Origin of the sequence: Microbacterium sp. P26 (genome assembly GCF_023712585.1) — a bacterium.
Lineage (GTDB): Bacteria > Actinomycetota > Actinomycetes > Actinomycetales > Microbacteriaceae > Microbacterium > Microbacterium algihabitans_A.
Genome location: NZ_JAMAXZ010000001.1, coordinates 54,656 through 508,503, shown reverse-complemented (window position 1 = coordinate 508,503; position 453,848 = coordinate 54,656). Strand labels below are relative to the sequence as shown.

The window sequence follows — 453,848 nt, the reverse complement described above, 5'->3', positions numbered from 1 at the left end:
GGCGGCGACGACGACGACGACGGTGGGCGAGCCGCTCAGCGCCGCGAGGGCACCCGCGAGCACGACCGATCCGACCGCCGTGGCCACGCTCACCGATTGGGTGCGGAACTCCACGAGGAAGGTGATCAGGGCGATCACCGTAACGAAGCCCAGCGCGTTGCGGGTGCCGAAGATCCCCTGCACCGGACCCAGCTCGGCGATGGCGCCCTGGATGCCGAGGAAGGGGATGGGCAGATCGAGCAGGATGCCGCTGAGCACCTCGAGCGCGAGCGAGATTCCCAGCAGCCACCGCAGCACGTCGCCGAGCGCCCGCACGGTCTGCAGCGCGTCGCGGACATGGCCGAGGACGACAGCGAGGAACGCGAGCGCCGCGAAGGCCGACCAGCCGCCGAGGGAGTCGGCCGCGCTCGGGCTCCAGAACACGCTCGCGCCGGCCCAGGCGACCAGCAGGACGAGCGTCGTCGGGGCGAGGCGCACGAGCTCGAGCTCGTCGCGACGGACGTACAGCACGGCTGCTCCCACCGCGCACAGTCCGGCGACGATGGTGGCCCAGGTGACCTCTCCCGCCACCGCGACGATCGCATAGCGGGCGAACACGGCGGCGAACACCGCGAGGGCGAAGGCGCGGGCGAACGCGGGCGACGACAGCGGGGGGAGCGGTCGCCGCGCGTCCGGCGCGCCGGTCACGGTGCGGGTCTCGGCAGCTCGCCGCGCTCGATCGAGATGCTCTGCTCGCTCGGTCCCACCCCGACCAGCGGGGTCTGCTTGATCTTCGCGCCGAACAGCACCACGAACATCCAGCCCCACAGCAGCAGCGGTCCGGACTCGGTCAGGCCCTGCACCACGAGCAGGGCGCCGATCAGGGTCGGCAGCAAGGTCAGGGGGGAGTGCGGACGGTCGTCGCGCAGATCCCAGCGCGGGCGGTCGACGGCGAAGAACCACGACCGCCACACGTACGCGAGGTACACGAGGCCGAGCAGGACGACACCGATCCCGCCGAGTTGCAGGAAGACGTCGAGCCACATGCTGTGCGCCTGGACGACGGTCTGGCCGTGGTCGACGATCCATCCGTCGAAGAGGGGCTCGGAGGCGATCCAGGGGGTGGAGAAGCCCCAGCCGACGAACGGATGCTGCGACGCGCGGGCGATCACGTCGGCCCAGATGCCCTCGCGGCCGGTGAGGTCGGCTCCGCGGCCCATTACGCCGAAGAGGGCGTCGCGGCCGAACCACAGCACGGCCCCGCCGCCGAGCCCGACGGCGGCGTACAGCAGGTACCAGCGCGTGCGCTCGCCGGGGCGTCGCGCGGTGCGCATGACCAGCACCGTGCCCAGCACGAGGGCGACGAACGCCGCGGCGATGAAAGCGGTGGCCGATCCCGCCCGCACGAAGAGGAAGGCGGCGATCGCGATCCACACCCACAGCAGGGCGCGGCGCGGCGCGCCCGCGGCGATGCGCACGGCGAAGACGATGATGGCGACGAGCATCACGGCGGCCAGCAGGTTCGCGTTGCCGAACACGCCCTGGATGCGACCGCCGTCGAAGAGGTTGTCGCGCGACCAGTAGACGATGGGGTCCATGCGCTCGGAGGGCACAACGAACCCGGGCAGGAGCGGGCCGCGCACGATGAGCGAGACGGCGACCTCGAACAGCAGCGAGAGGCCGACGATCCACTTCGCCGCAGACGCGACAGCCCGCACGACGTCTCGCCAGGTGAGCATGGCGCCGACGAAGAGTCCCTGGAACGTCGTGATGACCAGCAGGAGGAGCGTGAGGGCGGATGCCGCGGGCCAGGCGCTCCACGCGAGCGAGGCGATCGCCCACGCGACGTAGCCGAAGGCCAGCCAGGGCAGGCGCCGGACGGCGAAGGGCGGGCGCGTCACGAGCCAGACGATGCTCGAGACGACGGCCGAGGCCACGACCACGACCGCGGTGACGACCGGGCCGACGGCGTTGACGAGCCCGACGCCGCCGAGGGCGAGCACGAGCACGAAGACGCACCAGGCGCGCAGCAGCAGGTGCCCCGTCGTCTCGCGCGGGGGCGCCGTCGGCAACGCCGACACCGGGTGATTCGTGTACATCGCCATGGTGATCTCAGGGTACCCGTCGGCATCCGGAGACGAGGGGGCCCGGCCGCTAGGCTGACGCCGTGCTGATCGCCCTCTTGAACACGCCCCGCGACTACGCCTGGGGGAGCCCGACGCTGCTCGCCGACCTCGAGGGCCGCGAGCCGTCGGGGGCACCCGAGGCCGAGGTGTGGTTCGGCGACCACCCCGGTTCTCCCGCCGAGGTGCACGACGGGTCGGGGCTCACGCTGGACCGGTGGCTGCCGGCGGCCGGCGACGGGCTCCCGGCGAAGCTGCCGTACCTGCTCAAACTGCTCGCGGCCGGAGCGCCGCTGTCGATCCAGGTGCACCCCTCGAAGCAGCAGGCGGTCGAGGGCTTCGCACGTGAGGAGGAGGCGGGCGTTGCGCGCGACGCCGCCGACCGCAACTACAAGGACGACAACCACAAGCCCGAGGTGATCGTCGCCCTGAGCGAGACGTTCACCGCCCTCGCGGGGCTCCGCGACCTCGAGCGCACCCGCGCGCTGATCGATGTGCTGGGCGACGCGCCCGCCGTCTCGACGCTGCGCTCGCTCCTGTCCGCCGGCTCCGGCCCCGAGGCGCTCCGCGCGGCGATCGGCTGGGTGCTGGGAGAGGCGGATGCCGCGGACGTCGCCCAGATCGTCGATGCCGCGGCCTCCGCCTCGTCCGACGACTTCGCCGCCGAGCTGGCGCTCGTGCGGTCGCTGCACACGGCCTACCCGGCCGACCCGGGCATCGTCGTCGCCCTGCTGATGAACCTCGTGCACCTGCGCCGCGGTGAGGCGATCTTCGTGCCCGCCGGCGTGCTGCACGCCTACGTCGACGGTCTCGGGGTGGAGATCATGGCCGCGAGCGACAACGTGCTGCGCGGCGGCCTGACACCCAAGCACATCGACGTCGACGAGCTGCTGCACCTCGTCGACTTCGCGCCCGCCGACCCGCCGTTCCTGCGCCCCGCGCCGGCGGGCCGTCACGCCGAGGTCTTCGCGCCCGGTATCGCGGACTTCGCCCTGGGGCACCTCGTCGCCGACGGCGACGCGGCCGAGCTGGAGCTCTCCGGCGTCGCCATCGCCCTCGGGGTCGGGGGAGAGGCGCGCCTGACGGGTGCCTCCGGCCGCAGCATCTCGCTGGCCCCCGGTCAGGCCGCGCTCGTCACCCCCGACGAGTCGCCGCTGACCAGCGACGGCGGTGGCGAGGTCTTCGTCGCGATGCCCGGGAGCTGAGCGCGACACGCCGAGCGCTCGTCTAAAGGTTCACGTCGGCCTTGAGGGTTTACGATCCGCGACTTGACTCTCGCGAATCACACGGGTGTAATTATCACTGCGCGACACATCGTCAGAAGACGTGTCATGGGGGCGTGAACGAGGCGGAGGACGAGATGGCGACATCGCAGTACCGGTCCGGAGTCCCGGACAACTGGTTCGTTGATCCGGTCGATCTCGGCGTACCCGGCGTCCGTCGCGACATCGACGCCGTCGAAGAGAACACTCTCGCCTGGCAGACCGACGCGCTGTGCTCGCAGACCGACCCCGAGGCGTTCTTCCCCGAGAAGGGCGGCTCGACGCGTGACGCGAAGCGCATCTGCACCTCGTGCGACGTCAAGACCGAGTGCCTCGAGTACGCGCTGCAGAACGACGAGCGCTTCGGTATCTGGGGCGGCCTCAGCGAGCGCGAGCGCCGCAAGCTCAAGCGTCGCGCCTGAGCGGTCGATCACCCGCCTGAGCGATCCCGTCGGTGACGGCGCGGCGTCCTCGATCGTCCGCGACCGCGCTTAGGCTGATCCGCGTCATGCCCGCCCGTGTACACGCCCTCCTCGTCGTGCGCCCTGAAGGACGCACGCCCGCCGCGCAGCATCTGCAGAGAACCCTCGCTGCACTCGCGGCGCAGACCCGACCCGTCGACGCGCTGACGATCGTGCTGTGCGGCGCCGACGCGGCGCTGACGCAACTGGCGGCGGCATCCGGTGCCGAAGGCGTCATCACCGCCCCCGCCGGCACGCCGTTCGCCGTCGCGACGGCTCTCGCGACGCCCCGACTCACGGGAGACGCGGTGTGGCTGCTCGCGCAGGACACCGCCCCCGACCCCGACGCGCTCGTCCGCCTCGCCGGCGCGCTCGAGCTCTCGCCCTCGCTCGTGGTCGCCGCCCCCAAGCTCATCGCGTGGGACGACCGCGACGAGATCCTCTCTCTCGGCGTGAGCATGAACCGCTACGGGGGAGCCGTCGAGCTCGCCGCCGGAGAACTCGACCAGGGACAACGCGACGGCGACGCCGACGTGCTCGGCGCCGACGTGCGCGGCATGCTCGTGCGCCGCGACGCGTGGCTGCAGCTCGGCGGTCTCGACCCCGCTCTGGGCGGAGCCGACGAGGGCCTCGATCTGGGCGTTCGTGCGCGCCTGGCCGGCCACCTCGTCTCGCTGGTGCCGACCGCCCGCGTGGCGGTCGCCGGTGACGGCGTGGCCGCGATGGCGCGAGGCCGGCGTCGTGCGCGGCGCCGCGCGTTCGCGACCCGCACCGCCCAGCTGCATCGCCGTCTCGTCTACGCCCCCGCGCCCACGGTGCTGCTGCACTGGCTGTCGTTCCTGCCGCTCGCGCTCTGGCGCACGATCCTGCACCTCGTGACCAAGGTGCCGTACCGGGTGCTCCCCGAGTGGGGCGCCACCCTTCTCGTGATGGCGCGGCCCGCCGCCGTCGCCCGCGCCCGCCGTCGCATCCGCACCTCGCGGGTCGTCGGGTGGTCGCGTCTCGCGCCGCTGCGCGTCACGCGCGCCGAGATGCGCCTGCGCTTCGAGGGCGACGTCGCCGACCCCGAGGCGCCCGTGCGTTCGGAGCTGCGGTTCTTCGTCGGCGGAGGGGCCTGGACCGTGCTCGGCACCCTCGCGGTGTCGGCGGCGCTGTTCTTCCCGCTGCTGGCCTGGCCGGTGCTCGGCGGGGGAGCCCTGGCGCCGCTGCGTGCGAACGTCACCCAGCTGTGGCAGGACGCCGCGTGGGGCGCCCGTCCCCTCGGCCTCGACGCGATCGGCCCCGCCGACCCGTTCTCGAGCCTCGTCGCCCTCATCGGCACCCTCTCGCCCGGCGAGCCCTCGCGGGCCTTCGTCGTGCTGTGGGTGCTCGCCCTGCCGCTCGCCGTGCTCGGCGGGTGGTTCGCCGCCACGCGCGTGACCGAGTCGTCGCTGCTGCGCATCGTCGGCGGACTCGCCTGGGCCCTCGCTCCGACCTTCCTCGCCGCGATCGTCGAGGGTCGACCGGCGGGCGTGCTCGTTCACCTGCTGCTGCCCTGGCTGTTCTACGCCGCGAGCGTCGCGCACCGCTCGTGGGCCCCGGCCGGAGCGGCATCCGTTCTGCTCGTGGGTGTGCTGGCGTGCGCGCCGTCGCTGGCCCCCGCGGTGGTGGTGCTGTGGTCGGCCGCGCTCGTCGTCGTCGCCCTCGTGGCCGCGCGTGGCATCGCCCGAGTGGTGTGGCTGCTCGTGCCCTCGGCCGTGATCTTCGCCCCCCTCGTGTGGACGCGCCTGCGCGCGGGCGACCCGTGGGCCCTCCTCGCCGACCCCGGGGTGCCCTACCGCGGCGCCGAGGCCACCGCCGATCCGCTCGGACGAGCGCTGCTCGCGGCAGGCTTCCCGACCTCCGACCCGGGCGGATGGGTGTCGCTCACCGGCGGCTCGGTGTGGTGGGTCGGCCTGCTCGTCGCGCCGCTGGCCGTGCTCGCGGTGCTGGCGGTGCTCACGCCGCGGTGGATCACGGCATCCGGCCTCATCCTGATCACGGCCACGGGCCTTGCGACCGCGTTCGCCGCCGTCGGGGTGGCCCTCTCGTTCGACCACTCGGTCGCTGTGCCGCTGTGGCCGGGCGCGGGGCTCAGCCTCGCGTGGATCGGACTCGTCGGCGGCGCTCTGGTCGCCCTCGACGCGGGGGTGCCGGCCCGTGTGGCCGTGCTGCGGCCGCTCGGCGCTCTGGTGGCCCTGGTGGCGCTCGCCGTCAGCGTGGCGCCCGCGCTGACCGCTCAGGTGGCGACCGAGGCCTCGGGTCGGTCGACGCTCGTCAACGGACCCGTGTCGACCCTGCCCGCCTTCGTCGCGGCCGAGGGACGCGGTTCTCTCGACCTGGGCACGATCGTGCTCGACCCGCGCGCCGACGGCATGCGCGTCGACGTCGTCTGGGGAGGCAGCGCGACGCTGTCGGGCCAGAGCACCCTGCAGGCCACCCGCACCTCGCCGACGCCCGAAGACCTCGAGCTGGCCGATCTCGCCGCCGACCTCGTCACCCCGTCGTCCGACGACGTGGTGTCGCGCCTGGCGGCCCACGGCATCGCCTTCGTGCTGCTCGAATCGGCGCCCGCCGGTGAAGACGACGTCATCCGCGGCACGCGCCTCGGGGCGGCGACCTCTCTCGACCAGCGCGACTCGCTCGACCCGGTCGGCGAGACCTCGCGCGGCGACCTCTGGCGCGTGAACGCCGAGGTGACCCCGCGTCCCGAACTCGACGCGCACCGACTGGGCCTGCAGCGACTGGTCGCCGCCGGCTCCCTGGGCGTGCTGCTGGTGGCTCTGCTGCTCGCCGTGCCCACGGCAGCTTCACGGCGGACCGCGCGCCGTACGCCCCGCATCGTCGGTCCGAGCTCGGGAGGATCGCGATGAGCGAGAACCGCATGGCCCGCTTCGCCGCCACGAGCGCCCGCGTCGTGGCCGGCACCGCCGTGGCGACCGCGGCCGTCGTCGGAACGGTCGTCGGCATCGCCGCGCCGTGGCCTTCGTACACCGCCACCCCCGTGCGGGTCGAGTCGACCCCCGCCCCCGGTGACACGGTGCTCGCGTGCGACGGACCGCTGCTCGCCCTCGGACGCAGCGCCGACTCCGCCGGCGGGCTGAGCGCCGCCGCCGCGCAGCAGCTCGTCAGCGGGCCCTCCGACGCCGACGCCCAGGCCGAACAGCTCTCCGGAGCGACGGCGGATGCCGACGGCGACGCCCAGGCGCTGCGCGCGGCGCCCCAGGACCGCTCCGAGACGCCGTTGGCCGCCGCCGGATCGGCGACGGTGGCCTCCGACGACCTCGTCGGGTTCTCGGCATCCGCGTGCCGCCCGCCGGAGGCCGAGTCGTGGCTGGTCGGCGGAGCGTCGACGACCGGCGCGAACGACCTCGTCGTGCTGGCCAACCCGGGCGATGTGCCCGCCACCGTGCAGCTGTCGGTGTACGGCGCGCAGGGCGTGTCGACCCCGCCCGGCGGCCAGAACCTCGTCGTCCCCGCGCGCGAGCGCAAGGTCGTGCCGCTGGCGGGCCTGCTGCTCGGCGAGGAGAGTCCCGTCGTGCGCGTCGTGTCGTCCGGCGCCCCCGTGCACGCCTCGCTGCAGGCGAGCCTCACGAGACTGCTGCTGCCCGGCGGGAGCGAGCAGGTCGCTCCTCTCGCGCAGGCCGACACGCGTCTGGTCATGCCCGGCGTGCAGGTGCTCACCACCGGAGAGGGCCAGGCGGGCACGATCGTGCGTCTGCTGTCGCCCGGGTCCGATGCCACCGCCACCGTGCGCGTCATTCCCGTCGACGCCGCCGGGGCCGAGGCCGCTCCGACCGACGTGCCGCTCACCGCCGGCCTGCCGACCTCGCTCGACCTCTCGGGTCTCGCGGCGGGCGCGTACACCGTCGAGGTCTCGGCGACCGCCCCGATCGTCGGGGCCACCTGGTCGACCACCGGGTTCGGCGAGGGGGCCGACTTCGCCTGGTACGTGCCCGCTCCGCGCATCACCGAGCCCACCGTCGTCGCCGTCGCGCCCGGCGTGGGCTCGTCGATCGTGCTGGCGACCGAAGACGCCGAGGCCTCCGTGACGCTCACTCCCGTCGACGGCGGCGATGCGATCACCACCGCTGTTCCCGCAGGGGGCACGGCGGCCGTCGCCGTGGCATCCGGGATCTACCGCCTCGAATCGGCGGAGCCGGTGCGCGCCGCGGTGTCGTACACGGGCACGGGCGCGTTGGCGGCCTACCCGCTGTGGCCCGCGGATGCCGCGGCCGGGGCCCTCACGATCCTGCCCTGACCGCGCGGGTCGGGCTCAGAAGAAGCGAAATCGCTCGGGACCGAGGTCCCATGGATCGCGGTCGAGGTACTCGGCGGCGGCGCGGAACACGGCGCCTTCGATCATCATGCGGCGGTGCAGGTCGTCGTCGTGGTGCGGGTGACCGAGCCGCTCGATCGGCACGCGGTAGAGGATGATGCGCTTCTCGTCGCGCAGCACCGTCCAGCGCGGAATGCCGTCGGCTGCCGCGGGGGGCATGATGCCGATCTCGAACGACACCTCCCGCAGATCGGACCAGGCGGAGCGCAGGAACTCCGCCGCCGCGCCGACGGCGACGTCGAACCGCTCGACGCGGGTGTCGATCGGGGGGAGGGGCGGACGCACGATCGGGCTGCGGTTCTCGCGGCCGTGCCGCCCGTGACGCGAGGGGCGGGCCACGGGTCGCGCTTCGCGGGACCGACGACGCATCATGCGTTCATCCTACGTTCGCGGGCCGACCCGCGGTCATCCGGCGGACACCGGACGGCCCGCGGGTCGGCATCGGCGCACGAGACGCCGAGGCGGGCCGCGATCGACTCACGGGACGACGACGACCTTGCCGGCGATGCGTCCCGCCATGGCCTCGGCGTGCAGAGCGGGCAGGTCGACGAGGTCGATGCGCCGGTCGACCTCGACGGTGAGCTCTCCCGCGTCGACGAGGGCGACGATCTCGGCGAGCCGCGGGGTGTCGGCCCGGACGAAGACGGTCTTGGCGTCGACGCCACGGCGATCGTCGCCGGGGGTCGCCATGAACGCCGTGGTGCTGACCACGACCCCGCCGTCGCGCACGAGGGCGACCAGGGCGGCGAAGTCGTCGGGGTCGAGAGGGGCGAGGTTCAGCAGCACGTCGACGGGTTCGCCGACGGAGTCGAGCAGTGAGGCGCGCGTGCGGTCGACGATCTGATCGGCTCCCGCCGCACGCACGGCGTCGAGGCTGCGGGGGCTCGCCGTCGCGATGACGTGCGCCCCGGCGCGGTGGGCGAGGCGCACGGCGTGGACACCCACGGCTCCTCCCGCGCCCACGATCAGCAGCCGCTGACCGGCGCGCAGCCCGCCGTCGTCGAAGAGCGCCTGCCATGCGGTCAGCGCGACCGAGGGGAGGGCGGCCGCGTCGACGAGATCGACGGCGCGGGGAGCCGCCGTGACCGCATCGGCCGGGGCCACGACGAACTCCGCGGCGCCGCCGTCGGTCTGCATCGGGAGGAACCCGACCACCGGCTGACCGATCTCGAGATCGTCGACGCCGGCGCCGATCGCATCGACCGTGCCCGACACGTCGTAGCCGGGCACGTGGGGGAGCTGGACGGGAATGGGGAGGAATCCGGCGCGCATGCCGTTGTCGGCGGCGTTGAACGCGGATGCCGCGATCTTCAGTCGCACCTGCCCCGGGCCGGGTGCCGGCAGCTCGACGTCGTCGAGTCGCAGGACGTCGGGTCCGCCCACTTCGTGGAATCGCATGGCCTTCATGGGGTGTCCTCTCCTTAGTGCTTCGGATTCGAAGCAGTACGGGAACGCTAACACTGCTACGAACTCGAAGCAAGATAGGATCTTGATATGACACGGAACACCGCGGAGGTCACCCCCACGCAGCTCCAGGCGTACTTCGCCTTCACCGAGGTGAGCAGCCTGCTGCGGCATGCGGTCGAGAAGCAGCTCCGCGATGCCGGCGAGCTGAGCTACGTGCAGTTCCAGCTGCTGGCGACCCTGGGCGACAGTCCCGACGGGCGTCTGCGCATGACGGATCTGGCCGACCGGGTCGTCTACAGCCGCAGCGGTCTGACCTATCAGGCGCAGGTGCTCGAGGGGCGGGGGCTGGTGACCAGGGCGCCGTCGCCCGACGACGAGCGCAGCGTCGTGGTCGCCCTCACCCCGGCGGGGCGCGACGTGCTCGCCGCCGTGTTCCCCGGCCACATCGATGCGTTGCACCGCCTGCTCTTCTCGTCGCTCACCGACGCGGACATCGCCGACCTGGGGCGGATCCTGCAGCGCGCCGCCGACCACCTGCGCGCGGATCCGCCGCGCTCCGCCGCCCCGCGTCGGCGCAAGGCATGACGCGCTGGGCGATGCGCGGCGCGGCGTCGGCGCGGTGTCGGAGGGGGTGGCTAGGCTGACCGCGATGCGCGACAGACTCTGCTCGAAGGTGGGATGCGCCCGCGAGGCGATGAGCACCCTCACCTACGACTACGGCGACCAGATGGCGGCCCTCGGCCCGCTGGGCCCCGCCGGTGATCCGCACGCCCACGATCTGTGCGCGATCCACGCCGACCGCCTCTCGGTCCCCAAGGGTTGGGTCGTCGTGCGACACGAGACGCTGCGCGCCTGAGCTGCTGAGCGCCCTCCCGGGCGTGAGATGCACGTCGTCGTCGCGGCGCCGATCATCGGCGACTCCCGCGGTCAGGCGCGCTCGGTGAGGGCCGCAGCCCGCTCGTTCTCGAGAAGCAGGGCGCGGTACTCCCGGTCGCGGCGCACCGACGACACCGCCCGCACGAGCATCTCGGCATCCACCGGGGGGACGGGCGAGACGTGCGGGCGCACCGACTCGGCCAGCGACGCGGCGACGCGGGCCCGTGCCGCGGGCTCGAGGGCGTCGGCACCGCGCACGAACTGCGCCATGCGCGCGGCGAGCCGGTCGGGCAGGCGCGAGACGTCGGCGACGGCCGCCCACGCCTCCATGCCCGGGGGCAGTCCGGGAGCGGGTGGGGGAAGGCGGCGGGTGCGCGTGCGCTCGCTCGCGGTGCCGGCCAGCAGATCGCCCAGGCGCTGCGCGCGCGGCGTGAACATGCCGACCACGGCGGCGATGGCGCCGAAGGTGAACCAGATCTCGAGCACGCCGGTGAGGGCGCGGATGAGGGCCTGACGGAAGCCCGCGGCCCCGCCATCGGTGCGCGCGATGCGCGCGCCCACCGCGAGCCGGCCGAGACTGCGGCCGCGGGAGAGGGTCTCGACCACGGTCGGGATGGCGACCATCACGAGGACGAACAGCGAGATGACGCCGATGCCGATGGCCGATTCGGGAAGCGCCCCGTTGGTCACCAGCGCCGTGAGCAGGATGGCCCCGCCGATGAGCACCGCGGCGCCGACGACGAAGTCGATGAGGCACCCGACAGCGCGCAGGAAGAAGCCGATCGGCTGCACGTCGAGCGCGACGGCCTCGCCCGTCAGCGTCTCCTCGGCGCTCTCGTGCACGAGAGCGACCGCGGGAACGGGGGTCGACGACGAAGCCATGCGTACAGTTGACCACATGGACCTCGACGCCCTCACGGCCGCGCGGCGGGACGAGTGGGCGCGCCTCGACGAACTGGGCCGTCGCCGGCGCCTGCGCGGGGCCGAGGTCGACGAGCTCGTGACGCGCTACCGCGCGGCATCCGCCGATCTCGCCGACATCAAGACCTCCGCCGGCCGTACGCCTGAGGGCGACTACGTCTCGGTGCTGCTCGCCCGCACGCGCCTGCGCCTCACCGGGGTGCGCGAGAACGTGCTGAAGCAGCTGCCGCGGTTCTTCGTGCTGCAGCTCCCGGCCGCGCTGTACCGCGTGCGCTGGACCACGCTCGGGGTGGCGGTCTTCTTCGTGATCGTGGCGACCCTCATGGCGCTGTGGATCTCGGGCGATCCCGCCGCCGTCGCCTCGCTCGGCGCCGAGAGCCAACTGCAGAACTACGCCGACGAGCAGTTCGTGAGCTACTACCGCGAGAACCCCAACGCGATCTTCGCCGGCACCGTCTGGACCAACAACGCGTGGATCGCGGCGCAGTGCGTGCTGTTCGGCGTCACCGGCATCTGGCCGGCGATGGTCATCATGCAGAACGCCGTCGGTGTGGGGCAGTCGGCCGCCATCATGATCGCGTTCGACCGGGCCGACGTGTTCTTCCAGTTCATCCTCCCGCACGGCCTGCTCGAGCTCACGGCGATCTTCGTCGCGGGGGCGGCGGGCCTGCAGATCTTCTGGGCGTGGGTTGCGCCGGGCCGGCGCACGCGGGCCGAGGCACTCGCGGCGGCCGGGCGCTCGCTGGCCACGATCGCGGTCGGGCTCGTCTTCGCCCTCGCCCTCTCGGGCGTCGTCGAGGGCTTCGTGACCCCGCGCGAGTGGCCCTGGCAGATCAAGATCGCCATCGGTGCCGCGGCCCTCGGGGTGTTCCTCTTCTACATGCTGTGGGTCGGGCGTCGCGCGGCGCGAGCGGGCGAGACCGGCGATCTCACCGAGTACGAGGCCGGAACCCCGACGCTCACCGCGGGGTGACGGCATCCGGTCATTCGGTGATCCATCGCCCGGCGTTCCCGACCGTTCCCCGGCGTGTCATTTTTGATTCACTCAAAACTAGCTAGGCTGGCGACATGCTCGACAGTCAGCCGGATGCCGCCGCGGATGCCCTCATCCGCGGAGCCGGGCTGCGGGTCACGGCGACACGCGTCGCGGTGCTCGACGCCCTCCGCGCCCGGCCGCACGCCACCGCCGACGACGTCTTCGACCGCATCGTCGGCTCCCTCCCCGGAACGAGCAAGCAGTCGGTGTACAACGCGCTCGGCGATTTCGCCGACGCGGGACTCGCCCGCCGTATCGAACCCGCCGGCCACGCCGGCACCTTCGAACTGCGCGTGGGCGACAACCACCACCACGTGGTGTGCACGCGCTGCGGCCGCATCGACGACGTGGACTGCGTCGTCGGTTCGGCGCCGTGCCTGCACGTGCCGGAGGGGAGCGGTTATCTCATCGAGACCGCCGAGGTGACGTTCTGGGGCGTGTGCTCCGATTGTCGAGCCGAATCCGAAGCCGAAAAACCGAGAGGATCCCGATGAGCGACACTCTGAACGGATGCCCCGTCTTCCCCGACGGCGCCGCCCCCGACGACAACCGACTGCCCGTGGGCGAAGCCCCCGCCGACAGCGAGCCCGCCGGCGCCCTGCCCCACCCCACCCAGGGCTCCGCCAACCGCGTGTGGTGGCCCGAGAGCCTGAACGTCAAGATCCTCGCCAAGAACAACGCCCTGCGCGACCCGCTCGACGAGGGCTTCGACTACAAGGCGGCGTTCGAGGCGCTCGACCTGGATGCCGTCAAGAGCGACATCCAGCAGGTCATGACCACCTCGCAGGACTGGTGGCCCGCCGACTTCGGCCATTACGGCCCCCTCATGATCCGCATGGCCTGGCACAGCGCCGGCACCTACCGCGTGACCGACGGTCGCGGCGGATCGGGCGCGGGGATGCAGCGCTTCGCCCCGCTGAACAGCTGGCCCGACAACGTCAACCTCGACAAGGCCCGTCGTCTGCTCTGGCCGGTCAAGAAGAAGTACGGCCAGTCGATCTCGTGGGCCGACCTCATGATCCTCGCCGGCAACGTCGCGCTCGAAGACATGGGCTTCCCGACCTTCGGCTTCGCCGGCGGCCGTACCGACGTGTGGGAGCCGGACGACGACGTGTACTGGGGCCCCGAGACCACGTGGCTCGGTGACGAGCGCTACACGGGCGACCGCGAGCTCGACAAGCCGCTCGCCGCCGTGCAGATGGGCCTCATCTACGTCAACCCCGAGGGCCCGAACGGCGAGCCCGACCCGCTGAAGTCGGCTCGCGACATCCGCGAGACCTTCGGCCGCATGGCCATGAACGACGAGGAGACCGTCGCCCTCATCGCGGGTGGACACACCTTCGGCAAGACGCACGGCGCGGCGAGCGACTCGCACGTCGGCGTGAACCCCGAAGCCGCCGACATCGAGGATCAGGGCCTGGGCTGGAAGAACAGCCACGGCACCGGTAAGGGCGACGACACCATCACCAGCGGCCTCGAGGTCACCTGGACCTACCACCCGACCCGCTGGGACAACGAGTTCTTCCACATCCTCTTCGGGTACGAGTGGGAGCTCTTCCAGAGCCCCGCGGGCGCGCACCAGTGGCGTCCCGTCAACGGCGGCGGCGCGGGGCTGGTTCCCGAGGCGCATTCCGACGGCCGTCGCGAGCCCCGCATGCTCACCAGCGACCTGGCGCTGCGCGTCGACCCGGCGTACGAGAAGATCTCGCGCCGCTTCGCCGACGACCCCGCGGCGTTCCAGGACGCCTTCGCTCGCGCATGGTTCAAGCTGACCCACCGCGACATGGGACCGCGCGAGCGCTACCTCGGCTCCGAGGTGCCCGCCGAGGTGCTCGTGTGGCAGGACCCCGTGCCCGCCGTCGACCACCCGCTGATCGACGAGGCGGATGCCGCCGCGCTCAAGAAGCAGATCCTCGACAGCGGCCTCACGGTGCAGCAGCTCGTGACCACGACGTGGGCCGCGGCATCCACGTTCCGCGGGAGCGACAAGCGCGGTGGCGTGAACGGCGCGCGCATCCGCCTGGAGCCGCAGAAGAGCTGGACGGTCAACAACCCCGAGCAGCTGGCATCCGTTCTCTCCGTCCTCGAAGGCGTGAAGGCCGACTTCGACGCGCAGGGCGAGAAGAAGGTGTCGATCGCCGACCTGCTCGTGCTCGCGGGCAACGCCGGTGTCGAGCAGGCCGCCCTCGCCGGCGGCGTCGAGGTCGAGGTGCCCTTCACCCCCGGCCGCACCGACGCCTCGCAGGAGCAGACCGAGATCGAGTCGTTCCGCTGGCTCGAGCCGGTCGCCGACGGCTTCCGCAACTACGCCTCGCGCTCGACGCGGCTCCCGGCGGAGTTCCTGCTGCTCGACAAGGCCAACCTGCTCACGCTCACCGCTCCGGAGATGACCGTGCTGGTCGGCGGCCTGCGCGCGATCGGCGCGAACTGGGACGGCAGCGACTGGGGCGTGTTCACCGACACCCCCGGCGCGCTGACCAACGACGTGTTCGCGAACCTGCTCGACCTCGGCACGACGTGGAAGCCGCTCGACAGCGGCAAGCACGCGTTCGAGGGCACGAAGGACGGCTCGGGCGAGAAGGTCGGCATCGGCACCCGTGTCGACCTGGTGTTCTCGTCGAACTCCGAGCTGCGCGCGCTCGCCGAGGTCTACGCCTCCGACGACGCCAAGGAGAAGTTCGTGCGCGACTTCGTCGCCGCCTGGCGCAAGGTCACCGAGCTCGACCGGTTCGACCTGGTCTGAGCCGCGGCGTCCGGAAGGCCCGTCCCCTCGCCGGGGGGCGGGCCTTCCTGCGTGTGGAGAGAGCCGCGCTGCGGGCTGACCGTGTCCCCCTTCTGATTGTCTGAGCCGGCGTCAGGCGGCCCTTTTCGGGACATGCTCTGCGCGGAGGGGGACGCGGGGGTCGGGGCTGGCCATGTCCCACCTCTGGTTGTCTGAGCCGGCGTCAGGCGGCCCTTTTCGGGACATGCTCTGCGCAAAGTGGGACGCGGGGGTCGGGGCAGACCGTGTCCCACTTCCGGCTGTCTGGGCGGGGGCCAGGCAGCCCCTTTCGGGACATGCTCTGCGCAAAGTGGGACGCGGGGGTCGGGGCTGACCATGTCCCACTTCTGGTTGTCTGAGCCGGCGTCAGGCGGCCCTTTTGGGGACATGCTCTGCGCAAAGTGGGACGCGGGGGTCGGGGCTGACCATGTCCCACTTCCGGCTGTCTGGGCGGGGGCCAGGCAGCCCCTTTCGGGACATGCTCTGCGCAAAGTGGGACGCGGGGGTCTGCGGAGGAGGCCGGATGCCGCGGACTCAGGCGCGCGCGAGGCGGCGCAGGCCCTCGTCGAGCGAGACCGCGGGCGTCCACCGCAGGTCGCGGCGGATCTCGGTCTGGTCGAACCAGTGCGCGGTCGACAGCTGCTCGGCGAGGAAGCGCGTCATGGGCGGCTCGTCCTCACCCGGGCGAACGGCCCACACGCGCTCGATGAGCGACCCGGCGGCCTTGGCGAGGCTCGCGGGCACGCTGAACCGCGGGGGCGTGACGCCCGAGGCGCGGCAGATGCCCGCCAGCAGGTCGCCGACCGGCCGCGGTTCGCCGTTGGTCAGCACGTAGGCGCGTCCGCTGACCTCGTCGACGCGGTGGAGGGCGGCGACGATCCCGGATGCTGCGTTGTCGACATACGTGGAGTCGATGAGCGCCGTGCCGCCGTCGAGCAGCGGCAGCGTGCCCCGGCGGGCGCGAGCGACGACGCGCGCGATGAGCTGCGTGTCGCCCGGTCCCCACACGAGGTGCGGGCGGATGGCGACGAGGGCGGTGTCGCCCCCGGCGCGGGACAGAGCCAGCAGCTCGGCCTCGGCCTTCGTGCGGGCGTACTCGCCGTGCGCGGCCTGCGGATCGGCGGGCTCGGCGCCGACACCGGCGAGGGCGTGACCGGCGTGAGCGACCGAGGGCGACGACACGTGCACGATGCGGGCGACCCCGGCCGCGGCCGCGGCGTCGAGCAGGGTGCGCGTGCCTTCGACGTTCACGGCGCGGAACTGCGCGGGGTCTCCGGCGAGCGAGACCTTCGCCGCCAGGTGCACGATCCCGTCGATCCCCTCGAGGGCGGATGCCACGGCAGCCGGATCCGTCACGGAACCCAAGCGGTCGTCGGCGCCGTCGACACCCGAGGGGCGGCGCTGCAGGGTGCGGACGTCGTGCCCCGCGTCGTGCAGGGCGCGGACGACCGCGCGGCCGAGGAACCCGGACGCACCGGTCGCGAGCACCTTCACGGCGCGCTCGGCTTCTCGCCCGCGAGCACGCGCTCGGCCCACGCGGAGACGCGGGTGCGGTCGATTTTGGAGTTGTGCCGGATGTCGGTCGGCAGCGTCGGCACCACCAGCACTGCGGCGAGGCGCTGCGCGGTGGCGGCGCGCACGGCCTCAGTGAGCTCGGGGGAGGCCAGGCCCGGGCGACGGGCGCCCGCCTCGACGACCGCGACGACGACCTGCCGGCCCGCGGGTCCGACCCCGACCGCCGCCGCGCGCTGCACGGCCGGAACGGTCTCGACGTCCTGCTCGATGCCCACCGGGGTCACGGGACCCTCGGCGCAGGTGATGACGTGGGGGAGGCGCCCTTCGACCCACAGTCGGCCGTCGGCGTCGAGGTGCCCGACGTCGCCGGTGCGGTGCCACCGTTCGCCGAGGCCGCGGCGGGCCTCGCGGTCGGTGAGGTGCAGGCGGAAGTAGCCGCGTTTGAGATGCGGTGCCGAGATGACGATCTCGCCGGTGACCCGCGGCTCCGTCGTCGTGTCGTCGGACGAACGGCCGAGCTCGTCGAGAGGGGCGATGCGCACCTCGCCGGTGCCCAGCGGACGACCCACGCACACGCCGCTGTCTCCCGCGGCGGCCTCGATCTCGGGCAGGGTCACGTCGGCCACGAGCAGGCACTCGGTCATGCCGTAGGGGGTGTGCGCGACGGCGTTCGGCATGAGGGCCTGTGCCCGACGCAGGAGGTCGATGCCCACGGGCGCGCCGGTGGACAGGAACGTCTCAACGCGCGAGAGCGCGGCCCGGTCGGCATCCGTCAGCCCTCCGGAGGTCGCGACGACGTTGGCCACCGCGGCGGGGGAGAGGAACACGATCCGCGCGTCGGATGCGCGCACGGCTGCGGCGACCGCTGCGGCGGTGAGGGTGCGCGGGGCCGAGACGTCCATGTCGGGCGTCGCCGAGCGCGTGCCGAGGGCGGGGCCCAGCAGCGCGAACGGGGCGAAGCCGGTGACGAGCCCCGTGTCGGCCGTGACGCCGAAGTGGGCGGCGAGGGTGTCGCGGAGGGCCGAGAGCTGCGCGTGCGTGTACACGACGCCCTTGGCCGGCCCCGTGGACCCCGAGGTGAACAGCACCGCGGCGTCGGCGTCGGCGGCGGGAGGAGCGGGCAGGGGGCGGCCCCGGCCGGCCAGGGCGAGGTCGGCGAGGCTCGCCTCGACCCCGAGCGCGCGCGACGAGGCGGCGGGGAGCGCCGCGGCCGAGATGCGTCGCCCCGGCCACCCGAGGGCACGGGCGGCGGCGAGGCCGGCCACCTCGCCGATGACGACGTCGGGCACCGCGCCGCGCACGGCACGGGACAGACCCCGGATGCCGAGACCCCGATCGGCCACGACGACCACGGCCCCGATGCGCAGGCACGCGTACAGGGCCGCGGTGAGGGTGGGACCGGGCTGCACGAGCAGCGAGACGCGGTCGCCCGCGCGGACGCCGAAGGCGTCGAGACCCGCGGCGAGCTCGTCGACCCGCGTGGACAGCTGACGCCAGCTCACGTTCAGGGGGCCGTCGCCGCGCGCGGTCGTCATGTCGATCACGGCGGTGTCGTCGTCGTCGCGGCGCGCGTCGAGGGCATCCCACAGGCGGCCCGTGGGGGCCGGACGCTTCCGCGACGAGGCGCGGCGCGTGCGGGGGGCTGCCGGCGCGGCATCCGGAACCTTCTCGTCGAGCCAGTCGAGCACGACGTCGGCGTAGGGGCGCTCCTCGGCGAGGAGATGTCCGGCACCCTCGAAGCGGTGCACATCGGCGTGGGGCAGACGCTCGGTGAGGTCGTCGAGGTGATCCTCGCCGAACACCGGATCTTTCGGGCCGCGCAGCAGCAGCGCCGGCACCTCGAGCTCGCGCAGGCCCGCCGACATGCGGTGCAGGGCGGGGGTGCTCTCGTGCGCGGCGGTCGCGGGAATGTCGGCGACGAACCCGCCGATGCCGCGCCGACGCGCGATCGTCGCGTACGGGGCGCGGAAGGCCGCGCGCACGTCCGGGTCGAGGTCGGCGAGGGCGAGTGTGACGTCGAGGAACGCCGTCGTGCCGGTCGTGCCGGCCGCCAGCATGCCGCGGGCCGTCGCCACGCGCAGCGCGAAGGGCAGCTCGGCCCCGTCGGGGTGATGCACGGCGGTGTTGAGGGCGATGACGGCCGCGAGGCGGTCGCGGTTCTCGACGGCCCACCCGAGCGAGACGGGCCCGCCCCAGTCGTGACCGATCGTGACGATCGGACCCCGGATGCCGAGCTCGGTCACGAGCGCGTCGAGATCGGCGATGCGCTGGGCGAGGGTGCGGCGCAGCGGAGTGCGCTCCGAGAAGCCCATCTCGAGCTGGTCGACGGCGACGACGCGCCAGGGCGTCGCCCCCGCGTCGGCACGGGCGAGAGAGGCGTTCACGAGAGCGCGCCACAGGTACGACCACGTGGGATTGCCGTGCACCGCGACGATCGTGCCGCGCGGCTCGATGCCGCGTTCGGCGAGGGCGTCGCCGGTGTCGAGCACATGCCAGAGCCGGGTCGCACCCGCATCGGCGAGCACTCCGTCGACGCTCACGAGCCGCGAGAGGGCGGGATCGAGGCCGGGGAGACCGGCCGGGGGCAGGGTGGCCTGCGGACCGATCACGCGGGGGTGACTCACCAGGCCAGCTCCAGCATGCCGGTGTTGAGTCCGGAGCCCACTCCCATCAGCAGCACGCGATCACCCCGCCGCAGCGTCTTCTGCTCGGCGGCCAGGGTGATGGGGATCGACGCCGGGCCGACGTTGCCCAGTTCGGGGTAGGTGACCGGGACGCGGTCGCGGTCGAGCTTGGCGGCCCGCACGATCGCGTGGGTGTGCACGGATGAGACCTGGTGGGTGACGTAGCGGTCCATGCCCGTCCAGTCGAACTCGCCCTTGGCCTCTTTCCACGCCGAGACGACGAGGTCGAGGCCGCCCTTGAGCAGCGCCTTGGCGTCGGTGAACATGCCGTCGACGCTGCCGACGCAGAGGTCGTAGAACTGGGTCGCCGCGCGCGTCACGCCACCGACGATGCGGTGGCCCTCGGGGTGGTCGCTCGCTCGACCGAGCACGGCGGCGGCCGCACCCGAGCCGAGGGTGAGCGAGGCGAACTCCTGCATGAACGCGTCGCGGTCGAGGTCTTCGCGCACGAGACGGTTGATCGTGTTGACCTGGATCTCGTCGGCGTCCTCGCCGTTGACGATGAGGGCGTACTTGACCTGACCCGACTGGATCATGCCGGCGGCCAGGCTCATGCCGTTGATGAAGCCGAGGCAGGCGTTGGCGACGTCGAAGTTGATCGCCGAGCTCGGCAGGCCCAGACCGTGGTGCAGGCGCACCGCGACCGAGGGCTCGAGGTGCTTGCGGGTCACCGAGGTGTTGATGATCAGGCCGATCTCGCTGGGATCGACCCCGGCCTCGGCGAGGGCCTGCTTGCCCGCGGCGATCGTGGCCTCATCGGACGACTCGCCGTCGGCCCAGTTGCGGCGCTCGTTGACGCCCGCCACACGGCGGAGCAGCCCCGGCTTGAGCTTGAGTCGCTTCAGCGCGGGAGCCAGACGCTCCTCGATGTCATCCGACGTCGTGATGCGGCTGGGCAAGACGCTCGCCACCGACACGAGGGCCACATCGTCGAAGTGCGTAGTGGCGTTTCCTGGCAAGAGAGCTCCCGCATCCTGTGCGTAGACGGCAGAGCCGCGCACGGAGGGGACGCGCAGACGGCTGGAAGGGTACCCCCCAGGATAGGCCGCGTCGTATGTCGCGGGCTGCATGCGGGCTGGACGTGCTAAAGGCGACCGGCGGCCTTGAGCGCGAGATAGCGGTCAGCCACGAGCGGGGGGAGGTCGTCGGCCGAGGCCGACACCGCGTCTCCTCCGGCGCGCACGACCGCGTCGCGCACGCGCTGCGCGTCGTGGCGGGCGCGCTCGACGGCGGCGGCGGCGTAGACGTCGGCCGCGTCGTGATGAGCGGGAACCTCGCCCGGGCCGTCGGTGGCCGTGGCCACCAGCAGGCGTGAGCGCGCGGCGACCGAGGGGAGGGCGGCGAGGAAGGCGCGCGCGGCCTCGGGGTCGTCGGCCGCGGTGAGCAGCACGATGAGGGCGGGGCGCACCGCGAGCCCCCGCACCTGGGCGAGGGCGGCGTCCCAGTCGGTGTCGATGAGCTGCGGATCGACCGGGGCCATGGCGTCGACGAGAGCGGGCAGCAGCTGCGTGCCGTCGACGCGCGTCACGCGGGCGCGGGGCACGCGGTCGAACATCACGAGGTGCACGTGATCGCCGGCCCGCGAGGCCAGCACCGACAGCAGCAGTGCCGACTCCATCGCGGCGTCGAGGCGCACGCCGTCGCCGACGCGCGCCGCAGCCGTGCGGCCGGTGTCGATGACGATGACCACGTGCCGGTCGCGCTCGGGTCGCCACGTGCGCAGCATCGTGGTGCCGGCGCGGGCCGTCGCTCGCCAGTCGATCGAGCGCACGTCGTCTCCGCGCACGTACTCGCGCAGGCTGTCGAACTCGGTTCCCGGGCCGCGCACCTGCAGCGTGGTGTTGCCGTCGAGCTCGCGCAGGCGCGCGAGACGCGAGGGCAGGTGCCGGCGCGAGGTGAACGGGGGCAGCACGCGCAGGCGGGCCGGGGCGTCGACCACGCCCTGGCGTCCGGCGAGTCCGAGCGGCCCGGCCGCCCGCACGACGACGAAGGCGCTGCGCAGCTCGCCGCGGCGGCGGGGGAGCAGGGGAAGAGGCGCCCCGCGCCGCTCACCGGGCGGCACCGTGAATCGCTGGCGCTCCGCGGGGGCGCCGGCGGTCGGCTGCCACGCGTCGCGCACCCGCGTCCGCAGCGTGCGGGTGCCGAGGTTGCGCACGCGCAGCTCGCCCGCGACCGGCTCGTCGAGCAGGGCGCGCTCGGGGTGCGTGCGGGTGATCTCGACGCGTCGCGGATCGGCGGCCAGAGCGCGGTCGACCAGGGCGAGCACCGCGCAGAGCAGGAGCCAGCCGCCCGCCACGGCCCACGCCGACAGCCCCGCCGTGCTCAGCAACACGAGGGGGACGACGCCGAGGGCGACGAGCAGGGCGAGACGGCCGGTGACGAACATCAGATCGGAACGCGGGTCTGCTGCAGGACCGAGGTGAGGATGGCATCGACCGACACGCCCTCGATCTCGGCCTCGGGGCGCAGGCGGATGCGGTGGCGCCACACCGGCACGAGCATGGTCTGCACGTGGTCGGGCGTGATCGCTGGGTATCCGCCGAGCCAGGCCCAGGCCTTCGCCGCCGCGAGCAGGCCCGTGGTCGCACGCGGGCTCACGCCCAGCAGCACCGAGGGGCTCTGGCGCGTCGCGCGGGCCAGGTCGACGACGTAGCCGAGCAGGTCGTCGTCGACGGCGACGGATGCCGCGGCGCGCTGCGCGGCGAGGATCTCGGATGCCGTGACCACGGCATCCACCCCCGCCTCCTTCAGGCGTCGAGGGTCGAAGCCGCGCGCGTGGCGGCGGAGCACGTCGACCTCCGCCTCGCGATTCGGCAGGTCGACGACGAGCTTGAGCAGGAAGCGGTCGAGCTGGGCCTCGGGCAGCGTGTACGTGCCCTCGTGCTCGATCGGGTTCTGCGTCGCGGCGACGAGGAAGGGATCCGGCAGGGGGCGGCTCTCGCCGTCGGACGAGACCTGGCGCTCCTCCATGGCCTCGAGCAGAGCGGCCTGCGTCTTGGGAGGCGTGCGGTTGATCTCGTCGGCGAGCAGGACGTGCGTGAAGACCGGACCGGCGCGGAACTCGAAGCCTCCGGCGCGGGCGTCGTACACGAGCGAGCCCGTGACATCACCGGGCATGAGGTCGGGGGTGAACTGCACCCGCGCGGTGTCGAGGCCCAGCGCGCGGCTGAACGAGCGCACGAGCAGGGTCTTGGCGACGCCGGGCACGCCCTCCAGCAGCACGTGCCCGCGCGAGAGCAGGGCGATGAGCAGACCGGTGACGGTGCCGTCCTGCCCGACCACGGCCTTGCCGACCTCGAGGCGCACGCGGTGCATCGCCTCGCGCAGGGCCGCGTCGTCGGCATCCGGAGCGCCGTTCGCCGGGGTCGACGATGACTTGGGCGCTGCGTCGGCCGGCTGTGCGGGTGCGGTCTCGGCCGGGAAGGCGGGCGCGGGCCAGGTGGGCGATTCGGGGCTGTCGGTCATCGTGTGGTCCCTTCGGGTCGGACGGCGGCGCGCACGCTCGCCTCGAGATCGCGGAGTCGGTCGGCGGCCGCGACCAGGTCGCGATCGGTGGTCGGGGTGTCGTCGACGAGGATGCCGCGCACGACGGAACGGTCGGCACCCAGGCGTTCGGCGACGGCGTCGGCGACCTCGGTCGCGGGGGTGCGGTCGGTCAGGCCGAGCAGGCGCACGAGCCGCGCGCGGCTGGCGCGGCGCAACTCGTCGAGGGCGTGGCCGGCGTCGCGCGCCGAGGCGTACAGACGGGCGCGACCCTCGGTGGTCTCGTTCGCGCGCACGGTGACGGGCAGGCGTTCGACCACGAGCGGGCCGAAGCGTCGCCCGCGCCAGAGCGCTGCCGCCAGGGTCGCGGCGATGAGCAGCAGGAGGGCCGGCGTGACCCACGGCGGGGTCAGATCGCCGAGGGTGGGCGGGGCCGAGCCGGGTGCCGCGTCGGTGGGCGAGGGCACGTACCAGACGATCGTGGCCGTCTGCCCGAGCACGCCCAGGGCCAGGGCGGCGTCGCCGTCGGCGGGCAGGGTCGAATTGGTCAGGACGGACAACCCGTCGAGGGCCGTGACGCTCCCTCCGTCGGGGCGGTCGGCGGTCAACAGCGCGAACTCCCCGTCGACGGGGAAGCAGCCGGTGACCTCGTCGCCGGGGGTCATGAGTTCACCCGTCCGAGCCGCTCCGGCGTTCGCGGCGGCGGGCGCGGAGCAGTCGGCCCGCACCGCGCTGCCGTCGGAGAACCCGCCCAGCGTCGACCCGTTCAGCAGCACCGAGAGCGCGCGCGAGCGGGGTTCGACGAGGACGATGTGGCGTGCGCGATCGGCGAGCTCGGTGAGCGTGTCGTCGGACAGCATCGGGGCGTCGCGCATGACGAGGGTCGCGTCGTCGGTGGCGAGGGCGCGCTCGGCGGCCTCTCGATCGCGGGCGACGACGACCCGTGCTCCCTGCTGCTCGAGCAGGCGCACGACGGCGCGCGTGCCGTCGGGCCCGGCCGACTCGGGGTCGAGCACGGCGCGCTGCGAGTAGCCGCCGTAGACGAACGACCCGCCGACGAAGGCCACCACCAGCAGCCCGACGACGAGCGCCACCCACCCGAGAGCACTGCGGCGCCGCGAACGGACGGGAGCGGCGACGCTCACGGGGCGTCCACCGGCGTCGCGCGAGCCCGCACCGCGGCGTCGTCGAGGTCGGAGATGACCCGGTAGCGCTCGGCCGTGCCGGGTCGACGCAGGTAGCGCACGTCGTCGAAGATCGTCGCGGCGTCGTCGAGGGCGTCGGCGAGGCTCGGGAGGGCGCGGGCCGCCTCACGCGAGAAGGCGCGCACAGTCGCACCCGGCGGCGGGTCGACGAGTCCGCGCTCGCCGAGTCCGCGCGCGAAGGCGCGGAAACGGAGCACGATCGCCTCGTCCCATTCGCCGCGCGCGGCGGCGGCCGCCGCGTCGGCGCGCAGTTCGGAAGCGGAGCGCACGTCGTCGTCGTCGAAGAGCGCCCGGGCGGCGGGGGCGGCGCGGTTCGCGACGCGCGGTCGACCCCAGATGAGCACGGCGACCACGATGAGCGCGATCACGATCACCGCGATCACGATGAGGGCGGCCGGACCCCACCCGTCGGTGTCGGGCACGCGCAGCAGGTCGCCGAGGAACTTCGCGACGGCCTGGGCGATGCGGTCGATGAAGGTCGGCTCGGCAGCCTGGTACGACGGATCGCTCAGCTCCTTCTCGGCCCATTCCCGCGCTTGGTCGGGGTCGGGGAGCAGGGGGAAGGTCGCAGCGAGGGCGGGGAGCGCGATCATTCGCCTCCGCCCGAGCCGGGGGCCGCCCACGCCGTGGGGGCGGGCGGTGCCGGCGGCGCCGGCGGCGCGGGGGTGTCCGCCGCGGGCGGGTCGGCACGCGGGGAGTCGCCGGTCGACGGGGGAGTCCACGAGGGATGGTGCGGCGCCGGTGCGGCCGCCGGGGTGCCGGGGGCGGGGGTGCCCGGGGCGGGCGCGCCCGACGCGAGCGGCGCCGGCGCGCCGGACGGGGCCCGTGCGGGAGCGCCGTAGGGGGGTTGAGTCGGAGCGCCGTAGCCGGGCTGCCCCGGAGCGCCGTAGCCGGGCTGCGCCGGTGCGGCGCCATACCCCTGCGCCGGCGCGCCGTACCCCTGCTGCGGGCCGACGGCACCCGCGCCGTATGTCGGTGCGCCCCACCCGGCGTAGGCCGGGGCGGACCCGACCGGTACGGGAGCAGGTCGCTCGACCACCCGACCGACGCCCACCAGGTAGGGGTCGGGCAGAGAGGTCGCCCCGGCGTCGCGCTGCTCGACGTAGGTCTGCAGGTCATGGTCGAGGGCTTCGACGCGCATGCGGGCGTCGACGTAGACGAGCGCGGCGGAGGTCGACTGCACGACGAGGGCGATGCACTGCACGAGAAGGATGGCGAGCTGACCGATGAGCTGCACCACGAGGTAGCCCACGAACGCCTCGACTCCGGAGCTGCCCGTCGGATCGACCAGCACCGGGATGAGGCCGCTGACGAGGCTCAGGGGGATCGCCACGATCTGGGCGACGATGCCGAAGGCGATCGAGATGATCAGGAGAACCCCGAGCGTCGACCAGAACCGGCCGCGCGTCAGGCGCCATGAGCGTGCGACCGCGCGGAAGATCCCCGCGCGCTCGAGGATGATGACCGAGGGCACGAGGAAGAGCTTGGGCGCGAGCCACAGATAGCCGGCGACCAACACCATCGCCAGCAGGATCCCGACCGCGACACCGACCCAGATCACGCTGATCACGAGCAGGGTGACGATGCCCACGACCACCCCGATCACGATCAGGCCGGCGAGGGCGCTCAGGGCGCTGTAGCCCACGAGGCGCCAGAAGACGGGCTTCACCCGCGCCCACACGTCGCGCAGTCGCGGCTTCTCGGACACCACGGCGTGCGCGACCTCGGAGACGACGACGCCCTGGACCACGACGCTGAGCGCGCCGGTGGCGAGGCCGAGCACCAGGGCGGTCGCGGCGGTGATGACGGTGGAGCCCGCGAGGATCGCGTTGAAGTCGTCGCTGCCGGGGGGAACGGTGTCGAGCCGGGCGAAGCTCGCGATCGCGACGCCGCCCACCGCCGCCGTGAGCACGACGTACGCGATGGCCTGCACGAGGAGCGCGAAGCCGAGCAGCACCTTGGGGTTGTGTCGCAGCGCGACGAACGAACGGCTCAGGATCGTGCCGAACCCGTACGGGTGCAGCGGAACGATGCCGGGGCGGGATGCCGGGGTCCAGGCCGGATACGCGGTCACGGTGGCGCCTCCTCGTCGCGTGGCGATGTCCTCATCGTGTCATAGACCTCCGACACGCACGCCTGCCGTGCGGGCAGGTCGACTACTCTCGATACGACGTGCCCCCACCCGGGGCGTTGTGCCCGTCCCCGAGCGGGTTTCGAGACGGAAGACGTACACCCGAATGACTTCACGGATCCTGGTCGTCGACGATGACACCGCGCTGGCCGAGATGATCGGCATCGTGCTGCGCACCGAGGGATTCGACACGGTGTTCTGCGCCGACGGAGCCCAGGCGGTCGACGCCTGGCGCACCGAGCGTCCCGACCTGATCCTGCTCGACCTCATGCTCCCCGGCGTCGACGGCATCGAGATCTGCACGCGCGTGCGGGCCGAGTCCGGCGTGCCGATCATCATGCTGACGGCCCGCACCGACACCGCCGACGTGGTCAAGGGGCTCGAGTCGGGCGCCGACGACTACATCATGAAGCCCTTCAACCCGAAGGAGCTCGTGGCGCGCATCCGCACGCGCCTGCGTCCGACGCAGGCCGCGGTCGATGAGACGCTGCGCATCGGAGACCTCGTCGTCGACGTCGCCGCCCACGAGGTGCGCCGCGGTGACAGCCCGATCGCGCTCACGCCCCTCGAGTTCGAGCTGCTCGTCGCGCTCGCCGAGAAGCCGCAGCAGGTGTTCTCGCGCGAGATGCTGCTCGAGCAGGTGTGGGGCTACCACTACAAGGCCGACACCCGCCTGGTCAATGTGCACGTGCAGCGCCTCCGCGCCAAGATCGAGGCCGATCCCGACAACCCGCGGATCGTGACCACCGTGCGCGGCGTGGGCTACCGCGCCGGCGCGGTGGCCTGAGCGGGCCATGACCGGCGCGGTGCGGACCCTGCCGCCGCCGAGGCGACTGTCGCTGCGCGACTGGAGGTCGCTGCGCGACCGCTTCGCCACGCTGTGGCGCCGATCGCTGCGCTTCCGCACGATCGTGATCACCGTCACGCTGACGGCGGCGACGATCCTCGTCACGTGCGTGGCGATGGCCCTCGTCATCCAGAACGAGCTCTTCACCGCCCGCAAGGACCAGGTGCTCCTCGAGGCCCAGCGCGCGACTGCGGCGGCCCAGGCCACCCTCGACGCGGCCGTGGACTCCACCGACCCGGCCGCGGCGCAGACGCTGATGAACGGCATCGCGACCAGGCTCTCGCAGCAGTCCTCGAGCGACCTGATCGCGCTCTACCGTATCGGTCCGCCCTCGCCGCTGGCTCCGCAGCCGTTCATCTCTCCCGCGTTCCAGTCGAGCATGGTCACCGAGGCGATGCGCACGCAGGTGCAGTCGAGCCCCGACCTGCAGTGGTGGCAGTCGGTCGCCCTGCCCACCGACAACGGCCGCGAGGTCCCCGGCATCCTCGTCGGCCATCAACTGCGCTTCCCGGCCGAAGACGGCGTCGATTCGTACGAGTTGTACATGGGGTACGACCTCACCAGCGCTTCGCAGACCCTCGCGTTCGTGCAGGTGCTGCTGTGGGTCGTGGGTCTCGTGCTGGTGCTGTTGATCGGGGCGATCGCGTGGTTCGTGCTGCGCTCGGTGACGACGCCGATCGCGGATGCCGCCGAGACCAGCGCCAAGCTCGCGGCGGGCGACCTCGGGGTGCGGTTGCCCGTGCGCGGAGAAGACGAGTTGGCGACGCTGAACCGCTCGTTCAACGCCATGGCCGACAGCATCGAGCAGCAGATCAAGGAGCTCGCCGACCTGTCGCTCGTGCAGCAGCGTTTCGTGTCCGACGTGTCGCACGAGCTGCGGACGCCGCTGACGACGATCCGCCTGGCTGCCGACATGATCAACGATCAGCGCGCGGAGTTCGACCCCGCCACCGGTCGCGCCGCCGAACTCCTGCACGCCCAGGTGCAGCGCTTCGAAGTGCTGCTGACCGACCTGCTCGAGATCAGCCGGTACGACGCGGGGTCCGTGCAGCTCGAGCTCGAGGCCACGAGCCTCGCGCACCTGGCCGAAGACGTCATCGACTCGATGGAGCAGCTGGCCGAGGGTCACGGCTCCGACGTGCGGCTCGTCGCACCCGGTGGGTACACGCCGGTCGAGATGGACGCGCGCCGCGTGCGCCGCATCGTGCGCAACCTCCTCGGCAACGCCATCGAGCACGGCGAGGGGCGCCCCATCGTGGTGTCGGTCGACAGCGATCGGGATGCCGTGGCCCTGGGCGTGCGCGACTTCGGCCTGGGCATGACCGCCGACGACGTCGAGCGGGTGTTCGACCGCTTCTGGCGCGCCGACCCCTCACGCGTGCGCACCATCGGCGGAACGGGCCTGGGCCTGTCGATCGCCCTCGGCGACGCGCGTCTGCACGGCGGCACCCTGGCGGTGTGGTCCGAGCCGGGCCGCGGCTCCAACTTCGTGCTGACCCTGCCGCGCGACGGCAAGCCCGTGAGCAGTTCGCCGCTGCCCCTCGTCCCCGACGACGAGCAGGGCGGCGCCCTGGAGGCGCTGGGACTGACCCAGCCGATCTCCACCCGCCCCGGCGTGAGGAGGACCCCGTGAGGCGCGCTCTCGCCCTTGTCAGCCTGACCCTCGTGCTCGCGCTCGCCGCGTGCACGGGGCTGCCGACCTCGGGATACGTCAACCCGGGCCGCGGCCCCCAGACCGATGACACCCAGGCCTTCGCGTTCGTCCCCGACGGACCGCAGGACGACGCCGCGCCCGCCGACATCGTCGAGGGGTTCCTGCGCGCCGGTTCCGGCCCCGCCGACGACTGGGCGACCGCGAAGACGTTCCTCGCGCCCGGCACCCAGTGGGATCCGCGGGCGAGCGTGACCATCGACCGTCTCGCCGACCGCCGCGCCACGGCCACCGACGACGGCACCGGGGTCACGGTGTCGCTCGCCACCGTGGCATCCGTCGACTCCTCCGGTGCGTACGCGCCCGCGGCATCCAGGACCGCCGTCAACCTCGCGTTCGCCCTCACCCAGATCGACGGCCAGTGGCGCATCACCGCGGCCCCCGACGGCGTGGTGCTCTACGAAGAGGTGTTCCCGACCGTCTACCAGTCGGCCTCGATCGCCTACTTCGACCCGACGTGGAGCTTCATCGTGCCCGACGTGCGGTGGTTCCCCCGCGGGTTCGTCGCCAGCCGCGTCGCGACCGCCCTCGTCGACGGCCGACCGAGTCCGTGGCTCGCCGGGGCCGTGCGCTCGGCCTTCCCCGACGAGCTGTCGCTGGTGGGCCGATCCGTCACGCTCTCCTCGAGCGGCGTCGCCCAGGTGCAGCTGCCCCCGGCGGCGTTGAGCCTGGACCGCACGACGCTCGACCGCATGCAGACGCAGCTCGTCCGCAGTCTCGTCACGGCCGGCATCAGCGACGTGCAGATGACGGTCGAGGGCACCCCCGTCACCGCCTCCGAGGTGCCGGTGCGGGTCACCCGCGTCGACCCCTCGCCCGCGGTGCTGACCACCGCGGGGGCGTTCGGCTCGCTCACCGGCGACACCGTCGAGGCGATCGACGGCCTCTCCGACGCGGTGGAATCGCTCGCCCCGACGGCCGTCGAGCTCGAGGCCGACCGGTCTCTCGCGGCGGTGCGCACCCAGCAGGGGCCGGTGGCCAGCGCCCTGGCCGACGGGCAGACCTTCCTCCTCGACGAGCGTCCCGGACTCATCGCGCCCTCGATCGACGCCGAGGGCGCCGTCTGGAGCGTGCCGTCGAACGCGCCGAACCAGGTACGCGTGATCACCGCCGAAGGAGTGCCGCGCCAGGTGGGCAACGCCTGGCCCGACGCGTCGGAGATCACCGCGATGCAGATCTCGCGCGACGGCACGCGGGTCGCGGCGATCGTGACGGTCTCGGGGACCCGCGAGGTGTGGGTCGCCGGCATCGAGCGCGAGGGCGGCGAGGTCACCCTCGGTGCCCCGCACGTGCTGTCGTTCTCGCAGCAGGGGGCGTTCGACCTCGCGTGGCTCGACGACACCAGCGTCGGCGTGCTCGTCTCGGTCGACGGCGGCAGCCTGTTGCGCGAGCTCAACGTCGGAGGTCGCGGAACCGAGTCGGCCGCGCCCGACGGCGCGCGCACGCTGGCGGCCGGCAGCACGAGCGTTCGCGTGCTCGACGACTCCGGTCGTCTGTACAGCCGTCGCGGCAGCTCGTGGACCCTGGTGGCCACCGGCATCCGGGTGCTGGCGGGTCAGCAGGGCACGACCTCGTAGCGGCCGACCCCTCCTCCCCAGCGGTGTGTTCCGCCGTTCCCTCCCCGATCAGGAGCGGGCGGGCGGTGCGTCCGTGCCGTGTCAGCCAGCGTGGGGGAATGACCCTCGCTTCCGTCGTCGCCCACGCCTTCGCCGACGCCCTGACGTTCTGGTTGCCGGTCTCGTGCGCGGGATGCGACGCGATCGACGTGTCCCTGTGCTCCGGATGCCGCGACGCCCTCGCCCCGCGCTGCATACGGCGCCCGCTGGCCCCCGGTCTCATCGTCACCTCGGCCCTGCCCTTCGACGGTGTGGTCGCGCGCACCATCCGCGCGCTGAAGGAGGACGGTCGCACCGACCTGGCGCGGGCCCTCGCACCCGCTCTCGACGTCGCGCTGCGCGCCGCGGTCCCGGCAGGCGCGCGGGTGACGAGCGTGCCGGGATCCCGCGCGGCGTTCCGTCGACGGGGGTACCGACCCGTCGACCTGCTGGTCGCCCGGTCGGGATGGCGCACGCAGCGGCTCTTGCATCTGCAGCGCTCGACGCTCGATCAGCGCGGGCTGGGCTTTCACGCGCGGCGGCGCAACCTCGAAGGCGCCCTGAGGGCGCGCCCCGTGACGGGCACCGTCGTGGTGGTCGACGACGTCGTGACCACGGGGGCGACCCTCGTCGAGGCGGCGCGGTCGTTGCGCGCGGCGGGGGCCGATCGGGTGATCGCGGTGACCCTCGCGGCCACGCCGCGTCGTCACGGCGATGCGGGGTGAATCGATGAGCCGAGAGATGAATCAGGGGTGATTGCCACGTGACATGAGGGTGGCCGCGCACTAGCGTAAGGATGACTGAAGGCGACGGACGTTCCGCCCTTAGACCGGGCGGAACCCGGAACAAGGAGGTCACGGATGGACACCAACATCGTCGGCGTGGGAGTCGGTATCACCGATCGTTTCCGCTCGGTGGTCGAAGAGAAGGTCAGCCGCATCGAGCACCTTGCGCCGCGTGCACAGGCGCTCGAGGTCAAGGTGACTCATCGCTCCTATCGCAACGGACGAATGGAAGACGATACGGTCGAGCTCACCCTCGACGGCAAGGGCCCCGTCGTGCGGGCCGAGGCCACCGACGCCGACAAGTTCGCCGCTCTCGACCTCGCTGTCGACAAGATCTCGGAGCAGGTGCGCCGCGCGAAGGACAAGCGCGTCGATCTGCGCAACCACCCGCGCGGCGCGAAGTTCGAGAAGGGCACCGGAGAGATCGCGGGCATCGACGTCGAACCCGCCTCGGTCGAGGCGCTTCGTGCGGTCGCGACCGGCTCGGTGCCGGTGCAGGCCGACACGGCCGAAGAAGAGGACTACTGCCCGGTCGTCATCCGCCAGAAGGAGTTCGAGGCGGAGTGGATGACCGTCGAAGACGCGGTCGACCGCATGGAACTGGTCGGCCACGATTTCTTCCTGTTCATCGACGCGCGCACCGACCACCCCAGCGTCGTTTACCGCCGCAAGGGCTGGGACTACGGCGTGATCGAGCTGGCGACCCAGGCTCAGCCTGCCGTGCCGGTCGCTTCCTGACCTGAACGAACGACACGACGCCCCCGGCCGGAAGGTCGGGGGCGTCGTGTCGTGTGAGGGGGAGTTGCCGTTGCATGCGGAGTGATCCTTGGGGAAACAACGGTCGACGCCGTAGGATCGGTATTTGTAAGCACAAAGTCGTGCGAGCTATGCGCTCACGCGACCTGCCGGTTCCCCCGATCGAAGAGGATCGCCCCGTTTTGAGTTCTCCCGCAGCCACCGCACCGCTCGACGTGCTCGCCATCGGCCGAGCCGGAGTCGACCTGTATCCCCTGCAGGACGGCGTCGGCCTGCCGGACGTCTCGACCTTCGGGAAGTACCTCGGTGGTTCCGCGGCGAACGTCGCGGTCGCCGCCGCCCGCTACGGCCGGAGCGCGGCCTTGATCAGCCGCACGGGCGCCGACCCCTTCGGCGAGTTCGTGCGACGCGAACTGTCCCGACTCGGGGTCTCCGACCGCTTCATCGACGTGGTCCCGGGACTGAACACCCCGGTGACGTTCTGCGAGATCTTCCCGCCCGACCACTTCCCGCTGTACTTCTATCGCGACCCGATCGCCCCCGATCTGGTGATCCGCCCCGGCGAGATCGACGTCGATGCCGTGCGGACGGCGAGGGTGTTCTGGTCCACCGTGACGGGCTTGAGTCGGGAGCCGAGTCGGGCCGCCCACTTCGCGGCCTGGGACGCGCGGGGGCGCCGACCGCTCACGGTGCTCGACCTCGACTACCGCCCGATGTTCTGGGGGAGCCCCGACGAGGCGCGCTCCCAGGTGCGAGCGGCGATCGGGCAGGTGACGGTGGCGGTCGGCAACCTCGAGGAGTGCGAGATCGCCGTCGGCGAGACCGACCCGGACCGTGCCGCGGACGCCCTGCTCGAGCGGGGTGTTCAGCTGGCGATCGTGAAGCAGGGTCCCAAGGGCGTCCTCGCCAAGACGCGCGAGCGCCGCGTCGAAGTGGCGCCGTTCGCCGTGGCGGTCGTGAACGGTCTCGGTGCGGGCGATGCCTTCGGCGGGGCCCTGTGCCACGGTCTGCTCGCCGACTGGGACCTCGAAGAGACGCTGCGCTGGGCGAACGCCGCGGGCGCGATCGTCGCGGGCAGACGCGAATGTTCGACCGCGATGCCGGGCGAAGCCGACATCCGCCACCTCCTCGACGGGTCGGTGGCGCGTGTTTGACCTCGACGAACTGCGCCGCATCCGAGCCGAGGAGCCGGGTCGTGTCGCGCACGCGCTGCGCGACCGGCGGCGGCGGTCTCTGCTTGACGGCGACGGGCGCCTGTTCATCGTCGCGGCCGACCACCCCGCGCGCGGCGCCTTGGGCGTGGGCGGCCGCTCCGGCGCGATGGCCAGCAGGGTCGATCTGCTGGAACGGCTCGTGGCCGCCCTGGGGCGCCCCGGTGTCGACGGCGTGCTCGGCACCCCCGACATCGTCGAGGACCTCGCCCTCCTCGGCGCGCTGGACGGGAAGATCGTCGTCGGATCGATGAACCGCGGGGGTCTGCAGGGCGCGACCTTCGAGATGGACGACCGATTCACGGCCTACGACGTGCCGGCCCTGACTCGCGACGGGATCGACCTCGCCAAGCTCCTCGTGCGCATCAACCTCGGCGACCCGGCGACGGCACCGACGCTCGAGGCGAGCGCGGCGGCCGTGACGGCAGCCGCCGAGGCGCGGATCCCGATCATGCTCGAACCCTTCATGAGCTTCTGGGAGCAGGGTCGCGTCCGCACCGACCTGACGGCCGACGCTGTCATCAGGTCGATCGCCATCGCCACGGGGCTCGGCAACACGTCGGCCTACAGCTGGTTGAAGCTCCCCGTGGTTCCTGACATGGAGCGCGTGGCCGAGGCCTCGACGTTGCCGACCCTCCTCCTCGGCGGCGATCCGACGACCGGTCCGGACGAGACCTTCGCCTCCTGGCAGGGTGCGCTGACCCTCCCTGGCATCCGGGGCCTCGTCGTCGGGCGCACCCTGCTCTATCCCGACGACGACGACGTGGCCGGGGCGGTCGACACCGCGGCAGCGATGGTGCACCCCCGCGCGGTCGCCGGACGAGCATGACGAACGAATGGCTCTACCCTCGCGGGTCGCTGGCCGAGGGGCCGTGGGAGAGCATCGGCGGCGCGGGAAGGGCGCCGGGGTGGACGCACACGGGGATCCGCGTCGCGGAGCTCGACGGCGAGATCCGCCTTCCCGCCGACGCCGTCGAGCGCATGGTCGTGCCCCTGGCCGGATCGTTCTCCGTCGTGCTCGGCGACAGCCGCTGGGAGCTGGCGGGGCGGGAGTCGGTCTTCCACGGGCCGACCGACGTCGCGCACGCCGGCATCGACACGCCGCTCCGCGTCATCGGCACCGGTCGGGTCGCCGTCGCGGAGGCGCCGGCGACCCGGTCCTGGGACCCCACGGTCATGCGAGCCGCGGACGTGCCGGTCGAGATCCGCGGTGCCGGGCGCTCCACCCGGCAGGTGCACAACTTCGGTGTGCCGGGGGCGATGGCCGCGCAGAAGCTCATCGTGTGCGAGGTGATCACGCCCGCCGAGAACTGGTCGTCGTACCCGCCTCACAAGCACGATGCGCCGTCGCCGACCGAGAGCGAACTCGAGGAGATCTACTACTTCGAGACGGCTCCCGCCCGCGGCACGACGCCGCCCAGCGGAGCGGAGCCGTTCGGGCTGTTCGCGGCCTACGCCTCGGATCGACGGCCCATCGACACGACCGCCCGCGTCGGCACGGGCGACATCGCGTTCGTGCCGTACGGATATCACGGACCCGCGGTCGCCGCCCCCGGCTACGACCTCTACTACTTGAACGTCATGGCCGGCCCGGGCGCGGAGCGCGCCTGGCGCATCACGGACGACCCCGCTCACGCATGGGTGCGCTCTTCCTGGGCGCACCAGCGCCCCGACCCTCGATTGCCCTACGCGGCGAAGGAGACCGACGCATGACCCTCGACCCCGAATCCGCGCCGTCCACGGCACCCCGGACGCGGACGATGACCGTCGCCCAGGCGTTGATCACCTTCCTCGCCAACCAGTGGACGGTCGACGGAGACATCCGCGAACGCACCATCGCGGGCACGTTCGGCATCTTCGGTCACGGCAACGTCGCCGGCATCGGACAGGCGCTGGTGCAGCTGCACACCGACGAGCCCGGTCTCATGCCCTACCACCAGGCGCGCAACGAGCAGGCGATGGTGCATCAGGCCGTGGGCTACGCACGGATGCACCGCCGGCGCGCCACCTACGCCGCCGCCGCATCCGTCGGCCCGGGGGCCGCCAACATGCTCACCGGGGCCGCTCTGGCCACGGCGAACAGACTCCCCGTGCTGCTGCTGCCGTCGGACACCTTCGCGACGCGCGTGGCCGATCCCGTTCTGCAGCAGCTCGAGCATCCCCACGACACCGGCCTCCAGGTCACCGACGCGTTCCGCCCCGTCTCGCGGTTCTTCGACCGCGTCCAGCGCCCCGAGCAACTGTTCTCGATCGCGCTCGCCGCGATGCGCGTGCTGACCGATCCCGCCGAGACGGGGGCCGTCACGATCGCCCTGCCCGAAGACGTGCAGGCCGAGGCGATCGAGGTGCCGGTCGAGTTCCTGGAGCCGCGTGACTGGCACGTGCGACGGCCCGTGCCCGAGCCCGACGAGCTGGGGCGGGCGATCGCGGCGATCCGCGGGGCCCAGGCGCCGTTCATCGTGGCCGGGGGAGGAGTGCTCTACTCGGGGGCCGAAGACGCTCTGCGTCGCCTCGTGGAGCAGACGGGAATTCCCGTGGGCGCCACGCAGGCGGGCGTCGGCGTGCTGCCGTGGGATCATCCCCAGTACCTCGGCGGCGTCGGCGCGACCGGGTCCACGGCCGCGAACAGACTGGCCGCCGACGCGGACCTCGTCATCGGGGTGGGCACCCGCTACAGCGACTTCACCACCGCGAGCCGCAGCGCCTTCCGACGTGACGGGGTCCGCTTCGTCAACATCAACGTCGCCTCCTTCGATGCCTACAAGCACGGCAGCCGTCTGCCGGTGGTCGCCGACGCCCGGCGGGCACTGGACGCACTCGTCGACGGACTCGAGGGGACGGCCGTCGAGGCCTCGTACGCGGAGCGGATCCGGGTCGAGAAGGCCGAGTGGGACGCGCTCGTCGACCGCGCGCTCGCTCCCACGGGCGCGAGGCTGCTCGGGCAGTCCGAGATCATCGGCGCCGTCCACGCCGCCAGCGACCCCACGGACGTGCTCGTGCAGGCGGCCGGTTCTCTTCCCGGAGATCTGCACAAGCTATGGAGGGTGCGCGACCCACTCGGCTACCACGTCGAGTACGCGTTCTCGACGATGGGATACGAGATCGCCGGCGGCCTCGGGGTGCGTCGCGGTGCGCCCGATCGAGAAGTGCTCGTCATGGTCGGCGACGGGTCGTACCTGATGCTGCACACCGAGCTCGTCACCGCGGTGTCGGAGGGACTGAAGATCGTCGTGGTCCTCGTGCAGAACCACGGCTATGCATCGATCGGACACCTCTCCGAGACCGTGGGCGCCCAGCGGTTCGGAACCGCGTACCGCATGACGGATGCCGCGGTGCCCGACCTCGAGGGCGAGCGATACGTGCCGATCGATCTGGCCGCGAACGCACGGTCGTACGGCGTGGACGTCATCGAGGTCGCGCCCGGTGAGGGCGCTGCGCGCGATCTCGAGGCCGCGGTGAGAGCGGCGAAGGCGTCTTCGCGGACGACCCTCATCCATGTCGATGCCGATCCGCTGCGGTACGCCCCCGACGGCGAGGGGTGGTGGGACGTCCCGGTCGCCGCGCACTCGACGCTGCCGTCGACCGCTCGCGCGCGCGCCGATTACGAACGGCTGCGCGCGCGGCAGCGGCCGCTGCTCGGCTGAGCACGGTCCTCCCCGTCCAGTCGCGAACGGCGGTGGCCCCGAAGGTCCACCGCCGTTCGCCGTCGTTCGAGGCGAGCGCTCAGGGCTGCGAGTGGGACTCCCGGCCGATGATGGATCGGAGCGTCTCGAGGGGCAGTTTCGGCGTCCGGTCCTCGAAGGCGAGGCCGTTCGCCTCCTGCATCGTGTCGGTGAGCTGCGTGTAGCAGAAGCCGGACAGCACGGCGCTGTCGAGGAGAGCGCCGAAGAGGCCGCGGAGGTGATGTTCCAGCTCTTCGGGGGTCGCGCTCGTGGAGTATCCCCATGCCGGCGCCGAGGCGGAGGTCTCGTACTTCACGCCCCCGAACTCGGTGACCATGACCGGGAGGGTGTCGACGTCGGCCGTCCCCTCCGCCATCATCAGCCGGTGCGACGGGCCGTACCCGGCGAACAATCGCGACAGGGCGTCCCGATCGGCGTAGCGCCGGGCGAACGTCTCGGGGTCGGGGTCGTAGTCGTGCACCGAGAGGATGTCCGATCGGGTGTGCTCCCACCCGTCGTTCGAGATGACGGGGCGGGTCGGATCGAGCGCGCGGGTCAGGTCGGCCAATCCGCGCGTGAACGCCCGCTGCGGCTCGTCCGTGACGACGTCGCGCACGCCCCAGCTCTCGTTGAAGGGCACCCACGTGACGATCGAGGGGTGCGAGCGATCGCGACGGACGAGGTCGACCCACTCGCGGGTCAGATCGGTCATCGCGCTGGTGGTGAATTCGAACGCGGCGGGCGCCTCTCCCCACAGCAGCAGGCCGAGCCGGTCCGCCCAATAAAGGAACCGGGGGTCCTCGGCCTTCTGGTGGAGGCGGGCGGCATTGAATCCCATGTCCTTGATGAGCTGCACCTCGGCCCGCAGCGCGTCGGCGCTGGGTGCGGCGAGGTGGGACTCCGGCCAGAACCCCTGCTCGAGTACCGAGCGGACGAAGTACGGCCGGTCGTTGAGCAGGAACCGTCCGGCCGCCGTGCCGACGGTACGCAGCCCCAGGTACGACGAGACCGCGTCGACGGAGTCCCCGTCGGTGATCGTGACGGTCGCGTCGATCAGTCGGGGGGTCTCGGGCGTCCAGACGAGCTTCTCGTAGTGCTGTCCGTTGCGCTGGTCGCGCAGGGGGATGTCGAGGATCGGCGCCCCCGTGGCCGGCGACGCGACCTGCACCCGGGTGAGAGGGGAACCGGCGTAGCTCAGCTGCACGTCGATCACCGCGTCGGGGCCGAGGGGGCGGTTGCAGAGGACTTCCAGGACGACGCTGTCGGTGCTGCGCGTCGTGCGCCACGAGAGTTCGGTGACGTGGGTCGCGGGCACCTCCTCGACCCACACGGGCTGCCAGATGCCGCTCGTGCGGGAGTACCAGATCTCGTGCGGCTCCGGCAGCCACTCCTGCTTGCCCCGGGGCTGACCGACGTCGAGGGGACGGTCGATCGCCTGCACGACGAGGAGATCGTCGCCGTCCGCGGCGATGTGGTCGGTGATGTCGGCGGTGAAGGGCGTCTGCCCACCGCGGTGCGTGGCCACCTGGCTGCCGTTGAGCCAGACGGTCGCGGCGTAGTCGACCGCGCCGAAGTGCAGCAGAAGGCGCCCGGCGGGGTTGGTGCGCGCGACCTCCTCGGCGCTCAGACGACGGGAGTACCAGAGCACCGCGTGGTAGGACGCGTCGCCGATGCCCGAGAGAGCCGATTCCGGAGGGTACGGCACGGCGATGACGCGGTCGAAGTCGCCGGTGCGGAACCAGCCCGCCGCCGTGCCGGTTTCGTCGTCGTCGTAGGCGAAGCGCCACTCGCCGTCGAGGCTCCGCCAGTCGGGTCGGCGCAGCTGCGGTCGCGGGTACTCGCCATCGAGGTCGGATGCAGGAGGAGTCAGGGGTTGCATGCCCAACACTGTGGCGCAGATTTTCCAGCGCTGCAAATTAGCTCGCGGTACTCCCGCGGACGACCAGGTCGAATCCGACCGTCTCGTGCCGACCGGGGCCGCCCGCTCCGTCCATGCGCTCCCGGAGCATCCGGAAGGCCGTTCGGGTCAGCGTGGGCTTGTCGGGGCGGACGGTCGTCAGCCCCGGATTGGTGAAGTTGGACATCAGGATGTCGTCCCACCCGACGACGCCCACGTCGTCGGGGACGACGCGTCCCGCGCGGGCGAGGGCCTTCATCGCCCCGATGCCGGCGAGGTCGTCGAAGCACACCAGGCCGTCGAAGCGCACCCCCGTCTCGATCGCATCGATCACCGCCGCCTCGGCCGCGAACGCCCCGAAGCGCTGCATCGGGATGAGCAGGTCGTCGCTGCGATGAGCTCCGCACTCCTCGAGGGCCGACAGATAGCCCTCGGCGCGCAGGCTCGCCGTCGCATGGCCGGCGGCTGCCGCGTATCCGAGGAAGGCGATGCGCGTCCGCCCCGAGTGCAGCAGGTGGAACGTGGCGGCCCGCGCCGCGGCGATGTTGTCGACCATGACGTGATCGACCGTCGGCGGCGGAGGGATCTCGCCCAGCAGGACGAGAGGGGTGGACCCGCGGAACTGCTCGATGGCGTCGGCGTCGAGTTCGGTGGGCTGGAAGATGAGTCCGTCGATCAGCCCCTGCTCGCGCCCCCGCAGAACCGCTCGCTCGTCATCGAGACTGCCAGACGTCTGCTCGATCAGCAGGCGGTAGTCGAAGCCGCCGATCTCGGTGGAGACGAGGGCGGCCAGCTCCGCGAAGTAGGGCGTCTCGATCGCCGGCAGCGCGAACGCGACCATCCCCGTCGTGCCGGTGGCCAGACGACGGGCGATGCTGTGAGGGACGTATCCCAGCTCATCGATGGCGGCCTGCACCCGGGCACGCGTGGAGGGGCGCACGTGCTGATACCCGCGCACGACGTTGGACACGGTCTTGATGGACACCCCCGCGAGCGTGGCCACGTCCTGCAGGGTCGCCGACACCGCGGGCCTCATCGCTCGACGAGGGTCATCTCGAACCCGTAGAGGTCGGGGCGGTAGCAATGGCGGCCGTACTCGACGGCGGCGCCGTCGGCGTCGTAGGCGGTGCGGTCCATGGTGAGCACGGGGGCGCCGCGTCCGATGTCCAGCAGCAGCCCCTCGTCGACGCTGGCCCGACGGGCGCCGATGCGCTGGCGCGCGACGCGCAGCGTCACGCCCCGGGCATGCAACTCCTGGTAGAGGCCGACCTCGGCGAGTCGCTCCGCGGTAATGTCGGCGAAGGTGTCGGGCAGATAGTTCTCGAGGACGGCGATCGGCACGGAGTCGGCGAAGCGCACGCGGCGGATCTTCAGCACGCGGGAGGTCTGGTCGAGACCCAACTGCTCGGTCACCTCGGGACCCACCCGGGCGAAGGTCACGTCGAGCACGCGGGTGGAGGGGACGCGTCCCGACCGCTTCAGGTCGTCGTACAGGCTGGTCAGATCGATCTGCCGCGCCACCGAACCGTGGACGACCTGTGTTCCCACTCCGCGTCGGCGAACGAGCAGGCCCTTGTCGACGAGTTCCTGGATGGCGCGTCGCACCGTCGGTCGCGAGAGCGACAGTCTCTCGCTCATCGAGACCTCGTTCTCGAGCCGAGCGCCCGGGGGCAGGGTCCCCGAGGCAATTGCGGCCTCGAGTCCGCGCGAGAGCCGGATCCACAGTGGCGCGGCCTGCGCCATAGGCTGAAGCAGCTGTTCCGCCGGCAGCACGACCGGCTGTTCTCCCTCGAGCATGCGACCCTCGACTCTCGTCCGGACTGACAAAACCTGCGTATGTCATGTTAGTACAAAGTCGCCCGAGACGGTTGACGACCTCATTCCAATTGTCCTAACATGCAGACGGGATGGACCCGACAGCTCGGCAAAGCAGCCGACGGGGTGTTTCCAGGAGAGGCATCGCAATGAAGCGCAAATACGTCGTTGCTGCGTTCACGGCCACCGTGGTCACCGCGGCGGGACTCACCGGCTGCTCCGCCGGAGACGCCACGAGCGGCGACGGCACGGACGGCCCCGTGACGATCAGCATTCTGGAGAGCAAGCAGACCAACATCGACGCGATCTCCAAGGAGATCCCGGGCTTCGAAGCCGCGATGAAGGAGCAGGGCAAGGACATCAAGGTCGACCTCATCGCCGATGTGCTGACGGACGAGCAGGTGAAGACCAAGCTCACCCAGCAGCTCATCGCCGGTCAGGCGCCCGACGTGCTCGACATCGGCGAGAACATGGCCATAGCGTGGTCGTCGGCCGGTTACCTCGAGCCCCTCGATTCCTACCTCGACCAGTGGGAGGGCTGGGAGCACTACTACCCCGCCGTCAAAGAGGCCATGACCCGACAGGACGGTCAGGTCTACAACCTCCCCTCCGGCGCCGGCGTGCTGAACCTCTTCTACCGCAAGGACGTGCTCGAGCAGCTCGGCGTCGACACGACGCAGCCCAAGACCTGGGACGACCTGATCTCGCGCCTCGAGAAGGTCAAGGCGGCCACCGGTGGGACGCCCATCGTCATCCCCGCCGGAACGGCCTGGGGTGGCGGAACGTGGGGCGAGGGCTTCCAGCCTCTGCTCGGCGGGACCGACACCGGGTACTACGACAGCGAGACGGCGACGTGGGATCTCGACACCCCCGGCTGGCTCGCCGTCTTCGAGCTCTACGCCGAGCTCGTGCAGAAGGGCCTCATGCCGGTCCAGGATCTGCAGAACCCGAACCCGTGGGAGCCGACGAAGTACGTCAAGTTCCCCGCGGGCGACATCCAGGTCTCGGCTCAGGGCACGTGGGGATGGAAGTTCGACTGGGGCCCCGACGGTGCCACCCCCATCGACGGCCTCACCGAGAAGGTCTCGACGTGGCAGTGGCCGGGTCTGCGCGACGGCGACCAGCCCTACGGCTGGAGCAGCACCGGTGGCGGTTACGCGATCTCCGCCGACTCCGACAAGAAGGCCGCGGCCTTCGAGTTCATCAAGTACCTCTCCAGCGGCAAGCCGCTGGCCGAGCAGCTCGTGGCCTCGGGAGCGGCGTCCGCCCGCGACGACCTCGACGACGTGGCCCCCTACTCCGGCGAGCCGCAGCTGCTGCAGGCCGGTGAAGACCTCTCGAACAGCGTCTTCGTGGTGACCGGCGACGGCGCCGACCAGATCAGCCAGGCGGTCGCCACCGCGACCGAGCTGATCCTGAGCGGTCAGGCCGACGGCAAGCAGGCCTACGAGGCCTTCAAGAAGGACGCCACCGACCTGCTCGGACCGAGCCTGGTGAAGCAGTGACGTCGATCGTCGACGTCCCCGCCGCGGTGCAGACGGCTGAGCAGCCGCCTGCGCCGCGGCGCCGGCGCGCCCGCACATGGCCGCTGGTCCTCCTTCTGCTGGGCCCCTCGGCCGTCCTGATCGTGCTGTTCATCGTGCTGCCGGCCGTGTACGGCATCTGGCTCAGCCTCACCAACACGCAGTTGACGGGGTTCGCGGCGCGAAATCCGAAGTTCGTGGGGTTCGACAACTACGCGTACCTGCTCGGCAGCACCGACTTCCTCGGCTCCCTGGGGCAGACCGGCACCTTCCTCTTCTGGTCGGCGATCGTCGGGCAAACGGTGCTCGGAATGGTCGCCGCGATCCTGTTGAGTCGGCCGTGGATCCGCGGCAAGGGCTTCTTCGGGGCCGCGCTGCTCATGCCGATGGTCGTTCCGGAGGTCGTCGCCTCGCTCACCTGGGCCAGCGTGCTGGCGACCAGCCCGGAGGGGACGCTGAACCGGCTCACCGCGGTGTTCGGCTCCGAGCCCACCGCGTGGTTGCAGACGGCGCCGATGCTCGCCATCATCCTCGTCAACATCTGGCGTGGTCTGGCCTTCGCCATGATCATGTTCCAGGCCGCCCTCGAGGACGTCCCTGCTGAGCTGATCGAAGCCGCCCGCGTCGATGGGGCCAGCGCCGTCCAGGTGTTTCGGCACGTCACCCTTCCGCTCATCCGCGGTCCGGTCTTCCTCTACCTGCTGCTCACGACCATCAGCACCGTCGGCGTGTTCGGTCTCGTGTACTTCCTCACCCGAGGTGGCCCCGGCGGTCAGACGCGCATCGCCGCCATCTACATCTACGAGCGGGCCCTGCAGTTCTCGCAGATCGGCATCGGCAGCGCCGCGTCGATCATCCTGCTCGTCATCGTCGTCGTGCTGGGCTTCACATACGTGCGCCTGGCGAAGGTAGAGGTGTGACATGACCGCCATCGACAGCCGCGTCGCGGCTTCCGCGCACGTCGAACGTCGACGTCGTCTCGGTCCCGTCGACGTCCTGCAGAGATGCATCGGCTACGCGCTGATCGTCGTGCTGGCACTGTTCTGCCTCGTCCCGTTCGCGTGGGTCGTGTTCAGCGCCGTCGACGCCGATGCGGGCGCGACGGTCCAATGGCCGGCGCTCTCGTTCGAGAACTTCGTGCGCTTCTTCACGGCATCCGGAACGCCCCTGCTTCTGGTGAACAGTCTGATCATCGCGATCTCGTCGACGGCGTTGAACCTCGTCCTCGGGATCGCCGGAGGCTACGCCTTGTCGCGGTTCGCCTTTCGCGGACGACGGTTCTTCATGTTCAGCATCCTGCTGATCCGCGTCATCCCGGCGCCGGCGACGATCGTGGCGCTGTACTTGATCATGGTCAACCTGGGATTGGCCAACACCCTGCACGGGCTCATCATCGTGCAGGCGGTCAGTGGACTGCCGGTGACCCTCTGGTTGATGAAGGGCACCGTCGACGCGGTCCCGATGGAGCTCGAGGAAGCGGCCTGGACCGACGGCAACACCCGCCTCCAGGGTGCTCGGCGCATCGTCCTCCCGCTCATGGGACCCGGACTGGGCGCGGCGGCCATGCTCATGTTCATGGGTTCGTGGGGCGACTTCCTCACCCCGCTCGTGCTCCTGCAGAACCAGGAGCTCTACCCGCTCGCGATCGGACTGTTCCGCGCCTTCAGCGAGCGCAACATCGTCGACTGGGGCCTGCTGGCCGCGAGCGCCGTGGTCTATGTCCTGCCCCCCGCCGTGCTGTACATGCTGGTGCGCAAGAACCTGCTCAAGTCGAGCCTCGGCGGAGCGTTGAAGGGATGACGGAGATGTCCGAGTCGATGCGTCTACCCGTCGTGGTCGTCGGTGCCGGAGCGATGGGTGGGGAGTGGTTGCGGATGCTGTCGCGCTCGCCGCACGCCCGCGCCGTCGGCGTCGTCGATCTCGACGTCGACCTCGCGCGCGAGACCGTCGCGGGGATCGGCCTCGACGCGGTCGTCGGCGCATCCCTCGTCGACGTCGTCGAGCGATCCGGTGCCCGAGCCGTCGTCAACGTCACGGTGCCGCAGGCGCATCGGGTCGTGAACGAGCAGGCGATGCGCGCGGGGCTCCCCGTCCTGTGCGAGAAGCCGCTCGCCCCGACGGTCGCCGAGGCATTGCGCCAGGTCGCACTCGCCGACGCGACGGGGCAGCTGCTCATGGTCAGCCAGTCGCGACGCTACTTCGACCACCTCGCGGCGTTCCGCGACGTGGTGGGCGCGCTCGGTCCGATCGGGGCCGTGCACGCGCAGTTCTTCCACGAGGACCACGAGCCCGGCTTCCGCGAGCAGATGGCGCACCCTCTGCTGGTCGACATGTCGGTGCACCACTTCGACATGCTGCGTTACCTCAGCGCCGACGAACCGGTCAGCGTGCGCTGCGACTCCTGGAACCCGTCGTGGAGCTGGTTCGCCGGTGACGCGGCCGCCACGGCCACCTTCGAGCTGGCCTCGGGCGCGCGATTCGTCTACTCGGGGAGCCGCGCGACGCCCGGACTGCAGACGTCGTGGAACGCCGACTGGCGGGTCTACGCCGAGCACGGCGCCACGCACTGGGACGGGGATGCCCTCGTCGAGACCGACACGGTCGGCGTCGAGGTCGAGGTGCGCAGCGACAGCGAAGGCATCGAGGGGTCCCTGAAGGAATTCGTCGCGTCCCTGCGGTCGGGTCGCACCCCGCAGAACGAAGTGCGCGCGAACGTCCGCACCCTCGCGATGGTCGAGGGCGCGATCCGCAGCAGCGACCGCGGCGGCGAGAAGGTCGTGCTCGACGACCTGATCGAGGAGTCGCTCGCGCTCGCCATCGCCGCCGAGGAGCACGATGACATCCGCGACCTTCTGCGGTCGTGGACGAGCGCCGCCGACGGCATCACCACACCGGCCTGGGGGTCAGCCCCGGCCATGATCGCGTCTGGAGGCGCTCGATGACCACTCCCACCCTGCCGAAGAAGGCCATCCGCGTCGTCGTGTGGGGTGAGAACCGCCACGAGCAGATCAACGAGGTCGTCCGCGGCATCTATCCCGACGGGATGCACAGCACCATCGCGGCCGGCATCACGGGTCTGCTGGGCGAGGAGGTCACCGTGACCACGCGCGTGCTCGACGACGCCGAGCACGGGATGACGGAGGAACTGCTCGCCGAGACCGATGTACTGCTCTGGTGGGGCCACACCGCCCACGAGGAGGTCGCGGACGAGGTCGTGGACCGCATCCAGAAGCACGTCCTCGAGGGGATGGGCATCATCGTCCTGCACTCGGGGCACCACTCCAAGATCTTCCGTCGGCTCATGGGGACGACGTGCAGCCTGCGGTGGCGCAACGACGCCGACAGCGAGCTCGTCTGGACGGTGTCGCCGCGGCATCCGATCGCCGAGGGCGTCCCGCAGCCGCTCGTCATCCCGGGGCAGGAGATGTACGGCGAGTTCTTCGACATCCCCGAACCCGATGAGCTGGTGTTCATCAGCAGCTTCTCCGGCGGCGAGGTGTTCCGCAGCGGCATCACCTATCGCCGCGGATACGGCAAGGTCTTCTACTTCAGCCCCGGCGACGAGATCTACCCCGTCTACCACCATCCCGACGTGCAGCGCGTGATCGCGAACGGCGTGAAGTGGGCGTACTCCTCTCGCGAGCGCGAGTCGTACCTCGTCACGCCCATGTACCTGACCGGGGAGTTCGACCGGCCGGTGCTCGGCTCGCCCGACGGCCTCGTCGATTACTACACCCGTGAGCTGATCGCGCCGCGGGAGAACGGCGCGTGACAGCCGAGGAGAACCCCAACGGGCGGGTGAGATTGGATGCCGAGACGCTCGCGATGCAGAGGGTGCGGCGTTTCACCCGCTTCCGCCTCGCGCCGGCCGTTCACCGCGATACCCGTCCGGTGGAGATCCGGGCATGGAGGGTCGGCGGGGAGCCCGTCCCCTTCGCGACCGCGGCGGTGCAGGAGTTCGAGCCGATCGCCCTGGGCGCGTCGTGGGGGCGGCCGTGGGACACGGTGTGGTTCGACGTGCGCGGAGAGGTCCCCGCCGAGTGGCCGGTCGACGAGGCCGAGCTGCTGGTCGACCTCGGATTCGTCGAGGAGCAGCCCGGGTTCCAGGCGGAAGCGACCGCCTACCGCCCCGACGGCACGATCGTGAAAGCCATCGAACCCCGCAACGCGTGGGTGCCCCTCCCACACGCGGGCTCGTTCCGGCTGCTGCTGGAAGCCGCGGCCAACCCGACCATCCAGGTGCCCTACGAGTACGAACCGACGTCGCTGGGCGATCCTGCGACGGCCGGCGACGACGAGCACTACCGCCTCGTCCGTCTCGAGCTCGTTCGCCGCGATGTCGTCGTGTGGGAACTGCTGCAGGACGTCATCGCCCTCGAGGGACTGGTTCAGACCCTGCCCCCCGAGACGGCGCGCCGCGCCGACATCGTGCATGCGCTGGAGCGCATGGTCGACGTCATGGATCCCGACGACGTCTCGGCGACGGCGCAGAGCGGGCGCGAGGTCCTGGCCCCCGCGCTCGCGATGACGGCGCCGGGCAGCGCGCTGCGCGTGAGCGCCGTGGGACACGCGCACATCGATTCGGCGTGGTTGTGGCCGACTCGCGAGACCGTCCGCAAGGTCGCGCGCACGTTCGCGAACGTCGTCGACCTCATCGATCGCGACCCCGACTTCGTCTTCGCCGCGTCGTCGGCACAGCAGTACCTCTGGTTGAAGCAGAGTCAGCCGGAACTGTTCGAGCGGGTCCGCTCGGCCGTGGCCGCCGGTCGCTTCCGCCCGGTCGGGGGGATGTGGGTCGAATCCGACACCAACATGCCCAGCGGCGAGTCGCTCGCTCGACAGTTCGTGCAGGGCAAGGCGTTCTTCCTCGAGGAGTTCGGGGTAGACAGTGCCGAGGTGTGGCTGCCCGACTCGTTCGGGTACAGCGCCGCCCTGCCGCAGATCGCCCGCGCGGCCGGTGCCCGGTCGTTCGTGACGCAGAAGCCGTCGTGGAACGAGACGAACCGCATTCCCTACTCGACGTTCCACTGGGAAGGGATCGACGGGTCCCGCCTGTTCACGCATCTTCCGCCCGCCGAGACGTACAACTCCGATCTCGGGGCCGCGGATCTCGCCCGCACGGAGCGCGTCTTCAGCGAGAAGGGTCGGGCCCGCGAGGTTCTGGGGCTGTTCGGCTGGGGGGACGGAGGGGGAGGGCCCACTCGCGAGATGCTGGCCCAGGCTCATCGCAAACGCGACCTCGAGGGTTCGCCCCGGGTCTTCCTGCGCGATCCGCAGTCGTTCTTCGCGGCCGCGGAGGCCGAACTCGCCTCTCCGCCCGTCTGGGTGGGTGAGATGTACCTCGAACTGCATCGCGGCACGCTCGTCTCGCAGCAGAAGACGAAGCGGGGCAACCGCCACAGCGAGGCGCTGCTGCGGCAGGCGGAGTTGTGGGCGGCGACGGCGGCGATCCTCCGGGGGACCCCCTATCCCGCGCGGGAACTGCGCGACGCCTGGCGGCAGGTACTGCTGCTGCAGTTCCACGACATCCTCCCGGGGACCTCGATCGCCTGGGTCCATCAGGAGGCCGAGGTCGCGTACGCGCGCGTGGCCGAGGTCCTCGAGAAGATCATCGCCGCGTCGCTCGCGTCGCTCGCGACGGGGGGAGACGCTCAGCTCAGCGCCAACGCGGGCCCGTACCTCCGCGACGGCGTCGAGGCGATGTCGATCGGGCCGTCCCGCCCGGTCGAGCCCGTCGTGCCCGCCGCCGACGGCGACGTCTTCGTCCTCCAGGACGACACCCTCCGCGTGGTCGTCGATCGTCGGGGAGCATTCACCTCCATCCGCGACCTCGTCGTCGGACGTGAGGTCCTTCCCGACGGCGTCCCCGGGGGCGTCCTGCACGTGCTGCGCGACACCCCGCGTGAGTGGGACGCGTGGGACATCAATGAGGAGGATCAGCGCTCCGGCCGCGCGCTGACGGATCCGGTCGACGTCCGGATCGACGGCGACGCGGTCTTCATCCGGCACCGGTTCGGCGCCTCGCGCATCGACGTCCGTGTGCGCGTTCGCGAGGGGCGCGTGGACCTGTCGTTCGACATCGACTGGCACGAGTCCCAGAAGCTGCTCAAACTGGCGTTCCCGCTCGATCTGCGCGCCGACCGCGCGGCCTCTGAGATCCAGTACGGCCATCTGCATCGGGCCATCCACCGCAACACGTCCTGGGACTCGGCCCGCTTCGAGACCGTGGCCCACCGATGGGTCCATGTCGGCGAGCCGTCGTGGGGTGTCGCCATCGCGAACGACGTGGTCTACGGCCACGACCTGCGCACGCTTCAGGCGCCGTCCGGTCGGCCGATGGTCGTCGCGCGGCTGTCCCTCCTTCGCGCACCGCGATACCCCGACCCGGGCGCCGACCAGGGTCGTCACGAGTTCACCGTCAGCCTCCGGCCGGGTGGCATTCCGGACGCGGTCGTGGACGGATATCGCCAGAGCCTGCCGATGCGCCCGTTGCGTGGTGCGGCCGTGCCCGCGCTCGTCGCCGTGTCGCACCCCGCGGTCGTGATCGAGGCGGTCAAGCTCGCCGAGGACGACAGCGGAGATCTCGTGGTGCGCCTCTACGAGGCCCATGGTGACCGCGTGAGCGCGACCCTGACCACCTCCATCGAGTGGGATGCGGTGGAGGCGACGGATCTGCTCGAGCGGGCACTGCCCGGGACGGGGGTTTCGTCGACCTCTGACCGGGCGATCGAGCTGGACCTCCGGCCCTTCGAGCTCGTGACGCTGCGCCTGCGCGGCCCCCGCTCGCCCTCCGCTCGGGCGTCCGCGTGAGCATGCACGGGAGCGCCGAGCTGATCCCCGCGGACACGATTCTCCATCTCGCTGCGGGCGGGGTGAGCGTTCTTCTCGACCTCACCGAGGGGCGCCTGCCGGCGATCCTGCACTGGGGGGCGGGTCTCGGCCGGCTGAGCGAGGTCGAGGCCGACGCCCTGCGCCTGGCGGCGATCGAACCGGCATCGGGAAACGTCGTGGACGAGCCCGTGCGCGTCGCGATGCTCCCCGAGCACCATGCCGGGTGGGAGGGCAGGCCCGGAGTGACGGGGCATCGCGCAGGTGCGGACTGGTCGCCGAAGTTCACCGTCGTCTCCGTCGCGGTCGCGGCTGAGGGGGATCCCCTCCGTCGCGATGGACGTCTCGTCGAGGCCGGCCCGGCCGTCGTGACGGTGGCCGCCGCCGACGAGACCGCGGGTCTGCGCCTCGAGCTCGACATCGAGCTGGCGGCGAGCGGACTGCTGCGCGCCCGCGCAGAGCTGGAGAACATCGGGGCGGGCGTGTACAGCGTCGACGGGATCGCGCTGGCGTTCCCGATCCCGGTGCGGGCTCGGGAGATCCTCGACTTCGCCGGACGATGGAGCAAGGAGCGCATCCCGCAGCGTCGCGAGCTCGTCGTCGGCATCCACGATCGCGAGGGCCGCAAGGGCCGCACGGGTCCGGATGCGGCGACGGTGCTCACCGTCGGCGAGACGGGATTCGGTTTCGGCGCCGGCGAGGTCTGGGGCGTCCACGTCGGTTTCAGCGGCAACCACCGTCACTACGCCGAGCGGTTGTCGGCGGGGGCGCAGGTGATCGGGGGCGGTGAGCTGCTGCTCCCGGGCGAGGTCGGGCTCGACCGGGGCGAGAGGTACCGATCACCGTGGGTCTACGCGGCCTACGGTGCGGGACTCGATGAGCAGGCTCATCGTTTCCACCGGTTCCTGCGCGGGCGCCCGACGCACCCGGCGACGCCCCGGCCGGTGACCCTGAACGTGTGGGAGGCCGTCTACTTCGATCACGATCTCGATCGGCTCCTCGACCTCGCCGACCGCGCCGCCGCGATCGGGGTGGAGCGGTACGTGCTCGACGACGGCTGGTTCACCGGGCGGAGGGACGACACGAGCGGGCTCGGGGATTGGACGGTGGATGTCGGCCTCTGGCCCGACGGCCTGACCCCGCTCGTGGATCGGGTGACGTCGCTGGGGATGCAGTTCGGGCTGTGGTTCGAACCCGAGATGGTCAACGAGGACAGCGCCCTGGCCCGGGCGCACCCCGAGTGGATCATGCAGACGGGCGGGCGGCTGCCCGTCCGCGGACGCGGCCAGCAGGTGCTCAACCTCGGCATCGACGAGGCGTATCGATACGTCCTCGACGCGATGACGGCGGTCCTCGCCGCCCACGACATCTCGTACATCAAGTGGGATCACAACCGTGACCTCATCGATGCCGGCACCGCCCCGGCGGGGAAGCCGGGCGTGCACGCGCAGACACTCGCGGCTTACCGTCTGATGGACGAGCTGCGTCGCCGGTTCCCCGGTCTGGAGATCGAGTCCTGCTCGTCCGGCGGCGGTCGCGTCGACCTCGGCGTCATCGAGCGCACCGATCGCGTGTGGGTGAGTGACTGCATCGATCCCCTCGAACGGCAGCAGATGATGCGGTGGACCCTTCAACTGCTTCCGGCCGAGCTGCTCGGTTCCCACATCGGTTCGAGCGTCAACCACACGACCGGCCGGTCACATCCGCTGTCGTTCCGGGCGGCCACCGCGCTCTTGGGCCATTTCGGCATCGAGTGGGATCTGGCGCAGGCGACCCCGCAGGAGAATGCCGACCTCGCCGAGTGGATCCGCTTCTACCGCGACCATCGCGCCCTTCTCCACACGGGCGAGATCGCTCGGGCGGAGGAGATCGACCCCTCGTTCCAGGTCACGGCCGTCGTGGCTGCCGATTGCTCGGAGGCACTCGTCTTCCTCGTGTTCCTGACTCGTCCGACGGTGTCTCCGCGCGGCCGCTTCACCCTGCCGGGCCTGGACGCCGAAAAGACCTACCGGGTCGCGCCGGTGGTCGTCGGCACACCCGACCCGGGCCGCGCCGACCCACCGTGGTACGCCGACGGGGCCGGTGTGACGATGAGCGGGCGGGCGCTTGCCGCGGCGGGGCTGCATCTGCCGGGTTCGTTCCCCGAACGGGTCGTGCTCCTGCGCGCCACGGAAGTGGTCTGACGGGGGGAGTGGCCGGGTCAGCCGTCGAAGATGTCGCCGAGGAGCGATCCGATGACGAGGCCGCCGAGCATGCCGCCGACCATGTTGCCGCCGCCCATGCCGCCCCCGCGGCCGTAGCCGCCGCCCCGGCCGTAGCCGTTGCCGCCCCAGTCGTCGGGGCGTGACTGCTCGATGTCGCGCTGGGCGATCTGCAGGGCCTCGGATGCCAGGGAGCCGGCGCGACGCGCGGTGGCGAGGGCCGTCTCGCGGTCGTCTTCGGAGATGGGGCCGAGGGGGAGTCCGGCGCGCAGACGCTCCGCCTCGACGAAGCGCGTGCGGGCGTCGGCCCCGATCCAGCCGCGGTGGCCGGTGATGAGGCCGCGCGCGACGGCGATCTGCCGATCGGCGTCGTCGATCGCGTGGTCGACCTGATCTTGCGAGGGCACCGGCCGGGCGGCGCGCTCGCGCGCGCGGTCGAGGTCGGCGTTGGCCTGGCGCAGCGACGACAGGGCCGCGAAGGGGTCGCTCCGCGTTCCGGATGCCGGCAGGGCCGTCAACGCCTGCTGCAGTGTCGCCATCGCCTGGGTGACGACGGGGGTCTGCGGGCCGCGTCGCGCTTCGACGAGGTCGTTGCGCGAGTCGTCGACGACGGCGGCGAGGGTCGACTCGGCGCGCAGCGCCTCGATCTCGAAGGTGTCCACGGCGTCGAGGAGAGATTCGGCCCGGCGCACGGCCTCGGTCGCGGCCTCGAGGGCGACGGACGCCTGCTCGCGCTGGCCGGCGTCGCGACGACGCTCGGAGACCGAGGCGGTGTGCACGGCGAAGTCGAGCAGCTGCTCGATCTCCTCCGGGTTGCCGCCGATCTGCGAGAGGGCGGAGTCGCTGTAGCGCCGCGAGAGGCGATCCACGACCTCGCGGGCGTTCGGGATGCGTTCGGCGAGGCGGTCGCGGTCGGCGCGGACGCGCGCGAGGATCTCGGGGGCGCGTCGCACGGCGTCGATCTTGGGCTGCAGCACCTGGGTGCGCTCTTCGAGCAGGTCTTCGGCCCACTGCGAGAGCTGGATGATGCGCGCGTTGCGCGTGCGCAGCTCTTCTTTGGTGTCGGGGATCTCGTCGTGGTTCAGCTGATGCAGCTGGAACGCCTCGGCGAGGTGCGTCCGCACGGAGTCGAGGGCCGCCGCGAGGTCTTCCGTGGCCTTGTCTCCGAGCTCGGCACGGGCGAAGTCGAGCTCATCCGAGGTGAGGCGCACACGTTCGTCGGCCGCGACGATCGCCAGTTCCGCTCGGCGTGCCAGGTCGGCATCCGCCGCGTCTTGTTCTTCGCGCTTCCTCTTGCCCCAGAAACCGGCCATGGCTCGATCCTAAGCCGCCGTTTCGCGCACCCAGCCGTGTGTTCGCTGCGGGCGCGAGCGGCTCTTTCGGATTGCGGCCTGCTCGCAGGTCACGAACGGGTAACACGGATAACATGGGCGATGTATGCCTGTTCGCAGGCCGGTGTCCGTACGGACGCCGCACCCGACCAGATGGAGATGCTCGTGGCCAATCCGCTCGAGAAACTGCTGCGCGCCGGCGAGGGCCGCATCCTGCGCCGACTGCAGGGCGTCGTGAAGGCGACCGGAGCGCTCGAAGAGGACTACGAGCAGCTCACCGACGACGAGCTGCGCAATGAGACCGTCGAGCTGCGCGCCCGCTACGAAGCCGGCGAGACGCTCGACCAGCTCATGCCCGAGGCGTTCGCCGCCGTGCGCGAGGCGGCCAAGCGCACGCTCGGTCAGCGTCCCTACGACGTGCAGATCATGGGCGGCGCGGCCCTGCACCTCGGCAACATCGCCGAGATGAAGACCGGTGAGGGCAAGACGCTGACCGCGGCCCTACCGGCCTACCTCAACGCGATCGCGGGCCAGGGTGTGCACGTCATCACGGTCAACGACTTCCTCGCGAGCTACCAGTCCGAGCTGATGGGTCGCGTCTACCGCGCGCTGGGCATGACCACGGGCACCGTCGTGGCCGGTCAGACCCCCGAGGTGCGCCGCCAGCAGTACGAGGCCGACATCAGCTACGGCACGAACAACGAGTTCGGCTTCGACTACCTGCGCGACAACATGGCCTGGCGCAAGGAAGACCTCGTGCAGCGCGGTCACTTCTACGCGATCGTCGACGAGGTCGACTCGATCCTCATCGACGAAGCCCGCACCCCGCTGATCATCTCGGGCCCGGCATCCGGTGAAGCCAACCGCTGGTTCGCGGAATTCGCCAAGCTCGCCCGCACCCTCGAGGCCGGAGTCGACTACGAGGTCGACGAGAAGAAGCGCACGATCGGCGTGCTCGAGCCCGGCATCGAGAAGGTCGAGGACTACCTCGGCATCGACAACCTGTACGAGTCGGCCAACACCCCGCTGATCTCGTTCCTCAACAACTCGATCAAGGCGATCGCGCTGTTCAAGCGCGACACCGACTACGTCGTCATGAACGACGAGGTCATGATCGTCGACGAGCACACCGGTCGCATCCTCGTGGGCCGTCGCTACAACGAGGGCATCCACCAGGCCATCGAGGCGAAGGAGAACGTGCCGGTCAAGGCCGAGAACCAGACCCTGGCCACCGTCACGCTGCAGAACTACTTCCGCCTGTACGAGAAGCTCTCGGGCATGACCGGTACCGCCGAGACCGAGGCGGCCGAGTTCATGTCGACCTACAAGCTCGGCGTGGTGCCCATCCCCACGAACAAGCCGATGATCCGCAAGGACCAGTCCGACCTCGTCTACAAGAACGAGACGGCCAAGTTCGCGCAGGTCGTCGAAGACATCGTCGAGCGCCACGAGAAGGGCCAGCCCGTCCTCGTGGGCACCACGAGCGTCGAGAAGAGCGAGTACCTCTCGCGCCTGCTCGCGAAGAAGGGCGTGCGCCACGAGGTGCTCAACGCGAAGAACCACGCGCGCGAGGCCGAAATCGTCGCCCGCGCCGGTCGCCTGGGCGCCGTCACCGTCGCCACCAACATGGCCGGTCGTGGAACCGACATCATGCTCGGCGGAAACGCTGAGTTCCTCGCCGTGCAGGAGATGAAGGCGAAGAACCTCGACCCCGTCGAGACGCCCGAGGCCTACGAGTCCGAGTGGGACTCGGTCTACCAGGGCATGCGCGACGTCGTCGCCGAAGAGGCCGCGAAGGTCGTCGAGGCCGGTGGCCTCTACGTGCTCGGCACCGAGCGCCACGAGTCGCGCCGCATCGACAACCAGCTGCGCGGTCGCTCCGGCCGTCAGGGCGACCCCGGCGAGAGCCGCTTCTACCTGTCGCTCACCGACGACCTCATGCGCCTGTTCCAGTCGGGGGCGGCCGAGGCCATCCTCGCGCGGACCAACTTCCCCGACGACGTCGCCATCGAGTCGGGCCTCGTCTCGCGCGCGATCAAGAGCGCGCAGTCGCAGGTCGAGGCGCGCAACGCCGAGATGCGCAAGAACGTCCTGAAGTACGACGACGTGCTGAACCGCCAGCGCGAGGCGATCTATGCCGACCGCCGTCACATGCTCCAGGGCGACGACATCGCCGACCGCGTGCAGCACTTCATCGAAGACGCCATCACGGCCGTCATCGACGACCACACCGGCTCGGGTCACACCGAGTCGTGGGACTTCGACGCCCTGTGGACCGAGCTGAAGACCATGTACCCGGTGAGCGTCACGATCGACGAGGTCGTGGCCGAGGCGGGTGGCAGTAAGGGCCGCATCACGCCCGAGGGGCTCAAACGCGAGATCATCTCCGACGCCCGCATCGCGTACGAGAACCGCGAGAAGGCCCTCGGCGCCCAAGCGCTGCGCGAGCTCGAGCGCCGCGTGGTGCTGCAGGTGCTCGACCGCCGCTGGCGCGAGCACCTGTACGAGATGGACTACCTCAAGGACGGCATCGGCCTGCGCGCCATGGCCCAGCGCGACCCGCTCATCGAGTACCAGCGCGAGGGCTACCAGATGTTCCAGTCGATGATGGGGCAGATCAAGGAGGAGTCGGTCGGCTTCCTCTACAACCTCGAGGTCGAGGTGCGCGAGGTCGAGGGCGAGCCCGCGGCCCAGGTCGAGGCGAAGGGCCTGGCGCCCACCCCCGTCGAGACCCAGCGCCTGGAGTACTCCGCCGCGAACGACGCCGGCGAGGTCGAGGTGCGCAACGACCGCGGTCAGGTGCAGCAGGCGGCGACCAACCGCCTGCGCCAGGCGGCTCAGCCGGCCGCCGCTCCCGCCGCCGAGGCGCCCGCCGCCGCTCGCGGCGCGTTCGGGCAGCGCACTGACGCTCCCGAGCAGGCCGCGTCGGGCAACCGCGCCGATCGCCGCGCCGCGAAGAAGAAGTAAGACGGATCCCCGGATGCCGCGTCCCACCCGGACGCGGCATCCGGCGTTTCCGGACTCGGGTGCGGCGGACCGCCGTCGAGCGGATCGCGGGCACGGCGCGCCGGGGGGAACCCGCTCGGGACGGCGTGTCGGGCGCCGGATTCGCACGACGGTTCCGCCGCGGGCGGGCCACCGGGTGTCGATTGGCTCCGAAGAGGCGGGGATATCCTGAACCGATGAGCCCGCTGCGCCCCCTCGACCAGTCATCGAAGCTGAAGGACGTCCTCTACGAGATCCGCGGAGAGGCCCTCGTCGAGGCCGATCGTCTGGAGGCCGAGGGGCACGCGATCCTCAAGCTCAACACCGGTAACCCCGCCATCTTCGGCTTCGAGGCCCCGCACCAGATCGTGCGCGACATGATCGCGTCTGTGCCCAACGCGCACGGCTACAGCGACAGCCGCGGCATCCTGTCGGCCCGTCGTGCGATCGTGTCGCGCTACGAGCAGGAGCCCGGCTTCCCGCACCTCGACCCCGACCACGTGTTCCTGGGCAACGGCGTGTCCGAGCTCATCACGATGACCATGCAGGCGCTGCTCGACGAGGGCGACGAGGTGCTCATCCCCGCCCCCGACTACCCGCTGTGGACGGCCATGACGAGCCTCGGCGGCGGAACCCCCGTGCACTACCTGTGCGACGAGGCGCGCGAGTGGCAGCCCGACCTGGAGGACATCCGGTCGAAGGTGACCCCGCGCACCAAAGCGATCGTGGTCATCAACCCGAACAACCCCACCGGCGCGGTCTACTCGCGCGAGGTGCTCGAGGGGATCGCGGCGATCGCGCGCGAGCACTCGCTGCTGCTGCTGTCGGACGAGATCTACGACCGCATCCTGTTCGACGGGGCCGTGCACATCCCGATGGCGACGATCGCCCCCGACCTGCTGTGCCTGACCTTCAACGGCCTGTCCAAGACCTACCGCGTCGCTGGCTACCGTTCGGGGTGGCTCGCGATCACGGGCCCCAAGGACCACGCGCAGGGCTTCCTGCACGGCATCAATCTGCTGGCCTCGACGCGCCTGTGCCCCAACGTCCCCGCGCAGTTCGCGGTGCAGGCGGCGCTGTCGGGGGTGCAGTCGATCGACGCGCTCATCGCCCCGTCGGGTCGTCTCCACGAGCAGCGGGATGCCGCGTGGGAGGGCCTCGAGGCCATTCCGGGTGTCTCGTGCGTCATGCCGCGCGGCGCGCTCTACGCCTTCCCGCGCTTCGATCCCGACGTGTACGAGATCCCCGACGACGGCAAGTTCGTGCGCGACTTCCTGGTCGCCGAGCACGTGCTGCTGGTGCAGGGCTCGGGCTTCAACTGGCCGGCGACCGACCACGTGCGCATCGTCACGCTCCCCGAGGCGCGGGTCATCAGCGACGCCATCGAGCGGCTCGGCAACTTCCTCTCGACCTGGCGGCCGTGACGCGGATGTCGTGACGCGGACGGGGTGACCCGCATGCCGTAACGCGGTTGGGGTGCCCCGCATGCCGCGACGCGGATGCCGTGACCCGCATGCTGTGACCCCGGATGCCGTGAGCCCGTCGACCCACGGCGTCGATCTGGCCCCGCGCCCGGCCCGTCGGCGTCGGTTCGGGCGGTCGAGGCCCCGCCGCAGCGCCGACCGGTCCGACCGCACGGCTGCGGAGCTCGCCGGTGGCGGACCGGTCGCCGCGACGGGTCACATCATGCCGAGCGAGGTGACGCGCCACCGTCCGTCGAGGCCCTCGATCCGCATGGCCAGGGCGCGGGTGCGCGCCCGCGCAGAGGCCGTCACGGTGGCTTCGATGATGCCGTCGCCGGGGGAGGAGAGGCGCACGCGCTGCACCTCGTAGACGTCGTAGAGACTGAGCACGCGCCGGGCGCTGCGCGCGCGGGCCGACAGGTTCTTGATGGTACAGAGGCGATCGAGCACGTCTTCGGACATCCAGCGCGTGAGCTGCTCCGCTCGGCGCACCCCGGCGAGGACCTCGAACGCCCCGCGCGCGACGTTTCGCGTGAACACCGCCGGTGGCGGAAGCTGGGCGGTCGGGGTGCGCTGCCGATCGAAGAAGTCGGGGTCGGATGGAGCGGTCGGGGTGAGGCGAGCTGCGGGCTTCGGTGACATGGATTTCCTCCGGGCTGTGGTGCGGCAGCGAGCGGGGGGTGGTGCCGACAGTAGGCGACCCGCGCGGGGCGACGACGTCGCCGGGGTCATCTGTGGACGACACGCCACAGCGCGCGGAATGGGGAGAATCCGCGGCGCACGGGGTTCGGGAGGGGGTCGACCGCCGCGCGGAGGAAGCCGGCAGAACCGCTCCCACCCTGACCCGGCCAGGTCTCGCCGCTCGCCTTGTCCCCCGTTCTGGGGGACGGGGGAGTTCACCTGCGACCCATGCGCCTCTTGGACGGCCGTGCCCCGGGGCTGGGCCCGCCGTGCCCCGGGGCCGGACCGACCGCCCGTCGTGGGGGAGTGACGATCGGTGACGACGGCGTGCGAAGTCCGTCATGTACATGTATACATGCGTGAGAGGTGCGGCGCCCGGCCGTGGCGGGTGAAAACCATCGCCCGAGGGTTGAATCTCAGCGCCGCGCGGGCCCGCGCGGTCGGCACACGCCGTGGACCCGGCGTGGTTGACTGAGACGGTGTCGACACTGAGTGAACTCGTCTACGCCCAGGGCCGCTCCAGCGAGGCGGACGTCGAGTGGCTGCACCGGCTCGCGGGTGACGGGCAGTTGCTCGCCGACCTCGCGTTCGCCGACATCGTCATCTGGGTTCCCACCCCCGACGATTCGTTCGTCGCGGTGGCGCACACCCGGCCCGGGGGAGCGGCGACGCTGTTCTACCGCGACATCGTCGGAGACCGCGTGCGACCGCAGTGGCGCACCCAGGTGCGCGACGCCTTCCAGAGTGGACGCATCGTCGACTCCGCATCGCCCGACTGGTTCGAAGAGACGCCCACGCGCGTGCGCGCGGTGCCGATCGTGCGCGAGTTGTCGCGCGAGGGCCACGCCGTCACCACGGTCGGCGTGCTCACCCGCCACACCAACCTCGGTGAGACGCGCACCCCCTCGCGTCAGCAGATCACCTTCAACGACTGCGCCGACGACCTGTTCGGCATGATCTCGTCGGCGGAGTTCCCCGACCTCGCCGCCCCCACCGCACCGCGTCGCGGAGCCCCGCGCGCCTCGGACGGGCTGATCCGTCTCGACGTCGACGGCATCACGACCTTCGCCAGCCCCAACGCCCTCTCAGCGTTCAACCGCATGGGCTTCGACGACGAGCTCGAGGGCGAGTCGCTCGCCGAGGTGACGGCACGCATCCTCCCGGCCAAGCGGCAGGACGTCGACGAGTCGCTGCCGGTGGTCGTGAGCGGGCGCGCACCGTGGCGTGCCGATATGGAAGCACGGGGCGTGCAGGTGTCGCTGCGTACCATTCCGCTGCGCGATCGCGGCACGCGCATCGGCGCGATCGTGCTGAGCCGCGACGTCACCGAGATCCGCCACCAGGAGCAGGAGCTCATCACCAAAGACGCGACGATCCGCGAGATCCACCACCGCGTCAAGAACAACCTGCAGACGGTCGCCTCGCTGCTGCGCATCCAGGCGCGTCGCACCCACTCCGACGAGGCGCGCGACGCCCTCACCCAGGCGATGCGCCGCGTCTCGGCGATCGCCGTCGTGCACGACACCCTGTCGGAGGGGCTCGCCCAGAACGTCGACTTCGACGACGTCTTCGCGCGCGTGCTCAAGCTGGTCGCCGAGGTCGCCGCCGCCCCGAACACCCGCGCCCGCACGCGCACGACCGGTCAGTTCGGCACGCTGCCGAGCCAGTTCGCGACGCCTCTCGCGCTCGCCCTCACGGAGCTGGTGACCAACGCCGTCGAGCACGGGCTCGCCGGTCAGGAGGGCGACGTCGAGATCGCCGCGGAGCGCAACGGCGAGATGCTCGAGGTCAGCGTGCGCGACACCGGCGTCGGCCTCCCCGAGGGGCAGGTCGGTCGCGGTCTGGGCACGCAGATCGTCCGCACCCTCATCCAGGGAGAGCTCGGCGGCACGATCGACTGGCACACCCTCATGGGCAGCGGCACCGAGGTCACGATCGAGATTCCGCTGCGCTACATCGGCGGCGCGTCGGCCTGAGCCCCGCGGCATCCGTTCCGATTCCGAATGCCGCGTGCCGGCGCTTTCCGCGCGGGACGGCGCCCGGACCCGAGACGAATTCTCGAGGGCCCCGAAACGCGGAGAAGCCCGCCCCGGGGGGCGGGCTTCTGCCGAAGACGCTGTCATCAGGAGGCGCGGCGGGCGCGGGCGGCGCGGCGCTTGAGCGCGCGACGCTCGTCTTCGCTCAGGCCGCCCCACACGCCCGAGTCCTGACCGGACTCGAGGGCGTACTGCAGGCAGACCTCGGTGACGGTGCAGCGTGCGCAGACCGATTTGGCCTTCTCGATCTGATCGACCGCGGGGCCGGTGTTGCCGACCGGGAAGAACAGTTCGGGGTCGACGGTCAGGCAGGCTGCTTTGTCGCGCCAATCCATAGAGGTGCTCCTTGTAACAGAAATTTCAGACGATTCGGCACCGGGATTCGGGTCCGGTACCCTGGTGGGAACGCGAGCGATTGCTCGCCCCACTTCGCTGTGGGAGCACACGGCTTGTTCTATGCTCCCATAGCGATTCCGCCTGATCAAGAGGTAACCGCGAGGTTTCCGGAACGTAACGGCGCGGAGCTGCGCGTCGAGGAGGCCATTCCCGATGCCCGTTCGTCTCGCGGCAGCCGCACTCCTGGGCCTCGAAGCCCTCGGCATCCTGGCCCTCGCCGGATGGCAGACGGTCGCCCTCATCGGCGGCGACACCGACTCCGCCGTGAGCTCGATCGCGCTCATCGTGCTGACCGTGATCGGTGCCGTGGCGGTCGCCGGATTCGCCGTGGCGACCGCGCGAGACGTGTCGGCCGGGCGCTCGGGCGGCATCGTGACGCAGCTGCTCATCCTGTCGGTCGCGATCGGTGCGATCACGGGGGAGTGGGCCGCCCCCTTCGTGGCCCTTCTCATCGCGCTGCCCGCGATCGTCGGCCTCGTGCTGCTCTTCCTCGCCGTTCGTGGTGCCGCACCGCGCCGCCGCGACGCCGACACCGACGTCTGAGAACGACGGAACCCCGCCGACCGCGGGCGCGGGGCGGGGTTGCGGATGCCGTGGCTCAGGCCGCGTCGACGCCGAGCTTCTTGCGCAGTCGCGCGACGTGCCCGGTGGCCTTGACGTTGACCATGGCCTCGACGACGGTGCCCTCTTCGTCGATGACGAACGTCGAGCGCAGCACGCCGGTGATGGTTTTGCCGTAGTTCTGCTTCTCACCCCATGCGCCGTAGGCCTCGTGCACGGCGTGGTCGGGGTCGCTCAGCAGCGGGAAGGTGAGCCCGTCGCTGTCGCGGAAGGCGCGCAGCTTCTCGGGGGTGTCGCGCGAGACGCCGAGCACCGTGTAGCCGGCGCCCTGCAGCGAGGCGAGGCTGTCACGGAAGTCGCAGGCCTGCGTCGTGCACCCGGGCGTCTGCGCCGCGGGGTAGAAGTACACGATGACGCGGCGCCCGCGGAAATCGCTGAGCGATACGGGGTGCTCGTCTTGGTCCATCAGGGTGAAGTCGGGCGCGGCGGAGCCGGGTTCGAGGTTCGTCACCCCTCCAGCCTAGAACGCTCGATGCCCTGGAACGTCGTCAGCAGGCGCTGCAGCGAGTCGAGTCGCGCGGCGGCACCGGGTCCGAGTCGGCCGGATTCGACGGCCTCGATGATCGCGCAGTCGGGGGCGTCGGGCAGGTGCGTGCAGCCACGGGGGCATTCCTCGGCCACCGCGGCCAGGTCGGTGAAGGCGCCGAGCACGTGCGCGGGATCGACGTGGCCGAGGCCGAACGAGCGCACGCCCGGGGTGTCGATGACCCAGCCGCTGCCGGCCGGTCCGCGGTAGCGCAGCGAGACGGCCGACGACGAGGTGTGGCGCCCGCGACCGGTGACCGTGTTGACGTGACCGATCGCGCGTTCAGAGCCCGTGAGGGCGTTCACCAGCGTCGACTTGCCGACGCCCGAGTGCCCGACGAAGACCGTGGAGTGCCCCGCGAGGGCCTCGCCGATCTCGTCGAGCGGCATCTCGCCCTGCGCGCTGGTGAACACGCGCAGGTCGATGCCGACGAAGTGCGCGAGGAACTCGGTCGGGTCGGCGAGGTCGGTCTTGGTCACCACGAGCAAGGGGCGGATGCCGGCGTCGAGCGCTGCGACGAGGTAGCGGTCGACCAGTCGCGCGCGCGGCTCGGGGTCGGCCGCGGCCACCACGACGAGCATCTGGTCGGCGTTGGCGACGATGACCCGTTCGACCTGATCGGTGTCGTCGGCGCTGCGGCGCAGGAGCGAGGTGCGCTCCTCGAGGCCGATGATGCGGCCGAGCGTTCCCTCGTCGCCGGAGAGGTCGCCGACGACCTTGGCGCGGTCGCCGTTGACGATGGGCTGCTTGCGCAACTCGCGGGCGCGGGTCGCGAGCACACGGCGCTCGTCGGGGCCGTCTTCGTCGACGAGCACGGTGTAGCGGCCGCGGTCGACGCCGAGCACCCGCGCGATCTGCGCGTCGGCATGGGCGGGACGACGCTTCGTGCGCGGTCGGTTGGCCTTGGGGTTCGGGCGGACCCGGATCGACGACTCGTCGAACTCCAGGTCGTCGTCGTCATCGTCGTCGAGCCAGCTCATCACTCAGTCGCCCGTCGCATCCGCGCCCAGCATGGCCTGCCACAGGGCGGCGAACTGGGGGAGCGTCTTGGCCGTGGTGCCGATGTCGTCGATGCGCACGCCCGGCACGCGCAGGCCGATCAGCGCGCCGGTGGTGGCCAGGCGGTGGTCGTGGTGGGCCTTCCACTCGCCGGCGCGCAGCGGGCGGGGGACGATGCGGATGCCGTCGTCGAGCTCGTGCGCCTCGCCGCCGAGCGAGCGCAGGTTGCCGACGAGGGCCGCGATGCGGTCGGTCTCGTGGCCGCGGATGTGGCCGATGCCGTGCAGCGTGGAGGGTCCGTCGGCGAAGGCCGCGAGCCCGAAGAGCGTGGGGGCCAGTTCGCCGGCCGCCGACAGGTCGAGCTCGACGCCGACGATGCCGTCTTCGCCGCCGGCAACGGTCAGTGCGCCCCCGCGGCGGCTCACGCGAGCGCCCATCTCGGCGAGGATGTCGACCAGCAGAGCACCCGGCTGCGTGCTGTGCAGGGGCCATCCCGTGACCGTGACCGAGCCGCCCGTGACCATCGCGGCGGCCAGGAAGGGAGCTGCATTGGAGAGGTCGGGCTCGATCGCGACGTCTTTCGCGCGCACCGGCCCCGCCGGCACGATCCACTCGCCCGGCGCGGGGCGCTCGACGTGCACGGCGCGGTGGGCGAGGGCCTCGACGGTCATGTCGATGTGGGGAACGCTCGGCAGGCGCGAGCCGACGTGGCGCAGGTGCAGACCGACGTCGAATCGGGGGGCGGCCAGCAGCAGGCCCGAGACGAACTGACTCGACTGGCTCGCGTCGATCTCGACCTCTCCGCCGCGGACGTGACCGTGCCCGCGCACCGAGAAGGGGAGCGACCAGTGGCCGCCGTCGTCGATGTCGACGCCCACATCGCGCAGGGCGCGAATCATCGCACCCATCGGGCGGTGCAGGGCGCTCTCGTGGGCCGTGACGTGCACGTCGCCACGGGCGAATCCCGCCAGCGGGGCGACGAAACGCATGACCGTGCCGGCCTGGCCGCAGTCGACCGTGCTGTCGCCGGCGAACGACGACGGGGGAGTCACGAGCAGATCGGGACCGAAGGGCGAGTCGGTCTCGATCTCGTCGATGCCGACGCCGAGCGCGCGCAGGGAGTCGATCATGCGCGCCGAGTCGTCGGAGTGCAGCGGTGCATGCAGCGTGCCGGGCCCGTCGGCGATGGCGGCGAGCACGAGCTCGCGATTGGTCAGCGACTTCGACCCGGGCACGGTGACAGTGGCCTCGACCGCACCCCGTGCGACGGGCGCGTCCCATTCGCCACGGGGAGTGTCTGCGGAAGGGGAATACCCGAGGGGAGTCATCGGTTCCTAGCCTACTGAAAGGGGACGACACGTGACCGCACTTCTCGAGCTCGACCGCACGGCGACAGCCGTCCCGGTGGTCGTCGACGCGCCCGACGTAGACTGGCGCGCGATGAACGACACCGCAGACGCCGGCCCGCAGGCGGAGCCCCGCGCACAGTTCGAAGAGCAGGCCCTGCCCTTCATGGATCAGCTCTACGCCGCGGCCATGCGCATGACGCGCAACCCCGCCGACGCTGCCGATCTGGTGCAGGAGACCTTCGTCAAGGCCTTCGGCTCGTGGGCGACGTTCACGCAGGGCACGAACCTCAAGGCGTGGCTGTACCGCATCCTGACGAACACGTACATCAACACGTACCGCAAGAAGCAGCGCGAGCCCTACCAGAGCGCGATCGACGACCTCGAGGACTGGCAGCTCGGCGGAGCCGAGTCGACCACCGCGAGCAGCGCCCGTTCGGCTGAGGCCGAAGCGATCGACCACATGCCGGCATCCGTCGTCAAAGACGCGCTGCAGTCGATCCCCGAGGATTTCCGGATGGCGGTGTACCTCGCCGACGTCGAGGGCTTCGCCTACCAGGAGATCGCCGACATCATGAAAACCCCGATCGGTACGGTCATGAGCCGTCTGCACCGCGGCCGGCGGCTGCTGCGCGACCTGCTGTCGGATTACGCCAAGGAGCGCGGTATCAAGGCCGCGACGGGAGAGAAGAAATGAGCGACTGCGGCTGCGACAAGGCGCGACGTGACCTCGAGGAGTACCTGCGCAACGAGGTCTGCAAGACCGAGGCGAAGGACATCCGGGAGCACCTCGAGAGTTGCCCCGGATGCCAGGACGAAGCCCTCGTGGCGCGCACGCTGACCGATGTGGTGGCGCGGGCGTGCAAAGAGACGGCGCCCGACGAGCTGCGCGACCAGGTGCTCTCGCGCCTGCGCGCCATTCAAGCCACGCACTGAGCCGGCCTCGGTCGCCGGTCGCCCGGCGATGTCGGACGGTGTCCCTAGGCTGGGGGCATGGCATCCCTCGACACTCTGACGCTGCCCCTCGACCAGACCTCCGGCGACGACCTCGCCGCCTCGGGTCTCGAGTACCGACGGGTCGACGCCGACGGTGACGACTTCCGCCCGTTCCTGCAGGCCGTCAACCGCGGGTTCCTCGGCGCGGAGTCGACGGATGCCGAGGTCGACAACTCGCGGCTCACGCTCCGCACCCGCCGTCTGACGGGGGTCTTCGATCGCGCCGGGGCCGTCCCCGCCATGCCGGTGGGGACGATCGACTCGTGGGCGACCGAGCTGACCGCGTCTCCCGGTCGCACGATCGACCTCTGGGCCATCAGCGCGGTCACCGTCGCCCCGACGCATCGGCGCCGCGGGATTGCGCGCGCCATGCTCGGCGGAGAGCTGCGCACGGCCAAGGCCGCCGGGTTCGCCCTCGCGGGCCTCACGGTGACCGAAGCGACGATCTACGGCCGGTGGGGCTTCTCGCCCGCGGCGTGGGCCTCCGACGTCGTCGTCGACACGCGGCGTGCGCGCTGGACGGGGCCGCAGGCTCCGGGGCGTCTCGACTTCGTACCGAAGGACACACTCGTCGAGCGCCTGCATGCCGTGCACGAACGGGCGCGGGTGAGTCAGCCCGGAGCAGTGCCCGGCTGGGACGGCCGTTGGCGCGGTCTGGCCGGTCTGGCCCCCGGCGACAAGGCGGCCGAGCGCGTGCGCGCGGTGGTCTACCGCGACGCCGAGGGTGTCGAGACCGGCATCCTCGTCTACACGATCGACGAGCGCGACGACTTCTCGGCGCACGATCTCGAGGTGCGCACGCTCTTCGCCGCCGACGCCGACGCCTACGCCGCACTCTGGCGCTTCGCGATCGAGCACGATCTCGTCGGGCGGGTGAAGGCGTGGCTGCAGCAGCCGGTGCCGCCCGTGCAGTGGATGGTCGACGACCGCCGGGCCGTCACCGCGACCCCGACCGACCACCATTGGCTGCGCGTGCTCGACGTTCCCGCGGCGCTCGCCGCGAGAGCGTACGCCGCGCCCCTCGATCTCGTGCTCCGCATCGACGACCCGCTCGGGCTCGCCGACGGCACGTGGCGCGTGACGATCGGCGGTGACGGAGAGGCCGCGGTCGTCCCCACCGACGACGATGCCGCCGTGGAGATGACCGTGGGTGCGCTCGGCTCCCTGCTGCTCGGCGGCGTCCGCGCCACCGAGCTCGCGGCGGCCGGCCTGGTGAAAACGGGGATGAACGAGTGCGCGGCGCTCGATCGCGCGTTCACCGCCGCCGTCACGCCGCACCTCGACATCTGGTACTGATCCGCGTCGCGGGCGCGGCCGCTATCGGCGCATGATGGTCATCTGATCTGGGCCCTCATAGGAAACAGCAATACGATGCCGCCGATGTCCGAAACTGCTGCGCCCTCGCTCGAGGAGCGATCTTCCACGCGCCTGGGTGCGGTGAGTTCCGCCCTGCGCCGATACGTGCGCGCGAATCCCGTCGCCGTGTGCGCCGCGGTGCTCGTGATCGCCGCCGCCGCCGCGACGGGGTCGCTGTGGAACGAGGACGCCCTCGTCTGGGGCGCCGGCCCCCTTGCGACCTTCGGCAGTGGTCGGTGGTGGACGCTGCTCACGGCCCTCGTCGTGCCCGACTCGACCATCGACGCGGCGTCGTCGGTGCTGCTGGCCCTCACCGTGCTGGCGTACGCCGAACGGCTGCTCGGGTCGCGCCGTACCGCGGTGCTGCTGTTCGTGATCGGTTTCAGCGGACTCCTCGTCGGGATCGGCCTGCATGCGGCCGCGTGGACGGTCACCGACCTGCGCCCCGTGGTCGCCGCCGAGGTGCCGGTGCTCGACCCGACCACTCCCATCGCGGGCGCCGTCATGGCCGGCACGGCCTTCGCCCCTACCCTCTGGCGACGACGCGTGCGCCTGATCGGCTTCGCGCTGCTGGGCATGTTCGCCCTCTACGCCGGTGATGCCGACTCCTGGTACCGCCTCAGCGCCGCCGTCATCGGCCTGCTCTTCGGGGCCGTCCTGGCCCGCGGGCGCGAGCGCCGGTCGTGGCACCGCAGCTCGACCCGCGAGACGCGCACGCTTCTGGCGCTGCTCGTCGCCGTGGTCGGCAGCGGTCCGATCGTGGCGCTGGTCAGCGGCGGGGGGCGCGGTCCGCTCTCGCTCGTCGTCGAGGCGTACACCCAGTACGACGACGAGATCCTCTCGCAGTGCGGGAGCGTCGCCTCCTCGGTCTGCGACGAGCAGATCGCCCTGCTGATGACCCGCGGGGCCGGTCCCGCCCTCCTGGCGATCGTGCCACTCGTGCTGCTGCTGGTGGCCGCGTGGGGCCTGCGACAGGGGCGCCGCTCGGCCTGGGTGCTGGCGACCGTGGTGCTTCTGGCATCCGCCGTGCTCCCGATCGTCTCGCTGCTCGACGGCCGGCTGCGCATCGACCCGTGGGTCGACGGCAGCGGCGCGGAGTACGTGCTCTGGGCGGTGGCATCGATCGTGCTCCCTCTCGTGCTCGCGGCGGCACTGTTCGTCGCCCGTGCGCGCTTCCCCGTGCGCGCGACCCGCCGTGCCGCCCGCACCGTCGCCGTGGCGCTCGTGGTCGCCTTCATCGTGTGCGCATCGACCCTGTTCGTGGTCGAAGCCGTGGGGCGACGCGCATTCGACCGCGAGGTCTCGGTGCTCGACCTGGTCGGATTGACGCTGCGCCGCTTCCTTCCGCCGGCGTTCGCGCATCCGGGCGGCGGAGCCTTCCCGCACGGGGGCCCTGCTCTCTTCGCCTACCAGTGGATCGGCGTGCTGTTCTGGGCGATCGTGGTCGCGGCGATCCTGTGGCTGTACCGCCGCGCGCGGCGCCCCGACGCGGGCGACGAGGCCCACTACCGCGAGCTGCTGCGTCGCGGCAGCGACACCCTCGGGTTCCTGGGCACGTGGGAGGGCAACCGCCACTGGTATTCCGACGACCGGGAGTGCGCCGTGGCGTACCGCCTCGTCGGCGACGTGGCCCTCGCCGTGGCAGACCCCCTCGCGCCCGAGGGGCGGCGGCCCGAGGCTTTGCGCGCCTTCACCGACTACTGCGTCGAGCACGACTGGACACCGGCGTTCTACAGCATCCACTCCGACACGCTCGACGACCTCGCGTCGCTCGGCTGGCGCCACGTTCCGGTGGGTGTCGAGACGGTCATGGACCTCCCCGGCCTGACCTTCGCGGGCAAGACCTGGCAGAAGGTGCGCCAGCCCCTCACCCGCGCCGAGCGCGAGGGTTACACCGCCGTCTGGTCGCGGTGGAGCGAGCTCACCGTGGCGCAGGCCTCGCAGGTGGTGGCGATCGACGAGGAGTGGGTGGCCGACCGCGCGCTCCCCGAGATGGGCTTCACGTTGGGCTCGCTCGACGAGTTGCGCGATCGCGACGTCCGGCTGCTGCTCGCCGTCGGACCCGACGACCGGATCGAGGCCGTCACCAGCTGGATGCCGAGCTGGACCGACGGGGTGATCACCGGCTGGACCCTCGACTTCATGCGGCGTCGCACCGATGGCCAGAACGGCATGATGGAGTTCCTCATCGCCAAGGCCGCCCTCGAGCTGCAGCAGGAGGGCGCTGTCGTGCTGAGCCTGTCGGGCGCACCCCTGGCCGACGACCCCGACGAAGAGGCCGACGACGACCCCGCTCTGCTGCGCGCGCTGCTGCGGTGGCTGGCCGAAGTGCTCGAGCCGGCGTACGGTTTCGCGTCGCTGTTCCGCTTTAAGGGCAAGTTCCGCCCCCGCTACCGCCCCCTCGCCCTGGCCTACCGGGATCCCCTCGAGCTGCCCGCGATCGGTGCCGCCGTCGGGCGCGCCTACCTGCCCGACGCGTCGCGCCGGGAGATGGTCGCCCTCGCCCGCACCGCATGGGAGGGGCGTCGGTGACGAAGCTCCTCCTGAACGCCGAGCTCATCGACTCGCCCCTGAAGGCCGTGTGCGCCCTCGTCGCCCTCGCCGGCGTCGGCGCACTCCTGATCTGGGCACCCCGTCGCATCCTCCGGATCGTGATCATCTCAGCGGGCGCCGGCATCGTGATGTACGTCGTCGCCCGCATCCTCAGCGCCGCGGAGGTCTTCGACGGCCCCCTTCCCGTGGGCGCCTCACGGTGGGCCGCCCTGGCGGTGGCGGGAATGGCCGCCGGAGTCGTCGGCATCGCCACCGCGCCCTGGGGCCGTCGCCTCGTCGGTGCCGTGGTCGTCATCGCGTCGTTCCTCACGGGGTTCCTGGGCGTCAACTCCTCCTACGGCATCACGCACACCCTGGCCGCCGTCTGGGGCGTTCAAGCACTCGATCACGCCGAATTGCCGAGCATCGGAGACGGGGGGAAAGAGGGGGGACTGACCTGGCAGAGCTGGACGCCACCCGCCGACATGCCCTCGATGGGAACGGTGAGCGCCCTCACCGACGATTCGCGCATCCCGTCCGGTGACTTCAAGGCGCGGGATGCTTCGCTCTATCTGCCGCCAGCAGCGCTCGTCCCCGATCCGCCCGCGCTGCCCCTGATCGTCTTCATGATGGGGCAGCCGGGCTCTCCCGACCCGACGAGCCTCGCGAAGGCGCTGAACGACTACGCGCAGAGCCACAACGGACTCGCTCCGATCGCGATCGTCGCGGATCAGACGGCCTCCGGCGATTGGGACCCCTCGTGCGCGGACTCCGAGAAGTACGGTCCGGTGGCCACCTACATCAACGAGCTCGTTCCCGAGTGGGCGACCTCCCACCTCAATGTGACGACCGACCATCGCCTCTGGGTGCTCGGCGGATTCTCCAACGGAGGCTCGTGCGCAGCGAAGTGGGTGGCCGAGAAGCCCGACGTTTGGGGCAACCTGCTCGATGTGTCGGGCAATGAGTTTCCAGGCTCCGAGCACCCCGATGAGACGATCGCCGATGTCTTCGGCGGCGACAAAGCGGCCTTCGAAGCGGCGACGCCGGCGGCGATCATGTCGCGGACGCCCGCCTCGGCCTACGCCGGGCACACCGCCATCTTCACGTGGGGCGAGATGGACGGCACGTTCGGGCCCGGCCAGCAGCGCAACGCGATCGCTGCAGCAGCGGCAGGCTTCGCGGCGGTGAAGTACGTCGTTCCGGGCGCAGGTCACGACGGACCCGCCCTCGACGGGGCGCTCGCCTACGCGATCCCCCTTCTGGGGCCGGTGCTGGGACTCGCTCCCTCGTGACGCCCGATCCGAGAAGACGAAGCGATGCACACGGGCCAGGACAAGTAGGGGGTGAGGATCGGTGAACAAGTTCATCCTCTCGTTCGAGCTGATCAACAGCCCCCTTCTCGCCGTCTGCAGTGCCGTCGCGGTGCTGGGCGTCATCGCCGTCCTCGTGTGGCCGCGGCGTCGGTTGACCCTCACGCTCTCGATCGGGGTCGGCGCCGGCGTGGTGATGTTCATCGTGGCGAAGGTGCTGGAGGCGATGAACACCTTCGAGGGCCCGTTGCCGGGTGCGTCGGTGTGGTGGGCGGCCGGGGCGGTCGCAGCGATCGGTGTCGGTTTCGTCGGTATCTTCCGCCGCCCGTGGGGTCGTCGACTGGTGGGCTCGGTGACGGTGGTCGCAGCGCTCGGCGCGGGAATCCTGGGTGTGAACGCATCCTACGGCGTCACGCACAATCTCGCTGCCATTCTGGGCGTGCAAGCGCTGGATCCGGCGACTCTCCCGGCGAAGACCACGTCCACGGCGGATCCCGCAACGCTCTACCAGACGTGGTCGCCGCCGGTGGACATGCCCGCGACGGGGTCGGTCAGCGCCTTGACCGGTGCCACGAAGATCCCCACCGGGCAGTACGCCGCCCGAGACGCCTCGTTGTACCTCCCGCCGGCGGCACTGGTGGCGAACCCACCCGCCCTTCCACTCATGGTGTTCATGATGGGGCAGCCGGGGTCCCCCGACCCCACGGCGCTCGCCAAGGCACTGGACGCGTTCGCAGCGAAGAACAAGGGCCTCGCTCCGATCGCGATCGTCGTCGACCAGCTCACGGCGCCGGACCGCGACCCCGCGTGCGTCGACTCCTCGACCTACGGTGCCGTTGCGACCTACATCAACCAGCTGGTGCCGCAATGGGCCGAGCAGAACCTGAACATCGTCGCCGATCATCGCTATTGGACCATCGGCGGGTTCTCGAACGGCGGCTCGTGCGCGGCGATGTACGGCTCCAAATACCCCGCGATCTGGGGTCAGATGCTGGACGTCATGGGCAACGAGTTCCCCGGGTCGGAGCACGTTCCTCAGACGGTCGCCGATGTGTACGGCGGCGATGCCGCGGCGTTCCAGGCGAACAAGCCCTCGGTGATCATGGCTTCCGCACCCGCGGGCACCTATGCCGGCCACACCGCGATCTTCACGTGGGGGAGCCTCGACACGACCTACGGGCCGGGTCAACAGGCGAACGCCGCGGCGGCTCAGGCGGCGGGCTTCACGGTCTTGACCTATGTCGTGGAGGGGGCAGGGCACACGGGCGAGGCGCTCGACGGCAGTCTCGCGTACGCGATCCCCGCCCTCGCGCCGGCGCTCGGGCTCGCCGCTCCCTCCTGATTCCGACAGGGCCGGTCGGGAGGGACCCACAGTGACTCCCGTGTCCCGGGAGTGTCCTCGCACGCCCCACGGCCACGGCATCCGGAAACGACGAAGGGGCCCCGCCGGTCGGCAGGGCCCCCTCGTTCGCGAAGGTCAGCGCGCGAGCGCCTCGTTCATGATCGCGGCGTGCTCGTTCGCGTGCACCTTGGGCGAACCGGTCGCCGTCGAGGCGGCGGCGGCACGCGAGATGCGACGCACCGGGCGGCCGTCGAGCTTGTCGGCGACCTCGAGGGCGATGAACGGCCACGCGCCCTGGTTCTCGGGCTCGTCCTGCACCCACGCCAGCTCGGCGTTCGGGTACTGCGCGAGCACCGTGTTGAGCTCGTCGATCGGGGCGGGGTAGTACTGCTCCACCCGCACCAGGGCGATCTCGGGGTTCGGGTTCTTCTCGAGCTCGGCGCGCAGGTCCCAGTGGATCTTGCCGGCGTGCAGGAGCACGCGCTTCACAGCGCCGCGGTCGAGACCGCGGTCGTCGTCGAGCACCGGCTCGAACCGACCCTCGAGGAAGTCCTCGACGGGGCTGGTCGCCCCGCGCAGACGCAGCATCGCCTTCGGCGTGAAGACGACGAGCGGACGACGGGGGCGCTGGTACGCCTGACGACGCAGCAGGTGGAAGTACGACGCGGGGGTCGAGGGGCGCGCCACGATCATGTTGTCTTGCGCGCACATCTGCAGGTACCGCTCGATGCGTGCCGACGAGTGGTCGGGTCCCTGTCCTTCGTAGCCGTGGGGGAGCAGCAGCACGACGCTCGACTGCTGCGCCCACTTCTGGTCGGCCGACGAGATGAACTCGTCGATGACCGACTGCGCGCCGTTGGCGAAGTCACCGAACTGGGCTTCCCACAGCACGAGGGCGTCGGAGCGCTCGACCGAGTAGCCGTACTCGAACGCCATCGCGGCGTACTCGCTGAGCAGCGAGTCGTAGACCCAGAAGCGGCCCTGGTTCTCGCTGAGGTTCGCCAGCGGCAGCCATTCCTGACCGTTGTCGCGGTCGTGCAGCACCGAATGACGCTGCACGAAGGTGCCGCGGCGCGAGTCCTGACCGGCCAGGCGCACGGGCGTGCCCTCCATCAGCACCGAACCGAAGGCGAGGAGTTCGCCGAAGGCCCAGTCGATGTTGCCGTTGCGGCTCATGTCGAGACGCTTGTCGAGCAGCTGCTGCAGCTTGGTGTGCACCGTGAAGCCGTCGGGCTTGTTCACGAAGGCGTCGCCGATGTGCTGGACGACCTCTCGCGAGACGCCGGTGGTCTCGGGAGCACCCACGGCGGGCTCGTTGGCCGCGTCGGTCGTGACGACGGGGTTGGTGCCCGTCTCGGCCTCGTGCGTGTCGGCGAAGGCCACCTCGAGGCGGCGCTGGAAGTCCTGCTTCGCCTGCTCGTACTCGTCTTCGGTGATGTCACCGCGGCCGACGAGCGACTCGGTGTACAGACGGCGGACCGAACGCTTGGCCTCGATGAGGTTGGTCATCAGCGGCTGGGTCATCGAGGGGTCGTCGCCCTCGTTGTGCCCACGGCGGCGGTAGCAGACGAGGTCGATGACGATGTCGCGGTGGAACTCCTCGCGGTACATGAAGGCGAGTTCGGCCGCGCGCACGACGGCCTCGGGGTCGTCGCCGTTCACGTGCAGGATCGGCGCCTGGATCGTCTTGGCGACGTCGGTGGCGTACACCGAGGTACGGGCGTCGGTGGGTGTGGTGGTGAAGCCGACCTGGTTGTTGACGACCACGTGGATCGTGCCGCCGGTGCGGTAGCCGCGCAGCTGCGACATCTGCAGCGTCTCGACCACGACGCCCTGACCCGCGAATGCGGCATCGCCGTGCACGAGGATGGGCAGCCACGAGAACGTGCCGATGGGCTTGCGGTCCTGCTTGGCGCGCACGATGCCTTCGAGCACGCCGTCGACGGTCTCGAGGTGCGAGGGGTTGGCCGCCAGGTACACCGGGAGCTCGTGTCCCTCGTCGCCGACGAAGGTGCCCTCGGTGCCGAGGTGGTACTTCACGTCGCCCGAGCCGCGCTTGCTGCCGATCGCGACGGCGCCCTCGAACTCGCGGAACACGTGACCGTAGGTCTTGCCCGCGATGTTGGTGAGCACGTTGAGGCGGCCGCGGTGGGCCATGCCGATCGCGGCTCCGTCGAGGCCGGTGGAGGCCGCGCCCTGGAGGATCTGGTCGAGCAGCGGGATCAGCGACTCGCCGCCCTCGAGGCTGAAGCGCTTCTGGCCGACGTACTTGGTCTGCAGGAACGTCTCGAACGCCTCGGCCTGGTTCAGCTTCGACAGGATGCGCAGCTGCTCGTCGTGGCCGGGCTTGGTGTACTTGACCTCGATGTTGCTCTGGAACCACTGGCGCTGGGCCGGGTCCTGGATGTGCATGTACTCGACGCCCATGGTGCGGCAGTACGAGTCGCGCAGCACGCCGAGGATGTCGCGCAGCTTGGCGACGCGCTTGCCGCCGAGGCCGTTGGTGACGAACTCGCGGTCGAGGTCCCAGAACGTCAGCCCGTGCGACTCGATCTCGAGGTCGGGGTGCGTGCGCTGGACGTACTCGAGCGGGTCGATGTCGGCCATGAGGTGGCCGCGCACGCGGTAGGAGTTGATGAGCTCCTGCACGCGCGCGCTCTTGTCGATGCGCTCGGAGATGTCGACGCTGACGTCGGCCGCCCAGTGGATGGGGGCGTAGGGGATGCGCAGCGCGGCGAAGATGTCGTCGTAGAAGCCGCGCTCTCCGATGAGGAGCTCGTGCACCTTCTTGAGGAACTCGCCCGAACCGGCACCCTGGATGACGCGGTGGTCGTAGGTGCTGGTGAGGGTGATCGTCTTGCCGATCGCCAGCTCGTTGAGCGTCTTGGTGCTCGCGCCCATGAACTCGGCGGGGTAGTCGAGCGCGCCGGCGCCGATGATCGCGCCCTGACCGCGCATGAGGCGGGGCACCGAGTGCACGGTGCCGATGCCGCCGGGGTTGGTCAGCGAGACCGTCGTGCCCTGGAAGTCGGCGGGGGTGAGCTTGTTGGAGCGGGCGCGACGCACGAGGTCTTCGTACGAGGCGAGGAACTCGCCGAAGCTGAGCGTGTCGGCGCGCTTGATGCTGGGGACCAGCAGGGCGCGCGAGCCGTCGGGCTTGGGCATGTCGATCGCGATGCCCAGGTTGACGTGCGCGGGTGCCACGACCGAGGGCTTGCCGTCGATCTCGGCGTAGTAGACGTTCTGGCTCGGGAACTCCTTGAGCGCCTGGATGAGCGCCCACCCGATGAGGTGGGTGAAGCTGACCTTGCCGCCGCGCGTGCGCGACATGTGGTTGTTGATGACGATGCGGTTGTCGATCATCAGCTTCGCCGGGATGGTGCGCACGCTGGTCGCGGTGGGAACCGTCAGCGAGTCGTCCATGTTGGACGCGAGGGCCTTCGGCATTCCCTTGAGGACCGTCACGCGGTCTTCTTCGGTGCTCTGGCCGGCGGCGGAGGGCACCGTGCTGGGGGCCTGCGCCGGGATGGGCTGCGGCTTCGCGGGCTTCGCCGTGGTGCGGGCGACGGGTGCCTGACCGACCACGGGGATGGGGGCCGTCACCGGCTTGGGCTCGGACCCCGACTGCGCCTGCGGCGCGGAGGGCGGGGGAGCGGCGGCGGAAGACCCGTCGACGACCGGGTGGTACGCCTCCAGGATCGGCCACCAGGCCTTGTCTACGGAGTGCTTGTCGACTTTGAACTGTTCGTAGAGTTCGTCTACGAGCCACTCGTTCGCGCCGAACTCGCCCTCGCTCGAAGTACCGACGCCCGTCACCTGGCTCGACACAGTCGATCGCCTGCTTTCCTCGATGAAGATTCCTGTGGATGCGCCGACGTCGCCGTCCAACGCGTCTTCCAGCCTAGCCGAGGTTTCTGCGGGCATCCGGGGGCTTTACGGGGCCTTTACTTTCGAATGGTGTGATGGGGTGGATGCCATGGAGTTCTCCGGTGCCCAGCCCGATGTCGATCTGACCTACTCGGACGTCTTCCTCGTTCCCCGTCATTCCGAGGTGCGCAGCCGCCTCGACGTGGACCTCGCCCCCGCCGACGGCAGCGGAGCGACCATCCCCCTCGTGTCCTCGAACATGAACTCGGTGACCGGCACGCGACTGGCCGCGACCCTCGCACGTCGCGGCGGACTCGGCGTGTTGCCGCAGGACATGCCGCTGCCGCGCCTGGTCGAGGCCATCGGCCACGTCAAGGCGCAGCCCGTGGCATGGGACGCCCCGCTGGTCTTCCCGCCGTCGGCCACGGTCGCCGACGCGCGGCTCGCCCTGCCTCCCGTGCCGGGCCGCGGAGTGATCGTCGCCGACCAGCGCGAGGGAGGGATTGTCGATCTCGCCGGGTTCCGGGGGATCGTCTCGGCGCAGCGCCTGGCGACGGCCCTTCCCGACGCCCTGCTCGGCGACATCGCCCGCAGCGACGCTCCCGTCGTCGAGGTCGAGCGCGTGGGAGACCCGCGCGCGGTGTTCTCCCTCGTGCAGTCGGCGGGCGCCGACATCGTCGCCGTGGTCGAGGGCGATCGCGTCGTCGGCACGCTCTCGGCGCGCAGTGCGCTCCGCGACTCGGTCTACCGCCCCGCGGTCGACGCCGACGGCCGCCTCATCGTGGCCGCCGCGGTGGGCGTCAACGGCGACGTGGCGACCAAGGCCCGCGCCCTCGCCGCGGCCGGGGTCGACGTGCTGGTGGTCGACACCGCGCACGGCCACCAGGCCCAGATGCTGCGGGCCCTGCGCGAGGTGGCGGCGCTGGATCTCGGCATCCCGATCGCCGCCGGCAACATCGTCACCGCCGACGGCGTGCGCGACCTCACCGACGCGGGCGCCACGATCCTCAAGGTCGGCGTCGGCCCGGGCGCGATGTGCACGACCCGCATGATGACGGCCGTCGGGCGCCCCCAGTTCTCGGCCGTCCTCGAGACGGCCGAGGCGGCGCGGGCGGCCGGGGCGCATGTCTGGGCCGACGGCGGGGTGCGCTACCCGCGCGACGTGGCCCTGGCGCTGGCGGCGGGCGCGGCATCCGTCATGATCGGCTCGTGGTTCGCGGGCACCATCGAGGCGCCGGGGCGCCTGCGCACCGACGAGGCCGGGCGGCTCTACAAGGAGTCATGGGGCATGGCTTCCACGAAGGCGGTGCAGGGGCGCTTCGGAGCGCTCGACCCCTTCGAGCGGGCGCGCAAGGAGCTGTTCGCCGAGGGGATCTCGTCGTCGCGGATCTACCTCGACCCCCAGCGCCCGGGTCTCGAAGACCTGCTCGACATGATCACCTCGGGCGTGCGCTCGTCGTTCACCTACGCCGGGGCGGCCACCGTCGCCGAGTTCCACGAGCGCGCACGGGTCGGCCTGCAGTCGGCCGCCGGGTACGAAGAGGGAAAGGCGCTCCCCGTCAGCTGGTGAGCAGGCGGTCGAGGCTTGCCGCGGCCTCGAGCGTGATCCAGGCGCCCATCTGCACCGAGAGGTCGAGGTCGTCGCCGTCGGCGGTGGCCGCACGGCGCGGGTCGGCCGGGAACAGCCCCTCGCGCCGGCCCTCCCACAGGGCGTCGGCATTGCGCTCGACCAGGCGGCGGGCCGCGCGTGCGGCGGCGTCGCCCTCGGCATCTTCGCTCTCGGACAGCTCCACGGCCGCATCGGCGAGGTAGCGGGCCAGGATGCCGCCGAACAGGCCTCCGTCGCCGCCTCCGGCCGCGGGGAAGAGGCCGTCGTCGTCGGCGCACCAGCGCTCGACCGCGAGCACGAGCTCGCGCGCCCGGCGCACGTGCCTCCACGCGGCGTCGGTCTCGTCGATCGCCGACTCGCCCAGCAGCAGCTCGAGGGCGATCGTGGCGCCCTGGTTGTAGGTCCACAGGTCGGGGCGCACCGCGTCGTGCTCGATGCCGTCGCGCACGAGACCGGTGGCCTCGTCGTCGAGGATGGATGCCATCCAGTCGGCGAGTCGCTCCGCCTCGGCCCGGTGGCCGGTGAGGGCGAGCACCATCGCCCCCGGCGCGTTCGCGGGGGCGTTGTACAGCGCGCTGCCGACGCTCCACGGCAGGGCGCCGACTCTCGGGTCGATCGCCTCGTGCAGAACGCCGGCGATCTTGCGGAACGCGCGGGGGTTGGCGCGGCTGGAGAACAGTCCGAGACCCATCCAGGCGATGTCGTCGTAGAACGGCGTGGTCCAGCGCCCGATGGTGCGCAGGGTCACGCCGCGGCCCAGTCGTCGCAGGAGCCGGCGGCGGCGCGGATCGGGGCGGTTGCGCTCGGCGTCGGCGAGCACGTGGATCAGATGGGCGTGCCACCAGTAGTGCCACGTCCGGGCGGTGCGGGCGTCGGCGACCGAGGCGTGCGCCCAGGCGACGGGGCCGTAGCGGTGGAGGTAGCGATCGAGCACCGCTCTTTCCGCGGCGGCGGCGCGGTGCTGCGCCGGGGTGTCGGCATCCATCCGCCCATCCTCCCCGCTGCGAAAGACCTGCACGAGACGGATGCCGCAGGCCCCGGGCTGCAATAGAATCGACGTCACGATGGACGACCCTCCCAGTTGTAGACCCAGGCCCCACAGACCCTCTTCCGCCGCACGCTCGAGCGGGGGTGATGCCTGATGGATTACGTCATGCTGGGCGTGGGGCTTCTGCTCACCGTGGGTACCGGTCTGTTCGTCGCGAGCGAGTTCACGCTCGTCAACCTCGACCGCGCCGACCTCGAATCCCGTCGCGCCGCGGGCGAGACCCGCCTGTCGCTCACGATCGATGCGCTGCGCATCACCTCGACGCACCTGTCGAGCGCGCAGTTGGGCATCACGCTGACGACGCTGCTCACCGGTTACACGATGGAGCCGGCGATCTCGAACCTGCTGCGCCCGCTGTTCCAGGGGTGGGGCGTGCCCGAGACGGTCCTGATTCCCCTCGCGGCGATCATCGGCGTCGGCTTCGCCACGGTGCTGTCGATGATCCTCGGCGAGCTCGTGCCCAAGAACTTCGCCTTGGCCATCCCGCGCCAGACCGGCAAGCTCGTGCTGCCCTTCCAGGTGGCCTTCACCGCGGTGTTCAAGCCCGCGATCCTCGTGCTCAACGGCAGCGCCAACGGCGTGCTGCGCGCGATGGGCGTCGAGCCGAAGGAGGAGCTCTCGGGCGCCCGCTCGGCCGAAGAACTGTCGAGCCTCGTCAAGCGCTCGGCGAGCGCCGGCATGCTCGAGAAGGACACCGCCTCGCTCCTCGACCGCAGCCTCACCTTCGCCCGCCTCAGCGCGGCCGACGTCATGACCCCGCGCCCGAGCGTGCACGCGCTCGCCGCGGGCGACCCCGCCGACGACGTGGTGCAGCTCGCCCGTCGCACCGGCCACAGCCGCTTCCCCGTGTACGGCGAGTCGATGGACGACATCATCGGCGTCGTGCACCTCAAGGCCGCGATCGGCGTGCCCCGCGAGCGTCGCGGCGACGTGCCCGTGGCGGCGCTGTCGACCGAGCCGCTGCGCGTGCCCGAGACGGTGCACCTCGACACCCTCGTGTCGGAGCTGCGCTCGCGCGGCTACCAGATGGCGATCGTCGTCGACGAGTACGGCGGAACCGCCGGCGTCGTGACGCTCGAAGACCTGGTCGAGGAGATCGTGGGCGAGGTGCTCGACGAGCACGACCGCTCGCGCGCGGGTGTCGTGCACTCCGCGGCATCCGTCACCTTCCCGGGCGACCTGCGACCTGATGAGGCCCTCGACCGCGCCGGCGTGCGCGTGCCCGAGGGCGAGGTCTACGACACCGTCGGAGGATTCATCATGGCCGCGCTCGAGCGCATCCCCGCCGTCGGCGACACCGTCGACCTCGACGACGGGGTGCTCGCCGTGCAGCGCATGGACGGTCGCCGCGTCGACCGCGTGCAGTTCACGCCCACCCCCCACGAGCAGGACGTCGACGACCTCGTGCGTGCCGCGAAGGGAGGGGACCAGTGATGAACGACTGGGCCGGAATCGCGTGGCTCGTGGTGCTGCTCGCCTTCAACGCGTTCTTCGTCGCCGCGGAGTTCGCGGTCATCTCGGCACGCCGCTCGCAGATCGAGCCGCACGCCGACCGGGGATCGCGTGCCGCCAAGACCGCGCTGTACGCCATGGAGCACGCGACGATGATGCTGGCGACCTGCCAGCTCGGCATCACGATCTGCTCGCTGCTGATCCTGAACGTCTCGGAACCGGCGATCCACCACCTGCTCGAGGGGCCCCTCGGGCTCACGGGTCTGCCGGAGGCCGCCGTCGGCGTCATCGGCTTCGTCGTCGCACTGCTGCTCGTGTCGTACCTGCACGTGGTGTTCGGCGAGATGGTGCCGAAGAACCTCGCGTTCTCGCTGCCCGATCGCGCGGTGCTCATGCTCGCCCCGCCGCTGGTGGCGGTGTCGAAGGCGTTCCACCCGATCATCGTCGCGCTGAACTGGACGGCCAACCACGTGCTGCGCCTGTTCCGCGTCGAGCCCAAGGACGAGGCCGCCTCGACCTACACGCTCGATGAGGTCGCGACGATCGTGACGCAGTCGCGTCGCGAGGGCGTGCTCGACGACGCGTCGGGCACGGTCACCGCGGTGGTGGAGTTCACCGAGAAGAAGGCCGCCGACATCGCGGTGCCGATGGCCGAGCTCGTGACCCTTCCCGAGACGACCACGCCCGCCGAGATCGAGCGCGCGGTCGCGCAGCACGGCTACTCGCGCTACGTGATCGTCGACGGCGCCGGCAACCCCACGGGGTACGTGCACCTGAAGGACGTGCTGCGCGCGGCGGAGGGGGCGGATGCCGACATGGCGCGCCCCATCCCGAACAAGCGCGTGCACCACATGGTGTCGGTGCTCGAGACGACCGATCTCGAAGACGCGCTCGCGCTCATGCGTCGCTCGGGTCGCCACCTCGCCCAGGTGCGCGACGACGAGGGCGACGTGCGGGCCGTGCTCTTCCTCGAGGACGTCATCGAAGAGCTCGTCGGCGAGGTGCAGGACGCCACGGAGCGTCGCCGCTTCGTTTGACCCCGGTTCGAGACACCGGATGCCGCGGCCCCTGGGGTTCGCGGCATCCGGTGTCTTCGTGTGAGGGGTCGGCCTCAGTACGCGCGGAGGTACTGCGCGGGGGCGGGGTTGGGTGCCCCCAGGGCCGCCGCGGCGCGCAGAGCGTAGTGCGGGTCGCGCAGCCACTCGCGGGCCGAGAGGATCGCGTCGGCGCGGCCGTCGGCGAGGATCTGCTCGCCGAAGGTCGGGTCGTCGATCATGCCGACGGCGGCGACGAGCAGGCCCGTCTCGCGGCGGACGGTCTCGGCGTAGTCGACCTGGTAGCCGGGCCCGGGGACGATGTGCTGGTGGGGCACGAGTCCGCCGCTCGAGACGTCGATGAGGTCGGCGCCCGCGTCGGCGACGAGGCGAGAGGCCGCGACGGTGTCGTCGACGCTCCACCCGCCCTCGGCCGCGTCGGTGGCCGAGAAGCGCACGAACAGCGCCGCGTCGGGTGCGGCGGCGCGCACCGCCTCGGTCACGCGCACGAGCAGTCGCACGCGGTTCTCGAACGAGCCGCCCCACTCGTCGTCGCGCTGATTGGTCAGGGGCGAGAGAAACTGGTGCAGCAGGTAGCCGTGGGCGGCGTGCACCTCGAGCACCTCGAAGCCCGCGGCGACGGCGCGACGGGCCGCGTCGGCGAAGTCGTCGACGACCTTCTCGATGCCGCGCGCGTCGAGGGCGACCGGCTCGGCGAACGCGTCGTAGGCGATCGGCGACGGGGCGACGGTGCTCCAGCCGCCGTCTTCGACGGATACGGTGCCGCGCCCGCCCGTGAGGGGAGAGGTGGTCGAGGCCTTGCGGCCCGCGTGGCCCAGCTGCACCCCGGCCACGGATCCGCGCGCGCGGATCGCCGCCACGATCGACGACCAGGCATCGGCCTGCGCGTCGGTCCACAGGCCCGTGTCGTCGGGCGAGATGCGGCCCTCGGGCGACACCGCCGTCGCCTCGGCGATCACGAGGCCGGCCCCGCCGGCGGCCAACTGCGCGAGGTGCACGTGGTGCCAGTCGTTCGGCATTCCGTCGACGGCGCTGTACTGGCACATGGGCGAGACCCACAGGCGGTTGCGCAGCTCGATACCGCGGATCGTGAGAGGAGTGAAGAGGGCGCTCATGGGGGACCTTCGCGTTCTAGGGTGACGCCATGACGGCGATGGAGTTCAGCGGGCGTGATGCCGCCCGGGCACTGCGGAGGCCAACCGCGCACGACGACAAGTATTCCCGCGGAGTGGTGGGCCTGCGCACCGGATCGGCCCGCTATCCGGGTGCCGCGGTGCTCGGTGTCGAGGCCGCGTGGCGCACCGGTACGGGCATGGTCCGCTACCTCGGGCCGCGGCGCGCGCAGGATCTCGTGCTGCAGCGCCGACCCGAGACGGTGACCGCCGACGGGCGCGTGCAGGCGTGGGTGATCGGATCCGGAACGGATGCCGCTGAGCGCGACGCGGCCGAGACGGCGGCCCTGCGCGGCATCTTGAACGGCGATCTGCCGGTCGTGGTCGACGCCGGTGCCCTCGATCTGGTGCCGGCCGCGAGCGCACCCGTGATCGTGACGCCGCACGCCCGCGAGCTCACGCGGCTGCGCGAGGCCCTCGGGCTCGCCTCCGCCGCGATCGGCGACGACGACGAGCGGGAGGCGGCGGCCCTCGAGACGGCGGCCGCGTTCGGCGGGGTCGTGCTGCTGAAGGGCGCGGTCACGATCGTCGCCGCGGCCGGGCGCAGCCGACGGGTCAGTGGGGGCACGCCGTGGTTGGCGACCGCCGGCACGGGCGACGTGCTCGGCGGAGTGCTCGGCGCGGTGGTCGCCGGCGCCGTCGCCGACGGGCGCGACGGCCTCGACGATCTGGCCCAGTGCGCGGCGGCCGCGGCGTGGCTGCACGGAGCCGCGGGGAGTCGGGCCTCGCAGGACAGCGGAGCCGACGGGGGACCCCTCACCGCGCTCGACGTCGCCGAGGCGCTGCCGCGCGTCGTGGCATCCGTGCTCTCCGACGACCGCGACTGAAGGCCCCGCCGACGGTCCCGCCCGCCGGGCCGAGGGGGCTCGTCGGGGGCCGGGGGAGCCGCCCGCTTAGGATGAAGCAGTGTTGAGGCGTGTCGTTCCCCTGTTGATCGCGTTCGTCGCCGTACACGTCGTGGTGGGGATCCTGGGCTACCAGCAGCCCAACGAGCCGATGGGCGACGTGTACCTGGTGTACGAACCGTGGTCGCGCTGCGCCCTGTTCGGCGGCATCGACGTGACCTCGTGCACCCGCAGCGACACCTGGCAGTGGCCCGGGATCACCGAGAAGTGGATCTACCCGCAGCTCGCCTTCCTGCCGATGACCTTCGCGTGGATCTTCGCCTGGTTCACCGGGTACACCCCCGCGTGGGCGATCACCGTGTCGCTGTTCAACCTCGTCGCCTTCGTCATCCTCGTGGGCACGGGCCGCTCGACGGGCCGCGTGCTCGCCGCGTGGTTCTGGCTCGCCGCGATCCTGCTGGTGGGCCCTGTCGGCCTCTACCGCATCGACGGCATCACCGTGCCGTTCGCGATCCTCGGCGGCATCTGGATGCTGCGGCGCCCGTTCCTCGCCTCCGTGCTGCTCTCGGTCGCGGTGTGGATGAAGGTCTGGCCCGCCGCGATCCTCGCCGCCGGTCTCGTCGCCATCCGTCGGCGCCTCGCCCTCGTCTACGGCGCGGTCGCGGTCTCGCTCGTGACGATCGTCGCCGTGGTGGCCCTGGGTGGCGCCCCGTACGTCTTCGGCTTCGTGGGCGATCAGACCACCCGCGGCATCCAGATGGAAGCGCCCGTCGGAGCGGTCTACATGTTCCTCGCGGCCTTCTACGTGCCGGGCAACGAGGTGTACTACGACGGCGACGTGCTGACCTTCCAGGTGACGGGGCCGGGAGCCGAGCCCCTGATCGCCGCGATGACACCGATCATGCTGCTCGTCATGGCGGGGGTCGCCGTGGTCGGCGTCCTGAAGATGCGTCGCGGCGCGACCTTCCTCAGCCTCTTCCCGCCGCTCTCGCTCGCCCTGGTGACGGCGTTCATCGCCCTCAACAAGGTCGGCTCGCCCCAGTACTACGTGTGGCTGTTCGCCCCCGTCGTGCTCGGGCTGATGATCGACCGGCGACGCTGGTACGGCTTCGCTGCGATGACCCTCGTGATCGCCGCTCTCACGCAGTGGATGTACCCGCTCCTGTACGACGGGCTCATGGCCCAGCACCCGAACCCCTTCCCGGTGTTCGTGCTCGAGGCGCGCAACGTGCTCGGCCTCGTGCTGCTGGTGTGGGCGATCGTGCGGGTCGTGCGCGTGCCGGTGGGCCGCGTGCGTCCGCCCGCGGGGCTGCGCGAGATCGTCACGGGTCGCCGGCCCCTCCCGGCGCGCGTTTCCGCGGGACGCTGACGCCCGTCAACCCACGGGTCGCCGCCGCGAGTTCCCGCCGCGCGCTGACCCCGTTCCGCCCGGAGGGTCGCCGCCGTAGGCTCGGAGCATGCTCATCGCCTTCTCCGTCGCCCCCTCCGGCGTCGGCACCCTCGCCGCCGAGAACCCCGACGCCTCGGTGCACGACGCCGTCGCCGCCGCGGTCGCCGTGGTGCGGGCGTCGGGACTGCCGCACCGCACGACCTCGATGTTCACCGAGGTCGAGGGGGAGTGGGACGAGGTGTTCGCCGTGGTGAAAGCGGCGACGGATGCCGTGATGCCCTACGGATCGCGCGTGTCGCTCGTGCTCAAGGCCGACATCCGCCCCGGCCGCACCGGCGAGATCGACGGCAAGATCGAGCGCCTCGAAGATGCCCTGGAGCGTCGCGAGGACTGAACCGCGCGGGCGCCACTCCCGGGCCCCGAAACGATTCGACCCGCGCCGCCGTCACGGATAGCATCGCCTGGTGACCTCTTCGACGACCTCGAGAGGTGCGGCGATGCGGGCGCTCCTTTCTCTCGCCATCGGCAGTTTCGGCATCGGCATGACCGAATTCGTGGTGATGGGCCTGCTGCCCAACATCGGCCGCGACCTGCTGCCCACCGCCTACGCGGCGTCGCCCGACGACGCGATCGCGCAGGCCGGGTGGCTCATCTCGCTCTACGCGCTCGGCGTGGTGGTCGGCGCCCCCACCATCGCGGGCTCGGTCGCGCGCTTCCCGCGCCACCGCGTGATGATCGTGCTGGCCGCGGCGCTCGCCTTCTTCACCCTGCTGACCGTGATCGCCCCGACGTTCGAGTTGGTTGCGGCATCCCGCTTCCTCGCCGGACTCCCGCACGGGGCGTACTTCGGCATCGGAGCCCTCGTCGCCGCCGACGTGCTCGGCCCCGGCAACCGTGCCAAGGGCGTGGCCTTCGTGCTCACGGGCCTCACGATCGCGAACGTGGTGGGCGTGCCGCTGGGCACCCTGCTCGGCCAGCAGGTCGGATGGCGCGCCGCCTTCGCGGTGGTCGCGGGCATCTTCGCCCTCGCGACGGTGTGCATCGCGTTCTTCGTGCCGAAGCACCCCGGAACCCCCGGACGACGCCTGCGCGATGAAATGCGGGTGTTCCGCATCGGACAGGTGTGGTTCGCCCTCGGCATCGGCGCGGTCGGCTTCGGCGGATTCTTCGCCATGTACAGCTACATCGCGCCCATGATCACCGACGTCGCCGAACAACCCGAGTGGGCGGTGTCGGTCGTGCTCGTCATCGTCGGGATCGGCATGACCATCGGCAACATCGTCGGAGGCGCCCTCGCCGACAAAGACCTGCGGTTCTGGCTCTTCGTCGGGCTGATCGCCCTGGGCGTGGCATCCGTCGGTCTCGCCCTGACGGCCGGCTGGATCGTGAGCCTGGTGCTGTTCGCCTTCCTCGTGGCGTTCTGCGGCTCCGCTCTCAGCCCGTCGATCCAGACGCGGCTCATGGACGTCGCCGAAGACAACCAGTCGATCGCCGCGGCCCTCAATCACTCGGCGCTGAACATCGGCAACAGCCTCGGCGCGTTCCTCGGCGGCCTCGCGATCGCCGCGGGCCTCGGGCTCGTCGCCCCCGCGTGGGTCGGCGCCGTGCTCGCGATCGGCGGACTCGCCGTGGCGTTCGTCGCCTACCGCGTCGAAGACCGCAGCGGCCGGCACCCCTCGCACCGGGTGCCGGCGGCCGAAGCCGCGCAGACCGCCATCACCGGCTCCATCCCGACGCAGCGCTGACGCGGGCGGGAGCGCGCTCGCGGGTCGACCGGACTCGCGGATGCCGCGGGCTCACGGCATCCGCGAATGCTCAGCTCGCGAAGAGGCGGCGGAGGTGCGTCGCCACCGCGGCGGTCTCGATGAGGAATCCGTCGTGGCCGAAGTCGCTCGACAGCACGACCGCTGCGTCACCGTCGAGGGTGTTCCGGATGCCGCGGGCGATGCGGTGCTGGCCGTCGATGGGGAACAGGCGGTCGCTGTCGATCCCGAGCACCAGCGTGGTCGCGGTGACGCGGCCGAGCGCGTCGTCGACGCCGTCGCGATCGCGGCCGACGTCGTGCGAGTTCATCGCCTCGACGAGGGTCAGGTAGCTGTTCGCGTCGAACCGGCGGGTGAACTTGTTGCCGTGGAAGTCGAGGTACGACTCCACCGCGAAGCGTCCGCCGCGCCCCAGCGGGCTGACCCCCGACTGCCACGAGCGCTGGAAGCGCGAATTGAGCTCGGTGGGGCTGCGGTAGTTGAGCAGCGCCATGCGGCGCGCGAGCGCGAGACCACGGTGGGGGCCGTCGCCGTCGCCGGCGTCGTAGTACTCGCCGCCGGCGAAGCGGGGGTCCATGCGCACGGTGTCCATCTGCACGGAGTTCAGCGCGATCTGGTCGGCCGTCGTGATCGGCGGGGCGGAGAGGATCGCGGCGCGCTCGACGCGGTCGGGGTGACCGACGGCCCACTCGATCGCGTGCATGCCGCCCATCGAGCCGCCGACCACGGCATGCCAGCTGCCGATGCCGAGCTGATCGGCCAGCAGGGCCTGCGCCGACACCTGATCGCGGATGGTCAGGTAGGGGAAGCGGGAGGCCCACTCGTACCCGTCGGGGGCGATGCTCGCAGGGCCCGTCGAGCCCTGGCATCCGCCCAGCATGTTGGGGGCCACCACGAAGAAGCGGTCGGTGTCGATCGCGGCCCCCGGGCCCACGAGGTCGCTCCACCACCCGGCGGTGGCGTGTCCGGGTCCGGCCGCTCCGCGCACGTGGCTGTCGCCGGTGAGGGCGTGCAGGATGAGCACGGCGTTGTCGCGCGTGGGCGAGAGCTCGCCCCAGGTCTCGTAGGCGAGACGGATGCCGGGGAGCGTGCCCCCCGTCTCGGTGCGGAATTCGCCGAACGAGGCGAAGCGGCGGTCGCCGACGGGGTCGCCGTCGCGCCAGGCTCCGGTCGCGGGGGGCCGGCCGAGGAGGGAGCGGGCGTCCGCCTCCGTCACCGGGGCCGAGGGCACCGTGTCTTCGGAGATCTGCCAGTCCATGGCATCCATTCTCTCCGGTGTCGGAGGGGTCGACCGGACTGTTACGGTTCCCCACCACGGCGACGGGGGTTGTCAAGAACCCGTCTTCTCCCGGGTGCGGTCGTCATGATCCCGCCATGGCGAACTTCCTCCTCATCGCGGCCTCGAGCGACATCGGTCAGGCGACGGCGAAACGACTGCAGGGCGCGGGACACCGCGTCGTGACCACCGCGCGGGATTCCTCGCGGATCGAACCCGATTTCACCCTGGATGCCACCGACTTCGACGCCGTCGACCGGGTCGTCGGGGAGGCGGGCGAGCTCGACGGCATCGCGGTGTTCGCGGGCTCGATGCTGCTCAAGCCGGCGCACCTGACCTCGCGCGAGCAGTATGACGAGCTCATCGCGGCCTCGCTCACCACGGCGTTCGCCGCCGTCCGCGCCGCGGGCTCGCACATGCGCGACGGGGGAGCGGTGGTGCTGGTGTCGTCGGCGGCGGCCCTCGCGGGTCTTCCGAACCACGACGGCATCGCCGCCGCGAAAGCCGGGGTCATTGGCCTGACGCTCTCGGCCGCCGCGAGCTACGCCGCGCACGGGCTGCGCGTGAACGCCGTGGCCCCGGGCCTCGTGCAGACGCGGTTGACCGAGAAGCTCACCTCGAGCGACATGTCGCGCAAGGTGTCGGAGGCCATGCACCCGCTCGGTCGCCTCGGCGAGCCCGACGACGTCGCGCGCGCCGTGGAGTTCCTGCTCGCGCCCGAGAACGCGTGGATGACCGGCCAGGTGCTCGGCGTCGACGGGGGTCTGGGCAGCCTGCGGCCGCGACAGAAGGTGTGACCACCGCCGCGTGAGGGGTCGGTTTCTGTCGCCTCGAACGCGGCTGGGCGACACATTTTGACCCCTCACGCGCGTGGGAACGCGCGCGTGCGGCTCGGGCGCGGGTGACTCAGGCGCGGGCGGCCTCGGACAGGCGGCGCGCGGCGGCGAGGGCCTGGTCGAGGTCGGCCTTGAGGTCGTCGATGTTCTCGAGCCCCACCGACAGGCGCACCAGGCCCGGGGTCACACCGGCGGTGAGCTGCTGCTCGGGCGTGAGCTGGGAGTGCGTGGTCGACGCCGGGTGGATGACCAGCGAGCGCACGTCGCCGATGTTGGCGAGGTGGCTGAACAGGCTCAGCGAGTTGACGAACTCGCGGCCCGCCTGCACGCCGCCCTTCAGCTCGAACGACAGCACCGCGCCGACGCCCTTGGGGGCGTAGTTGTTGGCCGCGGCGTACCAGGGCGAGGTCGGCAGGCCCGAGTAGTTCACGGTCGCGACGTCGGGGTGCGACTCGAGCCACTCCGCGATCTCCTGCGCGTTCTGCACGTGGCGCTCGATGCGCAGCGACAGGGTCTCGATGCCCTGGATCAGCTGCCACGCGCTCTGCGGGGCGATCGAGGCGCCGAGGTCGCGCAGCAGCTGCACGCGCGCCTTGATGATGTAGGCGAGGCCGTCGCCGACCGCCTGGGTGTAGACCGCGCCGTGGTACGAGGGGTCGGGGGTCGTGAGGCCCGGGAAGCGGTCGGAGTGCTCCGACCACGCGAAGGTGCCGCCGTCGACGATGACGCCGCCGATCGTGGTGCCGTGCCCGCCGAGGAACTTGGTCGCCGAGTGGACGATGATGTCGGCGCCGTGCTCGAAGGGGCGGATGAGGTACGGGGTCGCGATCGTGTTGTCGACGATGAGCGGCACGCCGGCCTCGTGCGCGATGTCGGCGACCGAGCGGATGTCGAGCACGTTGATCTTGGGGTTGCCGATGGTCTCGGCGAAGAACAGCTTGGTGTTCGGGCGCACCGCCGCGCGCCACTCCTCGGGGTCGTCCTGGTTCTCGACGAAGGTCGTCTCGATGCCGAGCTTGGCGAGGGTGTACTTGAAGAGGTTGTAGGTGCCGCCGTAGATCGAGCTCGACGAGACGATGTGGTCGCCCGCCTGCGCGATGTTGAGCACGGCGAACGTCTCGGCCGCCTGGCCGCTGGCGACGAGGAGGGCGCCGGTGCCGCCCTCGAGGCCCGCGACGCGCTGCTCGACGACGTCTTGCGTGGGGTTCTGGATGCGCGTGTAGATGTTGCCGAACTCGGCCAGCGCGAACAGGTTCGCGGCGTGGTCGGCGTTGTCGAACACGTACGAGGTGGTCTGGTAGATCGGGGTGGCGCGGGCCTTGGTCACCGGGTCGGGCTGAGCGCCCGTGTGGATCTGCTTGGTCTCGAAACGCCAGTTCTCGGGTGCCGACATGACTGCTCCTCAGCTTCTGGAGGCCGGGCGGTCGCCATGGCCTGCTGCGAGCGTAGGGATGACCTCCGACACCGACAAGCGCCCCGGACACAGGCCGTAACAGCGCCCCGCGCGATGCGGACGGCGGTGTCGGAGGAGGGCGCTAGCGTGGATGCCATGACGCGACGTGCAGTGGTGACCGGGGCCAGTTCGGGAATCGGAGAGGCGACCGCACGCCTGCTCCGCGAGCGCGGATGGGAGGTCGTGGGCGTCGCCCGTCGGGCCGAGCGCCTCGACGCGCTCGAGGCCGAGACCGGCATCGTGGCTCACGCGGCCGACCTCACCGATGCCGACGCCGTCGCCTCCCTCGCGGCGTGGCTCGACGAGACGGGCGGCGTCGACGCCCTCGTGCACGTCGCCGGCGGCGCGCGCGGCAGCGACCGCATCGAAGACGGCGCGGCCGACGACTGGCGCTGGATGTTCGAGGCGAACGTGCTCTCGAGCCAGCGACTGACCGCCGCCCTCCTCCCGCAGCTGCGCCGCGCGGCCGACGACGAGGGCCACGCCGACCTGCTCTTCGTCACCTCGACGGCTGCGCAGACGGCCTACCCCGGCGGCGGCGGGTACAACGCCGCGAAGGCCGGTGAGGCGATGCTCGTGCACGCGCTGCGTCAGGAGCTCAACGGCGAACCCCTCCGCGTGATCGAGATCGCCCCGGGCATGGTGCGCACCGAGGAGTTCACGCTCAACCGCCTCGGCGGAGACAAGGACGCGGCCGACAAGCTCTACGAGGGCGTCGAGGCGCCCCTGTCGGCCCATGACGTGGCCGACGTGATCGCCTACGCGCTCGACGCTCCGGGCCACGTCAACCTCGACCTGGTCACGGTGCGCCCCGTCGCGCAGTCGGCGCAGCACCTGCTGGCGCGGGGCCCGCTGAAGACCCGCTGACCGCTCGCCGTTCGGGGGCGGATGCCGCGGGCTCAGGCCACGTCGCCGCGGGCTGCGGTGGCTGCGACCTGGGCCTCGGCGGCATCCGCGAACGCCACCTTCGGCACGAAGAACAGCAGCACCGCGGCCAGCACGCCTCCCGCGCTGCAGATGACCCACACCGCGACGTACCCCGCGAAGGGGGCGGCCGCGCCCAGCGCTGTGCCCGCGCCGCCGGCCAGCACCACGCCGAAGATCGCCGACGACATGGTGCCGCCGATGGTCTTGGTGGTGTTCGTCGTCGCCGAGGCGACGCCGGTCTGCCCGCGCGGTGCGGCCGCGGCCGCGGCGGCGGGCATCGCGGCGACGAGCGCACCGGCGCCGATCCCGGCGATCGACAGGCTGGCGAGGAATTGCCACAGCTCGTCGTGCAGCGGCAGGAGGAGCGCATACCCGATGCCGACGAGAGCGGCTGCACCGATGAGCACGACGCGGGGGCTGGCTCGGCGGGAGGTGACGGTGAACAGCACCGCCCCGACGATCAGCGAGAGCAGGTAGGCGCCGACGACGTTCGATCGCTGCGTTGCGTCGAGTCCGAGTCCGTACCCGAGGGCGGGGTCGGTGCCGGCGTACGTGACGAGCGGTCCCTGGGCGCCGAGCAGGCTGATGCCGACGAGGAAGGAGGTGGCTTGCACGGGCCACATCTCGGGGCGTCGGAGCATGCGGATGTCGATCGCGGGATCGCGTTGCCGCAGCTCGAACCGCACGAAGACGATGCCCAGGATCACGCCGACGATCAGCAGCCCGACGATGACGACGGGGCCGGGGCCGGCGGGAAGGCGGACGAACGAGAGGGCGCCCGTGATGAACAGCAGGGCCCCGGCGAGGATGACGAACCCACGCACGTCGAGTCGACGCTCCCCGACCACGCGCTCGGATTCCGGCACGCCCAGCCAGATGGCGAGACAGACGAGGGTGACGACGACGGGCGGGATGATCAGCGACAGCTTCAGGTCGCCCCCGGTCGCGGCGAAGACACGACCGGCGATGAGCGCCCCGACGATGCCGCCGAGCTGAAGCCCGACGACCAGGAGGCCCGCGGCGCGGCGGGTCTGCGAGACTCCTCGTTCCTGCCGTCGACCGCGATCGAAGATCAACGCGATCTCCAGGGGCAGCCACACGATGTACAGCCCCTGGAACGCCCACGCGACGAGGAAAGTCGCGAACGAGTCGGCGAACACCAGCGCCCAACTCGCCGCCGCCGTGGCGATCGCGGAGAAGAGCAGGATCCGCTTGTGTCCGAACATGTCGCCGAGCTTGGCGAGCACGGGGAGTACGAGAGCTCCCAGCAGCAGCTGCGCCGCCTCGAACCAGTTGACGTCGGCGTCGCGGATGCCGAGGTGCGTCACGATGTCGGGCAGTAGGGGGATGTAGAAACCCTGGAGGATCCCGCTGGCGAGCTCCACCAGCACGAACCAACCGATCAAGCCCGCGGTCACGCCCAGCGCGGACGACCGCACCCGTGAGACCGCGCCGGAGACGCGCGACATGGCGCGAGAGTAGCACCGCCCGGCGACGGCGTCGGACGCCGTGCGGAGGGGTCTCGACGGGGCTCTAAAGTGAGCGGAGACGACGAGAGGGGCCCGCGTGGCTGAGGAACGCGAACGGTTGAGTTGGGACGAGTTCGGTGCCGCCACGAGAGACATCTCGCGCGCGATCGTCGCGGACGGGTTCGAGCCCGAGGTGGTGGTCGCCATCGCACGCGGCGGACTCCTTCCGGGAGGCGCGATCGCCTACGGCCTCGGCGCGAAGAACTGCGGAGCGCTGAACGTGGAGTTCTACACCGGTGTCGGCACCGTGCTCGACGCCCCGGAGGTGCTCCCGCCCGCCCTCGATCTGACCTACCTCTCCGGCCGGCGCGTGCTGCTCGTCGACGATGTCGCCGACAGCGGCCGCACGCTCGATCTCGCCGTCAAGCTGCTGAACCGTCACGGGGCGGACGTCCGCTCCGCGGTGATCTACACCAAGCCCACGACGATCATCGCGCCCGATTTCTCGTGGCGAGACACCTCGCTGTGGATCGAGTTCCCCTGGTCGCACCTCGGCTCCGTGCGGGAGGAAGACGCGGCGTGAGTGCCAAGACGCTGACCGAGTTGGCGGATGCCGGTCTGATCGATCGCTCGTGGGTGCAGCCCCTCGAACCCGTGGCCGCCGACATCGCCGCGCTCGGCGAGAGGCTCCGCTCGGAGGGCGCGCCGTATCTTCCGGCGGGCGACCTCGTGCTGCGCGCGTTCCGCACGCCGCTCGAGGCGGTGCGCGTGCTCATCGTGGGTCAGGACCCGTATCCCACGCCCGGGCACCCCATCGGCCTGTCGTTCGCGGTCGATCCGCACGTGCGTCCGCTGCCGCGCAGCCTGTCGAACATCTACCGCGAGCTCTCCGACGATCTCGGGATCGCCCCCGCCGCGCACGGCGACCTCTCGGCCTGGTCGGCGCAGGGGGTCATGCTGCTGAACCGCGTGCTCACCGTGGCGCCCGGCGCTCCGGCCTCGCATCGCGGCTGGGGGTGGGAGCGCGTGACCGAGCACGCGATCCGCTGCCTCGTCGCGCGCGACGCCCCGCTCGTCGCGGTGCTGTGGGGCAAGGACGCCCAGGGGCTCGCGCCGCTGCTCGGCGACACCGCGATCGTGTCGTCTCCGCATCCCTCGCCGCTGTCGGCCAGCCGCGGCTTCTTCGGCTCCCGTCCCTTCTCGCGCGTCAACGCGCTGCTCGAGGGGCAGGGTGCCGACGCGGTCGACTGGCGGATTCCGGCGTGAGCGGCGCCGCGACGCCCTGAGCGGAGCGAGCGGATGCCGCGGGCCGCGACGGAGGCGTCGGGCCGGGGTCCCGGCATCCGGCCTGGTCGCCGCACGCGCGACGTCATACGCGTGAAACGGCGACGCCCGTAGAGTGGCGGGGTGCTGGAAGAGGAGTACGAGAAGAGCCGTCGCCGTCTGCCGGCGCACCTGCGCAAGACGCCCGCGCCCGAGCGTCCCTTCTCGTACGAGATCCGTCCGGCCACTCCCGCCGACATCCCCGACATCCGCGAGATCTACAACTACTACGTGCGCAACTCCGTGGTGACCTTCGACGAGAAGGCGTGGTCGATCGCGAAGTGGCGCGACAAGTACGCCACGCTCGACAAGCTCGGGTTGCCGTTCCTCGTGGCGCAGTCGCCGAGCGGACAGATCCTGGGGTACGCCCTCGTGCAGCCGTGGCAGTCCAAGTCGGCGTACCGCTACACGGTCGAGAACTCGATCTACCTCGGTCAGGCGGCCGCGGGCAAGGGGCTCGGTCGCGCGCTACTCGAGGCGTTGCTGGCGGCCTGCCAGGAGCTCGGCATCCGCGAGATGGTCGCCGCGATCAGCGACAAGGGCGCCGACGCCTCGATCGCCCTGCACGAAAAGCTCGGCTTCACCGAGGTCGGACGCATGGGACGCGTCGGCTTCAAGTTCGGGCGCTGGCTGGGCGTGGTGTACCTGCAGAAGAGCATCCCGTCGAAAAAGAAGCCCCGTCGGCGGTTGTTCGGCTGACGCGCTTCGCAGCCGCGCGCGAGGTGGCTGAGCCTGTCGAAGCCACCGGTCACCGGGTGCGAGGTGGCTAAGCCTCTCGAAGCCCCCGGTCGCCGCGTGCGAGGTGGCTGAGCCTGTCGAAGCCAGCGGCCGCCGAGCGGGTACCGGTCCCTTCGACACGCTCGGGGACCTCTGATGCGAGGTGGCTGAACCGCCGGCTACCGCCGGACCGGTGTCGCGGGTGCGGCGCGGCGCACCTCGTCGACGAGCGCGCGCCAGGGACCCGCGACCTGGGTGTCGCCGAGGCGTGCCTCGTGCACGGCCTTGTCGCCGTGGTGCACCTCGATACGCCAGCTGTAGCGGTCGGCTCCGGGGGAGGGCTCGGCGGCGGCGTCCCACGGGCAGCTCTCGACCAGCGCGCGCCAATGCGGGGCGCCCTCGGGGTCGGGCTCGGCCCGCCACTGCTTCGTCAGACCCGCGAGACCGCCCGAGCGCACGACGATGACGACGAAGCGCCCCGCGCTCTCGGTGTCGTCTTCGGTGTCAGGCTGCGGCATCCTCCTCGACGCCGACCCCGGCCCACGCGGCGCGGACGGCGGCGACCTCCTCCGACTTCTCACCGTACTCGCTGGCCGCGGCCGACAGGGTGGCGGTCGCGAACGCCGAGAAGTCGGCGGTGGGCGACAGCGTGCCGGCGGTGATCGTGCGGTACCAGATGAGGCCGGCGCGCTCCCACGCGAACCCGCCGAGCGCGGTGGCGGCGAGGTAGAAGGCCTTGTTCGGAATGCCGGAGTTGATGTGCACCCCGCCGTTGTCGTCGCTCGTCTCGACGTAGTCGCGCATGTGCGCCGGCTGCGGGTCTTTGCCGAGCACATCGTCGTCGTAGGCGGTGCCCGGCGCCTTCATCGAGCGCAGGGCCTCGCCCTGCACGGCGTCGGCGAAGATGCCCTCGCCGATGAGCCACGACGCCTCATCGGCGCTCTGGCGGAGGTGATGCTGTTCGGCGAGGGCGCCGAACACGTCGGACAGCGACTCGTTGAGCGCGCCCGACTGCCCCTGGTACTCGAGCCCGCCGGAGGCCTCGGTGACCCCATGGCCGAGCTCGTGCGCGATCACGCTGAGCGACCGCGTGAACCCGACGAACACGTCGCCGTCGCCGTCGCCGAAGACCATGCGCTCGCCGTTCCAGAACGCGTTGTCGTAGTCGTCGCCGAAGTGCACCGTGGCCAGCAGCGACCCGCCGGCGGCGTCGATGCCGTCGCGGGCGAAGGCGTCCCAGAAGAAGTCGTAGGTCTCGCCGAGGCCGTCGTAGGCCTCGTCGACGGCGGCGTCGCCCGAGGGGGCGTCGTCTTCGCTGCGGACGCGACGGCCCGGCAGGTTCTCGGTGTTCGCCGCGTCGGAGATGATGCGATCGGGCGCCGGCCCGGTCTCGGCCACGAGGGTGTCGCCCTCGATCGACAGTCGCAGGCGCGACCGTGTCGGTCGTGCCGGGCGCGGCACGGCGAGGGTCTTCCGGGCCGCTTCGGCGGCCCGGGCCATGCGCGGGTCATCGGTGGAGGCGAGTCGGTCGAGCAGGAACGGGGGGACGATACCGGGGGTCATGCGCCGAGGGTAGCGCCGACCTCCGACATCGCGGGATCCCTTGATCGGCGCGTGCGCGACTGTCCCGAACGGCCGGGCCACCGGCATCCGTCACCAGAACAGGAGATGCCACCAGAACAGGACGATCCGTGCCGAAACGGCCTGTTCCGGTGACGTCTTCCTGTTCTCGTGGCGACGGCACACGGGACCGCCGGGCCACCGGCATCCGTCACCAGAACAGGAGATGCCACCAGAACAGGACGATCCGTGCCGAAACGGCCTGTTCCGGTGACGTCTTCCTGTTCTCGTGACCGGCACCTCGCGGCGACCGCGGCCCCCGCGCCAATCCCGGCAGCGTCAATCCCGGCAGCGTCAGTGCCGGGAGCGCCAGTCCCGGCAGCGCCAGTGCCACCGCCCGCGGCGGAGCGTCAGGCGGGCAGCGTCGGAATCGATGCCAGCAACTGCCGCGTATACGCCGCCTGCGGTTGCAGCAGCACCTTCTCGGTGGGCCCCTGCTCGACGATAAGACCGTCTTTCATCACGACGACCTGGTCGCACACGTTCTGCACCACGCCGATGTCGTGCGAGACGAGCACGAGCGTGAGCTGCTCCTCGGTGCGCAGCCGCGCCAGCAGGCGCAGGATCTGCGCGCGCACGGTGACGTCGAGGGCCGACAGCGGCTCGTCGCCGACGAGGATCCGCGGCCGATGCACGATCGCGCGCGCCAGGGCGATGCGCTGACGCTGACCGCCCGAGAACTCGTGCGGGAAGCGCGCGGCCATGTCGGCCTCGAGGCCCACCTGCTCGAGCACCTCGTGCACGCGGGCACGGCGGTCACCCTCGATCCCGAGCGCCCACAGCGGCTCGCCGACGATGCGCTCGACGTTCATGCGCGGGTCGAGCGAGGCGTACGGATCTTGGAACACGATGCCGGTCGTGCGGCGCAGCCAGTGCAGCGAGCGCGACGATCCGCGCGCATCCACGGGGCGTCCCTCGACCTCGATGGTGCCGGCGGTGGGCACGTCGAGTCCGAGCAGGAGACGCACGAGCGTCGACTTGCCCGAGCCCGATTCGCCGATGATCCCGACGGCCGAGCCTTCCCGCACCGACACGTCGACGTCGCTCAGCCCGACGGTGCGCTCGGGGCGGCCGAAGCCCTTGCCGCGCGGCGCGGGGTAGGTGCGCGAGAGCCCCCGCGCGCGAATCAGCGTCTCGCTCACGGCGTGTCCTCCTCGTCGGGCCGGCGACGAACCGCCTCGTCCGCGGCGGCCGGGTCGGCGGGCTGCGATGTCGCAGCCGGGTCGAGGTCCGGCGCGGAGCCCTGGTCCGCGGCATCCGGGGTCGATTCCGGATGCCGTTCGGCCGAGCCCTGCGTCGGCCGGGGCGTCGCGGCATCCGGGATCGCGGTGGGGGTGCCGGTCTCCGGATGCCACAGCGTCGCGGTCGCATCGCGCAGCAGAGCCTGCGTGACGGGCGACGACGGCGCGCGCAGCAGTGCCTCGACGGCGCCCTGTTCGACGACGCGGCCGTGCTCGAGCACGACGGCGTGCGTGGCCACCTGCGCGAGGACCGCGAGGTCGTGCGTGATGAACACCAGCGACATGCCGGCGTCGTGCACGAGGGAGCGCAGCAGCGAGAGGATCCCGGCCTGGATCGTGACGTCGAGGGCGGTGGTCGGCTCGTCGGCGATGAGCAAGCGCGGGCGGCACGCGAGGGCCATCGCGATCGCGACGCGCTGACGCTGACCGCCCGAGAGCTGATGCGGGTAGCGCGAGACGAGGCGTTCGGGGTCGGGAAGGGCGACGCGCTCGGCCTCGACGACCGCGCGGGCGAGGGCCGCGCGCTTCGACACCTTCTCGTGGATCCGCACCGACTCGCCGATCTGGCGGCCCACCGTGCGGATGGGGTTCAGCGCGGTACGGGGCTCCTGGAAGACGATGCCGATGTCATCGCCGCGCAGGCGCGCGAGCTCGCGGTCGGGGAGTCCGAGGATCTCGCGGTCGTTCCACCGCACGCTTCCGGAAGCCACGGCCCCGTCGGGCAGCAACCCGAGGATGGCGAGGGCGGTCAGCGACTTGCCCGAGCCCGATTCGCCGATGAGCCCCACGCGCGCGCCGTCGGGCACGGCGAACGAGATGCCGTCGACGACCGCCCGGCCGCCGATCTCGATGCGCAGGTCGGTCACCTCGAGGCTCACGCCACCACCCCCGGAACCTGCGTCCGTGCCGACGGCGCGCGCTCGGCGAGCGTCGGGTCGGCCGCCTCGCGCAGGGCGTCGCCCAGCAGGTTGAGTCCGAGCACCGTCAGGGTGATCGCCAGGCCCGGCCACACCACCGTCAGCGGGTGCACGGCGATGTAGGGCTGCAGGCTGTTCAGCAGCACGCCCCACGACGGCTGCGTGACGGGGGCGCCGAAACCGAGGTACGACAGTCCGGCCTCGGCGAGCACGGCCACGGCCATGCCCCACGACAGCTGCACGATGAACACGGGCGCGACGTTGGGCAGCAGGTGGCGCGTGAGGTTCTGCCACGTCGAGAGCCCGCTCGCCCGCCCGGCGAGCACGAAGTCGCTGTGCAGCACGCGGCGCAGCTCGGGCCGGGTGACGCGGGCGACGTTGACGCCGAACCCGATGCCCACCGACCAGATGACCACGAACAGCGACCCGCCCCACACGGCCGAGATCATCATCGCGATGATCAGCACCGGGAAGGCGATGAGGATGTCGACGAGCACCGAGACACTCTCGCGCACCCATCGTGCGGTGAGCGCCCCGAGGGCGCCGAGGGCGATGCCGATGACGGAGGCCACGATGCCCGCCCCGACCGCGACGACGACGGTCGTGCGGGCGCCGGCGAGGAGCAGGCTCGCGATGTCGCGGCCGCTGTCGTCGGTGCCCAGCACATGGGGCCACGACGGATCGGTCCACCGCGCGCGGGCGTCGACGGCGGCGGGGTCGAACGGCGTCCACACGAGCGAGACGGCGGCCGCGAGCAGCACGAGCAGCACGATCACGAGTCCGAAGCGGCCGGTGCCCAGCCCCCAGAGGCGTTTCAGGGTGTTCACTCGGCCTCCCGCTGTCGAGGGTCGATCAGGCGGTGCGCGAGGTCGACCACGAAGCCCACGATGAGCACGAAGCCGGTCACCGCGAGAAGCTCGCCCTGCACCTTGGGCAGGTCGCGCGAGGCGACGTCGGTGACGAGCATGCGACCCACGCCCGGGAGGGTGAACAGCTGCTCGATGACCACGGCTCCCACGATGATCCCGGCGATCTGCAGCCCCAGCACCGTGATGACCGAGAGGCCCACGTTGGGCAGACCGTGGCTGAGCAGGGCGCGCGTGCGAGTCAGGCCCTTGGCGGCGGCCGTGCGCACGTAGTCCTGGCCGATCGCCTGCAGGGTCGCGCTGCGCACGAACCGCAGCAGCATCGCCCCCTCGATGACCCCGATCGTCAGGGAGGGCAGCACGAGGGCGCGGAACGCCGCGGCGGGGTCGTTCCACCCCGCGCGCGGGAAGCCCTGGGGCGGCAACCACCCGAGCCAGACGGCGAACACCACCACGAGCATGAGTCCCGCCCACACCACCGGCACCGCCGCCAACGCCTGTGCGGCGACGCTGAGGGCCGCACCCGTCGCGCGACGACGCCCGAGGGCGGAGAGCACGCCGAACGGGATGCCGATCAGCAGCGCGATCGTCAGCGACATGATCGACAGGGGCACGGTGACCCGCGCCTTGTCGATCAGCTCGCTGCTGACCGAGGTGCCGGTGAGGAGGGAGGTGCCGAGGTCGCCGCGCAGCAGACCGCCGATCCAGTCGGCGTACTGCGTCCACAGGGGAGCGTCGAGTCCGAGGCTCGCGCGCAGGGCGGCGATCTGCTCGGGGGTGGCCTGGGTTCCGGCGATCACCTGCGCGACGTCGCCGGGGAGCACCCGCAGCGAGACGAAGATCAGCACGCTGGCCACGGCCAGGCCCAGCACGAGCAGGCCCAGCCGTGTCAGCGTGTAGCGGATCACTCCGACGCGACCGTCACAGCCGACAGCGGCAGTCGCACGTTGAGCGAGTTCTTCGGGAAGTTCGCCACGTTCGTGCCCACCGCCGTCAACGGCGTCGACAGGAAGAGCCAGTCGGCGGCGTCGTCGTCGCTCACGATGCGCGCGGCCTCGGCGAGCAGGTCGGAGGACTGCTGCTCGTCGGTGGTGGCCAGCGCCTGGGCGTAGAGGCCCTGCACCTCGGCGTTGTCGTAGCCGAAGTAGTACGAGGGGTTCGCCCAGTTGCCGAAGTCGCGGGCCTCGACGTGGCGCACGAAGCTGAGGTCGTAGTCCTTGTTCGTGTAGACGTCCTGCAGCCACGCGGTGAAGTCGACCTGCTTGACCTGCAGGGTCACGCCCACGTCGGCGAACGACGACACGAGGAAGGTCGAGATCGAGCCGGGGTAGACGTTGGGGATCGTCAGCGTGAGGTTGAGGTTCTCGGCGCCGGCCTGGGCGAGCAGCTCGCGCGCGCGGTCGGGGTTGTACGAGATGCTGCCCGAGAGGTCTTCGTACCCGGGGTCGAGCGGCGGGATCGGACCCGACAGGGTCTCGCCCGAACCGAGCGTCTGGATCAGCGCGTCGTGGTCGATCGCCAGGCGCAGCGCCTCGCGCACGCGCTGGTCGTTGAGCGGGGCCTTGGCGTTGTTGAACGCGAGCGTGCCCTTGTCGGTGGTGAGGCCGGAATCGATCGTGAAGTTGTTCGTCCCGTCGATCTGTCCGCGCAGCTCGGGGTCGACCTCGAGCTGGACGTCGAGGTCGCCGGCGACGGCGGCGTTGACGGCGGCGTTGCGGTCGGGGATGTAGTCGAGCACGACCTGGGCCACCCCGGCCTTGTCGCCCCAGTAGCCGTCGTAGCGCGCGAGGGTCACGCTCTGGCCGACGTTGCGGGACTCCACGCGGAAGGGACCGGTGCCGTTGGCGGAGGTCTGGAAGTTGGTCGTGTCGCCGTTCTTGAAGATGAGCCCCGCGCGGCCGGTGAGGGCGAACAAGAAGTCGATGTTCGGCTGCGCGAGGGTGACGACGACCGTGGAGGCATCGGGGGAAGAGATGGATGCCACGTTCGCCAGGTCGGCGCTGTTCTGGATGGTGGCGTCGTCCTTCGTCGTCTGCAGGGAGGTGACCACGTCGTCGGCGGTCAGCGCGCTGCCGTCGTGGAAGGTCACGCCCTCGCGCAGGGTGAAGGTGTAGGTGAGGCCGTCGGGCGAGATCGTCCACGCGGTCGACAGGGCGGGGACGATCGCGTTGTTCTCGTCGCCGTTGCGGGTGACCAGACCCTGGTAGACGTTGTCGATGAGCGCCTGCTCGAGAGCGGCACCGCTGGTGTGGCGGATGTCGAGGTTGGTCGGCTCGAGGCTCAGACCCACCGTGAGGGTGGCGTTCGGGTTGGCTTCACCCGTGGGAGCGGGGGAGGTGTTCGAGCTGGTGCACGAGGTGAGCAGGAGTGCTCCGATCAGGAGCGCGCTCGTGGCGAGGGCGGTGCGGCGCAGCATTGCGGGGTGTCCTTTCGCAGGCCGAAGGCATCCGAGTGCTGTGGATGCCGTGCAGGGGTGGCAACAGCCTACTTTCACCCGCATTCCCTCGCCGTCGTCTGTGACGGTGCGCGACGGCGTGTGACGCGGGGCGCAGGGGGAGCGGCGTCAGCGCGAGGCGGCGGACGCCTCGACCGCGCCGCGCAGGAGCTCCGCGAGACCCGCCGGATCCTCCTCCTGGGCGTTGTGCCCCGTCGACAGGGTCGCCACGCTCGCCCCGGGCACGCGCCGGGCGAAGTCCTCGGCATCCGGTGCCGTGACGAACCCGCGCTCGCCGCGCACGAGCGTGACGGGCGCGCGCACGGCCTCGAGGTCGTCCCACCCCGTGCTCGCGAGCACCGCGCGCACGGCGTCGGGGGTCGAGGGATCCGCTCCGGCGTTCACCGCGGCGGCGGCGAGGTGCGCGAAGTGGTGCTTCCACTCCACGCGGCCGTCGGGGCGCACGCGCGAATTGAGGAAGACGCCCCGCGTCGCCGCCTCGCGCGAACCGCCGAGGCCGAACGACAGGGCGCGTTCGACGAGCTCGTCGCGCGAGGCCCAGTCGGTCGGGCCCGCGAAGAAGGCGCGGATCTGCGCGGGTCCCGCGCTCGGGTCGACGCCGGGGGTGATGTCGACGATCACGAGACGCGACACGAGATCGGGGCGCGCGGCGGCGACGGCGGCGGCCGTGAGTCCGCCCAGCGAGTGTCCGACCAGCACCTGCGGACCGCTCGTCCACGCCTCGAGGGCGGCGATCACGTCGGGGGCGAGCACGCGCGCCACGTACGCGGCGTCGTCGCGCCACGACGAGTCGCCGTGCCCCGGGAGGTCGAGGGCGAGCGCGGCGACGCCGAGGTGCAGCAGCGTCGTGTCCCATGTGTGGGCGTTGAGACCCGCCCCGTGCAGCAGCGTGATCACGGGATCGGCGTCGCCCCACCGCAGGGCGCTGAGCCGGCGGTCGTCGGCGAGCGTGAGGTCGACGCGTTCGACGGCGGCGACCTCGCGGCCGAGGTCGGCGGCCTGGGCGGGAAGGAACGAGAACTCGTCGAGCTCGGGCATCCGCCCAGCCTGTCACCGCGCGGCCTCTGCCGCCACCGCCGTCGCGCGGCCAGACCTCCGCGGGGGACACCCCGGGTGAGCGGATGCCGCGGACTCGGCGAACGCCACACCCCGGCCCCGCGGGGTCGCCGTAGGCTGTGGCCATGGGCGAAGAACGGCGCGTGCACCTGTCGAAATCGGCTCCCGAGGCCTACGCGGCGTTGCGCTCGTTCTCCTCGACCGTCGGGCGCCTCGCCGCTGAGGCGGGCATCGACGCGCGGCTGCGCGAGATCGTGCAGATCCACGCCTCGCAGCTGAACGGCTGCGCCTACTGCGTGCGCGTGCACGTCGATGCCGCGGTCGCCGCCGGGCTCGACGCCGACGTGATCGCGCAGATCGCCACCTGGCGCGAGTCAGGGGTCTTCGACGAGCGCGAGCGCGCCGCGCTGGAGCTGACCGAGTCGTTCACCTTCATCCACGAAGACGGCATCCCCGACGAGGTGTACGACCAGGCCGGCGGGATCCTCAGTGAGAAGGAGTACGTCGCGCTCAGCTGGGTGCTCGTGGCCATCAACGCCTTCAACCGCGTCGCCATCGCCGGTCGGTACCCGGTGCCGCCTCGCCCCTCGGCCCCTGCCGCCCCGCACGTGCACGCGGACGGCACGGCGTGACCGGCTCGCTGGTCTCGGGGGCCTCGAACTTCCGCGACGTCGGAGGACTCCCCGCCGGCGAGGGCACCACGCGCTCGGGGGTGCTCTTCCGCTCGGGCAACCTCGTGCAGGTCGACGACACCGGCATCGCGGATCTCCGGGCCCTCGGCATCCGCCGCATCATCGATCTGCGCGATGAAGCCGAGCTCGCGAACGATCCGAGCCGGTTGGACGACCTTCCCATCGAGGTGCAGCACGAACCGCTGTTCCTGGGGTCTGTCGCATCGTTCTTCGAACGCGACGTCAGCCTCGAAGAGCTGTACTCCTCGATCGTCGACGACTCGGCCGACCGCGTGGTCGCCGTGGTGCGCGGCATCCTGACCGCTCAGCCCGTGCTCGTGCACTGCACCGTCGGCAAAGACCGCACGGGAGTCACGATCGGGGTGGCGCTCGCCGCGGCAGGCGTCGACCGCGAGGCCGTGATCGCCGACTACGCGCGCACCGAGCAGTTGCTGCCCGTCGCGCGCACCGAGCGCGTGCGCGCCGCGATCCGCGCCCTGCACCCCGACAACGTGCACGCCGACGAGTTGGCCACGCGGTCGCCCGCGCGCGCCATGCGGGCTCTGCTCGATCGCCTCGACCGCGAGTTCGGGTCACCGGCGGGCTATCTCCGCGCTCACGGCATGACGGATGCCGAGCTCGACCGGCTGCGCGAGGTGCTGGTGGCATGATCCACGCGTGGATCATCAGCCGACACGAAGGTTAGGCAACCCTTCACTGCGGGTATAGTGGAGGTCATCATGGCCACCTCCACCGAGCACAACGACGCCGCCTGCCGCGCGTCGCGGCACACCCGCGTCCAGCACCTCGTGACCGCCGACGAGAACTCGCTCGCCGAACTCGAGGCCCTGCTCGCGACCCTGCCGATCTGCTCGACCGGCCGCGTGTTCATCGAGGTGCCCGACGAGTCGTGGATCGGCCGCATCGCCGCCCCCGCCCGCATGACGCTGAGCTGGCTCGACCGCTCGCGTCGCGGCGGCGCCCCCGGCACCGGCCGCGGCTGCGCCCCGGGCGAAGCCCTCACCCGTGCGGTGTCGGGCTGGGCCGGAGAGATGCTCTGCTGCGACGACGACGCCACCCGCGTCGTGCTGCTCGGCGGCTACCTGGGCACGGCCGAGATCGTCGACGAACTCGTCGCGCGCCACGGCGTCGACCCGCAGGCGATCCACACGCCCAAGCGCTTCGGTCTCTTCACGGCTCGCTGACCCGCGGCCGCGCTCGGCGAGACCGGCCCGCGCCTGTGACGTCGGAGCGCGCGTATCTTCCGGCATCCGCGTATTTTCAGCCCGAAATGCCGCGCTCGGCCCGAGGTTATGCGGATCGCTGAGGTTGTGCGCGCAGCGTGCCGCGTATCTTCCGGCATCCGCGTATCCCCAGCCCGGATCGGTTCGGAGCCTCGAATCCTGCGTCGCGCGAGGTGGCTGAGCCTGTCGAAGCCACCGGGGCGTTCGCGGGTATCGGGCCCTTCGACGAGCTCAGGGACCTGTGCGCCGGGGCCTTCGCGGGTGCCGGGCCCTTCGACGAGCTCAGGGACCTGTACACCACGAGGTGGCTGGGCCTGCGTCCCGCGCGGTGGCTCAGCTCCCGCGCGGCACGTAGTTGCCCTCGGCGAGCCCCGCCTCGATCTCGAAGCGGTTGCGCAGGGGATCGCGCCCGGCCAGCCCGTAGAGCAGCGGCATGAGGAAGCCGTACCGCTGCCACTGGCGCTTGTGCACGGCCTCGTGGCTCAGCACGGCGTCGGTCGGGCGGTCGTCGCCGGTGAGGAAGCATCCGCCCACGCACACGCCGCCGCGAGGGAACGCCCACGACGGTAGCCCGCGGAACACCCAGAGCCCGTGGCGCTTCTCGATGCGTCCGGTGCTCCAGATCGAGCCCCACACCCATCCGACCGTGCAGCCGTACCAGTAGCCCACCCGGCTGACGCGGGAGTCGAGCAATGCCGCCGGGATGAAGCGGTCGAAGCGCCGACCGCGGGCCACGGCCGTGTCGGCGCGCTCGCGCCATCCGGCGGGCGGGCGGGGGATCGGGCTCACGCGAGGGCTCCGATCAGCCGCAGGATCGTGCCCAGGTCGTCGACGGCCGCGGCAGGCGACGCGGGCGAGAACTCCGTCAGGGTGGCTCCCGCGAGCGGCATCGTCTCTTTGAGGCGACGAATGGATGCCACGACGTCGGCGGTACGTGCGCCGAAGGGAACGGCCTGCGCGACGCCGCCGATCTCGGCCGGGTCGAGAGCGTCGAGATCGACGTGCACGTGCACGCGGCTCGCGCCGGTCGCGGCGACCGCGTCGGCGAGGAAGCCGGGGGAGGAGAGCTCGTCGGCGGAGACGACCGTGATGCCGTGCGCCGCGACGAAGGCCTCTTCTTCGGGATCCCACGCGCGCGTGGCCACCAGCACGAGGCGCGCGGGGTCGATACCGGGTTCGAGACGCAGCAGCGGTTCTCCCTCGCCCACGATGCCGCGCAGCACCATGCCTGTGAAGGCGCCGCTGGGGGAGGAGTCGGGGGTGTTGAGGTCGGGGTGCGCGTCGATCCAGACGACCGCGAGATCGTCGCCGGCCACGGCGGAGACGGCCCCGAGGGCGACGCCGCAGTCCCCTCCGACCACGATCGCCGTCTCGTCGGCCGAGCGGACGGCGTCTTCGATGCGCTGCCGCATGCGCACGAGGGCGCTCATGCGATGGATCCGCGAGCCCTGCGCGTCGCCGGCCTCGGTCGGGGCCTCGAGCAGGGTGGTCGCGGCGCGAGGGAGGTCGCCTGCGATGGCGTCGGCCCCGTCGATCAGCTGCATCGCGCGGGACGACGACGAGCCCTGCCATTGCGGGGCGACGATGAATCGGGTCATGGGCGGCTTCCCTCGCACGTGTGACGAGAGTGCACCGCCCGGGGTCCGGGCGGTGCACTCTCGCGTGTCTGTCAGACCTGGTCGGGGCTCGGCGCGTCGATCGCGGCGCGCTGGGGGCCGCCGACCTTCAGCGCGGCGAGGCGCGCCTCGACCTCGGTGAGCTCGCCCACGTCTTCGAGGGCGTTGAACTGCGCGTCGATGCTCGAGGCGGCGAGTTCCTGCTTGCCCGCGGCGAGGGCCTCTTCGCGGCGGATCTTGTCTTCGAACCGGCCGAGCTCGCTCGTGGGGTCGAGCACGTCGATCGACTTGACGGCGTCGTGCACCTTGTTCTGGGCCTCGGCGACCTTGGCGCGGGCGAGCAGCTCGCTGCGCTTGCCCCGCAGCTGCTCGAGCTTGCCCTTCATGCCGTTGAGGCCGTCCTTGAGCTTGTCGACGACCTCGGTCTGCGAGGCGATGGTCGGCTCGGCCGCCTTGGCCTCGCTCTCGGCGGTGATCTGACGCTGGAGCGCGATCTTGGCGAGGTTGTCGAACTTGTCGGCCTCGCTCGCGTTGCCGGAGGCGCGCAGCTCGTCGCCCTTGCGGCTGGCGGCGAGGGCCTTGTTGCCCCATTCGGCGGCCGCCTGGACGTCTTCCTGGTGGTCGCGCTCGAGCAGGCGCAGGTTGCCGATCGTCTCGGCGATGGCCGACTCGGCGTCGGCGATCGAGTTCGAGTAGTCGCGGACGAGCTGGTCGAGCATCTTCTGCGGGTCCTCGGCCTGGTCGAGGAGCGCGTTGATGTTCGCGCGGACGAGGGTCGAGATGCGACCGAAGATGGACTGCTTGGCCATGCGGGGTGTTCCTTTCAGAAGGCGACGATGTCGAGTCTGGTGGCGGTTGCTACGAATTCTCTGTGATCGGGCGATGCTCCGCGAGGGGGTGGATCAGCGGCGTCCTCCTCGTCCGCCCCCGGCGCGATTGCGGCCTCCGCCGGAGAACCCGCCGCCCCCGCCGCTGCGGGAGCGACCGCCGCCGGAGAACCCTCCGCCGAAGCCGCCGCCGCTCGAGCGCCCCGAGCCGGAGAAGCCTCCGCCCAGTCCGCCGAGAACGCCGCCGAGGCCTCCTCCGCCGAAGCCGCCGCGGCGTCCGCCGCCCAGCACCGAGTTGACGGCGATGCCGCCGAGGATGGCGCCCATCAGGTCGCCTCCGCCTCCGCCGCCGAGGCCCCCCGAGCCGCCGAAGGCGCCCACGTCGTTCTGAGCGAGGGACCCCGCTTCGCCCGCCAACTGCGCGGCGCGCTGCGCGGCGGTCAGTGCCGTGACGGGGTCGGTCTGTCGCATCTGCTCGGCTTGCACGAGCGCCGCGCCCGCCTCAGCCAGGCGCGTGCGCGCGGTCGGCCCGACGGCACCGCGGCGCGCGGCGATGAAGTCCTCGGTGGCGCGCACCTGGGCACGCGCCTGCGTCAGCGTGGCCTCGAGCTGCGTCTCGGCACGGCGACGGCGTTCGGCCTCGTCGCGAGCGGCGTCGAGCACCGCGTCGATGGTGCCGTTCGCCTGCTGCAGGGCCTGCACGGCGCGGAGGGGATCGGTGCGGGTACCGCTCGCGGCGGCACGCGCGGCGTCGAGTTGGGCCCGCGTGGAGGCGATGGCCTGGGCGATGCGACCGTCGGTGTCGGGGAGCGCCGACGCGGCGGCGAGGTCGCCCTCGACCTCGGCCCGAAGGGACGCCGCGGTCTGCTGGGCCTCGGTGAGGTCGGTGCCGAGCGTCGTGATCGCTTGCTCGAGGGTCTCGGCCTGAGCGACCGCCGCTTGGGCGGCGCGGATCGCCACCGCGGCCTCGCCCGTGCGCCCGGCGGTGAGGGCGGCATCGGCTGCGGCCTCCTGCTCGGTCGCCAGGGCGATCCGCGCCCGCGCCTGCGCCGGGTTGTCGGCGACGGGCGCGAGTGCCTCGTCGGTGAAGAGGGTCGCGAGCCGCGCGCGTCCGGCGTCGGCGGCGCTCAGGGCCTGCTCGGCGGCGGTGCGTCGCTCCCGTGTGGCGGCCAGGGCGGCGGGGGCGTCCGCCTCGAGGGCGCGCAGCTCGTCGAACGCCGCGGCCTTGGCGTCGAGGGCCTCGTCGGCCGAGGTGCACAGGCGCAGGATCTCGGCGTAGCCCGCGCGCTGCTGCTCGGGGGTCTCGGGGGTGCTGTCGTCGAGCTGCTGCTGGATCGAGAACGCCCGGTCGAGATCGGCCTTGGCCTGGGTCAGCACGTCGGTGAAGGGGGCTGCGGCCTCGTCGCCGAACTGGGCGCGTGCGAATCCGAGCTCCTGCTCGCTCGTCTTGACCGCGTCGTCGGTGGCGACCAGGGCCGACCCGGCGCGGCGGCGCAATTCGTCGACGCTCTCGGCCGGGGCGGCGGTCGATCCGCCCTGCGCGGCGGCGCGTCGTCGTCGCACCGCGAAGAAGATGAGACCGCCCGCGATGGCGAGCAGCAGCACGCCGACCAGCACGACGGGAACGATCGCGGGGCCGCTCTGGGTCGCGGGGGTCGGCGGGGGAGCGGGCTTGTTGCCCCCGGCCTGGGCGTGGGCGGTGCGGATGCCGTCGGCTGCGGCGATCGCGGCACCGGCGTCGTCGCTTGCCTCGAGCGCCGGTTGCACGCGGTCCTGCTCGATCGAGGCGAGCTGGTCGGCGGAGAGCTCCCCGCCGTCGACGTCGCCGGAGAGGTAGTACTCGAAGGTGTCGCCCTGGATCGCGATCGCCAGGAGGTACTGGTGGGGGCCGAGGTTGTTGCGGTTGGCGGCCTCGTTCGCCCAGTCGGCCGCGCTGGTGGGATTGGTGAACGAATCGACGTAGACGACCCACATGTCGAGGCCCGTCTGGTCGGACAGGGCGAGCAGTTTCGCCTGCACCTCTGCTTCTTGGGCGTCGGTGAGCGCGTTCACGTCGTCGAGCACGAAGCTCGAGCCCAGCGACGGCGGCGGCACGGCCGAGGCGCTCAGCGGCGCCGCGACCACGCCGATGAGCGCGAGCATCACGACGCAGATCGCGCGAGCCAGCATCGGCTTTCGCATGCATCCCCCTTCGGCGGCCGGAGGTTCCACCCTACAAACGACCGCCGACACCGGGGAAGGAGCGGCGCGTCCGCTGTGAGCGCACGCGGGCGCCGCCTAGGCTCGAACGCTCGGAGGTACACCATGGACGACCGTTACGGCACCGACGTGCTCGCCCGCGGGTGGCGCGACGCCGGACGCATCACGCCCGCCGAGGTCGCGGCATCCGCCGATCTCGTCGTCGAGGTCGCCGGCAGTGACTTCGTCGGGGCGGTGACCCGCATTGACGGCATGAACGTCGAGCTCGAGGACCGCTTCGGCAAGCGCCGGCTGTTCCCGCTCGGCGGGGGCTTCCTCGTCGACGGCAAGCCCGTGGTGTTGAAGGCACCCGCGGCCGCGCCGAAGGGGCGCACGCGCACGGCCTCCGGCTCGTTCGCCGCGGCCGACCAGCGGGCGCGCACCGCCCGCGCGAGCCGCATCTTCGTCGAGGGCAAGCACGACGCCGAACTTGTCGAGAAGGTGTGGGGCGCCGACCTGCGCGCCGAGGGCGTGGTCGTGGAGTTCCTCGAGGGCGTCGACCTGCTCGAAGAGAAGCTCGACGCCGAGCCGCCCACCGCCGAGCGCCGCTACGGCGTGCTCGTCGACCACCTCGTGCCGAACTCCAAGGAGTCGCGCATCGCCGAGAAGATCGCGCGCGGCCGCCACGGTGCGCACGTGCGCATCGTCGGACACCCCTTCGTCGACGTGTGGCAGTGCGTCACGCCCCGCGCCCTCGGCATCGCCGCGTGGCCCGAGGTGCCGCGCGGCATCGAGTGGAAGGTGGGCGTCTGCCGCGCCCTGGGCTGGCCCGCCGAGGAGCAGGCCGACACCGCCCGCGCGTGGCAGCACATCCTGTCGAAGGTCACCACCTTCCGCGACCTCGAGCCGGCCCTGCTCGGCCGCGTCGAGGAACTCATCGACTTCGTGACCGTCCCGTGAGCGGCCGCAAGGTGCCCGTTCGGCACATTCCCGGCGACCGTCCCTCTAGCCTGGACGGCATGGACGCCGCCGCTCCCGTCTTCCGTGACAAGCCGGTGTCGTTCGTGCGGCGCAGCGGCCGCATGTCGGAGGCGCAGGATCGCGCCTGGGCCGAGCTCTCGCCGTTCTACCTGCTGCCGGTCGAGCGCGCCACCGCCACCACCAGCGTCAAGCCGGGCACCGCGGTCGACCCGGCCGCGGTCTACGGCCGCACCGCCCGACTGGTCGTCGAGATCGGCTCCGGCCAGGGCCACCAGATCGTCTCGGCCGCAGCCGGCGACCCCGACACCGACTTCCTCGCCGTCGAGGTGTTCACCGCGGGGCTCGCGCGCACCATGCTCGACGCCGACCGCGCGGGCGTGAAGAACCTCCGCCTCGTCGAGGCCAACGCGCCGGAGGCGCTCGAGCACCTGCTGCCCGCGGCATCCGTCGACGAGCTGTGGGTGTTCTTCCCCGACCCGTGGCACAAGAACAAGCACACCAAGCGGCGCCTCGTCGCCCCCGATTTCGCGCGCATCGCCGCGCAGGCGATCCGCCCCGGCGGTCAGGTGCGCCTCGCGACCGACTGGCAGGACTACGCCGACCAGATGCGCGACGTGCTCGACGACGCCCCCGGTTTCGAGCGGGCGTTCGACGGGGAGTGGGCCGAGCGGTTCGGGGGCCGCGTGCTCACCGCCTTCGAGCAGAAGGGTCTGCGCGTCGGCCGCGACATCCGCGACCTGACCTACACGCGGGTCTCGCCGTGACCGCGCACACCGCGGTGCCGGTCCGCGAGCGTTCCACGTGGACGCCCAAGCTCATCCCGGCGCTCGCGGTGTGCCTCGCCGCCCCCGCGCTCTTCGTCGTGCAGATCGTGTGGCTCGGCTGGATCCTGCTCGCCCTCGCCGTGGCATCCGCCGTGCTCGTCGACCGCCGCAACGGCGTCGCCCTCGCTCGCGGTGAGGAGCCGAGCATCGCCCGCGATGTGTCGCTCATCGCGATCGGGCAGTTCATCGTCAGCCTGATCCCGCTGCACGCCGAGCTCGACAACGCCGCCTTCGTGCGCTTCACGCTCGCCCTCGGCGGGGCCGTCGTCGTGCCGTACGTGATCTCGCGCTTCGTCTACCGCGATTACGCGATCCGCTTCCCCTGGCGCGGGGGAGGCCGCTGGACCTGGTGGCAGTGGGCGTGGCTCGGCGGGGTGATCGTGCTCGGCTACCTGATCCTGCCGTTCTACTTCATCACCTCGGGCGTCTACCGCAACTGGCCCGAGGTGGTCACGGGAGACCTCATCGCCCGCCTGTTCGTCGGGGTCGGCGCGGTGGGCATCTGGGACGAAATCTTCTTCATCTGCACGGTCTTCGTGCTGCTGCGCCGGCACTTCCCCGACCTGACGGCCAATCTGCTGCAGGCTGTCGTGTTCGTGTCGTTCCTGTGGGAGCTCGGCTACCAGGCGTGGGGCCCGCTGCTGACGATCCCGTTCGCGATCGTGCAGGGCTTCCTCTTCTTGAAGACCCGCTCGCTCTGGTACGTGGTGACCGTGCACCTGCTCTTCGACGCGGTCGTCTTCGGGGTCCTCGTGCACGCGCACAACCCGGATTCGGCATCCATCTTCTTGATCTGATCCCGGATGCCGCGGTGCCCGGGTCCTGCCCAGGTCGGCTCGCTACCCTGGGGGACGGACGCCGACCCGCGTCCCCGGACGACGGATCAGTACCCGGACTGCGACAAGACTGGCCAAGGAGCACCGTCATGTCGTGGATCGTCCTCATCCTGTCCGGAATCCTCGAGGCCATCTGGGCCACCGCCCTGGGGCGCTCGGAGGGCTTCACCAAGCTCTGGCCGAGCGTGATCTTCGGCGTCGCCCTCGTGGCATCAATGGGCGGTCTCGCTTTCGCGATGCGCGAGATCCCGACCGGCACCGCGTACGCGGTGTGGGTCGGCATCGGCGCGGCGCTCACGGTGGTGGTGGCGATGATCGGCGGCACCGAGGCGGTCTCGGTGGTCAAAGTGCTGCTCGTGCTCGGTCTGGTGGGGTGCGTGATCGGTCTGAAGCTCGTGGGCGATACCCACTGATCAGGGCATTTCGCCGAAAGTCAACCGGAGGGAACGTTCGGTTTCATCCGGTACGATCCGACCCAATTGCACTTGTCCGGGCCCAGACACCGTCGTCACTCGCCCATGTCTTCCCCTGTGAAAGGTTCCGAGTGAGCGCACCGCCGAGCGAGCTTGCCCCCGCGACACGCCCGTCACCCGTCATCGGGCGACAGCGCCGCCTCGATCGAGTGCGCGATTCGCGCCTCGGCCGTGCCCTCGTCCAGTACGGGCGCGACGTCATGCGCAAGCCCGAGGGCGTCGTCCCGATCGAGCGCGGTGCCTTCACCAAGGTGCTGATCCTCTGGGCCATCGCCCGCGTCGTCAGCTTCGGCATGCTGTGGGGCTTCTACTCGATCGCCAAGGCCGCGCGCTGGGGCTTCGGGCCCGACAGCGAGCGCCTCGGCACCTTCTGGGACTACCTCACCGGGTGGGACGCCGACCGCTACGGCCAGATCGCCGCCCAGGGCTACCCGATGTCGCTGCCCATGAACGTCTCGGGCGACATCCTCCCGAACAACTGGGCGTTCCTCCCCGTCTGGCCGACGATGATCCGCGTGATCTCCGGCGCCACCGGTCTCGGGTGGCAGCCGGTGTCGGTGATGATGAGCTTGGGCGCGAGCCTCGGCGCCACGTGGCTGCTGTTCGTGCTGATGCGCACGGTCACCAAGCCCCAGGCCGCCTGGTGGGCTCTGGTGTTCTTCTCCTTCGCCCCGATGTCGTTCCTCTTCGTCATCGGGTACAGCGAGGGCCTGTTCATGCTGCTGATGTTCGCGGGCATGCTGCTCGCCATCAAGCGGCGCTACCTGTGGATCCTGCCGATCGGGCTCATCACCGCGTACACGCGGCCGGGCGTGCTCGCCCTGGGTCTCGCGCTGGGCATCGTCTTCCTCGTGCGCTTCTTCCGCCGCAAGGTCGATCCGTTCCCGGTGCGCGAGTGGGCCTCGCTCATGGCGTCGGGTCTCGTGATCGCCGTGGCGGGTCTGTCGTGGAACCACATCGCGCAGTACGTCACGGGCACCCACAACGCCTACATCCGCACCGAGCTCGGCTGGTGGCTCGACTACGTCGGCAACGACGAGTTCACGCCGTTCACGCCGTGGTTCCGCCAGGCGGGAACGCACCTCGGCTTCGTCGGCATCGTGCTCGTCATCGCCCTGCTCGTGGCGTTCGCGGCGCTCATGTGGTCGCGGCCGGTGCGCAAGCTCGGCCTGATGGTCGTGACCTACGGCTTCAGCTACGGCGTCTACATCTTCGCGGTGTTCCTCCCGCAGCAGAGCACGTTCCGTCTGCTCATGCCGATGGCGCCGCTGCTGGGAGACGAGCGGTGGTCGTCGACGCCGCGTCGCCGCACGGCGATCCTGGTCGGATGCCTCGTGCTGCAGGCCGTGGCGATCCTGCTGCTGTGGACCCGCGGCAACCCGTGATCCTCATCTGAACGGACGAAAAAGGGCGGTGCCGGAAGGCGCCGCCCTTTTTCACGTCGAGTGTCGATCAGTCGGGGCTCCCACCCGGATCCACCGCGTCGATCATGTCCTGCTCGACGGCGTTGTCGGCGTCCATCTCGGCCGACCCCACGGCGTCGGCGTCGTCGGTGGCGAAGGCGCCGGACTCGGAGTCGTCGGTCGCTCCGGCATCGCGGCCGGCCGAGGCCACGGCATCCGGTGACGACGACCCCGCGCTCGGCGCCGGGTCCGGCTCGGCCGGGCGGGGGACGGTCGGCTCCGACGGGGTCGGGGCGAGTGGCTCCGACGGATTGGGCGGCGTGGGCTCGGACGGGGTCTGGGGGAAGGACGGAGTGCTCATGCCCCGACTCTCGGCGGTGGGGGTCGTCGGCGCGAGCCCCTTTCGCATCGGACCGCTGCGGTGTAACCGCCGACCAGTAGGCTTGCCCGGGAACCAGATCGGGGGGACGACGTGTCCACGGCACACGATGTCAGCAGGCGCGAGGCGATCGCGCAGTATCGCCTCGTCGGCGAACCCTCCGAACCCGACCTGCAGGGTCTCGTCGAGCTCGCCGCCACCGTGTGCGGCGTGCCGACGGCGGTCATCAACATCATCGACGACCGCATGCAGCACCAGGTCGCGGCCGTCGGCATCCAGGCCGCGTCGTGCTCGCGCGAAGACTCGATGTGCGCGGCGGTCATCAGCACCCCGGGTCGCGTCGTCGTCCCCGACGCCCGCCTCGACGCCCGCTTCGCCCAGAACGCGTTCGTCACCGGTGAGATCGCGCACGTGCGCTTCTACGCGTCGAGTCCGCTCATCACTCCCGCCGGGGTGGCGATCGGCACGCTGTGCGTGTTCGACGACGTCGTCGGAGAGCTGTCGGATGCCAGTAGCCGGGCCCTCGATCTGCTCGCGCATCAGGTGATCGACGTGCTCGAACTGCGCCGGGTGCAACGCGACCTCATCGAGTCGAACGAGCAGCTCGAGCACTTCGCCGTGCAGGTCAGTCACGACCTGCGCAATCCGCTGACGGCTCTGACGGGTTTCCTCGAGCTCGCCGCCGACAGCCCCGAGATGGTCGACGCCCCGCGCGCCGCCCAGTCGCTCGCGCGCGCGGAGGCGGCCGCCGGCCGCATGACGTCGATGGTCACCGACCTGCTCGATTTCGCGCGAATGGGCGGTGCGCGCCCGCACATGACCCAGGTCGACGTCGCCGACACGGTGGACGCCGTGCTCGAAGACCTCGACGGCGCCGTCGTGAGCACCGGGGCCGAGGTGACCGTCGACGCGACGACCCAGGTTCGCGCCGACGACACCCTGCTGCGCGTGCTGCTGCAGAACCTCATCGCCAACGCCGTGAAGTTCACGGTCGCCGCCGACCGTGTGCCCCGCATCACGATCAGCGTCGAGACGCTTCCCGACGGATGGCGCGTGACGGTCGACGACAACGGCGACGCGATCGACGCGAGCCTGCGCGAGCGCGTGTTCGAGCCCATGCAGCGCGGGCACGGCGCCGAGGTGCAGGGCATCGGCATCGGTCTGGCCACGTGTCGGCGCATCGTCGAGGCGCACCGCGGGTCGATCGGCCTCGACGAGTCTCCCGCCGGCGGCACGCGCGCCTGGTTCGTGCTGCCCGCGGCCGCCTGAGCCCGATATCCCGCGACGCGCCGGGGCGCAACCTCCGTGCCACGAGAGCGGACGGGGCCGTAGCGTAGGCCGTGCCGGGCGCGAGCCCGCCCCCGTCGACGAGGAGGAGCGACCCATGGCCCGCAACGTGCGCCTCCTGCGCTGCACACCCGACGACGTGTTCCGCGTCTTGGCGAACGGCTGGCTGTACCCGCTGTGGGTGGTCGGGACCTCCCGCATGCGCGACGTCTCGGAGCAGTGGCCCGCCGAGGGGGCGACCCTGCATCACTCGTTCGGGTCGTGGCCGCTCGTGGTGGACGACACGACCGTGATGCGGGAGTGGGACCCACCGCGCCGCGCGGTTCTCGAGCCGCACGGCGGACCGATCGGGGTCGCGCGCGTCGCGATCGACGTGAAGGCGCGGGGCGATGCGTGCGTCGTCCGCATCCAGGAGGAGCCGGTGACCGGCCCGACGAAGCTTCTGCCCGACACCGTGTTCGATGCGATCACGCGGTACCGCAACGCCGAGACCTTGCACCGACTCGCCTACCTCGCCGAGGGCGGCGCGCCCGGCACCGCGGGGGGCGCGGCGGCGGCAGGCTTCGAATCCACCGCCCAGAGGGAGTCGATCCAACGATGAGCGAGAGCTACGACGCCGTCATCGTCGGGTCGGGCCCCAACGGGTTGGCCGCGGCGGTCACCCTCGCCCGAGCGGGCCTGTCGGTCGCCGTGTACGAGCGGGCCGAGACCTTCGGGGGAGCGGCGTCGACGGCCGAGCTCACCCTCCCCGGATTCCGCCACGACGTCGGGTCGGCCGTGCACCCGCTGGCCCTGGAGTCGTGGTTCTTCCGCGAGTTCGGTCTCGAGCGCCGCGTGCCGCTGATCGTTCCCGAGGTGTCGTACGCGCACCCGCTCGATGGCGGGCGCGCGGGCCTCGCCTACCGCGACCTGGCGCGGGCGGCCGACGGGCTGGGCGTCGATGGCCCCGCCTACGAACGCCTCATGCGCCCTCTGGTCGAGCACCTCCGCGGGGTCGCCGACTTCACCGGCAACGCGCTGCTGCGCATTCCGGGCGACCCGCTCGCGGCCGTGTTCTTCGGCCTGCGCGCGCTCGAGCAGGGCGGCCCGTGGTGGAACGCCAGGTTCCGCGACGACGTCGTGCCCAGCATGATCACCGGCGTCTCGGCGCACACGATCCTGCACCAGCCGAGTCTCGCCGCGGGTGGGGCCGGCCTGGTGCTCGCGACCTACGGGCACGGGCGCGGATGGCCGATCCCGGTGGGCGGGAGCCAGTCGATCGCGGATGCCATGATCGCCGACATCCGCGCGCATGGCGGCGTGCTGCACGCCGGCGTCGAGGTCACCTCGCTCGACGAACTGCCCCCCTCGCGTGCGGTGCTGTTGGACACCACTCCACGCGCGCTGGTGAAGATGGCGGGGGAGCGGATGCCGGAGCTGTACCGCCGTCAGTTGGAGCGCTTCCGCTATGGCGGCGGCGTGGCCAAGGTCGACTTCGCCCTCTCGGATCCGGTGCCGTGGGCCCACCCCGACGTCGCCCGCTCGGGGACGATCCACATCGGCGGCACGCGCGCCGAGATCGCGGCGGCCGAGAACGCCGTCGCGCGCGGCGACCTGCCCGACGCGCCCTACGTGCTGGCCGCTCAGCCCACCCTGTTCGACCCCACCCGGGCGCCGGAGGGCAAGCACGTGCTCTGGGCCTACACGCACGTGCCGTCGGGAAGCCCGGCCGACCGTCAGGAGGCGGTCACCCGGCAGATCGAGCGCTTCGCCCCCGGTTTCCGCGACACGGTGCTGGCTGCTTCGTCGCGCACCGCGACCGACATTCAGGCCTGGAACCCCAACTTCCCTGGCGGCGACATCTCGGCCGGTGCTCCGAGCTTCACCCAGCTGCTCGGCCGACCGGTCTACAGCCCCGACCCGTGGCGCACCCCGATGAAGGGCGTGTACCTCTGCTCGTCGTCGACGAGCCCCGGCCCGGGCGTCCACGGTCTGGCGGGATGGCACGCGGCGCTCAGCGCCCTCCGTCACGAGTTCGGCACGCGCCTGCGCCCCGATCTCGCGCCGCGCGACGACCAGCTGCACACGGCAACCTCCTCGGCGACGTAGCTGTGCCCGAGGGCGACAGCGTGTACCGGCTGCGGCGTCGGCTGGAGGCCGCGACCCAGGGCGCGCGCATCGCCGACGGTGAGCTGCGTTCGGGCCACGCCGCGGGCAGGAGCCTGGCGGGTCTCGGCATCCGGAACCACGACACCCACGGCAAGCACCTGCTGACGCGGTTCGACGACGGGTCGACGCTGCACACCCACCTGCGGATGCAGGGGAGCTGGACGATCACCCGCGCGGGCCGAACGCTGCCGACCGCTGTGCGCGAGAAGGCGCGCGTGCGGTTCCGCCTCGACGACGGACGCGAGGTCTGGGGCCTCGATCTCCCCGTTGTCGACCTGGTGCCCACGGCCCGCGAGGTCGACGTCGTCGGCTTCCTGGGGCCGGATCCGCTGCGCGACGACTGGGACGCCGCCGAAGCCGTGCGGCGCCTGTCGGTACGCCCGTCGCGGCCCTTCGTCGCGGCGCTGCTCGACCAGTCGCTGATCGCCGGCCTCGGCAACCTGTGGGTGAACGAGCTCGCCTTCCTGCGCGGCATCCACCCCTTCGCGCCGATCGGCGCGACAGACCTGGACGCGCTGGTGGAGCTGGCGGCGCGGTGCCTGCGCGTCTCGGCGACGGTGCCCGGGATGTATCAGGTGACCACGGGGAACGCGCGCAAGGGAGCCTCGCACTGGGTGGCCGGACGAGCCGGGCGGCCTTGCCTGCGTTGCGGCACGCGCGTGCGTGTGCGCGACGAGGTGGCGAATGATCCCGAGCAGCGTCGCACGTGGTGGTGCCCGCGCTGCCAGCCGGTTCCCGAGGGGGCCGATGTCGGAGGTCCGGGGTAGAACGGAAAGCATGGCCGTCGAACGCGAGAACCTGTTGCGGGTCACCCGCATCTACGCCGAAGACGCCGCCCTCGAGCTCGAACGCGGGCGCGAGATCGTGGCGCGCTGGCCCGACGCCGACATCGTGCCGATCGCCTCGCACTGGCAGATCCCCGAGGTGCACGGCGACGAGACGAACGTCGCCCGGTGGGTGCGCATCAAGACCGAGGCGCTCGTGCTCGGGGTCAAGAAGAGCGTCGTCACGCGGGTGAACGGCCGCTCGGCGGACTTCATCGCGCCGTCGCTCTCGAACGGGTGCGCGATGGCCTGCAGCTATTGCTACGTTCCGCGACGCAAGGGCTACAGCAACCCGATCACGGTGTTCGCCAACGTCGAGCAGATCTCGCGCCACCTCGCGCGCCATGTGGCGGCGCGCGGGGCCAAGACCGAGCCGAACCAGTGCGACCCCGACGCGTGGGTGTACGACATCGGTGAGAACGGCGACTGCTCGGTCGACGCGATGATCAGCGAGAACGTTCGCGACGTGTGCGACCTGTTCCGCATGATGCCGACGGCGAAGGCGTCGTTCGCGACGAAGTTCGTCAATCGCGATCTTCTCGAGTGGGATCCCGCGGGTCGCACCCGCGTGCGGTTCTCGCTCATGCCGGCCGGCACGGCCCGCGTCACCGACCTGCGGACCACGCCGATGTCGGAGCGCATCGCCGCGATCAACGACTTCGTCGACGCGGGCTTCGAGGTGCACGTCAACTTCTCGCCGGTCATCCTCACGCCCACCTGGCTCGCCGACTGGGAGCACCTGTTCGACGAGCTCGACGCGGTGCTGCATGAGCGTGCCAAGGCGCAACTCGCGTGCGAAATCATCTTCCTCACGCACAACGAGGCGCTTCACGAGGTCAACCTCGGGTGGCACCCGAAGGGTGAAGACCTGCTGTGGGCGCCCGAGGTCCAAGAAGAGAAGGTGTCGCAGAACGGCGCGACGAACGTGCGTTATCGCCACCCGCTCAAGGCGCAGAGCGTCGCCGCGCTGACGGAGCTGGTGGCGCGCAAACTGCCGTACTGCCGGGTGCGCTACGCCTTTTGACGACGCGTTGCGGCGCTCAGCTGATGTCGCCGGCGGGTGAGCCCTCGGTCGTCGCCGCTTCGTCGGCGTCGTGCTGGGCGGCCGCGCCCTCTTCGGGCGATTCGCTGCCCGCGCCCGCGGAGTCGTGGTCGGGCGTGCTCTTGTCGTGGGTGGTCATCGCTTCTCCTCGCGTTCGACGTATCGGCGACGCTCGCACGCGGGCGCCCGGGTGACAAGGGGGTCGACGCGCCTCTGGGGACGCGCCGGGGGTTAGAGCGGGGTGACGCCGTAGCGCTCGCGGAAGTCGGCGGTCGCCGCGTCTTCGAAGTCGTCGGCGTCGTCGCGCAGGTCCATGTCGCCCATCGCGATCACAGCAGCGGCGCGAGGGCGCCGGCGGTCAGGGCGAAAGCCAGGGCGGTGCCGCCGACCGCGGTCGCGGTCAGCACGCTCGCCCGCTCGAAGCGGTGTCGACGTGCGGTGTTGGCGGGGTGGGAGGTGGTGCGCAGCGACGCCTTGGCGGCGCTGAGGGCGTCGTAGCGACCGATCGGAATGCCGTGCGCGTCGCGCGAGACGTACCCGCCCGAGACGGCGTCGACGCAGCCGAAGTACTCGCCGCCGCGGTGGGCGACCCAGAATCCGGTATCGACGTTGGCCCAGAGCACGCGCGCAGCGCTGAGGGTGGAGGGGATGGATGCCGAGGTCATCTCACGCCGCCACAGACAGCGTGCGGCGACGCGCCGGCGCCGACGTCCGCGAGGGGCTGACGCGAGGGGATGCCTCGCTGGTGGGGATGTCGCCGTTCAGGTCGACCACCAGGCCGGCGGAGGAGTTGGCCATGTCGGCCATGTTCTTCAGCACGGTGGCGTTGAGGGTCTCGGGCTCGGCGCTGTCGAAGACGAAGCGCATCGGGATCGCGGGCTGGATCCAGAGGGTGGAGCGGCCGGGGGTGCCGTCGACGTGCGTCCAGCTGAGGGTGAAGCTCTCGCTGCGGCGGAGCTTGGTCGTCACGACGACCTTGAGGTGGGAGAGCAGACGGTCCGGAATCTGGATCGACTCGGTCGCGGTGCCGTAGTACAGGTGGCCCATGGGGGAACTCCCTTCGGAAGCGATTAGCTGTGCTTAGAACATACTCGATTAGTAACTAGTTTGTCTAACTATTATTTCGGGTGTACAGTTTCCGGAAGAGCGGGGAGGAGTGTGTCATGACAGACGTCGAAACCACGTCCCGCGGACTCACAGCCACGGGAACCGACGAGGTCACCTATTGGTACGGAGACGAGCCGAGCGATCGACGGCACCGCAGCAAGGCGGTGCTCGAAGCTCTGCGCATCTACCGCGCCGCCGAGGTGGCGATGCGTCGTCGTACCCGCGACTCCATGTCGATGGGTGAGAACGAACTGCTCGTGCTGCGCTACCTGCTGCGTGATTCGACACGGCAGGTGCGGCCGGGAGAGCTGACGAGGTATCTCGGCCTCTCCACGGCATCGACCACCGCGATCCTCGACCGTCTCGAACGGTCGGGTCACATCACGCGCTCGAACAACCCCGCCGACCGCCGCAGCATCTTCATCCAGGCCACCCCGCGCGCTCACGCCGAGGTGCGCCAGACGCTCGGCAACATGCACGACCGCATGCTCGCCGCCGTCATCGACATGACGCCCGACGAGTCTGCAGCGGTCGTGGCGTTCCTCCAGCGTATGAGCGACGCCGTCGACGGCGTCGCGGTCGACACCTCGGCGGTCGATTCCCCGTGATCTACGTGCTCGTCGGCGGCCCGCGCGACGGACAGCACGTGGATGATCTGCCCCGCGGTTACCGCCTCTCCCTCAGCGACCCGCAGCCTGCGCCGTTCGGCGAGTTCGACACCGTGCGGGCGGTGTGGTTCGAGCTCGACGAGGCGATGTTCCGCACGACGCAGCGTCGCGACTGAGCCGTAGTGCACGGGGCGTCGCGAGGCAACCCACCGGCGTCGGCGGACGCGAAGTCGCAGTGTGGGTCCATGCGATGTGTGACCTATGCCGGCGAGACCGTGATCACCACCGATGACGTCGCGGCGTCGCTGATCGAATTGACCGCGGCCGTCGCCAAGGAGGGCCAGGCCGAGGCCGTGAGCATTCCGATCGTCACCGACGACAAGAAGGTCGCTCAGGCCGAGCTCGTCATCGGCGTCGGCAACGACGTCTTATCGGCACCCCTCGAGTGGGACGACGAGCAGCCCGACTTCTCGCACGCCGCGAAGGAGCTCAAGGAGCACCGACTGTTCCCCCGTGCGCACCTGCGCGCCGTCGACCCCGATCCGCACGTTGACGACGAGCCCATCGACTGGGACTTCGATCAGCCCACGCAGGCCTGAGCACGCATCGGGTGAAGTCCACCGCTGTGCGGGTGAGCGACGAATCAATGCTTGCCCGCCGCGGCGGTATCCGTTATGTTCGCAAGTCCGTGCCGCCGGCACGGAAGGCCGAGAGGACGAGACGATGACCGCCATGCGCGATCTGCGTCAGGAGCAGCAGGGAACGAATCCGTCGTTCCCTCTCTCGTCGTACCCTCCGGCGCCGGTCGTCTAGAGCTCTTCCGCTCACGCCCCGCACCGTCAGGTCGGGGCTTTTCTCTTTCCCTCGTGGGGGAGGCGTCTCGACCCGAGGCCGCTCCCGCGACGTCTGCGGGCCACCCGCACGACGTCATCGCACGAAGGAAAGGAATCATGCAGAAGCTCACCGAACGACTCGTGTCGTGGGCGAGCCTGATCGACGACAAGACCGTCGAACAGGCCCGCACCTCGTCGCGGATGCCGTTCATCCACCCCCACATCGCCCTCATGCCCGACGCCCACCTCGGCCTCGGCGCGACGGTCGGCTCGGTCATCCCCACGCTCGGGGCGATCATGCCCGCCGCCGTGGGCGTCGACATCGGCTGCGGCATGATCGCCGTCAAGACGCAGTTCACGGTCGCCGACCTCGACGGACGCGACCTGTCCGAGCTGCGGCAGCAGATCGAACGCGCCATCCCGCTGTCGGCCGGCCGTGACAACCGCAAGATCGTCGCGACCGCCGAACCGCGCATCGCCGAGCTCGAAGACCGCGCCGAGAAGGCCGAGTTCGACCCGGCGTCGTACGCGGGGCACTGGCGTCACCAGCTGGGGTCGCTCGGAAGCGGCAACCACTTCATCGAGATCTCGCTCGACGAGAACGACGACGTGTGGATGTTCCTGCACTCCGGGTCGCGGGGCATCGGCAACCGCATCGCGAAGCACCACATCGGTGTCGCGAAGCGCCTGGCGAAGCAGTGGTGGATCGAGCTGCCGCATCCCGACCTCGCGTACCTCGTCGAGGGCACGCCGGAGTTCTCGCGCTACATCCGCGAGCTGCGGTGGGCCCAGCACTTCGCGCTGCTCAACCGCGAAGAGATGATGGATCGCGTCGCCAACCAGCTCGGTCGGTTCCTCGACACCCCTGTCGAAGAGCGCGAGCGGATCAACTGCCACCACAACTTCACCGAGTCCGAGATGCACTTCGGCAAGCGGGTGTGGGTCTCGCGAAAGGGCGCGATCATGGCCGACGCGGGTCGGCCGGGCCTGATCCCGGGATCGATGGGCACCGCGTCGTACGTGGTGGAGGGGCGGGGCGACCCCGTGTCGCTCAACTCGTCGCCGCACGGGGCGGGCCGGGAGTACTCCCGGTCGGCCGCGCGCAAGACCTTCACGCACGAGCAGCTGCGTGAGGCGATGCGCGGCATCGAATACCGCGACACCGACGCCTTCCTCGACGAGATCCCGCAGGCCTACAAGCCGATCGACCGGGTCATGGCCGACGCTGCCGACCTGGTAAGCGTGCGACACGTGCTGCGGCAGATCGTCAACGTGAAGGGCGACTGAACCGGATGCCACGGGCGCGAGCGAGCGCCCGTGGCATCCGTCTGCGATCTTTTCGAATGTCGTTCTTCCGGAGGATGCGGGATCGTCCTCGGTCGGTGAGCATGGAGGAGAGCTCGCGAAGCCGCGCGGGCCGTCACTTCCCCCTGGAGTGCGAACCATGTCACCTGAGTCCGTGTCACCACCGCAGGTTGCCGATCGGCGAGAACGACAGCGCGCGTGGATCCGTCTCGCGAGGGAACGCCTGTCGGCGTTCGTCCTCAGCTCGGCGGGGGAGGTCGACGCCGCATCCCGCGAGGCCGAGACGGCCCTGCGTGGAGCAGTGTCGTCGGGAGCCGCGATCGAGACCATTTCGGCCGAGCTCGAGGTCAGTCCTCGAGCGCTGAAGGCGATCGTCGACGGCTCCGTGCCGTTGCGCAGCCTGCACCCCGACGACAGCCTGCGGCCCGCCTGAGTCGACGCCGGCCGTCGCGAGCGGGGTTACGCTCTGTCGAGAGCGTGCGGCGAGGAGGCGACGGCATGAGCGAACGCCGGTTCGAGTGGGGTGGGCTGAGCGCCGACCGCGGCGACTACGTCACCGCCGCCGAGGCGCTGGCCATGCTCGAGGTGCTCGCGCTCGCGCAGGCCGACCTGGCGGTCACGACCGAGCTGCGCGACGGTGCCGCGTGGGCGCGGTTCGCGCGCGACGACAGGTGGGCGATGGTGTCGACCCCCGGATCGCGCTGGTTCTCGGTCGAGACCGACACCGGTCACCGCGTGCAGATCGTCGACGCAAACTCGTCGAAAGACCAGAGCGCGCAGTTGCTCGCGGTGTACGTCGACGTCGCCGAGGCCTACGTGCGCGGTGACGCCGAGCCGGTGCGCGGCCGGGGCCTGGCCGGATCCACCCTCACCGTCGACGTGAACGGCCGACAGGTCATCCTCACGCAGGCGATCGGTCGACGCGTGCGGGGACTCTTCGGGCGCTAGAGCCGGCGGCCGTCGCGGTCAAGCCGGTGCCTCCGCCGGGTCGCGGTTGCGAGGCTGGGGGTCCACGCGACGAAGGGACCCGCATGAGCGACCAGCAGAACTCCACCCCCGACGGCGCCGCCGACCTCGGCGACGACGACACGGTCAAGCCCAGCCAGGAGAACGACGTCGACGAAGAGGCCAAGGCGCCGTCGAAGGACGACCCCAACGCCGACCACCAGGCCACCGGCATCGGCGTCATCGGCGACGAGTGATCCGGATGCCGCGGGGTGGCGCGATCGCGCGCCCTGCGGCATCGATCCGCGTCGGGGCGGCGCCGGGCGCGGTGATAGCCTTGAGCGGTCCGCCTCCGTAGCTCAGGGGATAGAGCGTTGGTTTCCGGTACCAAAGGTCGCAGGTTCGATTCCTGTCGGGGGCACCAGGCGAGACAAGGGATCGCGGGTCATTCAGACCCGCGGTCCCTTTTCTCATGGCAACAGGGTGGCAACATTCGCTGAGCGGCGGGCCTGATCGAGAGCGGCCGCGACGGCGTCCAGATCGTCATCGAACAGGTCCGCGTAGGTGTCGAGCGTCATCGCTGCGGACGCGTGACCGAGCATTCTCTGCACAGCTTTCACGTGTGCGCCGGCCTGCACGGCTAGGGATGCAGCGCTGTGGCGGAGGTCGTGCGGTGTGATCCTCGGGAACGTCCGGTCAGCAGCGTGCGCGCGAGTGACTGCGCCTGTGAACCAGCCATTCCGAGATGCCGGGAGCTTCACGTGGATCTCGCCGTCGCCGAACAGCAGGTCGTCGCGGCTCTTGCCCTCGGCGAGCTTCGCGATCGGGAGTGCGAGGAACTCGGGGTAGGGGACTGACCTCGAGCGGTGCGTCTTCGGGGTGCCGACGTGGATGAGGCCCGCGACCAGGACGGCGTTTTCTTCGACCTTCACGCGCCGTCTGAGCGCGTCTACATGCCGCACCCGTAGTCCGGTCGCCTCGCCCCACCTGAGGCCCGTGTAGGCCAGGAAGAGGACGAGGGTGGCGTGCTGCGGGGGAGCGGCGTCGACGAGCTGCTGCACCTGCTGGTGAGACAGGTAGACGCGAGCCTTCGTGGAGCCCTTCGCGGGGAGGTCGACGTCCCGGGCCACATTGCGGGCGAGGCGCCGATCGCGGACGGCGACGTCGAGAATGCCGGCGAGGACGCCGTGCGCGCGCCGGACGGTCGTCGAGCTTGCCGTGCGCGCGGGCGCGTCGTCTTTCGCCTTCCCTGTCGTGGCAGTGGCGAGTTCGGAGATCCAGGTCTGCACCTCGCTGTGCCGGATGCTCCCGACTGTGCGCGCCCCCCAGCGTGGCTCCACGTGCTTCTTCCACGCGGACACCAGGGGGAGATAGCTGGACGGCTTCAGCACTCCCTCACGGTCGCGGAGCCATGCTTCCCCGAGGTGCCCCACGGTTGCTGACGCGGTGGACGGGTCGATGTATTCGCCGCGATCCTTTGAGGTCTCGACCTCGCGCAGTCGGCGTTCGGCGTCCGCCTTCCGGGCGAAGCCGCGCTCCTGCGTCTGGGAATGGTCGGGGCGCCGATAGACGATCCGGTAGAGCTTCTTCCCGGCCTTCGTCTCGTAGGGGTAGACGCTGCCCATCAGAATCCGCGGAGTTGGCGTTTCGCGAGTTCGTATAGATCCTCGCTCATGTGCGCACCAGTGCCGATGGTCGATGGGATGAACCCGCGATCGCGAGCCCGACGGATCCACACAGAAGCGGTCGGAGTGGGCATCTGTAACTGCTGCTGTACGGCCTTCGCAGGGGGACGCCGGAACGCGTGTGCGGTTACGTACACACGCGCGAGCCATCGCAGGCTGTCGGCGTTGCTGGGGCCGGCGGCCTTGATCTCGCGGACGAGGTCGTCGGACAGAAGTTCAGGCATCGGCTCGCCGGTAGTTGTCACAGTGACGGTCTCTTCGAACGTCTGCAGCAGCTCTTGCACAGGGATTGTTCTCAGTGCGGCTCCGTCAACGGACGAGGACGGGCCCCGACGAGCTGCGATCAGCTGATCTACCTGGTACTGCACAGCGGTTTCGTCGAACACGAGCATCAATGTGACGTCGAGTGAGCCTGCCGCGGGGGTGTGGACGTCAACCGCGCCGTACCGAGCGAATGACAGATCGGGTAGCACCTCCACTCGAGGTGTCTGGCCGGTCGATTCGTTCAGCGCGCTTAATCCCACGCCCCGAGCATATGCGTAGTCCTGCTGGATTCATACAAACGAGCTTGACATGCCCATATGTACGAGCGCATAGTGTCCTGTGTCACGGGAGTATCGATCAAAAGGAGGAACCGTGAACCAGAAGTACATCACCGACCAGCAGGTGTGCGACCTCATCCCTGGCATGACGAAGACAAACCTCGCGCAGCTCCGGTTCAACGGCAAGGGGCCGAAGTTTCTGAAGCCCACGCCGCGGACCGTGGTCTACCGGGAGGCCGATGTCATCGCATGGCTCGAGGCGTCCGAGCGCACGAGCACGGCCGCGGTGACGCGGTGACTACGAAGAAAGCCCTCGGCGCCGTTGCAGCGGCATCCGAGGGCGGAGACCAGGACCCTTCGAGAGGACCGATCATGAACATCATTCCTGAAACCGAGGATGCGCGCCAGATGGTTCGCGGGTGGGCTGCGAAGGCAGCTGCGTCTGAGTGCGCATGCGGGACACCGATTGTCGACACCGTCGTCGAGCGCGGACACGCGGAGCACGAGTACCACGCCCCCGCCTGGCCGCAGCAGCTCACCCCGTGGTGGGCGAGCAAGACCACCGTCAGCTACCAGGGCCTCGGTGAAGCGGGCGTCACGTTCACCTCGAGCTACGGCGAGACGGTCATCTCCGCGTTCGTGACGGTCATCGTCAGCCGGCGCCACGCTCACCTCAACCCCGGTAAGGACGTCGGCGACTGGATCGAGTACGGCCTCGAGGTCAACATCTCCGAACCGCACGAGGGCATGACACTCACCGAGGCTGAGGACGTACTGCTGTCGCTCTCGCGATCGGTTGCTCGCCTCCGTCAGATCAAGACGGTCGGCGCATGACCGCCGCGAAGCGGAAGCCCGAGACGCAGGGCCAGGCCGACGCGTGGCAGCAGGTATGCCGGCTCGCCGAGCGTGCAGGTCTGTGCTCACGATGCGCCGCGCAGCTCGCATGGGGTGCGCAGGAGGGCTCGGGCGGATTCTCGTCGATCCACGCGCCCTGCGCACCGTGCACGGTGGTCATGCTCGATTGGCCTGTCGTTCGACCGAATGGGTGGCGTACCCCGCGCGGCAAGCTCTCGCTGCCCCGCACATGGTCTGAGGACGTACCGATGAGTCGCACAGAGTCGCCCACGGCCGATCCTGTGGAGGTGTGAGCGTGTGGCCCGCACGTCCGTCCGTCAGATCATCCGCAGCGGAACGCTCACGAGGCACGAACTCACGCCCGGTCAAAGCATCGTCCTGCTGGCGCTCGCGGACCGTGCCGATGCCACCGGTGAGTCCTTCCCGTCGCAGGAGACTCTCGCGCTCGATCTCGGCATGTCCCGTCTCGGCATACGGAAATGCATCGATGTGCTCGTCGACAAGCATCTCGTCGAGATTGTCGAGAAGGGAGGACCGCGGCGATCGACTCGATATCGGATCACTGTCCCGTCGTACTTACGGGCAACTCTGTAACCCATACAGCGCTTCGGTTATGGGCAACTATTGCGCCCGTAGACCGTTGGCGGCTACGGGTAACTCAGTTGCCACGAAGGTAGTAACCGCTTACGTGAGTCGGTCTGCCGTGGCTGCGACGATGTTCCCTTCTCCGAACACTCGCGTCGGACGGCTCTGCCGTTCGACGTTCCCCCTGGGGGGCGGAGGGGGAGGTGAAGAGACGGGCAGCACCCGCACGATCACGTCGAGCACATGGTCACTGTTGCGCCGCCTCCCGGCGACGCTGGCTGATGATGACGAGCAGGCGCGTGACTGGCTGACGTCGCCGGCCGCAGGTCCACGAGACGATCAGAACAGGACCACGATCAGGCCTATCAGCACCACCACGAGCAGTACGAGCGCGGTCATAGTCCAGGGGAGAGACACGCGATCGAACAGGCGTCCGCGGCCGACACCGCCTCGAGCCCGTGCGGACTTGAACGCCCCGATGGTCAGCGCCAGCGAGCTGCAGATCAGGACGAAGGCGAGACCGAGCAGGGCGATGAGCATGAAGCCCATCCTGCCCGCTCGCGCCAGGGTTGCGCGGCGTGAAGAGACGGGTGGACGCGAGGTAGCTCGCTGATGCATCCTCTGGCGTCGGGCTCATACGAGCGGCGATCGCCGGGCGTGGACGTCCCGGCGCGCGTCGCAGCGTGGCTGCTCCGCTACACCCGAGTGACCGACTCCCGAGGTCAGGACCCGGAGGTCGACGCGGTTCTCGACGCGATGGAGACCATGGCGAAGCTGTGGCGCCGTTCCGTGACCGGTACTCCGCGTGCGGCTGTGGCGGAACGACCGGCAGGGTCTGAGTGGCTGAGCACGACGCAGGCGGCCTCGGCGGTCGGTTTCTCGGATGCCCGCGGTATCCGAAAGGCGATCGCCGAGGGGCGGCTGGAGGCCACCCGTGTAGACGGGCGGTGGCGGATCAGCCGCGAAAGCCTCGCGCACTTCCGGGCGAGGCGACGATCCGGGTAGGTGCCCGGCGTGGGCTTCCCGCTCCTTTCACCCGCCGGGCACCTCAGGACCACAGACCAGGAGAACGATGAACGACCTGCAGAAGCGAGTGGACGCGCTGCTCCCCGGCGGCGACGTCGCTTCGAAGCGCAACCGGCTGATGAAGCTGCGCAAGCTTGCGACTACGAACCGGACCGACGCGCTGCAGCGGGAGCTGAACGATGCGGTGGCGCGGTACGCGGCCGGTGAAGACGTTGATACGACGCAGATCGCCATACGTCTCCGAGACGCACGCAACGAGCAGCAGGCTGCCCAGGAGCTCTGGGTGGCCGCCGACTCCCACGACCACGAGATCCGCGGGCAGGCTGAAGCCATCCAGCAGTCATCCACGCTGCCAGCCCTCGCGCTCATCCGCAGCGAGCTCGACGCCCTGGTGGTGCACGTCCGCGAGCTCGACCTCGTCCTCGGAGACGTGAACAACGCGAGCGCCGCAATCCGCGCCGGCGTAGCCGACCACTGGCGCCAGCTCGAGGAAGCCGACGAGGCCTACGGGCGCATCCGCTCCGCCCAGCTCAGCGTCTACGCCCGCATCGCCGGCGTCGACGAAGTGAACGCCCAGGCCCTCATGCTGCATATGGGTCTGCACTCCGACGCCCTGGTCACCTCCGCCGACTTCCGGGCCGCGCGCATCGCCTCGGCGCAGATGTCGCCCACCACGTACGACTCCGAGCGAGGTTGGGTCGAGTGGCTTCGATCAGGCCCCGCGCCCGTCGTCGAGCGCCGCACGAACGGCACCTGGCTCGCACCGAACCGCTACCGCTACCTGCGGGCGCTGTGCGCCCTCACGAAGCCGTGGGTGCCTGACTGGCCCGTCCTCGAGGCGGCAAGCCACGCCGCGGGGCTCGCCTCCGCGCCGACGAACGGATCTGGCGACACCCGACCGCTCACCGCCGGACGCGACGAGTACGCCCGCACCACCGGCACCGATCTCCACCTCACCGACACGGAGGGCTGAACACCATGACCGACGACACCCGCACCGGCACCGCGAAAGGCACCGGCGAGTACGCCCGCCGACACCCCGCCAAGACCAAGACGGGCAACGGACAGCAGCCCACCGGCGACGCCGCCGGCCGCTCCGCCTACGAACGTCGCCACGGCGCACGCCCCCGTCAGAACGGATAACACCATGACCCTCACACCCGACGACATCAAGACCATCCGACGTCTCGCACGTCTCGAGGCCCACGCGTACGCCGAGGCCGCGGGTAATCCGCTGTTCCCGATCGCACGCTCGAGCTTCGACACCACCACCGGACGTTTCAACGTCCCGTCGTCATGGCCGGTCAACAGGCCACTGACTGCCGCGGACGACGCCAACGGCGGCGATCCGTTCGCATGAGCTTGTCCACGCCCCCCGACCAGTCACAGTTGCTCCGCCGATCGGTCCTCGGGGCGGCGACGACGTCGATAGTCGCGCCGCCCCGGATCCCGACCCGGAGGTCAGGCCTTGGCCTCGTCGACGGTGTCGATGGAGTGGACCATCTTGGCCGAGATGGTCGCGACCTTCTTCGGACCAGGGTGCACGTAGAAGACGAAGTACTCACCCTCCTGCTGGTACTTATCCGCCTCCACCGTCGCCTTGTAGTTCCCCGAGGTGAACTCGCGATTGATCTCGTATTTGGACATGTGACTCTCCTGTCTCTGATGAGCGCTCTGGTGCGCGCGAGCACCGTATCGCCGAGGTCCGACATCGACCCCGACAGGGGTAGGGGGGAGGGGGCCAAAGCGCTCCTGCCTCGGGACCGTCGGGGCGATGCGTCCGACGCTCGCCGGAATCAAAGAATTTCAGCGCGCGGGCTTCTTCGGTGCGGAGCTCTTCGAGATGGAGGCAGCGGGGGACGCGTCTTTAGGCTTGTAAAGGGTTCCAACTCCTGCTGCTGCGAGGGCAATTGTAAAGAGGCCCACCAGGGCCGCAGCTGCGTAGATGATGACGCTGAGGAATGTGCCCTGCACCGCGGCGGCCCAGCTCGTCAGTCCGTACACGATTCCTGCACCGGCGACCGCCACGAAGATCAGCGTCGCCACTACGCCGCCATTCAGCTTGCGTGTGAGGCGGTTCTCCTCACGCTTCCTGAGCTCCTGCAATTCCGTGACGAGCAGTGCGTCGAGGCTTTTCAGCGCGTCGGTATTTCCAACGAGGTGCTCGCGAAGCTGAACGTGACCAGCCACGCGTTTTTGGAGTCGATTGCCGACTTCGCCTCGCACGAGTGGACCCACGACGACGGTCAATATGGCGACCGCGATCGCGCTCCACAGCTCAATCATGCGGCGACTCTACCGACCCATGAGGCGCCTGCACGCTGTGCCCTCCCCACCACATCCGAAAGGGACTGATCGCGATGCCACTGGACCCGCTTGAGAACTTCCGCCGGCGCCTCGACACGCTCGAGGCTCTACTCCGCACGCGCTTCCTCGAACGGTCGTCCATCGACGAGGGACAGATGCGTTTCCTGCGCAGCAAGCTGCTTCTCGAGGACGGTTCGCTTCTACGGGGATCCGGCATCTTCGAATGGACCGGTCCGGCCACGGTCCGCGGGTCGCTCGACATCAAGGGGCCCGCGAATGTCACCGGCACGATGGACATCGCTGGTCTCACCCGTCTGCTGTCGGAGCTGGTTGTGGAGGGCGGGAAGATCACCGCCGGCGACGTCCGCATCGAGGACGGGAAGATCCACATCGGCGGGATGATCCTCGATCCTGACGTCGCGGGCGGCGCGCTGACATTTCCGAACGGGAGTCGTCTCGAAGCCGACGACGACAACGGCGGCGAGCGTCTCATCACCGGGGACTCTGTCGTGAATGTCGGCGAGGTCGCGTCCATCCGGAAGGGTTCGACGTCAGTCATCGTGAGCGCGATCGGCGTCACGGTGAACGCCGGCGCGGGGAACGAGATCCTCCTGCAGGGCGCCGTGCGCATTCCGCTCGCGAGCGTCCCCACATACTCCGGGACCGGGCTGCCGCAGGGCACCCTCCGACTCTCGACCACCGGGCGCCTCGAGCGCGCCGATGGGACCTGACGGGCCTCGCCCGAACTGACCCCTGATCACCTTCTATCCGTGGCGGATAGGCGCATGGAGGATTGCACACACGAGTAGCTGAACCCCACGTTCACCACCGCACCCTGCAGGGGGTGCGCCATGGCCGATAGAAGCGTCCGCGTATCCCTGATCCTTCAGGCCAGCGGCTACATGTCCGGCATGGACGCGGTCGCGCAGAAGACCGCGAAGACCGGGTCCGAGGTCGAGAAGCTCGCGCAGAAGAAGGACGCGTTCAACGCCCTCGGCACAGCCGCGCTGGGCCTGGGCACCGCGATCGGTGTCGGCATCGGCGTGGCCGTGGCGAAGTTCTCCGAGTTCGACCAGCAGATGTCGTCCGTCCAGGCGGCGACGCACGAGTCGGCCGAGAACATGGGCATCCTCCGGGACGCCGCCCTCGAGGCAGGCGAGTCGACGGTCTACTCCGCAACGGAGTCGGCCGCGGCGATTGAGGAGCTCGCGAAGGCCGGCGTCTCGACCGCGGACATCCTGTCCGGGGCGCTCGGTGGTTCGCTCGACCTTGCCGCGGCCGGTGAGCTCGGCGTAGCACGTGCTGCCGAGATCACCTCGACCGCGCTGAACCAGTTCGGCCTCGACGGTGGGCAGGCGGCGCACGTCGCTGACGTTCTCGCAGCCGGTGCCGGAAAGGCCATGGGATCCGTAGATGATCTCGCCAACGGCCTCAAGTTCGTCGGCCCCGTAGCCGCGGCCATGGGTGTCTCCCTCGAGGAGACGACCGGTGTGCTGGCACTGTTCGCGCAGCAGGGCATCATCGGTGAGCAAGCGGGCACGTCGCTGCGCGGCGTTCTGTCATCGCTGACGTCCCCGTCGAAGGAAGCCCGCAAGGAGATCGAGGCGCTCGGTCTCACGCTGTACGACAGCGAAGGGAACTTCCTCGGCCTCGAGAACGCCGCCGGGCAGCTGTCCAAGGCGTACACGGACATGGATGGCGCGTCCCGCGACGCTTCCCTCGGCATCATCTTCGGCCGGGAAACCGTCACCGCGGCGACCGCGCTGTACAAGGCCGGCGCCGAGGGTGTCGACGAGTGGACGCAGGCAGTCGACGACAGCGGCTACGCCGCAGAGACCGCCCGCGCCCGACTCGACAACCTCGCCGGTGACGTCGAAGCTCTCGGCGGCGCGTTCGACACTGCACTGATCCAGACCGGGTCCGGCGCGAACGACGTGCTGCGCGAGATGGTCCAGGGTCTGTCGGCGTTGGTCGACATGTACAACGACCTACCTGAGCCGGTCCAGACTGCGACGCTCCTGATCGGGGCGGGCGCGGGTGCTGTGGCCCTGGCGAGCGGTGCGGCTCTGGTCGCGATCCCGCGGTTCGCCGAGTTCAAGGCGAACGTGTCGGCCGCTGGCCTGTCGATGGGCCGTATGGCGCTGCAGGGCGCCGGTGTCGCCGCGGCCCTGTCTGTGGTGACCGCCGCTGTCGGTGTGCTCATCACGAAGCAGGCCGAGATGCGCTCGGGCGCAGAGGAGTTCGCGTCCAGCTTCGACGAGGCGACGGGCGCCCTCACGGGGTACACCCGGGAGCTCATCGCGAAGAAGCTCGCCGACCAGGGAGCGTTCGATGGGGCCCGCGAGGCGGGCGTCTCGCAGCGTGAACTGACCGACGCGCTCTACCAGGGCGGCAAGGCGTACGAGAACGTCATGGAGCGGCTGCACGACGCGCACGAAGCGTCTGGCGGGTGGAACGCGACGATCGGTAACTCGATCAACGCGACCAAGGACATGAACGTCCAGCTCACCGACGCTCAGCAGCGGTATCGCGACATGAAGGCCGCGCAGGAAGGCAGCACGGGAGCACTCAGCGAGAGTGAGCGGAGCGCTCAGCGCAACAAGGATGCGCTCGCGGAGCTGGCCGGTCAGGCGACTTCGACGAAGGTCGACGTCAACACCCTGGCCGACGCGATCCGTGGCTTCGGGTCTGCGCAGATGGACACCAACGCCGCCGCCCGCGGCTTCGAGCAAGCGCTCGACGACCTGCAGGGGTCGCTTGAGCAGAACGGCTCCACGCTCGACCGTGGCGTTCAGGCCGGTCGCGACAACGAGGCGAATCTCGACGACCTCGCCCGCGCGACCCTGGAGTGGTCCGCGGCGACGGTGCAGCAGACGGGTGACCAGGAGGCGGCGAACCAGATCGTCGCGGACGGTCGCCAGCGGCTCATCGAGATGCTGGGCCAGTTCAACATCACTGGCGCGGAGGCGGAGGCCTACGCCGACAAGCTCGGCCTCATCCCCGAGAACATCCCGACGGCGGTCACACTGAACACGTCCGTCGCGCAGCAGCAGCTGAACGACTTCATCGCCGGGATACAGAACCGGCAGGCGGCGCTGAACGTCCGCGTCAACACGATGATCAGTCAGGGAGCTTCGGACCAGGAGCTCGCGGGTGCCGTGGGCATCGGGCTCGGCAACTACACCGGCAACCTCTACGACAAGGGCAAGGCGCAGCAGTTCGAGGCCGGTGGGATCGCTTCGGGCATCTACGCCGGCCGCGCGGGCGGGATCCACAAGTTCGCGGAGGAAAGCCTGCCGTGGGAGGCGTACATCAGCCCGCATCCCGCGCACCGGCAGAAGAACCTCGCCATCCTCGACGAGGTCGGCCGCCGGCTGGGTGCGTGGCAGCAGCCCACGATGTCGGCCGCGCCGATGTACGCGGCCGCTCCGGCTGCTGCGGCGCCTGTCACATATACGCCGGTCATCAACCAGCGGCCGGGTGTCTCGGATCATCGGATCGCGCAGGTCGCGCAGGAACAGTTCTCCTTCGGTCTGGGACGGTGAGAGGCAGAATCAGGGCATGGACGACGACAACACGATCCGCACGGGCTCGGACGACATCTTCGCGTGGGAAACCGAGCAGATGGAACCCGAGGCTGAGGCGCTCGCCTACTCCATCCGCACGGACGTGGCGCGCGCGGTCCGCGAGTACGAGGGACTGCTGGTCGGGTACCGGTCGGTGGGGTACGCAGCCATGGTGTCGGCGCGGGCGGTGAACATCGCGACGATGGAGATCCTCGCGACACCGGAGATGCCCGTGGAGGTCGCGACAATCGTGGCGGAACGGATCAGCACATTCGTCGTGGAGTCGAAGAAGTCCCTCGAGTGGCTACTGCGGCCCTGAGCCGCCCCCGGATGCTGCTGCGCGGCGCTGTGCGCTTCGCCAGTGTCCGTCTCAGATCAGCCCGCGCTCGCGATACCCCCCGACTCGTGAGACGTACTCGGCGCGCCGCTGCCGTTGATACGAGGTCTGCAGCTCCGGGTCGTCGGTGATGTCGACGCCGTCGCGGTGCGGGCGTTCCCATGGGGGTTCGGCGCCGGCCCGGAGGCAGGTGAGCTCGCGGTCGACGTCGACTCGGCCGGGGACGGCGTTTTCGCGGGGCTCCATGGCGGCCAGGGTAAGCGGGGCCCCCGACATCACGCGAACGCCCCACGGCGTCCCTCATTGCGAGGGCTTCAGCTGCGTTCTCGCCGCTCGTGCAGTGCGCCACCTGCACCGGTACCCTCTTCCGAAAGGAACGATGGGGGGAAGTGAAATGGTTGGAGCAAGAAGGCACGATGTCGCGCTGCCGAGCTTCGGAGTGGTGCCTGTATACGCCAGCGCGCGGGTGGGGCGAGCGATAGACGAAGTGTCGGGCGAGCTGGACCTCTATCACGGGGTGCGCCTACTCGAGATCATGGAAGCGATGTACGTCCAAGGCCTGACCAACGGGCGTGCGGAGGTCTTCGCGGCGCAGGAAGAGCAGGCGCGTGAGCTGCGAGCTCGAGCTGACCTGCAGCACCGCAACGCGGGACGGCCTCGCCGGCAGTAGATTTCTAGCCGAACGAAAGCGCCCCCGGCGCCTGCTCTCTCAAGCGGGTCGCCGGGGGCGTCTTGTCGTTGGTCTGGGCTCAGCGGTCTGCGAACTCGAACTGCGACATGAGGTGGTGGGAGTCCTCGGCGAAGTAGTGGCCGTGGGTCTTCATGATGGTCTGGATGCTGTCCGAACCGATGAGGACGATCTCGTAGTCGGAGTCGCCGGCGTGCTTCGCCTCGGCTTCCGCGTACGCCTTAGTGGCGCGACGAGAGTCGGTGAACTCCTGCTGAGTGACGAGCTTCTGCTTGAGGTGGCTGTAGGCCAGAAGAAAGTGAACGGTTGCCATCATCGACTCCTTGGTCGAGCGAAATATCCTGCTTCCACGACGGCGTCAGCTGCGGTGGTGTACCTGTCGCGGAGATCGGAGGGGGGAGGGGACCCCGTCTCCTGGTGATAGAGCATATCCCCAGCGGCTGAGAAGTAGTCCAGCATGCTCTGCGGTCCGACGCCATCTTTCAACGTCATCTTGAATCTTGAGTCCGCTTCCTCGATCATGTTGGCCCATCGCTGCTGGTTGATCGTGCGCACCTGGATCTCGATGCGGCGATCGTGACGCTCTACGACGATGTGCCGGGCGCGGTAGCCGGATGACTTCGGATCAGCCACGTAGTCGCGGCGACGTTTCGTAACGCCTCCCCATCGCTTCTCGATGTGAGCACACAGCCGCTCCTGGTCGACAAGATTGGGCACGATGGCACGCGTGCCCCCGATGTCTTCAAGGCGGGCGAGATCGCTGCCGTTGGCATTGGCGAGCTTCCGGATGATGCGAGGCAGCCGCTTCAGCCGCTGGGAAACGACAGGCACGTCGCCGAGCGCGGTCCCGACGAACTGCCGGAGTCCGACGGAGGTGATGTTCAGGGGTCGCGCGTGGGCCGTGCGGAACGCATCCACCACGCGGTTCGAGTGAGACCATCGTTCCCGGTCGAAGATTGCGTCGAGGCGCTCGTTGTCGTCGGCCTCCAGCGTCCGGTAGAGGTCCACAAGGAAGTCGCCACACCGGTTGATCTCGCCCTTGCTGTACGACAGCGGTTCGTGCGCACGTGCCATCCGCTGACCCTATCGAAAGAGCTGGGACCGGCCGGCGCCGAAAGAGTCTCGTGGTCGCACCTCACGAGGCGCACAGCGCCGCTCAGGACGCTTCGCGGAGTGCCCTCATCCGGTACTGATGGGCGGGGCTCTGCGCGAGGTGCAGCCGGAAGTGCTTGAGCAGCACATCCTCACGCACGACCCGCGTGCGCTGCCCCTCGATGGTTCGCCATTCCATCGGCATGCCCCACTGGCGCCAGTACCGGATCGTACGCTCTGACCGGTTCACCCTTCTGTACGTCTGCCATCTCATCGAAGCCATGGGGGTCATTCTGGGCGCTCCGCTGGGCACTGGCTTGGTGGCAACACCGTGGCAACAGAAGCTGTGAGCGGGTGGCGTTCTGGATGCTTCCAGTAATCGAAAATGGCCGGGATTCCGCCCATGTCGGCCCGTGTACATCCCCTGGTGCGGCTCGCCCGGGGTTTCCGGTACCAAAGGTCGCAGGTTCGATTCCTGTCGGGGGCACCGAGAAAAGGCCGCGATCGTACTGATCGCGGCCTTCGTCGTTCCTCGGAAGGTCAGCCCTCGTCGGTGACGGCGCCGGTCGGCTCGGCGTCTTCGACGAGGTGCTGCGAACCGAGTTCGTCGGCGACGGCGCGACCCTGATCGATCGCCTCCTCCCGGCTCGAGAAGCTGGCCGAGAGTTCGGGGCGTCCTTCCACGGAGTTCTCCCACTGGCCGCGGTTGGATCGGGTGGTCACGTCGTTCTGGCTCATGGCATACATGTCACACCTCCGTGCCGGGCGCCGCACCGCTCTTGACAGCCGTTGTCAAGCGGATACGGCATCCGCTCGGTTCTTGCCATGCTGGGGGGCACCTTTGAAAGGGGTTCATCATGAGCATCGGAGCCGGCATCGCGCTGTTCGTCATCGGCGCCATCCTCGCGTTCGCGGTGAATCTGCCGAACCAGTTCGTCGACCTGACCACGATCGGGTACATCATGATGGGCGCGGGCGTCGTCGTCTTCCTCATCGGCGTGGTGCTGCTCGTACGTCGTCGCCAGACCGACACGGTCACCCGCACCGAAGGCGTCGGGGGCGCGCAGGTCACTCGTTCGACCACGCGCTCCGACAACGACCCTCTCGTGTGACGCGGCGGGGCCGCCGCCCCGGAGGACACCCATGAGCGAACCGACACCCACCGTCGCTTACGACCCTGCCGTCGACGATCTGTTCGATGGTCGCTACCGTCTCGGCCGCACCCTCGGTCGGGGCGGTTACGCGTGCGTCTACGAGGCGGTCGACACGGCGCTCGAGCGCACGCTCGCGCTCAAGGTCATCGACGGCGACGGCGCCGACCCCTCCGACGTGGCGCGGGTGCGGTCCGAGATCCGGCTGTTGGCCTCTCTCTCGCACCCCTCGCTCGTCACGCTCTACGACGCGAAGCTCGACGCGACTCCGGCGTACCTCGCGATGGAGCTCATCGCGGGGCCCACGCTCGCGGGGCGGATCGAACGCGGACCGCTCCCCGGCCCGGAGGTCGCGCGCATCGGGCGTGAGATCGCCGAGGCGTTCGCGGTCATCCACGGCCGCGGCATCGTGCACCGCGACGTGAAGCCGTCGAACATCCTCATCCGCCCCGCCGCCCACACGGGCGAGACACCGCGGGCCACCCTCGCCGACTTCGGCATCGCCTCCCTGGTCGGTGCGACGCGCATGACCAAGGCCGACACCGTCGTGGGCACGGCCGCTTACCTCAGCCCCGAGCAGGCGCGCGGCATGCCCGCCGCCCCCGCGAGCGACGTGTATTCGCTGGGACTGGTGCTGCTCGAGGCGCTCACGGGCTCGCGTCCGTTCGGCTCGCGCACGCCGCACGAGGCGCTCGCGGCCCGACTGGTCGCGGCCCCCGACCTTCCCGCGAACCTCCCCGGTGCGTGGCGCGAGGTGCTCGAGCGCATGACCGCGATCGAGGCGAGCGAGAGACCGGATGCCACGGGCCTGATCGTCGCGCTGCGCACGCTGTCCGACGTGGCGGTGCCGCCGCCCTCGGCGGAGGCCGCCGCGCAGACGCGGGTCCTGCCGGGGTCGACCGCGCCGACGCGCATCTTCGAACCGGCGCCTCGCGATGCGGGTCGGGCGGAGGAGCCGCGGTCGGACCGCCGCCCCTCGCGGCGCACGCTCATCGTCGGTGCGGTCGTCGCCGCCGTCCTGCTCGCGGGGGGAATCACCGCCGCCGTCGTGATGACCAGCACGGGCGCCGCGAACGAACCCGCTCTGCCGACGCTGCCGCAGCCCCTCGACCAGCACCTGAACGACCTCTACGGCGAGGTGGCCCCGTGAGGCGGCGCGCCCTTCCCGCGGTCGTCGCGACGGTCGCGGCGGCCCTCGTGCTCGCGGGCTGCACGCCGCCCGCCGCGACGCCGACCGCGTGGCAGCAAAGCGTGCAGACGGTCGCCGAGCAGGCCTCGACGGGCGACTACGCGACGGCGCTGACGAGCCTCGACGCCCTCGAGGCCGAGGTCACGGCGCGCCGCGACGCGGGGGAGATCACGGCCGACGAGGCCGACGCCATCCTCACGCGCATCGTCACCGTCCGCGCCGACCTCACCTCGCTGGTCCCGGCGCCGTCCTCGACACCCACCGCGACGCCGGAGCCCTCGCAGACGACCGGACCCTCGCAGAGCCCCGAACCCTCGCAGACCACGGAGTCCGGGACCGACGATCAGCAGGACACGGTGACCGACGACGGCGGCGACGATTCGTCGAACGACGGCCCCGCCGACAAGGCGCCCGACCCCGGGAACAACGGCAACGGCAAGGGTCCCGGCAAAGACGGGGGCGGCCCCGGGGGCGGTCCCGGCAAGAAGGGCTGAGGCCCTGCGGTCGCGGCGGCCCGTGCGGTGCGTGCCGCGTGCGAGGATTGCCCGGTGCCGCGCCGCGTGACCGCCGAACTCGACCTCGATCTGGGGGCGTCCGTCGACCTCATCCTCCAGATCACCGCCGCGCGCGGCGTTCCCCTCTCGGAGGAGACGCTCACCTTCTCGAGCGGTGATCGCACGTGGGAGGCCACCGAGCTGGTCGATGCCGCCGGCAGCCGTCTGCACCGGCTGACCGGCGACCAGGGCCCGCTGAGCATCCGGTACGAGGCCGTCGTCGTTGCGCGCGCGACGCCACCGGCGACGAGCGCCCTCGACACCATCGCGTACCTCCGTCCGAGCCGGTACTGCCAGTCCGACGAGGTCTTCGGCCAGGCCCGCCGCCAGTTCCGCGGACTGGTCGGCGCCGACCTCATCGACGCGGTGTCGGAGTTCGTGGCATCCACCGTCACCTATTCGCCCGGACTCAGCCTGGGCACCGACAGTGCCGTCACCACGCTGGCGAGCGGTCAGGGCGTCTGCCGCGACTACGCGCACCTCGTGATCGCCCTGCTGCGCGCGATGGACGTCCCCGCCCGCTACGCCGCCTGCTACGCGCCGGGCCTCGTGCCCATGGACTTCCACGCGGTCGCCGAGGCGTACCTCGACGGTCAGTGGCACGTCATCGACGCGACGCGCCTGTCGGACCGCCGGTCGCTCGTGCGCATCGCGACCGGACGCGACGCCGCGGACTGCGCCTTCCTCAGCTACCACGGCGGGTACGTCGGCCTCGAGAGTATGCGCGTCGATGCGGTGCTCGAAGACGAGGCGCCCGTCGGGCCCGACGACCACCGGGTGCTGGTGCAGATCGCCTGAGGGCGAACGGAGGGTCGGGCCGTCCGCTCCGCCTAGAATTGCAGGGTTATGGATCCTGCAGCCCTCTCCGCCGCCCTTCTCGCCGTCATCGCTCCGCTCGCCGAGGCGCGACGCGAGGGCTCGTCGGCGGGGCTGACCGCCGCCGATCTGCCGCTGGAGCGGCCGAAGAACCGCGACCACGGCGACTGGGCGTCCAACGCCGCGCTGAAGCTGTCGAAGGTCGTCGGGGCGAACCCGCGCGAATTCGCGGCCGAGATCGCCGCGGGCCTCGAGGCCGTCGACGGCGTCGCGAGCGTCGAGGTCGCCGGCCCGGGCTTCATCAACATCCGCCTCGACGCCGCCGCAGCGGGCGCGCTGGCGAAGCTCATCGTCGACCAGGGCGCGGCGTTCGGCACGAACGAGACGCGCAGCGACGAGATCATCAACCTCGAGTTCGTCAGCGCCAACCCCACCGGACCCATCCACCTCGGGGGCACCCGTTGGGCCGCGGCCGGAGACGCCCTCGCGCGCATCCTGGCGTCGCAGGGTGCGAAGGTCACCCGCGAGTACTACTTCAACGACCACGGCGCGCAGATCGACCGGTTCGCGCGCAGCCTCGTCGCCGCGCACCAGGGCGACCCGACCCCCGAAGACGGCTACGGCGGCGCCTACATCGGCGACATCGCGAAGCGCGTGGCCGAGGCGTACGACGGCGACATCGACGCCCTCGACGCGGATGCCAAGCAGGAGGCCTTCCGCGAGCTCGGCGTGAACTTCATGTTCTCCGAGATCAAGCAGTCGCTGCATGAGTTCGGCGTCGACTTCGACGTCTATTTCCACGAGAACGACCTGCACGACTCGGGTGCGGTCGAGCGCGCCGTCGCGCGCCTGCGCGAGCTCGGGCACATCTTCGAGGCCGACGGCGCCACGTGGCTGCGCTCGACGGCGTTCGGCGACGACAAGGACCGCGTCGTCATCAAGTCCGACGGCAACCCGGCCTACATCTCCGGCGACCTGGCGTACTACCTGAACAAGCGCGAGCGCGGCTTCAACCGTTGCATCATCATGCTCGGCGCCGACCACCACGGCTACGTCCAGCGCCTCATGGCGATGTGCGCCGCCTTCGGCGACGAGCCCTACGTCAACCTGCAGGTGCTCATCGGCCAGATGGTCAACCTGGTGCGCGACGGACAGCCGATGCGCATGTCCAAGCGCGCCGGCACCGTGGTCACCCTCGAAGACCTCGTCGAGATCGTCGGGGTGGATGCCGCTCGCTACGCCCTGACGCGCAGCTCCGCCGACTCCAACCTCGACATCGACCTCGACGTGCTGCAGAAGCGCACGAACGACAACCCGGTGTTCTACGTGCAGTACGCCCACGCGCGCACGCACAACGTCGCGCGCAACGCGCACGCCTCCGGGGTCGAGCGGTCCGAGTTCGCGCCCGAGCTGCTCTCTCACGAGTCCGAGTCGGCTCTGCTGGGCGCGCTGCAGGAGTTCCCGCGCATCCTCGCCTACGCCGCCGAGGTGCGCGAGCCACACCGCGTCGCGCGCTACCTCGAGGAGCTCGCGGGTCTCTACCACCGCTGGTACGACAACTGCCGCGTGATCCCGCAGGGCGACGCGCCGGTCGAGCCGGTGCACCGCACGCGCCTGTGGCTGAACGACGCGACCGGCCAGGTGCTGCGCAACGGCCTGACCCTGCTGGGCGTCAGCGCTCCGGAGCGGATGTAACGATGACGGATGCCACGGCGCCGCGCCGTCGAACCGGCCGCTGGATCGCGGTGCTCGTGGTGGTCGTCGTGCTCCTCGCCGCCGCCCTCGTCGCAGCGGAATTCATCGCGCGCTCGGTCGTGACCGGGACGGTCCGCACGCTCGTGGTGAAGAACGTCGGTCTCCCCGCCGATCAGGACGTCGACGTGCAGCTCAGCGGCCTCGTGCTGCCGCAAGTCATCACGGGGCGGCTCGACGACGTCACGGTGTCGTCCGACGACGTCACGCTCGGACCGATCACCGGGGACGTGCGCGTGGAGCTGCGCGGAGTCCCCGTCTCGGGCGCGTCGGCGGCCGACGGGGGAGTCGCCTCGGTGCGGTTGGACCAGGAGCAGGTGCGGTCGCTGCTCGCGCAGATTCCCGACTTCCCCTCGGGCACCGTCACCGTCGCCGCCCCCGACGTGACGTTCGAGACCTCGCTGTCGTTGTTCGGCATCGCCATCCCCATCGGGGCGACGGTGTCTCCCGGTGCGGCCGAGGGCGACCTGACCCTCACGCCCTCCGCCTTCTCGGTGGGCGGCAACGCGATCGACGCCGACACCCTCCGCGGGCAGTTCGGCGGCATCGCCGATCCGCTCGTTCAGACGCAGAGCCTGTGCATCGCCGATCGCCTTCCGGCGGGGCTCACGCTCACCTCGGCGACCGTGCAAGGGCAAGACCTCGTCGCGACCTTCGACGTCGCCGGCGGCATTCTCGACGACCCCGCGCTGCAGGCCGACGGCAACTGCGGCTGAACCGCTCCCGCGCGTCGCGGGCGCGTCAGACCTCGACGTGCAGCAGTTCGGCCGCGACGAGCTGATCCAGGATGCCGCGCACCGCGGGACCCGCCGTCTCGTCGCCGAGTCCGTGCATCACCGCGTCCTCGAGTGCGTCCAGCGTCGCGCCGTCGGCGGCCTTCCACAGCGAAGGAGCCAGCCCCGCCAGCACGCGCAGGGTGCCCGCCCCCGCGGAGGTGGCGGTGAGCACGGCGAGGCGCCCGTCGTCGAACGACAGGGAGTCCACGGCATCCGCCAGCCGATATCGCGGGCCCCCCGTCGCCTCCGCGACCTGCAGCGGAACCTCGTCGAGCGGGGGCCGTTCGATCGGCCCGGCCGCGAGGTCGAGGTCGTCGCACAGCGCGAGCAGCTGTTCCGCCTCGGTGTACTCCGCCCGGAGTGCGCCCCCGGTCGCGTCGAGGTGACGCGTGATCGCGTGCAGCGGACGCGGCAGCGAGGTGATCGCGCTCGAGTGCGGGGCGCAGGCGGTGAGGGCCTCGGCCGGTGACACGGGCACCAGCCGGGCTCGTCGCAGGTCGGCGCGGCGGTCGAGCAGCACGATGCGGCCCACCCGCAGGCGGGTCGACTCGAGCCCGCGCAGGTCGAGGTCGCCGGGGGCACGCTGCACCTTGACCTCGTGGCCGTCGGTGATGATCGACAGCGGCTTGCGGTACGGGTGCACGGTGCCGTCGAGATCGATGCCGACCGTCTCGTCCGAGACGTAGCCCCATCGACGGGCGAGGGTGCGCGTTGCGGTGGTCTTGCCCGCGCCCGAGGCGCCGACCAGCACGATCACGCGGCCGTCGGATGCCGCGAGGCCCGCCGCGTGCAGCATCCAGCGCTTTCCGCGCCCGGCACCGATGGCGGCCTGCGTGACGGCGCTCGACAGGTCGGAGAGCATGCGCGCGCGAGAGATCGACGGGTCGGCGACGACCGTGGCGTCGGGAGCGACGGCGTCGCGGCTGCGGGCGTCGCGCCACGCGCTCTCGACCGCGGCCCGTGCGTCGGGGTCGAGCCCCGAATGGTCGATCGCCACGCGTGATCCGACGGCGTCGACGAGGAGCGGGGGCACAGTGGGGCAGGACGACACCGGGCCACCCTAGGTCGCGGTTCGCACGCAGTCGTCGCCGGTCAGGAGGGGGGTGCCCGCGCATCGCCCGCGGGCTCACCCGTGGGTCGCGCTTCTCTGGTCTGCGCTCGGGTGAGTGTCCCGGCGAGGAGCGGGCAGGGCGCGCGGCCGTACGCTGCCCCGCGCCCGCCGGATCTCCCGCGACGGGCCGTCCCCGATCCGGAGGCCGATCGATGAGCATTCCCCTCACCCGTCGCAGCGTGCTCGCCGCCGGCGCCTGGGCCGTCCCCGCGGTGGCCGCCGTCGCGGCCGCGCCCGCGTCGACCTCGAGCGCCGTGCGCGGCTGGACGGTGACGACCTCGCCCGCGTCGGTCTATCCCGACGAGGTGGTCGCGGTGCGCGTCACGAGCCCCTACGACGACGGTGCGCCGCTCGCAGGACGACCCGTCGTGCTCGCGCTGGGCGACCCCGACCAGGGGGTCATCGACCAGCCTGCGGGTCTGACCGACGCGACGGGGGTGTACGAGACGACACTGCGCGTCCGCGGCGACGCCGCGGCGGGCGGGGGCACCCTCTCGGTGGCCGCCGCATCGGGAACCGCGAGCTGCGCCTTCGAGGTGCGGGCGCCGCGGGCCTCGACGCACGACTCCTCGGGTGCGACCACGCGTGTGATCGCACTCCCGCACGGGAACCAGGACGATGTCGCCGCGGTCGAGAACCGCCAGTTCGCCCACAGCGACCTGCAGCCGACCGGGCGGTACGTCTTCGCGGGCGACGCGCTCGACGTCGTCGTCGCAGCCGACGCGCCCGCCGGCATGTCGCTCGTGATCGGGGTGCGTGGACCGTGGCGCGCCTTCAACGCGGGGCAGCAGCAGGACCTCAGCGTGATCGCCCTGTCGCCGGGTGCGCAGAGCATCACCGCGCCCCAGGACGGCCTCGTCTTCGTCCGCAACAGCTCCACCGAACGCTCCGGAGCCCTGACGATCTCCGGTGGAGCCCCGCACCCGGTGTGGGTGAAGGATCAGACCACCGCGGATGAGTTCGCCGCCCAGCTCGCCGCGTGGACGGCCGCTCCCGTCGTGACGCTGGTGGGGGAGCGGGCCTTCGCCGACGTGCAGCGACGGGTGGTGGACGACCTCGCGTCGCGTGGCGTCGCGTGGGATCCGGCCGACGTCGTCCTGCGTCTTGACCGGGTCGTCGCGTACACCTGCGACGTCTACGGGCTCTCGCGCGCCGCGGTCGGAGTCGCACGCAAGAACCCGGGTCGCGTGTACTTCGGCGGGCCCGACTCCGGTGGCGGGTGGGCGTTCGCGACGAGCCAGTGGGTGTGCTTCCAGGTCGACACCGGGGCGAGCGAGACACTGCTGACCGACACCGACAGCTGGGGGATCTGGCACGAGGTCGGTCACACCTTCCAGGCGCCGGCCTATCGCTGGAGCGGGCTGATGGAGGTCACCGTCAACATCTCGGCCCTCGCCCTGCAGAACCGGCTGACCGGTGAGAACCGCCTCGACGACGAGGCCGACCGCAAGGACCGCGCCGCGCAGTACCTCGCCCGCCCACTCGACGAGCGCGACCACGCGCAGCTGTGCGCCGACGATCCGTTCCTCGGCCTCTACCTGTTCGAACAGCTCCGCCGATCCTTCGGCGACGCCTTCTATCCCGCGCTCAATCAGGCCTATCGCGTGCGGCGCATCCGCCGTCAGTCGATGCCCGAGCCCGACCAGGACAAGAAAGACCTCTTCGCGGCCATCGCCTCGCGGGTCGCCGACCGCGACCTCGGTCCCTTCTTCACGCAGTGGGGCGTGCCCCTGTCGGCTTCCGTGTTGTCGTCCCTCTCGTCGTACCCGGCGCTGCAGAACCCGATCTGGGCGGCCGTCGACTCCCACGACGCGGTCGTGGAGCGCACCGTCGGATACGACCTGCCCGTCGGATCGCTCTCGCTCGTCGACGGATCCGTCGACCTGGGCGAGCACGACGGCTCGTCCGCGCGCGTGTCGGGGCTCTCCACGCTCGGCGGCTCGACGAGCGCCGTCGCGATCACCGAATCGACCGCGAACGACCTGGGCGCCGCGACCGGCCGCATCGTCGCGGTGCTGCAGGCACCCGACGGCACGCAGGAGGCCCTGTGGCGAACGGCCCCCGTGACCGCCGTGTCGGCGTTGCAATTCGTCGGCATCATGGACTGGCTCGCCGGGTGGGTCGGGATCAGCCGCGACGGAACCCACCTCACAGCCACCTCGACCGGCATCCGCCCGCACGACTACTACTTCCAGGGGCGGCTCTACTACGAGCTCACCCTGACGGATGCCGACGGCGCCGAGCTCGCGAGCGTGTCGGTGAACGGCGACGAGACGCACGACAAGGTCGTGACGGCGCTCGACGGCTTCCCCGTGGCCGACGGTTTCACCCTCGTCGTGAACGCCGCGGAGGTCGACCGCGTGCGCGTGTACCGCGACAGTGTCCGGGTCGACGCGGTGACCACGCGGCCGCAGACCCTCGCGATCCGAGAGGGGCGTTTCGTGGTGTGACCGTCGCCCCGGCGTGGGAAAGGTGCGGCATACGACGTGCCCTAGACTGCAAGGACTGCCCGCCGCGTGACTCTCCGCGCGGGTGGGAGCCGTGATCCGCGGCCGTCGCGTCGCCGCAAAACCCGATTGGTCCCCCTGTGTCCGCCTCGCACTCCGCGCTCGTGCCCGCCTGGCTCACCGCCCCGGCCGAAGCGAACGAGCTCGTCGCCTCCGTCTGGCCCTCGTCCGCACACCGCGTCGCCGACGGCTCCGTCGAGGTCGGCGGGGTGTCGGTGTTCGACCTCCGTGACCGTTTCGGCACCCCCCTCTACGTGCTCGACGAAGACGAGGTGCGTGCCCACGCGCGTCGCGCTCGCGCCGCCTTCGACGCGGCGGCCGCGCGCCACGGCATCCGTGCCCGCGTGTACTACGCCGGCAAGGCGTTCCTCTCGACCGAGGTCGTGCGCTGGGTCGTCGACGAAGGACTCGCGGTCGACGTCTGCACGCGCGGTGAACTCGAGGTCGCGCTCGCCGCCGGTGCCGACCCGGCACGCCTGGGCTTCCACGGCAACAACAAGAGCGTGTCCGAGCTCGAACGTGCCGTCGAGGTGGGGATCGGCTCGGTCGTCGTCGACAGCCCGATCGAGATCGAGCGTCTCGCCGCCATCGCCGAGCGTCGCGGCGCCGTGCAGTCGGTGCTCGTGCGCGTGCGCACGGGCGTGCACGCCGAGACCCACGCGTTCCTCGCCACCGCCCACGAAGACCAGAAGTTCGGTTTCTCGCTCGAGGGGGCGGCTGAAGCCGTCGCTCGCATCCGCGAACTGTCCAGCCTGCACTTCGTCGGTCTGCACGCCCACATCGGCTCGCAGATCTTCGACTCCTCCGGCTTCCGCGAGTCGGCCGCACGCCTCGTCGACCTGCACGCCGACCTGCTGGCCGGGGGAGAGATCCCCCTGCTCAACGTCGGCGGCGGCTTCGGCATCTCGTACACCTCGGTCGACGACCCGAAGCCCATCGAAGAGATCGCCGACGGCATCGTCGACGCCATCGCTGACGAGTGCGCGGTGCGCGGCATCCCGATGCCCGACGTCGCCACCGAGCCCGGCCGCGTCATCGTCGGTCAGGCCGGCATCACCCTCTACGAGGTCGGCACGGTCAAGACCGTGACGGCGGGTGAGGACCTCGACCGCACCTACGTCAGCGTCGACGGCGGCATGAGCGACAACGCCCGGCCCGCCCTCTACGGCGCCGACTTCTCGGCGCGACTGGTCTCGCGCACGAGCGGCGCGACCCCGGCGCTCTCGCGCGTCGTCGGCCACCACTGCGAGTCGGGCGACATCGTGGTGGATGCCGAGTACCTGCCCGCCGACGTCACCCCCGGTGATCTGCTGGCCGTGCCCGCCACCGGCGCCTACTGCTTCTCACTCGCGAGCAACTACAACTACACCCCGCGTCCGCCGGTCGTCGCCGTGCGCGACGGACGGGCCCGCGTGATCGTCCACGGCGAGAGCATCGACGACCTTCTCGCGCGCGACGCCGGGATCCCGGCATCCGCCCCCACGAAAACACCCCACGGAGACACCGAATGACCGACTACCGCACGCTCCGCGTGGCGCTCCTCGGCGCCGGCGCCGTCGGCTCGCAGGTCGCCGACCTGCTTCTCAAGCACGGCGACGAGCTCGCCGACCGCGCCGGAGCGAAGCTCGAACTCGCCGGTATCGCCGTGCGCGACCTCGACGCCAAGCGCGACGTCGACCTGCCGCGCGAGCTGTTCACCACCGACGCCGACACCCTCATCGTCGGTAGCGACATCGTCATCGAGCTCATGGGCGGCATCGAGCCCGCCCGCACGCAGGTGCTGCACGCGATCGCCTCGGGCGCCGACGTCGTCACCGCCAACAAGGCGCTGCTGGCCACGCACGGCTCCGAGGTCTTCGAGGCCGCCGACCAGGTGGGCGCCGAGGTCTACTACGAGGCTGCCGCCGCGGGTGCGATCCCCATCATCCGACCGCTGCGCGACTCGCTCGCCGGCGACCGGGTCGTGCGCATCATGGGCATCGTCAACGGCACGACCAACTACATCCTCGACCGCATGGACACCGAGGGCGCCGACTTCGGCGACGTGCTCGCCCAGGCGCAGGCCCTCGGTTACGCCGAGGCCGACCCCACCGCCGACGTCGAGGGCTACGACGCCGCGCAGAAGGCCGCGATCCTCGCGAGCCTCGCCTTCCACACCACCGTCCCGCTCGACGCCGTGCACCGCGAGGGGATCACCACGGTCGACGCCGCGATGATCGAGTCGGCCCGGCACGCGGGCTACGTCATCAAGCTCCTCGCCGTGTGCGAGCGCCTCGCCGGTGAGAACGGCGGCGGCGAGTCGATCTCGGTGCGCGTGTACCCCGCGCTCGTCGAGCGCACGCACCCGCTGGCGAGCGTCCACGGTGCGAACAACGCCGTCTTCGTGCAGGCCGAGGCCGCGGGCGACCTGATGTTCTACGGCGCCGGCGCCGGCGGCGTACAGACCGCCTCGGCCGTGCTCGGCGACGTCGTCTCGGCCGCGCGCCGCCACATCGCCGGCGGCATCGGCGTGGGCGAGTCGACCCGTGCCAACCTGCCCGCCGTGCCGATCGGGCACGTCATCACGCGCTACCAGATCACGCTCGAGGTCGACGACCAGCCGGGCGTGCTGGCCACGGTCGCGGGCATCCTCAGCGAAGGTCGCGTGTCGATCGCGACCGTCGAGCAGACCGTGATCGAGGCGTCTTCCAATGCCGTCGCTTCGACGGGCTCAGCGAACGAAGCAGAAGGCTCAGCGACCGGCGCGGGATCGGCCCGCCTGGTCATCGGAACACACAAGGCCCGCGAGCAGGATTTGAGCGAGACCGTCGAGCGTCTCGCCGCGAGCGGCGTCGTCGAGCGCGTGGTCTCCGTGCTGCGTGTGGAAGGGAACTGACATGGCACACCTCTGGGGCGGAGTCCTCCGCGAATACGCCGACCGTCTGGGTGTCACCGACGCCTCCACCGTCGTCACCCTGGGCGAGGGCGGCACGCCGCTGCTGCCCGCTCCCGCGCTGTCGCGCCGCACCGGCGCCGACGTGTGGGTGAAGTACGAGGGCATGAACCCGACGGGTTCGTTCAAGGACCGCGGCATGACCGTGGCCCTCTCGCGCGCCGTCGAGCACGGCGCGAAGGCCGTCATCTGCGCCTCGACCGGCAACACCTCGGCCTCGGCCGCGGCCTACGCCGCCCACGCCGGCATCACCGCCGCCGTCCTCGTGCCCGAGGGCAAGATCGCCATGGGCAAGCTCAGCCAGGCCGTGGCGCACAACGGTCGGCTCATCCAGATCCGCGGCAACTTCGACGACTGCCTCGAGATCGCGCGCGAGCTCGCCGACCACTACCCGGTGCACCTGGTCAACTCGGTGAACCCCGACCGCATCGAGGGGCAGAAGACCGCCGCCTACGAGGTCGTCGAGGTTCTGGGCGACGCCCCCGACTTCCACTTCATCCCCGTCGGCAACGCCGGCAACTACACCGCCTACTCGCGCGGCTACCGCGAAGAGGCCGCCCGCGGCGTCGCCACGCGCGTGCCCCGCATGTTCGGCTTCCAGGCCGAGGGCTCCGCCCCGCTCGTGCGCGGTGAGGTCGTCAAGCAGCCCGAGACGATCGCCAGCGCCATCCGCATCGGCAACCCCGCGTCGTGGGATCTCGCCCTCGAAGCCCGCGAGGCCACCGACGGCTACTTCGGCGCAATCGACGACGCCGGCATCCTCGAGGCGCAGAAGATCCTCGCCGGCGAGGTGGGCATCTTCGTCGAGCCCGCCTCGGCGATCAGCGTCGCGGGTCTGCTCGAGCGTGCCGAGGCCGGGGTCGTCCCCGCCGGAGCCAAGGTCGTGCTCACCGTCACCGGCCACGGCCTGAAGGACCCCCAGTGGGCCCTGCGCCAGTCCGACGGCACCGACGTGCAGCCGACCGTCGTCGACGCCGCCACCTCGGAGGTCGCCTCCGTGCTCGACCTGCAGCCGGTGACCGCGTGAGCTCAGGCCCCGGCCGTCGGGTCGCCGTCCGGGTTCCCGCCACCAGCGCGAACCTCGGGCCCGGCTTCGACACCCTCGGCCTCGCACTGAGCGTCTACGACGAGCTCGTCGTCGAGCAGCTCGAGGGAGACCGTCTCGAGATCGAGGTCGAGGGCGAGGGGGCCGCCGAGGTCCCGCGCGACGCGTCGCACCTCGTCGTGCGTGCGATGGCGCACACCTACGCCTCGGTCGGCCGCACCCTGCCGGGGCTCCGCCTCACCGCGCACAACGTCATCCCGCACGGGCGGGGCATGGGCTCGTCCGGTGCGGCCGTGGTCGCCGGCATCCTGGCCGCGAAGGGTCTGCTGGAGGGCGAGGTCGCGTTCGGCGATGTCGACCTGCTGCGCCTCGCGACCGAGATGGAGGGCCACCCCGACAACGTGGCCCCCGGGCTGTTCGGCGGTCTGACGATCGCGTGGATGGATGCCGCCGGCCCCCAGCACAAGCAGCTGATCGTGCACCGCGGAGTGTCGCCCCTGGTGCTCGTGCCGAGCTTCACGATGTCGACGGCGGTCGCGCGCAGTCTCCAGCCGCTGCAGGTGCCGCGTGAAGACGCGGTGTTCAACGTCTCGCGCTCGGCGCTGCTGATCGCGGCGATGACCCAGAGCCCCGAGCTGCTGATGGCGGCCACCGAAGACAAGCTGCACCAGAACTACCGCGCGCAGGCGATGCCCGAGACCGACCGGCTCGTGCGCGCCCTCCGCGCGGAGGGATATGCCGCGGTCGTGTCCGGTGCGGGCCCGAGCGTGCTGGTGCTCGCCGATGGGCCGGGACAGCGACTCGCGGCCGCGGATCTTATGGCATCCGTCGTCGACACCCCGTGGCAGGCGCTCATGCTCGCCGTCGACGTCAAGGGTGGTACAGTGAAAAACGCAGAGGGTTCCGCGTAAATTCGCGAATCTGAGCCTCTGCACCACCTGCGAAATCCGCAACACATCGCGAACCCGGTATCGGCTGCAGTCTCCCGAACCGCTGGTGTCCGTCGTCTGCGATCTGCACGACGACGCGCGATCTGATCACGTTTCATCCTGAGGAGCACTCGTGGAGTCCATCTCCGAGACCCAGCCCGTCGACGCGCCCGAGGGCGCCGAGACCCCCGCCGAAGAGCAGCCCACGGCTGCGGTGGAGGGCACCGACACCGAACAGACCGACGCGCCCGCTGCGGCCGAGGGCGAAGCGGCCCCGGAGGCCGCCGAGGCCCCGGCCGACGCCGCCCCCGAGGCACTGTTCGCCGATGACGCTCTCGCCGCCGAGACCCCGGCCGAGACGGTCGCCGACGCGCCCGCCGCTGCGGAGGCGCCCGCCGCCGAGGCCGCCGCAGAGCCCGCCGCCGAAGAGGCAGCGCCCGTCGAGAAGCCCGCGCGCGCCCCGCGCAAGCGTGCCCCGCGCCGTGCCAAGAGCGCGACCGCCGAAGAGACGGCCGCCGCCGAAGCCGCCGCCGCCGAGGAGAAGGCCGCTGCTGAGGCAGCCGCCGCCGAGGCCGCGTCCGCCGAGGCCGCGACCACCCCCGTCACCACGGCCGCCGACGTGGCCGCCGAGGCCGACGCGAGCACCGAGACCCCCGCGGTCGAGGAGGCTCCCGCCACCGAGGTTGCCGCAGCCGAGGCTCCCGCAGCCGACGCCGCACCCGCCGAGGGCGACGCCGAGCAGGCCGACTCCGCGCAGGCAGACGCCGCGTCCGCCGACGGTGCGGCCGAGCAGGCCGACGAGACCCCGGCCCGTGGCCGTGGCCGCAGCCGCTCGCGCAACCGCAACCGCAACAAGACCGACGCCGACAAGACCGACGCCGCCCAGCCCGCCGTCGACGAGGCCGAGGCCCCGCAGCAGCAGGGCGGCCAGCGCGAGAGCGGCCGCGACAACGCTCGCGACAACGGCGCGCAGGGCGGCCAGCGCGACGGTGGCCAGCGTGACGCCGGCCAGCGCGACGGCGGCCAGCGTGATGCCAGCCAGCGCGACGGCGGCCCGCGTGACGGCGGGCAGCGTGACAACGTCCAGAACGGCCAGCAGGCGCAGCAGCAGCAGGGCGGCGCGGCCAACAGCCGTAACCGTCAGCGCAACAAGCGCCGCGGCCAGACCACCACGGGCGACGAGTTCGAGACCGAGATCGGCGAAGACGACGTGCTCGTCCCCATCGCCGGTGTCCTCGACGTGCTCGACAACTACGCGTTCGTGCGCACCACCGGCTACCTGCCCGGCCCGAGCGACGTCTACGTCTCGCTCGGTCAGGTCAAGAAGTACAACCTCCGCAAGGGCGACGCCGTCGTCGGCGCCATCAAGCAGCCCCGCGAGGGCGAGCAGCAGGGCCGTCAGAAGTACAACGCGCTCGTGCAGGTCGACTCGATCAATGGTCTGTCGGTCGACGACGCCGCCACCCGCGTCGAGTTCAACAACCTCACGCCCCTGTACCCCCAGGAGCGCCTGCGCCTGGAGACCGGTCCCGAAAAGCTCACGCAGCGCATCATCGACCTGGTCGCCCCGGTCGGCAAGGGCCAGCGCGGCCTGATCGTCGCGCCCCCCAAGGCCGGTAAGACGATCGTGCTGCAGCAGATCGCCAACGCGATCGCGACGAACAACCCCGAGGTCCACCTCATGGTCGTTCTCGTCGACGAGCGGCCCGAAGAGGTCACCGACATGCAGCGCACCGTGCGCGGCGAGGTCATCGCCTCGACGTTCGACCGTCCGGCCGAAGACCACACCACGGTCGCCGAGCTGGCCATCGAGCGCGCGAAGCGTCTCGTCGAGCTCGGCCGCGACGTCGTCGTGCTCCTCGACTCGATCACCCGCCTCGGTCGCGCGTACAACCTCGCCGCCCCCACCTCGGGCCGCGTGCTGTCCGGCGGTGTCGACGCCTCGGCGCTGTACCCGCCCAAGCGCTTCTTCGGCGCCGCGCGCAACATCGAGAACGGCGGATCGCTCACGATCCTCGCCACCGCGCTCGTCGAGACCGGCTCCAAGATGGACGACGTGATCTTCGAGGAGTTCAAGGGCACCGGCAACAGCGAGCTGCGCCTGAACCGCCAGCTCGCCGACAAGCGCATCTTCCCGGCCGTCGACGTCAACGCGTCGAGCACGCGCCGCGAGGAGATGCTGCTGTCGAACGACGAGGTCAAGATCACCTGGAAGCTGCGTCGCGCGCTGGCCGGCCTCGAGCCCCAGCAGGCCCTCGAGGTCGTGCTCGGCAAGCTCAAGGAGACCCAGTCGAACGTCGAGTTCCTCGTGCAGATGCAGAAGTCGATCCCGGCGCCCGCGCGCGGCGGTGACGACAACAGCATCCGCTGATCGGGGCGGGAGGCGCGATGTCGGAACCCGCCATGTTCGAGTCGGTCCGCGGACTGCTCGAGGAGCACAAGGCCGTCCAGGAGGAACTCTCCGACCCGGCCGTGCACGCGGACGCCGCGCGCGCCAAGCGCGTCAACCGGCGCTATGCCGAACTGTCGCGGATCGTCGCGGCCCACGAAGCGTGGACCGCGGCGTCCGACGACCTCGAGGCGGCTCGCGAGCTCGCCCGGGAGGACTCCGCGTTCGCGGAAGAAGTCCCGGCGCTCGAGGAACGTGTGAGTGAGACGCAGGAGCGTCTGCGGCGCCTGCTCATCCCACGCGACCCCGACGATGCCCGTGACGTGATCATGGAGATCAAGGGCGGCGAGGGTGGGGCCGAGAGCGCCCTCTTCGCGGCCGATCTCCTGCGCATGTACCTGCAGTACGCGGCATCCATGGGCTGGAAGACCGAACTACTCGAACGCACCGAATCCGACCTCGGCGGCTACAAAGACGTCCAGGTCGCGATCAAGGGATCCTCGAGCGACCCCGCTCAGGGTGTCTGGGCGCACCTGAAGTACGAGGGCGGAGTGCACCGCGTGCAGCGCGTGCCCGCCACCGAGTCGCAGGGTCGCATCCACACCTCCACCACCGGCGTGCTGGTCTTCCCCGAGGTCGACGAGCCCGAAGAGGTCGGCATCGACCCGAACGACCTGAAGATCGACGTCTTCCGCTCATCGGGCCCCGGCGGTCAGTCCGTCAACACGACCGACTCCGCGGTGCGCATCACCCACGTTCCCACCGGCATCGTCGTGTCGATGCAGAACGAGAAGTCGCAGCTGCAGAACCGCGAAGCCGGTATGCGCGTGCTGCGCGCCCGCCTGCTCGCCAAGCAGCAGGAGGAGCGCGACGCGGTCGCCGCCGATGCGCGCAAGTCGCAGATCCGCGGCATGGATCGCTCCGAGCGCATCCGCACGTACAACTTCCCCGAGAACCGCATCGCCGATCACCGCACCGGATACAAGGCCTACAACCTCGACCAGGTGATGGACGGCGCCCTCGGCCCGATCATCGAGTCGGCGATCACGGCCGACGAAGAAGCGCGCCTCGCGGCCCTCGCCGACTCCTAAGCTCGGGTGGTGCTCACCGCCGCCCAGATCGTGTCGTTCGACGACACCCCGCCCCCGCCCGGACTCTCGCCGTGGGTCGGCGCCGCGGAGCAGGTGCGGCACATCGAGATCGTGGAACCGGATGCCGCGTGGCCCGAGCTCTACGAGACGCTCCGCGCGGGCATCGCCGCGGCGCTCGGGGAGCGCGCGTTGAGGATCGACCACGTGGGGTCGACGTCGGTGCCGGGGCTGGCCGCCAAACCCGTCATCGACATCGACCTGACGGTCGCCGACACCGACGACGAGGACGCGTACGTGCCGGCACTCGAGGCGCTCGGCTTCGTGTTGCGCGTGCGCGAGCCATGGTGGCTCGGGCACCGCTGCCTCGTGTCGGCCGAGCCGGCCGCCAACCTGCACGTGTGGCCGCCCGACAGCCCCGAGGCCGCACGGCACCGTATCTTCCGCGACTGGCTGCGCGCCGACGAGGCCGACCGTGAGCGGTACGCCGCGGTCAAGCGCGCTGTCGCGACCGATGGCTTGATGAGCGAGTACAACGCCCGCAAAGAGGGTGTGATCCGCGAGATCTACGCCCGCGCCTTCGCCGCGGCCGGCCTGTTGCCCTGACATCATCCCGAGACCACAACGCAGGATCCGCGGGCGCCACCCGTCCGTAGACCGACGACGGCGCCGGGAAGAGGCCGGATCTCCTGCGCTGTGTCGCGGGGAGCGTCAGACGTCCCAGGCGGGCGGATGGGGGAGCGGGCCCCGGCGGGCCTCGAGCTGAGCGGCGAGCGACAGCAACGTGCCCTCGCCCCCCGGGCGACCGACGAGCTGCACCGACACGGGGTGGCCCGCGGCATCCGTCGTCACCGGGATCGTGAGCGCGGGAAGGCCCGCGACGTTGACGAAGCTCGAATACGGCGCGTATTCGACCTGCATCGCGAACGTGCGCTCGGGGCTGTGCCCCGCGTACGAACCGACGGGCTGGGGCGGCTGCGCCAGAGCCGGGGTGAGCACGGCGTCGAAGGCCGAGAAGTCGGCGATCGTGCGACGCTCGAACGCCCGGGCGGCCGCGAGTCCGCCGAGCAGGTCGAGGGCCGACAGGCGACGCCCCTCCTGCACGAGCCACGCGGTGAGCGGCTCGACGAGCTCGGCATCGGCGTCGCTCAGCGGAATGCGTGCGGCACTCGCCCGCCAGAGCACGTGGAAGAGCTCCGCATAGCCGAACGGATGCCAGTCGGCATCCGCCACCGCGTGTCCGGCGTCGTCGAGCCAGGCGGTGGCCGTGTCGAAGGCCGTGCGGGCGTCGGGATCGAGAACGATGTCTTCGTCGTCGTCCCACGGCGAGACGGTGGTGATGCCGAGGCGCAGCCGGCCGGGGTCGCGTCGGGCGGCGTCGACGAAGGGGCCGGTTCCGGGGGCGGCCGTCGCGTACGAGAAGGGGGCGAGGCCGATGAGGGCGTCGAGCAGGAGGCCCGTGTCTTCCGCCGTGCGCGCGATCGGTCCCGTGACCGACAGCCCGTCGGGGGAGTCGAAGCCCGAGCCGATCGGGAGCCGCCCGCGCGAAGGTTTGAGGCCCACGACCCCCACGGTCGCCGAGGGGATGCGGATCGAGCCGCCGCCGTCCGAACCGACGGCCGCGGGGAGGAGTCCCGCGGCGACGGCCACCGCCGCCCCGCCGCTCGAGCCGCCCGCGCCCGCGGTGAGGCGCCACGGGTCGCGCGCCGGGTCGTGGATCAACGGTTCGGTGAACCCGGTGAGGCCGAACTCGGAGGTGCTGGTCTTGCCGACGTTGATCGCTCCGGCGGCGTCGAGCGCCGCGGCGAGGGGATCGGATGCCGTGGGCACGTGGTCGATCCGCGCGCGCGAGCCGTAACGCGTGGGCACGCCGGCGCGGGCGACGAGGTCTTTGTCTGCCAGCGGAACGCCCCACAGCGTTCCGTCGGCCGGCCGGCGAAGGTCGGACGCCCGTCGGAGCGCGGCCTCCGGAGTCACCTCGGCGAAGGCTCCGAGACCGCGGTGGCAGTCGATGCGATCGAGGTAGTGGGTCGTCAGCTCGGCGGGCGAGAGGTCACCGCCGCGGAGTCCGTCGACCTGGGCCACGAGCGAGAGGTCGTGCAGACGGGGCATTGTCCGAGCCTACGGCGATGCCGGCGCAGGCGGTCAGATCCAGTACTCGGGCGTGGTCAGCAGCGCACGGGTGTCTTCGCCCCCGCGGCGCGTGCGGGCCGTGGCCGGCACCCCCACCAGCACGCTGTCGGCGGGCGCATCGCGCGTCACCACGGCGTTCGCTCCGACCACGGAACGCGCACCGAGCGTGATGGGACCGAGGATCTTGGCCCCCGCGCCCACGGCGACCCCGTCGTGCAGCGTGGGGTGCCGCTTGCCGCCCTCGCGCTGACGACCGCCGAGAGTGACGCCGTGGTAGAGCATGACGTCGTCGCCGACCTCGGCCGTCTCGCCCACGACGACACCCATGCCGTGATCGATGAAGAACCGGCGTCCGATCGTTGCTCCGGGGTGGATCTCGATGCCCGTGAGCCACCGGGTCACCTGCGACAGGGCCCGCGCGGGGAAGCGCAGACCCCGTCGCCACAGGCGATTCGCGATGCGGTACGACCACACGGCGTGAAGACCCGGGTAGAGCACGGCGATCTCGAGCGCACCGCGCGCCGCGGGGTCGCGGAGTTTGGCGGAGGAGACGTCTTCGCGGATTCGGGAGAGGACCCCCACGTCAGTCTTCGCGCAGGTGCTCGTACAGAGCGGTCGAGAGGTAGCGCTCGCCGTACGAGGGGATGATGACGACGATGTTCTTGCCCGCGGCCTCGGGGCGGCGCGCGACCTCGAGGGCGGCCCAGATGGCGGCACCCGACGACATGCCGACGAGGATGCCGTCTTTCGCCGCGGTCTCGCGCGCCAGGCGGATGGCGTCGTCGAACTCGACGTCGATGACCTCGTCGATGATGTCGCGGTCGAGGATCGCGGGCACGAAGTTGGGGCCGATGCCCTGGATCTTGTGCGGGCCGGGGTGGCCCTTCGTGAGGACGGGGGAGTCGGCGGGCTCGACGGCCACGATCTTGACCCCGGGCACGCGCTCCTTGAGCACCTGACCGACACCCGTGATGGTGCCGCCGGTGCCGATGCCGGCGACGAAGTAGTCGACCTTGCCCTCGGTGTCGCGCAGGATCTCTTCGGCCGTCGTCTTCCGGTGGATCGCGGGGTTGGCCTCGTTCTCGAACTGACGGGCCCAGACGGCGCCGGGGGTCTCGGCGACGATCCGCTTGGCTTCGTCGACGGCGTGCGACATGCCCTTGGTGGGGTCGGTGAGCACGAGCTCGGCGCCGAACGCCTTTAGCAGGATGCGACGTTCTTTCGACATCGAGGCGGGCATCGTCAGGATGACCTTGTAGCCGCGGGCGGCGCCGACCATGGCCAGGGCGATGCCGGTGTTGCCGCTGGTGGACTCCACCAGCGTGCCGCCGGGCTTGAGCTCGCCCGAGGCCTCGGCCGCATCGACGATCGCGATGCCCAGGCGGTCCTTGACGCTCGAGGCGGGGTTGTAGAACTCCAGCTTCGCCAGGATCTGCGCGTCGGTGCCTTCGGCGACGCGGTTCAGCCGCACCAGCGGAGTGTCGCCGAAAGCTGTCGTGATGTCGGGGTGGATGCCGGGCATGGCTCGCCTTTCGCCGTCGTTCGGGTCGCGATCATCCTAGGTGAGCCCTCCGACACCGACGCCTGTGTGACGCCGTGCGGCAGGATGCGCGCAGGCGGCCCGACAGGGGCGTGACCCGCACGACTAAACTCGACTCCCGTCATGCCTGAGACAGCTTCCGCGCCCGCGCCCGCCCCCGCCGCCACGAGCGTCGTCGAGACGGTGCGCGCGACCGCCGCCAGACTGGCCTCCGCCGGGATCCCCGACGCACAGGTCGACGCCGAACTGCTCGTCGGCCACGTGCTCGAGACCTCGCGCGGGGGAGTGCAGGCGGCGGCCATCCGCGGCGACCGGATGCCGGAGTCCGCCGTCCGTGCTCTCGCGCCCCTCGTCGACCGACGCTGCGCCCGCGAGCCGCTGCAGCACCTCACCGGACTCGCGCCCTTCCGCGCGATGGAGCTCGCCGTCGGGCCGGGGGTGTTCGTGCCGCGCCCCGAGACCGAGATGGTGGCGCAGCTGGCGATCGACGCGCTGCGCGTCGCGGCATCCGATGCCCCCATCGCCGTCGACCTCGGTACCGGGAGCGGAGCGATCGCCCTCGCCCTCGCCACCGAGGTCCCGCACGCCCGGGTCTTCGCCGCCGAGAACTCCGTTGACGCCTTCGTCTGGACCAAGCTCAACCTCGCCCGCATCGGCGCGCAGAACCTGCAGCTCGCCTTCATCGACCTCGCCGACGCGTTCCCCGAGCTCGACGGCACGGTCTCGGTCGTGGCATCCAACCCTCCCTACGTTCCGGACGACGCCATCCCGCGCGACCCCGAGGTGCGGCTGTACGATCCTCCCGCGGCGCTCTACGGCGGACCGGACGGGCTGGATGCCGTGCGCACGCTCAGTCGTGTGGGTCTGCGCCTCGCGCACCCGGGCGGCACGATCGTCATCGAGCACGGCGAGTGGCAGGGCGAGGAGATCCGCGCGATCCTCTCGGCCGACGGCTGGAGATCGGCCGCGACGCACGCCGACCTGACCACCCGCGACCGCGCGACGACGGCCGTCCGTCCCTGATCGCGGCCGATCACGGCTCCCACGCGGCCCGACTAGACTGTGCCCCGACATGTCTCCCGTCTACGACTGCCGTGACGAGTCGCAACTGCTGTCCGGGATGCGCCATGCGCGTCAGGCGATCGGCAGAGGCGAACTCGTCGTGCTCCCCACCGATACGGTCTACGGAATCGCCGCGGACGCGTTCAATGCGCGCGCCGTCGCGGGTCTGCTCGAGGCGAAGGGCCGCGGTCGCCAGCAGCCGCCGCCCGTGCTCGTTCCGGGCGTCGCCACCCTGCGCGCGCTCGTCGCCGAGATCCCGCCCGCGGTCGACGACCTCGTGCGCGAGTTCTGGCCCGGCGGGCTCACCATCGTCCTACCCGCGCAGCCCTCGCTGTCGTGGGACCTCGGTGACACGCACGGCACCGTCGCGGTGCGCATGCCCGCGCAGAAGCTCACGCTCGAGCTGCTCGAGGAGACCGGCCCCCTCGCCGTCTCGAGCGCCAATCTGACGGGTCGTCCGGCGGCCGTCGACATCGATTCCGCGCGCGACATGCTGCGCGACAGCGTCGCGGCGTACCTCGACGCGGGTCCCAGCGAGACCGGTGTCGCGTCCACCATCATCGACGCCACGACGCTCGTGGGCGGCGCCGAGCCGCAGGTGCGCGTGCTGCGCGAGGGCGCGATCTCGCGCGATCGCCTGCGTGCCGTGCTCGGCGACCTGCTCGAGCCCGACCCGGTCGACGAGGGCCCGACCCTGTCGGCATCCGCCGCCGCCTCGTCCGACGCCACGCCGATCGCCGACGCGACCCCGGATGCCGAGGCGCCGGGTCCGTGACCCAATACCTCCTCACCATCCTCTTCACGGCCGCGGTGACGCTCGCGCTGTCGTGGGTGGTGTGGAAGCTCGCTCTGCGGTTCAAGCTCTATCCCGGCATCCGGGATCGCGACGTGCACAAGACGCCGACGCCGCGCCTGGGCGGGGTGGCGATGTTCCTCGGGGTCGTCGCGGCGTTCGCCCTGTCGAGTCGCAACCCCTACTTCGCGATCTTCTGGACCGATCCGGTCCCCGTGCTCTCTCTGCTCGGAGCCGTGCTGCTCATCGTGCTGGTGGGAGTGGCCGATGACCTGTGGGACCTCGACTGGATGATCAAGCTCGGCGCGCAGTTCATCGCCGCCGGCGTCATCGCCTGGTTCGGGCAACTGCAGATCCTGTCGTTGCCCATCGGCGCGCTGACGGTGGGCTCGAGCTGGGTGAGCTTCCTGCTCACGGTGTTCGCCCTGGTCGTGGTGATGAACGCCGTCAACTTCATCGACGGGTTGAACGGCCTCGTCGCGGGGGTGTGCCTCATCGCCAACGGGGTGTTCTTCGCCTACTCCTACCTGCTCGTGCGCGACACCGGTGCCAGCACCTACTTCAACCTCGCGTCCTTCATTGCGGCGGTGCTGGTGGGAGCGTGCCTCGGCTTCCTGCCGATGAACTGGACCCCCGCCAAGCTCTTCATGGGCGACGCCGGGGCTCTCATGCTCGGCCTGCTGATGGCCAGCTCCGCCGTCGCCATCACCGGTCAGCTCGACCCCGCGGTGCTCGACCCCGAGAAGATCGGCCGGTCGCAGCTCCTCGGTGCGTTCATCCCGATCCTGCTCCCGGTCGTGATCGTGCTGCTGCCGCTGCTCGACTTCGGCCTGGCCGTCGCCCGTCGCCAGTGGGCCGGGCGCTCGCCCTTCTCACCCGACCGCAAGCACCTGCACCACCGCATGCTCGACATGGGCCACTCCGACCGCGACGCCGTGCTGATCTTCTACAGCTGGACCGCCGTGGTGAGCCTGGCGTTCCTGCTGATGTACATCGGCACCCAGCAGAGCTGGCCCGGCGACTACGCCTTCGGCATCGCCTTCGGAGTCGTCGGCGTCATCGCGTGCGCGGTCCTCACCCTCCTGCCCTCGCAGCATCGTCTGCGCCGCCTCGCGCGGCGCCCCCGACCCACCCGACCGGAGTCCCCCTCATGAGCAGCACCGCCCCCGCCCATCGTCGTCCCCTCTCGAGCACTCCCGTGCTGCGCACGGCGCTCGTCTGGGGAGGGATCGTGACCCTCGCGCTCCTCGTGGTCGGCGGCGTCGTCGGCTTCCTCGTCGGGGGAGCGGGCGGCCTCGGCAGCGCGCTGTCGGGCGTCGCGGTCAGCGCGATCTTCCTCGCGGTCACGGCCACCAGCATCCTGATCGCCAACCGCTGGTTCGGCGATCCCCTCTACGTGCCGATCTTCTTCGGCATCGTGCTGGGCGGCTGGCTGCTGAAGCTCGTGCTGTTCATCGTCGCGATCGTCGTGCTGCGCGGACAGGACTGGGTCGACCCGGTCGTGTTCTACGTCGCCCTCGTGGTCAGCGTGATCGCCTCGCTCGCCGTCGACGTCGTGGTCCTGCTGCGCATGCGCATTCCGAGCGCGAGCGACGTGACGCTCCCGACCGACCCCGATGCGGGCGACCGACGGGACTGAATCGCCCATAACCCACCGCTCGCCGCAGCCGCGCACGTTAGTCCGGCGGCGAGACGATCGGATGCCCGGACTCATGGATCCGCCGGGAGTTTGATAGGGTTGCATGAGTACCCACCCGCGATGGGAAATCTCCTCCAGGTTCGCACTTCGGGTACTCTCACCGACCATCGTCGCAACGGTTCACACCGATGCCCCGAAGCTGGAGCCAGCGCTGTCCACTCAAGCTGCGACCCTGATCACGAACTTCGCGTCTGCGGGTGCGGAATTCCACCCGCCGTCCATTTCGGAGTTCTTCCCTGACGCGGTCATCACCTTCCCGGGGCTGTTCATCTTCGGTGCGCCGTTCGAGATCACGCGCATCAACCTGGTTCAGTTCCTCGCGACCGCCGTTCTGGTGATCTTCCTCGTGGTCGGCACCCGCCGCATGAAGATCGTCCCCGGTCGCTTCCAGAGCATCGTCGAGATGGGCCTGGACTTCGTCCGCGTCAACATCGCCGAAGACATCCTGGGCCGCAAAGACGGCAAGCGGTTCCTGCCGATCCTCACCACGATCTTCTTCATGGTGCTGTTCATGAACATCACGGGTGTCATCCCGGGCCTGAACATCGCCGGTACCAGCGTCATCGCCGTGCCGATGCTTCTCGCGATCGTCGCCTACGTGACCTTCATCTACGCCGGTATCAAGAAGAGCCCCGGCGGCTTCTTCAAGAACGCCCTGCTGCCCTCGGGCGTGCCGTGGCCGCTGTACATCATCATCGTGCCGCTCGAGTTCCTCTCGACCTTCATCATCCGCCCCGTCACGCTGACGCTGCGACTGCTGATGAACATGGTCGTCGGCCACCTCATGCTGGTGCTGTTCTTCTCGGCCACCCAGTTCTTCGTGTTCGGCCTCAGCGGCGGATGGATCGCGCTCGGCGCCGGCTCCCTCGCCTTCGGTCTCGCTTTCACCCTGTTCGAAATCTTCGTCGCCTTCCTCCAGGCGTACGTCTTCGCGATCCTCACCGCGGTCTACATCCAGCTCGCGGTCGCAGAAGAGCACTGAGCGGCTCGGCGCACGCCGAGCCACCCAACGAAAGGAAAAAACCCGTGGACGCAACTACGGTTCTCGCCCAGGTCACCGGTAACGTCGCCACGATCGGCTACGGCCTCGCCGCCATCGGCCCCGCCATCGGCGTGGGCATCGTCGTCGGCAAGACGATCGAGGGTGTCGCCCGTCAGCCCGAGCTCGCGGGCCGCCTGCAGGTCCTGATGTTCATCGGTATCGCCTTCACCGAGGCGCTCGCCTTCATCGGTATCGCGACCGGCTTCATCTTCACCTGATCCGGCCGCTCTCGACTCACTGTAAGGAGACAGGATGCTGAACGCTCTTGTCACTCTCGCCGCGGAACCCGCGGGCGAGGCGGCGCCGAACCCGCTGATCCCGGCGGTGTACGACATCGTCTGGTCGCTGGTGTGCTTCATCATCATCGTCGTCGTGGTGTGGCGCGTCGCTCTGCCCCGCATGGCGAAGCTGCTCGACGAGCGCAGTGCCGCCATCGAGGGCAACATCGCCAAGGCCGACGAGGCCCAGCGCCAGGCCGAGGCCGCGCTCGAGGAGTACACCGCTCAGCTCGCCGAGGCGCGCAAGCAGGCCGGTGAGATCCGCGAGGGCGCCACTCAGGACGGTCGCAAGATCGTCGCCGAGGCCAAGGAGACCGCCGCAGCCGAGGCTGCCCGCATCACCGCGACCGCGCACGCCCAGATCGAGGCCGAGCGTCAGTCGACCCTCGTCCAGCTGCGCTCCGAGGTCGGGACCCTTGCGGTCGACCTCGCGGGCAACGTCATCGGCGAGACCCTGACGGACGACGCGCGGGCCAACGCCGTGGTCGACCGCTTCCTCGCCGAGCTCGAGGCTTCCGAGAAGGCGGCCAAGTAATGGGCAGCGCGACCACTCAGGCGCGGACCGCGACCGCGGAGGCCCTGGCCTCCACCTCGGGCGTCGATCTCGACGTCGCGCGCGAACTGTTCGCGGCCGTCGGTGCCGTGAGCGGCTCGGCGCAGTTGAGCGGCGCGCTGTCCGACTCGTCGGTGCCGCCCGCGGCGCGAGCGGGGCTCGTCTCGGCGGTCTTCGGATCGTCGTACCGGCCCCAGACCGTGTCGCTGCTCAGCAGCGCCGCGCAGCAGCGCTGGTCGAACGCCGGCGAGTTCGTCGAAGGCCTCGAGGAGCTCGCCGTCCAGGCGACCTCCGTCGCCGAGTCGGCCGACATCGAGTCCGAACTGTTCGCGTTCTCGCGTACGGTCGCCTCGAACGGTGAGCTCGAACTCGCCCTCGGCGGTCGCCTCGGCGACGCATCGGCGAAGAGCGCACTGGTGTCGAAGCTGCTCGGCGGCCGCACGAGCGCGGGCACCGAGCTCATCGTGTCGTCGCTGGTCGGGCTGGCACGCGGTCGCCGCGTGCGCGCCCTGCTGCGCCGCGCCGAGCGCATCGTCGCCGATCAGCGTTCGCGCATCGTCGCGACCGTCTACACGGCCCTGCCGCTGAACGCCGACCAGCAGACGCGCCTGCAGAACGCTCTCAGCGCGCGTTACGGTTTGGCGATCACGCTGAACACCGTGATCGACACCTCGGTCCTCGGCGGACTGCGCGTGCAGGTCGCCGACGACGTCATCGACGCGAGCGTGTCCGCACGTCTCGCCGACCTCCGCCAGCGGATCGCAGGCTAAGACTTTCCGCCCGAGTGGGCGTTGATCTGGGGGCCCAGTGCCCCACGAACGAAGGAAGACAATGGCAGATCTCTCTATCAGCCCCGACGTCATTCGTGACGCGCTGAAGGACTTCGTCACCGCCTACGAGCCCACCGGCGCTGCGGCGACCGAGGTCGGCGCCGTCGTCGACGCGGCCGACGGCATCGCTCACGTCGAGGGCCTCCCGGGCGTGATGGCCAACGAGCTCATCCGCTTCGCGAACGGCACGCTGGGCCTCGCCCAGAACCTCGACGAGAACGAGATCGGTGTCGTCGTGCTCGGCGAGTTCTCCGGCATCGAAGAGGGCCAGAGCGTCACCCGCACCGGCGAGGTGCTCTCGGTCGGCGTCGGCGACGGCTTCCTCGGCCGCGTCGTCGACCCGCTCGGCAACCCGATCGACGGTCTCGGCGAGATCGCGATCGAGGGCCGTCGTGCTCTCGAGCTCCAGGCGCCCGGCGTCATGCAGCGCAAGAGCGTGCACGAGCCCCTGCAGACCGGCATCAAGGCCATCGACGCCATGATCCCCGTCGGCCGCGGCCAGCGTCAGCTCATCATCGGCGACCGCCAGACCGGTAAGACGGCCATCGCGATCGACACGATCATCAACCAGAAGGCCAACTGGGAGTCGGGCGACGTCGACAAGCAGGTGCGCTGCATCTACGTCGCCATCGGCCAGAAGGGCTCGACCATCGCTTCGGTGAAGGGCGCGCTCGAGGACGCCGGTGCGATGGAGTACACCACCATCGTCGCGGCCCCCGCCTCCGACCCCGCCGGCTTCAAGTACCTCGCCCCCTACACCGGTTCGGCCATCGGCCAGCACTGGATGTACGGCGGCAAGCACGTGCTGATCATCTTCGACGACCTGTCGAAGCAGGCCGAGGCCTACCGTGCCGTTTCGCTTCTGCTGCGCCGCCCGCCGGGCCGCGAGGCGTACCCCGGCGACGTCTTCTACCTGCACTCGCGTCTGCTCGAGCGTTGCGCGAAGCTGTCCGACGAGCTCGGCGCCGGCTCGATGACGGGTCTGCCCATCATCGAGACCAAGGCCAACGACGTCTCGGCGTACATCCCGACCAACGTGATCTCGATCACCGACGGCCAGATCTTCCTGCAGTCCGACCTCTTCAACGCCAACCAGCGTCCCGCGGTCGACGTGGGTATCTCGGTGTCGCGCGTGGGTGGTGACGCTCAGGTCAAGTCGATCAAGAAGGTCTCCGGAACCCTGAAGCTCGAGCTCGCGCAGTACCGCTCGCTTGAGGCCTTCGCGATGTTCGCGAGCGACCTCGACGCGGCTTCGCGTCGTCAGCTGGCCCGTGGTGCGCGCCTGACGGAGCTGCTGAAGCAGCCCCAGTACTCGCCGTACCCGGTCGAGGAGCAGGTCGTGTCGATCTGGGCCGGAACCAACGGCAAGCTCGACACCGTCGAGGTCTCCGACGTGCTGCGCTTCGAGCGCGAGCTGCTCGACTACCTCCGTCGCAACTCGACCGTGCTCGACACCCTGCGCGAGACCAACGTGCTCGGTGACGACACGCTCGCCGAGCTCGAGAAGCACGTCGATGCCTTCTCGGAGGAGTTCCAGCCGGGTCAGGACGCCAGCGTCGTCGGTGCCGAGAAGGTCGACGCCGCCGAGGCCGAAGACGTCAATCAGGAGCGAATCGTCAAGGGCCGTCGCTGAGTAGCGACGACACGAGGACGTAAATCATGGGCGCACAACTGCGGGTCTACAAGCAGAAGATCTCTTCTGCTCAGACGACCAAGAAGATCACGAAGGCGATGGAGCTCATCGCGGCGTCGCGCATCCAGAAGGCGATGGCGCGTGTGCGTGCGGCATCTCCCTTCGCGCGAGCCGTCACGAGCGCCGTCTCCGCGGTGGCCACGCACTCCTCGGTCGATCACCCGCTGACGACCGAGCGCGAGAACATCCGCCGTTCGGCCCTCGTGGTCTTCACCTCCGACCGCGGCCTCGCCGGCGCGTTCAACTCGCAGATCCTCCGTGAGGCTCTCGAGCTGGCCGAGCTGCTGCGGTCGCAGGGCAAAGAGGTCGTCTTCTACCTGGTCGGTCGCAAGGCCGTCGGGTACTTCCAGTTCCGTCGCATGCCGAGCATCGAGCAGTGGGTCGGCGACACCGACACTCCGCAGTTCTCGACGGCGGAGGCGATCTCGGATGCCGTGCTGAAGGCCTACCGGGCCGGCGGCGACAACGACGGTGTCGACGAGATCCACCTCGTGTACAACCGCTTCGTGAGCATGATGACGCAGTCGCCCGAATCGGTGCGCCTGCTCCCGCTCGAGGTCCTCGAGGCGGACGAGGCTCCGGCTCAGGCCGAGGTCTACCCGCTCTACGAGTTCGAGCCGGATGCCGAGACCGTGCTCGATGCGCTCCTGCCGGTGTACGTGCAGAGTCGTATCTTCAATGCCCTCCTGCAGTCGTCGGCGGCGAAGCACGCCGCGACGCAGAAGGCGATGAAGTCGGCCAGCGACAACGCCGACAAGCTCATCACCGACTACACCCGCCTGCGCAACAACGCGCGTCAGGCGGAGATCACGCAGCAGATCGCCGAGATCGTCGGCGGCGCCGATGCCCTGGCATCCGGCAAGTAAGTTCCCAAGGAGAGAAGAAGCCATGAGCCTCACCGCCGAGAAGACCGACGCGGCCGTCGTCGGACGCGTCGCGCGCGTCACCGGCCCGGTCGTCGACATCGAGTTCCCGCATGACGCGATCCCCGAGATCTACAACGCGCTGAAGACCACCATCACCATCGGTGACCAGTCGACCGAGATCACCCTCGAGGTCGCCCAGCACCTCGGTGACGACCTCGTCCGCGCCATTTCGCTCAAGCCCACCGACGGCATGGTCCGCGGTCAGGAAGTGCGTGACACCCGCGGCCCCATCTCGGTGCCCGTCGGTGACGTCACCAAGGGCAAGGTCTTCGACGTGACCGGCGAGGTGCTCAACGGCGCCCCCGGCGAGACGATCGAGGTCACCGAGCGCTGGGGCATCCACCGCAAGGCACCGAGCTTCGACCAGCTCGAGTCGAAGACCGAGATGTTCGAGACCGGCATCAAGTCGATCGACCTCCTGACCCCCTACGTGCAGGGAGGAAAGATCGGTCTGTTCGGTGGCGCCGGTGTCGGCAAGACCGTCCTCATCCAGGAGATGATCCAGCGCGTCGCGCAGGACCACGGTGGTGTGTCGGTGTTCGCCGGTGTCGGCGAGCGCACCCGTGAGGGCAACGACCTCATCGGCGAAATGGAAGAGGCGGGTGTCTTCGACAAGACGGCCCTCGTGTTCGGCCAGATGGACGAGCCGCCGGGAACGCGTCTGCGCGTGGCCCTCTCGGCCCTGACGATGGCGGAGTACTTCCGCGACGTGCAGAAGCAGGACGTGCTGTTGTTCATCGACAACATCTTCCGCTTCACGCAGGCCGGTTCCGAGGTCTCGACGCTCCTGGGCCGCATGCCCTCCGCCGTGGGGTACCAGCCGAACCTCGCCGACGAGATGGGTGTGCTCCAGGAGCGCATCACCTCGACGCGTGGCCACTCGATCACTTCGCTGCAGGCGATCTACGTGCCCGCCGACGACTACACCGACCCGGCCCCCGCGACGACGTTCGCGCACCTCGACGCCACCACCGAGCTGTCGCGTGAGATCGCGTCGAAGGGTCTGTACCCGGCCATCGACCCGCTGACCTCGACGAGCCGCATCCTCGACCCGCGTTACATCGGTGCCGACCACTACCGCGTCGCCACCGACGTGAAGCAGATCCTTCAGAAGAACAAGGAACTGCAGGAGATCATCGCGATCCTCGGTGTCGACGAGCTCTCGGAAGAGGACAAGATCGTCGTGTCGCGCGCCCGTCGCATCCAGCAGTTCCTCTCGCAGAACACGTACATGGCCAAGAAGTTCACCGGCGTCGAGGGCTCCACCGTCCCGATCAAGGAGACCATCGAGTCGTTCGACGCGATCGTCAAGGGTGACTTCGACCACGTCGCCGAGCAGGCGTTCTTCAACGTCGGCGGCATCAACGACGTCGAGGCCAAGTGGGCGCAGATCCAGAAGGAGAACGGCTGACATGTCGTTGCGCGTGAGCCTGGTGTCGGCAGACGCCGAGGTGTGGACGGGGGAGGCGACGCTGGTCGTCGCCAAGACCGTCGAGGGTGAGATCGGCTTCATGCAGGGGCATGAGCCGGTGCTGGCGATCCTCGCCCAGGGCGAGGTGCGCATCACCCGCACCGACGGCACGAAGATCCTGGCCAACGCCGAGGACGGCTTCCTGTCGATGGCCGACGACGAACTCACCATCGTCGCCGGAAACGCCGCTCTCGTCTCCTGACGCCGCTTCATCGCTGACGCGCGTCGCCCGGTTCTCCGGGCGGCGCGCGTCGCTGCTTCTCCGGAGTACCCATGCTCGTCCTGCTTCCCCCGTCCGAGACGAAGCGCCCCGGCGGTGAGGGCCCGGCGCTCGACCTCGAGGGTCTGGCTCTGCCGACGTTGCGCGGCCCCCGCGACACGGTGGTCGACGCGCTCGTGGCCCTGGCGGCCGACGAGGACCTCGCCGCGCGGGTGCTGAAGCTGAGCGAGAAGCGTCGGCACGAGATCGTCGACAATGCGGCGCTGCGGACCGCCGCGACCATGCCGGCGATCGATCGGTACACGGGCGTTCTTTTCGATGCCCTGGATGCCGCCGGCCTCGATGCCGACGCCCGCGCGTGGCTGGGGGAGCACATCATGATCCACTCGGCGCCCTTCGGACCGGTGGGCGCGCTCGACGGGATCCCGGCCTATCGACTGGCCGCGGGAACGTCGATTCCGGGGCTTCCCCCGCTGCGACGCGTGTGGGCGGGCGCGGTGAGCGATGCCCTCGCAGCGCTGCGGCTCGGCTTCGTGCTCGACCTGCGGTCGGAGGCCTATGCCGCCCTCGGGCCGGTGCCGACCGAGGTCCCCTCGGTGTACGTGCGCGTGGTCACCCCCGGCGAGGGGGGCGCCGTGCGAGCGCTCAACCACTTCAACAAGCACGCGAAGGGCGACCTCGTGCGGTCCCTGGCACTGACGCGGCCCCGGATCGAGAGCCTGGGGGATTTCCGGGAGTGGGCTCGAGCAGCAGGGTGGGCGCTGCAGGACGCGGATGCCGGCGAGATCGCGCTGATTGTATGACATCCTCCGACCCCTGTCAGGAAAGTCACAGCTTCGCTACCATGTGAGTCGCGGGAGGGCCCCGCCGGTGCCGCGCGACGCGCACGACTCCGTACGAGAGGAACCTCGTGAACACTTCTTATCTCGCCTACAGCGATTACGGGACGACGAGTGGAGCCGAAGCCGCTCTGCTCGGCATCGTCTACCTGTTCATCTTCTTGTTCTCCATCGCCGGGTACGTCATCAGTGCTTTCCTTCTGATGCGCATCTTCGACAAGGCCGGCGTCCAGGGCAAGTGGCGCGCCTGGGTCCCGATCTACAACTACATGGTCTTCGCCAAGCTGGGTGACCTCTCGCCGTGGGTCATCCTGGCCCTGGTCGTGGCGGCGGCGATTCCGATCCTGAACTTCCTGGCCGGCATCGCGATCGTCGTCGCGCTGATCATGGTGTCGTACCGCGTCAACGCGAAGTTCGGTCGTGAGTGGCCCATCCTGCTGCTGTTCATCCTCGGCCCCCTCGGGCAGTGGATCTTCCTTGCGATCCTCGCGTTCGGCAACAACCCGTGGAACCCCGCCATTCGTCCCGCCCCCTGGGCCAACTCCTTCCTCGCCGACAAGACGGTGTGGAACGGGATCCCTGTGCAGCCGAACCAGCAGGTCTCCGGCAACGGCGGCCCGGGCGTCGGCGGCTCCGGCTACGGCGCTCCCGGCTACGGCAGCACGCCCCCGCCCCCGGCGCCGCAGTCGTACAACCCGCCGGCCACCGGCACGACTCCGCCGCCGCCGGCGACGGGCACCACGCCCCCGCCCCCGCCGGCCGGACCCGCGGTCTGACCCACCGGCCTGGTTCACGCAGGGCTCCTCGCACTCGCGGGGAGCCCTTCGCCGTTCCCGCCGCTAGCGTGGAGGGATGACCCCCGCAGACCTGCCCCTCCGTCCCGTCGGCCGCTCCGGACTCCGCGTCTCGGCGATCGGACTCGGGTGCAACAACTTCGGACGAGCGGGAACCGCCACCGAAACGCTTGAGGGAACGCGCGCGGTGCTCGACGCGGCGATCGACGCGGGAGTCACCTTCCTCGACACGGCCGACATGTACGGCCGCGAGTTCGGCCTGTCCGAGACATTGATGGGGGAGGCGCTCGAGGGTCGCCGTGACGAGGTCATCCTCGCGACGAAGTTCGGGCACGCCGATTTCGCCCCGCCCGTCCTCGGCGGCGCGAAGGGCTCGCGCACGCACATCCGTCGCGCGGTGGAAGACTCCCTGCGGCGGCTGCGCACCGACCGGATCGACCTGTACCAGCTGCACACGCCCGATCCCTCCACGCCCGTCGACGAGACGCTCGACGCTCTGGCGGATCTCGTCCGCGAGGGGAAGGTGCGCTACGTCGGCCACTCCAACTTCGCGGGGTGGCAGATCGCCGAGGCCGAGTACGCGGCATCCGGAGTGCGCTTCATCTCGGCGCAGAACCAGTACAGCCTGCTGGCGCGCGCGGCGGAGCGCGAGGTGCTCCCGGCCGCCGCGCGGTGGGGGCTCGGGTTCTTCCCCTTCTTCCCCCTGCACAACGGTCTGCTGACCGGCAAGTTCACGCGCGAGGGTGGACCCGAGGGCAGCCGCATCATGCGCCAGCGCCCGCACCTGTGGCGCGACGCCCCGTGGGACGCGCTCGAGCGGTACCAGGCGTTCTGCGACGCGCGCGAGATCCACATGCTCGAGGCCACGTTCGGATGGTTCCTCGCGCACCCGGTCGTCTCGAGCGTCATCGCGGGCGCGACGAGCCCCGAACAGGTCCGCGCGAACGCCGCCGCGGCGACCGCGTGGACACCGAGCACGGCCGACATCGCCGAGCTCGAGGAGATCCTGCCCCTGCCCGCCGACCCCGCGGCAGGCTGAACGTCGACGGTGGATGCCGCATCCGTCATGCCACGCGCCGGCGTATCCGCGGTTCGCGTGCCCTCGTCGACTAAGATGACAGGGCCGTGCGTTTCCGCCGGCGAAGCTGTCGGCCAACCGGAGGATCGTTCGTGCCCGAGGTGACCACCCACACGCGTACCGTCTCTCTCGACGGCGCCACGCTCGACCTGTCGTGGGCGGCCAGCACCGACACCGGCCGTCGCCGCGAAGTCAACCAAGACGCGGTCCTCGCGGAGTACCCCCTGTTCGTCGTCGCCGACGGCATGGGCGGGCATCTCGGCGGCGAGATCGCCAGCGCCAGCACGGTCGACCGCCTCCGCGCCGTCGTCGACAACCAGAGCGTCTCGACGAAGAACATCGAGAAGGCCCTCTCGCGCGCCGTCAAAGACATCGTCGCCCACCCCGAGACCACCGACGAGGGCACCGGCACGACGCTCACCGGTCTCTATCTCGAGACGCACACCGAAGAGCCGCACTGGGTCACGCTGAACATCGGCGACTCCCGGGTGTACCTGCTGCGCGACGGCGAGATCGTGCAGGTCACGACGGACCACTCCGTCGTGCAAGAGCTGATCGCCGCCGGGCGTCTCAGCCCCGAAGAGGCCGAGAACCACCCGTACGGCAACGTCATCACGCGCGCGGTGGGTCCGAGCGACAGCGTCAAGCCCGACTATCTCCGTCTCGACGTGCTCGACGGCGATCGCTTCGTCATCTGCTCCGACGGGCTGACCAAAGAGCTCACCGACTTCGGCATCCGCCACTTCCTCGACAACAACGCCGACCCCGCCGCGGCCGTCGAAGCGATGATGGCCGCAGCGCTCGAGAACGGCGGCCGCGACAACATCACCATCGTCGTGCTCGACGTCGCGCGCCGCTCTTCCTGAGAATCCGCTCTTGACCGCGGCTGGCCGCGGATTCTACGTTCGGCATATGACCTCCGCACCCGAACGGACGGCCGGCAAAGGCCTGGCCACCGGCACCCTGGGCCTGTGGGGCTCGACCGTGATCGGTCTGGCATCCACCGCCCCCGTCTACTCGCTCGTTGCCACCCTCGGATTCGTCGTGTTGGCCGTGGGCGCTCAAGCGCCGATCGCCTTCGTCGTCGCGTTCGTGCCGATGCTGTTCATCGCCTTTGCCTATCGCGAGCTGAACAACGAGATCCCCGACTGCGGCACCACGTTCACGTGGGGGACCAAGGCGTTCGGTCCGTGGGTCGGCTGGATGGGCGGGTGGGGTGTCGCCGTGGCGGGCATGGTCGTGCTCGCCAACCTCTCGCAGATCGCCGGCATCTACCTGTGGTCGCTGATCGGCGACGGCTCTCTCGCCGAGAACGTGCCGCTGGTGACCGCCACCGGGGTCGCTTTCATCGCGGCGATGACCTACGTCAGCTACCGCGGCGTCGAGATCGGCGAGAAGCTGCAGAACGTGCTGCTCGCGGTGCAGTACATCGTGCTCGCCCTGTTCGTGGTGCTGGCGCTGTGGAAGTTCTTCGACGGCACGGCTCCGAACCCCACGCCCTTCGACCTCGCCTGGTTCAACCCGCTCGGGTTCACCGACTGGAGCGGCTTCACCGAGGCCGTGCTGCTCGCGCTGTTCATCTACTGGGGCTGGGACACGTGCCTGGCGTTGAACGAAGAGACCAAAGACCCCAAGCGCATCCCCGGTCGCGCAGCTCTCCTGACGACGGTCATCCTGCTCGGCACCTACGTCACCGTCACCGTCGCCGCCATGATGTACGCCGGGGTCGGCGAGGACGGGGCGGGCCTGGCCAACCCCGACAACGCCGACGACGTCTTCCTCGCCCTCAAAGACGGCCTCTTCGGCCCGTTCGGCTGGCTGCTGATCGTCGCCGTGCTCATCTCGGCCGTCTCGTCGACGCAGACCACGATCCTCCCCACCGCGCGCGGCACCCTCGCGATGGCGGCATACAAGGCGCTGCCCGAGCGGTTCAAGACGGTGCACCCGCAGTACAAGACGCCGTCGTTCTCGACGCTCGTCATGGGCATCGTGGCGAGCCTGTACTACATCGGCATGACGCTCATCAGCGACAACATCCTGCAGGACTCGATCCTGTCGTTGGGGCTGGCGATCGCGTTCTACTACGCCATGACCGGGTACGCGTGCGTCTGGTACTACCGCCGCGAGCTGTTCTCGTCGGCGAAGAGCCTGTTCTACCGTGGCATCCTGCCGCTGCTGGGTGCGCTCATGCTGACCTACGCGTTCGTCCAGTCGGCGATCGACATGTACGACCCCGAGTACGGCAACACCGTGCTGCTGGGTATCGGCGGCACCTTCGTCGTGGGCATCGGTGCCCTCGCGATCGGCGTGGTGCTCATGCTCGTGTGGTTCGCGTTCCCCGGGTCGAAGCCCTTCTTCCGCGGCGAGAGCCTCAACCGCGAGACCGAGGTGCTCGTGCCCGACGAGCCGATCGCCTACCCGCGGTCGGTCGACGGCGGAATCTGAGCCGTCACGGCATCCGCTCCCCGAGAGGGCGGGCGGATGCCGTGCGGCGGCCGTGCGCGTGCTCGCGGTCGTGCCGCGAAGCGCGGTGCGGCTGGGCTCAGACGACGGCGCGGATCGAGCCGACCACGCCTCCGCCGCCCGACACCGTCAGGGGCAGCAGCGCGAGGGTGTCGGAGACCGCTTCGGGGGCGAGGGAGCCGGCGCGCTCGAGGAGGCGGAGTGCCACGGCGTGCGCGGCGCGGTTGGAGCCGTCGAACATCTTCAGCGCGACGGTCGTGCCGTCGGGTGCGGTCATGACCTGTACGCCTTCTGCGCCCATCTTCGAGAACACCCCGAGGCGCTCGATGACGATCGTGTCGGGGCGGCCCGGACCGTCGATGGTCCACGGGTGCTCCTTGACCGCGCGCACGAGCGTGCCGGCGCTGCGGTGCAGGGCGAAAGGCGAGCGCTCCGACGAGGTCGCGATGCGCTGGATCGCCCGGGCGAGGCCGACCATGCTCATCGCGTAGACGGGGGCGCCGCAGCCGTCGATCGCGGTGGTCGTCATGCGCTCGCCCACGAGACGCTCGAGCACCTCGCGGATGTGCACCTGCAGCGGGTGCTGCGGGTCGAGGTAGTCGGTCGTCGACCAGCCGTTGGCGACGCACGTGAGCAGCATCGCGGCGTGCTTTCCCGAGCAGTTCATGCGCAGGGGGGAGGGGGCCCCGTGATCGCGCACGAGCTCGTCGCGCGAGGCGGTGTCGGTGGGCCACGCCGCGGGGCAGCCGAGGTCGTCTTCGGTGAGACCGGCCGACTGCAGGATGTCGCGGGCGAGCTGGGCGTGGCGGTCGGTGCCGCAGTGGCTCGCCATCGAGATCGCGAGCCGCTCGTCGGCGAGATCGGCTCCGGCCGACAGGCACGCCAGCGCCTGCAGGGGCTTCATGCTCGATCGCGGGAGGAACGGCGCCGACGCGTCGCCGAGGGTGATCTTCTCGGTGCCGTCGGGAGCGAGCACGACGGCGACGCCGAAGTGGCGTGATTCGACGAATCCGTTGCGATCGACGACGGCGAGTTCGACGGAGGCGGGGGGCGTGGCGGGCATCCCTTCATCGTATCGCGCAGGGTCGCTCCGCCCCCGGGTGGACGCCGGTGCGCGTCGCCGGGATCCGTCGTCTCCGGTCCCCTCGAAGCGACGGACTTCGGCGACGCACGCGACGGAGAGGGGCAGACTGGAGGCATGAACGGAGAGCACCACTACCGCCTGCGCTCGACCTGGACCGGCGACCGGGGCACCGGCACGAGCGGGTACCGCGAGTACGACCGCGCCGTGACCCTCGAGGTCGACGGCAAGCCCGCCATCGCGGCATCCGCCGACAAGCCCTTCCGCGGCGATCCCGCCAAGTGGAATCCCGAGGAGCTGCTGCTCGCCGCCCTCAGCGAATGCCACCTGCTGTCGTACCTGCACGCGTGCGTCACCACGGGGGTCGTCGTGACCGGGTACGAGGACGACGCCTCGGGGACCCTGCAGGAGGACGGCAACAGCGGGGGAGCGTTCGCCGAGGTGACGCTGCGCCCGCGCGTGCGCGTCGCCGACGAGTCGATGGTCGAGGCGGCTCTCGCCGCGCACGAACAGGCGCGGGAGTGGTGCTTCATCGCCAACTCCGTCAACTTCCCGGTGCACCACGAGCCCGAGGTCACCGTCGGCTGATCGTAGAGTGAGCGGATGCAGCTCGAACCGACCCTGCGCCGACTCGACCGCCTGGCCGGCGGACGGCAGGCCGATCACCGCGTCGACGTCTCGGACGATCCGAAGGTGCGCCGTGCCTTCCGGGCCATCACGCTGCTGCTGGCCGCCGGATTCGTGCTCGGCGTGGCCACGGTCGTCATCGCGCTGGTGATGACGCTGAACGGCGACGACGTCGGCTTCGCGGTGTGGATGCGGTGCCTGGTGGTACTCGCGATCACGACGACGCTGTTCTACTTCCTCTGGCGCGCCCGTGCCGGGTGGTACTGGGCGTTCCGGCGCCTGCAGCTGTTCAGTCGCATCTTCCCGATCGTGGCTCTCGTGCTCGCGGCGATCCCGGGGCTGTACCCCTTCTGGGTCGTGACCGAGCAGATCCTCTTCGCGATCCTGCTCATCGGCGTCTCGGACTACCTGCAGTCCGACCCCGTGCGTGCGGCGTTCCCCAAGCCGCAGCGCTGACGGCGCGGCGGGCGGCCCTTCGACGGGCTCGGGGACCTTCTGCGGGCTCAGGGACCTCCTGCTGCATTCGGCTCTTCGGCGGGCTCAGCCCCCCACGAGAAAAGACGGAACCCCGCCGGCGCGATGCCGACGGGGTTCCGTCTCGTTCGGGGGTGCTTACTGCACGTCGTCGTCGACCCAGTCCATCGACTTGGTGACGGCCTTCTTCCACAGGCGCAGCTCGCGGTCGCGCTCGCCGCCGTCCATGTTCGGCTCCCAGCGCTTGTCTTCCTGCCAGTTGGCACGCAGGTCGTCGAGGTTGTCCCAGAAGCCGACCGCGAGGCCTGCGGCGTATGCGGCGCCCAGGGCGGTGGTCTCTGCGACGACCGGACGCACGACCGGCACGCCCAGGATGTCAGCCTGGAACTGCATCAGCGCGTCGTTGGCGGTCATGCCGCCGTCGACCTTGAGCTCGGCCAGGTCGACACCGGAGTCGGCGTTGACGGCGTCGAGCACCTCGCGCGTCTGGAAGGCCGTCGCCTCGAGCGCAGCGCGCGCGATGTGGCCCTTGTTGACGTAGCGGGTCATGCCGACGATCGCGCCGCGGGCGTCGGGACGCCAGTACGGGGCGAACAGGCCCGAGAACGCCGGCACGAAGTACACGCCGCCGTTGTCGTCGACCGAGCTGGCCAGCGCCTCGACCTCGGGGGCCGAGGAGATGATGCCGAGCTGGTCGCGCAGCCACTGGATCAGCGAACCGGTCACGGCGATCGAGCCCTCGAGCGCGTACCGGGCGGGCTGGTCGCCGAGCTTGTAGCCGAGGGTGGTGAGCAGACCGTTCTTCGAGTGGACGATCTCTTCGCCCGTCTGGAAGATGAGGAAGTTGCCCGTGCCGTAGGTGTTCTTGCTCTCGCCCGGATCGAAGGCGGCCTGGCCGAAGGTCGCGGCCTGCTGGTCGCCCAGGATGCCGGCGATCGGCGTCTCGCGCAGCAGCGACGACGACTCGACCGTGCCGTACACCTCGGAGGAGGAGCGGATCTCGGGCATCATCGAGCGCGGAACACCGAAGTCGGAGAGGATGTCGTCGCGCCACTCGAGGGTCTCGAGGTCCATGAACAGCGTGCGGCTGGCATTGGTGACGTCGGTCGCGTGCACGCCGCCGTCGATGCCGCCGGTGAGGTTCCAGAGCACCCAGGAGTCGGTGGTGCCGAAGATGAGGTCGCCGGCCTCGGCCTTCTCACGGGCCCCGTCGACGTTCTCGAGGATCCACACGATCTTGGTGCCCGAGAAGTAGGTCGCCAGCGGCAGGCCGACGATGCTCTTGTAGCGCTCGGGGTCGCCGTCGGCGAGACGGTCGACGATCGACTGCGTACGCGTGTCCTGCCAGACGATGGCGTTGTACGCGGGCTTGCCGGTGTTCTTGTCCCAGACCACCGCGGTCTCGCGCTGGTTGGTGATGCCGACCGCGGCGATGTCGTGGCGGGTGATGTCGGCGCGGCTGAGGGCCAGGCCGATCACCTCCTGGGTGTTGCGCCAGATCTCGGCGGGGTCGTGCTCGACCCATCCCGCGCGCGGGAAGATCTGCTCGTGCTCCTTCTGCCCGACGGAGACGACGCTCCCGGACTTGTCGAAGATCATCGCGCGCGTCGAGGTCGTGCCCTGGTCGATGGCGAGGACGTAGTCAGCCATGGATGGACTCCTTTGTCTGAATCAGTGAGAGGTGAAGAGGTGGAGAAGGGAGGCGGGGGCGCCGGGTGACGCCCCCGCGGAGGTGTTACTTGCCGAGGCCGAGCAGCACGGGGGCCAGCAGACCCGCGAGCAGACCACCGACCAGAGGACCGGCGACCGGCACCCAGGCGTAGCCCCAGTCGCTGGAGCCCTTGCCCTTGATCGGGAGGATGGCGTGGGCGATGCGCGGGCCGAGGTCACGGGCCGGGTTGATCGCGTAACCGGTGGGGCCACCGAGGCTCGCACCGATACCGACCACGAGCAGGGCGACGGGCACGGCCGCGAGGCCGCCGATGCCGCCCGGGACGCCGATGGAGGCCACGCCGTAGTCGCCGAAGCCGAAGATCACGAAGACCAGCACGAACGTGGCGATGACCTCGGTGAGGAAGTTGAAGCCGTACGAACGGATCGCGGGGCCGGTGGAGAACACGCCCAGCTTGGCGGCGGGGTCGGGCTCGTCGTCGAAGTGCTGCTTGTACGAGGCCCAGGCGAGCACGGCACCGATGATGGCACCGACCATCTGCGCGGCCACGGCCACGAAGAACTGCGCGATGCCGATCTTGCCGGCCACAAGCAGACCGATCGACACGGCGGGGTTCAGCTGTGCTCCGGAGTACGCGGAGACGATGACACCGGCGAACACCGCCAGGCCCCAGCCCCAGTTGACCATCAAGGTTCCGCCGCCGTTGCCCTTGGTCTTGGCGAGGGCCACGTTGGCCACCACACCACAGCCCAAGAGGATGAGCATCGCGGTTCCGACCACCTCCGAGAGGAAGTACAGCCCCAGGTTCACATCTTGCATGTCGTCATCGACCTTTCTCCTACTGCTCGGCCTCCATCGGCTCGAGCGTGATGCGGCTCGGTGATCCGAACCTATGGGTCACGCGCGGGCGCGCAATAGTCGGCGCGCCCGCACGTTCTCTCAGATTCGAGCGACCCCGGCCTGTGCCAGATCCACGCGGTGCGCGGAGCGCAGGATCTCCGTCGAACGGGCGACCTCGTCATCGACGCGGGCGGAGTCCCATCCGAGCGGCTCGGCGACGGCCTCGGCGACCTCGCGGAGGGTCCGCTCGGTCATGCCGCCGACGAAGGCGAGGTGCGTACGGCGCAGCAGCACGTCGATCAGGTGCACGACCTGCTCGTTCGCGGCGATCCACGCGAGCTCCTCGCGGTAGTAGCCGGGCGCGTCGGGGACGGGCGTCGGCTCCGTGGGGAGGGCGGCGAGGATCGCGTCGGCGCGCGTGCCGTAGCGCTCGAGCATGGCCTCGACGATCTCGCCGGAGTGCGCATTCGTGCGGGCGGACACCCAGCGGCGACGCTGCTCGGGCGTGGCGGGGAAGCCGGCGCCGCCACCGATCGCGAGACCCTGGGTGCTCACGCGGTGCGGGCGACGCAGCTTCTGCAGCGTCTTCATGCTGAGGTGCTCGGCGAGGGCGCGGAATGTGGTCCACTTGCCGCCGACCAGGCTCATCGCGGGGACACCCGCGATCTCGTCCTCGACGATGCGGTAGTCGCGCGAGACGAAGCCGGGCGCGGTGTCGTCGTGGCGGGGGAGCGGGCGGATGCCGCTGAACGTGTAGACGATCTGCGAGCGGTCGACACCCACCTTCGGGAAGACGTGGCCGATGAGGTCGAAGAAGTACTCGATCTCGTCGTCGGTGCACACCACGGGCTTCGAGGGGTCGGCGTCGATGTCGGTGGTGCCGACGAGGACGCGGTCTTTGAGCGGGTAGATCAGCACGATGCGGCCGTCGGAGTGCTCGAAGAAGATCTCGCGTCCGCCGGTGGCGGCCAGGAGCTCGGGGTTGTCGAGCACGATGTGCGAGCCCTTGGTGCCGCCCATGAACTTCGTGTCGAGGCCCATGGCGGAGTTGGCGAGGTCGGTCCACGGACCGGCCGTGTTGAGCACGACCTTCGCCTTGACGCTGAACTCCTCGCCGGAGACCTCGTCGCGCACCCGGACGCCGTTGGCGTCGGCGCCGACGGCCGAGACGTAGTTGACGGCCTGGGTACGGCCGCCACCGGCCTCGATGCCGTCGCGCAGCACGTCGAGGGCGATGCGCTCGGGGTCGTGCATCGAGGCGTCGAAGTAGGTCGCGGTGTAGCGCAGGTCGTGGTTGAGCTGCGGGAGGGCCTGCAGCGACTTCTTCTTGCCGAGGAACGTGTGGCGGGGAACCGAGCCACCGTCGCGCGAGAAGGTGTCGTACATGATGAGGCCGACCTTGATCAGCAGGGCGCCGCGCTCGTTGGGCTTGCCGCGGCCGTGCGTGACGAGCAGGCGGAAGGGCGCCGAAAGGATTCCCGAGAACGTCTTGTAGATCGGGATGGTCGTCTCGAGCGGCTTGACGTAGTGCGGGGCCGTCTTGAGCAGGTCGTTGCGCTCGGTGACCGCCTCTTTCACGAGACGGAACTCGCCGTTCTCGAGGTAGCGGATGCCGCCGTGCACCATGTGGCTGGAGGCCGAGGAGGCGCCCGACACGAAGTCGCCGCGCTCCACGAGGGCGACGCTGACGCCCTGGAGCGCAAGGTCGCGGAGGGTGGCGAGGCCGTTGATGCCCCCACCGATGATCAGAACGTCGAGGTCTTCGGCGTCACGGAGCGCCTGGACGTCGGCGCGGAGCGAAGAAGTAGGGGACGACATGTCGACTGCGACCTTTCGTAGTTGGTACGCGGACCAGATTGCGCTTGTCTGCACGTTGTTGCAAGCCCCTTGAACAAACGTGCACAATGGTGTTCATGCGGGTGAGAAGACCATGACCACACAGGCCGAAGAGCGCTCCCGCGACGCGCTGCGCGCGGCGCAGCTCTACTACATGCAAGACCTCACGATGGACGCCATCGCGCACGAGATGCGGGTGTCGCGTTCATCGGTGTCGCGCTTGCTCCAGCACGCGCGCGACGTGGGACTGGTGACCATCTCCATCAGCCCGCCCGACGACGCCCGCGGTCAGATGGCTCAGCGCATCGCCGACCGGTTCGGCATCACGGCGCACATCGTGCCCACGCCCGCGCGCACCTCTGAGGCGGAGCGCCTGGAGCGCACGGCCCTGACGGCCGCCCGGATCCTCGCCGAGCGGGTGGAGTCGTCGATGACGGTCGGCGTCGCGTGGGGCTCCACCCTGTCGGCGATGGCGCGCCACGTGCCGCAGAAAGACGTGCACGACACGCACATCGTGCAGATGAACGGCGCCGCCAACGTGCGCACCTCCGGCATCCCCTACGCGGGCGAGATCCTGTCGAAGTTCGGTGCGGCGTGGTCGTCGTCGGTGCACCAATTCCCGGTGCCGGCCCTGTTCGACGATCCCCGCACGAAGCAAGCCATGTGGCGCGAACGGTCGGTGCGCTCGGTGCTGGAGATCCAGCAGCGCGTCGGTCTGTTCGTGTTCGGACTCGGCTCGCCCCACGCCGACGTCCCCTCGCACGTGTACAGCGGCGACTACTTCGACGAGCGCGACCGCGCGGTCATCGAGCGCGAGGGCGTGGTCGGCGACTGCGCGACGGTGTTCTACCGGGCCGACGGGTCAAGCGACATCCCCGAGTTGAACGCGCGGTCCAGCGGACCCGACCTCGACACGGTGCGGCGCATCCCGCGACGCTTCTGCGTCGTGTCGAGCCTGTCGAAGCTCGACGGACTGCGCGGGGCCCTCGCCGCGGGACTGATCACCGAGCTCGTCGTCGAGGAGTCCCTCGCGCGCCGCCTCCTCGCCGTCACCCGCTGAGCCGCGGGCGGGGCGGCGCGTTGATCAGCGCTCGCCGAAGCCGTCGTCGATCAGCGCCCGCAGCTCGTCGAGCGCCTGCCGCGCCTGCGGCCCGGAGGCGCTGACGCGCACGCGCGAGCCCTGACGCACACCGAGGGCCATGAGCGCGAGCAGGCTGTGCCCCGACACCTCGGCGCTCCCCGTGTCGAGGTCGGCGATGCGCACTTCGGCGCCGAAGCGCGACGCGGCTTTGACGAACGTCGCGGCCGGCCGGGCGTGCAGCCCCGAGGGGTTCGACACGACCGCCTCGAACGACAGCGAGTCGCCGGCGGTGTCATCGGCGGATGCCGGGGGCGCGGCAGCCGGAACCGTCGACGCCTCGTCGCCGAGCTGACGGCGCTTCGCCTCGCCCGCGGTGGCGCACTCCGCCGCCACCGCGGCGAGATCGGCCCCACCCGCGGCCGTGACCACGGCGGCGACGAGGCCCTCCACGAACGGCGCGGGACTCAGCCGAACCCGCTCCGGGGCCGCGACGAACTCCACCGCCGTCTCGGCGCTGAGGATCGCCGAGCCGAGGTCCATCAGGACGAGCACCCCGTCTCCGGAGTCGGCCTCGTCGATGGCCGCGGCGATCGCCACGGCATCCGTGCCCAGATCGTCGTCGGGGCCGCCCGCGGCCACGCGCACCGCGGGCGGTTGGTCTCCGCCCATCTGCAGGGCCAGGTGCACCGCGGCCTCCGCGAGCGCGCGCGAGTGCGACACCGCGACGATGCCGATCACTCCGCGCCCGCCAGCGTGTCGCGCAATGCCTCGAGCAGCAGGGTCGCCGAGGTCGCGCCCGGGTCGATGTGTCCGGCGCTGCGCTCGCCGAGGTAGCTCGCGCGGCCCTTGCGCGCCACGAGCGGTTCGGTGGCGTCGCGCCCGCGCGCTGCGGCGTCGGCGGCGGCGCGCGCGGCGGCGACCGGTCCGTCGGCGGCGGCGGCGTCCCACGCGTCGAGCGCGGGCGAGAGGGCCTCGATCATGGTCTTGTCGCCGAGCTCGGCCTTGCCGCGGGCGACGACGCCCTCGACGCCCGCGCGCAGTGCGGCGCCGAGCGATGCGGCATCCGCCTCTCCGTCACCCGCGAGGGGCGGGCCCATGCGCAGGAAGAGCGTGCCGTACAGGGGCCCGCTCGCCCCGCCCACCGACGAGACGAGCGTCATCCCGACCGTCTTGAACAGGTCGGCGGCATTCGCCGGCACGGGGTCGAGCTTGGCGACGACCGCGTCGAGGCCGCGCGCCATGTTCGAGCCGTGGTCGGCGTCGCCGATCTCGGAGTCGAGGCGCGTCAGCTCGTCTTTGTGCTCGTGCACGGCGTCGCGGAACGCGCGGATCCACGCGACGAGGTCGTCGGTCGAGACGGCGTCGCTCATGCGCCCCACCGCAGGCCCGGGGTGACGACCGGGGCGTCCCACAGGCGGATCATCTCGTCGTCGGCCTTCACGACGGTGAGCGAGGCGCCCGCCATGTCGAGGCTCGTGATTTAGTCGCCGATGAGCACGCGCTGCACGTCGACGCCCGCCTCGGCCAGCAGCGGGGCGATCTCGCCGTAGAGCAGGTACTGCTCGATGAGCGGGGTGCCGCCCAGACCCGACAGCAGAACGATCGCCGGGCCCACGGCCTCGCCGAAGTCGTGCACGATCGGATCGACCATGAGCTTCGCGATCTCGTGAGCGGATGCCAGTTTCACGCGCGAACGGCCGGGCTCGCCGTGGATGCCGACACCGACCTCCATCTCGTCGTCGGGCAGTTCGAAGGTGGGCCGCCCCGCGGCGGGGACCGTGCAGCTCGTGAGCGCGACGCCCATCGACCGACCGGCCTCCGACACGCGGCGCGCGAGGGCGGCGACGGCGGCGAGGTCGGCACCCTCTTCGGCGAGGGCCCCCACGACCTTCTCGAGGATGACGGTGGTGCCGGTGCCGCGGCGACCCGCGGTCCAGGTGGAGTCGGTGACCGCGACGTCGTCGGCCACGACGACGGATTCGACCTGCACGCCCTCGCCGGCGGCGAGCTCGGCCGCCATCTCGAAGTTGAGCACGTCGCCGGTGTAGTTCTTCACGATGTGGAGCACACCAGCGCCCGAGTCGACGGCCTGCGTCGCCGCGAGAACCTGGTCGGGAGTGGGGGAGGTGAACACCTCTCCGGCGGCGGCGGCGTCGAGCATGCCGCGCCCGACGAATCCGCCGTGCATCGGCTCGTGGCCCGAGCCTCCGCCCGAGACGAGGGCGACCTTGCCGGCGCGGGTCGGTTCGGCCCGCAGGATGACCCGGTTCTCGGCATCCACCCGCAGATCCGGGTGCGCTGCCTCGATGCCGCGCAGGGCCTCTGCCAGCACGTTCGCGGGGTCGTTGACGAACTTCTTCACGCTGCCTCCTCGTTGTGGCGTCGACGGTTCGGGCCGTCAGTCACGACCCTGGTCGCCGCGCGGCGTCACGTCAAGGGTCGGCGCGCGAGAGGTGCGGGTTCGTCAGAGACGCTCGTGGGGGAGCACCTGCTTGATGCGCTCGAGGGGGTTCTGCGCGGGGGCCTCGTTGTACGCGTTCGCGAGCTCCTGCCCGCTGAGGGCGTGGATGGCCGCCATGATCTCGTCGGTGGCGCCGCGGCGCGCGCGCCCCGAGGTCGCGGGGCCGTGCGGAGAGAGATCGAGCGGCGTGCCGAAGCGCACCGTGATGCGCTCGGAGGTGCTCGGGAACTTCGCCCCCACGGGCATCGCCTTATCGGTGCCGATCAGCCCGACCGGCACGACCGGGGCTCCCGTCTGCAGAGCGAGGAAGGCGACCCCGGTGCGGCCCTTGTACAGACGGCCGTCGAGCGAGCGCGTGCCCTCGGGATAGAGCGCGACAGCGCGACCGTCGTCGAGGAACGCACGCTGCTGATCGAGGGCGTCGAGCGCCTTCTGTCCGGCGCCGCGCTCGACCGGGATCGCCCCGATCGCAGTGAAGAACTGCCGCGAGGCCCACTTCTCGAAATACGCCGATTTCGCCATGAAGTGCACGGGGCGGGGAGCGGCCACGGGAATGGCGATCGAGTCGATGAACGACAGGTGGTTGCTCGCGAAGATCACCGGTCCCGTGCGGGGGACGTTCTCGCGCCCCTCGATGCGGGGCCGGTAGACGGCGCGGGCAAGGGGGGCGATGAAGAACCGCCCCAGGCCGTAGGCCGCGCCCATCTGCTGCGGCGGTGCGGCGGGGGTCTCGGCGGGCACGTCGGAACTCACTCGACGAGGCTACTCGCCGCAGCATGCCCGCGTGTGCATAGGGCGATCAGCACCGCTCTCTCAGCCCCGCCAAAGCCGGATGCGCGAGGATGGAGGTTCCCCGTCTTCTTCGAGAGGTCACCCGTGCGCTTCCGCCCGATCGCTTCCCTGTCCGTCGCCGCCGCCGCGGCGCTGCTGCTGGCCGGGTGCGCCGGCTCGCCCGACGCCGCGGAGACTCCGGATGCCACGGCCTCCGCCGACGCCGGCCAGTGCCAGAGCGCTCTGACGGACGCCCCGGCGCCCGACGGCCTCGTCGTCTCGGGCGACTTCCAGGGCAAGGTGAACGTGACCCTCCCCTCGGGGTACGCCCCCACCGAGCTGCAGCGCACGACCCTCGTCGAGGGCTCCGGCCAGCAGGTCAAGGCCGGCGACGTGCTGAAGGCGAACTACACGCTCATTGACGCGGCCTCCGGCCAGGTGCAGCTGCAGTCGCTCGACACCGCGCCCGCCGGCATGGACACCCTGATCAACTCGCAGCAGATCTTCGGCGCCGCCCTCGAGTGCGAGAACATCGGCGCGCGCACGGTCTCGTCGTTCCCCGCCGGAACGCTCGGCGAGGGCTCGCCCGCCTTCGTGCTGGTCGCCGACGCGATCTCGGAGCTGCCCACCCGCGCCGACGGCGCCGAGGTCGCCCCCGTCGACGGCATGCCCACCGTCACCTTCGATGATTCGGGTGCCCCCACGATCACGATGCCCGACGCCCCGGCTCCCACCGACGTGCGCATCGAGAACCTCCGCCAGGGCACCGGCGACGTCGTCAACCCCGGCGACCAGGTCATCGTGCAGTACACCGGTGCGCTGTATGACAACGGCACCGTGTTCGACTCGAGCTGGCAGCGCGGCGAGCCCGCCCAGTTCGTCACCAACCAGGTGGTCGACGGCTTCCGCCAGGCGCTCGAGGGACAGACCGTGGGCTCGCAGGTCGTCGTCGTGATCCCGCCCGCCTCGGGCTACGGCGATCAGGCGCAGGGCGAGATCCCCGCGAACTCGACGCTCGTCTTCGTCGTCGACATCCTCGGCGTCCAGCACGCGACCGCCGCCGGGTAGGCAGGCACGCGTCCGACGCCCGGCTCCCGACGGGCACCGGCTCGGTAGGCTGACGGGATGCGCCGCGTCCTCATCCTCGGGTCCACCGGTTCGATCGGCACGCAGGCGCTCGACGTCATCCGTGCCAACCCGGAACGCTTCGAGGTCGCGGGCCTCGCCGCCGGCCGCGACCGTGCCGGCGTCGAGGCGCAGGCGCGCGAGTTCGGCGTCGAGCACCTCGCCCTCGGCGCGGTCGAGGCCGAGCAGCTGGTCCGCGACGTCGAGACCGACGTGGTGCTCAACGGCATCACCGGCTCGGTCGGGCTCGGCCCCACCATCGCCGCGCTCGAAGAGGGGCGCACCCTCGCCCTCGCCAACAAGGAGTCGTTGATCGTCGGCGGCGACCTCGTCACGGCGCTCGCGGCCCCGGGGCAGATCGTCCCCGTCGACTCCGAGCACTCGGCCATCGCGCAGGCGTTGCGCTCGGGCGAGGCGTCGGAAGTGCGCCGGCTCGTGCTCACGGCATCCGGAGGCCCCTTCCGCGGACGCTCGCGCGATCAGCTCGTCGACGTCACCCCCGCTGAGGCGCTCGCCCACCCGACGTGGGACATGGGGCGCGTCGTCACGACGAACTCCGCGACCCTCGTCAACAAGGGCCTCGAGGTGATCGAGGCGCACCTGCTGTTCGACGTCGACTACGACCGCATCGACGTCACCGTGCACCCGCAGTCGATCGTGCACTCGATGGTCGAGTTCGTCGACGGCTCGACGATCGCGCAGGCATCGCCGCCCGACATGCGCCTGCCCATCTCGCTCGGTCTCGACTGGCCGCATCGCGTCGCCGGCGTCGGAGTGCCCCTGGACTGGACCCGCGCCTCGCAGTGGACCTTCGAGCCGCTCGACGAGAAGGCTTTCGGCTCGGTCGCGCTCGCCAAGCGCGTCGGACGCGCGGGCGCGACCTACCCGGCCGTGTTCAACGCCGCGAACGAGCAGGCCGTCGACGCGTTCCACGAGGGGCGCCTCGGCTTCCTCGACATCGTCGAGCTGATCGAGCGCGTCGTCGACCGCCACGAAGCGCCGGCGCGGCTCACGCGCGAGTCGCTCGCCGAGGCCGAGACCTGGGCGCGCCGCACCGCCGACGAGATCATCGCCGCGCGCTGACCCCGGTCCGCGTTCGGGAGGTGCCCTCTCGCGTTCGGGAGGTGCCTCCTCGCGATCGGGAGGTCCCTGAGCTTGTCGAAGGGACCGGGCGTGCGGTGGTCCCTCGCGTTACGGAGGTCCCTGAGCTTGTCGAAGGGATCGGGCCCCGCGTGGCCCCGGTGGCTTCGACTGGCTCAGCCACCTAGCGTTCGCGCGTGCGCAGGCCCGGTGGCTTCGACTGGCTCAGCCACCTTGCGTTCGCGCGTGCGCAGGCCCGGGGGCTTCGGCAGGCTCGGCCACCTCGCGGCAGCCGCCTCGCGCTATCAGGCGGGGAAGTCGACCGGGCGTTCGGGGTCGGACGACGGCGTGCTGTCGAGCGGATAGGGCACGGGCCACTGGGGGTCGGGCACGGCCCAGCCCGCGGCCCGCAGGGCACGGCGTGACAGCTCGCGCGCCGAGTAGGGCGTGCGCACCCCGCGGATGTCGCGGTAGTCCTGGTGCCCGGGGCCGGCCCAGAGGATCGCGTCGCCCTCGCCGACGAGCTTCACGGCCTCGAGGATCGCGCGCTCGGGCGGGGTGAACTCGTGGATCTCGGCATCCGGACGTGCACGACGAGCGCCCTCGACGAGCACCTCGCGGATCGTGTCGGGATTCTCGTGACGCGGGTGGTGATCGGTCACGATGAGGATGTCGCTGCCCTCGACCGCGGTGCGCCCCATGTCGTGGCGCTTCGTGGCGTCGCGGTCGCCGTCGGCGCCGAAGAGCATGACGACCCGGCCCGGCGTGACGCGGCGCACGGCGGCGAGCGTCTTCTCGAAGGCGTCGGGGGAGTGACCGAAGTCGACGTAGACCGCGGGGCCCTCGGGGCCCGAGACCAGCTGCGTGCGACCCGGCAGCGACGCGTCGATGCGCTCGCCGTCGAGGGTGCTGAACACGTGCTCCCACGTGTAGCCGACCTCGAGCAGCATGACGATCGCGAGGCCCGCGTTGGCGGCCATGTGCCGGCCGATCACGGGCACGACGGTGGTCAACGAGCGACCCTTGCCGTCGCTGAGGGTGAACTCGGTGCCTTCCTGGCGCTCGTCGACGATCTCGACGGTCCAATCGGCGGATGCCGCGGAGGCGGCGTCTTCGGCGATGGCCGGGGTCGCGATGGTCACGACGGGGATCTCGGCCCGCGCGGCGATCTCGGCACCCGAGGCGGAGTCGAGGCACACCACACCGCGGCGCGCGCGGTCGGGGCGGAAGAGAGGGAGCTTCGCCTCGAAGTACTCGCGCATGTCGGCGTAGTCGTCGAGGTGGTCGTGGGTGAGGTTGGTGAAGCCCGCGACGTCGAAGACGAGGCCGTCGACGCGGTGCCGGGTGAGGGCCTGGGCGCTGACCTCGACGGCGACGGCCTCGACGCCGCGTTCGCGCATGAGGGCGAGCAGGGCGTGGAACTCCGAGGCCTCGGGCGTGGTCAGTCGAGAGACGATGACCTCACCCGCGATGTGGCGCTCGGCGGTCGACGACAGTCCGGTCACGACGCCGAGCTGGCCGAGGATGCCCTCGAGCAGGTGCGAGACGCTCGTCTTGCCGTTTGTACCGGTGGTCGCCAGCAGTTGAGGAAGCCGGTCGTCGGGGCCGGTGCCGTAGACCCAGGCCGACAGGTCGCCGAGCAGCGCGCGCGGGTCGTCGACCACGACGATGGGGAGGCCCGTCGGTCCGGCGATCTCGGCGCCCGCGTCGTCGGTGATCACCGCGACGGCGCCGCGCTCGGCGGCGGTGGCGGCGAACTCCGCGCCGTGGCGGTTGACGCCGCGGATCGCCACGAAGGCCTCGCCCGCGCGCAGATCGGCCGTCGCCAGCGTGATGCCGGTCAGGGTCGTGCCGTCGACGTCTCCCACAGTGCGCACGCCGTAACGGCGGGCGAGCTCGGCGAGGTCACGGCGGGGCGGACGCTCCGGTCGGAGGACGGGCGGCAGGTTCGAGGGGGCGTCGGAGGACATCCCCACCATTGTCTCATCCGGGGTCGCACAGACACCGCATCGCGGCCGCACGGGCGGTTCAAAGGCCCGCGGCGGTATCGTCGGCGGGTGACTGCGATCGCGTTCCTCATCGGCGTCGTCGTGCTCGTCGTCGGACTCGCCGTTTCGATCGCGCTGCACGAGATCGGACACCTGCTGCCTGCCAAGCTCTTCGGCGTGCGCGTGGGCCAGTACATGATCGGCTTCGGACCGACGCTGTGGTCCAAGCGCATCGGCGAGACCGAGTACGGCTTCAAGCTGCTTCCCCTGGGCGGATTCATCTCGATGGCGGGCATGTACCCGCCGGCCCCCGACGACGGCGCCCCAGAGAAGAAGCGCTCGCGCTTCTTCGCCACGATGGTGCAGGACGCCCGCGACGCGAACGCCGAGACGCTGATCGCGGCCGACGACCGCGTCTTCTACAAGCTGCCGGTCTACAAGCGCATCATCGTCATGCTCGGCGGACCGATCATGAACCTCATCCTGGCCTTCGTGCTCTCGTCCATCGCACTCAGCGGCATCGGCGTGGCCACGGCCACCACGACCGTCGCGGCGGTGTCGCAGTGCGTGATCCCGGCCAGCGACAACCGCACCGACTGCACCTCGACCGACCCCGTCGCCCCGGCCGCCGCCGCCGGCATCCAGCCCGGCGACAAGATCGTGTCGGTCGACGGGACCCCGGTGTCGACGTTCGCCGAAGCTGCGGCGATCATTCAGAAGTCGCCGGGCCAGGCGCTGTCGGTCGTCATCGACCGCGACGGCACCCAGCAGACGGTCAGCGTGACGCCGGCGCAGACCGACCGCGCCGTCACCGACGCGCAGGGCAAGGCCGTCACCGACGCATCCGGCGCGCCCGAGTACGAGACCCTCGGCTTCGCCGGGCTCACCGCTCAGCAGACTCTGGTTCCGCAGCCGATCTGGGCCGGCCCCGAGGCGACGATCCAGCAGGTGGGCAGCGTCGCGCAGATCATGACGCAGCTTCCGGTGCGCGTCTACGACACGGCCGTCGACCTGTTCACCGGCCAGCCGCGCGACCCCAACGGTCCGCTCAGCGTCGTCGGCGCCGGGCGCCTGGCCGGCGAGTTCGCCGCCATCGACGCGCCGATACTCGACCGCGTGGGGGCGATCATCGGTCTGCTCGCGGCGCTGAACATCGCTCTGTTCGTGTTCAACCTCATCCCGCTGCTGCCCCTCGACGGCGGTCACGTGGTCGTCGCGCTGTGGGACGGCATCAAGCGCTGGTTCGCGCGCGTGCGCGGCACGGTCGCCCGGCCGGTCGACGCGACCAAACTGGTGCCCCTGACCTTCGTGGTGGTCGTGCTGCTGGTCGGCATGGGCGGAGTGCTGTTCCTCGCCGACGTCTTCAACCCGGTGCAGCTGCTCTAGCGCTCCGCGCCGCGGGTGGCGGGGGCTTCGACGGGCTCAGCCACCTCAGGCCCAGCCACCTCGGCGCGGGGGCCGCGCCCGTCAGAGCGCGTGAGCGATGAGACGCTCGAGCGTGCGCATGCCGTCGCGCGACAGGATCGACTCCAGATGCCCCTGCACGCTCGCGAAGCCGGGGCCCCGCAGGGCGTAGACGTCGCCCGTCTCGGCATCCGCGGCGATGTCGACGCCCGGGGTCGCGGCATCCGTCGCCCGTGCCGTGAACGTGTTGTAAAACCCGATCGAGGCGGGCTCGCCGAACACGTCGACGCTCTTCTGCAAGCCCTGGTGGGGCTGCGCCAGCGGCGCGAGGTCGAGGCCGAGCCGGTCGGCGAGGATCTGGTGGCTGAGGCACACCGCGAGCAGCGGGGCGTCGTTCGTCAGCCGCCGCGAGACCACGTGGCGCATCGCGCTCATCCGCGCGCTGTCGTCGCGCGGGTCGCCGGGACCGGGGCCCGAGACGACGAGGTCGGCGCCGTCGACGTCGGCATCCGACGCCTCCGACCAGTGGACGATGCGGGTGTCGAGTCCGAGGTGGCGCAGCTGGTGCGCGAGCATCGTGGTGAAGCGGTCCTCGGCGTCGACCACGAGGGCGGTGCGACCGGCGAACGGGCCCGATCCGTCGGGGTCCTGCGGGTTCATCCAGAACGGCGCGAGACGTTCGTTGCGGGATGCCAGCAGCTCGGCGATCGCGGGATCCTCGGCCAGCGGCCGACGGGCGGCGGCCGGGGCGTCGGGGTCGGCGTCGGCGGGGGCCGCGGGAACGTCGCGGGGGATGGCGCCGATCGCTCCGAGCACGCCGGCGGCCTTGCCGTGGGTCTCGCCGACCTCGCCGTAGGGGTCGGAGTGGCGCACGAGGGTGGCTCCCACCGGCACGCGCAGGCGTCCGTCGACCAGATAGGCCGTGCGGATGAGGATCGGGGCGTCGAGGTCGTGTGTGGGCCCCTCGGCGTTGCCGTTCGGGGTGAACAGGGCGGCGACGCCGGAGTAGTACCCGCGCGGCGTCGTCTCGTGGCGGGCGATCACCGTGCACGCGTTCTGCATGGGCGAGCCGGTCACGGTGGGGGCGAACATCGTCTCGCGCAGGATGTCGCGCGGGTCGAGGTCGCTGCGGCCGCGCAGCATGTACTCGGTGTGGGTCAGGCGCGACATCTCCTTGAGGTGCGGGCCCGTGATGCGTCCGCCGTCGCTGCAGACGGCGCTCATCATCTTCAGTTCCTCGTCGACGACCATGAAGAGCTCTTCGGTCTCTTTGGTCGAGCGCAGGAACTCCGCGAGGGTCTCGGCGGTCGCCCCGCCGGCGGGGTGACGGAAGGTGCCCGAGATGGGGTTCATCGTGACGATGCCGTCCTTGGCGCTCACGTGCGCCTCGGGGCTCGCGCCCACGGCGATGTGCCCCTCGGTCACGACCGCGAAGGTCCAGTAGGCGCCCTTCTCGTGCTCGAGCAGCGCGCGGAACCACGTCAAGGCGGCCACGCGCGGGTCGACGTCGACCCCGGCCACGAAGTCGCGGCGGATCACGAAGTTCGCGCCCTCGCCGCGACCGATCTCGTCGGCGATCACCCGGCGCACGATGTCGGCGTAGTCCTCGTCGGCGATGTCGAAGCCGGCGTCGATGAGCGGCACGGGGGAGGAGGGCAGGGCGGTCATGGCCTCGGCGCGCGGCAGGGCCACCCGCTCGTCGATCACGAGGCACCGCAGCGGCGCGCCGTCCTCGTGGCAGACGAACCCGCGCTCGCGAACCTGGCGGTACGGCACGAGGGCGAGCACCTCGCGCGGCGCGCCCGAGGTGTCGATCAGCGGGATGTCGGCGAGCAGCTCGACATCGACGACATCGCCGGTGAGCACCTCGACCGACTCGCCGTCACGGGCGATGAGGGCGAAGGGGGCGGATCCCGCCGCGAGGTCGGCGAGCAGGGTGGAGGGGTCGGGCCCGGTCATCGAGGTACTTCCGTCTGTGATCGTGGGTCCAAAGCGGCCGCCGGAAACAACAAGACCGCCCGGATCTCCAGGGGAGGGGCGGTCTGCGCATGCGTGCTCACCGCCTAGACGGTGGGCCACCAAGACAGGGGTGCATGCATGGCGCCGAACCTACCACAGGGGGCTCTCGGCGGCGGTTCAGGCCCCGTGCGGTGCGGGCGGCGTAGGCTGAGCCCGTGCCTGCTGTGAACCTCGGAATGCCCCGCGTGCCGGAGACCCTCGCGCCTCGTCGCAAGACCCGTCAGATCCGGGTCGGCAAGGTGCTCGTCGGTGGCGACGCCCCCGTCAGCGTCCAGTCGATGACCACGACGCCCACCACCAACATCAACGCCACGCTGCAGCAGATCGCCGAGCTCACGGCATCCGGATGCGAGATCGTTCGCGTGGCGGTGCCGTCGCAGGACGATGCCGACGTGCTGCACATCATCGCCAAGAAGAGCCAGATCCCGGTCATCGCCGACATCCACTTCCAGCCGAAGTACGTGTTCCAGGCGATCGACGCCGGATGCGGCGCGGTGCGCGTGAACCCGGGCAACATCCGCAAGTTCGACGACCAGGTCGGCGCGATCGCCAAGGCCGCGAAAGACGCGGGCGTCTCTCTCCGCATCGGTGTCAACGCCGGCTCGCTCGACCGTCGCCTGCTCGAGAAGTACGGCAAGGCCACGCCCGAAGCCCTCGTCGAGAGTGCCGTGTGGGAGGCCTCGCTGTTCGAAGAGCACGACTTCCACGACTTCAAGATCTCGGTCAAGCACAACGACCCCGTCGTCATGGTGAAGGCCTACCGCATGCTCGCCGAGCGCGGCGACTGGCCCCTGCACCTTGGTGTGACCGAGGCCGGCCCCGCGTTCCAGGGCACGATCAAGAGCGCCACGGCCTTCGGCATCCTGCTGTCCGAGGGCATCGGCGACACGATCCGCGTCTCGCTGTCGGCCCCGCCAGCCGAAGAGGTCAAGGTCGGCCACCAGATCCTGCAGTCGCTGAACCTGCGCGAGCGCAAGCTCGAGATCGTCTCGTGCCCCTCGTGCGGTCGCGCTCAGGTCGACGTGTACACGCTCGCCGACGACGTGACCGAGGGCCTGAAGGACATGACCGTTCCGCTGCGCGTGGCGGTCATGGGCTGCGTCGTCAACGGACCCGGCGAGGCGCGCGACGCCGATCTGGGTGTGGCCTCCGGCAACGGCAAGGGCCAGATCTTCGTCAAGGGCGAGGTCGTCAAGACCGTTCCCGAGAGCGAGATCGTGGCGACCCTCATCGCCGAGGCGAACCGCCTCGCTGCCGAGATGGGTCCGGATGCCGCGACCGGCACGGCCCAGGTCATCACGGCCTGATTCACCTGGGCGCGACGCCCGGCCGCCGAACGCACCCGCGTCCGAGAGCGACCCCCGCGGTCCGATAGCGTCGGGATTCTCATGACCGAGACTCCCACCGCCTCCCTCGCCCGACCCCTCATCGCCGGGGTCGTCACCGCCCTGGTCGGTTTCACCAGCACCTTCGCCGTCGTGCTGACGGGTCTCCGCTCGGTGGGCGCCTCGCCCGCGCAGGCGGCGAGCGGTCTGCTCGCGATCACCCTCGTGGTCGGCATCGGCTGCGTGATCCTGGCATCGAGGTATCGCATCCCGATCACCGTGGCGTGGTCGACACCGGGTGTCGCGCTGCTCGCGGCCACCGGCGCGGTCGACGGCGGCTGGTCGGCCGTGGTGGGCGGCTTCTTCGTGTGCGCGGCGTTGATCCTGTGCACGGCGCTCTTCCCGCCGTTGGGGGCGCTCATCGCACGCATCCCGCCCTCGATCGCGCAGGCGATGCTCGCGGGGGTGCTGCTGCCGCTGTGCGTCGCGCCCTTCGTCGGCCTCGTCGACGACCCGTGGAGCGTCGCGCCGGTGCTCATCGTGTGGCTGATCGCCTCGCGGGTGCTTCCCCGGTGGGCCGTGCCGCTGGCGTTCGTGGCCGCGATCGTCGTGGTCGCGATCGAGCTGGCGCGCACGGGCGTGAACGCGGATGCCGCCTCTCTGCTGCCGCATCTGGAGTTCACCGCCCCGACCCTCACCCTCGGCGCCGTCGTGGGCATCGGGCTGCCCCTGTTCGTGGTGACGATGGCGTCGCAGAACGTCCCCGGCGTCGCGGTCATGCGCAGCCTCGGGTACACGATTCCGTGGCGCCCCGCGATGCTCGTCACCGGCCTCGGCTCGGCTGCGGCCGCCGGCTTCGGCGGGCACGTGATGAACCTCGGCGCGATCAGCGCGGCGATCGCCGCCGGCCCCGACGCGCACCCCGACCCGAAGAGGCGTTGGGTCGCCGGAGTGTCGGCCGGGGGCACCTATCTCGTGCTCGGCGCGCTGTCGGCGGCGTTCGCGGCGATCGTGCTGCTCGCCCCGGCGGGAGTCATCCCCGCGGTGGCAGGCGTGGCCCTCTTCGGCGCATTCGGCTCGGCCGTGCAGCAGGCCATCGACGACCCCGGCGAGCGGGTGCCGGCCGTGGTGACGTTCCTCGTCGCGGCATCCGGGATCGCCGTCTTCGGGGTCAGCGCGGCGTTCTGGGCCCTGCTGGCGGGGCTCGTGGTGCGCACCGTGCTGCACGTTGGCCGGCGTCGCGCCGTCTGACCTGGTTGACCACGTGCGGGTGGCCAATGTCGGAGGTGGGTGCGGGCTGCCGGGCCTCGCCGTTCGACGGTGAGACCCGGGTGCCCGGGGGAGGCGAGTCGTCGGGCCGTCATCCTTTCGTTATCGAAACCGCCGCGTCAGTCGTGAACCGATCGAAGGATCGTGGACATTACAGAGTGTGGATGACGACGACGCCGGGCTGTGGACCCGGGTGCGCCAAGGCGACGAGCTCGCGCTCGCCGCGCTGTTCGACCGATACGACGCGCGGCTGTTCCGACACGCGTCGCGCCTGCTGACCCATCGAGAGGACGCGAAAGACGCCGTGACCGTGGCGTTCTTCGAGCTGTGGCGCAAACGCGCCTCGGTGCGTCTGGTCGACGGGTCGCCCCTGCCGTGGCTGCTGACGACCGTCGCCCACTGCGCACGCAACCTCGAGCGCTCGAGCAGGAGATACCGCGCCCTGCTCGATCGCGCACCGGTCGCGGCGACCGAGACGTCGGGACACGACGACAGCGGGGTGCTCTCGGCTCTCAAGCGGTTGCCCGAGCGCGAACAGGCGGTCGTGGTGCTGTCGGTGCTCGAGGGCTACCCCGAGCGCGAGATCGCTCAGGCACTCGGCATTCCGGCCGGAACGGTGAAGTCGCGGTTGTCCCGCGCGAAGGCGAAGTTGCGCGACGAGCTCGCGCTGGAAGGGGTCCGGGCATGAACGACCAGCTGACACCCGACGAGCGCGCCGCCCTGCGCGCCCGCATCGTGGGTGGAGCCCGCGACATCAAGCCTGCGGGTGCCCATCGCGGCGCCTGGATCGCCGGATCCGTCGCGGCCCTGCTCGTGGTCGCACTCGCCGGGGGAGTGGCCGCGACGGCGACGCTCAGCGCACCGCCGGTCGCGAACACGCCGTCACCGAGCCCCACGGCCACCGTGTCGCCGGTGCCGACACCGACGGCCTCGCCGACTCCGACCCCGACGTCGACTCCACGCGCACCGATCGTGGCGTTCGGCGGGGACTGCGCTGCCGTTCTCACCGACGAGGAAGCGACCGAGTTCTCAGGCATCCCGATGCGCGCGATGTCCTTCCTGCCCGTATGGGACGAGAGGTGGTTGGGCGGGCTCGACTGCGAGTGGCGCGCCGCGGACGCCGATACCTACTGGGCGTTGAGCGTGACGGTCCTGCCGTGGGCGAGCGTTCCCGACGAGGTACGTGCGCAGTCGGGTGTCGTCCCCGCGTGCGAGGGTGGAGCGATTTGCGACTATTCGCAGCGCTTCGGCGATGCCTGGGTCGCCGTGGCCGCATCCGAGGCGTCGCCCCTCGTCGAGGTGGCGGACACGGTCGGTGCCCGGGCCTCCCAATCTCCCGGGGTGCCGACGTCGCTCGTTGCAAGCGCGTGGCAGCTGACCGACTGCGAGGCTCAACTCCGAAATGCCGTCGCAGCCGGACTCGGTCGCGACGATCTGCGTCCCATCGGCACCGACAACGTCCCCCACGGTCAGGTGTGGGACGTCCTCGTCGCCAACGGTTTTGCAGCGTGGTGCTCCTTCACCGCGGGACCCTACGAAGAGGTCGATGCGCCGAATTTGAGGGTCAGTCTGGCGGCGGGCGCCCAGGCGGACGCACGTGAGGTCAGTGCGTTCGGCGGCGTGCCCGTCTCGGTGACGGGCGCGGACGCCGCATGGTGGATCCCGGCCGCAGACGGACTCGGCGCGCGCGTCTTCGCGGCTGCTCCGGGAGGGATCGTCGAGGTAGAGGTCGGCAACCTCAGCCAGGAGCGTGCGTCAACCGTCACGGCCGAGATCCTCTTCGCGCTCGGATGACCCCCGGCATCCGTCCCTCCCGCGCTCCCGGCCTAGACTCGTCTCTCGTGGTCACCCGTCTGTCGAACTACTTCCTCCGCACGCTCCGCGAAGATCCCTCGGATGCCGAGGTCACGAGCCACCGCCTGCTCGTGCGCGCCGGGTACATCCGTCGCAACGCCCCGGGCATCTTCGCGTGGCTCCCTCTGGGTCTGAAGGTCAAGGCCAAGATCGAGGCCGTCGTCCGCGAGGAGATGGCGAACGCCGGAGCGTTCGAGGTGCACTTCCCGGCTCTGCTGCCCCGCGAGCCGTACGAGGTCACGGGTCGGTGGGAGGAGTACGGCGACGCGCTGTTCCGCCTGCAGGACCGCAAGGGCGCCGACTACCTGCTCGCGCCCACGCACGAGGAGATGTTCACGCTCCTGGTGAAGGACCTCTACTCGTCCTACAAGGACCTGCCGCTGACGATCTACCAGATCCAGGACAAGTACCGCGACGAGGCGCGTCCCCGCGCGGGCCTGCTGCGCGGCCGCGAGTTCACGATGAAGGACGCGTACTCGTTCGACGCGACGGATGCCGGTCTCGACGCCTCCTATCAGGCTCAGCGCGACGCCTACGAGCGCATCTTCACCCGCCTGGGTCTCGAGTACGTGATCGTGGCGGCCGACGCCGGCGCGATGGGCGGATCGAAGTCGGAGGAGTTCCTGCACCCGACCCCGATCGGCGAAGACACCTTCGTGCGCTCGGCCGGCGGCTACGCGGCGAACGTCGAGGCCTTCACGACCGTCGTCCCCGACGCGCTGCCGATCGAGGGGCAGCCCGAGGCCGTGGTCTTCGACTCGCCGAACACCCCGACGATCGCGACCCTCGTCGACCACTCCAACGCGCACCTCGACGCCCCGGCGCCCGGCATCGCCGGTCCCGCCACGGCCGAGGCCGCCGCGTGGACGGCCGCGCACACCCTCAAGAACGTCGTGCTCGCCCTCACGCACCTCGACGGCACGCGCGAGCTCGTCGTCGTGGGCCTGCCCGGCGACCGCGACGTCGACGACAAGCGCGTCGAGGTCGCCTTCGCCCCCGCCGAGGTCGAGGCGGCCACCGAAGAGGACTTCGCGAAGAACCCGCTGCTGGTCAAGGGCTACATCGGCCCCTGGTCGCCGACCGGCCCGGTGCTCGGTGAGGAGTCGGCGACGAACATCCGCTACGTGCTCGACCCCCGCGTGGTCGACGGCACCGCGTGGATCACGGGCGCCAACATCGACCAGAAGCACGTGCACTCGCTCGTCGCGGGCCGCGACTTCGTCGGCGACGGCTTCGTCGAGGTCTCGACCGTGCGCGCGGGCGACCCCGCCCCCGACGGCTCCGGCCCGGTGGAGCTGGCCCGCGGCATGGAGATCGGCCACGTGTTCCAGCTCGGCCGCAAGTACGCCGAGGCGCTGGGGCTGAAGGTGCTCGACGAGAACGGCAAGCTCGCCACCGTCACCATGGGCTCGTACGGCATCGGCGTCACCCGCATCCTCGCGATCATCGCCGAGCTGAACAACGACGACAAGGGCCTGATCTGGCCGGAGTCCGTCGCTCCGTTCGACGTGCACGTGGTCGCGACCGGTCGCGACGCCGTGGCGTTCGAGCTCGCGGCATCCGTCTCCGACCAGCTCGAGGCCGCCGGTCTCGACGTGCTCTACGACGACCGCCCCAAGGTGTCGCCCGGGGTCAAGTTCGGCGACGCCGAGCTCGTCGGTATCCCGCGCATCCTCATCGTCGGTCGCGGCGCAGCCGAGGGCCAGGTCGAGCTCTGGGACCGCCGCACGGGCGAGCGCGAGACGGTGTCGGTCGACGACGCCGTGGCGGCGCTCACGCGCTGAGCTTCCGTCCCGCCTACCATCGCGAGACTGCATCTCGCTGACAGAACCGTCGCATGTTGCAACGGACTTGCCAGCGAGATGCAGTCTCGCGGTCTTCGGGCGGTAAGTCGGGGGAGCGCGGGCCGGCGACGGTGGTCAAGAGACCCCGACAGGCGCGGACGACTCGGTAGCGTGGATGCCATGATCGCCGCACCCCGCTTGTCGCTGAGCGACGGCTCCACCATCCCGCAGCTCGGCGTCGGCACGTACAAGGTGCCCGCAGAGGTCACCGCCGGTCTCGTTGAGGGGGCGCTCGCCGCCGGGTACCGCCACATCGACACGGCTGCGCTCTACGGCAACGAGATGGAGGTCGGCCAGGGGCTGCGCGCCTCGGGCCTCGAGCGCGACGAGGTGTTCGTCACCACGAAGGTGTGGAACGACGACCAGGGGTTCGATGCGACGCTGCGGGCCTTCGACGCCAGCGCCGCGAAGCTCGGTCTCGACCGGGTCGACCTGTACCTCATCCACTGGCCGATCCCCAGCGCCGACCGCTACGTCGACACCTGGAAGGCGCTGCAGCGCCTGCAGCAGGAGGGACGGGCGACCTCGATCGGCGTCAGCAACTTCTCGGTCGTGCACCTCGAGCGCCTGCGCGACGAGACCGGACTGCTGCCGGCGGTGAACCAGGTCGAGTTGCACCCGCGCTTCCCGCAGAACGAACTGGTCGACTGGCACGTCGCGAACGGCATCGTGACCGAGTCGTGGGCGCCGCTCGCGCGCGGCGGCCTGCTCGACGAGCCGGTGCTCGCCCGCATCGCCGAGAAGTACGGCAAGACGCCGGCCCAGGTCGTCATCCGCTGGCACATCGATCGCGACCTCGTGGTGTTCCCGAAGTCGGTGTCGCTCGACCGCATCCGCGAGAACGGCGACGTCTTCGACTTCACGCTCGACGACGACGATCGCGCCCTCATCGCGACCCTCGACACGGGCGAGCGCACGGGCCGCAATCCCGACCTCGACTGAGCTCCGGTCAGGCGTCGAGCCGTGCGTACCGCGCGCGGAAGACCGTGAAGACGCCGTAGGCCAGGAATCCCACACCGACGAGGCAGGCGAGCACGGGACCGGCGGGCAAGGCTACGACGGCGGCGGTCGCTCCGTCGAGTCCGCCGGCCGTGTCGGGCTCGACGGTCACGGCGGCGACGACCACGAGCACCCCCACGATCAGCAGGGCCACGCCCTTCGTGACGAAGCCGACGACGCCGAGCACCGTGAGGGCGAAGCCGCCGGGGCCCGCGGGCGTGCGCACCTTGGAGTGGAACGACCGGCGCAGGCCCATCCACACGAAGCCGACGCCGACCGCGGCCACCGCGAGACCGACCGCGCCGAGCACGAATCCGCCGATCGGCCAGGTCAGCACGCCCTGGCTGAGGTCTTCGGCCGCCTGCTCCGCGCGCGGACGGGCGCCCAGGGCGACGGATGCCGACACCAGCCCGATCGCGACGAAGACGAGTCCCTGCGGGGCCTCGGTGAAGATCCGGCCGATCCGGCGCCACACCGAGAGGTGGCGCGGGGCGAACGCCTGCAGCAGGTGCCAGGCGCCGAGGGCCACGAGTCCGACGGCCAGCGCCCACAGCGCCGCCGCTCCGAGGGGCGCCGCGGCGACCGCGCGGAACGCCCCGGTCTGATCGCTGTCCTCCGTCGCGCCGAGGCCGACCGCGATCACCAGGCCGCCGATGAGCAGGTGCAGGATGCCGTTGGCCGCGTACCCCGCACGCGCGGCGATGCGGAACGCGGGGTTGGCCTCCGCGTCTCGGGCGGCGGCGCGGGCGGGGGTGGACACCTCTGCACCGTACGCGGTTCCGTACCCCACCCCGCGCCGGTTGCGCCGTCGGGGCGACGCCCGGACGGTTCGTTACCGACGCCGCCCGCGCACGGATAGCGCACGCGGCCGCCGCCCGGGTCGCCGCGCGCCGGTGCTTATCATTGCCTGATGCCCGCGACCCGCCGACCGCACCTGCGCCGGTGGAACGCCCTTCCCGCGCTCGTGCGCAACGCGCCGCCGCGGGTGCTGCTGCTGGTCGGGGCGATCGTGGTGGCGCTGGGCGTGCTCATCGTCTCGCGCCCGCTCACCTCCCTCGTGCTCCTCGGCATCTACGTCGGCGCGAGCGCCGTGGTCATGGGCATCGTCGAGCTCGTGGGGCGCCCCGCGGGGTGGTGGCAGCGCGCGGTCTCGGCCGCGTGGATCGTCGCCGGTCTCGCGGTGCTCGTCTGGCTCGGCCGCAGCCTCGAACTCCTCCCGCCCGTGCTCGCAGTGCTCCTGGTGATCGGTGGTCTCGCCTCGGTGGGGCGCGCGACCGGCGCGGGTCCCGCGAGCGCACGCATCCTCGCCCTCGCATGGGGCGTCGCGCAGATCGCGTTCGGGCTGCTGTCGTTCACGTGGCCCGACGTCACGGTGCTGGTGCTGGCGGTCGTCTTCGGTGTGCGCACGGTCGTGTTCGGCCTGGGCGTGTTCTGGCGCGGGGTCGTCGGCATCCGGCGTCCGCGACAGCGGCGGGAGCCCTTCGACGCGCAGCGCGCGGTGCGCCGACGGGTGATCCGTGCCCGCTGGGCCGCGGCCGGTCGCTACGCCCTGTCTCTCGTGCTCGTGGCGACGGCGGCGGGCGGATGGTGGCTCAACGACTGGCTCGACGCCGGCGCCCCGGTCGTCGACGCGTTCTACGACCCGCCCGCGCAGGTGCCGAGCGGGCACGGTCGTCTCATCCGCTCCGACGCCTACCTCGGCCGACTCCCCGAGAACGGCGACGTCTCGCGCATCCTGTACACCACACGCGATGCGCTCGATCGTCCGGCCGTGGCGAGCGCGCTCGTCATCGTGCCCAAGGATCCGCCCGCCGGCCCCCGACCCGTGATCGTGTGGAACCACGGAACCACCGGGGTGGCCCAGGGCTGCGCGCCGAGCCTGCGCGACGCCTCGGCGACGAAGTGGTCGATCCCGGCCCTCGAACAGGCGCTCAAAGCGGGGTGGGTGGTCGTGGCATCCGACTTCTCCGGCCAGGGCGCACCGGGTGCCTACCCCTACCTGATCGGCGAGGGTGAGGCCCGGTCATCGCTCGACGCGGTCCTCGCGACCGCCGAACTGCGCACCGACCTGACCCTCTCGCCCGACACCGTCGTGTGGGGGCACTCCCAGGGCGGTCACGCGGCACTGTGGACCACCGCGATCGCGAAGGACTACGCGCCCGGCCTCGACGTGCTCGGCACCGCGGTGGTCGCCCCCGTCGCCGATCCGCCCGCGCTCGCCGAGGAGCTGCTGTCGGGACCGCCCAACGCGATGCTGTCGGTCATCACGTCGTGGGTGCTGGTGCCCTATTCCGAGACGTACCCCGACGTGCGCCTCGACGACTACATCGCCGAAGGTTCGCGGTCGATCGTGCTCGAGATGACGCAGCGCTGCCCGAGCGAGCCCGGCGTGGTCGTGTCGGTTCTCGCCGCCCTCGGGGTATCGGAGGACAGGCCGCTCTACAGCGCCGACCTCACCGACGGGGCGCTCGGCGAGCGGCTGGCCGAGAACGCGATGACCGCCCCGTTGGGCACGCCCATGCTGGTGGCCTGGGGCGCCGACGACGAGGTGATCCCGCCGAAGCTGCAGCGCGACTACGTCGCCAAGCTCTGCGCCGAGGGTCAGGACGTGCGCTGGGCGACCTACGCGGGCTACGACCACCTGCGCCCGATCCTGCCCAAGTCGCGTTTCCTGCCCGTGCTCTACGACTGGACGAAGAAGCTCATCGAGCGCAAAGAACAGGTGATCGACGGCTGCGGCCTGCGCTGAGACGCGCCCCGCGCAATACGGCGCCGGAGTGAAGATCGTGTGTCGTTCCCGTTCCGCGTTGGCGCGAGGGGGCCGTACTCATTACGGTCGGAGAATGCCCGAGAACACCGCTGAGCTGCGCCCCACTCACCCGCTCGCGATCGCGCCCGTCGTCGCCCCCGCGGCATCCGTCGACGGCTTCGCGAAGCAGTTCCTGCAGAACCTCAACTTCGACCAGGGCGTGACGCTGTCGAACTCCGACGTCAACGACCAGTACCTTGCCCTGGCGTACACGGTGCGCGACTACCTCATGGCGCGCTGGTTCGACGATCGTGCGCAGCAGAAGGCCCAGCAGAACAAGACCGTCTGCTACCTCTCGGCCGAGTACCTGCTGGGACGCCAGCTCGACAACAACCTCCTCGCGGCACGACTGACCGACATCGCGACCGAGGCGCTCGCGCAGTGCGGCATTGACATCGACGACCTGCGCCAGGTCGAGATCGAGCCCGGACTCGGCAACGGTGGCCTCGGTCGCCTCGCGGCCTGCTTCATCGACTCGCTCGCGACGATGAGCATCCCCACCATCGGCTACGGCATCCGCTACGAGTACGGCATCTTCCGCCAGGCCTTCAATGAGGGGCAGCAGGTCGAGCAGCCCGACGCGTGGCTGCGCATGGGCTCGCCCTGGGACTTCGCCCACCCCGAGGCCGCGCAGACGATCTCGTTCGCCGGTACCACCGAGACCTACGACGACGAGGGCGTCGAGCGCACGCGCTGGGTACCCGAGTGGAACGTGCTCGCCGTGCCGTACAACATGATGGTCCCGGGCTACCACAACGGCCGCGTGAACACCCTGCGCCTGTGGCGCGCGGTGGCGACCAACGCCTTCGACCTGCACACCTTCAACTCCGGCGACTACGTCGAGTCGGTGCGTGCGCAGACCTTCGCCGAGAACATCTCGAAGGTGCTCTACCCCGAGGACTCCACGCCCCAGGGCAAGGAGCTGCGCCTGCAGCAGCAGTACTTCTTCGTCGCGGCATCCATCGCCGACTTCATCGACAACGTGCTGCCCGACGACTTCGACATCGAGAAGCTCCCCGAGCGCGTGATCTTCCAGCTCAACGACACCCACCCGGTCATCGGGGTGCCCGAGCTGATGCGCGTGCTCGTCGACGAGAAGAAGCTCGAGTGGGATGCCGCGTGGGCGATCACGCAGAAGTGCTTCGCGTACACCTGCCACACGCTGCTGCCCGAGGCGCTGGAGGTCTGGTCGGTCGACCTGCTCGGTCACCTGCTGCCGCGTCACCTCGAGATCATCTACCGCATCAACGACGAGTTCCTGCTCGAGGTGCGCGAGCGCTTCGGCGACGACGAGATGCTCATCCGCAACATGTCGATCATCGGCGAGCACCCCTCGCGCTCCGTGCGCATGGCCTACCTCGCCACGGTCGCCGGGTCGAAGGTCAACGGCGTCGCCGAGCTGCACTCGCAGCTGCTGCGCGACAACGTGCTGAAGGACTTCGCCACCATGTGGCCCGACAAGTTCACCAACGTCACCAACGGCGTGACTCCGCGCCGCTTCCTGCGCCTGGCCAACCCCGATCTGTCGAGCCTGATCACCGAGGCTCTCGGCGCCGGGTGGACCGTCGACCTCGAACGCCTGCGGGGCCTCGAGGCCCTCGCCGACGACGCCGACTTCCGCGAGCGCTTCGCCGCGGTGAAGGCCTCGAACAAGCGCCGCCTCAGCAGCGTGCTCGAGGCCCGGGGTGAGGCACCGCTCGACGACGGTCACATGCTCGACGTCATGATCAAGCGCCTGCACGAGTACAAGCGCCAGACGCTCAAGGTGCTGCACATCGTCAGCACCTACGAGGGCATCGTCTCGGGCCGCCTCGACGTCGACGAGGTACAGGCGCGCACGTTCCTCTTCGGCGCGAAGGCCGCGCCCGGCTACGGCATGGCCAAGCGCATCATCCACCTCATCAACGCCGTCGGCGAGGTGGTCAGCGCCGACGAGCGGGTCAAGGGCAAGCTCAAGGTCGTCTACCCGGCCAACTACAACGTGACCCTGGCCGAGCGCATCATCCCCGCGGCCGACCTGTCCGAGCAGATCTCGCTCGCCGGCAAAGAGGCCTCGGGCACGGGCAACATGAAGCTCGCCCTCAACGGCGCCCTCACCATCGGCACCGACGACGGCGCGAACGTCGAGATCCGCAAGCTCGTCGGCGACGACAACTTCTTCCTCTTCGGCATGAGCGAGCCCGAGGTCGAGGAGCTGTGGGCCGAGGGCTACCGCCCCGCCGACTTCTACCAGAAGGACGAACGGCTGCGCAGCGCGATCGACCTCATCGCCTCAGGGGCCTTCTCGGGCGGCGACCGCACCGTGTTCGAGCCGCTCGTGTCGAACCTGCTGTACGAAGACCGCTTCATGGCGCTCGCCGACTTCTCAACGTACCTCGACGCCCAGGACCGCGTCGACGCGGCCTACGCCGACCAGGACGGCTGGGTGCGTTCGGCGATCCTCAACGTCGCGCGCAGCGGTTACTTCTCGTCCGACCGCGCCATGCGCGACTACCTCGACCGCATCTGGCACGCCACCCCGGTGAGCTGACGCGGTCTCCGGATGCCGCGACCCGGGCGCTCGCCCGAGGTCGCGGCATCCGTCGTTCCGGCGCCTGAACCTGGGGCGGTGACGGGCGCGGTGCGTGCACAACTCCGGAGATTCGGATGCCGCGCCGACCGCGCACCCCGTCATCGCGCGTGCATCACCGCGCGCGGCGCTGTCATCTCCTGCGTTGTGCACGCGCGCTGGCGGAAAGGCTGCGAAGGCTGGCCGACCGGCGACGGCGTCGAGGGGCGACCTGCGCGAGAGTGGAAGCCTCTCGATCCCGGAGGCCCCGTGCGCATCAGCGACTTCCCCGTTCCCGACACCCTCGCCGGCCGCGGGGCCCTCTCGCTCGCGCGGCAGGACCAGTCGCCCGCGATCACCGCGCACGCGCTGCGGTCGTGGTTGTGGGCCGAGGCGTTCGCCGTCATCGACGGCATCCGGGACATCGACCACGAGCTGCTGTACGTCGGCGCGGTGCTGCACGACATCGGCACCGTCGGCTCATTCGACAACCACACGCTGTCGTACGAACACGCGGGCGGGCACGTCGGCGTCGCGCTCACCGCGGGCGCGGGGTGGGAGCAGCCCCGCCGCGAGCGCGTGCTCGAGGTGATCGTGCGGCACAACTGGCCGCGCGTGGATCCGGCGATGGATGCCGAGGGGCACCTGCTCGAGATCGCGACGGGCCTCGACATCTCGGGCGCCCGCCCCGACGCGCTGCCCGAGGACTTCCGCCGCGAGGTGCTCGCCGCCCACCCGCGCGGAGCCCTCGCCGCGGAGTTCGGCGCGTGCGTGCTCGATCAGGCCGCCCGCAAGCCCGACACCGCCGCCCGACGACTCGTCGACGGGGGAGTGGTGGCCAAGCTCGCCGCGAATCCGCTCGAAACCCTCTGATCCTCGACGTCGCGGCATCCGGGATCGTCCGTCGGGATGCGAGGGGCAGGACATCCCGGGTATCGTGGGAGGGTTGTCGGCGCCGGTCGTGCCGACGAAAGCTGAACAACGGAGGGCCTTGTGGACATCGATCTCGCACTACTCAAGACGATCGAACGCGAGAAGGAGATCCCCTTCGACGAACTCGCGCGCATCATCGAGCAGGCGATCCTGACCGCCTACGCCAAGCACATCTCGCCGACCGGTGAGATCCCCACGGGAGCGCGCGCCACCCTCGACCGCAAGACCGGTCACGTCGGCATCTTCACCCCCGTCACCGACGAAGAGGGCGCGATCGTCGGCGAAGAGGAGCAGGCCCCCGACGACTTCGGTCGCATCGCCGCCTTCGCCGCCAAGCAGGTCATCAGCCAGCGTCTGCGCGACATCGCCGACGACGCCGTGCTAGGCGAGTTCCGCGGCAAAGAGGGCGACATCGTCGCCGGCGTCGTGCAGCAGGGTCCCAACCCGCGCATGGTGCACGTCGACCTCGGCACCGTCGAGGCCATCCTCCCGCCTGAGGAGCAGGTTCCCGGCGAGACCTACGCGCACGGCTCGCGGCTGCGCGTCTACGTGACCAGCGTCTCCAAGGGCAACAAAGGTCCGCAGATCACGGTGTCGCGCACCCACCCCGGACTCGTGCGCAAGCTCTTCGCCCTCGAGGTGCCCGAAATCGCCGCAGGACTCGTCGAGATCGTCTCTCTCGCCCGCGAGGCCGGGCACCGCTCGAAGATCGCCGTCAAGGCGAACGACCCGACGGTGAACGCCAAGGGCGCCTGCATCGGAGAGCTCGGACGCCGCGTGCGCGCCGTCACCGAAGAGCTCGCCGGCGAGAAGATCGACATCATCGACTACGACGCCGAACTGCCGCGCTTCGTCGCCAACGCCCTGTCGCCCGCCAAGGTGACCTCGTCGTTCGTGCTCGACGCCTCGACCAAGGCCGTGCGCGCCCTCGTTCCCGACTACCAGCTGTCGCTCGCGATCGGCAAGGAAGGGCAGAACGCCCGCTTGGCCGCCAAGCTCACCGGTGCGAAGATCGACATCCAGCCCGACAGCATCCTCGAAGACAACTGAGCGTCCGATCGTCCCCACGATCGCGAGGTGTAGGATGGAACCCGTACGAACGTGCGTCGGATGCCGCGCACGTGCCCCCCGATCCTCGCTTCTGCGTGTGGTCGCGGACGGATCCGTCCTCGTCGCAGACGAGCGGGCGGTTCTTCCCGGTCGGGGCGCGTGGGTGCACGAGACGGACGCATGTGTGAGCAAAGCGCTCGCACGTCGCGCCTTCGTACGAGCATTGCGTGTGTCAGGCCCGCTTGACACGCAGACCTTCGAATCACACCACCAGCGAAAAGGCTGAACGGCTATGGACACGAAGTGAACGGCTCGAAATGAGACCCGTCCGCAACTAGCGGTCTGCCCTGTCCGGGGTAGGCCCTCAGACAGGAGAATTGTGGCAAAACCACGCGTGCACGAGATCGCTTCCGAGCTCGGCGTCGACAGCAAGGTCGCGCTTGCGAAGCTGAAGGAGCTCGGCGAATTCGTCAAGAGCCCCTCATCCACCATCGAACCCCCGGTCGCCCGTAAGCTCCGCGCTGCGCTGGCCTCCGAAGGCTCGTCTTCCTCTTCGGATGCCAAGCCCGCCGCCTCCGCGGCGCGCCCCGGCGCCCGTCCCGGCCCGGCTCGTCCGGCCGCGACCCCCGGCAACCGTCCGTCGGGTCCCACGCCCGGACCCGCGAGGCCCGCGGCTCCGGCCGCTCCCGAAGCGGCTCCGGTCGAGGCCGGTCCCGCGGCATCCGCCCCCGAGGCCCCCGCGGCCCCGTCGGCGGCGAAGCCCTCGACTCCGTCGTCGCCGCCGAGCCCCGGCTCGACCCCTCCGGCCCCTGGTGCCGCAGCTCCCGGCGCCGGTGCCCCCAAGCCCGGCCCGAGCTCGCCCCCGCGTCCGGGTGGAGCCCGTCCCGGCAACAACCCCTTCGCCTCAGCGCAGGGTATGGGCCAGCGTCCCGCCGGCCCCCGTCCGGGTAACAATCCCTTCGCCTCGGCGCAGGGCATGGGCCAGCGCCCGACCCCCGGCAACATCCCGCGTCCGCAGGCTCCGCGCCCCGGCGCCCCGCGTCCCGGTGCTCCGCGCCCCGGTGGTGCCGGTCGTCCCGGTGGCGGCGGTCGTCCCGGCGCTCCGTTCCAGCAGCGTCCCGGCGGTCCCGGTCGTCCCGGCGGTGCCGGTGGCGGCTTCCAGCGCCCCGGTGGCGGTCCTCCGGCCGGCGGTTTCGCCGGTCGTCCCGGCGGTGGTGGCGGCCGTGGCCGTGGCCCCGGCGGTGGTACCGCAGGTGCCTTCGGTAAGGGTGGCGGCAAGTCCAAGCAGCGTAAGTCGCGTCGGGCGAAGCGGCAGGAATTCGAGATGCGGTCGGCGCCGGTCGTCGGCGGCGTCAACGTCTCGAAGGGCAACGGCGAGATCATCCGCCTGCGTCGCGGTGCCTCCATCGCCGACTTCGCGGACAAGCTCGAGGCCCTGCGCGGCTACAATGTGCAGCCCGGCACGCTCGTGACCATCCTGTTCAACCTGGGCGAGATGGCCACCGCGACCGAGTCGCTCGACGAGGCCACCTTCGAGGTGCTCGGAGCCGAGCTCGGCTACAAGATCCAGATGGTCTCGCCCGAGGACGAAGACAAGGAGCTCCTCGAGGGCTTCGGTCTCGACCTCGACGCCGAGCTCGAGGCCGAGAGCGAGGACGATCTCGAGATCCGTCCTCCCGTGGTCACCGTCATGGGCCACGTCGACCACGGTAAGACGCGACTGCTCGACGCCATCCGCCAGACCAACGTGGTCGCGGGCGAGGCCGGCGGCATCACGCAGCACATCGGTGCGTACCAGATCTGGACCGAGCACGAGGGCATCGAGCGCGCGATCACCTTCATCGACACCCCGGGTCACGAGGCGTTCACCGCCATGCGTGCCCGTGGTGCGCAGGTGACCGACATCGCGATCCTCGTGGTCGCGGCCGACGACGGCATCATGCCCCAGACAGTCGAGGCGCTGAACCACGCCCAGGCGGCCAATGTGCCGATCGTGGTCGCGGTCAACAAGGTCGACAAGCCCGACGCCAACCCGGCCAAGGTGCGCCAGCAGCTCACCGAGTACGGTCTGGTCGCCGAGGAGTACGGCGGAGACGTCATGTTCGTCGACGTCTCGGCCCGAGAGAACCTCAACATCCAGGCCCTCCTGGATGCGGTCCTGCTCACCGCCGACGCCGGTCTCGACCTCACGGCCAACCCGAACAAGGCGGCCCGCGGTGTCGCGATCGAAGCGAAGCTCGACAAGGGTCGCGGTTCGGTCGCCACGGTGCTCATCCAGTCCGGAACCCTCCGCGTCGGCGACGCGATCGTCGCAGGAACGGCTTACGGCCGCGTCCGCGCGATGATGGACGAGAACGGCGAAGCGGTCGACGAGGCCTACCCGTCGCGTCCCGTCTCGGTTCAGGGCCTCAACTCCGTGCCCCGTGCCGGCGACGTCTTCATCGTCACCGAAGAGGACCGCACCGCCCGTCAGATCGCCGAGAAGCGTGAAGCGGCCGAGCGCAACGCCCAGCTGGCCAAGGCCCGCAAGCGCATCTCGCTCGAGGACTTCACCCGCGCTCTCGAAGAGGGCAAGGTCGAGTCGCTCAACCTCATCATCAAGGGTGACGTGTCGGGTGCCGTCGAGGCGCTCGAGGAGTCGCTGCTCAAGATCGAGGTCGACGACAGTGTCCAGCTGCGCATCATTCACCGCGGTGTGGGTGCGATCACCGAGTCGGACATCAACCTGGCCACGATCGACAATGCGATCGTGATCGGCTTCAACGTTCGTCCCGACACGAAGGCCCGCGAGCGTGCCGCCCGCGAGGGTGTCGACGTGCGGTTCTACTCGGTCATCTACAACGCGATCGACGACGTCGAGCAGTCGCTCAAGGGCCTGCTCAAGCCGGAGTTCGAAGAGGTGCAGTCGGGTGTCGCCGAGATCCGCGAGGTGTTCCGCTCCTCGAAGTTCGGCAACATCGCCGGTGTCATCGTGCGATCGGGAACGATCACGCGAAACGCCAAGGCTCGCGTCATCCGCGACGGTGTCGTGCTGGCCGATGGCCTGGCAATCGAGTCGCTGCGCCGCTTCAAGGACGACGTCACCGAGGTTCGTACGGACTTCGAGGCCGGTATCGGTCTCGGCAAGTTCAACGACATCCAGATCGGTGACGAGATCGAGACCACCGAAATGGTCGAGAAGCCGCGAGGCTGATCGTCGTGCGGGGGTCGTGCCTTCGGGTGCGGCCCCCGCTGCGGCCTGCGGGGTGTGCATCTCCGAGAGCAGAGCGGGGCCCCTACCCCGATGCTCTCGGAGATGCACACCCCTCCGGCCTACGCTGGTGCGGCTGCGCGTGACGGGACTCCCACTCGGCAATGAGCCACGGGGGCACTCGACTCGCAGCGGTATGAAAGAACGAGAAGGAGAAGGCAGTGGCAGGGGAACGACAGGCCCGAGTGGCGGACCGGATTCGCGTGGTGCTCGCCGAGCGCCTCGAGAAGGGGCTGCGCGACCCGCGGCTCGGATTCGTCACCATCACCGACGTGCGGGTCACGGGTGACCTCCAGCACGCATCGGTGTTCTACACCGTCATGGGCGACGAGGCGCACCGCGCCGACACGGCCGCCGCGCTGAAGTCGGCGACGGGCATGCTGCGCAGCGAGGTCGGTAAGAACCTCAACACGCGCCTGACCCCGTCGTTGGAGTTCATCCTCGACGGCATCCCCGAGAACGCCGACCACATCTCGGCCCTCCTGCGCGAAGCGCGCGAGCGCGACCAGTCGGTCGCCGGTCTCGCGGCCACGGCCGCGTACGCCGGCGACGCCGACCCGTACGTCAAGCCCCGCGACGAAGACGAGAGCGCCGACGAAGACGACAGCGACGACGAGGACGACCTCGACGAGGACGACGCCCCGCGCGCCTGACCTCGGTACGACACGGCCGGACCCCGCCCATCGGCGGAGTCCGGCCGTTCGTCGTTTCCGCGGCATCGGGACCGCCGTCGTGCGGATGCCAGGAGTGACACGCCGGTCCAGGACGGGGTCGGGGCGGCGTCTCGGGGGTGGGGTCCGCAGGATGGCGGGCCGGGCCGCGACCCGGCCGTTGGAGCCGTCGTGCGGACGGGAAGGGTGACACGCCGGTCCAGGACGGGGTCGGGGCGGCGTGCCGGGGGTCGGGTCCGCAGGATGGCCGGCGCGGGACAGGGGCCAGGTCAGGATGCCGGGTGGCCGGGCAGGCGCAGGAGATCGTCGGCCGCTTCGACGAGTCCGTCGGCGATGAGCGAGTCGATCGCGCGGTCGCGTTGAGCGGCATCCGGCCACTCGGGAATCACCGCGAACGCCGGAACCGCTGCGGGCGCCGCCTCGCGTAGGGTCTTGAGCACCGCCCCGCGGGTCTGGCGATCGCTTCCCTCGTAGGTGGCCTGCTTGCGCCGCCGGTCTTCGGATGCCGGGTACCCGGCCGCCCGCCACGCGCACTGCGCCGCGAGGGGGCACGCTTCGCACTTCGGCGCACGGGCGGTGCAGACGATTGCGCCGAGCTCCATCGCAGCGGCGTTGACGACCGCCGCCTCGGCGATGCCCGCGGGGAGTTCGGCCTCCATCGCCTCGAGGTCGCGGCGGTGAGGCGGACCGGGCTGCGCGCGGCCGTCGATCGCGCGCGCGAGCACGCGTCGGGTGTTCGTGTCGACGACCGGATGCCGATCGCCGTAGGCGAAGACTGCGACGGCCCTCGCGGTGTAGTCGCCGATGCCGGTCAGGGCCAGCAGGGCGTCGACGTCGCGGGGGACCACGCCGTCATGGCGGTCGCGGATCTCGACGGCGGCGCGGTGCAGCCACAGCGCGCGGCGCGGATAGCCGAGGTTCGCCCACTGCGTCACGGCGTCGCCCGGGGGAGAGGCGGCGAGGTCGGCCGGCGTCGGCCAGCGCGTCAGCCACGCCTCGAGGTGCGGGACGACACGGTTCACCGGCGTCTGCTGCAGCATGAACTCGCTGACGAGGGTGCCCCACGCACCGAACCCCTCGCGACGCCAGGGGAGGTCGCGGGCCGCGTCGCGGTACCACGCGATGAGCGGGGCGGCGAGTCCTGGCATCCGTCCAGCCTACGGTCGCCGGAGGGGGCCGGACTTCGCGCATGGACGCTGTGCGCCGATCGCGTTCACACGTGACGGGGAGCGCTGCGCCCGGGCCGCCGCGGGGCGAGGGGAGGGGTCGGGTGTCGGTGGTCGACCGTAGGCTGGAGGCATGTCGAGTGAGAACCCCGTCGAGACCCTGCAGCGGAGCCTGCGCGACCTGATGCGGCAGAACGCCCGCGCGGGGCGCGTGGTGGTCGCGATCGACGCGCTCGACGCTGACGCCGCGTCGACCTTCGCCGACGCGTTCGCCGCCGCCATCGAGGCCGAGGGCACCGCGGTGTTCCGCGAGAGCCTCGCCGACCACGCCGACGATGTGCGCGACCGCCTGGTCGCCCCGTTCCGGTCGGGTGAGCCCTTCGGAGACTCAGCGGGCGCGCCGACCGATGCCGTGCTCGTCGTGTCGGGCCGCTTTCTCCACACCGTCGAGCTGCGCAAGCTCTGGAACTTCTCCGTCTGGCTCGAGAGCAACCCGCCCGTCGGCGCTGCGCGCCCCGAGCTCCCGGATGCCGAGAAGCACTACCTCAGCGAGTCGCGGCCCCGCGTGGCGGCATCCGTCATCGTCGAGAACTCCGACCCCTCGCACCCGGTGCAGGTGTTCGGAGACTTCTGCTGATGGTGCGTCCCGGAATCCTCTTGGTCGACAAGCCTGGAGGGATCACCAGCCATGACGTCGTGTCGCGCGCGCGGCGTGCACTCGGCACCCGCAAGATCGGGCACGCCGGCACGCTCGACCCGATGGCGACGGGCCTGCTCGTGCTCGGCGTCGGGGGGGCGACGCGCCTGCTGACCTACATCGTCGGCGCCGACAAGACCTACGAGGCGACCATCCTGCTCGGAGTCGCCACCGACAGCGACGACGCCGACGGCGTCGAAACGGCGCGGGCGGATGCCGCTGACGTCGCCGCCGTGACCGAGGCGGCCATCGCCGCCGGCATCGCCGCCCTCACCGGTCAGATCGAACAGGTGCCCAGCACCGTCTCGGCCATCAAGGTCGCGGGTCGCCGCGCCTACGACCTCGCGCGCGCCGGCGAAGAGGTCGAGCTGAAGGCGCGGAGCGTCACCGTGTCGCGGTTCGAGGTGCGCGAGATACGCCGCGGCGAGGGCACGATCGAGCTCGACGTGGTCGTCGACTGCACGAGCGGCACGTACATCCGCGCCCTGGCCCGCGACCTCGGGCGCGCGGTGGGGGTCGGGGGACACCTGACGGCGCTGCGCCGCACGCGCATCGGGGCGTTCGACGTCTCCGCCGCAGCCTCGGTCGACGACATCGCCGAAGACGCCCTCGTCGCTCCGGCGACCGCCGCGGCCGTCGTCATGGGCGTCCTCGCGGTGGGGGCCGACGAAGCACGCGACCTCCGGCACGGCAAGCGCATCGACGGCGGCGGTCGCCTGACCGGAGCCGTCGCCGCCGCGATCGACCCCGACGGGCTCCTGATCGGCGTCGTCGAGAAACGCGGCACGCAGGTGAAGAGCGTCATGAACATGCCCGTGGAGGCCGCCCGATGATCCTGTGGTTCACCCTCGTGCAGGTGGGCGTCGCCGTGCTCGCGGGAGTCGTCGCGATGGTCGCGGGACTCCTCGGCCGGCGCCCCGGCGACGTCACCGTCGGTTCGCTCGCGCTCATCGAACTGCTGCTCATCGTGCAGATCGTCGTGGCGCTCATTTCGCCGTTCGCGGGCAACCCGCCCTCGGGCAGCCTGCTGGAGTTCTGGACGTACCTCGTGTCGGCCGCGCTCGTGCCCGTCGCGGGAGCCGCGTGGGCGCTCATCGAGCGCAGCCGCTGGAGCACGGTGATCATGGGCGTGGCGGCGCTGGCCGTCGCGGTGATGGTGTGGCGCATGCACGTCATCTGGACGGTGCAGCTCGCCTGAACGCGGGCGGATCGGCGCGGGCCCGAGCGAACTAGAATCGACAGGTCATGGCATCCACAGCTCCCACCCGTTCCCGGGGGATGACCGGCATCGGCCGTGTCCTCGTCGTCGTCTACGGCATCATGGCCCTCGCCGCCACCGGCCGCTCGTTCGTGCAGATCGTCCGCGAGTTCGACGACGCCCCCGTCGCGTACACGCTTTCGGCCCTCGCCGCGGTCGTGTACATCTTGGCCACTCTCGCGCTGATCTTCTCGGCGCGCCCCGCCTGGTATCGCGTCGCGTGGATCGCGATCTGCTTCGAACTCGTCGGCGTCCTCGTCGTGGGCACCCTGAGCCTCGTCGATCCGGCGCTGTTCCAGCACCCCACGGTGTGGTCGGTCTACGGGTACGGTTACCTCTTCATCCCGCTCGTTCTGCCGTTCCTCGGTCTGTGGTGGCTGATCCGGCACCGACGGACCGCGTCGTGATCGTCTTCCGCGACCCCGCCGAGGTCCCTGCCGGATTCGGGCCGTCGGTCGTGGCGATCGGCAAGTTCGACGGGGTGCACACCGGCCACCGCGCGGTCATCGACCGGGCTCGTGTCGACGCGGCCGGGGGAGCGAAGGTCGTCGCCGTCACCTTCGACCGCAATCCGCTCAGCGTGCTGCGCCCGGAGAAGTGTCCGCCCGATGTGATCGGACCGCACCAGAAGCTCGACCTTCTCGAGCGCGCCGGGGTCGACGCCACGCTGCTGCTCACGTTCGATGAAGAGCTGGCATCCATCCCCGCCGAGGACTTCATCACGCGCGTGCTCGTCGACGCGCTCGAGGCTCGCACAGTGCTCGTGGGACGCGACTTCCGCTTCGGCGCGGGGGGCGCGGGCGACCCCGACCTGCTCGTGCGCATGGGAGATGAGCACGGGTTCCGCGTCGACGTGGTCGACGACGTCCGCGCGGTGCACGCCGACCGCCGCGTGTCGTCGACCTGGATCCGCGAAGCCTTGTCGGCGGGCGACGTCACCACTGCCGCCCGCCTGCTCGGACGCGCCCCCTCGGTCTGGGGCGAGGTCGTGCATGGGCTCAAGCGCGGCCGCGAACTCGGCTATCCCACGGCCAATCTGTCGCCCGAGCTCGAGGGCTTCGTGCCGGCCGACGGTGTCTACGCCGGGTGGCTGGTCGATGTCGACGGCGGCCGCCGCACGAGCTATCCCGCCGCGATCAGCGTCGGCACCAACCCGACGTTCGACGACGTGCACTCCCGCCAGGTCGAGGCCTACGTCATCGACGAGACCGGGCTCGATCTGTACGGCCACCACGTCGAGGTGCGTTTCGTCGAGCGGGTACGCGGCATGACCGCGTTCGACGGCATCGACGCGTTGCTCGTGCAGATGGCCGACGACGTCGAGCGCTCGCGCGCGATCCTCGCCTGAGGGGCGGAGCGGGCTGGGGCGGCGGGTCAGGGCTGAGCCGCGGGCCGGGGCTGAGTCGCGGGCCGGGCTGGGGCGGCTTCGGGGCACGCCGCGTGGCCCCGGGGCGATGGGCGTGGCCCCGGGGCCACGAACGCGCGATGCGTTTGCGCGCGGCATGGCATATCCGGGCTGGGACGCAATCTTCGGCTGAGCCGCGGGCCGGGGCTGAGCGGCGGGCCGGGCTGAGCCGCGGGCTGGGCTGAGCGGCGGGCCGGGCTGGGGCGGCTTCGGGGCACGCCGCGTGGCCCCGGGGCGATGGACGTGGCCCCGGGGCCATGAACGCGCGATGCCTTTGCGCGCGGCATGGCATATCCGGGCTGGGACGCAATCTTCGGCTGAGCCGCGGGCCGGGCTGAGCCGCGGGCTGGGCTGGGGCGGCTCCGGGGCACGCCGCGTGGCCCCAGGGCGATGGGCGAGGCCCCGGGGCCACGAACGCGCGATGCGTTTGCGCGCGGCATGGCATGTCCGGGCTGGGGCGCAATCTTCGGCTGAGCCGCGGGCCGGCTGAGCCGCGGGCTGGGCTGAGCGGCGGGCCGGGCTGGGGCGGCTTCGGGGCACGCAAGGTGGCCCCAGGGCGATGGACGTGGCCCCGGGGCCACGAACGCGCGATGCGTTTGCGCGGCGCACGTCGTGACCGGGCTGGACCGGCTTCGGGGCACCCCGCGTGGCCCCGGGGCGATGGACGTGGCCCCGGGGCCACCTGCGAACGGCGCCTGCTGCCTGTTCCCGGCACCGCGCGCGAGCCGCGCCGAGACCACCGCGCGCGAGCGGCCCCGGAACACCCCGCGTCAGTCCTGGCGGGAGAGGTGATTGCGGATGCCGAAGAACGCCGCCGCGCCGCCGAGCACCATCAGCGCGGCGGTGAACACCGCGGCCCGGTGGAAGCCGTCGAGGTCGAGCGATCCGCCCACCACGGCCGAGACCGCGGCGATGGCCAGCAGGCCCGCGACGCGGGAGACGGCGTTGTTGACGGCGGAGGCAATGCCCGACCGCTCGGTCTCGATGGCGCCGAGCACGGCGGCGGTCAGGGGCGAGACGGTGGCCGTCAGGCCCAGTCCGAACACGACGATGCCCGGCAGCACCTGTGTCCAGTAGTCGAAGTCGGCGCGCACGTTCAGCAGCAGCACCGCGCCGACGGCCATCACGAGCGGGCCGAGGGTCATGAACAGGCGCGGGCCGAACCGACCGGCGAGCGCGCCCATGCGGGAGCTGAGTCCGATCATCAACAGAGTGCTGGGCAGCGACGCGAGCCCTGCGAGGGTGGCGGACAGCCCGGCCCCCTGCTGCAGGTACACGCCGACGACGAAGCCGTTCAGCGACAGGGCGGCGTAGACGAAGACGGTGACGAGGTTGCCCGCCCAGAAGTTGCGCGAGCGGAAGAGGTCGAGGGGCATCATCGGGTCGGGCGTGACGCGCTGGCGCCAGAGGAATCCGGCGAAGGCGAGGGCGCCGACGATGCCGGGCACCCAGATGACGGGGGAGCCCCACCCGAGGTTCGGCTGCTCGATGAGGGCGAACACGATGCCGCCGAGGCCCACCGCGCACAGGATCGCGCCGATGACGTCGACGCGGGCACCGGGTCGGCGGTGGTCGCGGTGACCAAGACGGGCGAGCAGCCACATCGTCACCCCGATCGGCAGCACGTTGACGAGAAAGACGAGGCGCCACGAGAGGGTGTCGACGAAGATCCCGCCGATGAGGGGTCCGGCGATCATCGCGACAGTGGTCGCGCCGGTCCAGATGCCGATCGCGCGCGCCTGCGCGGGACCGCGGAAGGTCGAGGTGATGAGGGCGAGCGAGCTGGGGACCAGCAGGGCCCCCGCGACCCCCTGCAGGGCGCGCGCGACGATGAGGAACTCCGCGGAGGGCGCGGCGGCGATCGCGACCGAGGTCACGGCGAAGCCGATCAGTCCGATGCGCAGCACCACGACGCGGCCGAGCACGTCGCTCAGCGAGCCCGCGACGAGGATGAAGGCGCCCAGCGTCACGAGGTAGGCGTCGACGACCCACTGCTGGGTGGTGAGTCCGCCGCCGAGGTCGCGCGCGATCGCGGGCAGGGCCACGTTGACGACGGTGCCGTCGAGGAACGACACGAACGACGCCAGCACGGCGATGGCGAGCACGACGCGCTGCTCTCGCGTCATCGTCTTTGCCATGGCCTCAGCGTACGGCCGTCGTCGCCCCCGCACGCGGGGTGGACAGCGACGGGGGAGGGGGCGCGGCATCCGGATCGCCGAGAGGGAAATACCCCTAGGGGGTATGCTGTTGTGAACGGCATGACCGGAGGAGCAGCCATGGGCGAGAACACCGAAGCCGCGGCGAACGACACCGCCGAGGCCGTACTCGACATCGTGGGCATGACCTGCGCGAGCTGCGTCGCCCGGGTCGAGAAGCGACTGGGCCGCGTCGAGGGTGTCGAGGCGGCCGTGAACCTCGCGACCGAGACCGCGCGTGTGCGCTACCCCGCGACCCTCGACACCTCGAGACTCGTCGACGCGGTGCGCTCCGCCGGGTACGACGCCACCGTCCGGACGCGGAACGCCCCGCGAGCGGTGACGGCGGCTGCGCCGGCATCCGTGATTCCGGATGCCGATGACGCGGTGCTCGCACCCGTTCCGGCCCCCGGCGGCCCGATCGACGCCGTCACCGGCCGGGCCCTGGCACACGACGCCGAACCGCACCCGGCGCCGGATGCCGCCGCCCCGGCGCACGACACCACCGATCATTCCGGCGGGCACGTGCACGACACCGCCGACGCGCCCGGATCCACGCCGCTGCGCGTGCGGCTGTGGGTCTCGCTCGCCCTCGCCGTGCCCGTCGTCGCGCTCGGCATGGTTCCCGCCTGGCAGTTCCCGGGCTGGCAGTGGGTCTCCCTCGTGCTCGCGACGCCGATCGTGCTGTGGGGCGGGTGGCCGTTCCACCGCGCGACCCTGCGCAACGCCCGGCACGGCGCGGCCTCCATGGACACGCTGATCACCCTGGGCACCTTCGCGGCCTACCTCTGGAGCGTGTGGGCCCTGATATTCGGCAACGCCGGGGTCATCGGCATCCGCCACGAGGTCATGCTCTTCGGTCCGGTGCACGACGCGACCTCGGTGATCTACTTCGAGGTCGCGGCCGCCGTGACGGTGTTCCTGCTGCTCGGCCGCGTCATCGAGCAGCGCTCGACCCGCCGGGCCGGGGCCGCGCTGCGCTCGCTGCTCGACCTCGGCGCCCGTGAGGCCGAGCTCGCGGACGGTCGGCGCATCGACGTCGACGCGCTCGCCGTGGGCGACGTGTTCGTCGTGCGGCCGGGGGCCAGGATCGCCACCGACGGCGAGGTGCTCGAGGGGCACGCCGCGGTCGACGAGAGCATGCTGACGGGCGAGTCGCTGCCCGTCGAGGCGGGGCCCGGCTCGAGCGTCACCGGGGGCACGATCGCCTCGGGTGGCCGTCTCGTCGTGCGTGCGACCGGGGTGGGGGAGCAGACCCGCCTCGCCCGCATCGCGCGCCTGGTCGAAGACGCTCAGCTCGGCAAGAGCCGCGTGCAGCGCCTGGCCGACCGCATCTCGGGCGTGTTCGTACCCGTCGTGATCGTGCTCGCGGTGCTGACCCTCGTCGCGTGGCTGGTCGCGGGCCAACCCGTCGCGGCGGGGTTCACCGCGGCCGTCGCGGTGCTCATCATCGCCTGCCCCTGCGCGCTCGGCCTCGCCACCCCGATCGCGATCCTCGTCGGCACCGGTCGGGGGGCGCAGCTGGGCATCCTCGTCACGGGGCCCGCGGCGCTCGAATCCGCCGAGCGCATCGACACGATCGTGCTCGACAAGACCGGCACGCTCACCTCGGGGCACATGAGCGTGGCATCCGTCACCGTCGTCGAGGGGCAGGATGCCGCCGCCGCCCTGCAGCGCGTCGCCGCCCTCGAGCGCGGGTCGGAGCACCCCGTCGCCCACGCGATCGTCGAGGCCGCGGGTGACGGCGAGGTCGCTACAGACCTCGAGGCCCTGCCCGGCCGCGGGATCACCGGGGTGGTCGACGGCGTGCGTGTGTTCGCCGGGCGGCCGTCGCTCGCCGGCGAGCTGGGCGCGGCGCTCCCCTTAGATCTGGCGGACGCCGTGGCCGCGGGGGAGGAGCGGGGCACCGTGATCGTCGCCGGCTGGGCCGATGCCGACGGCGCACCGACCGCCCGCGCGGTCGTCGAGGTCGCCGACACCGTGCGGCCCGAAAGTCGCGCGGCGGTGGACAGCCTGCGTGCGATGGGCCTCGAGCCGGTGCTGCTCACCGGTGACAACCCCCGCATCGCCCGCGTGGTCGCCGACGAGCTCGGCATCTCGCGCGTGCGCGCCGGGGTGCTGCCCGAGGGGAAGGTCGATGAGATCGCGGCCCTGCGCGCGGAGGGGCGAACCGTCGCCATGGTCGGCGACGGGGTCAACGACGCCGCCGCCCTGGCATCCGCCGATCTGGGGATCGCGATGGGCGGGGGGACGGATGCCGCGCTGCACGCCAGCGACCTCGCCCTCATGCGCGACGATCCGCGCGGCATCGTTACCGCCGTGTCGCTGAGTCGCCGGACGATGCGGATCATCCGCGGCAATCTGTTCTGGGCCTTCGCCTACAACGTCGCGGCTCTGCCGCTGGCGGCGCTGGGGCTGCTGAACCCCATGCTCGCGGGGGCCGCGATGGCGTTCTCGAGCGTGTTCGTCGTGCTCAACAGCCTGCGCCTGCGACGCGCGGCGTGAGAGCCCGGCTCGGTCGTGGGCGCGGGTTAGGGTCGAGGCGATCCCTGGAGGTTGCATGTCCCCCCTCGCCCGCGTCGGAGCCCTCGGCGCCGCCGCCGCCGTCGTCGCCCTGGCCCTGACCGCGTGCGTGCCCGAGGCCGAGATCGGCACCGCGAGCACGTCGACCCCGAGCGCGGAGGCCACGACCCCGGCCCCGGTCGCCTCGTCGACCCCCACGGCCACGCCGACGCCCACGCCCTCCGCGACGCCGACGACGGCCCTGCCCGCGTCGTGCGACGACATCTACTCGCCCGCGATGCGCTCGACGCTCGAGGCACAGGTGCCGCCGCTGAACGACCCCGGCATCACGCTGCTGTCGACGGATCAGGCCCCGCTGCTCGAACTGCTCGCCGCGGTGCCGACCCTGCGCTGCACGTGGGGCGCCCCGAGCGACACCGGAATGGCGACCAACGTGTCGATCATCGATGCCGCGCAGGCAGCGACCGTGACCGGTGCCCTCACCGACGCGGGCTTCGGGTGCGAGAGCTCCGGCGACGCCACGATCTGCCGCATCGACCAGCGCGGCGTCTCGCTCGACGACAAGCCCTACGAACGCGGTGAGACGCAGGCCGTATCGCCGTCGACGGGCCTGTGGATCAGCACATCGTGGATCAACGTCAACCCCGACGGGTACACCGAAGACATTCTCGCCACGCTGACTCGCTGATCCGCTCGCCGAGCGGGTAGAATAGTCGCGACCCCGTCACCGTGTCCGTGTGAGCCGCTTCCGGCTGAAACCCGCGGTCGGGTCGCAGACCCGCCCCTTTTCGTGTGCGTCGTCCGCGACGATCTGCGGGGTCACTGATCCACCGGCCTCGCGCCGGAACGTTCCGGACCCGGTTCCGGACGAACGCTCAGGAGGAGCATGCCGACCACGGCAACCGCCGCCCGTAGCTCGAGCCAGCGGCGCAGGAAGACCACGTCATCCCGACGCGACGACGAAGCCCCCGTCATCCCGATCCTCGCCCGCAAGGTGCGCGAGGTCGAGGCGAAGGCTCAGCGCGGCAAGCTCGGGCCCACCAACCGCGTCAAGTTCCAGGTGATCGCCTTCCTCGTGCGCGAAGAGCGCGCACGCGTCAAGGCCGACACCGAGATCACCGACGCCGCCCGCGCCGAGCTGCTGAAGCGCCTCGACGGGGTCGCGACGATCCTCGCCAAGACCGCCGCGCGCGACACCTCGCTGATCCAGCTGCTCGAAGTCGACGCGGCCACCTCGCCGGTCGCTCGTCGCATGCGCCGCGACTGGCTTCTGGAATCCGGCGCCGAACTGCCGCCGGACGAGCTGATCATCACCGACAACGCGCCCAAGATCACCCCCGTGGTGCCGGCGGCGCTGGCCGAGAAGCAGGTCGTCCCCGCCTCGATCGAGGCGCGGCAGATGGCCAACCCCTTCCTCGCCCCCGACCTCACCCCGCGCACGAGCGGTGACGCCCCGCGCCGCCGCCTCGACGGCTGGGAGCTCATGGGCCCGCTGTACAAGGCGTTCGAGACCGGCGCCGGCGGGTCGGCCGCGAGCATGGAGCTGCCTCCCGTCCCCGAGTTCGATCGGCTCTCGCCGCGCGGGCTCGAGGTCATGCCGCACCAGTCGCGCTTCCTCGAGGCCGTGCGCCTCGGGCACCGCTCGTTCCTGCTCGCCGACGAGCCGGGCCTGGGCAAGACCGCGGAGTCGGTGCTCGCGGCATCCGTCGCCGATGCCTACCCGCTGCTGGTCGTCGTCCCCAACGTGGTCAAGATGAACTGGGCCCGCGAGGTGCAGCGGTGGACGCCGCAGCGCCGGGCGACCGTCATCTCGGGCGGCGGCGCCGACATCGACGCCTTCGCCGACATCTTCATCGTCAACTACGAGATCCTCGACCGGCACCTGTCGTGGTTGTCGTCGATCGGCCTCAAGGGCGTCGTGGTCGACGAGGCGCACTTCATCAAGAACCTCACCTCGCAGCGCTCGCAGAACGTGCTGGCTCTGGCATCCCGCGTCCGTCAGCAGACCCGCGACCCGCTCATGCTGGCGCTCACGGGCACCCCGCTGATCAACGACGTCGAGGACTTCGACGCGATCTGGCGCTTCCTCGGCTGGACCAACGGCGAGAAGCCCGGTCCCGAGCTCATGGAGAAGCTGGATGCCACGGGCCTGACCCCCGCCGACAAGTCGTTCTATCCCGAGGCCCGCGAAGCCGTCATCTCGATGGGCATCGTGCGGCGCAAGAAGAAAGACGTCGCCGCCGACCTGCCCGACAAGCTGGTCGCCGACCTGCCTGTCGAGCTCGACGACGAATACGGCCGCTCGATCCGCCAGGCGGAGCGCGAACTCGGTGCCCGCCTCGCAGCGAAGTACCGCCGCATCATCGAGGCGCGCGGAGACCGCGGTCTCGCCCGCGGCGAGATCGACGACGACATCGTGCGTCTCGTCGCCCACGGCGAGCTCGAGGAGTCCAAGGCCGCCGGCTCGGGCAGCGAGAACGTGTTCACGATGGTCCGCCGCATCGGCCAGGCCAAGGCGCACCTCGCGGCCGACTACGCCGTGCAGCTGCAGCGCTCGGTGGGCAAGGTCGTGTTCTTCGCCAAGCACATCGACGTCATGGACGCCGCCGAGGCGCACTTCAAGGCCTCGGGCCTGAAGGCCGTCTCGGTGCGCGGAGAGCAGACCTCGACCGCGCGCCAGGCCGCGATCGACGCGTTCAACAGCGACCCCGACGTGGGCATCGCCGTGTGTTCGCTCACCGCCGCCGGCGTCGGCCTCAACATGCAGGCCGCGTCGAACGTCGTGCTCGCCGAGCTCTCGTGGACGGCCGCCGAGCAGACGCAGGCGATCGACCGCGTGCACCGCATCGGCCAGGACGAGCCCGTGACCGCGTGGCGCATCATCGCCGCGCACACGATCGACACCAAGATCGCCGAGCTCATCGACTCCAAGGAGGGCCTCGCTCAGCGTGCCCTCGATGGGCTGGCGGTCGAGCCCGGATCCAGCGACTCGGTGCAGCTGTCGGCGCTCATGCACCTGCTGCGTCAGGCGCTCGGCAAGGCCTGATTCCGTTCGTCACGAACGCCCCGGTCGCTTCGGCACCGGGGCGTTCGTGCGTTTCGTCCGGGGTTCGGCGGGCGGCGGAGTCGGATGGACGCTCCGAGCGGTGGGGGCGCGGCCGTCGAGCGGATGCCGAAGGCGACACGCAGGTCCGGACGTGCAGTGGACGTTGTGTCACGGGTGGCGTCCGCGTGACGGCGGCGGCGCGGGACGCGCGGGACGCCGAGTTCCCGGCATCCGGCCGCCCCTTCGTCGATGCCGCGATGGATCGGCGAGCGGGCTGAGCACCGGATGCCCGGCATCCGGCCCCTCTCTCTGCTGCCGCGGCGGTGTTGCGCGTGCGGGACGCCGTGTCGTCGGCATCCGCCCGCGCTTGCCGACGTGTGGCAGCCGTCCCGCCCGCGGCGATAAGGTCGAAGACGGCAACGGCGCCGACCTCCACCCGAACCACAGCACTTGAGGACTCTGCCCATGAAGATCGGCATCCTGACCAGCGGCGGCGACTGCCCCGGGCTCAACGCGGTCATCCGTGGCGTCGTGCTCAAGGGCACGACCAACTACGACATCGAGTTCGTCGGCATCCGCGACGGCTGGCGCGGCGTGGTCGACGGCGACTTCTTCCCCCTGACCCGCCACGAGGTGAAGGGTCTGTCCAAGGTCGGCGGCACCATCCTCGGCACGAGCCGCACCAACCCCTACGAGGGAGCGCGCGGCGGGGCCGAGAACATCTCGAAGACCCTGTACGGCCACCGGATCGACGGCATCCTCGCCATCGGTGGCGAAGGCACCCTGGCTGCGGCCGATCGCCTGTCGAAGGACGGCATCAACGTGCTCGGCGTGCCGAAGACGATCGACAACGACCTGCGGGCCACCGACTACTCGTTCGGGTTCGACACCGCCGTGAACATCGCGACGGATGCCATGGACCGCCTGCGCACCACCGGTGACTCCCACCAGCGCTGCATGGTGGCCGAGGTCATGGGTCGCCACGTCGGCTGGATCGCCCTGCACGCCGGCATCGCCGCCGGTGCACACGTGATCTGCATCCCCGAGGTGCCGATGTCGATCGAGGAGATCACCGAGCAGGTCACGCGCGCGCACGACCGCGGGCGCGCGCCCCTGGTCGTGGTGTCGGAGGGCTTCAAGCTCAAGGGCATGGACGAGGCCTTCAGCGACAAGGGCCTCGACGCCTTCAACCGCCCGCGCCTCGGCGGCATCGGCGAGCAGCTCGCCCCCGAGATCGAGCGTCTCACCGGCATCGAGACCCGATCGACCGTGCTCGGTCACATCCAGCGCGGCGGCTCGCCGTCGGGCTTCGACCGCGTGCTCGCGACGCGCCTGGGCCTGCACGCCGCCGACGCGCTGCACGAGGGCGCGTGGGGCCAGATGGTCGCCATGCGCGGCACCGACATCGTGCGCGTGCCCTTCGCCGACGCCCTCGGCGAGCTCAACAGCGTGCCCCTGTACCGCTACGAAGAGGCCGCCGCGCTGTTCGGCTGAGCCTGCTTCGTCGACGCCCCGTTCCGCCGTGTGCGGGCGGGGCGTCGCGCTGTGCGGTGGGGCGGGTCTGCGTGGCGGAGCCCGCCGTTGCGCGGGGCGGAGGGTCGCGCTGTGCGGTGGGGCGGGTCTGCGTGGCGGAGCGTCGGCGTTACTCGGGCCGGCTCTCGCGCTGTGGGGGTAGGGGCGTTCGGTGGGGCGGGGCAGGTACCTTGTCCCACTTTGTGTCGGCCCATGTCCCACCTTTGGCTGCTCAGGCGCCTTCCAGGCAGCCGAAATCGGGACATGGTCGCGACCTCGGCCCGACTTATCGTGCGGGCCTCTGTGGATAACTGAGGAAGGGGTCGCCAGAGGCGAGAAGCTGAGGGATGCCGCGTCCTCGACCTCTTCCCGTGCAGCTTCCCGAGCACTTCTCCGTCGGCGCCGCCGCTGAGCTGGGAGTGACGCGTGCTCGGCTGCGCGCCGCAGACTTGCGTTCACCATTCCATGGCATCCGATCGGCGACGACCGCTCCGCCTTTGTCATTGATTCAGCAGTGCCTCGCGTACGCGCCGCGCCTGATGCCCTGGCAATTCTTCAGCCATGAGACGGCGCTTGCCCTGCGGGGAGTATGCACTCCGGAGTGGCCCTATGTGCCGCAGATCCATGTTTCCGCACACAGGCCGGCGAGGGAGCCGCGGACGCAAGGAGTCGTCGGCCACCGTCTGCAAGCGCGCGCGCCAGCGTTCTCCGCCGGCCCGCTCGACCTGCCGGTTGAGCACCCCGTGCGGGCGTGGAGACAATGCGGGCGGCTCTGGCCTCTTGATGACCTGGTCGCAGCGGCCGACGCGCTCCTGAGCGGGCGGTCGCCGATGGCCGACGCACAGCAGCTGCGGTCTGAGGTCATCGAGATGGGCGACGTTCGAGGCGGTGTTCTGCGTGCGGCGGTCGACCTCGCCCGGCCCGGCGTCCGGTCGCCGAGAGAGACACGTCTGCGCCTTCTGTTGGCTCGGAACGGGCTCCCGGCACCCGAGGTCAATGCCGACATCTTCGACTCGCGTGGCGTGTTCGTCGCCGAGATCGACCTCGCCTTCCCCCGATGGATGGTCGCCGTCGAATACGACGGACGCGTCCACGCGGAGGACGAGCGGCAGTTCGCGCGGGATGCCGATCGGTGGGCCGCCATCCGGGCGGCGGGATGGGATCACGTGCGCGTGCTGAACCATCACCTTCGAGATGGAGGAGCTCCGGCCGTCGATCTCGCCCGCGATGCGCTCGTCAGAGCCGGTTGGAGACCGGGGCTCGCAGCGCATGTGGGCTGACCCATGTCCCGAAAATGGTCGCTTGAGCCGTGCGCAGACAGCCAAAAGTGGGACACGGTCTGCACAGATCGGGACATGGGTTGTCAACGCGAGGCTGATGGGGGCTCTCAGCGCATGTGGGCTGACCCATGTCCCGAAAATGGTCGCTCGAGCTGTGCGCAGACAGCCAAAAGTGGGACACGGTCTGCACAGATCGGGACATGGGTGGTCAGAGGCGCGGAGGGGCGGGGGCGACAGCGAACGCGCCGCACACGCCGAACGCCCCACCGCGCGAGGCGTTCGGGGCGTTCGGGGCGCGGCGCGCGCGTCAGTCGGTGAGGCCCAGCACGTCGAGCAGCCACGCCAGCTCGAAGGCGCGCTCGCGCCAGGCGTTGTAGCGACCGCTCACGCCGCCGTGGCCGGCGACCATCTCGCACTTGAGCATCGCGTCGGCACCGACCTCGCGCAGTCGCGCGACCCACTTCGCGGGCTCGACGTACAGCACGCGGGTGTCATTGAGCGAGGTGACCGCGAGGATGCGGGGATAAGCGACGCCCTCGCGCACGTTCTCGTAGGGCGAGTACGACTTCATGTAGGCGTAGACGTCGGCGTCGTGCAGGGGGTCGCCCCACTCGTCCCACTCGATCACCGTGAGCGGGAGCGAGGGGTCGAGGATGGTCGTGAGGGCGTCGACGAACGGCACGTCGGCCAGGATGCCGGCGAACAGCTCGGGCGCGAGGTTGGCCACGGCACCCATGAGCAGGCCACCCGCGCTGCCGCCCTCGGCGACGATGCGGTCGGGCGTCGTGTATCCGGCGTCGACCAGGTGACGCCCCGCGGCGACGAAATCGGTGAAGGTGTTGCGCTTCGCGCGCAGCTTGCCGTCTTCGTACCACTGCCGACCCATCTCGCCGCCACCGCGCACGTGCGCGACGGCGAAGACGACACCGCGGTCGAGCAACGACAGGCGGGGGACCGAGAACCCGGGCTCGATCGAGTGCTCGTACGAGCCGTAGCCGTACAGGTGCACGGGCCGAGGAGAGTCGCCCGGCTCGCCGAACGAGCGCTTCCACACCAGCGACACCGGAACCTGCGTGCCGTCGTCGGCGGGCGCCCACACGCGCGCCTGTCCGTAGTCTGCGGGGTCGAAGCCCCCGAGCACGGGCTGGCGCTTGCGCAGCAGCAGCTCGCCGGTCTCGATGACGTAGTCGTACACGGTGCCCGGGGTGACGAATGAGCCGTAGCCCAGGCGCAGCACCGGGGGAGCGTATTCGGGGTTGCCGCCCGTGCCCACGCTGTACAGCGGCTCGTCGAACGCGATCTCGGTCACGGCGCCGTCGGCGTACGACAGCATGCCCAGGCGGGCGAGACCGTCGCGGCGGTAGCCGACCACGCCCCAGTCGCGGAACGTGTCGACGCCCAGCAGCCGGTGGCCGGGGTGGTGCGCGATCACGGTCTCGCGGGCCCCCTGGGGGTCGGATGCCGAGACCTTGACGAGCTCGAAGTCGAGCGCCCCGTCGTTGTGCAGGACGTAGAGCACGTCTTCGCCGTCGACCACGGCGTGCGAGGAGGAGTACTCGACGCCCTCGCGCCGCGGCCACACCACGCGGGGCTCGCCGCGAAGGTCGTCGGCGTCGAGGATCCACTCCTCGCTCGTGATCGACGAGCCCATCTCGATCATCAGGTAGCGGTCGCTGCGCGTGAAGTCGGCGCCGACCCAGTACCGGTCGTCGGGCTCGTGGAAGAGCTTCACGTCGGCATCCGTCGCCGTGCCGATCTCGTGCAGCCACACGGTGTCGGGGCGCCAGGCGTCGTCGACGGTGGTGTAGACGATGAAGCGGCCGTCGGGCGAGAAGGTCGCGCCCGAGAACGTACCGGGGATCTCGTCGGGCAGGGTCTCGCCCGTCACCAGGTCGCGCACCCGCACGGTGTAGCGCTCGTCGCCGGCGACGTCGATGCCGTACAGCATGCGCGTGCCGTCGTTCGAGATCTCGAAGCTGCCGAGCGAGAAGAACTCGGTGCCCTCGGCCTCGACGTTGCCGTCGAACAGCACCTGCTCGCCCGGGACGGGCCGATCGGGCGACAGGGTCGGCGGCGTCCAGTCGTCGGGGGAGTCGAGCGGAGCGCGGCACTGGATGCCGTACTGCGCGCCCGCGACGGTGCGGCCGTAGTACCACCAGTCGCCGCGTCGGGCCGGCACCGAGAGGTCGGTCTCGAGCGTGCGGCCCTTGATCTCGCCGAAGATCGCGTCGCGCAGCGGGCCCAGGTGCGCGGTGCGCGCGGAGGTGTAGGCGTTCTCGGCCTCAAGGTGCGAGATGACCTCAGCGTCGTCTTTGGCGCGCAACCACTCGTAGGGGTCGTCGAACGTGTCGCCGTGGTGCGTGCGCGGCGCGGGGCGGCGGGCGGCGACGGGAGGCGTGGGCTGCGAGGCGTGATCGGTCACCGTTCCACGGTAGTGCGCCCCTCCGACGTCGGTCTCCGACGGCACCGGATGCCGCAGTGTCGGGCGTTTCCGCAGGGGCCTCCCTGTTCGACGCGGGGGCCGGCACCTCGGGCGGTCGCCCGCCCGCGCCCGTGCGCGTTTGACCGCCGCCGCCGCCGGTGAAAGGATGTCCAGGCGACACCGATGAACAGGTGTCGAACTCCAGGTGAACTCTTCGTTCGTCGCGCCGATCCCGTCGGCATCCCTTCTTCCTTCTCACGGAAAGCGAACGGTGGAGAGCGCAGCCCTCATCATCGTGCTGGTCATCGCGCTGGCACTGTTCTTCGATTTCACCAACGGATTCCACGACACCGCGAACGCGATGGCCACGCCCATCGCGACGGGTGCGCTGAAGCCGAAGGTCGCGGTCCTGTTGGCGGCCAGCCTCAACCTCGTGGGGGCGTTCCTGTCGACCGAGGTGGCGAAGACCATCTCGGGCGGCATGATCCGCGAAGATCAGCTGAGTCCCGACATCTTCCCTCCGATCATCTTCGCGGGCCTCATCGGCGCGATCACGTGGAACATGCTCACGTGGCTGCTCGGTCTGCCGTCGAGCTCGTCGCACGCCCTCTTCGGCGGTCTGATCGGGGCGACCCTCGTGGGCGTCGGCGCCTCGGCGATCGACACCGGTGTGGTGCTGAGCAAGGTCATCCTCCCGGCGCTCATCGCGCCGCTCACGGCCGGGATCATCGCGTTCGTCGTCACCAAGATCGCCTACGGCATCACCAGGCGCTACGACATGAAGGCCGACGGCCGCGACGGCTTCCGCTGGGGCCAGATCTTCACCTCGTCGCTGGTCGCCCTCGCGCACGGCACGAACGACGCGCAGAAGACGATGGGCGTCATCACCCTCGCCCTCATCACGGTCGGCTGGCAGTCGTCGGCGAACCCCGACCCGCAGATCTGGGTCGTCTTCGCGTGCGCGATCACCATCGCGCTCGGCACCTACATGGGCGGCTGGCGCATCATCCGCACGCTCGGCAAGGGCCTGACCGACGTCAAGCCGGCGCAGGGCTTCTCGGCCGAGACCTCGACCGCCGCGACGATCCTCGCCTCCAGCGCCCTCGGCTTCGCGCTGTCGACCACGCAGGTGGCATCCGGATCCGTCATCGGATCGGGCCTGGGCCGCCGCGGATCGACCGTGCGGTGGAACACCGTCGGCCGCATCATGATCGGCTGGGTGCTCACGCTCCCCGCCGCCGGTGCCGTCGGTGCCGCCGCCGCGCTCATCGTGGTCTGGTTGGGCGGCTGGGGTGTCGCGGTCGACGCCGTGATCGCCGTCGCGATCGTGCTCGGTCTGTTCCTGCGTTCGCGTCGCGACTCGGTCACCTCGGCCAACGCGATGAGCGAGGTCGCCGACTCCGGCGCCGCCGTCAAGGTGCCCCGTAAGCCCGGCCCGACGCGCCGCCAGCGTCGTCTCGAGCGCGACAAGGCCGGAAAGGACGCCTGATGCTGATCAACTGGGAAGCCTTCCTGCAGGTCTTCGTCGCGGCCATCGTGGGCGCCTCGATCGTCGTGACCTTCTACGCGCTGGGTCTGCGTCTGCTCGTGACCGGCGGGCGCCCGCCCCTGGTCTCTCCGGCGGAGTTCACGGATGCCATCACCGTCATCTCCGACAAGCAGAAGCGCCGCGCCGAGAAGGCGGTGGCCAAGGCCGCCAAGAAGAACCCGCTCAGCGACGGCCAGAAGCGGCTGGCGCTCGTAGCCGCCTACGCGTGCTTCGCGGTGTGCGCCGCGGCGGTGCTGGGCGCGCTGCTGCTCATCCTCTTCAACCACTGAGCCGTCGACGCCGCTGCGTCGGATGTCGGAGCCCCCTCCTAGGCTGAGCACATGGCATCCGTGCAGTTCGGTCAGCACGCGCCCGCGGCGCGCGTGATCCTCCACCTCAGCGACACGCATCTGCTCGCCGGCGACCGGCTGCTCGGCGATCGCTACGACACCGCGCGGCATCTGCGGCGCACGCTCGAGGCCGCCGAGGCGACGGGGGCGAGACCGGATGCCGTGGTGTTCACCGGCGACCTGACCGACCTGGGCGAGCCCGAGGCCTACCGGGCGCTGCGCGCGGAGGTCGAGCCGTGGGCGGAACGCCTCGGGGCTCCCGTGGTGTGGGTCGCGGGCAACCACGACGAGCGTCCGGCGCTGCGCGAGGGACTCCTCGACGGTGAGCCGACGCAGGAGCCGGTGACCGGCGTCTGGGACCTCGGGGGGCTCCGCCTCGTCGCGCTCGACTCCACGGTGCCCGGGTGGCACCACGGCGACCTCGACGCCGACCAGCTGGAGTGGCTGCGCGCCGAGCTGTCGACCCCGGCACCGCTCGGCACGATCCTGGCGCTGCACCATCCGCCGCTGCCGACGCACATCCCGTTCTTCGACATCCTCGAGCTGCGCGACCAGCCGGGTCTCGCAGCGGCCATCGCTGGCAGCGACGTGCGCGCGATCCTCGCCGGTCACCTGCACTATTCGACATCGGGCACCTTCGCCGGCGTCCCCGTGAGCGTGGCGGCGGCCTCCTGCTACACGATGAACCTGGCCCGACCGGGCGACGCAGTGAACGGCATGGACGGCGGCAGGTCATTCCACCTGGTGCACGTGTGGGACGACACCGTCACCCACGCCGTCGTGCCCGTGGTCGACGACGAGGCCTCCGGTTTCTTCACCCCGGAATGGACGCAACGCATGGCCGCCCTGAGCCCGGAGGAGCGGCTCGAGGCGTTCTCGCGAAAGAGGTGAGTGTGCAATAGACGCAACGGACGGTGACGAGATCGTCACATGCCGCCGTGTCCAGCGAGCCCATCGCACGGGGTCGTTAGGCTCGGACCATCCCTGCTCGCCGTGACACCCACGAGGATTCCCACATGGCTTTGGACGCAATGACGCGCACCCGCACCGAGACCGATTCGCTCGGCTCGCTCGACATCCCCTCCGAGGCGTACTGGGGCATCCACACCGCCCGCGCGCAGGAGAACTTCCCGATCGCGAAGCGACCGATCTCGGTCTACCCCGACCTCGTGCGGGCCCTCGCGATGGTGAAGCAGGCGTCGGCCCGCGCCAACCGCGAGATCGGCGTGCTCGACGAGGCCAAGGCCGACCTCATCGATAGGGCCGCGCAGCGCGTGATCGACGGGGAGTTCCACGACGAGTTCACGGTGGGCGTCATGCAGGGTGGCGCCGGCACATCGACGAACATGAACGCCAACGAGGTCATCACCAACATCGCCCTCGAGATGGCGGGGCGCGAGAAGGGCGACTACGCCTTCCTCTCGCCCATCGATGACACGAACCGCAGCCAGTCGACCAACGACGTGTACCCGACGGCCATCAAGATCGGCCTCGCGCTGACGCTGCGCAGCCTTCTCGAGGAGCTCGCGCTGCTGCGGCAGTCGTTCCTGAGCAAGTCGGAGGAGTTCCACGACGTGCTCAAGGTCGGGCGCACGCAGTTGCAGGATGCCGTGCCCATGACCCTCGGCCAGGAGTTCCACGGCTTCGCGACCACCCTCGGCGAGGACTACAACCGCCTCACCGAGAACGCCTACCTGCTCTACGAGATCAACATGGGCGCGACCGCCATCGGCACCGGCATCACCGCGCACGCCGGCTACGCGAGCGCCGTGCTGCGTCACCTGCGCGCGATCACCGGCCTCGACCTCGAGACGGCCACCGACCTCGTCGAGTCCACGAGCGACACCGGCGCCTTCATGTCGTTCTCGGCCTCGCTCAAGCGCAACGCCATCAAGCTGTCGAAGATCTGCAACGACCTGCGACTGCTGTCGTCCGGCCCCCAGGCCGGTCTCGGCGAGATCAACCTGCCCCCGCGTCAGGCCGGGTCGAGCATCATGCCCGGCAAGGTCAACCCGGTGATCCCCGAGGTCGTCAACCAGGTCGCGTTCTCGGTCGTCGGCGCCGACATGACCGTCACCATGGCGGTCGAGGGCGGCCAGCTCCAGCTCAACGCGTTCGAGCCGGTCATCGCGCACTCGATCTTCCAGTCGATCACCTGGATGCGCCAGGCCATGTGGACGCTGCGCGTCAACTGCGTCGACGGCATCACCGCCAACCGCGAGCGCCTGGGCGCGATGGTCGGCTCGTCGGTCGGCGTCGTGACGGCACTGACGCCGTTCATCGGCTACGCGGCCGCGGCGGCCCTCGCCAAGACCGCGCTGCTCACGCACCGCAACGTCGCCGACCTGGTCGTCGAGGCCGGGCTGATGACCCGCGACGAGGTCATGAAGCAGATCTCGCCCGCGCGCCTGTCGGGCCTGCAGGCCGTGACGGCGGCGATCCCGATCGTCCGTGCGGCCGACAGCGTCGTCGAAGAGGACTGAGCCCGCTCACCGCGAAGGGCCGGGTGCGTGATCGTCCCGGCCCTTCGTCGTGCACTGTCGGGCGGCGTCGCCGTCTGCGGGGCGCCGGGGCTCCGGCATCCGGAACGGACCCCGGATGCCGCGTCAGTCCAGGATGCGGCAGTGCGTGGTCAGCTCGCCGATGCCGTCGATCCCGACGGTCACGGTGGAGCGGTCGCGCAGGAAGATCTGCGGATCGCGCGAGTAGCCGGCGCCGCCCGGGCTGCCGGTGGAGATGAGGGTGCCGGGGAGCAGCGTCACCGACTCCGACAACTTGTTGATGAGCGTGGCGACCGAGCGCACCATCTGGCCGGTGCTGGCGTCCTGCACGGTGTGTCCGTCGACGACGGTCCAGATGTGCAGGTCTTGCGGGTCGGGGATCTCATCGGCGGTGACCACGAACGGGCCGGTCGGGGTGAAACCGTCGAACGACTTGCATCGCGACCACTGGGCCTCGGAGAACTGGATGTTGCGCGCGGTCACGTCGTTGACCACGGTGTAGCCCCAGACGTGGTCGAGCGCCTCGGCTTCGGGGATGTCGCGTCCCGGTCGGCCGATGATGACGCCCAGCTCGGCTTCGTAGTCGACGGCCTCGCTGAGCGAGCGCGGCCACGAGGTGGTCTCGCCGTGCGCGGTCAGGGAGTTCGGCCACAGCACGAAGACGGTGGGGCCGGCGTCGGTCTTGAGCCCCAGCTCGCCGGAGTGCGCGGCGTAGTTGAGCCCCACGGCGAGGATCGAGGGGGGAGCGAGCACCGCCGAGGCGTAGCGGACGCCGTTCAGCGGATGCCGCGGAGCCGACGCTGCGGCGTCCTTCACCCGCGCGAGCAGGTCGTCGCCTCCCGCGATGAGCTGCTCGAGAGTGCTCGGGGCGCCCGCGAAGAAGTCGTCGACGAACGAGAACTCCTCGCCGTGGACGCTGACGAGACGGGGGGCTTCCGCCCCTTCCTGTGAACGGACGTGGGCGAAGCGCATGCCTCCACGCTACCGGGCCCGGCGCGGTGGCGAGGGCCGCAAGCCCCGGATGCCTTGTCGGAGGCCGCCTCTAGGCTGTGCGCATGAGCACCCCCTCGCCGCTGTCGCGTCCCGGGTCGGCGGAGGCCGCGCGCATCTCGACCGCGCCGCAGCCCGCCGTGTCCGCCGCTCCGCCCCGCACTCGACGCGGGGGAGTGGCGCTGTGGATCGTCGCGGTGCTGCTCGTGCCTCTGCTGGCGCTCCTCGTGCGGTACTTCACCGGCTTCCTCGGCACCGCCGCGACATTCATCGGGTTGATCCTGGCGGCGATCCCGTTCGTGATCGTGTGGTTCGCCGTGCGCTACATCGACCGGTGGGAGCCCGAACCGCGGCGCCTGCTCGTCTTCGCGGTGGCCTGGGGTGCGATCGCCGCCGTCACCATCGCCCTGGGCGTCGACCTCGTGATCTCGCTCCTGGTGGGCCGGCTACCCGAGGCGTTCAGCGCCGTCGTGCAGGCTCCGATCGTCGAAGAGGTCGCGAAGGGCCTGGGCGTGCTGCTCATCTTCGCGTTCGCGCGCCGCGCGTTCGACGGGCCCGTCGACGGCATCGTCTACGGCGCGTTGATCGGCGCGGGCTTCGCGCTCACCGAGAACGTGCAGTACTTCGCCATCAGCTACCTCGAGGGCGGACCGGGGCAGGTCGCCACGACGTTCTTCCTGCGTGCGGTGCTCTCGCCGTTCGCGCACGTCATGTTCACCAGCCTCACCGGATTCGCGTTCGGCCTCGCCGCGCGTCGCGGGCTGCGCACCGGCGCGGCGCTGGGGTACGGCATCCCAGGTCTGATCGGGGCGATCGTGCTGCACGCCCTGTGGAACGGCTCGGCCACCTTCTTCGACTTCTTCGAGATCTACGCCGCCCTGCAGGTGCCGCTGTTCGTGCTGTTCATCCTGGGCGTCCTGGCGCTCCGGCGCGAGGAGTCGCGACTCACCCGCGCCCGCCTCGGAGAATACGCAGCCGCGGGGTGGTTCACCCCTCAGGAGGTCGACATGCTCGCGACCGGTCCGGGGCGCAGGTCTGCGCTCGCGTGGGCGCGCACGCTGCCGGGCGACCGGTCGCCGGTGATGAAGTCGTTCATCGCGGATGCCACGGCGCTCGCCGCCGCTCGCCAACGGGCGATCTCGGGTCGCGATCCGCACGCGGCCGCGGCCGAACGCTATCTGCTCGAGCGCACGACGGCGGCGCGCGCGACCCTGCTCTCGCGCTGAGATCGACCGACGTCGCCGATGTCACCCGCCGGGGGTCTTGACACCGTCTGAGGTCGGGAGCACCATCGTGGTAGGCCAACTCAGCGCCCGGGAGACACGCAGGCATCGCCGCGGCACCGGGCGCTGAGTCTTTGTCCAGGGGCTTCGCCGATCGGTTCGGCGTGCTTGGATGGATGCATGACTGATCGCACCAAGCCGGAGTTCGACGCTCCCAGCGGCCCCGCCCCCTCCGACCTCGTCATCCGCGACATCATCGTCGGCGACGGCGACGAGGCCAAGCCCGGTGACACCGTCACCGTGCACTACGCCGGTGTCGAGTACGAGTCGGGCGAAGAGTTCGACTCGTCGTGGGGCCGTGGCGAGAGCATCCAGTTCCCCCTGCGCGGCCTGATCCAGGGCTGGCAGGACGGCATCCCGGGCATGAAGGTCGGCGGACGCCGCGAGCTGGTCATCCCGCCGCACCTCGCCTACGGCCCGGCGGGCGGACACTTCCTCGGCGGCAAGACCCTCATCTTCATCATCGACCTGCTCAAGGTCGGCTGACCTTCCGTTCGTCTTCGGACGTTCACGAACCCGAGGGGGCCGCGGCCTCCTCGGGTTCGTCATTTTCCACGATCGTGGAATACATTCGTGTGAATGGGAGTTGGCCCTCGTCAGGACGCCGAAACGGCTCCCCAGATCTCAAGGAGTGACATGACCGACACCACCGCCCTCGACATCCCCGGCTACAAGACCGGCACCTGGGTCCTCGACCCGAGCCACAGCGAGGTCACCTTCTCGGTGCGCCACATGATGATCTCGAAGGTGCGCGGCACCTTCGGCGTCAAGAGCGCCACCATCGTCGCCCCCGAGAACCCCCTCGAGGCCACCGTCGAGGCGTCGGTCGACGTCACCTCGGTCGACACCAAGGACGAGGGTCGCGACCAGCACCTCCGTTCGGCCGAGTTCTTCGACATCGAGACCTACCCGACGATGGACTTCCGCTCCACCGGCGTTCGCCTCGAAGACGGCGACTTCCTCGTCGATGGCGACCTGACCATCCGCGGCATCACCAAGCCCGCCACCTTCTCGCTCGACTTCGGTGGCTTCGGCACCGACCCGTGGGGCAACTACAAGGCCGGCGCGACCGCCAAGACGGTCATCAACCGCGAGGACTTCGGCCTCACCTGGAACGCGGCTCTCGAGAAGGGCGGCGTGCTCGTCGGCAAGGACGTCACCATCGAGCTCGACCTGCAGCTCTCGCTCCAGGCGTGATCTTCACGAGGGTCCGGATGCCGCGGCATCCGGGCCCTCGTCGTTTTCGGGCGGTCCCGGGTGCCTTGGCATCCGGGACCGTCGTGGTTCCGGGGTGATGCGTCAGACGTGCGCACGGCGGGGGAGCCGGATTCTCTGCTGCACCAGCAGGATGCCGAGGAACACGACGGCGGCGCCGACCGGTTCGTTCCAGCTGATGGTCTCGCCCAGCACGACGATGCCCAGGGCGACGCCGACGACGGGCGTGATGTAGGTGACGGTCGACGCCCGCGTGGGGCCCCAGGCGCGCAGCGTGTTCTGGTTCCAGACGTAGGCGACGCCCGTGCCGAGCACGCCGAGGGCCACGATGCTCGCCACCACGGGCAGATCGAGGCGGGGCGGCTCGGCCAGGATGAACGGCGACAGCAGCACCATGAGCGCGGCGGCGGGGCCGATGTAGCCGAAGGCGAAGGCCACGCCGGAGAGGCCGCTGTCGCCGAGGAAGCGCCGCATGTAGGCGAGGCTGAAGCCGTAGCAGGCGGTGGCGCCGAGCAGTGCGAGCTGGGCGACGGTGCTGTCGCCGACCTCGCCGACGGCCCCGGGGGCGATGATGATCGCCACGCCCGCGATGCCGACGCCGATGCCCACGAGCTGACCGACGCGGAGCTTCTCGACGCGGAACACCGCCCAGGCCATTACCGCCGTCATGATCGGCGTGGTGGCGTTGAAGATGCTCGCCAGGCCCGACGACACGTGCTGCTCGGCCCACGCGAACAGCAGGAACGGCACGACGCAGAACGACACCGACAAGACGCACAGGTGCGCCCAGACGCGCAGGGTGCGGGGGAGTCGTTCACGGCGGATCGCCACGATCGCCGCGAGGGCGAGGGCTCCGAACAGCAGTCGGCCGCCCGCGACCTGCGCGGGGGTCATTCCGGTGAGTGCGACGGCGATGAAGAGGAAGCTCGACCCCCACACGATGCCCGTGAGCACGAACTGCACGGTGATCGAGACGGGGGAGGGAGCGGGGGTGGATGCCACGGAGCCGACACTACGGCCGACCACCGACATCGCGCGGGCCGGTCGGCTGCGACGGCTGAAATCCGCCGACGATCGGCAGGCGCGTGTCGCGCGGCGCGTCAGGGCTGAGGGTCGAGTGCGTCGTACGCCCGGAAACGCGGCGTGAACCGCACCAGCGTGCCGACGAGGCCGAGGATCACGATCCCGCCGAACAGGGGCGGAACCCACAGCGCCGTGAGCGTCGCCAGCGTACCGGCGTACAGGGCTCCGATGCGGGGGCCGCCCGCCACCACGACGACGAAGATGCCCTGCAGTCGCCCCCGCATGGCATCCGGAACCGCCGCCTGCATCATCGTCGACCGATAGATCGCACTGACGTTGTCGGCCGCTCCCGAGACCGCGAGCACGAGCGCCGCGAGCACGATCAACAACACCGCCCCGTGCTCTTCGCCGGTGTCGGCGGGTCGCGCCCAGCCCAGGGTCGCGGCCAGGAGCACGACGCCGAACGCGGCGATCGACAGCCCGTACACCTGAATTGCGCGTTCGATGCCGAGCCCCTGGCGACGCACGCGACCGATCGGGCCCGAGAACAGGCTCGAGAAGAACGCCCCCGCCGCGACCGCCGCGGTGAGGACACCCGTGGTGATCGCCCCACCGCCGAGGAGGACCGCGCCGATCGCCGGGAACAGCGCCACGGGCTGGCCGAAGGTCATCGCGATGATGTCGAGCACGTACTGCAGGCGGATGTTCGGCGCGCGGCGCAGAAAGCGCACGCCGTCGCGGAGCGACTCGAGCCCGGGCCGTACGATCTCGCCCTCGGGGCGGAGTTTGGGCAGCGACCACAGCCCGAGGAACAGCGAGGTCATCAGCAGCACGTCGAGCGAGTAGGTCCACGCGTACCCTGCGAACGCGACCAGCACGCCGGCGAGGGCCGGGCCCGCCATGACCATGATCCCCACGGTCACGCCCTGCAGCGCCGCGGCCGCGGGAAGCAGGTCGCGCGAGATCAGGCGCGGGGTGATCGCCGACTTGGTCGCCATGACGATCGAGTTCGCCGCGGAGTTCACCACGCTCAGCACGAACAGCCACGCCACGGTCTCGAGGCCGGTCCACGCGAGCACCGCCAGCAACGCCGTCGAGACGAAGGTGACCACGGCCGCGAGCAGCGCCACGGTGCGTCGATCGAACGCGTCGGCGAGCATTCCGCCGTACAGGCCCGCGACGATCATGGGCAGCAGCCCCGCCACGGCGATCATCGACACGGCGAGGGTGCTCTGAGTGAGCTCGAACACGTGCAGCATGACGGCGACGACCGTCAGCTGACCGCCGAGGCCGGCGAGCGTCGACCCGACCCATAGGCGCGCGAACGCGGGAGAGGTGGTCAGGGGGCGGATGTCGATGAAGGCGCTCTGGCGCACGCTCATGCGTCGACCTCGATCCGCTTGAGGCGAGCGGAGTGGCCGCGCAGGATCTCGACGTCGCGCGGGGCCACGGCGAAGTGGGCGGCGAGGGCCCTCACGACGCCGTCGTTGGCCGCGCCGTCGACGGCGCGCTCGCGGACGTGGACCACGAGCCCGTCGGCGGTGTCTTCGACGAAGGGGCCGCGCCGGCTGCCGGGTTTGACGCGGACGGTGAGCTGCACGCATCGAGGCTACGCCAGGCCTCCGACACCGTCGGTCGCGTGCGGCGTCGGATCCGTGGCATCCGGAGCCCTCGAGGAGCGCGCTGCGCGGCCGGGCTCAAGCGTCGCCGACCGGTGCGGTCTCGGCATCCGGATGCTGGTAGACTCATGCGGTTGCCGTTCGATCGGCCGCGGATAAAGAGAGCTCGCACATCGTGTGACGGGCGCCGCGCAATGAGAAGGAAGGGGATCCCATCTATGGCACTCGAAGCAGACGTCAAGAAGGCGATCATCGAAGAGTACGCGACGCACCCCGGTGACACCGGATCCCCCGAGGTGCAGGTCGCGATGATGACGCAGCGCATCAAGGACCTCACCGAGCACCTCAAGATCCACAAGCACGACCACCACTCGCGCCGTGGACTCTTCCTGCTCGTCGGTCAGCGCCGTCGCCTGCTGGGTTACCTGCAGGATGTCGACATCAACCGTTACCGCTCGCTCATCGAGCGTCTCGGTCTGCGTCGCTAATCGCACCAGCGTTCTATCGCGCAAAACATTCTTGGAAGGCCGCCCCACGGTGTGGGGCGGCCTTCGTCATTCCCGGATGCCGGGCGGGAGGTCCCTGAGCTCGTCGAAGGGACCGGTGGCTTCGACAGGATCAGCCACCTCGGTCGCGAACCAGTTCAGGATGCCGCGCGGGACGCGACCAGGTCGGGGTGCCAGCGCTCGGCCACGTCGGGGTGGGCGCGCAGCCGCGACTTGAGCGCGTTCTCTCCGTAGGTCGCGTGGATGGGGTTCGACGGGTCCTGAGAGACGCCGCGGGCGTCGGCGGCGAGCTCGGCGGGCAACTCGATGATCGGCAGGCGCGCGTCGAGGGCCGGGTTGAAGAAGAACGGCACCGAGATGCGCTCGTCGGGGAAGCGCGGCGAGATCACCCGGTGGTTCGTCGCGGTGAGGTAGCCCTGCGTGGCGTACTCGAGCAGCTCGCCGATGTTGACGACGAACGCGCTCGGGACCGGGGGAGCGTCGACCCACTCGCCGTCGCGCTCGACCTGCAGGCCGCCCTTTCCGGGCTCGACCCAGAGCAGCGTGAGAACGCCCGAGTCCTTGTGGGCGCCGACCCCTTGCTGGGGCGTGGGGTCGTCCTTGCCGGGGTAGCGGACGATCTTGATGAGGGTCTGCGGGTCGCCGAAGTGACGGTCGAAGTACTGCTCCTCGGCGCCGAGCGCGAGGGCCCAGGCGCGCAGGAGCTTGCGGGCGATGCCGGTGAGGTGATCGTGCCACTCGGCCACGACCTCCTGCAGCTCGGGCTGGGCGGCGGGCCACAGGTTGGGTCCGACGAGACGGTTGTAGCCGGGGCCGTCGGGGTCGGTCACGGGCTCGCGCTCGGGGCCGATGTCGATCTGCTCGCGCCAGTCCACCCGGCCCTGCGTCAGCTCGCCGCCGACGCGGGTGTAGCCGCGGAAGTGCGGGCTCGTGACGTTCTCGATCGACAGCTTCTCGGCCTCGGGCAGGGCGAAGAAGTCCTTCGCGGCCTGCAGCAGGCGCCCCTCGAGGGTGGGGCTCACACCCGTGCCGGTGAGGTAGAAGAATCCGACGTCGTGCGTCGCGGCGCGCAGCTCGTCGCGGAACCGGGCGGCGGCATCCGGCCCCTGGTCGAGGAGCGAGAGGTCGAGGACGGGGAGATTGAGCTCGGACATGGGTCGAGGCTAGATCGGCGCGAGATGGCGTGCGCGAATGTTGCCGCGGGTTACTTCCGGCGCTCGGAAGGCGACTCGAGATGCGCGAATGGACGAATGTGCGTAATCTGTCACAGTCAGGTGAGGCTGTCCTTACCTGATCCGCACCGTCGCGACCCCGTCCTCTCACGAAAGTCGGAACACCCGCCCGTGCTTGCCAGCTTCTTCGCCACCTTCCTCATCGGCCTCCGCGAAGGCCTCGAGGCCGCGCTCGTCGTCGGCATCCTCGTGGCCTACCTCACGCGCGTCGGCCGGCGCGATGCGCTGCCGAAGCTGTGGACCGGAGTGGGCCTGGCGATCGCGCTCGCGCTCGCCATCGGCGCCGCGTTCACCTTCAGCGCCTACATGCTCACCTTCGAGGCGCAGGAGCTGCTCGGCGGCGGACTGTCGCTGCTCGCCGTGGCGATGGTCACCTGGATGATCTTCTGGATGCAGAAGGCCGGCCGCACGATGAAGTCGGGCCTCGAGGGCGGCGTCGACAAGGCGCTGCGCGGGGGCGTCTGGGCGCTCGTCGCGATCGGGTTCGTCTCGGTCGCCCGCGAAGGCGTCGAGACGACGCTGTTCCTGTGGGCCATGGTGCAGTCGTTCCAGGACCAGGCGGTCGCGCTGATCGGTGCCGTCGTCGGTCTCGGTGTCGCCGCGGTGCTCGGATGGTTCATCGCGCGCGGCATGCTGCGCCTCAACCTCGGCCGCTTCTTCACCTGGAGCGGGGGCTTCCTCGTGGTCGTGGCCGCGGGCGTGCTGGCCTACGCCTTCCATGACCTGCAGGAGGCCGGTGCGCTGCCCGGTCCGTTCGGGGCCGGCGCTCCCGTCGATCCCGCGACCGGACTCGTCGCGATCGGCTGGGCGGGTCTGCCCTTCGGCTGGGCGTTCGACGTCTCCGCCGTGATCGCGCCCGACAGCGCGCTTGCCGCGCTCCTGCAGGCCACCGTCGGCTTCATGCCGAAGATGACGTGGCTGCAGGTGATCGCGTGGGTGGTCTACATCGCCGTGGTCGTGCCGTTGTTCATCCGCGGCGTTCGCGGCAACCGACGTCCGCGCGCCGCGCAAGCCGCTGCGTCCGCGTCGGTCCCGGCCGCCCCCGCGGCCACAGCCTCGCCCACCGCGGCATCGCCGACCGCACCCGTCGCGCGGACCACGTCGACCGCGACCCCCGCCACGTCCTGACCCCTTCTTCCGCGCGCGCTGGGCGCCGCGGCATCCGCCCCACATCCGAACGGAGCACCCATGAATTCGACACGCCTCCTCGCGGCCACGGCCGTGGCCGGCGCGGCCGTCCTCGCCCTCTCGGGCTGCGTCGCCAAGGCCGACGCGGCCGCCGGGGGAGCGCTCGCCGTCACCTCGACCGCGAACGACTGCGCGGTGTCGGCGAGCACGGCGCCCAGTGGCACCGTCGCGTTCGACATCGCGAACAAGAGCGACCAGGTCACCGAGTTCTACCTGCTGGCCTCCGACGGCCTGCGGATCGTCGGCGAGGTCGAGAACGTCGCCCCGGGAGCCTCGCGCACCCTCACGGTCGTCGCTCAGCCCGGTGACTACTTCACCCTCTGCAAGCCCGGCATGGTCGGCGACGGCGTCGGCAAGAAGAGCTTCACCGTCACGGGTGACGCGGTCGCGGTCGAGGGTCCGGATGCCGAGCAGAAGAAGCAGGCCGTCGACCTCTACGCCGCGTTCGTGAAGGACCAGACGGGGCAGCTCCTCCCCGCCGTGCAGAGCTTCACCGCCGCCTACGAGTCGGGCGACGACGCGACCGCTCGCGAGCAGTTCCCGCGCGTGCGGGCGTTCTACGAGCGCATCGAGCCGATCGCGGAGGCGCTGGGCGACCTCGACCCGCGCATCGACTACCGGGAGGTCGACGCGGTCGCCGAGGGCCTGGAGTGGACCGGTTTCCACCGCATCGAGAAGGACCTGTGGGTTCCCGCGCAGGATGCGCTCAACGCCGATGGCGAGACGCCCGCGTGGAAGGACTGGGCGCCCTCGACGCCGGCCGAGCGCGCGACCTCCGGCGACAAGCTGATCGCCGACACGCAGGAGCTGTACGACTACGTGCACTCCGACACCTTCACGCAGACCCTCGAAGACCAGGGCGTGGCGGGCATCTCGAACGGCGCGATCGCGCTGCTCGACGAGGTCGCGACCGGCAAGATCAGCGGTGAAGAGGACTGGTGGTCGGGAACCGACCTCAACGACTTCGCCGCGAACGTCGAGGGCTCGAAGATGGCCTTCTCTCTCGTGCGCGACTTCGCCGAGTCGAAGGGCGACAAGGGTGCCGAGCTCGTCACCCGCATCGACGCCGGGTACGCCGACCTCGAGGCGGCACTGGCGACCTACGGCTCGCTCGACGCCGGCTTCGTTCCCTACAGCCAGGTCACCGAGGCCGACAAGCGCCAGCTCACCGACCTCATCAACGCCCTCGCCGAGCCGCTGTCGCAGCTGACGGTCACGATCCTGGAGTGAGCATGAGCGACGCCGAGAACACGCCCGACGAGAAGGCTCCGGATGCCGGCGGCCTGTCCCGCCGCGGACTCATGGGGTTGGCGCTGGGCGCCGGCGCCACGGGACTCGTGGTGGGCGCGGGCGGCGGCCTCGTCGGCGGGCAGGCGTTCGCGCGCGAGCAGCAGAAGGCGGTGATGGATGCCGCGGCGACGACGAGCGGCATCCATCAGCCCGGGATCACGACGGAAGTGCAGGAGCACCTGCACTTCGCGTCGTACGACATGATGGCGCGCACCACCCGCGACGACCTCGCCGAGCTGCTGTCGGACTGGACGTACGCGGCCACCCGCATGATGCAGGGACTCGAGGTGAGCGCGAGTGGCGCCGTCAACGGCTCGCCCGAGGCCCCGCCCGACGACACCGGCGAGGCGCTCGGCCTGCCCGCTAGCAACCTCACGATCACCTTCGGTTTCGGCCCCTCGCTGTTCGACCAGCGCTTCGGCCTCGAGGGACAGAAGCCCGCGGGGCTCGAGAGGCTTCCGGCCTTCCTCGGCGACGACCTCGACCCGCTCCGCTCCGACGGCGACTTGTGCATCCAGGCGTGCGCCGACGACCCCCAGGTCGCCGTGCACGCGATCCGCAATCTCAGCCGCATCGCCTTCGGACGGGCGACCATCCGCTGGTCGCAGCTCGGATTCGGCCGCACCTCGAAGACCACGGCCGACCAGTCGACGCCCCGCAACCTGTTCGGCTACAAGGACGGAACGGCCAACATCCTCGCCGACGACGCGGCCGCTCTCGACGAGAACGTGTGGGTGTCGGCATCCGAGGGTCCGGCGTGGCTCGCGGGCGGGTCGTACCTCGTCGCGCGTCGCATCGCGATGCTCATCGAGACGTGGGACCGCACGCGTCTCGCCGAGCAGGACCGCGTCGTCGGGCGCGACAAGGCGAACGGCGCCCCGCTCTCGGGCGGCGACGAGTTTGCCGCGCCCGACTTCTCCGCCGTCGGGGCGACGGGCAAGCCCGCGATCGACGCGCGCAGTCACGTGCGGCTCGCGCATCCCGACATGAACGGCGGCATCCGCATCCTCCGCCGCGGCTACAACTTCGTCGACGGCACGACCGACCTCGGACGCCTCAACGCGGGGCTGTTCTTCCTGTCGTTCCAGAAGAGCCCCGACCGCTTCATCACCCTGCAGAAGGCTCTGGCGACGGATGCCATGGGCGAATACCTGCGCCACGTCGGCTCGGGACTGTGGGCCGTGCCGCCCGCCGCCCCGTCCGGCACCTCGATCGGCGCGGGACTGCTCGGAGCGTAGAGCGGCTGCGCCCCGCGCGGGGTCCGGCCGGCAGGTGGCTGAGCGTGTCGAAGCCACCGGACGCCTGCGGGGGTCCGGTCGGCAGGTGGCTGAGCGTGTCGAAGCCACCGGGCGCGCGCGGGTCCCGGTCCCTTCGACAGGCTCAGGGACCTCGTGTTGCGCCGGGCGTGCGCGGGGGTCCGGTCCCTTCGACAGGCTCAGGGACCTCGTGTTGCGCCGGGCGGTCGCAGGGTCCGGTCCCTTCGGCGGGCTCAGGGACCTCGCGTGGATGCCGCGGGCCGGCGGCCGACGCCGAGCGCGCGATCGCGGAAGAGCCACGGCATCCGGGGCTCGACGAGCGGGCGGAAGACGCGCCGTACCGGGCGGCTCGACAGGGCCACGGCGATGGCGACGCTGGCGAGCACGACGACCGGGATCCACACCCACATCGGTTCGAGCCCCCGCAGCACCCCCGACTGGCGGAACGGGTAGAGCACGAGAGTGTGGAGCAGATACACGTACATCGTGGAACGGCCGAGGTGCGTCCACCGGGTCTCGCGGCGCGGGATCAGCACGAGGAACGCCGTCATCAGCACCAGCGCGAGGGCGATGATCGCCAGGCGCCCGGCGCCCGCCCACCATTGCGGGGCGTCGAGATCGACGTAGGCGTCGACGAAGAAGAACCACGTTCCGAGGCGCAGATCCTGCCACGTGTCGACGAACACGAAGGCGAGCACGCCGGCTCCCGCGAGGATGCCCGCGGCGACCACCCGCATCCACGCCGGGCGGCTCGCGAGCAGCCCGAGGCGTGCGACGACGTCGCGCTCGCGCAGCCACCACCCGAGGGTGAAGAACGGCAGCAGGCCGAGGAACCGCGAGACCGAGAAGGTCGAGTCGATGCTTGGCAGGTATCCCGCGGCGACCGAGATCGCCAGTGCCCAGACGACGGGGGCGCGCAGCAGAGCCAGATACGGCAGGGCGACACGGAACAGCGCGAGCGCGAGCAGGAACCACAGGGTCCACGACGGTTGGGCCGGGTCGAGGTTCGTGCGGCCGGTGACGGCGAACTGCACGATTGTCCAGAGGGTCTCGAAGATCACGTACGGCGCGATGAGATCGGTGAACACGCGCGCCATCCGCCGCCGCGTGGGCTCGGCCGCCGACGAGAAGTAGCCCGAGACGAGGGCGAACAGCGGCATGTGGAACGCGTAGACGAGCAGGTACAGTGCCTCCGCGGCATCCGAGTCGTAGGTGAGGCGCTGGATCGCGTGTCCGAGCACGACGAGCACGATCGCGGCGAAGCGGGCGTTGTCCCAGAAGGGCACGCGCGCGGTCACAGGGATGGGGGTCACGGCATCCGTCATCTCCAGCGACGCTAGTCGCGAGCCCGTGACGGGTCGACGGGGGCGGTTTCCGGATGCCGATGAGGTAGGAGGAATAAAGCTGGGCGTGGTGCGTTCCACCATGTATATTCAGATGCATACAAACGGAGGTCGCATCATGAACGAGACGAACACCTGGCCCGGAATGCAGTTCGGTGTCATGACGGTGAGCGACATCACCCAGGACCCGACCACCGGCGCGACGCCGAGCGAAGCCCAGCGCATCAAGGACACGCTCACGATCGCCAAGCACACCGAAGAGGTCGGCCTCGACGTCTTCGCCCTCGGCGAGCACCACAACCCGCCGTTTTGGTCGTCGTCGCCCACGACGACGCTCGCGTACATCGCGGCCCAGACCGAGCGCCTCATCCTCACGACCTCCACGACGCTCATCACCACGAACGACCCGGTGAAGATCGCCGAAGACTTCGCGATGCTGCAGCACGTCTCGAACGGCCGCGCCGACCTCATGCTCGGCCGCGGCAACACCGGCCCGGTCTACCCCTGGTTCGGCAAGGACATCCGGCAGGGTCTGCCGTTGACCATCGAGAACTACGACCTGCTGCACAAGCTGTGGCGTGAAGACGTCGTCGACTGGGAGGGAAAGTTCCGCACCCCGCTGCAGGGCTTCACCTCGACCCCGCGTCCCCTCGACGGCGTGCCCCCGTTCGTGTGGCACGGCTCGATCCGCACGCCCGAGATCGCCGAGCAGGCCGCCTACTACGGCAACGGCTTCTTCGCGAACAACATCTTCTGGCCCAAGGAGCACTACCAGCGCCTCATCACGCTGTACCGCGAGCGCTTCGCGCACTACGGCCACGGCACCCCGCAGCAGGCGATCGTCGGCCTCGGTGGCCAGGTGTTCATGCGCGCCAACTCGCAGGACGCCGTACGGGAGTTCCGCCCGTACTTCGACAACGCGCCCGTCTACGGCCACGGCCCGAGCCTCGAGGACTTCAGCGAGATGACCCCGCTGACCGTCGGCTCGCCGCAGCAGATCATCGACCGCTACGCCGCGATGCGCGAGACGTTCGGCGACTACCAGCGCCAGCTCTTCCTCATCGACCACGCCGGTCTTCCCACCAAGACCGTGCTCGAGCAGCTCGACATCTTGGGCGGCGAGGTCGTGCCGGTGCTGCGCAAGGAGCTGCAGAAGAACCGCCCGGCCGAGGTGCCCGACGCCCCCACGCACGCCAACCAGGTCGAGAGGATCTACGCCGGTGCGGCTCCGCGTCAGGCGGTTCCCGGTGCGAACCGGGGCGACAACATGGTGTCGGGGAGCCCGTACCAGGATGCCGCGCCCCGCTCGGGCAGCGCGTTCGGCGCCGCAGCGACCAAGGTCGGTGCCTGAGATGGCCGCCCGTCGCATCGCGGTCGTGACCGCGGGCCTGTCGACGCCCTCGTCGACCCGCATGCTCGGTGACCGGCTCAGCCACGCCGTGCTCGCGGAGCTGCGCGAGCGCGGGATCGAGGCCACCGCCGACGTGTTCGAGCTGCGTGACTACGCGCACGACCTCACCGACAACCTGCTCACCGGCTTCGCCCCGCCCGCCCTCGAGCAGATGATCAACACGGTCGTCTCGGCCGACGGCATCATCGCCGTCACGCCGATCTTCTCGACGAGCTACTCGGGCCTGTTCAAGTCGTTCATCGACGTGCTCGACCCGCAGGCGCTCACCGGAACCCCCGTGCTCATCGGAGCGAACGCCGGCACCGCCCGGCACTCGCTCGCGATCGACTACGCGATCCGTCCGCTGTTCACCTACCTGCACGCCAACCCCGTGCCGACCGGGGTGTTCGCCGCCTCGAGCGACTGGGGTGCCAACGCCGACGAGGTCGCCCCGCTCGGATCCCGCGTCGACCGCGGCGCCCGTGAGCTCGCGGATGCCATCGCCGCCCGCGAACCCGTGCGCGACGCCGACCCCTTCGACCCGTCCTCGTACCTCGGCGAGGGCCGCTCGTTCGGTCACCTGCTGGGTGGTCTGTCGGGGGAGTGACCCTGTGACGGAGCCCCGTCGCCCGTTCGTTCGGGTGGCGGGGCTTCGTGCTGTCCGCGCGGCTTCCCGTGCTGTGCGCGCGATGACGCACGGCGGTGTCCGCGCGGCGACGCAGAGTGAGGGATTCGCGCAACCTCAGCCGATAACGGGGGTTTTGGGCTGAGGTTGTGCGGATCGCTGAGGGTGTGCGGATCGCGGTGCGCGGGCGTGGCGGCGCTGAGTGAGCGATTCGCGCAACCTCAGCCGATAACGGGGGTTTTGGGCTGAGGTTTTTCGGATCACTGAGGTTGTGCGGATCGGTGAGGGGCGCGGATCGCGGTGCGCGGGCGTGGCGGCGCTGAGCGAGCGATTCGCGCAATCTCAGTCGTCATCCGGGGGTTTCGGGCTGAGGTTGTGCGGATTGCTGAGGGTGTGCGGTTCGCTGAGGTGTGCGGATCGCGGTGGGCGGGCGTGGCGGCGCTGAGTGAGCGATTCGCGCAATCTCAGTCGTCATCTGGGGGTGTGGGCTGAGGATGTGCGGATCGCTGAGGATGTGCGGATCGCGGGGGCGGGCGTGGTGGCGCTGAGCGAGCGGTTCGCGCAATCTCAGTCGTCATGTGGGGGTTTGGGCTGAGGGTGTGCGGATCGCTGAGGATGTGCGGATCGCGGGGGCGGGCGTGGTGGCGCTGAGTGAGCGGTTCGCGCAATCTCAGTCGTCATGTGGGGGTTTGGGCTGAGGGTGTGCGGATCGCTGAGGTTGCGCGCATCGCGGTGGGCGGGACGCGGTCGGTGCAGCGGATGCGGAGCGGTGAGGCGACGGCATCCGTTCTGCGGCCTCGGCTCGAAGGCGACGCGGGCGCCGGGGCTCACGCACGCGGATCTAGGGTGGGAGCAAACGGGAGGAGACCGAATGGATGCCACGCAGTGGGACGAGCGCTACCGCGCCTCCGCCGGGGGAGTGTGGGCGACCCAGCCTCCCGCCGTCGTCCGTGAGATCGCCGGCGCGTTGGCACCGGGCTCCGCCGTCGACGTGGCAACCGGTGACGGACGCACCGCCCTCTGGCTGGCGCAGCGCGGCTGGACGGCGACGGGCATCGACTTCTCGAGCGCGGGTCTCGCGCTCGCCGCTGCCCGCCCGGGAGGCGACGCCGTCTCCTGGGTGCGTGCCGATGTGCACGAGTTCGAGCCCGCGGCATCCGTCGATCTGGTGGTGTCGTGCTACCTGCATCTGCGCGATAACGCCGCGGCCATCGCGCGGATCGCGGAGTGGGTCGCCGTCGGCGGGACGCTCGTGGTGATCGGCCACGACGTCGACAACATCGCCGCGGGCGGGCACGGTCCCTCCGACCCGGCGATCCTCTACACGCCCGAGCTGCTGCGCGGCGCGCTCGACGACCGCTTCCGCATCGAGCGCTGCGAGCAGGTGACGCGGGGCACCGCCGACTCCGAGCTGCGCGACGGGCACGCGCAGCCCGCGATCGACACGGTGCTGCACGCGGTGCGGGTGCGCTGAGAGGCGGCGGCCGGCCATGGCCGGGCGACGACGCCGGTCAGGTGCGTCGACCGGGCCGGAAAGGCTTGTGCCGATCGCCGGTGACCGGGGTCTTCGACGGGCTCAGCCACCTGGGGTGCGCCGGGCCGGTGGGTCCGCCGGTGACCGGGGGCTTCGGCAGGCTCAGCCACCTGGGGTGCGCCGACGGCAGCCGGTCCGCCGCGGGCCGGGAGGCTTCGACAGGCTCAGCCAGCGGACCCACCTCACAGCACGATGTCGTCGGTGCTCCGCAGCTCGCGCGCGGCGACCGGGCGTAGCCCACGACGCACGAAGGTGTCGGCCTCGACGAGCGGGCCGACGTCGACGCCCGCCTCGGCGGCGATGTCGGCGATCGGCACCTGGAACGTGCGGAACGCGCCGAGGGGCGGCACGACGAGGCCCTGCCGGGTGTCGACGAGCTCGCTCTGATCGAGCACGAAGCCGGCCGCGGCGAGCGAGTCGCCCTGACGCCATGCGGCGATCTTCCAGAACCGCAGCGGCACCCGGATGCCGCGGTAGGGCGGGTCGTCGTCGGCGAGCACCGGCGCGGTGAACACGGCGATGCGCTGGTCGGTCGCCTCGGCGTAGGCCAGGACGTGGTCTTCGAGGCCGAGCCAGAGCTCTTTCGACTGGTTGAAGCCGGCGGCCTGCGGCGCGGCGTTCGTGTAGAAGAACGTCGCTTCGGTGGCCTCGCGCGCCTCGTCGGCGGCGCCCCAGCCGGGATCGCGGCGGCGCACGAGATGCCCGCGGTCGAGATCATTGCGGCTGTAGACGTCGGGCCCGGCCTGCGCCTCGGCGGGAGCGCGCGAGTCGAGGCGCCACTCACCCGTGCGCGGCAGATCGAGCAGGCTCGCTCCGTCGATCACCACGGCGGTGACCGTCGCGAAACGCCGCTGCTCGTCGAGCAGCACCGTGAAGCGCGGGTAGTCGAGCCGCGTGGTGGGCTGCGCAGGAGAGGGGAGGGGCAGGGGGATGCCGAGGAAGTCCGGGTCGTAGCCGTCGCTCATGCCCCCATCGTGCCGGTGACCTCCGACATCGCGACAGACTGGATCGATGGAACAGCACGTGAAGACCCGCCCCGACGCCCCAGCCGGATTCTTCGCCGCCGAGGCCGCCGGGCTCCGGTGGCTCGCCGAGGCGGGCGGCGCACGCATCGCCGAGGTGATCGAGGTCGCCGACCGGCGGATCGTGCTGGAACGCATCGCCGAGACGCGTCCCTCCGGGGAGGCCGCCGATGCCTTCGGCGTCGCGCTCGCCGCGACCCACGATGCCGGGGCTGAGGCGTTCGGCTCGCCCCCGCCCGGCTGGACGGGCGACATCTTCATCGGCAGCCGCTCGCAACCGGCGCGACCGAAGCCGACGTGGGGCGTCTTCTACGCGGCGCAGCGCGTCGAGCCGTTCGTGTCGGTCGCGGTCGCGGCCGGCAACCTGTCGGCATCCGGGGCCGAGGTCGTCGGGCGCGCGTGCGCGCTGATCGCGGCCGGAGCCTTCGACGACGACGAGCCGCCCGCGCGCCTGCACGGGGATCTGTGGGCGGGCAACGTGCTGTGGGGCCACGAGGGGGTCGTGCTGATTGATCCGGCGGCCCACGGCGGTCACCGCGAGACGGATCTCGCGATGCTCCAGCTGTTCGGATGCCCGTTCCTCGAGCGCATCCTCGACGCCTACGATCGCGCGCACCCGTTGCGCGACGGCTGGAGCGAGCGGGTGCCGGTGCATCAGCTGCATCCGCTCGCCGTGCACGCCGCCGGACACGGGCCGTCGTACGGGCGCGCTCTTGTCGACGCCGCCGAGCAGACGCTCGCCCTGGGCTGAGGCGCCGGGAGCCGGCATCCGGGATCTCAGGAGTCCTGGCCGGGGCGCGGGACTTCGCAGAATCGGACGCACGACCGCCCAAGATCCGATTCCGGCGCGATCTTCCGATTCTGCGAGGGTCAGCCGCGCGCGGACGCCCCGCGCTTCGCCCGCCGAGCGAGCACGAGGTCGATGCCGACGCCGATCCCCACGGCCACGACGACCGACACGACCACCGCCACCACCGGGCCGCCCGGCACGAGCGCCGCCACGACCGCGCCGATCACCGCTTGGTAGGCCGCCCACGCGAGGGCGGCGAGGGCCGCGACGCCGAGGTAGCGCGCCGGATTCACCCGCGCCGCACCCGCGGCGAGGTTCACCGCGAGCCGCGCGAACGGCACGAACCGCGCGGTGAAGAGCACGACAGCGGCGTTGCGCTCGAGACGTGCCCGCGCCCAGTCGAGGGCGGCGGAGACGCGGGGTCCGCGCATCCACGCCCAGCGCTCGACGCCCACGAGGCGCCCCACCAGATAGCAGCCGAGGTCGCCGGCGAAGGCCGCGACCCCCGCGACGAGGATCACCGCGGCGAGCGGGGGAGTGCCGTGGGCGACGGCGAAGGCGCCGAACGCCGTGACCGCGGCCTCACCGGGGATCACCACGAGGAACGCATCGGCGAACACCAGCAGCGCCATCGCGGGGAGCGCCCACGGACTCGCCGCGATCGCCTGCAGCCACGCGTCGACACCGTCCATTCGGTCACTCTCCGCCGTGGATCGAGACGCCCCGCCCACGCGCCGGTGACGCCCGGCGGAGCATCCGGTGAACATCGCGAACGTCGGGGCCCAACGGCGCCCCGCGGGCCCCGGCACGCCTCACCCTGGTGTCGTGAGAGTCGCGCTGCTGGCCGAATCCTTCCTCCCGCACATGAACGGGGTCACCGGTTCCGTTCTCCATGTCCTGCGCCATCTGGCGGAGGCGGGCCACGAGACGCTCGTGATCGCCCCCAAATCCGGCGACGTGACCGCCGATCTGCACGGAGCCCGCACCGAACTGCTGCGCTCGGTGCCGCTGCCCTCGTACCCCGAGGTGCGCGTGGTGTTCGCCCGGGCCGCGCGCCTGGGAGCCCTGCTGCGCGACTTCGATCCCGACGTCGTGCACCTGGCCTCCCCGTTCGTGCTGGGCTGGCAGGGGCTCGCCGCCGCCGACGCGCTCAAGATCCCCTCGGTCGCGGTGTACCAGACCGACGTCGTCGCCTACGCCCAGAAGTACGGACTGCCCCACGCGACGGCCCTCGTCGCCGGTCACGTCGCGCGCCTGCACCGCCGGGCGACCCTCACCCTCGCTCCGTCGTCGTCGTCGACGCGGCAGCTCGAGCAGCTGGGCGTCGACCGCATCCGCCGGTGGGGGCGGGGAGTGGATGCCGTGCGCTTCGCCCCCGAGCACCGCGACGAGTCGTGGCGCGCCGAGGTGGCCCCGGCCGGTCAGCGCATCGTGGGCTACGTCGGTCGCCTGGCACCCGAGAAGCAGGCCGACGACCTGCGCGCGCTCGCCGAGCTCGCCGACACCCGGCTGGTCATCGTGGGAGACGGGCCGTCGCGCCCCGCCCTCGAGAAGGCGATCCCGGATGCCGTGTTCACGGGCCACCTGTCGGGGTCGGAGCTCGCGCGGGTCATGGCGGGCTTCGACGTGTTCGTGCACCCGGGGGAGAGCGAGACGTTCGGCCAGACGATCCAGGAGGCGCTGGCCAGCGGCGTGCCCGTGGTCGCGACGGGTGTCGGCGGACCCCTCGACCTGGTGCGCTCGAGCGTCGACGGGTGGCTGTACAAGCCCGGCGACCTCGACGACATGCGCGCCCGCGTCGCCGATCTCGTCGGGGACGAGTCCAAACGCCGCGCGTTCTCGCGCGCCGCGCGCGACGCCGTGCAGGGCCGGACGTGGGAGGCGCTCACCCGCGACCTCGTCGGGCACTACGCGGATGCGGTGGCCCTGCGCCGCGTCGACGACGTGATGCTGCGACGCGGGATCGCGCGGCCGGCCGCGCCGGCGGCATCCGGAACCCGAGGGCGGTGGACCCGTTTCGTCGCCCTCGGCGACAGCCTGACCGAAGGACTGTGCGACGCCTCGCGCATGCCGAGCGGGCAGTTCCGCGGGTGGGCCGACCGTCTGGCGGAGCTCTTGGCCCACACGAGCGACGCGGGACCGTTCCGCTACGCCAACTTGGCCGTGCGCAGTCGTCGCGTGCGGCACCTGATAGACGAGCAGATTCCCGCGGCCCTCGCGCTCGAGCCCGATCTCGTGTCGATCCTCATCGGGGCGAACGATCTGGTGGGCCCCGCCCCGGTGCTGGCCGCGTTGGTCGCCGAGGTCGAGTCGGCCGTGCGCGCGGTGCGCCGCACGGGAGCCGACGTGCTGCTGGTCACGACCTTCTTGCCGCGTCGGCCCGCGGCCCGCATCTTCGCCCGCCGCTTCGCGGCCTACAACGTGCACCTGCGGCGCATCGCCGCGGAGCAGGGGGCGATGCTGCTCGACCTCGAAGCGGTGGGCGAGATCGGCGAGACGTCGATGTGGGCCGACGACCTCGTGCACCTCAGCTCGGCCGGTCACCGTCTCGTCGCCTATCGCGCGGCCGAAGCGCTCGGCGTGCCCGACGCGCGCGCACTGCTGGGGCTCGACGAGGCACTGCACGCCGACGATGGCGACCGGCCGGGCGGAACCTGGCTCACGCGTGACGCCCTGCCCTGGGTGTGGCGGCGCGTGCGGGGGCGCACGGCCGGCGACGGCGTGCTGGCCAAGCACACCGGGTACGTCGAGCTGCCCACCCGCGGCGATCGCGAGCGCGCCGACGCGGTGTGACCCGCTGCGGGCCGGCTCGGTCGCTGATCGCGCCGCTTGCCCGCTCCGCCGTGCGGATGCGTCAGTACCAGCCGGTCTGCTCCGAGTGCGCCCACGCCCCGCACGGTGAGCCGTAGCGGCCGCTGATGTAGGTCAGCCCCCACGAGATCTGGGTCGCCGCGTTGGTGCGCCAGTCGAGGCCCGCGGATGCCATCTTCTCGCCCGGCAGCGCCTGGGGGATGCCGTAGGCGCCGCTCCAGGGGTTGAGGGCGTCGGCGCGCCAGCCCGACTCGCGGTTCCACAGCGACACGAGGCACGAGAACTGGTCGTCGCCCCAGCCGTAGCTGCGGATCGCGCCGCGCGCGTGGTCACGGGCCTGGGACGGGCTCATGGTCGGACCAGCCGGGGCCGTGGACCCGCCGCCGCCCGCGTTCGATCCGCCGGAGCCGGAGCTGGACCCGCCGCCGGAGCTGGACCCGCCGCCGGAGCTGGACCCGCCGCCGGAGCTGGACCCGCCGCCGGAGCTCGACCCGCCGCCGGAACTGGAGCCGCCGCCGGAGCCTGAGCCACCGCTGCTCGATCCGCCGCCCGAGCCGCTGCCCCCGCTGGAGCCCCCGCCGCCGGAGGAGGAGCCGCCCGAGCCGCTGCCGCCCGCTCCGCCGCCCGGGGCCGAGCCCGAGCCGCCGGAGCCCGACCCGCCGGCGCTCGAGCCGGAGCCGGCACCGCCGTTCGATCCGGCGTTCGCGCCGCCGCCGGTCGCCCCACCGGGTGCGGCGGCGTCGCGCTGCGCCTTCTCGCGTTCGCGGGCGGCGCGTTCGGCGTCGGCGGTCGACTTGCGCAGAGCGGCGAGCTGCGCGTAGAGGTCGTTCAGCCGGGCCTGCGCCGACGCGACCGTGGCCGCCTCGGCATCCGCATCGCTCTGCGCCGTCGCCGCGGTCGACTGCGCGTCGGCAGCCAGACGTGCCGCTTCGTCACGGGCCTGCTCGGCCTGCTCCCGCAGGGAGGTGGCGACGTCGGAGGCACTACGGGCCTCGCCGGCGGTGCGCGCGGCCAAGGTGGTGACGCGGTCGAGGATGCCGAGGCGCTGCAACAGCGAGTCGGGGTCGGCGTTCGTCAGCAGCTGCGCCACCAGCGGGCCGCCGCCCACCGTGCGCATGAGGCGGGAGGCGCTCGCTCCGGCGCGCGTGCTCGCGGCGGAGAGCGCAGCGTCGGCCGCCTCGCTCTGGGCGGTGAGTCCCTCGGCGCGCTGCGCGGTCGTCTCGGCCTGCAGGCGCGTGCGTTCCGCGAGGGCGGAGGCGTCGAGGGCGCGGCGCGAGGCCTCGGCCGCCGAGGTCTCCGCGGCGTCGAGCTCGGCCAGCACACGGTCGACGGCGGCCTGGTCGACCGCCGCGACGGGGGAGACGGTCGAGGCGGAGAGGGATGTCGCGCTCGCCGGCGACGGGGCGATCAGCGCGCCCAGGAGCACGCACGCGAGGAGCGTGTGACTACTGCGACGAATGAGGCCCATGAGGTCACGCTAGAGCACTTCGCCGTGCCGTGCCCACCCCGCGAGGGCGGTCGCTGGTAGGGTGAGGACCGAATGCCGTCTTGGCATCCGCTCAAATAAATACGAGCTCACGGAGCAGGCCGGCAGACGCTGGTCCCCTGTGGTGGACTCCCCGTCGTCAGCGCCGGGTGGTCGAGCACTGGTGGCCAGTCGCCGGGAATCCCTCGCCGATCGCATCGGCGTGCCCTTTCTGCCTGTTCCTGCTCCTTCGCATGTCAGCTCGTCGCCCACACGGGGCGGCGAGCCTAAACAAAGAAGGAGGGACCTCTTGGAAGGTCCAGAAATCACCGCCGCTGAAGCCGTTCTCGACAACGGCCGTTTCGGCACCCGTACCGTCCGGTTCGAGACCGGACGCCTCGCTCAGCAGGCTCAGGGCGCTGTCGCCGCCTACCTCGACGAGGAGACCATGCTCCTGTCGGCCACCAGTGCCGGCAAGCACCCGCGTGAAGGCTTCGACTTCTTCCCGCTGACCGTCGACGTCGAAGAGCGTTCGTACGCCGCCGGCAAGATCCCCGGTTCGTTCTTCCGCCGCGAGGGTCGCCCCTCCACCGAGGCCATCCTCGTGTGCCGTCTCATCGACCGCCCGCTGCGCCCGTCGTTCGTCGACGGCCTGCGCAACGAGGTGCAGATCGTCGTCACCGTGCTCTCGATCGCCCCCGGCGAGTTCTACGACGCACTGGCGATCAACGCCGCGTCGCTGTCGACCCAGATCTCGGGTCTGCCGTTCTCGGGCCCCATCGCGGGTGTGCGCCTGGCGCTCATCCCCGGCCAGGGCGAGACCGCTGACCAGTGGGTCGCCTTCCCGACCGTCACCCAGCTCGAAGACGCCGTCTTCGACCTCATCGTCGCGGGCCGCGTGCTCGACGACGGCGACGTCGCCATCATGATGGTGGAGGCCGAGGCCACCGAGGGCAGCTGGAACATGATCAAGGGCGGCGCGACCAAGCCCAACGAGCAGGTCGTCGCCGAGGGCCTCGAGGCCGCCAAGCCCTTCCTGCGTCAGCTCGTCGACGCGCAGAACGAGGTCGCGCGCACCGCGGCCAAGGAGATCCAGTCGTTCCCCGTCTTCCCGGCCTACAGCCAGCAGACGTACGACTTCGTCGCCGGCCGCGCCTACGACCGTCTGGTGCCCGTGTACCAGATCGCCGACAAGCAGGAGCGCCAGAACGCCGATGACGAGGTCAAGACCTCCGTCAAGGAGCAGCTCCTCGCCGCCGTCGAGTCGGGCGAGCTGCCCGCCGTCGCGACGCTCGAGTTCAACGCCGCGTACAAGTCGGTCACCAAGACGATCGTCCGCGGTCGCATCCTCGCCGAGGGCGTCCGCATGGACGGCCGTGGCGTCGCCGACATCCGTCCGCTCGACGCCGAGGTGCAGGTCATCCCGCGCGTCCACGGCTCGGCGATCTTCCAGCGCGGCGAGACCCAGATCCTGGGCGTCACCACGCTGAACATGCTCAAGATGGAGCAGCAGATCGACTCGCTGTCGCCCATCACCAGCAAGCGCTACCTGCACCACTACAACTTCCCGCCGTACTCGACCGGTGAGACCGGTCGCGTGGGTTCGCCGAAGCGTCGCGAGATCGGTCACGGCTTCCTGGCCGAGCGCGCCCTCGTTCCGGTGCTGCCCAGCCGCGAGGAGTTCCCCTACGCGATCCGTCAGGTGTCCGAGGCTCTCGGCTCCAACGGCTCGACGTCGATGGGCTCGGTCTGCGCCTCGACCCTGTCGCTACTGAACGCGGGTGTGCCCCTTCGCGCCCCCGTCGCCGGCATCGCGATGGGCCTCGTCACCGACGAGGTCGACGGCCAGACGCGCTACGCCGCTCTGACCGACATCCTCGGCGCCGAAGACGCCCTCGGCGACATGGACTTCAAGGTTGCGGGCACCAGCGAGTTCATCACCGCGATCCAGCTCGACACCAAGCTCGACGGCATCCCGTCGTCGGTGCTGGCCGCAGCCCTCACCCAGGCCAAGGAGGCTCGCCTCACGATCCTCAACGTCCTGAACGCCGCGATCGACGCTCCCGACGAGATGGCGCCCACCGCGCCCCGCGTCATCAGCGTGCAGATCCCGGTCGACAAGATCGGTGAGCTCATCGGACCCAAGGGCAAGACGATCAACTCCATCCAGGACGAGACCGGCGCCCAGATCTCGATCGAGGACGACGGCACCGTGTACATCGGTGCGACCGACGGTCCCTCGGCCGAGGCGGCCCGCGCCCAGGTGAACGCGATCGCGAACCCGACCAACCCCGAGGTGGGCGAGCAGTTCCTCGGAACCGTCGTCAAGATCGCGACCTTCGGTGCGTTCGTCTCGCTGCTCCCCGGCAAGGACGGCCTGCTGCACGTCAGCGAGGTCCGCAAGCTCGCCGGTGGCAAGCGCGTCGAGAACGTCGAAGACGTGCTCTCGGTCGGTCGCAAGATCCTCGTGCGCATCACGAAGATCGACGACCGCGGCAAGCTGTCGCTCGAGCCCGTGCTCGACGAGGATGCCACTACGCCCGAGCCCGCCGACACGCAGAGCTCGGCCGCCGCGAGCGAGGGCCCCGAGGCTCCCGCCGAAGGCTGATCCTTCTGGTTCATCGGATGCCCGTCCCGCCTCGCGCGGGGCGGGCATTCGTCGTGTGACGCGAGTGACGCGTGGGGGAGGCGTGATGACGCCCGCCAAGCGTTACGCAATATTTACCGCCGAGCCGGGCGAAACGACGGGCCGGTCACGGGGACCGCCTACCCTCGGAAGTACGTCGGGGGGCGTGGTGATACGGGTCAGCCGTACCGTCGACCCGGCGCCGCGGAGAGGGGATCTCGCCATGAGCGGCTCAGGCGTCGATGAGACGGCCACGCCGCGCCTGCGACGCGATCGAGCCCCGCATCCGTCGACCCCCATCACCCTGCAGGGCCCCGGCCTCGGCTCGCATGTTCGCGTACCCCTGGGCGAGAGCGGCTTCGAAGTCTTCCCGATGTTCCTCGGCGGTGGAGAGTTCGGCTGGAACGTCGATGCGCGCGCGAGCCACGAGATCCTCGACACCTACGCCGAGCTCGGCGGCAACGCCCTGCACACCGCCGACAGCTACGCCGCGGGACGCAGCGAATTCATCATCGGAGAATGGCTGCGCAGCCGTCGAGCGCGAGACGAGGTCGTGCTGACCGTGCGCGTGGGCAGCCACCCCGACAACCCCGGCCTCGACTCGGTCAACCTGGTGCGTGCGGTCGAGGCCTCGCTGACGCGACTGGGCACCGACCGCATCGACGTGCTGTCGCTCGACGCCGTGCGCGGTGACGCCGCGATGCTCGAAGACACCCTCGCCACGAGCGAGTGGCTGGTCGAGTCCGGCAAGGTGCGGGCGATCGGCGCCCACGGCTACTCGGCCGCTCAGCTCGTCGAGGCCCGCATCCTCTCCTCCGCCGGCTACCCCCGCATCACCGTGCTCGACGTGCCGTACAACGTGCTGCGGCGCGCGGAGTTCGACGGCGACGTGCGGCTGATCGCGCAGGCCCAGAACATGGCGGTGACGCCGTCGCACCCCCTCGCGCACGGATTCCTCGCCGGCGAGACGCGCACCCGCGGTCAGTCGACGCAGTCGGTGCGCGGAACGCAGGTCGCCGCGCACCTGAATCGTCGGGGCTCGCGCGTGCTGCGCGCCCTCGACGCGGTGGGCAGCGAGCTCGGAATCCCGGATGCCGCCGTGGCGGTCGCCTGGCTGCTCGCGCAGAAGGTCGTCACCGCCCCGATCGTCAACGCCTTCGCACCGCGGCACGTGGTCGAATGCATGCGGGCCGTCGGGGTGCGCCTGAGCCGTGCACAGCTGTCGGATATCGCCCGCGCCGCCGAGTGACCGCCCCCTCGTCGGGGTGTGACGTAGGCTGGAAGGACCGGCCGGGGGACGGCAGATCGACGACGGAGTGAGCTGACGTGACGCACTACATCTACCTGGTGCGCCATGGCGAGCACCAAGACGCCGAGCACGGACTCACTGACGGCCCCCTCTCTCCGCGGGGTCAGCGACAGGCCGCTCTGCTGGCCGACCGCCTCTCGGGCCTTCCCCTCGACGCCGTCTGGCACTCGCCCCTCGAGCGCGCCGCGCAGACCGCGCGGGCCGTCGCCGAACGCCTCCCGTCGGTGTCGCCGGAGTCGTCGGCCCTGCTGTTCGACTGCATCCCGACGGGCATGACCCCCGAGACGCCCGCGGCCTACGAGCCCTTCTTCGGTTCGGTGACGGATGCCGAGATCGAAGCCGGGCGCGCGCAGATGGCCGACGCCACGGCGGAGTTCCTCGCGCGCAAAGCCGGCGAGGTGCACGAGCTGGTCATCACGCACAACTTCGTCATCTCGTGGTTCGTCCGCGAGGTGCTGCAGGCCCCCGACTGGCGGTGGATGACGATCAACCAGGCCTACTGCGGTCTCACCGTCATCGCGCAGAAGAAGGGCCGCCCCTGGACGCTGATGTCGCACAACGACCTGGCCCACCTGCCGGTCGAGTTGCGCACGGGGCTTCCCGACCCGCTGCCCGTCTGAGCGGCGCGTCCGCCGATCGGGCGAGTCCACGTGCCTCACCGCGCCTAGGCTGGAGGCATGACGACACGCGTGGCCATCGTGGGCGGGACCGGCAAGCTCGGCGGGGTGATCCGCGAGGTGGTCGATGCCGAGGACGGCTACGAGGTCGTCGCGGTCCTGACCTCGAAGTCGGAGATGAGCGAGCTCGACGGGGCCGACCTCGTCGTGGACGCCTCGACGCCCGCCGTGTCGATCGACATCGTGCGCGCGGCCGTCGACCGCCAGATCAACGTGCTGGTGGGCACCTCGGGGTGGTCGAACGAGCGCATCGCCCTCGTGCGCCCGCTCGTCGAGGCCAGCGGCACGGGGGTCGTCTTCATCCCGAACTTCTCCCTCGGCTCGGTGATCGGCACCGCCCTCGCGGCCGCCGCAGCGCCGTTCTTCCCCTCGATCGAGATCATCGAGGCGCACCGCGAGACGAAGGTGGATTCGCCCAGCGGTACCGCCGTGCGCACCGCGGAGCTCATCTCCGCCGCCCGCGCCGACGTCGGCCCGGTGGAGTCGCCCCACGTCGACCAGCGCGCCCGCGGGCAGCGCGTGGCCTCGGTGCCCATCCACTCGCTGCGGCGGCCGGGCGTCGTCGCCCGGCAGGAGACCGTGCTCTCGGGAGCGGGGGAGTCGCTCACGATCGTCCACGACACCATCGACCCGAAGGCGGCCTACGCCCCCGGCATCCGCATCGCCCTCGCGGCGGCACGGGAGACGCGCGGCGTCGTCGTCGGCTTGGACAGCTTCATCGACATCGGCGTGCGCACCCGCCCCGCGAAGGCGGAGGCGCCCGTCGCCGACGGCGACGTGTCGGGTCAGGTCGCGAGCGTCACGAGCGCATGAAGGTCCGCGTCGCCGTCGCCGTGATGACGGTGCTCCTGCTGATGTACGTCGTCCTCGCCGGACAGCGTGCCATCGTGCTGCTCGGCAGCGGGGAAACCATCGGCATGGTCATGGGGGTCGCGCTCCTCGTGCTGCCGTTGCTGGCGCTCTGGGCGATCGGCCGCGAGCTCTGGTTCGGCGTGCGGGCGCAGCAGCTGGGCGAACGGCTCGATGCCGAGGGAGGGCTTCCCGACGAAGACCTGCCCGTGCGTCCGAGCGGTCGGATCGAGCGTGCCGACGGCGACGCCCTCTTCCCCCGGTACCGGGCCGACGTGGAGGCGCACCCCGACGACTGGCGTGCGCGCTACCGACTGGCCCTGGCGTACGACGCTGCGGGCGACCGCCGTCGCGCGCGCGCCGCGGTGCGCACCGCGGTGCGGCTCGAGACCGCCGAGCGCCGCGCGGCCTGACGCGAAGCCTGCCGCACTGGCGGCCCGGGTTTCGACGCGCAGAAGGTCGCGGGTGCGGAGTGCGGAGATCCGCCGGCCTTCTCGCGCCATGCAGCCGTCGGCGAGACGGGACTCGAGGTCGGCCCTGAGACGCAGGTCAGTACCGCTGCAGCGAGGGCGACCCGATTCGGGCCGCCCTCGCCGCCGTCACGCACCGTCGTGCGCCGGGACCGCCGAGGCCACGGCCTCTTCGACGGTGCGGTGGGTGAACGTGAAGCCGCTCTCCTCGAGAACCGACGGCTTGACGTCGGCGTCGGAGGTGAGGAGGGCCTCGGTCGCGTCTTTTCCGAGCGCGAGCTTGACCGCGAAGATCGGGGCGCGCAGGGCGTAGGGCCTGTTCATGCGTCGGGCGAGCGCGAAGCCCAGGTCGTTCGCCGTCGCCCGCGTCGGTCCGGTGAGGTTCACGGGACCCGCGATGTCGGAATCGATGACGTGGCGGATGGCGCGCACCTCGTCGTCGAGCGAGATCCACGGCCACACCTGGGTGCCGCGACCGATCGGACCGGAGACGCCGAGCTTGGTGAGCACGAGCAGGGGCTTGAGCACTCCCTGCTCGTGGACGACCGGGGCCGTGCGCAGCATGGCCACGCGGGCGTGGTCGCCGGCCTCGCGGGCGGCGGCCTCCCAGTCGACGCAGATGTCGGCGAGCAGGCCCGAGCCGCGCTTCGAGGTCTCGGTGAGCACCGCGCCGGGCTGAGATCCGTAGTACCCCGTCGCGCTGGCGTTGATCAGCGCGGGGGCGTCGGCGCCGAGCGCCCGGACGGCGGCGGCGAGCCTGCGCGTCGGCGTGATGCGCGACCACAGCAGCGTGCTCTTGTACGACGGCGTCCAGGGGAAGCGCCCGATCGATGCGCCGTTCAGGCACACCACGGCATCCGCCCCCGCCAGCACCTCGGGGTCGAGCGGTGCTGCGTCTTTCATCCACTGCACCTCGTGCGACCCGGTGGGGGTGTGACGCACGAGCGAGGTGACCTCGACGCCGTCCGCGCGCAGCGAGTCGGCGAGGGCCGAGCCGATGAGGCCCGACGCGCCGGCGAGGACGACGCGTCGGGCGGGAGTCTCAGGCAAGCGTGGCCTCGAGGGTGATCTCGATGCCCGTCAGCGCCTGCGAGACGGGGCAGTTGGCCTTGGCGTCGGCGGCGATCTTCTGGAACGTCTCGTCGTCGAGCCCGGGCACGACGGCGTTGACGTTCAGGTGGCTGCCGGTGATGCCGGTGCCGGGCTTGAAGGTCACCGACGCGGTGGCGTCGACCGACTCGGGCGGGGTGCCGTTGTCGGCGAGGGCGTTGGAAAGAGCCATGCTGAAGCACGACGAGTGCGCGCCGGCGAGGAGCTCTTCGGGCGTCGTGACCGAGCTGGACCCTTCGCTGCGGGCCTTCCAGTTCACGTCGAACGTGCCGATGCCCGACGAGGTGAAGGTGACCTCACCCGATCCCTCGAACAGGCTGCCCTTCCAGGCGGTGGTGGCTTCGCTCGTGACGGCCATGGGAACCTCCGATAGTGTCCGCGACGGTCAGGGGCGACCGCGACGCGGCCAGCCTAACGAGGGCATCCGACACCCGGCGGGACTTGACAGCCCCTTCGTACACTCGCCGGTCAGGCGGCGGCCGGACCGCGCCGACCGACGAGGCCGGCACGCTGCAGCACGAGGTACAGCTGGCATCCGAGGCACAGCCCGAACACCGCGTTCAGGAACGCCGCGACGAAGGCCATCGCCGCGGCGATCGGCAGCGCCCAGGGGACGCCGGCGAGGTGCAGGAGCAGTCCCACCGCGGTGACGAACAGGCCGACGCCCTGGGCGAAGCGCGGCGGGCGCGGGTCTTCGAACTCGGTGGGCGGGCCCAGTCGGGGCTGCACCACGCGGCGGTACAGCACGCCCCACGGCGCGGTGCGGGGAGAGACGACGCCCCACACGAACAGCGCGGCGATCACGAGCAGCAGCAGGAAGCCGGGGTCGTCGGCGCGGTCGAGCGGAGAGACCTGCTGCACGATCCAGCTCTCGGGCGCGAAGCGCTCCTGTGCGAGCGGCTGGTAGGCGAACCATCCGATGGCGCCGCGCTGGGTCGAGATGCCGACGAGGGCGAGGGCAGTGGCCACGAGCAGGAGGACGGCGGTGATGGATGCCGCGAAGCGGGGGCCGCGGGCGTCGATGCGCGACACGTCAGGCACGGGTGGACTCCTTCTGCAGGGTGTCGAGTTCGCGTTCGACGACGTCGCGGGCGGGAACACCGCCGAAGCGCGTGCGCACGATTCCGCGGCGGTCGAGCACGAGGGTCGTGGGCGTCTGCAGCACGCGGAAGTGCTGGGCGATGTCGGGTCGATGGGTGAGGTCGACGTCGAGGTGACGGACGCCGTCGCGGGTGCGGGCGACGGCGGACAGCATCCGGTGCACACCCGGGCAGCGCGAGCACATCTCGGTGCTGAACTGCAGCAGGGTGGCCTCGCCCCCGAGCGCGTCCACCCCCAGTCGCTGCGGGTCGACGATCTCGACGGAGTCGACGGCCCTTGCGCGGCCCTGACGATGGCGCACGACCAGACCGATCACCGTCGTCACGGCGACGAGCGCGACGAGCAGGAGGAGGGCGACGATCGGTTCCACGAGCGACAACGCTAATGCGCGACGGCGGGGGAGGGGCCGATGAGTCGCCGGATGACGGCGGTGCTCGGAGCCCTCTCGGCCGGGTGCCGCCCCCGCACCCGTCCTCCCCAGCCTCGACCCGCGGCGTAGCCTGCACGGATCGAGCCGCCGGCCCCGTCTTCGCGCTCCGCCCCGGTATCGTGAGGGCCGTGACCGCCGAGATCCCGACGCCCTACGAAGACCTGCTCCGCGACGTGCTCGCCACCGGCGTGCACAAGTCCGATCGCACCGGAACGGGCACGACGAGCGTGTTCGGTCGACAGATCCGCTTCGATCTCGCCGAGGGGTTCCCCCTCATCACCACCAAGCGCGTTCACCTGAAGTCGATCGTCTACGAACTGCTGTGGTTTCTGCGGGGCGAGTCGAACGTGTCGTGGTTGAAGGACAACGGCGTCACCATCTGGGACGAATGGGCGGATGCCGACGGTGAACTGGGCCCCGTGTACGGCGTGCAGTGGCGTTCGTGGCCCACCTCCGACGGCGGCACGATCGACCAGATCTCGCAGGTCGTCGAGCAGATCCGTCGCGATCCCGACTCGCGTCGGCTCATCGTGTCGGCCTGGAACCCGGCCGACATCCCCGACATGGCGCTGGCGCCCTGCCATGCGTTGTTCCAGTTCTACGTCGCCGACGGCAAGCTGTCGTGCCAGCTGTACCAGCGCAGCGCCGACATGTTCCTCGGTGTGCCGTTCAACATCGCCTCGTACGCCCTGCTGACCCTCATGGTGGCGCAGCAGACCGGGCTCGAGCCCGGCGAGTTCGTCTGGACCGGCGGTGACTGCCACGTCTACGACAACCACCGCGAACAGGTCGCCGAGCAGCTGACGCGCGACCCCTACCCGTATCCGACGCTGCGCTTCGCCCGCACGCCCGCCTCGATCTTCGACTACACCTACGACGACATCGTCGTCGAGGACTACCAGCACCACCCGGCGATCCGTGGAGCCGTCGCGGTATGACCACCGTCGGCCTCGTCTGGGCGGAAGCCCACGACGGTGTGATCGGTGCCGACGGCGCGATGCCGTGGCACGTGCCCGAAGACATGGCCCACTTCCGCGAGGTCACCGGATCGGCCGAGGTCGTCATGGGTCGTCGCACCTGGGAGTCGCTGCCGCCGCGATTCCGCCCCCTGCCCGGTCGGCGCAACATCGTGGTGACGCGCTCCGCGGAGTGGGCGGACGAGGGCGCCGAACGCGCCGGGTCGCTCGACGAGGCCCTCGCGCTCACCACGGGCGATGAGGTCTGGGTGATCGGCGGAGGCATGCTCTACGCCGCCGCGATCGGTCGCGCCGACCTGCTCGAGGTCACCCGTCTCGACGTCGCCGTCGACGGCGACACGCGCGCCCCCTCGACCGAGGGGTGGAGCCGAATCGCCTCCGACCCCGAAGCGGGCTGGCACACCTCGCGCAGCGGCATCCGGTATCGCTTCGAAACGTACCGCAGACCAGGGGAGTGACATGGCCACCGCGCTCATCACGGGAGCGAGCTCGGGCCTCGGCGCCGAGTTCGCCCGACAGCTCGCCGCGCGGGGAGCCGGGCTCGTCCTCGTGGCGCGCGATCGCGCGGCGCTCGACCAGGTCGCCGCGGGGATCCGGGCGGCGCACGGCGTCGACGTCGAGGTGCTCGCCGCCGACCTGCTCGACGCCGTCGCGCTCGCGACCGTCGAGCAGCGCCTGGCGGCCGGAGGGATCGACGTGCTCGTCAACAACGCGGGCTTCGGCCTCGACCTGGCCTTCGAGAAGAACCCCGTCGACGACGAGGTGCGGCACCTGCGCCTGCACGTCGAGGCGGCGATGAGGCTCATGCACGCCGCCCTGCCCGCGATGCTCGAGCGGGGGAGCGGGCGCATCGTCAACGTCGCGTCGGTGGCCGGGTTCGTGCCGCGCGGCACCTACGGCGCGGTCAAGAGCTGGCTCATCTCGTTCAGCAGGTGGGCGAACGTCGTCTACGCGCCGCGCGGCGTCACCGTCACCGCGGTGTGCCCGGGGTTCGTGCACACCGACTTCCACGCTCGCCTGGGGCTGCCGCCGGGGCAGGAGGGCGTGCCGAACGGCATGTGGCTCGACGCCGCCACCGTCGTGCGCGAGGGGCTCCGCGACGCGGCCCGCGGTCGGTCGGTGTCGATCCCGTCGTGGCGGTACAAGGTGCTCGTCGCCGCATCGCGGCTGCTGCCCGACGCGGTGGTGGTCGCCGCAGCGTCGCGCGGGCGCTGACCACGCGGCCGTCGCACCGAGGCCGGCCGCGCACGGTCACCGGAAGCGGCCGAGCCGGATCCCGGCGAGAGCGAGCGCGCCGATCGTCTCGCCGTCGGCGATCGTGCCGTCGGCCACGAGATCGAGCGCCTCGGCGAACGGCACCCAGCGCACCGCGTCGATGCCCTCCTCGGACTGCGACTGCGTGGCATCCGTCGTCTTCAATCCCCTCGCGAGGAAGACGTGCTCGGGGGCATCGGCGATGCCGTTGAGGGCGTTCATTCGGCCGAGGGGGATCCATTCGGATGCCGAGACCCCGGTCTCTTCGAGCAGCTCGCGCTTCGCGGCCACCAGCGGATCCTCGCCGTCGGAGCCGCCCGCGGGGACCTCGAGCGAGCGCCCCGTCGTGTAGCGCTCGAGCTCGACGAGGCAGACGCGATCCTCGTCGTCGAGGGCCACGACGAAAACCGCCGGATGCTGCATCCGCACCACGCCGTAGATGCCATCGCCGTGGGGGCCGGTCACCTCGTCTTCGCGCACGTGGATCCAGCGGTTCTCGTAGACGGTGCGCGACGCGCGGGTGGTCCAGACCATGACGCCACCCTAGGACGCGGCTCGCGTCACGGATTGTTCACCGCCGCGGTGGATGACGCCGAGGGCCGACCTTCGCGAACCGATACCCTGGGAGCATGACGCACTCCGGCAATCCCTTCGGTCAGGTGCTCGTCGCGCTCATCACCCCGATGACCGCCGACGGCGAAGTCGATTGGCCCGCCACCGAGAAGCACATCGACGACGTCATCACCGCCGGGGCAGACGGCATCGTCGTCACGGGCACGACGGGCGAGACCTCCACCCTCACCGACCCCGAGAAGCTGCGTCTCGTCGAGGTCGGCAAGAGCGTATCGGCCGGTCGCGCGAAGATCATCACCGGCGGTGGCTCCAACGAGACCGCGCACGCCATCGAGCTCTACAAGGCCAGCGAGAAGGCCGGCGCCGACGGCATCATGATCGTCACGCCGTACTACAACAAGCCCACGCAGGCCGGCATCCTGACGCACTTCCGCCTGGTCGCCGACGCGACCGACCTGCCGGTCATCCTCTACGACATCCCCGGCCGCACCGGTGTGCCCATCAAGTACGAGACGATCCTGCGCCTGGCCAAGCACCCCAACATCCTCGCGATCAAAGACGCCAAGGGCGACTTCAGCGAGGTCAGCCGCGTGCTCAACCAGACCGACCTCATGTACTTCTCCGGCGACGACGCCAACGTGCTGCCGCACCTGTCGATCGGGGCCTCCGGCCTCATCGGGGTGACCGCCAACATCGCGGCCGCGCCCTACCGCACCATCGTCGACGCCGTGAACGCCGGTGACCTCGCCTCGGCCACCGCCGCGCACAAGGGTCTCGAGCCGCTCGTGCGCGCCGTCATGACCCACGTGCCCGGCACCGTCGCTGCGAAGTACATCCTGCACGGCCTCGGCCGCATCGGCAGCCCCCGCGTCCGCCTGCCCCTCGTCGGGCCGGAGGAGTGGGAAGCCGCTGTTATCGAAGACGAGCTGGCCCTCGTGAAGAACGTGGCCGGCGCCGACTTCTCCAACTTCCGCCCCGACCGCAACGCGGCCGCCGGCGGTGCTCTGCCGAAGGTGCACGGCACCACGAGATAAGCATCGGCGTCCGCCGAACCGCGGCCAGGGACGCCACACGAAGGGATGCCGCGAGGCGGCATCCGAGGAGGCTCATATGCCCACTACCCCGTTCGACCCGCCCGCGCTCGCCGCCGGCACCCTCCGCGTCATCCCGCTCGGCGGCCTCGGCGAAGTCGGTCGCAACATGACCGTGTTCGAGTACCAGGGCAAGCTCCTCGTCGTCGACTGCGGCGTGCTGTTCCCCGAGGAGCACCAGCCCGGCGTCGACCTGATCCTGCCCGACTTCGAGCCGATCAAGCACCGCCTCGACGACATCGTCGGCGTCGTGCTCACCCACGGCCACGAAGACCACATCGGCGCCGTGCCCTACCTGCTCAAGCTCAAGGGCGACATCCCCCTCATCGGCTCGGGCCTCACGCTCGCCCTCATCGAGGCGAAGCTCAAAGAGCACCGCATCCGTCCCTACACGCTGACGGTGAAGGAGGGACAGCACGAGAAGGTCGGGCCCTTCGACCTCGAGTTCATCGCCGTCAACCACTCCATCCCCGATGCCCTCGCCGTCGCGATCCGCACGCCCGCGGGTCTGGTGCTCGCCACCGGCGACTTCAAGATGGACCAGCTGCCGCTCGACGGTCGCATCACCGACCTCCGCGCCTTCGCGCGCCTCGGCGAAGAGGGAGTCGACCTGTTCCTGGTCGACTCCACCAACGCCGACGTGCCCGGCTTCACGCCCACCGAGCGGGGTATCGGCCCGGTGCTCGACCAGGTGATCGCCAAGGCACCGCGCCGCGTGGTGGTGGCGAGCTTCTCGAGCCACGTGCACCGCGTGCAGCAGGTGCTCGACGCCGCTCACGCGAACGGCCGCCGCGTCGCGCTCCTCGGCCGCAGCATGGTGCGCAACATGGGCATCGCCGCCGACCTCGGCTACCTCAACGTGCCCGACGGCGTCCTCATCGACTACAAGAAGGCGCGCGACCTGCCCGACGACAAGATCGTCTACATGTCGACCGGTTCGCAGGGCGAGCCGATGGCCGTGCTCAGCCGCATGGCCAACCTCGACCACGCGATCGAACCGGGCGAGGGCGACACGATCATCCTGGCATCCAGCCAGATCCCCGGAAACGAGAACGCGATCTACCGCGTGATCGACGGGCTCACCAAGCTCGGCGCGACCGTCGTGCACAAGGGCAACGCCAAGGTGCACGTCTCGGGTCACGCCGCAGCCGGGGAACTGCTGTACTGCTACAACATCCTCAAGCCGAAGAACGTCCTCCCCGTGCACGGCGAGTACCGCCACCTGATGGCGAACGCGAAGCTCGCGCGCGAGACCGGCATTCCGGAGGAGAACACGATCCTCGGCGAGAACGGCACCGTCGTCGACCTGCGCGACGGCGTCGCCAAGGTCGTCGGGCAGGTCGACATCGGCTTCGTGTACGTCGACGGTTCGTCGGTGGGCGAGATCACGGATGCCGACCTCAAAGACCGCCGCATCCTCGGCGAAGAGGGCTTCATCTCGGTCATCGTCGTCGTCGATTCGGCGACCGGCAAGATCGTGTCCGGCCCCGACATCCACGCGCGCGGTGTCGCCGAGGATGACAAGGTCTTCGACAGCGTCAAGCCGAAGATCGCCGCGGCTCTCGCCGAGGCCGCCACGTCGGGCGTCCGCGACAACCACGCGCTCTCGCAGGTGGTGCGCCGCGTGATCGGCCGCTGGGTCAACCAGTCGCTGCGTCGTCGGCCCATGATCGTTCCGATGGTCATAGAGGCCTGAGCGCCGACATCGCCTCACGAAGCGCCGCGGGTCCGCCTGCGGCGCTTCGTCGTTCCCGGCCCCCGCTCGAGGTCGACGCTCGCTATCATGCGGGCATGCCCGGTCTCCCGATCCGCGCGGCGATCGCCTCCGACGGCGCCTTCCTCGCCGACATGACGGTCGAGGCCGCCACCTGGCGCGCGGGCGCCGTCCGGCCCCGGCACGAGGTGCTGAGCAGCCCCGACCACCGGCGCTACATCGCGGGGTGGATGCGTCCGGGTGACGCGGGCTTCGTCGCGGAGTCGCCGAGCGGCGAGCCGGTGGGGGCCGCCTGGTACCGCATGTTCCCGCGCGACGAGCCCGGCTTCGGGTGGATCGGGACGGGGGTGCCGGAGCTCATCATCGGTGTGCGTCCGCTCTGGCGTGCGCACGGGGCGGGCAGGGCGCTGCTGCAGCGCCTCGACGACCACGCCCGCAGCCAGGGTTTCGCCCGCATCAGCCTCAGCGTCGAGCGCGACAACTACGCCGTCTCGCTGTACAGGTCGGAGGGATTCGCCGTGGTGCGGCGGGGGATCGGTCGCGACGTCATGGCTAAGCGCCTGCGCTGAACCCCGCGTCGGTACGGGCGAATGTCGGAGGTCCGGCCTACCGTGGAGGAATGGCTCGTACCTCTTCACCGTCCGGCGGTCGCGCCCCCGCGAAGGGGTCGCCACGCGCCAAGGCCGCGGCGCCCGCGCCGAAGCGCTCGGCTCCGGCCCCGAAACGGTACGTCGACGAGCCGGAGAAGCCCGCTGTGGTGGTGCGCGCCTGGATGGCGGTGGCCCACGGTGTGGGCGGCATGTTCCGTGCGTTCGGCCCCGAGAACCTCGAGCGCGACCAGCGCCGCGACGGCTTCCCCTTCTTCCTGGTGGTCCTCGCCGTCCTGGGTGCCGTGGTCGAGTGGTTCTTCATCGGAACGGATGCCGCGACCCTCATCAGCGCCTACAGCTTCGGCATGCTCTTCGGGCGGGTGGCGTTCTTCCTGCCCGTCCTCCTGCTGCTGCTGGCGGGCTGGCTCTTCCGTCACCCCGCCTCGGTGCACGACAACGGGCGCGTCGGGATCGGCTTCGGACTCTTCGTCGTGGTGCTCTCCGGGTTCCTGCACGTGGCGGGCGGTCGTCCCGCTCCGAGCGCCGGCGGTCCGCCGGTCCTGAGCCCCGCCGGCGGCATCGCCGGATGGATCGTCGGAGAGCCCCTGGCCCTCGTCCTCACCGATGTCGGGGCCTACATCGCCCTGTCGCTGCTGGCCGTGCTGAGCGTGCTCATCCTCACCAAGACCCCGCCGAACCGCATCGGGCGGCGTCTGGGCGACCTCTACGCCTGGATGTTCGGGGCGGAGCGCGTCGAACGCGACGACACCGCGACCACCAAGGTGCTCCCCGCCGACGAAGACGAAGAGTCCGGCGAGAAGTCGCTGCCCTGGTGGCGGCGCAACAAGTCGGGCCGCGAAGAAGACGTCGACGGTTCCCTCGGTTCCGACGACCTCACCGAACTGCTCTCGCCCGGTACGCCGGTGGGCGGTTTCGAGTCGGCGGTCGTGGCTCCGGAGCCCGCTCCTGCGCGCACGCACGCTCCCACCCCGCACCCCGTCCCGCCGACGCCCGACGCCCTCACCGAGGTCTTCGACGCCAGCGCACTGGCCGGCGCGGTGTCGGGTCGCGGACTCCACGACGATTCCCCGCTCGAGACGCACGACGAGGAGCTTCCGGGCATCTCGGGACTCGGGGGCGACTCCGCGGGTGCGCCGCCGTCGGCGAACTACCGCCTGCCCGCCGTCACGGCCCTCGCCGCCGGTACCCCGCCGAAGGCGCGGTCCGCGGCGAACGACGCGGTGGTCAAGGCCATCGAGAGCGTCATGGAGCAGTTCAAGGTCGACGCCCGCGTGACCGGGTTCTCACGGGGCCCGACCGTGACGCAGTACGAGATCGAGGTCGGCCCGGGCGTGAAGGTGGAGCGCATCACCGCGCTGACCAACAACATCGCCTACGCCGTCGCCTCGAACGAGGTCCGCATCCTCGCGCCCATCCCGGGCAAGAGCGCGATCGGCGTCGAGATCCCCAACGCCGACCGCGAGATCGTCACGCTCGGAGACATCCTCCGCTCGGACGCCGCGACCACCTCCACGCACCCGATGACCATCGGCGTCGGCAAAGACGTCGGCGGCGGATTCGTCGTGGCCAACCTCGCGAAGATGCCCCACCTCCTCGTGGCCGGTTCCACGGGTTCGGGTAAGTCCAGCTTCGTGAACTCGATGATCACGAGCCTGCTCATGCGGGCCAAGCCCTCCGACGTGCGCATGGTGCTCATCGACCCCAAGCGCGTCGAGCTGACGTCGTACGCGGGTGTGCCGCACCTGATCACCCCCATCATCACGAACCCCAAGAAGGCCGCAGAGGCGCTGCAGTGGGTCGTGAAAGAGATGGACATGCGGTACGACGACCTCGCCTCGTTCGGCTTCCGCCACATCGACGACTTCAACAAGGCGGTCGTGGCGGGCGAGATCACGCTGCCGGCGGGTAGCGAGCGGGTGCTCAAGCCCTACCCCTACCTCCTGGTGGTCGTCGACGAGCTCGCCGACCTCATGATGGTCGCCCCGCGCGACGTCGAGGATTCGATCGTCCGCATCACCCAGCTGGCACGCGCGAGCGGCATCCACCTGGTGCTGGCCACGCAGCGCCCCTCGGTCGATGTCGTCACCGGTCTCATCAAGGCAAACGTGCCCTCGCGCCTCGCCTTCGCCGTGACCAGCGTCACCGACTCGCGCGTCATCCTCGACCAGCCCGGTGCCGACCGCCTGATCGGTCAGGGCGACGGACTCTTCCTGCCGATGGGCGCTTCGAAGGCCGTCCGCGTGCAGGGCGCCTGGGTGAGTGAGCAGGAGATCGAGAAGGTCGTCGCTCACGTCACCCAGCAAGCCCGTCCCGAGTACCGTTCCGACGTGCAGGCGACGGCCGAGAAGAAAGAGATCGACGCCGACATCGGCGACGACCTCGAGTTGCTGCTCGCCGCCGCCGAGCTGGTCGTGTCGACGCAGTTCGGGTCGACCTCGATGCTGCAGCGCAAGCTGCGCGTGGGGTTCGCCAAGGCCGGCCGACTCATGGACCTCCTCGAGTCCCGCGAGATCGTCGGGCCCTCCGAAGGCTCGAAGGCGCGCGACGTGCTGGTGACCAACGAGCAACTGCCCGCCGTCATGGCGCGTCTGCGTGGTGACGATGCGCCCCCGGCCGCCCCCGCGGCGAGCGACGACCGCTACGGTGAAGATCCGATCGAGGCGCAATTCGAGGGTCTCCCCGTCGTCCACGCCGACGACGACGAGGGCAACGAAGACGCCTGGCAGCTGACAGGACGCGACTGATGGCCGTTCACCGGCAACTACCCAACGCGATCACGATCGCGCGCATCATCTGCGCGCCGATCTTCCTGTGGCTGCTCCTCGTCGACGCGGGCGCCGACGGCGGTCTGCGGTGGGCCGCGGCGATCCTGTTCATCGTCGCCATCGCGACCGACGGCATCGACGGCTACATCGCCCGCAAGTACAACATCGTCAGCGATCTGGGCAAGCTGCTCGATCCGATCGCCGACAAGGCGTTGACGGGGCTCGCGTTCGTCGGGCTCTCGATCCTCGGCGAACTGCCGTGGTGGATCACGATCGTCGTGCTCGTGCGCGAGATCGGCATCACCGTCTACCGCTTCATCGTCGTCAGCGATCACGTGCTCGCCGCAGCGTGGATGGGCAAGCTCAAGACCGTGTTCCAGGCCGTCGCCCTGTCGATCGCGCTGATCCCGTTCGCGACCTTCTCCGATTCCGCCGTGTGGCAGGGCGTCGTGTGGTGGGCCGGCGTCATCACCATGACGATCGCCGTCCTGCTGACCATCGCTTCCGGAATCGACTACATCGTGACCGAGGTGCGCGCCGCGCGTCATCGGCGCGGCACGCGATGATCGACGGGGTTCCCGAGGATCTCGACGAGACCGTCGTGCGGACGCCGTTCGAGAGCGCTTCGCTGCTGCTCGACCGGCTGGCCGAGCTCGGGTGGACCGTCGCGGTCGCCGAGTCGCTGACCGGTGGGCTCGTCGTCTCGTCGCTGGTCGATGTTCCCGGGGCGTCCCGCGTCGTGCGCGGGGGAGTGGTCGCGTACGCCACGGACCTGAAGCACGGGGTGCTCGGTGTGGATCAGGCCCTGCTCGACGCGCACGGGGCGGTACATCCGCGCGTGGCGCGGCAGATGGCTCGGGGCGTGCGCGATGTGCTGGGCCGCGACGGCGTCGCCGCCGACGTCGGCATCGCGACCACGGGTGTCGCGGGTCCCGACGAGCAAGACGGCCAACCGGTCGGCACCGTGCACATCGCGGTGTCGACGCCGCTCGGCACGCGAGTCGACTCGCTCGTCATCGCCGGGGATCGAGATCGCATCCGCCGCGAGACGGCTCATCTGGCCGTGCGCAGGGCGTTAGCGGCCCTCTGAACCGGGCATCACCGAACCCACGCTGAATGCGGGGAACAAATGATGTCACATCGCGGTTTCGTTGAGCGATTCCCATCCTGTCCACAGCGCGCGGCGTTAGGGTGACCACACGGTGTTTTTCAGTTGTCCAGTCGGACAGCGACGGAATCAGCAGTGAGGAGGGCCCCCAAATGATCCTGGTTCGTCAAGAGATCGGCGAAGTCCTGCGTGACCTCCGCCAGCAGAAGGGGCGCACCCTCCGCCAGGTCGCCAGCCGGGCGAGCGTTGCTCTGGGCTACCTCAGCGAGGTCGAGCGCGGTCAGAAAGAGGCGTCGAGCGAGATCCTCGCCTCCGTCGCCGAAGCGCTCGATGTTCCGATCTCCACCATCATGCGTCAGGTCGGCGATCGTCTCTCGGTCCTCGAGGGCCTGCAGACCTTCCCCGACGTGGTTCCCGACGAACTCGTCGCCTCGGTCGAGCCCGAGCTCTCGCTGCGCTGAGTCGGCGCCGCCCATGCGTCGCAGTGAGTTCGATCGCGCCGTCTCCGACGAGTTCGGGGCGCGCGGAGGGTCGCTTCTGACCGACCTCGTGTTGTCGGCCGTGGGGGGACGCACCAGCACCGACGCCCTCGCCGCCGGCGTCGACCCCCGCGACGTGTGGCTCGCCCTGTGCGAAGAGACCGACGTTCCCCGCGAACGGCGCTACGGCGTCGGCCGGCTCGAACCCCGACGTTCGTGAGCGAAACGCCCGACCCGCCGGTGTTCGGTTCTCGGCTGGTTCGCGTCGGCGTGTCATCGAATCTTCGTTCGATTCCGTCGTAGGCTTCTTCACAACAGGGTTTCTGTCGCGTTCATCCCCATTTCGAGGGGTCTCCGGAGTCAATGTCGGAGGTCCTCCCTAACGTGGTCAACGTCGAACGACACTCTGAACGCCTTGTCGTGTGATCCCACCGTCGGTGGGGGCGCGACAGCCTATAGGCGACCGGAACGCGAGAGAAAGAAGACGTCATGCCCTCACCTGCAGAGCGCGAAAAGGCCCTCGAGTCGGCGCTTGCCCAGATCGATCGGCAGTTCGGAAAGGGCTCGGTCATGCGACTGGGCAGCGACGAGCGCGCGCCCATCGAGACCATCCCCACCGGTTCCGTCGCCCTTGACGTCGCCCTCGGCATCGGTGGGCTGCCCCGCGGCCGCATCATCGAGATCTACGGCCCCGAGTCGTCCGGAAAGACGACTCTGACGCTGCACGCGATCGCCAATGCGCAGCGCGCGGGCGGTATCGCCGCCTTCATCGACGCCGAGCACGCTCTCGACCCCGAATACGCCAAGAAGCTCGGCGTCGACATCGACGCCCTCCTGGTGTCGCAGCCCGACACGGGCGAGCAGGCGCTCGAGATCGCCGACATGCTGATCCGCTCCGGAGCGATCGACCTCGTGGTCATCGACTCGGTTGCGGCGCTCGTTCCCGAGGCCGAGATCAAGGGCGAGATGGGCGACTCTCACGTCGGCCTGCAGGCCCGCCTCATGTCGCAGGCCCTCCGAAAGCTCACCGGTGGCCTGAGCAACACCAAGACGACGGCGATCTTCATCAACCAGCTGCGCGAGAAGATCGGTGTCTTCTTCGGTTCGCCCGAGACCACCGCCGGTGGAAAGGCGTTGAAGTTCTACGCGTCGGTGCGCCTCGACATCCGTCGCATCGAAACGCTGAAGGACGGCACCGAGGCCGTCGGAAACCGTACGCGCGTCAAGGTCGTCAAGAACAAGATGGCGCCGCCGTTCAAGCAGGCCGAGTTCGACATCCTCTACGGCGTCGGTATCTCGCGCGAAGGAAGCCTCATCGACTTCGGCGTGGAGCACGCTATCGTCAAGAAGTCGGGCGCGTGGTACACCTACGAGGGCGAACAGCTCGGCCAGGGCAAAGAGAACGCGCGCAACTTCCTCATCAAGAACCCCGACATCGCGGCCGAGATCGAGAACAAGATCAAAACCAAGATGGGCATCGGTGTGGCTCCGGTCGCCACCGAGACGGAAGACGAACTGGCTGCACGCCGCCCGGCCTGATGACAGACGATCAGCGAAGCGGGGGTCGTCGCCCGTCCGGTGCGACCGGCGACGACCTTGCTCCCGTCATTCCCCTGTTCGGCGGTTCCCGCAGCGCGTCGGCGCAAGATCTCGGCTCCTCTGGTGTGCGCTCATCGCAGCGTGACGACGTCCGGGATCGGTCGTCAGGCGTGTCGGTCATTCGTGCCTTCGTCGACGTTTCCGACATCGCCGACTCCTCCAGCTCCCTCGACGAATCCGTCGAGACGGACGAGGAAGTCCGCGAGAGGGCCGAGGCAGCGTTGCTGCGCAAGCTCCGATCCCGCTCCCTCTCTCTCGCCGAGGCTCGCACCGTGCTACGCGGTGTCGAGGGGGCGGACGAGATCGTGATCGAAGAAGCCATCGAGCACTTCGTCGACCTCGGCTACCTCGACGACGCCGCCTTCGCCGATCAACTGGTGATGTCGGCCGTCGAACGTCGGGGCGAGGGGCGCCGCGCGGTCGCCGAGACCCTGCGGAAGCGTGGAATCCCGAGAGACGTCGCTGATGCGGCCCTCGAAGCCCTCCCCGACGACGACGCTGAGCGTGCGCTGGAGTTCGCCCGCTCCAAGGCGCGTTCCGTCGGCGGCAAAGACGACGAGGCGTCGCTCCGGCGCCTGGCCGGCCAGCTCGCTCGGCGAGGCTATCCGTCGTCCGTGGCCCTCACGGCGGCACGGACCGCGCTGCGTGAGGTCGGGATCGGGGCCGGGCGTTCCCGACCCGGTCCGCGTCCGATGCCGGGCGTGCGCTTCACCCCCGACGAGTAGAAGCTGCACGCGTCGACCCACGGTCGGCGAACGGGGGTGCGTCCGACAGGGCTCCGACCGATTGGTGCAGTGGGCGGGACTTACCGTTTGCCCGCTCGAGCCCGGAGAATTCGGCGCAGCGGGCGGGGGTCACGTTCTGCCCGCCCGAGCCCGGAGAATCCGGCGCAGCGGGCGGGACTCACCGTCCGACGTCCCGCCCCGACCGGTCGGCGCGGCGTGCGGGCGTCACCGTCTGCTCGCCCGAGCCCCGAGGCGGGGATCGTCGGCGATGCGCCCCTCCGCGATCAGGCGCCCCAGCTCGCGACGGGTGGCAGCCCCGACCTTCATCCTCGCCTGATAGACGTGCGACTCGACCGTGCGGATCGATAGGAACAACCGCGTGGCGATCTCGCGATTCGTCAGCCCCTCGTGGGCCATCAGAGCGATCTCGCGCTCGCGGGGCGTCAGCTCCTCCGGGTGCTCGTGGGTCGCCGAGCGCGACGCGGAGTCGGAGGCCTCGTCGTGCGCGCCGGTGCCGCCGGAACTCTCACCCGACCACAGGGCGTGGAGGCGCAGGTCGTCGACGGGGAGTTGACCCTCTTCCGGGGTCCGGGCGGACACACGGCGCACCGCTTCGCTGGAGAGCGGGAGGTCGGTGACGGCCGCGAGTTGCACGAGCTCGTCGATCTCCTCGGCCGTGGCGGCGGAGAAGGCGACGAGGCGGAACAGGTCGCGGATGCGGAACGCCGCAGCCGTGCCGCCGCGAGAGAACTCCGCCGTCGCTCGGGCGGCCTCACGCGCCTCGTTGAGACGCCCCTCCGCCGTGAGGATCGTGGTCTCGACGTACGCGATGCTGCGTCGCAGAAGTGGCGTCTGGCCCGGGCTCAGGCTGTCGATGATCGCCCGAGCCTCGTCGACGGCCCCCGCCATGGCCAACTCGTCGGCGACGCCGAGCGCGACCATGGTGCCGTCCGTCGGCGACACCGGCGTGGGACTCCGGGTCGCCGCCGTGATCAGCTCGCGCTGCGACCGCGCCGGTGACCCCTCGGCGGTGTACGAGATGGCTGCCGCGATTCCGGCGATGGTGAGATCGGCCACCTCGCCCTCGCGGGCCGTCGTGGCCAGTTCGCGCTCCAACCGGCGCTGCAGCAGGGTTCCATCAGCACCGGCGAGCTGATGACCGGCCAGCATGAACATGATCGCCGCGAGACGGTCCTTCGCGTCGATGCCCTCCGGCTGCGGTCGCGCGTCGAGGATTCTCTCGGTGGCGCGATAGTGCCGCTGGGCCACCGCCCAGCGCCCGCGAACGGCCTCCGACGTCCCCGCGGCGACGACGGCGCGAAGATGCTGAACCGGCGAAGCATCCGTCTCACCGATCGCGGTCGTGGCGGTATCGGCGGCCCTCGCCCAGTCCATGTCGGCGCCGAACTGCGCCGAGTCGGTCAGCAGGCGCTCGACGCGCGCGTCAGCACACGAGGATCCCCGAACGGCGTCGTCGGGGTCGTCGGAGTTCTCGCTCTCGACCATCGAGCGCGCGAGGCGTCGCTGGGCGTCGGGGTCGGCATCCGGCCACGAGTTCGTCACGACCCGCGTCGCGAGCGCCGCCTCCAGACGAAGCAGAGGATCGTCCACCGCGTTCAGGCCCGCCTGTGCGTACGCGGCGGCGTGCGCGGTGTCGCCGCGGTCGTTCGCGTCTCGGGCGGCATCGCGCGCGATGCGGGCGCGGATCGCCGGGGGAGTGGAGCTCTCGGCCGACGAGCCGCTGCCCTGGCGGTGCCACCGCTCGGCGATCGAGACGGCGATGGCCGGACTCCACCACACGTCCGCCTCGGCGAGCATGCGCGTGCCGGCCGCTTCGACGAGGGAGTCGACGCGCGCGCTGCCCAGTTGCCGCTGCGCTTCGGCGGCCAGCAGGTCGTTCACCGTCAGGCGGCGGTGCGCGGACGAGTCGGCGTGCATCTGTCCCCCCTCGAGCAGGGCTGCGACGCTCTCCGCGTCGAACAGGCGTGTGGCGACCGACAGTTCGAGGTGGCGCAGGCGGCGGATGCCGGCGAGGCTCTCGAGGTCTGTGCGGGGCATCTCCGCCACGTGCCGTTCGAGGGCCATGGCGAGGCGGCTCTGCCGGGCCACGTTGCGCAGCGCGGTCAGCGGGTCTTTGCCGCTGCGCGCGGCGGCGGTGGCCTCGAGGATCAGATGGCGCATCAGCGTGCGCGAGCCGTCGGCGCGCCAGACCAGACCTGCCCGTGTCGTGCTGTCGAGCAGGTGGGCGTCCGGGAAGAGGTCGATCAGCGCGAGGGCGTCGTCGTCGCTCAGCTCGCCGAGATCGACGCGACGCGCGAACCCGTCGAGCCACAGGTCGAGCATGGCGCGGCGGACCACGTCGGCGTCGTCGGGATGGTCGACCGAGCGCGCGCGCGAGGTGCGCAGGCCGATCAGGGCGGTGAGGCGGTTCGACGCGACCGCGCGGGCCAGGGCGGCCGCCGTTGCCGTGTCGAGCGCATCCACGTCGTCGAGGATGACCACGTCGCGGACGGGTTCCGCGGGGCGGCCGGTGCGCAGAGCGTCGAGCTCGGGATGACCGGTCGCGTCGAGCACCCCGAAGGGCACATCGGTGAGTGTCGCCGATGGTCGCAGGACGATCACCTGCATGCCGTGGCGCTCGAGCTCGGCAGCGACCGCTCTCAGAAGGTAGCTGCGCCCGCACCCGCGCGGGCCCGCCACCATCGTCGATCCGCCTGACCGCAGCCGCGTCGCGATCACGTGAGCGTCGCGGTCTGCTCCGATGAGACCGCGCGACCACCTTGTCGTCTGTTCCCCCCGCATACGTACTCCCCCCAGAGATAGCCCGCAGGCGGACGGGCGTTGCGTGTCCACCAAACTACCGACACCCCTGGCGGAAGGAAGTGCAGATCGCGCACCGGACTGCCCATTTCCGCCGAAAACTACTGAGAGGCCTACCTAGGTGATTCCTATGACCGGGGCTCGAACGGCCCGGTGGAGGCGGCGTTTAGACTGGCCCTCATCATGACCACCCCCGTTTCGACCCCGACTCTGATCGCGCCGTCCGCCGCCGCGCAGGGTGCCGCAGGGCCCCGTACCTACGAAGTGCGCACCTTCGGGTGCCAGATGAACGTGCACGACTCCGAGCGACTGTCGGGCTCGCTCGAGAGTGCCGGATACGTCAAGGCGGATGCCGGCACCGAAGCCGATGTCGTCGTCATCAACACCTGCGCCGTGCGCGACAACGCCGCCGGCAAGCTCTACGGAACGCTCGGCCATCTGAAGTCGCGCAAGGACGCGCGCGCCGGCATGCAGATCGCCGTCGGCGGCTGCCTCGCGCAGATGGACAAGGACGCCGTCCAGCAGAAGGCCCCGTGGGTCGACGTGGTGTTCGGCACCCACAACATGGGCTCCCTGCCCGGCATGCTCGAGCGCGCGCGTCACAACGGCGAGGCCGAGCTCGAGATCCTCGAGTCGCTCGAGATCTTCCCCTCCACCCTTCCGACCAAGCGCGACTCCATCCACAGCGGATGGGTCTCGATCTCGGTGGGGTGCAACAACACGTGCACGTTCTGCATCGTGCCCAGCCTGCGGGGCAAGGAGAAGGACCGCCGTCCCGGCGACATCCTGAACGAGATCCGCCTGCTCGTCGACGACGGGGCGATCGAGGTCACCCTCCTCGGCCAAAACGTCAACTCGTACGGCGTCGAGTTCGGCGACCGCCTCGCGTTCGGCAAGCTGCTGCGCGCCGCGGGCGAGATCGAGGGGCTCGAACGCATTCGCTTCACGAGCCCCCACCCCGCCGCCTTCACCGACGACGTGATCGCCGCGATGGCCGAGACCCCGGCGGTCATGCCGCAGCTGCACATGCCCCTGCAGTCGGGCTCCGACCGCATCCTCAGGGCGATGCGCCGCTCGTACCGCAGCGAGAAGTTCCTCGGCATCCTCGATCGGGTGCGCGAGCGGATCCCGAACGCCGCGATCACGACCGACATCATCGTCGGCTTCCCCGGTGAGACCGAGGAGGACTTCCAAGAGACCCTGCGGGTCGTCGAGGCCTCGCGTTTCTCGAGCGCCTTCACGTTCCAGTACTCGATCCGCGAGGGGACTCCCGCGGCGACGATGGCCGACCAGGTGCCCAAGGCCGTCGTGCAGGAGCGCTACGAGCGACTGACCGCTCTGCAGGACCGGATCGCGGCGGAAGAGAACCAGAAGCAGCTCGGTCGCACTCTCGAGGTGCTCGTCTCCGCGGGCGAAGGCAAGAAGGACGCTGAGACGCACCGCCTCACCGGACGCGCCGAAGACAACCGCCTCGTGCACTTCGAGTTGCCCGCGGGTTCGCCTGTGCCGCGCCCCGGCGACGTCGTCTCGGTGACGGTCACACACGCGGCTCCCTTCCACCTGCTCGCCGATGCGCCCGACGGCGCTCCGCTGCGCATCCGCCGCACCCGCGCGGGTGACGCGTGGGACCGTTCGCAGGCGGAGTCGTGCGGCATCCCCGCGCCGGCGGGCGAGGCCGGTGCTCCGCGCGCGGTGTCCCTCGGGCTCCCCACCCTGCGCGTCGGCGTGTGACCGCCCCGGCCCTCTGGGCCGTCGTCGGCGCCACCGGCACCGGCAAGACGGGTCTGTCGCTCGACCTCGCAGAAGCCCTGTCCGCTCGTGGGCGCGCGGCCGAGATCGTGAACGCCGACGCGATGCAGCTGTATCGCGGCATGGACATCGGAACGGCCAAGCTCCCCGAGGGGGAGCGGCGCGGCATCCGTCATCATCTCTTCGACGCCCTCGAGGTGACCGACGAGGCCGCGGTGGCCTGGTATCAGGATGCCGCGCGCACGGCGATCCGCGAGATCCACAACCGGGGCGCCGACGCGATCCTCGTCGGGGGCTCGGGGCTGTACGTCTCGAGTGTGCTGTGGGACTTCCGCTTCCCCCCGCGCGACGAGGCCGTGCGCACCGCGCTCGAACGCGAACTCGAGGAGCGCGGCCCGGGTGCGCTGTACGCGCGCCTGCGGGAGGAGGATCCGGATGCCGCGGAGCGCATCGATCCGCGCAACGGGCGTCGCGTCGTGCGCGCGCTCGAGGTGCTGGCGCAGGGCGGGCAGACGCATGGAGGGGCTCTTCCCGAGGCGCCGGAGTTCTGGCATCCGCAGACCCGGATCATCGCCACCGCGATCGATCGAACGGAGCTCGTCGGTCTTCTCGACGATCGCGTGGACGCGATGTGGGCAGCCGGCCTCGTCGGCGAGGTCGAAGCGCTCATCCCCGCCGGGATCGAGCACGGTGTCACCGCCGGTCGCGCGATCGGGTACGCACAGGCGCTGAAGCAGATCCGCGGCGAGGTCACCCGCGACGAGGCCGTCGCCGAGACCCAGGCGCTCACGCGGCGCTACGCCCGTCGCCAGGTGTCGTGGTTCCGGCGCTACGCCGAGGCCGAGTGGGTCGACGCGCGGACGGTGGATGCCGGCATCCTGGCATCCCGAACGGAGGAACGCACATGACGGTGGACATCCGCGCTTTCACGCTCGCCGACGAAGACGCCGTCGTCGCCTTGTGGGAGCAGGCGGGCCTCACGCGCCCATGGAACGACCCGCGCGCCGACATCCGTCGCAAGCTCACCGTGCAGCCGGAGCTGTTCCTCGTCGCGGTCGAGGGTGATCGGGTGGTCGGCAGCGTCATGGCGGGCTACGACGGCCACCGCGGCTGGCTGTACTACCTCGCCAGCGCGCTCACCCATCGCGGGCAGGGGATCGGGCGCCGCCTCGTGACAGAGGCCGAACGGCTGCTCGAGGCGATGGGGTGTCCCAAGGTACAGCTCATGGTGCGTCCCGACAATACCGCCGCCCGCGGCTTCTACGACGAGCTCGGCTACGAACCCTTCGACACCTGGGCGACGGGCCGGCGGCTCATCGTCGACGGGCCGGGTGGCCCCTCGTCGTCGGCCTGAGGGGCACTGCCGTCAGTCGCGGACGCTGATTCCGCGGTCGGCCGCGAGCAGGGGAGCGAGCTGCTGCAGCTGCAGCGACGAGATCGTGGCCCCGCGCAGGGCGGAAAGCCCCGCGAGACCGTCGAGATCGGCGCCGCGCAGGTCGACGTGCTGCAACGTCGCCTGCTCGACGATGAGCTGCGAGATCCGCGTGCCGGGGGCGGCGAAGCGGGTGACCTTCGACTGCCCGAGGTCGAGCTCGTCGATCGTGCAGTCGGTGAACGCGACGTCCTGCAGGTGGGCGCCGCGCAGGTTCACGAATCCGAGGCGGCAGTTGACGAAGTGCACGCCGTTCCACGTCGACTCGTAGGCCTCGACCGACCCCGAGCGGGTGCCCTCGATCTCGAGGTCGCGCCAGCTCGCCCGCGCCGCGCGCAGGATGGGAACGTCCCAGCCGCTCCAGGCCGATTCCGTCACGTTCGCGTACCGCAGCGAGACCTCGGGAGTGCGGACGCCGTCGAGACGACACAGCGCAAGGTCGGCGCTCTCGAGGTCGAGCCCATCGACGCGGAGGTCGCGGAAGGACAGCCCTTCGAGGGAGGCTCGGGGCGTCAGCTGCGACGCATCGCCCTGGTCGAGATCGTCCAACGGCGGCCGGTCGAACGACGGGGCGACGAGGGCGGCGGGGATCTTCGGCATGGGAGCTCCTGGAACGAGGGGAAGGCCGGGAAAGCCTAGCCGCCGCCCGTCCGTAGACTGGACGCATGGCGACTCTCCCGTTCACCAAGGGCCACGGCACCGGCAACGACTTCGTGGTGGTCGCCGATCCCGACGGCGAGCTCGACCTCTCCGACGCGCAGATCTCCGCGCTGTGCGACCGCCACTTCGGCATCGGGGCCGACGGCCTGCTGCGCGTGGTGCGCTCACGCGCCATCGACGAGGGGGCGGATGCCGCGGCATCCGGGGCCGAATGGTTCATGGACTACCGCAACGCCGACGGCTCGAAGGCCGAGATGTGCGGCAACGGCACGCGGGTCTTCGCGCGGTACCTGAGCGACACCGGACTCGCCTCGCTCGACGGCGGACTGCGCATCGGCACGCGTGCGGGGATCAAGACCCTGACGCGCAGCGATCGCGGTTACGAGGTCGACCTGGGTGAATTCGGGATCGAGCCGGGCGAGACGCTGGTGCGCGCGAAGGGACTGCCGGTCGCACGACCCGGCGTCGGCGTCGACGTGGGAAACCCGCACGTCGTGGTCGCGCTCTCGTCGGACGCGGAGCTCGAGGGCCTCGATCTGACCTACCAGCCGTTGCTCGATCCTTCGCCCTCGCACGGCGCGAACGTCGAGTTCGTGGTGCCCGCCGATCCGCTCGTGCGCGACGGAGTCGGAGCGATCCGTCTGCGCGTGTTCGAACGCGGTGTGGGAGAGACCCTCAGCTGCGGCACCGGCGTGGCCGCGGCTGCCCTGGCCGTCCGCCACTGGGCAGGATCCGCCGCGCCGGACTCATGGGTCGTCGACACCCCGGGCGGCACGCTCGGCGTGCGCGTCGCGAACGGACGCGTGCTGCTCTCCGGCCCGGCATCCCTCGTCTTCACCGGCGAAGTTGCCCTCGCCTGATTCCGGATGCCGGCGACCCGGCTGACCGGTTCGGCCCGAGGGGTCGTCAGGGGACGACGTCGATGAGCTCGCTCGGCGGTGAGCCGTGCTTGCGCACCCGCAGCACGCGGAATCCCTTGGCGGTCGCGGCGCGCTGCACGCTGTAGCCGGTCGGGAACGTCGCGGCGAGCCACCGCTGCAGCGAGTCGGAACCGAGGTTGCGCTGCACGACGAACCACCCGTCGCTGCGTTCGGAGAGGCGCGGGATCCAGTGCTCGAGCATGCCGTGCAGTTCGTTCTTGCCGACGCGGATGGGCGGGTTCGACCGGATGGTGCGGAACGACACGTCGTCGGGAACATCCTCAGGGCGCACCGCGTTGATGTTGGTGATGCCGAGGGACTCGGCATTGCGCCTCACGAGGTCGAGGGCACGCTCGTTGACGTCGACCGCCCACACGGTTGCATGCGGTGATGCGAGCGCCAGAGACAGCGAGATCGGACCCCATCCGCACCCCAGGTCGAGGAAGTTCCCACCGGCGGGAGGGGGAGGGGTGTTCGCGAGGAGCACGGACGTGCCGACATCCACGTGGTCGGGACTGAAGACGCCGCCCGCCGTGACCACCTTGAGCTCGCGACCGGCAAGCGTCACGCGGATGCGGCGGAGCTGCTCGGGACTCGACGGCGACGCGCTGAAGTAGTGCTCGCTCCCCATCCTCACAGGATATCCGACCGCGGCTCGCCCCGTCGGGCCGGATAAAGTGCCAGAACACGCGGGAACACCCGCGACGAAAGGAACCCATGACCGAACAGACCACACCCCCGAGCACGGACGCGTCGCCGGTGGACCCGGTGGACCGCGTGCTCTCGCGCGCCGAAGCGCATCGCGGGGTCCGGGTCTTCGGTGCGGCACAGGCTCTGCAGGACGCCACGACCGCGTATGGCGGCGACGCCGACGGCGACCAGTGGGATCGTGAGGAACGCGCCGCCCTGCGTCGCGTCGCCGGGCTTTCGACCGAGCTCGAAGACGTCACCGAGGTCGAGTACCGCCAGCTGCGCCTCGAGAACGTCGTGCTCGTCGGCGTGCACCCGCAGGGCGAGCAGACGGATGCCGAGAACTCGCTGCGCGAGCTGTCGGCCCTTGCCGAGACCGCCGGAGCCGTCGTCCTCGACGGTGTGCTGCAGCGGCGTCCGCACCCCGATCCCGCGACCTACGTCGGTCGTGGCAAGGCCGCGGAACTCCGTGACATCGTCGCCGCGGTCGGGGCCGACACCGTCATCGCCGACACCGAACTCGCCCCCAGCCAGCGCCGTGCTCTCGAAGACGTCGTCAAGGTCAAGGTGATCGACCGCACCACCGTCATCCTCGACATCTTCAGCCAGCACGCGAAGAGCCGCGAGGGCAAGGCCCAGGTCGAACTCGCGCAGCTCGAATACCTCCTCCCGCGCCTGCGCGGCTGGGGTGACTCGATGTCGCGTCAGGCCGGTGGACAGGTCGGCGCCGGCGGCGCCGGTATGGGATCGCGCGGTCCCGGTGAGACGAAGATCGAGCTCGACCGTCGTCGCATCCGCACGAAGATGGCGCTGCTGCGCAAGCAGCTTCGCGACTTCGCCCCCGCCCGCGAGGCGAAGCGCGCCGAGCGCAAGCGGCACACCATCCCTTCGGTGGCCATCGCCGGGTACACGAACGCCGGGAAATCGAGCCTGCTCAACCGCCTCACGAGTGCGGGAGTGCTCGTCGAGAACGCCTTGTTCGCGACCCTGGATGCCACGGTGCGACGTTCCGAGACGAGCGACGGTCGCGTGTACACGCTCACCGACACCGTCGGCTTCGTGCGCAACCTGCCGCACCAGCTGGTGGAGGCGTTCCGATCGACGCTCGAGGAGGTCGGCGACGCCGACGTCATCCTGCACGTGGTCGATGCCTCGCATCCCGACCCCGCTGCGCAGCTGATGACGGTGCGCGACGTGATGGGTGACGTCGACGCGAACTTCGGCCAGGAGATCGTCGTCTTCAACAAGGCCGACCTGGTGAGCGAGGACGACCGCCTCGTGCTGCGCGGCCTCGCACCGAACGCGAAGTTCGTGTCGTCGCGCACGGGTGAGGGCATCGACGAGCTGCGTGCCGCGATCGAAGACGCGCTGCCCCTGCCGGCCGTCGAGGTGCAGGCGATCGTTCCGTACGACCGCGGCGACCTCGTTTCCGCCGTGCACGAGAGCGGGCTCATCGTCGCGCAGGAGCACCGCGAGAGCGGAACGTTCATCCACGCGCACGTGGGCGCACGCCTCGCGGCCGAGCTGGCGGCGTTCCCCGCCTGATCGTTTCGCGAAGAGCCCCGCCGACCTGCGTCGGCGGGGCCCTTCGGCGTGCGGGGCGGGCGCGCCGCTCAGCTGAGCTCGATCGGCGGGACTCCGGGGGTGTCGAAGCCGAACACCGCGCCGAGGAAGCCGAGTTCGCGCTCGAGTGAGTCGATCACGGTCTCGGAACGACGGAAGCCGTGACCTTCGCCCTCGTAGAGGACGTACGCGTGCGGCACGTGGTGCGCCGCCAGCGCATCGCGGATGGCCTCGGCCTGCGAGGGCGGGACGACTCGGTCCTCGGAGCCCTGCAGGATCAGCAGGGGAACGCGGAAGAGCTCGGGGCGCCCGAGAGGGGACCGCTCGATGTAGACCGCTTCGGCCTCGGGGAGCGGGCCGATGAGCCCGTCGAGGTAGCGCGCCTCGAAGTCGTGGGTGTCTTCGGCCAGGGCGCGGGCGTCGCCCACGCCGTACCGCGAGATGCCGGCCGCGAACACGTCGGTGCGCGTCACGGCCGCCAGCACCGTCCACCCTCCCGCCGAGCCACCCGCGATCGCGATGCGCTCCGGGTCGGCGAGACCGGCGTCGGCGAGGGCGGATGCCGCCGCTGCCACGTCGTCCACGTCGACGACGCCCCACTGGCCCTTGAGGCGGTCGCGGTAGTCGCGTCCGTACCCGGTGGAGCCGCCGTAGTTGACATCGAGCACGCCGATGCCCCGGCTCGTGAAGAACGCCGTCTTGGCCGAGGGGGCCGGCCCCACGTGCGAGGTGGGTCCGCCGTGCACGAGGACGACGTAGGGCGGGCGTTCGCCCGCGGGTGCGATGACGTCGGGGTGAGTGGGCGCGTAGGCGAAGGCGTGCACCGTGCCGTGGGGGCCCTCGGTTTCGAGGGCGCGAGCCGTCGGCATCCATTCGTCACCCCACGAACCGGCCCCTCCGGTGACGAGCTGGACGTCACCGGAGTCGAGGTCGACGAGCCAGAGTCCCGAGCGGCCGTCGGCGTCGGCTCCCGAGACGAGGGCGCGGGTTCCTCGGACATCATCGACCACGGAGGTCGCGACCGAGGGCACCGCGAGAGGGCGCACACCCGACGGGGCGATCTCGACGATCTCGTCGGCTCCGTCGGTGCGGATCGCGACGATGCGGCCGTCGTCGGTCGCGCCGAACCACCGCGTGCCGAGCACCCAGAGGCCGCCGCCGGTGTCGGCATCCGCCGGGGCCACGGGCTGAGGGTCCGACCAAAGGGGGCGGCGGAACAGGTTCCAGCGCCCCTCGGGGTCGTCGGCGTAGAGCAGTTCGTCGTCGGCGATCCACACGGGCTGCAGCGGCGCGCGCTGCGGGCCCCCGGCCGCCTCTCGCACCACTCCCGTGGCGAGGTCTTTGACCGCGATCGAGGTGGCGTCCCAGGGCATGTCGGGATGGTTCCAGGAGACCCAGGCCAGGTGCGTGCCGTCGGGGGAGAGTGCCGGCTGGGCGAGGAAGTCGCTGCCGTCGGCGAGCACGTCGATCGAGCCGGAGTCGTCGGTCGCGATGGCGACGATGGCCCGCGATGGTACGCGCGCGGCGCCGTGGATCTCGCGCACGGCGAGGAGGACGCCGTGTTCGAAGCGCAGGCCGCCGTGGCGGACGGTCTCATCGGGAGCGGTCAACGCGCGCGCCTCACCGCCGGGGCGCAGGGCGTAGACCCGCTGGTCGGTCTTCTCGACGTAGTACAGCTCTGCGTCGTCGGACGCCGTCCAGGCGCCTCCGCCGTACTCGTGAACCCCAGAGCGCGCGTTGGCAGGTGCGGGCAGGACGGTCTCGATCGAACCGTCCGCGCGCGTGCGCTTGACCGCCACGCGCCCCGCCTCGCTCGGCACGGACTCGCCCCACCACACCTCGTCGCCCACGAGGAGGGCGCCGTCGATGCGCGGCGACGACTGCGCGACGGATTCGGGCGTGATCGGCGAGGGCCAGGAACCGTAGGGGAGGGTGTCAGCCATGACTCCACCCTAGGCAGGGCTTCCGACATCCGCGGATGCCGTCATCCGGGAACGGACCGTCAACCGCCCAAAGACCGTTTCGCGACGCCGAGTCCCGAGACCCAGTCGCGGATGACCTGCTTCTGGGCCTGGTCGCAGCTGTATCCGTAGCCGACGCTGACCTCCCAGTAGGAGAGATCGTCGACGGGGACCTCGTGCTCGAGCGACCATCCGTCGAGGAACGTCAGGGCGTAGCAATCGGCCATCGTCTCCGAATCGCCGTCGAAAGCCGTGAGCGCCAGATTCGTGGCCCGGGGATTGGTGAACTGCAGGACGTGCGCGTACTCGTGGTAGGCGACGCCGGTGCGGATCCAATCGGTCATCTTCGGGTCGGCCCGTGTGGAGCTCGCCACGCGCACCTCGAACGGATCGGTGCTCGCGACGCAGGCCAGGGCATCCGCCCCGCAGTCCGCGGCGATGTCGGCGAAGGTCGTCGAGACCCAGCCGGCCCCGAGACGGTCGAGCGCCGCCTCCCAAGGGGACGACGAGGTGTTGGTCGCCACGCGCGACCGGGCCGCCTCGGTCTCGTACGTCAGACTCGCGGTCAGGGCGGCGATCTCGTTGGCGTCTCGTCGGAGGCCCGCGGCGTCCCAGCGGTGCGCCCAGGCGTCGTCGACGATCGTCTCGACCCGGTCCCACGGCACGAGCGAGTCGTAGGGCAGCCCGACGAGAGGGTCGACGGCGTCCAACAGGCCCGAGACCGCGGCGCCGAACTCTTCTTTCCGTTCGATCAGGTCGCGCTGTTCCTCGAGCCGCCGATCCTGCTCCGTGATGCGGTTCTGCTGTCGCTCGATCTGCTCGGAGGCGCTGTCGAGACGCATGATGACCCAGACGAAGGCGATGCCGGCCGCCAAGACCACGACGGCCAGGACGACGCTCAGCACGATCGTGCTCGTGCGGGGTCGGCTGCTCGGCGACGGCGCAAGCGGCGCGATCGGTCGCGAGGACGCCTCCGCGTCGGCCGGCGGTGTCTCAGGCACGGACGGAACAGCAGGCGGATTCGTGGACACGGTGCTCGCTTCCTCGGGGTCTGCGCTCACGCTACTGGTCGATGACTCCGCTGCGCGATCGTCCGCCCGCGCCTTCTCGCTCCCGCGCGCGTCAGACGGCGCGGAGGACCGCGACCACGCGACCGAGGACGACGGCGTCGTCGCCCAGGATCGGTTCGAACGCGCTGTTGCGGGGGAGGAGCCACATGTGGCCGTCGCGGCGGCGGAAGGTCTTCACCGTGGCTTCTCCGTCGAGCATCGCCGCGACGATCTCGCCGTTCTCGGCGTTCGCCTGCGACCGGATGACGACCCAGTCGCCGTCGCAGATGGCCGCGTCGATCATGGAGTCGCCCGAGACCTTCAGCATGAACAGCTCACCCTTGCCGACGAGCTGACGGGGGAGGGGGAAGATCTCCTCGACCTGCTGCTCGGCGGTGATCGGCACACCGGCGGCGATCCGACCGACGAGAGGCACGAGGGCGGCGTCGCCGAGCGCGGGCGCGGTGTCGGCGGGGTTCTCGGCCGCGGCGCCGGGGAGGTCGATCAGCACCTCCATCGCGCGCGTCTTGCCGGGGTCGCGTCGCAGGTAGCCGCTGAGCTCGAGCTGGTTCAGCTGGTGGGTGACGCTCGACAGCGACTTGAGGCCGACGGCGTCGCCGATCTCGCGCATGCTCGGCGGATAGCCGTGCCGGGCGATCGAACGCTGGATGACCTCGAGGATGGCGAGCTGCTTGTCGCTGAGGCTCTTGCGTCGCCGGGTCTGCGGCCGCTCGCGGCCGGCGGCGGTCGTCGCGTCGGTCATCTGTGCTCCCCTCGCGCCGCGGAAACCACGGCGGAAATTCGAATGTCGGAGGTTGGTGGTGAGGTCTCCGTGTCGAAACCGTATCCGGTGGACGACCCGAATGACACGGAGCCTCGCGCGTGTCGCGTTCGATCGGTCTCCGAGACACGGGGTGTTGACACATCAAAAGTATCGAAGATAGATTCGGAATACAGATTCGCACCACCGCCCTCCCGGCCGAGGGCGGGGTGCGAATCTCTCCACCAAGGAGCACACCATGAGCAGCATCGCCTTCACCGCACCGACCACCCGCCTGCGCATCACCGCTCGCGGGCGCCGCGTCGTCGCTTTCCTCGTCGCCCTTCCTCTCGCCATCGCGCTCGGCGTCGCGATCGTCGGCGGCGGGTCCGCGCTCGCATCCGGCGAGGCCGGCGCCCCCGCCGGTTCGTTCGCCGAAGTGACCGTCATGAGCGGCGACACGCTGTGGTCGATCGCCGAAGACCTGGCGCCGGCGGCAGACCCGCGCGATGTCGTCGCCGAGATCACGCGCCTCAACGCCCTCTCGGGCGGAAACGTCACGGCAGGACAGCGCATCGCCATCCCGGCCGCCTACGCCCCCGTCGGCTGACTCGCGAGCTCTCGCCGCGAGTTGCGGCCGTGATCCACAGCCGTCGCCGCCGCCTACCATGGGTGAGGTGACTGTGCGCCTTGACGACCTGCCTCTCCGCGACGATCTCCGGGGTATGACCCCGTACGGGGCGCCGCAGGCGGCTCTGCCCGTCGCGCTCAACGTCAACGAGAACACTCACCCGGTTCCCCAAGAGGTCGCCGACGACATCCTCGATGCCATCGCCCGGGCCCTGCGCGACGTCAACCGCTACCCCGACCGAGAGTTCACCGGTCTGCGAGAGGCCTTCGCCGGTTACCTGGGTCACGGGCTGTCCCCCGACCAGATCTGGGCGGCCAACGGCTCGAACGAAGTTCTGCAGCACATCCTGCAGGCGTTCGGCGGACCGGGCCGCACCGCGATGGGCTTCGCCCCGACGTACTCGATGTACCCGATCCTGACGCGGGCGACCGGCGCCTCCTGGATCGCGGGCGAGCGCGAGCACGACTTCTCGCTCACCGCCGAGTCGGCCGCCGCGCAGGTGCGCGAGCGCCGCCCCGACATCGTCTTCCTGTGCGCTCCGAACAACCCCACCGGGACTCCTCTTCGCCTCGACGTCGTCGAGGCCGTCTACGAAGCCACCGACGGCATCGTCATCGTCGACGAGGCGTACGAGGAGTTCGCGCCCCGCGACGAGCCCTCCGCGGTCTCGCTGCTGCCCGGGCGCCCTCGCCTGGTCGTCTCACGCACGATGAGCAAGGCCTTCGCCTTCGCCGGGGCGCGCGTGGGCTACCTCGCCGCCGACCCCGCGCTCGTCGACGCCCTGCGCCTCGTCCGCCTGCCCTACCACCTCAGTGCGCTCACGCAGGCGGCGGCGACCGCCGCCCTCGCGCACGCTGACACGATGCTGTCGATGGTCGACGAGATCGTCGCCCAGCGCGACCGGATCTCGGCCACCGTGGCCGCCCTCGGCTACACCGCCCACGAGTCGTGGACGAACTTCGTGCTGTTCGGCGGGGTCGACGACCCCGCCGCTACATGGAAGGCCCTGTACGACCGCGGAGTGCTGATCCGCGACGTCGGCATCGCGCACCACCTGCGTGTGACGGCGGGCACGGCCGACGAGACCACGGCGTTCCTCGACGCACTGGCCTCGGTAGGATCGCGGTCATGACCGGCCCCGCCTCGCCCCGCACCGCCTCGATCACCCGCGAGACGAGCGAGTCTCGCGTCGAACTCGAGCTCGACCTCGACGGTCGCGGCACCAGCGACATCTCCACGAGCGTGCCGTTCTTCGACCACATGCTCACGGCGTTCGCCAAGCACTCGCTCACCGACCTGCGCGTCCGCTCGACCGGCGACACCCACATCGACGCCCACCACACCGTCGAAGACACCTCCATCGTGCTCGGTCAGGCCATCCGTCAGGCGCTCGGCGACAAGTCGGGCATCGCGCGGTACGGCGACGCCCTCGTCCCCCTCGACGAAGCGCTCGCGCAGGCCGTCGTCGACATCAGCGGGCGTCCCTACCTCGTTCACACCGGAGAGCCCGTCGGGTTCGAGCACCACCTCATCGGCGGTCACTTCACCGGATCGCTCGTGCGGCACTCGTTCGAGGCGATCTCGACCCACGCCGGTCTGACGGTGCACGTGCGCGTCCTGGGCGGACGCGACCCCCACCACATCGCCGAGGCCGAGTACAAGGCGCTCGCCCGCGCCTTCCGTCAGGCGAAGGCCCTCGACCCCCTGGTCGACGGCATCCCCAGCACCAAGGGAGCGTTGTGACCTCGAAGCCCGTCGTCGCGGTCCTGGATTACGGGTCGGGCAACGTCCACTCGGCGGTCAAGGCGCTGGTCGAGGCCGGGGCGGACGCCCGCCTAACGTCCGACCGTTCGCTCCTCCTCGACGCCGACGGGCTGCTCGTGCCGGGAGTCGGTGCGTTCAGCGCCGTCATGGGCGCGCTCAACGCCAGCCGCGGCGGAGAGATCATCGACCGACGCCTCGCGGGAGGTCGGCCGGTGCTCGGCATCTGCGTCGGCATGCAGGTGATGTTCGACCGCGGCATCGAGCGCGGCACCGACACCCCGGGTCTGGGGGAGTGGCCCGGTACCGTCGGCGAGCTCGCCGCACCGGTCCTGCCGCACATGGGCTGGAACACCGTCACCGCCGGCGAAGGCTCGCGCCTGTTCGAGGGCATCGAGAACGAACGGTTCTACTTCGTGCACTCCTATGCCGCGCAGGAGTGGTCGCTCGAGGTCACCCCGCCCTTTCCTCAGCCCTCGGTCACCTGGTGCACCTACGGTGCGCCGTTCATCGCCGCCGTCGAGAACGGGCCGCTGGCAGCGACGCAGTTCCACCCCGAGAAGTCGGGCGAAGCCGGCATCCGCCTGCTGTCCAATTGGATCGGCGGCCTGCGCGCGACTACTGTGTGACCTCGTGCCCCGGCTCGGCGAGATGCGCCGAAGGGTGCGAGGAGCCATGAACGATTTCGCGTCCACGCCCGAACTTGTGCTGCTTCCCGCGGTCGACGTCGCCGACGGCAAGGCCGTCCGTCTGACCCAGGGTGAGGCCGGTACCGAGACCAGCTACGGCGACCCCGTCGACGCCGCCGCCGACTTCGCTCGCCAGGGTGCCCAGTGGATCCACCTGGTCGATCTCGACGCAGCTTTCGGTCGCGGCAGCAACGCCAGCGTCATGCGCAAGGTCATCAAGCAGGTCAAGGGTGTGCAGGTCGAGCTCTCCGGCGGCATCCGCGACGACCGTTCGCTCGAAGCCGCTCTCGAGAGCGGTGCGAGCCGCATCAACCTCGGAACCGCAGCTCTCGAGAACCCCGAGTGGGCGGCCGACGTCATCAACCGCTACGGCGAGGCGATCGCGGTCGGCCTCGACGTGCGCGGCACCACGCTCGCCGCACGCGGGTGGACCCGCGACGGCGGCGACCTGTGGACCGTGCTCCAGCGCCTCGAAGACGCCGGATGCAGCCGCTACGTCGTCACCGACGTGACCAAGGACGGCACGCTGCGCGGACCCAACATCGAACTGCTGCGCGAGATGACCCAGCGCACGCCCAAGCCGATCGTCGCTTCGGGTGGCGTCTCGAGCCTCGACGACATCGCCGCGCTGCGCGAGCTGGTGCCGCTCGGCGTCGAGGGCGCGATCGTCGGCAAGGCTCTCTACGCGGGGCAGTTCACCCTCGCCGAGGCGCTGGATGTCGCCGGACACTGACGATCCGCACGACCACGCCCACGGCGTCCACGCGGATTCCGCCGGCGTCCCGTGGGAAGGCCGCCGATTCGAGTCGAACCCGCACTCCGGTGACGACGGATCCGCCGATCCGGCCCTGCTCTCCGCTCTCCTCGCGTTCCGTGCGGGCGAGGGTGATGCGCGTGCGATCGTCGACGCCTACCGCACGGCGCGTCTGCTGATCCCGCTGGTCGCTGAAAAGGGCGATCACGGCGTCGGTGCGCACGGCCTCGAGGTCGACAAGACGCAGGAGCTCTCGATCGTCACGGTCGCCGCTCCCGACGGTCGCAAGGTGCTCCCCGTGTTCACGTCGGTGACGGCGCTGCAGACCTGGGACGCCAAGGCGCGCCCCGTGCCGGCGGACGGTCGGCGCACGGCTCTCGCTGCGGCATCCGAAGACACCGAGCTCATCGTGATCGACCCGGCGTCCGAGACGGAGTTCGTCCTGCGTCGACCCTCCGTGTGGGCCATCGCCCAGGATGAGCCGTGGGAGCCGGCGCACACGTCGCCGACCATCTTCACGGGTCTGCACGAGAGCATCTCGGGCGAGCTGGCGGTGCTCGATCTCGCGGTGGAGTCGGGCGATCCCACCGGACGCCTGCGCGGACCGGAGCTCGTCGTTCACCTCCAGCTGATGTCGGGGCTCGAGCAGGAGGAACTGGATGCCGTGCTCGCACGCCTCGCGCGTCGGTGGGCGGCCGATGACCGCATCGCCGTCCTCGTCGACTCCCTGACGGTCAAGCTTCACCGCAGCAGCGAGGTCTGACCGCGCAGCAGGTCTCGTTCCCGGCCTCGCCCGCTCGGGTCGAGCCCGCACGGCGGCGTCGAGCCACGCGCGATAGCGCTGCGGCACCCCGGTCCCTTCGGCGGGCTCAGGGACCTCCCGCCGTCCCATACCCCGCGGGTGTCACGGAAGAGGTGGCCTGCGGAGGACAGGGCGCAGTGATGCCCCCTTCCCAAGGCAATCGGGGAAGGGGTCAGCTCCTGTACCCCGCGGGTGTCACGGAAGAGGTGGCCTGCGGAGGACAGGGCGCAGTGATGCCCCCTTCCCAAGGCAATCGGGGTAGGGGCCCCGCTCTTGCCTTGGGAAGGGGGCATCACGGAGCCCTGTACCCCCCCCAGAACGACAGAACTACGTGACGGGACCCGTCCACTTCTCGCCCGGCCCCTTACCGATCGGGTCCTGGATCGTCGAGGCCTCGCGGAACGCGAGCTGCAGGGAGCGCAGGCCGTCGCGCAGCGAGCGCGCGTGCATGTCGCTGATCTCGGGGGCTCCGGCGGTGATGAGTCCGGCGAGGGCGTTGATGAGCTTGCGGGCCTCGTCGAGGTCGAGCTGCTGGCCCGGGTCGTCGGCCAGGCCGGTCTTGACGGCTGCAGCGCTCATGAGGTGAACGGCGGCCGTGGTGATGACCTCGACGGCGGGGACGTCGGCGATGTCGCGGGTGGCGGAGGACGCCGCGCGCTCCTGTTCCTCCCACCGGGCGAGACGCTCATCTTCTGCTCCGTGGCGGTGCGCGGAGTGGTCGTCGGTGGGCATGTCGGGGGGAATCGTGGTCACGGGGTTCTCTCTGCTAGACTATGGCGGGCTTCGGAGTGTTTCACTCCGTACGAAAGAGGATCACATCCCACCCGCGCTTGCCGCTCCAGGCTACCGGGTTCCCGCACTCCGCTCCGTGTTGCACGGGGTTGCCTGGGTGCAGAAGCCGGTGCCGAAAGCACTGTGCCGGGTGGCGTGTCTCTCCTCTTCGCCCGCGATTCCGACGGATCGCGGCGGCCACCACCCGTATGAAAGAGGAGTTCCGCATCAGCGATCCCCGCACCAACGAGCGCATCCGAGTCCCGGAGGTCCGTCTCGTCGGACCCAACGGCGAGCAGGTCGGCATCGTCCGAATCGAAGCTGCGTTGCGCCTGGCCCAGGAAGCGGACCTCGACTTGGTCGAGGTTGCGCCGAGCTCGAAGCCGCCCGTGGTCAAGATCATGGATTACGGCAAGTTCAAGTACGAGGCCGCTCAGAAGGCCAAGGAAACGCGTCGTAACCAGGCGAACACCGTCCTCAAAGAGGTCCGGTTCCGCCTGAAGATCGAGGCTCACGACTACATCACCAAGCTCAAGCGCGCCGAGGGCTTCCTCCAGGCGGGCGACAAGGTGAAGGCCATGATCCTGTTCCGCGGTCGCGAGCAGTCGCGTCCCGAGCAGGGTGTCCGTCTGCTCCGCAAGTTCGCCGAAGACGTCGCCGAGTTCGGCACCGTCGAGTCGAACCCCACGATCGACGGCCGCAACATGGTGATGGTGGTGGCTCCTCACAAGAACAAGTCCGAGGTCAAGACCGAGCAGAACGCGCAGCGCACGGCGAACCGTGAAGCCGCGCGAAGTGCCGCTCGAGGCGATTCGGCACCCACAGACGAAGCTGCCCCGGCGTCCGCCGAGTAAAGCTCCCCGACTCCCGCTCCGCCGGGAACCCCAACGAAGGAAGACAGATGCCGAAGCAGAAGACCCACTCGGGCGCCAAGAAGCGCTTCAAGCTCACCGGTAGCGGCAAGCTCATGAAGCAGCAGGCCGGCATGCGCCACAACCTCGAGGGCAAGGCCTCCAAGCGCACCCGTCGCCTGAACCAGGAGCAGGTCCTGGCCAAGGGTGACTCCAAGGTCGCCAAGAAGCTCCTCGGCCTCTGAGCGCCGACGCACGTTAGGAAAGAACAGAAATGGCTAGAGTCAAGCGGGCAGTAAACGCCCACAAGAAGCGTCGCGTCATCCTCGAGCGCGCGTCCGGTTACCGCGGTCAGCGTTCGCGCCTGTACCGCAAGGCCAAGGAGCAGGTCACCCACTCCCTGGTCTACGCGTACCGTGACCGTCGCAAGCGCAAGGGCGACTTCCGTCGTCTGTGGATCCAGCGCATCAACGCCGCGTCGCGCGCCAACGGCATGACGTACAACCGCTTCATCCAGGGCCTCGGCCTCGCGGGTGTGCAGGTCGACCGTCGCATGCTCGCCGAGCTCGCGGTCAACGAGCCGGCCGTGTTCGCCTCGCTCGTCGCCACGGCGAAGGCTGCGCTGCCCAGCGACGTCAACGCCGCGAAGACCGCGTAAGACACGTCTTCCACGAAACGGGCGTCCTCTTCGGAGGGCGCCCGTTTCGCCGTTCCTGCGCGGCATCCCGGTTCGCATGCCGTCGGCGTCATACACTGAGTCCGTGCTCGAGAACCCCCGTTCGCCGCGGGTGCGCGCCGTGGCCAAGCTCAGCAAGCGCGCCGCCCGCCAAAAGACCGGTCTCTTCCTGCTCGAGGGTCCGCAGGCCGCCCGCGAGGCGCTCGAATGGGCTCCCGACACCGTGCTCGAGCTGTACGCGACGCCCACGGCGCTCGAGAAGCACGCCGATGTGCGCGAGCTGGCCGAGCGCGCCGACGTCGACCTGCAGTACACGACCGAGGCGGTCCTCGACGCGATGGCCGACACCGTCACGCCGCAGGGCATCGTCGCGGTGGCGCGTCAGGCGCCGACGGCGCTCAAAGACCTGCTGGCGGACCGCCCGCGTCTGATCGCGATCTGTGAGGAGGTCCGCGATCCGGGCAACCTCGGCACGATCATCCGAGCCGCCGATGCGGCGGGGGCGGATGCCGTGATCCTCACCGGTCGCACGGTCGACCCCTACAACCCCAAGGTCGTGCGCTCGACGACCGGCTCGCTCTTCCACGTGCCGATCGCCGTCGATCTCGAGTTGGCCGACGTCGTGGAGCGCGTGCACGAGGCCGGACTCCGCGTGGTCGCGGCCGACGTCGACGGGGCCGATTTCCTCGCGTCTCGCGAGCTGCTCGCGGAGCCGACGGCGTGGTTGTTCGGCAACGAGGCGCGCGGCCTCGACGAGACGGCGTTGGCTCACGCCGACCTGTCGCTGCGCCTGCCGATCTACGGTCGGGCGGAGTCGCTGAACCTCGCCACGGCCGCCAGCGTGTGCCTGTACGAGACCGCTTTCGCGCAGCGCGCCGGTTGAGGCGGCTGTTACAGAACGGTTAAGGCGTGCGCGGGAATGTGGTCGGCCACCCTTCACCCTCATAGGGTGAACACATGGCATCCGTACCCCCGGCGAGCTCCGAGCCCCTGGTCGTCGTCTCCGACGTGCAGAAGCACTACGGGCAGTTCCAGGCCCTCACAGACATCGACCTCACCGTCGACCGCGGCGAAGTCGTCGTGGTCATCGGTCCTTCCGGTTCGGGCAAGTCGACCTTGTGCCGCACCATCAACCGTCTCGAGACCATCACGAGCGGCTCGATCACCATCGACGGCAAGGAGCTTCCCAAAGAGGGGAAGGGTCTGGCCGAACTGCGTGCCGACGTCGGCATGGTGTTCCAGTCGTTCAACCTCTTCGCCCACCTGACGATCCTCGAGAACGTCACGCTCGGCCCCATCAAGGTCCGCAAGATGAAGAAGGCGGATGCCGAGAAGGAGGCCCGGGAGCTTCTGGAGCGCGTGGGCGTCGGGCATCAGGCCGACAAGCTGCCCGCCCAGCTGTCGGGTGGCCAGCAGCAGCGCGTGGCGATCGCCCGGGCGCTCGCGATGAAGCCGAAGGTCATGCTCTTCGACGAGCCGACCTCCGCGCTCGACCCCGAGATGATCAACGAGGTGCTCGACGTCATGGTCGGCCTCGCCAAAGAAGGCATGACGATGATCGTCGTCACCCACGAGATGGGCTTCGCCCGCAAGGCCGCGAACCGCGTGGTGTTCATGGCCGACGGACAGATCGTCGAGCAGGCGACCCCCGAGAAGTTCTTCACCCAACCCGAGTCGGATCGCGCGAAGGACTTCCTCTCGAAGCTCATCACGCACTGACGCGTTCCTCATGACGGCGTCGAACGAGGAGGTTCTTCCGCCGACAGCCGCTCGACCGTTCCCCCCGGTCCTTTTCGCGCGCCGTCACCCCAGACTTTTCATCCGCACAGCACACGTAACCAAGGAGACATCACATGCGTAAGACACGTTTTCTCGCCGGCGCGAGCATCATCGCCGCCGGCCTTCTGGCTCTGACGGCCTGCAACAGCGGCACCCCGGGCGCAGCACCCGGTGACGGTGCCTCCGACGGCGGCAGCGACGCACCGGTGTACGGCGCGGTCGCCACCGACGTCACCATCGAGAACAGCCCCACCTTCACCGAGATCGAGTCGGCCGGCAAGGTCGTCGTCGGTGTGAAGGAAGACCAGCCCGGCCTCGGCTACCTCGACCCGGTGACGGGCGAGCGCAAGGGCTTCGACGTCGACGTCGCGCGGTGGATCGCCGCGTCGCTCGGCTTCGACCCGGCCGACGAGTCGAAGGTGGAGTACAAGGCCATCGCCTCGGCGAACCGCGAGCAGGCCCTGATCAACGGTGACATCGACTACTACGTCGGCACCTACTCGATCACCGACAAGCGCAAGGAGCAGATCTCCTTCGCCGGCCCCTACTTCCTCACCGGTCAGGGCCTGCTGGTCGCCGCCGATGACGACACGATCACCGGCAAGGACTCGCTCACGGCCGAGACCACCGTGTGCTCGGTGACGGGTTCGACGCCGATCCAGCGCATCCGCGAGCAGACTCCCGCGAAGGTCGTCGAGTTCGACACCTACTCGCAGTGCGTCGAGAAGCTCAAGAACGGCGAGGTCGACGCGGTGACCACCGACGAGGCCATCCTCCTCGGCTACGCGGCTCAGGACCCCGACAACCTCAAGATCGCGGGCGAGCCCTTCAGCGAGGAGCGCTACGGCGTCGGCATCGCCAAGGGCGACACGGCTTTCCAGGAGTTCGTGAACACGATGTTCACCGACGGTGGATCCACCTGGGAGGCCATCTTCGAGAAGAACCTCGGCGCCTCGGGCGTCAAGGGCGAGCAGCCGGCGGTCGACCCCGTCAGCTGAGCACCCGTGCGGGCGGCGCATCCGCGCCCCCCGCACTCCCGAGCTCCACGCGACAGACCCGCGACAGAACGGACAGCTTCCGGTGAATCAGATCTTCGACTACCCCGTCCTGTGGGGACAGGCGCTGTGGGGGACCGTCGTGCTCTTCGTGGGCGGCGGACTCATCGCCCTCGTGCTCGGCTTCGTCGTCGCGGCGATGCGGGTGTCTCCCGTCCCCATCGCGCGTGCTGTCGGCGCGGTCTACGTCAACTGGATCCGCAACACCCCGCTGACGCTCGTGCTCTTCTTCTTCGCGTTCTGCGTGCCGTTGCTCGTCGACGTGCCCCGCGGCAGCTTCCTGCTGCTGGCCGTGTGCGGGCTCGGCGTCTACACGGCCACCTACGTCGCCGAGACCATCCGCTCTGGCATCAACACCGTCCCGGTCGGACAGGCCGAAGCGGCCCGCGCCCTCGGCCTCGGATTCGGGCAGGTCATGTCGTTGATCGTGCTGCCCCAGGCCACCCGCTCGGTCATCCCCCCGATGATGAGCGTCTTCATCGCCCTGCTCAAGAACACCACCGTCGCCGCGGGCTTCTCGGTGGTCAACCTCGGCAACATCCGAGCCACCATGAGCGAGAACGGCGAGAACCAGCTCGTCACGATCCTGCTGGTCATGGTCGTGTTCGTCATCCTCGTGCTCCTGCTGGCTGCCCTCCAGAACGCCGCCGAGAAGAAGTGGAAGGTCGTCCGATGAGCTCCTCCGTCCTGTACGACGTGCCGGGCCCGCGGGCGCAGCTGCGCAACCGGATCATCGGCGCCGCCACCCTGCTGCTCGTCGCCGCCGTGATCGGCTTCGTGATCTGGCGGTTCATCGACACCGGGCAGTTCTCCGCCGCGAAGTGGAACGTCTTCACCTACTCCGCGATCTGGGAGCGCTTCGGCCAGGCGACCCTCGCGACCCTGGCGGCCTTCGCCGTCGCCGCGGTCGGGGCGCTGATCCTCGGGTTCGTGCTCGCCATCGGGCGCATGTCCGACCACCGCTGGGTGCGGCTGCCCGTCGGCTGGGTGGTCGAGATCCTCCGCGCCGTCCCCGTGCTCGTCTTCATGCTGCTGCTGTACTACGGTCTGCCGGTCATCGGCATCAAGATGTCGTCGTACTGGGCCGTGGTCATCGCGCTGATCCTCTACAACGGCTCTGTGCTGTCGGAGGTCATCCGCGCCGGCGTCGAGTCGCTGCCCCGCGGTCAGAGCGAGGCCGGTTACGCGGTGGGGCTGCGCAAGGCGGGCGTCATGCGCCTGATTCTGCTGCCGCAGGCGATCCGCGCCATGCTCCCCGTGATCATCGCGCAGTTGGTGGTCACCCTGAAGGACACCGCGCTCGGCTTCATCATCACCTACCCCGAGCTGTTGTACTTCGCCCGACTCCTCGGCTCGAACGGCGAGTACGGCTCGCCGCTGATCCCCGCCGCGATGATCGCCAGCGTGATCTACGTCGCGATGTGCCTCGCCCTGTCGTTCGCCGCTCACCGCGTCGAGGTCGGCCTGCGCCGTTCGCCGAAGGCCGGCGCGGTCGCCCCGGCGGAGCCCGTGGGCCAGACCGGCACCGACACCGAGCTCATCGTGGCCCAGCGCGGTCTCGGCAAGGACGGTCCCGGCTCGGCGTCCTGACCGCCGACCCGAGCGTCGGAATCACCGACGGGCGGGGGAGTGTCCCCGCCCGTCGGTAGACTCTCATCTCGTGTCCGACGCACCCGAGATCACCCCCGAGGCCGTCGCCTCCGCGGTCGATGAGGCCCTTGCCGCCATCGCCGCCGCCGCGACCACCGCCGAGCTGAAGTCCGCCCGTTCCGCGCACACGGGGGAGCAGTCCTCCCTCGCCCAGCTGAACGCCCAGATGCGCAACGTCGCCCCCGAGCACAAGGCCTCTTTCGGCAAGCTCGTCGGGCAGGCCCGTGGGCAGGTGAATCAGGCCCTCGCCGCTCGCGAGGCGGAGCTCGCCGCCGCCGAGACCGCGGCCCAGCTCGAGGCCGAGCGCATCGACGTGACGGCGCTCCCGCAGCGCGCTCGCGTCGGGGCACGGCATCCGATCACCCTCCTGCAAGAGCAGGTGTCCGACATCTTCGTCGGCATGGGCTGGGAGATCGCGGAAGGCCCCGAGCTCGAGCACGAGTGGTTCAACTTCGACGCGCTCAACTTCGACGTCGACCACCCGGCGCGGCAGATGCAAGACACCTTCTTCGTCGATCCGGTCGCGCGCCACCTCGTGCTGCGCACGCACACGAGCCCCGTGCAGGTGCGGTCGATGCTCGAGCGCGACCTGCCGATCTACGTGCTGTGCCCGGGCCGGGTGTACCGCACCGACGAGTTCGACGCCACGCACCTGCCGGTGTTCACGCAGTTCGAAGGACTCGTCGTCGACAAGGGCATCACCATGGCCCACCTCAAGGGCACCCTCGACCACGCCGCGCGCGTGCTGTTCGGGCCCGAGGCGAAGACGCGCTTCCGCGCCAACTTCTTCCCGTTCACCGAGCCGAGCGCCGAGCTCGACCTCTGGCATCCGACCTTCAAGGGCGGCGCCCGATGGATCGAGTGGGGTGGCTGCGGCATGGTGAACCCCAACGTGCTGCGGGCCGCGGGCATCGACCCCGAGGAGTACTCGGGCTTCGCCTTCGGCATGGGCATCGAGCGCACGCTCATGTTCCGCAGCGATGTGCAAGACATGCGCGACATGGCCGAGGGCGATGTCCGCTTCAGCGAGCAGTTCGGAATGGTGGTCTGATGCGCGTCCCGCTCTCCTGGTTGCGCGAGTACGTCGACGTGCCCGCCGAGGCCACGCCCGACGACGTCCTCGCCGCCCTCGTCTCGGTCGGTTTCGAAGAAGAAGACGTGCACCGCTTCGAACTGTCCGGCCCGATCGTCGTCGGGCAGGTGGTCGAGTTCACCCCCGAGCCGCAGTCGAACGGCAAGATCATCCGCTGGTGCCAGGTCGACGTCGGCCCTTCGACAGGCTCAGGGACCGGTGACAGGGACGTCCGCGGCATCGTCTGCGGCGCGGGCAACTTCTTCGAGGGCGACAAGGTCGTGGTGACCCTGCCCGGCTCGGTGCTGCCCGGACCGTTCCCGATCGCCGCGCGCAAGACCTACGGTCACGTGTCCGACGGCATGATCGCGTCGGCGAAGGAGCTGGGTCTCGGCACCGAGCACTCCGGCATCCTGCGCCTGGTCGAGCTGGGGATCGATGCTCCCGTCGGAACCGATGCGATCGCGCTGCTGGGCCTGGACGACATCGCCGTCGAGATCAACGTCACCCCTGACCGCGGCTACGCCCTGTCGTTGCGCGGCGTCGCCCGCGAGTACTCGCACGCGACCGGTGCGGCCTTCCGCGATCCGGGTGCCGGTCACGACGCCGCCGTCGCATGCACGCCGGAGGGCTTCCCGATCACCGTCGACGACGGCGCCCCCATCCGCGGACGCGCGGGCGCCAGCCAGTTCGTCGCGCGGATCGTGCGCGACGTCGACCCGTCGCGACCGACGCCTCCGTGGATGATCACGCGGCTTTCGCTCGCCGGCATCCGTTCGCTCGGGGTGCTCATCGACATCACCAACTACGTGATGCTCGAGCTGGGTCAGCCGATCCACGGGTACGACCTCGACCGACTGCAGGGCGGCATCACCGTGCGCCGCGCGGCGCAGGGCGAGAAGCTCGAGACGCTCGACGGCCAGGTGCGCACGCTCCACGCCGAAGACCTGCTCATCACCGACGAGTCGGGCCCGATCGGCCTTGCCGGTGTCATGGGCGGCGGTCCCACCGAGATGAGCGACGCCACGCGCAACGTGCTCATCGAGGCGGCGACGTTCGATCAGGTCTCGATCGCGCGCACCGCCCGCCGGCACAAGTTGCCTTCGGAGGCCTCGCGCCGCTTCGAGCGCGGAGTCGACCCGCTCGTCGCCCACGTCGCGGCCGAGCGCGTCGCGTCGTTGATGGTCGAGCTCGCCGGCGGAACCCTCGACACCGAGCTGGGCGGATCCCTCCCGTCGACCTACCGTCGTGACCCGATCACGCTGCCGGCCGGATTCGTCCCGGGCCTCATCGGCGTCGCGTACACCGACGACGAGATCGTGCGCGCCCTGCGCCTGATCGGCGGCACCGTCGAGGAGCGCGAGGGTGGGTGGGCGGTCACCGCGCCGTCGTGGCGCCCCGACCTTACCGACAAGTGGACGCTGGCCGAGGAGGTCGCGCGTATCGAGGGGTACGACCGCATCCCCTCGGTGCTGCCGACTCCGCCGTCGGGCCGCGGACTCACCTCCGCGCAGCAGGGACGCCGCCGCGTCGCCAACGCGCTCGCCTCAGCCGGGTTCGTCGAAACGCCCTCGTTCCCCTTCACGACCGAGGAGCAGAACGCTCTGCACGGCTCGCCCTCGGGTGACGCCCTGCCCAGCGTGAAGCTCGCAAACCCGCTCGACGGCCTCGCTCCGTTCCTGCGCCGCTCGCTCGTGCCGGCCCTGCTGCAGGTGGCGCACCGCAACGTGTCGCGCGGCATCGTCGACCTCGCTCTCTTCGAGACCGGAACCGTCTTCCTGCCCAAGCCGGGCGTGCAGTACGGCACGTCGTCGGTGCCGCCGTTGGCGGTGCGTCCGGATGCCGCGACCCTGACCGCCCTCGACGCGTCGATCCCGCCGCAGCGTCGGCACGTGGCCGTTCTGCTGACCGGTCACACGGTCGCGAAGCAGCCGGGCCAGCCCGCGGTCGTCGCGGATCTCGCGGATGCCGTGGACGCCGTGCGCGTGCTGACCGCCGCCGCCGGGCTCGACATCAAGCTCGTGCAGGCGCAGCGCGCCGCGCTGCACCCGGGCCGTACGGCGCGGGTGCTCGCCTCGGGGCACGACATCGGATACGTCGGCGAGCTGCTGCCCGCGGTGTCGGCTGCGGCCGACCTGCCCGGGCGCGTGCTGGTGGCCGAGCTCGACCTCGACGCGATGCTCGAGCTCGCGCAGTCGCGGGTCGTCGCGGCATCCCTCTCGGGTTTCCCCGCCGCCACGCAGGACGTCTCGCTCACGGTTCCGATCGACGTCGCCGCCGGTGACGTGCGTGCCGCGCTGCTCGAGGGCGGTACCCCGCTGATCGAGGGCGCTCGCCTGGTCGACGATTATCGCGGCCAGGGACTCGCCGAGGGAACGAAGAGTCTCACATTCGCGCTGCGGTTCCGCGCCGACGACCGCACCCTGACGGCAGCCGAGGCCACCGAGGCCAAGCTCGCCGGTGTCGCGGTGGCCGCCGACCGGTTTGGCGCGGCCATCCGCGACTGAGCACGCTCACGACCAGGGGCGCCGCCGGCTCATGCCGCGCGGCGCTCCGGCGTTTCGGGGGTCAGATCATCGCCCCCTTCGTGCACGCTCTCGCGGGCCGCGGCGATGGCCCGGCGCCCGCGCGTGAAGACCATGCCGATCACGGCGCGCACCCGCAGCCACGACGCATCGCGCACGAGCAGCAGGTCGAGCGCGATCATCGCGAGCGAGAACGGCCAGAGTCCGAGCAGCAGGCCGATGCCGAAGTGGGTGAGCGAGAGGCCTGCGACCGCGACGTAGCGCGACGGCTTCCACAGCAGTGCCACCGGGAACGTGAGCTGCACGACGAGGGCGAACCACGTGCCGACCATGATGAACGGCGTCACCTGCCACACCGCTTCGCTCAGCGCGGGGAGCACCTGGAACTCGGTGAGCGAGAGGGCGTAGTAGAGGGCCGTCCCGGAGATCCACTCCTCGCCCTGCAGCTTGAGGATCGACGACACGAGATACACGAGCAGGATCTGGTAGCAGCACAGAATCAACGCGGTGTTGTGCAGCAGCGGTGACAGCCACTCGGGCACGCGACGTCGGAGCGCGTCGAACCGTCCGGCCCGCTCGCCGCGCCTGCGCCGCAGCCAGGCGTCGACGGAGAAGTGCCGGCTGAGGTCGGCGAACAGCGCGAACACCAGAACGATCCGCATGAGGGTGTCACCGCCGTTGGTCAACAGCGTCGTGTTGGCCGAGAGGCCGACCCAGAACAACAGCAGCACCGGCGTCACCCAGCGGGTCTTGAAGCCCACGAGGAACAGCAGCGCGAGGGCAATGAGCGCGAAGTACGCCAGGTCGAACAGCACCGGATCGTTCTTGGCGAAGATGAGCCGGAAGGGCTCCCACCACCCGCGGCGACGCGCCTCGGGCTCCACCCACCACGACCCCGCCCCCCACAGGTAGTGCCGGTCGGCGAAGCTCGGCAGCAGCACGAGCAGCATCGCGACCGCGAAGATGATCCGCAGCAGCGAGAACCCGATGGTCGCGTGCTTCGCCGACGTCAGCCAGTCCTGAAAGCCGGTCCACAGCTGTGCGGGGGACAGGCGCCGTCGCCACCCCTGACGTCGGGTGAATTGAATGGTCATCGCCGCTCCTCGCCGGTGTAGCGCGTCTGCACGTCGGCGAAGATGCCGCGCACCGATGGGTCGTCGGCCTGCTCGGCCGCTCGCCATCCGAAAGTGAGCTCGTTCAGGTCGAACTGACGCTCGTCGTCGAAACGGTGGAGGAACTCGTTCGGGCGGTCGAATTGCGCTCGCCACCGCACCCTCTCCACGTCGCGCCCGAAGTACGCCTCGGTGAACGCGGTGGAAAAGCGGTTCAGCATGTAGTCGTACCGCACGAACGGAACGGACGACCCTTCGCCACTGTCGCCGAGACCATCGAGTTCGGCGCGCAGGTCGGCATCCGGGATCGCGGTGAAACCGCCGTCGGGGGAGCGTTCGATGAACGAGTCCTGCACCCGATCCTGCTGGGCGGGGGTGAGCTCGTCGTAGCGCTCGAGGTAGGTGCTCAGCGCGTTGATGCTGTTCTTCGAGATGCGCGACGGGGTCGGGATGCCGCGCACCGCGGCGAGCTCCATGTCGGTGACGTCGATCCACTCGCTCGCCTGCAGGTCGCCGTTGTCATCGCGCCACTGCGCCTGCACCTGCAGAGCACTGTTGACGCGGAGGATGTTCGGCGCGAACACGTCCCACCGCTGCGAGAAGTACGGCGCGAAACCGTCGCTCACCATCGCCCGCGCAGGCGACGGGGGAGCGGTGAACGTCGCACTCACGAACACGTACGCCCCCACGACCACGACGGCAGCCACCGTCGCGATCGCGGGCGCGAGACGCCCCCGCGCCGCCGGAGCGGAGCGGGGGGCGGGGGCCGGCCGCGTGGTGCGACCGGCCCCTGTCTTCTTCGTGGTCATGTCAGCCGCTCAGCGAGCCGTCGACAGGACCGTCGGTGCCGTCAGTTCCCGGCGAACCGTCTCGGCGATGCGGCGAGACCGATTTCGAGTTGCGTCGTTCACCACCCCGCGAGGCGGGTGATCCCTCCGCGGTGCGCGGGCTCGTCGTGGCCGCATCCATCGTGGTGGTCGAGGTCGCCGTGGACGGGCGGTCGACGATCGACGGTGCGGGCGAGACGGGCGGTGCGGTTCGGGCGACGGATGCCGCGGATGCCGAGGCGACGGCAGGACGCGTGCTGCGACGACGGGCGGCCATCAGGCCGAATCCGGCGAGGAGCATCGCGCCGGCCAGGAGCGAGAACGTCGCGGCGCTGCTACCGGTGTCGGAACCGGTTACGGCCAGCTGCGAACCCGTGCTGGGAGCGGCGTAGCCCGCCGGGGTGCCCGAACGGTTCGAGGAGTCGGTCGAGTCGGTGGCGTCACGCGAGTCCGTGGCGTCGCGGGAGTCCGTGGCGTCGTGCGAGTCGGTGGAGTCCTTGGAGTCGGTGGAGTCCTTGGAGTCCTTGGAGTCAGTCGAGTCCTTGGAGTCGGTGGAGTCCTTGGAGTCGGTCATGTCCTTGGCGTCGGTCGCGTCGTGGGAGTCGGTGGAGTCGGTGGAGTCCTTGGAGTCGGTCATGTCCTTGGAGTCAGTGGAGTCCTTGGAGTCGGTGGAGTCCTTGGAGTCGGTGGAGTCCTTGGAGTCGGTGGAGTCCTTGGAGTCGGTCATGTCCTTGGAGTCAGTGGAGTCCTTGGAGTCGGTGGAGTCCTTGGAGTCGGTCATGTCCTTGGAGTCAGTGGAGTCCTTGGAGTCGGTCATGTCCGTGGAGTCAGTGGAGTCCTTGGAGTCAGTCGAGTCCTTGGAGTCAGTGGAGTCCTTGGAGTCGGTCATGTCCTTGGCGTCGGTCGCGTCGTGCGAGTCCTTGGAGTCAATGGAGTCCTTGGAATCCTTCATGTCCTTGGAGTCCGTAGCGTCCCAAGAGTCGGTCGAGTCCTTCGCGTCCCACGAGTCCGTGGCATCCCACGAGTCCTTCGAGTCGGTCATGTCCTTGGAGTCGGTGGCGTCCCAGGAGTCCTTGGTGTCCGTCGCGTCGTGCGAGTCGGTTGCGTCCCAGGAGTCCTTGGAGTCGGTCATGTCCTTCGAGTCGGTCGCGTCGTGCGCGTCCTTGGAGTCGGTCATGTCCTTCGAGTCGGTCGCATCCCACGAGTCCTTCGAGTCGGTCATGTCCTTGGAGTCGGTCGCGTCGTGCGCGTCCTTCGAGTCGGTCATGTCCCTGGAGTCGGTCGCGTCGTGCGCGTCCTTCGAGTCGGTCATGTCCTTCGAGTCGGTGGCGTCCCAGGAGTCCTTGGTGTCCGTCGCGTCATGCGAGTCGGTCATGTCCTTCGAGTCGGTCGCGTCGTGCGCGTCCTTCGAGTCGGTCATGTCCTTCGAGTCCGTGGCATCCCACGAGTCCTTCGAGTCGGTCATGTCCTTGGAGTCGGTCATGTCCTTGGAGTCGGTGGCGTCCCAGGAGTCCTTGGTGTCCGTCGCGTCATGCGAGTCGGTCATGTCCTTCGAGTCCCACGAGTCCGCGGCGTCCTTGGTGTCGGTCGTTCCGTCGGTGTGCCCGTCGGTCGTCCCGTCCGTGTGCCCGTCGGTGGTGCCGTCCGTGTGTCCGTCCGTCGATCCGTCCGTGTGTCCGTCGGTCGTTCCGTCCGTGTGTCCGTCGGTCGTTCCGTCGGTGTGCCCGTCGGTCGTCCCGTCCGTGTGCCCGTCGGTGGTGCCGTCCGTGTGTCCGTCGGTCGTGCCGTCGGTGTGCCCGTCGGTCGTGCCGTCGGTGTGCCCGTCGGTGGCGCCGTCCGTGTGTCCGTCGGTCGATCCGTCGGTGGTGCCGTCCGTGTGTCCGTCCGTCGATCCGTCGGTGTGCCCGTCGGTCGTCGGCTCGGTCGTGGTCGTGGTCGCCGTCGACTCGGCGGTGACCGCCTCACCCACGGCGGACGCGCTCAACGGCGCTCCGAACGCCGCCAAGGCGCTGAACGTGATGACCGCTGTCGTCTGGATGATCGTTCGACGTACCCGCATGGTGCGCGGAACGCGATCGTCGTGAAAGTTCGTGCGAAGCACAAGAATCCCCTGGTGTCCTAGGCCCCCCTAAGCACCACGGGAATGAAAATAGGGACTCGAATGAAGTAGCTGTAAGTAGTTGACTTCACCCGTTCGAGGCGTCACACTCACCTGCCGCACTATTCGTCGATCGACTCCGGGTGCGCAGAGATCTGCCCTCATCGCCGGTAAGGGGGGCAGTTGGAAGTGCCCGGCGATGAGGGCAGTGCTCACATAGTACGGATTCCGTGTCCCCCGAACGGGGGACACGAAACCATTGCGAGGCGGATTCACGGCTGCTATCACGCGGGCGTTCAAGAGGCCCCGATTTGCCCCCCGCTCGCCGCGGCGGATACCCTCGCCACATGTCGTCGATCACCGCACGCACCGAGGAGCTCTCCGTGAGCACCGGTGGCGAGCGTCGACGTCGGGTCGCGCGCCGATTCTCGGCGACCTCGTAACCCGCCATCGGTCGGGCATACGGGCGTCGCCGCCCCGGTTCTTGCTGATTCCAGCACCCGTCCGACTCGTAAGGTGGATACATGACCCTCTCGGTCGCCGTTTCCGGCGCTTCCGGCTATGCAGGTGGCGAAATTCTCCGCCTCCTCGCCGATCATCCCGACGTCGAGGTCCGCACCGTCACCGCGCACGCGAACGCCGGTCAGCCCCTCCTCGCCCACCAACCGCACCTGCGCTCGCTCGCCGGACTCGACCTGCAGCCCACGACGCCCGAGGTGTTGGCCGGTCATGACATCGTCTTCCTCGCGCTGCCGCACGGTCAGTCCGCGCAGTACACCGACGCTCTGGCCGACACGCCTCTCGTGATCGACGCGGGAGCCGACCACCGTCTCGTCTCCTCCGCCGATTGGGCGGCGTTCTACGGCGGGGACCACCCCGAGCCGTGGGCGTACGGAGTGCCCGAGCTCCCGATCGCCGGTGGGAAGCAGCGTGAGAACCTCCGCGCCGCGACGCGCATCGCGGCCCCCGGCTGCAACGCCTCGACGGTGTCGCTGTCGCTCGCTCCCGGCATCGCCGCCGGAGTCATCGACGGACGCGACATCGTCTCCGTGCTCGCGGTCGGCCCCAGCGGCGCCGGCAAATCCGCCAAGACCACCCTCCTCGCGAGCGAGATCCTCGGCTCTGCCAACCCATATGCCGTTGGCGGCACACACCGTCACATCCCCGAGATCCGCCAGGCGCTCGTCGCTGCGGGAGCCTCGGCCGACGGCATCCGGATCTCCTTCACCCCGGTGCTGGTTCCGATGGCGCGCGGGATCCTGGCGACGTCGTCGGCCCCCCTCGTGGAGGGGATGACGGATGCCGAGATCCGCGGCGCGTGGGAGAAGGCGTACGCCGACGAGCCCTTCGTCGAGCTGCTGCCCGCGGGCGTCTTCCCGCGGACGGCCGATGTGCTCGGCGCGAACGTCGCCTCGATGGGTCTCGCGATCGACCGCGCGGCGAACCGGGTCACCGTCGTCGCCGCCGTCGACAATCTCGTCAAGGGCACCGCCGGTGCTGCCGTGCAGTCCATGAACATCGCGCTGGGCCTCGCCGAGACCACCGCCCTTCCCCTGAACGGAGTCGCCCCGTGAGTGTGACCGCCCCCGCTGGATTCGAGGCGGCCGGCGTCGCCGTCGGCCTGAAGTCGACCGGTGCCCGCGACGTCGCCCTGGTCGTCAACCGCGGACCGCTCAAGGTCGGCGCCGCCGTGTTCACCTCGAACCGCGCCAAGGCCAACCCGATCCTGTGGTCGGAGCAGGTGGTGAAAGACGGCGTGATCGAGGCGGTCGTCCTCAACTCGGGCGGAGCCAACTGCTTCACGGGCTCGTTCGGATTTCAGACCACCCACCAGACGGCCGAGCGCGCCGCCGAGCTCCTCGGTGTCGGAGCCGGAGACGTGGTCGTGTGCTCGACGGGCCTCATCGGCACCGGTGACGAGGTCTTCCGCGCAAAGGTGCTCGACGGGGTGCAGCAGGGCGTCGCCGCGCTGTCGCCCGACGGCGGCGAAGACGCGTCCCTGGCCATCATGACGACCGACTCGCGTCCGAAGCGGGCGGTGCACGTCGGCGACGGCTGGTCGATCGGCGGCATGGCGAAGGGCGCCGGCATGCTGGCTCCGGGCCTGGCGACGATGCTCGTGGTGCTCACCACCGACGTGGTGCTCGACGCGGCGGAAGCGGATGCCGCTCTGCGCCGCGCCACGCGCGTGAGCTTCGACCGGCTCGACTCCGACGGCTGCATGTCGACCAACGACCAGGTGACCCTCATGGCCAGCGGCGCCAGCGGCATCCGCGTGGATGCCGAGGAGTTCGGCGACGCGCTCGCCGCGGTGTGCGACGATCTCGCCGCGCAGCTGCAGGGCGACGCCGAGGGCGCCAGTCACGACATCACGATCCGGGTCGCCAACGCCGCGACCGAGGACGACGCCGTCGAGGTGGGTCGCTCGGTCGCGCGCAACAACCTCTTCAAGGCCGCGATCTTCGGCAACGACGCCAACTGGGGGCGCGTGCTCGCCGCCATCGGCACGACGCAGGCCGCCTTCGACCCCTACGACGTCGACGTCTGGATGAACGGCGTGCGCGTCTGCACGGCCGGTGGTCCGGACCGTCCGCGCGAGGACGTCGACCTCACCCCGCGGGCCACCGACCTCGTCATCGACCTCAAGGTCGGCGCGGCCACCGCCACGATCCGCACCAACGACCTCACGCACGAGTACGTCCACGAGAACAGCGCCTACTCCTCATGACTCACGTCGATCTGCAAGACACCGATCCCGCCGAAGCCAGCGAGCGGGCGGTCACGCTCGTCGAGTCGCTGCCGTGGGTGCGCAAGTACCGCGACCAGGTCGTGGTGGTGAAGTACGGCGGCAACGCGATGGTCAGCGACGAGTTGCAGGACGCGTTCGCCGCCGACATCGCCTACCTGCGGTACGTGGGCGTGAAGCCGGTCGTCGTGCACGGCGGCGGACCCCAGATCTCGTCGATGCTGAACCGCCTCGACATCCCGAGCGAGTTCCGCGGGGGCTACCGGGTGACCTCGACCGAGGCGATCGGCGTCGTGCGCATGGTGCTCACCGGGCAGATCAACCCGCAGCTCGTGGCCAAAGTCAACGCGCACGGTCCGCTGGCGACCGGGCTCAGCGGCGAAGACGCGGGTCTGTTCGGCGGTCGCCGTCGCGGTGTCGTCGTCGACGGCGTGGAGCACGACCTGGGCCGCGTCGGCGACGTCGTCACGGTCGATCCGCAGCCGGTGCTCGATCACCTGGCCGCGGGGCGCGTGCCGATCGTGTCGAGCATCGCGCCCGATCTCGACAACCCCGGAACGTCGTTGAACGTCAACGCGGATGCCGCGGCGGCGGCCCTCGCGACGGCGCTCAACGCCAAGAAGCTCGTCGTCCTGACCGACGTGCCGGGCCTGTACGCCGACTGGCCGAACCGCGACTCGCTCGTGTCGCACCTGACCTCGAGCGAGCTGCGCACGATGCTGCCGACGCTGGAGTCGGGCATGATCCCGAAGATGCAGGCGTGCCTCGACGCCGTCGACGGGGGAGTGCCGACCGCGGCCATCATCGACGGTCGCGTGCCGCACTCGGTGCTCGTCGAACTCTTCACCAACAAAGGAATCGGAACGGAGGTGGTCGCGTGAACGCGGACACGACTCAGGAACCCGCGGCGACCCGCGCCCCCTGGCAGGAAGATGCCGGACGCGATCTCGTCCGCAGCTTCGGCGACCGCATGGCTCTGTTCGTCCGCGGTGAGGGCGCCTACATCTGGGACGGCGACGGCACGAAATACCTCGACTTCCTCGCCGGGATTGCGGTCAACGCGCTCGGGCACGCCCACCCCGTGTTCGTCGAGGCGATCACCGCGCAGGCGTCGACCCTCTCGCACGTGTCCAACTACTTCGCCACGCCCCCGCAGCTGGCGATGGCGGCGCGCCTGAAGCGTCTCGCCGGAACGGGCGAGTCGGGGCGTGTCTACTTCGGCAACTCGGGCGCCGAGGCCAACGAGGCCGCGCTGAAGCTCGCGCGCCTGCACGGTCGCGGCACCGACCGCACCCGCATCCTGACCCTCAAGGGCGGCTTCCACGGTCGCACGATGGGAGCCCTGGCCCTCACCGGCAAGCCCGCGCTGCAGGCCGACTTCCTGCCGATGGTCCCGGGTGTCGAGCACATCGACGCCACGATCGAGGCCCTCGAAGCCGCGATGGACGAGCGCGTCGCCGCCTTCCTCGTGGAGCCCATCCAGGGCGAGGCGGGCGTCGTCGAGCTGCCCGAGGGCTACCTCCAGGCGGCCCGCGAGATCACGGCCCGTCACGGGGCTCTGCTGATCATCGACGAGATCCAGACCGGCGCGGGTCGCACCGGCGCGTGGTTCGGCTTCCAGCACGCGGGGATCGTTCCGGATGCCATCACGGTGGCAAAGGGCATCGGCGGCGGCTTCCCCATCGGTGCGCTCATCACCTTCGGCGCGGCGAGCGACCTCTTCTTCCCCGGTACCCACGGCTCGACGTTCGGCGGAAACGCCCTGGGCACGGCCGTCGGAGGCGCGGTGCTGCAGGAGATCGAGTCGGCCGGCCTCGTCGAGAACGCCGCGCGACGCGAGACGCAGCTGCGCGAGGGGATCGCCGCGCTCGGCTCGCCCCTCGTGGCGGGTGTGCGCGGGCGTGGGCTGCTGCTCGGCATCGCGCTGTCGAGCCCCGTCGCCAAGGCCGTCGTGGCCGAGGCCCAGCAGCACGGCCTGATCGTCAACGCCGCCAACGACGACACCATCCGCATCGCGCCGCCGCTGACGATCGGAGATGCCGAGGTGGCCGAGTTCCTCGAGCTGTTCGGCGCCTCTCTCGCCACCGTGTCCGACGCACTGATCATTGGAGCACCCGCGTGACCCGCCACCTTCTTCGTGACGACGACCTGAGCCCGGCCGAACAGGCCGAGATCCTCGACCTCGCGATCGAGCTGAAGAAGGACCGCTGGGCGCAGAAGCCGCTCGAGGGTCCCCAGACGGTCGCCGTGATCTTCGACAAGTCGTCGACGCGCACGCGCGTCTCGTTCGCCGTCGGCATCGCCGACCTCGGCGGCTCGCCGCTGATCATCTCGACCGCCAACAGTCAGCTCGGCGGCAAGGAGACCCCCTCCGACACCGCACGCGTGCTCGAGCGCCAGGTCGCCGCGATCGTGTGGCGCACCTACGCCCAGGCGGGTCTCGAAGAGATGGCGCGCGGAACGCGCGTGCCCGTCATCAACGCCCTGAGCGACGACTTCCACCCGTGCCAGCTGCTGGCCGACCTGCTCACGATCCGCGAGCACAAGGGCGAGCTGAAGGGTCTGACCCTGTCGTTCTTCGGCGACGGCCGCAGCAACATGGCGCACTCGTACGTGCTCGCCGGGGTCACCGCGGGCATGCACGTGCGCGTCGCGGCTCCCGACGACTACGCCCCGCGCGCCGACGTGATCGCCGACGCCGAGCGGATCGCCGCCGAGACCGGCGGGTCGATCACCCTCATCAGCGACCCCGAGGCCGCGGCATCCGGAGCCGACGTCGTCGTCACCGACACCTGGGTGTCGATGGGCAAAGAAGAGGAGAAGATCGCGCGCATCCGCGACCTGGGCGGGTTCAAGGTCACGACCGAGCTCATGACCCGCGCCGACGACGACGCGATCTTCATCCACTGCCTTCCCGCCGACCGCGGCTACGAGGTCGACGCCGAAGTGATCGACGGCCCGCAGAGCGTGGTGTGGGACGAGGCCGAGAACCGTCTCCACGCCCAGAAGGCGTTGCTGGTGTGGCTTCTGCGCCAGGGCTGACAGCGCACCTCCGCCGCTCCTGGAGCCGTTTCGACGGGCCGGGGCGGCTGGTCGGCGTGGACCTGGCGCGCGCGCTCGCCGTGCTGGGCATGCTGGCCGCGCACCTGCTCGACACCGACCGGGTGCTCACCCCCGATCCCTCGACGTGGATCACCCTCGTCAACGGGCGCTCGTCGATCCTGTTCGCGGTGCTCGCGGGCGTGTCGATCTCGCTCGTGACCGGCGGTCGGCGGCCGCTGGCTCGCGAGCGACGCCCGCGCGCCGCCGCCCGCTTGGCGCTGCGCGGAGCGGTGCTGTGGGTCATCGGCATGATGCTGGTGTTCACCGGCGTGCCGGTCTACGTCATCCTTCCCGCGTACGCGTTGCTGTTCGTGCTCGCGCTGCCCTTCCTCGGGCTGCGCGCGCGATCGCTGTTCCTGGTCGCGGCGGGGATCGCCCTGGTCATGCCGTGGATTCAGCCGGTGCTGGACGCGGCGCCGATCTGGTCGGGGCCGGCGGGAGACGACCTGTCGGCCGCCGTCGGCTGGCACTATCCGTTCCCGGTGTGGATCGCGTTCGTGCTCGCGGGGATGGGTGTGGGCCGGCTCGACCTGCGTCAGCTGTCGGAGCAGGCCTCGCTCGTGCTCGCGGGCGGCTCGCTCATCATCGTCGGCTACGGCGGCGCGCTGCTGACCGCGCCGGTCGTGACCGACCGCTACGCGCGGACAGTGCTGACGGCGGGAGATCACTCGTCGGGGCTCTGGGAGGTCATTGGCTCGGGAGGGTTCGCCCTGGCCACGATCGGGATCTGCCTGCTGCTGTGCCGCACCCCGCTGCGGTGGGTGGCCGTGCCGCTGCGCGCCGTGGGCTCGATGCCGTTGACCGCCTACGTCGTGCAGCTGCTGGTGTGGGCGCTGGTGTCGCTCGAGCTGTTCGGCGACACGTCCGAGATCGTCGGGGTGCGCGAGTCGGGTCTGTTCTTCCCGCTGACGATCGGTCTCATCATTGGCTGCACCGCATGGGCGCTGCTGGTGGGCCGCGGGCCGCTCGAGATGTTCATCGACGCCCTCGTGCGCGTCGTCGTGGGGGCGGATGCCACGACCCCGGGCCGACCGTCGTCTGCGGCGTCCGAGGGGGCCGACGTCTCCGGCGGTGTCGGTGGCCCTCGGTAGGCTGGGGGGATGAGCAGCGAGACCGGTCAGTCGACGAACGAGGGTGCCCTGTGGGGCGCCCGTTTCTCGGGCGGGCCGTCTCCCGAGCTGGCGGCGCTGAGCCGTTCCACCCACTTCGACTGGGACCTCGCGCTCTACGACATCCAGGGTTCGCACGCCCACGCCGCCGCCCTCGAAGCCGCCGGCTACCTCACGGCCGATGAGGCCGCGGCGATGCACGACGGTCTCGACTCCCTCGCCGCTCGCGTGATGGACGGCTCGCTGGTGGCCGCCCCCGGCGACGAAGACGTGCACGGCGCCCTCGAGCGCGTGCTCATCGAGACCGTGGGTGCGGCGGTGGGCGGCAAGCTCCGTGCCGGTCGCAGTCGCAACGATCAGATCGCCACCCTCGTGCGGTTGTATCTGCTCGATCACTCGCGCACCCTCACCCGCGAACTGCTGCGTCTGATCGACGCCCTGGTCGCTCAGGCCGAAGCGCACGGGAGCGCCATCATGCCGGGGCGCACGCACCTGCAGCACGCGCAGCCCGTGCTTCTCGCGCACCACCTGCAGGCCTACGGCTGGGCCTTCGTGCGCGGCATCGAGCGTCTGCGCGACTGGTCGGTGCGCGCGTCGGTGTCGCCGTACGGCGGCGGGGCGCTCGCCGGAGCGACGCTCGGGCTCGACCCGCAGCTCGTGGCCGACCGCCTGGGTCTCGCCCGTCCGGCCGAGAACTCGCTCGACGGCACCGCCTCGCGTGACGTCGTGGCCGAGTTCGCCTTCATTACGGCGATGATCGGCGTCGACCTGTCGCGCCTGGCCGAAGACGTCATTCTCTGGAACACGCGCGAGTTCGGCTTCGTCACCCTCGACGACTCGTACTCGACCGGGTCGAGCATCATGCCGCAGAAGAAGAACCCCGACATCGCCGAGCTCGCGCGCGGCAAAGCCGGCCGTCTGATCGGCAACCTGTCGGGTCTGCTGGCGACGCTGAAGGGTCTGCCCCTCGCGTACAACCGCGACCTGCAAGAAGACAAAGAGCCCGTGTTCGACTCGGTCCGCACGCTCGAGCTCGTGCTGCCGGCGTTCTCGGGCATGATCGCGACCCTCGTCTTCCACACCGACCGCATGGCCGAGCTCGCGCCTCAGGGGTTCTCGCTCGCGACCGACGTGGCCGAGTGGCTCGTGCGCCAAGGCGTGGCCTTCCGCGACGCGCACGAGATCTCGGGCGCACTCGTGCGAGCGTGCGAGCAGCACGGCATCGGCCTCGAAGACGCCGACGACGCCCTGCTCGCCTCGGTGTCGCCGCAGCTCACGCCGCAGGTGCGCGAGGTTCTCACCATCGAGGGCTCCGTCTCGAGCCGGACCGGGGTCGGCGGCACCGCCCCCGCACGCGTGGGTGAGCAGCGCGAAGAGCTCGTGTCGCGAGCTCAGGCGGCCGCGCGGCCGATCATCGACTGAATATCAGTCTTTTACTTATCTTTCGCGAAGAATAAGTGAGAGACTTATCTCATGACCGTCACCGTCATCGCCGATATCGTCGCCTCGCGACGCCTGCGCGACCGCGCCGGGGCGCAACGCACGATCGCCGAGACGGTCGACAGAGTCCAGCACGATCTGCCCGTGGCGTCGAGCCCCCTGACGGCGGTCGTCGGCGACGAGCTGCAGGGGGAGTACCCGACCCTGTCCGACGCGCTCGCCTCGCTGCTGCTCGTGCGCCTCGCCCTCCCCGATGAGATCGACTGCCGCTTCGGCATCGGCGTCGGAGAGGTGCGTCCCATCGCCCTCGCAGAGCGCGTGGTTCCCGAAGGTCCTGCCTGGTGGGCGGCGCGCGAGGCGATCGAACACGTCGAGCGCCTGCAGCAACGCGCCGCGCCGCACGCGCGCACGTGGATCGTGGGGGCCGAAGGGCAGGATGCGACCATGTCCGAGACCATCGCGCTGGCCGCCGCCTACGCCCTGAGCCGGGACCAGCAGGTCTCGACCATGAGCGAACGCACCCGCCGGCTCACCTACGGCCGGTGCCTCGGCAGATCGCAGCGCGAGCTCGCCTCCGCCGAAGACGTCAGCCAGTCGGCCGTGTCGCAGGCGCTCGCCGCCGCCGGGTCGACCGCGCTGGTCGAGGGCTTCCTCGCGCTGACCGCGCGGAGGTCGGCATGATCGCCGCGGGCCTGCTGCTGGTCGCCGTCGGCGCGGTCGATCTGCTGCGGCAGATGGTCCGCTCGCGACGATGGATCGCCTTCGCCGCGGCGGCCGCGGCGCTCGTGCTCGTCTCGGCGGCGCTCGACGCGGTCATCGCCGGGCTGCTCGCGGTGGCGGTCGCCGCGATCTGGACCTGGGTCGTGCCCGAAGACGGACCGGCGCGCGCTGGACTCTGGCCCGTCGCGTTGCTCGCGCTCGCCGCCGCGGCGTGCGTCGTGATCGCCCCCGGGCGCGCGCGACCGGGCCTGCTCGGAGCGGCCTGGGCGACGTACAGCCCCGGCAACGCCGTGTCGATCGACGTCGTCGTGCTGGTGATCGGGTGCCTGGTGTTCCTGCTCGAATCGGGCAACGCCGTGGTGCGGATCGCCCTGCGCTCCGAGATGGGCGGCCGGGTCGAGCTGAACACCCGGCCCGCGGCATCCGGAATCGCCCCCGTCGGAGTCGACGCGGCGGCCCCCGTCGCCCCCGCGCCGGGGCTCAAGGGCGGTCGCCTGATCGGCCCCCTCGAGCGCATCCTCGTGTTCGTGCTCACCCTCACCGGCGCCTACACGCTGCTGGCCGCGGTGCTCGCGGCGAAGGGCATCGTGCGCTTCCCCGAGATCTCGCGCGATCGCGACGACGGCGACCGCGCCGAGTACTTCCTCATTGGGAGCCTCGTCAGCTGGGTCACCGCGCTGGCTGCGGCGTTCCTCGTGTGGTGGGGAGTGCGCGCCGGCTGACGAGCCCCGCGAGGGCCGAGAGTCCCGGATGCCATGAGGTCGCGGCATCCGGACCCGTCCCGCCCCGCTGGTACCCTGAACCGGTGTCCACCTCCACCGATGCGGCGCCGCTGAGCGCCCTCGCACCCGCCAACGACCCGACGTTCGACAACGTCTGGGACGAGCTGCTGTGGCGCGGCCTGGTCCACGTCTCGACCGACCAGGCCGAACTGCGCGAACTGCTGTCGGGGGACCCGATCGTCTACTACTGCGGGTTCGACCCGACCGCGCCGAGCCTGCACCTCGGCAACCTCGTGCAGCTGCTGCTCATGCGTCGCCTGCAGCTGGCCGGGCACCGCCCGCTCGGCCTCGTCGGCGGCTCGACCGGCCTGGTGGGCGACCCGCGGCCCACGGCCGAGCGCACGCTCAACACGCGTGAGACGGTCGCCGAGTGGGTCGCGATCCTGCGCGCGCAGGTCGAGCGCTTCTTGAGCTTCGAGGGCGAGAACGCCGCGCGCATCGTCAACAACCTCGACTGGACGGCACCGCTCAGCGCGATCGACTTCCTGCGCGAGATCGGCAAGCACTTCCGCGTCGGCACCATGCTGAAGAAAGACGCGGTCAGCGCGCGCCTCAACTCCGAGGCCGGCATCAGCTACACCGAGTTCAGCTACCAGATCCTGCAGGGCCTCGACTACCTCGAGCTGCACCGCTCGTACGGCTGCGTGCTGCAGACCGGCGGTAGCGACCAGTGGGGCAACCTCACCAGCGGCACCGATCTGGTGCGCAAGGTCGAGGGCGTCTCGGTGCATGCGATCGGCACGCCGCTGATCACCAACAGCGACGGCACGAAGTTCGGCAAGAGCGAGGGCAATGCCATCTGGCTGGATGCCGAGATGTGCAGCCCGTGGACGATGTACCAGTTCTGGCTCAACACCGACGATCGCGACGTCATCGAGCGCCTGAAGGTGTTCACCTTCCTCACGCGCGCCGAGATCGAGGAGTACGCGGCGCTCGTTGAAGCGGAGCCCTTCCGCCGCGCGGCGCAGAAGCGTCTGGCCCGCGAGGTGCTGACGACGGTGCACGGGGCGGAGACCACCGAGAGCGTGATCGCGGCGACCGAGGCGCTCTTCGGCCAGGGCGACCTGACCGCGCTCGACGCCGACGTGCTCCGCAGCGCCCTGAGCGAGCTGCCGCACGCGACCGTCGCGGCTGGCACACCGGTCGCCGAGGCGCTCACCGCCACCGGCCTCTCGTCGAGTCTGAGCGACGCGCGCCGCGCCATCGCGCAGGGCGGCGTCTCGCTCGACGGCGAGAAGGTCGCGGGCGACGACACGGTCGTGCAGGGGACCCTCCCCGGCGGGGTGTCGGTGCTGCGCCGCGGCAAGAAGACGCTCGCGGGACTCTTCCTCAGCTGACATGCCGTTCACGCCGAGCCACGCCATCGTCGCGCTTCCCTTCCTGCGCACACGGCTGGTTCCGGCGGCGATCGCAATCGGGGCGATGACCCCCGACCTGCCGCTGTTCGTGCGGGGGATGTGGCCCGACTACGGCCTGACGCACGACTTCGCGTGGCTGCCGCTCACGGTCGTCGTCGCCTTCGTGCTGCTGCTGGTGTGGCGGTGCGTGCTGCGTCCGGCGACGCGCGAGCTGCTGCCGCGAGCGGTCGCGGAGCGGTTGCCGGCGCAGTGGGATGCCGGCGCCCGCGCGGGGCTGCGCGGGAGCGTCGGCGGGGGAGTCGTCGGCATCCTGTGGCTCGTCCTCTCGCTCGCGCTGGGAGTCGCCTCGCACATCGCGTGGGACCTGTTCACCCACGAGGGGCGGGTGGGCGAGCAGCTGCTGCCTGTGCTCGCGAACCAGTGGGGGCCCTTCACGGGGGCGAAGTGGCTGCAGCACGCCTCGAGCGCGTTCGGGCTGATCGTGCTCGCCGTCTTCGCGCTGGTGTGGCTGTCTCGGCACGCGCCCGAGCCCGTGCGGAGGGTGCTTCCGGATGCCGCCCGCTGGGCGTGGTGGGTCTCGCTCCCGGTCGCGCTGGTTCTGGCATCCGTCGTCGCCCTCGCGGTGAATGGCGGGTTCGACGAGGATTACACGACGACCCACCTGATCTACGGAGTGCTGACGAAGGTCGCCGCAGTCTGGGCGGCGCTGACGCTCGCTCTGGCGCTGTTCGTGCAGGCGCGTCGCGCGAGGGTCGCGGTGCGCGCGGCATAGCGCTGCGCGGTCGGGAGGTGGCTGCGCCTGTCGAAGCCACCGGGGTGCGCGACCTCGGCGCCGCCCGCGGGTCACACGGGCGCGGCGACGGGCGGCGGCTAGACTCGGGGACGTTATGACGAAGGCGGGAGACTCGGTGTCGGCGAGCACAAAGGGCAAAAAGACGGGCGCAGACGAGGTCATCCTCGGACCCACCGGTCGCCCCTACCAGGGGTTCCCCACCCCGAAGCCGCTCGACAGTCACGGCCCCGCCCGCATCATCGCCCTCTGCAACCAGAAGGGCGGCGTCGGCAAGACGACGACCACGATCAACCTCGCGGCCTCGCTCGCGGGATACGGCCGCCGTGTGCTGGCCATCGACTTCGACCCGCAGGGCGCGCTGTCGGCCGGCCTCGGCATTCAGACGCACGACGTGGAGACGATCTACGACCTGCTGCTCGACACGAAGCGCGATCCGCGCGAGGTGATCGTCGAGACCCGGGTGGAGGGACTCGACATCCTCCCCGCGAACATCGATCTCTCGGCGGCCGAGGTGCACCTCGTCAACGAGGTCGCCCGCGAGACGATCCTCGCCCGCGTGCTGCGCAAGGTCGCATCCGATTACGACGTGATCCTCATCGACTGCCAGCCCTCGCTCGGTCTGCTCACCGTCAACGCCCTCACGGCGGCGCACGGCGTGCTGATCCCGCTCGAGTGCGAGTTCTTCGCCCTGCGCGGTGTCGCGCTGCTCGTCGAGACGATCGACAAGGTGCGCGACCGCCTCAATCCCGCGATCGAGCTCGACGGGGTGCTCGCCACGATGTACGACCCCCGCACGCTGCACTCGCGTGAGGTGCTCGAGCGCGTGGTTGAGGCGTTCGGCGACGACGTTCTCGAGACGGTCATCGGTCGCACGGTGAAGTTCCCGGATGCCTCGGTCTCGGGCATGCCGATCACGGAGTTCGCGCCCGAGCACGCCGCCGCCCAGGCCTATCTGCGGTTGGCGCGGGAGCTGGTCGCCCGTGGCGCCGTCGCCTGACGACACCGCCGTCCCCTCCGGTGGCTTCGACAAGCTCAGCCACCTCGCAACCGATTCCCCTGCGAACGGTGGCTTCGACAAGCTCAGCCACCTCGCGGACGAGACCCCCGCCGGCTTCCGCGTCTCGCTGCCCGATTTCGACGGGCCGTTCGACCTGCTGCTGACCCTCATCTCGCGCGCCGAGCTCGACGTGACCGAGGTGTCGCTCAGCCGCGTGACCGACGAGTTCATCTCGTATCTGCGCGCGATGGGACCCGACGGCGACCTCGACGAGGCGTCGGAGTTCCTCGTCGTGGCCGCGACCCTGCTCGACATGAAGATCGCGGGTCTGCTGCCGCAGGGCGAGCTGGTGGATGCCGAGTCGGTGGCGTTGCTCGAGGCGCGCGACCTGCTCTTCGCACGTCTGCTGCAGTACCGCGCTTTCAAGGAGGTCTCGGCGTGGTTCGCCCGCTGCCTGCAGCGCGAAGACAAGCGGCACACGCGCAACGTTCGGCTCGACGAGAAGTACCGCAGCGCCGTGCCGGAGCTGAAGTGGACGCTCAGCGCCGACGATTTCGCCGCGCTCGCGATGGTCGCCTTCGCCCCGAAGGAGATCCCGACGGTGGGGCTCGATCACCTGCACGCGCCCCTCATCAGCATCCGCGAACAGGCGGCGATCGTGGTGACGCTGCTGCGCTCCGCGGGCGCGCTGAACTTCCGCGACCTCGTCGCCGGCGTCACCGAGACGGGGGTCGTCGTCGCGCGGTTCCTGGCGATCCTCGAGCTGTATCGCCACGCCGCCCTGTCGTTCGAGCAACTCGAACCGCTCGGCGAACTGACACTCCGTTGGACCGCCGAGAGGTGGTCGGAGGAGAACCTTGCCGCCCTGGGAGCCGACTATGACCGATGACACCGTGATCGAGACCGCCCCGGCGCAGGCCCCGATCCCCGCGCAGCGCCCGAGCGACACGGCATCCGTCGCCCGTCGCCTCGAGGCGATCCTGCTGATCCTCGACGAACCGCAGAGCCTCGTGAGCCTCGCCGCCGCCGTCGGTGCACCCGTGCCGGCCGTTCGACAGGCCGTTGAGGCGCTCGTGGCCGACTACGACGGCCAGACCGGGGGACCGGTGCGCGGCTTCGAGCTGCGCGAGGTCGGCGGGGGGTGGCGCCTCTACGTGCGCGAGGAGTACGACGACGTGGTCGGCGAGTTCGTCAATACGCAGGCACCGTCGCGGCTGTCGCAGGCAGCGCTCGAGACGCTCGCCGTGATCGCCTACAAGCAGCCCGTGACCCGGGGGCAGGTGGCGTCGATCCGCGCGGTCAACGTCGACTCGGTCGTTCGCACGCTGCTCGCCCGCGGATTGATCACCGAGGTGTTCACCGACCCCGACACGGGCGCGATCCACTACGGAACCACCGACCAGCTGCTGGTCAACCTCGGCATCAACTCGCTCGACGAGCTGCCGCACATCTCGCCGTTGCTCGACGACGGCTCAGACGGATTCGACGGAGAGGTACTGAAATGAGCGATGCTTCGACAGGCTCAGCGACCGGGGGCTCACTGAGCGAGGGCGCGACGACCGAGGGCGCGGGGTCGGCGAGCGACGACGGCATCCGCCTGCAGAAGGTGCTGGCCAACCGCGGTGTGGCCTCGCGCCGCGTCGCCGAGCAGATGATCGTCGAGGGCCGTGTGCGCGTGAACGGCCTCGTCGTCACCGAGCTCGGTCGCCGCATCCACCCCGAGACCGACCTGGTCGACGTCGACGGCACGGCCATCCAGCTCGACGAGTCGAAGCGCTACGTCATCCTCAACAAGCCCACCGGGGTCGTCAGCTCGATGAACGACGACCGCGGTCGCCCCGACCTGCGTCAGTTCACTCAGGAGTGGGACGAGCGGCTCTACAACGTCGGGCGACTGGATGCCGACACGAGCGGCCTGCTCGTGCTGACCAACGACGGCGCCCTCGCTCACGTCCTCGCGCACCCCTCGTTCGGGGTCACGAAGGTGTACATCGCCAAGGTCGAGGGGCAGGTGCTCCCGCAGACCATCCAGCGCCTGATCAGGGGCGTCGACCTCGAAGACGGACGTATCGCGGCCGACAAGGCGCGCCTGCTCGACGCCTCGCGGGGCGAGAGCCTGGTCGAGCTGACCCTGCACTCGGGCAAGAACCGCATCGTGCGGCGCATGCTCGCCGAGGTCGGTCACCCGGTCGTCGAGCTCGTGCGTCGGCAGTTCGGGCCGCTGCACCTGGGAACTCTCCCGGTGGGGAAGGCGCGCGAATTGACTACAGTAGAACGCGGTGCCCTTCTCACGCTGTCGCGCACGACCGACAGCGCTCCGGCCGATCCGGCCGAGTGAGTCTCGCGGGCGCCCGCGGCGCGTGAGGCGTCGCCCAGGGCAGCAGGAGACCCGATGAGCGAACCGAACGGAACGTCCGCGCGCGCGGCCGGGCCTTTGGCGACCCGCACGAGCGGCACCGTCCGCATCGTCGGCTCGGGTCTGCTCGGTGCCAGCATCGGCCACGCGTTGACCGCCCGCGGCGTCGACGTCGTGCTCGTCGACGCGTCTCCCTCGCAGCTGCGCCTGGCCATCGACTACGGTGCCGGTCGGGCCGAACGCCCCGACGACGAGCCCTCGCTGATCGTGGTGGCCGTGCCGCCCGACGTGACGGCCGACGTCGTGCAGCGCGAACTCGAATCGCATCCGGATGCCGTGGTCACGGACGTCGCGAGCGTGAAGCTCGAACCGTTGCGCACCCTTCGCGAACGAGGGGTCGATCTCACGCACTACATCGGCTCGCACCCCATGGCCGGGCGCGAGCGCGGGGGAGCGATCTCGGCCCGCGCCGACATCTTCGTCGGCCGCCCGTGGGTCGTCTGCCGCGATGGTGAGACCTCGGCCTACGACCTCTCGCTCGTCGAAGGCCTCGCCCTCGACCTCGGCGCGACGCTCCTCGAGATGACGCCCGAAGAGCACGACGAGTCCGTCGCGCTCATGTCGCACGTGCCGCAGCTGGTGGCGAGCCTGCTCGCCGGTCGCTTCGTCACGGCCCCCGACGGATCGCTCCGTCTCGCGGGTCAGGGCGTGCGCGACACGACGCGCATCGCGGCATCCGCCCCCGAACTGTGGGTGCAGATCCTCGGAGCGAACGCGGCCCCCGTGGTCGCCGTGCTCGACGAGCTCGCGTCCGACCTCACCGAGGTGGCCGCAGCGCTGCGCGACCCCGACGCCCCCGGCGCCCGTCGCGCGGTGGCCGACACCATCCGCCGCGGCAACGAGGGCGTCGAGCGCCTGCCCGGCAAGCACGGCCAGAACCGCCGCTTCGATACGTTCGTCGTCATGATCGACGACACTTCCGGCCAGCTGGGACGCCTGTTCGGCGAACTCGGCGACCTCGACGTGAACGTCGAAGACCTGCGTCTCGAGCACTCACCGGGGGCTCCCTTCGGTCTGGCCGAGATCAGCGTCGTCCCCGACGCCGTCCGCCGAGCCGTCGACGGGCTCGAGCAGCGCGGATGGCGGATTGCGAGCACCACCCATGACTGATCCGACCCCCGCCCTCTTCCGCCCCGGCCTCGCCGCGCCCGGCTTCGCGGCCCCCGCCGAGGGCTCGGCATCCGCCCCCGTCATCGTCGCGATCGACGGTCCCGCCGGCAGCGGCAAGTCGAGCGTCTCGAAGGCGACGGCGGCCCGTCTCGGCTACGGATTCCTCGACACCGGCGCCGCCTACCGCGCCCTCGCCTGGCACGCCCTCGAGCACGGGGTCGACACCTCCGACTCCACCGCGGTGCTCGAGGTGTTCGGCGACTTCGACTACGCGATCTCGCTCGACACCACCGACCGCTGGGTGCGCGTCGGCGGCGTCGACGTGACGACCGCGATCCGTGAGCCGCGCGTGACCGACGCCGTCAGCGGGGTCGCGCGCGTGGGCGCCGTGCGCCAGGCCGTGAACCAGCTGTTCCGCCGGCTCGTGGCATCCGCCGCTCTTCGGGGTGTCGTCGTCGAGGGCCGCGACATCACCACAGTGGTCTTCCCCGACGCCCCCGTGCGCATTCTGCTGACGGCCGCCCCCGAGGTGCGCGCCGCGCGCCGCAGCGCCGAGCTCACCGACCAGGACGCCGCCAAGGTGGCCGCTGCGCTGCACAAGCGCGACGCCGCCGATTCCACGGTCGTCGACTTCCTCACCGCCGCTGAAGGCGTCGAGGTCGTCGATTCGACCCACCTCGATTTCGAACAGACCGTCGACGCCGTGTTGAACGTCGTCGACTCCACGATGGGAGCCCGCGATGGGCGTTGAAGACGAGTACGAAGGCGGGCCCGACCAGCTCGCCGAAAAGATGGAGAACCTCGACGAGGTGCTCGCCGAACAGCGGGCCGAAGCGCTGCGCGCGGGCCTGGCCGACTTCGACCTCGATGAGGACGACGCCGAGCTGCTCGCGGGCCTGGCCTCGGGTGACGGAGAGATCGAGTTCCTGCCGGCGCTGCCGGTGGTCGCGATCGTCGGTCGCCCGAACGTCGGCAAGTCGGCGCTGGTGAACCGCATCCTGGGCCGCCGCGAGGCCGTCGTCGAAGACACCCCCGGTGTCACCCGCGACCGCGTGACCTACAAGGCCGAGTGGCTCGACCGCCGCTTCTCGCTGGTCGACACCGGCGGGTGGGAGCCCGACGCGAAGGGCATCGACCGCTCGGTGGCCGCGCAGGCCGAGGTCGCGATCGACCTCGCCGACATCGTGCTGTTCGTGGTGGATGCCACGGTGGGGGCGACCTCGACCGACGAGCACGTCGTGAAGCTGCTGCGCAAGAGCGGCAAGCCGGTGTTCCTCATCGCCAATAAGGTCGACGACGCGCGCCAGGAGCCCGAGGCCACGGCCCTGTGGAACCTCGGACTCGGCGAGCCGCACCCGGTCTCGGCGATCCACGGTCGCGGCGTCGCCGACCTGCTCGACGAGATCATGAAGGTGCTGCCCGAGGTCTCGGCCGTCGCCAAGTACGAGATCGGCGGCCCCCGCCGCGTCGCCATCCTCGGCCGCCCGAACGTCGGCAAGTCGTCGCTGCTGAACAAGGCTGCAGGCGAAGAGCGCGTCGTCGTCAACGAGCTCGCGGGCACCACCCGCGACCCGGTCGACGAGGTCGTGGAGCTCGGTGGCAAGCTCTGGACGCTCGTCGACACCGCCGGCATCCGTCGCCGTGTGCACCTGTCGCAGGGCGCCGACTTCTACGCGTCGCTGCGCACCTCGACCGCGCTGGAGAAGTCGGAGGTCGCGGTCGTCGTGCTCGACGTGTCGCAGCCGATCAGCGTGCAAGACCTGAACATCATCGACCTCGTGCTCGAGTCGGGTCGCGCGCTCGTACTGGCGTTCAACAAGTGGGACCGCCTGAGCGACGACGACATGGAGAACCAGGACCGTCGCCGCTACCTCGAGCGCGAGATCGAGCAGGACCTCGCGCACGTCGCGTGGGCCCCGCGCGTGAACATCTCGGCCCGCACCGGTCGTCACCTCGACAAGCTCGTGCCCGCTCTCGAGCAGGCGCTCGAGTCGTGGGACACCCGCATTCCGACCGGAAAGTTCAACGCCTTCCTGTCGGAGCTCGTCGCCGAGCACCCGCACCCCCTGCGCGGAGGCAAGCAGCCGCGCATCCTGTTCGGCACGCAGGCAGCCACGCGTCCGCCGACATTCGTGCTGTTCACGACCGGGTTCCTCGACCCGGGCTACCGCCGGTTCATCCAGCGACGCCTGCGCGAGATCTACGGCTTCGAGGGCACCCCGATCGTGCTCAACATGCGCATCCGCGAGAAGCGCCAGCGCTGAGTCGCGTCGCGAGCGCCCCGTCCCCGTCGTGGGGCGGGGCGCTTTCGCGTGTGCGGGATGCCGGTCTGGCCGTCGTGGCTCCGCGTGCGGGCGGGTCTGCGGGCCGGGACTTCTCGCGAGACTGCATCTCGCTGACATCTGCGTTGCAGGTTGACACGGGTTTCGTCAGCGAGATGCAGTCTCGCGCGCCGTGCCGTGGCGGGCGCGGGGCGCGGGGCGCGGGCCGCTGGGCGCTGGGCGCGGGCCGCGGGACCGCACCGGCGCAAGCGGGCCCCGGCCCGACCGGGCGGTCGATACAGTGCTCTCGCGACGGCGCCGCCGTGGCATCCGCCCTCTGCTTCGCCGGGAGACCCCATGACCACCGCCGCGCCGCCCCTCGACCAGCCGTATTACGGGGCGCCGTTGGGCGCCGCGATCCGCCGCGTCTTCGCGAAGTACGCGACGTTCCACGGACGCGCGAGCCGCAGCGAGTACTGGTGGTGGGTGCTGACCGCCGCCGTCGTGGGCACGGTGCTGAATGCGTTGCCCACGCTGACCGACGGCATCCGGATCGAAGCCGACGGCTCGACGACCATCACCGGTCCGCTCGGGGTGATCCTCGGGTTGATCTGGCTGGTGTGGGCCCTCGCGACGATCGTGCCGACCCTGGCGGTGCTGGTGCGGCGCCTGCACGACACGGATCGCAGCGGATTCTGGATCTTCATCGGGCTGATCCCGCTTGTCGGACCGGTGATCCTGCTCGTCTTCACGGTGCAGGCATCGCGCCCCGGGGGAGCGCGTTTCGATCGCTGACCGGCGCAAGGTGCCCGCGCGCGACCGACCGAGTCGATAAGGTTCACTCGCGCCGGTGACGTCATCGGCGTGCATTGCACTCGCCATCGTGTCAGGGGGACACACATGACCACTGCTTCTTCCGCCGTTCCGCTCAGCCAGCCGTACTACGGCGCGCCGATCGGAGCCGCCGTCCAGCGCTTCTTCAAGAAGTACGCCACCTTCAGCGGGCGAGCCAGCCGCAGCGAGTTCTGGTGGTGGATCCTCGCCAACGCCGTGATCACGTTCGTGCTGAGCATGCTCGCGCTCATCACGGGCGGTGGCGGCGGCGTCGACGCTGCGGGCAACCCGGTGCCGCCGAGCGGCCTGGGCCTGGTGTTCCTGATCGTGCTGTTCCTCTGGGGCCTCGCGACGATCGTGCCGCACCTCGCCCTTCTCGCCCGTCGCCTGCACGACAGCAACCGCAGCGGATTCTGGATGTTCATCGCCTTCGTTCCGCTCGTCGGCGGCATCATCCTGCTGGTGTTCGAACTCCTGCCGTCTGACCCGCAGGGCGCGCGTTTCGACGCCTGAGCCCGTCGACCGAACGCCCCGGCCCCCGCGTGGAGTCGGGGCGTTCGCCGTGTGCGGGGCGGGGCGGATGCCGTAGCGGCGGGCGATCGCGCGTGCGCGGTGCGCGGTGCGCGGTGCGCGGTGCCGGGGTGTCGAGGGTGCGGTGTCGGTGCGCGGTCGCTGGAGTTCGCCGAGACTGCATCTCGCTGACGAAACCGTTGCAGGTTGTCGCGGGTTTGTCAGCGAGTTGCCGTCTCGCGGGTCTCGTGCGGCCGCGCCCGGGGTCTCGGCAGGCTCAGGCCGGAGCCGCGGGGCGCACCAGCGCCGTGCGGTCGGGCTCGGCGAAACCGAACTGCCGGTACAGACCGTGCGCGTCGCTGGTGAACAGCGTCCAGCGGAAGTGCGGGCCGGGACCCTCGTCGATCATGCGCGAGACGATCGCCTTGCCCAGGCCGTGACCGCGATGTCCTTCGACCACGAAGACGTCGGCGAGATACGCGAAGCCGACTCCGTCGGAGATCGCGCGGGCGAAGCCCACGAGCCGGCCACTGTCGCGGTGGTACGCGGCAACGACGCGCCACGCGCTGTCGAGTTGCGCCTCGACATCGGCTCGGGTGCGCCAGCGCCCCCAGTACGCCTCGGTGCTCAGCCAGGTCCACACGGCATCCCGGTCAATGCGTTCGGGGTCGTCGTCGAGGTCGTAGTCCACCGATCCAGTGTCGCGGCGGCGGCGTTCGAGGCGCGATGTGACGCGCGGCGGAGCTGCGACGCGGCGGGTGTGCCAGGCTGGAGGGGATGACGATCGAGCCTCCCGCCCCGGGTGAACCGCGGCGTCCGCACGGGCCCCGTGACCCCGGCGATGCGTGGGTCGTCGCGCCCACGGGCGAGAAGTACTGGGGCCGCTTCGGTGCCGCGGGTCTGCTGGCCCTCGATCCCGTCCGCGGCGTGCTGCTGCAGCACCGCGTGTCGTGGAGTCACTTCGGCGACACCTGGGCGCTGCCCGGCGGTGCGCGTCACGAGGGCGAGTCCGCCCACGACGGCGCGCTGCGCGAGTCGGGGGAAGAGGCGGGAGTCCCGGCGGATGCCGTGAGCCCGCGGTTCGAGAGCGTGCTCGACCTCGGCATTTGGTCGTATTCCACGCTGGTCGCCGACGTGACGACGCCGTTCGAACCGGTGATCAGCGACCCCGAGAGCGTCGCGCTCGAGTGGGTTCCGGTCGATCAGGTCGACGACCTGCCGCTGCATCCGGGTTTCGCGGACTCGTGGCCGGCCCTGCGCGCGGCCCTCGCCTCGCGACCCGCGATCGTCGTCGACGTCGCGAACGTGATGGGCGCGGTGCCCGACGGCTGGTGGAAAGACCGCGCCGGTGCCGCCACCCGTCTCGCCACCAAGATCTCGCGACTTGCCGAGCGGGGAGTGGATGCCGAGGCACTCGGGCTCTCCGCGACGCGCTGGTTCCCGTCGGTCACCGCCGTGCTCGAAGGGCAAGCCCGGTCTGCGGAGCCCGTCGCACCCGCCATCGAGGTGCGGCACGCGCCGGGCGAGGGCGACGACGAGATCGTGGCGGTCGCTCGCGAGCTGGCGGCTCTGCACCGACCGGTGGTGGTCGTGACGAGCGACCGCGAGCTCGCGGCGCGCGTCGAGGAGTTCGGCGCGGTCGTCCACGGTGCCCGCTGGTTGCTGGATCAGCTCGACTGACCCGCGCGCGGGTCGGGAGGTGGTTGCGCTTGCCGAAGCCTCCTGTTCGTGAGGTGGCTGAGCTTGTCGAAGCTTCCGGTTGGTGAGGTGGCTGATCTTGTCGAAGCCTCCGGTTGGTGAGGTGGCTGAGCTTGTCGGAGCCTCCGGTCCCTTCGACAGGCTCAGGGACCCAGGTTTCCGCTTACGGAGCTGGGTCGCGGCTCAGTCGAGCTCCCGGCCACGCAGCTTCTCGATGTCGCGCCGGTCGCGCTTCGTGGGGCGTCCGGCGCCGCGGTCGCGGACGGGCACGAACGGCATGCTCTCCTTCGACGGCGGCAGGGGAGTGCGGTCGTCCACGGACTCCGCGACCAGGGCCGCGCCGACGCGCTTGGCGATGGTCTTCTTGACCACGAGGATGCGGTCGAACCCCTGGATGCGTACCCGCAACTCGTCGCCCGGCCGCACCGGCTGAGCAGCCTTGGCCCGCTCGCCGTTGACACGCACGTGACCGGCGCGGCACGCGGTCGTCGCCGCGGACCGGGTCTTGTACACGCGCACGGCCCAGAGCCACGCGTCGACGCGCGCGGTGGTGGGGGCATCGGTCATGTCAGGTCCTCGGTGGGCGAACCTCCATCGTAAGTCGGGCGGTCAGTCGCGCAGCGTCAGGGAGACGAGCGCGCAATCGGGCTTGGGCCGATCGATGACGTCGAAGCCGGCGTCCTCGAACACCGAAACCGTGCCACGGTACAGCTGGTTCGCCGACCTTTTCGAGTTGGCGGGGTCGAGGGGGTACGCCTCGACGACCCGCGCCCCGGCGTCGCGGGCGGTCGTGACCGCGGCATCCAGCAGCTTCTTCATCAACCCCTGACCTCGGTGGGCCGTGCGGATGACGAAGCACGACACCGCCCACACATCGTCGGCGTCGAGCGGCTCGGCCGTGGCGGCCGTCACGTCGCGAGTGCGCAGGAGTCGCGCCTGATCGGTGCGGGGGCCGACGCGCACCCATCCCGCCGGTTCTCCATCGACGTAAGCGATGAGCCCCGGGGGCCGCTCGCCCTCCATCTCGGTGCGGAAACGTTCGGTGAGCTGCTCGCGGGAGTTCTTCTCGAACTCCGCGTTGGTGAGCAGCCACCATTGGCACTGGCATCCGGGACCATCGCCGCTGTCGAGCGCGACCTCGGCGTCATCGAAGCGGTCGGAGGTCGCAGGCAGGATCTCGATCGTCATGTCGGCGACCGTAGCGAGGGGGTCCGACATCGACAAGGGTGCGGCCACACGCCCGGGCCGTGCGCTGGTTCGCGGCACTGTCGGCGAGGGGCTAATATAGGGGAGTTGCCCGCTCGCGGGTAACGGGATGTGGCGCAGCTTGGTAGCGCACTTGACTGGGGGTCAAGGGGTCGCAGGTTCAAATCCTGTCATCCCGACGGAAAAGGGTCGGAATCCTGTGGGATTCCGGCCCTTCGTCGTTTCGCGCGGATCGACCGGCAGGACGCACGCACGATCGCCACCGACCGTATCGCTCCGCGTCATCCCAGATTGATCACGGCGAGGACCGTCACGATCACCACGCACGACACGATGAGCATGACCCACCCGGCCCTGCTGCTCGTGGCGCCGGCGCCCGGAGCCGGTGGTAGGCCGAGCTGTTCACGCAGGCGAGCCTGTTCGGCATCGAGTTTCTCCCGCCACACGTGCGCACCGGGGTCCCAGCGGGCCAGGCTCATGGTGGACCGGAGCAATCGGTCCTCGGCCTCGTCGAGGCGACGCAGACCCGCCGCGCGATCCTCGGCGTTCACGAGGTGGCATCCATGGGGTCCTGATCCGACTCGCCCGCCTCGTACCGAGCGGCACGCGCCAGCGCCTCGTCGGCGTCGCGGTTCCGCTCGCGTCGAACGAACCAGACGAGGTAGACGACGGCGACAGCGATGACGATGATCGCGAGGAGCCACATCCCGTTCACCGCGAGCACGAACCCGACGACCGTCAGCGCGGAGAGCGGAACGATCGGAAGCACGATCCGCTTCACCTCGGCATTCGTCATCCCCATGTGCCCAGGAAACAGCTCGCGTGCGCGGTACGTCCAGCCATTGACCCCCACCGACGTGGCCGCGTACACGCCCGCGAAACCAGTAGTCCGCCCCGCCATCCACCCGCCCCGCCGCCGCGAACAACCGACGTGGCACAGACAGACGCTCGCGAGTTCCTGATCAACGTGATCGATCGGGCTGCGGCAACAGGACGACCTTTCTGGGACGCGACGCCCGAAGAGCGTGCGGCCGTGCGTGAGCGCTTCGGCACTCCCGCGGCGGCCATCCGCGCCGCACGACAGCCGTGCGATGACGGGCAGGGCGTCGTCGCGGCCGACCTCTTCCTCAGCACTGCGATCCTGGTCGAGGTCGCCCTAGACCTGCTCAACGACGAGGGCGTCGGGCGCTCCCGCGAAGAGGCGACGGCGGCACTGCGTCAGAGGGTTCACGCGTTGCTGGGGTGACTGACCGTCACCACCCTGGAATACGACCCCCGGGCGGCCCCGAGCCTGGCAATCGCCTGGGCAATCGCCCCTCCTTTCCGCCGCGATCCGCGTGATTCCGGGGGTCGGCGTCGAGCGGTATGCGCCTTCGCGCATACGCCCCGCGTAGCGTCACGAACAAGTCCTCGGCATCCGCCTTCGACTTCGGGCCGACACGGTCACCCCACCCGAGGAGCACGCAATGGCTGCACCCGTCATCGAGTCCCGGATGGGGCCGATCCGTCAGACCTACAAGGGGACGACGGACTTCCCGCCCATGGCGAAGGCTTACACCGAGCTCTCGCAGGTCGTGCGCGAAACGGGCCTGCTGGTCCGCGCCCGCCGCTTCTACGCGATGGTCGGCGCCGTGCTCATCCTCGGTTTCGCCGGCTGCGTGACCGGTTTCGTCCTGCTGGGCGACAGCTGGTTCCAGCTGCTCATCGCGGCTGCGCTCGGCATCCTGCTCACGCAGGTGGCGTTCCTCGCCCACGAGGCCGCGCACAAGCAGATCTTCGCCTCGGGCAAGGCCAATGACCGTCTGGCGCTGTGGCTCGCTGCCGGCGTCGTGGGCATGAGCCTGTCGTGGTGGACCTCGAAGCACACCCGCCACCACGCCAACCCCAACCGCGTGGGCAAAGACCCCGACATCGAGATCGACACGATCTCGTTCATCGAGGTCGACGCCGCCAAGGCGCGCGGCCTGCAGCGCTGGATCACCCAGCGTCAGGGCTGGGCCTTCTTCCCCCTGCTCACGCTCGAGGGAGCCAATCTCCACTACATCGGTCTGCGCCACCTGCTCTCGAAGGAGCCGGTCAAGGGTCGCTGGACCGAGCTCGGCCTCATCGCCCTGCGATTCGCGATCTTCGTGGCTCCGGTGTTCGTCTTCCTGCCGCTCGGCATGGCCTTCGCCTTCGTCGGCGTGCAGCTCGCCGTGTTCGGCCTGTACATGGGCGCCTCGTTCGCCCCGAACCACAAGGGCATGGCCGTCATCGCCCCCGACGCGAAGCTCGACTTCTTCAGCAAGCAGGTGCGCACCTCGCGCAACATCACCGGCGGCTGGTGGGCCACCTGGCTCATGGGTGGCCTGAACTACCAGATCGAGCACCACCTCTTCCCGAACATGCCGCGCCCGCACCTCAGCAAGGCCCGCGCCATCGTCAAGGAGCACAGCCAGACCCTCGACGTGCCCTACGTCGAGACCACGCTGCTGCAGTCGTACGGCATCGTCATCCAGTACCTCAACCGGGTGGGGCTCGCCGCCCGCGACCCGTTCGAGTGCCCGATGACCTCGGCGGCCGCTCGCGCCTGACGTTCTCGGATCCACCACCCGGAGGGGCCTCGCACAGAGCGGGGCCCCTCCGGCGTTACCGGTGGAGCCCCGCGGAAAGATGGTCGGGTCGAGCGGTCAGCCGCTGAACGGCTTCAGCTCGGGGTCGCCCCATGCGGCGGTTCCGGATGCCGACCCCGCGGCGTATTGCGCGAGCGAGAGCTCGCGGGAGTCGTTCCATCCGCGTCGGGCACGGACGATCGTGAAGCCCTGATCGCGGAGGTCGCGGGCGTAGTCGGGGGTGAGCGCGTGGTGGGGGAGCTTCTGCCAGCCTCCGGGCATGCGGTAGGCGTGCGTGGCGGTGCGCGGACGAGTCATGGTGTTCTCCTGACGGAAATCCCTCGGGGCTACGTCATCGGAGCGGGTGGCCAACGTTACGCCGAGGTCGCAGAAGAATCTGTCCCCCTTTCGGTGGTGTATCGGCCGGATCGCGAGTCGCCCACAATGGTGGGGTGACCACCGCACGCATCATCGTCCTCTTCCTGCTCGCCGCCGTGGCGGAGATCGGGGGAGCCTGGCTGATCTGGCAGGCCGTGCGCGAGAACCGCGGGTGGTGGCTCGCGCTTCTCGGCATCGTCGCCCTCGGCGCGTACGGGTTCATCGCGGCGCTGCAGCCCGACGCCCACTTCGGCCGGGTGCTCGCCGCCTACGGCGGGGTGTTCGTCGCGGGATCGCTGGCGTGGGGCATCGTCGTCGACGGCTTCAAGCCGACGACATGGGACTACGTCGGTTCAGCGGTCGCGCTGGTGGGGGCGGCGATCATCGTGTTCGCCCCGTCAGCCGAGGCTGCGACCACCTGAGCCGTGCGACGCCGTCAGCTCGGCAGGACCGGTGAGCCTGTGCGCTGCGGCGGGTAGTCGCGCAGCGAGATCTCGCGGCTGTCGAACATGCCGCGGCGCGCCCGGACCATGGTGAATCCTTGATGGCGCAGCTCTTCGGCCACTTCCGGGGTCAAGGTCTCGTGGGAGGTCTTCTCCCAGCCGCCGCCGAGCGAGTACACGTGTGTCACAGTGCGAGGTCGAGTCACGGTCTTCCCCCTTCGAGGGAACCGTAGCCCCCGAAAGACCGGTAGTACTGATCTTTCTCCTATGCGTCATCTGGGTATCCGTTTCTGGTATCGGCCAGATCAGCGCTTCACCGCCGGTTGTCCGACCGAACCCTAGACTCTTGAGTAGTTAGCTAGGTGAAACGTATGGTTTGTGTCAAGGACCGTTCGCGATCCGCCCTGCTCGTCCACACTCGACACATGCAGAACGAGAACGCGCCTCACGAGGGCATCGCCGACGATTTCGCCGCCTCCGACACCGCACGTCCTTTCGGGTCGTATCTGTCGGTGATCAACGGCGGCGAGTAGTCGTCCGGAACCCCCGTCACGGGGTTCGATACGAGAGGGCCGGATGCCATGGCATCCGGCCCTCTCGCGTTCACGGAACCGCCATCACTCGTAGCGCAGCGACTCCACGGGATCCGCCCGCGCAGCTCGCGCCGCAGGAAGACTGCCGGCCAGGAACGCGATCGCCATGATCGCCACCGTCGTGACCAGGATCGACGTCGGATCGAACGCGATCAGCTGCAGCCCCGGCAGATCGCTGAACAGACTCTGACCGAGCTGAGCGCTCACGGCCGTGCCGACCGCGATCGCCACCGCGGCCCCGATCAGGCTGCCCAGCAGTCCGAGGAACACGGCCTCGAGGCTGAACAGCGAGAACACCCGCCCGCTGCCCATGCCCATCGCCTTCATCAGCCCGATCTCGCGGGTGCGCTCCTGCACCGACATCAGCAGGGTGTTGACGATGCCGAAGCTCGCCGCCAGCAACGCGATCACCGCGAACGCGTTCAGCACCAGCACGATGCCGTCGATCACGGCCTTGAACGTGCCCAGCTGATCCGAGACGGTCTGGCCGGTGTATCCGGCATCCGTGAGCGTCGTCTTGATCTCGTCGATCTGCGCCGCGGTGGCCGTCGGCGACACGAAGGCGCTTGCGCTGGCGTACCGATCGAGCTGATCGGAGGGCACGCCGGTGTTCTGCGCGGCGAACAGGGCGTCTTCGAGGGCGGGATTGGTGGTGAGCGAGGTGGCGTTGGCGAACGCCCCCTCGGTGACGCCGGTGATCGTCGCCTCGACGAGGTGCGGGGTGCGCACGGGATCCGACACGGCGACGGTGAGGGTGGCCCCGACCGCGTCGTCGGCGCTCGAGAACCCGAGCGGCGTGACGAGCGACTCGGGGATCGCCGTCTGCAGGGCCGAGCTTGAACCGTCGGGCGCCGTTCCGGCCGACAGCTGCGGGGTCTGTCCGCCGATGAGCGACCCTGCCGATGCGACGTAGGGCTGCCCGCCGTCGTACTGCACGTAGTCGATCTTCACGGCCTTCGCCGGCACGACCCGCTCGATGCCCGACAGGCCCTCGATGGTCGAGATGTCGGCATCCGTCAGCGCCGAGACCGCCGTGCTCGCGCCCGGTCGACCGGGGTTCGTGGTGCCGCCGGAGACCGAGTCGGGATCGTATTTCTGAGGGGCTCCGGATGCCGCGTCGCTCGTGCTCGTCTTGGTCACCGTGAGCACGTCGCCGGCGCCGATCGCCGAGACGGTGTCGTCGATGAAGCGGTTGATGCCCGTGCCGAGCCCGTTGGTCAGGGTGAGGGTGAACGCGCCGACGAAGATCGCGAGGACCGTCAGGATCGTGCGGGTCTTCGAGCGGAACGTGTTGGCCGCCGCGGTGGCGACGAGGTCGGTGGTCCTCATGCCGCGCTCCGTTCTTCGGCGACGATCACGCCGTCGCGGATCTGCACGCGGCGATCGCAGCGCGCGGCGAGGTCTTCGTCGTGCGTGACGACGATGAGGGTGATGCCGTGCTCGCGGTTGAGGCGGAACAAGATGTCTTCGACGACGGCGCCGGTGGCGGTGTCGAGGTTGCCCGTGGGCTCGTCGGCGAAGATCACCTGCGGGTCGTTGACGAGGGCGCGGGCGATGACCGCGCGCTGCTTCTGGCCACCCGAGAGGGCCGTGGCCTTGTTCTTGGCCTTGTCCTGCATGTCGAGCTCGGCCAGGGCCGCGAGTCCTCGGCGCTTGCGCTCGGCCCGGCCGACTCCTGCGATCTTCAGCGGCAGCACGACGTTGTCGAGCACGGAGGCGTTCGGGGTGAGGAAGAACTGCTGGAACACGAAGCCGAACGTCTTGTTGCGGGTGCGGTTCAGCCGGCGACCGCGGAGGGTCGCGGCATCCGTGCCCTCCAAGATCACCGAGCCGGTGGTGGGGGCGTCCATGAGGGCGAGCAGGTGCATGAGGGTGGATTTGCCCGAGCCGCTCTTGCCGACGATCGCGATGCTCTCACCGCGTCGGATGTCGAGCGACACTCCGCGCAGCGCGTCGAAGCGCGCCGAGCCGCGGCCGTACGACTTGTGCAGATCCACGACGGAGAAGAGCGGGGGAGGAGGTTCGGTGGTCATGGCTCCACTGTCGTCGCGCGGGCCCGCTGCCGCGTCGCTCCGCGGGGGTGCGGGCATACCCCGGTGGGGGGAGATCTCGTCTGCCCCCACCGGGCGATGGTCAGACGCTCGCGTGCGCGTCAGACTGGGACGATGCGACCCGACCCGACGACGGACTCCGCGCCGCGTCTGATCCCCGCCGGTCGCGCGTGGTTGCTCGATGTCGTCGCCGCGATCCTCGTGATCGCGCCGGTCTTCGCCCCCGTGCCGTTCCCCGAGCTGCGCCCGTCGAGCCCGCTCGTGTTCGCGATCGCGGTCGTGCCCGCGCTGCTGCTGCCGTTGCGGCGGCGCTGGCCGCGCACGGTGCTGTTGGCGTGCATCGCGCTGTACGTCACGGCGCTCGTGCTCGGCACGCTGCTGCCCGGGGCCGCGCTGTCGATGGTGATCGCCTCCTACGGCATGGCCGACCGGCTCACTCGGCGCGAGGCCGCCCCGGTGGCGATCCCGGCGGTGGTGGGCCTGGTCGGGGTGAGCATCGTGATCGAGCTCACGACGGGGCTCGACACCCGGTTCCTGCAGGTCGGGCTGATGGTGACGCTCGCGGGCGCGCTGGGCGACGCAGCTCGCTCCCGCCGCGCCTACGTCGAGGCCGTGATCGAACGCGCCCGCCGCGCCGAGCAGACGCGCGAGGCCGAGGCCCGACGCCGGGTCACCGAGGAGCGGCTGCGCATCGCGCGCGACCTGCACGACGCCGTCGCGCACCGCATCTCGGTCATCAGCCTGAACGCGGGAGTGGCGTCGTCGACGCTCGAGACGCGGCCCGAGCGCGCCCGCGAGGCGCTGGCGACCATCCGCACCGCCTCGCGCGACGTGCTCAGCGAGATCGGATCCCTGCTCACCGTGCTGCGCGCGCCCGACGAAACCGCTCCGCGCGAGCAGCCCGGCCTCGCGCGCCTCGGAGACGTCGTGGAGTCGGTGCGCGTCGCGGGATGGGACGTCGTCGTCCGCGACGAGCTCGACCGCGACGACCCGGCCGACTCGCTGCCCCTCTCGGTCGACATCGTCGCCTACCGCGTCGTGCAGGAGGGACTGACCAACGCCCTCAAGCACGGCACCGCACGTCGCGCGCACGTGCTGCTGCGCCGCGACGGCGACGAGATCGAGATCGTCGTCACGAACCCCCTCGACCGCACGCCCGAGACCGCCTCTCCCTCCGGCTTCGGTCTCGTCGGTCTGCGCGAACGCGTCGAGTCGGTGGGCGGTCACCTCGATGCCGGGCTCGCCCCCGGCGGCTACCGTCTCGCCGCCCGCCTTCCCCTCGCCGTCACCCCCGGAGGTGTCCGATGACCCGCGTGCTCGTGGTCGACGACCAAGCCCTCATCCGCACGGCCGTGCGCGACCTTCTCGATGCCGCGCCCGGCATCGAGGTGGTAGGCGAAGCCGTCGACGGGGAAGAAGCGGTCGCGCTCGCCGGATCGCTGCGGCCCGACGTGGTGGTGTGCGACATCCGCATGCCGCGCCTGGACGGTATCGAGGCCACTCGTCTGATCTGCGCCGACCCCGCCCTCGCCGAGACGCGCGTGCTCATCCTCACCACGTTCGAGGAAGACGACTACGTCGTCGCGGCCCTTCGGGCGGGCGCGAGCGGCTTCATCGGCAAGGGAGCCGAGCCCGACGAGATCGTGCACGCGGTGCTCGCGGTCGACGACGGTGGTGCGCTGCTGTCGCCCGTGGCGACCCGGGCGATGATCGAGAGGTACGTGCGCCGGGTCGAGCCGACGGCTCCACGGGATGCGCCGTCGCTGGCGATGCTGACCGAGCGCGAGCGCGAGGTCTTGCTGCACGTCGCGCGCGGCCGGTCGAACGACGAGGTCGCGGCCGCGCTGTTCATCTCGCCGCACACCGCGAAGACCCACGTGAAGAACACGATGCTCAAGCTCGGCGCCCACGACCGCGCTCAGCTGGTGATCGCGGCCTACGAGAGCGGGCTGCTCGTTCCGGGGGAGTGAACTCCCGTCACGCGTGGGCGGTGGCGCCTTTCGCCATGCGGTCGACGGCGTTGCGCGGGCCGCGCATCGCGATGCCGACGAGATCGAGATCGGATGCCGCGACCGCGGCCACCGCCGCCCGGTTCGCCGCATCGTGGGAGGTGGCGAAGAGCTCGCGCGTGTAGACCGCGAGGGCGACGTCGTCGCGCGCGGCCGCCTTGGCTCGCGCCTTGGTCAGCGTCTCGGCGTCACCGCTCAAGACGATCACCGGCTGCCGCAGCATCGGCAGGTAGGTCGTGCCGTCGGCGTCGAGATACGGCTCGCCGACCAGATCTGGCGCGCTCGTTGCGATCCCCGACATGAGGAACGCGGTGACGTTCAGCTTCTGCCAGGGGGCGAGGTCGTCGCGCAGCATCACGATCACCTTGGTGTCGAACAGGGGGACGGTGTTCTCATCACTCACCCCTCCAGCATCGGGCGGCGGTGTCGGTGGGGTCTTGTACGTTTCTCACATGGTCGATCGCGTGCGGGCATGGCATCCCGAGGTGCCGCTGCTCCGTGAGAGCTACCACGCCGAGCTCGACCACGCCTACCCGGTGCACACGCACGACGACTGGGCCGTCATGCTCGTCGACCGCGGAGTCGTCTCGTACGCGCTCGACGGAGGTGCCCACTATGCGGCTCCGTCCGCGGTGACCGTGCTGCCGCCGGGCATCCCGCACGACGGACGCTCCGCCCGCGTGGGCGAGGGCTATCGCAAGCGCGTGCTGTACCTCGGTGGGGAGTGGCTCTCGAGCGAGACGGCGGCGCAGATTGCGCGGCGCCCGACCCTGGCCGACCCGCAGGCCATGACCGCGGCACGGCGCGTGCACGCCGCCCTGCGGCATCCGGGAGACGAGCTCGCCGCCGAGCACTGGTTGCTCGCGGTGCGCGCGGCCGTGCGCGTGCACGCCGGGGCGGGGCTCGCCACGGTGCCCGATGTCCCGCTCGCGCGGCGTCTGCGCGCGCTGCTCGACGACCGCACCACCGAGTCGTTCACCCTCGCCGACGCGGCGCGCGAACTGAACGCGCATCCGAGCCATCTCGTCCGGGTGTTCTCGCAGGCCTACGGCATCGCTCCCCACCGCTACCTCGTGACGCGTCGCGTCGACACGGCGCGCCGATTGCTCGTCGACGGCGTGCGCCCCGCCGAGGCGGCCGTGCGCGCAGGCTTCCACGATCAATCGCACCTGACGCGACACTTCCGGCGGGTGCTGGGCGTGACCCCCGCGGCCTTCGCGACGTCGGGAACGCGGATGCCATGACCCGGCCGACCTTCGAGATCGACGGAGCGGCGGTGCACGGCATCCCGTCGCTCTACGTCGAACTGAACCGCGTTTTCATGCCCGACGAGGACTGGACCCTCGGCGAGAGCCTCGACGCGCTCGACGACCTGCTGTACGGCGGGTTCGGCGTGCTGCGCGGGGCCGAGCCGATGCGGGTGGTGTGGCGCGACGCCGAGGTCGCGCGCGACGCGCTCGGCGTCGAGGCCACGCGGGAGTATTACCGGGCGAAGCTGGAACGCCCCGAGGTGTACGCCGCGGGCCCCGCGCAGCGGGCGCTCGACGCCCTCAACGCGGGTCGGGGCGAGACGTACTTCGAGCTGGTGCTGCGGGTGTTCCGCGACCATCGCAACATCGAGCTGGTGCTCGCCTAGGCGACCACGAGGCGACGGGCCGTCAGACCAACCGCTGCAGCAACCGGGCGCGCGGATGCCGCCGGGTGGCGGGAGCAGGGTCCGATCGCCCCGCTGGGGCTAGTCGCTCGCCTTCTCGAGCCCCCGCGTGCGGATCTCCTCCAGGTCGAGACCGGCGAGGATCTTGCGCGCGACGAGGTCGTCGATCGTGCCCTCGCGGCGCAGGCGCAGGAGCACCTCGCGCTTGCGGTCGAGGATCGCGAGCCGCAGCCGCTGCGCCTCCTTGTGCCGCAGCAGAGGCGAGCGCTGCGTCACGTCGATGTCGTCGCTGACGGCGATCATCTGCAGGGGACCGGTGAAGGCCGTGCCCTCGTCATCGGTGCCCGACGAGGCGCGGTCGGCGTTGCGCTTGTCGGACTCGGGTGCCTCGGGCGGGAGCGGCCCCGTCGCCGAGCTGTCGTCGTCGAACGAGGCGTCGAGCTCGGCGAGGTCACGCTCTTCGATCGCCCGCTGGCGGGCGACGGCGCGCGCGTTGGCGAGCTCCAGGCGTTCGTACCCCTCGCGCCGTGCGCGGTCGCGCACCCGGTCGCTGATGCCGTGCTCGACCGCGAGGTCGTCGAGCGCAGACAGCGCGGCTCCCGAGATCGCGCGCTCGGCGAGTTCGTACTCCTCGATCGCGGCGTCGTCGTTGGGCAGCTTCGCCCACTTGATGACCGCCGGCAGCAGTGGCCCCTGCACGAGCAGGGTGAGCACGATGACACCCGCCGTGACGAACACGATCGCGTCGCGCCCGGCCACCGGGTCGCCCGCGGCCGTGGTGACCGGCACCGACAGGGCGATGGCGAGCGACACCGCTCCGCGGAACCCGGCCACGGTGCACACGATGCGCGATCGATGCCGCAGCGACCGCGACGATCCGGCGGCGGGACGCGAGAACGGCGAGAACAGCCACTGGAACAGGTAACGCACGACGAACAGGGCGATCCAGGCGGCCACGGTCACCAGGAGCAGGATGCCGATCTCCGACCCCGAGATCTCGTGCAGCACGAGCTGCACCTCGAGCCCGATGAGCACGAAGAGGGCGCCGTTGAGGAGGTAGACGCCGAAGGGCCAGGTGGCATCCGCCGCCCTTCTCGACATGGCCGTGGTGATGCGCGGCGACACCCACGCCATGATGAGGCCGGCGAACACGACGGCGAGCACACCGGAGGCGTCGATGAGCTCGGCGATCAAGAACGACACGAACGGCACCAGCGCCATCGTGAGGTTGATCGTCAGGGTCGACTGCATGCGCCGCAGGGCGAAGAACGCCGCGGCGGCCACGGCGATGCCCGCGGCGGCTCCGCCGAGGTACGACAGCAGCACCATGCCGGTGATCTGCAGCGGGGTGATCTGGTCGCCGAGCAGCAGCGCGACGGCGATGGCGTAGAGCACGAGGGCGGTGCCGTCGTTCGTGAGGCTCTCGGCCTTGAGCTTCATGAAGGTCTTGGCGGGCAGCAGTCGGCCGAGGGCGGCGACGGCCGTGGCGTCGGGCGGGGCAACCGCAGCACCCAGCACGAGCGCGGCCTCCCACGGCACACCCATCAACGTCGCGACCCCGGCCACGGCGAAGGCGGATGCCACGACGAGCAGAGTGCTCATCGGAATGATGTAGCGCAGCGAGCGACGCACCGACCGCAGCGACGTGGTCCACGCCTCGCGGAACAGCATGACGGGCAGGAACAGCAGCAGCACGGTCTCGGGTGGCAGCTCGATCTGGCGGAGCTCGGGGATGAAGCCGAGCGCGAGGCCGATGACGAGCAGCACGAGCGGTGTCGCCACGCGCAGTCGGGGAGCCAGGACGGTGCCCACGAGCATCGCCAATCCCAGCAGAACCGTGATCTCGAGTCCTTGCATGCCTGCCGCCTTCCGCCGTGCCCCTGAGCACAGCGTAGAGAGGGTCGCGGACATTCCCGAGGGCGGCAATTCCGCCGCGAGCCCCCGCCACGCCCGCGCGCGGGCGATCCCGGCCGATCGGTAGTCTGTCCGGACGGTGCGCAGAGGGGGAATCCGCAATGTCTCAGGTCACTCGCGCCGACGAGGGGTGACCATGGGGATCGTCGCCGTCTCTCCTCGACTTCCGTCCACCGACCCGCGCATCCCGGTCTTCCCGAACGGTCGGCGGCCCACCTGGCTCGTCGCCGTCGTCGCCCTGTTCGCTGTTTTGCCATACGGTGCCGGTCCGCGCGTCGAGGCGCCGATGCTCGCACTCGGGTCCGACCCCAACCGGGTCGCCACCGTGGTGCGCTACTTTCGCGACGTTCCCTCGGCGCGGGCGGAGCTGAACGGCCCCGGCCCGGTCGCCCTGCGCGGCGTCGACGATGCGCTCCGCGCCCGAGAGGGCTGAGCGCGTTCCGCACACTCCGCGATCAGCGCAACCTCAGCCGCGGAGCCGCCATCTCGACTGAGGTTGTGCGGTCCGCTGAGGTTGTGGTCGCGCCCGAGGACTGTGCACGCCTCGCACCCTCCGCGATCCGCGCAACCTCAGCCGCGGAGCCTCCCTCTCGACGGAGGTTGTGCGGTCCGCTGAGGTTGTGGTCGCGCCCGAGGACTGTGCACGCCTCGCACCCTCCGCGATCCGCGCAACCTCAGCCGCGTGACCCCCAACCCGACGGAGGTTGTCCGATCCGCTGAGGTTGCGCCACGGATCAGCCCGAGCTCACGCCGGCAGCGCCACCTTCGCCTTCGCCCACGAGCGCCCGCGGGTGTCTTTGAGGATGTCGTACTCGACGTCGACGTGCGGCTCGATCGCGCTGTACTTGTCGTTCGGCGCGCCGATGACGAGCTGAAAGCCGAGCCCGCGCCAGGCGCCGATCGCGCGCTTGGTGAAGTGCGCGTCGGCCTTGATGAGCGCCTCGTCGAGGAAGACGGGGGCGTAGCGCGGGCGCTCCGACCCCGCGTCGCCGAGCTGATACCGCAGGGCGGCGCCGACGATGAAGGCGATCAGCTCCTGCGATTCACCGCCCGACTTCTCGCCGATGTGGTCGTACAGCGCCACGTGCTCGCCGGTGTCGGCGCGGAAGCGCTCGGCGCTGACCCGCACGTGGTTGCGCACGTCGACGAGGTCGGCGAAGTCGGGGGCGGTGGGGCGGATGCGGTTGATCAACCGCGCCATGCGCCCGTACACGGCCTCGCGTTCCTCGTCGGAGCCTGCCGAGTCGATCGCCGCGCGCACGTCGCGCAGCTCGCGGCGGAAGCGCTTGCGCACCTCCGACTGGCTCTCGCGCGGCACGATCTGCAGGCGGTGCTCGTCGTCGTAGAACGGCAGGTCCTGCATGATGTCGTTGATCGGGGCGATGCGCTCGCGGATCTCGCGCAGCGCACGCGTGAGCGCGGAGTCGAGGCTCGTGAGGTCGTTGCCCGACAGCCGCAGCAAGGAGTCGCGCCACTCCGCTTCGAGCTCGTGCAGGCCGCTGGCCTCGAGCTCGCTGAGGATCCGCTCGAAGTCACCGAGCGCCTCGTCGGGGTCGGCGAGCAGGTTGGGGCTGGGCCACCGGTCGGTGAACGCGGTCATCGTGCGGCGGAGACTCTCGCGCTGATCGCTCCACGTCTCCTGCGCCGCGCGTTGTTCCTCAAGCAGGCGCTTCGACGCCGACTCGAGGGCCGCGTCGAACCGCGCGAGCCGCTGCGAGGGCGAGACGTCATCGCCGGAGGGCGCCACGAACAGCCCGTCGAGGTACGCGACCTCGTCGTCGGTGAGCGTCATCTCGCGGTCGTCGGCCCGTTCGAGCAGGATCTGCGCGGCATCCACGTCGTCGGTGATCTCGGCCCAGCGCGCGGCGAGCGCCTGCTGCTCGGTCTTGGCTCCGCCGATTTCTTCGCGCAGGCGCGCGACGCGGGCCTTCGCGCCCGAGATCTGCTCCTGCAGCTCGGCGATGCGGGGGTTTCCCGCGGTGACTTCGACGACCGTTTCGTTCCAGCGGTCGAGATCGCGTTCGACGGATGCCACGTCGACCTGGTCCCATGACAGATCCGCGATCTTCTCGAGGGCGCCGCGTCGGTCGTCGAAGGCGTCGAGGGCGGCGGCGGCCTCGTCGACCGCGGCCGTGGCCGAGGTCAGGTCGCGGCGCACGGTGACGATCTGCTCGCCGAGCTCGGTCAGGCGCACGCGCGACGAGAAGCCGAGAATGCTCTGTCGAGCCGACCCGCCGTGGGCGCCGCGGGCACCCTGGCTCGTCTGGCCCGAGATCGTGAGCGCCATGCGGTGCTGCGAGAGCTCCGATGCGGCATCCACGCACACGAAGGCGAACTGCTGCTCGAGGCGGTCCTGCAGCCAGCCGGTGAAGGGCGAGGAGCGGAACTCCAGGCGGCCGGGCAGGGTCGCCGGGTCCAGCGCCCCGCGCTCGGGCAGGTCGGTCGGCACGCCCTCGAAACGCAGACGCTCGCCGAGGCGCACGCCGTCGATCGCGGAGCGGAACGAGGCCAGGTGTGCGGCGTCGACGAGCAGCGTCGTCGCGAATCCGCCCAGGGCGAGGGTGAACGCCCCGCGCCACGGCTCGAACTCGGTGCGCACGTCGACGAGCTCTGCGACGAAGGGCAGCTCGGCGGCGGTGAGTCCCGCGGCTTCGGCCAGCGCTTCGCGCGCTTCGTGAAGGCGCGGGGGGATGTTGTCGTCGCGGGTCTGCGTGCGACGGTGCTCGGCCTCGAGGGCGGCGAGCTGCTGGCGCAGGTCGGTGTGCCGGCTGCTGGCGGCGACGAAGGCATCGCGCACCGCGCTCTTGGCATCCGTGTCGGCGAGGGTACGACGCGCCTCGGCGACGAGCGCGTCGAACTGCTTCTCGGTGGCGACCTCGACCGAGAGCACGGCGAGGGCCGCCTCGAACCGCTCGCGGTTGCGCTGCATGCCGGCCAGGCGCCGCTCGAGGGTCCGCAGCTCGCGCTGCGCCGCGTCGAGGCGGTCGCCGCCGGCCGCGCGCAGCACGTCGCCGAGGCCTTCGCGTTCGGCCTCGGCCGCGTCGGCGAGGGCTTGGCGCTCGCGAACCAGGGCGTCGGTGGCGTGCGTGCGGTCGCGCAGCTCGGCCTCGACCGCTTCGAGCAGGTCGACCCGGCGCTGCGCGCGCCAGAGCGAGGCGCGCGACTCGGGGTCGCCGAAGCGTCCGAGCGCGTCGATCAGGCGCAGGCGCTCGGCGGCGTCGTCGATGCGCGTCTTCATGCCGCGAATCGGCTGCAGGGCCCGCACCTGCTGGCGGGCCTCGAGCATGCGCGTGCGCGTCGACTCGAGTCCGTCGAAGTGCGTGACGACCGCGTCGGCCACGGCGAGCGTTTCGGGCTCTTCGAGCACCATGCGCTTGTAGAGGTCGTCGACGGTGGTGATCTGCTGTCCGGCCTGGATGCGTGCGAGCAGGCTCATCGCCTTGGTTCCCGCCCCCGCCGCGCCGATGCCGAGCACGGCGTGCAGTCGCGCCGAGAACTCGCGGTCGGTGGCGAGGGTGTCGAGGCCGGTCGCCCGCACCGCGGAGTCGGAGAGGTGGCTCTGCGCCGCCCGCTCGAGCCGGCGCAGGTCGAACGCCCCGTGCACGGTCGCGCGCACCTTGACTGCGTCGTCGAGCGTGCGGGCGGCGGCGGGGAAGTACCAGGCCCGCACCGCGGTGAACCGCGCACCGTCGTGATCGGCCCAGGTCATGCCGATCGCGGTCCACGTATCGACGCCGTCGCCGCGCAGCACGCGCACCTTGGTGCCCTCGTCGGTGCGCGACTCGTCGAGCTTGCCGCGGCCGTACGAGAGGATGTTGCGCTGCTCCTGGCCGCGCGGGCGACCCACGACAGCGCCGTTCGAGGCGCCGTTGAAGGGGGTCGTGTGCGGCATCATCAGCGCGACGTACGCGTCCATGAGCGTGGACTTGCCCGAGCCCGAGCCGCCGCACAGCAGCGTCGCGGTCGGCGCGAAGCGCACGCGGTGCGTGCCGTCGTACCCGCCCCAGTTGATGAGCTGCAGGTCTTCGGCGACCCACTGCTGCCCGCGGGAGGCGGCGGGGATCAGCCCGAACAGCGTCTCGAGCATGGTCATACGAGTTCCTCCTCGAGCGTGTCGGCTAGGGCGGATGCCGCGGCATCCGCCACCTGCTCCTCCAACCACCGCTGCAGATCGCGCAGCACCTCGGCGCTGAGCACGATCTCGATGAGCGGCCCGATGCGGTAGCGCCCCTCGGACTCCTCTTCGATGATTCCCTCGCGATCGAGGCGCGCGATCGCGGTGCGGACGGCCCGCTGCTGGCTCGCGCGGGTGCCGTCGGTCTCGCTGAAGTAGGTGAGAACCGTCTGCTCGACCTCTTCGACATCGACGCGGGCGGATGCCGTGCCGGCGGTCGTCTCGCGCTGGAACACCGTGCGCAGGTAGACGAGCACCAGCGTCTCGGCGCGGGAGTACGCCTCGTCCTTCAACAGGATCGGCACGTCGAGCTCGTCGCTGCGCACCTGCTCCTTGTAGGCGACGCCGCGGGCGTGGTCGACGACGAGGCGCACGAACAGGTCGTTCAGGCGCGACTCGATCATCTGCTGGTGCTCGAGCAGCAGCTTCCACTCGGCGGGGGAGCTCTCGGCGACGAGGAAGCGCCGCTGCAGGATGCGCACGAGCACGCGTCGCACGTCGGCGTCGAGCGTGCCGCGGTCGCCCGCGAACAGCGCGTCGGGGTCGTTCTCCATCGCGACCGGCGCGATGAACGCGGGGCTGTCGTCCCCGCCGGAGGGAGCGTCGACGTCAGTCATCGGCATCCGTTTCTGTGTGGAGCTGGGCGGAGACCGCCCCGAAGGCGAAGCGCCGGGTCGTCCCGTCGGGGCGAACGGCCTCGACGATCGAGACGTCGTCGTGCTCGACGAGGCCGTCGCGGTGCACGATCTCGAGCAGGCCCACGAGGTCGACGGGGCGACGCGTCTCGGCATCCGCTCCCGCAAAAGCGGTCGCGAGGTCGAAGCCTTCGGCGAGCGATGCGACGTACTGTTCGAGCTCGGCGTAGTGCGGGCCGCCCCACGCGCGCGTGTCGGCGTCGACGAACTCGACGTCGGAGTCTCCGGATGCCAAGGGCTCCGGCGCCCCGGGAGGACGCACGTCGCTGAGGGATCGGCGCAGGTGCCCGATGTCGGCGAGGGGCAACGTGCGCACGGGCTCGACGCGACCGGGGGAGCGGGTCTGGCTCCAGCGGTGAAGGCCCGCCATGACGCCGCGCAGCAGGTCGTCGACCTGTCGGTCGCGGATCGGGTCGTGCGTGCGCACCTGCGCGGTGATGACGTGCGAGGCGCGTCGCTGCGCGGTGAGCACCTCCTGCACGCCGGCCTCGACGCGCCTCGCGATCGCGTCGAGCTCTCCGCGCTGCTCGGGAGTCATCAGGCGCGAGAACGGCTGGGTGAGCACGGCGTGCAGCTGGTCGGTGAGGTCGTCGATGTTCTCGGGGTCGCCGATCAGGCGCAGGGCGCCCTGGAACGCCCGCCCCTCGGGGGTCGCCTGCATCACCTGGCGCCCGCGCTCGAGGTATTCGCGCAGCACTTCGCCGGTGGGGCGCACGTCGCGTCGCAACTCGGCGACCACGTCGCGCTGCATCGCGGTGATCGACTCGGCCACGCGCGAGAAGTCGGCCGGCAGTTCCCGCGCGAGGTGGATGACGTTCTCGGCCTCTTCGAGCAGGTGATCGTCGTCGAGCGGTTCGACGACACCCTCGTCGAGCGCGGCGATCTCGGCATCGAGGGCGGCGCGTTCTTCGAGCAGCGCCTCTCGGCGCCGGGCGGGGTCGCTCTCGGCGTCGCGCGCGAGCCGCTCGACCGCATCGAGCAGGGTGCGCACGCGCGAGCGCGAGACGCGGGCACGGCCGCCGCCTGCGCGACCGGCGATCTCGAGGGCGCCCACGGCGTGGGCGGACAGCCGGTAGACCTCGACGTCGTCCTCGATCTGCAGACTCAGCCAGCCCACGCGCACCCACCCGCGGCAGATCTCGCGCGCGGTGCCGGCGGGGATGCGGCGGTCGTCGTCGCTGTCGATGCCCGCGGCGCGCAGCTCGTCGATCGCCTCGGCGACCTCGACGTGGGCGTCGGCGACCGCGACGGCGGGGCGGTCGGGGGTGAACACGACCGACAGTACGGCGACGACGAACGGGGCGAACCGCCCGTGCAGCAGGTCGAGCGTGGGGTTCTTGAACGCGGTCGCCGAGCGCAGGTACGCGGCTTCGGCTCGGGTTCTGGACACTGGCTGAAGTCTACCGGGGGCGCATGACGTGCCCTGGCGAGCCTCGGGCAGGTGAGATCCCGGGTGAGCACGAGCCGATCGCCCTGATCGGCCGCACCATCGTCTCCGCGATCCGATCCGCGGAGAACGGCGACCGGATGCCGACGTCTCAGGCTTTCACCCCCTTCGGGAACCGTCTTCTCAGCGCGTCCCTCGCCGACGCATAGGGAATCGTCACCCGCACGTCGTGGGTCCTCAGCCGTGACGCCCACCGGCCCGTCAGGAAGGACGACCTGTGCGACACTCCGTCGATCGCCCGCTCCACCTCCCCGCCCACCCCTCCCGTCGGGTGATCCTTCACGGCGCCGCCTGGGCGGTGCCGGCGGTGGCCCTCGTCGCCGCGACCCCGGCCTTCGCCGCTTCGGGCACGACCCTCTCGTTCTCGGCGGCGTCGTACTCCGGCGTCACGTGCGGCACGATCACCACGGCCGTCGTCAGGGCGGCGAACGGCGCAGCGGCCGCGGTCGGGGTCACCATCGCCCTGCAGCTCTCCGGCGGCTACACCTTCGACGGGGGCGGCACCTCCGCGACCGTGGTCACCGGCTCCGACGGGTCGGTGTCGTGCGGCACGATCCACGTGCCCGGCAACGGTGCGACCGGCACGCTGTCGGCGTCGTCGTCGGGGGCCGCGAGCGCGTCGGCCTCGTTGACGGCATCCGATGCCCGCATCCTCACCTCGCCGAGCGGCCTCGCCAACGTCACGAGCGTGCCGGTCGGATCGACGCCCGTCGGCCTGGACTACTTCCTCGCGGGCGGCGTGCTGTACAAGTCGGGCACCGGAGCGGTGGCCACCGGCATCTCAGCGGTGGGCAGGCTCGTCGAGTCGCCCTCGGGCAATTCCACCTTCCTGCTGCCGGTGCGGCGCAGCGACGGCTCGGCGGCGGTGTTCAGCACCAGCGCGGGCACACTGACGGCCGTCAGCGGCACGCCGTCGGGGGCGACGCCCCTCGCGGCCGACCTCTTCCTCTCGGGCTCCTCCCTCTACCGGGGCGGCGTGGCCGTGGCCACCGACGTGGCCCAGGCGGGCCAGCTCATCTCGCACGACGCGGGCAGTGGCTCGTCGAACAAATTCTTCCTGCCGTACCGCTCGACCGTCGGGTCTGCGCGCATCCTCCGCCTGCCCGACAACGACGTGCGCACGGCGCCCGAATACGGCACCGCGAACGGCCCGGGTGGGGGTGCGACCCCGATCGCGGACGACCTGTTCCTCTCCTCCGGCAACATCTACCGGGTGAGCTGGGACGGCACCAGTGCCTACGGCACCGGCCTCGTGGCATCCGGGATCGCCGCGTTCGGGACGCTCACGCCGAACCCCTACTACGCGGGCGAGCGGTTGCTGCCGGTCCGCCGCAGCGGCACCGGCGAGGCGGCGCTCTTCATGGTCTCGGGCAACGCTGTGCGCACGGCGAGCAACGTGCCCACCGGCTGCACGCCGCTCGGCGCCGACCTGTTCGCCCTGAACGGCGCGATCTACCAAGACGCCTCGGGGCGCGTCGCGAACTCCGTGTCGGCCTACGGCACGGCGGCCCCGGCGTCGTTCGGCTCGAACAAGGTCTCGGTTCCCTTCACCGTCTCGACCTCGTCATGCTGAGTGTCGATCCTTCCCGGCGCAGGGGCCCTCGCGGCACTCTCCGGTGGATCGCCGTCGGCCTGATCGGGGCGTTGCTCATCGCCGGGGGCGTGACCCTCGCGCTGTGGCCTCCCGCTGATGACGCGATCCCCGCGGTCGCGGCGGCCGCCGACGCCCCGACTCCGACGGCCTCCGAGACGCCCGACCCCGCTGCGTCGGCCGAGGGAACGGGTATCGCCGCGGCCGACGAGTGGATCCACGCGGTCGACCTTCCCGCCGATGCGACCGACGACGACCGGCTGCAGGCCAAACTGGCGTACGACCTCATCACGGTTCCCCTCAGCCAGCGCGACGCTCTGCTCTCGCTCCCCGGTGTCGACACCGTCGCGCCGATCGTGCGCGACGACGCCCTCTCGGTGGCCGTGCTGCGCGAGCAGTCCGACATCGTGCGGGCGAGCATTCCGGATGCCGTGGTCGAGCCGAACCAGGTCGCCAAGGTCGACGCCGATCAGACCCCCGTTCCCTCGTGGGGTCTCGACTCCGTCGACAACGCCGGCGGTGTGCAGGACGGTCACTACCGCTACGACAACGACGGAGCCGGGACGACCGTCTTCGTCATGGACAGCGGTGTGCAGTCCGACCACCCGGACTTCGGTGGTCGTGTGGACGCCGCCGCGGGCAAGGACTTCATCAACGACGGTCGGGGCACCGAGGACTGCCTCGGGCACGGCACCCACGTCGCGGGGACGGTCGGCAGCACGACGTACGGCGTGGCCAAGAAGACGCGCATCATCCCGGTGCGGGTGTTCGGCTGCTCCGAGACCGGTTCGGCGATGGACGTCTACTACGCCCTCAACTGGATCACCGACAACAATCGCTGGCCCGACCGCATGGTCATCAACATGAGCCTGAGCGTGCCCAAGTACTTCCCGATCAACAACACGGCGTCGTTCGCGAACAGCCGCGGCTTCGTCGTGGTCGCCGCCGCCGGAAACGAGTCCGAGGACGCGTGCAACTCGTCCCCCGGCTCGACGTCGTCGGTCATCACCGTCGGGTATTACACGAAGGCGCTCAACTACAGCGTCTACAGCAATTACGGCTCGTGCGTGAAGGTCGTCGCCCCCGGCGGAGACATCACCTCCACCTACGTCAACGGCGGCACGGCCACCGCGAGCGGCACCTCCATGGCCGCCCCGCACGTCGCGGGGCTCGCGGCCCGCCTGCTGCAGGCCCACCCCTCGTGGTTCGGGTCCGACGTGTTGGCCTCCTTCAAAACGGCCGCCTCGACCGGACGCCTCGGCAACATGCCGGCCAACACGGTCAACGTGATCGCGACCATCCCCGTGGCGGCCGCACAGCCTCAGGTCACCTCGCTGACCACCAGCGCCGCCTCGGGCGGCATGGGGCTGTCGTGGACGACCAACGGCGTCGGCACCTTCACCGCCTTCGCGATCACGGTCACCGACACGACGACGGGAATCGCGTACCCGGTGACCGTGTCCGGCAGCAAGTCGTCGACCGTCTTCACGAACGTCATCGCGGGCCACGCCTACTCCATCACCATCATCGGCACGGCGACGGTCTCATCGGGCGCCTCCGTGACGACCGATCCGGTCACCGCGACCGGCCCGTGACGCGCGTGAGTCACCGCGCGACGGGATCGCGCGGGAGCCTCCGCCACCCCCTTCGAAGGGAAAGATCGTGACACCTCCTCCCCACCGGCGCACGTTCCGCTGGGCGGCGCTCGCCACGCTGAGCGTGGCCCTCGTCGCCGGGGGAGTGGCCGTCGCCTCGCTTTCGAGCGATGCCGCTCGCGACACGGCTCCGACGCCGCCGTCGGGTGCGACGTCGGAGCTGACCGCGGCGGGCGCCGACGCATCCGTCGAGCAGACGGCGGCGTCGCGAGCGGTGGACGAATGGATCACCGGGCTCGACCTCCCCGCAGACGCGACCGACGACGAGCGCTTGCAGGCCAAGCTGGCGTACGACTTCGTGACGGTTCCTCTCTCCGAGCGCGAGCGACTCCTCGCTCTGCCGGGCGTGCGGGTGGTCGCGCCGATCGCCGGCGACGACACCGTGTCGGGAGCCGTCCTGCGCTCGGAGTCCGATCTCGTCCGCTCGGCGATCCCGGATGCCGAGATCCAGCAGAATCAGCTCGCTTCGGCCGACGCCGACCAGACGCCGACCCCGTCGTGGGGGCTCGACGTCGTGGACAACGCGGCCGCGGCGCAGGACTCCCACTACCTCTACGACAACACCGGCGCCGGCACGACGGTGTTCGTGATGGACACCGGGGTGAACTCCACCCTGTCCGACTTCGGGGGCCGCGTCGACGCCGCTGCAGGCAAGGACTTCGTCAGCGACGGTCTCGGCACCGAGGACTGCAACGGCCACGGCACGCACGTGGCCGGCACCGTCGGCAGTGCGACCTACGGTGTGGCGAAGCAGACGCGCATCGTTCCCGTGCGCGTGTTCGGTTGCTCGGGCCGGGGCACGACCACCGACATCTGGTACGCGCTCAACTGGATCACGACCGAGTACCGCTGGCCCGACCGCATGGTCATCAACATGAGTCTCGACAGCGCCTCGGCGTGGAACGTCGACAACATGATCAGCTTCGCCAATATGAAGGGCTTCGTCGTCGTCGGTGCCGCGGGCAACGAGACCCAGGACGCGTGCAACGTCAGCCCTGCCTCTTCCTCCAGCACGATCACGGTCGGCGCCTTCGACAACCGACGCGTGTGGAGTGGCTTCAGCAACTACGGCTCCTGCGTCGACATCCTCGCCCCGGGGCAGGACATCAAGTCGCTCAACTACCAGGGCGGCACCCTCACGGCGAGCGGCACCTCCATGGCAGCGCCGCATGTCTCGGGCCTCGTCGCGAGACTGCTGCAGGCGAATCCCTCCTGGGTCCGCGCCGACGTGATGGCCTTCTTCACGAACGCGGCCGCCACCGGGCGCATCACCGGCGTCCCCGCGAACACCGTCAACCTCGTGGCCGCGATTCCCACGTCGGGCGCCGTTCCGACGATCACCGCGCTCACGGCGACCGCCGGGGCGAATGGCCTGTCGCTGGCGTGGACGACCAACGGGATCGGCACCTTCACCGCCTTCTCGATCACCGTCACCGACACCACGACGACGCGCGTCTACCCGGTCACGGTGTCGGGCACCAAGTCGTCCACCGTCTTCACCAACGTGGTCTCGGGCCACCCCTCCTCGATCAGGATCGTCGGCACGGCGACGGTGTCATCGGGCGCCTCGGTGACGACCGATCCGGTCATGATCACCGCCCCCTGACACGGAAAGACCGCGTATGTCGTCTCGAATCCTCCGCTCCCGACGGGTGTGGTCTCTCAGCCTCGCTGTCGCGCTGCTCGTGTCGGCGGGCGTGACCGCTGCGGTGGTCGCGCCCTCGAGTCAGAACGGGGTCGCCTCCACGGCGGCATCCCGTCCCCCTGCCGGCTCTCCCACGGCCGGCGTCGGGCCGGCCGCCGGCGACACGGACGCCGCCGCCGAGTCGTGGTCCGCGCAGTTCGGGGTGCCCGCCGACGCCACCGACGAAGAGCGCCTGCGGATCAAGGCGTCGTTCGACATCGTCACCGTGCCCCTCGCCGACAAAGATGCGCTGACCGCGCTGCCGGGCATCACGCTCGCGGGTCCGATGACGTTGGACGACACCTTCATGGCGGCCGTGCCGCACGCGCAGACCGCGCTCGTGCGGGAGTCGTTTCCGGATGCCGAGATCGAGCCGAACAGCGAGGTCACGCCCGACGGCGACCAGAGCCCGGCGCCTTCGTGGGGCCTCGACGTGGTCGACAACTCCGATGCCGCGCGGGACGACCACTACCTGTACGACGCGACGGGTGCGGGCACCACGATCTTCGTCATCGACAGTGGCGTGCGAGCCTCGAACGCCGACTTCGGCGGGCGTGTCGACACGTCGATGGGGCGCGACTTCATCAACGACGGCAACGGCCTCGACGACTGCTCGGGTCATGGCACGGCCGTCGCCGGCATCGCCGGCAGCACCACCTACGGCGTCGCGAAACAGGCGAAGATCGTCCCCGTCCGCGTCTTCGGGTGCACCGGCGGTGGGTTGGCCTACGACTTCTTGAACGCCGTGAAGTGGATCGTCGACACCTATCCGCCCGACCGCATGGTCATCAACATGAGCCTCGGCATGGGCCGGTGGGCGACGTTGAACAGCATGGTGAACTACGCCGCCACGCACGGGTTCGTCGTGGTCGTGAGCGCGGGCAACAACGCCCGCGACGCCTGCACGCAATCACCGGCGGCGGCCGAGAGCGTCATCACCGTCGGTGCCTTCGACGAGCAGCGCAGCTACAGCTCGTACAGCAACTACGGCAAGTGCGTGAAGACCCTGGCCCCCGGCGACAACATCGCGACCATCCCGATCCAGGGGGCCATCGCGTACGCCACCGGCACGTCGATGGCCACGCCGCACGTCGCGGGCCTCGCGGCGCGCCTGCTCGAGCAGCATCCGACCTGGACCACCGCCGACGTTCTGGCGTTCCTGAACACCCCCGCCGCGGCCGGGCACATCTCGAACGTGCCGACCGACACGGTGAACTTCACGGCCGCGATCCCGATGGTCCCGCGCATCACGTCGCTGACGACCGGGACGACGGCGAGCGGCATGTCGCTGGCATGGACCACCAACGGCATCGGAACCTTCACGTCGTTCTCGATCACCGTGACCGACACGACGACGGGGCGCGCGTACCCCGTCACCGTCTCGGGCGACCGGTCGTCGACGGTCTTCACCGACGTGCAGGCCGGACACGCCTACAGCGTGAGCATCACGGGGTCGGCGCGGATGCCGTCGGGCGCCGAACTGACCGCCGACCCGGTGACCGCGGTCGGTCCCTGAGCGAGGAGCACACGAGCATGACCGAACGATTCCGTCTCGCGGGGCGCCGACGCGGTGCCGTCGTGACGCTGGCCGCTGGCCTCGCGCTCATCGGCGCGGTCACCACGACCGCGTGGTGGGGGCCCGCCGCGGCGGCGCCCACCGAAGCGGGGCCGGTGACCGTCGCACCGGCGCCGCAGCCCGAGGGGTCGCCGGCGGTCGTCGACGACTTCCCCATCCCGGCGGATGCCACCGACGTCGAGCGTCAGCAGATCAAGCTCTCGTACGACATCGTCACCGTGCCGGTCGACCAGCGCGAGCAGGTGCTGGCGATCCCCGGGGTCACCGCCGCCGGTCAGGTGACCCTCGGTGACGAGTTCTACGCGGCGGTTCCGGCCGTGGCATCCGAAGCCGTGCGCGAAGCGCTCCCCGACGCGACGGTCACTCCGAACCCGGTCGTCCGCGTGGCGGGCGATCAGTCGCCCGTGGGCTCGTGGGGGATCGACGCCGTCGACAACACCGCCGGTGCGCAGGATCAGCACTACCTGTACGACTCGACCGGCGCCGGCACGACGGTCTTCGTCGTCGACACGGGTGTCTGGGCGGCGCATCCCGACTTCGGCGGTCGGGTCGACGCCGCGGCGGGCAAGGACTTCATCGGCGACGGGCAGGGGACCAACGACTGCCAGGGCCACGGCACGATGGTGTCGGGCGTCGTGGCCAGCTCGACCTACGGCGTCGCCAAGCAGGCGCGCATCGTTCCGGTGCGTGTCTTCGGCTGCTACGGAGAGGGCAACGGCTGGGACGTCATCGCCGCCCTCGGGTGGATCTCCGACAACTTCTCAGGGCAGAAGGCGGTCGTCAACCTGAGCCTGGGCACTCCGGAGTGGGACACTCTCGACAACGTCTCCAGCGCGCTCGTCGACAAGGGCTTCGTCGTCGTCTCGGCCGTCGGCAACGACGAGGTCGACGCCTGCACCATCTCGCCCGCACGTGCCCCGAAGGTCATCGCGGTGGGGGCCACCGAGCCTGCGGGCAACTTCCTCTACATGAGCAACCGCGGCCCGTGCGTCGACGTGCTCGCCCCCGGCGGCAGCATCACCTCGACCTCGAAGGACGGCGGATCGGGGCTGGCGAGCGGAACGTCTCTCGCGAGCCCCCACGTCGCCGGCCTCGCCGCGCGCCTGCTCGAGGAGCACCCGACGTGGAAGGCCGCTGAGGTCTCGCAGTTCTTCGCCGACACCGGGGCCCGGGGCCACGTCGCGAACGTGCCCGCGAACACGACCGATCTGCTCGCCGTGATCCCCGCGGAGCCGAAGATCACTGCGCTCACGGCGAGCACCGTGAGCGCCGGCACGAAGCTGGCGTGGACGACGAACGGCATCGGCACCTTCACGGCCTTCACGGTGACGGTGACCGACACCACGACCGGCCGCTCGTATCCCGTGACCGTGTCGGGTTCGCGCTCGTCCACGGTGTTCACCAATCGGGTCTCCGGGCACGCGTACACGGTGAGCATCTCGGGGACGGCCCGGATGCCGTCGGGGGCGAACGTCACGGCGGCCACGCTCACGGCATCCGTCCCCTGATCGTGGGCGGGGTCACCGGCATTCGTACAGGGTGACCCCCGTCGCCTTCGACGCGGGTCGACCGTCGTCGGCCTCTTTCGCGGGGGCGAACGTCACCGTGGTGAGGGTGCGGCAGCCGGGACCGGTCGCCACCTCGCGGACGGGGTCGCCCTCGGGCGCTCCGTAGGCCACGGCGAACAGGTGCACGCGCCCCGTGTCGACCATCTGCGTGAGCTGGTCGGTGGTGAACACCGGCACGTGACCGCTGTAGCCCCCGTCGGTGAGCACACTTGCTCCGGTCGCGTCGATGATCTGCGCCGAGATCGCCCACGAGTCGGTGACGAACAGCGGCGTCCCGTCCGCTCCGCCGCCGTGCTTCTCGGCGAGCGACACCAGCTGGGCGAGCGCGGGCGTCAGCGAAGGGTGGCCGCCCCACGGCGCGGGTGTCGACACCGTGAACACCTCGTCCCTGTTGCCGCCGACCGCCGTGACACCGACGTACGCGTCGCCACCGCTGCCGTCGCGGGCGTCGTCGAGCACCTGCAGACTGGTGGCGACCGGCAGGCACAGGAGGGCGACGGCCAGGGCGAGAGGAGCGGCTCGTCGCAGCGGCCGGGGGGTGCCCCTCCCGCCCAGGGCCGTGACGAGCCCGATCACCAGGCCTGTCGTACCGAAGGCGATCGCGGGGATCAGCAGCACGGTCGGAAGCAGCGCCCGCGCGATGAGCCACGTCCACCACGCCGCCTGCGCGACGACGACGGCCGGGAGAACGAGCCGCGGGGCGAGGGTGGGCGCGCGCAGGAGCCGGACGCCCTCGCGCCAGGCGACGGCGGTCAGCAGCACCATCGGCACGCCCAGCGACGCGACGTACGCCGTGTGCGGCACGCGCGTCAGGGTGAGCACGGCGCCGGCCGTCGCGAGCCACACCGTCGCCAGGACGACGAGCGCGAAGCGCATGAGGCGAGCCGGCGGCAGAGCGCGCGCGCCGCGGCGGCGTCCGTATCGCCAGAGCCCCAGCACGATGCCGGCGAGAGCCGCCGGGTAGAGCCAGCCGATCTGGGTCACCAACGGCAGCTCGATGAGCTTCGACAGGGTCGGGAGGCTGCCGTGCTGACCCGTCGAGGCGGGGGCCACGAGAGCGTGCACGATGCTCGCGAGCGTCGAGCCCACGCCGCCTGCGCCGCCCGACGAACCGACCGACCCCGGGTAGGCGCCGGGGGCGAGGCGATTCAGGCCGTTGTAGCCGAACACCATCGCGAAGATGTCGTCGTCGGTCGACCCGTCGACGTAGGGGCGGCTGCCCGCGGGCACCAGCGCGACGACCACCATCCACGCCACCGAAACCACCACCGACACCCCGGTCACCACACCGGCGCGGGCGAGGGCGCGACGGCGGTCCGGCACCGCGACGAGCGTGGCCACGATCAGCGCCGGCAGCACGAACCACGCCGACATCATCTTCGCCTGGAAGCCGATGCCGACGAACAGGGCCGCCACCAGCAGCGGCCACCAGCGCGCGGTGAGCACCGCGCGCTGCCACCACACCACCGCCACCGCGAGCGCCATCGTCAGCAGGCCGTCTTCCATTGGGTGCGCGAACATCGACACGAAGATCGGGGTCGACGCGGCGGCCGCGGCGGCGACCAGCCCCGCACCGCGCCCTCCCCAGCGCAGCGCGATCACCGCGCACGCGACGACGGTGATCACACCCTCGATCACCTGGGGCAGCGCGATGGCCGAGACCGACATGCCGAAGACGCGGATGCTGAGCGCCTGCGGCACCGCGAAGCCGCCGAGCTTGTCGAGGGTGACCGTGGCCGCCGGATCGAAGGCCCCGAAGAACAGGGCGCGCCACGACTGCGACATCGACCGCGCCGCCGCCTCGTAGAACGAGAAGTCGCCCCCACGCGAGAGGTTCCAGCACGTGAGCACCACGAAGCCCGCGACGATGAGCACGAGCGAGAGGCGCGCCCACCACGGCTCGCGCCACCAGCGCGCGAGAGGCAGGGCAGGGGTCACGATGCACAGGGTCGCGCGGTCAGGACGGTGGCGGATATCAGCCGGATATGAGAGCGCTGTGGGTTGCGGGCCGAGCGCATGACGCGGGGTCGGGAGGAGCTCGGGGTGCGGTGGGCGGGCCCGCGCGGAGTGCCGGGATGACCGATGCCGGAGCCGCGCGGGGCGCCGGGGGCGCGGCATCCGGACCCTGCCCTGACGGCGGCCGGTCGCCCGGACGCGCCGAGGCCGCGGCACCCGGAAAGCGATGCCGCGGCCTGTCAGCGGGGCGGGTCAGATCTCGGAACGCGGCCCCGGCATGGTCTTGTTGAAGCCGGTGACGGGCTCGTTCTCGTCGAACGAGGCGATCGGGCGACGGAACCCGCGCGTCAGCACCAGCAGGTACACCACGCCGATCCCGGTCCAGATCAGTCCGCCGACGAGGGCGTGCATGTCGAGGTTGACCCACAGCAGACCGGTGAGCACCATGCCGATCGCCGGCATGACGATGTAGCTGAGGATGTCGGCCGGCGTCTTGCGCCGCCCCTGTCGCACCGCGAACCACGCGATCACCGAGATGTTCACGAAGGTGAACGCCACGAGCGCGCCGTAATTGATGTACGCCGCGATCTGCTCGAGGGTGAACGCGATCGCGAGCAGGCTCACGACGCCGACGATGACGATCGAGAAGGTCGGAGTGTGGGTCTTCGGGTTGATGAAGCCGAAGATCCGGCGCGGCAGCACGTTGTTGCGGCCCATCACCATGAGCATGCGCGAGACCGACGCGTGCGAGGCGAGCCACGACGCGAGCGTCGCCGCGAACCCGGCTGCGGTGAGCACCGCCTGCAGCACCGGACCGCCGACCTGCACGCCGATCTCGGGCAGCGTGCTGTCTTCGATCGCCTCCTGCGGGAAGGCCGTCGAGTCGGGGAAGCGCAGCTGAGTCACGTACGCCGCGACGAGGAAGATGACGCCACCGGCGACCAGGGTCAGCAGGATCGCGCGCGGCATGATCTTGGGCGTCTTGGCCTCTTCGGAGTACATCGAGACCGCGTCGAAGCCGATGAACGAGAAGCACACCACGGTGGCCCCCGCCAGGACGGCACCGAACTGCACCTCGCTGTGGGCGAAGGGGGCGATCGAGACCGCGGTCCCGGCTCCCGCGCCGCCGACGAGCTGCACGACGACCATCACGACGAACACGGTCATGACGAGGATCGAGAACACCAGCAGGATCATGTTGACGTTCGAGGTTCCGCGCATCGTCAGGTAGATCACGCCCGTGACGCCGGCGGTGAAGACGATGACCCAGATGAAGCCGGGCACGTCAGGGAAGAGCGCCTCCATGTAGCTGCGCAGGATGAGCGCGTTCACCATCGGCAGCAGCATGTAGTCGATCAGGGCGGTCCAGCCCACGACGAAGCCGACGCCGGGGTGGATCGATTCGCGGGCGTAGGTGTACGCGGAGCCGGCGCTCGGGATGACGCGGACCATCTTGCCGTAGCTGATGGCGGTGAAGACCAGCACGACGAGCGCGACCGCGTAGGCGGCCGGTACGACGTTGTTCGTCTTCTCGGCGACGAGGCCGAACGTGTCGAAGACGACGGTGGGGGTCATGTACCCCAGACCGAGGCCGACGATCGACCAGAGGCCGAGGGTGCGGGCGAGTTTCGCTCCCGAGCGGGATGCGGCCGTCGTGGCGGCGAGGTTGTCGTTCGTGGCTCCTCCTAGAGGGTGCGGTGCGCGATCGGGCGTCGCGTCCGTGGGGCTGATGTCGGGGTACAGCGGGCGGAGCACCGCTCGGGGTGGGAGCGGGGGAGTCGGCGCGGGTGGCGCCGGGAGGGACCGGATGCCGACGTGGTGGCGCCGGCATCCGGAGATCAGAGGCGGGTCCAGGCCTCGGTCAGCACGGAGCGCAGGATCTGCTCGATCTCGGTGAACTCCGCGGGACCGAGGGTCAGTGGGGGTGCGAGCTGGATGACCGGGTCGCCCCGGTCGTCGGCGCGGCAGTACAGTCCCGCGTCGAACAGGGCCTTCGATAGGAATCCGCGCAGCAGGCGCTCGGACTCGTCGTCGTCGAAGGTCTCTTTGGTCGCCTTGTCTTTGACGAGTTCGATGCCGAAGAAGTACCCGTCGCCGCGCACGTCACCGACGATCGGCAGGTCGAGCAGCTGCTCGAGCGTCGAGCGGAAGACGGGCGAGTTGGTGCGGACGTTCTCGAGCAGTCCCTCCTCTTCGAAGACGTCGAGGTTCTCGAGCGCGACCGCCGCCGACACCGGGTGGCCGCCGAAGGTGTAGCCGTGCGGGAAGGTCGCGTCGCCGTGGGCGAAGGGCTCGTAGATGCGGTCGCTGATGATCGTGCCGCCCAGGGGGGAGTACCCGCTGGTCACGGCCTTGGCGAAGGTGATCATGTCGGGCTGGTAGTCGTAGGCCGAGGCGCCGAAGTAGTGGCCGAGCCGGCCGAACGCGCAGATGACCTCGTCGGAGACGAGCAGCACGTCGTATTTGTCGCAGATCTCGCGGACGCGCCGGAAGTAGCCGGCCGGGGCGGGGAAGCACCCGCCGGCGTTCTGCACGGGCTCGAGGAAGACGGCGGCGACGGTCTCGGGACCCTCGAACTGGATCATCTGCTCGATGCGGTCGGCCGCCCACAGGCCGAATTCCTCGGGGGTGCCGCCTCCGAAGCCCGACTCGGCGGCGCGGTAGTAGTTGGTGTTCGGCACGCGGAATCCGCCCGGGGTGACCGGCTCGAACATGTGCTTCATCACGGGCAGGCCCGTGATCGCCAGGGCGCCCTGCGTGGTGCCGTGGTAGGCGATCGCGCGCGAGATGACCTTGTGCTTGGTCGGCTTGCCCTGGGTCTTCCAGTACTGCTTCGCGAGCTTGAACGCCGTCTCGACGGCCTCTCCGCCGCCGGTGGAGAAGAAGACGTGGTTCAGATCGCCGGGTGCGAGGTTCGCCAGGCGCTCGGCGAGCTCGATGGCCGCGGGGTGCGCGTACGACCACAGGGGGAAGAACGCGAGCTCCTCCGCCTGCTTCGCGGCGGCCTGCGCGATGCGGCGCCGTCCGTGGCCGGCGTTGACCACGAACAGGCCCGCGAGGCCGTCGATATACTTCTTGCCCCGGGCGTCCCAGATGTGGTGGCCCTCGCCCTTGACGATGATCGGCACTCCGGGGCCGTCGGTCATCGTCGACTGACGGGAGAAGTGCATCCAGAGGTGGTCGCGGGCCTTGGCCTGGAGGTCGGCATGCTGGTCGGTTTCGATAAGAGTCATCGCGTTCCCCAGTTGTAGAGCTGACGGTGGAGCTTGAGATAGACGAACGTCTCGGTCGAGACGACGTCGGGCAACGACCGGATGCGATCGTTGAGCACGTCGATGAGGTCGTCGTCGCTCTCGCAGACGATCTCGACGAGCAGGTCGAACGAGCCGGCCGTCGACACCACGTAGGTGACGCCGGGGATCTCGCTCATGGCCCCCGCGACCACGCGGGTGTCTCCCGACACGCGCACGCCGATCATCGCCTGGCGGGCGAAACCGAGCTGAAGGGGGTCGGTGACGGCGACGATCTGCAGGACGCCGGCCTCTTGCAGCTTCTGCACGCGCTGGCGCGTGGCCGTCTCGCTGAGACCGACGGCTTTGCCGATCTCGGCGTACGACCGGCGGCCGTCTTCCTGCAGCTGTTCGACGATCGCCTTCGAGACGTCGTCGAGCACGGCGCTGCGCTCGATCGGAGGAGTCATGATCGGCGACGGTATCAGCGGGCTGCCGGGTGTATCAATGGTGATCTCGACATTTCACACGCGGAAACACGACGGAAACCGTCGCGCCCCGCGGCCACAGCGGCACCGGGTCGGCCGGCCCCGTCCCGCGCGGGTCGGAGCAGGGGGCCGGATGCCGGGGTGCCGGCGTTTCGCGCGTGCGCGGGGCGGCGCCGGGCACCGCTACGATGACCGCGGGGGTGCCGATGTCCGGATGGCGCGTGCGGTGGGCGACACTGCGACGATCGGCGCGCCGTGCATCCGCGATCACGGCGGCGCTGGTGCTCCTGGCATCCGGGGTCGTCGCCGCTCCGGCCGCCTCCGCGGCCACCCTGCCGGGCTGGTTGTCGACGCGCGGAGCGAGCATCGTCACGGCATCCGGAACGCCCTACACGATCAAGGCCGTCGCTTGGTTCGGCATGGAGACCTCGAACTGCGCTCCGCACGGCTTGTGGTCGATCTCGCTCGACGACGGGCTCGACCAGATCGCGCGCATGGGCTTCACCACGATCCGCCTGCCCTTCTCGAACGAGTGCCTGGCGGCGAAGTCGTCGAACTCGATCAACAGCTCCGTGAACCCGCAGCTGGCCACGCTCTCTCCGCTGAAGCTCATGGACGCCTTCATCGCCCGCGCGAAGGCGCACGGGCTGTCGGTGATCCTCGACCGGCACCGCCCCGACTCGGGCGCGCAGAGCGAGCTCTGGTACACCGCGCAGTACAGCGAGAAGCGGTGGATCGACGACTGGAAGATGCTCGCGGCGCGCTACAAGAGCGACTCCACCGTCATCGGCGTCGACCTGCACAACGAACCTCATGGCCCCGCTTGCTGGAACTGCGGAGACCCGAAGCGCGACTGGCGGGCCGCCGCCACGCGTGCGGGCAACGCGGTGCTCGCGGTGAATCCCAAACTGCTCATCATCGTCGAGGGCGTCGAACGCCAGAACGACGGCTCGAGCACGTGGTGGGGTGGCGGCCTGAAAGACGCGGGCGCGGCTCCCGTCTCGCTCGCGGTGAAGAATCGCGTCGTCTACTCGCCCCACGACTACCCGGCGACCGTGCACCAGCAGTCGTGGTTCTCGGCGCCGAACTACCCCGCGAACCTCGAGTCGATCTGGGACGCGAACTGGGGCTACCTCGTGCGTACCAACACCGCGCCCGTGCTGCTCGGCGAGTTCGGCACGAAGTATGAGACCGCGAGCGATAAGGCGTGGCTGAAGTCCCTGGTCGGCTACCTCGCGAAGACGAAGATCAGCTACGCGTACTGGTCGTTCAACCCCAACAGCGGCGACACGGGCGGCCTGGTCACCGATGACTGGAAGACGCCGCAGAAAGCGAAGCTGGCGGCTCTCGCTCCGATCCTCACGCCGGTGAAGACGCCGGCGCCGAGCCCGACGCCCAGCACGACGCCAAAGCCGAGCACGACGCCGAAGCCGACCGCGAGTCCGACGCCCAAGCCGAGCTCAACGCCCAAGCCGAGCGCGACGCCGAAGCCGACTGCGAGCGCCACCCCCAAGCCGACCGCGAGCCCGGGCCTGGCCGCGACCTGGATCCCGCAGAGCGCGTGGGGCGAGGGCTACGTCGCCGAGCTGTCGCTGACGGCCTCGGCGGCGGTGAAGCGCTGGACCGTGTCGTTCGACGCCCCCGGCACCACGGCCGTCACCAGCGCCTGGGGCATGAGCTGCGCGGTCAGCGGCACGAAGGTCACCTGCACCGGCAGCGACTGGGCCGCGGCGCTGGGCGCCGGACAGAGCGTGCGCGTCGGGCTGCAGGCCTCCGCCACCGCGGCGCCGAAGGCTCCGAAGCTCTCCGTCTCGGCCTCCTGAACCGCCTGAACGCGAGGCCGTGACGGGCGCGGATGCCTGGGGAGTCGGCATCCGGCCCCTTCTTCTCCGGATGCCGCGGCCGCCACTCATCAGTCACGCATAAGAACCGCTAGGCCGCGGTGAGGGAGCGCCTGCCTACGATGCGCCGGTGACCGCCACTTTGCCCGCATCCTCCGCCGCCGCCCCCGCCCTCCCGGCCCTGCGCCGCCCCGGCGGCTGGGCCCTCGGCCTGCTCGCCATCGGCCTCGGCGCCCTGGTACTGACCGGGTGGCAGGTGTGGGCGGGAGCGCCGAGCGAGTACTACGCCTCGATCGCGCTGTCGATGAGCAGGAGCTGGTCGAACTTCTTCTTCGGCGCCGTCGACCCGGCAGGCACGGTCACTCTCGACAAGATCCCCGGCTCGTTCTGGATCCCGGCATTGTTCGTGCGCGTGTTCGGCTACTCGGCGTGGGCCGTGATCCTGCCGAACGCCCTCGCCGCCGTCGGGGCGGCCCTCGTGACCGCCGTCACCGCTCGACGACTCGCGGGGGTGCGCGCGGGCCTCATCGCCGGGGCGGTCGTGGCGGTCACGCCGATCCTCGTGGCGGTGGCCCGCTCGAACCAGCCCGAGGCCTTCTTCGTGCTCGGGCTCTCGCTCACCGCGTGGGCGGCGGTGCGGGCCGTCGAGCAGCGCAGCCTCGGCTGGCTGGTCGCGGCGGGGGCGCTGGTGGGACTGTCGTTCCAGTTCTACATGCTCGAGGCGTGGGCGGTGTGGCCGGCTCTGGCCGCCGCCTACCTGTTCACACGGCAGTCGTGGGCGCGGCGCCTCGGGCACCTCCTCGTCGCGGGTGTGGTGAGCGCAGCGGCCTCGCTGTGGTGGGTGGCGATCGTCTCGCTCATCCCAGCGGGGAGCCGCCCCTACGTCGGCAGCACCCTGTCGAACAACCCGTGGGAGATGGTGTTCGGCTACAACGGTCTGGGCCGCTTCTCGGCGACCGCCGACATCGGCTCCTTCGAGTCGTTCACCCCGCCGTTCTCGGGCGACCCCGGAGTGCTGCGCCTGTTCAACGCGCAGCTGGCCGGACAGATCGCGTGGCTCGTCCCGGCGGCCCTGGTGGCGATCGTCGTGCTGTGGGTGCTGCGGTTCTCGCGCCCCCTGACCGTGCTGCTGACGGTGTGGACGGCGACGTTCGCGGCGATGTTCTCCGCGGTCGCCGGAATGCACCAGTTCTACACCGCGGCCCTCGCCGTTCCTCTCGCGCTGACGGTGGCGACCGCGCTCGCCGTCGCGCATCGCGCCGGCAAGACCTGGCCCCAGGTGGCGATCGTCGCCGCGGCCGGGGCGACGGCGCTGGGCATCGGCATCGCCATGGGCGGATACAGCGTCCCGGTGTCGATCGTGCAGGCCCTCGCCGCGGCCGTCGCGATCGTGCTGCTGGTGCTGCGTCGCGGATCCCGGCTGCTCGTGACCTCGGCGCTGATGATCGGACTGCTGCTGACCCCGGCGGTGTGGTCGGCGGTCACGATCGCCCACCCCAACTCCATCAACCCCGTCGCCGGAGGCGTGTCGGAGGTGTCGGCCGGAGGCTTCGGCCGCGCCGGCTTCGCGGGTGGAGCGCCCGGGGGAACGGGCGCCGGACAGGCTCCGGGTCAGGGCTTCGGCGGCGCGCCCGGGTCGGGTACCGCGCCGGGCTCGGGCACCGGTCAGGGCTTCGGGGCGGGGCAGGGCCGATCGGGTCAGGGCTTCGCGCAGGGCGGCACGGGACAGGGCCGCACGCGCGACGGCGGCGCAGCGTTCCCGGGCTCCGGCGGCACGGGTGCCGATACGGCTCTGCTGTCGTGGCTCGAGTCGCACAGCACCGGCGGCACGTATCTCGCCGCGACCTTCGGGGCGCAGTCGGCCGCGCAGCTGATCGTCGCCTCGGACGGCGGGTCGTTCCTGCCCATCGGCGGCTTCAACGGCACGGATGCCGTGCCCACCCTCGACGCATTCGTCTCGATGGTGCAGTCGGGTGAGGTGCGCTATGTCATCGGCGGCGAGAAGCGCGGGTCGGGCACCCCCGGGTCGTCCACGTCGACGACGTCGAGCTCGGCGCAGATCCGCGACTGGGTGACGCAGCACTGCGCGACCGACAGCTCGGCCCCCTCGACCGTGTACGACTGCGCCTGAGCGCCGGTCGGAGCGCTCTGCGCGGCATACCGAGCTCGTGCCGCTTCGCTCGTTGACTGTCCAAAACACCCGGACGGAACCCGCCTGTCGTCCGGGTGTCTTGGACACTCAGCAGAGAGGCGGGACCGTGCGGCAGGGAGTGACTCCGGATGCCGTGACGGCGAGCCCGCGCCGGGCGCGAACGCGTCAGCGGCCGAGGAACTCCAGGCCGGCCTCGCGGAACGCCCGCGAGCCCGGTGCGTTGACGTGGTGCCGCTTCGGGATGTCGGCGAACTCGCCGCGGGGGAGCAGGCCCGCCAGGTGCGCCGACTGGTCGTGGATGGGGTCGTCGGTGCCGGTCGCGATGAGCACCGGCTGCTGCGGGGGCGACGAGGGGTCGGGATCGGTCTCGCCCAGGCGCATGCCCTCGGCGATCGCGACCAGGGCGCGCAGGTCATTGCCCGGCACGCGTTCGGCGAGCGAGACGTAGCGCAGGGTCGTGGCATCCTGAACCGGCTCACCGTGGTCGAGGAACGCGCGCGCCTGATCGACCCGCAGACGAGCGAGGGGACGACCGTCGGGAATCCCGCCGAGCACCGCCCGCTCCACGTGCTCGGGGGCGTCGACGGCAAGCTGCCAGCCCACGCGGCCGCCGAGCGAATAGCCGAGATAGCGCACCTGGTCGACGAGGTAGGTGTCGAGCACCGCCACCAGGTCGGAGACGAGCGTGGGCATCGTGTACGACGCGGCGTCGTACGGCTTCTCGCTCGCGCCGTGACCGCGCTGGTCGACCGCGATCACGCGGTAGCCCGCGCGCAGCAGATCGCGCACCCAGCCCGTATTGACCCAGTTGTCGCGAGTGCTCGAACCGAAGCCGTGTACGCACAGCACCGGATCGGCCTCGACATCGCCCCACGAGTAGGTGGCCAGACGCACGTTGTCGCCGACGATGACGAACTGCGCGGGAGGGATCTCGGTGAGGGCGGGCACGGCATCCATTCCTCCGATCCTGGCAGATGCCAGGGTCGTCCCGAGGTAGTGGTCATAGTGGTCTCATGGGATATACGCGCGCCGAGCTCGAGTCGTTCCGGGATGCCACGCGGCCCGACCTCGTCGAGCCGGGCGTCCGGCTGCTGTTCGTCGGCATCAACCCGGGCCTGTGGACCGCGGCCACCGGCACCCCGTTCGCGCGACCCGGAAACCGGTTCTGGCCCGCGCTGGTGAAAGCAGGCATCCTCCCGCGGCTGCCCGCGTACTCCGAGCCGCTCGGCGACGACGACCGCCGGCTGATCTTCGACGCGGGGGTGGGGGTGAGCAATCTCGTGGCCCGCGCGACGGCCCGCGCCGACGAACTGTCGCGCGACGAACTGCGCGAGGGGGCCGCAGCTCTCGTCGACCGGGTCGCCGCGTGGAGCCCGCGCGCCGTCGCCGTGGTCGGCCTCACCGCGTACCGGCAGGGCTTCGGACGCCCCAAGGCCGTGGCGGGGCGACAGGACGAGGCGATTGCCGGAGTGCCGACCTGGGTGCTGCCGAATCCGAGCGGGCTCAACGCCCACGACACCGTCGACTCGCTCGCCCGCGCCTACGCCGAACCTGCTCGGGCGGCGGGGGTCCTCGCGTGAGGCGGCGTCGTCTCGCGGCCCTCGTCGCGCTCGCCGCCGTCATCGCCGCGGGGATGCTCGTGCACAAGGCTCTGCCCGGGTCGACGGCGACCGACGTCGCGGGCGACGCGCTGTACGCGGTGGCCGCCTTCACCGGGCTCGTGCTGCTCTTCCCGCGCGCTCCGCGCTTCGCGCTCGCCGGGGCCGCCGTGCTGTGGTGCGTGGGCGTCGAACTGCTGCAGCTCACCGGGGTGCCGCTCGCGCTGGCCGAGCGCGTGCCGCCGGTGGCGCTGCTGCTGGGCACGGGCTTCGATGCGCGCGACCTCGTCGTCTCCGTGTGCGCGGTGGCGGTCGCCGTCACGGTCGACGTCGCCGTGTCACGGCTTCTCCCCAGGGCGACGGCGCCCGCGGGTGTCGGAGCATCCGGGTAACGTGACCGCCACATCACCGAGGAGGTTCCGGATGCCGAGGGCAGTGTCGTGATCGTCGACTTCGAGGGCGACGTGTTCCGGTGGGAGGCCCGCTCCGACAGCGACTGGTACTTCGTGGCCGTGCCGCCCGAGCTGAGCGAGGAGATCCGCGAGGTGCAGACATTCCGGCGGGGCTTCGGCGGCGTTCGCGTCGACGCCACCATCGGGGCGACGACCTGGCGCACGTCGATCTTCCCGCAGGCGAGCGACGTGTACGTGCTTCCGCTCAAGCGCGCGGTGCGCGAGGCCGAAGGCATCGATCCGGGGGCGATCGTGCGCGTCGGCCTGTTCGTGCTCGACGCCTGACCGCGGATGCCGGTGGCCCTCCTTCTCGCGCTGGCGGTGTTCGGTGTGGCCGGGGTCGTGCTCGCCGCGGTCGACGCCCGCACCCACCGGATCCCCGACGTCGTCGTCCTCCCCGCGACGATCGCGGTGCTCGCGCTGATGGCGATCGCCGCCGGCGCGTTCGGCCAACCCGGCCGGGCGGTCGCGGTGGCCGGGGGAGCGCTCGCCGCCTTCGGCGTCTGTCTCGTGCTGCACCTCGCCCGCCCCGCGGCGTTCGGCGGGGGAGACGTCAAGCTCGCCGCTCTGGTCGGCGCGACGCTGGGCTGGTTCGGCCCGGGCGCCGTGGCATCCGCTCTCTTTGTCGCCTTCGCGGGCGGAGCCGCAGCGGGCATCGGAGCATGGGTGGCGGCAGGGCGCCGGGCCGAGGTGGCCTTCGGGCCCGTCCTGGTGCTCGGGGCGGGGTGGTCGCTCGCGCGGTCGGCGCTGTGAGGGGCGGCGCGCACTGTCGCGCTGCCCCGGATCGGTCAAGCCCCGCGGTGCACGGCGTCTCACGCGGATAGCCTGACCCCATGGCCGACCTCATCCGTCGCGTCACGGCGTGGGCTCTGTCGCTCCGCCTCGTGCGCGCCTTCCTCGTCTACTCGGGAGCGCGTGGTCCGATGCTGGCCGACAGCGTCACCTACCGCACCCTCTTCAGCCTCTTCGCCGCGGTGCTGCTGGGCTTCTCGTTCGCGACCGTCTGGCTCGCCGGCAACCCCGACGGGATCGCCGCCCTCGAACGTTCCGTCAACAGCGTCGTGCCGGGTCTCGTGGGCCCCAACGGGCTGCTCCAGCTCGACGGAATCAAGGCGCCCGAATTCACGATCGCCGGGATCATCGCGATCCTCGGTCTGATGGGCGCCGCCATCGGTGCCATCGGATCGCTGCGTTCGGCGTTCCGGCAGATCGCCGGGGTGACCACCGACGACACGCTGCCGATCCTCGTGATCGTGCGCAACCTCCTCGTCGCGCTCGGCATCGGCGTCGCGCTCGTCGGTGCGGCGGTCGTCACCTTCCTCGCCACGGCGGGGCTCACCTTCGTGCGCGAGCTGCTCGGCATCTCCGCCGACTCGTGGGTCTCGGCTGTGCTGACGTGGCTGATCTCGACGGCGGTCGTGCTGGTGCTCGACACCGCCGCGGTCGCCGTGGCCTTCGCGGCGCTGTCGGGAGTGAAGACGCGTCGCAGCACGCTCCTGCGCGGGGCCCTGCTGGGTGGTGTCGGGCTGGTCGTCCTGCAGCAGCTGTCGGGACTGTTCGTCGGCGGCGCGACCAGCAACCCCCTCCTGGCGACGTTCGCCTCGCTCATCGCACTGCTGCTGTGGCTGAACCTGTCGAGCCAGGTGATCCTCATCGCCGGGGCTTACATCACGGTCGCCACCGAAGAGGATCACGACCGCGTCCGCGCGAAGTTCGGCGCGTCGACCCTCATCCAGTTCCGCGTGCGCCGGGCCGAGAAGGCCGTGCGGGCGGCGACGGGTGAACTCGACGCGGCGCGCGAGGCCGAGAAGAAGGAGCGCGAGACGCTCGCGAAGAGCGATCCCGCCGCCGCCGAGCGCGAGAGCGCGGCGGAGGCGAAGTCGCATGTCTGAGCAGGCGGCGACCGTCGTGGCCGAGCGCACTCCGGCCTACACCGCCGACGCCGTGCGCGCCGCCGAGAAGCCGCTGCTCGAGCAGGGCGTGCCTCTGATGCGCCATGCCGCGGCGGCTCTGGCCGACGTGGTCTCCGATGAGCTCGCGGCCCATCCGGGGCCGGTGCTGGTCCTCGCGGGCGCGGGCGACAACGGCGGAGACGCGCTCTACGCCGCGGCTGAGCTGGCCCGCTCGGGAGCCTCGGTCGACGTCGTGCTCGTGCGCGACCGCGTGCATCGTGCGGCGCTCGACGCGGCGGTCGCCGCGGGTGTGAGCGTGTGCTCGGGAACCGACGCGTGCGCGCAGATCGCCGACTACCGCATCGTGGTCGACGGGATCCTCGGCATCGGCCGTCTCGCCGACCGGCGGCTGCGTGGCAGCGCCCGTGCGCTCGTCGAGAAGATCCTCGCGCTCCCCGCTCGTCCCCGTATCATCGCCGTCGATCTGCCCAGCGGCCTCGACCCCGATGACGGGACGGCGGATGCCGCCGTGCTCGCCGCCGATGTCACCGTCACCTTCGGCGCGGTCAAGGCCGGCCTCGTGCGCGGGCGCGGTCCCGAGCTGGCGGGACGCGTGCACCTGGTCGACCTCGGGCTCGAGCCGTACCTGCGGCTCGCGCACCCCGCGGTCACCGCGCCGATCGTGCTCGCACGCTCGACGGTGCGCGGGCGCTGAGGTCAACGCCGAGCTGCCGAGGTCAGCAGGCGTAGCGTTCGACGAACGTGCGCAGCATCCGCGACGGTTCCGTCACGGGCGCACGGCGCACGGCCGCCAGGGTGAGGTCAAGCTCGTCGGGGGCGAAGTAGCCGTACTCGGCGTAGGCGTGGATACGCGTGACGATGCCGTCGACGTCGAGCTCGGGGTGGAACTGCGTCGCGTACACGTGGGATCCGAGACGGAACATCTGCACCGGGCACGTCGGTGACGACCCCAGCAGCACCGCCTCGGGCGGGAGGGCGCTGATCGCCTCTTTGTGGCCCACGAAGGCGGAGAAGGTCGAGGGCAGGCCCGCGGCGAGCGGATCGGCGCGGCCCGCCTCGGTGAGGGTCACGTCGACGACGCTGATGGGTTCGGCGAAGGTGCCGTCGATGGGGACTCCGAGGTGCGTCCCGAGGGTGCCGACGCCGTAGCACGCGCCCAAGAAGGGCAGATCGCGAGCGACCACCTCGTCGATCAGGGTGGCCATCTCGGCCTCGACCCGGCGCTGCACCGCCGACTTGCGCTCGAGCGGATCGGAGGCGTTGAAGGGGCTTCCGCCGACGAGGATGCCCGACACCTCGTCGAGATCGAGCGCGGGGAGCGGATCGCGTTCGAGACGGATGCGGCGCAGTCGCTCGGGCGGGAGCCCCGTGAACCGCAGGAAGAGCGCGTACTCTTCGTCGGCCGGGCGGTCCTCCGCGCGCGTGGCCAGCAGGACGAACGGGCGATCTCCGGGCAGGTCGGTCGTCGTCACCCGAGCGATTCTAGGCGAGCCCTGTCAAGTCGCCGGCCCGCACGGAGGGCGCCGTCTACGCTGAGGTCATGGCTATCGCACGACTTTCCGGAGGCCCGCTCGACGGGCAGGTCCTTCCCCTCGACAACGAGTCCGACGACACGCTGATCATGCCCTACAGCGAGGGTCAACTCGTCTACCGCCGCGACGGCGGTCTCGAGAACACGGGCGAGTCCGACGGCCCCACGCAGGCGGTCTTCGTGTTCGCCGAAGAGACCGAAGACATCAACCCCGACGCCGACGGACGCGACGATTGAGCGCAGGCCCCTCGGGCGGCTCGGCATCCGGGGCCTCGAACGTCGAGATCGAGTCGAAGTACGACGTCGATGACGACACGCCCCTTCCCGATTGGTCGGCGCTGCCGGGTGTGGTGAGCGTCGGCGAGCCCGAACCGCGCGACCTCGACGCTCGCTACGTCGACACGGCGCACCACGATCTGTCCCGCAAGGGCATCGCCGTGCGGCGCCGCCGCGGCGGGCCCGACGAGGGCTGGCACGTGAAGGGCCCCCGCGAGGGCGGTGGGCGACGCGAGACCCAGTGGCCGCTCGGCGAGGTGGCCGATGACGACGCCGATCCGGTCGTTCCTGGCGAGATCCAAGAAGCCGTCTCCGCGTGGGCGCGACCGCCGTTCCTCCCGCTCGCGCGCGTGCGCAACCAGCGCACCGCGTACGCGTTGACGGATGCCGAGGGCGCCCTCGTCGCGGAGTTCGTCGACGACCGCGTGCAGGCCCGTGACGAGCGACGCGGTGTCGACTCGTCTTGGCGCGAGTGGGAGGTGGAGCTCGGCCCCGCCGGTCCCGCCGACGACGCCGGGCGCGAGCAGTTCTTCGCCGCGGTCGACGCGGCCGTGGCCGCCGCCGGAGGCCGCCCCGCGGCATCCGGATCGAAGCTCGGCCGTGCTCTGGGGCACTGAGCCCGCGCGTGAGCCCCAGGCTCGCGGCCGCGGTCGCTCGCTCCTGACGTCACGGAGCCGCGCTTGCGCCCAGACGTGCGGCCGGGGTCGCTCGCTCCTGACGTCACGGAGCCGCGCTTGCGCCCAGACGTGCGGCCGCGGTCGCTCGCTCCTGACGCCGAGACGTCATCTCGCTGACGAAGCCGTTGCAGTGTGACGCGGAGTTGTCAGCGAGATGCAGTCTCGTGAGCATCCTCGTGCCGCGACACCGAGGTCCCTCGCCGCGGGACGCGATCGCCCCGCGATCTGGGTGGTGGCCGAGCTCGGGCGCACATCGACCTCGGCGAGCGTCGCGGCCGCCCCTCGCGCCGAGACGTCATCTCGCTGACGAAGCCGTTGCAGCGTGACGCGGAGTTGTCAGCGAGATGCAGTCTCGTGAGCAATCTCGTGCCGCGACACCGAGGTCCCCCGCCGCGGGACGCGATCGCCCGGCGATCTGGGTGGTGCCGAGCTCGGGCGCACATCGACCTCGGCGAGCGTCGCGGCCGCCCCTCGCGCCGAGACGTCATCTCGCTGACGAAGCCGTTGCAGCGTGACGCGGAGTTGTCAGCGAGATGCAGTCTCGAGCTGTTCACGCGCCGCGATGGGACATCGCGGCCGGAGCCCGACCCGCACGACCGCGAAAGGCCCGCCCGGACACCCGGGCGGGCCTTTCGTCGATCAGCCGATCAGAGGTTGATCATGTGGCCGGTGAGGCCGTGGAAGGCCTCCTGCAGGCCCTCCGACAGCGTCGGGTGGGTGTGCACGTTGCGCGCGGCCTCGAGAGCGGTGAGGTCCCACTTCTGCGCGAGGGTCAGCTCGGGCAGCAGCTCCGACACGTCGGGGCCGATGAGGTGGCCGCCGATGAGCTCGAGCGTCTCGGCATCGGCGACGAGCTTGACGAAGCCGACGGGCTCGCCGAGGCCGTTTGCCTTGCCGTTGGCCGAGAAGGGGAACTTCGCGACCTTGATGTCGTGACCGGCGTCGCGCGCCTGCTGCTCGGTGAGGCCGAACGAGGCGACCTGCGGGTTGCAGAAAGTGGCGCGGGGCATGTTGCGGTAGTCGCCCAGCGTCTGCGTCTCGGCGCCGCCGATGGTCTCGGCGGCCACGACGCCCTGCGCCTCGGCCACGTGGGCCAGCTGCAGCTTGGCGGTCACGTCGCCGATCGAGTAGATGTGCGGCACGTTGGTGCGCATGTGGTCGTCGATCTCGATGGCGCCGCGCTCGGTGAGCGTGACGCCGGTGTTCTCGAGACCGAAGCCGTCGACCTTGGGGGCGAACCCGATCGACATGAGCACGCGGTCGGCGTCGATCGAGCCCTGCGAGCCGTCCTTCGCCGTGTAGGCGACGGTGACCTTGTCGCCGTGGTCGGTGACCGAGTCGACCTTGGTCGAGGTGAGGATGTCGACGCCGTAGCCCTTGTACTGCTTCTGGATCTCTTTCGAGACCTCGGCGTCTTCATTCGGCAGTGCACGGTCGAGGAACTCGATGATCGTGACCTTCACGCCGTAGTTCGTCATGACGTACGCGAACTCCATGCCGATGGCGCCGGCGCCGACGATGACGATCGACTCGGGGAGCTCGCGGGTGAGGATCTGCTCCTCGTACGTGACGACGTTCTCCGACAGGGTCACACCGGGGAGGAGGCGCACGGTCGAACCCGTGGCGATGATGACGTTGTCGAAGGTGACCTGCTCCTTCGAGCCGTCGGTCTTGGTCACGTCGATCGTGTGGTCGTCGGCGAAGTAGCCGCGGCCCTCGTACTCGGTGACCTTGTTCTTCTTCATCAGGTAGTGGATGCCCTTGACGTGGCCGGCGGCGACGCTGCGCGAGCGGTCGAACGCCTTGCCGAAGTCGAAGGTGACGTCACCCGAGATGCCGAACAGGTCGGCCTTCGCGTGGAACGTGTGCGCGAGGTCGGCGTTGCGCAGGAGGGCCTTGGAGGGGATGCAGCCCACGTTGAGGCACACACCGCCCCAGTACTTCTCTTCGACGATCGCGACCGACAGTCCGAGCTGTGCGCCGCGGACGGCGGCGACGTACCCGCCGGGACCCGCACCAAGAATGACCAGATCGTAATGAGGCATGGTTCCAGCCTATCGCCCGGCGGTGCCGCCACCGGCGGTCTTGCGACCGCTGCGGGAGGCGAAGACGTAGACCAGCACCCCCGCCACGATCACGAGGATCACCGCGAGCAGGATCCAGGGCAGGGGAGAGGGTGCGGAAGCCTCGTCGACCGGTGCCGCGGTTGAGCTCGAGGTCGGATCCGCGCTGGGCGCCGACGTCGCAGACGGGGTCGGGCTCGCCGTGGAGGGAGTCGGGGTGGGGGTCGCCGACGGCGTCGGGGCCGCGGCGGGCACCGTGAAGGCGAAGTCGCCGTCGATGGGGTGGCCGTCGCTCGACACGACGCGCCAGACGACGCTCACGGCTCCGGATGCCGAGCCCGCCAGAGACTGCGTCACCGTGGTGCCCGACACCTCGGGGGCGCCATCGGCCAGCGAAGCCCCCGACGCGTCCTTCACCTCGATGACCGTCGCCCCGGCGTCGGTGAGGACGTCGGCGCTAAAGGTAAAGGTGATCTTCGCGGGAAGGGCGTCGAGCACGGCATCGGCGGAGGGGTCGGTGGAGACCAGCTCGTCGTGCGCGGCGGCGGGCAGAGCGGGCACGAGCAGAGCGGCTGCGGCGAGCAGCCCGGCGGCCAGTGCGGCGGTCCAGCGAGGCAGGCGGGCCGGGCGGTGCGGGGTCGGAGAAGAGGTCACTCCTCGACCCTACTGACGACCTCCGACACCGAGCCTGGGAGAGGGCTGCGGCCGATGCGCGGCCCCCGATGCGGGAGCGCTTTCGCGGTGGTGGGCGTGTCGGGGTGAAGCGGACTCGACAGGGCCCCGCCCGGGTCGATAGGTTCGAGTGTCTCGTCGGTCGTCTCCGCGGCCCGAACCGCGGTGTCGGTGTCGACGGATCGAGACGTACACACGCATCGCCATGGCCCGCTCGAGATCGGTCGACCTCCCCTCGTCGACCGATCGGTTATGGTGAAACAGAAGGAGAAGCCGTGGACGAGACCAGCCGATTCGAGCGCGACGACATCCGACGCGCGGCCGACGCCGCAGCGAACGACAGGGCGCACGACACGACCCAGACCCACGACGCCGATCTGTCGTTCGTCCCCTTCGGGGCCGACCTCAGCGAAGCCGAGCTCGAGGCGATCGACGCACTGCCCTCCGGCGCCGCGCTGCTGATCGTCCGTTCCGGACCGACGACCGGCGCCCGCTATCTGCTCGACACCGACGTCACCACCGTCGGGCGTCACCCCGAGGCCGACCTCTTCTTCGATGACGTGACCGTGTCGCGTCGTCACGCCGAGATCACCCGCACCGGCACCTCGTTCGAGATCGTCGACCAGCGCTCGCTCAACGGCAGCTACGTCAACGGCGAGCGGGTCGATCGCTCGGCGCTCGTCAACGGCTCCGAGGTGCGCATCGGTAAGTTCCGCCTGAACTTCTTCGGTTCGCCGGTCGATCTGCCCGCGGCTGAGCACTGATGCCGGCAGCCCCCTCCCGTAGTCGTCAGACGGCTGCGGGGCTGCTCAGCATCGGTCAGGTGCTCGCCCGCCTCACCCCCGACTTCCCGGCGCTGACCTCGAGCAAGCTGCGCTTCCTCGAGGTGCAGGGCATCGTCACGCCCACGCGCACCGAGTCGGGCTACCGCAAGTTCTCGCCCGCCGATCTCGAGCGCCTTCGCATGGCGCTCACGCTGCAGCGCGACCACTACCTGCCGCTCGTCGTCATCCGCGATTACCTCGCCGAGCTCGACGCGGGTCGCAACCCCGCTCCGCCCACGGCGATCCCGTCGATGACGAACACCCCGCGGCGCTACCGCCGCGACGAGTTGCTGGCGGCGGCGGGTTCGGCTCCCCAGCTGCTCAACGACGCGATCAGCACGGGTGTGATCACGGCATCCGACACGTATCCCGAGCAGACGGTGACCCTGCTGCGCTCGCTCGTGGCACTGGATCGCCACGGCATCGAGCCGCGTCACGTGCGCGCCCTGCGTCAGAGCGCGGAGCGCGAGGTCTCGCTCGTCGAGTCGGCTCTGTCGGCCCTGCTGCGGCGCCCCGACGCCTCGTCGCGCGCGAAGGCGAACGAGCTCGCTCCCGAGCTCGCGGCGCGTCTCGACGAGGTCCGCGGCATGTTCGTGCGCGAGGCGCTGGAGCGGATCCTGTCCTGAGTGCGACACGCCGCGGCCCTCGGAGCGGATGTCATTGCCGGGGGACCCTCGCTGATCTAGCGTGGAGGAAACGACAGATGAGGAGGGCGCGAGCATGAACGCTGGCGACGCAGTCGGCGAACCCCGGTTCGCCACCGACCTCCTCTTCACCGACGGTCTGCCCGAGATGGACGACGACACCGGCTACCGCGGTGCGGTCGCCGCTCGCGCCGCCGGCATCACGTACCGCCAGCTCGACTACTGGGCCCGCACCGAACTCGTCGTCCCGACGGTCCGCGGCGCGAGCGGCTCGGGGTCGCAGCGTCTCTACGGCTTCCGCGACATCCTCGTGCTCAAGCTCGTCAAGCGCCTGCTCGACACCGGCATCTCGCTTCAGCAGATCCGCACGGCGGTCGACCAGCTGCGCGCCGCCGGCATCCGCGACCTCGCCGGAACGACCCTCATGAGCGACGGCGCCTCGGTCTACCTGTGCACCTCGAACGATGAGGTCATCGACCTCGTCAGCCGCGGTCAGGGCGTGTTCGGCATCGCCGTCGGCAAGGTGCTGCGCGAGGTCGAGTCCACGCTCGTCGACTTCGAGAAGGCGACGCCCGACACCGTCGACGAGCTCGCCGCACGCCGGGCCGCCCGCACCGCCTGACGCGCTTCATCTTCGAGATCCCGGATGCCATGGCATCCGGGATTCTTCTGCTTTCGCGTGAGGGGTCGGTCTATGTCGCCTACGGGCGTCCTCGGCGACAGAAAATGACCCCTCACGCGGGTGGGACGGGAACGAGAAACGCCGCCCGGCTGCGGGGCAGCGGGACGGCGTCTTCGTGAAGAGGATCAGGCCTGCGGGGCCTCGGACTCCACCGGGATACGGCCGGTGCGCACGATACGGTCGAGCAGCGCGTCGAAGTCGGCCGCGAGCTCCTGCGCGGAGTCGCCGGGCCACACGTGCAGCGGCTTCGCGGCACCCTGCGCCTGCTGGAGCGAGGTGCGCTCGGGCAGCTGCGGGTTGAGCACGAGCGGGCCGAACATGTCGCGCAGCTCTTTGATGCGGAACTGGTGCTCGATCGACTGCGGGCGCACGCGGTTGACCACGACGCCGAGCGGCTGCAGACGCGGCGAGAGACCGCGGCGGATCTCCTCGATCGCGCGCAGAGCGCGGTCGGCCGCGGCGACCGAGAACAGGCCCGGCTCGGTGACGACCACGACGCGGTCGCTCGCGGCCCACGCGGTGCGCGTAAGGGCGTTCAGCGAGGGCGCGCAGTCGATGAGCACGAGGTCGTACTCGCTCTCGATGGTTGCGAGCGCTTCTTCGAGCTTCCACACGTCGCGGACGCTGGGGTGCGGCCCGTCGAAGTTGATGGCCGACGGGCTGCCGATCAGCACGTCGATGGTGCCGGGGTGCACCTTGGCCCACCCGCTCGAGGTGATCGCCTGTCGGACGACCTTCTCTTTCGGGTTCGCCAGCACATCGGCGATGTTGAGGCGACCGGCGACCTGGATGTCCATCCCGGTCGACACGTCGGACTGAGGGTCGAGGTCGACGACGAGAGTGCGAACGCCACGTGCGAAGGCTGCGGAAGCCAGCCCGAGTGTCACGGTCGTCTTGCCGACCCCGCCTTTGAGAGAGCTGACGGAGAGTACGTGCACGAGAGTCCACGTTACCGTCCCCTAGGCTGTGAGCACATTCAGCTCCGCCAGCTTGACGTGAGGTGCGCATGTTCTCCAAAATCCTGGTCGCCAATCGCGGAGAGATCGCGATTCGCGCGTTCCGTGCCGCCTACGAGGTCGGAGCGCGCACCGTCGCGGTCTACCCGTACGAGGACCGCGCCTCGCTGCACCGCCTGAAGGCGGACGAGGCGTACCAGATCGGCGAGCGGGGGCACGCCGTGCGCGCGTACCTCGATGTCGACGAGATCATCCGCGTGGCCCGTGAGTGCGGCGCGGATGCCATCTACCCGGGATACGGCTTCCTGTCCGAGAACCCGGAGCTGGCCGAGAAGGCCGCCGCCCACGGCATCACTTTCATCGGGCCGCCCGCCGAGGTGCTCGCCATGGCGGGCAACAAGGTGACGGCCAAGGAGCACGCGATCTCGGCCGGTGTGCCGGTGCTGCGCTCGACGCCGGCGTCCGCCGACATCGACGAGCTGCTCGCGCAGGCCGACGAGATCGGCTTCCCGATCTTCGCCAAGGCCGTCGCCGGCGGCGGCGGGCGCGGAATGCGCCGCGTGGAGTCGAAGGGCGAGCTCGCCCCGGCCCTGGCCGAGGCCATGCGCGAGGCGCAGAGCGCGTTCGGCGACCCCCGCATGTTCCTCGAGCAGGCCGTGCAGCGCCCGCGTCACGTCGAGGTGCAGATCCTCGCGGATGCCGCCGGCGAGACCGTGCACCTGTTCGAGCGCGACTGCTCGGTGCAGCGTCGCCACCAGAAGGTCATCGAGATCGCCCCGGCGCCCAACCTCGACGACGCCGTGCGGCAGGACCTGCACCGTTACGCCGTCGCCTTCGCCCGCTCGATCGGCTACCAGAACGCGGGAACCGTCGAGTTCCTGCTCGAGACCGCGGGCCCCCGCACGGGCGAGGTCGTCTTCATCGAGATGAACCCCCGCATCCAGGTCGAGCACACCGTGACCGAGGAGGTCACCGACGTCGACCTCGTGCAGTCGCAGATGCGCATCGCCGCCGGCGCGACCCTCGCCGACCTGCACCTGCAGCAAGACGACATCCACCTGCGCGGTGCGGCGCTGCAGTGCCGCATCACCACCGAGGACCCCACGCAGGGTTTCCGCCCCGACACGGGCAAGATCACCACGTACCGCTCGCCCGGTGGCGCCGGCATCCGCCTCGACGGCGGCACGACCGCCGCGGGCTCGCAGGTCAGCCCGCACTTCGACTCCATGCTGTCGAAGCTGTCGTGCCGCGGACGCGACTTCCCGGCCGCGGTCGCCCGCGCCCGCCGTGCCCTCGCGGAGTTCCGCATCCGCGGGGTTTCGACGAACATCCCCTTCCTGCAGGCCGTGCTCGACGACCCGGCGTTCGTCGCGGGCGACCTGAGCACGTCGTTCATCGACGAGCGTCCCGAGCTGCTGAAGGGGCGGGAGTCGAAGGACCGCGGCACGAAGATCCTGTCGTGGCTCGTCGACACCACGGTCAACCGCCCCAACGGCGAGAACCCGCTGTCGATCGATCCCGCCGCCAAGCTCCCGCGCGTCGATCTCGCGGATGCCGCTCCGGCGGGATCGCGCCAGCGCCTGCAGGAGCTCGGCCCGGTCGGCTTCGCCCGCGCCCTACGCGCGCAGACGGCCCTCGCCGTCACCGAGACGACCTTCCGCGACGCCCACCAGTCGCTGCTGGCCACGCGGGTGCGCACCCGCGACCTCGTGCGGGTCGCCCCGTACGTCGCGCGCATGACGCCGCAGCTCCTGTCTGTCGAGGCATGGGGCGGGGCGACCTACGACGTCGCCCTGCGCTTCCTCGGCGAAGACCCGTGGGAGCGACTCGACGCGCTGCGTCAGGCCCTTCCGAACGTGGCGATCCAGATGCTGCTGCGCGGGCGCAACACCGTCGGCTACACCCCGTACCCCACGGAGGTCACCGATGCGTTCGTGGCCGAGGCCGCGGCATCCGGAGTCGACATCTTCCGCATCTTCGACGCGCTCAACGACGTGTCGCAGATGCGCCCCGCGATCGACGCCGTGCTGGCCACCGGCACCGCGGTCGCCGAGGTCGCGGTCTGCTACACCGGAGACCTGCTCGATCCGGCCGAGAAGCTCTACACCCTCGACTACTACCTGGGCCTGGCCGAGCAGATCGTCGACGCGGGCGCCCACATCCTCGCGATCAAGGACATGGCGGGTCTGCTGCGCCCGGCCGCCGCCGCGAAGCTCGTGACGGCGCTGCGTGAACGCTTCGACCTCCCGGTGCACGTCCACACCCACGACACCGCGGGCGGGCAGCTCGCGACGCTGCTGGCCGCCTCGGAGGCGGGGGCGGATGCCGTGGACGCGGCCTCGGCGCCCATGGCGGGCACCACGAGCCAGCCGTCGCTGTCGGCGCTCGTCGCCGCGCTCGCGCACACCGACCGTGACACGGGGCTCGACCTCGGGGCGGTCAGCGACCTCGAGCCGTACTGGGAGGCCGTGCGTCACCTCTACCGTCCGTTCGAGTCGGGACTCGCGGGGCCCACGGGGCGCGTCTACCGTCACGAGATCCCGGGCGGGCAGCTGTCGAACCTGCGGCAGCAGGCGATCGCGCTGGGTCTCGCCGACGACTTCGAGCTCATCGAGGACATGTACGCCGCGGCCGACCGCATCCTGGGCCGGGTGCCCAAGGTCACGCCGTCGTCGAAGGTGGTGGGCGATCTCGCGCTGCACCTCGCCGCGGTGAAGGCCGACCCGGCCGACTTCGAGCAGAACCCCGAGAAGTACGACGTGCCCGACTCGGTGGTGTCGTTCATGGCGGGGGAGCTCGGCGACCTGCCGGGCGGCTGGCCCGAGCCGTTCCGTTCGAAGGTGCTCGCCGGACGCGAGGCCAAGATCGGCGTCACCCCGCTGACCGACGATGACGCCGCCGCGCTGGCGGGGGAGTCGGCCGAGCGCCGCGCGCGCCTGAACACCCTGCTGTTCCCGGGGCCGACGCGCACCTTCCTCGAGACCCGCGCGACCTTCGGCGATCTCAGCGTGCTCGACACGGCCGACTACCTGTACGGCCTGCAGGCCGGCGGGGAGCACACCGTCGAGATCGAGCGCGGCGTGCAGCTGTTCGTGGGTCTCGAGGCCGTGGGCGACGCCGACGACAAGGGCATGCGCACGGTCATGACGACCCTGAACGGTCAGCTGCGCCCGGTGTTCGTGCGCGACCGGTCGATCGACGTCGAGGCGCGTCAGGCCGAGAAGGCCGACACCTCCAAGCCCGGTCAGGTGGCGGCACCGTTCTCGGGCGTCGTGACGATGAAGGCCGCCGTCGGCGACCGCGTCGCAGCCGGTCAGGCCGTCGCCTCGATCGAGGCCATGAAGATGGAGGCGGGCATCACCGCCCCCGTCGAGGGAGTGGTCGAGCGGGTCGCCATCGGTACCACACAACAGGTCGAAGCAGGAGATCTTTTGCTGGTAATCCGCCAAGCGCAGTAGCCTGGGAGGGGGCGCTTTCGCGCCCTCTTCCCGTTTGGAGACTGCAGTGACCCCCGACCGCACCGATGCGAACCACGACGAGAGCGCCGAGCACGGCGTGCTCGACGACGGCGGCAATCTCGACACGGCCAGCATCACCATCCTCGGCGGACACATCGCACAGGTCAGTGTCGACCTGCCGATGACCGCTGACGACGATGATCTCGACGACGACGTCATCGAGGACGAGATCCCGATCGACGACGTCGACCTGCCCGCGCTGATCACCTCCCACGATGTGTACGAGCCGCACGACGCCGCCGTCGACGGCCCCCGTGACGAGCACGATGACGAGCGCAGCGACGACCACCACGTCGAGCACCTCGACACCGGCGACATCATCCTCGAACCGCACGACGGCGAGGTGTCTTCCTCGCTGGAGGGCGGATCCGACGCGTCGCCGCACGACGACATCCACGATGCCGAGCTCGTCGACGAGCCCGACCACGAGGGGCACTCGCACGAGGACCACTCGCTCGAGCAGGCTCGCGCCGACGACCTGCACGATGCCGAGGTCGTCGACGACGTCGAGCTCTTCGAAGCGGATGCCGCGGAGCCCGTCGACGAGCCGCTCACGCACGCGCCGTGGATCCCCGAGCAATCGGATGCCGCCGCGGACGAGACGGTCGCGGATGACGGCGCCGAGCCGGACGCCGTCGACAGCGACGGTGCCGGGAGCGACGCCGACCACGACGCCGAGGCGGAGGCCGCCGACGGTGACTCCTTCGTCGCCGAGGAGCACGAGATTCTCGAAGCTCACGAGGCCGTCTTTGCGGCCGACGACGTGGACGATGTCGACGCCTCCACGGAGACCTCTCCCTCTGAGCCCGAGTTCGAGGCGGAGGAGCCGGCCGAGGTCGAGGACGCTGTCGCCGCTTCCGACCACGTCTCCGGCACGGACCTGTCCGAGGCGGCCGACGAGTCGTTCGCCGACGAGCAGGCGGTGCCCGAGGCGGCAGCCGGAGGGTCGGTGGCCGAAGACGCGTTCGTTCACGGGCCGACCGAGGAAGAGGCCGCCGAGGCCGAGGAGGTCGCCGCGGAGGAGCCGGTCGCCGCCGAGGAGCCGGTCGCCGCGGAGGAGCCGTTCGCCGAGGAGACCATCGTCGCCGAGCCGTCGATCGCCGACTCGGCCGTCGAAGACCCCGCCGTCGAAGAGCCCGCCGTCGAAGAGCCCGCCGTCGAAGACCCCGCCGTCGAAGAGCCCGCCGCCGAAGCCCCCGTCGCCGACAACCCCGCTCCTGCGGCCTCCGGCGACGACGAGCTTCCGGTCGAGACGGCATCCGACGACGCGTCTGTCAGCGCCGCGCTCGCCACGGGCCCCGTGGCCCCGCCGAGCGTGGCGGCGTCCGTCGTCGCCGCCTCGGTCGCCGCGGCATCCGCCACCGGTGCGACCGCCTCCGGTGCAACCGCTGCGGCGGGTCGTACCCCGACGGGTTCGGTCGCGGCGGCACCCGCATCGACCGGCCCGGTGACGACGCGTCGCGAGCGGGCGGCCACGGGTGTCATCGGCACCGTGCCCCTCACGCGCCGCAGCGCCCAGCAGGCCGACGACGCCACCCGCGGATCCGACGAGGCCGCGCGCGTCGACCGCGCCCACGCCATGGAGCGCGTACGCACGCAGACGCCCGAGGTGACGCTCACCTCGAAGCGCATCGGGCAGATCGACGACGCCCGCGAGAGCTCCGATCTGCTGACCGCCGATCGCCTGCTCGACCCGCGTCAGATCGCGCGGCCCGAGCCCGAGGGCGCCTGGCAGCAGCTGGTCTACTCGGCGACCGGAGGCCGGGTCAACCTCGGTGACGGTCGTCGTGCGCGCCAGCGCAAAGACCTCGACCGCCGCATCTCGGCCCCCCTGACCGGCGGAGCGCGCTTCGTGCCCGTTCTCTCGCGTAAGGGCGGCGTCGGCAAGACGACGGTGACGTCGCTGCTGGGCATGGCGCTGGCGGATGCCCGCGACGACCGCATCATCGCCGTCGACGCCAACCCCGACCGCGGCACGCTGGCCGATCGCGTCGGTCGGCCCAACGGCCGCACCGTGCGCGACCTGGTGCGCGCGCACGACGAGATGGTCGGGTTCAACGACGTCTCCGCGATCGTCGCGCGTGACGCGACGCGGCTCGACGTGCTGGCATCCGACGCCGACCCGCGGGTATCCGAGGCGTTCAGCGACGACGACTACCGCCAGGTCGCCGACGTCGCCGCGCACTACTACTCCATCGTGTTGACCGACACGGGCACCGGCATCGTGCACTCGGTGATGGGCGCGACCCTCGAGCTCGCCGACACCCTGGTGATCGTCGCCGGCCTGTCGGTCGACGAGGCGCGACTGGCGTCCGAGACGCTGACCTGGCTCGAGACCAACGGCTACGCCGCGCGCGTGCGCGACGCGATCGTCGTGCTCAACAACTCGCGCCCCGGCACCCCGCTGGTGCGCGAGAGCGAGCTCGAGGCGCACTTCCGCTCGCGGGTGCGCACCGTGATCCGCATGCCGTACGACGCGCGCATCGCCGCGGGAAGCGCCATCGCCTTCCGCGACCTGCAGCCTTCGACCCGTCAGGCTGCGCGCGAGCTCGCCGCGGCCGTCGTGGAGGGTCTGCGCGCCCCGGTGGCCGCCGCATGACCGTCCGCCCGATCCGCCTGTTCGGCGACCCCGTCCTGCGCGCCACGAGTGCGCCCATCGAGACAATCGACGACGGCATCCGCGCCCTGGTGCAAGACCTGCTCGACACGGTCGAGCTGCCGGGCCGCGCGGGCGTCGCCGCTCCGCAGATCGGCGTGGGTCTTCGGGCCTTCAGCTACAACATCGACGGCGACATCGGCTACGTGCTCAATCCCGTGCTGGTCGAGACCCGCGGTGAACCCGAAGCGGTGGGCGAGGGCTGCCTGTCGGTACCCGGTCTGTGGCACGACGCGATCCGCTACCCGTGGGCCAAGGTCGTCGGCATCGACCTCGACGGCGAAGAGGTCGTGCTCGAGGGGGAGGGGCTGCTCGCTCAGGCGCTGCAGCACGAGACCGATCACCTCGACGGCATGCTCTACCTCTCGCGGCTCCCCGCCGAGACGCGTCGCGAGGCGATGCGTCAGGTTCGCGAGAGCGACTGGTTCTGACCTGATCTGTGCAGAAGGGCCCGGATGCCGGCATCCGGGCCCTTCGCTCGTCTCCGCTCGCACATATCCTCCGCGATTCGCGCAGCCTCCGTCGTTTTCGACCCTTCCGAGCCGAGGTTGTGCAGATCACCGTGGGCGTGCGATCGGTGACGGTGTCCCGGGGCGCACATACCCTCCGCGATTCGCACAACCTCGGTGACTGTGCCTCGTTCCGGCCTGACGTTCTGCGGATCGCTGAGGCTGTGCGCTCGAAAACGAAACGGCCCGGCCCCGCGAGGGACCGGGCCGTCGTCGTCGCGTGCGTCAGGGCAGCGAGACGTTGGTGGTGTTGACGGGCACCGCGTAGATGTCCTCGATGTCGTCGGCGAAGTCCGCCGTGATGACGTTGCGCTTGATGCTCATCTTCGGGGTGAGGTGGCCGCTGGCCTCGGTCCACTCGGTCGGCAGGATCGTGAACTTGCGGATCGACTCCGCGCGCGAGACGCGCGTGTTCGCCCGGTCGATCGCGCCCTGCACCTCGGCGCGCACCTTCTCGTTCTGCGCGGCCTGCTCGAGCGTCATGTCGGCGGGCAGGCCGTTGTTGGCCAGCCACGTGGGCAGCATCTCGGGGTCGAGGGTGACGAGGGCGGCGATGAACGGCTTGTGGTCGCCGACCACGACGACCTGGCCCACGATCGGGTTCGCGCGGATGGGGTCTTCGAGCGCGGCCGGGGCGACGTTCTTGCCGCCGGCGGTGACGATGATCTCCTTCTTGCGGCCGGTGATCGCGAGGAACCCGTCGCTGTCGAAGGCGCCGATGTCGCCCGTCTTGAACCATTCGCCGTCGAAGGCCTCCGCCGTGGCATCCGGATTCTGCCAGTACTCGCGGAAGACGTTGATGCCGCGCACCTGGATCTCGCCGTCGTCGGCCAGGCGCACCCCGACGCCGGGGAGCACCGGACCGACCGTGCCGATCTTCGCCTTCGTGGCGAGGTTGACCGTGGCCGGGGCCGTCGTCTCGGTCAGGCCGTATCCCTCGAGGATCACGACGCCGAGGCTGCGGAAGAAGTGCCCGAGGCGCGGGCCGAGCGGGGCCGAGCCCGACACGGCGTAGACGACGCGGCCGCCCATGGCCTCGCGCAGCTTCGAGTAGACGAGCTTGTCGAAGAGGGCGAACTTCACCTTCAACGCGAGCGAGATCTTCTTGCCGTCCTGCAGGCGCTGCGAGTGCTCGATCGCGGTGTCGGCGGCGGCGCGGAAGATCTTACCCTTGCCGCCGGCCTCGGCCTTCTGCTCGGCGGAGTTGTAGACCTTCTCGAACACGCGCGGCACGGCCAGCAGGAACGTCGGCTTGAAGGTGCCGAGCGCGGGCAGCAGCTGCTTGGTGTCGGGCTGGTGCCCGGTCTTCACGCCCGCGTGCACGTTGAGCAGCGAGATGAAGCGGGCGAAGACGTGCGCCGTCGTGATGAACAGCAGCGTCGAGGCGCCGGGGGTCTCGACGACCTCGTGCAGGGCCTTCGCGGAGTTGCGCGCGAGTTCGACGAAGTTGCTGTGGACGAGGACGCATCCCTTCGGACGGCCGGTGGAGCCCGAGGTGTAGATGAGCGTCGCGATGTCGGAGGCCTTGGCCAGGTGACGACGGCGCTCGATCTCTTCGTCGGTGATGTGCGTGCCGTTCGCGACGAGGGTGTCGAGCGCGCCCTCGTGCATGGCCCAGACGTCGCGCACGAGGGGGAGGTCGCTGCGGACCTCGTCGAGGCGCGCGGTGTGGTCGGCCGACTCGACGACGACGGCGATGGCGCCCGAGTCCGACAGGATCCACGAGATCTGCGACGGCGAGCTCGTCTCGTACACCGGGACCATGACGGCCCCCGCGTAGAAGAGGGCGAAGTCGACCAGGGTCCAGTCGTAGGTGGTGCGGGCGATGAAGCCCACCTTCTCGCCCGGCTGGATGCCGGCGGCGACGAAGCCCTTGGCGAGCTTGACGACTTCTCGCTCGAACTCTGCGGCGGTGATGTCGCGCCATCCGTCGGCGTGGGGGATGGCGAACAGGGGGCGGTCGGGCGTCGAGCGCACACGGTCGGCGAGCAGGTCGGATGCGTTGGCATCCGGGTCTGCGGCGACGACGGCGGGGAGGTCGAACTGGATCACGGCAACTCCTTTGGCACCGGAAGAAAGGTCGAGCGGGTCTGCCGAGTCTATCCGTACGGATGCCGCGACCCCGGGGAGGTCGCATTCCGATGCGGGTCGCGCGGCATGGCTAGACTTCTCCGGGCCGAGCCGCACGGTCGGCCCGGAAGGGAGCGCGGTGCGCAACGTCGGCATCGACATCGGGGGCACGAAGATCGCGGGAGGCGTCGTCGACGACGACGGCACCATCATCGAGAAGCTCCGCGTCGACACCCCCATCGACCCCGGGGCCCTCGTGGACGCCGTGGTCGACATGGCCGATCACCTGCGCCGCGCGCACGAGATCCACGCGATCGGCGTGGCCGCGGCGGGCTTCATCAGCCGCGACCGCAGCACCGTCATCTACGCGCCCAACATCGACTGGCGCGACGAGCCGCTGCGTGCCCGCCTCGAGCAGCGCCTCGACGCCCCCGTCACGATCGAGAACGACGCGAACGCGGCCGGGTGGGGCGAGTACCGCTTCGGCGCGGGCCAGGGCGTGCGCGACATGGTCATGCTCACGATGGGCACAGGCGTCGGAGGGGCCGTCGTCACGGACGGCGAGCTGTTCCGCGGCGGCCACGGCATCGGCGCCGAGCTCGGCCACATGCGCTTCGTGCGCGGCGGCCACCCGTGCGGCTGCGGACAGAACGGATGCCTCGAGCAGTACGCCTCGGGACGCGCGCTGCAGCGCGAGGCGAACGCCATCGCCGACGAGGGTGGCATCGGCGCGGCCCTGGCGGCCGTGCGCGAGGAGCGCGGCGCGATCCCCGGACCCGCCGTGTCGCGCCTCGTGCTGGCCGGCGACCCGGGCGCTGTCGAGGCTCTGCGCCGCGTCGCGACGGCCCTGGGCGAAGCCTGCGGAGGATTCCAGGCCGTGCTCGACCCCGAACTCTTCGTGATCGGCGGCGGCGTCGCCCAGCTGGGCGCCGATCTGCTCGTACCGGTGAAGCTCGCGTACGAGACCTCGCTCCCGGGGTACGGTGAACGTCCGGTCGCGGAGTTCGCGATCGCGCGCCTGGGCAACGACGCCGGTCTCATCGGGGTCGCCGACCTCGCCGGGAAGGAGCGCTGACGATGTTCTACTGGCTCATGAAATACGTGGTGATCGGGCCGGTCATCAAGGCCGTGTTCCGCCCCTGGATGGTGGGCCGGCGCAACATCCCCACCGAGGGTGCGGCGATCCTCGCGAGCAACCACCTGTCGTTCTCGGACTCGATCTTCCTGCCGCTCATGATCGACCGCCGCATGGCGTTCCTCGCCAAGAGCGACTACTTCACCGGCAAGGGCCTCAAGGGCTGGGCGACGCGCATGTTCTTCACGGCGACGGGTCAGCTGCCCATCGACCGCTCGGGCGGCAAGGCGTCGGAGGCCTCGCTCAACACCGGCCTCGGTGTGCTCGGCCGCGGAGAGCTGCTCGGCATCTACCCCGAGGGCACGCGCAGCCCCGACGGCACCCTCTACCGGGGCCGAACGGGCATCGCCCGTATGGCCCTCGAGGCCCGTGTGCCGGTCGTGCCCGTCGTCATGGTCGACACCGGGGCCGTCATGCCGATCGGTCAGCGCCTGCCGCGCGTGGGGCGCGTGGGCATCGTGATCGGCGAGCCCCTCGACTTCTCGCGCTTCGAGGGCATGGAGGGCGACCGCTACGTGCTCCGCTCGGTCACCGACGAGATCATGGTGGCCCTGCAGCGCCTCGGCGAGCAGCGCTACGAGGACGTCTACGCCTCCACCGTGAAGGACCGTCTGGCCACCGCGCAGGCGGCGAAGGCGCCGACGTCGCGCCACTAGACTTCTGGGGTGACTCAGCAGCTCCACGACCTCGACCACTGGCGAACCCTGCCCATCAAGCAGCAGCCCCAGTGGTATGACGAGGGCGCTGTGGCCGCGGCATCCGCAGAATTGGCGACGCTTCCTCCGCTGGTGTTCGCCGGCGAGGTCGACATCCTCCGCGACCGCCTCGCGCGTGCCGCCGCCGGCCAGGCGTTCCTCCTGCAGGGCGGTGACTGCGCCGAGACGTTCGCCGGGGCGACCGCCGAGCAGATCCGCAACCGCATCAAGACGGTGCTCCAGATGGCGGTCGTGCTGACCTATGGCGCCTCGATGCCGGTGGTGAAGATGGGCCGCATGGCGGGCCAGTTCGCCAAGCCCCGCTCGAGCGACGTCGAGACGCGCGGCGACGTGACGCTGCCGGCGTACCGCGGCGACATCGTGAACGGCTACGACTTCACCGAGGAGTCGCGCAAGGCCGATCCCGCGCGCCTGCTCAAGGGCTACCACACGGCCGCCTCGACTCTGAACCTCATCCGCGCCTTCACGCAGGGTGGTTTCGCCGACCTGCGCGAGGTGCACAGCTGGAACAAGGGCTTCGCGAGCACTCCCGCCAACCAGGCGTACGAGTCGATGGCGACCGAGATCGACCGCGCCATCAAGTTCATGGAGGCCGCCGGCGCCGACTTCGACGAGCTCACGCGCGTCGAGTTCTACACCGGCCACGAGGGCCTGCTCATGGACTACGAGCGCCCCATGACGCGCATCGACTCGCGCACGGGACTGCCGTACAACACCTCGTCGCACTTCCAGTGGATCGGTGAGCGCACGCGCGAGCTCGACGGCGCACACGTCGACTACTTCTCGAAGATCCGCAACCCCATCGGTGTGAAGCTCGGCCCCACCACGACGGCCGAGACCGCGCTGGCCCTCATCGACAAGCTCGACCCCGAGCGCGAGCCGGGCCGGCTGACCTTCATCACGCGCATGGGTGCGGGCAAGATCCGCGACGCGCTGCCCCCGCTGCTCGAGGCCGTCCGTGACTCTGGCGCGACGCCGCTGTGGGTCACCGACCCGATGCACGGCAACGGCATCACCACCCCCACCGGCTACAAAACCCGTCGCTTCGACGACGTGGTCGACGAGGTGCGCGGCTTCTTCGAGGCTCACCGCTCGGTGGGCACGCACCCCGGCGGCATCCACGTCGAACTCACCGGCGACGACGTCACCGAGTGCCTGGGCGGCTCCGAGATGATCGACGAGGCCACCCTGGCGACCCGCTACGAGAGCCTGTGCGACCCGCGCCTGAACCACCGTCAGAGCCTCGAGCTGGCGTTCCTCGTGGCCGAGGAGCTCGAGAAGCGCTGACCCGCGTCCACCGACACGCGACGCCCCTGACTCACGTGGTCGGGGGCGTCGTCGTTTCCGGATGCCGAGGGCGTGGGCACGAATGAATGTCGGGAAGTATCGGGTGATTCTGGGCGGTGACTCCGCGGAGGCGGTCGTCGAGGCGAGAGGGTGGAATGTATACCTTCCCCTGCCGACGTGCTTTCGAGTTCGCCGCCGCCCTCGCCGATTGGACCGACGATGACGAAGACTCCTGCCGACTCACCTGACTCCACGACCCCTTCGAGCCTGCCGCGTCGCACCGTCCTCGCGGGCGCGGCGTGGAGTGTGCCGGCGGTCGCCCTGGCGACCTCGACGCCGGCCTTCGCCCAGACGGGTTCACCGGCTCCCGCACTCACGTTCTCGCAGGCTCCCGCCAGCACCCCCGCCTGCTCACCGACGACGAGTCCGTTCGTCGCGCAGCTCAGCGGGCCCGACAACGTGGGCAAGCTGGTGCAGTTCTCGCTGCCGAGCGGCTGGTCGTGGACGAGCGGGACCGGCAGCTACGTGACCGACGCGAACGGATTCGCCCGGGTGCCCGCGGGCGCGATCACCGCGAACACCAGCTCGGGGACGGTGGCGGCGACGTCGTCGAGCCTGACGGCATCGACGTCGGTCGACGTGGCGTCATACGGAACGCTGCAGACGGACAAGTCCGCCGCGGCCTTTCCGTCCGGCTCGAATACGGACATCGTGCGCATGTACGCCAGCGCGGCGGGCCTGACAGTGTCGAAGAAGAACGGCGACATCTGGTCGTGGTACAACGGCGGCCCCTGGACGCAGGTGGGTACCGGGGCCGATACGGACGTCCAGCGCATGACGTTCATCGACGCGAGCGCCACGCACGAGGCGTTATGGATCAAGGACGGTGTCCTTCAGATGGGAACCTCCGTCGCGGCGATCCCGCAGTCATCGAACGCCGACTTCGTTCGCGTCGACGCCAGCGGGGCCATGGCGCTCGCAGTGCGCAGCAACGGTGATCTGTGGCGGTGGGATGAACCCACCGGATGGGCGAAGACGGCCAGTGGGGTAGCGACGGGGTTCGACCAGATGGCGTGTTTCTCCGGTCAGACGAAGACAGCGTGCTACTGGATCGCGGGCGGCGTGCTTTACGTCGATGGCGTTGCGGACACCATCGGCTCGGGCGACAACAACGGCGTATCACGCGTGTATGCGGCGCAGGGCTATTCGGACGAGGGCGCCAATCTCGCCATCGTCAAAACGAACGGTGACGCGTGGACGTATTCGACCGGAAACGGCTGGCGTCCGCGCGACACGGGCGCGTCGACCGGCCTCGAGCAGGCCGCCGCGCGAGTGGTCGGCAGGGGGATGGGGGCCGTGTGGACCCTGAAATCGGGTGTTCTCTGGGGTACCCCCAACTCTCGTACCGGCACGAACCAGCTGGACTGGGCGTCGTACACACCGAACGAGAACCTCCTTCGTATCGTCGCACCCGGTCAGCTTGCACTGGTGGTCACGGGCGCCGGCGAGCTGTTCACCTTCGACGCCTGGTACTGGACTCAGAAGGCGTCCGGTGTCGCGACGGGGGCGGGTCAGGCCGCTGCGGCGCTCACCGATGGGTGGAACAGCCCGTACTTCTGGCTCGTTCCCTCGTCCTGCTGACAGCGACCTTCACGATGCCCCCGGCCCGAGGTCGGGGGCATCGTCGTGCCCAATCCCCGCCTGCCGTGCGGTGTTGGTCCGATGCGAGACCGTACGGAGCGTCAGCCGTACGGCATGAAAACCGGCCGCTTCGACGAGCTCAGCGACCTCACCCGGTGGAGCCGCTTTACAGCGTCGGCGTGATCGTGATCGTCGAGCCCTGCGGGGCCGTCGTGCCGGCCTTGGGATTCGTGGCGCGCACCTTGTAGATGTCCCAGTACTTGAACCCGAGGGGCAGGGTGCCGTCGTCGATGCCGGCGTTGACCTCGAAGCCGAGGCCCTGCAGGGTCGTCACCGCCTCGCGGATCGACATGCCCACGATGTTGCCGGGGATCTCGACGGGCTTGGGGCCGATCGACACCGTCAGCGGCACGGTGTCGCCGGGGCGCCAGTTTCCGCCGCCGTCGCGGTCGCCCATCCGGATGACGTCTCCGGATGCCACCGAGTTGCTGTACTCCTCGGTGATCGAGCTCTCGAGGCCGACGTCCTTCAACGCACTCTGGGCGCGCGACTGCGAATCGCCCGTCACATCGGGGATCGGTCCGAGCGAGGTGATCAGCGTCGCCGCGTCGCCCTCGTAGACCGTGCAGCCGTCGGTGCAGCTGATGGCGTCGCCGCCCGAGCGGGGGATGACCGCGGCTTCGAGCACGGTTCCCGCCGCGGCATCCGTGAACTGCGTCTCGGGTTCGCTGACGCCGACGTAGGCCTGCTCGAAGATGGCGCGCACCTCGTCGGTGCTCAGCCCGGCGAGGGAGGGGATCTGGTGCGTGGCGGGACCGGCTGAGACGAGCACGGTGACGACCGTGTCTTTGTCGAGGCGGGAGCCCGGGTCGGGGTCGGAGCCGATCGTGGTCCCCGCGGGGATCTCGCGGTCGTTCACGTCTTGCTGCACCGCGAGCAGCTGCTGCTGGGCGAGCAGAGCCTCGGCGTCGGCGAAGCTGCGGCCCGCGACGTCGGGCACCGACACCAGCGACCCCGGACCGGAGCCGAAGTACCATCCGGTGAGGCCGGCGCCTCCGGCGAGCAGCAGCACGATCACGAGGATCCACGCTCCGCGCGCGGTGCGCCGGCGCGTGCGTGCCCGCAGGCGCGCGGCGTTGTCGGGCTCCTCCGAGGGGACGGGCGGAAGCGACGCGGTCTGGGGGAGCACCTTGGTCAACTCGCGCGACTCGGCGGCCGAGGCGGGGGAGGTGATGCCGACCGAGACAGCGCGCGCCACCTGCGGGGCCAGGCCCAGCTCCTTCTCGACGGCGCGCAGGCGCTCGAGCATCGCGGCCGCATCGAGGGGGCGGTCGTCGGGCTCGCGCTCGGTCGACCACAGCACGAGCTCGTCGAGCTGCTCGGGAACCGACGGGTTCTTCGCGCTCGGGCGGGGGACCGAGTCGGTGGCGTGTTGGTAGGCGATCTGCATCGGCTGCTCGCCCTTGTAGGGCTGCTCACCGGTGAGCATCTCGTAGAGCATGATGCCGAGCGAGTAGATGTCGCTGCGGGCGTCGGCGGTGCCGCGGGTGACGAGTTCGGGGGCGAGGTAGGCGATCGTGCCCATCAGCTGGGCACCGCTCGCGGTGTTCGCCGTCGTCGCGCGGGCGAGGCCGAAGTCGCCGATCTTGATGCGACCGTCTTCGGCGAGCAGCACGTTCTCGGGCTTCACGTCGCGGTGCACGATGCCGGCGCGGTGGGCGGCCGCGAGGCCCGACAGGATGGCGTCCATGATCGTCAGGGTCTGATCGACCGTGAGGCGGCGGTGCTCGCGCAGCAGCTCGCGCAGCGTGATGCCCGGCAGGTACTCCATGACCAGGTAGGCCATCTCGCCGTCCTGGCCCTGATCGAACACGTTCACCACGTGCGGATCGCTCAGGCGGGCGGCCGAGCGGGCCTCTTGAATGAACCGGCTCTGGAACACGGTGTCGTCGCTGAGGTGGCCGTGCATGACCTTCAGCGCGACCCGGCGCTCGAGGCGCAGGTCGGTCGCGACGTACACGGTCGCCATGCCGCCGCGCGCGATGCGCGCGCGGACCCGGTACCGGCCGTCGACGAGACGGCCGATCAGCGGGTCGGCCTGCTGACTCGTGCTCACGTGTCGAGTCTACGGAGAGCCCCCTGTGAGCCCGGGCAACGGCTCACCCTCACCTGGGGATCCGAGGCGGGATCAGCCCAGAACGGCGAGCCAGGTCGTCGCCGGCTGCTCCCACTGCGCGTAACGGTCGGGGTAGGCCGAGATCTGCACGGCCTGAGCGGCGTCGGCGTAGGGCAGCTGCTCCCACCCGGGGATGTCGAGCAGGCCGCGGGTCGTCGCGCCGTTGGGGTCGGCCGAGCCGCCGTAGAACACGCGGGTCGACCGGTCGCGGTCGCGGATCTGGTCGGCGGTGCCCCAGCCCTGGCTCGGACGCTGCTGGAACAGGCCCAGCGAGTCGCGGTCGCCCCAGTCGAGGTTGCGCAGCCACGACTCCTGCATGGCGGTGCCGAGGGCGATGACGATCCCGCGGTCGGAGACGCCGAGCTCGCGTCCGATCCGGATGATCAGCCGGGCGTTCTCGGACTGCTCGGTGTCGAGGCCCGGAGCGGTGACGGGCGCGACAGAGGCGGGAGCGGGCCCGGCCGCGGGGATTTGCAGCACCTGTCCCGGGTAGATGATCGACGCCCGGGTCAGGCCGTTCGCGGAAAGAACGCCGTCGATCGACACGCCGTTTCGCGCGGCGATCGCCGAAACCGTGTCTCCGGGTCGCACCTCGGCGGTCGCGCCGGCGGGCGCACTCTCGGGGGCGGGGGCGGATGCCGCGGGCGCGGCGGTCAGCGCGAGCACCTGCCCCGGACGGATGACGTTGTCGGCGCCGATGCCGTTGGCGGCGCGCACGGAGGCGGTGTCGAGCCCGTGGGCGCGGGCGATGCCCCAGACGGTGTCGCCGGGCTGTACGACGTAGGTGAGCGCGGCGGGGGCGGCGGCCAGCACGGGGGTGCCGAGGGAGCGCGGTTCGAGCGCTCCCGTCGGGGGCACGAGGCGCGCCGGGGCGAGAGGGGCGGCCGCGTGCGCGGCGTGCTCGCCGACGAGGCTGAGCGCGATCGAACCGACCACCGCGGCGGGCCAGATCGCGGGGGAGCGGCGGGGGGTCTCGGTGGGCAGGGGGGACAGCGTGAGTCGTCGCATGGTGGGGGATTCCGTTCTTCCGACTGCCCGCCACCGTCCCATGCGCTGGGGCGGATGTCAACGAATGAGCCGTGAGTGACGGATGTGACGAACGTGACGAACGGCCCGCGGAAGGCGGAGGAGCGTCCGGGGTGAGATAGTGAATCAGTGACCGACAACACCCGTTACGCGACTGACTGGCTGACCATCCCCGATCTGGTGGAGCTGCTCGACGAAGCCCATGGGCGGGTGCGTCGTCTGCTCGACGAGCAGTATTTGGTGGGCACGCGTCGCGACGGCGTCCTGAAGGTGCCGTCGGTGTTCATCGTCGACGGGCGTCCCCTGGCCTCGCTGCGCGGCACGATCATCGTGCTCCACGACGCCGGCTTCGACTCCGACGAGATCATCGACTGGCTGCTCAGCCCCGAAGAGAGCATCGGCATGCCCCCGATCGAGGCGCTGCTGGCCGGCCGCAAGAGCGAGGTGCGCCGGGTCGCCGCGACCCTCGCCTGATCGATCCGGATGCCGCGGGGTCGGGGCTGACGCCTCCCGCGGCGCCCGTGCCTTGTCGCTGTGCGACCGAGCCGCGGCTCAGGCGGTGCGCTCGGTCGCCGCTCGCGCCAGGGCGCGCAGTTCGTCGACGGCCTCGGCATCCAGGCTTCCCCCGTCGAGGGCGTCGTCGGCGCGCCGCGCGTAGTCGGCGATGAGCTCCTCGGTTCGCGCAAGGGCGCCGCTGTCGACGATGGCCCGCTGGAGCGCGCCGATCTGCTCGTCGGTGAGGGCCGGGTCGCCGAGCAGCGTGTCGATCACGTGGCGCTCGTCGGCGGGCATCGCCTCGCGGGCGTAGGCGACGAGCACCGTGCGCTTGCCCTCGCGCAGATCGTCGCCGACGGGCTTGCCGGTGATCGCGGTGTCGCCGAAGACCCCGAGCACGTCGTCGCGCAGCTGGAAGGCCATGCCGACGTCGTGGCCGAAGCGGCCGAGGGCGTCGAGCTGTCCGTCGTCGGCGCCGGCGAGCGAGGCCCCGATGAGCAGGGGCTGCTGGATGCTGTAGCGCGCCGACTTGTACGAGGCGACGCGCAGTGCACGTTCGGCGTGCGTCTCGTCGGGGTAGACGGTGTAGGCCGACTCTTCAGCGACGTCGAGGAACTGCCCGATCGTCACGTCGCGGCGCATCTGCGCGTACGCGCGACGGGTGGCCGCGGCCGTGGAGCTCGAGGAGAGCCCCTCCTCGAGCAGATCGTCGCTCCACGCCACCAGCAAGTCGCCGAGCAGGATCGCGCCCGAGCGGCCGAAGGCGTCCGAGTCGCCCGCCCAGCCGGCCTCGCGGTGGGCCGCCTGCAGGGCGCGGTGGGCGGCGGGCTGCCCCCGGCGGGTGTCGGAGTTGTCGACGAGGTCGTCGTGCACGAGGGCGGCGGCGTGGAAGATCTCGAGCGAGGTCGCCACGGCGAGCGCCGCGTCGTCGAACGGGGCGTCGGAGCGGCCGGCGGATCGCCAGCCGGTGAGGCAGAAACGCGCGCGCAGGCGCTTTCCTCCCCGGAGGGCGGAGGCGCCCGCACGGGTGAGGGATTCCGCCTCAGGGCCCAGTGCGGAGGCGTACGATAGCTGTTCAGTGAGGAACTTGTCGAGTCGCTGGGAAACAGCTTCGATCGGTTCCGGGGAGGTCGGCACGGGCCTAGCCTAGTGATCCACGCCGCGCGTAGAATCGTCCGCAACGAACAATAGAGGGGGATGCATGCCACTGTCAGAGCAGGAGCAGCGTCTGCTGGATGAGATGGAACGCCATCTCATGAGTAACGACACCGACGTCGTGACCGCCCCCAGTCGTGCCCTCAGCTACCGCAACATCGTCCTCGGCTCGATCCTGGTGCTCGCCGGTCTCGGCGCCCTCGTCGTGGGCGTGTCGATCGGCTTCAACACCGGCGTCCTCGGCATCGCGATCGGTGTGCTCGGCTTCCTGCTCATGGTGGGTGGCGTGATCTTCGCGGTGACGCCGATGCGTGGCGCCGCGGCGTCCGCTCCCCGCTCGACGAAGCCGCGCGCCGCGCGCGCCTCGGGTGGATCCTTCATGGACCGCATGAATGATAGGTGGGACCGCCGCAACGAAGGGCGCTGACCCCTCGCAGATCTCATGAAGCACCGGCTCCTCGGAGCCGGTGCTTTTTTTCGTGCCCGGGGCGCGGCATCCGGAACGATCTTCCGACCCGTCGACGGGGCGCGCTCACAAGGGGGCGAGCCACGGGGGGAGGAAGGGTGAGGCGCGTTTTCCCTCCCTTTCGCTCCACTCGCGGTGGCGCCACCGCCCGCTGAGCCCGCTGAGCCGCGGGATCACGCGGATCTTCGACGTGCGCGGTCGTGCGTCCGGACACAGTACACGGCGACGTCCCTCGCGAGAAGAGTGGGTTTTCGATAGCAAAGTGGAGGGTGGTGGAGTAAAGTGGGGGAAACTTCGCAGGCCGGACGAAGGGGGTGGACGCCCGAATGCTGCTCGGTACGCACACACCCAAGCTCGACGACAAGGGTCGGGTCATCCTGCCGGCGAAGTTCCGTGACGATCTCGGCGCCGGAGTGGTGATCACGCGCGGGCAGGACCGCTGCCTCTACGTGTTCAGCACCGAGGAGTTCGAGCGCGTCCACGAGCGGATCCGCGAGGCCCCGCTCAGCAACAAGCAGGCCCGCGACTTCCTGCGCATGTTCCTCTCGGGGGCCAGCGCCGAGAAGCCCGACAGCCAGAACCGCATCACCGTTCCGCCGGCGCTGCGCACCTACGCCGGCCTCGGGCGCGAGCTCGTGGTCACCGGCGTCGGAGCCCACGCCGAGATCTGGGATGCCGAGGCCTGGAACACCTACGCCGAAAGCAACGAAGAGACGTACGCCGAGATGGAGCAGGAGGTGATCCCGGGACTGTTCTGACCCTCCGGCTGTGATGCCCAGCCGCACGCCCTGACGCACTTCCCCGGCGCCAGGTCGAGCGGATGGGGATCAGAGCCGAAGGATCGGACCCCGACATCATGGACATCCGCGACATCCACACTCCCGTTCTCCTCGAGCGCTGCGCCGAACTGCTCGGTCCTGCCCTGCAGAAGCCCGGATCCGTCTTCGTCGACGGCACGCTCGGCATGGGCGGACACTCCGAGGCCTTCCTCGAGCGTTTCCCCGAGGCCCGACTCATCGGCCTCGACCGCGACACCGACGCCCTGCGCATCGCGGGGGAGCGCCTCCAGCGCTTCGGCGACCGCGTCACCCTCGTGCACACCGTCTACGACGGCATCGCCGAGGCCGTGGCATCCGCGGGCGTCACGAAGGTCGACGGCATCCTGTTCGACCTGGGCGTGTCGTCGCTGCAGCTCGACGAGGCCTCCCGCGGGTTCGCCTACGCGCAGGACGCCCCGCTCGACATGCGCATGGACCAGACCACCGGCGTGACCGCCGCCGAGGTGCTCGCCACCTACGGCGAGGGCGACCTGCGCCGCATCTTCGAGCGGTACGGCGAAGAGAAGCTCGCCGGCCGTTACGCCCGCGCCATCATCGCCGCCCGCGCCGAGGCTCCCCTCGAGCGCTCGGGCCAGCTCGTCGACGTGCTGCAGGCCGCGACCCCGGCGGCGGTGCTGCGCGAGCGGCATCCCGCCAAGCGCGTCTTCCAGGCCCTGCGCATCGAGGTCAACGCCGAGCTCTCGGTGCTCGAGCGCACGATCCCCGCGGCTCTCAAGGTGCTGGGCGTCGGTGGCCGCATCGTCGTGCTGTCGTACCAGTCGCTCGAAGACCGGCTGGTCAAGCGCGTGTTCGCCGACGCGTCGACCTCGACCGCCCCGCGCGGCCTGCCGGTCGAGCTGCCCGAGCATGCGCCCAAGTTCACGCTCCTCGTGCGCGGTGCCGAGCTGGCATCCGACGAAGAACGCGCGGTCAACCCCCGCGCCACCCCCGTTCGCCTGCGGGCGGCCGAGCGAATCCAGGAGGACGCATGAGTGCACCCCAGGCCATCGATCTCCGGGTTCATGACATCTTCTCGGAACCCGACTTCCCGACGCCGGTCCGCGAGCGTCGGCTCACGGTGGTCCCCGCGACCGCCCGGCGCCGAGCACCGCGTCGCCTCTTCGGCGTCATCGCGGTCACGGGTGCTCTCGTGATCGTGCTCGTGCAGATGACCCTCGGCATCCTCACCACCCAGAGTTCGTTCGAGATTGCCTCGCTCACCCAGCAGCAGCGCGATCTGACGTACCAGAAGCAGATCCTGAACGACGAGAGCGCCGGGCTCAACTCGCCGCAGTACCTCGCCGCCAACGCCGCCGCGCTGGGCATGGTGATCGACGAATCGCCGACCTACCTGCGCCTGAGCGACGGGGCCGTGATCGGCTCCGACAAGCCCGCCGACGCGGTGTCGTCGGTGGATGCCATGGGGCGCGGCTCCGTGCGCAACGCGCTCATCGCCGGTGTGCCGCTCGTGACCGACCCCGCTGCCTCGACGACGGCCGACAGTGCCACGACGGAGGCTCCCGCCGACGCCGCGGGCGCATCGGCGCCGACCGCTGCCGACGCCCCGCCCGCCGGATCCGCGACACCCCCGGCGATCAGCGACGGTCTGCCGACTCCCGCGACACGATGAGAGCCATGACGACGACAACCTCCCGGTCCCCGCGGCGTCGCACCGTCGTCGCCCTCTCGATCGTCCTCGTCGTCCTGCTCGCCTTCGTGGTGCGCCTGGTGGACATCCAGGTCGTCAACGCACGCACCCACGTCGACGACTCGCTCGCGATGGGCCTCGAGAGCTCGCGCACCGAGTACGGCACACGGGGCTCGATCGTCGACGAGAACGGCGTCACCCTGGCATCCGCCGTCAACCGCTACGACGTGCAGATCGACCCGAACCTCGCGGTCAAGGGCATCACCACCCGCTCCGACGACGACGACGAGGGCACGACCACCGAGTGGCCGGAGCTGGCCGGGCACATCGCCGCGGTGACGGGTCAAGACCCTTCCGACGTCGAGAAGATCGTCACCGACGCCGTGGCCGAGAACCCCGACTCGCAGTACGCGATGATCGCCAAGAACGTCTCGACCGAGCAGTACCGCGCGCTCGTCGACCTACACCTGCCGTTCCTCAGCTTCCCGCCGCAGGCCGGACGCATGTACCCCGACGGCGCGGTCGCCGGCAACCTGCTCGGCTTCGTCGGCAGCGACGGGCAGCCCCTCGCGGGCCTGGAGGGCGCCGACAACGCGTGCCTGGCCTCGAGCAACGGCAAGGTCGTCTTCCAGCAGAGCCGCGACGGCGTCGTGCTCCCGGGCACCGAGGTCGTGACGCAGCCCGCCGTCGACGGCGGCACCCTCAAGCTCACGATCGACCGCGACCTGCAGTGGTACCTCCAGCAGCTCATCGCCGAGCAGGTGCAGAACACCGGCTCGCTGTCGGGCACCATCACGGTGGTCGAGGCGAAGACCGGCAAGATCCGCGCCCTCGCGGAGTACCCCTCGGTCGACCCCAACGACCCCACCGCGACGCCCGAGAACGATCGCGGCAGCGCGGCCTTCGGCAACCCCAACGAGCCGGGCTCGACGATGAAGGCCATCACGGCCGCGATCGGTCTGGACAGCGGGTCGTTCACCTCCGACACCACCGTGACCGCCTCGTCGAGCGAGACGCTCCCCGGCGGCTCGCGCGTCTCCGACTCGTTCTCGCACCCCGCGAACAACTACACCCTCACGGGCGTGCTCATCGACAGCTCGAACGTCGGCATCTCGAAGTTCGGCGAGATGATCCCGCTCGACACCCGGGTGTCGTACCTCGAGAAGTTCGGCCTCACGCAGCAGACCGCCGTCGGGTTCCCCGGCGAATCGGGCGGCATCATGCGCGACCCCGCCGGGTGGGACAAGCAGACGTTCTACAACACGACCTTCGGCCAGGGCATCTCGGTCACCGTGCCGCAGCTGGCCGGGGCGTACCAGACCATCGCCAACGGGGGAGTGCGCATGCCGCTCTCGATCGTCGAGGGCTGCACCGCGGCCGACGGCACCGTCACCGACGTGCCCGACGCCCAGGGCGAGCGCGTCGTCTCGGCCGACGCGGCGCACCAGGTCGGGCTCATGCTCGAGAACGTCGCCACGCAGGGAACCCTCGCCAAGCAGGTCGCGATCCCCGGCTACCGCATCGCCATCAAGACCGGTACCGGTGAGAAGACCGACCCCACCACGGGGGCCTACAAGGGCGACGCGTACTTCACGACGATGATCGGTTTCGCCCCCGCCGACGACCCCCAGTACGTGGTCGAGGTCAACCTCGACGAACCGCGGACGGTAAAATCGTCGGCGGCCACCGCCCCCGCGTTCCAGAAGGCCCTCACGCAGGTTCTCAAGACCTACCGCGTGATCCCGTCCGGAACCACGACCCCCGAACTGCCCAAGTTCGGCTGAGACACCGCCGACGCCGGTCTCGTCTCGGTAACGAATGCGACACGGAAAGGGCGTCCGCACAGCAATGATCTCCACCAGCCTCTCCCACCTCGCCGACGTGCTCGGCGGGCGCCTCGTCGTCCGCTCCGGCGACACCCCCGACACCACGGTCTCGGGGCTCGTCGACACCGACTCGCGCCTCATCGAGCGAGGCGACATCTTCGTCGCCAAGCCCGGTGAGACCACCGACGGTCACCTGTTCGTCGGCACCGCCGTCGAGCGGGGCGCGGCTCTCGCGATCGTCGAGCGCGAGGTCGAGGCCGAGGTGAGCCAGATCGTCGTCGCCGACGTCGTGGCCGCTCTCGCCGACCTGGCCCGCGACGTCGTCGCGCGCGTGCGTGCGCACGGAGACCTGAAGATCGTCGGCATCACGGGCTCCAACGGCAAGACGACCACCAAGAACCTGCTCGCGCGCATCCTTGAGGTCGAGGGCGAGACGGTCGCCCCGCGCGCCTCGTTCAACAACGAGGTCGGCGCGCCGCTGACGATGCTCCGGGTGACGGATGCCACGCGTTACCTCGTCAGCGAGTTCGGTGCGAGCGCCCCCGGCGCCATCGCACGCCTCGCGGGCCTGGTGACCCCCGACATCGGCGTCGTGCTGATGGTGGGCATGGCCCACGCCGGAGGCTTCGGCGGCATCGAGTCGACGTTCCACGCCAAGAGCGAGCTGGTGAAGGCCACCCGCGAGGGCGGCCTCGCCGTGCTCAACGCCGACGATCCCCGGGTTGCCGCGATGGAGCCGATCGCGCACGAGCGCGGGCAGCAGGTGCGCTGGTTCGGGCGGGGCGAGCGGGCCGAGGTGCGCGCCGTCGACGTCGAGGTCTCGGCATCCGGAACCCGCGCCGACCTGCTGATCGACGGAGAACCCTTCACCCTGACCCTGCGGGTGCTCGGTGAGCACCACGTGATGAACGCCCTCGCGGCCCTGGCCGCCGCCACCGCCCTCGGCGTGTCTGCGGCCGACGCGATCGCGCGCCTCGAGACCGTCGAGATCGCCGAGCGCTGGCGCATGCAGCCGCTCGGCTCCAATCGGGTGCGCATCATCAACGACGCCTACAACGCCAGCCCCGACTCGATGGCCGCGGCCCTGCGCACCCTCGCGCAGATCACCGGCCCCGACGAGCGCACGGTGGCCGTGCTGGGCGCGATGAGCGAGCTGGGGGAGTACGCCGACGAGGAGCACGACCGGGTCGGACTCCTGGCCGTGCGTCTGCGCATCCAGCGCATCGTCGTGATCGGGCCCGAGGCGCGCCGCATGTACCTCGAGGCAATCGCTCAGGGCTCGTGGGACGGTGAGGCGGTGTTCTTCGCCGACGCCGACGCCGCGTTCGACTACCTCTCGACCGAGCTGCGCGACGGCGACCGCGTGCTGGTGAAGTCGTCCAACTCGGCCGGGCTGCGACACCTCGGCGACCGACTCGGGGAGCTCTTCGCGTGAGATCACTTCTGACCGCGGCGGCGATCTCGCTGGCGTTCACCCTGTTCCTCACGCCGGTCTTCCTGCGGTGGTTCCGCAAGTGGGGCTGGGGACAGGTCATCCGCACGCCCGAGAACGTGCACAACCCCTCGCACGGCGCCAAGCGCGGCACGCCCACGATGGGCGGCACGATCTTCATCCTCGGCACGATCGTCGGCTACCTGATCGGCTCGTTCGCCGGCAACAACCCGCCGACGATCTCGGGTCTGCTCGTGCTGTGGCTCATGCTCGGCTTCGGCGTGGTCGGCTTCATCGACGACTACATGAAGGTGCACTACCAGAACAGCCTCGGACTGTCGGGGTGGCGCAAGATCGCCGGCCAGGTGATCGTGGCCGTGCCCTTCGCCATCGTCGCCCTCAACTTCCCCAACGCCATCGGACAGACGCCGGCGTCGGAGTACATCTCCGTGTTCCGCGACATCCAGGTGCTCTCGCTGTTCGCCCTGGGCCCGATCCTCGGCTGGCTGCTCTACCTGGCATGGATCTCGTTCATCGGCACGGCGGCCTCCAACTCCGTCAATGTCGCCGACGGCCTCGACGGCCTGGCCGCGGGCTCGGGCATCTTCGTCGTGGGCGCCTACAGCCTCATGGCCTTCTGGCAGAACAAGCAGATGTGCGCCGAAGCTCTCGACCCGACGGTCCAGGCGGGCTGCTACGCGGTGCGCGACCCCTTCGACCTCGCCATCGTGTCGGCCTCGTTCGTGGGCGCCCTGGTCGGGTTCCTCTGGTGGAACGCGCCCAAGGCCAAGGTCTTCATGGGCGACTGCGGCTCGATGGCGATCGGCGGCGTCATCGCCGCGATGGCGATCCTCACCCGCACCGAGATCCTGCTCGTGCTCATCGCGGGCGTCTACGTCATCGCGTCGGGCTCCGTGATCCTGCAGCGGGCCTACTTCAAGGTCACCCGGGGCAAGCGGCTGTTCCTCATGAGCCCCTTGCATCACCACCTCGAGATGCGCGGGTGGCCCGAGGTCACCATCGTCGTGCGCATGTGGATCATCGCGGGCCTCCTCGCCGTCTCGGGCATCGGATTCTTCTACGTCGAATGGCTTGCACGCGTATGACCGACCTCACCACCCTCACCAGCTGGCACGCCGACTGGAAGGGCCTGCGCGTCGCCGTGCTGGGCCTGTCGGTCACGGGCTTCTCGGTCGCCGACACCCTCGCCGAGCTCGGCGCCGAGGTGCTCGTCGTGACGGAACGGGCGGATGCCGAGTACGCCCGCCTGCTGCCGGTGATCGGCGTCACGCTGCACGAGGGGTCGCTCGACACCGTGCCCGAGGCGCTGACCGCCTTCGCCCCCGAGGTCGTCGTCGCCTCGCCCGGCTTCCCGCCCCACCACCCGGTGATCCGCTGGAGCCTCGAACACGACATCGCCCTGTGGGGCGACGTGGAGCTCGCGTGGCGCGTGCGCGACAAGGTCGTGCGCGCCGACGGCCGGCCCGCCGACTGGGTGCTGATCACCGGCACCAACGGCAAGACCACCACCACGCGCCTCACGGCCGAGATGCTGATGACGGCGGGGATGCGCGCCGTGCCCGTCGGCAACATCGGCACCCCCGTGCTCGACGCGGTGCGCGACCCGAGCGGCTTCGACGTCTTCGTCGTCGAGCTCTCGAGCCACCAGCTCTGGTACCTCAACCGTCAGAGCGGTCCCGACGCGCTCTCGCCCCACGCCGCGGTGTGCCTGAACCTCGCCGACGACCACCTCGAGTGGCACGGCGGAGCCGACGCCTACCGCGCCGCGAAGGCCGGCGTCTACGCCCGCACGCGCGTGGCCTGCGTCTACAACAAGGCCGACGCCGCCACCCGCGAGATGGTCGAAGACGCCGAGGTCGTCGAGGGCGCCCGCGCCATCGGCTTCGACCTCGGTGTGCCCGGCCCGAGCGACCTGGGCGTGGTCGACGGCATCCTGGTCGACCGCGCCTTCCTCGAGGAGCGCGCGACCTCGGCCCTCGAGCTCACGACGGTCGCCGACCTCGCCGAGCGGGGTCTCGCAGCGCCGCACATGGTGGCGAACATCCTCGCGGCATCCGCCCTCGCCCGCTCCCTCGGAGCGACACCGGCGCACATCTTCGACACGCTCGAGCGCTTCCGCCTCGACCCGCACCGCATCCAGGTCGTCGGCGCCCACCGGGGCGTCACGTGGGTCGACGACTCCAAGGCCACCAACCCGCACGCCGCGGCCTCGTCGCTGGCGGCGTATCCCGGAGCCGTGTGGATCGTGGGCGGTCTGCTCAAGGGCGTCGACCTCGGCGACCTCGTGCGCACGCGCGGCGCGACGGTGCGCGCGGCCATCGTGATCGGCACCGAGCGCGACGACATCGTCGCGGCGTTCGCGCGACACGCCCCGGCGGTGCCGCTGTTCGAGGTCGACCACGCTGAGACTGAAGACGTCATGGCGCAGGTCGTCGAACTGGCGGCGGGTGTGGCGCGGAACGGAGACACGGTTCTCCTGGCTCCGGCGGCGGCATCCTTCGATCAGTTCGCGTCCTACTCCGACCGCGGCACGCGATTCGCCGACGCGGTGCGGGCCTGGATCGCCGGCCACGACGGAGCATGACGACCGCAGGACGGAGAGGACACGCGTGACCACGACGGCGCCTCGTCCACGGCAGAGCCCTGACGAACCGGCGCGCGCGGGTCTCGCGGCCCGCGTCTCGCTGGGCCGGGCCTTCCGCCCGGTGCCGAGCGAGTTCCTGCTCATCGCCTCCGCCGCCCTGCTGCTGACCGGGTTCGGCCTGGTCATGGTGCTCTCGGCGACCTCGGCGCTCGACAACGCTCAGTCGCCCTTCGACCACGTGCTCAAGCAGGGCATCTTCGCCGTGGTCGGCATTCCGCTCATGTTCGTTCTGAGCCGGATGCCGATGCAGTTCTGGAAGCGCGTGGCGTGGCCCGTGCTGATCTTCGCCACGGCGTTCCAGATGCTCGTGTACGTGCCGGGGCTGGGGATCGCGTCGTACGGAAACCGCAACTGGGTCAACATCGCGGGCTTCCAGTTCCAGCCCGCTGAGTTCTTGAAGCTGGCCCTGGCGCTGTGGATGGGCGCCGTGCTGTACCGCAAGCGTCATCTGCTGACCTCGTGGAAGCACGTGCTGATCCCGGTGGTGCCCGTCACGGTGCTCGTCATCGGCACCGTGCTCGGCGGAAAAGACCTCGGCACGGTGATGATCCTCGTGCTCGTGGTGCTGGGCGCCCTCTTCTTCGCGGGCATCAAGCTGCGCATGTTCGTGGTGCCCGCGGTCCTCGCGGTCGCGGTCGTGCTCGTGTCGGCCATCGGCAGCGAGAACCGCATGGCTCGCATCACGAGCCTGTTCAACCCCGACGACGCGTCGTGCTACTACACCTCGTGCTACCAGTCGCTGCACGGCATCTGGGGGCTCGCGAGCGGGGGCCTGTTCGGCTTGGGCCTGGGCAACTCGAAGGAGAAGTACGACTGGTTGCCCGCCGCCGCCAACGACTACATCTTCGCCATCATCGGCGAAGAGCTCGGACTCATCGGGTGCATCGTCGTGCTCGTGCTGTTCGCGATCTTCGCGGTGGGGGCGTTCCACATCATCCGTCGCACCGACGACAACTTCGTGCGCATGGTCGCCGGTGCGATCACGCTGTGGATCGTCGGCCAGGCCCTCGTCAACATCGGAGTGGTGCTGCGCATCTTCCCCGTGCTCGGCGTGCCTCTGCCGTTCATGTCGCAGGGTGGAACGTCGCTGCTGTCGGTGCTGATCGCGTGCGGCGTGCTGCTGTCGTGCGCCCGCACGCTGCCCGACCGCCGCACCGAGGTGGTATCGGCGCCGCGAGCGCCGCGCCGTGGGGCGGCCCCGCGCTCGCGCGGCTGAGCATGTCGCGGCGAAGCCCCGTGCCCGCTCGCGTGGTCGGGGCGCCCCGGGCGGGAACGCCCCGCGACCTGGTTAGGGTCGTACGGTGACGACTTACCTCCTCGCCGGCGGCGGCACCGCCGGGCACGTGAACCCCCTGCTGGCCGTCGCCGACGGCCTCCGCGCGCGCGACGCCGCGGCCGACGTGCTGGTGCTCGGCACCCGGGAGGGTCTCGAGGCGCGGCTCGTGCCCCTGCGCGGTTACGAACTGCTCACGGTCGCGAAGGTGCCCTTCCCGCGTCGGCCCGATCGGGCGGCGGCGGCGTTCCCGGTGCGTTTCGTGCGCGCGATCTCGCACGTGCGGCGCCTCATCCGCGAGCGCGGGGTCGACGTCGTCGTGGGTTTCGGCGGCTACGCGGCGGCACCGGCGTATCTGGCCGCGCGGGCCGAGCGCGTGCCGTTCGTCGTACACGAGGCGAACGCCAAGCCGGGCCTGGCCAACGTGCTGGGCGCGCGGTCGGCCGCGGGTGTGGGCGTCGCATTCGCCGGAACCCCTCTGCGCGGTGCCCGCGAGGTCGGGATGCCGCTGCGTCGCGAGATCGTCGAGCTCGACGCCGCGGCTCTGCGCGCCGAGGCGGCCGCGCACTTCGGGCTCGACGCGGCCGCGCCCACGCTGCTGGTGTTCGGCGGTTCGCTCGGCGCGCTGCGGCTGAACACCGCGTTCGGGGGAGCGTGGCAGGACGTGCTCGACGCCGGGTGGCAGCTGCTACACGTCACCGGTCAGAACTCCGACCTGCCCGATCCGGGCGTCGAGGGGTACGCCGTCGTGCGCTACGTCGATCGGATGGACCTCGCCTTCGCCCTCGCCGACTTCGTCGTGTCGCGCTCGGGCGCAGCGACCGTCAGCGAGATCAACGCCCTCGGCATCCCCGCCGTCTACGTGCCGTACGCGGTCGGCAACGGCGAGCAGAGCCTCAACGCCGCCGCGGCCGTGCGCGCGGGTGCGGCGCTGCTCATCGCCGACGCCGACCTCACGCCCGAGCGCGTACGCGCCGAGATCGTGCCGCTGCTCGCCGACGACGACCGGCGCGGCGCCATGCGGGCTGCGGCCGCGCGCACCGGCATCCGCACCGGTACCGAGAACGTGATCACCCTGGTCGACGAGGCCCTGTCACGCTGAGCCTCTGCGCGGCCCGGCCGACGCGAGGTCCGGCCGACGCGAGGTCCGGCCGTCACGAGAACAGGACGACGCCACGAGAACAGGGCGGCCGACGGCATTTCCGCCTGTTCCGGTGACATGCCCTGTTCCGGTGACACCGGGCCTCCGCGGCATGTCCGCGCGCCGAGGTTCCGGCGCCCCGCCCGCCAGCGCGCCGAGGCCGACGCGCAGGATCGGCGACGTAAACTCGCTACGCCATGATCAGACCCGACCTGAGCCTCCCCATCCCCGAGACCATCACCTCCGCGCACTTCATCGGCGTGGGGGGATCGGGCATGTCCGGACTCGCCCGCATGTTCCTCGACCGCGGCATCCGGGTCTCCGGCTCCGACCGCTCCGACGGCGCGGCCCTGCGCGACCTCGCCGCCCGCGGCGCGACGGTGCACGTCGGTCACGACGCGGCTCACCTCGGCGACGCCGACACCGTCGTGCACACCGGGGCGATCTGGCCCGAGAACCCGGAGTTCGTCACCGCCAAGGAGCGCGGGCTGCACGTGATCCACCGCTCGCAGGCCCTGCACTGGCTCATCGGCGGGCGCCGCCTCGTCTCGGTCGCGGGGGCGCACGGCAAGACCACCTCGACCGGCATGATCGTGACGGCCCTGCGCGCCCTCGAGGTCGACCCGACCTTCGTCAACGGCGGCGTCATCGCCGACCTGGGCGCCTCCAGCGGCACGGGCTCCGACGACCTCGTGGTGATCGAGGCCGACGAGTCCGACGGCACGTTCGAGCTCTACGACACCTCGGTCGCGCTCATCACCAACGTCGACCCCGACCACCTCGACCACTACGGCTCGCGCGACGCGTTCGACGCCGCGTTCGCCCGTTTCGCGAACGCCGCCCGCGAGGCCGTCGTCATCTCGGCCGACGACACGGGCGCCCGGTCGGTGCGCGAGCGCATCACCCACGCGCACGTGGTCACGTTCGGCGAGGACGCCGCAGCCGACGTGCGCCTCAGCGGCATCCGCACCGACGGACCCGTCGCCTTCACCCTCACCGCCGACGGCGAGAGCGTCGACGTGCAGCTGCGCGTGCCCGGCGCCCACAACGCGATCAACGCCGCCGGCGCGGTCGCCGTGCTGCGCGTGCTCGGGCACTCCCTCGCCGACGCCGCGCGCGCGGTCGAGGGCTTCGGTGGCACGGTCCGCCGGTTCGAGCTGCACGGCGTGCAGCACGGGGTCAGCGTCTTCGACGACTACGCGCACCACCCCACCGAGGTCGCCGCGGCCCTCTCCGCCGCCCGCACCGTCGTGGGCGAGGGGCGCATCATCGCGATCCAGCAGCCCCACACGTACTCGCGCACGCAGGAGATGTACCGCGAGTTCGCCGAGGTGCTCGAGTCGCACGCCGACCACACGGTCATGCTCGACGTGTACGGCGCGCGCGAAGACCCGGTGCCCGGGGTGACGGGGGAGCTGGTGAGCGGTGCGTTCGCCGACCCCGCGCACGTGCACTACGTGCCGGACTGGCAGCAGGCGGCCGACTACACCGCCGGCATCGCCCGCCCGGGCGACTACGTCATCACCCTCGGCTGCGGCAACGTGTACCAGATCATCCCGCAGGTGCTCGACGCGCTGTCGCGCACCGAGGCCGCGGCGGTCTGATCGTGGAGCGGCCCTCGCCCCTGCCGTCGACTCCGGCCTCCGCTCGCCCGGCCAAGGCTCCGGCCCCGCGCGAGTCGGTCGCCGCGCCGACTGCCGACGAGACCGCTCCGATCCTCCCTCTCGCGCGCACCGAGGTCCCGCCCCTCGACGAGCGGGTTCCGGATGCCGAGGGCGCGAGCCTGCGCGACGTCTGGCGCGCGTCGAGAGCGCGTCGGCGCGCCCTCTCGGCCGAGGTGCGTCGGTTCACCGTGCGCCAGCGCCGTCGTCGCCGCGTGTGGATCGGCGTGGGTGCGGCGTTCTTGGTGATGGTGCTGGGCACCGCCGGCGCCGCGTACAGCCCTCTGTTCGCGGTCGAGCAGATCGACATCGAGGGCGCGTCGTCGCTCGACGTCGCCGCCGTGACCGACGCTCTCAGCGGCCAGATCGGCACTCCTCTCGCCATGGTCGACGACAGTGCGGTCAAGGCCGCGCTCGTGCGCTTCCCGCTCGTGGAGTCGTACACGCTCGAGGCGCGTCCTCCGCACGACCTGGTGGTGCGCATCGTCGAGCGCACGCCCATCGGGGCGATCCAGGGTCCGGCGGGCTTCACGGTGGTCGATGCCGCCGGCATCGCCCTGTCGACCACGCCCGAGGCTCCGGCCGGTCAGCCCGTGCTCGACATCGCGGGCGGTCCCGACTCCGCGGCGTTCCGTGCGGCGGGCCGGGTCGTCCGCGCTCTTCCCGAGACCGTGCGTGCGCAGGTGACCGCGGTGTCGGCATCCACCCCCGACGACGTCACGCTGACGCTCGGTGCCACCGGGTCGCGCGTGGTGTGGGGGAGTGCCGACCGTTCGGCCGAGAAGGCGATCGTCCTCGACCGGTTGATGGCCAAGAGCCCGCCGGATCGCGTCAAGGAATACGACGTGACCTCGCCCGAAGCCGGCGTCGTCCGCTGATATCCGAAGCGATCCTCCGACACTCCGCGTGTCGGTCCCGTGGCGTGCGCGCGGCGACCTACCTTCAACTTAAGGAATTGCATACCGGGCAATTCTTTAACCCTCAACATGAGGTTTAGAGTTTCGGGTTCGGGGACAAACGGAGGCCGGCATGAGCCACAACCAGAACTACCTCGCCGTGATCAAGGTCGTCGGTGTGGGCGGGGGCGGCGTCAACGCCGTCAACCGCATGATCGAGCTCGGCCTGCGCGGCGTGGAGTTCATCGCGATCAACACCGACGCGCAGGCGCTGCTCATGAGCGACGCCGACGTCAAGCTCGACGTCGGTCGTGAACTGACGCGCGGCCTGGGTGCCGGCGCCGACCCCGAGGTCGGCCGACGCGCCGCCGAGGATCACGCGGAAGAGATCGAAGAGGCCCTGCGCGGCGCCGACATGGTCTTCGTCACCGCGGGCGAGGGTGGCGGAACGGGCACCGGCGGTGCCCCCGTCGTCGCCAAGATCGCCAAGTCGATCGGCGCCCTGACCATCGGTGTCGTCACCAAGCCTTTCTCGTTCGAGGGTCGTCGTCGTCAGAGCCAGGCCGAGGCGGGCGTGGGTCGACTGAAAGAAGAGGTCGACACCCTCATCGTCGTCCCGAACGACCGCCTGCTCGAGATCAGCGACCGCGGCATCTCGATGATCGAGGCGTTCGCCACGGCCGACCAGGTGCTGCTCGCCGGTGTCCAGGGCATCACCGACCTCATCACGACCCCCGGTCTCATCAACCTCGACTTCGCCGACGTCAAGTCGGTCATGCAGGGCGCCGGCTCCGCGCTCATGGGCATCGGTTCGTCCCGCGGGGCGGATCGCGCCATCAAGGCCGCCGAGCTCGCCGTCGAGTCCCCGCTGCTCGAGGCCTCGATCGAGGGTGCGCACGGCGTGCTGCTGTCGATCCAGGGTGGCTCCAACCTCGGCATCTTCGAGATCAACGACGCCGCCCAGCTGGTGAAGGAAGCGGCTCACCCCGAGGCCAACATCATCTTCGGTACGGTCATCGACGACACCCTCGGCGACGAGGTGCGCGTGACCGTCATTGCGGCCGGTTTCGACGGCGGCGAGCCCTCGCTGCGCATCGACGCGGTCGGCGCCCAGCGTCCGGCATCCGCCCCGGTCGTCCCCGTCATCCCCGCCGAAGAGGTCGCGCGCGACCTCGACGCGGCCGAGGAGCAGAAGGGCTCGACCGAGCGCGCACCCGAGCGTCGCCCCGAGCCCGCACCGGTCACCGCCCGCGTGCCCGAGACCTCGTACGACGCCGGCTACGCCGACGACGACCTCGACGTTCCGGACTTCCTCAAGTAAGCACGACCGCCTCGACGCGAGCGGGTCCGGTCTCACCGGGCCCGCTCTCGTCGTCGAAGGAGCCCCATGGACACCGCCCTGGCCGACCGCCTCGCCGCCGTCGACGAGCGCATCCGCGACGCCGCCCGCGCGGCCGGACGCGACCTCGACGAGATCACGCGCATCGTCGTGACGAAGTTCCACCCCGCCTCGCTGGTCACCGATCTGTACGAGCTGGGCGTGCGACACGTCGGCGAGAACCGGCAGCAGGAGCTCACCGCCAAGCGCGCTGAGCTCGACGGCATCCGGGATCTCACCTGGCACTTCATCGGCCAGGCGCAGACGAACAAGGCGCGCGCGGTGCGGGCGTCGGCGGATGCCGTGCACTCGGTCGACCGTGCGCGCATCGCCGACGCGCTGCACGCCGCCGATCCGGATGCCGCGCCCCTCGACGTGCTCGTGCAGGTCAACCTCACCGACGATCCGGGCCGCGGCGGGGTCGACCCGGACGGTGTCCCTGCGCTCGCGACGCACGTGGCGGGCCTGTCGAGCCTGAGGCTGCGCGGCGTGATGGCCGTCGCCCCCCTCGACGAAGAACCCGCGCGGGCGTTCGAGCGCCTCCGTCGCTGCGCCGACGCGACACGCGCGGTCGTCGGCGACGCGACGTGGATCTCGGCCGGCATGACCGGCGACTTTCCCGAAGCGATCGAGATGGGCGCGACACACCTGCGGATCGGCTCTGCAATCACGGGCCCGAGACCCGCGCGCCAGTAGCCTCGAACCAGACGAGCGAACGGAGGATGCGATGTCGAACCCCCTGAAGAAGACCATGGTGTACCTGGGCCTCGCCGACGAGGAAGAGACCTATGAGGAGACCGCGCCGCAGCCCATCGCGCGCAAGCAGGCAGCGCCCGCAGCTCCGGTCGAAAAGGCCGCGCCGGTGACCCCCCTGCACCGTCCCACCGTGGTGCGCCAGCCCTCGGTCGGACCCGTGAGCGAGATCCTCACGGTGCACCCCAAGCAGTACCGCGACGCGCAGCTGATCGCCGAGAACTTCCGTGAGGGAATCCCGGTCATCATCAACCTGTCGCAGATGAGCGACGCCGACGCGCGTCGCTTGATCGACTTCGCGAGCGGGCTCTCGCTCGGACTGTACGGCCGCATCGAGCGGGTGACGAGCAAGGTGTTCCTGCTCTCTCCCGAGAACATCGCCGTGTCCGGCGACGGTGCGATCGCGCAGGCCGACCCCGAGGGTGCGCCCTTCGCGTCCCAGTAACAGTGGCCGTCCTGAGCCTCATCGGCTCCATCCTCAGTGCGATCCTGTTCGTCTACATCGTGTTCCTGCTCGCGCGCCTGGTGCTCGAGTACATCCCGATGTTCAACCGTGAGTGGCGTCCCCGTGGCGCCACCCTCGTGATCGCCGAGATCGTCTACACCGTGACCGATCCGCCCATCAAGCTGATCCGTCGCGTCGTCCCACCCCTGCGCATCGGGGGGATCGCGATCGACTTCGGTTTCGCGATCGTGATGTTCGTCTGCTTCCTGCTGTTGAGCGTCACGCGGTCCCTCGCGGCCGCGTAACGCCCTCACCGCCGCCCTTCGTCCGTGCCCTTCGACACCGACGGAGGGCGGCGGCTATGCTGTTCCGAAGCGGTACGCCCCGGTGCGACACCCCCATACAGTTCCGATTCAGAGCTCTCGAAAGAGGAAACACCATGGCACTGACCCCCGATGACGTCGTCACCAAGCAGTTCCAGCACGTTCGCTTCAAGGAGGGGTTCGACCCCGATGAGGTCGATGACTTCCTCGACGAGATCGTCGTGGAGTGGCGCAAGACCATCGCCGAGAACGATGAGCTGAAGACCAAGCTCGCGGCGTACGAGTCGGGCGAGGCCGCCCCTGCCACCACCGAGGCCCCCGTCGCCGAGGCCCCCAAGGCCGAGGAGCCCAAGGTCGAAGAGGCCGCTCCGGCGCCCGTCGCCGCCCCGGTCTCGGCTCCCGCGTCGTCCGACGTCGAGCCCGCCGCGCAGAGCGCCGGCATCATCGAGCTCGCGCAGCGTCTGCACGACGAGCACGTCGCCGAGGGCAAGGCCCAGCGCGACCAGCTCATCGGCGAGGCGCAGGCGCAGGCCGCGTCGATCGTCGCCGAGGCCGAGCAGAAGGGCCGCGAAGAGCGTTCGCGTCTCGAGAAGGAGCGCGTGACCCTCGAGGCCCGCATCACCGAGCTGCGCAACTTCGAGCGCGACTACCGCTCGCAGCTGCGTTCGTACATCGAGGGCCAGCTCCGCGACCTCGACACCAACGCGTCTTCCTCGGGCTCGACGCCGGTGTCGGCGATCGGTCTGTAGGCCGACTCTTTGCGCAGTCGATCACCCCTGCGTTCGGCGGCGGCCGGCATCATCATCGCGATCCTCGCGGTGCTGGTGCTGGCCGCCGACCAGTTGGCGAAGACCGCCGCGATCGCCTCGCTCCCCGCAGAGCGCGTCGTGCCGGTCATCGGCGAGTTCCTGCAGTTCTACCTCGTCCGCAACCCCGGAGCGGCGTTCTCGCTCGGCGAGAGCGTCACGTGGTTGTTCACCATCGCGCTGGCCGTCGTGGCCTGCGTGATCATCTACCTCGGCATCCGCCGCGTGCGCTCGCGCCTGTGGGCCGTCGTGCTCGGCCTTCTGCTGGGCGGCGTGCTCGGCAACCTGACCGACCGACTCGTGCGCGAGCCCGGCTTCCCGGTCGGACACGTCGTCGACTTCATCTCGACGCCGTGGATGATGCCCGCCATCTACAACGTGGCCGACATGTTCATCGTCACGATGATGATCTCGGTCGCGCTGCTCGTGCTGTTCGGCCTGCGTCTCGACGGCACCCGCGAGACCCGTGCCTCGCGCGCCGCCGAAGCCGACGCCTCCGACGACGTCGCCGCGCCGCACGACCCGGGCACCCGCTGACATGGAGTCGCGGAGCCTGCCCGTCCCCGACGGGCTCGAGGGAACGCGCATCGACCAGGCGCTGGCCAAGATGCTCGGCTTCTCGCGCACGTTCGCGGCCGAGGTCGCCGACGCTGGGGGAGTGAGCGTCGACGGACGCGTCGCCGGCCGCAGCGACCGCCTGCACGCGGGCGCGTGGCTGAGCGTCGAGTGGGAGCCCAAGCGCGACCCCGAGATCGTTCCGGTGGAGGTGCCCGATCTAGGCATCGTGCACGACGACGACGAGATCGTCGTGGTCGACAAGCCCGCCGGTGTCGCCGCTCACCCCTCCGTGGGGTGGGAGGGCCCGACCGTGCTCGGCGCCCTCGCCGCCGCCGGATTCCGCATCGCCACGAGCGGCCCGGCCGAGCGCCGCGGCATCGTGCACCGGCTCGACGCCGGCACGAGCGGTCTGATGGTGGTGGCCAAGACCGAGCGCGCCTACACGCTCCTCAAGAGCGCGTTCAAAGAGCGCGAGGTCGACAAGATCTACCACGCCGTGGTGCAGGGGCACCCCGATCCTCTCGCGGGCACGATCGACGCGCCGATCGGACGGCATCCGCACCACTCGTGGAAGTTCGCCGTGACCCCCGACGGCAAGGACTCGATCACCCACTACGAGACCCTCGAGGCCTTCCCGCGCGCATCGCTGCTCGAGATCCACCTCGAGACCGGGCGCACGCACCAGATCCGCGTGCACATGGCCGCGCACCGGCATCCGTGCGCGGGCGATCCGCTCTACGGCGCCGACCCCACTCTGTCCGCGCGCCTCGGCCTCACGCGCCAGTGGCTGCACGCGCATCGGCTGGCATTCGCGCACCCGGGCACGGGGGAGCGGGTCGAGTTCGAATCGCCCTACCCGGCCGACCTCGCGCACGCGCTCGACCTTCTCGGCGACGGCGTCTGATCACCGCGCGGCCGGTGCCGACACGCCGCCGGCGCTGACGCGATGCGTTCCGACGCGCCCGGTGAACACCCGCGAGCAGGGAGTCCGCCGCGAACATCGAGGGGTCGATGTCGGAGGCCGAACGTAGACTCGATCCGTGGCAGCAGACTCCTTCGTTCACCTTCACGTGCACAGCGAGTATTCAATGCTCGACGGCGCGGCGCGCATCGGTCCGATGGTCCAAGAGGCCGTCAAACAGGGCATGCCCGCGATCGCCGTGACCGACCACGGCAACACCTTCGCGGCGTACGAGTTCTACAAGACCGCGAAAGACGCGGGCATCAAGCCGATCATCGGTATCGAGGCCTACGTCACCCCCGGAACCCACCGCTCCGACAAGACCCGCGTACGCTGGGGCACCCCCGAACAGCAGAGCGACGACGTGTCGGGTTCGGGCGCGTACACCCACATGACCCTGCTGTCCGAGACGACGCAGGGCATGCACAACCTGTTCCGTCTGTCGTCCAAGGCGAGCATGGAGGGCTACTACTTCAAGCCCCGCATGGACCGCGAGCTGCTGCAGACCTACAGCAAGGGCCTGATCGCGACGACCGGTTGCCCCTCGGGCGAGGTGCAGACGCGCCTGCGCCTCGGGCAGTACGAAGCCGCCCGCGCCGCGGCGGCGGAGTTCCAGGACATCTTCGGCAAAGACAACTACTTCGCCGAGATCATGGACCACGGTCTGTCGATCGAGCGCCGGGTCATGAGCGACCTGCTCAAGCTGTCGAAAGACCTCGACATCCCGCTCCTCGGCACGAACGACCTCCACTACACGCACCAGCACGACGCGACCAGCCACGCGGCGCTGCTCTGCGTGCAGTCGGGTTCGACCCTCGACGATCCGAAGCGCTTCAAGTTCGACGGAGACGGCTACTACGTCAAGTCGCCCGCCGAGATGCGGCAGGTCTTCCGCGACCATCCCGAGGCCTGCGACAACACTCTGCTGATCGCCGAACGCTGCGAGGTCGAGTTCGACACCTCGGCCAACTACATGCCCCGCTTCCCCGTCCCCGAGGGCGAGACCGAGGGCAGCTGGATGATCAAAGAGGTCGAGAACGGCCTGAACGACCGCTACCCCGGCGGCATCCCGGATGCCGTGCGCAAGCAGGCCGAGTACGAGACCGACGTCATCCTGCAGATGGGGTTCCCGGGCTACTTCCTCGTCGTCGCCGACTTCATCAACTGGGCCAAGCGCAACGGCATCCGCGTCGGACCAGGTCGCGGTTCGGGCGCCGGCTCGATGGTCGCCTACGCGATGAAGATCACCGACCTCGACCCCCTGCAGCACGGTCTGATCTTCGAGCGCTTCCTCAACCCCGACCGCGTCTCCATGCCCGACTTCGACGTCGACTTCGATGACCGTCGTCGTGGCGAGGTCATCCAGTACGTCACCGAGAAGTACGGCGACGAGCGCGTCGCGCAGATCGTGACGTACGGCACCATCAAAGCCAAGCAGGCGCTGAAAGACGCCGGTCGCGTGCTCGGTTTCCCCTTCAGCATGGGCGACAAGCTCACCAAGGCCATGCCGCCCGCGGTGATGGGCAAAGACATGCCGCTCGACGGCATGTTCAACCCCGAGCACCCGCGCTACAAAGAGGCGAGCGAGTTCCGCACGCTCATCGAGACCGACGCCGAGGCCAAGACGGTGTTCGACACGGCGCTCGGTCTCGAGAACCTCAAGCGCCAGTGGGGCGTGCACGCGGCCGGCGTGATCATGTCGAGCGAGCCGCTGATCGACATCATCCCGATCATGCGCCGCGAGCAGGACGGCCAGATCGTCACGCAGTTCGACTACCCGGCCTGCGAGTCGCTCGGCCTGATCAAGATGGACTTCCTGGGGTTGCGCAACCTCACGATCATCAACGACGCGCTCGACAACATTGAGGCCAACCGCGGCCACCCCCTCGTGCTCGAAGAGCTCGAGCTCGACGACCCCGCGTCGTACGAGCTCCTCGCTCGCGGCGACACGCTGGGCGTGTTCCAGCTCGACGGCGGGCCGATGCGCTCGCTCCTGCGCCTGATGCGCCCCGACAACTTCGAGGACATCTCGGCGGTGCTCGCGCTGTACCGCCCCGGCCCCATGGGCGTGAACTCGCACATCAACTACGCGCTGCGAAAGAACAAGCAGCAGGAGATCGAGCCGATCCACCCCGAGCTCGAAGAGCCGCTGGCCGACATCCTCGACACCACCTACGGCCTCATCGTCTACCAGGAGCAGGTGATGGCCGTCGCCCAGCGCGTCGCCGGATACACCCTCGGCCAAGCCGACCTGCTGCGTCGCGCGATGGGCAAGAAGAAGAAGAGCGAGCTCGACAAGCAGAAGGAGATCTTCTTCGGCGGCATGACCGAGCGCGGCTTCGGCGACGTCGCGCAGCAGACGCTGTGGAAGGTGCTCGAGTCGTTCGCCGACTACGCCTTCAACAAGGCGCACACCGCGGCCTACGGTCTCGTGTCGTACTGGACGGCCTACCTCAAGGCGCACTATCCGGCCGAGTACATGGCCGCCCTGCTCACCAGCGTCGGCGACTCCAAAGACAAGATGGCGGTGTACCTGAACGAGTGCCGCCGGATGGGCATCAAGGTGCTGCCGCCCGACGTCAACGAGTCGATCCGGTACTTCGCGGCCGTCGGCGAAGACATCCGCTTCGGCCTCGGCGCCGTCCGCAACGTGGGCACCAACGTCGTCGAGGGGATCGTCGCGTCGCGGCAGGACGCCAAGTACACGTCGTTCCACGACTTCCTCGCAAAGGTCCCCGCGCACGCGGCGAACAAGCGCACCGTGGAGTCCCTCATCAAGGCGGGGGCGTTCGACTCGCTCGGGTCCACGCGCCGCGCGCTCATCGAGGTGCACGAAGACGCCTGCGAGGGCGCCGTGATCGACAAGAAGCGCGAGGCGAACGGCGAGGTCGGCTTCGACTTCGACTCGCTGTGGGACGAACCGCAACAGGTCGTCAAGGTGCCCGAGCGACCCGAGTGGACGAAGAAGGACAAGCTCGCGTTCGAGCGCGAGATGCTCGGCCTCTACGTCTCCGACCACCCTCTGGCGGGTCTCGAGGTGCCGTTGGCGAAGCACGCTTCGACGTCCATCCACGATCTGCTGGCGTCCGAAGACGTGCAGGACGGCGATCAGGTGACCGTGGCGGGTCTGCTCACGAGCGTGCAGCATCGCGTCGCCAAGCAGAGCGGCAATCCCTACGGCATGGTCACCGTCGAGGACTTCAACGGCGAGGTGACCGTGATGTTCATGGGCAAGACCTACGCCGAGTTCGCCCCGGCGTTGGTCGCCGACTCGATCATGGTCGTGCGCGGGCGCGTGTCGCGTCGAGACGACGGGTTGAACCTGCACGCCCAGAGCGCTTTCGCCCCCGATCTCGAAGGACTCGACGAGACCGGGGGACTCACGCTGGTGGTCCCCGAGCAGCGGGCCAACGAAGCGCTCGTCGGCGAGCTCGCGCAGATGCTGCGCCGTCACGCCGGCTCGACCGAGGTGCAGCTCAAGCTCCACAAGGGCGGCACGGCGAAGGTCTTCGAAGTGCCGATGCCCGTGCGCGTGACCGCCGATCTCTTCGGTGAGCTGAAAGGCCTGCTCGGCCCCAACTGCCTCGGCTGAGGTCGCCGCCGCCGCCTCCTCCTCTTCTGCCGCAAGCCCAGCGGATGCCGTAGCCCACCTGGTTAGGATGACCGGGCGCTTCGGCGCCTCTGTCGAAAGGACCACCGTGACCGATCAGAACCCCCACGACGGCGTCACGTCTCCCGATGCCCCCGACGAGCGCGACACCGTCGCCCCCGTCGTCCCGGATGTGTCCGCGCACGAAGCCGCGGAACGCGACACTTCTCCGCACACCGGCACCCGTTCGGCCGACGCCGACATGTTCGAGGACGATTCCTCGTCCTCGGCCGGCTACGCGGCCGCCGCGAGCGCACGCTCTCCGCACGCCGAGCACACCCCCGTGTCATCCGTCCCCGCGGCATCGCACGCCAACGCCGCAGCGCACGACCGTGACCGCGAGCGCCCCTCGGGCGACGTTCAGTACGGCGTCGGTCCGTTCTCGATCCGCGAGGTCAGCCTGCTGGGCATCTGGGTCGTGGCGTTCTTCGTCTCGTTCTTCCGCACGAACATCCTCGACTCGCCGTCGGCGGTGCTGATCGGCGGGCAGAACGTCTGGCTGTCGGGGCTGTGGTGGATCCCGACCGTCGCGCTGCCCACCGTCGCGGTCGGGCTCCTCGTGCTGCGTCGTCTCTCACCGCAGGGCATCCGCCGCGTCGGATCGCTCGGCATCGATCAGTTCGCCTCCGTCGCGTTCACGGTCTCGGCCCTCGTCTGGGTCGCATGGGTGTGGGACACCGTGGCCGTGTTCAACGAGACGGGCATCTGGACGCGCTCGTGGGTCATCTGGGTCGAGGCGGTCCTCCTCCTCGCCGGAGTCGTGCTGACGGTTTTCGCCCCCTTCATCCCTCCGTTCTCGGCTGACTTCCGCGGCCGCGAAGAGGTCGCCGCGCACCGCAACGCGCGCCCGATCCGCCCCGTCACCGCGCGTCCGCGCACGCCGCGACCGGCCCGCACCGCGGCGACGACGCATCCGGCGCCCGTCGAGGAGGCACCGACGCCCGGCAGCTACACGGGCTCGACCGATCTGCCGCACGCCGAGGCCGAGGCGCACCCGCGCACGAGCGTGATGCCCGCCGCGCACGACGACAACGACACCGACGTGTTCGCGTCGCTGCGCGACGACCACGACGCCGACGAGCACCGCACCGGCTACGCGCGTCGCAGTGGCGACGCCCACACCGCGCTCTCGGAGCAGCCGGGCGACCGCGATCACGACGAGCACGCACACGACGAGCACGAGGCGCACCCGCACGCGCAGGCGTTCTGGGCGCTGGTCCCCGAGGAGCGCGACGTGGTCGATGATTACGGCTCGCCGATCTTCCGCATCGGACCCACCGCGTGGGCCCTCGTCATCGAGGACCGCGGAGAGGCGTTCGTCGTCCGCCACGACGACGGTCGCATCGGCTACCTGCACGACGTCTCGGGAGTGACCCGCGGCTGAGGCCGACCCGAAAGGGGTCGCTGCGTTTCTCGCGGCGGCCCCTTCCGTCGTTCCCGGGTCGGCCGCGCGACGGCACCCTCGACCTCGTGCGGGTTGACCAGCCGCCCCGCGCCCGCCTGAGCACACGCTGCGAGCCGACGCGGGCGCGCGAGGGCGTCCGCGGGCGGCCGGTAGCCTGGACGCATGCTCCGCACGATCGATCTCCGCGGCCGCGTGCTCTCGCCGGCCGAGCTCCTCGCCGTCGTTCCCCGCGCCGACGCCGCCCGTGACGAGGCCCTCGCCACGGCCGCGCGCCTCGTCGACGACGTCGCCCGTCGGGGCGAAGAAGCTCTGCGGGAGCAGGCTGCGCGCTTCGATCGGGTGAACGACCACGCCTTACGGGTTCCCGCCGACCACCTCGACGAGGCGCTGCGCGACCTTGATCCCGGCATCCGTTCCGCTCTCGACGAGGCGATCGCGCGCGTGCGTCGGGCCTCGGCGGCTCAGGTGCCCGCCCCGGTCGTGACCGAGCTCGGTGAGGGCGCGCGCGTGACGCAGCGCTGGCAGCCCGTGCGCCGGGTCGGCCTCTACGTGCCGGGCGGCAAGGCCGTCTATCCCTCCAGCGTGGTGATGAACGTCGTACCCGCGCAGGTCGCCGGTGTGCGCGAGGTCGCGCTCGCCTCCCCGCCGCAGTCGGAGTTCGGCGGTCGCGTGCACCCTGTCATCCTCGCCGCGGCCAAGCTGCTCGGCGTCACCGAGGTTTACGCGATGGGCGGCGCGGGGGCCATCGGCGCCTTCGCCTACGGCGTGGCCGAGATCGGACTCGACCCGGTCGACGTCGTCACGGGGCCGGGCAACAACTTCGTCGCCTCGGCCAAGCGCGCCGTCGCCGGTCGCGTGGGCACCGACTCCGAGGCGGGTGCCACCGAGATCCTCGTCGTCGCCGACGACAGCGCGGTTCCGGCCCTGGTGGCGGCCGACCTCGTCAGCCAGGCCGAGCACGACGAACAGGCCTCCGCCGTTCTCGTCACCGACTCCCTCGCCCTGGCCGATGCGGTCACCGCCGCGCTTCCCGCCCGGGTCGAGGCGACCCGCCACACCGAGCGCGTCACCGCCGCATTCCACGGACCACAGTCCGCCGTCGTGCTCGTCGACGACATCGCTCAGGCCACCGCGTTCAGCAACGCGTACGCGCCGGAGCACCTCGAGCTGCACCTGGCCGACCCCCGGCCCGAAGACTTCGTCAACGCGGGTGCGGTGTTCGTCGGGCCGTACACGCCGGTCAGCCTCGGCGACTATCTCGCCGGCAGCAACCACGTGCTGCCCACCGGGGGACAGGCGCGCTACGGTGCCGGGCTGTCCGCCGCGACCTTCCTCCGCCCCCAGCAGGTCGTCGAATACGACCGCGCGGCCCTCGCCGCCGTGCACGAGGCCATCGTCACCCTCGCCGACGCCGAGGCTCTACCGGCCCACGGCGAGGCCGTCACCGCGCGGTTCGACGCGTAGTCCGGCGGGCGATCATGCACTGTCCTTTCTGTCGCAACCCCGACTCGCGCGTCATCGACTCGCGCACGAGCGATGACGGCCTCAGCATCCGTCGTCGTCGTCAGTGCCCGAAGTGCGGCGGTCGCTTCTCGACGGTCGAGACCGCGGGTCTGAACGTCATCAAGCGCTCGGGCGTGGTCGAGCCGTTCAGTCGCGAGAAGGTCATGTCGGGCGCGCGCAAGGCGTGCCAGGGGCGTCCCGTGACCGACGCCGATCTCGCCGTCCTCGCGCAGAAGGTCGAAGAGGCCATCCGCCAGACCGGGTCGTCGCAGATCGAGGCGAACGAGATCGGCCTGTCGATCCTCGGACCGCTTCGCGAGCTCGACGAGGTCGCGTACCTGCGCTTCGCGAGCGTGTACCAGGCCTTCGACTCGCTCGAAGACTTCGAGGCGGCCATCGCCCAGCTCCGCGCCGATCATGCCGGCCGGACGGATGCCGATGCGGCGTCGGATCCGGAGCGGATGAGCGAGCACGACACCGTCCAGTAATCTGGCCGGGATGTATCCCCTCCTCTTCCGCACGGTTCTCACCCGCTTCCATCCCGAGTTCGCCCATCACCTGGGCGCCCTCGTCATCCGTGTCGCGGGTGTCGAGCCGGTGGCATCCGTTCTGCGTCGTTTCACCGCCCCGGCCCCCGACCAGCGCGTGCACGCGCTCGGGCTGACCTTCGAGTCGCCGTTCGGCGTCGCCGCCGGCTTCGACAAGAACGTCACCATGGGCCGCGGTCTGGGTGCGCTCGGGTTCGGTCACGTCGAGGTGGGCACCGTCACAGCCCTGCCGCAGCCCGGCAACCCCAAGCCCCGACTGTTCCGGCTCGTCGCCGACCGTGCCGTCGTCAACCGGATGGGCTTCAACAATGAGGGAGCCGCCGTCGCCGCCGCCCGCCTGCGGCGCCTGCGCCGAGCGCGACGTCGCCCGGTCATCGGGGTCAACATCGGCAAGAGCCGCGTGGTCGCCGTCGACGACGCCACGACCGACTACGTCCGCTCCGCCCGCCTGCTCGCCCCGCTCGCCGACTACCTCGTCGTCAACGTCTCGTCGCCGAACACGCCGGGCCTGCGCGGCCTGCAGGCGGTCGAGACGCTGCGCCCGCTGCTGACCGCCGTGAAGGACGCCGCCGGCGACACGCCCCTGTTGGTCAAGATCGCGCCCGATCTCGCCGACGACGAGGTGCAGCAGATCGCGCGGCTCGCCGTCGACACGGGGCTTTCGGGCCTCATCGCCACGAACACGACCATCGAGCGCTCCGGGCTGCGTACGCCGGCGGCGACGGTCGAGGCAGCCGGGGCGGGCGGGCTCTCGGGAGCACCGCTGAAGCAGCGTTCGCTCGACGTGCTGCGCCTCGTGCGCGCGGCCGTGCCCGCGGAGTTCGTCGTGATCTCCGCCGGGGGAGTGGAGACGGCCGACGACGTGAGAGAGCGCGTCGATGCCGGAGCCACCCTCGTGCAGGGATACACGGGGTTCCTGTACCGCGGTCCGCTCTGGGCTCGCCAGATCAACCGGGGTCTCGCGCGCGGTCGCTGAGGTCCGGGGTCCTCGTGTACCGGCCGCCCCGCCACCACACGTCGAGTCTCCAAGACACGCCGCGCCCGGTCGGGTCGAACGGCGTGTCTCGGACGCCCAACGCGGGAGCGGGCCTCGACGCGCGCGGCGCGAGGCGACCCGCGAACGACGAAGCGGCGCGCCCGGAGGCACGCCGCTCGGTCACATCGGTCGGATCAGACGGGGTACTGCCCGCGCTTGACCTGCGCCTTGGGCAGGCGCATGAAGCGCATCTGCACGGTGCGCATCGCGGCGTACCAGCCCAGGCCCTTCTCGAGACGCGTCTCGCCGAACTTCTCCTTCGCCGCGCGCTTGACGCGGATCGAGGTGATGATCATGTCGCCGACGACGAAGAGGATGAAGATCCACAGCGCCACGAACGACCAGTACTGGAAGAACGCGACGGGGATCAGCGTCGCCACGATCACGAGCACCATGAAGGGCATGACGCCCTCGCCGAGGTGCCAGCCGGCGTCGACGAAGTCGCGCGCGAACCGGCGCTGCGGGCCGCGGTCGCGGACCGGGAGGTACTTCTCCTCGCCGGCGGCCATGCCGATGCGGGCCTTCTCGCGCTGCGCGGCGAGCTCTGCACGCGCGCGGGCCTTGGCCTCTTTCGTGTCGGGCACCAGCGGACGCTTGCGGGCAGCCTCCTGCTCGGCGCGCGACGGGGTGGCGCGGCCCTTGCCGAGTCCACTCACCGTCGAGTCGACGGGGGTGTCGTTGGGGGCGGGGGCGGGGGACTTGGCCACGGGAAACCTCGGTGCTTCGCTGATCGGGAGATTTAAGATTACCCGCATGACCCTCGACCTGTCCCGGCAGGACGCTGTGCAAAAAGCAGCGGACTCCGGCATCCCCTCCGCCCTGGCCGATCTCGGCTCCCTCGTGCGCATCCCCTCGATCGCCTGGCCGGCGTTCGACCAGTCGGCCCTCGTGAAGAGTGCGGATGCCGTGGCCGCCCTCCTCGAGGGCACCGGTGTCTTCGACTCGGTCGAGGTCAAGCGCGCCGCGATCCCCGGAACCGACGAGTTCGGCCAGCCCGCCGTGCTCGCCACGCGCGCCGCGCGCAACGGACGCCCCACCGTTCTGCTCTACGCCCACCACGACGTGCAGCCTCCGGGCGACGAGGCGCTGTGGGAGTCGCCGCCGTTCGAGCCCACTGTGCGCGACGGTCGCCTCTACGGCCGCGGCGCCGCCGACGACAAGGCCGGCATCATGGCGCACGTCGGCGCGATCCGCGCGGTCGCCGAGGTGCTCGGCGACGACCTCGACCTCGGCATCGCCGTCTTCATCGAAGGCGAAGAAGAATACGGCTCGCGCTCGTTCGCCCAGTTTCTCGCCGACAACGCCGATGTGCTGCGCGCCGACGTGATCGTCGTGGCCGACTCGGGCAACTGGGACGAGCGCACGCCCGGGCTCACCGTCTCGCTGCGGGGGAACGCCCGCTTCACCCTGACCGTCCGCACCCTCGAGCACGCGTCGCACTCGGGCATGATGGGCGGCGCGGTTCCGGATGCCATGCTCGCCACCGTCAAGCTGCTCGCGACCCTGTGGGACGACGACGGCGCGGTCGCGGTGGAAGGCCTCGCCGTGCGCGACGCCGAGACCCCCGCCTACGACGAGGCGACGCTGCGCGCGGAGTCGGGCCTGCTCGAGGGCGTCAGCCCGATCGGGCGCGACTCGATCCTCAGCCGCATCTGGAACAAGCCCTCGGTCACCATCATCGGCTGGGATGCCACGCCCGTCGAGGCCGCGTCGAACACGCTGGCGCCGCAGACGAGCGTCGTCATCAGCGCGCGGGTCGCCCCGGGGCAGGATGCCGAGGAGGCCTTCGCGGCGGTCGAGAAGCACCTGCGCGCGCACGCGCCGTTCGGCGCGCAGCTGGAGTTCACCGACGTCGACTGCGGCGACTCCTTCCTCGTCGACACCAGTGGGTGGGCGGTGGGAGAGGCCCGCGCGGCCTTCGCCGACGGATACGGCGTCGACTCGGTCGACGTCGGCATCGGCGGCTCGATCCCGTTCATCTCCGACCTCGTGCGCGAGTTCCCCTCGGCGCAGATCCTCGTGACCGGCGTCGAAGACCCTCACGCGCGTGCGCACAGCCCGAACGAGTCGCTGCACCTCGACACGTTCCGCAACGCCCTGGTGTCCGAGGCGCTCTTGCTCACTCGCCTGAACGGCCGCACGGTCTGATCGGATCCGCGGGGGCGCGACGGGCGTAGACTCGTGACGTCCCCGCGACCGATCAACCCGAAGGGCATCGCCATGACCGACACCACTCTGTCGTCCTCCGCCGAGACCCGCGAGCACGGCGTGGGCCTGACCGCGGCCGCCTCCGACAAGGTCAAGAGCCTTCTCTCCCAAGAGGGCCGCGACGACCTGCGCCTGCGCGTCGCCGTCCAGCCCGGCGGATGCTCCGGCCTCATCTACCAGCTCTACTTCGACGAGCGCTATCTCGACGGCGACAAGGTCGTCGACTTCGACGGCGTCGAGGTGATCGTCGACGACATGAGCGTTCCGTACCTCGACGGTGCGAACATCGACTTCAAGGACACGATCTCGGAGCAGGGGTTCACGATCGACAACCCCAACGCCCAGGGCTCCTGCGCCTGCGGCGACAGCTTCCACTGACTCCCGACGCCGTTCGACGGCGCCGACACGAGAGCCCCCGATTTCCTGGAATCTCCTCCGGAAATCGGGGGTTCTCGATGTCTCGGCACTGGACGAATGGCCTGAGAGTGGTGAGAGGTTGCTCTAGACTGTCAGAGCTACATCCACGACCCGGAAAGGTGCATTGTGCCCTCCAAACGTCGCCTTCGCTGGGCAGCGCTTCCCCTCGGAATCGCCTCCGTCGCCGCTCTCTCGGGCTGCACCACGACTCAGCTCCACGGCTTCCTGCCCGGCTTCGTCGATGACGGCACGCCTGCCACGAACCACACCGACATGGTCGCCGGTCTGTGGGTCAACTCCTGGATCGTCCTCCTCGCGGTCGGAGTCATCACGTGGGGCCTCATGCTGTGGTCGGTCATCGCGTACCGCCGCCGCAAGGGCCAGTCCGGTCTTCCGGTGCAGCTGCGCTACAACATGCCGGTCGAGATCTTCTACACGATCGTCCCGCTGATCCTCGTGGTCGGGTTCTTCGCGTTCACCGCGCGTGACCAGAACACGCTCGAGACGCAGTACGACGACCCCGACGTCTCCATCACCGCCTACGGCAAGCAGTGGGCGTGGGACTTCCAGTACAACGGCCAGCAGGAGGACAACTCCGACGCCGTGTACTCCATGGGTGTGCAGGCCAAGGCCACGTCCGACGGTTACGACCTCCAGGACGTGCCCACCCTCTACCTGCCGGTGAACAAGACGGTGAAGATCGACCTCCGCTCGCGCGACGTCATCCACTCCTTCTGGATCATCGACTTCCTCTACAAGAAAGACATGTACATCGGTCGTGACAACGAGTGGTCGTTCACGCCCACCCGTGAGGGCACGTACGAGGGCAAGTGCGCCGAGCTCTGCGGTGAATACCACTCCGCGATGCTCTTCAACGTGAAGGTCGTCAGCGACGACGAGTACGAGGCATACCTCGGCTCGCTCCGCAAGGCCGGCAACACGGGCGACATCAGCGACCTGACCCGTCTGCAGAACCTCACGACGACCGGTACCGCCGAAGGGAACGAGTGATCATGGCCACGACGCTTCCGCTCCAGGGGACAGGGCCCTCGCGCCCGACGACTCTCCCGCCGCGTCAAGCCGCTCTGCTGAGCACCTCGCGTGTCGAGCAGAAGGGCAACCTGGTCGTCAAGTGGATCACCTCCACCGACCACAAGACCATCGGGTACATGTACCTGATCGCCTCCGTCATCTTCTTCATGCTCGGTGGCGTCATGGCGCTGATCATCCGTGCGGAGCTCTTCGAGCCCGGCATGCAGATCATCCCGACCAAAGAGCAGTACAACCAGCTGTTCACGATGCACGGCACGATCATGCTGCTGATGTTCGCGACGCCGTTGTTCGCCGGCTTCGCCAACGCGCTGCTGCCGCTGCAGATCGGCGCGCCCGACGTCGCCTTCCCGCGTCTGAACGCCTTCGCCTTCTGGCTGTTCCTCTTCGGGTCCACGATCGCGGTGTCCGGCTTCCTCACCCCGCAGGGTGCGGCCGGCTTCGGCTGGTTCGCGTATCAGCCCCTCGCCAACGCGAGCTTCTCGCCGGGCGTCGGCGGAAACCTCTGGATGCTGGGTCTCGGCATCAGCGGTTTCGGCACGATCCTCGGTGCGGTCAACTTCATCACCACGATCCTGACGATGCGCGCCCCGGGCATGACCATGTGGCGCATGCCGATCTTCTCGTGGAACACGCTCATCACGAGCATCCTGATCCTGCTCGCGTTCCCCGTGCTGGCCGCAGCCATCTTCGCCGCCGCCGCCGACCGCGTGCTGGGCTCGCACATCTACAGCCCGGAGAACGGCGGCGTCCTGCTCTGGCAGCACCTGTTCTGGTTCTTCGGTCACCCCGAGGTGTACATCATCGCGCTGCCGTTCTTCGGCATCGTCTCCGAGATCTTCCCGGTGTTCAGCCGCAAGCCGATCTTCGGCTACAAGACCCTCGTCTACGCGACCATCGCCATCGCTGCGCTGTCGGTCGCGGTGTGGGCCCACCACATGTACGTCACGGGTGGAGTGCTCCTTCCGTTCTTCGCCCTGATGACGATGCTCATCGCGGTGCCGACCGGTGTGAAGATCTTCAACTGGATCGGAACCCTCTGGCGCGGTTCGGTGACGTTCGAGACCCCGATGGTGTTCGCCCTCGGCTTCCTCGTGTCGTTCGTCTTCGGTGGTCTGACCGGTGTCATCCTCGCGTCGCCTCCGCTCGACTTCCACCTCTCCGACTCCTACTTCGTCGTGGCGCACTTCCACTACGTGGTCTTCGGAACCGTCGTGTTCGCGATGTTCGCGGGCTTCTACTTCTGGTGGCCGAAGTGGACCGGCAAGATGCTCAACGAGCGTCTGGGCATGGTGCACTTCTGGATGCTGTTCATCGGCTTCCACATGACCTTCCTCATCCAGCACTGGCTGGGTGTCGACGGCATGGTCCGTCGCTACGCCGACTACGCGGCCGCCGATGGATGGACCTGGGAGAACCAGCTGTCCACGGTGGGCTCGATGATCCTCGGCGCCTCGATGATCCCGTTCCTGCTGAACGTCTGGATCACCGCCCGCAAGGCGCCCCGGGTGACGGTCGACGACCCGTGGGGCTACGGAGCCTCGCTCGAGTGGGCGACGTCGTGCCCGCCGCCGCGTCACAACTTCACCTCCATCCCGCGTATCCGCAGCGAGCGTCCCGCGTTCGACCTGAACCACCCCGAGGCCGGCATCCCGGTCGGTGTGGGTCCGGCCAAGGACGCACCCGACGCCCCCGTCGTGGATCACGCAGCCGGAGAGGTCAAGTAAGAACATGCGTACCAACGTCAACCTGTGGTGGATCCTCGCGGTCTTCGCCTTCCTCATCTCGGCCGTCTACACCGTCTGGAGCCTCATCCAGCACGGTGGGGTCGAGTGGGTCGGCACCGTCGCCCTGGCCTTCCTCGGCCTGATGTCGTCGATGATCGCGTTCTACATCGGCCGCGTGCACAAGTCGCAGCGCGGTGAGCTGCCCGAAGACCTGCTGACGGCCGACATCGACGACGGCGACCCCGAGATGGGCGAGTTCAGCCCGTGGTCGTGGTGGCCCATCATCCTCGCCGGTTCGGCTGCGATCGCGGTGATCGGCCTCGCGGTCGGCAGCTGGCTCGTGCCCGTGGGCTTCGTCGTGTTCGCGATCGCGATCGTCGGCTGGGTGTACGAGTACTACCGCGGGTACTTCGCGCGCTGATCCTGTGCCCATTCGGTTGAATGCGGCCGCCGTCTCCGACGCCGGCGCCCACCGTCCCACCAACCAGGACGCCGCTTTCGCGGCGTCCTGGGGTGCGGCGGTGGCAGATGGCGTGGGGGGAGGCCCCTCGGGAGACCTCGCCTCTGCCGCTCTCCTTCATCGGCTCGTCGCCACCAGCGGTGGTGGGATGGATGCCGATGGTCTGCTCGTCCGCATCCGTGAGGCGAACTGGGACATCCGCGCTCATGTGGAGCGCGATCCCGCCCTGCAGGGGATGGCGACCACCTTCACGGGGCTCTTCCTCAGCACGGGGGGCGAACTCCTTCTCGCGCACACGGGCGACTCGCGCGCCTATCTGCTGCGCGATGGGGACTTCACGCGCGAGACGCGTGACGACTCCTACGTGCAGGCTCTCGTCGACCACGGCATCATTCCGCCCGAGGCGGCGCAGGCGCACCCGCGTCGCAACATCATCACCGCCTCTCTCGGGGGTGCGGAGGGCGATGTCGTCTCGGTCGCCGAGCGTCCGCCAGTCGTAGGCGATCGGTGGGTGCTGTGTAGCGACGGTCTGACGGACTACGTCCCCGAGGCTGACGTCGCTCGGCTTGTCTCCGAAGCCGCGGATCCTCGCGCCGCTGCCGCGTCTGCGGTCGCTCTCGCCCTCGAGGCGGGCACCCGCGACAACGTCACCGTCGTGGTGTGCGACGTCGTCGACGACGACGAGCCGAGTGGGCTCGACCCGATCTTCTTCGGCTCAGCCGCGCGGTGGTTCGCCGAAGACGTCGAGACGGCGTGACGGACGCGGGCCCGGCCGTGCGTCGGTGACGACGTCGGTTTCGCTCACCGGTCGCCGCGCGCGAACGCGTCCATCGCCTCCTGGGTCAGTCCGGCGCTTCGAGGGCCTCCGTGGCCGTCTTCCTCGACGATCTCGAGCCTGCTCCCGGGCCACGCGCGGTGGAGCCGCCATGGTGTCTCGACGGGACCGCTGATGTCGCGGCGCCCGTGCACGAGGACGCCGGGGATGCCGGCGAGCTCGTGGGCGCGCGACAGCACCGACCGATCGCCGGGGAGGAAGCAGTCGTTGGCCCAATAGTGGGAGGTCAGAGTGGCGAAGTTCAGACGATGCCGGGCGTCGTCGTGCAACGGCCCTGGTGCGGCGAGAGGGCCGAGGGACATGTGCGCGACCTCCCAGGCGTCCCACCGTTCTGCGGCATCGCGGCGGACCTCCTCTCGCGGATCGGTCAGGAGCCGCGCGTACCCCTCGATGGTGCGCTCTCCCGGCTCGAGAGGTTCTCTGAGCGTCTCGTGCGCCTCGGGGAAGACCGGGGCGATGCCGTCGGTGATCCAGTCGATCTCCCACCGCCGGCCCGTGGTGACGGCGAGGTTGACGATCTCGCTGACGCGGTCGGGATGCTCGAGTGCGTACGCGAGCGCGAGCGTCGATCCCCACGACACCCCGTGCAGCAGCCATCGCTCGACGCCGAGGAAGGCGCGCACCGCCTCGAGGTCGTCGATGAGGTGCGTCATGGTCTGGAAGCGGAGTGTGGACAGGTCGTCGCTCGCCCATGGCGTGCTGAGTCCGCAGCCGCGCTGATCGATGCCGATGATCAGATGCAGCGCCGGGTCGAAGCGACGGCGATAGCCGCGCTTGCCGAGACCACCGCCCGGGCCGCCGTGGAGGTAGAGCGCCGGCCGTCCCTGCGGATTGCCCGACGTCTCCCAGTACAGACGAGCGCCGTCGGGGCGCTCGAGGTGACCTGAGGCGAACGGTTCGATCGGGGGATGCTGCATCCGGGACTCCTTCGCGACGCGTCCCGACAGCCTAACGATCAGGTGCGGACGACCATCACCGTGGGGTCGAAGACGCGGTCGCAGGGCCCTCGGTCGTTCTCGAACGGCTGACCTTCGCGCACCCAGTATTCGTAGCCGCCGATGATCTCCCGCACCTCGTAGCCCAGCTGGGCGAACGCGAGGGCACCCTTCACGCCCGCATTGCACCCCGGGCTCCAGCAGTACACGACCACCGGCATGTCGATCGGGATCTCGTCCGGTGCACGATCGGGGATGGAGCGGTACGGCATGTGCACGGCGCCGCTGATGCGCCCCTGCTGCCATGCGTCGTCGCCCCGGACGTCGATCAGCACGAAGCGCTCTCCGGCCTTCTGCGCGGCGTACACGTCGGAGGGGTCCGTCTCGTGGGCGAGTCGGGTGGAGAAGAACAGGGCGGCGTCTGACATGACCCTCACGCTAGACAGGGTTGCGAGGGGGAGCCACGACCCCGGATGCCACGAGCGCACCGATATCTGCCACTTCGCCCCTGCGCACCAACGACGAGACCCCGGTGCCGAAGCACCGGGGTCTCGTCATTCATGCGGAGTGATTACTCGCTCTTGTCGCCGGAGGGGCGGTTGCGCTCCTCGAGTCCCTTCGGAGCGGGGATCTCGACCTCGACACGCTCGCCGATGGCGTTGCGCGGACGGCCGTCCTCGTCGGCGCGAGCGTTCGCACCGGCGATCTCGTCGGCCTCTTCGTGATCGATGTGATCGAGCTCGTGGTGCTGGTGGGCGACCGCGGCGTCGAGCTCGGCCTGCGTGAGGGGAGCGAGACGGTCCTCGAAGAACCAACGCGACACCGAGGCGCGGAAGTTCTCGTGCCAGGGGATCTGACCCTGGTCGTTGGGACGCACGACCAGCGGCTCGTAGGTCTCGTTGTCCACGAGCTTCCATCGCTCGAACTCGTCGACCGGCTGGTGGACCTCGATGTACTCGCCACCGGGGAGGCGGACGATGCGACCCGACTCGTATCCGTGGAGAGCGATCTCGCGGTCCTTCTTCTGCAGCGCGATGCAGATGCGCTTGGTGACGAAGTACGCCAGGATCGGCCCGAGGATGAGCAGCGCCTGCAGGGCGTGGATGACGCCCTCCATCGTGAGGTGGAAGTGCGTGGCGATGATGTCCGACGAGGCGGCAGCCCACATGACGGCATAGAACGTGACGCCGGCCGCACCGATCGCGGTACGCGTCGCGGCGTTGCGCGGACGCTGAGCGATGTGGTGCTCGCGCTTGTCGCCCGTGACCCACGCCTCGATGAAGGGGTAGACCAGCACGAGGACGATGAACAGTCCGAGCACGCCGACCGGGATGATGATGTTCCACGAGAACGTGCGGTCCCAGAGAACGAACTCGAGGTGCGGCGGGATCAGGCGCAGCATGCCGTCGGCGAAGCCGATGTACCAGTCGGGCTGGGTACCGGCCGACACCGGAGACGGGTCGTAGGGACCGTAGTTCCAGATCGGGTTGATCGTCACGAGCGCGGCGATCAGGACGATGACACCGAACGTGATGAAGAAGAAGCCACCCATCTTGGAGGCGTACACCGGGAGGATCGGGTAGCCCACGACGTTGCTGTTCGTGCGGGCGGGCCCGGCGAACTGCGTGTGCTTGTTGATGATCATCAGCATGAGGTGCACGGCCAGCAGCGCCACGAGGATCGCGGGCAGCAGGAGGATGTGCAGCGTGTACAGACGACCGACGATCGCGGTGCCCGGGAACTCGCCACCGAAGAGGAGGAACGAGGTCCAGGTGCCGATGATCGGCAGACCCTTGATCATGCCGTCGATGATGCGGAGGCCGTTGCCCGACAGCAGGTCGTCGGGGAGCGAGTAGCCGGTGAAGCCCTCGGCCATCGCGAGGATGAAGAGGATGAAGCCGACCACCCAGTTGAGCTCGCGGGGCTTGCGGAACGCGCCGGTGAAGAACACGCGCAGCATGTGCACGCCGATGCCTGCGACGAACACGAGGGCCGCCCAGTGGTGGATCTGGCGCACGAGCAGACCGCCGCGCAGATCGAACGAGATGTGCAGCGCCGACTCCATGGCGGCCGACATCGCGATACCGCGCATGGGCTCGTACGCACCGTTGTAGTGCGTCTCGACCATGGAGGCCTGGAAGAAGAAGGTCAGGAACGTGCCCGAGAGGAGCACGACGACAAAGCTCCACAGCGCGATCTCGCCGAGCATGAACGACCAGTGGTCGGGGAAGATCTTGCGACCCAGCTCCTTGACCAGACCCGACATGCTCGTGCGCTCGTCGAGGTAGTTCGCGGCGGCACCGACGAACTTGCCGCCGAGCGGCTTGCCGTCACGGCCGGCGGGCGCCTGCGGCGGACCGGAGTAGACGGCCGGCTCGGTGACGACGTTTTCGGTGGGATGGGTACCGGTGCTCATGAGCGCTCCCAGAAGCTGGGGCCGACGGGCTCCTGGAAGTCACTCTGGGCGACGAGGTAACCCTCGGCGTCGACGGTGATGGGGAGCTGCGGCAAAGGACGGGCGGCCGGGCCGAAGATGACGGCCGCGCCGTTGGCGACGTCGAACTGCGACTGGTGGCAGGGGCACAGGAGGTGGTGGGTCTGCTGTTCGTACAGCGCCACGGGGCAACCGACGTGGGTGCAGACCTTCGAGTACGCGATGATGCCGTCGTACGACCAGTCCAGCTTGTTGGTCTCGGGATTGAGCTGCTCGGGCTGCATGCGCATGAGCAGGACGATCGCCTTGGCCTTCTCCTCGAGGTAGCCCTCGTCGTGGCCCAGGCCGGCGAGTTCTTCGGGGATGACGTGGAACGCGGAACCCAGGGTGACGTCGGCGGCGCGGATGGGACGACCGGAGGGGTCGTGGGCCAGGCGCATGCCCTGCTTCCACATGGTGTGGCTGAGCGCGGTCACCGGGTCGACGTCCTGCGGGGCGAGACCGCGGAACAGGGTGATGCCGGGGATGATCGACGCCGCGAGGGCGGCGAAGAGCGAGTTGCGGATGATCTCGCGACGGCCGAAGCCGGAGTCCTTCTCGGCCTCGACGAAGACGTTGACCGCGCCCTCGCGGACCTCGTCGCGACCACGCGTGCCGTGACGGTCTTCGATGAACTCCTTGTCGGACATGACCGACTTGCCCCAGTGGATGGTGCCGATGCCGATCGCGAGCAGCGCGAAGGCGATGCCGAGTCCGATGAAGAGGTTGTTGTACCGGATGTCGATCATCGACCCCGACTCGATCGGGAAGATCATGTAGGCGATGCTCGCCCAGATGCTCGCCGCGACCGAGATGTAGAACAGCGTGTAGACCGTGCGGACCGCGCGCTTCATCTCCTGCGGGTCTTTGTCCGTCATGCGCTGACGGTGGCCGGGGAGTCCCGGATTCGCCGCGGCGTCCGGAACCGCGACGGCGAGGCCCGAGCCGGGCTTCCAGGAAGCCCTCTCGTGCTCGAGTGCGTCGTCCTCGTGTGCCATGGTGCTCCTCGTGCGTTTACGTGATGTCGAAGACGACGGTCAGTTGGACTTCGCCGTGATCCAGACGGTGAGGGCGATGAGCGCCCCGATTCCGAAGATCCAGATGAACAGACCCTCCGACACCGGTCCGAGCGAGCCCAGGGCGTAGCCGCCGGGGGAGTCCGTCTTCTGGAGGTACATCAGGTACGAGATGACGTCGCGCTTGTCTTCGGGGGTGAGGTTGAGGTCGTTGAAGACGGGCATGTTCTGCGGGCCCGTGACCATTGCCGCGTAGATGTTGACCGGGGTCGTGCTGTGCAGGTCGGGGGCGTACTTGCCCTCGGTCAGTGCGCCGCCGGCGCCGGCGACGTTGTGGCACATGGCGCAGTTGATGCGGAACAGCTCCGCACCGTGCGACAGGTCGCCCTCGCCGTCGAGGAGTTCGTTCGACGGGTACGACGGACCGGGGGCCGCGGACTGCACGTAGGCGGCGATCGCGTTGGTCTGCTCTTCGGTGAATTGCACCGGCTTGACCGGAGCCTGCGGGCCCTGCGCCTGCAGGGGCATGCGGCCGGTCGACACCTGGAAGTGCACCGACAGCTCGCCGACGCCGAAGAGCGAGGGACCCTGGTCGCTGCCCTGCAGGTCGAGACCGTGACAGGTGGCGCAGTTGGCCTGGAACAGCTTCTGGCCCTCTTCGACCGCCGTCGCCGAGTTGGCTTCGCTGACGGGGGTGTCGGAGGTGGCGGCCATCGCGGCCGATGCGCCGGCGTAGACGCCTCCGGTGAGGAGGAGTCCGATTCCGATCAGCGCGGCGGCGGCCAGGGGGCTACGACGCCCGGACGCCCGACGAGTCTTCTTCTCGCGTGCCATGTGATTACAGCTCTCTTACTTGAGGAAGTAGATGACGAAGAACAGGGCGATCCAGACGACGTCGACGAAGTGCCAGTAGTACGACACGACGATCGAGGTGGTCATCTCTTTGCGCCCGAAGTTCTTCACGGCGTACGCGCGGCCGATCACGAGAAGGAAGGCGATGAGGCCACCCGTCACGTGCAGGGCGTGGAAGCCGGTGGTGAGATAGAAGGCAGATGCGTAGGGGTTGGCGCTGATGGGCATGCCCTCGGCAACCAGCGTCGCGTACTCCCACACCTGACCCGACACGAACACCGCGCCGAGGATGAAGGTGAGGTAGAACCACTCGACCATGCCCCACTTGAGGATGCCGGCCCGCGCACCGGTGCGGTACGGCTGGTACCGCTCGGCGGCGAACACGCCCATCTGGCACGTGACCGAGGACAGCACGAGGATGATCGTGTTGACGGTCGCGAAGGGGACGTTGAGCAGCTGCGTCTCGTCAGCCCACAGGGAGGCCGAGGTGCTGCGCAGGGTGAAGTAGATCGCGAACAGGCCGGCGAAGAACATGACCTCGCTGCCCAGCCACACGATGGTGCCAACGGCGACCGGGTCGGGTCGCTTCACGGCACGCACGGCCTGGGAATACGTCGCTGAGGTCGTCACCATCCCATTATGCGCGATCCTGCGACGGGATATTCCCATCTCCAACTTGAGATATTCCATCGTCGAGACTTAGGGAAGCCCCAGAATCTGCGGATAATCCCCGGTGCGACGGGTGTTCCGCGGCGACCGTCCGCGGCGCCCGCACGCGACACGCGAGGACAGGTCGCTGTGAAAGGATTGCCGCATGGCGGAACGCTTCACCTGGCCCGATCTTCTCGCCTCGCTGCTCGCCGGCGACGACCTCAGCGTGTCGGAGTCCACGTGGGCGATGCGCGAGGTCATGGCGGGGCGCGCGACGCCCTCTCAACTGGCCGGATTCCTCATGGCGCTGCGCGCCAAGGGCGAGACCGTCGAGGAGATCGTCGGCTTCCGCGACGCCATCCTCGAGGCGGCGGTGCCCCTCCCCGTCCGCGCGGACGTGCTCGACATCGTCGGTACCGGTGGGGACCGCTACGGCACCGTCAACATCTCGACGATGGCGGCGGTGGTGGCCGCGGCATCCGGAGTCCCCGTCGTCAAGCACGGCAATCGCGCCGCGAGCTCGGCATCCGGATCATCCGACGTGCTGTCGTCGTTGGGCATCGCGCTGACGCTGTCGCCCGAGAAGGTCGCCGAGATCCTCGACCGCACGGGCATCACCTTCGCCTTCGCCTCCGCGTTCCACCCCGGCTTCCGCCACGCGGCCGCCACGCGGTCGGAGCTCGGTGTGCCGACGGTCTTCAACTTCCTCGGCCCGCTGTGCAACCCCGCACGCGCCGAAGCGAACGCCGTCGGCGTCGCGCACCTCGACCGCGTCCCGCTGATCACGGGCGTGTTCCGCACCCGCGGCGCGACCGCACTGGTGTTCCGCGGCGATGACGGTCTCGACGAGCTGACCACCACCGGCCACAGCCGCGTGTGGGAGATCAGCCGCGGCGACGTGCACGAGCACGACCTCGATCCGCGCGACCTCGGCCTTCCTCTCGCCGACATGGACGACCTCCTGGGCGGGACGCCCGACCACAACGCCACCGTCGTGCGCCGCGTGCTCGGCGGCGAGTCGGGTCCCGTTCGCGACATCGTGCTGTTGAACGCGGCGGCGGGACTGGTCTCGTTCCGGCTGTTCCGCGACGCGACCCAGGTGCAGCGCCCCATCCTCGAGCGACTGGCCGAGGCGATGGCCGACGCCGCCGCCGCGATCGACGACGGGCGCGCCGAGGCCAAGCTCGACGCGTGGGTCGACACGTCCAAGGCTCTGGCGGAGTAGATCGTGAACCCGCTCGACGCCCTCACCGAGATCGCGTATCTGCTCGAGCGGGAGAGGTCGTCGCGGTACAAGAGCAAGGCGTTCCGTACCGCCGCCTCCGCGATCGAGGGACTCAGCGATGCCGAACTGCGCGATCCCGCCCTGCGACGCCGCGCGGGCATCGGCGATTCGACGTACGCGGTGATCACCCAGGCCCTCGCGGGTGAGGTGCCCGAGCGTCTCGCGACGCTCCGCGCCGAGGCGGCGCCCGTCGGCGGGGCCGAGCTGCGCGCCCTTTTGCGGGGCGACCTGCACAGCCACAGCGACTGGTCGGACGGGCTCACCCCGATCGAGGCGATGGTCGACGCCGCCCGTGGGCTGGGGCACGAGTACCTCGCCCTCACCGACCACTCGCCCCGCCTGACGGTGGCGAACGGGCTGTCGCCCGAACGCCTGCGGGCGCAGATGGACATCGTGCGCGGTCACCGCGGCGACGGCTTCACGCTGCTGACGGGCATCGAGGTCGACGTCCTCGACGACGGCGCGCTCGACCAGGAGGACGAGCTGCTGCACGCGCTCGATGTGGTCGTGGCATCCGCCCATTCGAAACTGCGCATGGACCGCGCTCCCATGACGAAGCGTCTGGTGGCGGCGGCGGGGGATGCGCGGGTCGACGTGCTCGGACACGTCACCGGTCGACTGGTCGAGGGAGCGCGGGGCACGCGCCCTCCGTCGGAGTTCGACGCGGCGGCCGTGTTCGCCGCGTGCGCGGAGTCGGGCGTCGCGGTCGAGATCAACTCGCGACCCGAGCGGCAGGATCCGCCCGACGAGCTGCTGGCGATGGCGATCGAGGCCGGGTGCCTGTTCTCCATCGATTCCGACGCGCACGCGCCCGGACAGCTCTCACTGCTCGATCACGGCGCCGCACGGGCGGAGGCGCTCGGGGTTCCGGTCGACCGGATCGTCACGACGTGGCCGCTCGAGAAGCTGAGGGAGTGGCTCGAGCGCACCCGCTGAGACTCAGCGCGGCAGCGCGGCGAGCACGCGGGTCATCGACGACCCGAGGTTCCAGGTGTCGGCGAGAGCCATCGCCGCGTCGTGGTCGACAGGACGCAGCCGATCGTCGAAAGGGGCGAGGTCGAGATCGCGCGCGACGCGCACGACCGTCGGCGCGACATCGAGGTAGTCGGAGGCGGCGAGGATCTTCGCGCGCTGGGCGGGCGTGCCGGCACTGCCGTCGGCGGCGGCCGCGCGGATGCCGTCGAGGGTCTCGCAGGCCGCGAGCAGCGACGCCGCGGACTTCTCGCCGATGCCGGCGACACCGGGCAGTCCGTCAGAGGGGTCGCCACGCAGAGCCGCGAAATCGGCGTACTGCGCGGCGTGCACCCCGTACTTGGAGACGACGGCCGCATCGTCGACGATCTCGAGGTTGCTCATGCCGCGCGCCGTGTACACGACGCGGATGCCGCGGTCGTCGTCGACGAGCTGGAACAGGTCGCGGTCGCCCGTGACGATGTCGACCGGCACGTCGGCGCGGGTCGCGAGGGTGCCGATCACGTCGTCGGCCTCGTGGTCGCTCGCCCCCGAGATCGGGATGCCGAGCACCTCGAGCGCCGCACGGATGACCGGCAGCTGCGCCTCGAGCGGGTCGGGCACCTCTTCGACGTCGGGGCCGGACGCGACCGCCTCGACGACGCGGTGCGCCTTGTAACTCGGCAGGAGGTCGACCCGCCACGCGGGACGCCAGTCGTCGTCCCAGCACGCGACGAGGCGCGTGGGCTCGTAGGTGGTGACGAGCTTGGCGATCATGTCGAGCAGACCCCGCGCCGCATTGACCGAGGTGCCGTCGGGGGCCTTCACCTTGTCGGGCACCCCGTAGAAGGCGCGGAAGTACAGCGACGCGGTGTCGAGGAGCATGAGGCGGTCGGTCACACCCCCGATCCTGGCACGGGGGTCCGACACCGCGACCTAGAGTGGCGGGATGTCTTTCGGCTCGGCATCCGTCCGCCCCTCCGCCACCGACGCGTGCCCCTGCGGCGAGGGGGAGTTCGGGACGCACTGCGGCCCGCTCCTCGACGGAGAACCGGCGCCCGGGGCCGAGCGGTTGATGCGGTCGCGCTACACCGCCTTCGCGATCGGCGATGCGGCCCACCTCGCGCGCTCATGGCATCCGCGCACCCGTCCCGACGAGATCGAGGTCGGCGACGGCACCCAGTGGATCGGCCTCGACATCGTGTCGGCGGTGGAGGGGGCGGATGCCGCGGAGGTCAGCTTCCGCGCGCGCTGGCGGCACGGGAGCGAGGCCGGCGAACTGCGCGAGCGCAGCCGCTTCGTGCGTCGAGCGGGCCGGTGGGTCTACGTCGACGGCGACGTCGCGTAGGCCGACGTCCGGACGGCGGACGAGGTTCGCAGGGCGACGCGTCAAGCCCGAACGGGCGTGTCGGAGGTCCGGCGTACGGTCGTGAGCGGATCCTCGGCGAAAGGACACGCATGATCCCCGACGCGCACCGCGACCTGCTCGAGAACCCGAACTACGGCAGCCTCGGCACCGTCCGTCCCGACGGAACGGTGCAGGTGAATCCGATGTGGTTCGACTTCGACGGCGAGCACCTGCTGTTCACGCACACGACCACGCGGCAGAAGTTCCGCAACCTGCAGCAGAACCCCTCGATGAGCCTCATGGTCTTCGACCCGGCGCAGCCCTACCGCTACATCGAGGTGCGCGGTCGGCTCGTCGAGGCCGAACCCGATCCGACGGGCGCGTTCTACGTGCACCTCGGAAAGCGCTACGGCAACGCGGAACAGGAGGCGCCACCAGACAGCGCCGACCGCGTGATCCTGAAGATGTCGATCGAGAAAGTCGGAGGACAGTGACATGGAACGAATCGTGATCATCGGCGGCCACGGCAAGGTGGCCCTGCACCTGGCTCGGCTGCTGGCGGACCGCGGAGACGAGGCCACCTCGGTCATCCGCACGCCCGAGCAGAAGGACGACATCGAGCAGGCGGGCGGCACGCCCCTCGTGCTCGACGTCGAGAGCGCCGACGTCGACCGGATGGCCGAGGCGTTCGCCGGCGCCGACGCGATCGTGTGGTCGGCCGGAGCGGGCGGCGGCAGCGCCGAGCGCACGTACGCGGTCGACCGCGACGCCGCGCAGCGGGCCGTCGACGCCGCCGCGCAGGCGGGCGTGCGGCGCTTCGTCATGGTGTCGTGGATCGGTTCGACCCCCGACCACGGCATCGACCCCGAGGACTCGTTCTTCGCCTACGCCGACGCGAAGCTGGCGGCCGACGACCACCTGCGCGCGAGCGAGCTCGACTGGACCATCCTCGGCCCCGGCACGCTGACGCTCGACCCGCCGACCGGTCGCATCACCACGGCTCCGCAGGGCAAGGGCGAGGTGTCGCGCGCCGACGTCGCCGCCGTCGCCGCCGCGGTGCTGATCCAGCCCGCGACGATCGGTCGCTTCATCCGCTTCGGTGCGGGCGACACGCTGATCGCCGAAGCCATCGTCGACGACGACACGCGCACGACAGGAGACCACGCATGACCGCCCTCAGCGATAAGGCCCAGGCCTTCGCCCAGTTGCACACCGCACCCGAGATCCTCCGGGTCGTCAACATCTGGGACGTCGTGTCGGCCACCGCCGTCGCGGCGCTGCCCGAGACCAGGGCGCTCGCCACGGCCGGCCACTCGATCGCCGCGACCTTCGGCTACGAGGACGGCGAGAACATCCCCCTCGACGTCATGCTCGATATGGTCGGCCGCATCGTCGCCGCCGTCGACGTACCCGTCACGGCCGACCTCGACTCGGGCTTCGGAAACCCCGGCGAGACCACGCGGCGCGCGATCGGCGTGGGAGTCGTCGGCGCGAACGTCGAGGACCGCGTCAAGCCCCTGGCCGAGGCCGTCGCGGCCGTCGAATCGGTCATCGCGGCCGGTGAGGCCGAGGGTGTGCCGTTCGTGCTGAACGCGCGCACCGACGTGTTCCTCAAGGGTGCCGATCGGCCCCTCGACGACAAGGTGGCGGATGCCGTCGAGCGCGGCCGCGCCTTCCTCGCGGCGGGCGCCACCTCGGTGTTCGTCCCGGGGCTGCTCGACGCCGAGACGACGCGACGCCTCGTGGAGGGCATCGGAGAGCGCCGGCTCAGTGTGATCGGTGTGCCCGGGGCGCTCACGGCCGCGGAGTACGAGGCTCTCGGCGTCGCCCGCATCTCGTACGGCCCGCAGACCCAGCGCGTGGCGCTGACCGCTCTGCAGGACCTCGCGATCGACCTGTACGGCGACGGCGTGATCCCCTCGTCGGTGCGCGCGCTGAACTAAGCCCGGACGGTCAGTCCTCGTCCCCGGGGGTGGGGTCGTCGTCGGTGACGACGATCACGCCGTCGGGGACGGGGTCGCCGAGCAGCGGCTCGGCGGCGAGGGTCAGATCGATCGTCGCGCGCAAGAGTCCTCCGAGCGTCTTCGATCGCAGCAGCTCCATCTGATCGAGCTCGCCGAGCGGGGCGATCGCGGCCACCTGCCACGCGCGCGGCAGCGGCTCTTCGGCGAGTTCGACCTCGGGGTCCCACCGCGTGCCGCCGAACTGCTGGGCCTTGCCGAGCACGCGGCGCACGATGCGTTCGGCCTCATCGAGCAGAGGGGAAAGAGCGTCGTTCCACTCGAGGTCGGGCAGGGCACGGACGTCGGCGCGGGGATAGGGCGCGTCGTCGAGCCACTCGACGATCTCGAAGCGCTTCGTTCCGTGCGCGAGGACCTGCATCTGGTCGGCGAGGGGCACGACCTGACTGAGCTGAGCCATCGTGCCCAGAGCGAAGCGCTGATCGCCGCCGCCCGTCTCGGTCCCGCGTTCGATGAGCACGACGCCGAACGAGGGGTCGGTCTCGTCGAGCAGACGACCGAGCATCACGAGATAGCGCTCCTCGAAAATCCGCAGAGCCAGGGGCGTGTGCGGGAAGAGGACGGCGCCGAGGGGGAACATCGCGGTACCCATGCGCTCAGTCAACCAGCGCGGGGCGCGGCGCGGGCCGCGTGCGGCGAATCCACAGCGCCACGGTGATGCCGACGCAATCAGTCCGCGGCGTCGCGCAGCGTCTCGTGCACGCGGTGCAGGTCCATCAGCAACGATCCGACGAGCACCCAGTGCGCGGTCGAGGGGGTTTGGATCTGCAGGGGCCGGGTCAGTGCCGGCTCCTCCTCGACGAGGCGTTCGGGGCCGGCATCCACCGCGAAAGCGAGACGCACGTCGTGGGCGGCGCGGTGCAGTTGCTCGGCGATGGCGCGCACCGCGGGTTCGTCGGCGATCGTGGCCTCGTAGCCGTCGTAGACGGCGCGGGTCATACCGATCGTCTGCGTCACGACGGGCGAGAAGCGTTCGAGCAGGTCGCGCATCTCGACGAGGTCGCTGCGGTGCCGTCCGCTGCGGGGGTTGAGGGCCAGCGAATCGGTCGCATCGCCGATCGCCCCGGCCGCGGCGTCGCGCACGGGGCGGAGCAGGCGGGCTTCGAGCAGCAGCCCCTCGAGCGAGGCGGGCGTCTGCGGGGTCTCGAGGGCCGCGGCGAGACGCTCGAGCGCCTCGGCCAGTTCACGGCCGAGCACCTGCACCTTCTCACGCGCGCTCGGAACCAGCACGGGCGGCACGAGCACGGCGTTGACGACGATGCCGATCGCCGCGCCGATGAGGGTCTCGAGCACGCGGTCGAGCGCGTAGTTGGGGGTCGCGGTGCCCAGGGCGAGCACCAGCAGAGCGCTGATCGCGATCTGGTTGGTCGCACCGGGCGAGATGCGCGCCGCCCACGCGACGACGAGCGCGACGCCGGCCGACAGCAGCGCGACCCACGGTTGCGACCCGAAGGCCAGGCCGAGCAGGGCCGCGATGACCACGCCGACGATGACTCCGACGCTGCGTTCCACGGCGCGTGTGAACGACTGGTTGATGCTCGGCTGCACGACGAGCAGAGCGGCGATGGCGGCGAAGATGGGCGGCGGCCCCTGCACGAGCCACCCGGCGATCAGCCACGCCGCGACGATCGCGATGGCCGACTTGGTCACCTGCAGCAGCGGGACGCGCCGGGGTGCGCGGACGGTGAGCGAGTCGCGCATGGCGCGCGTCGACGGCAGGCGCACGGTCAACTCCGTCGCGCGACGATGTCGTCGGCGTTGTCGGCGACCCACTCCATGAGCGGGATGACGCGGGTCATGAGGTCGCGACCGCGGTCGGTGAGCGCGTACTCGACGCGCGGTGGCACCTCGGGGTAGGCGGTGCGCGCGACCAGCCCGTCGGCCTCGAGCGTCTTGAGGGTGCTCGCCAGCATCTTCTCGCTGATCCCGGCGATATTGCGCCGGAGGGCTCCCCACCGCTGCGTCCCGTCGGACAGGGCGACGAGCACGAGGATGCCCCACTTGCCCATCACGTGATCGAGCACCGTGCGAGTGGGGCACCCGTCGGCGAAGATCTCGGGGTTGCGTCCCCGCAGGTCACTAAGACTGACGCTCATGTAAGTACCTAACCAGAAAGTGGGTACCGGCATTCCGGAATGCGCTCCCGCACGGGCGGTTGCACCGGGGGAACCCGTCGAAAGGACCTCCCCATGACCATTCTCGTCACCGCCGCCACCGGCCACCTCGGCCGCCTCGTCGTCGACGCCCTGCGCGAGCGCGGCGTCGCGGCATCCGACATCGTCGCCGGCGTCCGCACGCCCGCCAAGGCCGCCGACCTCGCCGACAGCGGGGTGAACGTGGTCGAGCTCGACTACGCCCGCCCCGAGACCCTCGCTCCCGCCCTCGAGAGCGTCACGCGCGTTCTGCTCATCTCGGGCACCGACGCCGACCGCGTCTCGGGCCACCGCAACGTCGTCGACGCCGCCCGCGCGGCCGGCATCGAGCGTCTCGTGTACACCAGCGCCCCGCGCGTCGACGAGGTGGACTACGGCCTCGGCGCCGACCACAAGGCCACCGAGCAGGCGATCGCCGCCTCGGGCGTGAGCGCCACGATCCTGCGCAACAACTGGTACACCGAGAACTACCTCGACTCGGTGGCGCGCGCGGCCGACACCGGCGAGATCGTCGCCGCCGTGGGCGACGCGCGGGTGGCGAGCGCCAGCCGTCGCGACTACGCCGAGGCGGCCGCCGTCGCGCTGACCACCGACGACCTGGCGGGGCAGACGATCGAGATCGGCGGAGACGTCGCGTGGACGTATGACGAGCTTGCGGCCGCCGCCAGCGAGGTGCTCGGTCGCCCGGTCACCTACACGCCCATCTCGCTCGAGCAACTCACCGCCGGGCTCGAGGCCGCGGGGCTGGATGTCGGGACGGCAGCGTTCGTCGCGGGCATCGACGACGCGATCGCACGCGGTGCGCTGTCGCAGACCGACGGGTCGCTCGCCCGCCTCATCGGCCGCCCGACGACTCCGCTGGTCGAGGGACTGCGCTCGGGTCTCGCCTCGCGCTGAGCCCGACCCCCGCGCGTGAGAGGTCGTCTTCTGTCGCTTGCAGTCCCGCTGAGGCGACAAGAAGTGACCTCTCACGCGGGGTGGGTGGGGGAGTCGGGTGCGGACCGCCGTGCGGTCAGCCTGCGCTGGCGCATCGCGAGGAACAGCGGGAACGTGAACGCGAACGCCGTGATCCCCGACAGCACGATGTACAGCCACGCGAAGCGCATGCCGAGTCGTCGCGCCTCGACGATGATGAACACGCTGCCGGCGATCGCGACGACCAGCAGGTCGACGGTGATCGACGACACCGCCGGTCCGCTCGTGACGAGGTCTCCGATGAAGTCGCGCATCTGCACGATCGCGAAGGCGTTGAAGGTCCAGGTGCCGATGAGTCCCGCGATCGCGAGGGCGAGGAACACCACAGCGGTCGGGGTCCAGTGTCGTCGAAGCTCGCTCATGAGCCGATCCTGCCGTAGTGCCGGTGTCGGTGGTGGGGGCTAGCGTCGAAGGATGGATGCCGTGACCGCGGGGCGCATGCTCGACCACCTCGAGCGCGAGGTGGAACACCGTCTCGAACGGCTGCACGACGACGAGGAGAGCCTCCGCCACGACCGCGCCGACGGCACCGCCGACGACGAACACGACCCCGAGGGCTCGACGTTGTCGGGGGAGTGGGCGCAGGTCGACGCGCTGCGACGAGGAGCCGAGGCCGAGCGGGCCGAGATCCGCGCGGCGCGCGAGCGCGTGGCATCCGGAACTTTCGGGGTGTGCGAGGTGTGCGGTCGGCCGATCGCCGACGCCCGGCTCGAGGTGCGCCCGTTCGCGCGCCGGTGCATCACGTGTGCCGCGTGACGACCGGCCGAGAGGCACCCGCGCGTAGGCTCGACGCGTGGAACCCCTGCTGATCGTGCTGCTCTTCGCCAACGCCGTGTTCAACGCCGTCGTCTGGCCCCGCTTCTACCCGCGCATCGCGAAAGACCCGCGCGCGCGGGACGCCGCCGGAAAGCCGACGCCGTTCTTGATCGTGCACACGGTGCTCATCGCCCTCGCGCTGGTACTGGCCCTGGCATCCGTCATCGCGGCGATCGCCGCCCTCGTGAGCTGAGCCTCCCGGGCGCTCCCCAGCGCCCCGCGGTAGAATCGTCGAGCGGGTTCGCCCGCCGCACGCTGTGCAACTACCTACCGGACCCGGCAAGGCGGCACGTTCCATCGCCTCCGAGAGACCGCTCCATGTCTGCGCCCGCACGCCCGCCCGCCTCCCCGGCCGTCGCCCACCGCTCCCTGATCCACCACACGGGGTTCTGGTACTTCCCCGTCGCCTTCATCGCCCGTCTGCCGTTCGCGATGATGACGGTGGGGGTGCTGGCCATCGTCGTCGCCGAGCGCGGTTCGGTCGCCCTCGGCGGCCTGACGTCGGCCGCCGTCGGCCTCGGCGTCGTCGTTGCGGGCCCCGTGCTCGGCGACCTCGCCGACCGCTTCGGGCAGCGGCGCGTGCTCGTGCCGGTGGGCCTGGCGAACGGCATCCTGCTCGCGCTCTTCCCCCTCGTCGTGCAGGCCGCGACCTCCGAAGCGCTGCTGCTGGGGGCGGCCGCCGCGATCGGCCTCACCGGCCCGCAGACGGCGGCGATGTCGCGCAGTCGCGTCATGGCCCTCATCGGCGATCGCGTGCACCCGACGCGTCGCGAGCGCACCTTCTCGCGGGCGATGGCGTACGAGTCGGCGGCGGACGAGACGGCCTTCGTGATCGGCCCGTTCGTGGTCGGTGTGCTGGCGGCGCTCATCGCCCCGTGGGCTCCCATCGCGGGCGCCGCGGTGTTGAGCTTCGTGTTCGTCACCGCCTTCGCGCTGCACCCCACCGGGCGAGCGGTTCCGGAGCGATCGGAGCGCACCGCGATGGCGCCGTTCCGCGAGCTGCTGCACCCGCGCATGCTCGTGCTGGTGGCCGCCGTCTTCGGTGTCGGGCTGTTCTTCGGGTCGACCCTCACCTCGCTGACCGCGTTCATGGAGGCGCAGGGCGCTCCCGAGGCCGGCGCGCTGCTGTACGGCGTCATGGGTGTCGGCTCGGCCGTGCTGGCCCTCGCCGTCGCGGTGATCCCCGAGCGGTTCACCCTGCGCTGGCGCCTCGTCGTGTTCGCCGTGATCCTCACCGCGTCGGCGGGGGCGTATTCGGTCGGCGGATCGATGCCGACGGTGACGCTGGTGCTGTGCCTGACGGGCATCGGCGTCGGCCCCTCGCTCGTGACGCTGTTCAGCCTCGCCGGGCACCGCGCTCCGCGCGGGCGCACCGCCTCGACGATGACGATCCTCGCGTCGGCCCTCACCCTCGCCCAGGCGCTGTCGTCGGCGGTCACCGGAGCGGTCGCCGAGAACGACTCGGTCGAGACCGCGCTGCTCTTCCCGGCCGCGGCTGCGCTGCTGGTGCTCGCGATGGCCGCGGTGAACGCGTCGTGGTCGAAGCGGTGGGACGCCCGCTCGGCGCTCACACCGGCAGCGGGTAGCGCCGCCTGAGCACCACCCGCTGCACGAGGGTCCACACCGTGGTCACGGTGAGGTAGAGGGCGGCGGCGAGAGGCACGAACAGCGCCACCACCGCCGTCGTGAACTGCAGCGCGCCGAAGAGGGGCGTCGTCCACGCGGGGGCGGCCGGGTCGACCGCCGGTCGCAGCAGACGACGGGTCAGCTCGGCGGTGGCGACGATGACGGCCACCAGCACCGCGAAGACCGCCAGGGTGCCGGCATCCGCGGTCCCCGTCGTGACGGCGGCCACGAGGCTCCGCCCGAGCGGTGCGCCCAGCAGATCGTGCGCGAGCAGGGCGTTGGCCTGGCCGCCCACGGTCGGGTGCAGGAAGACGGCGTAGAGCAGCCCCACCACGGGGGCCTGGGCCAGCAGGGGCAGGCATCCCGCCACCGGCGAGGCACCCTCATCGCGGTACAGCTGCATCGTCTCGCGCTGCAGACGTTCGGTGTTGCCCTTCCACCGCTGCTGCAGGGCGCGCAGGCGCGGGGCGAGACGGGCACGCGTCTGCTCGGCGCGGGCCTGCGAGACCCCGACCGGGATCAACGCGAGGCGGACGAGCAGCGTCACGACGACCACCGCCACGGCGGCGGCCGCCCCCGCGGTGACGGGTTCGAGGGCGGTGGTGAGGGCGAGCAGGGCTCGGGTGGTCAGGTCGAGGAGAAGGGCGAGGGGAGGGAAGGCGAAGAGGTCCAACGGGGCGTCCAATCGGTGCGGCGATCACGGCAGGACCGGTCGCCCGCGCGAGCGCGCACGAACGACCGGTGGTCGCGTGAGGGCACCGGATGCCGCGAGGGCGGCGGACGGCGGGCTACGCGACCGGGATCGCGAGCCCCGGAGCGCGCGGGCGCGGGTGCCCCGCGGCATCCGGATCGCTCTGCGCCACCAGCGCGGAGGGGTCGATCGGACGCGGCGAGGGCCGAGGGGCGGATGCCACGAGGCCGGGCACGACGAGCAGCACGACCGCGACGGTGACGACGACCGCGGCGGCCAGCACGACCGCCAGCAGCGGGGCGTCGGAACCGGGGGTGAGCGACAGCTCGGCGAACGCGAGCAGGAGGTTGATCGTCGCGATGATCGACGCGATCATGCGGTCACCTCCTGTCGGATCGGAAACCTCACGGTATCAGCGCGGCCGTGGGTACGCTGTCGCCATGACCACCCTCGTCCTCACCGTCGTCGGCGACGACCGCGCGGGCCTCGTGTCCGCGGTCGCCGACATCGTCGACGCCCACGGCGGCAACTGGGAGAACAGCGAACTCGCCGAACTGGCGGGAGCGTTCGCCGGCATCGTCGAGGTGTCGGTGACGCCTGAGCGCGCCGACGACCTGCGCGCCGCCCTCGAGGGGCTCGCGGGCACCCTCACCGTCACGGTGCACGCGGGCAGCGGTTCGCTCACCGAGGCGCCGCGCTCGGTCACCTTCGACGTGGTCGGCAACGACCGCCCGGGCATCGTCCGCGAGGTGTCGGCGGCGCTCAGCGCGCACGGGGCGAGCATCGAGCGCATGTCGACGCAGACGACGGATGCCGCGATGGCCGGCGGGCGCCTGTTCGAGGCGTCGATCACGGCGACGGTGGCCGCCGATGTCGAGGTCGACGACCTGGTGGCCGAGCTCGAGCGCCTCGCGACCGAGATCCAGGTCGACGTCACGCTCGCGGACTGAGACGCTCCGCAGGCGAGCGGTCGGGGCTCGGGGCGTGTCTCAGACCCGCCGCCGCGTCGCGAGACGCGCGATGCCGCGCCACCCGACCAGGAACACCGCGAGGGTGATCGTCGCGACGATGATGAACGCCACCGCCACGCCCTGACCGCTGAGCGCACGCAGCACCATGCCGAGCGCGACGGTGATCGCCCACACCGGCAGACCCGCGCGCACCACGGCCGTCGGCCGACGCCACGCGCGCGTGACCGCCCACCCGATCAGCAGCGCCGCGACGAAGGGCCACGCGGTGGTGGCGAGACCGGAGCCGAACGGGCCCAGCACGTCGCCGTCGTGGGTCGCCCGCCCGATCGCCGCGAAGACGACGACCAGCACGACGTCGAGGAACAGGGCGAGGGCGGGGGCGCGGCGCGATGAGGACACGCCTCCATTCTGCGCGCCCCGCGGCGACGTATCGTCCGTGTATCGCGGTCGCGAGACGTTGCGACAACAGGCGGGTCGGTGGGATGGGATCTCCGCACCCTGGAGGTCACCGTGACCGATCGATCCGCTTCCGTCTTCTCCGCCCCGCGCCTGCTGGTCGCCGGCGCCGTGCTGGCCGCCGTGGCCGCCCTGACTCTCGCTCCGCGCACGATCGCGTGGCCGGCGCGGACGCTCGTGCTCGGCGCCCTCGATCATCTCCCGCCGTGGGGGAGCGCCGTGCTGTTCGGTGCGGGCGCCGACGTGGCGCTCAACGTCCTGTTCTTCGTCCCGCTGGGCGCCGCCGTCGCCCTGCTCCTGCCGATGCGGTGGGCGCCGGCATCCGTTCTCGGGGGAGCCGCCGTGTCGCTCACCGTCGAGATCGCGCAGACGCTGATCCCGGGTCGGGTTCCGGATGCCGACGACGTGGCGTCCAACACCCTCGGCGCCCTGATCGGGACGGTCGTCGTGATCGTGGTCCGGCTGATCGCACGGCGCTGAGCCGCGCGTCGGCCTCGCGCCCGCTGCTCGGAGCGGGGCCGACGCGGGCGAGGGGGATCGCGCCGCCGCGCGGAGGGGTGTCAGCGCGGCAGGCGCAGGCGGGCGCGCAGCCCTCCACCGTCGCCGGGCCACAGCTCGAGGTGCCCGCCGTGCGCGCGGGCGATCGAGGCGACGATGGCGAGCCCGAGTCCCGTGCCGTCGGCGCGCCCGCGCGTGCGGCCCGCGCCCCGCACGAACGGCTCGGGCAGGGTGGCCACGAGCTCTCGCGAGAGCACCTCGCCCGAGTTGTCGACGTCGATGACCACCTTGTCGTCGCGTCCGGTCACGGCCACGCGCACCCACCCGCCGTCGATGTTGTGCACGAGCGCATTGCGCACGAGGTTCGCGACGGCCTGGCGCAGCAAGGTCTCGCCGACGCGCGCGACGCCGCCGGTGCCCGGGAGCACGGCGAGGTCGAGCCGCGCGGCGTCGGCGTCGGGGCGCGCCTCGTCGGCGACCGCGGCGATGACGGCGTCGACGTCGACCGGCTCGCGGGAGAGCTCGCCCGCGCGGCTCGCGCGCGCAAGGCCCAGAAGCGCTTCGGTCAGGCGGATCGCGCGTTCGTTGGTGAGATCGAGTCGGTGGATCAGGCGCCCGAGGTCGACGCCCTCCGGATCGGCCCGGGCCACCTCGAGCAGCGTGCGCATCGTCGCGTGCGGGGTGCGCAGTTCGTGCGAGGCATTGGCGGCGAACCGCTGCTGTTCGTCGAGGGTCAGCTCGACCCGCGCGAGCATCGCGTCGAAGGTGTCGGCGAGCTCGGTCAGCTCGTCACGACGCCCCGGCAGGTCGACGCGGCGGGCCAGGTCTCCGCCGCGCACGGCGCGCGCGGCATCGGTGATGCGGTGCAGGGGGCGCAGCATGAGTCCTGAGACGACCCACCCGCCGCCGAGGCCGATGACGGCGAGGGTGAGCACCGCATACCAGGCGTAACGGACGAAGACGTCCATCAGGTCGCCCCGACGGGGCGTGAACGTCCCGCTCTCGGAGTACAGGTTGCCGTCGGGAACGAACCGCAGCACGAGGAACCCGACGACGAACACCGCGATCCCCACGATCACGACGAACGCCGCGTAGCTCAGCGTGAGTTTCAGGCGGATCGAGAGCCCCGGGGCGCGCTCACGCATCGGCCGGCCCCATGCGGTAGCCCACTCCCGCGACCGTCTGAATCAGCCACGGCTCACCGAGACGCTTGCGCAAGGTCGAGATCGTGATGCGCACCGCGTTGGTGAAGGGGTCGGCGTTCTCGTCCCACGCGCGCTCGAGCAGGGTCTCGGCGCTGACGACCCCGCCACCCGCCCCCATGAGCACCAGCAGCACCGCGAACTGCTTGCGGGTGAGCGAGACGTATCTCCCGTCGCGGTAGACCTCGCGGCGGAAGGGATCGAGACGGATGCCGTGCTGCTCGAGAACCGGCGGGGTCGAGGCCGCGGGGCGGCGGGCGAGGGCGTGCAGGCGCATCACGAGCTCGCGCAGCACGAAGGGCTTGGTGAGGTAGTCGTCGGCGCCGCTCTCGAAACCGCTCGCCTTGTCGTCGAGGCGGTCGGCCGCGGTCAGCATGAGCACGCGCGGGGCGGCGGGCTGGGCGCTGAGGTGCCGGGCGATCTCGTCGCCGTTCGGCCCCGGGATGTCGCGATCGAGCACCACGACGTCGTAGGCGGTGTATCCCAGCAGCTCGAGCGCGGTGTCGCCGTCGCCGGCGATGTCGGCGGCGATCGCTTCGAGGCGGAGCCCGTCGCGGATCGCCTCGGCGAGGAAGGGTTCGTCCTCGACGATCAGCACGCGCATCCCGTCATCGTAGGCGGGGCGGCATATCGCCGACGTATGCCCGGCGCGCATCCCCACCCGCGTCGGTAGCGTGGAGACATGGCGACCAGACTGCTCCTCGTGGCCGACACGCACGTGCCGAAGCGGGCGCGCGTCCTTCCCGAGGCGGTCCGGCACGCGGCATCCGGAGTCGATCTCATCGTGCACGCGGGTGACTGGGTGCGCGCGAGCGTGCT

Annotated in this window: 427 protein-coding genes, 2 tRNA genes, 2 pseudogenes and 1 riboswitch (2 of these 432 running past the window's edge); of the genes and pseudogenes, 292 read left to right on the top strand and 139 right to left on the bottom strand. The window is 70.6% G+C overall.

The features are described from left to right. A protein-coding gene (locus M3667_RS02460) for an O-antigen ligase family protein (protein WP_251504457.1) crosses the window boundary here: on the bottom strand, positions 1–687 show its 5' portion. 630 nt of this gene lie to the left of the window's left edge; the window shows 687 of its 1,317 coding nt (coding positions 1–687); its start codon is at positions 685–687; its stop codon lies beyond the left edge, outside the window. Further along, complete coding sequence (locus tag M3667_RS02455; protein ID WP_251504455.1) at positions 684–2,084, bottom strand: O-antigen ligase; 1,401 nt, start codon at positions 2,082–2,084, stop codon at positions 684–686. Before M3667_RS02455 ends, M3667_RS02460 begins: the two co-directional genes overlap by 4 nt. A 62-nt stretch (positions 2,085–2,146) precedes the next feature. On the opposite strand from M3667_RS02455, the gene manA reads away from it, so the two are divergent. The 4 genes from manA (at position 2,147) to M3667_RS02435 (ending at position 8,104) form a co-directional block, all read left to right on the top strand. Then, on the top strand, positions 2,147–3,307 hold the full coding sequence (manA, locus tag M3667_RS02450; RefSeq protein ID WP_251504453.1) for a mannose-6-phosphate isomerase, class I: 1,161 nt from the start codon (positions 2,147–2,149) through the stop codon (positions 3,305–3,307). Between the two features lie 155 nt (positions 3,308–3,462). Continuing rightward, on the top strand, positions 3,463–3,786 hold the full coding sequence (locus M3667_RS02445) for a WhiB family transcriptional regulator (RefSeq protein WP_144828863.1): 324 nt from the start codon (positions 3,463–3,465) through the stop codon (positions 3,784–3,786). An 86-nt stretch (positions 3,787–3,872) separates the two neighbouring features. Beyond that, positions 3,873–6,716, top strand: a complete 2,844-nt coding sequence (locus M3667_RS02440; RefSeq protein WP_251504451.1) for a glycosyltransferase — start codon at positions 3,873–3,875, stop codon at positions 6,714–6,716. Continuing rightward, a complete protein-coding gene (locus M3667_RS02435; RefSeq protein WP_251504450.1) occupies positions 6,713–8,104 on the top strand; it encodes a DUF5719 family protein in 1,392 nt (463 codons plus the stop codon). The genes M3667_RS02440 and M3667_RS02435 overlap by 4 nt, the downstream gene beginning before the upstream one ends. A 15-nt stretch (positions 8,105–8,119) precedes the next feature. On the opposite strand, the gene M3667_RS02430 is transcribed toward M3667_RS02435, so the two are convergent. Then, complete coding sequence (locus tag M3667_RS02430) at positions 8,120–8,554, bottom strand: hypothetical protein (protein ID WP_230704316.1); 435 nt, start codon at positions 8,552–8,554, stop codon at positions 8,120–8,122. Positions 8,555–8,659: 105 nt separating this feature from the next. Beyond that, positions 8,660–9,589: an NADP-dependent oxidoreductase gene (locus tag M3667_RS02425; protein WP_251504449.1), complete on the bottom strand. Its 930-nt coding sequence runs from the start codon at positions 9,587–9,589 to the stop codon at positions 8,660–8,662. Between the two features lie 87 nt (positions 9,590–9,676). Here M3667_RS02425 and M3667_RS02420 point away from each other — a divergent pair, with 87 nt between their 5' ends. Continuing rightward, positions 9,677–10,174: a MarR family winged helix-turn-helix transcriptional regulator gene (locus M3667_RS02420; protein WP_251504448.1), complete on the top strand. Its 498-nt coding sequence runs from the start codon at positions 9,677–9,679 to the stop codon at positions 10,172–10,174. Positions 10,175–10,238: 64 nt separating this feature from the next. Continuing rightward, positions 10,239–10,445, top strand: a complete 207-nt coding sequence (locus M3667_RS02415; protein ID WP_136587001.1) for a DUF3499 family protein — start codon at positions 10,239–10,241, stop codon at positions 10,443–10,445. Positions 10,446–10,516: 71 nt separating this feature from the next. Here the strand turns inward: M3667_RS02415 and M3667_RS02410 are convergent, their stop codons facing one another. Further along, on the bottom strand, positions 10,517–11,347 hold the full coding sequence (locus M3667_RS02410; protein WP_251504446.1) for an RDD family protein: 831 nt from the start codon (positions 11,345–11,347) through the stop codon (positions 10,517–10,519). 16 nt (positions 11,348–11,363) lie between these two features. Here M3667_RS02410 and M3667_RS02405 point away from each other — a divergent pair, with 16 nt between their 5' ends. The 3 genes from M3667_RS02405 (at position 11,364) to katG (ending at position 15,165) form a co-directional block, all read left to right on the top strand. Then, the gene (locus M3667_RS02405; protein ID WP_251504444.1) at positions 11,364–12,359 is read left to right on the top strand and encodes a stage II sporulation protein M; all 996 of its coding nucleotides are present in this window, start codon (positions 11,364–11,366) and stop codon (positions 12,357–12,359) included. 95 nt (positions 12,360–12,454) lie between these two features. Further along, on the top strand, positions 12,455–12,916 hold the full coding sequence (locus M3667_RS02400) for a Fur family transcriptional regulator (RefSeq protein WP_144828844.1): 462 nt from the start codon (positions 12,455–12,457) through the stop codon (positions 12,914–12,916). Then, positions 12,913–15,165, top strand: a complete 2,253-nt coding sequence (katG, locus tag M3667_RS02395) for a catalase/peroxidase HPI (RefSeq protein ID WP_251504442.1) — start codon at positions 12,913–12,915, stop codon at positions 15,163–15,165. The genes M3667_RS02400 and katG overlap by 4 nt, the downstream gene beginning before the upstream one ends. 552 nt (positions 15,166–15,717) lie before the next feature. On the opposite strand, the gene M3667_RS02390 is transcribed toward katG, so the two are convergent. The 8 genes from M3667_RS02390 to M3667_RS16695 form a co-directional block, all read right to left on the bottom strand. Continuing rightward, complete coding sequence (locus M3667_RS02390) at positions 15,718–16,677, bottom strand: NAD-dependent epimerase/dehydratase family protein (protein ID WP_251504441.1); 960 nt, start codon at positions 16,675–16,677, stop codon at positions 15,718–15,720. Then, positions 16,674–19,322, bottom strand: a complete 2,649-nt coding sequence (locus M3667_RS02385; RefSeq protein WP_251504440.1) for an alpha/beta fold hydrolase — start codon at positions 19,320–19,322, stop codon at positions 16,674–16,676. The genes M3667_RS02390 and M3667_RS02385 overlap by 4 nt, the downstream gene beginning before the upstream one ends. Beyond that, entirely contained in the window at positions 19,319–20,341 is a 1,023-nt protein-coding gene (locus M3667_RS02380) for a 3-oxoacyl-ACP synthase III (RefSeq protein WP_251504439.1), read from the bottom strand. The genes M3667_RS02385 and M3667_RS02380 overlap by 4 nt, the downstream gene beginning before the upstream one ends. A 125-nt stretch (positions 20,342–20,466) precedes the next feature. Beyond that, positions 20,467–21,768 (bottom strand): DUF58 domain-containing protein, encoded by a 1,302-nt coding sequence (locus M3667_RS02375; protein ID WP_251504438.1) that lies wholly within the window; start codon positions 21,766–21,768, stop codon positions 20,467–20,469. Beyond that, positions 21,768–22,697: a MoxR family ATPase gene (locus tag M3667_RS02370; protein WP_230704525.1), complete on the bottom strand. Its 930-nt coding sequence runs from the start codon at positions 22,695–22,697 to the stop codon at positions 21,768–21,770. Before M3667_RS02370 ends, M3667_RS02375 begins: the two co-directional genes overlap by 1 nt. Before the next feature lie 146 nt (positions 22,698–22,843). Beyond that, positions 22,844–24,010 carry a DUF4350 domain-containing protein gene (locus tag M3667_RS02365; RefSeq protein ID WP_251504437.1) on the bottom strand — a complete coding sequence of 389 codons (1,167 nt, stop codon included), beginning with the start codon at positions 24,008–24,010 and terminating at the stop codon, positions 22,844–22,846. Next, positions 24,007–24,663 carry a DUF4129 domain-containing protein gene (locus M3667_RS02360; RefSeq protein WP_251504436.1) on the bottom strand — a complete coding sequence of 219 codons (657 nt, stop codon included), beginning with the start codon at positions 24,661–24,663 and terminating at the stop codon, positions 24,007–24,009. Before M3667_RS02360 ends, M3667_RS02365 begins: the two co-directional genes overlap by 4 nt. Beyond that, a complete protein-coding gene (locus tag M3667_RS16695) occupies positions 24,660–26,144 on the bottom strand; it encodes a glycerophosphoryl diester phosphodiesterase membrane domain-containing protein (protein ID WP_308196423.1) in 1,485 nt (494 codons plus the stop codon). The genes M3667_RS02360 and M3667_RS16695 overlap by 4 nt, the downstream gene beginning before the upstream one ends. Before the next feature lie 163 nt (positions 26,145–26,307). Between M3667_RS16695 and mtrA the strand changes: the two genes are divergently transcribed. The 9 genes from mtrA to iolD all read left to right on the top strand — a co-directional run bounded on the left by mtrA (position 26,308) and on the right by iolD (position 36,750). Continuing rightward, a complete protein-coding gene (gene mtrA, locus M3667_RS02345) occupies positions 26,308–26,988 on the top strand; it encodes an MtrAB system response regulator MtrA (RefSeq protein WP_144828821.1) in 681 nt (226 codons plus the stop codon). Between the two features lie 7 nt (positions 26,989–26,995). Then, a complete protein-coding gene (gene mtrB, locus M3667_RS02340; RefSeq protein ID WP_251504435.1) occupies positions 26,996–28,681 on the top strand; it encodes an MtrAB system histidine kinase MtrB in 1,686 nt (561 codons plus the stop codon). Beyond that, positions 28,678–30,336, top strand: coding sequence for an LpqB family beta-propeller domain-containing protein (locus M3667_RS02335; RefSeq protein ID WP_251504433.1), 1,659 nt, complete (start codon positions 28,678–28,680; stop codon positions 30,334–30,336). The genes mtrB and M3667_RS02335 overlap by 4 nt, the downstream gene beginning before the upstream one ends. Positions 30,337–30,434: 98 nt before the next feature. Beyond that, on the top strand, positions 30,435–31,079 hold the full coding sequence (locus M3667_RS02330) for a ComF family protein (RefSeq protein WP_251504432.1): 645 nt from the start codon (positions 30,435–30,437) through the stop codon (positions 31,077–31,079). 135 nt (positions 31,080–31,214) lie between these two features. Then, positions 31,215–31,877 carry a ribosome-associated translation inhibitor RaiA gene (raiA, locus tag M3667_RS02325; protein WP_251504431.1) on the top strand — a complete coding sequence of 221 codons (663 nt, stop codon included), beginning with the start codon at positions 31,215–31,217 and terminating at the stop codon, positions 31,875–31,877. A gap of 200 nt (positions 31,878–32,077) precedes the next feature. Further along, positions 32,078–33,049: a 5-dehydro-2-deoxygluconokinase gene (gene iolC, locus M3667_RS02320; RefSeq protein ID WP_251504430.1), complete on the top strand. Its 972-nt coding sequence runs from the start codon at positions 32,078–32,080 to the stop codon at positions 33,047–33,049. Further along, positions 33,042–33,935, top strand: a complete 894-nt coding sequence (locus M3667_RS02315; RefSeq protein WP_251504429.1) for a deoxyribose-phosphate aldolase — start codon at positions 33,042–33,044, stop codon at positions 33,933–33,935. The genes iolC and M3667_RS02315 overlap by 8 nt, the downstream gene beginning before the upstream one ends. Further along, positions 33,932–34,819 carry a 5-deoxy-glucuronate isomerase gene (gene iolB / locus M3667_RS02310; protein ID WP_251504428.1) on the top strand — a complete coding sequence of 296 codons (888 nt, stop codon included), beginning with the start codon at positions 33,932–33,934 and terminating at the stop codon, positions 34,817–34,819. Before M3667_RS02315 ends, iolB begins: the two co-directional genes overlap by 4 nt. Continuing rightward, positions 34,816–36,750 carry a 3D-(3,5/4)-trihydroxycyclohexane-1,2-dione acylhydrolase (decyclizing) gene (gene iolD / locus M3667_RS02305; protein WP_251504427.1) on the top strand — a complete coding sequence of 645 codons (1,935 nt, stop codon included), beginning with the start codon at positions 34,816–34,818 and terminating at the stop codon, positions 36,748–36,750. The genes iolB and iolD overlap by 4 nt, the downstream gene beginning before the upstream one ends. Positions 36,751–36,829: 79 nt before the next feature. On the opposite strand, the gene M3667_RS02300 is transcribed toward iolD, so the two are convergent. The 3 genes from M3667_RS02300 to M3667_RS02290 are packed head-to-tail and all read right to left on the bottom strand — an operon-like array spanning position 36,830 to position 40,408. After that, positions 36,830–38,647, bottom strand: a complete 1,818-nt coding sequence (locus tag M3667_RS02300) for a glycoside hydrolase family 2 protein (protein WP_251504426.1) — start codon at positions 38,645–38,647, stop codon at positions 36,830–36,832. A 37-nt stretch (positions 38,648–38,684) separates the two neighbouring features. After that, on the bottom strand, positions 38,685–39,689 hold the full coding sequence (locus M3667_RS02295; protein WP_251504425.1) for a LacI family DNA-binding transcriptional regulator: 1,005 nt from the start codon (positions 39,687–39,689) through the stop codon (positions 38,685–38,687). Positions 39,690–39,697: 8 nt separating this feature from the next. Continuing rightward, positions 39,698–40,408 (bottom strand): GntR family transcriptional regulator, encoded by a 711-nt coding sequence (locus M3667_RS02290; protein ID WP_251505053.1) that lies wholly within the window; start codon positions 40,406–40,408, stop codon positions 39,698–39,700. Between the two features lie 221 nt (positions 40,409–40,629). On the opposite strand from M3667_RS02290, the gene M3667_RS02285 reads away from it, so the two are divergent. The 7 genes from M3667_RS02285 to M3667_RS02255 all read left to right on the top strand — a co-directional run bounded on the left by M3667_RS02285 (position 40,630) and on the right by M3667_RS02255 (position 51,014). Then, entirely contained in the window at positions 40,630–41,985 is a 1,356-nt protein-coding gene (locus M3667_RS02285) for an ABC transporter substrate-binding protein (RefSeq protein ID WP_144828791.1), read from the top strand. After that, entirely contained in the window at positions 41,982–42,923 is a 942-nt protein-coding gene (locus tag M3667_RS16940; RefSeq protein WP_251504422.1) for a carbohydrate ABC transporter permease, read from the top strand. Before M3667_RS02285 ends, M3667_RS16940 begins: the two co-directional genes overlap by 4 nt. Before the next feature lies 1 nt (position 42,924). Next, complete coding sequence (locus M3667_RS02275; RefSeq protein WP_144828788.1) at positions 42,925–43,803, top strand: carbohydrate ABC transporter permease; 879 nt, start codon at positions 42,925–42,927, stop codon at positions 43,801–43,803. Beyond that, the gene (locus M3667_RS02270) at positions 43,800–44,945 is read left to right on the top strand and encodes a Gfo/Idh/MocA family protein (protein ID WP_222123885.1); all 1,146 of its coding nucleotides are present in this window, start codon (positions 43,800–43,802) and stop codon (positions 44,943–44,945) included. The genes M3667_RS02275 and M3667_RS02270 overlap by 4 nt, the downstream gene beginning before the upstream one ends. Next, a complete protein-coding gene (locus M3667_RS02265; protein ID WP_144828785.1) occupies positions 44,942–45,775 on the top strand; it encodes a ThuA domain-containing protein in 834 nt (277 codons plus the stop codon). The genes M3667_RS02270 and M3667_RS02265 overlap by 4 nt, the downstream gene beginning before the upstream one ends. Further along, the gene (locus M3667_RS02260; protein WP_308196421.1) at positions 45,772–48,813 is read left to right on the top strand and encodes a glycoside hydrolase family 38 C-terminal domain-containing protein; all 3,042 of its coding nucleotides are present in this window, start codon (positions 45,772–45,774) and stop codon (positions 48,811–48,813) included. Before M3667_RS02265 ends, M3667_RS02260 begins: the two co-directional genes overlap by 4 nt. Positions 48,814–48,875: 62 nt before the next feature. Next, complete coding sequence (locus M3667_RS02255) at positions 48,876–51,014, top strand: alpha-galactosidase (protein ID WP_308196420.1); 2,139 nt, start codon at positions 48,876–48,878, stop codon at positions 51,012–51,014. Between the two features lie 17 nt (positions 51,015–51,031). On the opposite strand, the gene M3667_RS02250 is transcribed toward M3667_RS02255, so the two are convergent. Then, positions 51,032–52,345, bottom strand: coding sequence for a hypothetical protein (locus tag M3667_RS02250; RefSeq protein WP_154096012.1), 1,314 nt, complete (start codon positions 52,343–52,345; stop codon positions 51,032–51,034). 183 nt (positions 52,346–52,528) lie between these two features. On the opposite strand from M3667_RS02250, the gene secA reads away from it, so the two are divergent. Together secA and M3667_RS02240 are read left to right on the top strand one after the other, a co-directional pair. Continuing rightward, a complete protein-coding gene (gene secA / locus M3667_RS02245) occupies positions 52,529–55,330 on the top strand; it encodes a preprotein translocase subunit SecA (RefSeq protein ID WP_251505044.1) in 2,802 nt (933 codons plus the stop codon). A gap of 215 nt (positions 55,331–55,545) precedes the next feature. Further along, the gene (locus M3667_RS02240) at positions 55,546–56,772 is read left to right on the top strand and encodes a pyridoxal phosphate-dependent aminotransferase (protein WP_285837336.1); all 1,227 of its coding nucleotides are present in this window, start codon (positions 55,546–55,548) and stop codon (positions 56,770–56,772) included. A 255-nt stretch (positions 56,773–57,027) separates the two neighbouring features. Here M3667_RS02240 and M3667_RS02235 read toward each other — a convergent pair whose 3' ends face one another. Continuing rightward, a complete protein-coding gene (locus M3667_RS02235) occupies positions 57,028–57,453 on the bottom strand; it encodes an Rv3235 family protein (protein ID WP_251504420.1) in 426 nt (141 codons plus the stop codon). A 518-nt stretch (positions 57,454–57,971) separates the two neighbouring features. Between M3667_RS02235 and M3667_RS02230 the strand changes: the two genes are divergently transcribed. Beyond that, entirely contained in the window at positions 57,972–59,468 is a 1,497-nt protein-coding gene (locus M3667_RS02230) for a sensor histidine kinase (RefSeq protein WP_144828773.1), read from the top strand. Positions 59,469–59,614: 146 nt separating this feature from the next. Here M3667_RS02230 and M3667_RS02225 read toward each other — a convergent pair whose 3' ends face one another. Next, complete coding sequence (locus M3667_RS02225; protein WP_013583608.1) at positions 59,615–59,863, bottom strand: WhiB family transcriptional regulator; 249 nt, start codon at positions 59,861–59,863, stop codon at positions 59,615–59,617. 214 nt (positions 59,864–60,077) lie between these two features. Between M3667_RS02225 and M3667_RS02220 the strand changes: the two genes are divergently transcribed. Further along, on the top strand, positions 60,078–60,467 hold the full coding sequence (locus tag M3667_RS02220; protein ID WP_251504416.1) for a histidine kinase: 390 nt from the start codon (positions 60,078–60,080) through the stop codon (positions 60,465–60,467). A gap of 55 nt (positions 60,468–60,522) precedes the next feature. On the opposite strand, the gene bcp is transcribed toward M3667_RS02220, so the two are convergent. The 3 genes from bcp to aroA are packed head-to-tail and all read right to left on the bottom strand — an operon-like array spanning position 60,523 to position 63,398. Further along, the gene (bcp, locus tag M3667_RS02215; RefSeq protein WP_144828768.1) at positions 60,523–60,996 is read right to left on the bottom strand and encodes a thioredoxin-dependent thiol peroxidase; all 474 of its coding nucleotides are present in this window, start codon (positions 60,994–60,996) and stop codon (positions 60,523–60,525) included. Next, complete coding sequence (rsgA, locus tag M3667_RS02210) at positions 60,993–62,051, bottom strand: ribosome small subunit-dependent GTPase A (RefSeq protein ID WP_144828765.1); 1,059 nt, start codon at positions 62,049–62,051, stop codon at positions 60,993–60,995. Before rsgA ends, bcp begins: the two co-directional genes overlap by 4 nt. 3 nt (positions 62,052–62,054) lie before the next feature. Further along, on the bottom strand, positions 62,055–63,398 hold the full coding sequence (gene aroA, locus M3667_RS02205) for a 3-phosphoshikimate 1-carboxyvinyltransferase (RefSeq protein WP_251504414.1): 1,344 nt from the start codon (positions 63,396–63,398) through the stop codon (positions 62,055–62,057). 112 nt (positions 63,399–63,510) lie between these two features. On the opposite strand from aroA, the gene M3667_RS02200 reads away from it, so the two are divergent. From M3667_RS02200 to M3667_RS02175, 6 genes are all read left to right on the top strand, one after another. Then, positions 63,511–64,113, top strand: coding sequence for a sigma-70 family RNA polymerase sigma factor (locus M3667_RS02200; RefSeq protein ID WP_251505038.1), 603 nt, complete (start codon positions 63,511–63,513; stop codon positions 64,111–64,113). Continuing rightward, positions 64,110–64,352 carry a zf-HC2 domain-containing protein gene (locus tag M3667_RS02195; protein WP_251504411.1) on the top strand — a complete coding sequence of 81 codons (243 nt, stop codon included), beginning with the start codon at positions 64,110–64,112 and terminating at the stop codon, positions 64,350–64,352. The genes M3667_RS02200 and M3667_RS02195 overlap by 4 nt, the downstream gene beginning before the upstream one ends. 57 nt (positions 64,353–64,409) lie before the next feature. Beyond that, a complete protein-coding gene (locus tag M3667_RS02190; protein WP_251504408.1) occupies positions 64,410–65,708 on the top strand; it encodes a GNAT family N-acetyltransferase in 1,299 nt (432 codons plus the stop codon). Positions 65,709–65,792: 84 nt separating this feature from the next. Further along, a complete protein-coding gene (locus M3667_RS02185; protein WP_251504406.1) occupies positions 65,793–68,300 on the top strand; it encodes a bifunctional lysylphosphatidylglycerol flippase/synthetase MprF in 2,508 nt (835 codons plus the stop codon). Then, entirely contained in the window at positions 68,297–69,592 is a 1,296-nt protein-coding gene (locus tag M3667_RS02180) for a hypothetical protein (RefSeq protein WP_251504403.1), read from the top strand. Before M3667_RS02185 ends, M3667_RS02180 begins: the two co-directional genes overlap by 4 nt. A 61-nt stretch (positions 69,593–69,653) precedes the next feature. Then, on the top strand, positions 69,654–70,952 hold the full coding sequence (locus M3667_RS02175; RefSeq protein ID WP_251504401.1) for an esterase family protein: 1,299 nt from the start codon (positions 69,654–69,656) through the stop codon (positions 70,950–70,952). A gap of 135 nt (positions 70,953–71,087) precedes the next feature. Here the strand turns inward: M3667_RS02175 and M3667_RS02170 are convergent, their stop codons facing one another. Continuing rightward, positions 71,088–74,780, bottom strand: a complete 3,693-nt coding sequence (locus tag M3667_RS02170; protein WP_251505035.1) for a multifunctional oxoglutarate decarboxylase/oxoglutarate dehydrogenase thiamine pyrophosphate-binding subunit/dihydrolipoyllysine-residue succinyltransferase subunit — start codon at positions 74,778–74,780, stop codon at positions 71,088–71,090. 148 nt (positions 74,781–74,928) lie between these two features. Between M3667_RS02170 and M3667_RS02165 the strand changes: the two genes are divergently transcribed. After that, complete coding sequence (locus M3667_RS02165) at positions 74,929–76,389, top strand: GuaB1 family IMP dehydrogenase-related protein (protein ID WP_251504398.1); 1,461 nt, start codon at positions 74,929–74,931, stop codon at positions 76,387–76,389. Here M3667_RS02165 and M3667_RS02160 read toward each other — a convergent pair. Then, complete coding sequence (locus M3667_RS02160; protein ID WP_251504396.1) at positions 76,379–77,413, bottom strand: glycoside hydrolase family 76 protein; 1,035 nt, start codon at positions 77,411–77,413, stop codon at positions 76,379–76,381. The genes M3667_RS02165 and M3667_RS02160 overlap by 11 nt on opposite strands. A 156-nt stretch (positions 77,414–77,569) precedes the next feature. Between M3667_RS02160 and M3667_RS02155 the strand changes: the two genes are divergently transcribed. Both M3667_RS02155 and M3667_RS02150 read left to right on the top strand, forming a co-directional pair. Then, positions 77,570–78,910, top strand: coding sequence for a hemolysin family protein (locus M3667_RS02155; protein ID WP_251504394.1), 1,341 nt, complete (start codon positions 77,570–77,572; stop codon positions 78,908–78,910). Then, a complete protein-coding gene (locus M3667_RS02150; protein ID WP_144828739.1) occupies positions 78,910–79,965 on the top strand; it encodes a hemolysin family protein in 1,056 nt (351 codons plus the stop codon). Before M3667_RS02155 ends, M3667_RS02150 begins: the two co-directional genes overlap by 1 nt. Positions 79,966–80,039: 74 nt before the next feature. Here the strand turns inward: M3667_RS02150 and M3667_RS02145 are convergent, their stop codons facing one another. Then, positions 80,040–81,098, bottom strand: coding sequence for an NADH:flavin oxidoreductase/NADH oxidase (locus M3667_RS02145; protein WP_251504390.1), 1,059 nt, complete (start codon positions 81,096–81,098; stop codon positions 80,040–80,042). Between the two features lie 29 nt (positions 81,099–81,127). Here M3667_RS02145 and M3667_RS02140 point away from each other — a divergent pair, with 29 nt between their 5' ends. The 4 genes from M3667_RS02140 (at position 81,128) to M3667_RS02125 (ending at position 85,135) form a co-directional block, all read left to right on the top strand. Next, positions 81,128–81,982 (top strand): ADP/ATP-dependent (S)-NAD(P)H-hydrate dehydratase, encoded by an 855-nt coding sequence (locus M3667_RS02140; RefSeq protein WP_251504388.1) that lies wholly within the window; start codon positions 81,128–81,130, stop codon positions 81,980–81,982. 79 nt (positions 81,983–82,061) lie between these two features. Next, entirely contained in the window at positions 82,062–83,369 is a 1,308-nt protein-coding gene (locus tag M3667_RS02135; protein WP_251504386.1) for a glycosyltransferase family 87 protein, read from the top strand. An 88-nt stretch (positions 83,370–83,457) separates the two neighbouring features. Then, complete coding sequence (locus M3667_RS02130) at positions 83,458–83,784, top strand: thiamine-binding protein (protein ID WP_144828725.1); 327 nt, start codon at positions 83,458–83,460, stop codon at positions 83,782–83,784. Between the two features lie 103 nt (positions 83,785–83,887). Then, positions 83,888–85,135, top strand: coding sequence for an MFS transporter (locus tag M3667_RS02125; protein ID WP_285837407.1), 1,248 nt, complete (start codon positions 83,888–83,890; stop codon positions 85,133–85,135). Positions 85,136–85,205: 70 nt separating this feature from the next. On the opposite strand, the gene M3667_RS02120 is transcribed toward M3667_RS02125, so the two are convergent. After that, entirely contained in the window at positions 85,206–86,411 is a 1,206-nt protein-coding gene (locus M3667_RS02120; RefSeq protein ID WP_251504384.1) for a homoserine O-acetyltransferase, read from the bottom strand. A 116-nt stretch (positions 86,412–86,527) separates the two neighbouring features. Between M3667_RS02120 and M3667_RS02115 the strand changes: the two genes are divergently transcribed. Further along, positions 86,528–87,226, top strand: a complete 699-nt coding sequence (locus M3667_RS02115; RefSeq protein ID WP_251504383.1) for an SDR family NAD(P)-dependent oxidoreductase — start codon at positions 86,528–86,530, stop codon at positions 87,224–87,226. 109 nt (positions 87,227–87,335) lie between these two features. Here the strand turns inward: M3667_RS02115 and M3667_RS02110 are convergent, their stop codons facing one another. After that, the gene (locus M3667_RS02110; RefSeq protein WP_251504379.1) at positions 87,336–88,658 is read right to left on the bottom strand and encodes a bifunctional o-acetylhomoserine/o-acetylserine sulfhydrylase; all 1,323 of its coding nucleotides are present in this window, start codon (positions 88,656–88,658) and stop codon (positions 87,336–87,338) included. 156 nt (positions 88,659–88,814) lie between these two features. On the opposite strand from M3667_RS02110, the gene M3667_RS02105 reads away from it, so the two are divergent. Beyond that, positions 88,815–89,585 (top strand): SDR family oxidoreductase, encoded by a 771-nt coding sequence (locus tag M3667_RS02105; RefSeq protein ID WP_251504375.1) that lies wholly within the window; start codon positions 88,815–88,817, stop codon positions 89,583–89,585. Between the two features lie 32 nt (positions 89,586–89,617). Here M3667_RS02105 and M3667_RS02100 read toward each other — a convergent pair whose 3' ends face one another. Then, on the bottom strand, positions 89,618–91,114 hold the full coding sequence (locus M3667_RS02100; RefSeq protein WP_251504373.1) for an MFS transporter: 1,497 nt from the start codon (positions 91,112–91,114) through the stop codon (positions 89,618–89,620). Positions 91,115–91,211: 97 nt separating this feature from the next. Between M3667_RS02100 and M3667_RS02095 the strand changes: the two genes are divergently transcribed. From M3667_RS02095 to M3667_RS02085, 3 genes are all read left to right on the top strand, one after another. Continuing rightward, on the top strand, positions 91,212–91,697 hold the full coding sequence (locus tag M3667_RS02095) for a phosphoribosyltransferase (RefSeq protein WP_251504366.1): 486 nt from the start codon (positions 91,212–91,214) through the stop codon (positions 91,695–91,697). Next, positions 91,694–92,380 (top strand): uracil-DNA glycosylase, encoded by a 687-nt coding sequence (locus tag M3667_RS02090; RefSeq protein WP_251504363.1) that lies wholly within the window; start codon positions 91,694–91,696, stop codon positions 92,378–92,380. Before M3667_RS02095 ends, M3667_RS02090 begins: the two co-directional genes overlap by 4 nt. A 141-nt stretch (positions 92,381–92,521) precedes the next feature. Beyond that, a complete protein-coding gene (locus M3667_RS02085) occupies positions 92,522–93,136 on the top strand; it encodes a GNAT family N-acetyltransferase (protein ID WP_144828708.1) in 615 nt (204 codons plus the stop codon). 197 nt (positions 93,137–93,333) lie between these two features. Here M3667_RS02085 and M3667_RS02080 read toward each other — a convergent pair whose 3' ends face one another. The 8 genes and pseudogenes from M3667_RS02080 to M3667_RS02045 form a co-directional block, all read right to left on the bottom strand. Beyond that, positions 93,334–93,672 (bottom strand): protealysin inhibitor emfourin, encoded by a 339-nt coding sequence (locus M3667_RS02080; RefSeq protein WP_251504359.1) that lies wholly within the window; start codon positions 93,670–93,672, stop codon positions 93,334–93,336. After that, a complete protein-coding gene (locus tag M3667_RS02075; RefSeq protein WP_251504356.1) occupies positions 93,659–94,717 on the bottom strand; it encodes a M4 family metallopeptidase in 1,059 nt (352 codons plus the stop codon). The genes M3667_RS02080 and M3667_RS02075 overlap by 14 nt, the downstream gene beginning before the upstream one ends. A gap of 407 nt (positions 94,718–95,124) precedes the next feature. Further along, a complete protein-coding gene (locus M3667_RS02070) occupies positions 95,125–95,916 on the bottom strand; it encodes an ABC transporter ATP-binding protein (protein WP_251504353.1) in 792 nt (263 codons plus the stop codon). Positions 95,917–96,119: 203 nt separating this feature from the next. Continuing rightward, positions 96,120–96,893, bottom strand: a pseudogene (locus M3667_RS02065) (ATP-binding cassette domain-containing protein); the annotation flags it as partial. Further along, entirely contained in the window at positions 96,890–97,759 is an 870-nt protein-coding gene (locus tag M3667_RS02060) for an ABC transporter permease (protein ID WP_251504350.1), read from the bottom strand. The gene M3667_RS02060 and the pseudogene M3667_RS02065, both read right to left, overlap by 4 nt. Further along, positions 97,756–98,706 carry an ABC transporter permease gene (locus tag M3667_RS02055; protein ID WP_251504347.1) on the bottom strand — a complete coding sequence of 317 codons (951 nt, stop codon included), beginning with the start codon at positions 98,704–98,706 and terminating at the stop codon, positions 97,756–97,758. The genes M3667_RS02060 and M3667_RS02055 overlap by 4 nt, the downstream gene beginning before the upstream one ends. After that, entirely contained in the window at positions 98,703–100,214 is a 1,512-nt protein-coding gene (locus tag M3667_RS02050; RefSeq protein WP_251504343.1) for an ABC transporter substrate-binding protein, read from the bottom strand. Before M3667_RS02050 ends, M3667_RS02055 begins: the two co-directional genes overlap by 4 nt. A gap of 147 nt (positions 100,215–100,361) precedes the next feature. Then, on the bottom strand, positions 100,362–101,291 hold the full coding sequence (locus tag M3667_RS02045; protein ID WP_251504340.1) for an alpha/beta fold hydrolase: 930 nt from the start codon (positions 101,289–101,291) through the stop codon (positions 100,362–100,364). A gap of 143 nt (positions 101,292–101,434) precedes the next feature. Here M3667_RS02045 and M3667_RS02040 point away from each other — a divergent pair, with 143 nt between their 5' ends. The 3 genes from M3667_RS02040 (at position 101,435) to M3667_RS02030 (ending at position 103,185) form a co-directional block, all read left to right on the top strand. Then, positions 101,435–101,941: a carboxymuconolactone decarboxylase family protein gene (locus tag M3667_RS02040; RefSeq protein WP_251504337.1), complete on the top strand. Its 507-nt coding sequence runs from the start codon at positions 101,435–101,437 to the stop codon at positions 101,939–101,941. Further along, entirely contained in the window at positions 101,938–102,651 is a 714-nt protein-coding gene (locus tag M3667_RS02035; protein ID WP_251504334.1) for a tyrosine-protein phosphatase, read from the top strand. The genes M3667_RS02040 and M3667_RS02035 overlap by 4 nt, the downstream gene beginning before the upstream one ends. A gap of 69 nt (positions 102,652–102,720) precedes the next feature. Beyond that, a complete protein-coding gene (locus M3667_RS02030; RefSeq protein WP_251504331.1) occupies positions 102,721–103,185 on the top strand; it encodes an SIP domain-containing protein in 465 nt (154 codons plus the stop codon). Positions 103,186–103,557: 372 nt separating this feature from the next. Here M3667_RS02030 and M3667_RS02025 read toward each other — a convergent pair whose 3' ends face one another. The 4 genes from M3667_RS02025 to M3667_RS16685 all read right to left on the bottom strand — a co-directional run bounded on the left by M3667_RS02025 (position 103,558) and on the right by M3667_RS16685 (position 107,848). Beyond that, entirely contained in the window at positions 103,558–104,013 is a 456-nt protein-coding gene (locus M3667_RS02025; RefSeq protein ID WP_251504328.1) for a Fe-S oxidoreductase, read from the bottom strand. Further along, positions 104,010–104,822 carry an arginase family protein gene (locus tag M3667_RS02020; protein ID WP_251504325.1) on the bottom strand — a complete coding sequence of 271 codons (813 nt, stop codon included), beginning with the start codon at positions 104,820–104,822 and terminating at the stop codon, positions 104,010–104,012. The genes M3667_RS02025 and M3667_RS02020 overlap by 4 nt, the downstream gene beginning before the upstream one ends. Before the next feature lie 71 nt (positions 104,823–104,893). Continuing rightward, positions 104,894–105,649 carry a PspA/IM30 family protein gene (locus M3667_RS02015; protein ID WP_144828671.1) on the bottom strand — a complete coding sequence of 252 codons (756 nt, stop codon included), beginning with the start codon at positions 105,647–105,649 and terminating at the stop codon, positions 104,894–104,896. 93 nt (positions 105,650–105,742) lie between these two features. Beyond that, positions 105,743–107,848, bottom strand: a complete 2,106-nt coding sequence (locus tag M3667_RS16685; RefSeq protein WP_285837334.1) for a YgcG family protein — start codon at positions 107,846–107,848, stop codon at positions 105,743–105,745. Positions 107,849–107,971: 123 nt separating this feature from the next. On the opposite strand from M3667_RS16685, the gene M3667_RS02000 reads away from it, so the two are divergent. The 5 genes from M3667_RS02000 to M3667_RS01980 all read left to right on the top strand — a co-directional run bounded on the left by M3667_RS02000 (position 107,972) and on the right by M3667_RS01980 (position 112,344). After that, positions 107,972–108,805 (top strand): DUF3097 domain-containing protein, encoded by an 834-nt coding sequence (locus M3667_RS02000; RefSeq protein WP_144828668.1) that lies wholly within the window; start codon positions 107,972–107,974, stop codon positions 108,803–108,805. 59 nt (positions 108,806–108,864) lie between these two features. Next, entirely contained in the window at positions 108,865–109,590 is a 726-nt protein-coding gene (trmB, locus tag M3667_RS01995) for a tRNA (guanosine(46)-N7)-methyltransferase TrmB (RefSeq protein ID WP_251504323.1), read from the top strand. Further along, entirely contained in the window at positions 109,587–110,447 is an 861-nt protein-coding gene (locus M3667_RS01990; protein ID WP_251504322.1) for a CPBP family intramembrane glutamic endopeptidase, read from the top strand. Before trmB ends, M3667_RS01990 begins: the two co-directional genes overlap by 4 nt. 53 nt (positions 110,448–110,500) lie before the next feature. Beyond that, positions 110,501–110,565, top strand: a riboswitch (guanidine-III (ykkC-III) riboswitch). Positions 110,566–110,575: 10 nt separating this feature from the next. Next, positions 110,576–110,899, top strand: coding sequence for a multidrug efflux SMR transporter (locus M3667_RS01985; protein ID WP_251504319.1), 324 nt, complete (start codon positions 110,576–110,578; stop codon positions 110,897–110,899). Between the two features lie 209 nt (positions 110,900–111,108). Then, on the top strand, positions 111,109–112,344 hold the full coding sequence (locus M3667_RS01980; protein ID WP_251504318.1) for a hypothetical protein: 1,236 nt from the start codon (positions 111,109–111,111) through the stop codon (positions 112,342–112,344). Positions 112,345–112,411: 67 nt separating this feature from the next. On the opposite strand, the gene M3667_RS01975 is transcribed toward M3667_RS01980, so the two are convergent. Continuing rightward, positions 112,412–112,723 (bottom strand): hypothetical protein, encoded by a 312-nt coding sequence (locus tag M3667_RS01975; RefSeq protein ID WP_251504316.1) that lies wholly within the window; start codon positions 112,721–112,723, stop codon positions 112,412–112,414. Between the two features lie 111 nt (positions 112,724–112,834). On the opposite strand from M3667_RS01975, the gene M3667_RS01970 reads away from it, so the two are divergent. The 5 genes from M3667_RS01970 (at position 112,835) to M3667_RS01950 (ending at position 118,024) form a co-directional block, all read left to right on the top strand. Further along, positions 112,835–114,010 (top strand): ATP-binding protein, encoded by a 1,176-nt coding sequence (locus tag M3667_RS01970; protein WP_251504314.1) that lies wholly within the window; start codon positions 112,835–112,837, stop codon positions 114,008–114,010. Positions 114,011–114,125: 115 nt separating this feature from the next. Beyond that, positions 114,126–114,629, top strand: coding sequence for an SRPBCC family protein (locus tag M3667_RS01965; protein ID WP_251504312.1), 504 nt, complete (start codon positions 114,126–114,128; stop codon positions 114,627–114,629). Next, the gene (locus M3667_RS01960; protein ID WP_251504309.1) at positions 114,626–116,116 is read left to right on the top strand and encodes an NAD(P)/FAD-dependent oxidoreductase; all 1,491 of its coding nucleotides are present in this window, start codon (positions 114,626–114,628) and stop codon (positions 116,114–116,116) included. The genes M3667_RS01965 and M3667_RS01960 overlap by 4 nt, the downstream gene beginning before the upstream one ends. 2 nt (positions 116,117–116,118) lie before the next feature. Further along, the gene (locus tag M3667_RS01955; RefSeq protein WP_251504308.1) at positions 116,119–116,943 is read left to right on the top strand and encodes a DNA-formamidopyrimidine glycosylase family protein; all 825 of its coding nucleotides are present in this window, start codon (positions 116,119–116,121) and stop codon (positions 116,941–116,943) included. 10 nt (positions 116,944–116,953) lie between these two features. Then, a complete protein-coding gene (locus M3667_RS01950; protein ID WP_251504306.1) occupies positions 116,954–118,024 on the top strand; it encodes a spore photoproduct lyase family protein in 1,071 nt (356 codons plus the stop codon). 16 nt (positions 118,025–118,040) lie between these two features. Here M3667_RS01950 and M3667_RS01945 read toward each other — a convergent pair whose 3' ends face one another. The 3 genes from M3667_RS01945 to M3667_RS01935 all read right to left on the bottom strand — a co-directional run bounded on the left by M3667_RS01945 (position 118,041) and on the right by M3667_RS01935 (position 119,089). Next, entirely contained in the window at positions 118,041–118,181 is a 141-nt protein-coding gene (locus tag M3667_RS01945; protein WP_186325387.1) for a hypothetical protein, read from the bottom strand. A 190-nt stretch (positions 118,182–118,371) separates the two neighbouring features. Continuing rightward, positions 118,372–118,707, bottom strand: coding sequence for a hypothetical protein (locus M3667_RS01940; protein ID WP_251504304.1), 336 nt, complete (start codon positions 118,705–118,707; stop codon positions 118,372–118,374). A gap of 1 nt (position 118,708) precedes the next feature. Then, positions 118,709–119,089 carry a hypothetical protein gene (locus tag M3667_RS01935; protein ID WP_251504302.1) on the bottom strand — a complete coding sequence of 127 codons (381 nt, stop codon included), beginning with the start codon at positions 119,087–119,089 and terminating at the stop codon, positions 118,709–118,711. 116 nt (positions 119,090–119,205) lie between these two features. Between M3667_RS01935 and M3667_RS01930 the strand changes: the two genes are divergently transcribed. From M3667_RS01930 to M3667_RS01895, 8 genes are all read left to right on the top strand, one after another. Beyond that, a complete protein-coding gene (locus M3667_RS01930; RefSeq protein WP_251504300.1) occupies positions 119,206–119,757 on the top strand; it encodes a MarR family winged helix-turn-helix transcriptional regulator in 552 nt (183 codons plus the stop codon). Further along, entirely contained in the window at positions 119,754–119,933 is a 180-nt protein-coding gene (locus M3667_RS01925; protein WP_251504298.1) for a hypothetical protein, read from the top strand. The genes M3667_RS01930 and M3667_RS01925 overlap by 4 nt, the downstream gene beginning before the upstream one ends. A 69-nt stretch (positions 119,934–120,002) precedes the next feature. Further along, the gene (locus tag M3667_RS01920) at positions 120,003–120,356 is read left to right on the top strand and encodes a hypothetical protein (protein WP_251504296.1); all 354 of its coding nucleotides are present in this window, start codon (positions 120,003–120,005) and stop codon (positions 120,354–120,356) included. 351 nt (positions 120,357–120,707) lie between these two features. After that, positions 120,708–121,877, top strand: coding sequence for an RtcB family protein (locus tag M3667_RS01915; RefSeq protein ID WP_251504294.1), 1,170 nt, complete (start codon positions 120,708–120,710; stop codon positions 121,875–121,877). A gap of 172 nt (positions 121,878–122,049) precedes the next feature. After that, positions 122,050–122,328: a hypothetical protein gene (locus M3667_RS01910; RefSeq protein WP_251504292.1), complete on the top strand. Its 279-nt coding sequence runs from the start codon at positions 122,050–122,052 to the stop codon at positions 122,326–122,328. A gap of 65 nt (positions 122,329–122,393) precedes the next feature. Further along, complete coding sequence (locus M3667_RS01905; protein WP_251504291.1) at positions 122,394–122,843, top strand: hypothetical protein; 450 nt, start codon at positions 122,394–122,396, stop codon at positions 122,841–122,843. 83 nt (positions 122,844–122,926) lie between these two features. After that, complete coding sequence (locus M3667_RS01900) at positions 122,927–123,097, top strand: hypothetical protein (protein ID WP_251504289.1); 171 nt, start codon at positions 122,927–122,929, stop codon at positions 123,095–123,097. 91 nt (positions 123,098–123,188) lie between these two features. Beyond that, positions 123,189–123,264 (top strand) — tRNA-Arg (locus M3667_RS01895). A 46-nt stretch (positions 123,265–123,310) separates the two neighbouring features. Here M3667_RS01895 and M3667_RS01890 read toward each other — a convergent pair. Both M3667_RS01890 and M3667_RS01885 read right to left on the bottom strand, forming a co-directional pair. Further along, positions 123,311–124,465, bottom strand: coding sequence for a site-specific integrase (locus M3667_RS01890; protein ID WP_251504287.1), 1,155 nt, complete (start codon positions 124,463–124,465; stop codon positions 123,311–123,313). Continuing rightward, positions 124,465–125,049: a hypothetical protein gene (locus tag M3667_RS01885; protein WP_251504285.1), complete on the bottom strand. Its 585-nt coding sequence runs from the start codon at positions 125,047–125,049 to the stop codon at positions 124,465–124,467. Before M3667_RS01885 ends, M3667_RS01890 begins: the two co-directional genes overlap by 1 nt. 112 nt (positions 125,050–125,161) lie before the next feature. Between M3667_RS01885 and M3667_RS01880 the strand changes: the two genes are divergently transcribed. The 3 genes from M3667_RS01880 (at position 125,162) to M3667_RS01870 (ending at position 126,516) form a co-directional block, all read left to right on the top strand. Then, a complete protein-coding gene (locus tag M3667_RS01880; RefSeq protein WP_251504283.1) occupies positions 125,162–125,365 on the top strand; it encodes an AlpA family transcriptional regulator in 204 nt (67 codons plus the stop codon). Positions 125,366–125,439: 74 nt separating this feature from the next. Continuing rightward, positions 125,440–125,901, top strand: a complete 462-nt coding sequence (locus M3667_RS01875) for a hypothetical protein (protein WP_251504281.1) — start codon at positions 125,440–125,442, stop codon at positions 125,899–125,901. A 318-nt stretch (positions 125,902–126,219) separates the two neighbouring features. Beyond that, positions 126,220–126,516 carry a helix-turn-helix domain-containing protein gene (locus tag M3667_RS01870; protein ID WP_251504279.1) on the top strand — a complete coding sequence of 99 codons (297 nt, stop codon included), beginning with the start codon at positions 126,220–126,222 and terminating at the stop codon, positions 126,514–126,516. 330 nt (positions 126,517–126,846) lie between these two features. Here the strand turns inward: M3667_RS01870 and M3667_RS01865 are convergent, their stop codons facing one another. After that, a complete protein-coding gene (locus M3667_RS01865) occupies positions 126,847–127,047 on the bottom strand; it encodes a hypothetical protein (protein WP_251504277.1) in 201 nt (66 codons plus the stop codon). 72 nt (positions 127,048–127,119) lie between these two features. On the opposite strand from M3667_RS01865, the gene M3667_RS17105 reads away from it, so the two are divergent. From M3667_RS17105 to M3667_RS01850, 4 genes are all read left to right on the top strand, one after another. Then, positions 127,120–127,512: a helix-turn-helix domain-containing protein gene (locus M3667_RS17105; RefSeq protein ID WP_368859107.1), complete on the top strand. Its 393-nt coding sequence runs from the start codon at positions 127,120–127,122 to the stop codon at positions 127,510–127,512. 67 nt (positions 127,513–127,579) lie between these two features. After that, positions 127,580–128,506: a hypothetical protein gene (locus M3667_RS01860; RefSeq protein WP_251504274.1), complete on the top strand. Its 927-nt coding sequence runs from the start codon at positions 127,580–127,582 to the stop codon at positions 128,504–128,506. A gap of 5 nt (positions 128,507–128,511) precedes the next feature. Beyond that, positions 128,512–128,676, top strand: a complete 165-nt coding sequence (locus M3667_RS01855; protein ID WP_251504271.1) for a hypothetical protein — start codon at positions 128,512–128,514, stop codon at positions 128,674–128,676. Positions 128,677–128,680: 4 nt separating this feature from the next. Further along, positions 128,681–128,893: a hypothetical protein gene (locus M3667_RS01850; RefSeq protein WP_251504269.1), complete on the top strand. Its 213-nt coding sequence runs from the start codon at positions 128,681–128,683 to the stop codon at positions 128,891–128,893. Positions 128,894–128,994: 101 nt separating this feature from the next. Here the strand turns inward: M3667_RS01850 and M3667_RS01845 are convergent, their stop codons facing one another. Both M3667_RS01845 and M3667_RS01840 read right to left on the bottom strand, forming a co-directional pair. Then, positions 128,995–129,180, bottom strand: coding sequence for a hypothetical protein (locus tag M3667_RS01845; RefSeq protein WP_251504267.1), 186 nt, complete (start codon positions 129,178–129,180; stop codon positions 128,995–128,997). Positions 129,181–129,339: 159 nt separating this feature from the next. Then, on the bottom strand, positions 129,340–129,819 hold the full coding sequence (locus M3667_RS01840; RefSeq protein ID WP_251504264.1) for a hypothetical protein: 480 nt from the start codon (positions 129,817–129,819) through the stop codon (positions 129,340–129,342). A 74-nt stretch (positions 129,820–129,893) separates the two neighbouring features. Here M3667_RS01840 and M3667_RS01835 point away from each other — a divergent pair, with 74 nt between their 5' ends. The 3 genes from M3667_RS01835 to M3667_RS01825 all read left to right on the top strand — a co-directional run bounded on the left by M3667_RS01835 (position 129,894) and on the right by M3667_RS01825 (position 133,725). After that, positions 129,894–130,571, top strand: coding sequence for a hypothetical protein (locus M3667_RS01835; protein ID WP_251504261.1), 678 nt, complete (start codon positions 129,894–129,896; stop codon positions 130,569–130,571). A gap of 120 nt (positions 130,572–130,691) precedes the next feature. Then, positions 130,692–133,385: a phage tail tape measure protein gene (locus M3667_RS01830; RefSeq protein ID WP_251504258.1), complete on the top strand. Its 2,694-nt coding sequence runs from the start codon at positions 130,692–130,694 to the stop codon at positions 133,383–133,385. Positions 133,386–133,401: 16 nt separating this feature from the next. Beyond that, a complete protein-coding gene (locus tag M3667_RS01825; protein WP_251504255.1) occupies positions 133,402–133,725 on the top strand; it encodes a hypothetical protein in 324 nt (107 codons plus the stop codon). A 51-nt stretch (positions 133,726–133,776) separates the two neighbouring features. Here the strand turns inward: M3667_RS01825 and M3667_RS01820 are convergent, their stop codons facing one another. The 4 genes from M3667_RS01820 to M3667_RS01805 all read right to left on the bottom strand — a co-directional run bounded on the left by M3667_RS01820 (position 133,777) and on the right by M3667_RS01805 (position 136,270). Further along, positions 133,777–133,989, bottom strand: coding sequence for a hypothetical protein (locus M3667_RS01820; protein ID WP_251504252.1), 213 nt, complete (start codon positions 133,987–133,989; stop codon positions 133,777–133,779). A 503-nt stretch (positions 133,990–134,492) separates the two neighbouring features. After that, a complete protein-coding gene (locus tag M3667_RS01815) occupies positions 134,493–134,744 on the bottom strand; it encodes a hypothetical protein (RefSeq protein WP_251504249.1) in 252 nt (83 codons plus the stop codon). Next, entirely contained in the window at positions 134,744–135,505 is a 762-nt protein-coding gene (locus M3667_RS01810) for a RelA/SpoT domain-containing protein (RefSeq protein WP_251504246.1), read from the bottom strand. Before M3667_RS01810 ends, M3667_RS01815 begins: the two co-directional genes overlap by 1 nt. Positions 135,506–136,063: 558 nt before the next feature. After that, positions 136,064–136,270, bottom strand: a complete 207-nt coding sequence (locus tag M3667_RS01805) for a DUF2188 domain-containing protein (RefSeq protein ID WP_251504244.1) — start codon at positions 136,268–136,270, stop codon at positions 136,064–136,066. A 110-nt stretch (positions 136,271–136,380) separates the two neighbouring features. Between M3667_RS01805 and M3667_RS01800 the strand changes: the two genes are divergently transcribed. From M3667_RS01800 to M3667_RS01775, 6 genes are read left to right on the top strand one after another with little or no spacing between them, the layout of a single operon-like run. Beyond that, positions 136,381–136,635 carry a DUF6458 family protein gene (locus tag M3667_RS01800; RefSeq protein WP_251504242.1) on the top strand — a complete coding sequence of 85 codons (255 nt, stop codon included), beginning with the start codon at positions 136,381–136,383 and terminating at the stop codon, positions 136,633–136,635. A 31-nt stretch (positions 136,636–136,666) separates the two neighbouring features. Next, positions 136,667–137,824: a serine/threonine-protein kinase gene (locus tag M3667_RS01795; protein WP_251504240.1), complete on the top strand. Its 1,158-nt coding sequence runs from the start codon at positions 136,667–136,669 to the stop codon at positions 137,822–137,824. Then, positions 137,821–138,357 (top strand): hypothetical protein, encoded by a 537-nt coding sequence (locus M3667_RS01790; protein WP_251504237.1) that lies wholly within the window; start codon positions 137,821–137,823, stop codon positions 138,355–138,357. The genes M3667_RS01795 and M3667_RS01790 overlap by 4 nt, the downstream gene beginning before the upstream one ends. 54 nt (positions 138,358–138,411) lie before the next feature. Beyond that, the gene (locus M3667_RS01785) at positions 138,412–139,215 is read left to right on the top strand and encodes a transglutaminase family protein (RefSeq protein WP_251504234.1); all 804 of its coding nucleotides are present in this window, start codon (positions 138,412–138,414) and stop codon (positions 139,213–139,215) included. Between the two features lie 48 nt (positions 139,216–139,263). Then, positions 139,264–140,928, top strand: a complete 1,665-nt coding sequence (gene argS / locus M3667_RS01780; protein WP_251504230.1) for an arginine--tRNA ligase — start codon at positions 139,264–139,266, stop codon at positions 140,926–140,928. Between the two features lie 2 nt (positions 140,929–140,930). Further along, a complete protein-coding gene (locus M3667_RS01775; RefSeq protein ID WP_251504228.1) occupies positions 140,931–141,701 on the top strand; it encodes a DUF2993 domain-containing protein in 771 nt (256 codons plus the stop codon). A gap of 25 nt (positions 141,702–141,726) precedes the next feature. Here the strand turns inward: M3667_RS01775 and M3667_RS01770 are convergent, their stop codons facing one another. Continuing rightward, positions 141,727–142,758: a hypothetical protein gene (locus M3667_RS01770; RefSeq protein WP_251504226.1), complete on the bottom strand. Its 1,032-nt coding sequence runs from the start codon at positions 142,756–142,758 to the stop codon at positions 141,727–141,729. A gap of 266 nt (positions 142,759–143,024) precedes the next feature. Here M3667_RS01770 and M3667_RS01765 point away from each other — a divergent pair, with 266 nt between their 5' ends. From M3667_RS01765 to M3667_RS01730, 8 genes are all read left to right on the top strand, one after another. Continuing rightward, positions 143,025–145,322 carry a M60 family metallopeptidase gene (locus tag M3667_RS01765; RefSeq protein ID WP_251504224.1) on the top strand — a complete coding sequence of 766 codons (2,298 nt, stop codon included), beginning with the start codon at positions 143,025–143,027 and terminating at the stop codon, positions 145,320–145,322. 137 nt (positions 145,323–145,459) lie between these two features. Further along, entirely contained in the window at positions 145,460–146,890 is a 1,431-nt protein-coding gene (lysA, locus tag M3667_RS01760; protein WP_251504223.1) for a diaminopimelate decarboxylase, read from the top strand. Then, positions 146,887–148,254, top strand: a complete 1,368-nt coding sequence (locus M3667_RS01755) for a homoserine dehydrogenase (protein WP_251504220.1) — start codon at positions 146,887–146,889, stop codon at positions 148,252–148,254. Before lysA ends, M3667_RS01755 begins: the two co-directional genes overlap by 4 nt. Before the next feature lies 1 nt (position 148,255). Beyond that, a complete protein-coding gene (gene thrC / locus M3667_RS01750; RefSeq protein ID WP_251504218.1) occupies positions 148,256–149,338 on the top strand; it encodes a threonine synthase in 1,083 nt (360 codons plus the stop codon). Next, the gene (thrB, locus tag M3667_RS01745) at positions 149,335–150,267 is read left to right on the top strand and encodes a homoserine kinase (protein WP_251504216.1); all 933 of its coding nucleotides are present in this window, start codon (positions 149,335–149,337) and stop codon (positions 150,265–150,267) included. Before thrC ends, thrB begins: the two co-directional genes overlap by 4 nt. Positions 150,268–150,418: 151 nt before the next feature. Further along, entirely contained in the window at positions 150,419–152,656 is a 2,238-nt protein-coding gene (gene rho, locus M3667_RS01740) for a transcription termination factor Rho (protein ID WP_251504214.1), read from the top strand. Positions 152,657–152,688: 32 nt separating this feature from the next. Then, the gene (gene prfA / locus M3667_RS01735; RefSeq protein ID WP_251504211.1) at positions 152,689–153,765 is read left to right on the top strand and encodes a peptide chain release factor 1; all 1,077 of its coding nucleotides are present in this window, start codon (positions 152,689–152,691) and stop codon (positions 153,763–153,765) included. A gap of 9 nt (positions 153,766–153,774) precedes the next feature. Next, positions 153,775–154,368 (top strand): GrpB family protein, encoded by a 594-nt coding sequence (locus tag M3667_RS01730; protein WP_251504208.1) that lies wholly within the window; start codon positions 153,775–153,777, stop codon positions 154,366–154,368. Positions 154,369–154,473: 105 nt separating this feature from the next. Here the strand turns inward: M3667_RS01730 and M3667_RS01725 are convergent, their stop codons facing one another. The 3 genes from M3667_RS01725 to cysK are packed head-to-tail and all read right to left on the bottom strand — an operon-like array spanning position 154,474 to position 157,417. After that, entirely contained in the window at positions 154,474–155,874 is a 1,401-nt protein-coding gene (locus tag M3667_RS01725) for an amidase (protein WP_251504205.1), read from the bottom strand. A gap of 33 nt (positions 155,875–155,907) precedes the next feature. Beyond that, positions 155,908–156,477, bottom strand: a complete 570-nt coding sequence (gene epsC / locus M3667_RS01720) for a serine O-acetyltransferase EpsC (RefSeq protein ID WP_144828574.1) — start codon at positions 156,475–156,477, stop codon at positions 155,908–155,910. 1 nt (position 156,478) lies between these two features. Next, a complete protein-coding gene (gene cysK / locus M3667_RS01715; protein ID WP_144828571.1) occupies positions 156,479–157,417 on the bottom strand; it encodes a cysteine synthase A in 939 nt (312 codons plus the stop codon). A 141-nt stretch (positions 157,418–157,558) separates the two neighbouring features. Here cysK and prmC point away from each other — a divergent pair, with 141 nt between their 5' ends. From prmC to M3667_RS01630, 17 genes are all read left to right on the top strand, one after another. Then, complete coding sequence (gene prmC / locus M3667_RS01710) at positions 157,559–158,458, top strand: peptide chain release factor N(5)-glutamine methyltransferase (RefSeq protein WP_251504202.1); 900 nt, start codon at positions 157,559–157,561, stop codon at positions 158,456–158,458. Between the two features lie 49 nt (positions 158,459–158,507). Further along, the gene (locus M3667_RS01705) at positions 158,508–159,272 is read left to right on the top strand and encodes an L-threonylcarbamoyladenylate synthase (RefSeq protein ID WP_251504198.1); all 765 of its coding nucleotides are present in this window, start codon (positions 158,508–158,510) and stop codon (positions 159,270–159,272) included. After that, positions 159,269–160,444 (top strand): MraY family glycosyltransferase, encoded by a 1,176-nt coding sequence (locus tag M3667_RS01700; RefSeq protein ID WP_251504195.1) that lies wholly within the window; start codon positions 159,269–159,271, stop codon positions 160,442–160,444. Before M3667_RS01705 ends, M3667_RS01700 begins: the two co-directional genes overlap by 4 nt. Next, a complete protein-coding gene (locus M3667_RS01695; RefSeq protein ID WP_251504192.1) occupies positions 160,441–160,929 on the top strand; it encodes a hypothetical protein in 489 nt (162 codons plus the stop codon). The genes M3667_RS01700 and M3667_RS01695 overlap by 4 nt, the downstream gene beginning before the upstream one ends. A 103-nt stretch (positions 160,930–161,032) precedes the next feature. After that, complete coding sequence (atpB, locus tag M3667_RS01690; protein ID WP_251504188.1) at positions 161,033–161,971, top strand: F0F1 ATP synthase subunit A; 939 nt, start codon at positions 161,033–161,035, stop codon at positions 161,969–161,971. Positions 161,972–162,015: 44 nt separating this feature from the next. Continuing rightward, complete coding sequence (gene atpE / locus M3667_RS01685; protein WP_043360904.1) at positions 162,016–162,249, top strand: F0F1 ATP synthase subunit C; 234 nt, start codon at positions 162,016–162,018, stop codon at positions 162,247–162,249. 34 nt (positions 162,250–162,283) lie between these two features. Next, the gene (locus M3667_RS01680) at positions 162,284–162,844 is read left to right on the top strand and encodes a F0F1 ATP synthase subunit B (protein ID WP_251504184.1); all 561 of its coding nucleotides are present in this window, start codon (positions 162,284–162,286) and stop codon (positions 162,842–162,844) included. Then, positions 162,844–163,632 carry a F0F1 ATP synthase subunit delta gene (locus tag M3667_RS01675; RefSeq protein ID WP_251504181.1) on the top strand — a complete coding sequence of 263 codons (789 nt, stop codon included), beginning with the start codon at positions 162,844–162,846 and terminating at the stop codon, positions 163,630–163,632. The genes M3667_RS01680 and M3667_RS01675 overlap by 1 nt, the downstream gene beginning before the upstream one ends. 61 nt (positions 163,633–163,693) lie before the next feature. After that, positions 163,694–165,325, top strand: coding sequence for a F0F1 ATP synthase subunit alpha (atpA, locus tag M3667_RS01670; RefSeq protein WP_251504178.1), 1,632 nt, complete (start codon positions 163,694–163,696; stop codon positions 165,323–165,325). 26 nt (positions 165,326–165,351) lie between these two features. After that, a complete protein-coding gene (locus tag M3667_RS01665; RefSeq protein WP_251504175.1) occupies positions 165,352–166,251 on the top strand; it encodes a F0F1 ATP synthase subunit gamma in 900 nt (299 codons plus the stop codon). Positions 166,252–166,273: 22 nt separating this feature from the next. Next, positions 166,274–167,722 carry a F0F1 ATP synthase subunit beta gene (atpD, locus tag M3667_RS01660; RefSeq protein WP_251504172.1) on the top strand — a complete coding sequence of 483 codons (1,449 nt, stop codon included), beginning with the start codon at positions 166,274–166,276 and terminating at the stop codon, positions 167,720–167,722. A 1-nt stretch (position 167,723) separates the two neighbouring features. Next, positions 167,724–167,984, top strand: a complete 261-nt coding sequence (locus tag M3667_RS01655; protein ID WP_056227136.1) for a F0F1 ATP synthase subunit epsilon — start codon at positions 167,724–167,726, stop codon at positions 167,982–167,984. Between the two features lie 71 nt (positions 167,985–168,055). Then, positions 168,056–168,805, top strand: a complete 750-nt coding sequence (locus tag M3667_RS01650) for a YaaA family protein (protein WP_251504169.1) — start codon at positions 168,056–168,058, stop codon at positions 168,803–168,805. 107 nt (positions 168,806–168,912) lie between these two features. Then, on the top strand, positions 168,913–169,617 hold the full coding sequence (locus tag M3667_RS01645) for a DUF5684 domain-containing protein (protein ID WP_251504166.1): 705 nt from the start codon (positions 168,913–168,915) through the stop codon (positions 169,615–169,617). Between the two features lie 76 nt (positions 169,618–169,693). Next, entirely contained in the window at positions 169,694–170,674 is a 981-nt protein-coding gene (locus tag M3667_RS01640; RefSeq protein WP_251504163.1) for an aldo/keto reductase, read from the top strand. 131 nt (positions 170,675–170,805) lie between these two features. After that, positions 170,806–171,579, top strand: coding sequence for a protein phosphatase 2C domain-containing protein (locus M3667_RS01635; RefSeq protein WP_251504160.1), 774 nt, complete (start codon positions 170,806–170,808; stop codon positions 171,577–171,579). 46 nt (positions 171,580–171,625) lie between these two features. Beyond that, positions 171,626–173,158, top strand: a complete 1,533-nt coding sequence (locus M3667_RS01630; RefSeq protein ID WP_251504157.1) for an APC family permease — start codon at positions 171,626–171,628, stop codon at positions 173,156–173,158. Positions 173,159–173,255: 97 nt separating this feature from the next. Here the strand turns inward: M3667_RS01630 and M3667_RS01625 are convergent, their stop codons facing one another. Beyond that, complete coding sequence (locus M3667_RS01625; RefSeq protein WP_251504154.1) at positions 173,256–174,239, bottom strand: asparaginase; 984 nt, start codon at positions 174,237–174,239, stop codon at positions 173,256–173,258. 135 nt (positions 174,240–174,374) lie between these two features. On the opposite strand from M3667_RS01625, the gene M3667_RS01620 reads away from it, so the two are divergent. Further along, positions 174,375–174,845 carry an OsmC family protein gene (locus M3667_RS01620; protein WP_251504151.1) on the top strand — a complete coding sequence of 157 codons (471 nt, stop codon included), beginning with the start codon at positions 174,375–174,377 and terminating at the stop codon, positions 174,843–174,845. Between the two features lie 15 nt (positions 174,846–174,860). Continuing rightward, positions 174,861–175,340 carry a hypothetical protein gene (locus M3667_RS01615; RefSeq protein WP_251504148.1) on the top strand — a complete coding sequence of 160 codons (480 nt, stop codon included), beginning with the start codon at positions 174,861–174,863 and terminating at the stop codon, positions 175,338–175,340. 156 nt (positions 175,341–175,496) lie between these two features. On the opposite strand, the gene glpK is transcribed toward M3667_RS01615, so the two are convergent. From glpK to M3667_RS01600, 3 genes are all read right to left on the bottom strand, one after another. Next, positions 175,497–177,008 carry a glycerol kinase GlpK gene (gene glpK / locus M3667_RS01610; protein ID WP_251504145.1) on the bottom strand — a complete coding sequence of 504 codons (1,512 nt, stop codon included), beginning with the start codon at positions 177,006–177,008 and terminating at the stop codon, positions 175,497–175,499. Between the two features lie 85 nt (positions 177,009–177,093). Next, positions 177,094–177,849 carry an MIP/aquaporin family protein gene (locus tag M3667_RS01605; RefSeq protein WP_251504142.1) on the bottom strand — a complete coding sequence of 252 codons (756 nt, stop codon included), beginning with the start codon at positions 177,847–177,849 and terminating at the stop codon, positions 177,094–177,096. A 120-nt stretch (positions 177,850–177,969) separates the two neighbouring features. After that, entirely contained in the window at positions 177,970–179,688 is a 1,719-nt protein-coding gene (locus M3667_RS01600) for a glycerol-3-phosphate dehydrogenase/oxidase (protein WP_251504139.1), read from the bottom strand. 112 nt (positions 179,689–179,800) lie between these two features. On the opposite strand from M3667_RS01600, the gene M3667_RS01595 reads away from it, so the two are divergent. Beyond that, positions 179,801–180,766, top strand: coding sequence for a sugar-binding transcriptional regulator (locus tag M3667_RS01595; protein WP_144828511.1), 966 nt, complete (start codon positions 179,801–179,803; stop codon positions 180,764–180,766). A gap of 24 nt (positions 180,767–180,790) precedes the next feature. On the opposite strand, the gene dhaM is transcribed toward M3667_RS01595, so the two are convergent. From dhaM to M3667_RS01575, 4 genes and pseudogenes are all read right to left on the bottom strand, one after another. After that, positions 180,791–181,525: a dihydroxyacetone kinase phosphoryl donor subunit DhaM gene (dhaM, locus tag M3667_RS01590; RefSeq protein WP_251504135.1), complete on the bottom strand. Its 735-nt coding sequence runs from the start codon at positions 181,523–181,525 to the stop codon at positions 180,791–180,793. Further along, positions 181,522–182,157, bottom strand: a complete 636-nt coding sequence (gene dhaL / locus M3667_RS01585; RefSeq protein WP_251504131.1) for a dihydroxyacetone kinase subunit DhaL — start codon at positions 182,155–182,157, stop codon at positions 181,522–181,524. The genes dhaM and dhaL overlap by 4 nt, the downstream gene beginning before the upstream one ends. Beyond that, positions 182,154–183,149: pseudogene (dhaK, locus tag M3667_RS01580) on the bottom strand (dihydroxyacetone kinase subunit DhaK). Before dhaK ends, dhaL begins: the two are co-directional and overlap by 4 nt. A gap of 102 nt (positions 183,150–183,251) precedes the next feature. Further along, positions 183,252–183,953 (bottom strand): 1-acyl-sn-glycerol-3-phosphate acyltransferase, encoded by a 702-nt coding sequence (locus M3667_RS01575; RefSeq protein WP_251505032.1) that lies wholly within the window; start codon positions 183,951–183,953, stop codon positions 183,252–183,254. Positions 183,954–184,124: 171 nt separating this feature from the next. Between M3667_RS01575 and M3667_RS16935 the strand changes: the two genes are divergently transcribed. Together M3667_RS16935 and dxr are read left to right on the top strand one after the other, a co-directional pair. After that, positions 184,125–185,087: an FKBP-type peptidyl-prolyl cis-trans isomerase gene (locus M3667_RS16935; protein ID WP_251504128.1), complete on the top strand. Its 963-nt coding sequence runs from the start codon at positions 184,125–184,127 to the stop codon at positions 185,085–185,087. A 57-nt stretch (positions 185,088–185,144) separates the two neighbouring features. Continuing rightward, the gene (gene dxr / locus M3667_RS01565; protein ID WP_251504125.1) at positions 185,145–186,227 is read left to right on the top strand and encodes a 1-deoxy-D-xylulose-5-phosphate reductoisomerase; all 1,083 of its coding nucleotides are present in this window, start codon (positions 185,145–185,147) and stop codon (positions 186,225–186,227) included. Positions 186,228–186,529: 302 nt separating this feature from the next. Here dxr and M3667_RS01560 read toward each other — a convergent pair whose 3' ends face one another. Further along, a complete protein-coding gene (locus M3667_RS01560) occupies positions 186,530–188,194 on the bottom strand; it encodes a Mur ligase family protein (RefSeq protein WP_251504122.1) in 1,665 nt (554 codons plus the stop codon). Between the two features lie 87 nt (positions 188,195–188,281). Here M3667_RS01560 and M3667_RS01555 point away from each other — a divergent pair, with 87 nt between their 5' ends. Then, positions 188,282–189,598: a site-2 protease family protein gene (locus M3667_RS01555; protein WP_251504119.1), complete on the top strand. Its 1,317-nt coding sequence runs from the start codon at positions 188,282–188,284 to the stop codon at positions 189,596–189,598. Between the two features lie 81 nt (positions 189,599–189,679). On the opposite strand, the gene M3667_RS01550 is transcribed toward M3667_RS01555, so the two are convergent. Beyond that, positions 189,680–191,575, bottom strand: a complete 1,896-nt coding sequence (locus M3667_RS01550) for an anthranilate synthase family protein (protein WP_251504116.1) — start codon at positions 191,573–191,575, stop codon at positions 189,680–189,682. A 236-nt stretch (positions 191,576–191,811) separates the two neighbouring features. Here M3667_RS01550 and ispG point away from each other — a divergent pair, with 236 nt between their 5' ends. From ispG to M3667_RS01520, 6 genes are all read left to right on the top strand, one after another. Beyond that, a complete protein-coding gene (ispG, locus tag M3667_RS01545; protein WP_144831737.1) occupies positions 191,812–192,942 on the top strand; it encodes a flavodoxin-dependent (E)-4-hydroxy-3-methylbut-2-enyl-diphosphate synthase in 1,131 nt (376 codons plus the stop codon). Positions 192,943–193,023: 81 nt separating this feature from the next. Next, entirely contained in the window at positions 193,024–194,211 is a 1,188-nt protein-coding gene (locus tag M3667_RS01540; protein ID WP_251504113.1) for a benzoate/H(+) symporter BenE family transporter, read from the top strand. 178 nt (positions 194,212–194,389) lie between these two features. Continuing rightward, positions 194,390–194,917: a sigma-70 family RNA polymerase sigma factor gene (locus tag M3667_RS01535; RefSeq protein ID WP_251504110.1), complete on the top strand. Its 528-nt coding sequence runs from the start codon at positions 194,390–194,392 to the stop codon at positions 194,915–194,917. Next, entirely contained in the window at positions 194,914–196,023 is a 1,110-nt protein-coding gene (locus M3667_RS01530) for a hypothetical protein (protein ID WP_251504107.1), read from the top strand. Before M3667_RS01535 ends, M3667_RS01530 begins: the two co-directional genes overlap by 4 nt. A 47-nt stretch (positions 196,024–196,070) precedes the next feature. Next, the gene (locus tag M3667_RS01525; protein WP_251504104.1) at positions 196,071–197,867 is read left to right on the top strand and encodes a proline--tRNA ligase; all 1,797 of its coding nucleotides are present in this window, start codon (positions 196,071–196,073) and stop codon (positions 197,865–197,867) included. Between the two features lie 180 nt (positions 197,868–198,047). Beyond that, a complete protein-coding gene (locus tag M3667_RS01520; RefSeq protein WP_251504101.1) occupies positions 198,048–198,869 on the top strand; it encodes an aldo/keto reductase in 822 nt (273 codons plus the stop codon). 7 nt (positions 198,870–198,876) lie between these two features. Here the strand turns inward: M3667_RS01520 and M3667_RS16930 are convergent, their stop codons facing one another. Further along, entirely contained in the window at positions 198,877–199,686 is an 810-nt protein-coding gene (locus M3667_RS16930) for a DUF1206 domain-containing protein (RefSeq protein ID WP_251504098.1), read from the bottom strand. 150 nt (positions 199,687–199,836) lie between these two features. Here M3667_RS16930 and M3667_RS01510 point away from each other — a divergent pair, with 150 nt between their 5' ends. The 7 genes from M3667_RS01510 to rbfA all read left to right on the top strand — a co-directional run bounded on the left by M3667_RS01510 (position 199,837) and on the right by rbfA (position 210,169). Then, positions 199,837–201,675 carry a lipase family protein gene (locus M3667_RS01510; RefSeq protein ID WP_251504095.1) on the top strand — a complete coding sequence of 613 codons (1,839 nt, stop codon included), beginning with the start codon at positions 199,837–199,839 and terminating at the stop codon, positions 201,673–201,675. Between the two features lie 94 nt (positions 201,676–201,769). After that, entirely contained in the window at positions 201,770–204,265 is a 2,496-nt protein-coding gene (locus M3667_RS01505) for a glycogen/starch/alpha-glucan phosphorylase (protein WP_144828452.1), read from the top strand. Between the two features lie 288 nt (positions 204,266–204,553). After that, the gene (locus M3667_RS01500; protein WP_251504092.1) at positions 204,554–205,156 is read left to right on the top strand and encodes an HD domain-containing protein; all 603 of its coding nucleotides are present in this window, start codon (positions 204,554–204,556) and stop codon (positions 205,154–205,156) included. 120 nt (positions 205,157–205,276) lie between these two features. Continuing rightward, a complete protein-coding gene (nusA, locus tag M3667_RS01495; protein ID WP_251504087.1) occupies positions 205,277–206,266 on the top strand; it encodes a transcription termination factor NusA in 990 nt (329 codons plus the stop codon). Between the two features lie 34 nt (positions 206,267–206,300). Beyond that, positions 206,301–206,552: a YlxR family protein gene (locus M3667_RS01490; RefSeq protein ID WP_074694212.1), complete on the top strand. Its 252-nt coding sequence runs from the start codon at positions 206,301–206,303 to the stop codon at positions 206,550–206,552. A gap of 93 nt (positions 206,553–206,645) precedes the next feature. Further along, on the top strand, positions 206,646–209,459 hold the full coding sequence (gene infB / locus M3667_RS01485) for a translation initiation factor IF-2 (protein ID WP_251504084.1): 2,814 nt from the start codon (positions 206,646–206,648) through the stop codon (positions 209,457–209,459). A gap of 218 nt (positions 209,460–209,677) precedes the next feature. Further along, a complete protein-coding gene (gene rbfA / locus M3667_RS01480) occupies positions 209,678–210,169 on the top strand; it encodes a 30S ribosome-binding factor RbfA (RefSeq protein WP_251504081.1) in 492 nt (163 codons plus the stop codon). Between the two features lie 287 nt (positions 210,170–210,456). Here the strand turns inward: rbfA and M3667_RS01475 are convergent, their stop codons facing one another. Next, positions 210,457–211,335, bottom strand: coding sequence for an A/G-specific adenine glycosylase (locus tag M3667_RS01475; RefSeq protein WP_251504078.1), 879 nt, complete (start codon positions 211,333–211,335; stop codon positions 210,457–210,459). 151 nt (positions 211,336–211,486) lie between these two features. On the opposite strand from M3667_RS01475, the gene M3667_RS01470 reads away from it, so the two are divergent. Genes M3667_RS01470 through M3667_RS01450 form a run of 5 tightly spaced genes read left to right on the top strand, consistent with a single transcriptional unit; the run spans position 211,487 to position 214,656 of the window. Beyond that, positions 211,487–211,990, top strand: a complete 504-nt coding sequence (locus tag M3667_RS01470) for a hypothetical protein (RefSeq protein ID WP_251504075.1) — start codon at positions 211,487–211,489, stop codon at positions 211,988–211,990. After that, the gene (truB, locus tag M3667_RS01465; RefSeq protein WP_251504074.1) at positions 211,990–212,883 is read left to right on the top strand and encodes a tRNA pseudouridine(55) synthase TruB; all 894 of its coding nucleotides are present in this window, start codon (positions 211,990–211,992) and stop codon (positions 212,881–212,883) included. Before M3667_RS01470 ends, truB begins: the two co-directional genes overlap by 1 nt. Continuing rightward, positions 212,880–213,248 (top strand): hypothetical protein, encoded by a 369-nt coding sequence (locus M3667_RS01460; protein WP_251504071.1) that lies wholly within the window; start codon positions 212,880–212,882, stop codon positions 213,246–213,248. Before truB ends, M3667_RS01460 begins: the two co-directional genes overlap by 4 nt. 47 nt (positions 213,249–213,295) lie before the next feature. Next, positions 213,296–213,715, top strand: coding sequence for a hypothetical protein (locus M3667_RS01455; RefSeq protein WP_144828431.1), 420 nt, complete (start codon positions 213,296–213,298; stop codon positions 213,713–213,715). Beyond that, positions 213,712–214,656, top strand: coding sequence for a bifunctional riboflavin kinase/FAD synthetase (locus M3667_RS01450; protein WP_251504069.1), 945 nt, complete (start codon positions 213,712–213,714; stop codon positions 214,654–214,656). The genes M3667_RS01455 and M3667_RS01450 overlap by 4 nt, the downstream gene beginning before the upstream one ends. An 827-nt stretch (positions 214,657–215,483) precedes the next feature. On the opposite strand, the gene M3667_RS01445 is transcribed toward M3667_RS01450, so the two are convergent. Continuing rightward, positions 215,484–216,851, bottom strand: coding sequence for an MFS transporter (locus M3667_RS01445; RefSeq protein ID WP_251504066.1), 1,368 nt, complete (start codon positions 216,849–216,851; stop codon positions 215,484–215,486). A gap of 138 nt (positions 216,852–216,989) precedes the next feature. Between M3667_RS01445 and M3667_RS01440 the strand changes: the two genes are divergently transcribed. The 5 genes from M3667_RS01440 (at position 216,990) to M3667_RS01420 (ending at position 225,269) form a co-directional block, all read left to right on the top strand. Further along, positions 216,990–219,413: a cation-translocating P-type ATPase gene (locus M3667_RS01440; RefSeq protein ID WP_251504062.1), complete on the top strand. Its 2,424-nt coding sequence runs from the start codon at positions 216,990–216,992 to the stop codon at positions 219,411–219,413. Positions 219,414–219,468: 55 nt separating this feature from the next. Next, positions 219,469–220,119, top strand: a complete 651-nt coding sequence (locus tag M3667_RS01435; protein WP_251504059.1) for a hypothetical protein — start codon at positions 219,469–219,471, stop codon at positions 220,117–220,119. Positions 220,120–220,317: 198 nt separating this feature from the next. Further along, positions 220,318–222,477, top strand: a complete 2,160-nt coding sequence (locus M3667_RS01430; protein WP_251504057.1) for a DEAD/DEAH box helicase — start codon at positions 220,318–220,320, stop codon at positions 222,475–222,477. A 465-nt stretch (positions 222,478–222,942) separates the two neighbouring features. Continuing rightward, the gene (locus tag M3667_RS01425) at positions 222,943–223,971 is read left to right on the top strand and encodes a 6-phosphofructokinase (protein ID WP_144828417.1); all 1,029 of its coding nucleotides are present in this window, start codon (positions 222,943–222,945) and stop codon (positions 223,969–223,971) included. A 389-nt stretch (positions 223,972–224,360) separates the two neighbouring features. Beyond that, entirely contained in the window at positions 224,361–225,269 is a 909-nt protein-coding gene (locus M3667_RS01420) for a hypothetical protein (RefSeq protein WP_251504056.1), read from the top strand. 307 nt (positions 225,270–225,576) lie between these two features. Here the strand turns inward: M3667_RS01420 and M3667_RS01415 are convergent, their stop codons facing one another. Further along, positions 225,577–227,691, bottom strand: coding sequence for a S9 family peptidase (locus M3667_RS01415; RefSeq protein ID WP_251504054.1), 2,115 nt, complete (start codon positions 227,689–227,691; stop codon positions 225,577–225,579). Between the two features lie 271 nt (positions 227,692–227,962). Here M3667_RS01415 and M3667_RS01410 point away from each other — a divergent pair, with 271 nt between their 5' ends. The 4 genes from M3667_RS01410 to M3667_RS01395 all read left to right on the top strand — a co-directional run bounded on the left by M3667_RS01410 (position 227,963) and on the right by M3667_RS01395 (position 232,052). Next, the gene (locus M3667_RS01410; RefSeq protein WP_251504052.1) at positions 227,963–229,180 is read left to right on the top strand and encodes an inorganic phosphate transporter; all 1,218 of its coding nucleotides are present in this window, start codon (positions 227,963–227,965) and stop codon (positions 229,178–229,180) included. Beyond that, positions 229,180–229,509: a peptidase gene (locus M3667_RS01405; RefSeq protein WP_144828406.1), complete on the top strand. Its 330-nt coding sequence runs from the start codon at positions 229,180–229,182 to the stop codon at positions 229,507–229,509. Before M3667_RS01410 ends, M3667_RS01405 begins: the two co-directional genes overlap by 1 nt. Before the next feature lie 51 nt (positions 229,510–229,560). Further along, positions 229,561–230,460 carry a phosphodiesterase gene (locus tag M3667_RS01400; RefSeq protein ID WP_251504051.1) on the top strand — a complete coding sequence of 300 codons (900 nt, stop codon included), beginning with the start codon at positions 229,561–229,563 and terminating at the stop codon, positions 230,458–230,460. Positions 230,461–230,585: 125 nt separating this feature from the next. After that, positions 230,586–232,052, top strand: coding sequence for an aspartate ammonia-lyase (locus M3667_RS01395; RefSeq protein ID WP_251504050.1), 1,467 nt, complete (start codon positions 230,586–230,588; stop codon positions 232,050–232,052). A 123-nt stretch (positions 232,053–232,175) separates the two neighbouring features. On the opposite strand, the gene M3667_RS01390 is transcribed toward M3667_RS01395, so the two are convergent. Next, a complete protein-coding gene (locus M3667_RS01390) occupies positions 232,176–233,042 on the bottom strand; it encodes a fumarylacetoacetate hydrolase family protein (RefSeq protein ID WP_251504049.1) in 867 nt (288 codons plus the stop codon). Positions 233,043–233,125: 83 nt separating this feature from the next. Here M3667_RS01390 and M3667_RS01385 point away from each other — a divergent pair, with 83 nt between their 5' ends. From M3667_RS01385 to M3667_RS01375, 3 genes are all read left to right on the top strand, one after another. After that, positions 233,126–234,286: a PrsW family intramembrane metalloprotease gene (locus M3667_RS01385; protein ID WP_251504048.1), complete on the top strand. Its 1,161-nt coding sequence runs from the start codon at positions 233,126–233,128 to the stop codon at positions 234,284–234,286. 177 nt (positions 234,287–234,463) lie between these two features. After that, entirely contained in the window at positions 234,464–234,829 is a 366-nt protein-coding gene (locus M3667_RS01380) for an FKBP-type peptidyl-prolyl cis-trans isomerase (protein ID WP_013583439.1), read from the top strand. A gap of 150 nt (positions 234,830–234,979) precedes the next feature. Then, positions 234,980–235,540, top strand: a complete 561-nt coding sequence (locus M3667_RS01375) for a YceI family protein (RefSeq protein ID WP_251504046.1) — start codon at positions 234,980–234,982, stop codon at positions 235,538–235,540. A 102-nt stretch (positions 235,541–235,642) separates the two neighbouring features. Here the strand turns inward: M3667_RS01375 and M3667_RS01370 are convergent, their stop codons facing one another. The 3 genes from M3667_RS01370 to M3667_RS01360 all read right to left on the bottom strand — a co-directional run bounded on the left by M3667_RS01370 (position 235,643) and on the right by M3667_RS01360 (position 238,181). Beyond that, positions 235,643–236,560, bottom strand: a complete 918-nt coding sequence (locus M3667_RS01370) for a DMT family transporter (RefSeq protein WP_251504044.1) — start codon at positions 236,558–236,560, stop codon at positions 235,643–235,645. A 98-nt stretch (positions 236,561–236,658) separates the two neighbouring features. Further along, positions 236,659–237,963, bottom strand: coding sequence for an MFS transporter (locus M3667_RS01365; protein WP_251504042.1), 1,305 nt, complete (start codon positions 237,961–237,963; stop codon positions 236,659–236,661). Next, complete coding sequence (locus M3667_RS01360) at positions 237,960–238,181, bottom strand: DUF167 domain-containing protein (RefSeq protein WP_251504040.1); 222 nt, start codon at positions 238,179–238,181, stop codon at positions 237,960–237,962. Before M3667_RS01360 ends, M3667_RS01365 begins: the two co-directional genes overlap by 4 nt. 237 nt (positions 238,182–238,418) lie before the next feature. Here M3667_RS01360 and rpsO point away from each other — a divergent pair, with 237 nt between their 5' ends. Continuing rightward, on the top strand, positions 238,419–238,688 hold the full coding sequence (gene rpsO, locus M3667_RS01355) for a 30S ribosomal protein S15 (RefSeq protein ID WP_013583433.1): 270 nt from the start codon (positions 238,419–238,421) through the stop codon (positions 238,686–238,688). 155 nt (positions 238,689–238,843) lie between these two features. Here rpsO and M3667_RS01350 read toward each other — a convergent pair whose 3' ends face one another. Further along, the gene (locus M3667_RS01350) at positions 238,844–239,860 is read right to left on the bottom strand and encodes an isopenicillin N synthase family oxygenase (RefSeq protein ID WP_251504037.1); all 1,017 of its coding nucleotides are present in this window, start codon (positions 239,858–239,860) and stop codon (positions 238,844–238,846) included. 189 nt (positions 239,861–240,049) lie between these two features. On the opposite strand from M3667_RS01350, the gene efeU reads away from it, so the two are divergent. The 3 genes from efeU to efeB are packed head-to-tail and all read left to right on the top strand — an operon-like array spanning position 240,050 to position 243,654. Continuing rightward, positions 240,050–241,066: an iron uptake transporter permease EfeU gene (gene efeU / locus M3667_RS01345; protein WP_251504034.1), complete on the top strand. Its 1,017-nt coding sequence runs from the start codon at positions 240,050–240,052 to the stop codon at positions 241,064–241,066. Between the two features lie 60 nt (positions 241,067–241,126). Beyond that, entirely contained in the window at positions 241,127–242,356 is a 1,230-nt protein-coding gene (gene efeO, locus M3667_RS01340; protein ID WP_251504031.1) for an iron uptake system protein EfeO, read from the top strand. Positions 242,357–242,358: 2 nt separating this feature from the next. Then, on the top strand, positions 242,359–243,654 hold the full coding sequence (efeB, locus tag M3667_RS01335) for an iron uptake transporter deferrochelatase/peroxidase subunit (protein ID WP_251505030.1): 1,296 nt from the start codon (positions 242,359–242,361) through the stop codon (positions 243,652–243,654). A gap of 251 nt (positions 243,655–243,905) precedes the next feature. On the opposite strand, the gene M3667_RS01330 is transcribed toward efeB, so the two are convergent. After that, positions 243,906–244,997: an acyltransferase family protein gene (locus M3667_RS01330; protein WP_251504028.1), complete on the bottom strand. Its 1,092-nt coding sequence runs from the start codon at positions 244,995–244,997 to the stop codon at positions 243,906–243,908. Positions 244,998–245,133: 136 nt separating this feature from the next. Here M3667_RS01330 and M3667_RS01325 point away from each other — a divergent pair, with 136 nt between their 5' ends. The 3 genes from M3667_RS01325 to M3667_RS01315 all read left to right on the top strand — a co-directional run bounded on the left by M3667_RS01325 (position 245,134) and on the right by M3667_RS01315 (position 248,504). After that, the gene (locus M3667_RS01325; protein ID WP_251504026.1) at positions 245,134–246,366 is read left to right on the top strand and encodes an LLM class flavin-dependent oxidoreductase; all 1,233 of its coding nucleotides are present in this window, start codon (positions 245,134–245,136) and stop codon (positions 246,364–246,366) included. Between the two features lies 1 nt (position 246,367). Further along, positions 246,368–247,012, top strand: a complete 645-nt coding sequence (locus M3667_RS01320; protein WP_251504023.1) for an FMN reductase — start codon at positions 246,368–246,370, stop codon at positions 247,010–247,012. Between the two features lie 889 nt (positions 247,013–247,901). Further along, complete coding sequence (locus tag M3667_RS01315) at positions 247,902–248,504, top strand: bifunctional 2-polyprenyl-6-hydroxyphenol methylase/3-demethylubiquinol 3-O-methyltransferase UbiG (protein WP_251504021.1); 603 nt, start codon at positions 247,902–247,904, stop codon at positions 248,502–248,504. A 242-nt stretch (positions 248,505–248,746) separates the two neighbouring features. Here the strand turns inward: M3667_RS01315 and M3667_RS01310 are convergent, their stop codons facing one another. Then, positions 248,747–249,529 (bottom strand): DNA/RNA non-specific endonuclease, encoded by a 783-nt coding sequence (locus tag M3667_RS01310; RefSeq protein ID WP_251504018.1) that lies wholly within the window; start codon positions 249,527–249,529, stop codon positions 248,747–248,749. A gap of 46 nt (positions 249,530–249,575) precedes the next feature. On the opposite strand from M3667_RS01310, the gene M3667_RS01305 reads away from it, so the two are divergent. Continuing rightward, positions 249,576–250,337, top strand: coding sequence for a fructosamine kinase family protein (locus tag M3667_RS01305; RefSeq protein WP_251504016.1), 762 nt, complete (start codon positions 249,576–249,578; stop codon positions 250,335–250,337). A 119-nt stretch (positions 250,338–250,456) separates the two neighbouring features. Here M3667_RS01305 and M3667_RS01300 read toward each other — a convergent pair whose 3' ends face one another. Beyond that, complete coding sequence (locus tag M3667_RS01300) at positions 250,457–251,068, bottom strand: DedA family protein (protein WP_251504013.1); 612 nt, start codon at positions 251,066–251,068, stop codon at positions 250,457–250,459. Between the two features lie 133 nt (positions 251,069–251,201). Here M3667_RS01300 and M3667_RS01295 point away from each other — a divergent pair, with 133 nt between their 5' ends. Next, on the top strand, positions 251,202–253,169 hold the full coding sequence (locus M3667_RS01295; protein WP_251504010.1) for a glycosyltransferase: 1,968 nt from the start codon (positions 251,202–251,204) through the stop codon (positions 253,167–253,169). 61 nt (positions 253,170–253,230) lie between these two features. On the opposite strand, the gene M3667_RS01290 is transcribed toward M3667_RS01295, so the two are convergent. Then, complete coding sequence (locus M3667_RS01290) at positions 253,231–254,655, bottom strand: hypothetical protein (RefSeq protein ID WP_251504007.1); 1,425 nt, start codon at positions 254,653–254,655, stop codon at positions 253,231–253,233. A gap of 307 nt (positions 254,656–254,962) precedes the next feature. Between M3667_RS01290 and M3667_RS01285 the strand changes: the two genes are divergently transcribed. The 5 genes from M3667_RS01285 to M3667_RS01265 all read left to right on the top strand — a co-directional run bounded on the left by M3667_RS01285 (position 254,963) and on the right by M3667_RS01265 (position 260,526). Next, a complete protein-coding gene (locus M3667_RS01285) occupies positions 254,963–257,260 on the top strand; it encodes a polyribonucleotide nucleotidyltransferase (RefSeq protein WP_251504004.1) in 2,298 nt (765 codons plus the stop codon). Positions 257,261–257,501: 241 nt separating this feature from the next. Continuing rightward, positions 257,502–258,527, top strand: coding sequence for an aldo/keto reductase (locus M3667_RS01280; RefSeq protein ID WP_144828347.1), 1,026 nt, complete (start codon positions 257,502–257,504; stop codon positions 258,525–258,527). 77 nt (positions 258,528–258,604) lie between these two features. Next, entirely contained in the window at positions 258,605–259,207 is a 603-nt protein-coding gene (locus tag M3667_RS01275; protein WP_251504001.1) for a histidine phosphatase family protein, read from the top strand. A 57-nt stretch (positions 259,208–259,264) separates the two neighbouring features. Beyond that, positions 259,265–260,077, top strand: coding sequence for a 4-hydroxy-tetrahydrodipicolinate reductase (gene dapB / locus M3667_RS01270; protein ID WP_251503998.1), 813 nt, complete (start codon positions 259,265–259,267; stop codon positions 260,075–260,077). Further along, positions 260,074–260,526 carry a hypothetical protein gene (locus tag M3667_RS01265; RefSeq protein ID WP_251503995.1) on the top strand — a complete coding sequence of 151 codons (453 nt, stop codon included), beginning with the start codon at positions 260,074–260,076 and terminating at the stop codon, positions 260,524–260,526. Before dapB ends, M3667_RS01265 begins: the two co-directional genes overlap by 4 nt. Positions 260,527–260,712: 186 nt before the next feature. Here the strand turns inward: M3667_RS01265 and M3667_RS01260 are convergent, their stop codons facing one another. The 4 genes from M3667_RS01260 to M3667_RS01245 all read right to left on the bottom strand — a co-directional run bounded on the left by M3667_RS01260 (position 260,713) and on the right by M3667_RS01245 (position 263,164). Further along, on the bottom strand, positions 260,713–261,633 hold the full coding sequence (locus M3667_RS01260; protein ID WP_251503991.1) for a TIGR01777 family oxidoreductase: 921 nt from the start codon (positions 261,631–261,633) through the stop codon (positions 260,713–260,715). Further along, complete coding sequence (locus M3667_RS01255) at positions 261,626–262,051, bottom strand: OsmC family peroxiredoxin (RefSeq protein WP_144828335.1); 426 nt, start codon at positions 262,049–262,051, stop codon at positions 261,626–261,628. Before M3667_RS01255 ends, M3667_RS01260 begins: the two co-directional genes overlap by 8 nt. 110 nt (positions 262,052–262,161) lie before the next feature. Continuing rightward, positions 262,162–262,734, bottom strand: coding sequence for a DUF4395 domain-containing protein (locus M3667_RS01250; RefSeq protein ID WP_251503988.1), 573 nt, complete (start codon positions 262,732–262,734; stop codon positions 262,162–262,164). Next, positions 262,727–263,164, bottom strand: a complete 438-nt coding sequence (locus M3667_RS01245; RefSeq protein ID WP_251503985.1) for a thioredoxin family protein — start codon at positions 263,162–263,164, stop codon at positions 262,727–262,729. Before M3667_RS01245 ends, M3667_RS01250 begins: the two co-directional genes overlap by 8 nt. Before the next feature lie 188 nt (positions 263,165–263,352). Between M3667_RS01245 and M3667_RS01240 the strand changes: the two genes are divergently transcribed. From M3667_RS01240 to M3667_RS01230, 3 genes are read left to right on the top strand one after another with little or no spacing between them, the layout of a single operon-like run. After that, positions 263,353–264,162, top strand: a complete 810-nt coding sequence (locus M3667_RS01240) for a thymidylate synthase (protein ID WP_144828327.1) — start codon at positions 263,353–263,355, stop codon at positions 264,160–264,162. After that, positions 264,159–264,659, top strand: coding sequence for a dihydrofolate reductase (locus M3667_RS01235; protein ID WP_251503981.1), 501 nt, complete (start codon positions 264,159–264,161; stop codon positions 264,657–264,659). The genes M3667_RS01240 and M3667_RS01235 overlap by 4 nt, the downstream gene beginning before the upstream one ends. A gap of 1 nt (position 264,660) precedes the next feature. Further along, positions 264,661–265,416 carry an SDR family oxidoreductase gene (locus tag M3667_RS01230; protein ID WP_251503977.1) on the top strand — a complete coding sequence of 252 codons (756 nt, stop codon included), beginning with the start codon at positions 264,661–264,663 and terminating at the stop codon, positions 265,414–265,416. Positions 265,417–265,452: 36 nt separating this feature from the next. On the opposite strand, the gene M3667_RS01225 is transcribed toward M3667_RS01230, so the two are convergent. Then, positions 265,453–265,989, bottom strand: a complete 537-nt coding sequence (locus tag M3667_RS01225; RefSeq protein ID WP_251503974.1) for an NUDIX hydrolase — start codon at positions 265,987–265,989, stop codon at positions 265,453–265,455. 95 nt (positions 265,990–266,084) lie between these two features. Here M3667_RS01225 and dapA point away from each other — a divergent pair, with 95 nt between their 5' ends. The 10 genes from dapA (at position 266,085) to M3667_RS01175 (ending at position 276,120) form a co-directional block, all read left to right on the top strand. Then, the gene (dapA, locus tag M3667_RS01220; protein ID WP_058232286.1) at positions 266,085–267,062 is read left to right on the top strand and encodes a 4-hydroxy-tetrahydrodipicolinate synthase; all 978 of its coding nucleotides are present in this window, start codon (positions 266,085–266,087) and stop codon (positions 267,060–267,062) included. Positions 267,063–267,138: 76 nt separating this feature from the next. Then, positions 267,139–268,815: a ribonuclease J gene (locus M3667_RS01215; protein ID WP_251503971.1), complete on the top strand. Its 1,677-nt coding sequence runs from the start codon at positions 267,139–267,141 to the stop codon at positions 268,813–268,815. A 95-nt stretch (positions 268,816–268,910) separates the two neighbouring features. Further along, positions 268,911–269,402 carry a GNAT family N-acetyltransferase gene (locus M3667_RS01210; RefSeq protein WP_251503969.1) on the top strand — a complete coding sequence of 164 codons (492 nt, stop codon included), beginning with the start codon at positions 268,911–268,913 and terminating at the stop codon, positions 269,400–269,402. Positions 269,403–269,452: 50 nt separating this feature from the next. Beyond that, positions 269,453–272,188 carry a DNA translocase FtsK gene (locus tag M3667_RS01205; protein WP_251503967.1) on the top strand — a complete coding sequence of 912 codons (2,736 nt, stop codon included), beginning with the start codon at positions 269,453–269,455 and terminating at the stop codon, positions 272,186–272,188. After that, a complete protein-coding gene (pgsA, locus tag M3667_RS01200; RefSeq protein WP_251503965.1) occupies positions 272,188–272,775 on the top strand; it encodes a CDP-diacylglycerol--glycerol-3-phosphate 3-phosphatidyltransferase in 588 nt (195 codons plus the stop codon). Before M3667_RS01205 ends, pgsA begins: the two co-directional genes overlap by 1 nt. Then, positions 272,772–273,299, top strand: a complete 528-nt coding sequence (locus tag M3667_RS01195; RefSeq protein WP_251503962.1) for a CinA family protein — start codon at positions 272,772–272,774, stop codon at positions 273,297–273,299. Before pgsA ends, M3667_RS01195 begins: the two co-directional genes overlap by 4 nt. A gap of 170 nt (positions 273,300–273,469) precedes the next feature. Continuing rightward, entirely contained in the window at positions 273,470–273,778 is a 309-nt protein-coding gene (locus M3667_RS01190) for a helix-turn-helix domain-containing protein (protein ID WP_055957830.1), read from the top strand. Positions 273,779–273,791: 13 nt separating this feature from the next. Beyond that, a complete protein-coding gene (locus M3667_RS01185) occupies positions 273,792–274,016 on the top strand; it encodes a DUF3046 domain-containing protein (RefSeq protein ID WP_251503959.1) in 225 nt (74 codons plus the stop codon). 269 nt (positions 274,017–274,285) lie between these two features. After that, positions 274,286–275,335 carry a recombinase RecA gene (gene recA / locus M3667_RS01180; RefSeq protein ID WP_251503956.1) on the top strand — a complete coding sequence of 350 codons (1,050 nt, stop codon included), beginning with the start codon at positions 274,286–274,288 and terminating at the stop codon, positions 275,333–275,335. Positions 275,336–275,505: 170 nt separating this feature from the next. Then, positions 275,506–276,120, top strand: coding sequence for a regulatory protein RecX (locus M3667_RS01175; RefSeq protein WP_251503953.1), 615 nt, complete (start codon positions 275,506–275,508; stop codon positions 276,118–276,120). A 225-nt stretch (positions 276,121–276,345) separates the two neighbouring features. On the opposite strand, the gene M3667_RS01170 is transcribed toward M3667_RS01175, so the two are convergent. Next, on the bottom strand, positions 276,346–278,823 hold the full coding sequence (locus M3667_RS01170) for a LuxR C-terminal-related transcriptional regulator (RefSeq protein ID WP_251503950.1): 2,478 nt from the start codon (positions 278,821–278,823) through the stop codon (positions 276,346–276,348). A gap of 300 nt (positions 278,824–279,123) precedes the next feature. On the opposite strand from M3667_RS01170, the gene miaB reads away from it, so the two are divergent. Genes miaB through M3667_RS01155 form a run of 3 tightly spaced genes read left to right on the top strand, consistent with a single transcriptional unit; the run spans position 279,124 to position 282,043 of the window. Next, on the top strand, positions 279,124–280,671 hold the full coding sequence (gene miaB, locus M3667_RS01165; protein ID WP_251503946.1) for a tRNA (N6-isopentenyl adenosine(37)-C2)-methylthiotransferase MiaB: 1,548 nt from the start codon (positions 279,124–279,126) through the stop codon (positions 280,669–280,671). Continuing rightward, positions 280,668–281,597 carry a tRNA (adenosine(37)-N6)-dimethylallyltransferase MiaA gene (gene miaA / locus M3667_RS01160; protein WP_251503942.1) on the top strand — a complete coding sequence of 310 codons (930 nt, stop codon included), beginning with the start codon at positions 280,668–280,670 and terminating at the stop codon, positions 281,595–281,597. Before miaB ends, miaA begins: the two co-directional genes overlap by 4 nt. Beyond that, positions 281,594–282,043, top strand: coding sequence for a GNAT family acetyltransferase (locus M3667_RS01155; RefSeq protein ID WP_251503939.1), 450 nt, complete (start codon positions 281,594–281,596; stop codon positions 282,041–282,043). Before miaA ends, M3667_RS01155 begins: the two co-directional genes overlap by 4 nt. 12 nt (positions 282,044–282,055) lie before the next feature. Here M3667_RS01155 and M3667_RS01150 read toward each other — a convergent pair whose 3' ends face one another. Continuing rightward, positions 282,056–282,721 carry a pentapeptide repeat-containing protein gene (locus tag M3667_RS01150; RefSeq protein ID WP_251503936.1) on the bottom strand — a complete coding sequence of 222 codons (666 nt, stop codon included), beginning with the start codon at positions 282,719–282,721 and terminating at the stop codon, positions 282,056–282,058. A 65-nt stretch (positions 282,722–282,786) separates the two neighbouring features. On the opposite strand from M3667_RS01150, the gene dapF reads away from it, so the two are divergent. Continuing rightward, a complete protein-coding gene (gene dapF / locus M3667_RS01145) occupies positions 282,787–283,641 on the top strand; it encodes a diaminopimelate epimerase (RefSeq protein WP_251503933.1) in 855 nt (284 codons plus the stop codon). A gap of 46 nt (positions 283,642–283,687) precedes the next feature. On the opposite strand, the gene M3667_RS01140 is transcribed toward dapF, so the two are convergent. Further along, positions 283,688–284,332 carry a class I SAM-dependent methyltransferase gene (locus M3667_RS01140; protein WP_251503930.1) on the bottom strand — a complete coding sequence of 215 codons (645 nt, stop codon included), beginning with the start codon at positions 284,330–284,332 and terminating at the stop codon, positions 283,688–283,690. Positions 284,333–284,418: 86 nt separating this feature from the next. On the opposite strand from M3667_RS01140, the gene hflX reads away from it, so the two are divergent. Then, positions 284,419–285,936: a GTPase HflX gene (gene hflX / locus M3667_RS01135; protein ID WP_251503927.1), complete on the top strand. Its 1,518-nt coding sequence runs from the start codon at positions 284,419–284,421 to the stop codon at positions 285,934–285,936. Between the two features lie 68 nt (positions 285,937–286,004). Here hflX and M3667_RS01130 read toward each other — a convergent pair whose 3' ends face one another. The 3 genes from M3667_RS01130 to lexA all read right to left on the bottom strand — a co-directional run bounded on the left by M3667_RS01130 (position 286,005) and on the right by lexA (position 289,727). Beyond that, entirely contained in the window at positions 286,005–287,897 is a 1,893-nt protein-coding gene (locus tag M3667_RS01130; protein WP_251503924.1) for a prolyl oligopeptidase family serine peptidase, read from the bottom strand. Between the two features lie 59 nt (positions 287,898–287,956). Then, positions 287,957–288,820 (bottom strand): hypothetical protein, encoded by an 864-nt coding sequence (locus M3667_RS01125; protein WP_251503921.1) that lies wholly within the window; start codon positions 288,818–288,820, stop codon positions 287,957–287,959. Between the two features lie 217 nt (positions 288,821–289,037). Next, positions 289,038–289,727, bottom strand: coding sequence for a transcriptional repressor LexA (gene lexA / locus M3667_RS01120; protein ID WP_251503918.1), 690 nt, complete (start codon positions 289,725–289,727; stop codon positions 289,038–289,040). 256 nt (positions 289,728–289,983) lie between these two features. On the opposite strand from lexA, the gene M3667_RS01115 reads away from it, so the two are divergent. From M3667_RS01115 to M3667_RS01090, 6 genes are read left to right on the top strand one after another with little or no spacing between them, the layout of a single operon-like run. Next, the gene (locus M3667_RS01115) at positions 289,984–290,334 is read left to right on the top strand and encodes a LysM peptidoglycan-binding domain-containing protein (RefSeq protein ID WP_251503915.1); all 351 of its coding nucleotides are present in this window, start codon (positions 289,984–289,986) and stop codon (positions 290,332–290,334) included. A gap of 58 nt (positions 290,335–290,392) precedes the next feature. Continuing rightward, the gene (locus tag M3667_RS01110) at positions 290,393–291,487 is read left to right on the top strand and encodes a histidinol-phosphate transaminase (RefSeq protein ID WP_251503912.1); all 1,095 of its coding nucleotides are present in this window, start codon (positions 290,393–290,395) and stop codon (positions 291,485–291,487) included. Then, on the top strand, positions 291,484–292,098 hold the full coding sequence (gene hisB / locus M3667_RS01105) for an imidazoleglycerol-phosphate dehydratase HisB (protein WP_251503909.1): 615 nt from the start codon (positions 291,484–291,486) through the stop codon (positions 292,096–292,098). Before M3667_RS01110 ends, hisB begins: the two co-directional genes overlap by 4 nt. Further along, positions 292,095–292,745, top strand: a complete 651-nt coding sequence (hisH, locus tag M3667_RS01100; RefSeq protein ID WP_251503905.1) for an imidazole glycerol phosphate synthase subunit HisH — start codon at positions 292,095–292,097, stop codon at positions 292,743–292,745. Before hisB ends, hisH begins: the two co-directional genes overlap by 4 nt. Before the next feature lie 46 nt (positions 292,746–292,791). After that, complete coding sequence (priA, locus tag M3667_RS01095; protein WP_144828249.1) at positions 292,792–293,538, top strand: bifunctional 1-(5-phosphoribosyl)-5-((5-phosphoribosylamino)methylideneamino)imidazole-4-carboxamide isomerase/phosphoribosylanthranilate isomerase PriA; 747 nt, start codon at positions 292,792–292,794, stop codon at positions 293,536–293,538. Beyond that, positions 293,522–294,322, top strand: a complete 801-nt coding sequence (locus tag M3667_RS01090; protein WP_251503902.1) for an SseB family protein — start codon at positions 293,522–293,524, stop codon at positions 294,320–294,322. Before priA ends, M3667_RS01090 begins: the two co-directional genes overlap by 17 nt. A gap of 366 nt (positions 294,323–294,688) precedes the next feature. On the opposite strand, the gene M3667_RS01085 is transcribed toward M3667_RS01090, so the two are convergent. Continuing rightward, positions 294,689–295,093, bottom strand: coding sequence for a DUF1844 domain-containing protein (locus tag M3667_RS01085; protein ID WP_154096282.1), 405 nt, complete (start codon positions 295,091–295,093; stop codon positions 294,689–294,691). Positions 295,094–295,341: 248 nt separating this feature from the next. On the opposite strand from M3667_RS01085, the gene infC reads away from it, so the two are divergent. The 10 genes from infC (at position 295,342) to pheT (ending at position 304,722) form a co-directional block, all read left to right on the top strand. Then, positions 295,342–295,986 (top strand): translation initiation factor IF-3, encoded by a 645-nt coding sequence (infC, locus tag M3667_RS01080; protein WP_144782047.1) that lies wholly within the window; start codon positions 295,342–295,344, stop codon positions 295,984–295,986. A gap of 47 nt (positions 295,987–296,033) precedes the next feature. Next, complete coding sequence (gene rpmI, locus M3667_RS01075) at positions 296,034–296,228, top strand: 50S ribosomal protein L35 (RefSeq protein WP_013583375.1); 195 nt, start codon at positions 296,034–296,036, stop codon at positions 296,226–296,228. A 29-nt stretch (positions 296,229–296,257) separates the two neighbouring features. After that, on the top strand, positions 296,258–296,641 hold the full coding sequence (gene rplT, locus M3667_RS01070; RefSeq protein WP_144828243.1) for a 50S ribosomal protein L20: 384 nt from the start codon (positions 296,258–296,260) through the stop codon (positions 296,639–296,641). A 103-nt stretch (positions 296,642–296,744) separates the two neighbouring features. Continuing rightward, positions 296,745–297,542, top strand: a complete 798-nt coding sequence (locus M3667_RS01065) for an RNA methyltransferase (protein WP_251503899.1) — start codon at positions 296,745–296,747, stop codon at positions 297,540–297,542. A gap of 107 nt (positions 297,543–297,649) precedes the next feature. Next, positions 297,650–298,378, top strand: coding sequence for an amino acid ABC transporter ATP-binding protein (locus M3667_RS01060; protein WP_251505028.1), 729 nt, complete (start codon positions 297,650–297,652; stop codon positions 298,376–298,378). A 134-nt stretch (positions 298,379–298,512) separates the two neighbouring features. Further along, complete coding sequence (locus M3667_RS01055) at positions 298,513–299,436, top strand: glutamate ABC transporter substrate-binding protein (protein WP_251503892.1); 924 nt, start codon at positions 298,513–298,515, stop codon at positions 299,434–299,436. Between the two features lie 82 nt (positions 299,437–299,518). Then, positions 299,519–300,169 carry an amino acid ABC transporter permease gene (locus tag M3667_RS01050; protein WP_251503889.1) on the top strand — a complete coding sequence of 217 codons (651 nt, stop codon included), beginning with the start codon at positions 299,519–299,521 and terminating at the stop codon, positions 300,167–300,169. Beyond that, positions 300,166–301,083: an amino acid ABC transporter permease gene (locus M3667_RS01045; RefSeq protein ID WP_251503886.1), complete on the top strand. Its 918-nt coding sequence runs from the start codon at positions 300,166–300,168 to the stop codon at positions 301,081–301,083. Before M3667_RS01050 ends, M3667_RS01045 begins: the two co-directional genes overlap by 4 nt. A gap of 70 nt (positions 301,084–301,153) precedes the next feature. Further along, positions 301,154–302,194, top strand: coding sequence for a phenylalanine--tRNA ligase subunit alpha (gene pheS, locus M3667_RS01040; RefSeq protein ID WP_144828224.1), 1,041 nt, complete (start codon positions 301,154–301,156; stop codon positions 302,192–302,194). Continuing rightward, entirely contained in the window at positions 302,194–304,722 is a 2,529-nt protein-coding gene (gene pheT, locus M3667_RS01035; RefSeq protein ID WP_251503884.1) for a phenylalanine--tRNA ligase subunit beta, read from the top strand. The genes pheS and pheT overlap by 1 nt, the downstream gene beginning before the upstream one ends. A 29-nt stretch (positions 304,723–304,751) precedes the next feature. Here the strand turns inward: pheT and M3667_RS01030 are convergent, their stop codons facing one another. From M3667_RS01030 to M3667_RS01020, 3 genes are read right to left on the bottom strand one after another with little or no spacing between them, the layout of a single operon-like run. Beyond that, on the bottom strand, positions 304,752–305,834 hold the full coding sequence (locus M3667_RS01030) for an HTTM domain-containing protein (protein WP_251503881.1): 1,083 nt from the start codon (positions 305,832–305,834) through the stop codon (positions 304,752–304,754). Continuing rightward, positions 305,831–306,661 (bottom strand): DUF5819 family protein, encoded by an 831-nt coding sequence (locus M3667_RS01025; RefSeq protein WP_251503878.1) that lies wholly within the window; start codon positions 306,659–306,661, stop codon positions 305,831–305,833. Before M3667_RS01025 ends, M3667_RS01030 begins: the two co-directional genes overlap by 4 nt. Position 306,662: 1 nt before the next feature. Then, positions 306,663–308,738, bottom strand: coding sequence for an LPXTG cell wall anchor domain-containing protein (locus tag M3667_RS01020; protein ID WP_251503874.1), 2,076 nt, complete (start codon positions 308,736–308,738; stop codon positions 306,663–306,665). A 563-nt stretch (positions 308,739–309,301) separates the two neighbouring features. Between M3667_RS01020 and argC the strand changes: the two genes are divergently transcribed. The 20 genes from argC (at position 309,302) to M3667_RS00920 (ending at position 328,958) form a co-directional block, all read left to right on the top strand. Next, on the top strand, positions 309,302–310,351 hold the full coding sequence (gene argC / locus M3667_RS01015) for an N-acetyl-gamma-glutamyl-phosphate reductase (RefSeq protein ID WP_251503872.1): 1,050 nt from the start codon (positions 309,302–309,304) through the stop codon (positions 310,349–310,351). Beyond that, positions 310,348–311,505 carry a bifunctional glutamate N-acetyltransferase/amino-acid acetyltransferase ArgJ gene (gene argJ, locus M3667_RS01010; protein WP_251503868.1) on the top strand — a complete coding sequence of 386 codons (1,158 nt, stop codon included), beginning with the start codon at positions 310,348–310,350 and terminating at the stop codon, positions 311,503–311,505. Before argC ends, argJ begins: the two co-directional genes overlap by 4 nt. Continuing rightward, on the top strand, positions 311,502–312,404 hold the full coding sequence (gene argB, locus M3667_RS01005; RefSeq protein WP_144828202.1) for an acetylglutamate kinase: 903 nt from the start codon (positions 311,502–311,504) through the stop codon (positions 312,402–312,404). The genes argJ and argB overlap by 4 nt, the downstream gene beginning before the upstream one ends. Next, complete coding sequence (locus M3667_RS01000; RefSeq protein ID WP_308196414.1) at positions 312,401–313,645, top strand: acetylornithine transaminase; 1,245 nt, start codon at positions 312,401–312,403, stop codon at positions 313,643–313,645. The genes argB and M3667_RS01000 overlap by 4 nt, the downstream gene beginning before the upstream one ends. Beyond that, positions 313,642–314,565 (top strand): ornithine carbamoyltransferase, encoded by a 924-nt coding sequence (argF, locus tag M3667_RS00995; protein WP_251503864.1) that lies wholly within the window; start codon positions 313,642–313,644, stop codon positions 314,563–314,565. Before M3667_RS01000 ends, argF begins: the two co-directional genes overlap by 4 nt. Before the next feature lie 56 nt (positions 314,566–314,621). Then, positions 314,622–315,716: a heparan-alpha-glucosaminide N-acetyltransferase domain-containing protein gene (locus M3667_RS00990; protein WP_251503860.1), complete on the top strand. Its 1,095-nt coding sequence runs from the start codon at positions 314,622–314,624 to the stop codon at positions 315,714–315,716. Positions 315,717–315,725: 9 nt separating this feature from the next. Then, a complete protein-coding gene (gene argH, locus M3667_RS00985; protein ID WP_251503857.1) occupies positions 315,726–317,156 on the top strand; it encodes an argininosuccinate lyase in 1,431 nt (476 codons plus the stop codon). Positions 317,157–317,207: 51 nt separating this feature from the next. Then, positions 317,208–317,855, top strand: coding sequence for a SatD family protein (locus tag M3667_RS00980; RefSeq protein ID WP_251503854.1), 648 nt, complete (start codon positions 317,208–317,210; stop codon positions 317,853–317,855). Further along, complete coding sequence (locus M3667_RS00975; RefSeq protein WP_251503851.1) at positions 317,852–318,616, top strand: hypothetical protein; 765 nt, start codon at positions 317,852–317,854, stop codon at positions 318,614–318,616. Before M3667_RS00980 ends, M3667_RS00975 begins: the two co-directional genes overlap by 4 nt. Positions 318,617–318,699: 83 nt before the next feature. Next, complete coding sequence (tyrS, locus tag M3667_RS00970) at positions 318,700–320,013, top strand: tyrosine--tRNA ligase (RefSeq protein ID WP_251503847.1); 1,314 nt, start codon at positions 318,700–318,702, stop codon at positions 320,011–320,013. A gap of 1 nt (position 320,014) precedes the next feature. Then, positions 320,015–320,806, top strand: coding sequence for a DUF4184 family protein (locus tag M3667_RS00965; protein ID WP_251503844.1), 792 nt, complete (start codon positions 320,015–320,017; stop codon positions 320,804–320,806). 115 nt (positions 320,807–320,921) lie between these two features. Continuing rightward, on the top strand, positions 320,922–321,824 hold the full coding sequence (locus M3667_RS00960; protein ID WP_230704418.1) for a ParA family protein: 903 nt from the start codon (positions 320,922–320,924) through the stop codon (positions 321,822–321,824). Between the two features lie 127 nt (positions 321,825–321,951). Next, positions 321,952–322,713, top strand: a complete 762-nt coding sequence (locus M3667_RS00955) for a ScpA family protein (RefSeq protein WP_251505022.1) — start codon at positions 321,952–321,954, stop codon at positions 322,711–322,713. Continuing rightward, positions 322,703–323,329 carry an SMC-Scp complex subunit ScpB gene (gene scpB, locus M3667_RS00950; RefSeq protein ID WP_251503841.1) on the top strand — a complete coding sequence of 209 codons (627 nt, stop codon included), beginning with the start codon at positions 322,703–322,705 and terminating at the stop codon, positions 323,327–323,329. The genes M3667_RS00955 and scpB overlap by 11 nt, the downstream gene beginning before the upstream one ends. 86 nt (positions 323,330–323,415) lie before the next feature. After that, positions 323,416–324,162, top strand: a complete 747-nt coding sequence (locus M3667_RS00945) for a pseudouridine synthase (RefSeq protein WP_251505019.1) — start codon at positions 323,416–323,418, stop codon at positions 324,160–324,162. 54 nt (positions 324,163–324,216) lie between these two features. Next, positions 324,217–325,350, top strand: coding sequence for a prephenate dehydrogenase (locus M3667_RS00940; RefSeq protein WP_154095891.1), 1,134 nt, complete (start codon positions 324,217–324,219; stop codon positions 325,348–325,350). Further along, positions 325,343–326,101: a (d)CMP kinase gene (gene cmk / locus M3667_RS00935; RefSeq protein ID WP_251503839.1), complete on the top strand. Its 759-nt coding sequence runs from the start codon at positions 325,343–325,345 to the stop codon at positions 326,099–326,101. Before M3667_RS00940 ends, cmk begins: the two co-directional genes overlap by 8 nt. Then, a complete protein-coding gene (der, locus tag M3667_RS00930) occupies positions 326,091–327,614 on the top strand; it encodes a ribosome biogenesis GTPase Der (RefSeq protein WP_144828164.1) in 1,524 nt (507 codons plus the stop codon). The genes cmk and der overlap by 11 nt, the downstream gene beginning before the upstream one ends. A 354-nt stretch (positions 327,615–327,968) precedes the next feature. Next, a complete protein-coding gene (locus tag M3667_RS00925; RefSeq protein WP_251503836.1) occupies positions 327,969–328,406 on the top strand; it encodes a DUF805 domain-containing protein in 438 nt (145 codons plus the stop codon). Between the two features lie 105 nt (positions 328,407–328,511). Then, positions 328,512–328,958 (top strand): DUF805 domain-containing protein, encoded by a 447-nt coding sequence (locus M3667_RS00920; RefSeq protein WP_251503833.1) that lies wholly within the window; start codon positions 328,512–328,514, stop codon positions 328,956–328,958. A gap of 274 nt (positions 328,959–329,232) precedes the next feature. On the opposite strand, the gene M3667_RS00915 is transcribed toward M3667_RS00920, so the two are convergent. Continuing rightward, positions 329,233–329,646: a GNAT family N-acetyltransferase gene (locus M3667_RS00915; protein WP_251503831.1), complete on the bottom strand. Its 414-nt coding sequence runs from the start codon at positions 329,644–329,646 to the stop codon at positions 329,233–329,235. A gap of 86 nt (positions 329,647–329,732) precedes the next feature. Between M3667_RS00915 and M3667_RS00910 the strand changes: the two genes are divergently transcribed. Then, positions 329,733–330,635, top strand: a complete 903-nt coding sequence (locus M3667_RS00910; RefSeq protein ID WP_251503828.1) for an NUDIX domain-containing protein — start codon at positions 329,733–329,735, stop codon at positions 330,633–330,635. Between the two features lie 201 nt (positions 330,636–330,836). Here M3667_RS00910 and M3667_RS00905 read toward each other — a convergent pair whose 3' ends face one another. Then, on the bottom strand, positions 330,837–331,220 hold the full coding sequence (locus M3667_RS00905) for an RNA-binding S4 domain-containing protein (protein WP_251503825.1): 384 nt from the start codon (positions 331,218–331,220) through the stop codon (positions 330,837–330,839). A gap of 42 nt (positions 331,221–331,262) precedes the next feature. After that, complete coding sequence (locus M3667_RS00900; protein WP_251503822.1) at positions 331,263–331,841, bottom strand: GNAT family N-acetyltransferase; 579 nt, start codon at positions 331,839–331,841, stop codon at positions 331,263–331,265. A gap of 123 nt (positions 331,842–331,964) precedes the next feature. Here M3667_RS00900 and M3667_RS00895 point away from each other — a divergent pair. After that, a tRNA-Pro gene (locus tag M3667_RS00895) sits at positions 331,965–332,038 on the top strand. 102 nt (positions 332,039–332,140) lie between these two features. Here M3667_RS00895 and M3667_RS00890 read toward each other — a convergent pair. Together M3667_RS00890 and M3667_RS00885 are read right to left on the bottom strand one after the other, a co-directional pair. Further along, positions 332,141–332,410 carry a hypothetical protein gene (locus M3667_RS00890; protein ID WP_251503819.1) on the bottom strand — a complete coding sequence of 90 codons (270 nt, stop codon included), beginning with the start codon at positions 332,408–332,410 and terminating at the stop codon, positions 332,141–332,143. Next, a complete protein-coding gene (locus tag M3667_RS00885) occupies positions 332,407–332,661 on the bottom strand; it encodes a hypothetical protein (RefSeq protein ID WP_251503817.1) in 255 nt (84 codons plus the stop codon). Before M3667_RS00885 ends, M3667_RS00890 begins: the two co-directional genes overlap by 4 nt. A 129-nt stretch (positions 332,662–332,790) precedes the next feature. Between M3667_RS00885 and M3667_RS00880 the strand changes: the two genes are divergently transcribed. After that, positions 332,791–333,105, top strand: a complete 315-nt coding sequence (locus M3667_RS00880; protein WP_251503814.1) for a hypothetical protein — start codon at positions 332,791–332,793, stop codon at positions 333,103–333,105. A gap of 220 nt (positions 333,106–333,325) precedes the next feature. Continuing rightward, positions 333,326–334,432 (top strand): acyl-CoA desaturase, encoded by a 1,107-nt coding sequence (locus M3667_RS00875; RefSeq protein ID WP_251503812.1) that lies wholly within the window; start codon positions 333,326–333,328, stop codon positions 334,430–334,432. A 96-nt stretch (positions 334,433–334,528) separates the two neighbouring features. On the opposite strand, the gene M3667_RS00870 is transcribed toward M3667_RS00875, so the two are convergent. Next, on the bottom strand, positions 334,529–334,768 hold the full coding sequence (locus M3667_RS00870) for an alternative tryptophan synthase beta-subunit (protein ID WP_251503809.1): 240 nt from the start codon (positions 334,766–334,768) through the stop codon (positions 334,529–334,531). Positions 334,769–334,902: 134 nt separating this feature from the next. Between M3667_RS00870 and M3667_RS00865 the strand changes: the two genes are divergently transcribed. Then, positions 334,903–335,250, top strand: coding sequence for a YnfA family protein (locus tag M3667_RS00865; RefSeq protein WP_251503806.1), 348 nt, complete (start codon positions 334,903–334,905; stop codon positions 335,248–335,250). Between the two features lie 14 nt (positions 335,251–335,264). On the opposite strand, the gene M3667_RS00860 is transcribed toward M3667_RS00865, so the two are convergent. From M3667_RS00860 to M3667_RS00850, 3 genes are all read right to left on the bottom strand, one after another. Beyond that, a complete protein-coding gene (locus M3667_RS00860) occupies positions 335,265–335,450 on the bottom strand; it encodes an alternative tryptophan synthase beta-subunit (protein ID WP_251503790.1) in 186 nt (61 codons plus the stop codon). Between the two features lie 438 nt (positions 335,451–335,888). Beyond that, complete coding sequence (locus tag M3667_RS00855; protein WP_251503787.1) at positions 335,889–337,193, bottom strand: ABC transporter permease; 1,305 nt, start codon at positions 337,191–337,193, stop codon at positions 335,889–335,891. Beyond that, positions 337,190–337,897: an ABC transporter ATP-binding protein gene (locus M3667_RS00850; RefSeq protein WP_251503784.1), complete on the bottom strand. Its 708-nt coding sequence runs from the start codon at positions 337,895–337,897 to the stop codon at positions 337,190–337,192. The genes M3667_RS00855 and M3667_RS00850 overlap by 4 nt, the downstream gene beginning before the upstream one ends. Positions 337,898–338,029: 132 nt before the next feature. Here M3667_RS00850 and M3667_RS00845 point away from each other — a divergent pair, with 132 nt between their 5' ends. Further along, the gene (locus tag M3667_RS00845) at positions 338,030–339,223 is read left to right on the top strand and encodes a histidine kinase (RefSeq protein WP_251503781.1); all 1,194 of its coding nucleotides are present in this window, start codon (positions 338,030–338,032) and stop codon (positions 339,221–339,223) included. Beyond that, entirely contained in the window at positions 339,220–339,885 is a 666-nt protein-coding gene (locus M3667_RS00840) for a response regulator transcription factor (RefSeq protein WP_251503778.1), read from the top strand. Before M3667_RS00845 ends, M3667_RS00840 begins: the two co-directional genes overlap by 4 nt. Before the next feature lie 7 nt (positions 339,886–339,892). Here the strand turns inward: M3667_RS00840 and M3667_RS00835 are convergent, their stop codons facing one another. Continuing rightward, a complete protein-coding gene (locus tag M3667_RS00835; protein ID WP_251503775.1) occupies positions 339,893–340,327 on the bottom strand; it encodes a DUF2000 family protein in 435 nt (144 codons plus the stop codon). A 49-nt stretch (positions 340,328–340,376) separates the two neighbouring features. Here M3667_RS00835 and M3667_RS00830 point away from each other — a divergent pair, with 49 nt between their 5' ends. Together M3667_RS00830 and M3667_RS00825 are read left to right on the top strand one after the other, a co-directional pair. After that, positions 340,377–341,168 carry an AraC family transcriptional regulator gene (locus M3667_RS00830; RefSeq protein ID WP_251503772.1) on the top strand — a complete coding sequence of 264 codons (792 nt, stop codon included), beginning with the start codon at positions 340,377–340,379 and terminating at the stop codon, positions 341,166–341,168. Further along, positions 341,165–341,560 carry a ribonuclease inhibitor gene (locus M3667_RS00825; protein ID WP_251503768.1) on the top strand — a complete coding sequence of 132 codons (396 nt, stop codon included), beginning with the start codon at positions 341,165–341,167 and terminating at the stop codon, positions 341,558–341,560. The genes M3667_RS00830 and M3667_RS00825 overlap by 4 nt, the downstream gene beginning before the upstream one ends. Before the next feature lie 99 nt (positions 341,561–341,659). Here the strand turns inward: M3667_RS00825 and M3667_RS00820 are convergent, their stop codons facing one another. Then, complete coding sequence (locus M3667_RS00820) at positions 341,660–343,435, bottom strand: Na+/H+ antiporter (RefSeq protein WP_251503765.1); 1,776 nt, start codon at positions 343,433–343,435, stop codon at positions 341,660–341,662. A gap of 193 nt (positions 343,436–343,628) precedes the next feature. On the opposite strand from M3667_RS00820, the gene M3667_RS00815 reads away from it, so the two are divergent. Further along, on the top strand, positions 343,629–343,925 hold the full coding sequence (locus M3667_RS00815; RefSeq protein WP_251503762.1) for a hypothetical protein: 297 nt from the start codon (positions 343,629–343,631) through the stop codon (positions 343,923–343,925). Between the two features lie 312 nt (positions 343,926–344,237). Here the strand turns inward: M3667_RS00815 and M3667_RS00810 are convergent, their stop codons facing one another. Genes M3667_RS00810 through M3667_RS00800 form a run of 3 tightly spaced genes read right to left on the bottom strand, consistent with a single transcriptional unit; the run spans position 344,238 to position 349,751 of the window. Further along, positions 344,238–347,585 (bottom strand): ATP-binding protein, encoded by a 3,348-nt coding sequence (locus tag M3667_RS00810; protein ID WP_251503759.1) that lies wholly within the window; start codon positions 347,583–347,585, stop codon positions 344,238–344,240. After that, positions 347,582–348,283 carry a DUF4194 domain-containing protein gene (locus M3667_RS00805; protein ID WP_251503756.1) on the bottom strand — a complete coding sequence of 234 codons (702 nt, stop codon included), beginning with the start codon at positions 348,281–348,283 and terminating at the stop codon, positions 347,582–347,584. The genes M3667_RS00810 and M3667_RS00805 overlap by 4 nt, the downstream gene beginning before the upstream one ends. Then, positions 348,276–349,751, bottom strand: a complete 1,476-nt coding sequence (locus tag M3667_RS00800; RefSeq protein WP_251503753.1) for a DUF3375 domain-containing protein — start codon at positions 349,749–349,751, stop codon at positions 348,276–348,278. The genes M3667_RS00805 and M3667_RS00800 overlap by 8 nt, the downstream gene beginning before the upstream one ends. A 274-nt stretch (positions 349,752–350,025) precedes the next feature. On the opposite strand from M3667_RS00800, the gene M3667_RS00795 reads away from it, so the two are divergent. The 5 genes from M3667_RS00795 to M3667_RS00775 all read left to right on the top strand — a co-directional run bounded on the left by M3667_RS00795 (position 350,026) and on the right by M3667_RS00775 (position 357,822). Further along, on the top strand, positions 350,026–351,381 hold the full coding sequence (locus M3667_RS00795) for a hypothetical protein (protein WP_251503750.1): 1,356 nt from the start codon (positions 350,026–350,028) through the stop codon (positions 351,379–351,381). Next, a complete protein-coding gene (locus tag M3667_RS00790; protein ID WP_251503748.1) occupies positions 351,375–352,994 on the top strand; it encodes a S8 family peptidase in 1,620 nt (539 codons plus the stop codon). Before M3667_RS00795 ends, M3667_RS00790 begins: the two co-directional genes overlap by 7 nt. Before the next feature lie 67 nt (positions 352,995–353,061). After that, complete coding sequence (locus M3667_RS00785) at positions 353,062–354,660, top strand: S8 family peptidase (RefSeq protein WP_251503745.1); 1,599 nt, start codon at positions 353,062–353,064, stop codon at positions 354,658–354,660. 46 nt (positions 354,661–354,706) lie between these two features. Next, complete coding sequence (locus M3667_RS00780; protein ID WP_251503742.1) at positions 354,707–356,254, top strand: S8 family peptidase; 1,548 nt, start codon at positions 354,707–354,709, stop codon at positions 356,252–356,254. A gap of 17 nt (positions 356,255–356,271) precedes the next feature. Beyond that, positions 356,272–357,822, top strand: a complete 1,551-nt coding sequence (locus M3667_RS00775) for a S8 family peptidase (protein ID WP_251503739.1) — start codon at positions 356,272–356,274, stop codon at positions 357,820–357,822. Positions 357,823–357,834: 12 nt separating this feature from the next. On the opposite strand, the gene M3667_RS00770 is transcribed toward M3667_RS00775, so the two are convergent. The 4 genes from M3667_RS00770 to M3667_RS00755 form a co-directional block, all read right to left on the bottom strand. Then, the gene (locus M3667_RS00770; protein ID WP_251503736.1) at positions 357,835–359,820 is read right to left on the bottom strand and encodes a glycosyltransferase family 39 protein; all 1,986 of its coding nucleotides are present in this window, start codon (positions 359,818–359,820) and stop codon (positions 357,835–357,837) included. Between the two features lie 270 nt (positions 359,821–360,090). Continuing rightward, positions 360,091–361,593: an APC family permease gene (locus M3667_RS00765; protein WP_308196412.1), complete on the bottom strand. Its 1,503-nt coding sequence runs from the start codon at positions 361,591–361,593 to the stop codon at positions 360,091–360,093. 83 nt (positions 361,594–361,676) lie between these two features. Next, positions 361,677–363,071 (bottom strand): aspartate aminotransferase family protein, encoded by a 1,395-nt coding sequence (locus M3667_RS00760; protein ID WP_251503733.1) that lies wholly within the window; start codon positions 363,069–363,071, stop codon positions 361,677–361,679. After that, the gene (locus tag M3667_RS00755; RefSeq protein WP_144828063.1) at positions 363,068–363,538 is read right to left on the bottom strand and encodes an Lrp/AsnC family transcriptional regulator; all 471 of its coding nucleotides are present in this window, start codon (positions 363,536–363,538) and stop codon (positions 363,068–363,070) included. Before M3667_RS00755 ends, M3667_RS00760 begins: the two co-directional genes overlap by 4 nt. A 224-nt stretch (positions 363,539–363,762) precedes the next feature. Between M3667_RS00755 and M3667_RS00750 the strand changes: the two genes are divergently transcribed. Together M3667_RS00750 and M3667_RS00745 are read left to right on the top strand one after the other, a co-directional pair. Continuing rightward, on the top strand, positions 363,763–365,379 hold the full coding sequence (locus tag M3667_RS00750) for a cellulase family glycosylhydrolase (RefSeq protein WP_251505014.1): 1,617 nt from the start codon (positions 363,763–363,765) through the stop codon (positions 365,377–365,379). A 148-nt stretch (positions 365,380–365,527) separates the two neighbouring features. Continuing rightward, the gene (locus tag M3667_RS00745) at positions 365,528–367,528 is read left to right on the top strand and encodes a glycosyltransferase family 39 protein (RefSeq protein ID WP_251503731.1); all 2,001 of its coding nucleotides are present in this window, start codon (positions 365,528–365,530) and stop codon (positions 367,526–367,528) included. A gap of 186 nt (positions 367,529–367,714) precedes the next feature. Here M3667_RS00745 and M3667_RS00740 read toward each other — a convergent pair whose 3' ends face one another. Then, a complete protein-coding gene (locus M3667_RS00740) occupies positions 367,715–368,506 on the bottom strand; it encodes an alpha/beta fold hydrolase (RefSeq protein WP_144828057.1) in 792 nt (263 codons plus the stop codon). A gap of 56 nt (positions 368,507–368,562) precedes the next feature. On the opposite strand from M3667_RS00740, the gene M3667_RS00735 reads away from it, so the two are divergent. The 6 genes from M3667_RS00735 (at position 368,563) to M3667_RS00710 (ending at position 372,206) form a co-directional block, all read left to right on the top strand. After that, on the top strand, positions 368,563–369,129 hold the full coding sequence (locus M3667_RS00735) for a mismatch-specific DNA-glycosylase (protein WP_251503729.1): 567 nt from the start codon (positions 368,563–368,565) through the stop codon (positions 369,127–369,129). After that, positions 369,126–369,539: a DUF2809 domain-containing protein gene (locus M3667_RS00730; protein ID WP_251503727.1), complete on the top strand. Its 414-nt coding sequence runs from the start codon at positions 369,126–369,128 to the stop codon at positions 369,537–369,539. The genes M3667_RS00735 and M3667_RS00730 overlap by 4 nt, the downstream gene beginning before the upstream one ends. 48 nt (positions 369,540–369,587) lie before the next feature. Next, a complete protein-coding gene (locus M3667_RS00725; RefSeq protein ID WP_251503725.1) occupies positions 369,588–369,884 on the top strand; it encodes a DUF1905 domain-containing protein in 297 nt (98 codons plus the stop codon). A gap of 12 nt (positions 369,885–369,896) precedes the next feature. Then, a complete protein-coding gene (locus M3667_RS00720) occupies positions 369,897–370,352 on the top strand; it encodes a prepilin peptidase (RefSeq protein ID WP_251503723.1) in 456 nt (151 codons plus the stop codon). Positions 370,353–370,432: 80 nt separating this feature from the next. Continuing rightward, positions 370,433–371,491 (top strand): YhjD/YihY/BrkB family envelope integrity protein, encoded by a 1,059-nt coding sequence (locus tag M3667_RS00715; RefSeq protein WP_251503720.1) that lies wholly within the window; start codon positions 370,433–370,435, stop codon positions 371,489–371,491. After that, positions 371,484–372,206, top strand: a complete 723-nt coding sequence (locus M3667_RS00710; protein WP_251503718.1) for an NAD(P)H-hydrate epimerase — start codon at positions 371,484–371,486, stop codon at positions 372,204–372,206. Before M3667_RS00715 ends, M3667_RS00710 begins: the two co-directional genes overlap by 8 nt. Positions 372,207–372,228: 22 nt before the next feature. Here the strand turns inward: M3667_RS00710 and M3667_RS00705 are convergent, their stop codons facing one another. Beyond that, a complete protein-coding gene (locus M3667_RS00705; RefSeq protein WP_251503715.1) occupies positions 372,229–372,984 on the bottom strand; it encodes a glutamine amidotransferase in 756 nt (251 codons plus the stop codon). Between the two features lie 68 nt (positions 372,985–373,052). On the opposite strand from M3667_RS00705, the gene M3667_RS00700 reads away from it, so the two are divergent. Together M3667_RS00700 and M3667_RS00695 are read left to right on the top strand one after the other, a co-directional pair. After that, the gene (locus M3667_RS00700; protein ID WP_251503712.1) at positions 373,053–373,280 is read left to right on the top strand and encodes a response regulator; all 228 of its coding nucleotides are present in this window, start codon (positions 373,053–373,055) and stop codon (positions 373,278–373,280) included. Then, positions 373,277–373,936: a CYTH domain-containing protein gene (locus M3667_RS00695; protein ID WP_251503709.1), complete on the top strand. Its 660-nt coding sequence runs from the start codon at positions 373,277–373,279 to the stop codon at positions 373,934–373,936. The genes M3667_RS00700 and M3667_RS00695 overlap by 4 nt, the downstream gene beginning before the upstream one ends. A 707-nt stretch (positions 373,937–374,643) precedes the next feature. On the opposite strand, the gene lpdA is transcribed toward M3667_RS00695, so the two are convergent. Continuing rightward, a complete protein-coding gene (lpdA, locus tag M3667_RS00690) occupies positions 374,644–376,041 on the bottom strand; it encodes a dihydrolipoyl dehydrogenase (protein WP_251503706.1) in 1,398 nt (465 codons plus the stop codon). 9 nt (positions 376,042–376,050) lie between these two features. Beyond that, complete coding sequence (locus tag M3667_RS00685) at positions 376,051–376,713, bottom strand: copper resistance CopC family protein (protein WP_251503703.1); 663 nt, start codon at positions 376,711–376,713, stop codon at positions 376,051–376,053. A gap of 293 nt (positions 376,714–377,006) precedes the next feature. Here M3667_RS00685 and M3667_RS00680 point away from each other — a divergent pair, with 293 nt between their 5' ends. The 3 genes from M3667_RS00680 to M3667_RS00670 all read left to right on the top strand — a co-directional run bounded on the left by M3667_RS00680 (position 377,007) and on the right by M3667_RS00670 (position 378,821). Then, a complete protein-coding gene (locus M3667_RS00680) occupies positions 377,007–377,495 on the top strand; it encodes an FHA domain-containing protein (RefSeq protein WP_251503699.1) in 489 nt (162 codons plus the stop codon). Then, positions 377,495–378,181, top strand: a complete 687-nt coding sequence (locus M3667_RS00675; protein WP_251503697.1) for a MerR family transcriptional regulator — start codon at positions 377,495–377,497, stop codon at positions 378,179–378,181. Before M3667_RS00680 ends, M3667_RS00675 begins: the two co-directional genes overlap by 1 nt. Before the next feature lie 94 nt (positions 378,182–378,275). After that, positions 378,276–378,821, top strand: coding sequence for a MerR family transcriptional regulator (locus tag M3667_RS00670; RefSeq protein ID WP_251503696.1), 546 nt, complete (start codon positions 378,276–378,278; stop codon positions 378,819–378,821). Between the two features lie 185 nt (positions 378,822–379,006). On the opposite strand, the gene M3667_RS00665 is transcribed toward M3667_RS00670, so the two are convergent. Continuing rightward, a complete protein-coding gene (locus M3667_RS00665; protein WP_144781970.1) occupies positions 379,007–379,819 on the bottom strand; it encodes a ParA family protein in 813 nt (270 codons plus the stop codon). Positions 379,820–379,887: 68 nt separating this feature from the next. On the opposite strand from M3667_RS00665, the gene M3667_RS00660 reads away from it, so the two are divergent. Genes M3667_RS00660 through def form a run of 3 tightly spaced genes read left to right on the top strand, consistent with a single transcriptional unit; the run spans position 379,888 to position 386,442 of the window. Next, entirely contained in the window at positions 379,888–383,295 is a 3,408-nt protein-coding gene (locus M3667_RS00660; protein ID WP_251503695.1) for a pyruvate carboxylase, read from the top strand. A 46-nt stretch (positions 383,296–383,341) separates the two neighbouring features. Continuing rightward, complete coding sequence (locus M3667_RS16665) at positions 383,342–385,954, top strand: MinD/ParA family protein (protein WP_308196411.1); 2,613 nt, start codon at positions 383,342–383,344, stop codon at positions 385,952–385,954. Beyond that, positions 385,951–386,442: a peptide deformylase gene (gene def, locus M3667_RS00650; protein ID WP_154095855.1), complete on the top strand. Its 492-nt coding sequence runs from the start codon at positions 385,951–385,953 to the stop codon at positions 386,440–386,442. Before M3667_RS16665 ends, def begins: the two co-directional genes overlap by 4 nt. A 303-nt stretch (positions 386,443–386,745) precedes the next feature. Here def and M3667_RS00645 read toward each other — a convergent pair whose 3' ends face one another. Next, a complete protein-coding gene (locus M3667_RS00645; RefSeq protein ID WP_251503694.1) occupies positions 386,746–388,572 on the bottom strand; it encodes an AMP-dependent synthetase/ligase in 1,827 nt (608 codons plus the stop codon). 157 nt (positions 388,573–388,729) lie between these two features. Between M3667_RS00645 and M3667_RS00640 the strand changes: the two genes are divergently transcribed. The 4 genes from M3667_RS00640 (at position 388,730) to M3667_RS00625 (ending at position 393,369) form a co-directional block, all read left to right on the top strand. Then, on the top strand, positions 388,730–389,665 hold the full coding sequence (locus M3667_RS00640; protein ID WP_251503692.1) for an ROK family glucokinase: 936 nt from the start codon (positions 388,730–388,732) through the stop codon (positions 389,663–389,665). A 2-nt stretch (positions 389,666–389,667) separates the two neighbouring features. Further along, the gene (locus tag M3667_RS00635; protein WP_144828007.1) at positions 389,668–390,381 is read left to right on the top strand and encodes a 1-acyl-sn-glycerol-3-phosphate acyltransferase; all 714 of its coding nucleotides are present in this window, start codon (positions 389,668–389,670) and stop codon (positions 390,379–390,381) included. Positions 390,382–390,390: 9 nt separating this feature from the next. After that, on the top strand, positions 390,391–391,728 hold the full coding sequence (locus M3667_RS00630) for a class II 3-deoxy-7-phosphoheptulonate synthase (RefSeq protein ID WP_251503688.1): 1,338 nt from the start codon (positions 390,391–390,393) through the stop codon (positions 391,726–391,728). A 306-nt stretch (positions 391,729–392,034) separates the two neighbouring features. Then, positions 392,035–393,369: a hypothetical protein gene (locus tag M3667_RS00625; RefSeq protein ID WP_251503683.1), complete on the top strand. Its 1,335-nt coding sequence runs from the start codon at positions 392,035–392,037 to the stop codon at positions 393,367–393,369. Between the two features lie 166 nt (positions 393,370–393,535). Here M3667_RS00625 and pknB read toward each other — a convergent pair whose 3' ends face one another. After that, positions 393,536–395,485 carry a Stk1 family PASTA domain-containing Ser/Thr kinase gene (gene pknB, locus M3667_RS00620; protein ID WP_251503680.1) on the bottom strand — a complete coding sequence of 650 codons (1,950 nt, stop codon included), beginning with the start codon at positions 395,483–395,485 and terminating at the stop codon, positions 393,536–393,538. A 72-nt stretch (positions 395,486–395,557) separates the two neighbouring features. Further along, positions 395,558–396,553, bottom strand: coding sequence for a LysM domain-containing protein (locus M3667_RS00615; RefSeq protein WP_251503677.1), 996 nt, complete (start codon positions 396,551–396,553; stop codon positions 395,558–395,560). A gap of 147 nt (positions 396,554–396,700) precedes the next feature. On the opposite strand from M3667_RS00615, the gene M3667_RS00610 reads away from it, so the two are divergent. Beyond that, the gene (locus tag M3667_RS00610) at positions 396,701–397,045 is read left to right on the top strand and encodes an Rv2175c family DNA-binding protein (protein ID WP_251503674.1); all 345 of its coding nucleotides are present in this window, start codon (positions 396,701–396,703) and stop codon (positions 397,043–397,045) included. A gap of 78 nt (positions 397,046–397,123) precedes the next feature. Here M3667_RS00610 and M3667_RS00605 read toward each other — a convergent pair whose 3' ends face one another. Next, complete coding sequence (locus M3667_RS00605; protein ID WP_251503671.1) at positions 397,124–398,203, bottom strand: polyprenyl synthetase family protein; 1,080 nt, start codon at positions 398,201–398,203, stop codon at positions 397,124–397,126. 64 nt (positions 398,204–398,267) lie between these two features. Here M3667_RS00605 and M3667_RS00600 point away from each other — a divergent pair, with 64 nt between their 5' ends. From M3667_RS00600 to M3667_RS00485, 24 genes are all read left to right on the top strand, one after another. After that, the gene (locus M3667_RS00600; RefSeq protein WP_251503668.1) at positions 398,268–398,648 is read left to right on the top strand and encodes a DUF3040 domain-containing protein; all 381 of its coding nucleotides are present in this window, start codon (positions 398,268–398,270) and stop codon (positions 398,646–398,648) included. Positions 398,649–399,013: 365 nt separating this feature from the next. Next, positions 399,014–399,445: a division/cell wall cluster transcriptional repressor MraZ gene (gene mraZ, locus M3667_RS00595; protein WP_013583202.1), complete on the top strand. Its 432-nt coding sequence runs from the start codon at positions 399,014–399,016 to the stop codon at positions 399,443–399,445. 98 nt (positions 399,446–399,543) lie between these two features. Continuing rightward, positions 399,544–400,497 carry a 16S rRNA (cytosine(1402)-N(4))-methyltransferase RsmH gene (gene rsmH / locus M3667_RS00590; protein WP_251505010.1) on the top strand — a complete coding sequence of 318 codons (954 nt, stop codon included), beginning with the start codon at positions 399,544–399,546 and terminating at the stop codon, positions 400,495–400,497. Beyond that, positions 400,494–401,135 carry a hypothetical protein gene (locus M3667_RS00585; RefSeq protein ID WP_251503665.1) on the top strand — a complete coding sequence of 214 codons (642 nt, stop codon included), beginning with the start codon at positions 400,494–400,496 and terminating at the stop codon, positions 401,133–401,135. Before rsmH ends, M3667_RS00585 begins: the two co-directional genes overlap by 4 nt. A 5-nt stretch (positions 401,136–401,140) precedes the next feature. Continuing rightward, on the top strand, positions 401,141–402,937 hold the full coding sequence (locus tag M3667_RS00580) for a penicillin-binding protein 2 (protein WP_251503663.1): 1,797 nt from the start codon (positions 401,141–401,143) through the stop codon (positions 402,935–402,937). Positions 402,938–403,001: 64 nt separating this feature from the next. Then, positions 403,002–404,414: a UDP-N-acetylmuramoyl-tripeptide--D-alanyl-D-alanine ligase gene (murF, locus tag M3667_RS00575; RefSeq protein ID WP_251503660.1), complete on the top strand. Its 1,413-nt coding sequence runs from the start codon at positions 403,002–403,004 to the stop codon at positions 404,412–404,414. After that, positions 404,411–405,517, top strand: coding sequence for a phospho-N-acetylmuramoyl-pentapeptide-transferase (gene mraY / locus M3667_RS00570; protein ID WP_144827974.1), 1,107 nt, complete (start codon positions 404,411–404,413; stop codon positions 405,515–405,517). The genes murF and mraY overlap by 4 nt, the downstream gene beginning before the upstream one ends. Then, on the top strand, positions 405,514–407,016 hold the full coding sequence (gene murD, locus M3667_RS00565) for a UDP-N-acetylmuramoyl-L-alanine--D-glutamate ligase (RefSeq protein ID WP_251503657.1): 1,503 nt from the start codon (positions 405,514–405,516) through the stop codon (positions 407,014–407,016). Before mraY ends, murD begins: the two co-directional genes overlap by 4 nt. A gap of 25 nt (positions 407,017–407,041) precedes the next feature. Continuing rightward, positions 407,042–408,292 carry a putative lipid II flippase FtsW gene (gene ftsW, locus M3667_RS00560; RefSeq protein ID WP_251503654.1) on the top strand — a complete coding sequence of 417 codons (1,251 nt, stop codon included), beginning with the start codon at positions 407,042–407,044 and terminating at the stop codon, positions 408,290–408,292. 85 nt (positions 408,293–408,377) lie between these two features. Then, positions 408,378–409,451 (top strand): glycosyltransferase, encoded by a 1,074-nt coding sequence (locus M3667_RS00555; protein ID WP_251503651.1) that lies wholly within the window; start codon positions 408,378–408,380, stop codon positions 409,449–409,451. Between the two features lie 236 nt (positions 409,452–409,687). Then, complete coding sequence (gene murC, locus M3667_RS00550) at positions 409,688–411,094, top strand: UDP-N-acetylmuramate--L-alanine ligase (protein WP_251503648.1); 1,407 nt, start codon at positions 409,688–409,690, stop codon at positions 411,092–411,094. 2 nt (positions 411,095–411,096) lie between these two features. Then, entirely contained in the window at positions 411,097–412,029 is a 933-nt protein-coding gene (locus M3667_RS00545) for an FtsQ-type POTRA domain-containing protein (protein ID WP_251503644.1), read from the top strand. Between the two features lie 151 nt (positions 412,030–412,180). Next, positions 412,181–413,368 carry a cell division protein FtsZ gene (gene ftsZ / locus M3667_RS00540; protein ID WP_144827957.1) on the top strand — a complete coding sequence of 396 codons (1,188 nt, stop codon included), beginning with the start codon at positions 412,181–412,183 and terminating at the stop codon, positions 413,366–413,368. A gap of 66 nt (positions 413,369–413,434) precedes the next feature. Beyond that, positions 413,435–414,121 (top strand): YggS family pyridoxal phosphate-dependent enzyme, encoded by a 687-nt coding sequence (locus tag M3667_RS00535; RefSeq protein ID WP_251503642.1) that lies wholly within the window; start codon positions 413,435–413,437, stop codon positions 414,119–414,121. A 31-nt stretch (positions 414,122–414,152) separates the two neighbouring features. Further along, a complete protein-coding gene (locus M3667_RS00530; RefSeq protein WP_144827952.1) occupies positions 414,153–414,623 on the top strand; it encodes a cell division protein SepF in 471 nt (156 codons plus the stop codon). A 2-nt stretch (positions 414,624–414,625) separates the two neighbouring features. Continuing rightward, positions 414,626–414,928, top strand: a complete 303-nt coding sequence (locus tag M3667_RS00525) for a YggT family protein (RefSeq protein ID WP_154095839.1) — start codon at positions 414,626–414,628, stop codon at positions 414,926–414,928. Positions 414,929–415,062: 134 nt separating this feature from the next. Then, positions 415,063–415,695 carry a DivIVA domain-containing protein gene (locus M3667_RS00520; RefSeq protein WP_144827946.1) on the top strand — a complete coding sequence of 211 codons (633 nt, stop codon included), beginning with the start codon at positions 415,063–415,065 and terminating at the stop codon, positions 415,693–415,695. Positions 415,696–415,704: 9 nt separating this feature from the next. Beyond that, on the top strand, positions 415,705–416,289 hold the full coding sequence (gene lspA / locus M3667_RS00515) for a signal peptidase II (protein ID WP_251503639.1): 585 nt from the start codon (positions 415,705–415,707) through the stop codon (positions 416,287–416,289). Position 416,290: 1 nt separating this feature from the next. Further along, entirely contained in the window at positions 416,291–417,214 is a 924-nt protein-coding gene (locus tag M3667_RS00510; RefSeq protein WP_251503635.1) for an RluA family pseudouridine synthase, read from the top strand. Positions 417,215–417,350: 136 nt separating this feature from the next. Next, positions 417,351–420,863 carry a DNA polymerase III subunit alpha gene (gene dnaE, locus M3667_RS00505; protein ID WP_308196410.1) on the top strand — a complete coding sequence of 1,171 codons (3,513 nt, stop codon included), beginning with the start codon at positions 417,351–417,353 and terminating at the stop codon, positions 420,861–420,863. 106 nt (positions 420,864–420,969) lie between these two features. Then, positions 420,970–422,304, top strand: coding sequence for a hypothetical protein (locus M3667_RS00500; protein ID WP_251503632.1), 1,335 nt, complete (start codon positions 420,970–420,972; stop codon positions 422,302–422,304). Between the two features lie 183 nt (positions 422,305–422,487). Beyond that, positions 422,488–423,789 carry a histidinol dehydrogenase gene (hisD, locus tag M3667_RS00495; RefSeq protein ID WP_251503629.1) on the top strand — a complete coding sequence of 434 codons (1,302 nt, stop codon included), beginning with the start codon at positions 422,488–422,490 and terminating at the stop codon, positions 423,787–423,789. Positions 423,790–423,803: 14 nt separating this feature from the next. Beyond that, on the top strand, positions 423,804–424,316 hold the full coding sequence (gene nrdR / locus M3667_RS00490) for a transcriptional regulator NrdR (protein ID WP_251503625.1): 513 nt from the start codon (positions 423,804–423,806) through the stop codon (positions 424,314–424,316). A gap of 10 nt (positions 424,317–424,326) precedes the next feature. Next, on the top strand, positions 424,327–425,352 hold the full coding sequence (locus M3667_RS00485) for a quinone-dependent dihydroorotate dehydrogenase (protein WP_251503622.1): 1,026 nt from the start codon (positions 424,327–424,329) through the stop codon (positions 425,350–425,352). 194 nt (positions 425,353–425,546) lie between these two features. Here the strand turns inward: M3667_RS00485 and M3667_RS00480 are convergent, their stop codons facing one another. Beyond that, positions 425,547–426,119 (bottom strand): DUF3043 domain-containing protein, encoded by a 573-nt coding sequence (locus M3667_RS00480; RefSeq protein WP_251503619.1) that lies wholly within the window; start codon positions 426,117–426,119, stop codon positions 425,547–425,549. Between the two features lie 46 nt (positions 426,120–426,165). Between M3667_RS00480 and M3667_RS00475 the strand changes: the two genes are divergently transcribed. The 6 genes from M3667_RS00475 (at position 426,166) to M3667_RS00450 (ending at position 432,031) form a co-directional block, all read left to right on the top strand. Next, on the top strand, positions 426,166–427,560 hold the full coding sequence (locus M3667_RS00475; protein ID WP_251503616.1) for a dipeptidase: 1,395 nt from the start codon (positions 426,166–426,168) through the stop codon (positions 427,558–427,560). A gap of 72 nt (positions 427,561–427,632) precedes the next feature. Then, positions 427,633–427,998: an iron-sulfur cluster insertion protein ErpA gene (gene erpA / locus M3667_RS00470; protein WP_056227791.1), complete on the top strand. Its 366-nt coding sequence runs from the start codon at positions 427,633–427,635 to the stop codon at positions 427,996–427,998. A 165-nt stretch (positions 427,999–428,163) separates the two neighbouring features. Then, positions 428,164–429,048 carry a cytochrome c oxidase subunit II gene (coxB, locus tag M3667_RS00465; RefSeq protein WP_251503612.1) on the top strand — a complete coding sequence of 295 codons (885 nt, stop codon included), beginning with the start codon at positions 428,164–428,166 and terminating at the stop codon, positions 429,046–429,048. A gap of 2 nt (positions 429,049–429,050) precedes the next feature. Then, the gene (gene ctaD, locus M3667_RS00460) at positions 429,051–430,814 is read left to right on the top strand and encodes a cytochrome c oxidase subunit I (protein ID WP_251503609.1); all 1,764 of its coding nucleotides are present in this window, start codon (positions 429,051–429,053) and stop codon (positions 430,812–430,814) included. Between the two features lie 4 nt (positions 430,815–430,818). After that, positions 430,819–431,235 (top strand): cytochrome c oxidase subunit 4, encoded by a 417-nt coding sequence (locus tag M3667_RS00455; RefSeq protein ID WP_144827913.1) that lies wholly within the window; start codon positions 430,819–430,821, stop codon positions 431,233–431,235. Between the two features lie 4 nt (positions 431,236–431,239). Further along, the gene (locus tag M3667_RS00450) at positions 431,240–432,031 is read left to right on the top strand and encodes a protein phosphatase 2C domain-containing protein (RefSeq protein WP_308196409.1); all 792 of its coding nucleotides are present in this window, start codon (positions 431,240–431,242) and stop codon (positions 432,029–432,031) included. 44 nt (positions 432,032–432,075) lie between these two features. Here the strand turns inward: M3667_RS00450 and M3667_RS00445 are convergent, their stop codons facing one another. From M3667_RS00445 to M3667_RS00420, 6 genes are all read right to left on the bottom strand, one after another. After that, the gene (locus M3667_RS00445; protein ID WP_251503603.1) at positions 432,076–433,026 is read right to left on the bottom strand and encodes an alpha/beta fold hydrolase; all 951 of its coding nucleotides are present in this window, start codon (positions 433,024–433,026) and stop codon (positions 432,076–432,078) included. A 38-nt stretch (positions 433,027–433,064) separates the two neighbouring features. Further along, entirely contained in the window at positions 433,065–433,472 is a 408-nt protein-coding gene (locus M3667_RS00440; RefSeq protein ID WP_251503601.1) for a rhodanese-like domain-containing protein, read from the bottom strand. Between the two features lie 143 nt (positions 433,473–433,615). After that, a complete protein-coding gene (locus tag M3667_RS00435; protein WP_144827899.1) occupies positions 433,616–435,460 on the bottom strand; it encodes a cytochrome bc complex cytochrome b subunit in 1,845 nt (614 codons plus the stop codon). Then, complete coding sequence (locus M3667_RS00430) at positions 435,457–436,515, bottom strand: ubiquinol-cytochrome c reductase iron-sulfur subunit (RefSeq protein ID WP_144827897.1); 1,059 nt, start codon at positions 436,513–436,515, stop codon at positions 435,457–435,459. Before M3667_RS00430 ends, M3667_RS00435 begins: the two co-directional genes overlap by 4 nt. Before the next feature lie 39 nt (positions 436,516–436,554). After that, positions 436,555–437,367 (bottom strand): c-type cytochrome, encoded by an 813-nt coding sequence (locus M3667_RS00425; RefSeq protein WP_144827894.1) that lies wholly within the window; start codon positions 437,365–437,367, stop codon positions 436,555–436,557. A 15-nt stretch (positions 437,368–437,382) separates the two neighbouring features. Continuing rightward, on the bottom strand, positions 437,383–438,018 hold the full coding sequence (locus M3667_RS00420; RefSeq protein ID WP_144827891.1) for a heme-copper oxidase subunit III: 636 nt from the start codon (positions 438,016–438,018) through the stop codon (positions 437,383–437,385). Between the two features lie 181 nt (positions 438,019–438,199). Between M3667_RS00420 and trpD the strand changes: the two genes are divergently transcribed. Together trpD and M3667_RS00410 are read left to right on the top strand one after the other, a co-directional pair. Further along, a complete protein-coding gene (trpD, locus tag M3667_RS00415; RefSeq protein WP_251503598.1) occupies positions 438,200–439,261 on the top strand; it encodes an anthranilate phosphoribosyltransferase in 1,062 nt (353 codons plus the stop codon). A 3-nt stretch (positions 439,262–439,264) separates the two neighbouring features. Next, positions 439,265–440,257, top strand: coding sequence for a PHP domain-containing protein (locus M3667_RS00410; protein WP_251503595.1), 993 nt, complete (start codon positions 439,265–439,267; stop codon positions 440,255–440,257). Positions 440,258–440,260: 3 nt separating this feature from the next. Here M3667_RS00410 and M3667_RS00405 read toward each other — a convergent pair whose 3' ends face one another. Beyond that, a complete protein-coding gene (locus tag M3667_RS00405) occupies positions 440,261–441,172 on the bottom strand; it encodes a 5'-3' exonuclease (protein WP_251503593.1) in 912 nt (303 codons plus the stop codon). 49 nt (positions 441,173–441,221) lie between these two features. Between M3667_RS00405 and M3667_RS00400 the strand changes: the two genes are divergently transcribed. From M3667_RS00400 to M3667_RS00385, 4 genes are all read left to right on the top strand, one after another. Next, complete coding sequence (locus M3667_RS00400) at positions 441,222–441,620, top strand: YchJ family protein (RefSeq protein ID WP_251503591.1); 399 nt, start codon at positions 441,222–441,224, stop codon at positions 441,618–441,620. A 110-nt stretch (positions 441,621–441,730) separates the two neighbouring features. Beyond that, entirely contained in the window at positions 441,731–442,114 is a 384-nt protein-coding gene (locus tag M3667_RS00395; RefSeq protein WP_144831687.1) for a PPOX class F420-dependent oxidoreductase, read from the top strand. Between the two features lies 1 nt (position 442,115). Continuing rightward, entirely contained in the window at positions 442,116–442,790 is a 675-nt protein-coding gene (locus M3667_RS00390; RefSeq protein ID WP_251503590.1) for an SDR family oxidoreductase, read from the top strand. After that, positions 442,787–443,563 carry an isocitrate lyase/phosphoenolpyruvate mutase family protein gene (locus M3667_RS00385; protein ID WP_251503580.1) on the top strand — a complete coding sequence of 259 codons (777 nt, stop codon included), beginning with the start codon at positions 442,787–442,789 and terminating at the stop codon, positions 443,561–443,563. Before M3667_RS00390 ends, M3667_RS00385 begins: the two co-directional genes overlap by 4 nt. A 10-nt stretch (positions 443,564–443,573) precedes the next feature. Here M3667_RS00385 and M3667_RS00380 read toward each other — a convergent pair whose 3' ends face one another. From M3667_RS00380 to M3667_RS00370, 3 genes are all read right to left on the bottom strand, one after another. Next, positions 443,574–444,233 (bottom strand): LON peptidase substrate-binding domain-containing protein, encoded by a 660-nt coding sequence (locus M3667_RS00380; protein WP_251503577.1) that lies wholly within the window; start codon positions 444,231–444,233, stop codon positions 443,574–443,576. Positions 444,234–444,310: 77 nt separating this feature from the next. Continuing rightward, positions 444,311–445,366: an aromatic acid exporter family protein gene (locus M3667_RS00375; RefSeq protein ID WP_251503574.1), complete on the bottom strand. Its 1,056-nt coding sequence runs from the start codon at positions 445,364–445,366 to the stop codon at positions 444,311–444,313. 2 nt (positions 445,367–445,368) lie between these two features. Continuing rightward, positions 445,369–445,737 carry a helix-turn-helix domain-containing protein gene (locus M3667_RS00370; protein WP_144827872.1) on the bottom strand — a complete coding sequence of 123 codons (369 nt, stop codon included), beginning with the start codon at positions 445,735–445,737 and terminating at the stop codon, positions 445,369–445,371. Positions 445,738–445,830: 93 nt separating this feature from the next. Between M3667_RS00370 and M3667_RS00365 the strand changes: the two genes are divergently transcribed. Then, entirely contained in the window at positions 445,831–446,691 is an 861-nt protein-coding gene (locus tag M3667_RS00365; RefSeq protein ID WP_251503571.1) for an SDR family oxidoreductase, read from the top strand. Positions 446,692–446,762: 71 nt separating this feature from the next. Here the strand turns inward: M3667_RS00365 and M3667_RS00360 are convergent, their stop codons facing one another. Then, positions 446,763–447,131, bottom strand: coding sequence for a DUF2834 domain-containing protein (locus tag M3667_RS00360; protein WP_251503568.1), 369 nt, complete (start codon positions 447,129–447,131; stop codon positions 446,763–446,765). A gap of 52 nt (positions 447,132–447,183) precedes the next feature. On the opposite strand from M3667_RS00360, the gene M3667_RS00355 reads away from it, so the two are divergent. From M3667_RS00355 to M3667_RS00345, 3 genes are all read left to right on the top strand, one after another. Further along, positions 447,184–447,525, top strand: coding sequence for a TraR/DksA C4-type zinc finger protein (locus tag M3667_RS00355; protein WP_251503565.1), 342 nt, complete (start codon positions 447,184–447,186; stop codon positions 447,523–447,525). Between the two features lie 37 nt (positions 447,526–447,562). Beyond that, positions 447,563–447,778 carry an SCO4848 family membrane protein gene (locus M3667_RS00350; protein WP_251503562.1) on the top strand — a complete coding sequence of 72 codons (216 nt, stop codon included), beginning with the start codon at positions 447,563–447,565 and terminating at the stop codon, positions 447,776–447,778. A gap of 125 nt (positions 447,779–447,903) precedes the next feature. After that, entirely contained in the window at positions 447,904–449,181 is a 1,278-nt protein-coding gene (locus tag M3667_RS00345; protein ID WP_251503559.1) for an MFS transporter, read from the top strand. Here the strand turns inward: M3667_RS00345 and M3667_RS00340 are convergent. After that, the gene (locus M3667_RS00340) at positions 449,153–449,884 is read right to left on the bottom strand and encodes a membrane protein insertase YidC (RefSeq protein ID WP_251503556.1); all 732 of its coding nucleotides are present in this window, start codon (positions 449,882–449,884) and stop codon (positions 449,153–449,155) included. The genes M3667_RS00345 and M3667_RS00340 overlap by 29 nt on opposite strands. Before the next feature lie 115 nt (positions 449,885–449,999). Continuing rightward, positions 450,000–450,278, bottom strand: a complete 279-nt coding sequence (locus M3667_RS00335) for a DUF6412 domain-containing protein (RefSeq protein WP_144827854.1) — start codon at positions 450,276–450,278, stop codon at positions 450,000–450,002. 64 nt (positions 450,279–450,342) lie between these two features. Here M3667_RS00335 and M3667_RS00330 point away from each other — a divergent pair, with 64 nt between their 5' ends. Next, positions 450,343–450,852 (top strand): glycine cleavage system protein R, encoded by a 510-nt coding sequence (locus M3667_RS00330; protein WP_251503553.1) that lies wholly within the window; start codon positions 450,343–450,345, stop codon positions 450,850–450,852. Positions 450,853–450,891: 39 nt separating this feature from the next. Here the strand turns inward: M3667_RS00330 and M3667_RS00325 are convergent, their stop codons facing one another. Then, positions 450,892–451,272 (bottom strand): DUF3054 domain-containing protein, encoded by a 381-nt coding sequence (locus M3667_RS00325; RefSeq protein ID WP_251503549.1) that lies wholly within the window; start codon positions 451,270–451,272, stop codon positions 450,892–450,894. A 111-nt stretch (positions 451,273–451,383) separates the two neighbouring features. Here M3667_RS00325 and M3667_RS16925 point away from each other — a divergent pair, with 111 nt between their 5' ends. Beyond that, positions 451,384–451,809, top strand: coding sequence for a VanZ family protein (locus tag M3667_RS16925; RefSeq protein ID WP_251503546.1), 426 nt, complete (start codon positions 451,384–451,386; stop codon positions 451,807–451,809). An 80-nt stretch (positions 451,810–451,889) separates the two neighbouring features. On the opposite strand, the gene M3667_RS00315 is transcribed toward M3667_RS16925, so the two are convergent. Both M3667_RS00315 and M3667_RS00310 read right to left on the bottom strand, forming a co-directional pair. Next, on the bottom strand, positions 451,890–452,972 hold the full coding sequence (locus M3667_RS00315) for a HAMP domain-containing sensor histidine kinase (RefSeq protein WP_251503543.1): 1,083 nt from the start codon (positions 452,970–452,972) through the stop codon (positions 451,890–451,892). Then, entirely contained in the window at positions 452,965–453,633 is a 669-nt protein-coding gene (locus M3667_RS00310; protein ID WP_251503539.1) for a response regulator transcription factor, read from the bottom strand. Before M3667_RS00310 ends, M3667_RS00315 begins: the two co-directional genes overlap by 8 nt. Before the next feature lie 78 nt (positions 453,634–453,711). Here M3667_RS00310 and M3667_RS00305 point away from each other — a divergent pair, with 78 nt between their 5' ends. Beyond that, positions 453,712–453,848: the start of a metallophosphoesterase gene (locus M3667_RS00305; RefSeq protein WP_251503537.1), read on the top strand. It continues 367 nt past the right edge of the window; 137 of the gene's 504 nt are visible here — the first part of the coding sequence; the start codon lies at positions 453,712–453,714; the stop codon falls past the right edge of the window.

What these genes read in the sequence shown, in the direction of transcription:
- M3667_RS02455 (WP_251504455.1), bottom strand. Translation starts at nt 2,084, where the DNA reads ATGGCGATGTACACGAATCACCCGGTGTCGGCGTTGCCGACGGCGCCC.
- M3667_RS02445 (WP_144828863.1), top strand. Translation starts at nt 3,463, where the DNA reads ATGGCGACATCGCAGTACCGGTCCGGAGTCCCGGACAACTGGTTCGTT.
- M3667_RS02440 (WP_251504451.1), top strand. Translation starts at nt 3,873, where the DNA reads ATGCCCGCCCGTGTACACGCCCTCCTCGTCGTGCGCCCTGAAGGACGC.
- M3667_RS02435 (WP_251504450.1), top strand. Translation starts at nt 6,713, where the DNA reads ATGAGCGAGAACCGCATGGCCCGCTTCGCCGCCACGAGCGCCCGCGTC.
- M3667_RS02430 (WP_230704316.1), bottom strand. Translation starts at nt 8,554, where the DNA reads ATGATGCGTCGTCGGTCCCGCGAAGCGCGACCCGTGGCCCGCCCCTCG.
- M3667_RS02425 (WP_251504449.1), bottom strand. Translation starts at nt 9,589, where the DNA reads ATGAAGGCCATGCGATTCCACGAAGTGGGCGGACCCGACGTCCTGCGA.
- M3667_RS02420 (WP_251504448.1), top strand. Translation starts at nt 9,677, where the DNA reads ATGACACGGAACACCGCGGAGGTCACCCCCACGCAGCTCCAGGCGTAC.
- M3667_RS02415 (WP_136587001.1), top strand. Translation starts at nt 10,239, where the DNA reads ATGCGCGACAGACTCTGCTCGAAGGTGGGATGCGCCCGCGAGGCGATG.
- M3667_RS02410 (WP_251504446.1), bottom strand. Translation starts at nt 11,347, where the DNA reads ATGGCTTCGTCGTCGACCCCCGTTCCCGCGGTCGCTCTCGTGCACGAG.
- M3667_RS02405 (WP_251504444.1), top strand. Translation starts at nt 11,364, where the DNA reads ATGGACCTCGACGCCCTCACGGCCGCGCGGCGGGACGAGTGGGCGCGC.
- M3667_RS02400 (WP_144828844.1), top strand. Translation starts at nt 12,455, where the DNA reads ATGCTCGACAGTCAGCCGGATGCCGCCGCGGATGCCCTCATCCGCGGA.
- katG (WP_251504442.1), top strand. Translation starts at nt 12,913, where the DNA reads ATGAGCGACACTCTGAACGGATGCCCCGTCTTCCCCGACGGCGCCGCC.
- M3667_RS02375 (WP_251504438.1), bottom strand. Translation starts at nt 21,768, where the DNA reads ATGTTCGTCACCGGCCGTCTCGCCCTGCTCGTCGCCCTCGGCGTCGTC.
- M3667_RS02370 (WP_230704525.1), bottom strand. Translation starts at nt 22,697, where the DNA reads ATGCACCGCGTGCGCCTCGAGGTCGGCAAGGCCGTGGTCGGGCAGGAC.
- M3667_RS02360 (WP_251504436.1), bottom strand. Translation starts at nt 24,663, where the DNA reads ATGATCGCGCTCCCCGCCCTCGCTGCGACCTTCCCCCTGCTCCCCGAC.
- mtrA (WP_144828821.1), top strand. Translation starts at nt 26,308, where the DNA reads ATGACTTCACGGATCCTGGTCGTCGACGATGACACCGCGCTGGCCGAG.
- mtrB (WP_251504435.1), top strand. Translation starts at nt 26,996, where the DNA reads ATGACCGGCGCGGTGCGGACCCTGCCGCCGCCGAGGCGACTGTCGCTG.
- M3667_RS02330 (WP_251504432.1), top strand. Translation starts at nt 30,435, where the DNA reads ATGACCCTCGCTTCCGTCGTCGCCCACGCCTTCGCCGACGCCCTGACG.
- raiA (WP_251504431.1), top strand. Translation starts at nt 31,215, where the DNA reads ATGGACACCAACATCGTCGGCGTGGGAGTCGGTATCACCGATCGTTTC.
- iolB (WP_251504428.1), top strand. Translation starts at nt 33,932, where the DNA reads ATGACGAACGAATGGCTCTACCCTCGCGGGTCGCTGGCCGAGGGGCCG.
- iolD (WP_251504427.1), top strand. Translation starts at nt 34,816, where the DNA reads ATGACCCTCGACCCCGAATCCGCGCCGTCCACGGCACCCCGGACGCGG.
- M3667_RS02300 (WP_251504426.1), bottom strand. Translation starts at nt 38,647, where the DNA reads ATGCAACCCCTGACTCCTCCTGCATCCGACCTCGATGGCGAGTACCCG.
- M3667_RS02290 (WP_251505053.1), bottom strand. Translation starts at nt 40,408, where the DNA reads ATGGCGCAGGCCGCGCCACTGTGGATCCGGCTCTCGCGCGGACTCGAG.
- M3667_RS02285 (WP_144828791.1), top strand. Translation starts at nt 40,630, where the DNA reads ATGAAGCGCAAATACGTCGTTGCTGCGTTCACGGCCACCGTGGTCACC.
- M3667_RS02275 (WP_144828788.1), top strand. Translation starts at nt 42,925, where the DNA reads ATGACCGCCATCGACAGCCGCGTCGCGGCTTCCGCGCACGTCGAACGT.
- M3667_RS02270 (WP_222123885.1), top strand. Translation starts at nt 43,800, where the DNA reads ATGACGGAGATGTCCGAGTCGATGCGTCTACCCGTCGTGGTCGTCGGT.
- M3667_RS02265 (WP_144828785.1), top strand. Translation starts at nt 44,942, where the DNA reads ATGACCACTCCCACCCTGCCGAAGAAGGCCATCCGCGTCGTCGTGTGG.
- M3667_RS02250 (WP_154096012.1), bottom strand. Translation starts at nt 52,345, where the DNA reads ATGGCCGGTTTCTGGGGCAAGAGGAAGCGCGAAGAACAAGACGCGGCG.
- M3667_RS02240 (WP_285837336.1), top strand. Translation starts at nt 55,546, where the DNA reads ATGAGCCCGCTGCGCCCCCTCGACCAGTCATCGAAGCTGAAGGACGTC.
- M3667_RS02235 (WP_251504420.1), bottom strand. Translation starts at nt 57,453, where the DNA reads ATGTCACCGAAGCCCGCAGCTCGCCTCACCCCGACCGCTCCATCCGAC.
- M3667_RS02225 (WP_013583608.1), bottom strand. Translation starts at nt 59,863, where the DNA reads ATGGATTGGCGCGACAAAGCAGCCTGCCTGACCGTCGACCCCGAACTG.
- M3667_RS02220 (WP_251504416.1), top strand. Translation starts at nt 60,078, where the DNA reads ATGCCCGTTCGTCTCGCGGCAGCCGCACTCCTGGGCCTCGAAGCCCTC.
- rsgA (WP_144828765.1), bottom strand. Translation starts at nt 62,051, where the DNA reads ATGAGCTGGCTCGACGACGATGACGACGACGACCTGGAGTTCGACGAG.
- aroA (WP_251504414.1), bottom strand. Translation starts at nt 63,398, where the DNA reads ATGACTCCCCTCGGGTATTCCCCTTCCGCAGACACTCCCCGTGGCGAA.
- M3667_RS02200 (WP_251505038.1), top strand. Translation starts at nt 63,511, where the DNA reads ATGAACGACACCGCAGACGCCGGCCCGCAGGCGGAGCCCCGCGCACAG.
- M3667_RS02195 (WP_251504411.1), top strand. Translation starts at nt 64,110, where the DNA reads ATGAGCGACTGCGGCTGCGACAAGGCGCGACGTGACCTCGAGGAGTAC.
- M3667_RS02190 (WP_251504408.1), top strand. Translation starts at nt 64,410, where the DNA reads ATGGCATCCCTCGACACTCTGACGCTGCCCCTCGACCAGACCTCCGGC.
- M3667_RS02185 (WP_251504406.1), top strand. Translation starts at nt 65,793, where the DNA reads ATGTCCGAAACTGCTGCGCCCTCGCTCGAGGAGCGATCTTCCACGCGC.
- M3667_RS02165 (WP_251504398.1), top strand. Translation starts at nt 74,929, where the DNA reads ATGGAGTTCTCCGGTGCCCAGCCCGATGTCGATCTGACCTACTCGGAC.
- M3667_RS02160 (WP_251504396.1), bottom strand. Translation starts at nt 77,413, where the DNA reads ATGGATGCCGACACCCCGGCGCAGCACCGCGCCGCCGCCGCGGAAAGA.
- M3667_RS02155 (WP_251504394.1), top strand. Translation starts at nt 77,570, where the DNA reads ATGGATTACGTCATGCTGGGCGTGGGGCTTCTGCTCACCGTGGGTACC.
- M3667_RS02150 (WP_144828739.1), top strand. Translation starts at nt 78,910, where the DNA reads ATGAACGACTGGGCCGGAATCGCGTGGCTCGTGGTGCTGCTCGCCTTC.
- M3667_RS02145 (WP_251504390.1), bottom strand. Translation starts at nt 81,098, where the DNA reads ATGAGCGCCCTCTTCACTCCTCTCACGATCCGCGGTATCGAGCTGCGC.
- M3667_RS02140 (WP_251504388.1), top strand. Translation starts at nt 81,128, where the DNA reads ATGACGGCGATGGAGTTCAGCGGGCGTGATGCCGCCCGGGCACTGCGG.
- M3667_RS02130 (WP_144828725.1), top strand. Translation starts at nt 83,458, where the DNA reads ATGCTCATCGCCTTCTCCGTCGCCCCCTCCGGCGTCGGCACCCTCGCC.
- M3667_RS02125 (WP_285837407.1), top strand. Translation starts at nt 83,888, where the DNA reads ATGCGGGCGCTCCTTTCTCTCGCCATCGGCAGTTTCGGCATCGGCATG.
- M3667_RS02120 (WP_251504384.1), bottom strand. Translation starts at nt 86,411, where the DNA reads ATGGACTGGCAGATCTCCGAAGACACGGTGCCCTCGGCCCCGGTGACG.
- M3667_RS02115 (WP_251504383.1), top strand. Translation starts at nt 86,528, where the DNA reads ATGGCGAACTTCCTCCTCATCGCGGCCTCGAGCGACATCGGTCAGGCG.
- M3667_RS02110 (WP_251504379.1), bottom strand. Translation starts at nt 88,658, where the DNA reads ATGTCGGCACCCGAGAACTGGCGTTTCGAGACCAAGCAGATCCACACG.
- M3667_RS02105 (WP_251504375.1), top strand. Translation starts at nt 88,815, where the DNA reads ATGACGCGACGTGCAGTGGTGACCGGGGCCAGTTCGGGAATCGGAGAG.
- M3667_RS02100 (WP_251504373.1), bottom strand. Translation starts at nt 91,114, where the DNA reads ATGTCGCGCGTCTCCGGCGCGGTCTCACGGGTGCGGTCGTCCGCGCTG.
- M3667_RS02080 (WP_251504359.1), bottom strand. Translation starts at nt 93,672, where the DNA reads ATGCCGCAGCCTGACACCGAAGACGACACCGAGAGCGCGGGGCGCTTC.
- M3667_RS02075 (WP_251504356.1), bottom strand. Translation starts at nt 94,717, where the DNA reads ATGACCCCCGGTATCGTCCCCCCGTTCCTGCTCGACCGACTCGCCTCC.
- M3667_RS02050 (WP_251504343.1), bottom strand. Translation starts at nt 100,214, where the DNA reads ATGCTGCGCCGCACCGCCCTCGCCACGAGCGCGCTCCTGATCGGAGCA.
- M3667_RS02045 (WP_251504340.1), bottom strand. Translation starts at nt 101,291, where the DNA reads ATGCCCGAGCTCGACGAGTTCTCGTTCCTTCCCGCCCAGGCCGCCGAC.
- M3667_RS02040 (WP_251504337.1), top strand. Translation starts at nt 101,435, where the DNA reads ATGGGCGAAGAACGGCGCGTGCACCTGTCGAAATCGGCTCCCGAGGCC.
- M3667_RS02030 (WP_251504331.1), top strand. Translation starts at nt 102,721, where the DNA reads ATGGCCACCTCCACCGAGCACAACGACGCCGCCTGCCGCGCGTCGCGG.
- M3667_RS02020 (WP_251504325.1), bottom strand. Translation starts at nt 104,822, where the DNA reads ATGACCCGATTCATCGTCGCCCCGCAATGGCAGGGCTCGTCGTCGTCC.
- M3667_RS02015 (WP_144828671.1), bottom strand. Translation starts at nt 105,649, where the DNA reads ATGGCCAAGCAGTCCATCTTCGGTCGCATCTCGACCCTCGTCCGCGCG.
- M3667_RS16685 (WP_285837334.1), bottom strand. Translation starts at nt 107,848, where the DNA reads ATGCGAAAGCCGATGCTGGCTCGCGCGATCTGCGTCGTGATGCTCGCG.
- M3667_RS02000 (WP_144828668.1), top strand. Translation starts at nt 107,972, where the DNA reads ATGGACGACCGTTACGGCACCGACGTGCTCGCCCGCGGGTGGCGCGAC.
- trmB (WP_251504323.1), top strand. Translation starts at nt 108,865, where the DNA reads ATGGACGCCGCCGCTCCCGTCTTCCGTGACAAGCCGGTGTCGTTCGTG.
- M3667_RS01985 (WP_251504319.1), top strand. Translation starts at nt 110,576, where the DNA reads ATGTCGTGGATCGTCCTCATCCTGTCCGGAATCCTCGAGGCCATCTGG.
- M3667_RS01975 (WP_251504316.1), bottom strand. Translation starts at nt 112,723, where the DNA reads ATGAGCACTCCGTCCTTCCCCCAGACCCCGTCCGAGCCCACGCCGCCC.
- M3667_RS01965 (WP_251504312.1), top strand. Translation starts at nt 114,126, where the DNA reads ATGGCCCGCAACGTGCGCCTCCTGCGCTGCACACCCGACGACGTGTTC.
- M3667_RS01960 (WP_251504309.1), top strand. Translation starts at nt 114,626, where the DNA reads ATGAGCGAGAGCTACGACGCCGTCATCGTCGGGTCGGGCCCCAACGGG.
- M3667_RS01950 (WP_251504306.1), top strand. Translation starts at nt 116,954, where the DNA reads ATGGCCGTCGAACGCGAGAACCTGTTGCGGGTCACCCGCATCTACGCC.
- M3667_RS01945 (WP_186325387.1), bottom strand. Translation starts at nt 118,181, where the DNA reads ATGACCACCCACGACAAGAGCACGCCCGACCACGACTCCGCGGGCGCG.
- M3667_RS01940 (WP_251504304.1), bottom strand. Translation starts at nt 118,707, where the DNA reads ATGACCTCGGCATCCATCCCCTCCACCCTCAGCGCTGCGCGCGTGCTC.
- M3667_RS01935 (WP_251504302.1), bottom strand. Translation starts at nt 119,089, where the DNA reads ATGGGCCACCTGTACTACGGCACCGCGACCGAGTCGATCCAGATTCCG.
- M3667_RS01930 (WP_251504300.1), top strand. Translation starts at nt 119,206, where the DNA reads ATGACAGACGTCGAAACCACGTCCCGCGGACTCACAGCCACGGGAACC.
- M3667_RS01920 (WP_251504296.1), top strand. Translation starts at nt 120,003, where the DNA reads ATGCGATGTGTGACCTATGCCGGCGAGACCGTGATCACCACCGATGAC.
- M3667_RS01915 (WP_251504294.1), top strand. Translation starts at nt 120,708, where the DNA reads ATGCAGAAGCTCACCGAACGACTCGTGTCGTGGGCGAGCCTGATCGAC.
- M3667_RS01905 (WP_251504291.1), top strand. Translation starts at nt 122,394, where the DNA reads ATGAGCGAACGCCGGTTCGAGTGGGGTGGGCTGAGCGCCGACCGCGGC.
- M3667_RS01900 (WP_251504289.1), top strand. Translation starts at nt 122,927, where the DNA reads ATGAGCGACCAGCAGAACTCCACCCCCGACGGCGCCGCCGACCTCGGC.
- M3667_RS01890 (WP_251504287.1), bottom strand. Translation starts at nt 124,465, where the DNA reads ATGGGCAGCGTCTACCCCTACGAGACGAAGGCCGGGAAGAAGCTCTAC.
- M3667_RS01875 (WP_251504281.1), top strand. Translation starts at nt 125,440, where the DNA reads ATGAACATCATTCCTGAAACCGAGGATGCGCGCCAGATGGTTCGCGGG.
- M3667_RS01865 (WP_251504277.1), bottom strand. Translation starts at nt 127,047, where the DNA reads ATGCTCATCGCCCTGCTCGGTCTCGCCTTCGTCCTGATCTGCAGCTCG.
- M3667_RS17105 (WP_368859107.1), top strand. Translation starts at nt 127,120, where the DNA reads ATGCATCCTCTGGCGTCGGGCTCATACGAGCGGCGATCGCCGGGCGTG.
- M3667_RS01860 (WP_251504274.1), top strand. Translation starts at nt 127,580, where the DNA reads ATGAACGACCTGCAGAAGCGAGTGGACGCGCTGCTCCCCGGCGGCGAC.
- M3667_RS01855 (WP_251504271.1), top strand. Translation starts at nt 128,512, where the DNA reads ATGACCGACGACACCCGCACCGGCACCGCGAAAGGCACCGGCGAGTAC.
- M3667_RS01850 (WP_251504269.1), top strand. Translation starts at nt 128,681, where the DNA reads ATGACCCTCACACCCGACGACATCAAGACCATCCGACGTCTCGCACGT.
- M3667_RS01845 (WP_251504267.1), bottom strand. Translation starts at nt 129,180, where the DNA reads ATGTCCAAATACGAGATCAATCGCGAGTTCACCTCGGGGAACTACAAG.
- M3667_RS01840 (WP_251504264.1), bottom strand. Translation starts at nt 129,819, where the DNA reads ATGATTGAGCTGTGGAGCGCGATCGCGGTCGCCATATTGACCGTCGTC.
- M3667_RS01835 (WP_251504261.1), top strand. Translation starts at nt 129,894, where the DNA reads ATGCCACTGGACCCGCTTGAGAACTTCCGCCGGCGCCTCGACACGCTC.
- M3667_RS01830 (WP_251504258.1), top strand. Translation starts at nt 130,692, where the DNA reads ATGGCCGATAGAAGCGTCCGCGTATCCCTGATCCTTCAGGCCAGCGGC.
- M3667_RS01825 (WP_251504255.1), top strand. Translation starts at nt 133,402, where the DNA reads ATGGACGACGACAACACGATCCGCACGGGCTCGGACGACATCTTCGCG.
- M3667_RS01820 (WP_251504252.1), bottom strand. Translation starts at nt 133,989, where the DNA reads ATGGAGCCCCGCGAAAACGCCGTCCCCGGCCGAGTCGACGTCGACCGC.
- M3667_RS01815 (WP_251504249.1), bottom strand. Translation starts at nt 134,744, where the DNA reads ATGGCAACCGTTCACTTTCTTCTGGCCTACAGCCACCTCAAGCAGAAG.
- M3667_RS01810 (WP_251504246.1), bottom strand. Translation starts at nt 135,505, where the DNA reads ATGGCACGTGCGCACGAACCGCTGTCGTACAGCAAGGGCGAGATCAAC.
- M3667_RS01805 (WP_251504244.1), bottom strand. Translation starts at nt 136,270, where the DNA reads ATGTATGCCATGAGCCAGAACGACGTGACCACCCGATCCAACCGCGGC.
- M3667_RS01800 (WP_251504242.1), top strand. Translation starts at nt 136,381, where the DNA reads ATGAGCATCGGAGCCGGCATCGCGCTGTTCGTCATCGGCGCCATCCTC.
- M3667_RS01795 (WP_251504240.1), top strand. Translation starts at nt 136,667, where the DNA reads ATGAGCGAACCGACACCCACCGTCGCTTACGACCCTGCCGTCGACGAT.
- argS (WP_251504230.1), top strand. Translation starts at nt 139,264, where the DNA reads ATGGATCCTGCAGCCCTCTCCGCCGCCCTTCTCGCCGTCATCGCTCCG.
- M3667_RS01775 (WP_251504228.1), top strand. Translation starts at nt 140,931, where the DNA reads ATGACGGATGCCACGGCGCCGCGCCGTCGAACCGGCCGCTGGATCGCG.
- M3667_RS01765 (WP_251504224.1), top strand. Translation starts at nt 143,025, where the DNA reads ATGAGCATTCCCCTCACCCGTCGCAGCGTGCTCGCCGCCGGCGCCTGG.
- M3667_RS01755 (WP_251504220.1), top strand. Translation starts at nt 146,887, where the DNA reads ATGACCGACTACCGCACGCTCCGCGTGGCGCTCCTCGGCGCCGGCGCC.
- thrC (WP_251504218.1), top strand. Translation starts at nt 148,256, where the DNA reads ATGGCACACCTCTGGGGCGGAGTCCTCCGCGAATACGCCGACCGTCTG.
- prfA (WP_251504211.1), top strand. Translation starts at nt 152,689, where the DNA reads ATGTTCGAGTCGGTCCGCGGACTGCTCGAGGAGCACAAGGCCGTCCAG.
- M3667_RS01725 (WP_251504205.1), bottom strand. Translation starts at nt 155,874, where the DNA reads ATGCCCCGTCTGCACGACCTCTCGCTCGTGGCCCAGGTCGACGGACTC.
- cysK (WP_144828571.1), bottom strand. Translation starts at nt 157,417, where the DNA reads ATGCCCGGCATCCACCCCGACATCACGACAGCTTTCGGCGACACTCCG.
- prmC (WP_251504202.1), top strand. Translation starts at nt 157,559, where the DNA reads ATGCCTGAGACAGCTTCCGCGCCCGCGCCCGCCCCCGCCGCCACGAGC.
- M3667_RS01705 (WP_251504198.1), top strand. Translation starts at nt 158,508, where the DNA reads ATGTCTCCCGTCTACGACTGCCGTGACGAGTCGCAACTGCTGTCCGGG.
- M3667_RS01695 (WP_251504192.1), top strand. Translation starts at nt 160,441, where the DNA reads ATGAGCAGCACCGCCCCCGCCCATCGTCGTCCCCTCTCGAGCACTCCC.
- atpB (WP_251504188.1), top strand. Translation starts at nt 161,033, where the DNA reads ATGAGTACCCACCCGCGATGGGAAATCTCCTCCAGGTTCGCACTTCGG.
- M3667_RS01680 (WP_251504184.1), top strand. Translation starts at nt 162,284, where the DNA reads ATGCTGAACGCTCTTGTCACTCTCGCCGCGGAACCCGCGGGCGAGGCG.
- M3667_RS01675 (WP_251504181.1), top strand. Translation starts at nt 162,844, where the DNA reads ATGGGCAGCGCGACCACTCAGGCGCGGACCGCGACCGCGGAGGCCCTG.
- atpA (WP_251504178.1), top strand. Translation starts at nt 163,694, where the DNA reads ATGGCAGATCTCTCTATCAGCCCCGACGTCATTCGTGACGCGCTGAAG.
- M3667_RS01665 (WP_251504175.1), top strand. Translation starts at nt 165,352, where the DNA reads ATGGGCGCACAACTGCGGGTCTACAAGCAGAAGATCTCTTCTGCTCAG.
- atpD (WP_251504172.1), top strand. Translation starts at nt 166,274, where the DNA reads ATGAGCCTCACCGCCGAGAAGACCGACGCGGCCGTCGTCGGACGCGTC.
- M3667_RS01655 (WP_056227136.1), top strand. Translation starts at nt 167,724, where the DNA reads ATGTCGTTGCGCGTGAGCCTGGTGTCGGCAGACGCCGAGGTGTGGACG.
- M3667_RS01650 (WP_251504169.1), top strand. Translation starts at nt 168,056, where the DNA reads ATGCTCGTCCTGCTTCCCCCGTCCGAGACGAAGCGCCCCGGCGGTGAG.
- M3667_RS01640 (WP_251504163.1), top strand. Translation starts at nt 169,694, where the DNA reads ATGACCCCCGCAGACCTGCCCCTCCGTCCCGTCGGCCGCTCCGGACTC.
- M3667_RS01630 (WP_251504157.1), top strand. Translation starts at nt 171,626, where the DNA reads ATGACCTCCGCACCCGAACGGACGGCCGGCAAAGGCCTGGCCACCGGC.
- M3667_RS01625 (WP_251504154.1), bottom strand. Translation starts at nt 174,239, where the DNA reads ATGCCCGCCACGCCCCCCGCCTCCGTCGAACTCGCCGTCGTCGATCGC.
- M3667_RS01620 (WP_251504151.1), top strand. Translation starts at nt 174,375, where the DNA reads ATGAACGGAGAGCACCACTACCGCCTGCGCTCGACCTGGACCGGCGAC.
- M3667_RS01615 (WP_251504148.1), top strand. Translation starts at nt 174,861, where the DNA reads ATGCAGCTCGAACCGACCCTGCGCCGACTCGACCGCCTGGCCGGCGGA.
- glpK (WP_251504145.1), bottom strand. Translation starts at nt 177,008, where the DNA reads ATGGCTGACTACGTCCTCGCCATCGACCAGGGCACGACCTCGACGCGC.
- M3667_RS01605 (WP_251504142.1), bottom strand. Translation starts at nt 177,849, where the DNA reads ATGCAAGATGTGAACCTGGGGCTGTACTTCCTCTCGGAGGTGGTCGGA.
- M3667_RS01600 (WP_251504139.1), bottom strand. Translation starts at nt 179,688, where the DNA reads ATGTCGTCCCCTACTTCTTCGCTCCGCGCCGACGTCCAGGCGCTCCGT.
- M3667_RS01595 (WP_144828511.1), top strand. Translation starts at nt 179,801, where the DNA reads ATGACCACACAGGCCGAAGAGCGCTCCCGCGACGCGCTGCGCGCGGCG.
- dhaL (WP_251504131.1), bottom strand. Translation starts at nt 182,157, where the DNA reads ATGAGCGACGCCGTCTCGACCGACGACCTCGTCGCGTGGATCCGCGCG.
- M3667_RS01575 (WP_251505032.1), bottom strand. Translation starts at nt 183,953, where the DNA reads ATGGGCGCGGCCTACGGCCTGGGGCGGTTCTTCATCGCCCCCCTTGCC.
- dxr (WP_251504125.1), top strand. Translation starts at nt 185,145, where the DNA reads ATGCGCCGCGTCCTCATCCTCGGGTCCACCGGTTCGATCGGCACGCAG.
- M3667_RS01560 (WP_251504122.1), bottom strand. Translation starts at nt 188,194, where the DNA reads ATGTCCTCCGACGCCCCCTCGAACCTGCCGCCCGTCCTCCGACCGGAG.
- M3667_RS01550 (WP_251504116.1), bottom strand. Translation starts at nt 191,575, where the DNA reads ATGACCGGGCCCGACCCCTCCACCCTGCTCGCCGACCTCGCGGCGGGA.
- ispG (WP_144831737.1), top strand. Translation starts at nt 191,812, where the DNA reads ATGCCCCGCGTGCCGGAGACCCTCGCGCCTCGTCGCAAGACCCGTCAG.
- M3667_RS01540 (WP_251504113.1), top strand. Translation starts at nt 193,024, where the DNA reads ATGACCGAGACTCCCACCGCCTCCCTCGCCCGACCCCTCATCGCCGGG.
- M3667_RS01530 (WP_251504107.1), top strand. Translation starts at nt 194,914, where the DNA reads ATGAACGACCAGCTGACACCCGACGAGCGCGCCGCCCTGCGCGCCCGC.
- M3667_RS01520 (WP_251504101.1), top strand. Translation starts at nt 198,048, where the DNA reads ATGATCGCCGCACCCCGCTTGTCGCTGAGCGACGGCTCCACCATCCCG.
- M3667_RS01510 (WP_251504095.1), top strand. Translation starts at nt 199,837, where the DNA reads ATGCCCGCGACCCGCCGACCGCACCTGCGCCGGTGGAACGCCCTTCCC.
- M3667_RS01505 (WP_144828452.1), top strand. Translation starts at nt 201,770, where the DNA reads ATGCCCGAGAACACCGCTGAGCTGCGCCCCACTCACCCGCTCGCGATC.
- M3667_RS01490 (WP_074694212.1), top strand. Translation starts at nt 206,301, where the DNA reads ATGGAACCCGTACGAACGTGCGTCGGATGCCGCGCACGTGCCCCCCGA.
- M3667_RS01475 (WP_251504078.1), bottom strand. Translation starts at nt 211,335, where the DNA reads ATGCCAGGACTCGCCGCCCCGCTCATCGCGTGGTACCGCGACGCGGCC.
- M3667_RS01470 (WP_251504075.1), top strand. Translation starts at nt 211,487, where the DNA reads ATGTCGAGTGAGAACCCCGTCGAGACCCTGCAGCGGAGCCTGCGCGAC.
- truB (WP_251504074.1), top strand. Translation starts at nt 211,990, where the DNA reads ATGGTGCGTCCCGGAATCCTCTTGGTCGACAAGCCTGGAGGGATCACC.
- M3667_RS01460 (WP_251504071.1), top strand. Translation starts at nt 212,880, where the DNA reads ATGATCCTGTGGTTCACCCTCGTGCAGGTGGGCGTCGCCGTGCTCGCG.
- M3667_RS01455 (WP_144828431.1), top strand. Translation starts at nt 213,296, where the DNA reads ATGGCATCCACAGCTCCCACCCGTTCCCGGGGGATGACCGGCATCGGC.
- M3667_RS01445 (WP_251504066.1), bottom strand. Translation starts at nt 216,851, where the DNA reads ATGGCAAAGACGATGACGCGAGAGCAGCGCGTCGTGCTCGCCATCGCC.
- M3667_RS01440 (WP_251504062.1), top strand. Translation starts at nt 216,990, where the DNA reads ATGGGCGAGAACACCGAAGCCGCGGCGAACGACACCGCCGAGGCCGTA.
- M3667_RS01435 (WP_251504059.1), top strand. Translation starts at nt 219,469, where the DNA reads ATGTCCCCCCTCGCCCGCGTCGGAGCCCTCGGCGCCGCCGCCGCCGTC.
- M3667_RS01430 (WP_251504057.1), top strand. Translation starts at nt 220,318, where the DNA reads ATGCCGACCACGGCAACCGCCGCCCGTAGCTCGAGCCAGCGGCGCAGG.
- M3667_RS01425 (WP_144828417.1), top strand. Translation starts at nt 222,943, where the DNA reads ATGAAGATCGGCATCCTGACCAGCGGCGGCGACTGCCCCGGGCTCAAC.
- M3667_RS01405 (WP_144828406.1), top strand. Translation starts at nt 229,180, where the DNA reads ATGCTGATCAACTGGGAAGCCTTCCTGCAGGTCTTCGTCGCGGCCATC.
- M3667_RS01400 (WP_251504051.1), top strand. Translation starts at nt 229,561, where the DNA reads ATGGCATCCGTGCAGTTCGGTCAGCACGCGCCCGCGGCGCGCGTGATC.
- M3667_RS01395 (WP_251504050.1), top strand. Translation starts at nt 230,586, where the DNA reads ATGGCTTTGGACGCAATGACGCGCACCCGCACCGAGACCGATTCGCTC.
- M3667_RS01390 (WP_251504049.1), bottom strand. Translation starts at nt 233,042, where the DNA reads ATGCGCTTCGCCCACGTCCGTTCACAGGAAGGGGCGGAAGCCCCCCGT.
- M3667_RS01385 (WP_251504048.1), top strand. Translation starts at nt 233,126, where the DNA reads ATGAGCACCCCCTCGCCGCTGTCGCGTCCCGGGTCGGCGGAGGCCGCG.
- M3667_RS01380 (WP_013583439.1), top strand. Translation starts at nt 234,464, where the DNA reads ATGACTGATCGCACCAAGCCGGAGTTCGACGCTCCCAGCGGCCCCGCC.
- M3667_RS01375 (WP_251504046.1), top strand. Translation starts at nt 234,980, where the DNA reads ATGACCGACACCACCGCCCTCGACATCCCCGGCTACAAGACCGGCACC.
- M3667_RS01365 (WP_251504042.1), bottom strand. Translation starts at nt 237,963, where the DNA reads ATGAGCGTGCGCCAGAGCGCCTTCATCGACATCCGCCCCCTGACCACC.
- rpsO (WP_013583433.1), top strand. Translation starts at nt 238,419, where the DNA reads ATGGCACTCGAAGCAGACGTCAAGAAGGCGATCATCGAAGAGTACGCG.
- M3667_RS01350 (WP_251504037.1), bottom strand. Translation starts at nt 239,860, where the DNA reads ATGTCCGAGCTCAATCTCCCCGTCCTCGACCTCTCGCTCCTCGACCAG.
- efeO (WP_251504031.1), top strand. Translation starts at nt 241,127, where the DNA reads ATGAATTCGACACGCCTCCTCGCGGCCACGGCCGTGGCCGGCGCGGCC.
- efeB (WP_251505030.1), top strand. Translation starts at nt 242,359, where the DNA reads ATGAGCGACGCCGAGAACACGCCCGACGAGAAGGCTCCGGATGCCGGC.
- M3667_RS01330 (WP_251504028.1), bottom strand. Translation starts at nt 244,997, where the DNA reads ATGACGGATGCCGTGACCCCCATCCCTGTGACCGCGCGCGTGCCCTTC.
- M3667_RS01325 (WP_251504026.1), top strand. Translation starts at nt 245,134, where the DNA reads ATGAACGAGACGAACACCTGGCCCGGAATGCAGTTCGGTGTCATGACG.
- M3667_RS01320 (WP_251504023.1), top strand. Translation starts at nt 246,368, where the DNA reads ATGGCCGCCCGTCGCATCGCGGTCGTGACCGCGGGCCTGTCGACGCCC.
- M3667_RS01315 (WP_251504021.1), top strand. Translation starts at nt 247,902, where the DNA reads ATGGATGCCACGCAGTGGGACGAGCGCTACCGCGCCTCCGCCGGGGGA.
- M3667_RS01310 (WP_251504018.1), bottom strand. Translation starts at nt 249,529, where the DNA reads ATGAGCGACGGCTACGACCCGGACTTCCTCGGCATCCCCCTGCCCCTC.
- M3667_RS01305 (WP_251504016.1), top strand. Translation starts at nt 249,576, where the DNA reads ATGGAACAGCACGTGAAGACCCGCCCCGACGCCCCAGCCGGATTCTTC.
- M3667_RS01300 (WP_251504013.1), bottom strand. Translation starts at nt 251,068, where the DNA reads ATGGACGGTGTCGACGCGTGGCTGCAGGCGATCGCGGCGAGTCCGTGG.
- M3667_RS01290 (WP_251504007.1), bottom strand. Translation starts at nt 254,655, where the DNA reads ATGGGCCTCATTCGTCGCAGTAGTCACACGCTCCTCGCGTGCGTGCTC.
- M3667_RS01280 (WP_144828347.1), top strand. Translation starts at nt 257,502, where the DNA reads ATGAGCGGCTCAGGCGTCGATGAGACGGCCACGCCGCGCCTGCGACGC.
- dapB (WP_251503998.1), top strand. Translation starts at nt 259,265, where the DNA reads ATGACGACACGCGTGGCCATCGTGGGCGGGACCGGCAAGCTCGGCGGG.
- M3667_RS01265 (WP_251503995.1), top strand. Translation starts at nt 260,074, where the DNA reads ATGAAGGTCCGCGTCGCCGTCGCCGTGATGACGGTGCTCCTGCTGATG.
- M3667_RS01255 (WP_144828335.1), bottom strand. Translation starts at nt 262,051, where the DNA reads ATGGCCGTCACGAGCGAAGCCACCACCGCCTGGAAGGGCAGCCTGTTC.
- M3667_RS01235 (WP_251503981.1), top strand. Translation starts at nt 264,159, where the DNA reads ATGACCACCGTCGGCCTCGTCTGGGCGGAAGCCCACGACGGTGTGATC.
- M3667_RS01230 (WP_251503977.1), top strand. Translation starts at nt 264,661, where the DNA reads ATGGCCACCGCGCTCATCACGGGAGCGAGCTCGGGCCTCGGCGCCGAG.
- M3667_RS01225 (WP_251503974.1), bottom strand. Translation starts at nt 265,989, where the DNA reads ATGGTCTGGACCACCCGCGCGTCGCGCACCGTCTACGAGAACCGCTGG.
- dapA (WP_058232286.1), top strand. Translation starts at nt 266,085, where the DNA reads ATGACGCACTCCGGCAATCCCTTCGGTCAGGTGCTCGTCGCGCTCATC.
- M3667_RS01215 (WP_251503971.1), top strand. Translation starts at nt 267,139, where the DNA reads ATGCCCACTACCCCGTTCGACCCGCCCGCGCTCGCCGCCGGCACCCTC.
- M3667_RS01210 (WP_251503969.1), top strand. Translation starts at nt 268,911, where the DNA reads ATGCCCGGTCTCCCGATCCGCGCGGCGATCGCCTCCGACGGCGCCTTC.
- M3667_RS01205 (WP_251503967.1), top strand. Translation starts at nt 269,453, where the DNA reads ATGGCTCGTACCTCTTCACCGTCCGGCGGTCGCGCCCCCGCGAAGGGG.
- pgsA (WP_251503965.1), top strand. Translation starts at nt 272,188, where the DNA reads ATGGCCGTTCACCGGCAACTACCCAACGCGATCACGATCGCGCGCATC.
- M3667_RS01195 (WP_251503962.1), top strand. Translation starts at nt 272,772, where the DNA reads ATGATCGACGGGGTTCCCGAGGATCTCGACGAGACCGTCGTGCGGACG.
- M3667_RS01190 (WP_055957830.1), top strand. Translation starts at nt 273,470, where the DNA reads ATGATCCTGGTTCGTCAAGAGATCGGCGAAGTCCTGCGTGACCTCCGC.
- M3667_RS01185 (WP_251503959.1), top strand. Translation starts at nt 273,792, where the DNA reads ATGCGTCGCAGTGAGTTCGATCGCGCCGTCTCCGACGAGTTCGGGGCG.
- recA (WP_251503956.1), top strand. Translation starts at nt 274,286, where the DNA reads ATGCCCTCACCTGCAGAGCGCGAAAAGGCCCTCGAGTCGGCGCTTGCC.
- M3667_RS01170 (WP_251503950.1), bottom strand. Translation starts at nt 278,823, where the DNA reads ATGGTGGCGGGCCCGCGCGGGTGCGGGCGCAGCTACCTTCTGAGAGCG.
- miaB (WP_251503946.1), top strand. Translation starts at nt 279,124, where the DNA reads ATGACCACCCCCGTTTCGACCCCGACTCTGATCGCGCCGTCCGCCGCC.
- M3667_RS01155 (WP_251503939.1), top strand. Translation starts at nt 281,594, where the DNA reads ATGACGGTGGACATCCGCGCTTTCACGCTCGCCGACGAAGACGCCGTC.
- M3667_RS01150 (WP_251503936.1), bottom strand. Translation starts at nt 282,721, where the DNA reads ATGCCGAAGATCCCCGCCGCCCTCGTCGCCCCGTCGTTCGACCGGCCG.
- dapF (WP_251503933.1), top strand. Translation starts at nt 282,787, where the DNA reads ATGGCGACTCTCCCGTTCACCAAGGGCCACGGCACCGGCAACGACTTC.
- M3667_RS01140 (WP_251503930.1), bottom strand. Translation starts at nt 284,332, where the DNA reads ATGGGGAGCGAGCACTACTTCAGCGCGTCGCCGTCGAGTCCCGAGCAG.
- hflX (WP_251503927.1), top strand. Translation starts at nt 284,419, where the DNA reads ATGACCGAACAGACCACACCCCCGAGCACGGACGCGTCGCCGGTGGAC.
- M3667_RS01130 (WP_251503924.1), bottom strand. Translation starts at nt 287,897, where the DNA reads ATGGCTGACACCCTCCCCTACGGTTCCTGGCCCTCGCCGATCACGCCC.
- lexA (WP_251503918.1), bottom strand. Translation starts at nt 289,727, where the DNA reads ATGACCGACGCGACGACCGCCGCCGGCCGCGAGCGGCCGCAGACCCGG.
- M3667_RS01115 (WP_251503915.1), top strand. Translation starts at nt 289,984, where the DNA reads ATGAGCAGCATCGCCTTCACCGCACCGACCACCCGCCTGCGCATCACC.
- M3667_RS01110 (WP_251503912.1), top strand. Translation starts at nt 290,393, where the DNA reads ATGGGTGAGGTGACTGTGCGCCTTGACGACCTGCCTCTCCGCGACGAT.
- hisB (WP_251503909.1), top strand. Translation starts at nt 291,484, where the DNA reads ATGACCGGCCCCGCCTCGCCCCGCACCGCCTCGATCACCCGCGAGACG.
- priA (WP_144828249.1), top strand. Translation starts at nt 292,792, where the DNA reads ATGAACGATTTCGCGTCCACGCCCGAACTTGTGCTGCTTCCCGCGGTC.
- M3667_RS01090 (WP_251503902.1), top strand. Translation starts at nt 293,522, where the DNA reads ATGTCGCCGGACACTGACGATCCGCACGACCACGCCCACGGCGTCCAC.
- M3667_RS01085 (WP_154096282.1), bottom strand. Translation starts at nt 295,093, where the DNA reads ATGCCCACCGACGACCACTCCGCGCACCGCCACGGAGCAGAAGATGAG.
- infC (WP_144782047.1), top strand. Translation starts at nt 295,342, where the DNA reads ATGAAAGAGGAGTTCCGCATCAGCGATCCCCGCACCAACGAGCGCATC.
- rpmI (WP_013583375.1), top strand. Translation starts at nt 296,034, where the DNA reads ATGCCGAAGCAGAAGACCCACTCGGGCGCCAAGAAGCGCTTCAAGCTC.
- rplT (WP_144828243.1), top strand. Translation starts at nt 296,258, where the DNA reads ATGGCTAGAGTCAAGCGGGCAGTAAACGCCCACAAGAAGCGTCGCGTC.
- M3667_RS01055 (WP_251503892.1), top strand. Translation starts at nt 298,513, where the DNA reads ATGCGTAAGACACGTTTTCTCGCCGGCGCGAGCATCATCGCCGCCGGC.
- M3667_RS01045 (WP_251503886.1), top strand. Translation starts at nt 300,166, where the DNA reads ATGAGCTCCTCCGTCCTGTACGACGTGCCGGGCCCGCGGGCGCAGCTG.
- pheT (WP_251503884.1), top strand. Translation starts at nt 302,194, where the DNA reads ATGCGCGTCCCGCTCTCCTGGTTGCGCGAGTACGTCGACGTGCCCGCC.
- M3667_RS01030 (WP_251503881.1), bottom strand. Translation starts at nt 305,834, where the DNA reads ATGACCATTCAATTCACCCGACGTCAGGGGTGGCGACGGCGCCTGTCC.
- M3667_RS01025 (WP_251503878.1), bottom strand. Translation starts at nt 306,661, where the DNA reads ATGACCACGAAGAAGACAGGGGCCGGTCGCACCACGCGGCCGGCCCCC.
- M3667_RS01020 (WP_251503874.1), bottom strand. Translation starts at nt 308,738, where the DNA reads ATGCGGGTACGTCGAACGATCATCCAGACGACAGCGGTCATCACGTTC.
- argC (WP_251503872.1), top strand. Translation starts at nt 309,302, where the DNA reads ATGACCCTCTCGGTCGCCGTTTCCGGCGCTTCCGGCTATGCAGGTGGC.
- argB (WP_144828202.1), top strand. Translation starts at nt 311,502, where the DNA reads ATGACTCACGTCGATCTGCAAGACACCGATCCCGCCGAAGCCAGCGAG.
- argH (WP_251503857.1), top strand. Translation starts at nt 315,726, where the DNA reads ATGAGCAGCGAGACCGGTCAGTCGACGAACGAGGGTGCCCTGTGGGGC.
- M3667_RS00980 (WP_251503854.1), top strand. Translation starts at nt 317,208, where the DNA reads ATGACCGTCACCGTCATCGCCGATATCGTCGCCTCGCGACGCCTGCGC.
- M3667_RS00975 (WP_251503851.1), top strand. Translation starts at nt 317,852, where the DNA reads ATGATCGCCGCGGGCCTGCTGCTGGTCGCCGTCGGCGCGGTCGATCTG.
- M3667_RS00965 (WP_251503844.1), top strand. Translation starts at nt 320,015, where the DNA reads ATGCCGTTCACGCCGAGCCACGCCATCGTCGCGCTTCCCTTCCTGCGC.
- M3667_RS00960 (WP_230704418.1), top strand. Translation starts at nt 320,922, where the DNA reads ATGACGAAGGCGGGAGACTCGGTGTCGGCGAGCACAAAGGGCAAAAAG.
- scpB (WP_251503841.1), top strand. Translation starts at nt 322,703, where the DNA reads ATGACCGATGACACCGTGATCGAGACCGCCCCGGCGCAGGCCCCGATC.
- M3667_RS00940 (WP_154095891.1), top strand. Translation starts at nt 324,217, where the DNA reads ATGAGCGAACCGAACGGAACGTCCGCGCGCGCGGCCGGGCCTTTGGCG.
- cmk (WP_251503839.1), top strand. Translation starts at nt 325,343, where the DNA reads ATGACTGATCCGACCCCCGCCCTCTTCCGCCCCGGCCTCGCCGCGCCC.
- der (WP_144828164.1), top strand. Translation starts at nt 326,091, where the DNA reads ATGGGCGTTGAAGACGAGTACGAAGGCGGGCCCGACCAGCTCGCCGAA.
- M3667_RS00925 (WP_251503836.1), top strand. Translation starts at nt 327,969, where the DNA reads ATGACCACCGCCGCGCCGCCCCTCGACCAGCCGTATTACGGGGCGCCG.
- M3667_RS00920 (WP_251503833.1), top strand. Translation starts at nt 328,512, where the DNA reads ATGACCACTGCTTCTTCCGCCGTTCCGCTCAGCCAGCCGTACTACGGC.
- M3667_RS00910 (WP_251503828.1), top strand. Translation starts at nt 329,733, where the DNA reads ATGACGATCGAGCCTCCCGCCCCGGGTGAACCGCGGCGTCCGCACGGG.
- M3667_RS00905 (WP_251503825.1), bottom strand. Translation starts at nt 331,220, where the DNA reads ATGACCGATGCCCCCACCACCGCGCGCGTCGACGCGTGGCTCTGGGCC.
- M3667_RS00900 (WP_251503822.1), bottom strand. Translation starts at nt 331,841, where the DNA reads ATGACGATCGAGATCCTGCCTGCGACCTCCGACCGCTTCGATGACGCC.
- M3667_RS00885 (WP_251503817.1), bottom strand. Translation starts at nt 332,661, where the DNA reads ATGGGGATGACGAATGCCGAGGTGAAGCGGATCGTGCTTCCGATCGTT.
- M3667_RS00875 (WP_251503812.1), top strand. Translation starts at nt 333,326, where the DNA reads ATGGCTGCACCCGTCATCGAGTCCCGGATGGGGCCGATCCGTCAGACC.
- M3667_RS00870 (WP_251503809.1), bottom strand. Translation starts at nt 334,768, where the DNA reads ATGACTCGTCCGCGCACCGCCACGCACGCCTACCGCATGCCCGGAGGC.
- M3667_RS00855 (WP_251503787.1), bottom strand. Translation starts at nt 337,193, where the DNA reads ATGAGGACCACCGACCTCGTCGCCACCGCGGCGGCCAACACGTTCCGC.
- M3667_RS00850 (WP_251503784.1), bottom strand. Translation starts at nt 337,897, where the DNA reads ATGACCACCGAACCTCCTCCCCCGCTCTTCTCCGTCGTGGATCTGCAC.
- M3667_RS00845 (WP_251503781.1), top strand. Translation starts at nt 338,030, where the DNA reads ATGCGACCCGACCCGACGACGGACTCCGCGCCGCGTCTGATCCCCGCC.
- M3667_RS00840 (WP_251503778.1), top strand. Translation starts at nt 339,220, where the DNA reads ATGACCCGCGTGCTCGTGGTCGACGACCAAGCCCTCATCCGCACGGCC.
- M3667_RS00830 (WP_251503772.1), top strand. Translation starts at nt 340,377, where the DNA reads ATGGTCGATCGCGTGCGGGCATGGCATCCCGAGGTGCCGCTGCTCCGT.
- M3667_RS00825 (WP_251503768.1), top strand. Translation starts at nt 341,165, where the DNA reads ATGACCCGGCCGACCTTCGAGATCGACGGAGCGGCGGTGCACGGCATC.
- M3667_RS00820 (WP_251503765.1), bottom strand. Translation starts at nt 343,435, where the DNA reads ATGCAAGGACTCGAGATCACGGTTCTGCTGGGATTGGCGATGCTCGTG.
- M3667_RS00815 (WP_251503762.1), top strand. Translation starts at nt 343,629, where the DNA reads ATGGGGATCGTCGCCGTCTCTCCTCGACTTCCGTCCACCGACCCGCGC.
- M3667_RS00810 (WP_251503759.1), bottom strand. Translation starts at nt 347,585, where the DNA reads ATGACCATGCTCGAGACGCTGTTCGGGCTGATCCCCGCCGCCTCCCGC.
- M3667_RS00805 (WP_251503756.1), bottom strand. Translation starts at nt 348,283, where the DNA reads ATGACTGACGTCGACGCTCCCTCCGGCGGGGACGACAGCCCCGCGTTC.
- M3667_RS00790 (WP_251503748.1), top strand. Translation starts at nt 351,375, where the DNA reads ATGCTGAGTGTCGATCCTTCCCGGCGCAGGGGCCCTCGCGGCACTCTC.
- M3667_RS00775 (WP_251503739.1), top strand. Translation starts at nt 356,272, where the DNA reads ATGACCGAACGATTCCGTCTCGCGGGGCGCCGACGCGGTGCCGTCGTG.
- M3667_RS00760 (WP_251503733.1), bottom strand. Translation starts at nt 363,071, where the DNA reads ATGACTCTTATCGAAACCGACCAGCATGCCGACCTCCAGGCCAAGGCC.
- M3667_RS00755 (WP_144828063.1), bottom strand. Translation starts at nt 363,538, where the DNA reads ATGACTCCTCCGATCGAGCGCAGCGCCGTGCTCGACGACGTCTCGAAG.
- M3667_RS00750 (WP_251505014.1), top strand. Translation starts at nt 363,763, where the DNA reads ATGTCCGGATGGCGCGTGCGGTGGGCGACACTGCGACGATCGGCGCGC.
- M3667_RS00740 (WP_144828057.1), bottom strand. Translation starts at nt 368,506, where the DNA reads ATGGATGCCGTGCCCGCCCTCACCGAGATCCCTCCCGCGCAGTTCGTC.
- M3667_RS00735 (WP_251503729.1), top strand. Translation starts at nt 368,563, where the DNA reads ATGGGATATACGCGCGCCGAGCTCGAGTCGTTCCGGGATGCCACGCGG.
- M3667_RS00715 (WP_251503720.1), top strand. Translation starts at nt 370,433, where the DNA reads ATGGCCGACCTCATCCGTCGCGTCACGGCGTGGGCTCTGTCGCTCCGC.
- M3667_RS00710 (WP_251503718.1), top strand. Translation starts at nt 371,484, where the DNA reads ATGTCTGAGCAGGCGGCGACCGTCGTGGCCGAGCGCACTCCGGCCTAC.
- M3667_RS00700 (WP_251503712.1), top strand. Translation starts at nt 373,053, where the DNA reads ATGGCTATCGCACGACTTTCCGGAGGCCCGCTCGACGGGCAGGTCCTT.
- lpdA (WP_251503706.1), bottom strand. Translation starts at nt 376,041, where the DNA reads ATGCCTCATTACGATCTGGTCATTCTTGGTGCGGGTCCCGGCGGGTAC.
- M3667_RS00675 (WP_251503697.1), top strand. Translation starts at nt 377,495, where the DNA reads ATGCCGGCAGCCCCCTCCCGTAGTCGTCAGACGGCTGCGGGGCTGCTC.
- M3667_RS00670 (WP_251503696.1), top strand. Translation starts at nt 378,276, where the DNA reads ATGAACGCTGGCGACGCAGTCGGCGAACCCCGGTTCGCCACCGACCTC.
- M3667_RS00660 (WP_251503695.1), top strand. Translation starts at nt 379,888, where the DNA reads ATGTTCTCCAAAATCCTGGTCGCCAATCGCGGAGAGATCGCGATTCGC.
- def (WP_154095855.1), top strand. Translation starts at nt 385,951, where the DNA reads ATGACCGTCCGCCCGATCCGCCTGTTCGGCGACCCCGTCCTGCGCGCC.
- M3667_RS00635 (WP_144828007.1), top strand. Translation starts at nt 389,668, where the DNA reads ATGTTCTACTGGCTCATGAAATACGTGGTGATCGGGCCGGTCATCAAG.
- M3667_RS00615 (WP_251503677.1), bottom strand. Translation starts at nt 396,553, where the DNA reads ATGCGACGACTCACGCTGTCCCCCCTGCCCACCGAGACCCCCCGCCGC.
- M3667_RS00600 (WP_251503668.1), top strand. Translation starts at nt 398,268, where the DNA reads ATGCCACTGTCAGAGCAGGAGCAGCGTCTGCTGGATGAGATGGAACGC.
- mraZ (WP_013583202.1), top strand. Translation starts at nt 399,014, where the DNA reads ATGCTGCTCGGTACGCACACACCCAAGCTCGACGACAAGGGTCGGGTC.
- rsmH (WP_251505010.1), top strand. Translation starts at nt 399,544, where the DNA reads ATGGACATCCGCGACATCCACACTCCCGTTCTCCTCGAGCGCTGCGCC.
- M3667_RS00585 (WP_251503665.1), top strand. Translation starts at nt 400,494, where the DNA reads ATGAGTGCACCCCAGGCCATCGATCTCCGGGTTCATGACATCTTCTCG.
- M3667_RS00580 (WP_251503663.1), top strand. Translation starts at nt 401,141, where the DNA reads ATGACGACGACAACCTCCCGGTCCCCGCGGCGTCGCACCGTCGTCGCC.
- murF (WP_251503660.1), top strand. Translation starts at nt 403,002, where the DNA reads ATGATCTCCACCAGCCTCTCCCACCTCGCCGACGTGCTCGGCGGGCGC.
- murD (WP_251503657.1), top strand. Translation starts at nt 405,514, where the DNA reads ATGACCGACCTCACCACCCTCACCAGCTGGCACGCCGACTGGAAGGGC.
- murC (WP_251503648.1), top strand. Translation starts at nt 409,688, where the DNA reads ATGATCAGACCCGACCTGAGCCTCCCCATCCCCGAGACCATCACCTCC.
- ftsZ (WP_144827957.1), top strand. Translation starts at nt 412,181, where the DNA reads ATGAGCCACAACCAGAACTACCTCGCCGTGATCAAGGTCGTCGGTGTG.
- M3667_RS00535 (WP_251503642.1), top strand. Translation starts at nt 413,435, where the DNA reads ATGGACACCGCCCTGGCCGACCGCCTCGCCGCCGTCGACGAGCGCATC.
- M3667_RS00530 (WP_144827952.1), top strand. Translation starts at nt 414,153, where the DNA reads ATGTCGAACCCCCTGAAGAAGACCATGGTGTACCTGGGCCTCGCCGAC.
- M3667_RS00520 (WP_144827946.1), top strand. Translation starts at nt 415,063, where the DNA reads ATGGCACTGACCCCCGATGACGTCGTCACCAAGCAGTTCCAGCACGTT.
- M3667_RS00510 (WP_251503635.1), top strand. Translation starts at nt 416,291, where the DNA reads ATGGAGTCGCGGAGCCTGCCCGTCCCCGACGGGCTCGAGGGAACGCGC.
- hisD (WP_251503629.1), top strand. Translation starts at nt 422,488, where the DNA reads ATGCTCCGCACGATCGATCTCCGCGGCCGCGTGCTCTCGCCGGCCGAG.
- nrdR (WP_251503625.1), top strand. Translation starts at nt 423,804, where the DNA reads ATGCACTGTCCTTTCTGTCGCAACCCCGACTCGCGCGTCATCGACTCG.
- M3667_RS00485 (WP_251503622.1), top strand. Translation starts at nt 424,327, where the DNA reads ATGTATCCCCTCCTCTTCCGCACGGTTCTCACCCGCTTCCATCCCGAG.
- M3667_RS00475 (WP_251503616.1), top strand. Translation starts at nt 426,166, where the DNA reads ATGACCCTCGACCTGTCCCGGCAGGACGCTGTGCAAAAAGCAGCGGAC.
- erpA (WP_056227791.1), top strand. Translation starts at nt 427,633, where the DNA reads ATGACCGACACCACTCTGTCGTCCTCCGCCGAGACCCGCGAGCACGGC.
- ctaD (WP_251503609.1), top strand. Translation starts at nt 429,051, where the DNA reads ATGGCCACGACGCTTCCGCTCCAGGGGACAGGGCCCTCGCGCCCGACG.
- M3667_RS00455 (WP_144827913.1), top strand. Translation starts at nt 430,819, where the DNA reads ATGCGTACCAACGTCAACCTGTGGTGGATCCTCGCGGTCTTCGCCTTC.
- M3667_RS00445 (WP_251503603.1), bottom strand. Translation starts at nt 433,026, where the DNA reads ATGCAGCATCCCCCGATCGAACCGTTCGCCTCAGGTCACCTCGAGCGC.
- M3667_RS00440 (WP_251503601.1), bottom strand. Translation starts at nt 433,472, where the DNA reads ATGTCAGACGCCGCCCTGTTCTTCTCCACCCGACTCGCCCACGAGACG.
- M3667_RS00435 (WP_144827899.1), bottom strand. Translation starts at nt 435,460, where the DNA reads ATGAGCACCGGTACCCATCCCACCGAAAACGTCGTCACCGAGCCGGCC.
- M3667_RS00430 (WP_144827897.1), bottom strand. Translation starts at nt 436,515, where the DNA reads ATGGCACACGAGGACGACGCACTCGAGCACGAGAGGGCTTCCTGGAAG.
- M3667_RS00425 (WP_144827894.1), bottom strand. Translation starts at nt 437,367, where the DNA reads ATGGCACGCGAGAAGAAGACTCGTCGGGCGTCCGGGCGTCGTAGCCCC.
- M3667_RS00420 (WP_144827891.1), bottom strand. Translation starts at nt 438,018, where the DNA reads ATGGTGACGACCTCAGCGACGTATTCCCAGGCCGTGCGTGCCGTGAAG.
- trpD (WP_251503598.1), top strand. Translation starts at nt 438,200, where the DNA reads ATGGCGGAACGCTTCACCTGGCCCGATCTTCTCGCCTCGCTGCTCGCC.
- M3667_RS00400 (WP_251503591.1), top strand. Translation starts at nt 441,222, where the DNA reads ATGTCTTTCGGCTCGGCATCCGTCCGCCCCTCCGCCACCGACGCGTGC.
- M3667_RS00395 (WP_144831687.1), top strand. Translation starts at nt 441,731, where the DNA reads ATGATCCCCGACGCGCACCGCGACCTGCTCGAGAACCCGAACTACGGC.
- M3667_RS00390 (WP_251503590.1), top strand. Translation starts at nt 442,116, where the DNA reads ATGGAACGAATCGTGATCATCGGCGGCCACGGCAAGGTGGCCCTGCAC.
- M3667_RS00385 (WP_251503580.1), top strand. Translation starts at nt 442,787, where the DNA reads ATGACCGCCCTCAGCGATAAGGCCCAGGCCTTCGCCCAGTTGCACACC.
- M3667_RS00380 (WP_251503577.1), bottom strand. Translation starts at nt 444,233, where the DNA reads ATGGGTACCGCGATGTTCCCCCTCGGCGCCGTCCTCTTCCCGCACACG.
- M3667_RS00370 (WP_144827872.1), bottom strand. Translation starts at nt 445,737, where the DNA reads ATGAGCGTCAGTCTTAGTGACCTGCGGGGACGCAACCCCGAGATCTTC.
- M3667_RS00365 (WP_251503571.1), top strand. Translation starts at nt 445,831, where the DNA reads ATGACCATTCTCGTCACCGCCGCCACCGGCCACCTCGGCCGCCTCGTC.
- M3667_RS00360 (WP_251503568.1), bottom strand. Translation starts at nt 447,131, where the DNA reads ATGAGCGAGCTTCGACGACACTGGACCCCGACCGCTGTGGTGTTCCTC.
- M3667_RS00355 (WP_251503565.1), top strand. Translation starts at nt 447,184, where the DNA reads ATGGATGCCGTGACCGCGGGGCGCATGCTCGACCACCTCGAGCGCGAG.
- M3667_RS00345 (WP_251503559.1), top strand. Translation starts at nt 447,904, where the DNA reads ATGTCTGCGCCCGCACGCCCGCCCGCCTCCCCGGCCGTCGCCCACCGC.
- M3667_RS00335 (WP_144827854.1), bottom strand. Translation starts at nt 450,278, where the DNA reads ATGATCGCGTCGATCATCGCGACGATCAACCTCCTGCTCGCGTTCGCC.
- M3667_RS00330 (WP_251503553.1), top strand. Translation starts at nt 450,343, where the DNA reads ATGACCACCCTCGTCCTCACCGTCGTCGGCGACGACCGCGCGGGCCTC.
- M3667_RS00315 (WP_251503543.1), bottom strand. Translation starts at nt 452,972, where the DNA reads ATGCGTGAGCGCGCCCCGGGGCTCTCGATCCGCCTGAAACTCACGCTG.
- M3667_RS00310 (WP_251503539.1), bottom strand. Translation starts at nt 453,633, where the DNA reads ATGCGCGTGCTGATCGTCGAGGACGAACCCTTCCTCGCCGAGGCGATC.